The sequence below is a fragment of the Actinoalloteichus caeruleus genome (genome assembly GCF_049311605.1).
GTDB classification, from domain to species: Bacteria; Actinomycetota; Actinomycetes; order Mycobacteriales; family Pseudonocardiaceae; genus Actinoalloteichus_B; species Actinoalloteichus_B caeruleus.
This window is the reverse complement of the sequence record NZ_CP186005.1, coordinates 57,672-519,044: the sequence shown is the minus strand read 5'-3', so window position 1 is coordinate 519,044 and position 461,373 is coordinate 57,672. Positions and strand designations below refer to the sequence as shown.

The 461,373-nt window shown below is 72.2% G+C and carries 402 protein-coding genes, 9 tRNA genes, 1 other RNA gene, 2 pseudogenes and 1 riboswitch (2 of these 415 running past the window's edge); of the genes and pseudogenes, 196 read left to right on the top strand and 218 right to left on the bottom strand.

Annotation, left to right across the window (positions count from 1 at the left end):
* On the top strand, positions 1-1,015 hold the 3' portion of the coding sequence (locus ACOJVX_RS02335; RefSeq protein ID WP_030104304.1) for an ABC transporter permease. Its footprint begins 194 nt before the window's first position; the window shows 1,015 of its 1,209 coding nt (coding positions 195-1,209); its start codon lies beyond the left edge, outside the window; its stop codon occupies positions 1,013-1,015.
* Positions 1,016-1,449: 434 nt separating this feature from the next.
* On the opposite strand, the gene ACOJVX_RS02330 is transcribed toward ACOJVX_RS02335, so the two are convergent.
* The 6 genes from ACOJVX_RS02330 to ACOJVX_RS02305 all read right to left on the bottom strand — a co-directional run bounded on the left by ACOJVX_RS02330 (position 1,450) and on the right by ACOJVX_RS02305 (position 8,887).
* Positions 1,450-2,754 carry a citrate synthase gene (locus tag ACOJVX_RS02330; RefSeq protein WP_030104305.1) on the bottom strand — a complete coding sequence of 435 codons (1,305 nt, stop codon included), beginning with the start codon at positions 2,752-2,754 and terminating at the stop codon, positions 1,450-1,452.
* Positions 2,755-3,680: 926 nt separating this feature from the next.
* Positions 3,681-4,670: a carbohydrate kinase family protein gene (locus tag ACOJVX_RS02325; RefSeq protein WP_026417485.1), complete on the bottom strand. Its 990-nt coding sequence runs from the start codon at positions 4,668-4,670 to the stop codon at positions 3,681-3,683.
* Position 4,671: 1 nt separating this feature from the next.
* Positions 4,672-5,886, bottom strand: coding sequence for an amidohydrolase (locus tag ACOJVX_RS02320; protein ID WP_026417486.1), 1,215 nt, complete (start codon positions 5,884-5,886; stop codon positions 4,672-4,674).
* Between the two features lie 48 nt (positions 5,887-5,934).
* Positions 5,935-6,846 (bottom strand): aldose 1-epimerase family protein, encoded by a 912-nt coding sequence (locus ACOJVX_RS02315; RefSeq protein ID WP_026417487.1) that lies wholly within the window; start codon positions 6,844-6,846, stop codon positions 5,935-5,937.
* 141 nt (positions 6,847-6,987) lie between these two features.
* Positions 6,988-7,740: an APC family permease gene (locus tag ACOJVX_RS02310; RefSeq protein ID WP_418155430.1), complete on the bottom strand. Its 753-nt coding sequence runs from the start codon at positions 7,738-7,740 to the stop codon at positions 6,988-6,990.
* A gap of 715 nt (positions 7,741-8,455) precedes the next feature.
* Positions 8,456-8,887 carry an Imm1 family immunity protein gene (locus ACOJVX_RS02305; RefSeq protein ID WP_418155429.1) on the bottom strand — a complete coding sequence of 144 codons (432 nt, stop codon included), beginning with the start codon at positions 8,885-8,887 and terminating at the stop codon, positions 8,456-8,458.
* Positions 8,888-9,101: 214 nt separating this feature from the next.
* On the opposite strand from ACOJVX_RS02305, the gene ACOJVX_RS02300 reads away from it, so the two are divergent.
* The gene (locus ACOJVX_RS02300) at positions 9,102-10,598 is read left to right on the top strand and encodes a hypothetical protein (RefSeq protein ID WP_418155428.1); all 1,497 of its coding nucleotides are present in this window, start codon (positions 9,102-9,104) and stop codon (positions 10,596-10,598) included.
* 1 nt (position 10,599) lies between these two features.
* On the opposite strand, the gene ACOJVX_RS02295 is transcribed toward ACOJVX_RS02300, so the two are convergent.
* Entirely contained in the window at positions 10,600-11,496 is an 897-nt protein-coding gene (locus tag ACOJVX_RS02295) for a phosphotransferase family protein (RefSeq protein ID WP_422647204.1), read from the bottom strand.
* A gap of 188 nt (positions 11,497-11,684) precedes the next feature.
* Here ACOJVX_RS02295 and ACOJVX_RS02290 point away from each other — a divergent pair, with 188 nt between their 5' ends.
* The 4 genes from ACOJVX_RS02290 (at position 11,685) to ACOJVX_RS02275 (ending at position 14,948) form a co-directional block, all read left to right on the top strand.
* Complete coding sequence (locus tag ACOJVX_RS02290; RefSeq protein ID WP_418155426.1) at positions 11,685-11,981, top strand: hypothetical protein; 297 nt, start codon at positions 11,685-11,687, stop codon at positions 11,979-11,981.
* Complete coding sequence (locus tag ACOJVX_RS02285; protein WP_418155425.1) at positions 11,978-12,295, top strand: WhiB family transcriptional regulator; 318 nt, start codon at positions 11,978-11,980, stop codon at positions 12,293-12,295. Before ACOJVX_RS02290 ends, ACOJVX_RS02285 begins: the two co-directional genes overlap by 4 nt.
* Complete coding sequence (locus ACOJVX_RS02280) at positions 12,292-12,612, top strand: hypothetical protein (RefSeq protein ID WP_418155424.1); 321 nt, start codon at positions 12,292-12,294, stop codon at positions 12,610-12,612. The genes ACOJVX_RS02285 and ACOJVX_RS02280 overlap by 4 nt, the downstream gene beginning before the upstream one ends.
* A 500-nt stretch (positions 12,613-13,112) precedes the next feature.
* Positions 13,113-14,948 (top strand): hypothetical protein, encoded by a 1,836-nt coding sequence (locus tag ACOJVX_RS02275; protein WP_418155423.1) that lies wholly within the window; start codon positions 13,113-13,115, stop codon positions 14,946-14,948.
* A gap of 234 nt (positions 14,949-15,182) precedes the next feature.
* Here the strand turns inward: ACOJVX_RS02275 and ACOJVX_RS02270 are convergent, their stop codons facing one another.
* A complete protein-coding gene (locus tag ACOJVX_RS02270; protein WP_418155422.1) occupies positions 15,183-16,664 on the bottom strand; it encodes a recombinase family protein in 1,482 nt (493 codons plus the stop codon).
* 40 nt (positions 16,665-16,704) lie between these two features.
* Positions 16,705-17,382: pseudogene (locus ACOJVX_RS02265) on the bottom strand (APC family permease); the annotation flags it as partial.
* A 196-nt stretch (positions 17,383-17,578) separates the two neighbouring features.
* Here ACOJVX_RS02265 and ACOJVX_RS02260 point away from each other — a divergent pair.
* Complete coding sequence (locus ACOJVX_RS02260; RefSeq protein ID WP_030104310.1) at positions 17,579-19,288, top strand: AMP-binding protein; 1,710 nt, start codon at positions 17,579-17,581, stop codon at positions 19,286-19,288.
* Positions 19,289-19,361: 73 nt separating this feature from the next.
* Here ACOJVX_RS02260 and ACOJVX_RS02255 read toward each other — a convergent pair whose 3' ends face one another.
* A complete protein-coding gene (locus tag ACOJVX_RS02255; protein WP_081715214.1) occupies positions 19,362-20,660 on the bottom strand; it encodes an MFS transporter in 1,299 nt (432 codons plus the stop codon).
* A gap of 536 nt (positions 20,661-21,196) precedes the next feature.
* Here ACOJVX_RS02255 and ACOJVX_RS02250 point away from each other — a divergent pair.
* Positions 21,197-22,144 carry a class I SAM-dependent methyltransferase gene (locus tag ACOJVX_RS02250; protein ID WP_422647203.1) on the top strand — a complete coding sequence of 316 codons (948 nt, stop codon included), beginning with the start codon at positions 21,197-21,199 and terminating at the stop codon, positions 22,142-22,144.
* A 16-nt stretch (positions 22,145-22,160) separates the two neighbouring features.
* On the opposite strand, the gene pdxH is transcribed toward ACOJVX_RS02250, so the two are convergent.
* On the bottom strand, positions 22,161-22,811 hold the full coding sequence (pdxH, locus tag ACOJVX_RS02245; protein WP_026417493.1) for a pyridoxamine 5'-phosphate oxidase: 651 nt from the start codon (positions 22,809-22,811) through the stop codon (positions 22,161-22,163).
* A 386-nt stretch (positions 22,812-23,197) separates the two neighbouring features.
* On the opposite strand from pdxH, the gene serC reads away from it, so the two are divergent.
* Together serC and sepH are read left to right on the top strand one after the other, a co-directional pair.
* Positions 23,198-24,334, top strand: a complete 1,137-nt coding sequence (gene serC, locus ACOJVX_RS02240; protein ID WP_026417494.1) for a phosphoserine transaminase — start codon at positions 23,198-23,200, stop codon at positions 24,332-24,334.
* A gap of 210 nt (positions 24,335-24,544) precedes the next feature.
* Positions 24,545-25,450 carry a septation protein SepH gene (gene sepH, locus ACOJVX_RS02235; protein WP_026417495.1) on the top strand — a complete coding sequence of 302 codons (906 nt, stop codon included), beginning with the start codon at positions 24,545-24,547 and terminating at the stop codon, positions 25,448-25,450.
* A gap of 115 nt (positions 25,451-25,565) precedes the next feature.
* Here the strand turns inward: sepH and ACOJVX_RS02230 are convergent, their stop codons facing one another.
* Entirely contained in the window at positions 25,566-25,808 is a 243-nt protein-coding gene (locus ACOJVX_RS02230) for a hypothetical protein (protein WP_026417496.1), read from the bottom strand.
* 62 nt (positions 25,809-25,870) lie between these two features.
* Between ACOJVX_RS02230 and ACOJVX_RS02225 the strand changes: the two genes are divergently transcribed.
* The 3 genes from ACOJVX_RS02225 (at position 25,871) to ACOJVX_RS02215 (ending at position 30,474) form a co-directional block, all read left to right on the top strand.
* On the top strand, positions 25,871-27,865 hold the full coding sequence (locus ACOJVX_RS02225; RefSeq protein WP_337662203.1) for an ABC transporter ATP-binding protein: 1,995 nt from the start codon (positions 25,871-25,873) through the stop codon (positions 27,863-27,865).
* Complete coding sequence (locus ACOJVX_RS02220) at positions 27,862-29,766, top strand: ABC transporter ATP-binding protein (RefSeq protein WP_030147026.1); 1,905 nt, start codon at positions 27,862-27,864, stop codon at positions 29,764-29,766. The genes ACOJVX_RS02225 and ACOJVX_RS02220 overlap by 4 nt, the downstream gene beginning before the upstream one ends.
* A 120-nt stretch (positions 29,767-29,886) precedes the next feature.
* Entirely contained in the window at positions 29,887-30,474 is a 588-nt protein-coding gene (locus ACOJVX_RS02215) for a DUF2537 domain-containing protein (protein ID WP_156038744.1), read from the top strand.
* A 19-nt stretch (positions 30,475-30,493) separates the two neighbouring features.
* Here ACOJVX_RS02215 and ACOJVX_RS02210 read toward each other — a convergent pair whose 3' ends face one another.
* On the bottom strand, positions 30,494-31,300 hold the full coding sequence (locus tag ACOJVX_RS02210; protein WP_026417500.1) for a TrmH family RNA methyltransferase: 807 nt from the start codon (positions 31,298-31,300) through the stop codon (positions 30,494-30,496).
* 187 nt (positions 31,301-31,487) lie between these two features.
* Here ACOJVX_RS02210 and ACOJVX_RS02205 point away from each other — a divergent pair, with 187 nt between their 5' ends.
* The gene (locus ACOJVX_RS02205) at positions 31,488-32,990 is read left to right on the top strand and encodes a glutamate-cysteine ligase family protein (protein WP_026417501.1); all 1,503 of its coding nucleotides are present in this window, start codon (positions 31,488-31,490) and stop codon (positions 32,988-32,990) included.
* Between the two features lie 187 nt (positions 32,991-33,177).
* On the opposite strand, the gene ACOJVX_RS02200 is transcribed toward ACOJVX_RS02205, so the two are convergent.
* The 4 genes from ACOJVX_RS02200 to casA all read right to left on the bottom strand — a co-directional run bounded on the left by ACOJVX_RS02200 (position 33,178) and on the right by casA (position 37,462).
* The gene (locus tag ACOJVX_RS02200) at positions 33,178-34,497 is read right to left on the bottom strand and encodes an MFS transporter (RefSeq protein WP_035273511.1); all 1,320 of its coding nucleotides are present in this window, start codon (positions 34,495-34,497) and stop codon (positions 33,178-33,180) included.
* Positions 34,498-34,661: 164 nt separating this feature from the next.
* Positions 34,662-35,090 (bottom strand): MarR family winged helix-turn-helix transcriptional regulator, encoded by a 429-nt coding sequence (locus tag ACOJVX_RS02195; RefSeq protein ID WP_026417503.1) that lies wholly within the window; start codon positions 35,088-35,090, stop codon positions 34,662-34,664.
* Positions 35,091-35,154: 64 nt separating this feature from the next.
* Positions 35,155-35,643: a hypothetical protein gene (locus ACOJVX_RS02190; protein WP_026417504.1), complete on the bottom strand. Its 489-nt coding sequence runs from the start codon at positions 35,641-35,643 to the stop codon at positions 35,155-35,157.
* A 202-nt stretch (positions 35,644-35,845) separates the two neighbouring features.
* Positions 35,846-37,462, bottom strand: a complete 1,617-nt coding sequence (gene casA, locus ACOJVX_RS02185) for a type I-E CRISPR-associated protein Cse1/CasA (protein ID WP_051313367.1) — start codon at positions 37,460-37,462, stop codon at positions 35,846-35,848.
* Positions 37,463-38,676: 1,214 nt separating this feature from the next.
* Here casA and ACOJVX_RS02180 point away from each other — a divergent pair.
* Positions 38,677-40,173: an NCS2 family permease gene (locus tag ACOJVX_RS02180; RefSeq protein ID WP_026417505.1), complete on the top strand. Its 1,497-nt coding sequence runs from the start codon at positions 38,677-38,679 to the stop codon at positions 40,171-40,173.
* A 53-nt stretch (positions 40,174-40,226) separates the two neighbouring features.
* Entirely contained in the window at positions 40,227-40,526 is a 300-nt protein-coding gene (locus tag ACOJVX_RS02175) for a DUF2530 domain-containing protein (RefSeq protein ID WP_245588681.1), read from the top strand.
* Positions 40,527-40,649: 123 nt separating this feature from the next.
* Here ACOJVX_RS02175 and ACOJVX_RS02170 read toward each other — a convergent pair whose 3' ends face one another.
* Complete coding sequence (locus ACOJVX_RS02170; protein ID WP_422647202.1) at positions 40,650-43,835, bottom strand: sacsin N-terminal ATP-binding-like domain-containing protein; 3,186 nt, start codon at positions 43,833-43,835, stop codon at positions 40,650-40,652.
* A complete protein-coding gene (locus ACOJVX_RS02165; protein ID WP_103055794.1) occupies positions 43,832-44,965 on the bottom strand; it encodes a DUF3027 domain-containing protein in 1,134 nt (377 codons plus the stop codon). The genes ACOJVX_RS02170 and ACOJVX_RS02165 overlap by 4 nt, the downstream gene beginning before the upstream one ends.
* Positions 44,966-45,022: 57 nt before the next feature.
* Between ACOJVX_RS02165 and ACOJVX_RS02160 the strand changes: the two genes are divergently transcribed.
* Positions 45,023-45,928, top strand: coding sequence for a glutaminyl-peptide cyclotransferase (locus ACOJVX_RS02160; RefSeq protein WP_103055795.1), 906 nt, complete (start codon positions 45,023-45,025; stop codon positions 45,926-45,928).
* A gap of 56 nt (positions 45,929-45,984) precedes the next feature.
* Here the strand turns inward: ACOJVX_RS02160 and ACOJVX_RS02155 are convergent, their stop codons facing one another.
* Entirely contained in the window at positions 45,985-46,581 is a 597-nt protein-coding gene (locus ACOJVX_RS02155) for a TetR/AcrR family transcriptional regulator (RefSeq protein ID WP_026417510.1), read from the bottom strand.
* 80 nt (positions 46,582-46,661) lie between these two features.
* Between ACOJVX_RS02155 and ACOJVX_RS02150 the strand changes: the two genes are divergently transcribed.
* From ACOJVX_RS02150 to ACOJVX_RS02140, 3 genes are all read left to right on the top strand, one after another.
* The gene (locus tag ACOJVX_RS02150) at positions 46,662-47,426 is read left to right on the top strand and encodes an alpha/beta fold hydrolase (RefSeq protein ID WP_026417511.1); all 765 of its coding nucleotides are present in this window, start codon (positions 46,662-46,664) and stop codon (positions 47,424-47,426) included.
* A 687-nt stretch (positions 47,427-48,113) separates the two neighbouring features.
* Positions 48,114-49,499: an MFS transporter gene (locus ACOJVX_RS02145; RefSeq protein WP_035291399.1), complete on the top strand. Its 1,386-nt coding sequence runs from the start codon at positions 48,114-48,116 to the stop codon at positions 49,497-49,499.
* 73 nt (positions 49,500-49,572) lie between these two features.
* Entirely contained in the window at positions 49,573-50,097 is a 525-nt protein-coding gene (locus tag ACOJVX_RS02140; protein ID WP_245588682.1) for a DUF2771 family protein, read from the top strand.
* Positions 50,098-50,284: 187 nt separating this feature from the next.
* Here ACOJVX_RS02140 and ACOJVX_RS02135 read toward each other — a convergent pair whose 3' ends face one another.
* A complete protein-coding gene (locus tag ACOJVX_RS02135; protein WP_016700119.1) occupies positions 50,285-50,671 on the bottom strand; it encodes a cold-shock protein in 387 nt (128 codons plus the stop codon).
* Between the two features lie 276 nt (positions 50,672-50,947).
* Between ACOJVX_RS02135 and ACOJVX_RS02130 the strand changes: the two genes are divergently transcribed.
* The 3 genes from ACOJVX_RS02130 to ACOJVX_RS02120 all read left to right on the top strand — a co-directional run bounded on the left by ACOJVX_RS02130 (position 50,948) and on the right by ACOJVX_RS02120 (position 52,874).
* Positions 50,948-51,169, top strand: coding sequence for a hypothetical protein (locus tag ACOJVX_RS02130; protein ID WP_026417513.1), 222 nt, complete (start codon positions 50,948-50,950; stop codon positions 51,167-51,169).
* A gap of 126 nt (positions 51,170-51,295) precedes the next feature.
* Positions 51,296-51,973, top strand: a complete 678-nt coding sequence (locus ACOJVX_RS02125; RefSeq protein ID WP_162147267.1) for a TetR/AcrR family transcriptional regulator — start codon at positions 51,296-51,298, stop codon at positions 51,971-51,973.
* Between the two features lie 121 nt (positions 51,974-52,094).
* Positions 52,095-52,874, top strand: a complete 780-nt coding sequence (locus ACOJVX_RS02120; protein WP_026417514.1) for a PhzF family phenazine biosynthesis protein — start codon at positions 52,095-52,097, stop codon at positions 52,872-52,874.
* Between the two features lie 48 nt (positions 52,875-52,922).
* Here ACOJVX_RS02120 and ACOJVX_RS02115 read toward each other — a convergent pair whose 3' ends face one another.
* From ACOJVX_RS02115 to ACOJVX_RS02105, 3 genes are all read right to left on the bottom strand, one after another.
* Positions 52,923-53,681 (bottom strand): HAD-IIA family hydrolase, encoded by a 759-nt coding sequence (locus tag ACOJVX_RS02115; RefSeq protein ID WP_211237461.1) that lies wholly within the window; start codon positions 53,679-53,681, stop codon positions 52,923-52,925.
* A gap of 166 nt (positions 53,682-53,847) precedes the next feature.
* A complete protein-coding gene (locus ACOJVX_RS02110; RefSeq protein ID WP_026417516.1) occupies positions 53,848-54,252 on the bottom strand; it encodes a TOBE domain-containing protein in 405 nt (134 codons plus the stop codon).
* Positions 54,203-54,766 carry a MarR family transcriptional regulator gene (locus ACOJVX_RS02105; RefSeq protein WP_418153850.1) on the bottom strand — a complete coding sequence of 188 codons (564 nt, stop codon included), beginning with the start codon at positions 54,764-54,766 and terminating at the stop codon, positions 54,203-54,205. The genes ACOJVX_RS02110 and ACOJVX_RS02105 overlap by 50 nt, the downstream gene beginning before the upstream one ends.
* Positions 54,767-54,937: 171 nt before the next feature.
* On the opposite strand from ACOJVX_RS02105, the gene moaA reads away from it, so the two are divergent.
* The 6 genes from moaA to ACOJVX_RS02075 all read left to right on the top strand — a co-directional run bounded on the left by moaA (position 54,938) and on the right by ACOJVX_RS02075 (position 59,593).
* Positions 54,938-55,996, top strand: coding sequence for a GTP 3',8-cyclase MoaA (moaA, locus tag ACOJVX_RS02100; RefSeq protein WP_418153851.1), 1,059 nt, complete (start codon positions 54,938-54,940; stop codon positions 55,994-55,996).
* Positions 55,997-56,230: 234 nt separating this feature from the next.
* Positions 56,231-56,872, top strand: coding sequence for an AAA family ATPase (locus ACOJVX_RS02095; protein ID WP_422647201.1), 642 nt, complete (start codon positions 56,231-56,233; stop codon positions 56,870-56,872).
* Positions 56,873-57,123: 251 nt separating this feature from the next.
* Positions 57,124-57,498, top strand: coding sequence for a DUF4267 domain-containing protein (locus ACOJVX_RS02090; RefSeq protein WP_026417518.1), 375 nt, complete (start codon positions 57,124-57,126; stop codon positions 57,496-57,498).
* A complete protein-coding gene (locus tag ACOJVX_RS02085) occupies positions 57,495-58,079 on the top strand; it encodes a TetR/AcrR family transcriptional regulator (RefSeq protein ID WP_030104329.1) in 585 nt (194 codons plus the stop codon). Before ACOJVX_RS02090 ends, ACOJVX_RS02085 begins: the two co-directional genes overlap by 4 nt.
* A gap of 77 nt (positions 58,080-58,156) precedes the next feature.
* The gene (locus ACOJVX_RS02080; protein WP_051313375.1) at positions 58,157-58,444 is read left to right on the top strand and encodes a MoaD/ThiS family protein; all 288 of its coding nucleotides are present in this window, start codon (positions 58,157-58,159) and stop codon (positions 58,442-58,444) included.
* Between the two features lie 477 nt (positions 58,445-58,921).
* Positions 58,922-59,593, top strand: coding sequence for a transglycosylase family protein (locus ACOJVX_RS02075; protein ID WP_418153854.1), 672 nt, complete (start codon positions 58,922-58,924; stop codon positions 59,591-59,593).
* Between the two features lie 157 nt (positions 59,594-59,750).
* Here the strand turns inward: ACOJVX_RS02075 and ACOJVX_RS02070 are convergent, their stop codons facing one another.
* The 8 genes from ACOJVX_RS02070 to ACOJVX_RS02035 all read right to left on the bottom strand — a co-directional run bounded on the left by ACOJVX_RS02070 (position 59,751) and on the right by ACOJVX_RS02035 (position 65,591).
* Entirely contained in the window at positions 59,751-60,185 is a 435-nt protein-coding gene (locus ACOJVX_RS02070) for a hypothetical protein (protein ID WP_026417522.1), read from the bottom strand.
* A 1-nt stretch (position 60,186) separates the two neighbouring features.
* Positions 60,187-60,909 carry a hypothetical protein gene (locus tag ACOJVX_RS02065; protein WP_418153855.1) on the bottom strand — a complete coding sequence of 241 codons (723 nt, stop codon included), beginning with the start codon at positions 60,907-60,909 and terminating at the stop codon, positions 60,187-60,189.
* Positions 60,910-60,938: 29 nt separating this feature from the next.
* Positions 60,939-61,283, bottom strand: coding sequence for a hypothetical protein (locus tag ACOJVX_RS02060; RefSeq protein WP_418153856.1), 345 nt, complete (start codon positions 61,281-61,283; stop codon positions 60,939-60,941).
* Between the two features lie 247 nt (positions 61,284-61,530).
* The gene (locus ACOJVX_RS02055; RefSeq protein ID WP_418153857.1) at positions 61,531-62,580 is read right to left on the bottom strand and encodes a molybdenum cofactor biosynthesis protein MoaE; all 1,050 of its coding nucleotides are present in this window, start codon (positions 62,578-62,580) and stop codon (positions 61,531-61,533) included.
* Positions 62,553-63,044: a cyclic pyranopterin monophosphate synthase MoaC gene (moaC, locus tag ACOJVX_RS02050; RefSeq protein WP_026417526.1), complete on the bottom strand. Its 492-nt coding sequence runs from the start codon at positions 63,042-63,044 to the stop codon at positions 62,553-62,555. Before moaC ends, ACOJVX_RS02055 begins: the two co-directional genes overlap by 28 nt.
* Before the next feature lie 45 nt (positions 63,045-63,089).
* Positions 63,090-63,716: a GNAT family N-acetyltransferase gene (locus ACOJVX_RS02045; RefSeq protein ID WP_030105179.1), complete on the bottom strand. Its 627-nt coding sequence runs from the start codon at positions 63,714-63,716 to the stop codon at positions 63,090-63,092.
* Positions 63,717-63,824: 108 nt separating this feature from the next.
* Positions 63,825-65,219, bottom strand: coding sequence for an NAD-dependent malic enzyme (locus tag ACOJVX_RS02040; RefSeq protein ID WP_026417528.1), 1,395 nt, complete (start codon positions 65,217-65,219; stop codon positions 63,825-63,827).
* Between the two features lie 186 nt (positions 65,220-65,405).
* Positions 65,406-65,591: a hypothetical protein gene (locus tag ACOJVX_RS02035; RefSeq protein WP_026417529.1), complete on the bottom strand. Its 186-nt coding sequence runs from the start codon at positions 65,589-65,591 to the stop codon at positions 65,406-65,408.
* Positions 65,592-65,705: 114 nt separating this feature from the next.
* On the opposite strand from ACOJVX_RS02035, the gene ACOJVX_RS02030 reads away from it, so the two are divergent.
* On the top strand, positions 65,706-67,988 hold the full coding sequence (locus ACOJVX_RS02030) for a helicase-associated domain-containing protein (protein ID WP_026417530.1): 2,283 nt from the start codon (positions 65,706-65,708) through the stop codon (positions 67,986-67,988).
* Positions 67,989-68,029: 41 nt separating this feature from the next.
* Here ACOJVX_RS02030 and ACOJVX_RS02025 read toward each other — a convergent pair whose 3' ends face one another.
* On the bottom strand, positions 68,030-68,413 hold the full coding sequence (locus tag ACOJVX_RS02025) for a hypothetical protein (RefSeq protein WP_026417531.1): 384 nt from the start codon (positions 68,411-68,413) through the stop codon (positions 68,030-68,032).
* Between ACOJVX_RS02025 and ACOJVX_RS02020 the strand changes: the two genes are divergently transcribed.
* Positions 68,412-69,137 carry an SRPBCC family protein gene (locus ACOJVX_RS02020; protein ID WP_422647200.1) on the top strand — a complete coding sequence of 242 codons (726 nt, stop codon included), beginning with the start codon at positions 68,412-68,414 and terminating at the stop codon, positions 69,135-69,137. The genes ACOJVX_RS02025 and ACOJVX_RS02020 overlap by 2 nt on opposite strands.
* 49 nt (positions 69,138-69,186) lie before the next feature.
* Here the strand turns inward: ACOJVX_RS02020 and ACOJVX_RS02015 are convergent, their stop codons facing one another.
* Positions 69,187-70,059, bottom strand: coding sequence for a helix-turn-helix domain-containing protein (locus ACOJVX_RS02015; RefSeq protein ID WP_418153861.1), 873 nt, complete (start codon positions 70,057-70,059; stop codon positions 69,187-69,189).
* Between the two features lie 159 nt (positions 70,060-70,218).
* Between ACOJVX_RS02015 and ACOJVX_RS02010 the strand changes: the two genes are divergently transcribed.
* A complete protein-coding gene (locus ACOJVX_RS02010; RefSeq protein WP_030105176.1) occupies positions 70,219-70,899 on the top strand; it encodes a RibD family protein in 681 nt (226 codons plus the stop codon).
* A gap of 263 nt (positions 70,900-71,162) precedes the next feature.
* Here the strand turns inward: ACOJVX_RS02010 and ACOJVX_RS02005 are convergent, their stop codons facing one another.
* The 4 genes from ACOJVX_RS02005 to ACOJVX_RS01990 are packed head-to-tail and all read right to left on the bottom strand — an operon-like array spanning position 71,163 to position 76,347.
* A complete protein-coding gene (locus tag ACOJVX_RS02005) occupies positions 71,163-71,771 on the bottom strand; it encodes a GTP-binding protein (RefSeq protein ID WP_026066338.1) in 609 nt (202 codons plus the stop codon).
* Complete coding sequence (locus tag ACOJVX_RS02000) at positions 71,752-72,441, bottom strand: DUF742 domain-containing protein (RefSeq protein ID WP_103055796.1); 690 nt, start codon at positions 72,439-72,441, stop codon at positions 71,752-71,754. Before ACOJVX_RS02000 ends, ACOJVX_RS02005 begins: the two co-directional genes overlap by 20 nt.
* A 31-nt stretch (positions 72,442-72,472) precedes the next feature.
* Complete coding sequence (locus ACOJVX_RS01995) at positions 72,473-72,895, bottom strand: roadblock/LC7 domain-containing protein (protein ID WP_026417533.1); 423 nt, start codon at positions 72,893-72,895, stop codon at positions 72,473-72,475.
* Entirely contained in the window at positions 72,892-76,347 is a 3,456-nt protein-coding gene (locus ACOJVX_RS01990; protein WP_051313383.1) for a sensor histidine kinase, read from the bottom strand. The genes ACOJVX_RS01995 and ACOJVX_RS01990 overlap by 4 nt, the downstream gene beginning before the upstream one ends.
* Before the next feature lie 938 nt (positions 76,348-77,285).
* Here ACOJVX_RS01990 and ACOJVX_RS01985 point away from each other — a divergent pair.
* The 6 genes from ACOJVX_RS01985 to ACOJVX_RS01960 all read left to right on the top strand — a co-directional run bounded on the left by ACOJVX_RS01985 (position 77,286) and on the right by ACOJVX_RS01960 (position 83,799).
* The gene (locus ACOJVX_RS01985) at positions 77,286-78,320 is read left to right on the top strand and encodes an ABC transporter substrate-binding protein (RefSeq protein ID WP_418153864.1); all 1,035 of its coding nucleotides are present in this window, start codon (positions 77,286-77,288) and stop codon (positions 78,318-78,320) included.
* A gap of 39 nt (positions 78,321-78,359) precedes the next feature.
* Positions 78,360-79,127 carry an ABC transporter permease gene (locus tag ACOJVX_RS01980; RefSeq protein ID WP_026417535.1) on the top strand — a complete coding sequence of 256 codons (768 nt, stop codon included), beginning with the start codon at positions 78,360-78,362 and terminating at the stop codon, positions 79,125-79,127.
* Positions 79,124-79,951 carry an ABC transporter permease gene (locus ACOJVX_RS01975; RefSeq protein WP_026417536.1) on the top strand — a complete coding sequence of 276 codons (828 nt, stop codon included), beginning with the start codon at positions 79,124-79,126 and terminating at the stop codon, positions 79,949-79,951. The genes ACOJVX_RS01980 and ACOJVX_RS01975 overlap by 4 nt, the downstream gene beginning before the upstream one ends.
* 2 nt (positions 79,952-79,953) lie before the next feature.
* On the top strand, positions 79,954-80,928 hold the full coding sequence (locus ACOJVX_RS01970; RefSeq protein WP_030105170.1) for an ABC transporter ATP-binding protein: 975 nt from the start codon (positions 79,954-79,956) through the stop codon (positions 80,926-80,928).
* Positions 80,929-81,118: 190 nt separating this feature from the next.
* Complete coding sequence (locus ACOJVX_RS01965; RefSeq protein WP_422647199.1) at positions 81,119-82,780, top strand: DNA repair helicase XPB; 1,662 nt, start codon at positions 81,119-81,121, stop codon at positions 82,778-82,780.
* Entirely contained in the window at positions 82,777-83,799 is a 1,023-nt protein-coding gene (locus ACOJVX_RS01960; protein ID WP_418153869.1) for an o-succinylbenzoate synthase, read from the top strand. The genes ACOJVX_RS01965 and ACOJVX_RS01960 overlap by 4 nt, the downstream gene beginning before the upstream one ends.
* Before the next feature lie 60 nt (positions 83,800-83,859).
* Here ACOJVX_RS01960 and ACOJVX_RS01955 read toward each other — a convergent pair whose 3' ends face one another.
* On the bottom strand, positions 83,860-87,591 hold the full coding sequence (locus tag ACOJVX_RS01955; RefSeq protein WP_422647198.1) for a S8 family serine peptidase: 3,732 nt from the start codon (positions 87,589-87,591) through the stop codon (positions 83,860-83,862).
* A gap of 179 nt (positions 87,592-87,770) precedes the next feature.
* Entirely contained in the window at positions 87,771-88,913 is a 1,143-nt protein-coding gene (locus tag ACOJVX_RS01950; protein WP_026417540.1) for a CapA family protein, read from the bottom strand.
* Positions 88,914-89,157: 244 nt separating this feature from the next.
* Between ACOJVX_RS01950 and ACOJVX_RS01945 the strand changes: the two genes are divergently transcribed.
* Together ACOJVX_RS01945 and ACOJVX_RS01940 are read left to right on the top strand one after the other, a co-directional pair.
* The gene (locus ACOJVX_RS01945; protein ID WP_418153871.1) at positions 89,158-89,562 is read left to right on the top strand and encodes a hypothetical protein; all 405 of its coding nucleotides are present in this window, start codon (positions 89,158-89,160) and stop codon (positions 89,560-89,562) included.
* A 469-nt stretch (positions 89,563-90,031) separates the two neighbouring features.
* Positions 90,032-90,253 carry a PspC domain-containing protein gene (locus ACOJVX_RS01940; protein ID WP_026417542.1) on the top strand — a complete coding sequence of 74 codons (222 nt, stop codon included), beginning with the start codon at positions 90,032-90,034 and terminating at the stop codon, positions 90,251-90,253.
* A gap of 203 nt (positions 90,254-90,456) precedes the next feature.
* On the opposite strand, the gene groL is transcribed toward ACOJVX_RS01940, so the two are convergent.
* From groL to ACOJVX_RS01925, 3 genes are all read right to left on the bottom strand, one after another.
* A complete protein-coding gene (gene groL / locus ACOJVX_RS01935; RefSeq protein WP_026417543.1) occupies positions 90,457-92,076 on the bottom strand; it encodes a chaperonin GroEL in 1,620 nt (539 codons plus the stop codon).
* A gap of 335 nt (positions 92,077-92,411) precedes the next feature.
* Entirely contained in the window at positions 92,412-93,545 is a 1,134-nt protein-coding gene (locus ACOJVX_RS01930; protein ID WP_422647197.1) for a protein kinase domain-containing protein, read from the bottom strand.
* 97 nt (positions 93,546-93,642) lie between these two features.
* A complete protein-coding gene (locus ACOJVX_RS01925) occupies positions 93,643-94,287 on the bottom strand; it encodes an AIM24 family protein (RefSeq protein WP_026417544.1) in 645 nt (214 codons plus the stop codon).
* Positions 94,288-94,431: 144 nt separating this feature from the next.
* Between ACOJVX_RS01925 and glp the strand changes: the two genes are divergently transcribed.
* The 7 genes from glp (at position 94,432) to ACOJVX_RS01890 (ending at position 103,085) form a co-directional block, all read left to right on the top strand.
* Positions 94,432-95,694 (top strand): molybdopterin molybdotransferase MoeA, encoded by a 1,263-nt coding sequence (gene glp / locus ACOJVX_RS01920; protein ID WP_103055798.1) that lies wholly within the window; start codon positions 94,432-94,434, stop codon positions 95,692-95,694.
* A gap of 57 nt (positions 95,695-95,751) precedes the next feature.
* A complete protein-coding gene (locus ACOJVX_RS01915) occupies positions 95,752-96,021 on the top strand; it encodes a GlsB/YeaQ/YmgE family stress response membrane protein (RefSeq protein WP_026417546.1) in 270 nt (89 codons plus the stop codon).
* 671 nt (positions 96,022-96,692) lie between these two features.
* On the top strand, positions 96,693-97,517 hold the full coding sequence (locus ACOJVX_RS01910) for a phosphatidylserine decarboxylase (RefSeq protein WP_103055799.1): 825 nt from the start codon (positions 96,693-96,695) through the stop codon (positions 97,515-97,517).
* A gap of 4 nt (positions 97,518-97,521) precedes the next feature.
* Positions 97,522-98,433 (top strand): CDP-diacylglycerol--serine O-phosphatidyltransferase, encoded by a 912-nt coding sequence (gene pssA / locus ACOJVX_RS01905; protein WP_026417548.1) that lies wholly within the window; start codon positions 97,522-97,524, stop codon positions 98,431-98,433.
* Between the two features lie 83 nt (positions 98,434-98,516).
* Complete coding sequence (locus ACOJVX_RS01900; RefSeq protein ID WP_422647196.1) at positions 98,517-101,285, top strand: AAA family ATPase; 2,769 nt, start codon at positions 98,517-98,519, stop codon at positions 101,283-101,285.
* A 130-nt stretch (positions 101,286-101,415) separates the two neighbouring features.
* Positions 101,416-102,561, top strand: a complete 1,146-nt coding sequence (locus tag ACOJVX_RS01895) for a quinone-dependent dihydroorotate dehydrogenase (protein WP_422647195.1) — start codon at positions 101,416-101,418, stop codon at positions 102,559-102,561.
* A 131-nt stretch (positions 102,562-102,692) separates the two neighbouring features.
* Complete coding sequence (locus ACOJVX_RS01890) at positions 102,693-103,085, top strand: hypothetical protein (RefSeq protein WP_026417549.1); 393 nt, start codon at positions 102,693-102,695, stop codon at positions 103,083-103,085.
* A gap of 113 nt (positions 103,086-103,198) precedes the next feature.
* Here the strand turns inward: ACOJVX_RS01890 and ACOJVX_RS01885 are convergent, their stop codons facing one another.
* Positions 103,199-104,257, bottom strand: a complete 1,059-nt coding sequence (locus ACOJVX_RS01885; protein WP_035274192.1) for an SIS domain-containing protein — start codon at positions 104,255-104,257, stop codon at positions 103,199-103,201.
* A gap of 341 nt (positions 104,258-104,598) precedes the next feature.
* On the opposite strand from ACOJVX_RS01885, the gene ACOJVX_RS01880 reads away from it, so the two are divergent.
* From ACOJVX_RS01880 to ACOJVX_RS01860, 5 genes are all read left to right on the top strand, one after another.
* A complete protein-coding gene (locus ACOJVX_RS01880) occupies positions 104,599-105,441 on the top strand; it encodes a GntR family transcriptional regulator (RefSeq protein WP_081715245.1) in 843 nt (280 codons plus the stop codon).
* Positions 105,442-105,515: 74 nt separating this feature from the next.
* Positions 105,516-106,637, top strand: coding sequence for a hypothetical protein (locus ACOJVX_RS01875; RefSeq protein WP_030105157.1), 1,122 nt, complete (start codon positions 105,516-105,518; stop codon positions 106,635-106,637).
* 1,225 nt (positions 106,638-107,862) lie between these two features.
* Complete coding sequence (locus tag ACOJVX_RS01870; protein ID WP_030105156.1) at positions 107,863-109,011, top strand: S1 family peptidase; 1,149 nt, start codon at positions 107,863-107,865, stop codon at positions 109,009-109,011.
* Between the two features lie 597 nt (positions 109,012-109,608).
* Positions 109,609-110,751: a S1 family peptidase gene (locus tag ACOJVX_RS01865; protein ID WP_026417553.1), complete on the top strand. Its 1,143-nt coding sequence runs from the start codon at positions 109,609-109,611 to the stop codon at positions 110,749-110,751.
* Positions 110,752-110,954: 203 nt separating this feature from the next.
* Positions 110,955-111,626 carry a S1 family peptidase gene (locus tag ACOJVX_RS01860; protein ID WP_418153881.1) on the top strand — a complete coding sequence of 224 codons (672 nt, stop codon included), beginning with the start codon at positions 110,955-110,957 and terminating at the stop codon, positions 111,624-111,626.
* A 14-nt stretch (positions 111,627-111,640) separates the two neighbouring features.
* Here the strand turns inward: ACOJVX_RS01860 and thiE are convergent, their stop codons facing one another.
* Positions 111,641-112,321, bottom strand: a complete 681-nt coding sequence (gene thiE, locus ACOJVX_RS01855) for a thiamine phosphate synthase (RefSeq protein ID WP_418153882.1) — start codon at positions 112,319-112,321, stop codon at positions 111,641-111,643.
* Positions 112,322-112,434: 113 nt separating this feature from the next.
* Positions 112,435-112,543, top strand: a riboswitch (TPP riboswitch).
* A 6-nt stretch (positions 112,544-112,549) separates the two neighbouring features.
* On the opposite strand from thiE, the gene ACOJVX_RS01850 reads away from it, so the two are divergent.
* The 3 genes from ACOJVX_RS01850 to ACOJVX_RS01840 are packed head-to-tail and all read left to right on the top strand — an operon-like array spanning position 112,550 to position 114,782.
* Positions 112,550-113,809, top strand: a complete 1,260-nt coding sequence (locus ACOJVX_RS01850; RefSeq protein ID WP_422647194.1) for an FAD-dependent oxidoreductase — start codon at positions 112,550-112,552, stop codon at positions 113,807-113,809.
* Positions 113,809-114,009: a sulfur carrier protein ThiS gene (gene thiS / locus ACOJVX_RS01845; RefSeq protein WP_026417556.1), complete on the top strand. Its 201-nt coding sequence runs from the start codon at positions 113,809-113,811 to the stop codon at positions 114,007-114,009. The genes ACOJVX_RS01850 and thiS overlap by 1 nt, the downstream gene beginning before the upstream one ends.
* A gap of 5 nt (positions 114,010-114,014) precedes the next feature.
* A complete protein-coding gene (locus ACOJVX_RS01840; RefSeq protein WP_030105149.1) occupies positions 114,015-114,782 on the top strand; it encodes a thiazole synthase in 768 nt (255 codons plus the stop codon).
* A 34-nt stretch (positions 114,783-114,816) separates the two neighbouring features.
* Here ACOJVX_RS01840 and ACOJVX_RS01835 read toward each other — a convergent pair whose 3' ends face one another.
* From ACOJVX_RS01835 to ACOJVX_RS01820, 4 genes are all read right to left on the bottom strand, one after another.
* Positions 114,817-116,745, bottom strand: a complete 1,929-nt coding sequence (locus ACOJVX_RS01835; RefSeq protein WP_051712681.1) for an FUSC family protein — start codon at positions 116,743-116,745, stop codon at positions 114,817-114,819.
* Between the two features lie 1,023 nt (positions 116,746-117,768).
* Positions 117,769-118,623: a bifunctional hydroxymethylpyrimidine kinase/phosphomethylpyrimidine kinase gene (gene thiD / locus ACOJVX_RS01830; protein ID WP_030105146.1), complete on the bottom strand. Its 855-nt coding sequence runs from the start codon at positions 118,621-118,623 to the stop codon at positions 117,769-117,771.
* Positions 118,620-120,284 (bottom strand): phosphomethylpyrimidine synthase ThiC, encoded by a 1,665-nt coding sequence (gene thiC / locus ACOJVX_RS01825; protein WP_422647193.1) that lies wholly within the window; start codon positions 120,282-120,284, stop codon positions 118,620-118,622. The genes thiD and thiC overlap by 4 nt, the downstream gene beginning before the upstream one ends.
* Positions 120,285-120,761: 477 nt before the next feature.
* Positions 120,762-121,334 (bottom strand): peptide deformylase, encoded by a 573-nt coding sequence (locus tag ACOJVX_RS01820; protein ID WP_026417560.1) that lies wholly within the window; start codon positions 121,332-121,334, stop codon positions 120,762-120,764.
* A gap of 272 nt (positions 121,335-121,606) precedes the next feature.
* Here ACOJVX_RS01820 and ACOJVX_RS01815 point away from each other — a divergent pair, with 272 nt between their 5' ends.
* The 3 genes from ACOJVX_RS01815 (at position 121,607) to ACOJVX_RS01805 (ending at position 123,912) form a co-directional block, all read left to right on the top strand.
* Positions 121,607-121,906: a DUF3263 domain-containing protein gene (locus ACOJVX_RS01815; protein WP_016698464.1), complete on the top strand. Its 300-nt coding sequence runs from the start codon at positions 121,607-121,609 to the stop codon at positions 121,904-121,906.
* A 51-nt stretch (positions 121,907-121,957) separates the two neighbouring features.
* Positions 121,958-122,653, top strand: a complete 696-nt coding sequence (locus ACOJVX_RS01810; RefSeq protein ID WP_026417561.1) for a LytR C-terminal domain-containing protein — start codon at positions 121,958-121,960, stop codon at positions 122,651-122,653.
* 236 nt (positions 122,654-122,889) lie between these two features.
* Positions 122,890-123,912, top strand: a complete 1,023-nt coding sequence (locus tag ACOJVX_RS01805) for an N-acetylglucosamine kinase (protein ID WP_035291315.1) — start codon at positions 122,890-122,892, stop codon at positions 123,910-123,912.
* 25 nt (positions 123,913-123,937) lie between these two features.
* Here the strand turns inward: ACOJVX_RS01805 and ACOJVX_RS01800 are convergent, their stop codons facing one another.
* Together ACOJVX_RS01800 and ACOJVX_RS01795 are read right to left on the bottom strand one after the other, a co-directional pair.
* Entirely contained in the window at positions 123,938-124,777 is an 840-nt protein-coding gene (locus ACOJVX_RS01800) for a DUF3159 domain-containing protein (RefSeq protein ID WP_081893456.1), read from the bottom strand.
* Positions 124,778-124,882: 105 nt separating this feature from the next.
* Positions 124,883-127,747 carry a BTAD domain-containing putative transcriptional regulator gene (locus ACOJVX_RS01795; RefSeq protein ID WP_422647192.1) on the bottom strand — a complete coding sequence of 955 codons (2,865 nt, stop codon included), beginning with the start codon at positions 127,745-127,747 and terminating at the stop codon, positions 124,883-124,885.
* A 394-nt stretch (positions 127,748-128,141) separates the two neighbouring features.
* Here ACOJVX_RS01795 and ACOJVX_RS01790 point away from each other — a divergent pair, with 394 nt between their 5' ends.
* Positions 128,142-129,236, top strand: a complete 1,095-nt coding sequence (locus ACOJVX_RS01790) for an ADP-ribosylglycohydrolase family protein (protein WP_026417562.1) — start codon at positions 128,142-128,144, stop codon at positions 129,234-129,236.
* A 185-nt stretch (positions 129,237-129,421) separates the two neighbouring features.
* On the opposite strand, the gene thpD is transcribed toward ACOJVX_RS01790, so the two are convergent.
* The 5 genes from thpD to ACOJVX_RS01765 all read right to left on the bottom strand — a co-directional run bounded on the left by thpD (position 129,422) and on the right by ACOJVX_RS01765 (position 133,878).
* Complete coding sequence (gene thpD, locus ACOJVX_RS01785; protein WP_026417563.1) at positions 129,422-130,327, bottom strand: ectoine hydroxylase; 906 nt, start codon at positions 130,325-130,327, stop codon at positions 129,422-129,424.
* 241 nt (positions 130,328-130,568) lie between these two features.
* On the bottom strand, positions 130,569-131,003 hold the full coding sequence (locus tag ACOJVX_RS01780) for an ectoine synthase (protein ID WP_026066275.1): 435 nt from the start codon (positions 131,001-131,003) through the stop codon (positions 130,569-130,571).
* Positions 131,004-131,082: 79 nt separating this feature from the next.
* Complete coding sequence (gene ectB, locus ACOJVX_RS01775; protein WP_026417564.1) at positions 131,083-132,336, bottom strand: diaminobutyrate--2-oxoglutarate transaminase; 1,254 nt, start codon at positions 132,334-132,336, stop codon at positions 131,083-131,085.
* Between the two features lie 139 nt (positions 132,337-132,475).
* Positions 132,476-133,021, bottom strand: a complete 546-nt coding sequence (gene ectA, locus ACOJVX_RS01770; RefSeq protein WP_030105138.1) for a diaminobutyrate acetyltransferase — start codon at positions 133,019-133,021, stop codon at positions 132,476-132,478.
* Positions 133,022-133,802: 781 nt separating this feature from the next.
* A tRNA-Thr gene (locus ACOJVX_RS01765) sits at positions 133,803-133,878 on the bottom strand.
* A gap of 542 nt (positions 133,879-134,420) precedes the next feature.
* Between ACOJVX_RS01765 and ACOJVX_RS01760 the strand changes: the two genes are divergently transcribed.
* From ACOJVX_RS01760 to ACOJVX_RS01745, 4 genes are all read left to right on the top strand, one after another.
* Entirely contained in the window at positions 134,421-135,839 is a 1,419-nt protein-coding gene (locus ACOJVX_RS01760) for a threonine/serine ThrE exporter family protein (RefSeq protein ID WP_026417566.1), read from the top strand.
* A gap of 260 nt (positions 135,840-136,099) precedes the next feature.
* Entirely contained in the window at positions 136,100-137,542 is a 1,443-nt protein-coding gene (locus ACOJVX_RS01755; protein ID WP_026417567.1) for an alpha,alpha-trehalose-phosphate synthase (UDP-forming), read from the top strand.
* Between the two features lie 43 nt (positions 137,543-137,585).
* Positions 137,586-140,120 carry a trehalose-phosphatase gene (gene otsB / locus ACOJVX_RS01750; protein ID WP_026417568.1) on the top strand — a complete coding sequence of 845 codons (2,535 nt, stop codon included), beginning with the start codon at positions 137,586-137,588 and terminating at the stop codon, positions 140,118-140,120.
* 635 nt (positions 140,121-140,755) lie between these two features.
* Positions 140,756-141,625: a class II glutamine amidotransferase gene (locus ACOJVX_RS01745; RefSeq protein ID WP_418154296.1), complete on the top strand. Its 870-nt coding sequence runs from the start codon at positions 140,756-140,758 to the stop codon at positions 141,623-141,625.
* A 106-nt stretch (positions 141,626-141,731) separates the two neighbouring features.
* Here the strand turns inward: ACOJVX_RS01745 and ACOJVX_RS01740 are convergent, their stop codons facing one another.
* Both ACOJVX_RS01740 and ACOJVX_RS01735 read right to left on the bottom strand, forming a co-directional pair.
* Entirely contained in the window at positions 141,732-142,832 is a 1,101-nt protein-coding gene (locus ACOJVX_RS01740; protein ID WP_081715225.1) for a LacI family DNA-binding transcriptional regulator, read from the bottom strand.
* Positions 142,833-142,963: 131 nt separating this feature from the next.
* Positions 142,964-144,004 (bottom strand): LacI family DNA-binding transcriptional regulator, encoded by a 1,041-nt coding sequence (locus tag ACOJVX_RS01735; RefSeq protein ID WP_103055808.1) that lies wholly within the window; start codon positions 144,002-144,004, stop codon positions 142,964-142,966.
* A 252-nt stretch (positions 144,005-144,256) separates the two neighbouring features.
* Here ACOJVX_RS01735 and ACOJVX_RS01730 point away from each other — a divergent pair, with 252 nt between their 5' ends.
* The 7 genes from ACOJVX_RS01730 to ACOJVX_RS01700 all read left to right on the top strand — a co-directional run bounded on the left by ACOJVX_RS01730 (position 144,257) and on the right by ACOJVX_RS01700 (position 151,858).
* Complete coding sequence (locus tag ACOJVX_RS01730) at positions 144,257-145,519, top strand: extracellular solute-binding protein (RefSeq protein WP_422647191.1); 1,263 nt, start codon at positions 144,257-144,259, stop codon at positions 145,517-145,519.
* A gap of 3 nt (positions 145,520-145,522) precedes the next feature.
* Positions 145,523-146,515: a carbohydrate ABC transporter permease gene (locus ACOJVX_RS01725; protein WP_418154293.1), complete on the top strand. Its 993-nt coding sequence runs from the start codon at positions 145,523-145,525 to the stop codon at positions 146,513-146,515.
* 1 nt (position 146,516) lies between these two features.
* On the top strand, positions 146,517-147,437 hold the full coding sequence (locus tag ACOJVX_RS01720; RefSeq protein ID WP_026417574.1) for a sugar ABC transporter permease: 921 nt from the start codon (positions 146,517-146,519) through the stop codon (positions 147,435-147,437).
* A gap of 146 nt (positions 147,438-147,583) precedes the next feature.
* Positions 147,584-148,693 carry an ABC transporter ATP-binding protein gene (locus ACOJVX_RS01715; RefSeq protein WP_026417575.1) on the top strand — a complete coding sequence of 370 codons (1,110 nt, stop codon included), beginning with the start codon at positions 147,584-147,586 and terminating at the stop codon, positions 148,691-148,693.
* A 309-nt stretch (positions 148,694-149,002) separates the two neighbouring features.
* Entirely contained in the window at positions 149,003-150,097 is a 1,095-nt protein-coding gene (locus tag ACOJVX_RS01710; protein WP_418154291.1) for a metal ABC transporter solute-binding protein, Zn/Mn family, read from the top strand.
* A 49-nt stretch (positions 150,098-150,146) separates the two neighbouring features.
* Complete coding sequence (locus ACOJVX_RS01705; RefSeq protein ID WP_418154290.1) at positions 150,147-151,007, top strand: metal ABC transporter ATP-binding protein; 861 nt, start codon at positions 150,147-150,149, stop codon at positions 151,005-151,007.
* Entirely contained in the window at positions 151,004-151,858 is an 855-nt protein-coding gene (locus ACOJVX_RS01700; RefSeq protein WP_026417578.1) for a metal ABC transporter permease, read from the top strand. Before ACOJVX_RS01705 ends, ACOJVX_RS01700 begins: the two co-directional genes overlap by 4 nt.
* Positions 151,859-151,986: 128 nt before the next feature.
* Here the strand turns inward: ACOJVX_RS01700 and ACOJVX_RS01695 are convergent, their stop codons facing one another.
* The 4 genes from ACOJVX_RS01695 to ACOJVX_RS01680 all read right to left on the bottom strand — a co-directional run bounded on the left by ACOJVX_RS01695 (position 151,987) and on the right by ACOJVX_RS01680 (position 155,031).
* On the bottom strand, positions 151,987-153,348 hold the full coding sequence (locus ACOJVX_RS01695; protein WP_162147268.1) for an alginate O-acetyltransferase AlgX-related protein: 1,362 nt from the start codon (positions 153,346-153,348) through the stop codon (positions 151,987-151,989).
* 190 nt (positions 153,349-153,538) lie between these two features.
* Positions 153,539-153,946 (bottom strand): hypothetical protein, encoded by a 408-nt coding sequence (locus ACOJVX_RS01690; RefSeq protein ID WP_026417580.1) that lies wholly within the window; start codon positions 153,944-153,946, stop codon positions 153,539-153,541.
* Positions 153,943-154,668 carry a hypothetical protein gene (locus ACOJVX_RS01685; RefSeq protein WP_051313399.1) on the bottom strand — a complete coding sequence of 242 codons (726 nt, stop codon included), beginning with the start codon at positions 154,666-154,668 and terminating at the stop codon, positions 153,943-153,945. The genes ACOJVX_RS01690 and ACOJVX_RS01685 overlap by 4 nt, the downstream gene beginning before the upstream one ends.
* Positions 154,669-154,725: 57 nt before the next feature.
* A complete protein-coding gene (locus tag ACOJVX_RS01680) occupies positions 154,726-155,031 on the bottom strand; it encodes a type VII secretion target (protein ID WP_051313401.1) in 306 nt (101 codons plus the stop codon).
* 134 nt (positions 155,032-155,165) lie between these two features.
* Between ACOJVX_RS01680 and ACOJVX_RS01675 the strand changes: the two genes are divergently transcribed.
* Complete coding sequence (locus ACOJVX_RS01675; RefSeq protein ID WP_026417583.1) at positions 155,166-155,726, top strand: hypothetical protein; 561 nt, start codon at positions 155,166-155,168, stop codon at positions 155,724-155,726.
* A gap of 256 nt (positions 155,727-155,982) precedes the next feature.
* Here ACOJVX_RS01675 and ACOJVX_RS01670 read toward each other — a convergent pair whose 3' ends face one another.
* From ACOJVX_RS01670 to ACOJVX_RS01620, 11 genes are all read right to left on the bottom strand, one after another.
* Positions 155,983-156,537 carry a DUF3558 domain-containing protein gene (locus ACOJVX_RS01670; protein WP_422647563.1) on the bottom strand — a complete coding sequence of 185 codons (555 nt, stop codon included), beginning with the start codon at positions 156,535-156,537 and terminating at the stop codon, positions 155,983-155,985.
* A 346-nt stretch (positions 156,538-156,883) separates the two neighbouring features.
* The gene (locus ACOJVX_RS01665; RefSeq protein WP_422647190.1) at positions 156,884-157,438 is read right to left on the bottom strand and encodes a DUF3558 domain-containing protein; all 555 of its coding nucleotides are present in this window, start codon (positions 157,436-157,438) and stop codon (positions 156,884-156,886) included.
* A 343-nt stretch (positions 157,439-157,781) separates the two neighbouring features.
* Positions 157,782-158,336, bottom strand: a complete 555-nt coding sequence (locus ACOJVX_RS01660) for a DUF3558 domain-containing protein (protein ID WP_422647562.1) — start codon at positions 158,334-158,336, stop codon at positions 157,782-157,784.
* A 41-nt stretch (positions 158,337-158,377) separates the two neighbouring features.
* A complete protein-coding gene (locus ACOJVX_RS01655) occupies positions 158,378-158,881 on the bottom strand; it encodes a hypothetical protein (protein WP_418154287.1) in 504 nt (167 codons plus the stop codon).
* Positions 158,882-159,032: 151 nt separating this feature from the next.
* Positions 159,033-160,466 carry an MBOAT family O-acyltransferase gene (locus tag ACOJVX_RS01650; RefSeq protein ID WP_422647189.1) on the bottom strand — a complete coding sequence of 478 codons (1,434 nt, stop codon included), beginning with the start codon at positions 160,464-160,466 and terminating at the stop codon, positions 159,033-159,035.
* 39 nt (positions 160,467-160,505) lie between these two features.
* On the bottom strand, positions 160,506-161,465 hold the full coding sequence (gene rlmB / locus ACOJVX_RS01645; protein ID WP_026417587.1) for a 23S rRNA (guanosine(2251)-2'-O)-methyltransferase RlmB: 960 nt from the start codon (positions 161,463-161,465) through the stop codon (positions 160,506-160,508).
* On the bottom strand, positions 161,465-162,886 hold the full coding sequence (gene cysS / locus ACOJVX_RS01640) for a cysteine--tRNA ligase (protein WP_030106777.1): 1,422 nt from the start codon (positions 162,884-162,886) through the stop codon (positions 161,465-161,467). Before cysS ends, rlmB begins: the two co-directional genes overlap by 1 nt.
* 135 nt (positions 162,887-163,021) lie before the next feature.
* Positions 163,022-163,723 (bottom strand): HAD family hydrolase, encoded by a 702-nt coding sequence (locus ACOJVX_RS01635; protein ID WP_422647188.1) that lies wholly within the window; start codon positions 163,721-163,723, stop codon positions 163,022-163,024.
* Between the two features lie 85 nt (positions 163,724-163,808).
* Positions 163,809-164,279 carry a 2-C-methyl-D-erythritol 2,4-cyclodiphosphate synthase gene (gene ispF, locus ACOJVX_RS01630; RefSeq protein ID WP_030226214.1) on the bottom strand — a complete coding sequence of 157 codons (471 nt, stop codon included), beginning with the start codon at positions 164,277-164,279 and terminating at the stop codon, positions 163,809-163,811.
* A 4-nt stretch (positions 164,280-164,283) separates the two neighbouring features.
* Positions 164,284-165,054 (bottom strand): 2-C-methyl-D-erythritol 4-phosphate cytidylyltransferase, encoded by a 771-nt coding sequence (gene ispD / locus ACOJVX_RS01625; protein WP_026417591.1) that lies wholly within the window; start codon positions 165,052-165,054, stop codon positions 164,284-164,286.
* 192 nt (positions 165,055-165,246) lie between these two features.
* Positions 165,247-165,735, bottom strand: a complete 489-nt coding sequence (locus ACOJVX_RS01620) for a CarD family transcriptional regulator (protein WP_016698477.1) — start codon at positions 165,733-165,735, stop codon at positions 165,247-165,249.
* Between the two features lie 297 nt (positions 165,736-166,032).
* Here ACOJVX_RS01620 and ACOJVX_RS01615 point away from each other — a divergent pair, with 297 nt between their 5' ends.
* Both ACOJVX_RS01615 and radA read left to right on the top strand, forming a co-directional pair.
* Positions 166,033-166,713, top strand: a complete 681-nt coding sequence (locus tag ACOJVX_RS01615) for a hypothetical protein (protein WP_155886030.1) — start codon at positions 166,033-166,035, stop codon at positions 166,711-166,713.
* Positions 166,714-166,852: 139 nt separating this feature from the next.
* Entirely contained in the window at positions 166,853-168,247 is a 1,395-nt protein-coding gene (gene radA, locus ACOJVX_RS01610; protein ID WP_026417593.1) for a DNA repair protein RadA, read from the top strand.
* Between the two features lie 24 nt (positions 168,248-168,271).
* Here radA and ACOJVX_RS01605 read toward each other — a convergent pair whose 3' ends face one another.
* Positions 168,272-170,506: an Ig-like domain-containing protein gene (locus ACOJVX_RS01605; RefSeq protein ID WP_422647187.1), complete on the bottom strand. Its 2,235-nt coding sequence runs from the start codon at positions 170,504-170,506 to the stop codon at positions 168,272-168,274.
* A gap of 243 nt (positions 170,507-170,749) precedes the next feature.
* On the bottom strand, positions 170,750-171,484 hold the full coding sequence (locus tag ACOJVX_RS01600) for a hypothetical protein (protein WP_418154281.1): 735 nt from the start codon (positions 171,482-171,484) through the stop codon (positions 170,750-170,752).
* 210 nt (positions 171,485-171,694) lie between these two features.
* Here ACOJVX_RS01600 and ACOJVX_RS01595 point away from each other — a divergent pair, with 210 nt between their 5' ends.
* The 6 genes from ACOJVX_RS01595 (at position 171,695) to ACOJVX_RS01570 (ending at position 176,687) form a co-directional block, all read left to right on the top strand.
* Entirely contained in the window at positions 171,695-172,579 is an 885-nt protein-coding gene (locus tag ACOJVX_RS01595; RefSeq protein ID WP_418154280.1) for an A/G-specific adenine glycosylase, read from the top strand.
* Positions 172,580-172,719: 140 nt separating this feature from the next.
* The gene (locus tag ACOJVX_RS01590) at positions 172,720-173,247 is read left to right on the top strand and encodes a 2'-5' RNA ligase family protein (RefSeq protein WP_026417596.1); all 528 of its coding nucleotides are present in this window, start codon (positions 172,720-172,722) and stop codon (positions 173,245-173,247) included.
* A gap of 86 nt (positions 173,248-173,333) precedes the next feature.
* Positions 173,334-173,651, top strand: coding sequence for an antibiotic biosynthesis monooxygenase family protein (locus ACOJVX_RS01585; RefSeq protein WP_026417597.1), 318 nt, complete (start codon positions 173,334-173,336; stop codon positions 173,649-173,651).
* The gene (locus ACOJVX_RS01580; protein WP_030106770.1) at positions 173,648-174,478 is read left to right on the top strand and encodes an SIR2 family NAD-dependent protein deacylase; all 831 of its coding nucleotides are present in this window, start codon (positions 173,648-173,650) and stop codon (positions 174,476-174,478) included. The genes ACOJVX_RS01585 and ACOJVX_RS01580 overlap by 4 nt, the downstream gene beginning before the upstream one ends.
* Before the next feature lie 416 nt (positions 174,479-174,894).
* On the top strand, positions 174,895-175,878 hold the full coding sequence (locus ACOJVX_RS01575) for a daunorubicin resistance protein DrrA family ABC transporter ATP-binding protein (RefSeq protein ID WP_030106769.1): 984 nt from the start codon (positions 174,895-174,897) through the stop codon (positions 175,876-175,878).
* A complete protein-coding gene (locus ACOJVX_RS01570; RefSeq protein ID WP_418154278.1) occupies positions 175,875-176,687 on the top strand; it encodes an ABC transporter permease in 813 nt (270 codons plus the stop codon). Before ACOJVX_RS01575 ends, ACOJVX_RS01570 begins: the two co-directional genes overlap by 4 nt.
* 14 nt (positions 176,688-176,701) lie before the next feature.
* Here the strand turns inward: ACOJVX_RS01570 and ACOJVX_RS01565 are convergent, their stop codons facing one another.
* Together ACOJVX_RS01565 and ACOJVX_RS01560 are read right to left on the bottom strand one after the other, a co-directional pair.
* A complete protein-coding gene (locus ACOJVX_RS01565; RefSeq protein ID WP_422647186.1) occupies positions 176,702-180,022 on the bottom strand; it encodes an AfsR/SARP family transcriptional regulator in 3,321 nt (1,106 codons plus the stop codon).
* 149 nt (positions 180,023-180,171) lie between these two features.
* A complete protein-coding gene (locus tag ACOJVX_RS01560; protein WP_026417601.1) occupies positions 180,172-182,730 on the bottom strand; it encodes an ATP-dependent Clp protease ATP-binding subunit in 2,559 nt (852 codons plus the stop codon).
* A gap of 559 nt (positions 182,731-183,289) precedes the next feature.
* Between ACOJVX_RS01560 and ACOJVX_RS01555 the strand changes: the two genes are divergently transcribed.
* Positions 183,290-184,174 (top strand): (2Fe-2S)-binding protein, encoded by an 885-nt coding sequence (locus tag ACOJVX_RS01555; protein ID WP_026417602.1) that lies wholly within the window; start codon positions 183,290-183,292, stop codon positions 184,172-184,174.
* 100 nt (positions 184,175-184,274) lie between these two features.
* Here the strand turns inward: ACOJVX_RS01555 and ACOJVX_RS01550 are convergent, their stop codons facing one another.
* From ACOJVX_RS01550 to lysS, 3 genes are all read right to left on the bottom strand, one after another.
* Positions 184,275-185,126 (bottom strand): ABC transporter ATP-binding protein, encoded by an 852-nt coding sequence (locus ACOJVX_RS01550; RefSeq protein WP_103055820.1) that lies wholly within the window; start codon positions 185,124-185,126, stop codon positions 184,275-184,277.
* A 703-nt stretch (positions 185,127-185,829) separates the two neighbouring features.
* Complete coding sequence (locus tag ACOJVX_RS01545; RefSeq protein ID WP_016700451.1) at positions 185,830-186,180, bottom strand: histone-like nucleoid-structuring protein Lsr2; 351 nt, start codon at positions 186,178-186,180, stop codon at positions 185,830-185,832.
* Between the two features lie 173 nt (positions 186,181-186,353).
* On the bottom strand, positions 186,354-187,817 hold the full coding sequence (lysS, locus tag ACOJVX_RS01540) for a lysine--tRNA ligase (RefSeq protein WP_051313594.1): 1,464 nt from the start codon (positions 187,815-187,817) through the stop codon (positions 186,354-186,356).
* A 114-nt stretch (positions 187,818-187,931) separates the two neighbouring features.
* Between lysS and ACOJVX_RS01535 the strand changes: the two genes are divergently transcribed.
* Positions 187,932-188,711, top strand: coding sequence for a class I SAM-dependent methyltransferase (locus tag ACOJVX_RS01535; protein ID WP_026417605.1), 780 nt, complete (start codon positions 187,932-187,934; stop codon positions 188,709-188,711).
* Positions 188,712-188,745: 34 nt separating this feature from the next.
* Here ACOJVX_RS01535 and ACOJVX_RS01530 read toward each other — a convergent pair whose 3' ends face one another.
* The 5 genes from ACOJVX_RS01530 to ACOJVX_RS01510 form a co-directional block, all read right to left on the bottom strand.
* Positions 188,746-189,531 (bottom strand): type III pantothenate kinase, encoded by a 786-nt coding sequence (locus tag ACOJVX_RS01530; RefSeq protein WP_026417606.1) that lies wholly within the window; start codon positions 189,529-189,531, stop codon positions 188,746-188,748.
* A 43-nt stretch (positions 189,532-189,574) separates the two neighbouring features.
* Positions 189,575-190,060: an aspartate 1-decarboxylase gene (gene panD, locus ACOJVX_RS01525; RefSeq protein ID WP_418154274.1), complete on the bottom strand. Its 486-nt coding sequence runs from the start codon at positions 190,058-190,060 to the stop codon at positions 189,575-189,577.
* A gap of 34 nt (positions 190,061-190,094) precedes the next feature.
* Positions 190,095-191,012, bottom strand: coding sequence for a pantoate--beta-alanine ligase (panC, locus tag ACOJVX_RS01520; RefSeq protein ID WP_026417608.1), 918 nt, complete (start codon positions 191,010-191,012; stop codon positions 190,095-190,097).
* The gene (locus ACOJVX_RS01515) at positions 191,009-191,974 is read right to left on the bottom strand and encodes a Rossmann-like and DUF2520 domain-containing protein (protein WP_051313477.1); all 966 of its coding nucleotides are present in this window, start codon (positions 191,972-191,974) and stop codon (positions 191,009-191,011) included. Before ACOJVX_RS01515 ends, panC begins: the two co-directional genes overlap by 4 nt.
* A 152-nt stretch (positions 191,975-192,126) precedes the next feature.
* A complete protein-coding gene (locus tag ACOJVX_RS01510; RefSeq protein WP_372493016.1) occupies positions 192,127-193,362 on the bottom strand; it encodes a PrsW family intramembrane metalloprotease in 1,236 nt (411 codons plus the stop codon).
* 151 nt (positions 193,363-193,513) lie between these two features.
* Between ACOJVX_RS01510 and ACOJVX_RS01505 the strand changes: the two genes are divergently transcribed.
* Together ACOJVX_RS01505 and ACOJVX_RS01500 are read left to right on the top strand one after the other, a co-directional pair.
* Entirely contained in the window at positions 193,514-194,554 is a 1,041-nt protein-coding gene (locus tag ACOJVX_RS01505) for an SAM-dependent methyltransferase (RefSeq protein ID WP_422647185.1), read from the top strand.
* Between the two features lie 168 nt (positions 194,555-194,722).
* A complete protein-coding gene (locus tag ACOJVX_RS01500; protein WP_422647184.1) occupies positions 194,723-195,883 on the top strand; it encodes an NADH-quinone oxidoreductase subunit D in 1,161 nt (386 codons plus the stop codon).
* Between the two features lie 10 nt (positions 195,884-195,893).
* Here ACOJVX_RS01500 and ACOJVX_RS01495 read toward each other — a convergent pair whose 3' ends face one another.
* From ACOJVX_RS01495 to dacB, 11 genes are all read right to left on the bottom strand, one after another.
* Positions 195,894-197,279 carry a DUF6779 domain-containing protein gene (locus tag ACOJVX_RS01495; protein WP_422647183.1) on the bottom strand — a complete coding sequence of 462 codons (1,386 nt, stop codon included), beginning with the start codon at positions 197,277-197,279 and terminating at the stop codon, positions 195,894-195,896.
* Between the two features lie 153 nt (positions 197,280-197,432).
* A complete protein-coding gene (locus ACOJVX_RS01490) occupies positions 197,433-197,915 on the bottom strand; it encodes a DUF3180 domain-containing protein (protein WP_030106754.1) in 483 nt (160 codons plus the stop codon).
* Positions 197,916-197,958: 43 nt separating this feature from the next.
* Positions 197,959-198,459, bottom strand: coding sequence for a 2-amino-4-hydroxy-6-hydroxymethyldihydropteridine diphosphokinase (gene folK / locus ACOJVX_RS01485; RefSeq protein WP_026417615.1), 501 nt, complete (start codon positions 198,457-198,459; stop codon positions 197,959-197,961).
* Positions 198,456-198,836 carry a dihydroneopterin aldolase gene (folB, locus tag ACOJVX_RS01480; protein ID WP_026417616.1) on the bottom strand — a complete coding sequence of 127 codons (381 nt, stop codon included), beginning with the start codon at positions 198,834-198,836 and terminating at the stop codon, positions 198,456-198,458. Before folB ends, folK begins: the two co-directional genes overlap by 4 nt.
* Positions 198,833-199,657, bottom strand: coding sequence for a dihydropteroate synthase (folP, locus tag ACOJVX_RS01475; protein ID WP_035291504.1), 825 nt, complete (start codon positions 199,655-199,657; stop codon positions 198,833-198,835). Before folP ends, folB begins: the two co-directional genes overlap by 4 nt.
* Positions 199,658-199,790: 133 nt before the next feature.
* Positions 199,791-200,417, bottom strand: a complete 627-nt coding sequence (gene folE / locus ACOJVX_RS01470; RefSeq protein ID WP_026417618.1) for a GTP cyclohydrolase I FolE — start codon at positions 200,415-200,417, stop codon at positions 199,791-199,793.
* 18 nt (positions 200,418-200,435) lie between these two features.
* Positions 200,436-202,985, bottom strand: coding sequence for an ATP-dependent zinc metalloprotease FtsH (ftsH, locus tag ACOJVX_RS01465; RefSeq protein WP_026417619.1), 2,550 nt, complete (start codon positions 202,983-202,985; stop codon positions 200,436-200,438).
* Between the two features lie 337 nt (positions 202,986-203,322).
* On the bottom strand, positions 203,323-203,877 hold the full coding sequence (gene hpt / locus ACOJVX_RS01460) for a hypoxanthine phosphoribosyltransferase (RefSeq protein ID WP_026417620.1): 555 nt from the start codon (positions 203,875-203,877) through the stop codon (positions 203,323-203,325).
* Between the two features lie 63 nt (positions 203,878-203,940).
* Positions 203,941-204,933 (bottom strand): tRNA lysidine(34) synthetase TilS, encoded by a 993-nt coding sequence (gene tilS, locus ACOJVX_RS01455; protein ID WP_026417621.1) that lies wholly within the window; start codon positions 204,931-204,933, stop codon positions 203,941-203,943.
* 34 nt (positions 204,934-204,967) lie between these two features.
* The gene (locus ACOJVX_RS01450) at positions 204,968-206,050 is read right to left on the bottom strand and encodes a zinc-dependent metalloprotease (protein ID WP_245588696.1); all 1,083 of its coding nucleotides are present in this window, start codon (positions 206,048-206,050) and stop codon (positions 204,968-204,970) included.
* A 98-nt stretch (positions 206,051-206,148) separates the two neighbouring features.
* Positions 206,149-207,936, bottom strand: coding sequence for a D-alanyl-D-alanine carboxypeptidase/D-alanyl-D-alanine endopeptidase (dacB, locus tag ACOJVX_RS01445; RefSeq protein WP_422647182.1), 1,788 nt, complete (start codon positions 207,934-207,936; stop codon positions 206,149-206,151).
* A gap of 826 nt (positions 207,937-208,762) precedes the next feature.
* Between dacB and ACOJVX_RS01440 the strand changes: the two genes are divergently transcribed.
* Positions 208,763-209,251 carry an inorganic diphosphatase gene (locus ACOJVX_RS01440; RefSeq protein ID WP_026417624.1) on the top strand — a complete coding sequence of 163 codons (489 nt, stop codon included), beginning with the start codon at positions 208,763-208,765 and terminating at the stop codon, positions 209,249-209,251.
* Between the two features lie 85 nt (positions 209,252-209,336).
* On the opposite strand, the gene ACOJVX_RS01435 is transcribed toward ACOJVX_RS01440, so the two are convergent.
* The 3 genes from ACOJVX_RS01435 to ACOJVX_RS01425 all read right to left on the bottom strand — a co-directional run bounded on the left by ACOJVX_RS01435 (position 209,337) and on the right by ACOJVX_RS01425 (position 213,164).
* Positions 209,337-211,097 carry a DHA2 family efflux MFS transporter permease subunit gene (locus ACOJVX_RS01435; protein ID WP_051313481.1) on the bottom strand — a complete coding sequence of 587 codons (1,761 nt, stop codon included), beginning with the start codon at positions 211,095-211,097 and terminating at the stop codon, positions 209,337-209,339.
* A gap of 864 nt (positions 211,098-211,961) precedes the next feature.
* On the bottom strand, positions 211,962-212,753 hold the full coding sequence (locus ACOJVX_RS01430; RefSeq protein WP_026417626.1) for a S1 family peptidase: 792 nt from the start codon (positions 212,751-212,753) through the stop codon (positions 211,962-211,964).
* 189 nt (positions 212,754-212,942) lie between these two features.
* The gene (locus tag ACOJVX_RS01425) at positions 212,943-213,164 is read right to left on the bottom strand and encodes a hypothetical protein (protein ID WP_155886031.1); all 222 of its coding nucleotides are present in this window, start codon (positions 213,162-213,164) and stop codon (positions 212,943-212,945) included.
* A gap of 321 nt (positions 213,165-213,485) precedes the next feature.
* Here ACOJVX_RS01425 and ACOJVX_RS01420 point away from each other — a divergent pair, with 321 nt between their 5' ends.
* The 6 genes from ACOJVX_RS01420 to ACOJVX_RS01395 all read left to right on the top strand — a co-directional run bounded on the left by ACOJVX_RS01420 (position 213,486) and on the right by ACOJVX_RS01395 (position 217,820).
* Positions 213,486-213,926: a YbaB/EbfC family nucleoid-associated protein gene (locus tag ACOJVX_RS01420; protein ID WP_051313483.1), complete on the top strand. Its 441-nt coding sequence runs from the start codon at positions 213,486-213,488 to the stop codon at positions 213,924-213,926.
* An 8-nt stretch (positions 213,927-213,934) separates the two neighbouring features.
* Complete coding sequence (locus tag ACOJVX_RS01415; RefSeq protein WP_026417628.1) at positions 213,935-214,267, top strand: hypothetical protein; 333 nt, start codon at positions 213,935-213,937, stop codon at positions 214,265-214,267.
* Positions 214,264-215,403: a WXG100 family type VII secretion target gene (locus tag ACOJVX_RS01410; protein WP_103055829.1), complete on the top strand. Its 1,140-nt coding sequence runs from the start codon at positions 214,264-214,266 to the stop codon at positions 215,401-215,403. The genes ACOJVX_RS01415 and ACOJVX_RS01410 overlap by 4 nt, the downstream gene beginning before the upstream one ends.
* Positions 215,397-216,113 carry a hypothetical protein gene (locus ACOJVX_RS01405; RefSeq protein ID WP_418154898.1) on the top strand — a complete coding sequence of 239 codons (717 nt, stop codon included), beginning with the start codon at positions 215,397-215,399 and terminating at the stop codon, positions 216,111-216,113. The genes ACOJVX_RS01410 and ACOJVX_RS01405 overlap by 7 nt, the downstream gene beginning before the upstream one ends.
* Before the next feature lie 36 nt (positions 216,114-216,149).
* Positions 216,150-216,827 carry a hypothetical protein gene (locus tag ACOJVX_RS01400; RefSeq protein WP_026417631.1) on the top strand — a complete coding sequence of 226 codons (678 nt, stop codon included), beginning with the start codon at positions 216,150-216,152 and terminating at the stop codon, positions 216,825-216,827.
* 498 nt (positions 216,828-217,325) lie between these two features.
* Positions 217,326-217,820, top strand: coding sequence for a hypothetical protein (locus tag ACOJVX_RS01395; protein ID WP_418154900.1), 495 nt, complete (start codon positions 217,326-217,328; stop codon positions 217,818-217,820).
* Positions 217,821-218,027: 207 nt separating this feature from the next.
* Here ACOJVX_RS01395 and ACOJVX_RS01390 read toward each other — a convergent pair.
* From ACOJVX_RS01390 to ACOJVX_RS01365, 6 genes are all read right to left on the bottom strand, one after another.
* Positions 218,028-218,101 (bottom strand) — tRNA-Thr (locus tag ACOJVX_RS01390).
* Positions 218,102-218,269: 168 nt separating this feature from the next.
* Positions 218,270-219,514 carry a DNA polymerase III subunit delta' gene (locus ACOJVX_RS01385; protein ID WP_051313598.1) on the bottom strand — a complete coding sequence of 415 codons (1,245 nt, stop codon included), beginning with the start codon at positions 219,512-219,514 and terminating at the stop codon, positions 218,270-218,272.
* A 70-nt stretch (positions 219,515-219,584) separates the two neighbouring features.
* Positions 219,585-221,612, bottom strand: coding sequence for a bifunctional MFS transporter/dTMP kinase (locus ACOJVX_RS01380; RefSeq protein WP_026417634.1), 2,028 nt, complete (start codon positions 221,610-221,612; stop codon positions 219,585-219,587).
* A 354-nt stretch (positions 221,613-221,966) separates the two neighbouring features.
* Positions 221,967-222,254 (bottom strand): hypothetical protein, encoded by a 288-nt coding sequence (locus tag ACOJVX_RS01375; RefSeq protein ID WP_156038708.1) that lies wholly within the window; start codon positions 222,252-222,254, stop codon positions 221,967-221,969.
* Positions 222,255-222,485: 231 nt separating this feature from the next.
* Positions 222,486-225,212, bottom strand: a complete 2,727-nt coding sequence (topA, locus tag ACOJVX_RS01370) for a type I DNA topoisomerase (protein WP_422647181.1) — start codon at positions 225,210-225,212, stop codon at positions 222,486-222,488.
* A 607-nt stretch (positions 225,213-225,819) separates the two neighbouring features.
* Positions 225,820-228,138, bottom strand: coding sequence for a sodium-translocating pyrophosphatase (locus ACOJVX_RS01365; protein WP_422647180.1), 2,319 nt, complete (start codon positions 228,136-228,138; stop codon positions 225,820-225,822).
* A 219-nt stretch (positions 228,139-228,357) separates the two neighbouring features.
* Between ACOJVX_RS01365 and ACOJVX_RS01360 the strand changes: the two genes are divergently transcribed.
* Positions 228,358-230,730, top strand: a complete 2,373-nt coding sequence (locus ACOJVX_RS01360) for a DEAD/DEAH box helicase (RefSeq protein ID WP_030226177.1) — start codon at positions 228,358-228,360, stop codon at positions 230,728-230,730.
* A 26-nt stretch (positions 230,731-230,756) separates the two neighbouring features.
* Here the strand turns inward: ACOJVX_RS01360 and ACOJVX_RS01355 are convergent, their stop codons facing one another.
* The 8 genes from ACOJVX_RS01355 to ssd all read right to left on the bottom strand — a co-directional run bounded on the left by ACOJVX_RS01355 (position 230,757) and on the right by ssd (position 237,287).
* Positions 230,757-231,392, bottom strand: coding sequence for a bifunctional DNA primase/polymerase (locus tag ACOJVX_RS01355; protein ID WP_026417639.1), 636 nt, complete (start codon positions 231,390-231,392; stop codon positions 230,757-230,759).
* A gap of 443 nt (positions 231,393-231,835) precedes the next feature.
* Positions 231,836-232,177 (bottom strand): Rv3654c family TadE-like protein, encoded by a 342-nt coding sequence (locus ACOJVX_RS01350; protein WP_418154909.1) that lies wholly within the window; start codon positions 232,175-232,177, stop codon positions 231,836-231,838.
* Between the two features lie 23 nt (positions 232,178-232,200).
* Positions 232,201-233,046, bottom strand: a complete 846-nt coding sequence (locus ACOJVX_RS01345; protein ID WP_418154910.1) for a TadE family type IV pilus minor pilin — start codon at positions 233,044-233,046, stop codon at positions 232,201-232,203.
* Positions 233,046-233,219: a DUF4244 domain-containing protein gene (locus ACOJVX_RS01340; RefSeq protein ID WP_269808388.1), complete on the bottom strand. Its 174-nt coding sequence runs from the start codon at positions 233,217-233,219 to the stop codon at positions 233,046-233,048. The genes ACOJVX_RS01345 and ACOJVX_RS01340 overlap by 1 nt, the downstream gene beginning before the upstream one ends.
* 243 nt (positions 233,220-233,462) lie before the next feature.
* A complete protein-coding gene (locus tag ACOJVX_RS01335) occupies positions 233,463-234,191 on the bottom strand; it encodes a type II secretion system F family protein (protein WP_418154911.1) in 729 nt (242 codons plus the stop codon).
* Positions 234,188-234,994 carry a type II secretion system F family protein gene (locus tag ACOJVX_RS01330; RefSeq protein WP_162182719.1) on the bottom strand — a complete coding sequence of 269 codons (807 nt, stop codon included), beginning with the start codon at positions 234,992-234,994 and terminating at the stop codon, positions 234,188-234,190. Before ACOJVX_RS01330 ends, ACOJVX_RS01335 begins: the two co-directional genes overlap by 4 nt.
* The gene (locus ACOJVX_RS01325) at positions 234,982-236,190 is read right to left on the bottom strand and encodes a TadA family conjugal transfer-associated ATPase (RefSeq protein ID WP_026417640.1); all 1,209 of its coding nucleotides are present in this window, start codon (positions 236,188-236,190) and stop codon (positions 234,982-234,984) included. The genes ACOJVX_RS01330 and ACOJVX_RS01325 overlap by 13 nt, the downstream gene beginning before the upstream one ends.
* The gene (gene ssd, locus ACOJVX_RS01320) at positions 236,187-237,287 is read right to left on the bottom strand and encodes a septum site-determining protein Ssd (RefSeq protein WP_418155888.1); all 1,101 of its coding nucleotides are present in this window, start codon (positions 237,285-237,287) and stop codon (positions 236,187-236,189) included. Before ssd ends, ACOJVX_RS01325 begins: the two co-directional genes overlap by 4 nt.
* Positions 237,288-238,160: 873 nt before the next feature.
* On the opposite strand from ssd, the gene ACOJVX_RS01315 reads away from it, so the two are divergent.
* The 6 genes from ACOJVX_RS01315 (at position 238,161) to murQ (ending at position 246,450) form a co-directional block, all read left to right on the top strand.
* Positions 238,161-238,991, top strand: a complete 831-nt coding sequence (locus tag ACOJVX_RS01315) for an HAD-IB family hydrolase (protein ID WP_026417642.1) — start codon at positions 238,161-238,163, stop codon at positions 238,989-238,991.
* A gap of 798 nt (positions 238,992-239,789) precedes the next feature.
* Entirely contained in the window at positions 239,790-241,610 is a 1,821-nt protein-coding gene (locus tag ACOJVX_RS01310; protein ID WP_026417643.1) for a glycoside hydrolase family 3 protein, read from the top strand.
* Positions 241,611-241,616: 6 nt separating this feature from the next.
* Positions 241,617-242,957, top strand: coding sequence for an exo-beta-N-acetylmuramidase NamZ family protein (locus ACOJVX_RS01305; protein ID WP_418155884.1), 1,341 nt, complete (start codon positions 241,617-241,619; stop codon positions 242,955-242,957).
* 2 nt (positions 242,958-242,959) lie between these two features.
* Positions 242,960-244,234, top strand: a complete 1,275-nt coding sequence (locus ACOJVX_RS01300) for a serine hydrolase domain-containing protein (protein WP_337662212.1) — start codon at positions 242,960-242,962, stop codon at positions 244,232-244,234.
* A gap of 351 nt (positions 244,235-244,585) precedes the next feature.
* Positions 244,586-245,518, top strand: coding sequence for a MurR/RpiR family transcriptional regulator (locus tag ACOJVX_RS01295; RefSeq protein ID WP_245588698.1), 933 nt, complete (start codon positions 244,586-244,588; stop codon positions 245,516-245,518).
* Positions 245,519-245,523: 5 nt separating this feature from the next.
* The gene (gene murQ, locus ACOJVX_RS01290; RefSeq protein ID WP_026417647.1) at positions 245,524-246,450 is read left to right on the top strand and encodes an N-acetylmuramic acid 6-phosphate etherase; all 927 of its coding nucleotides are present in this window, start codon (positions 245,524-245,526) and stop codon (positions 246,448-246,450) included.
* 70 nt (positions 246,451-246,520) lie between these two features.
* Here murQ and acs read toward each other — a convergent pair whose 3' ends face one another.
* Positions 246,521-248,521 carry an acetate--CoA ligase gene (gene acs, locus ACOJVX_RS01285; RefSeq protein WP_051313492.1) on the bottom strand — a complete coding sequence of 667 codons (2,001 nt, stop codon included), beginning with the start codon at positions 248,519-248,521 and terminating at the stop codon, positions 246,521-246,523.
* 247 nt (positions 248,522-248,768) lie between these two features.
* Between acs and ACOJVX_RS01280 the strand changes: the two genes are divergently transcribed.
* Positions 248,769-249,509 (top strand): hypothetical protein, encoded by a 741-nt coding sequence (locus ACOJVX_RS01280; protein ID WP_026417649.1) that lies wholly within the window; start codon positions 248,769-248,771, stop codon positions 249,507-249,509.
* 6 nt (positions 249,510-249,515) lie between these two features.
* On the opposite strand, the gene ACOJVX_RS01275 is transcribed toward ACOJVX_RS01280, so the two are convergent.
* On the bottom strand, positions 249,516-250,283 hold the full coding sequence (locus ACOJVX_RS01275; protein ID WP_422647179.1) for a sulfite exporter TauE/SafE family protein: 768 nt from the start codon (positions 250,281-250,283) through the stop codon (positions 249,516-249,518).
* Positions 250,284-250,442: 159 nt separating this feature from the next.
* Here ACOJVX_RS01275 and ACOJVX_RS01270 point away from each other — a divergent pair, with 159 nt between their 5' ends.
* A complete protein-coding gene (locus ACOJVX_RS01270; RefSeq protein ID WP_030226157.1) occupies positions 250,443-250,955 on the top strand; it encodes a phage holin family protein in 513 nt (170 codons plus the stop codon).
* Positions 250,956-250,967: 12 nt separating this feature from the next.
* Positions 250,968-251,924, top strand: a complete 957-nt coding sequence (locus tag ACOJVX_RS01265) for an alpha/beta fold hydrolase (protein ID WP_026417650.1) — start codon at positions 250,968-250,970, stop codon at positions 251,922-251,924.
* 55 nt (positions 251,925-251,979) lie between these two features.
* Here the strand turns inward: ACOJVX_RS01265 and ACOJVX_RS01260 are convergent, their stop codons facing one another.
* The 4 genes from ACOJVX_RS01260 to nth are packed head-to-tail and all read right to left on the bottom strand — an operon-like array spanning position 251,980 to position 255,243.
* Positions 251,980-253,164 carry a MarP family serine protease gene (locus ACOJVX_RS01260; RefSeq protein ID WP_026417651.1) on the bottom strand — a complete coding sequence of 395 codons (1,185 nt, stop codon included), beginning with the start codon at positions 253,162-253,164 and terminating at the stop codon, positions 251,980-251,982.
* Positions 253,161-253,907, bottom strand: a complete 747-nt coding sequence (locus ACOJVX_RS01255) for an NUDIX hydrolase (protein WP_422647178.1) — start codon at positions 253,905-253,907, stop codon at positions 253,161-253,163. The genes ACOJVX_RS01260 and ACOJVX_RS01255 overlap by 4 nt, the downstream gene beginning before the upstream one ends.
* Positions 253,904-254,467 carry a TlpA family protein disulfide reductase gene (locus tag ACOJVX_RS01250; RefSeq protein WP_026417653.1) on the bottom strand — a complete coding sequence of 188 codons (564 nt, stop codon included), beginning with the start codon at positions 254,465-254,467 and terminating at the stop codon, positions 253,904-253,906. Before ACOJVX_RS01250 ends, ACOJVX_RS01255 begins: the two co-directional genes overlap by 4 nt.
* The gene (nth, locus tag ACOJVX_RS01245; RefSeq protein WP_245588722.1) at positions 254,464-255,243 is read right to left on the bottom strand and encodes an endonuclease III; all 780 of its coding nucleotides are present in this window, start codon (positions 255,241-255,243) and stop codon (positions 254,464-254,466) included. Before nth ends, ACOJVX_RS01250 begins: the two co-directional genes overlap by 4 nt.
* Positions 255,244-255,561: 318 nt before the next feature.
* On the opposite strand from nth, the gene ACOJVX_RS01240 reads away from it, so the two are divergent.
* The 4 genes from ACOJVX_RS01240 to dnaN all read left to right on the top strand — a co-directional run bounded on the left by ACOJVX_RS01240 (position 255,562) and on the right by dnaN (position 259,859).
* Entirely contained in the window at positions 255,562-255,816 is a 255-nt protein-coding gene (locus tag ACOJVX_RS01240) for a hypothetical protein (RefSeq protein ID WP_026417654.1), read from the top strand.
* A gap of 92 nt (positions 255,817-255,908) precedes the next feature.
* The gene (locus ACOJVX_RS01235; RefSeq protein ID WP_016700099.1) at positions 255,909-256,583 is read left to right on the top strand and encodes a Crp/Fnr family transcriptional regulator; all 675 of its coding nucleotides are present in this window, start codon (positions 255,909-255,911) and stop codon (positions 256,581-256,583) included.
* A 774-nt stretch (positions 256,584-257,357) separates the two neighbouring features.
* Positions 257,358-258,665 (top strand): MFS transporter, encoded by a 1,308-nt coding sequence (locus ACOJVX_RS01230; protein WP_422647177.1) that lies wholly within the window; start codon positions 257,358-257,360, stop codon positions 258,663-258,665.
* Positions 258,666-258,719: 54 nt separating this feature from the next.
* Entirely contained in the window at positions 258,720-259,859 is a 1,140-nt protein-coding gene (gene dnaN / locus ACOJVX_RS01225; RefSeq protein ID WP_418154560.1) for a DNA polymerase III subunit beta, read from the top strand.
* Positions 259,860-259,882: 23 nt separating this feature from the next.
* Here the strand turns inward: dnaN and ACOJVX_RS01220 are convergent, their stop codons facing one another.
* Both ACOJVX_RS01220 and ACOJVX_RS01215 read right to left on the bottom strand, forming a co-directional pair.
* On the bottom strand, positions 259,883-260,692 hold the full coding sequence (locus ACOJVX_RS01220; protein ID WP_026417656.1) for an MBL fold metallo-hydrolase: 810 nt from the start codon (positions 260,690-260,692) through the stop codon (positions 259,883-259,885).
* The gene (locus ACOJVX_RS01215; RefSeq protein WP_026417657.1) at positions 260,689-261,597 is read right to left on the bottom strand and encodes an NUDIX hydrolase; all 909 of its coding nucleotides are present in this window, start codon (positions 261,595-261,597) and stop codon (positions 260,689-260,691) included. Before ACOJVX_RS01215 ends, ACOJVX_RS01220 begins: the two co-directional genes overlap by 4 nt.
* Before the next feature lie 53 nt (positions 261,598-261,650).
* Between ACOJVX_RS01215 and ACOJVX_RS01210 the strand changes: the two genes are divergently transcribed.
* Both ACOJVX_RS01210 and ACOJVX_RS01205 read left to right on the top strand, forming a co-directional pair.
* Positions 261,651-262,088 carry a hypothetical protein gene (locus ACOJVX_RS01210; RefSeq protein WP_418154562.1) on the top strand — a complete coding sequence of 146 codons (438 nt, stop codon included), beginning with the start codon at positions 261,651-261,653 and terminating at the stop codon, positions 262,086-262,088.
* Between the two features lie 135 nt (positions 262,089-262,223).
* The gene (locus ACOJVX_RS01205) at positions 262,224-263,147 is read left to right on the top strand and encodes a Gfo/Idh/MocA family protein (RefSeq protein WP_026417659.1); all 924 of its coding nucleotides are present in this window, start codon (positions 262,224-262,226) and stop codon (positions 263,145-263,147) included.
* A 19-nt stretch (positions 263,148-263,166) separates the two neighbouring features.
* Here ACOJVX_RS01205 and ACOJVX_RS01200 read toward each other — a convergent pair whose 3' ends face one another.
* From ACOJVX_RS01200 to ACOJVX_RS01185, 4 genes are read right to left on the bottom strand one after another with little or no spacing between them, the layout of a single operon-like run.
* On the bottom strand, positions 263,167-264,873 hold the full coding sequence (locus tag ACOJVX_RS01200; RefSeq protein ID WP_422647176.1) for a hypothetical protein: 1,707 nt from the start codon (positions 264,871-264,873) through the stop codon (positions 263,167-263,169).
* A gap of 49 nt (positions 264,874-264,922) precedes the next feature.
* Positions 264,923-265,561, bottom strand: a complete 639-nt coding sequence (locus tag ACOJVX_RS01195) for a hypothetical protein (protein WP_026417660.1) — start codon at positions 265,559-265,561, stop codon at positions 264,923-264,925.
* A 13-nt stretch (positions 265,562-265,574) separates the two neighbouring features.
* Complete coding sequence (locus ACOJVX_RS01190; protein ID WP_245588699.1) at positions 265,575-266,048, bottom strand: RidA family protein; 474 nt, start codon at positions 266,046-266,048, stop codon at positions 265,575-265,577.
* A 10-nt stretch (positions 266,049-266,058) separates the two neighbouring features.
* Positions 266,059-266,214 (bottom strand): DUF4177 domain-containing protein, encoded by a 156-nt coding sequence (locus ACOJVX_RS01185; protein ID WP_016696652.1) that lies wholly within the window; start codon positions 266,212-266,214, stop codon positions 266,059-266,061.
* 113 nt (positions 266,215-266,327) lie between these two features.
* Here ACOJVX_RS01185 and ACOJVX_RS01180 point away from each other — a divergent pair, with 113 nt between their 5' ends.
* From ACOJVX_RS01180 to ACOJVX_RS01170, 3 genes are all read left to right on the top strand, one after another.
* Positions 266,328-266,579 carry a hypothetical protein gene (locus ACOJVX_RS01180; protein WP_026417662.1) on the top strand — a complete coding sequence of 84 codons (252 nt, stop codon included), beginning with the start codon at positions 266,328-266,330 and terminating at the stop codon, positions 266,577-266,579.
* An 89-nt stretch (positions 266,580-266,668) separates the two neighbouring features.
* Complete coding sequence (locus tag ACOJVX_RS01175) at positions 266,669-267,673, top strand: ArsA-related P-loop ATPase (protein WP_030104649.1); 1,005 nt, start codon at positions 266,669-266,671, stop codon at positions 267,671-267,673.
* Positions 267,670-268,836: an ArsA family ATPase gene (locus ACOJVX_RS01170; protein ID WP_422647175.1), complete on the top strand. Its 1,167-nt coding sequence runs from the start codon at positions 267,670-267,672 to the stop codon at positions 268,834-268,836. The genes ACOJVX_RS01175 and ACOJVX_RS01170 overlap by 4 nt, the downstream gene beginning before the upstream one ends.
* A gap of 157 nt (positions 268,837-268,993) precedes the next feature.
* Here ACOJVX_RS01170 and ACOJVX_RS01165 read toward each other — a convergent pair whose 3' ends face one another.
* The gene (locus tag ACOJVX_RS01165; RefSeq protein ID WP_016701412.1) at positions 268,994-269,293 is read right to left on the bottom strand and encodes a WhiB family transcriptional regulator; all 300 of its coding nucleotides are present in this window, start codon (positions 269,291-269,293) and stop codon (positions 268,994-268,996) included.
* 262 nt (positions 269,294-269,555) lie between these two features.
* Here ACOJVX_RS01165 and ACOJVX_RS01160 point away from each other — a divergent pair, with 262 nt between their 5' ends.
* On the top strand, positions 269,556-272,054 hold the full coding sequence (locus ACOJVX_RS01160; protein ID WP_418154566.1) for a penicillin-binding protein: 2,499 nt from the start codon (positions 269,556-269,558) through the stop codon (positions 272,052-272,054).
* Positions 272,055-272,082: 28 nt separating this feature from the next.
* Here the strand turns inward: ACOJVX_RS01160 and ACOJVX_RS01155 are convergent, their stop codons facing one another.
* A complete protein-coding gene (locus ACOJVX_RS01155; RefSeq protein ID WP_026417665.1) occupies positions 272,083-272,547 on the bottom strand; it encodes a GatB/YqeY domain-containing protein in 465 nt (154 codons plus the stop codon).
* Positions 272,548-272,666: 119 nt separating this feature from the next.
* Here ACOJVX_RS01155 and ACOJVX_RS01150 point away from each other — a divergent pair, with 119 nt between their 5' ends.
* The 4 genes from ACOJVX_RS01150 (at position 272,667) to ACOJVX_RS01135 (ending at position 276,219) form a co-directional block, all read left to right on the top strand.
* Complete coding sequence (locus tag ACOJVX_RS01150) at positions 272,667-273,629, top strand: metallophosphoesterase (protein WP_030226139.1); 963 nt, start codon at positions 272,667-272,669, stop codon at positions 273,627-273,629.
* Between the two features lie 51 nt (positions 273,630-273,680).
* Positions 273,681-273,754, top strand: a tRNA-Pro gene (locus ACOJVX_RS01145).
* Positions 273,755-273,956: 202 nt separating this feature from the next.
* A complete protein-coding gene (locus tag ACOJVX_RS01140) occupies positions 273,957-274,169 on the top strand; it encodes a hypothetical protein (protein WP_026417666.1) in 213 nt (70 codons plus the stop codon).
* A gap of 181 nt (positions 274,170-274,350) precedes the next feature.
* The gene (locus ACOJVX_RS01135; RefSeq protein WP_422647174.1) at positions 274,351-276,219 is read left to right on the top strand and encodes a prolyl oligopeptidase family serine peptidase; all 1,869 of its coding nucleotides are present in this window, start codon (positions 274,351-274,353) and stop codon (positions 276,217-276,219) included.
* 88 nt (positions 276,220-276,307) lie between these two features.
* Here the strand turns inward: ACOJVX_RS01135 and ACOJVX_RS01130 are convergent, their stop codons facing one another.
* The 10 genes from ACOJVX_RS01130 to ACOJVX_RS01085 form a co-directional block, all read right to left on the bottom strand.
* Positions 276,308-276,793, bottom strand: a complete 486-nt coding sequence (locus tag ACOJVX_RS01130; protein WP_026417668.1) for a ferritin-like domain-containing protein — start codon at positions 276,791-276,793, stop codon at positions 276,308-276,310.
* Between the two features lie 73 nt (positions 276,794-276,866).
* On the bottom strand, positions 276,867-277,292 hold the full coding sequence (locus ACOJVX_RS01125) for an organic hydroperoxide resistance protein (RefSeq protein WP_026417669.1): 426 nt from the start codon (positions 277,290-277,292) through the stop codon (positions 276,867-276,869).
* Between the two features lie 237 nt (positions 277,293-277,529).
* The gene (locus ACOJVX_RS01120; RefSeq protein ID WP_026417670.1) at positions 277,530-278,090 is read right to left on the bottom strand and encodes an NADPH-dependent FMN reductase; all 561 of its coding nucleotides are present in this window, start codon (positions 278,088-278,090) and stop codon (positions 277,530-277,532) included.
* 167 nt (positions 278,091-278,257) lie between these two features.
* Positions 278,258-278,692, bottom strand: a complete 435-nt coding sequence (locus ACOJVX_RS01115; protein WP_418154570.1) for a hypothetical protein — start codon at positions 278,690-278,692, stop codon at positions 278,258-278,260.
* 3 nt (positions 278,693-278,695) lie between these two features.
* Entirely contained in the window at positions 278,696-279,244 is a 549-nt protein-coding gene (locus ACOJVX_RS01110) for a peptidoglycan recognition protein family protein (RefSeq protein ID WP_030104654.1), read from the bottom strand.
* Positions 279,245-279,466: 222 nt separating this feature from the next.
* Positions 279,467-280,936 (bottom strand): catalase, encoded by a 1,470-nt coding sequence (locus ACOJVX_RS01105; RefSeq protein WP_035291463.1) that lies wholly within the window; start codon positions 280,934-280,936, stop codon positions 279,467-279,469.
* A gap of 22 nt (positions 280,937-280,958) precedes the next feature.
* Positions 280,959-281,408: a Fur family transcriptional regulator gene (locus ACOJVX_RS01100; RefSeq protein ID WP_030104656.1), complete on the bottom strand. Its 450-nt coding sequence runs from the start codon at positions 281,406-281,408 to the stop codon at positions 280,959-280,961.
* Positions 281,409-281,724: 316 nt separating this feature from the next.
* Positions 281,725-282,984 (bottom strand): CaiB/BaiF CoA transferase family protein, encoded by a 1,260-nt coding sequence (locus tag ACOJVX_RS01095; RefSeq protein ID WP_422647173.1) that lies wholly within the window; start codon positions 282,982-282,984, stop codon positions 281,725-281,727.
* A gap of 175 nt (positions 282,985-283,159) precedes the next feature.
* Positions 283,160-284,236 carry an aspartate-semialdehyde dehydrogenase gene (locus ACOJVX_RS01090; protein ID WP_026417675.1) on the bottom strand — a complete coding sequence of 359 codons (1,077 nt, stop codon included), beginning with the start codon at positions 284,234-284,236 and terminating at the stop codon, positions 283,160-283,162.
* Between the two features lie 37 nt (positions 284,237-284,273).
* Positions 284,274-285,539 carry an aspartate kinase gene (locus ACOJVX_RS01085; protein WP_026417676.1) on the bottom strand — a complete coding sequence of 422 codons (1,266 nt, stop codon included), beginning with the start codon at positions 285,537-285,539 and terminating at the stop codon, positions 284,274-284,276.
* 182 nt (positions 285,540-285,721) lie between these two features.
* On the opposite strand from ACOJVX_RS01085, the gene ACOJVX_RS01080 reads away from it, so the two are divergent.
* Positions 285,722-286,963: a hypothetical protein gene (locus ACOJVX_RS01080; RefSeq protein ID WP_337662214.1), complete on the top strand. Its 1,242-nt coding sequence runs from the start codon at positions 285,722-285,724 to the stop codon at positions 286,961-286,963.
* Positions 286,964-287,059: 96 nt separating this feature from the next.
* The gene (locus ACOJVX_RS01075) at positions 287,060-287,692 is read left to right on the top strand and encodes a nitroreductase family protein (RefSeq protein ID WP_026417678.1); all 633 of its coding nucleotides are present in this window, start codon (positions 287,060-287,062) and stop codon (positions 287,690-287,692) included.
* A 35-nt stretch (positions 287,693-287,727) separates the two neighbouring features.
* Here ACOJVX_RS01075 and ACOJVX_RS01070 read toward each other — a convergent pair whose 3' ends face one another.
* Positions 287,728-288,015: a hypothetical protein gene (locus tag ACOJVX_RS01070; RefSeq protein ID WP_026417679.1), complete on the bottom strand. Its 288-nt coding sequence runs from the start codon at positions 288,013-288,015 to the stop codon at positions 287,728-287,730.
* Positions 288,016-288,608: 593 nt separating this feature from the next.
* On the opposite strand from ACOJVX_RS01070, the gene leuA reads away from it, so the two are divergent.
* Positions 288,609-290,399 carry a 2-isopropylmalate synthase gene (gene leuA, locus ACOJVX_RS01065; protein ID WP_211237463.1) on the top strand — a complete coding sequence of 597 codons (1,791 nt, stop codon included), beginning with the start codon at positions 288,609-288,611 and terminating at the stop codon, positions 290,397-290,399.
* Between the two features lie 58 nt (positions 290,400-290,457).
* On the opposite strand, the gene ACOJVX_RS01060 is transcribed toward leuA, so the two are convergent.
* A complete protein-coding gene (locus tag ACOJVX_RS01060) occupies positions 290,458-291,156 on the bottom strand; it encodes a hypothetical protein (RefSeq protein ID WP_051313500.1) in 699 nt (232 codons plus the stop codon).
* Between the two features lie 375 nt (positions 291,157-291,531).
* On the opposite strand from ACOJVX_RS01060, the gene ACOJVX_RS01055 reads away from it, so the two are divergent.
* From ACOJVX_RS01055 to ACOJVX_RS01040, 4 genes are all read left to right on the top strand, one after another.
* A complete protein-coding gene (locus tag ACOJVX_RS01055; protein ID WP_418154575.1) occupies positions 291,532-291,783 on the top strand; it encodes a hypothetical protein in 252 nt (83 codons plus the stop codon).
* Between the two features lie 110 nt (positions 291,784-291,893).
* A complete protein-coding gene (locus ACOJVX_RS01050; RefSeq protein ID WP_026417682.1) occupies positions 291,894-292,238 on the top strand; it encodes a metalloregulator ArsR/SmtB family transcription factor in 345 nt (114 codons plus the stop codon).
* A gap of 10 nt (positions 292,239-292,248) precedes the next feature.
* Positions 292,249-292,779, top strand: a complete 531-nt coding sequence (locus ACOJVX_RS01045) for an SRPBCC family protein (RefSeq protein ID WP_103055846.1) — start codon at positions 292,249-292,251, stop codon at positions 292,777-292,779.
* 155 nt (positions 292,780-292,934) lie between these two features.
* Entirely contained in the window at positions 292,935-293,762 is an 828-nt protein-coding gene (locus tag ACOJVX_RS01040; protein ID WP_026417683.1) for an alpha/beta fold hydrolase, read from the top strand.
* Here the strand turns inward: ACOJVX_RS01040 and ACOJVX_RS01035 are convergent.
* From ACOJVX_RS01035 to ACOJVX_RS00985, 11 genes are all read right to left on the bottom strand, one after another.
* Positions 293,740-294,864, bottom strand: a complete 1,125-nt coding sequence (locus tag ACOJVX_RS01035) for an ABC transporter ATP-binding protein (RefSeq protein WP_418154582.1) — start codon at positions 294,862-294,864, stop codon at positions 293,740-293,742. The two genes, ACOJVX_RS01040 and ACOJVX_RS01035, sit on opposite strands and share 23 nt — an antisense overlap.
* Positions 294,865-294,899: 35 nt before the next feature.
* Positions 294,900-295,898: an ABC transporter ATP-binding protein gene (locus ACOJVX_RS01030; RefSeq protein WP_026417685.1), complete on the bottom strand. Its 999-nt coding sequence runs from the start codon at positions 295,896-295,898 to the stop codon at positions 294,900-294,902.
* 2 nt (positions 295,899-295,900) lie between these two features.
* Positions 295,901-296,836: an ABC transporter permease gene (locus ACOJVX_RS01025; RefSeq protein ID WP_026417686.1), complete on the bottom strand. Its 936-nt coding sequence runs from the start codon at positions 296,834-296,836 to the stop codon at positions 295,901-295,903.
* On the bottom strand, positions 296,836-297,846 hold the full coding sequence (locus ACOJVX_RS01020; protein ID WP_026417687.1) for an ABC transporter permease: 1,011 nt from the start codon (positions 297,844-297,846) through the stop codon (positions 296,836-296,838). The genes ACOJVX_RS01025 and ACOJVX_RS01020 overlap by 1 nt, the downstream gene beginning before the upstream one ends.
* Before the next feature lie 44 nt (positions 297,847-297,890).
* The gene (locus ACOJVX_RS01015; protein WP_026417688.1) at positions 297,891-299,597 is read right to left on the bottom strand and encodes an ABC transporter substrate-binding protein; all 1,707 of its coding nucleotides are present in this window, start codon (positions 299,595-299,597) and stop codon (positions 297,891-297,893) included.
* Between the two features lie 131 nt (positions 299,598-299,728).
* A complete protein-coding gene (locus ACOJVX_RS01010) occupies positions 299,729-300,271 on the bottom strand; it encodes a uridine kinase family protein (RefSeq protein WP_026417689.1) in 543 nt (180 codons plus the stop codon).
* A gap of 226 nt (positions 300,272-300,497) precedes the next feature.
* The gene (gene recR / locus ACOJVX_RS01005) at positions 300,498-301,106 is read right to left on the bottom strand and encodes a recombination mediator RecR (protein ID WP_016697683.1); all 609 of its coding nucleotides are present in this window, start codon (positions 301,104-301,106) and stop codon (positions 300,498-300,500) included.
* Between the two features lie 34 nt (positions 301,107-301,140).
* Positions 301,141-301,518, bottom strand: a complete 378-nt coding sequence (locus ACOJVX_RS01000) for a YbaB/EbfC family nucleoid-associated protein (RefSeq protein ID WP_016697684.1) — start codon at positions 301,516-301,518, stop codon at positions 301,141-301,143.
* A 102-nt stretch (positions 301,519-301,620) separates the two neighbouring features.
* The gene (locus tag ACOJVX_RS00995; RefSeq protein ID WP_422647172.1) at positions 301,621-303,750 is read right to left on the bottom strand and encodes a DNA polymerase III subunit gamma and tau; all 2,130 of its coding nucleotides are present in this window, start codon (positions 303,748-303,750) and stop codon (positions 301,621-301,623) included.
* A gap of 64 nt (positions 303,751-303,814) precedes the next feature.
* An RNA gene (gene ffs / locus ACOJVX_RS00990) (signal recognition particle sRNA small type) lies at positions 303,815-303,909 on the bottom strand.
* Position 303,910: 1 nt separating this feature from the next.
* Positions 303,911-304,699, bottom strand: coding sequence for a hypothetical protein (locus tag ACOJVX_RS00985; protein WP_103055848.1), 789 nt, complete (start codon positions 304,697-304,699; stop codon positions 303,911-303,913).
* Positions 304,700-305,172: 473 nt separating this feature from the next.
* Between ACOJVX_RS00985 and ACOJVX_RS00980 the strand changes: the two genes are divergently transcribed.
* Positions 305,173-305,259 (top strand) — tRNA-Ser (locus ACOJVX_RS00980).
* 397 nt (positions 305,260-305,656) lie between these two features.
* Here ACOJVX_RS00980 and ACOJVX_RS00975 read toward each other — a convergent pair.
* The 7 genes from ACOJVX_RS00975 to ACOJVX_RS00945 all read right to left on the bottom strand — a co-directional run bounded on the left by ACOJVX_RS00975 (position 305,657) and on the right by ACOJVX_RS00945 (position 312,272).
* Positions 305,657-308,422: an endonuclease/exonuclease/phosphatase family protein gene (locus tag ACOJVX_RS00975; protein WP_422647171.1), complete on the bottom strand. Its 2,766-nt coding sequence runs from the start codon at positions 308,420-308,422 to the stop codon at positions 305,657-305,659.
* Positions 308,423-308,716: 294 nt separating this feature from the next.
* A complete protein-coding gene (locus tag ACOJVX_RS00970) occupies positions 308,717-309,367 on the bottom strand; it encodes a hypothetical protein (protein ID WP_418155668.1) in 651 nt (216 codons plus the stop codon).
* Positions 309,368-309,888: 521 nt separating this feature from the next.
* Positions 309,889-309,978: transfer RNA gene (locus tag ACOJVX_RS00965), tRNA-Ser, on the bottom strand.
* Between the two features lie 116 nt (positions 309,979-310,094).
* Positions 310,095-310,691 (bottom strand): RNA polymerase sigma factor, encoded by a 597-nt coding sequence (locus ACOJVX_RS00960; RefSeq protein ID WP_026417693.1) that lies wholly within the window; start codon positions 310,689-310,691, stop codon positions 310,095-310,097.
* Between the two features lie 233 nt (positions 310,692-310,924).
* On the bottom strand, positions 310,925-311,137 hold the full coding sequence (locus tag ACOJVX_RS00955) for a CsbD family protein (RefSeq protein ID WP_026417694.1): 213 nt from the start codon (positions 311,135-311,137) through the stop codon (positions 310,925-310,927).
* Positions 311,138-311,302: 165 nt separating this feature from the next.
* Positions 311,303-311,737, bottom strand: a complete 435-nt coding sequence (locus ACOJVX_RS00950) for a nucleoside deaminase (protein WP_026417695.1) — start codon at positions 311,735-311,737, stop codon at positions 311,303-311,305.
* Positions 311,738-311,780: 43 nt separating this feature from the next.
* Positions 311,781-312,272: a tRNA adenosine deaminase-associated protein gene (locus tag ACOJVX_RS00945; protein WP_026417696.1), complete on the bottom strand. Its 492-nt coding sequence runs from the start codon at positions 312,270-312,272 to the stop codon at positions 311,781-311,783.
* 65 nt (positions 312,273-312,337) lie between these two features.
* Here ACOJVX_RS00945 and ACOJVX_RS00940 point away from each other — a divergent pair, with 65 nt between their 5' ends.
* Together ACOJVX_RS00940 and ACOJVX_RS00935 are read left to right on the top strand one after the other, a co-directional pair.
* The gene (locus ACOJVX_RS00940) at positions 312,338-313,330 is read left to right on the top strand and encodes a prephenate dehydrogenase (protein WP_422647170.1); all 993 of its coding nucleotides are present in this window, start codon (positions 312,338-312,340) and stop codon (positions 313,328-313,330) included.
* Between the two features lie 90 nt (positions 313,331-313,420).
* Positions 313,421-314,620 carry a thiolase family protein gene (locus ACOJVX_RS00935; RefSeq protein WP_026417697.1) on the top strand — a complete coding sequence of 400 codons (1,200 nt, stop codon included), beginning with the start codon at positions 313,421-313,423 and terminating at the stop codon, positions 314,618-314,620.
* A gap of 64 nt (positions 314,621-314,684) precedes the next feature.
* On the opposite strand, the gene ACOJVX_RS00930 is transcribed toward ACOJVX_RS00935, so the two are convergent.
* The 6 genes from ACOJVX_RS00930 to ACOJVX_RS00905 form a co-directional block, all read right to left on the bottom strand.
* The gene (locus ACOJVX_RS00930) at positions 314,685-316,160 is read right to left on the bottom strand and encodes a hypothetical protein (protein WP_422647169.1); all 1,476 of its coding nucleotides are present in this window, start codon (positions 316,158-316,160) and stop codon (positions 314,685-314,687) included.
* Positions 316,161-316,423: 263 nt separating this feature from the next.
* Positions 316,424-317,665, bottom strand: coding sequence for a Cys-Gln thioester bond-forming surface protein (locus ACOJVX_RS00925; protein ID WP_026417699.1), 1,242 nt, complete (start codon positions 317,663-317,665; stop codon positions 316,424-316,426).
* A 1,105-nt stretch (positions 317,666-318,770) separates the two neighbouring features.
* Positions 318,771-318,843 (bottom strand) — tRNA-Arg (locus ACOJVX_RS00920).
* A gap of 37 nt (positions 318,844-318,880) precedes the next feature.
* Positions 318,881-318,971, bottom strand: a tRNA-Ser gene (locus ACOJVX_RS00915).
* A 70-nt stretch (positions 318,972-319,041) separates the two neighbouring features.
* Complete coding sequence (locus ACOJVX_RS00910) at positions 319,042-321,096, bottom strand: acetoacetate--CoA ligase (protein WP_026417700.1); 2,055 nt, start codon at positions 321,094-321,096, stop codon at positions 319,042-319,044.
* A gap of 106 nt (positions 321,097-321,202) precedes the next feature.
* Positions 321,203-321,856, bottom strand: coding sequence for a dienelactone hydrolase family protein (locus ACOJVX_RS00905; RefSeq protein WP_030104674.1), 654 nt, complete (start codon positions 321,854-321,856; stop codon positions 321,203-321,205).
* 213 nt (positions 321,857-322,069) lie between these two features.
* Between ACOJVX_RS00905 and hisC the strand changes: the two genes are divergently transcribed.
* The gene (gene hisC / locus ACOJVX_RS00900; RefSeq protein ID WP_030104675.1) at positions 322,070-323,140 is read left to right on the top strand and encodes a histidinol-phosphate transaminase; all 1,071 of its coding nucleotides are present in this window, start codon (positions 322,070-322,072) and stop codon (positions 323,138-323,140) included.
* An 89-nt stretch (positions 323,141-323,229) separates the two neighbouring features.
* Here the strand turns inward: hisC and ACOJVX_RS00895 are convergent, their stop codons facing one another.
* From ACOJVX_RS00895 to ACOJVX_RS00875, 5 genes are all read right to left on the bottom strand, one after another.
* Positions 323,230-323,616 (bottom strand): VOC family protein, encoded by a 387-nt coding sequence (locus ACOJVX_RS00895; protein ID WP_026417703.1) that lies wholly within the window; start codon positions 323,614-323,616, stop codon positions 323,230-323,232.
* A 162-nt stretch (positions 323,617-323,778) separates the two neighbouring features.
* A tRNA-Ser gene (locus ACOJVX_RS00890) sits at positions 323,779-323,865 on the bottom strand.
* 34 nt (positions 323,866-323,899) lie between these two features.
* The gene (locus ACOJVX_RS00885; protein WP_051313509.1) at positions 323,900-324,376 is read right to left on the bottom strand and encodes a MarR family winged helix-turn-helix transcriptional regulator; all 477 of its coding nucleotides are present in this window, start codon (positions 324,374-324,376) and stop codon (positions 323,900-323,902) included.
* Positions 324,377-324,515: 139 nt separating this feature from the next.
* A complete protein-coding gene (locus ACOJVX_RS00880) occupies positions 324,516-326,060 on the bottom strand; it encodes a M28 family peptidase (RefSeq protein ID WP_422647168.1) in 1,545 nt (514 codons plus the stop codon).
* 154 nt (positions 326,061-326,214) lie between these two features.
* Complete coding sequence (locus ACOJVX_RS00875; protein ID WP_422647167.1) at positions 326,215-326,877, bottom strand: GNAT family N-acetyltransferase; 663 nt, start codon at positions 326,875-326,877, stop codon at positions 326,215-326,217.
* Between the two features lie 119 nt (positions 326,878-326,996).
* Between ACOJVX_RS00875 and ACOJVX_RS00870 the strand changes: the two genes are divergently transcribed.
* Positions 326,997-327,983 carry an NAD(P)H-quinone oxidoreductase gene (locus ACOJVX_RS00870; protein WP_418155726.1) on the top strand — a complete coding sequence of 329 codons (987 nt, stop codon included), beginning with the start codon at positions 326,997-326,999 and terminating at the stop codon, positions 327,981-327,983.
* 48 nt (positions 327,984-328,031) lie between these two features.
* On the opposite strand, the gene ACOJVX_RS00865 is transcribed toward ACOJVX_RS00870, so the two are convergent.
* The gene (locus tag ACOJVX_RS00865) at positions 328,032-328,685 is read right to left on the bottom strand and encodes a class I SAM-dependent methyltransferase (protein ID WP_026417708.1); all 654 of its coding nucleotides are present in this window, start codon (positions 328,683-328,685) and stop codon (positions 328,032-328,034) included.
* 566 nt (positions 328,686-329,251) lie between these two features.
* Here ACOJVX_RS00865 and ACOJVX_RS00860 point away from each other — a divergent pair.
* The 5 genes from ACOJVX_RS00860 (at position 329,252) to ACOJVX_RS00840 (ending at position 333,145) form a co-directional block, all read left to right on the top strand.
* Positions 329,252-329,842 carry a bacterial proteasome activator family protein gene (locus ACOJVX_RS00860; RefSeq protein WP_030104678.1) on the top strand — a complete coding sequence of 197 codons (591 nt, stop codon included), beginning with the start codon at positions 329,252-329,254 and terminating at the stop codon, positions 329,840-329,842.
* Positions 329,843-330,023: 181 nt separating this feature from the next.
* On the top strand, positions 330,024-330,887 hold the full coding sequence (locus ACOJVX_RS00855; RefSeq protein WP_155886037.1) for an ABC transporter permease: 864 nt from the start codon (positions 330,024-330,026) through the stop codon (positions 330,885-330,887).
* A 77-nt stretch (positions 330,888-330,964) separates the two neighbouring features.
* Entirely contained in the window at positions 330,965-331,786 is an 822-nt protein-coding gene (locus tag ACOJVX_RS00850) for a galactan export ABC transporter ATP-binding subunit Wzt/RfbE (protein ID WP_026417711.1), read from the top strand.
* Positions 331,783-332,712 carry a galactofuranosyltransferase GlfT1 gene (locus ACOJVX_RS00845; RefSeq protein ID WP_051313511.1) on the top strand — a complete coding sequence of 310 codons (930 nt, stop codon included), beginning with the start codon at positions 331,783-331,785 and terminating at the stop codon, positions 332,710-332,712. Before ACOJVX_RS00850 ends, ACOJVX_RS00845 begins: the two co-directional genes overlap by 4 nt.
* A 181-nt stretch (positions 332,713-332,893) precedes the next feature.
* Entirely contained in the window at positions 332,894-333,145 is a 252-nt protein-coding gene (locus tag ACOJVX_RS00840) for a hypothetical protein (RefSeq protein WP_026417713.1), read from the top strand.
* A gap of 186 nt (positions 333,146-333,331) precedes the next feature.
* Here ACOJVX_RS00840 and ACOJVX_RS00835 read toward each other — a convergent pair whose 3' ends face one another.
* The 3 genes from ACOJVX_RS00835 to lhgO form a co-directional block, all read right to left on the bottom strand.
* A complete protein-coding gene (locus ACOJVX_RS00835) occupies positions 333,332-335,275 on the bottom strand; it encodes a glycosyltransferase (protein ID WP_245588700.1) in 1,944 nt (647 codons plus the stop codon).
* A gap of 451 nt (positions 335,276-335,726) precedes the next feature.
* Entirely contained in the window at positions 335,727-336,914 is a 1,188-nt protein-coding gene (gene glf / locus ACOJVX_RS00830) for a UDP-galactopyranose mutase (RefSeq protein ID WP_026417715.1), read from the bottom strand.
* Between the two features lie 56 nt (positions 336,915-336,970).
* Complete coding sequence (gene lhgO / locus ACOJVX_RS00825; protein ID WP_026417716.1) at positions 336,971-338,161, bottom strand: L-2-hydroxyglutarate oxidase; 1,191 nt, start codon at positions 338,159-338,161, stop codon at positions 336,971-336,973.
* Between the two features lie 153 nt (positions 338,162-338,314).
* Here lhgO and ACOJVX_RS00820 point away from each other — a divergent pair, with 153 nt between their 5' ends.
* The 3 genes from ACOJVX_RS00820 to ACOJVX_RS00810 all read left to right on the top strand — a co-directional run bounded on the left by ACOJVX_RS00820 (position 338,315) and on the right by ACOJVX_RS00810 (position 341,023).
* Positions 338,315-339,454 carry a DegT/DnrJ/EryC1/StrS family aminotransferase gene (locus tag ACOJVX_RS00820; RefSeq protein ID WP_051313513.1) on the top strand — a complete coding sequence of 380 codons (1,140 nt, stop codon included), beginning with the start codon at positions 338,315-338,317 and terminating at the stop codon, positions 339,452-339,454.
* A gap of 64 nt (positions 339,455-339,518) precedes the next feature.
* Positions 339,519-340,454 carry an NAD-dependent epimerase/dehydratase family protein gene (locus tag ACOJVX_RS00815; protein ID WP_026417718.1) on the top strand — a complete coding sequence of 312 codons (936 nt, stop codon included), beginning with the start codon at positions 339,519-339,521 and terminating at the stop codon, positions 340,452-340,454.
* Positions 340,454-341,023: an acyltransferase gene (locus tag ACOJVX_RS00810; RefSeq protein WP_026417719.1), complete on the top strand. Its 570-nt coding sequence runs from the start codon at positions 340,454-340,456 to the stop codon at positions 341,021-341,023. The genes ACOJVX_RS00815 and ACOJVX_RS00810 overlap by 1 nt, the downstream gene beginning before the upstream one ends.
* A 61-nt stretch (positions 341,024-341,084) precedes the next feature.
* Here ACOJVX_RS00810 and ACOJVX_RS00805 read toward each other — a convergent pair whose 3' ends face one another.
* Together ACOJVX_RS00805 and ACOJVX_RS00800 are read right to left on the bottom strand one after the other, a co-directional pair.
* Complete coding sequence (locus tag ACOJVX_RS00805) at positions 341,085-341,576, bottom strand: hypothetical protein (protein ID WP_026417720.1); 492 nt, start codon at positions 341,574-341,576, stop codon at positions 341,085-341,087.
* An 88-nt stretch (positions 341,577-341,664) separates the two neighbouring features.
* Positions 341,665-342,495: an aldo/keto reductase gene (locus ACOJVX_RS00800; protein ID WP_026417721.1), complete on the bottom strand. Its 831-nt coding sequence runs from the start codon at positions 342,493-342,495 to the stop codon at positions 341,665-341,667.
* Positions 342,496-342,721: 226 nt separating this feature from the next.
* Here ACOJVX_RS00800 and ACOJVX_RS00795 point away from each other — a divergent pair, with 226 nt between their 5' ends.
* Positions 342,722-343,525 (top strand): class I SAM-dependent methyltransferase, encoded by an 804-nt coding sequence (locus ACOJVX_RS00795; RefSeq protein WP_418155733.1) that lies wholly within the window; start codon positions 342,722-342,724, stop codon positions 343,523-343,525.
* A 55-nt stretch (positions 343,526-343,580) separates the two neighbouring features.
* Here the strand turns inward: ACOJVX_RS00795 and ACOJVX_RS00790 are convergent, their stop codons facing one another.
* Positions 343,581-344,555: a Gfo/Idh/MocA family protein gene (locus tag ACOJVX_RS00790; RefSeq protein WP_103055852.1), complete on the bottom strand. Its 975-nt coding sequence runs from the start codon at positions 344,553-344,555 to the stop codon at positions 343,581-343,583.
* Positions 344,552-345,658, bottom strand: a complete 1,107-nt coding sequence (locus ACOJVX_RS00785) for a DegT/DnrJ/EryC1/StrS family aminotransferase (protein ID WP_026417723.1) — start codon at positions 345,656-345,658, stop codon at positions 344,552-344,554. The genes ACOJVX_RS00790 and ACOJVX_RS00785 overlap by 4 nt, the downstream gene beginning before the upstream one ends.
* A 355-nt stretch (positions 345,659-346,013) precedes the next feature.
* Between ACOJVX_RS00785 and ACOJVX_RS00780 the strand changes: the two genes are divergently transcribed.
* From ACOJVX_RS00780 to ACOJVX_RS00750, 7 genes are all read left to right on the top strand, one after another.
* A complete protein-coding gene (locus ACOJVX_RS00780; RefSeq protein WP_308208858.1) occupies positions 346,014-346,508 on the top strand; it encodes a UDP-N-acetylglucosamine acyltransferase in 495 nt (164 codons plus the stop codon).
* A gap of 33 nt (positions 346,509-346,541) precedes the next feature.
* Complete coding sequence (locus ACOJVX_RS00775) at positions 346,542-346,784, top strand: acyl carrier protein (RefSeq protein WP_026417725.1); 243 nt, start codon at positions 346,542-346,544, stop codon at positions 346,782-346,784.
* Positions 346,785-347,038: 254 nt separating this feature from the next.
* Positions 347,039-347,785 (top strand): SDR family NAD(P)-dependent oxidoreductase, encoded by a 747-nt coding sequence (locus tag ACOJVX_RS00770; RefSeq protein WP_026417726.1) that lies wholly within the window; start codon positions 347,039-347,041, stop codon positions 347,783-347,785.
* Positions 347,782-349,260 (top strand): AMP-binding protein, encoded by a 1,479-nt coding sequence (locus ACOJVX_RS00765; protein ID WP_422647166.1) that lies wholly within the window; start codon positions 347,782-347,784, stop codon positions 349,258-349,260. The genes ACOJVX_RS00770 and ACOJVX_RS00765 overlap by 4 nt, the downstream gene beginning before the upstream one ends.
* Before the next feature lie 134 nt (positions 349,261-349,394).
* On the top strand, positions 349,395-350,426 hold the full coding sequence (locus ACOJVX_RS00760; protein WP_051313625.1) for an acyl-protein synthetase: 1,032 nt from the start codon (positions 349,395-349,397) through the stop codon (positions 350,424-350,426).
* Complete coding sequence (locus ACOJVX_RS00755) at positions 350,423-351,703, top strand: acyl-CoA reductase (protein ID WP_026417729.1); 1,281 nt, start codon at positions 350,423-350,425, stop codon at positions 351,701-351,703. Before ACOJVX_RS00760 ends, ACOJVX_RS00755 begins: the two co-directional genes overlap by 4 nt.
* 192 nt (positions 351,704-351,895) lie before the next feature.
* Positions 351,896-352,831, top strand: a complete 936-nt coding sequence (locus ACOJVX_RS00750; protein WP_051313627.1) for a lysylphosphatidylglycerol synthase domain-containing protein — start codon at positions 351,896-351,898, stop codon at positions 352,829-352,831.
* A 458-nt stretch (positions 352,832-353,289) separates the two neighbouring features.
* Here the strand turns inward: ACOJVX_RS00750 and ACOJVX_RS00745 are convergent, their stop codons facing one another.
* From ACOJVX_RS00745 to ACOJVX_RS00725, 5 genes are all read right to left on the bottom strand, one after another.
* Entirely contained in the window at positions 353,290-354,444 is a 1,155-nt protein-coding gene (locus ACOJVX_RS00745; protein WP_422647165.1) for a glycosyltransferase family 2 protein, read from the bottom strand.
* A gap of 24 nt (positions 354,445-354,468) precedes the next feature.
* Positions 354,469-356,904 (bottom strand): hypothetical protein, encoded by a 2,436-nt coding sequence (locus ACOJVX_RS00740; protein WP_422647164.1) that lies wholly within the window; start codon positions 356,902-356,904, stop codon positions 354,469-354,471.
* Positions 356,905-357,278: 374 nt separating this feature from the next.
* On the bottom strand, positions 357,279-358,205 hold the full coding sequence (locus ACOJVX_RS00735; protein ID WP_335337408.1) for an HAD family hydrolase: 927 nt from the start codon (positions 358,203-358,205) through the stop codon (positions 357,279-357,281).
* A gap of 78 nt (positions 358,206-358,283) precedes the next feature.
* Positions 358,284-358,415, bottom strand: a complete 132-nt coding sequence (locus ACOJVX_RS00730; RefSeq protein ID WP_418155172.1) for a hypothetical protein — start codon at positions 358,413-358,415, stop codon at positions 358,284-358,286.
* Between the two features lie 224 nt (positions 358,416-358,639).
* Positions 358,640-359,611 (bottom strand): trypsin-like serine peptidase, encoded by a 972-nt coding sequence (locus ACOJVX_RS00725; RefSeq protein WP_051313519.1) that lies wholly within the window; start codon positions 359,609-359,611, stop codon positions 358,640-358,642.
* 163 nt (positions 359,612-359,774) lie between these two features.
* Here ACOJVX_RS00725 and ACOJVX_RS00720 point away from each other — a divergent pair, with 163 nt between their 5' ends.
* Both ACOJVX_RS00720 and ACOJVX_RS00715 read left to right on the top strand, forming a co-directional pair.
* Entirely contained in the window at positions 359,775-360,653 is an 879-nt protein-coding gene (locus ACOJVX_RS00720) for an LLM class flavin-dependent oxidoreductase (RefSeq protein WP_026417733.1), read from the top strand.
* A gap of 305 nt (positions 360,654-360,958) precedes the next feature.
* Positions 360,959-362,038 (top strand): MerR family transcriptional regulator, encoded by a 1,080-nt coding sequence (locus ACOJVX_RS00715; RefSeq protein ID WP_026417734.1) that lies wholly within the window; start codon positions 360,959-360,961, stop codon positions 362,036-362,038.
* 45 nt (positions 362,039-362,083) lie between these two features.
* Here the strand turns inward: ACOJVX_RS00715 and ACOJVX_RS00710 are convergent, their stop codons facing one another.
* Positions 362,084-362,647, bottom strand: a complete 564-nt coding sequence (locus ACOJVX_RS00710) for a helix-turn-helix domain-containing protein (protein ID WP_026417735.1) — start codon at positions 362,645-362,647, stop codon at positions 362,084-362,086.
* Positions 362,648-362,874: 227 nt separating this feature from the next.
* On the opposite strand from ACOJVX_RS00710, the gene ACOJVX_RS00705 reads away from it, so the two are divergent.
* On the top strand, positions 362,875-363,534 hold the full coding sequence (locus ACOJVX_RS00705; protein WP_026417736.1) for an endonuclease: 660 nt from the start codon (positions 362,875-362,877) through the stop codon (positions 363,532-363,534).
* A gap of 98 nt (positions 363,535-363,632) precedes the next feature.
* Here ACOJVX_RS00705 and ACOJVX_RS00700 read toward each other — a convergent pair whose 3' ends face one another.
* The 3 genes from ACOJVX_RS00700 to ACOJVX_RS00690 form a co-directional block, all read right to left on the bottom strand.
* Entirely contained in the window at positions 363,633-364,046 is a 414-nt protein-coding gene (locus tag ACOJVX_RS00700) for a DUF350 domain-containing protein (protein WP_035273910.1), read from the bottom strand.
* A 193-nt stretch (positions 364,047-364,239) separates the two neighbouring features.
* A complete protein-coding gene (locus ACOJVX_RS00695) occupies positions 364,240-365,391 on the bottom strand; it encodes a glutathionylspermidine synthase family protein (RefSeq protein ID WP_272500042.1) in 1,152 nt (383 codons plus the stop codon).
* A 16-nt stretch (positions 365,392-365,407) separates the two neighbouring features.
* The gene (locus ACOJVX_RS00690) at positions 365,408-365,896 is read right to left on the bottom strand and encodes a hypothetical protein (protein ID WP_081715259.1); all 489 of its coding nucleotides are present in this window, start codon (positions 365,894-365,896) and stop codon (positions 365,408-365,410) included.
* Positions 365,897-366,228: 332 nt separating this feature from the next.
* On the opposite strand from ACOJVX_RS00690, the gene ACOJVX_RS00685 reads away from it, so the two are divergent.
* Together ACOJVX_RS00685 and ACOJVX_RS00680 are read left to right on the top strand one after the other, a co-directional pair.
* Entirely contained in the window at positions 366,229-367,491 is a 1,263-nt protein-coding gene (locus ACOJVX_RS00685; RefSeq protein ID WP_418155177.1) for a septum formation family protein, read from the top strand.
* Entirely contained in the window at positions 367,491-367,841 is a 351-nt protein-coding gene (locus ACOJVX_RS00680; RefSeq protein ID WP_026065694.1) for a metallopeptidase family protein, read from the top strand. The genes ACOJVX_RS00685 and ACOJVX_RS00680 overlap by 1 nt, the downstream gene beginning before the upstream one ends.
* Positions 367,842-367,863: 22 nt before the next feature.
* Here ACOJVX_RS00680 and ACOJVX_RS00675 read toward each other — a convergent pair whose 3' ends face one another.
* Complete coding sequence (locus ACOJVX_RS00675; protein ID WP_026417740.1) at positions 367,864-368,526, bottom strand: histidine phosphatase family protein; 663 nt, start codon at positions 368,524-368,526, stop codon at positions 367,864-367,866.
* A complete protein-coding gene (gene pheA / locus ACOJVX_RS00670; RefSeq protein ID WP_026417741.1) occupies positions 368,523-369,482 on the bottom strand; it encodes a prephenate dehydratase in 960 nt (319 codons plus the stop codon). Before pheA ends, ACOJVX_RS00675 begins: the two co-directional genes overlap by 4 nt.
* 170 nt (positions 369,483-369,652) lie before the next feature.
* Here pheA and ACOJVX_RS00665 point away from each other — a divergent pair, with 170 nt between their 5' ends.
* Positions 369,653-370,246: a macro domain-containing protein gene (locus ACOJVX_RS00665; RefSeq protein ID WP_245588701.1), complete on the top strand. Its 594-nt coding sequence runs from the start codon at positions 369,653-369,655 to the stop codon at positions 370,244-370,246.
* Positions 370,247-370,296: 50 nt separating this feature from the next.
* On the opposite strand, the gene ACOJVX_RS00660 is transcribed toward ACOJVX_RS00665, so the two are convergent.
* Positions 370,297-370,818 carry an Hsp20 family protein gene (locus ACOJVX_RS00660; RefSeq protein WP_035273913.1) on the bottom strand — a complete coding sequence of 174 codons (522 nt, stop codon included), beginning with the start codon at positions 370,816-370,818 and terminating at the stop codon, positions 370,297-370,299.
* A gap of 274 nt (positions 370,819-371,092) precedes the next feature.
* Here ACOJVX_RS00660 and ACOJVX_RS00655 point away from each other — a divergent pair, with 274 nt between their 5' ends.
* Positions 371,093-371,728 (top strand): response regulator, encoded by a 636-nt coding sequence (locus tag ACOJVX_RS00655; RefSeq protein WP_026417743.1) that lies wholly within the window; start codon positions 371,093-371,095, stop codon positions 371,726-371,728.
* Between the two features lie 142 nt (positions 371,729-371,870).
* Here the strand turns inward: ACOJVX_RS00655 and ACOJVX_RS00650 are convergent, their stop codons facing one another.
* Positions 371,871-372,470: a TetR/AcrR family transcriptional regulator gene (locus ACOJVX_RS00650; protein WP_026417744.1), complete on the bottom strand. Its 600-nt coding sequence runs from the start codon at positions 372,468-372,470 to the stop codon at positions 371,871-371,873.
* A 105-nt stretch (positions 372,471-372,575) separates the two neighbouring features.
* Between ACOJVX_RS00650 and ACOJVX_RS00645 the strand changes: the two genes are divergently transcribed.
* Positions 372,576-373,322, top strand: coding sequence for an SDR family NAD(P)-dependent oxidoreductase (locus ACOJVX_RS00645; protein WP_026417745.1), 747 nt, complete (start codon positions 372,576-372,578; stop codon positions 373,320-373,322).
* A 78-nt stretch (positions 373,323-373,400) separates the two neighbouring features.
* Here the strand turns inward: ACOJVX_RS00645 and ACOJVX_RS00640 are convergent, their stop codons facing one another.
* The 7 genes from ACOJVX_RS00640 to ACOJVX_RS00610 form a co-directional block, all read right to left on the bottom strand.
* Positions 373,401-373,655 carry a hexameric tyrosine-coordinated heme protein gene (locus tag ACOJVX_RS00640; protein WP_026417746.1) on the bottom strand — a complete coding sequence of 85 codons (255 nt, stop codon included), beginning with the start codon at positions 373,653-373,655 and terminating at the stop codon, positions 373,401-373,403.
* 52 nt (positions 373,656-373,707) lie between these two features.
* Positions 373,708-374,856, bottom strand: a complete 1,149-nt coding sequence (locus ACOJVX_RS00635) for a GAF domain-containing sensor histidine kinase (protein ID WP_026417747.1) — start codon at positions 374,854-374,856, stop codon at positions 373,708-373,710.
* A 16-nt stretch (positions 374,857-374,872) separates the two neighbouring features.
* Complete coding sequence (gene cydC, locus ACOJVX_RS00630) at positions 374,873-378,505, bottom strand: thiol reductant ABC exporter subunit CydC (protein WP_422647163.1); 3,633 nt, start codon at positions 378,503-378,505, stop codon at positions 374,873-374,875.
* A gap of 67 nt (positions 378,506-378,572) precedes the next feature.
* On the bottom strand, positions 378,573-379,580 hold the full coding sequence (gene cydB / locus ACOJVX_RS00625) for a cytochrome d ubiquinol oxidase subunit II (RefSeq protein WP_422647162.1): 1,008 nt from the start codon (positions 379,578-379,580) through the stop codon (positions 378,573-378,575).
* Positions 379,581-379,666: 86 nt separating this feature from the next.
* Positions 379,667-381,214: a cytochrome ubiquinol oxidase subunit I gene (locus ACOJVX_RS00620; RefSeq protein WP_418155181.1), complete on the bottom strand. Its 1,548-nt coding sequence runs from the start codon at positions 381,212-381,214 to the stop codon at positions 379,667-379,669.
* A gap of 601 nt (positions 381,215-381,815) precedes the next feature.
* Positions 381,816-382,160, bottom strand: coding sequence for a hypothetical protein (locus ACOJVX_RS00615; protein WP_026417750.1), 345 nt, complete (start codon positions 382,158-382,160; stop codon positions 381,816-381,818).
* Between the two features lie 149 nt (positions 382,161-382,309).
* Positions 382,310-382,774 (bottom strand): DUF1801 domain-containing protein, encoded by a 465-nt coding sequence (locus ACOJVX_RS00610; protein WP_422647161.1) that lies wholly within the window; start codon positions 382,772-382,774, stop codon positions 382,310-382,312.
* A 236-nt stretch (positions 382,775-383,010) separates the two neighbouring features.
* Here ACOJVX_RS00610 and ACOJVX_RS00605 point away from each other — a divergent pair, with 236 nt between their 5' ends.
* The 3 genes from ACOJVX_RS00605 to ACOJVX_RS00595 are packed head-to-tail and all read left to right on the top strand — an operon-like array spanning position 383,011 to position 384,727.
* On the top strand, positions 383,011-383,445 hold the full coding sequence (locus ACOJVX_RS00605) for a helix-turn-helix transcriptional regulator (protein WP_026417752.1): 435 nt from the start codon (positions 383,011-383,013) through the stop codon (positions 383,443-383,445).
* 20 nt (positions 383,446-383,465) lie between these two features.
* Positions 383,466-383,876, top strand: a complete 411-nt coding sequence (locus ACOJVX_RS00600) for a VOC family protein (RefSeq protein WP_026417753.1) — start codon at positions 383,466-383,468, stop codon at positions 383,874-383,876.
* 50 nt (positions 383,877-383,926) lie between these two features.
* Entirely contained in the window at positions 383,927-384,727 is an 801-nt protein-coding gene (locus tag ACOJVX_RS00595) for a VOC family protein (protein WP_422647160.1), read from the top strand.
* A 333-nt stretch (positions 384,728-385,060) separates the two neighbouring features.
* On the opposite strand, the pseudogene ACOJVX_RS00590 reads toward ACOJVX_RS00595, so the two are convergent.
* From ACOJVX_RS00590 to ACOJVX_RS00575, 4 genes and pseudogenes are all read right to left on the bottom strand, one after another.
* A pseudogene (locus tag ACOJVX_RS00590) lies at positions 385,061-385,972 on the bottom strand (PHP domain-containing protein); the annotation flags it as partial.
* Positions 385,973-386,220: 248 nt separating this feature from the next.
* Positions 386,221-386,949, bottom strand: coding sequence for an IclR family transcriptional regulator (locus ACOJVX_RS00585; protein WP_422647159.1), 729 nt, complete (start codon positions 386,947-386,949; stop codon positions 386,221-386,223).
* A 1-nt stretch (position 386,950) separates the two neighbouring features.
* Positions 386,951-388,189, bottom strand: a complete 1,239-nt coding sequence (gene fahA / locus ACOJVX_RS00580) for a fumarylacetoacetase (protein ID WP_422647158.1) — start codon at positions 388,187-388,189, stop codon at positions 386,951-386,953.
* 117 nt (positions 388,190-388,306) lie between these two features.
* Positions 388,307-389,221 (bottom strand): hypothetical protein, encoded by a 915-nt coding sequence (locus ACOJVX_RS00575; RefSeq protein WP_051313524.1) that lies wholly within the window; start codon positions 389,219-389,221, stop codon positions 388,307-388,309.
* A 20-nt stretch (positions 389,222-389,241) separates the two neighbouring features.
* Between ACOJVX_RS00575 and ACOJVX_RS00570 the strand changes: the two genes are divergently transcribed.
* From ACOJVX_RS00570 to ACOJVX_RS00560, 3 genes are all read left to right on the top strand, one after another.
* On the top strand, positions 389,242-390,456 hold the full coding sequence (locus tag ACOJVX_RS00570; RefSeq protein WP_422647157.1) for a homogentisate 1,2-dioxygenase: 1,215 nt from the start codon (positions 389,242-389,244) through the stop codon (positions 390,454-390,456).
* Positions 390,457-390,544: 88 nt separating this feature from the next.
* Positions 390,545-391,327, top strand: a complete 783-nt coding sequence (locus tag ACOJVX_RS00565; protein WP_051313527.1) for a DUF2470 domain-containing protein — start codon at positions 390,545-390,547, stop codon at positions 391,325-391,327.
* 295 nt (positions 391,328-391,622) lie between these two features.
* Positions 391,623-392,435, top strand: coding sequence for a CPBP family intramembrane glutamic endopeptidase (locus ACOJVX_RS00560; protein ID WP_169731677.1), 813 nt, complete (start codon positions 391,623-391,625; stop codon positions 392,433-392,435).
* Between the two features lie 931 nt (positions 392,436-393,366).
* On the opposite strand, the gene ACOJVX_RS00555 is transcribed toward ACOJVX_RS00560, so the two are convergent.
* Complete coding sequence (locus tag ACOJVX_RS00555) at positions 393,367-394,296, bottom strand: SDR family NAD(P)-dependent oxidoreductase (protein WP_026417761.1); 930 nt, start codon at positions 394,294-394,296, stop codon at positions 393,367-393,369.
* 333 nt (positions 394,297-394,629) lie between these two features.
* Here ACOJVX_RS00555 and ACOJVX_RS00550 point away from each other — a divergent pair, with 333 nt between their 5' ends.
* Positions 394,630-395,814: an arginine deiminase gene (locus ACOJVX_RS00550; RefSeq protein WP_026417762.1), complete on the top strand. Its 1,185-nt coding sequence runs from the start codon at positions 394,630-394,632 to the stop codon at positions 395,812-395,814.
* Positions 395,815-396,007: 193 nt separating this feature from the next.
* Here ACOJVX_RS00550 and ACOJVX_RS00545 read toward each other — a convergent pair whose 3' ends face one another.
* A complete protein-coding gene (locus ACOJVX_RS00545) occupies positions 396,008-397,096 on the bottom strand; it encodes a hypothetical protein (protein WP_155886040.1) in 1,089 nt (362 codons plus the stop codon).
* Between the two features lie 348 nt (positions 397,097-397,444).
* Here ACOJVX_RS00545 and ACOJVX_RS00540 point away from each other — a divergent pair, with 348 nt between their 5' ends.
* Positions 397,445-398,005, top strand: coding sequence for a ferritin (locus ACOJVX_RS00540; protein ID WP_026417764.1), 561 nt, complete (start codon positions 397,445-397,447; stop codon positions 398,003-398,005).
* 32 nt (positions 398,006-398,037) lie between these two features.
* On the opposite strand, the gene ACOJVX_RS00535 is transcribed toward ACOJVX_RS00540, so the two are convergent.
* The 5 genes from ACOJVX_RS00535 to ACOJVX_RS00515 form a co-directional block, all read right to left on the bottom strand.
* Complete coding sequence (locus tag ACOJVX_RS00535) at positions 398,038-400,230, bottom strand: AAA family ATPase (RefSeq protein ID WP_418155131.1); 2,193 nt, start codon at positions 400,228-400,230, stop codon at positions 398,038-398,040.
* A 342-nt stretch (positions 400,231-400,572) separates the two neighbouring features.
* Complete coding sequence (locus ACOJVX_RS00530; protein ID WP_026417766.1) at positions 400,573-401,382, bottom strand: ESX secretion-associated protein EspG; 810 nt, start codon at positions 401,380-401,382, stop codon at positions 400,573-400,575.
* A gap of 6 nt (positions 401,383-401,388) precedes the next feature.
* Positions 401,389-402,648: a hypothetical protein gene (locus ACOJVX_RS00525; RefSeq protein WP_418155132.1), complete on the bottom strand. Its 1,260-nt coding sequence runs from the start codon at positions 402,646-402,648 to the stop codon at positions 401,389-401,391.
* 28 nt (positions 402,649-402,676) lie between these two features.
* Positions 402,677-403,315 (bottom strand): DUF3558 domain-containing protein, encoded by a 639-nt coding sequence (locus ACOJVX_RS00520; protein ID WP_081715263.1) that lies wholly within the window; start codon positions 403,313-403,315, stop codon positions 402,677-402,679.
* Positions 403,305-403,580, bottom strand: coding sequence for a hypothetical protein (locus ACOJVX_RS00515; RefSeq protein WP_026417769.1), 276 nt, complete (start codon positions 403,578-403,580; stop codon positions 403,305-403,307). Before ACOJVX_RS00515 ends, ACOJVX_RS00520 begins: the two co-directional genes overlap by 11 nt.
* A gap of 959 nt (positions 403,581-404,539) precedes the next feature.
* On the opposite strand from ACOJVX_RS00515, the gene ACOJVX_RS00510 reads away from it, so the two are divergent.
* The 3 genes from ACOJVX_RS00510 to ACOJVX_RS00500 all read left to right on the top strand — a co-directional run bounded on the left by ACOJVX_RS00510 (position 404,540) and on the right by ACOJVX_RS00500 (position 407,399).
* A complete protein-coding gene (locus ACOJVX_RS00510) occupies positions 404,540-405,133 on the top strand; it encodes a DUF3558 family protein (protein WP_418155133.1) in 594 nt (197 codons plus the stop codon).
* Between the two features lie 383 nt (positions 405,134-405,516).
* The gene (locus ACOJVX_RS00505) at positions 405,517-406,638 is read left to right on the top strand and encodes a DUF3558 domain-containing protein (RefSeq protein WP_162182543.1); all 1,122 of its coding nucleotides are present in this window, start codon (positions 405,517-405,519) and stop codon (positions 406,636-406,638) included.
* Positions 406,639-406,661: 23 nt separating this feature from the next.
* The gene (locus ACOJVX_RS00500) at positions 406,662-407,399 is read left to right on the top strand and encodes an endonuclease V (RefSeq protein ID WP_248783791.1); all 738 of its coding nucleotides are present in this window, start codon (positions 406,662-406,664) and stop codon (positions 407,397-407,399) included.
* Here ACOJVX_RS00500 and ACOJVX_RS00495 read toward each other — a convergent pair.
* Together ACOJVX_RS00495 and ACOJVX_RS00490 are read right to left on the bottom strand one after the other, a co-directional pair.
* Positions 407,386-408,342 (bottom strand): DUF5926 family protein, encoded by a 957-nt coding sequence (locus tag ACOJVX_RS00495; RefSeq protein ID WP_418155134.1) that lies wholly within the window; start codon positions 408,340-408,342, stop codon positions 407,386-407,388. The two genes, ACOJVX_RS00500 and ACOJVX_RS00495, sit on opposite strands and share 14 nt — an antisense overlap.
* 154 nt (positions 408,343-408,496) lie before the next feature.
* The gene (locus ACOJVX_RS00490) at positions 408,497-409,366 is read right to left on the bottom strand and encodes a glycerophosphodiester phosphodiesterase (protein WP_030104724.1); all 870 of its coding nucleotides are present in this window, start codon (positions 409,364-409,366) and stop codon (positions 408,497-408,499) included.
* 267 nt (positions 409,367-409,633) lie between these two features.
* Between ACOJVX_RS00490 and ACOJVX_RS00485 the strand changes: the two genes are divergently transcribed.
* The 12 genes from ACOJVX_RS00485 (at position 409,634) to ACOJVX_RS00430 (ending at position 422,618) form a co-directional block, all read left to right on the top strand.
* On the top strand, positions 409,634-410,854 hold the full coding sequence (locus ACOJVX_RS00485; RefSeq protein WP_026417775.1) for a cytochrome P450: 1,221 nt from the start codon (positions 409,634-409,636) through the stop codon (positions 410,852-410,854).
* A 195-nt stretch (positions 410,855-411,049) separates the two neighbouring features.
* Positions 411,050-412,564: a histidine kinase gene (locus tag ACOJVX_RS00480; protein ID WP_422647156.1), complete on the top strand. Its 1,515-nt coding sequence runs from the start codon at positions 411,050-411,052 to the stop codon at positions 412,562-412,564.
* Between the two features lie 11 nt (positions 412,565-412,575).
* A complete protein-coding gene (locus ACOJVX_RS00475) occupies positions 412,576-413,466 on the top strand; it encodes a S49 family peptidase (RefSeq protein WP_026417776.1) in 891 nt (296 codons plus the stop codon).
* A gap of 102 nt (positions 413,467-413,568) precedes the next feature.
* Positions 413,569-414,393, top strand: a complete 825-nt coding sequence (locus ACOJVX_RS00470; protein ID WP_026417777.1) for a LytR/AlgR family response regulator transcription factor — start codon at positions 413,569-413,571, stop codon at positions 414,391-414,393.
* Positions 414,390-414,851 carry a hypothetical protein gene (locus ACOJVX_RS00465; RefSeq protein ID WP_026417778.1) on the top strand — a complete coding sequence of 154 codons (462 nt, stop codon included), beginning with the start codon at positions 414,390-414,392 and terminating at the stop codon, positions 414,849-414,851. The genes ACOJVX_RS00470 and ACOJVX_RS00465 overlap by 4 nt, the downstream gene beginning before the upstream one ends.
* A gap of 122 nt (positions 414,852-414,973) precedes the next feature.
* The gene (locus ACOJVX_RS00460; protein ID WP_422647155.1) at positions 414,974-416,764 is read left to right on the top strand and encodes a cation acetate symporter; all 1,791 of its coding nucleotides are present in this window, start codon (positions 414,974-414,976) and stop codon (positions 416,762-416,764) included.
* A gap of 373 nt (positions 416,765-417,137) precedes the next feature.
* On the top strand, positions 417,138-417,482 hold the full coding sequence (locus ACOJVX_RS00455; RefSeq protein ID WP_026417780.1) for a DUF485 domain-containing protein: 345 nt from the start codon (positions 417,138-417,140) through the stop codon (positions 417,480-417,482).
* Positions 417,479-419,104 (top strand): solute symporter family protein, encoded by a 1,626-nt coding sequence (locus ACOJVX_RS00450; protein WP_030104728.1) that lies wholly within the window; start codon positions 417,479-417,481, stop codon positions 419,102-419,104. The genes ACOJVX_RS00455 and ACOJVX_RS00450 overlap by 4 nt, the downstream gene beginning before the upstream one ends.
* 151 nt (positions 419,105-419,255) lie before the next feature.
* On the top strand, positions 419,256-420,236 hold the full coding sequence (locus ACOJVX_RS00445; protein ID WP_026417782.1) for a GlxA family transcriptional regulator: 981 nt from the start codon (positions 419,256-419,258) through the stop codon (positions 420,234-420,236).
* Between the two features lie 254 nt (positions 420,237-420,490).
* Complete coding sequence (locus ACOJVX_RS00440; protein WP_026417783.1) at positions 420,491-421,114, top strand: DJ-1/PfpI family protein; 624 nt, start codon at positions 420,491-420,493, stop codon at positions 421,112-421,114.
* A 220-nt stretch (positions 421,115-421,334) separates the two neighbouring features.
* Complete coding sequence (locus tag ACOJVX_RS00435; RefSeq protein ID WP_030104729.1) at positions 421,335-421,682, top strand: rhodanese-like domain-containing protein; 348 nt, start codon at positions 421,335-421,337, stop codon at positions 421,680-421,682.
* A 42-nt stretch (positions 421,683-421,724) separates the two neighbouring features.
* Complete coding sequence (locus tag ACOJVX_RS00430) at positions 421,725-422,618, top strand: DUF4328 domain-containing protein (protein ID WP_051313531.1); 894 nt, start codon at positions 421,725-421,727, stop codon at positions 422,616-422,618.
* A gap of 43 nt (positions 422,619-422,661) precedes the next feature.
* On the opposite strand, the gene ACOJVX_RS00425 is transcribed toward ACOJVX_RS00430, so the two are convergent.
* Positions 422,662-423,525 (bottom strand): DNA-formamidopyrimidine glycosylase family protein, encoded by an 864-nt coding sequence (locus tag ACOJVX_RS00425; protein ID WP_026417786.1) that lies wholly within the window; start codon positions 423,523-423,525, stop codon positions 422,662-422,664.
* An 86-nt stretch (positions 423,526-423,611) separates the two neighbouring features.
* On the bottom strand, positions 423,612-424,049 hold the full coding sequence (locus ACOJVX_RS00420) for a hypothetical protein (RefSeq protein WP_026417787.1): 438 nt from the start codon (positions 424,047-424,049) through the stop codon (positions 423,612-423,614).
* 167 nt (positions 424,050-424,216) lie between these two features.
* Here ACOJVX_RS00420 and ACOJVX_RS00415 point away from each other — a divergent pair, with 167 nt between their 5' ends.
* Positions 424,217-424,627: a PPOX class F420-dependent oxidoreductase gene (locus tag ACOJVX_RS00415; RefSeq protein ID WP_026417788.1), complete on the top strand. Its 411-nt coding sequence runs from the start codon at positions 424,217-424,219 to the stop codon at positions 424,625-424,627.
* Positions 424,628-424,769: 142 nt separating this feature from the next.
* A tRNA-Gly gene (locus ACOJVX_RS00410) sits at positions 424,770-424,842 on the top strand.
* 63 nt (positions 424,843-424,905) lie between these two features.
* Here ACOJVX_RS00410 and ACOJVX_RS00405 read toward each other — a convergent pair.
* Positions 424,906-425,244 (bottom strand): hypothetical protein, encoded by a 339-nt coding sequence (locus ACOJVX_RS00405; protein ID WP_026417789.1) that lies wholly within the window; start codon positions 425,242-425,244, stop codon positions 424,906-424,908.
* Between the two features lie 329 nt (positions 425,245-425,573).
* On the opposite strand from ACOJVX_RS00405, the gene ACOJVX_RS00400 reads away from it, so the two are divergent.
* The 4 genes from ACOJVX_RS00400 to ACOJVX_RS00385 all read left to right on the top strand — a co-directional run bounded on the left by ACOJVX_RS00400 (position 425,574) and on the right by ACOJVX_RS00385 (position 430,391).
* Positions 425,574-427,214, top strand: coding sequence for an acyltransferase family protein (locus ACOJVX_RS00400; RefSeq protein ID WP_422647154.1), 1,641 nt, complete (start codon positions 425,574-425,576; stop codon positions 427,212-427,214).
* A gap of 54 nt (positions 427,215-427,268) precedes the next feature.
* On the top strand, positions 427,269-428,579 hold the full coding sequence (locus ACOJVX_RS00395) for an acyltransferase family protein (RefSeq protein WP_026417791.1): 1,311 nt from the start codon (positions 427,269-427,271) through the stop codon (positions 428,577-428,579).
* Positions 428,580-429,019: 440 nt separating this feature from the next.
* Complete coding sequence (locus tag ACOJVX_RS00390; protein WP_026417792.1) at positions 429,020-429,343, top strand: hypothetical protein; 324 nt, start codon at positions 429,020-429,022, stop codon at positions 429,341-429,343.
* Positions 429,344-429,671: 328 nt separating this feature from the next.
* Positions 429,672-430,391, top strand: coding sequence for an alpha/beta fold hydrolase (locus ACOJVX_RS00385; protein ID WP_026417793.1), 720 nt, complete (start codon positions 429,672-429,674; stop codon positions 430,389-430,391).
* Between the two features lie 85 nt (positions 430,392-430,476).
* Here the strand turns inward: ACOJVX_RS00385 and ACOJVX_RS00380 are convergent, their stop codons facing one another.
* The gene (locus ACOJVX_RS00380) at positions 430,477-431,190 is read right to left on the bottom strand and encodes a class I SAM-dependent methyltransferase (protein WP_418155747.1); all 714 of its coding nucleotides are present in this window, start codon (positions 431,188-431,190) and stop codon (positions 430,477-430,479) included.
* Between the two features lie 204 nt (positions 431,191-431,394).
* On the opposite strand from ACOJVX_RS00380, the gene ACOJVX_RS00375 reads away from it, so the two are divergent.
* From ACOJVX_RS00375 to ACOJVX_RS00365, 3 genes are all read left to right on the top strand, one after another.
* Positions 431,395-433,035 (top strand): nucleotidyl transferase AbiEii/AbiGii toxin family protein, encoded by a 1,641-nt coding sequence (locus tag ACOJVX_RS00375; protein WP_155886042.1) that lies wholly within the window; start codon positions 431,395-431,397, stop codon positions 433,033-433,035.
* A gap of 253 nt (positions 433,036-433,288) precedes the next feature.
* Positions 433,289-434,005: an SGNH/GDSL hydrolase family protein gene (locus tag ACOJVX_RS00370; protein WP_030104733.1), complete on the top strand. Its 717-nt coding sequence runs from the start codon at positions 433,289-433,291 to the stop codon at positions 434,003-434,005.
* Between the two features lie 192 nt (positions 434,006-434,197).
* Positions 434,198-434,488 (top strand): DUF4287 domain-containing protein, encoded by a 291-nt coding sequence (locus ACOJVX_RS00365; protein ID WP_026417796.1) that lies wholly within the window; start codon positions 434,198-434,200, stop codon positions 434,486-434,488.
* A 217-nt stretch (positions 434,489-434,705) separates the two neighbouring features.
* Here ACOJVX_RS00365 and ACOJVX_RS00360 read toward each other — a convergent pair whose 3' ends face one another.
* Entirely contained in the window at positions 434,706-435,356 is a 651-nt protein-coding gene (locus ACOJVX_RS00360) for a TetR/AcrR family transcriptional regulator (RefSeq protein ID WP_026417797.1), read from the bottom strand.
* A gap of 76 nt (positions 435,357-435,432) precedes the next feature.
* Between ACOJVX_RS00360 and ACOJVX_RS00355 the strand changes: the two genes are divergently transcribed.
* On the top strand, positions 435,433-436,269 hold the full coding sequence (locus ACOJVX_RS00355; RefSeq protein ID WP_422647153.1) for an alpha/beta fold hydrolase: 837 nt from the start codon (positions 435,433-435,435) through the stop codon (positions 436,267-436,269).
* A gap of 335 nt (positions 436,270-436,604) precedes the next feature.
* Here ACOJVX_RS00355 and msrA read toward each other — a convergent pair whose 3' ends face one another.
* On the bottom strand, positions 436,605-437,273 hold the full coding sequence (msrA, locus tag ACOJVX_RS00350; protein ID WP_418155751.1) for a peptide-methionine (S)-S-oxide reductase MsrA: 669 nt from the start codon (positions 437,271-437,273) through the stop codon (positions 436,605-436,607).
* A 79-nt stretch (positions 437,274-437,352) separates the two neighbouring features.
* Here msrA and ACOJVX_RS00345 point away from each other — a divergent pair, with 79 nt between their 5' ends.
* From ACOJVX_RS00345 to ACOJVX_RS00315, 7 genes are all read left to right on the top strand, one after another.
* Positions 437,353-438,129: a hypothetical protein gene (locus ACOJVX_RS00345; RefSeq protein WP_337662221.1), complete on the top strand. Its 777-nt coding sequence runs from the start codon at positions 437,353-437,355 to the stop codon at positions 438,127-438,129.
* Positions 438,129-439,223 (top strand): hypothetical protein, encoded by a 1,095-nt coding sequence (locus tag ACOJVX_RS00340; RefSeq protein ID WP_026417800.1) that lies wholly within the window; start codon positions 438,129-438,131, stop codon positions 439,221-439,223. The genes ACOJVX_RS00345 and ACOJVX_RS00340 overlap by 1 nt, the downstream gene beginning before the upstream one ends.
* Entirely contained in the window at positions 439,220-440,344 is a 1,125-nt protein-coding gene (locus ACOJVX_RS00335; RefSeq protein ID WP_418155752.1) for an acyltransferase family protein, read from the top strand. Before ACOJVX_RS00340 ends, ACOJVX_RS00335 begins: the two co-directional genes overlap by 4 nt.
* 126 nt (positions 440,345-440,470) lie before the next feature.
* Entirely contained in the window at positions 440,471-441,514 is a 1,044-nt protein-coding gene (locus tag ACOJVX_RS00330; RefSeq protein ID WP_026417802.1) for a hypothetical protein, read from the top strand.
* A 99-nt stretch (positions 441,515-441,613) separates the two neighbouring features.
* The gene (locus tag ACOJVX_RS00325) at positions 441,614-443,407 is read left to right on the top strand and encodes a hypothetical protein (RefSeq protein WP_422647152.1); all 1,794 of its coding nucleotides are present in this window, start codon (positions 441,614-441,616) and stop codon (positions 443,405-443,407) included.
* Between the two features lie 240 nt (positions 443,408-443,647).
* Entirely contained in the window at positions 443,648-444,967 is a 1,320-nt protein-coding gene (locus tag ACOJVX_RS00320; RefSeq protein ID WP_026417804.1) for an HPr family phosphocarrier protein, read from the top strand.
* Positions 444,968-445,107: 140 nt separating this feature from the next.
* On the top strand, positions 445,108-448,845 hold the full coding sequence (locus ACOJVX_RS00315; RefSeq protein WP_422647151.1) for a glycosyltransferase: 3,738 nt from the start codon (positions 445,108-445,110) through the stop codon (positions 448,843-448,845).
* A gap of 1,017 nt (positions 448,846-449,862) precedes the next feature.
* Here the strand turns inward: ACOJVX_RS00315 and ACOJVX_RS00310 are convergent.
* The 3 genes from ACOJVX_RS00310 to ACOJVX_RS00300 form a co-directional block, all read right to left on the bottom strand.
* On the bottom strand, positions 449,863-450,624 hold the full coding sequence (locus tag ACOJVX_RS00310) for an SDR family NAD(P)-dependent oxidoreductase (RefSeq protein WP_026417806.1): 762 nt from the start codon (positions 450,622-450,624) through the stop codon (positions 449,863-449,865).
* 107 nt (positions 450,625-450,731) lie between these two features.
* A complete protein-coding gene (locus tag ACOJVX_RS00305; RefSeq protein ID WP_026417807.1) occupies positions 450,732-451,694 on the bottom strand; it encodes an aldo/keto reductase in 963 nt (320 codons plus the stop codon).
* 694 nt (positions 451,695-452,388) lie between these two features.
* Positions 452,389-452,991 carry a histidine phosphatase family protein gene (locus tag ACOJVX_RS00300; RefSeq protein ID WP_030104740.1) on the bottom strand — a complete coding sequence of 201 codons (603 nt, stop codon included), beginning with the start codon at positions 452,989-452,991 and terminating at the stop codon, positions 452,389-452,391.
* 303 nt (positions 452,992-453,294) lie between these two features.
* On the opposite strand from ACOJVX_RS00300, the gene ACOJVX_RS00295 reads away from it, so the two are divergent.
* The 6 genes from ACOJVX_RS00295 to ACOJVX_RS00270 form a co-directional block, all read left to right on the top strand.
* Positions 453,295-454,431, top strand: coding sequence for a methyltransferase domain-containing protein (locus ACOJVX_RS00295; protein ID WP_051313535.1), 1,137 nt, complete (start codon positions 453,295-453,297; stop codon positions 454,429-454,431).
* 491 nt (positions 454,432-454,922) lie between these two features.
* Positions 454,923-455,552, top strand: a complete 630-nt coding sequence (locus ACOJVX_RS00290) for a SigE family RNA polymerase sigma factor (RefSeq protein ID WP_418155124.1) — start codon at positions 454,923-454,925, stop codon at positions 455,550-455,552.
* Complete coding sequence (locus ACOJVX_RS00285) at positions 455,549-456,040, top strand: hypothetical protein (RefSeq protein WP_026417811.1); 492 nt, start codon at positions 455,549-455,551, stop codon at positions 456,038-456,040. Before ACOJVX_RS00290 ends, ACOJVX_RS00285 begins: the two co-directional genes overlap by 4 nt.
* A 953-nt stretch (positions 456,041-456,993) precedes the next feature.
* Positions 456,994-458,502, top strand: a complete 1,509-nt coding sequence (locus ACOJVX_RS00280) for a hypothetical protein (RefSeq protein WP_422647150.1) — start codon at positions 456,994-456,996, stop codon at positions 458,500-458,502.
* Complete coding sequence (locus ACOJVX_RS00275; RefSeq protein ID WP_418155122.1) at positions 458,499-460,475, top strand: glycosyltransferase; 1,977 nt, start codon at positions 458,499-458,501, stop codon at positions 460,473-460,475. Before ACOJVX_RS00280 ends, ACOJVX_RS00275 begins: the two co-directional genes overlap by 4 nt.
* A 364-nt stretch (positions 460,476-460,839) precedes the next feature.
* Positions 460,840-461,373 carry the 5' portion of a VOC family protein gene (locus tag ACOJVX_RS00270; RefSeq protein ID WP_422647149.1) on the top strand. 237 nt of this gene lie beyond the right edge of the window, so only the first 534 of its 771 coding nucleotides appear in the window; its start codon is at positions 460,840-460,842; its stop codon lies off the right edge, out of view.

The window sequence follows — 461,373 nt, the reverse complement described above, 5'->3', positions numbered from 1 at the left end:
CACCTCGGACACCGCGGTGATCGGTGAACAGCTCACCGTCGCCGGGGACGCCCTCGGGCAGACCATCGAGGTGGAGGACGTCACCGACGCCGCCGCGGCCGAGCAGCGGGTCCGGGACGGCGACCTCGACGTCCTGCTCACGGGATCGCCGAGCGAGCCGGTGGCGGTGGTCGATGAGGAGCTGGACACCCAGCTCAACGGGGTCCTGACCGCCGTGGTGCAGCAGCAGGCGCTGAACGAGCGGATCAGCGAGGCCGGACTGGACCCCGTCGCCGTCCAGCAGGAGGTCGCAGGCACCACCGTCGAGGTGCGGGCGCTCGGCCAGGTCGACGAGGACCTGGGCCAGCGGCTGATGCTCGCCGTCGCCTCCGCCTTCCTCCTGTACATGGCGGTGATCCTGTACGGGTCGATGGTCACGATGGGCGTCATCGAGGAGAAGGCGAGCCGGGTCGTCGAGCTGCTGCTGTCGACCCTGCGGCCCTGGCAGCTCATGCTGGGCAAGGTCCTGGGCATCGGTACGGTCGGGCTGATCCAGGTCGCCGCGATCGGGATCGTCGGGGTGGTCGCGGGCGTCGCGCTGGACGCGTTCACCCTCCCCGGCGCGGCGGCGCTGACCATCCTCTCGACGGTGATGTGGTACCTGCTCGGGTTCCTCTCCTTCGCCGCGCTCTTCGCCACCGCGGGTTCGCTGGTGTCGCGGCAGGAGGACGCCAGCAGCGTCACCACGCCGATCACCCTGCTGGCGGTGCTGCCGTTCGTCATCGGTTTCCCCCGCCTGATGAACGACGCCAACGACACGGTGTCGGCGGTGTTGTCCTACGTCCCGCTGTTCTCGCCGACCCTGATGTCGACCAGGACCGCGCTGGGTGTGGCCGAGCCGTGGGAGATCGCACTGGCTGTCGCGCTGTCGATCGCCGCGACCGGTGTCTTCGTCTGGGTCGGTGGCCGGTTGTACAGCAACGCCGTGCTCCGCACGGGCAGCCGGGTCAAGCTCCGCGACGCACTGCGCGGCTGAACCCGGGAGGAACACCAGGGCGGCCCGGCCGGATCACTCCGGCCGGGCCGTCGTCGTTCCGGGTCGTCGGCCTCGGGGACGACGGGGGGACCGCGCTCGCTCCCACCGGGCGGGCCAACCCGGGACCGGACCACGAGTGGGGCGGGTGCTGGCCGGAGCGGACCGGCGACCGCGAGGTCGCGGGGGAGGTCGACCAGCCGGTGCGGGGGCACGTCCGCGCCCGGACGGCTCCGGTCGAGGGGTCGCGCCCTCGGGTCCGGCGTGGTGCCGCCGGCGAGGTCCGCCCCCGGCATCCGAGGACGACGGCGGCCCTCCGCCCGAGGTCGGGGCGGGGAGGGGCCTCGGCTCACCGGGTCGGGACGCGCGTGGGCCCCTCAGGAATCCCGACACCCTGAGGGGCCCACGGCGCGCCCGCCGGCGCTGGTGCGAGCGGCTCAGCGCTCGTCGATGGCCACGAACTCGCGTTCGGTGTAGCCGGTGTACAGCTGGCGCGGCCGGCCGATCTTGCGCACCGGGTCGTTGATCATCTCGCGCCACTGGGCGATCCAGCCGGGAAGCCGGCCGAGCGCGAACAGCACGGTGAACATCCGCGTCGGGAAGCCCATCGCCTTGTAGATCAGGCCCGTGTAGAAGTCGACGTTCGGGTACAGCTTCCGCTGCACGAAGTAGTCGTCGGAGAGGGCGCGCTCCTCGAGCTTCATCGCGATGTCCAGGAGCGGGTCGTTCACGCCCAGCTTGCCCAGGACCTCGTCGGCGGTGCGCTTGACGATGGCCGCCCTGGGGTCGTAGTTCTTGTAGACCCGGTGGCCGAAGCCCATCAGCTTGACCCCGGCCTCCTTGTTCTTGACCCGGTTCACGAAGGTGTCGACGTCGCCGCCGTCCTTGTGGATGCCCTCCAGCATCTCCAGCACGGCCTGGTTGGCGCCGCCGTGCAGCGGACCGAAGAGCGCGTTGATGCCGGCCGAGATGCTGGCGAACAGGTTGGCCTCGGAGGAGCCGACCAGGCGGACCGTCGAGGTGGAGCAGTTCTGCTCGTGGTCGGCGTGCAGCACGAAGAGCAGGTCCAGCGCCTTCACCAGCGCCGGGTCGACGTCGTAGGGCTCCGCCGGCAGGCCGAAGGTCATGCGGAGGAAGTTCTCCACCAGGCCGTGGGAGTTGTCCGGGTAGAGGAACGGCTGGCCGACCGACTTCTTGTACGCGTACGCGGCGATGGTCGGCAGCTTGGCCAGGAGGCGGATCGTGGAGATCTCGACCTGCTCGGGGTCGAGCGGGTTCAGGCTGTCCTGGTAGAAGGTCGACAGCGCGGACACCGCCGAGGACAGCACCGGCATCGGGTGCGCGTCCCGGGGGAAGCCGTCGAAGAACCGTTTCAGGTCCTCGTGCAGCAGGGTGTGCCGCTGGACCTTCTCGGTGAATTCGTCGAGTTCGGTCTTCGTGGGCAGCTCACCGTAGATGAGGAGGTAGCTGACCTCGAGGAAGTTCGACCGCTCGGCGAGCTGCTCGATCGAGTAACCACGGTACCGGAGAATTCCGGCGTCACCGTCGATGTAGGTGATGGCGGAGGAGCAGGCCGCGGTATTCACGAAGCCCGGATCCAGCGTCACCAGCCCCGTGTCCGCGAGCAGCTTCTTCACATCAACACCCGGTGCGCCTTCGGCCGGGGAGATCAACGCCATCTCGTGGTCGCTGCCCTGGTGGCGCAGCGCAACGGAACGATGGGCATTCGCGTCGGCGGGCATGCGAGTCCCTCTCACACTCGGACGAGACGACGCGCAGGCGAGTGGGATCGCCACCTCCGGCCGCAGGGGCCCGGCCGGGCTGGCCACCGGTCGCACGTCAGCACCGCCTCGTCGGGGTCCTGTCGTTGCTCACGCTAGTCGCCGAATTCCCCCTCGCCTACCCGTGGTGTTCACCAGAAGGCCCAGGTGGGACCACCGTCACATGCCGTGGCCGAGCGGGGTGTGATCTGCCGCGCACCAGGGCGGGGAACGCGCTCCCCCGGGCGTCCCGGAGGGGCGGCCGCACCCCGACGGGCACCCTCAGGATGGCGCTCCCCGAGAACGAGAGGGGCATCACACTCCGCACCCGAACGCGCACCCACGGCGTCCAGCCCACTCGTGTGGGTGACGGTGTCGCTCAAGCAGAGCAACTAGAGACGTTCCCCCACTTCTCCGCCTATCTGATGACGGCGCCACGGACGAGTGAGGACCATAAAACGCTCCGCATGCAGCCCGAGTCGACTACGGACAGTCGTGGTGTCATTCGTTCGACACGACGGGCCGCGCAATCCTTCCCACGCCGGATCACCCTTCGTGCAGGGCAGTCACGAAACGTGACGATCATGCTGCCGTTTCGGGTGACGACAACAACGGATCAACGAGATAGCTTTCCTTCTGCGGCCGCAACGTGAAAAAGAATCGGAATCGGAATCACTCCAGGTTAGGTGAAACGCTGTGATCATCATTGACTCTCTGATCAACCTGCTGGTCAACCTCGAAATCGACATTCTCTGATCCAGCGGTGAACGAGGCCGGGAGATCGCGAACCGTTTCCTCAGCCCGAGGAATTCGGCCGTGACGATCTCCCGGCGCTCGCGGGGACCTCGTCGACCTGTCCCGGAACTCCTTGTGCCCGGACACCGCCGGACCACCAGGTCAGGCAGGTGTCAGGAGTTCAACCTCCACCCGGCGAGGTCCCCGGACCGGGGTGGCTGCGCTCCCGGACGGGAGCAGGTGATCGCCGCCGCCTGGGCGGCGAAACCCAGCGCGCCCTCCCAGGCCTCCCGCCCCGCCGCGCGGAGCCGGTCGGGCGAGAGCAACTCCCGGTCCTCCAGCCAGGCCAACAACGCGGCGCAGACCGTGTCGCCCGCTCCGATGGTGTCGACCACCTCGACGGGGACCCCCGGCACGCGGACGACCTCGTCATCCCCCGTGAGGGCGAGCAGCCCGTCCCCGCCCAGGGTGAGGACCACGGCGGCGGGCCCCGCGCCCCGCCACTCCCGGGCGGCGGCCACCACCGCGGGCAACCCCTCCTCGGGGTCCTCGCCGAGCTCCACCCCGGCGAGCCAGGCGGCGTCCTCCACCGACAGCTTCAGCAGTCCGACGTCCGGCAGCCACCCGAGGAAGCGGCGCCGGTACGCGGCCGCGTCCTCGATCATCTCGGCCCTGATGTTCGGGTCGAGGGCCACGAGCGTTCCCCTGGCCGACTCCCGGCGCAACAGGTCCTCGTACCGGCTCGCACCGGGTTCGAGGACCATGCCCAGCGTGCCGAGGCACACCGCCCGAACCTCGGCCGGGAGCGGACCCGGGTCGGCGACCACCCGGTCGGCCGTGCCCTCCACGTAGAACGTGTACCGGGCCGAACCGTCCGCACCCAACCCCACCACCGCCAGCGTCGTGGGCTCCTGCCCCCGCTGGAGCAGCGACAGGTCCACTCCCGACGAGTCGAGCCGGTCGACCAACGCGCGCCCGAAGGCGTCCTCGGACACCCTCGACAGGAACGCGACCCTGGTGTCCAGCAACGCCAGCGCGATGGCCACGTTGTACGGACCGCCGCCCAACCGAGGGGACAGGTCCGCCAACTCCGTGGTCCCGGACGGCTCGGGACGCGCGGCCGGCACCAGGTCGACCAGTGCCTCACCTCCGACGACGATCACGTCACGCCTCGCGGTAGTAGGGGTCGACGACCACGTGCTCGCCCCGGGTCTCGTCGAAACGGGCGACCTCCCGCCCGTTGACGAACGTCCGCAGCGCCCGGTTCATGATGTCCAGCGGATCACCGGACCACAGCACCACGTCCCCGTCGAGACCGGGGCGCAGCGAGCCGACCCTGTCGTCCAGTCCCATGATGCTGGCCGGGTTCACCGTCAGGGAACGGAGCGCCTCGGCCGGGTCGAGCCCCTCCTTCACCGACAGCGCGGCCTGGTAGACGAGGAACTCGATCGGCACCACCGGGTGGTCGGTCATGATCGCGATTCGCACGCCAGCCCTGGCGAGGATGCCGGGGTTGCGCAGGCCCCGGTTGCGCACCTCGACCTTCGACCGGCTGGTGAACAGCGGGCCGATGATCACCGGGATGTCCCGCTCCGCCAGCAGGTCGGCGATGAGGTGCCCCTCGGTGCCGTGGTTGACCACCAGCCGGTACCCGAACTCGTCGGCCAACCGGATCGCGGTGGCGATGTCGTCGGCGCGGTGCGTGTGCTGGCACCACGGGATCTCCCGGTCGAGCACCCGCACCAGGATCTCCGACGTCGCGTCCCGCTCGAAGGGGTCCCCCTTCTCCAGGGCCGCCGCCCGCTTCTCGCGGTAGTCCTGCGCCTTCAGGAAGGCGTCCCGGATGACGGCGGCCACGCCGAGACGGGTGGAGGGGAGGCGCTTCTGCTCCCCGTAGACCCGCTTGGGGTTCTCCCCGAGCGCGCTCTTCACGCTGACGGGATTCCGCACCAGCATCTCGTCGACGGTGCGGCCCCAGTTCTTCACGGCGACGGTCTGCCCGCCGATCGGGTTGCCCGAGCCCGGCTTGATGACCGAGGTGGTCACGCCCCCGGCCAGCGCGTCCCGGAACCCCTGCTCCGCCGGGTTGATCCCGTCGATCGCCCGCAGCCGGCCACCGTTGGGATCGGTCATCTCGTTGGTGTCGTTGCCGGCCCAGCCCTCGCCCTCCTCGTGCACGCCGAGGTGAGCGTGCGACTCCACGAAACCGGGGAGCACCCACTGGCCCGAGGCGTCCACGATGGACACCCCGGCGGGCACCTCGACCGACGAGTCCGGACCGACGGCCGTGATCCTGCCGTCCTGGATGAGAACGGTGCCGCCGCTGATCGGTTCCCCGTCAACCGGCACCACGTATCCGCCACGAATCGCCACATTCATGGTTAGCAACGCTAACGGAACCGGTCCCGGCCGCCGTCAGGCCCCGGCCTACACCGGCCGCATCCCCCAGGACCCGGTCCAGCGCTCTCCCGGGGCGACCGTGAGCAGGTCCGTACCGGAGTTGAGCGCGTCGGGCGGACTGGTCACCGGCTCGATCGCCACCGCGAGGCCCCGCCCGGGGTAGTCATCAGGGGTGAAGACCTGCACCCACCCGAACACCGGCTCCGCCCAGATGTCCACGCCGGTACCGTCCTGCGCCAGCACCTGGTGATGCACCAGTCCGTCCGATCCGGGCCGGCAACCGCCGAAGGCGGTGTCGAGACGCGTCGCCCCCAGCGGGCGCGGGACCCGGAAGTCGTGGTCGGTGCCGGCCACCGGGACCGGCGACCCGGTGGGCAACAGGCGATCGTCCACCGGCAGCCGCGTCTCGGCGGCGAGCCGGATCACGCAGTCCTCGGTGCGGGCATGCCCGGCGCGGGGGAACGGGTGGGCTCCGACGCCGAAGGGCGTCGGGCGGTCCCCGAGGTTCTCGACGCCGTAGGTGACGGTCAAGCCGTCGTCGGAGAGCGCGTAGGCGAGGGTCGCGGCCAGGGCGACGGGCCAGCCCGGCTGCGGGTTGACCGTGGTCGCGAAGAGGATCGACGAGGCGGTCCGCTCCCGGACCTCCCAGGACACGGTCCTGGTCAGGCCGTGGATGGCGTTGTTCCTCCTGGGTTCGGTGAGCGCGAGCTGCTGCGGTTCCCCGTCCAGGACCCACCGGCCGTCCGCCACCCGGTTCGCCCACGGCACCAGCTGCGTCCCCGATCCGTAGGGAGGCAGGACATCCTCGGGGTAGGTCTCGACCAGCGGCCTGCCGTCCACTTCGAACACCCGGATCGCGGCGCCGACCTCGGTGAGGACGCAGCGACTGGAACCGTGCGCGATCTCGAACTGGGTTCCGGTGACCGGACGAATGCTCATGGCGGGAGTCAACCACCGCCCGCCGTCCCACTGTCAACCGTCCTGGCCGGCACCCGCCGAGTTGTCGGACGCATTCCCCCGCCGCCCTGACCCACCACCGGCCGGCGCACCGGACCGCCCGTCACGACGGATCAGCCGGTCTCACTCCGGTCCTCCCTCCGAAGGGGAGGGCTCCGGGGGACGCGCCACCGACCGGCCACCCCGGGCGGCACGGCCGAGGACGAACCGGTTCAGCGCCCACAGCCCGACGCCGACCGCCAGCAGCACGGCGGCCACCACGTACTCCTCCACCGGTCGTCCGGTGAGCGGGCTGGCGAGGTACAGGCAGGTGGCCGCGCCGAGCACCGGCAGCGCCGTCGGGGCCCGGAAGTGGGGGTGCGCCACCGGTTCCCGGCGCAGCACCAGAACCGCGACGTTGACCACGGTGAACACCACCAGCAACATCAGCGAGGTGGTGCCACCGAGCAGGGCGATGTCCACGGTGCTCACCAGCACCACGGCCACCGCCGTCGTGACGACGATCGCGACCCACGGGGTGCGCCGCCGTGGGTGCACCAGGCCGAACCGACCGGGGATGATCCGCTCCCGAGCCATCCCGTAGAGCAGTCGACTCGCCATCAGCATGTTCATCAACGCCGAGTTCGTCACCGCGCAGATCGCGATGGCCGAGAAGACGATCAACGGGAACGCCGGGGCCCCCGCCCGCACCACCTCCAGCAGCGGTCCCGTGGACCCGGCGAGCACGTCCGTCGGGACCAGCAGGGACGTGGTGAGGGCGACGGCCAGGTACACCAGTCCCGTGATCCCCAACCCCCAGAACAGCCCCCGGGGGAACACCCTGGCCGGGTCCCTCGCCTCCTCCGCGAGGGGCAGTTGTTGCGAACACGTAACCACCCTCGTCCGGGGCCGCCGGGCCTTCTGACGGTCATGGGCAGGCAGGCTGCGCGGCAGGCCCTCGCGGCGGTACCGGCCCTACCTGTCGCGCCGATCCCCTGGTGCCCGCGCTGGCTCGGTCTCTGGATGTGCCGAGAGCGGGCGGAGCACGACCGGCTGCGGAAGCTTGCTCGGTAGGAGACACGCACGGGCTGCGCGTTCAGGCGTGCGGGGTGAGCCGGGACGGCCGGGCGCTTCGATCGTGAGTATCGCTCGGAGCGTCCACAGCGCCGATGCGTGGAACTGGTACAGCACGCTTTCCGGGTTCCACAACTGACGGCTGTCCTTACTCGCCGCTATCCGATACGCAGACGCATCCTTTTCGCCCCGAAGGATCAGGACGTCACTGGCCGTCGGCCATTGATGAAACGCCGCTATGAGTTCCGGGCAGTCTCGCGGCCCCCATCGGACCAGAGTCCAGTTCCGGTGACGCAACTCGCCAAGAAGGTCCTCCAAGCCCAACCTCGTAGCTTGCACTTTCTTGACCGTCATCGCTTCCAGCCTCTCGGATTCGTACCGCGTTTTATGTTTAGCGGGCTCCATAGTCCGTCACTCCGGGGCGAATGGAACCGAACAGGGGCGAAACGTATCGGGGTCGCCTCGCCCCTGCTCGGGATCTGCTCTTACCGAGTGCGTAGCCTGTCCCCTCGCCACGCAGCAGCAAGAAATCTTTCAGTTACGCGCGCATTGGTCGCCATTCAATGCACGTAGGGCGCTTTCGAGTCGCCAGCCATTCCCTGAGCCCTTCCCGCGCTCGCGGGATCAGGATAGCGGCAGTTCTCGGAAACACCGCACCCGTGGCACCGCTATAGATAAGATGTGCGCGTGCCGAGAGTTGCTGCGAGCTCCACGACCTAGCGAACGGCATATCCTCATCGTCATGGTCGATATAACAACATGCGGCAATGCCAAAAGAAGGTCGAACGCTAATCCGAAACTCGTGATTTGGGTAGGGTCCCTCCTTGGATTGGTAGTAGGCGACATCCCCAACGTTCAGTGTGGTCTCCCAACTCACATGTTCCGTCCTCAACACTTCGTCAATGAGAGCGAAGCTTTCGGCGGCTCCACGGGTGACGCGAACGCTGCCTGTAGTCAGGGCCGCCGTCACGAACACTGTTTCGCTGCCACGAGTCCAACCACTCCTTACCAAGTCTGGAATTCGGTGCCTAGATCGTCACGTCCGCGCCCTTGTCGGTCTATGCCGATCTCGGAATGCCACATGCTCGTGACGGCATATCGCCACGTAGACAAGCGTGTCACCCATTGGTGAAAGGTACTTGCGCTGTTACCCTGGCGCGTGACGCCTACGGCGAGGAGGCCACATGAGCGGACGCCTGGGGCTGACAGGCTCTGCGGGAGGTAACGGCGAGCGACGCTGTGCGGGATGTTCCGCCGCCCTCACGTCCGACAACTCCAGCCGCCTGTGCGGTCGGTGTCATCGTGAGCAGCGCGACCAGTTTCGCACCCCACCCGCAGGGTTGCCCGACGATTTCTGGCGGACCGACGATTTCTTGGCCGCCTTTGAAAGTCAGCATATCGGTCGCGTTTTCAAGGTGTATCGCAACCATCCCCACCATATTCGGGTATTCGGGAAGGCTCTTAACCAGGAACTCCTCGGGCGCTGGCTCGGTCTCACGCAAGCCCAGATTTCGAAGATTGAGAATGGACGTCGACCGGAATACAACTTGGAGACCTTGCGCCACTACTGCAAGGTGCTGATGATTCCACAGGAGTTTCTGTGGTTCGACATGCCTGGCCAAAGTCGCCTGACCAGGGTCCAGCCTTCCCCCCGATCATCTTCAATCGCTGTTGTGGAATCAGGTTTGGTTACGCCACAAGGGGCCTGGCAGGACCTGTCTGATATTGCATCCAGCTTTATCCTTGACGAGGACAATCTACTTCCGTCAGTCTCCCCGCTGACGTTGGCCAGCACCATTCGTGAGACGGTAGCCGATCTCATGGCTATTGATCTCAAGCGGGGTGGCGGTCACACGCGTCGGTTGCTGTCGCGTTATTTTCAGGACGAGGTAGCTCCATTGCTTTCCTGGCGGTTCCCTGATGAGGCACTTCGCAATGATGTGCTCGGGGCTGGCGCTGAAACACTTCAGTTGCTCGGGTGGAGTGCCTACGACGCCGGCAGTCACGATGCGGCGCGCCGGTACTTCAACCAAGCCTTGCGCCTAGCTCGCCACACGAACGACCTGGTCATGGCAGGACGGATTTTTTCCAACTTGTCACACCAGGCGAATTTTCTGGGCAGGTTCGATGAGGCTTTGCACTACGCACGTGACGCGGTCACGATTTCAGCGGGAACGCTGTCGAACACAGCCCGTGCGATGTTCGTGGCGATGGAAGCGCGGGCATTAGCAAGTCTCGGTGACGCCCCCGGGACCGTTAGGGCTTTACAGCGCGCCGAACGATTGTTCGAGTCCCGGAACCCTGAGAATGACCCGCCCTGGGTCTCCTACTTTGACAAGTTTGAACTGGCGAGTGAAGCAGCGCACTGCTTCCGTGACCTCGGGCTAGCGGCGGAGTGCCGTCGATATGCACAAGCTTCGATGGACCCTGACCACACTCCCGCGAGAACTCTTGCGTTCATGAGGATGGTGGGCGCTTCGGGAACGCTCGCGGGCGGTGACGTAGACCAGGCAGTAGAACTTGCACGAGAGGCAATCCACGCTGGCCTCTCAGTTCAGTCCGCACGATACGTGAAGTACCTGCGCGACTTTTACTCGTCCTTGGCCGCGAAGGATGCACGGTCGAGTCAGGACATCAGGGATCTCCTCAGCGCGCACTACCCGACTCTAGTGATTCTCTGAATCAGTACCCCTGCCAAGGAGCGCTAGCAAGTCCGGTTCTGATCGTCCGCATCCGCAAGGAGAATTCCTCGGCCACTGCACGCGATTCGTTGATATTTTGACTGAGCCAGGTCGTCATTTTTATTTCCTGTATCTGCTTCAATACCTCGAATCCAGACCACGTGGTGATGTCGTATCCGTACGCGTCTACAAAGGCGCCGTACTGATCGTCAGTCCAAAGCCTACCTGAGACATACTCAGTAGCAGTGACGGCCAAATCCCACTCCGGGTGCCCCCATCCCGTGTTTTCGAAATCAATCAACAGTGGTTCGTCGCCGTCCTGTGAGATCATGACATTCTTGATGTGAGCGTCGCCGTGCACCGCCGAAACTGGCAATGGAAAGGTCAGGTATTCCACTGCCTCGGTGAGATCCCTGAATTTATCGCGCAGGTACACCTTGTCGGAGTCAGAAATTGGAGCCGTCTCCAGTCGCCTTGCTATTCGCGTTCCGAAGGTGTACGGGTGCAGGTCGAACTTAACTGGCTTCTGGAGCTGATGAAATCCTCGTAGTAGCCGGGCCAGGTGGGAAACATCACCTGGCCCAGCGTCGCGGCCACCAATGAATTGCCAGAAGGTTACCGGGTGACCGCTGACGTCAAGCGGTTGAGTTCGTTCGTCCAGGCGCGCGGCCGGATAAGCCATGTCAGCGAGCCACCGTGCTACTGCAACCTCGTTCTGGACTTGCTCCCAATAATCCATAGTCCGCGCAATGCGCACGACTACGGGTTCGGACACCAATCGGTAGAGTGCGTTTTCACCGAGCCTGAGTAGCGTAGCGCCGGCCCCGTCGAAGTGTGCTCTGCGGCCTGCGTCCGCCAGAATCCTCCACGTTGACGCTGAGGAGAAGTCTTCAGTCACGCTACCCTACCTGCGCTTTCGTCGGGGTCATCGCTCACACAGCCCCCACGCTACCACGGAGTAGCGAGCGACACCGGACGCAGATTCCAGCCGAGAATAACGACGGAAGAATATTCCACCTCAGAATGATTGATCTTGACGAAAAGGGCGTGACCTGCGCATAGTTCACCAGGGAATACGCCTATTCTATGGTGCGCATAGCTATCTCCGCTGCGGTGATGCGTAATCGATTGCAGTGGCCGATCAGGTCACGGAAGCAATCGACCGAAGGGCTCACCCTGATGTGCAATCGTATTCGCCCCTGGCGAAAAGACTTCGTCTCGCTGCGAACCGCAGCCTGGCTCCTCAACGTGTCGGAAGACGACGTGTGCCGCATGGTGCGCACGCGAACCCTACTGGCGGTCCGCCGCCGTTCCCAGGTGGTCATTCCGACCGTCTCGCTGACCCGACTGATGGTCGCCGATGGTGAAGGCGGTCGCCGATGACCCACGGAGAGAACCGGGCGATCGACCTCCACCGCGAACGAGTGCAGAACGTCGGCCAGTGCATGACGCCCGATCTGACCGAGGTTCCCCCGTGGGATCGAATGGGTGTCACACGTGACCGAGACCTGGCGGCGCAACTCTGCGCCGACTGCACGGTGCGGAAAGAATGCCTCGAAGTCGAATTCGACTCGGCTGGCATGGACACCCAGGGCGTTTTCGGGGGATTGAACGAAGACGACCGGCGCGCGCTGTTCCGACACTGGAGCGACACCGAGAACCGTGATCTTCCGGAGTCGTCGGGGGGTGCTCGATGACGGAGGACGCGTTGTCGTCGGCCCCAGTGATTCTCGGGTTCCTCGCACTGGCCGCATTGGTGCTGCTGTGCCGAACCGGCCGACGAAGGTCCCGCCCCTCGGGAGAACCCGCCCGGACGCGCGTGGCATCGCTGGGCGGGCGCGTGCTGCTGACGGCCAGCGTCATCGTGGTGACGCAATGGGCGGTCATGGTGTACGCGTCGAACGCCTGGCTCCGCCTGGGCGTGCTGGCTCTGCCCGCCGTGTTCGCGGCCTACACGGTGACCAAGGCCGTAGTGGTGACCGCGATCGAGCCGCCCCGGGACGGTCGCCGATGAACGCCGAATCGGACGGACGGGAACCGGAAGCCAGGGCGCTGCTGGCCCAGCTCGCCGACGATGGGTCCACCGCAGGACAGGAGCCGCTCTCACAGTCCCGGCGGCACGCCCTCACGCGGAGACTGCGGGACCTGGTGACTGCGGTGGTCGCCTTCCTCCGGGGTGCCGCTCGCCGTTCGCGGGCGTCGGGGGGTCGGTGGATCCGGACCACCCTGGCCTACCGCGTTCAGGTGTTTCCTCGGGACGTGCTCCGTCTGGCGTGGTTCGCGGTACGGGGTCACGGCCGATGGATCGCACGGGCATGGACGACCTTCACCTACGGGGATCTGAGAGCGGACGCACGAGCGGCCCGGCTGTCCGGGGACGCTGTCGCTCGGAGGGCCGCTCAGGAGGCCATTCGGGCCGACGCACGGGCCAGGTGGGCGCGGTTCGGTGCGGGGCTGCGCCGGGTAGCGATCGGGACGAGTGTCCTGGTGCTCACAGCGGTTGTGCTGCACCTGGTGGACTCTGTGACCGGGCCGGAGCGAACCTGGCCGTGGTGGGAAGCCACACGGGACCTGGTTGGGGACGTGGGCGGCTTCTTCCGTGAGTGGGGTTCTCTCCTGGTGTGGGCGGCCGTGGGTGGGTGGCTGATAGCAGCCGCTGTCGAGGGGCGAGACCGCTCACCGGGGGCGGGCTGGTTGGTTCGCCCGGACCGGGACGAGGGCTCGTGGGTGGACGAACGCATGATCTCGCGGGCGCTGGCTCATCTCGGAATCGCCCCCCTCAACCGCTTCTTCACCGACGGCGGTGACCTGATCTATCCGGTACCCGCACGGAGAGATGGGGACGGCACGTCCGCTCAAGTCCGGCTTCCTCTCGGGGTGACGGCCGACATGGTCGCAGCGCGCCGATCGAAACTGGCTGCCAACCTCGGTCGTTCGTCGCTGGAAACGTGGCCGACGAAAGGGGAGGAGGATGGAATTCTGGATCTGTGGATCGCGGACAAGGGAGTGCTGAAGTCCGGCGCGGGTCGATGGCCGTTACTGGATGAGGGGCAGGAGGTCGACGTTTTCGACGGCGTTCCGTTCGGTCTCTCCCAACGCGGCCAGGTACTCACAGCTCCCTTGGTCGGCATGACGTGGTTGATTGGTGGTCGGCCAGGCCAGGGGAAGTCGTCTGCTCTTCGCACGCTCATGCTGGGTGCCGCACTGGACCCGACTACGGACATGTGGGCATTCATTCTCGGGGAGTCTCCGGACTTCGCGCCATTCGCTCCTAGGCTGGCGCGCTACCAAATGGGACTAGACGACGCGGTGGCGGAGTCCACCACCACCGCTCTCGAAGATCTCCTAGTGGAAATGGAACGTCGCGGAAAGGTGCTCGGTCAGCAACCGGGGAGCCCTCCCAAGGTGTCTCGCAAGCTGGCCGACCGGCGGGCGCTCGGTCTGCACCCGATTCTGTGCGGGATTGACGAGTGTCACGAGCTGTTCCAGCACCCTCGGTTCGGGAGACGCGCGGCAGAACTGGCGGTGCGCCTCATCAAGCGCGGGAGGAAATACGGAATCAGTCTTCTGTTGGCCACGCAGTCGCCGACGAAGGATTCCATTCCCAGGGAGGTGACTCGCAACATCACCTGTGGCGTCGCGTTTTCGGTGGCGGACCAGGTGGCGAATGACGGCTTGCTCGGTGCCGGAAAATACGCGGCAGGTATCCGTGCTACTGACCTGAGGATCACGGCCGACCGGGGTACCTGTGTCGCGGTGGGAATCACCGATGAACCGTTCGAGCTGGTCAGGACATTCTATATCCCGTTGGAGGACGGCGAAGACGAGGTGACCCCGGTAATACAGCGTTCCTTGGCGCTCATTGAGGAACAGGGAAGAGCGATAGCCCGGGACACCGACCGCAGTGAATCTCCGGGGCCAAGTCCCGACATCCTGGATGACATCACAGAGATCATGGACGGGCAAACGCGTCTGAGAACACAGATCGTTCTCACGAGGCTGGCTGAGCTCAATCCGGAAGCATACGAAGGATGGACTGGACGTGACCTCCGCACCGCGCTTGACTCTTATGGAATCCGCCCCGCCAAGTCGGGCGGGAACATGGTGGTGCGCAGCCGAGACGTCTCCACCGCGCTGGCATCGCGAGGCAGGGAGGAGGAGGGGGAGCCACCCGGGAGCGAGGGAGGAAGCCCCGGCCGATCTCCAAGCCAGGTTCCCCCGGCGGACCAGGGAGAACCACAGTCAGGGAGGCCAGGGACAGCGAGGACCGCACACGAGCAATGTCGACCAGCAAGCGGCTCGCCTCCGCCGGGCGGCCGTTCCCTCCCCCACGGCCCGGACAGCGCCTGATGGAAGAAGCCCCGGCAGACGCTGCGCAGGAACGCGGCGACCAGGAAGGCTACGGTCAGGGCGAGACCCTAGCGGTTGATGACCCTCGCGCTCTTGCGGCGGCCGCTCGAATCGTCAGAGCCGCACTAGAACGCCAGCAGAAATTCGCGCATCAGCGGAAATTCTAAACAGGAAAGCCGGCAACCGATTGGCTTCCAACGAGCACAATCGGTTGCCGGCCCATTACCTACTCTGCTAGCGAGAGCGCCACTCTATTTGAATTCTACTAGTGTCATACACGAGCGAATACCTTTTGCCCGCGCGATGGAGAACGATTCGGTCAATGAAGATCCTTACAAAGTGGCGCTTTTCGTCCAAAGTCATGCTTTGCCAACCGTTCCGAGCTTGCGAGATATCGACATTGACCACTGGAGGAGGAATCTCCGAAAGCTCTCGCCGCAGCGCCTGCTCATGCATCTGAAGGCCACGTCGGGCTTCCTGCCACTCTGAAACCGTTAGCTCTCCAGGCGTCGCCCACATAGCCGCGAGTTCCCGCCGTTGCTGTTCGATGGCGTCTAGGGAGTTGACCAACTCGTTCCGTCGCGCCGAATGGTTGTCAGCGGCTATCGCATTCAGAAACTCTGGCTTGTCCAACTTGTCGAACAGCTCTCCAATCACGTAATCATCGATTCTTGCCATGACCGTACCCACACAGCCAGACCCGCCATTCCTTGCATTGCAGTACACGTAGGGGACGTACTTCTTAGACACTTTCCTCGGTGCCCCACTCAGCGGCGCCCCGCATACGCCACATACAACAAGCCCGCCAGTCAGAAGATAGCGACGCCCCGTGAACCCCGAGTTTTTTGCTGGGATAGCGTACTCCCCTTTTCCATCTTTTCTGATCACCCGGCGGGGCTGCGACAACTTGAGCCTACACGCCTTCCATGTCTCCTCGTCCAAGATTGGCTTCCAATTCCCCTTACCTATGATATTGCCACGATAGACGCGATACCCGGCAACGGTCGGACCAGTTACCATCCGTTTAATGGATGTTGCGCGAATGACTCCGCCATGCCTACCTCGAACTCCCCGGGACTGCAACTCGGATTCGATACTTGCAAGCGACCAACCCATTAGAACCCAATCCGCCGCCTGGCGAATCGCTTCGGCCTCTTCGGGAATTATTTTGTACGTTTTCGGATCATCCTTGCACGTCGGCCTAGCGTGCCTATAGCCAAAGGGGCGACCTCCCGGAGGCTCACCCAATGCGGCCTTTTCAGCCAGCGTGTCATTCAACCTTTTCTTGAGCCTTCTGACTTCACTGGCCCCGAGCACAGCCTTGATCCCTGCCACTTCGTCCCGCACACGGACAATGCCGTCCCGGTTTGTATGAAGCTCGCTTATCCCGGCGGCTTCCATTTTGTCCGCCAACACGAACCATGCTATTTCGCGACGCTCAATCCGATATTGCTCCACAGCCCAGACGTGTGCGACCTCGCCACGCTCGATCGCCTCCGTCAGCTTCTGGTACTCCGGCCGGACGACGTCATCCCGCGTCGCTGTCACGTCGTTATCACGGAAGACCCGCACCGGGAGCCCCGGCCACATCTGAGCTGCGTAGGACCTGCCCCAGCGCTCTTGGGCTGCCACCCCTTCCGCACGGCCGTTACGGTCGACTGAGATGCGGCAGTAGATCGCCACGTATCGGCTGGTGTACCCGTGAACACTGTTCATGGGCTCAGCGTCGGAGGGTTACGTGTTCGCGTCAACTGCCCAGATTCACCGAATCCTCGAATCCCACCAGCGCGAAGAACGCGAGCGCGGTCGCGGAGGTGACCGCGAGCAGCGGCCCCTGCTCCGCGTTGAACTCCAGCAGCCTCGCCGGCTCCCCGGCCCCGCTGGCCACCGCGCCCACTCCGATCCCGACCACGATCAGCAGGCCGGCGAGCTCGACCACGGTCAGGACGACGTTGGTGGCCAACGACTCCACGACACCCCGGAAGTTCACCAGGGCGAGCACCACCAGGAAGCCGACCGCCACCGCCAGCCAGGGCACGCTGACGAACTGCTGGAGGTAGTCGCCGCTGACCGCCCGCGCCGCCGAGGCGGCCGAGGTGATGCCGGAGCACATGACCGCGAAGGCCACCATGAAGGTGAGGAAGGGGCGCCGGAAGGCGCGGTGGGCGTAGAGGGCCGCGCCGGCGGCCCTCGGGTACCGGCCCACCAGCTCCGCGTAGCTGAACGCCGTGAGGAACGCGACGAGGAAGGCGACCAGGAACGGCACCCACAGGGCCCCGCCGACCGCTCCAGCCACCCGGCCGGTGAGCGCGTAGATGCCGGTGCCCAGGATGTTGCCGATCACGAACAGCAGCAGCAGCCGGGTGCCCATCACCCGGCGCAGCGCGGGTTGGCCGTCGCGCGAGGATGGCTCGTCGGAACCGCGCTCGGACATCTCGGACGCCGCCATGACCACAGAGTGTGCCCCTCTGGGAGCCCAGCGTGAAGGCCGCCGCCCCGAATCTCCCCCGTGGAGGCCGGCGCTCGCGTCACGCGGCCCGACGTGACTACGGTTCGGGGAGGACATCAAGGAGGATGCCGTGGCAGACGAGATCTCGAACGCCGACGTCCCAGGCCGTGCCGGGGACGCGATCCCCGAGTCCCCGGCCACCACCGCCTTCCGCGCCGCGCGCGACCTCCTGTTCCAGCACCGCCACGACCTCGACGCGGCCGTCGAGGCTTTCCGGTGGCCCGCTCTCGACGAGTTCAACTGGGCGCTGGACTGGTTCGACGTGCTCGCCGCCGCGCCGAACGGCGGCTCCAGGACCGCGCTCTGGCTGGTCCACGACGACGGGACCGAGCTGCGGCTCAGCTTCGCCGAACTCGCCGAACGCTCCTCGCGGGTCGCGAACTGGTTGCGGGCGGCGGGCGTGCGTCGAGGCGACCACGTGCTCGTGGTCCTGGGCAACCAGGTCGAACTGTGGGAGACGGTGCTGGCCTGCGTCAAGCTGGGCGCCGTGATCATTCCGGCCACCACGATGCTGGGTCCGGACGACCTCGCCGACCGGGTGACCCGGGGCCGGGTGCGGCACGTGGTCAGCGCGGCGGAGCGGACCGCGGGCTTCGACGGTGTCGAGGGCGACTGGACGCGGATCTCCGTCGGCCGGCCGGTGGAGGGCTGGCACGACCTGGCCGAGGCGGGGGCGGCGAGCCCGCGGTTCGTGGCGGACGGCCCGACGAGGGCCGACGACCCGCTCCTGCTGTACTTCACCTCCGGTACGACCGCCCTGCCCAAACTGGTCCGGCACACCCACTCCAGTTACCCGGTGGGCCACCTCTCCACCATGTACTGGCTCGGGCTCCGCCCCGGCGACGTGCACGTCAACGTCTCCTCCCCCGGCTGGGCCAAGCACGCGTGGAGCAGCCTGTTCGCCCCCTGGAACGCCGAGGCGACCGTGTTGGTGGTCGACCAACGCCCGTTCGTCGCCTCCCGGCTGCTCGACGAGGTCGAACGGTGCGGCGCGACGACGCTGTGCGCGCCGCCGACGGTGTGGCGGATGCTGGTGCAGGAGGAGCTGGAGCGGTGGTCGCCCCGGCTCCGCGAGGTGGTGGCGGCCGGCGAACCGTTGAACCCCGAGGTCATCGACCGGGTCCGCCGCGCGTGGGACCTCACGGTCCGCGACGGTTACGGGCAGACGGAGACGACCGCGCAGGTCGGCAACACACCAGGTCAACCGGTGACGCCGGGCTCGATGGGGCGGCCGCTGCCCGGGTACGACGTCGAACTGGTCGACCCCGAGGGGGCACCGGCCCGCGAGGGGGAGATCACGATCCCGCTCGCGGGGGGACCGCCGGCGGCGCTCATGGTGGGCTACCAGGACGCTCCGGAACAGCAGGCCAGCGCGACTCGGGACGGGCGGTACCACACCGGCGACGTGGCCAGGTGGGAACCGAACGGCCACCTGACCTACGTGGGGAGGGTGGACGACGTCTTCAAGGCCAGCGACTACCGGATCTCCCCGTTCGAGTTGGAGAGCGTGCTGCTGGAGCACCCGGCGGTGTTGGAGGCCGCCGTGGTGCCCGCGCCGGACCCGGTGCGGCTCGCCGTCCCGAAGGCGTACGTGGCGCTCGCCGAGGGGCACGAGCCGTCGGAGGCGACGGCCCGGTCCATCCTGGCGCACGCCAGGACCAGGCTGGCTCCGTACAAGCGGGTGCGCCGGTTGGAGTTCGGTGAGCTGCCCAAGACCGTGTCGGGCAAGATCCGGCGCGTGGAGCTGCGGGGGGCCGAGCGGGCCGAGCACCGGGGCACCCGGCGTGCCGACGAGTACCGGGACACCGACTTCCCCGAGCTGCGGGGCTGATCCCGGACAGGCCCACCCCGGCGCGCTCCGACTCCGAGTCCGGTCCGGACTCGACCGGCTCGGTCTCGGCCGGTCAGGACGGCGCCCGGTACCGCCACAGTGCCGGCAGGGCGCACACCGCCACCACGGTGAGCAGCACGACGAGCACGCCGCCGCCCACCACGGCGGTCGCCGTGCCGATGGCGGCGGCCGCTGTCCCGTGCAGCACGTCGGCCAGCCGGGGGCCGCCGGCGACCACGACGGTGAAGACGCCCTGCATCCGGCCCCGCATCTCGTCGGTCGCCGCGACCTGGAGCATCGCGCCCCGGTAGACCGAGCTGACCAGGTCGGCGGCGCCCCCGAGTGCGAGGAAGGCGACGGCGAGCCACAGGGAGCCGGCCAGGCCGAACCCGATCACCGCGAGCCCCCACACGATGACGGCCACGGTGAGCCCGACCCCCTGCCTGGCGACGCGGGTGACCCAACCGGAGAGCAGCCCGCAGGCGAACGCCCCCGCGGGGATGGCGGCGAAGAGCAGGCCGAGCGCGGCTCCGCCACCCGGCGGGTCCCCGAAGGTCCGTTCCGCCATCTCGGGGAAGAGCGCCCTGGGCATCCCGGCGACCATCGCGATGACGTCCACCAGCAGCCCCGCCAGCAGGACGCGGTGCCCGGAGAGGTAGCGGAACCCCTCGACCACCGAACGCAGCCCCGGGCGGCGGGGCGCCCCGGCCAGCGGGGGCATCGCGGGCAGTCGCCACACGGCCCAGAGGGCGGCGCCGAGCGCCACCGCGTCCACCAGGTAGAGGGTGGCCAACCCGACGAACGGGAGCAGCACCCCGGCGAGCAGGGGGCCCACCACCGCGCCGAGTTGGGCGACCGTCGCGGTGAGGGCCTGGGCGGCCGGCAGCTGGGCGGGTGGGATGAGCCGGGCGACCGCCGCGACCCGCGCGGGCATGTTCACCGCGAAGAAGGCCTGCTGGAGGGCGAAGAGGCCGAGGACGAGCCACACCGACGTGGTTCCCGCGAGCGCCTGCGACCACAGCAGCAGGGCGGTGAGCGCGATCCCGCTGTTGGTGACCAACATGAGGTCGCGCCGGTCCATCCAGTCGGCGACCGCGCCACCCCACAGGCCGAAGACGAGCAGCGGCACCAACCCGAAGAGCCCGGCGAGTCCCACGTAGGCCGAGGACCCGGTGATGTCGAACAGCTGTTTGGGCACCGCGACGGCGGCGAACTGGGCGCCGAGGGAGGTGACGACCGTCGACAGCCAGAGCCGGCGGAAGGGCGCGACCCGCAGGGGCGTGGTGTCGAGCACCACCCGTGACCACAGCGAACGTCGTGGTTCCCGCTCCGGTGGGTCCTCCGGATCGGAGAGGCTCTGCTCGGACACCACGGCAGACTAGACGCCTCACCGGCCGGTGAGGCCCGTCCAGTGGCGGTGCCAGGAGGTCGCGGTGCGCTGGCGTGGCCCCGGTCGGCCAGGTCACCCGGGGGACGAGGCGAGGCCGTCCTGGCGGGCGCGGCCGGGTGTCCGCCCCCACGCGGCCAGTCAGGGAGGCAGGGGCCGCGGGGTCGCCGAGGCCAGCGGCGCGCGGTCGTGGGAGTCCTCGGCCGGGGGCCGGACGGCCGGCCCGGTGGTCGTGGTCGATCCCGCCCTCGGCTGGCGGTGGCGGGGCGGCCGCCGGTAGCCCCGGGCGACCCGCCCCGGAGGGTAGGTGCGGGGGGCGCGGTGGTGGCCGCTCGGCCTCTTGCTGGCCCGCCCGTCCCTCACTAGTGTCCGTCCACGCGGCTCGGGGCGATCATGGTCGCGGGCACCCGCCACGCCGGGGGCCGGTTCCCGCCGGTCGTCACCCCGGCCCGGGCGGACCGCCCTCGACGGACGCGGGCGGGCGAGGCGACGGGACTTCCAGCGAGGGATCGGGGTTCGGCATGTCGGTGTCACGGATGGCGGCGGCGCGGCTGGCGGGCGAGGCGCCGGGGGACCTGCTCGCCGGGACCAGCGCCCCCGAGAGCGCGTTGTTCCTCGCGATCTGGGCGCATCACGACCGCGCCCCCGACACCGCCCTGGCCGCGGCGCGGCTGGCCGTCGAACTCGATCCCGACGGTGAGTTCGCGCGCCTGCTGGCGCTGTACCTGGGTTCCGGCCACACGCGGGGTGACCGCGTCTACGACACGCCCGCCGCGTTCCAGGCGTTCATCCGGGGTGGCGGCAACGTGGGCCTCTACTCGGCCACCCAGGAGGCGCTCCGGCGGCACTACCACCGGTTCGACGCGCCCACCGTGCTCGACGTGGGCGTCGGGGACGGGATGGCCCTGCTGCCGGTCCTGGATGCCGGGCTCTCCCGGGTCGACGTGGTCGAGCCGTCGGCTGAGCTGCTCGCTCGCACGAGGGCCGGGCTGGCGGAGTCGGGCGTGCCCCACCGCGTGCGGCACGCCCGGATCGAGGACGTCCAGCGGGAGTGGGACGGCGCGAGGTGGACCGTCGTCCAGTCCACCTTCGCCTTCGACGCCCTGGCGCCCGACCGCCGATCCGGGGTGTTGGAGTGGATCCGCGACCGGTGCGAGTCCTTCCTGCTGGTCGTCTTCGACGTTCCGGACACCACGCGCCCGTTCTCCCCCGAGTGGTTCCTCCCGGTGCTGGCGAAGGCCGAGCAGGGCGTCCGGGAGTACACCGAACACCGCGACCTCGTCGGGTTGGGCTTCCTGGTGCCCGTGGTCCTCGGGTTCTTCGACGCCGGGAGCGCCAGGGCCAACTACGAGCAGTCCGTGCCGAGCTGGGAGGCGGAGCTCCGGAGCGCCGGATTCGGCACCGTCTCCTCCCACCGCCTGTTCGACTACTGGTGGCAGCCGGCGTACGTCATCGAGGCGTCCCGCTGACCACCGCCGCGCGACGTCAGGGGGCCACCCGTTCGACTCTCCAGCCGTCGGAGTCGTGCACGTAGCGCAGCCGGTCGTGCAGCCGGTCCGGCCGCCCCTGCCAGAACTCGACCGTCTCGGGTCGGATCCGCCATCCTCCCCAGTGCGGTGGCACCGGGATGCGCTCGACGTCGGCGAACCGTCGTTCGATCGCGACGAGGGCGGCGTCCAGGCTCCCCTTGGACACGACCCTGGACTGCGGCGAGGCCCACGCGCCCAGCTGCGATCCCCTCGGCCGTTGCGCCCAGTACTCGGCGGACTCGGCGGGGCTCACCCGTTCGACGGTTCCCCGGACCGTGGCCTGTCGTTGGAGGGCGATCCAGGGGAAGGTCGCCGACGCGTACCTCGTCGCCTGGAGGTCATGGCTCTTGGTGGAGGTGTAGTTCGTGTAGAAGGTCAGCCCCCGCTCGTCGAGCCCCTTGGCGAGCACCGTGCGGGACGAGGGGCGCCCACTCGGGTCGGCGGTGGCCAACACCATCGCGTTCGGTTCCGGCACCCCGGCCGACTCCGCCTCCGCCAGCCACAGTCCCAGCTGTTCGTGCCAGCTCTCCGCGAGCGACCCCTCGTCGAGGGGTCCCGCCTCGTAGGACACCCGCATGGCAGGCAGCACAACATCAACCTCGGACATCAATCACGCTCCCGAATCGGTGGCCGGCGACACCCGTGGACGAGGACGGTATTTCCCGGAAACCCCGCACTGAAAGCACCCTTTCCAGTGAGGATAACCACACCGTGCGTGATGAGTCGATCAAGAGCGCCCGCCCTGACCAGCGCAATCGATCACGGGAACGATCCAGTCCACTCGATCGGCCGAATTCGCTCCCGGGTGCCGCGCGCGGTGTGACCGACCGGGGGTGAAAAACCGGACGAACGGCCAGAAGTCCACCAGGACGGCGGCCCACCGCCCTGACCCTGGGACACGGGCCGTCCTCCGCACCTGCGAGACTGCTCCCGCCAGGTGATCCGGCCAGGCGCCGGAACGGAAGAACTCACGCTCCGACCGGAGGAGCCCCCATGACGCAGACGGTCGACCCCACCACCCTGGTCCTGCCCGACGACCTCCGACCCTCCGACGGCCGTTTCGGCTGCGGACCGTCGAAGGTGCGCCCGGAGCAGCTGAGCAGGCTGGCGAGCGAGGGTTCCGCCCTCATGGGCACCTCCCACCGGCAGAAGCCCGTCAAGTCCCTGGTCGGCAGGGTCCGCACGGGCCTGCGCACCCTGTTCTCGCTGCCCGACGGCTACGAGGTCGTGCTGGGCAACGGTGGCACGACGGCCTTCTGGGACGCGGCGGCCTTCGGGCTGGTGCGTGAGCGGGCGTTGCACCTCGCCTTCGGCGAGTTCTCCAGCAAGTTCGCCAAGGTGACCAACGGTGCTCCGTTCCTGGGCGAGTCCGTCGTGGTCCACGCGGAGCCCGGTACCGCCCCCGCGCCGACCGCCACCCCTGGCGTGGACGTGGTGGCCTGGGCGCACAACGAGACCTCCACCGGGGTCGCCGTCCCGGTGAGTCGCCCGGAGGGCTCCGACCACGCGCTGGTCGCCGTGGACGCGACGAGCGGCGCCGGCGGCCTGCCGGTCCGCGCCGAGGACTTCGACGTCTACTACTTCGCCCCGCAGAAGTGCTTCGCCTCCGACGGCGGCCTGTGGATCGCGCTGGCCAGCCCGGCGGCGGTGGCCAGGATCGAGGAGATCGGCGCCGGCGACCGCTGGGTCCCCGAGTTCCTGTCCCTGCCCACCGCGCTGGACAACTCGCGCAAGGACCAGACCTACAACACGCCGGCCGTCGCGACGCTCTTCCTCCTCGCTGACCAGATCGAGTGGATCCTCGACAACGGCGGCCTCGACTGGGCGACCGCGCGCACTGCGGACTCGGCCGCGAGGCTGTACGGGTGGGCCGAGGCCTCGCCCCACGCGACGCCGTTCGTCACCGACCCCGCCCACCGCTCCCAGGTCGTGGGAACGATCGACTTCGCCGAGTCCGTCGACGCGGCGGCCGTCGCGAAGGCGTTGCGCGCCAACGGGATCCTGGACACCGAGCCCTACCGCAAGCTCGGCCGCAACCAGCTGCGCGTTGGCATGTTCCCGTCGGTGGAACCGGAGGACGTGACCACCCTCACCCACGCCATCGACTGGGTCGTCGAAAGACTGGGCTGAATGGGGCGTTGAGTAGTTTTCCGCTAGCGCCCTCTCCCCGAAGAGTGCAAGATCTAAGGCATAGCAAGCTGCCGTGTGGGTGAAAAATTGGCACAGTAGGGCTACACCGCCGGGGCTCGGTTCGTGCTAGGGACCGGCGCGCCTGCCCGGGTAGATCACTGAGTCAACCTACCGTCGGTCTGATGAGGTGGAGTCAGCGGGGAGGTAGTGATGCGAGCGCTGCGAGTCGTCGGGCTTGATGACGACGGCAAGACCGTCATCTGTGAAGACCCGGCTCGTGGCGAGCGCTTCGCGTTGCCGGTGGACGCGCGGCTGCTCGCCGCCGCCCGGGGCGACGTGACCAGGCTGGGCCAGGTCCAGGCCGAGATGGACAACCAGATGCGGCCGCGTGAGATCCAGGCGCGCATCCGGGCCGGGGCGACGGTCGAGCAGGTGTCCGAGGCGGCGGGGATCCCGTGCCACCGGGTGGAACGGTTCGCGTACCCGGTGCTGCTCGAACGGTCGCAGACCGCCGAACGCGCCCAGCGCGCCCACCCCATGCGGGAGGACGGGCCGGACGTCCAGACCCTCGGCGAGGTGGTGTCCCACTCGTTCGGGCTGCGTGGCCAGGACTACACGGACGCGAACTGGGACTCCTGGCGGGGCGAGGACGGCAAGTGGATCGTCCAGCTGCACTGGCGGGCCGGCCGGTCCGACAACCGGGCGCACTGGATCTTCCACCCGGGTGCGCACGGCGGGACGGTGACCGCCCTGGACGAGCACGCCGCCGACCTCCTCGACCCGTCGCCGAGCCGGCAGCTGCGCACGGTCCGGCCGGTGACGCGGCTGGCAAGGCAGGCGTTGGAGGCCCCGGACGGGGTGGACACCACCCTCGCCGAGGTGAACGTCGAGGTGCGGACGCCCGACCAGCCGGTCGACGCGGAAGCCGCGCTGCCGGTGGTCACCGAGGGCGTCGAGGCACCCGAGCTCGAGGACGGGACGGGTCACGAGACCGACGACTCGGTTCCGGCGGAGGTGGGCGCCGCCCGACCGGGCACTCGGCGGGTGAAGAAGAGCCATCCCATCGTCCCGTCCTGGGAGGACGTCTTACTCGGGGTCAGGTCCCAGCGGGGTTGACCCGATGAGGGAGCCGGTCGGCACGCGGGAGCCGACCGGCTTCGTCGTGTTCGGGGACGGCCAGCGGGTACCCGAACGGCGGACGCGCCGGGCGACCGCGCACCCCGACCGGCGGTCAGGGCGTGGTGGGCCAGGAGTCGTCGAGCAGCGTCAGCGGCCACCCCTGGTCCTCACACCACTCCTCCGCCTCCTCCCGACCGATCTCCGCCACCGTGGACGGCAGCGTCGAGCCCAACCTCGCCCAGCCGTCCGGGGCCAGCACGTACCCCTGACCGCCCACCACGCCGAGCAACCGACCGGCGGGGAACGCCATCGTCGCCGAGGTGCGCAGGTAGGTGACCTCTCGTGGGAGCGCCATGCTGGTAGTGACGCACGGATCGGGCTTGACCTCAACCGCGCTTGACCAACGACAGTCGCACCGTGCGCCCCACGAAAAACCAGTCGCCGCCGAGGGAGGCTCGTCGTACCGTCGAGTTCGCCATGGACACCGACACCGACACCGCGGCCCCAGCGAACACGGCGGACCCCACTCGCCCAGACCTCCCCGGTGGCCACCCGTCGGAACTCTCCTCACCTCCACCCCGAGGGGAGACGGCGGCCCGCCGATCCGCGACGAGAGCGCTGCTGCGGCTCTCCCCGTACGCGGGCACCGTCCGGACACCGCTCGTCACCGCCACGCTGCTCGCCCTGCTGGCGGTGCTCGCCGGCCTGGCTATGCCGCTGGCCATCGGCGCCGCGATCGACGGGCCCGTCGCGGAGCGCGACCTGGCCGGCCTGGGGTGGATGGCGGGGCTGGTGCTCCTGCTGGGTCTCGTGGAGTCCGGGTTGCACCTCGCTCGTCGCCGGATCATGTCCGGGCCGACCACGGCGGTGGAAGCCCGGATGCGGCAGGACCTCTTCCACCACCTCCAACGGCTCCCGGTCGCATTCCACGACCGGTGGCCCTCCGGCCAGCTGCTCTCCCGTGCCGTCAACGACCTCTCGACGATCCGCCGGTTCTTCGCCTTCACCAGCGTCTTCCTCGTCGTGAACACGATCACGATCCTGGTGGGGCTGGCGATCCTGTTCTCCATCTCCCCCGTGCTCGCGATGATCATGGTCGTGATCGGGATCCCCACCGCGCTGATCACCCTGCGGGTCGAGTTCCGGTACAACTCGGAGTCCCGGCTCGCCCAGGACCAGCAGGGCGACCTGGCCACGACCTTCGAGGAGTCCGTGCTCGGGGTGCGGGTGCTCAAGTCGCTGGGCCGGGGGCGGCACCTCGCGCGCCACTTCGCGGCCCAGGCCCGGCAGCTGCGGGGAACGGAGCTGCGGAAGATCCACCTGCTGGGCTGGGTGTGGATGTGGATCATGGTGCTGCCGGAGATCGGTGTGGCTGCGATGATCGCCTACGGGGGCTACGGGGTCGCCACCGGGACGATGACGGTCGGCTCGCTGGTGGCCGCGATCACCATCCTCGCGTACCTGCGGTTCCCGATCGACTCGATGGGCTGGCTGTTCAGCGAGGCCAACGAGACCGCCACGGCCAGTGACCGCTACTGGGAGGTGCGGGACAGCCTCCGCGAGATCGAGGACCCGGCCGAGCCGGCCGACCTGCCACGCCCGGTCCGGGGTGAACTCCGCTTCGAGGACGTGCGCTTCCGCTACTCGGGTTCTGGCGGCGCTGAGGAGCGGGCCGGCGACGACGAGGTGCTGCGGGGCGTGGACCTCACCCTGGTGCCGGGGGAGACGATGGCGCTGGTGGGCGCCACCGGGTGCGGGAAGACGACGCTGACCGCGCTGGCCTCCCGGTTGGCGGACCCGACGGGCGGACGGATCACCCTCGACGGCGTCGACCTCCGGGACCTGCGGTTGGCGGACCTGCGGACCGCCGTGACCACCGCGTTCGAGGATCCCGTGCTGTTCTCGGCGAGCGTGCGGGAGAACGTGCGGCTCGGTGCGCCGGACGCGACCGAGGAGGAGGTCGTGGCCGCGCTCCGCGTGGCGCACGCGCTCGACTTCGTCTCGGCGCTGCCCTGGGGGCTGGACACCAGGATCGGCGAGCAGGGGCTTTCGCTGTCCGGCGGGCAGCGGCAACGGTTGGCCCTGGCCAGGGCGGTGGTCGCGCGTCCCGCGGTGCTGGTCCTCGACGACCCGTTGTCCGCCCTCGACGTGCACACCGAGGCCGAGGTGGAGGCCGCGTTGCGGCGGGTGCTCAGCGGGGTCACGTCGCTGTTGGTGGCGCACCGCCCGAGCACCGTGCGGTTGGCCGACCGGGTCGCGCTGCTGGAGGGCGGTCGAGTCACGGCGGTCGGCACCCACCACGAACTGCTGGCCAGCGAGCCCGGCTACCGGGCACTGCTGGCCACGCCCGATGACGAGGACGGCCGCGACGGGGTCGCGGAGCCGGCGGGGAACGAGGTGTCATCCCGATGAGCGACCCGGCTGACGCGGGTACCCCGGACGCGGGGCGCTCGCCCGCTCCGACCACCACCCCGTCTCCGACCGACACGAGCACCCCGGGTGACGACTGGCGCGGCGTCGCGGCCGAGGACGTCGAGGACCCGGAGGGCCAGGCGAGCCTCCGGTTGGAACGCCGGTCCCGTCGGTTGCTCGGCGAACTCATCCGCCCCCGTCGGGGCCCGGTGGCGCTCGCGCTGCTGCTGACCGTGCTCCAGAACGCGTCCTACCTGGCCGGGCCGTTGTTGGTGGCCGGCGCCATCGACGTGGGGTTGCCGGCCGCGCTGGACGGCAGGCCGGAACCGCTGCTCTGGTTCGTCCTGGGCTACGCGGGGGCGGCGATCGTCTCGGCCGTGCTCCAGTTCGCCTTCATCACCCTCTCCGGCCGGCTCGGCCAGGACGTGCTGTTGGAGCTGCGGCAGCGGTTGTTCCGGCACGCGCAACGCCTGTCGGTGTCGTTCCACGAGGGGTACACGTCGGGGCGCCTGATCTCCCGGATGACCTCCGACATGGAATCGCTGGACCGGTTGCTCGCCGAGGGCCTCGACGGGTTGTTCACCTCGTTGCTGAGCATGATCGGCATCGCGGCCCTGCTGCTGTGGATGGACGCGCCGCTGGCGTTGATCATGCTGGCCGCACTCGTCCCGCTCGTGCTGGTCGCCGGCTGGTTCCGGTCGCGGTCCCGCAGCGCCTACCGCCGGACCCGCTCCTCGATGGCCAACGTCATCACCCACCTCGTGGAGACGATGAACGGGGTCCGGGCCGTGCAGGCCTACCGGCGTGAGCACCGCAACGACGAGATCATGGGCGAGGCGAGCGGCGAGTTCCGCCGGGCCAACAAGCGTGCGCTCGACGTGCTGGCGGTCTTCGTCGGGGCGACGCGGAGCCTGGGGAACCTGAACCTGGTCGTCGTGCTGGCCGTGGGCGGCTGGTGGGTGGCCGACGGCCGCCTCGAACTGGGGGTGCTCACCGCCTTCCTGCTGTACCTGCGGCGCTTCTACGAGCCGTTGGACCGGCTGGCGATGGTGCTCGACTCGTACACCGGAGCGGCGGCCGCGTTGGAGAAGATCTCGGGCGTGCTGGCGGAGGCGCCCCACGTCGCCGAGCCGTCCGAGCCGGTACGGCTGGTGTCCCCCCGAGGTGACGTGCGGTTCGAGGGGGTGGAGTTCGGGTACGGCGAGGACCGCCCGCCGGTGCTCCCCCGGTTCGACCTCGAGGTTCCCGCTGGTCAGACGGTGGCGTTGGTGGGCGCGACCGGGGCGGGCAAGTCCACCCTGGCGAAGCTGCTCGCGCGCTTCTACGACCCGAGCGCCGGCCGGGTGACCCTGGACGGCGTGGATCTGCGGGATCTCGCCGACGAGGACCTCCGCACGGCGGTGTCGATGGTGACCCAGGAGTCGTTCCTGTTCTCCGGTTCGATCGCGGACAACATCCGGTTGGGGCGGCCGGAGGCCACCGACGAGGAGGTGGTCGCGGCGGCGAGGGCCGTCGGGGCCCACCCCTTCGTCACCTCGCTGCCGGACGGGTACCGGACCGAGGTCCACAAGAGGGGCGGGCGGCTCTCCGCCGGGCAACGGCAACTGATCGCCTTCGCCAGGGCGTTCCTGGCCGCGCCCGCGGTACTGGTCCTCGACGAGGCGACCTCCAGCCTCGACCTGCCGGCGGAACAGGCGGTTCAGAGGGCGCTGGAGACCGTCCTGCGGGGCCGGACCGCGGTGATCATCGCGCACCGGCTGTCCACGGTGTTGATCGCCGACCGGGTCCTGGTCATGGACGGTGGTCGCATCGTCGAGGACGGGCCGCCCGCCGAGCTGATCGGCTCGGCGGGCGGCCGGTTCCACGCCCTCCACGAGGCCTGGCGCGACTCCCTGGTCTGATCGACCACGAGCGCACTCGGCGGGGACCACCCCACGACGAATCCGTGACGATCCAACATACTGGACGTCGGATTCGTTGGGGCACGACGAACGGCGTGGTGCGGGCCGGGGGTGGGGCGGGTGGAGCTTCGGGCGCAGGGCGGGCGGCCGGTGGTGACGCGGGTCAGTGACGGGACCCTGGTGGAGATCGAGGGGGAGCGGACCCGGCTGCCCCCCGACCTGGCCGCGTCACTCCGGGAGTGGGCCGAGGTCGTCGAGGCGGTGTGCGCCCACGAGGAGGCCGGGAACCGCGCACTCGTCTCGGAGCGCGGCCGCAGGCTGGCCCACCGGCTCGCCAGGGCCACCCGGTCGCGGGTGCGGTACGTCGATCCGCTGGTCGACCGCGTCGTCCTGGTCTCGGCGCCACCGGGCGCCCGCGCCTCCCGCACCTCGACCGCGGCGGAACCCGTCCCCTGGGCGACCGGCCTGACCGCCAGCGCCCTCACCGGGGGGCCGGTCGCGGTCGGCCTGTCCGCGCTCTTCCTCGACCTGCTCACCGACGGCCCGCTCGCCCTCCTGGTCGCGAACCTCGTCGTGGTGGGCGGGCTCGCCCCGGCCGTCCTGCTGCTCGCGCGGCGCGCGGTGTGGCGCTGGGTCGCCCACGGCGTGGCCGGCGGCGTGTTGGTCAGCTGGTTCGTCCTGGCGCTCAGCCTGTTGGGACCGCGTTGACCCGTTGGCGTCGCCCGCGTCAGCTGGCCGGGGCGAGGGCGTGGAAGGCGATGGCGGCCGCCGTCGCCACGTTCAGCGAGTCCACGTCACCGGCCATCGGGATGCGCGCCCTCAGGTCGGCCGCGCTCATCGCCTCCTCGGTCAGCCCGGGCCCCTCGGAACCGAGCAGCACGGCGACGCGACGACCAGCCAGACCGGCTCCGGCCAGGGGTGCGGCCCTCGCGTCGGGCGTCAACGCCACGACCTGGTAACCGGCCCGCCGAAGCGCGTCGAGGCCGTCGGGCCAGGGGCGCAGGGTCGCGAAGGGCACCCGGAGCACATGTCCCATCGAGACGCGGACGCCGCGGCGGTACAGCGGGTCGGAGCAGCCGGCCCCCAGCAGCACCCCGTCGACCCCGAGCGCGGCCGCGTTGCGGAAGATCGCGCCGAGGTTCTCGTGGTCGCCGACGCCTTCGAGGACGGCGAGGGTGCGCGCCCGGGATGCCAGCTCCACGGCGTCGGGCATGGGTGCCCGGTCCGCGACGGCCAACACCCCCCGGTTGAGGTGGAACCCGACGACCTCCGCCATCACCTCGGCCGGGGCGACGTACGCGGGCACGTCGACCCCGGCGAGTTCCGGGCCGAGCTCCTCCACCCGGCGGGCCACTCCGAGCAGCGCGCGGGGCGGGTAGGCGGAGGCCAGGAGCCTGCGCACCACCACCACGCCCTCGGCGATCACCAGGCCGCGTCCCCCCGGCCGGTCGGGCCGCCGGTCCGCGGTCGTGAGATCGCGGAAGTCGTCCAGCAGGGGGCTGCCCGGGTCGGTCACCTCAGTCACTCGTGCCACGGCCCGAGTTTCGCACCACGGGGATTCCGGACCGGCCGGGCGGGTAACCCCCCTGTCGCGTGGTCCCCGCCCCGGCGTGCGCGCTGAGTGATCGTGTCGTGACGGGGAGCACCGTTTTGGCCGCTAGCGAGCGGGTTACGGCTGTGTCACGGTGAGCGTCCGCTCGAGAGCCACCATGGGAGGCGACATGGGACAGGACTTGGGGGCGCGGTCGTTCAGCCGGGAGGACCGGCAGCGCTTTCGCGACAAGGTGCAACGGTGCCTGGAAGCGCTTGCCAGGATGCTCGCACAGGACAGGTTCGCGCAGGACAGGCAGCGCATGGGCCTGGAGATCGAGTTAAACCTGGTCGACCAGGAGTTCCGACCGGCGATGGCGAACGCGCAGGTGTTGGAGAAGATCGCCGACCCGGCCTTCCAGACCGAACTGGGGCAGTACAACATCGAGATCAACGTGCGCCCGCGCCCACTCGCCGGCGACGAGGCGGTGGAGCTGGAGGAGGAGCTCCGGCAGGCGCTGAGCAACGCCGAGGCCAAGGCGGTGGACACCGGGGCGAGGCTCGCCGCGATCGGCATCCTCCCGACGCTGCGCACCGAGCACTTCGACCCGCACTGGCTGTCCGTGGGCTCGCGGTTCGACCTGTTGAACAAGGAGATCTTCTCGTCACGCGGCGAGGAGATCCTGTTGAACCTCAAGGGGTCGCCGCTGCCGGGGCGGGACTCCGAGACGCTGCGGAGCTACGCGGACTCGATCCTGCCCGAGTCGGCCTGCACCTCCGTCCAACTGCACCTCCAGGTCCGGCCGGAGGACTTCGCCGACCACTGGAACGCCGCCCAGTGCCTGTCGGGCGTGCAGGTCGCGATCGCGGCGAACTCCCCGTTCCTCCTGGGGAAGGCCCTCTGGCACGAGACGAGGATCCCGCTGTTCCAACAGGCGACCGACACCCGCCCCGACGAGCTCAAGAACCAGGGGGTCCGCCCACGGGTGTGGTTCGGCGAGCGGTGGATCAACTCGATCTTCGACCTGTTCGAGGAGAACGCCCGCTACTTCCCTGGTCTGCTGCCCGAGACCGACGAGGAGGACCCGCTGGAGGCACTGAACATCGGCAGGACGCCCAAGCTCGCGGAACTCAGGTTGCACAACGGCACGGTGTGGCGGTGGAACCGCCCGGTCTACGACGTCGTCGAGGGGCGACCACACCTGCGGGTGGAGAACCGGGTGCTGCCGGCCGGGCCGACCGTGGCGGACATCATGGCCAACGCGGCGTTCTTCTACGGGGCGCAGCGGGCGCTGGTCGACCAGGAGCGTCCGCTGTGGAGCCAGATGTCGTTCCACGCGGCGGAGGAGAACCTGTACGCGGGCGCGAGGAACGGCATGGACGCCCAGTTGTACTGGCCCGGCGTGGGCTGGACCCCGCCGCACGAACTCGTGCTGCGCAGGCTGTTGCCGATGGCCCACGAGGGCCTGTCGCGGCTGGGGGTGTCGGCGGCGGTCAGCGACCGGTACCTGGGGATCATCGAGCAGCGCTGCCTCACCCGGCAGACGGGCGCGAACTGGCAGCGGCAGACCGTCGCGGCCTGGGAGGACGCCGGTCACGGACGCCAGGAGGCGCTGTCGCGGATGCTGGAGGAGTACCTGGAGCACATGCGGGAGGGCAAGCCGGTCCACGCCTGGCCGGTGCGGAACCACTGACGGGAGGGGCGGGGACGCCGGCGCACCCGGTGCCGTCGCCGCCACCAGCGGGCGTCGGCCCCGCTCACCGATGGCGAGCGGGGCCGACCCGTTCCCGAACTGACTACCGCTCCCACCACGAAGCGGATGTTGGTTAGGCTAACCTATCCTTCGCTGGTTGCCAAGCCCGCGCGCGTCACGGGAATCCTCAGCTCCCGGGCCGCCCGCTGGCGGTCGCGGCCGCCAGCGCCCCCGCCGCCTCACGCCTGCGCACCCGCGCCATCAGACCGGCGGCGGTGAGCGAGGCCAGGAACGCGATCGCCCCGCCGGCGATCAGCGGGGAGGGCACGCTGATGTGTTCGGCCATCCAGCCGGAGAGGCTGCTCCCCAGGGGCATCCCCCCCAGCAGCACCAGCATGTAGAGGCCCATCACGCGCCCCCGCATGTGCGGTTCCACCGTGAGCTGCACCGTCGCGTTGGCGGTCAGGCTGAACGTCATGAAGGCAATGCCCGTGGGCACCAGCACGGCCCCGAAAAGCCCCATCGTGGGCATGAGGCCGAGCATCACGACCAGGCAGCCGAACACCATGCCCGCGACGAGCAGCAGGCGGAGGCTGGGGGTGCCGTCCCTGCTCCGGCGGGCCGCCATCGCCGCCCCGGTCAGGGTCCCGACGGCGAGCACCGTGGAGAGCAGGCCCAGCCCCTGAGGGCCGGCCTCGAAGAAGTTGTTGGCCATCACCGGCAGGGTGGTGTTGATGTTCATGCCGAACGTGCTGACCAGGAAGACGAGCCCCATCAGGACGGTGAGGTCGGGTCGTCCCCGCACGTAACGCAGGCCTTCGCGCAGTTGCCCCCGCGCGCGCGGCACCGGGTCGGAGCGGAACAGCTTGTCCGGGTCCATCAGGACCAGCCCGAGGACCACCGCCACGACGCTCACGGAGTTGACGACGAACAACCACCCGGTGCCGATCCAGGCGATGGCGTACCCGGCGATGCCCGGGCCGACGATGCGGGCCGTGTTGAAGGTCATCGAGTTCAGCGCCACCGCGTTGGCGACCTGGTCACGGCCGACCATCTCCATCACGAAGGACTGGCGGGCTGGCGTCTCGAACGCGGTGAAGCAGCCCAGGACCAGGCAGAGCACGTAGACGTGCCAGAGTTCGACCACCCCGCCCAGCACCAGCAGCCCGAGCACCAGCGCGCAGGCGCCGATCCCGCTCTGGAGGACGATCAGCATCTTCCGCTTGTCGAGCCGGTCCGCGAGGACACCGGCCCACAGGGTGAGGCCGAGCGTGGGGATGAACTGCAGTGCGATGGCGATGCCGAGCGCGACGGGGCTGTCCCCGGAGAGCTTGAGCACCAGCCAGTCCTGGGCGATCCGCTGCATCCAGGTACCGACCAGCGAGATGATCTGCCCGGAGGCGTACAGCCGGTAGTTCCGCACCCGCAACGAGGCGAACATCCCCCCGCGCGCGGGCGCGTGGTCGCGTGGCTCCTGGAACTCCTGGGTCGCGGCGAAGTCCGGCACGGGACCAGCCTCGTCCGAGCCACTCGGTTCCCGCTGGGGCGAGTCTCGGGTGGGCTGCTCGTCACCCGTGTTCCGGCCGCCGCCTCCTCCGCCCGACGCGTACCCCGGCATCGGTTACGCCACGTCCCCTCTCCACGACCCGCTGGTCACCAACCCGCCTCGTCTCACGAACCGGCGACCCGGTCGATGATCTCGGCGGCCCGGCGGAGCACGTCCCGCTCCGAGTCGTCGAGTTCGGCGAGCCGGCGCTCCAGCCAGCGCTCACGCGCGGTGACCTCGGCGACGATGTAGGCCCGCCCGGTCTCGGACAGTTCGACGATGGCCTGCCGCCCGTCGGTCGGGTGGGGCCGCCTCGTCGCGTAGCCGGCGTCCTCCAGGGCGGCGATCACCCGCGTCATGGACGGCGGCTGCACCCCCTCCTTCGCCGCCAGCTCACCAGGCGTGAGCGGACCGCACTTGTAGAGGCAGGACAGCGCGGACAGCTGGGTCAACGTCGCCGACGCGTCGGCACGCTGGGCGCGCAGCCGTCGGTTGAGGCGCACCACCGCGACGCGAAGCCTGCTCGCCAACCCGGGGTCCAGGTAATCGGACACGTCGTTAGCCTACCTCACTAACTCTGCGTGCCCTCGTGTTCCGAGGGGGACGGCCGTGCGCCGGTCAGGCCTGCCCCACCGCCCGGCTCGCCGGCGAGCTGCCGCTCCCGGGCCCACCAACTTCGGGATCTCCGCCCAACGCGGCCGCCGCCCCTCGCCTGAGCAGGGAGGCCAGCAGCTCCACCCGTTCCGTCGGCATTCGGGCGCTCCACAGCACGCGACCGTCACCGGTCAGCGTGGCGACCGCACCGGTCGAGGCCGGTTCGATCAGGAGGGAGGCGACCACCACCTCGGGGTGCAACGCGGTGAAGACCGATCCGGCCGGCCGGCGCAGCGCGTCGGCGACCCGCGTCGCCGTTCCGGGGTCCAGACCGAAGGCGACGCTCTCCTGGGCTCCCGACCGCACCACGACGAGCCGACCGCCCGGCCCCACCTCGACAAGGACCGGGGCCTGGGCACCGTCGCGCGTCGGACACGGTTCGGGCGGCACCGCGAATCCCCCGGTCACGGCCCGAGGAACCGGGGAAGCGCCGGTGTGCCGAGTGGGGCGCATGGGAGCCTCCTGGCCAGGGAACGGGCACGGCAGCGAGGCCGTCCACACCGAACCGGTCGACACCGCTCACCCGTCAGGACGAGCGGCTCCCGCTCGACGAACCCCTCCTGGCCGATTCGGGCCAGTCGGCCGGTCCGGGTTCGGGCGATGTGGTGAGCACCGGCACGGGTGGCGCGGCTCCCCACCCCGGCCCGGCACGTCCTCAACCCTCGGCCTGACCGGACGCGAGGCCCTCCGGTGACCACCGCGCCCTCGGCAGGATCTCCCGCACTCGCCGCCGGAAGGTGCCCAACGCGAGTTGCGCCGACACCCGCTGCCTCCCGGTGGTGCGGGCGGTCCCGGCCGGCGTGGCGAGCAGCGGCCCGACGACCCTCGTCAAGGCCCCCACCGCCGCCGCCTCCCACGCGGTCCGCAACCGCTCGACGTCCCCCTGCCCCGCCACGGCGGCGTCCGCGCTCAACTTCACCAGGAACCGGCGGACCTGGGTGTCCAGGGCCGCCAACACGCTGTCCCCGACCGCCTCACCACCGTTCCAGGTCGGGGAGTCCGTCCCGGTACCGGACAGCAGGCGCTCGGAAAGCCTGTTGGCGGCCCTGGCCAGCTCCTCGGCCTGCTGGCACACCTCGGCGACGGCCGCGCGCAGCCGCGCCTCCTCCGAGCGGAGGACCCGGACCGGCACGGAGACGGTGTCGGCGAGGACGTCGTCCACGGTGCCCGACTTCGAGCCGTAGACGACTCCGGAACCAGCGAGCCGGAGCGGGTAGTCGTCGGGCACCCCCTCGTCGCCGACGAGGCCGCCGAGCACGTCGAGCACGCGGGGCGGGCAGGAGGGCTCCCCGCCCGAGGTGGGGTTGAGCGCCAACATGGAGGACAGACCGCGCCACCCGAGCCGTCCGGGAACGTGCCGGCGGGGTCGCCACGACGGTTCGTCCCCCTCCGCCACCCGGCCCCCCGTCCACACGCTGTGCGGCTCGAACTCCCCCACACCCCCGCTGAGCCGGTCCCCGGCGGTCACGACGGCGTGCCGCACCCGCACCGGCTGCCCCTGACCACCCACCGGGAGCAGGAGCACGCGCCGGGAGAGCCAGGTCAACAGGTCCAGCGGACCGACGGCTGGACGGGACACCCACCTCGCGCCCGTCGGCGGCCGACGCCACTGGGGGCTGTCGCCGGGGGTGGCCGGCCCGATCGGGAGGTTGAACAGCAGGGTGTCGAACAACGTGGTACCCAGCGGCAGCACCGGCCCCAGCCCCCCGAGGGACCCGGCCGGGTTGCCCGTGGTCTTCCCCGCGACAAGGTGGGGATCGCCCAGCGCGCCGGTCTTGATGCCGGCCGAGTCCCAGCAGTGGACGTGCAACAGCCACCAGGCGGCCTCGGCGGGACGCAGCCCGGGGGCCGGGCTGGGGGCGGGTGGCCCCGTGCCGTCCCGTCGGCGGGGCGAGGTGGCGAGCACGTGCCTGGTCCTGCTGCTCGGGGTCCGCAGCCCGGCGGCCTGCGCGAAGGGCGCGGTCGGGTGGAAGAGGTCGAAGCGGTGTCGCCACTCCGCCAGGTACCCGCCGATCCGGTCGCGCTGACCGGCGTCGAACCGTCGAGCACGGAACGTCCGGAGCCAGACGTCCCTGGTCATCGGGCCGAGCGCGTCGAGCACGACGGGCAGCAGGACCTGTCGCAGCAGCGTCGGTGCCATCGTGGGCTGACCACCGGCGAGGTCTCCGAACTCGTGGGCGTCCAGCAGGGCGTCCGCGAGCGACACCTCCCCCACCGCGCTACCGCAGACGAGCGGCAGCCAGGGTTCGTCGATCAGGTCGAAGGTGGTCATGCGTGTCTCCAACGGGAGTCGAGGCGCGTGGGGACGAGGGCGGCGGGGTCCTCGGGTGCCGTGGCCCCCTCGTCGTGGGCGCCCGGGGCGGGGCGGAACGGGACGCCGACGGGGTTCGCCACGGGAACGGTGTCCGGTCGACGCCGGGGAACGCTCCGGTGGGAAGTCATTTCCGAACCGGGCCCCACGCACCGGCCCCGCCGAGGTGAACCGCGCCGAGTTCGACGGGTGAACGCGACGAGCGGGCGGCGGATGCGCGAATTCGCGGGCGCCCGACAAAGGCCGATCCTTTCCCCGAACAATTACCCGGGGCGGCGATCGGGACATCCCCGCGCCCGTTTCTCGGGGAATACGACCGACGCGCCATCCACCTCCAGCCGTCACCGGAAGGGCGCGGAACACCGACCACCACCCGTGAACGCGCCGGTCAGGGCTGTCCGACGCGCCCACGGCCCCGACCGGGCCCGCTCGACACGAGCGGTGAGGCACCGGGCCACGAATCCGGACCGGAGACGAATGCAGGCAGGGGCGAACACGGGAGCACCGTAGCGCGACGCACCCCACGCCCAGGATGAATGCGCGGATATCATCCGTTCGGAGCAATAAGGGCCAAACCCGCGCCTCGATATGGCCAACAACCGTTCAGTTCTTTCACTCGACGGTGTGAGAAGGACGAGCGCTGGCGGGGTTCACGGGAAGGGCGACCGGGCGACGACGACTCCTCCGACCGCCCGGGCGGAGCACCGACGGGGAAGCGGTCCCCGGCGTCGACCGCGGGCGCGCGCCACCTCCCCGAGCCCAACCCCGTCCCCGTGGCCGGGAGGACCCGAAGCCGGTTCGACCGCTCGACGACCCCGGCACGAGGGGCCGTGGCGGGGGCTCACCCCGCCACCGAGCCGTCTGGGAAGCGGCACATCGGACACGTGGTCGCCGACGGCGCGTCGGTCCCACCCCGTGCCGCTCCCCCGTCCGACCGAGCAGGACGCCCCGTGGGGGCCGAGGGGGCGGAGCGTGGCGGTGGCCTGCCTCGACGAGGGGTATGGTCCCGCACGCGGGCGACGCGGGGTGGTCGCTGCGGGGAGGTCGACGGAGCCGGGCGCCCGGGTGGGCGAGGCCACGTCCCGACCCGCCACCCCCGCGTCCCCGACGAGGCGCCCGACGACGCGGTCGCGCGCGCCGTCGCGCCTACCGATCCAGTCCAGTACGGGAGCACCATGTCCAGCAACGGTGACGGCACCACCGTCCAGAACTCGTCCGAGCCCCCGGGCAGGTCCCGGCTCGACCGGTTCTTCAAGATCTCCGAACGCGGTTCCTCCGTGTCCCGGGAGATGCGGGGTGGCCTGGTCACCTTCGTCACGATGGCCTACATCATCGTCCTCAACCCGCTGATCCTCGGCAGCTTCTCGGCCGACGACCCCGGCGCCAAGGTGGACGTCAACGGCGACATCCTCACGGTCCCCCAGGTCGCGGCGGCCACCGCCCTGGTCGCGGGGGTGATGACGATCCTCTTCGGGCTCGTCGCCAACTACCCGTTCGGCCTGGCGGCCGGCCTGGGGATCAACACCCTCGTCGCGGTCACCATCGCTCCGCAGATGACGTGGCCGGAGGCGATGGGGTTGGTGGTGATCGACGGCCTGATCATCCTGGTGCTGGTGGCGACCGGCTTCCGCACCGCCGTGTTCAACGCGGTCCCCGCTCCGCTCAAGGCGGCGATCGCCGCCGGCATCGGCGCCTTCATCTGCTTCATCGGGCTCGTCGACTCCGGCTTCGTGCGCCGGATACCCGACGAGGCGGGCACCACGGTGCCGGTCGGGCTCGGGATCGACGGCTCCATCGCCTCCTGGCCGACGGCGGTGTTCGTCGTCGGCCTGATCCTCACCGGCGTGCTGGTGGCCCGGCGCGTCAAGGGCGCGATCCTGCTGGGCGTCCTCGGCGGCACCGTGCTGTCGGTCGTCACCGAGTGGCTCACCGGAGCCGGCCGCGGCGGTCCGGACAACCCGACGGGTTGGAACCTGAGCTACCCGGGCCTGCCCGAGCAGTGGCTGTCCCTGCCGGACCTGTCACTCGTCGGCGACGTCTCCTTCGGCGCCTGGACCAGGCTGCCCGCCATCACCGTCAGCCTGCTGGTCTTCACGCTGGTCCTCGCGAACTTCTTCGACGCGATGGGCACCATGACCGGCCTGGGCAAGGAAGGCGACCTGATGGACGACAAGGGCCAGCTGCCCGGCGTCGGTCGAGCCCTGTTCGTCGAGGGTGTGGGCGCGGTGGCCGGCGGCGCCGGCTCCGCGTCGTCCAACACCGTCTTCGTGGAGTCGGCGGCGGGCATCGCGGAGGGCGCCAGGACCGGGTTGGCGAACATCGTGACCGGCCTGCTCTTCCTGGCCGCGATGTTCCTGACCCCGCTGTACCAGGTGGTGCCGATCGAGGCGGCCGCCCCCGCGCTGGTGGTGGTCGGGGCCATGATGATCGGCCAGGTGCGGCACATCGACTTCACCGACTTCGGTGTCGCGCTGCCGGCGTTCCTCACCATCGTGGTGATGCCCTTCACCTACTCGATCGCCAACGGGATCGGCGTGGGCTTCGTCAGCTACGTGCTGATCCGGGCCGCCACCGGCAAGGCCCGGTCGATCCACCCGTTGTTGTGGGTGGTGGCGGCGGCGTTCGTCGCCTACTTCGCCGTCGGCCCGTTGCAGGCGGCCTTCGGCGGCTGACCCGGCCACCCGGGCGTCACCTCGGCCGGCGGTTCGGGCGTAATCTGGCGGTCGTGGCCGAGTCGCACGGGAACGATGAGCACCAGGGGGGTCCGCCCTCGCGGTGGAAGGACCTGCCCCCACTCAGCGAGCGGCTGGCTCGGTCCGATCCGGTCGTCCTGGTGGGCACGGCCCTGTGGGCCCTGGCCTTCCTGGTCCTCCTCGTGCTCAACCTGACGACCTCCGCCGAGCTGTCCACCCTGGTCTGGACCGCGCTGTCCGGATCGGTGCTGGGGCTGATGGGCTACGGGGTGATGTGGTGGCAGCGGCGGGCCCGGCAACGGGGCTCCCGCACCGCCCAGGTCGGTGCCTGAGACCGGGTCCTGAGACCGGATCCGGTCCGCGCCCCTCCGAGCGGTCGTCGGGGGGCGGCCCGACGAGGCCGGTGAGCGGCCCGCTGCGCCGGCTCGCCCGGGTGGCACTCCCGGTCCGCCCGGTCAGCCGAGCAGCGTGGCGGTGGTGGGTGCGACCAGCAGCGCGGCGAGCAGGTGGCGGTGGGACCACTGCCCGGTGTTCCAGGCCAGCGCCGCCGCCAGTGCCCGGGGAGTGTCCGTGGCGTGCGCCCGCCCCGTGCCGTCGACCCACCACGGCACCTGGTGCCGGCGGCCCTCGCACACCACCTCCAGGCCGTCGTGCACCAGCACGACCGGGGCTCCCTCCCCCTCGCCGGGCAACGCGAGCAGGTCGGCCACCGCCGCGCCCCCGGCCAGCCGGGCCAGCTCGGCCGGCCGGCCGGCACCGACCGGTTCGGCGCCCCACAGCTCCGAGGCCAGCGGCAGGTCCAACAGCCTGGCCAGGTCCTCGCCACTCGCCCACCCGGTGGCCACGCCGGTGCCGGCCCCCGCGCCACCGGGCCATGAGGAGCCGTTCTCCGGCCGGCCGTCGCCACCGGCCGCGACCAGCCGCGCCGCGTCGGCGACCGCCAGGAACCACGGACCGTCCAGGACGACCGCCTCGTCCGCCGGAACGCAGCCGCCGGTCAGCGAGCGGACGTGGTCGGGCGGATCGACGTCCTCCGGGCTCACCCGCCCGGAGCGCACGGCGACGGCCAGCTCGGCGTGCGCCCGCAGGGCCACCCCCTCGGACACGTCCCGCCCCCGGTCCCCGAGCCGCCCGAGCAGGTCCTCGGCGTCCTCGGCGTCCTCGACCCGCAGTCCCGCGCGCACGCCGGCGGCGACCAGCAGTTCTGTCACCGCCACGGGGTCGAGGGTGACCCCGCCGTGCTCCCCGGCCAGACCGAGGTCGGGCACGGGGTCGTGGAGGCCGGCGAGCGCGGTGGCCGAGTCCAACCGCCACTCGCGGGGCGGGCGGCCCGCCAGCAGGGCGTGCCTGGCCAGCCACCAACTCGTGTAGCCGGTCGCGGTGACGGCTCGCCAGGTGTCGGGGCGGGCTCGCAGCAACCGCAACGCCGAGGGCCACTCGTGGTCGTCGACGAGGTCGAGGTCCCGGACGGCGATCAGCTCGCGGGGACCGTCGTCCTCGGCGCCGGCGGCGTCCCACCACTCCTCCTCGTCCGCGAGGTCGTGGTCGGGTCCGGTGGGGTGCTCGTCGTGGAGGACGGCGAAGGTCTCCAGCACCCCGACCTCGACCAGCACGGGGGCCGGCCACCGGTCGGCGAACGCCGCGTCGAGCGTGGCCAGGGGGGAGTCCTCGGCCAGCACCGCGCGCAGCGGCGAACCCGGCAGCACCACCTCGTCGGCTCGGGCCCAGTCGCCGTCCTCGGTGGGCAGGGCGAGCGCGGCCAACCACGGTCTGGTCCCGCTCCCGCCCGATTCGGCGACAAGGCGGAGGACCAGGTCGGCGCGGGAAGCCACGTCGATCCCGGCGTCCGCGTCATCCAGGCTGCGGTCCACCGCGGCCCTGAGTGGCTCGGAGTCCAGCAGCTCGGCGGGGCCGGCCTCCCTCGCGCCCAACTCGCGCAGCAGCGGGTGGTCGACCTCGGGGTGCGCCAGCCGCAGCCCGGTGATCTCCGCTTCGGCGAGTTCCTCGGCGTCCACCAGCCCGGAGGCCGGGAGGAGGACGTCGCGGGGGCCGGTGGCGGTGCGGCCGTCGACGAGGGGGACGGGCAGTCCGCCCAGCGCTTCCCGCCGGTCCGGATCCTCGGCGAGCCGCGCCGAGAGCGCCGTGTAGAGGGAACGCCACCAGGACGGCGGTCGGGCGATCCCGGCCAGCTCCTCGACCACGTCGGCGGGGCTGACCCGCTCGACCCCGAGGGCGGCCAGCGCGCTGGCCGCCCTCCGGTGCGACACCGAGGGGGCCACCAGTCCTGGGAGCAGCGGGGCGAGCGCGACCCCCAGCTCCGCATCGAGGTCAGGGAACACGCGTGCTCCGGCCGGCGCCACCCGCCGCCCGTCAGCCGAGGGCAACCACTGCTCGGCGCGGAGCGCGGTGAGGACGCCCTCCCGGAGCGCGGAGTCCACGTCGGACCGGGGGAACCCTGGTCGTGGCACCAGTTCGGTCCGGTCCGACTCCTCGGCCGCGAGGAGCAGGGCGGGGTAGGCGCGAGCGGCCTCGGCCAGCACGGCATCCGTGACCGGTCCGGGGAGCACCCGGCGGCGGGACGGTTCGAGCGGGACGTCGGCGAGCAGGCGGGCCGGCAGGGAGGTGGCCTCGTCGGTCCCGGTCGGGGCGTGCAGCACGTCCTCGGACAGCGGGTCCGGGGTGCCCTGGGCGGCCGTGGGGACCGCCCAGCGCACGGACCAGTCGGTGCGGCGGGACTCGACGCCCAGCGCGGTCGGCTCCACGCGCAGTTCCCCGCTCGCGCTGGCCACCAACCACCGCCGGGCCCCGTCCGGGGTCCGCACCACGATCCTGGAGAGCGCGGGGGGCGGGTGGGGTGCCGCGGCGTCGCCTGGGTGGGGGCCGGGCGCCGGCGGGGCCAGTGGTGTCTCCTCGCACGACCAGTCGTCGGCACCGACCCGGACGCGCCGCAGGCCGGGCAGGGCGAGCAGCAGGTCCTCGGCCTGGTCCCGGAATACCGCGAGCAGCGCCTCCCCGTCCACTCCCGGGGCCAGCGGGAGCCGCACCTCGGTGGTGAACCCGGCGGGTGGGCCCGGTTCGCCGGGCGGCGCCGGCCAGGGCAACCGGAGGACGGGGACCGCGCCGTCCCTGGCCGCGACGAGGTCGGCGAGGTCGGGGATGGCGGTGATCTCGGAGCGCGTCGCCGCGGCGCTGAACCGCACCCCGCCGTCCCTGGAGACGATCCGTGGTTCCTCGGTCACGGCGAGGACCGCCGCGAACCCCACGCCGAACCTGCCGGACGTCGCCTCGGGGCTGATGGCCTTCGTCGAGGCCCGCAGCGAGGAGAGGGCCTCGACTCCCCGCGCGTCCAGCGGGCGACCGGTGTTCGCCACCCGCAGTTCCGGGCCGGCGCCGCCCTCGGCGATGGTCACCAGGAGTTCCCCGGGAACTCCCGCCTCCAGGGCGGCATCCGCCGCGTTCTGGGCCAGCTCGACCGCGACGCGGTCCCGGTACCCGCCGTACCGGAGGTCCTCCTCGCTGTTGGCGTCCTCCCGGAACCGGGTGCGGGACGAGCGCCAGGCCCCGAGGACGGCGGCCCGGATGCGTCCCGTGCCGAAGGGGTCGTCCGGTTCGGACGCCTGGTCGGCCGGCCGTCCGGTCACCGCTGCTGACCGGACCCCGGGGAGGACCGTCGGCGGCGGCGGGCGCGGGGAGCGGGCGCGGTCTCCTCCTGGTCCCGCTCGTCCACCGGGGCGGGGGCCTCCGCGTCGGCCGGGGCGTTCCCCGCCGCCGCGCCCTCCCCGTGAGCCTCGCCGGCGCCGTCGGCGACCGGGCTCCCGGCCGTCGTGGTGTCGGGGGTGCCCTCGTCCTGGCTGGCCGGGGCGGTGGGGCCGGCCTGCTCCGGCGCCGGGTCGCTCGGCTCCCCGGCGGCGGCGGGTCCGGCGGAGGTCTTCGTGGGACGGCGCTCGCCCTCGGCGATGCGGTTCACCGTCCCCACCGGGATGAGGTCGACGCCGGCGTCGTCGTAGACGACCTCGGCGATGGGCACCGGGGAGGTACCGCCACCCTCCGCCTCGGAGTGCGCTCCGCAGCCGTACTCGACGTGCACGACCCGGCTGTCGGCCGGGGCGAGCTCGTTGCCGCACGCACCGAAGGCCGCTCCGAGGGAGCCGTCGAGGGGGAGGTAGAAACCGCAGGTCCCGCAGTTCCCCGGGGCGCTCTTGGCCATGTCGCTGTCGGGGCCGAACTCACCGGAGACCCACCGTTCGGCGATCTCGACCCGGCCGTGCCTGCCCAGCACGCGGTGCCGACCGAGGCCGAGTTCCCTGGCGACGTCCTCGATGGCGGGGTCGTCGCTGGCGAGGTAGCCGGGTACCAGCCGGGGATCGTCCGCAGGGGTCGGCAACAGGTCACCGACGCCGAGGTCGCCGGCGCGGACCCGCTGGTCCCAGGGCAGCCACTCGGGGGCGACCAGCGCGTCGGGGCCGGGCAGCAGCACGACCTCGCTCACCGTCACCGGGCTGCCCGGGCCCGCGTGGGCGAGGGTCACGGCCCAGCGCCAGCCGACGTAGCCGGGGTGTGTGGCCGCGAACAGGTGGGTGGCGGCGGAGTCGTCCTCCGCGAGGACGTCGACGTGCTGACCGACGACCTCGCTGCCCGCCTCCTGCTGGGCGGCCTCCCAAGCCAGGTCGACCGCCGCCGCGAGCTCGGGGGCTGGTTCACGCGCCTCGACCGGTTCCTCCTGGTCAGAGGCGGTGTCAACATCGGCGTCGTAGGGCGTGGGAGTTGACATCACGGCGTCAATTGTGCCCGACGCCTTTTGATCTCCCCGCTCCCGTGCCAGGGTGTCATGGTGCGCTTTCGCCCGATCCCCCGTGCGCGGCCCCTCGGCCCCGGACGGGTCGGTCGTGGCGCCCGCCCGCGCCGAGCCGTCCTCGGCCTGCTCGTCGCCCCCGTGCTCGTCCTCGCCGCCTGCTTCCCGCCTGCCGAAGAGCAGGACGCGGGTTCCTCCGAGGACTTTGTCAACCAGGCCGAGCAGGACGTCACGCACGGTGGCAGCGTCCCACAGCGGCTGGCCGTCGACGTCATCGAAGTCCTGCCCCACGACGTCACCGCGTTCACCCAGGGGCTGGAGGTCGCCGACGGCGTGCTCTACGAGGCGACCGGGCGGGTCGGGTCGTCCTGGGTCCGCGCCACCGATCTGGGCACCGGCGAACGACTGGCCCACGAGGACCTGCCGCCACCGCTGTTCGGCGAGGGCATCACGGTGGTGGACGACCGGTTGTGGCAGCTCACGTGGCAGGACGGCACCGCGTTGCTCCGGGACCGGCACACCCTGCGGGAGCTGGACCGCGTCGAGTACGCCGGGGAGGGCTGGGGGATCTGCCACGACGGTGATCGGCTCGTGATGAGCGACGGCACCGACGTCCTGACCTTCCGCGACCCGGAGACCTTCGCCGAACTCGGCTCGGTGGCGGTCACGAACGCGGGGGCACCGCAGCGGAACCTCAACGAGTTGGAGTGCGTCGACGGCGGGGTCTGGGCGAACGTCTGGTTCAGCGAGGACATCCTCCGCATCGACCCGGGGACGGGCGCTGTCACCGACGTCGTGGACGCCTCCGGCCTCCTACCTCCGGAGGAGCAGGCGGGCGTGGACGTGTTGAACGGGATCGCGGCGCTGCCGGGGACCGACGAGTTCCTGATCACGGGGAAGCTGTGGCCGTCGATGTTCCGGGTGCGGTTCGTCGACGGCTGAGGCAGGCGAGTGCCCCCGCCACCGGTGGTTCCCCCCTCCCCGCCCCTCCCGCTCCGTCAGCTCGGCCAGGCACGCAGGGCGAGCGTGACGACCTCGTGCAGCCGTTCCCGTGGGGTGCCCGCGTTCGCCTGGTTGGACAGGCCCTCCCAGACCACCCGCACCCACTCCGTCCAGGCCTCGGGGTCCACCTCGGCGCCCAGCGCGCCGGAGGCCAGGTCCCGCTCGATGCGTTCCCGGACGACGGCGGTCAGGGCGACCTGCTGTTCCTCCAGGGTCCTGCGCACGTCGATGGTGTCGGCGCCGCCGGTCATGGCGGCGCTGACGGTGAGGCAGCCCATCGGCCGGTCCTCGTCGGTGAACTCGTCCACGGAGTCCCGGAGCAGCCGTTCCACCGCCGCGCGCGCGGTGGGCTCACCGGCCGCGTCGACGTAGATGGCCGTGTAACGCCGCATGTACCCGAGGACGGCCTCGGCGAACACCGTGCGTTTGTCGCCGAAGGCCGCGTAGAAGCTGGACGGGGAGATCCCCATCGCGCCCGTCAGGTCGGCGAGGGAGGTGCCGTCGTAGCCGCGTTCCCAGAACAACCGGGTGGCGGTCAGCAGCGCCTCGTCCCGGTCGAAGCCGCGTCGTCGCCCGCGTCCCGGTGTGCCCATGCCCGGGATTCTGCTTGAGCGGAGCGAGGGCGCCGACTACCCTCCAATTCTGGAATGACCACTCCAGAATTGGAGGGCCGATGCGCTGGGAGTCCCGTCTCGTCCACCGCGCCGGAGCGCGGCTCCACGGCCGGTGGCGGGCCGGGCAAGGGCCGCCCCTCGTCGTCGTCCCGGGGGTGCTGGCCGAGGCCCGCGACTTCCTCCCCGTGGCCGGGGCGTTCGGCCGTCCCGAGCCCACGCTCGTCCTCGACCGGCGTGGGCGTGGCCGCAGCGGACCGCTCGGGGAGGACTACTCCACGCGCACCGAGGTGGCCGACCTCCTCGCCTGGGTCGACGAGCTGGCGAGCCCGGTTCGGCTCGTGGGGTGGAGCTACGGAGCCACCATCGCCCTGGAGGCGGCGGCGCTCGACGACCGGGTCCTCGGCGTCGTGGCCTACGAACCGGTGCTCGCGCCCTTCGCCGAGCACGTCCTGCCCGCGCTGCGCGGCGCCGACCTCGACACCAGGGTGGAGATCGTCAACGTGGACATCGCGCGCCTACCGCGCGAGCGGGTGGCGGCCCTGCGCGGCACGCCGGCCTGGGCACGGCTCCGGGAACTCGCCGCTCCCCTTCCCGAGGAACACGCCGCGCTGAACCGGTTCCGCCCCGACGCCGCCTGGTCCGGCCTCGCCGCCGACCTCGTCCTCGGTGAGCACAGCAGGGGGCGCCCGCCCTACGGCGACGCCTTCGAGCGGGTCGCCGACCTGCTGCCGCTGTCGCGCACCACCCTCCTCCCCGGACACGGGCACCTCGCCCACGCCGAGGACCCCGTGGCGCTGGGCCGGCTGATCGGCACGCTGCTCTGAGCTCGGACGTCCACGGCGGCACCTCGCAGAGGCCACACCGGCCGCTCCACACCGAGCCGTGCGGACCGCGCGGGTGGACTCCAGGCACGGATCTCCCCTCCCTCGCGGCGACGGGGACGACCCCGGCCGACCGCGACGGCGGTACCGCCCCCGTCGTGCGTCGTCCTGGTGCAGGATGGGTTCCGGTGGGAGTCGTTCCCGCCACCGGAACTCCGACACGCGAGGAGGTCGGGAGGGTTGGGGCGCAAGCGTCGTTGGGTTGGTGAACAGCACGTTCCGCCACCACCACCGCCCCCGGAACAGGACTCCCCGCACGGGGCCCGCACCCGGTGGGGACGTCGGCCACGGCGGGGGTGGACCGACCAGCCCTCCATCCCCCCACCGGTCGACCGCCCCGCGCGCGCGCCGGACCAGGGACTCCACGGCGGGCCGACCGAACGGCACACCGCGCCGGTGCGGCACCCGGGGTGGGGCGGCCCCCGGCCAGCGGAGGAGCACCCACGGGCTCAGCCGAACCCGCCCGCACCGGGTGATCCGGCGGCGGAGGGGGCCGGAACCAGGGACGAGGACCCCACGCGGCGCCTCACCCCACCACCGCCACCCGGCTCCGGACCCGAGCGGGATGGCCGGCGGGGTGGTGACACCCGCCCGCTCCGCGACGGCGGACCGCCGCCGAGGAAGCTCACCGTGACCCGGGTCGCCCTGTACCGGGCCCGTCAGCTCTCCCTGCACGCGGTGGACCTCTTCTGGCGGGCCGCGCACGCCGACGGGGCGGCGCGGACGGGGCTGGACCGCCTCACCTACGCGGTGATGGCGAACGTCGCCGTGGACGCCGCCATCGCGGTCGCGCTGGCCAACACCTTGTTCTTCTCGGCGGCCCCCGGCGAGAGCAGGGGCATGGTGGCCCTCTACCTGCTGATCACGGTGGCCCCGTTCGCGGTGGTCGCTCCGGTGGTCGGGCCGGCACTGGACCGGATCCAGCAGGGCAGGCGGTACGCGCTGGGGGCGTCCTTCGCGGCCCGGGCCCTGCTCGTCGTGGTGATCGCCCTGAACCCCGACGGCTGGGTGCTGTACCCGGCCGCGTTGGGCTGCGTGATCATGTCCAAGTCGTTCGGCGTGCTCCGGGGAGCGGTGACGCCCCGGGTCCTCCCCGCCGAGGTCTCCCTGGTGCGCACCAACTCCCGCCTGACGATCTTCGGGTTGGCGGCCGGAGCGGTCGCCGGTGCGCTGGCCACCGGACTGGTCGCGCTGTTCGGCTCCGGCGGGGCGCTCTGGTGGGCCGCGCTGCTCGCGGTCGGGGGGACGGCGCTGTGCCTCCGCGTCCCCGCCTGGGTGGAGAACACCGACGGGGAGGTGCGGGCCACCCTCGGCGCCCGGCCGGGCGGTGCGCGACAGCCCCTGGGCCGCCTGGTGGTGCTGGGTCTCTGGGGCGCCGGGACCGCGCGCCTGTTGACCGGCTTCCTGACGTTCTTCGCCGCCTTCGCCATCCAGGCGACGGACGACACCGCGGGGATGCACGTGCTCATGCTGGCGCTCCTCGCGGGAGCGGCCGGCCTGGGCAACCTGCTGGGCAACGCCGTGGGCAGCCGGATCCGGATGAGCCGACCCGACCAGGTGGTCATCGGTGTGGTGGGCGCCGCGCTGGCCAGCACCGCGCTCGCGGCGATCGCCGCCGGCTACCCCACCGCCCTGCTGGTCGCCCTCGTCGGAGCGACAGCCAGCGCGCTGGCGAAGGTCAGCCTGGACTCGCTGCTGCAACGGGAGCTACCGGAGGAGGCCCGGGCGTCGGCGTTCGGGCGGTCGGAGACCGTGCTCCAGCTGAGCTGGGTGTCCGGTGGCGCGCTGGGGCTGCTGTTGCCGCCCACCTACTGGGTCGGGTTCGCGGTGCTGTCGGTCCTCGTGGCGGTCGGGCTCACCCAGACCATCCTGATCGGACGGGGGCGGAGCCCGCTGCCGTTCCTGGCCGCCGGTCCACCGGTGGGCCCCGGGTCCGGCGCCGGGCCGGACCACCCCCCTCCGGCGAACGAGGCGGGGACGCCGCCGGGTCGAGCCGGCCCCGGAGGCGACGGCTGATCGACGGGTTCCCGGTGGCCCCCGCCCCCGCCGGGTGGGCGGTCCGCCCGGAACCGCACCGTAAGCTCCAGCCGTGCGCATCAGGGAGCTGAGGACACGGGCCGGGCGAGGCGGCGGACGAACGGGACGGCGGCTCCGCGCCGTGGGGGCCGCAGGACTGGCAGGGCTCGCCGTCGCGGGCTGCGCGAGTCCGACGGTGCCGGCCGTCTCCTTCTACGCGGCGGGCGAGACGGCCCGGACCGGACCCGCCCAGCACTGCGACGTGCTGATCGAGGAGTGCTCGGTCGACCCGGAGGCGGTGGCGGAGCTGCGGGTACCGCCGGGGTACCCGCTCCAGGTGTCGGTGCCCGGCGAGGTGGGGGACGCCCCGTGGCAGGTGACCTTCCGCTACCGGGAGGACGGCGAGGAGGTGGAGGCCCGCAGCCCCGTTTTCCCGCCAGGGGAACGCCAGGCGTACACGCTGCGGCTCCCCGATGACGCGGCCCAACTGGAGACCGTGGAGATCCAGGAGTTCAGCGCGGTGCTGGTCGAGGACCCCGAGGGGGGCGTCGGATTCATCACGCGCGGCACCTGGGTGCTCTCGGTGGACGACCGCTGACGGGGGGGTGGCCGGCGACGAGGCCGACCGGCTGACGAGGACACCGCCTGCCCTCGCACCGGGGGACGTCCACCGGCTCACCCGTGTCCCGCCGGCGGCGAGGCCGCGCCCCGAACCAGCGGTGCCCGTTCCGGCGGGTGGCGCCCCCTCGGCCACGCGACCGGCACCGGGCTCCGCCGGGACGGCGTCAGGGCTCCAGTTCGCGGGCGACCGCCCGCACCACCTCGGCGATCCGCTTGGTGTTCCGCCGGTCCGGGTAGCGGCCCCGGCGCAGCTCCGGCTGGACCTTCGCCTCCAGCAGCTTGATCATGTCCTCGATGAGGCCGTGCAGCTCCTCGGCGGGACGCCGCCGCGCCTCGGCCACCGAAGGGGGCGCGTCGAGCAGCTTGACCGACAGCGCCTGCGGACCTCGGCGGCCCTCGGCCATGCCGAACTCCACCCGCTGGCCGGTCTTGAGCGCCTCCACCCCCGGCGGGAGGGCGGACGCGCGAACGTAGACGTCCTCGCCCCCGTCCTGGGTCACGAAGCCGAAGCCCTTCTCCGCGTCGTACCACTTGACCCTGCCGCTCGGCACTGTCCTCACCGTTCCCTGTCGTCGATGGATGTCGTTCCGGTGCACTGGGTTCGTCTCCCCCGGCACGACGAACGCGCCCGGACCCAGGCATCATGGCGGATCGCACCGACCGGTACGCCGCCGTCATGGTCCCAAGCCAGGACGCGTCTCCCTCCAGCGTAAGGGGTACGTCGAGCCCGTTCCGCCGTCCTGGGTCCCGACTGCCCCCGCCCCTCCCCCGGTGACGGCGGTCGCCTCGCTACCGGCCGCCCCGTGGCGCGGCGTAAGGTGAGCCTCATGTCGTCGAAGTCCTCCCGGAGCATCGCCCTGCCGATAGCGTTCGTGCTGTTCGCGGTGGGCCTGCTGGCGGTGCTGGGCACCTTCGCCGGGTACGGCCTCGGCTACCAGGACCAGCCGGTGTGGCTGAACGTCGGGACGCTGCTCACCCCGGTCGGCCTCGCGGTCGGCGTCGTGGCGGTGCTGTTCCAGGCCCGGCGGACCCGCCGGTCCGCCCGATGACCGGAGCCGGTCCCGGCCGGGCCCTGCCCTCCGGGGAGCTCGGCTCCCTCCGGCCCCGGGCTGGGTGGTCGGCGTCGACTCCGCCGGTCGATTGACATCGAAGCGCTGTCCGGAAGAATGATCTCCGTGGACTCGGCCACCCGGTTGCCCGTTCGGGTCAAGATGTCGCTCCGGGACACCCTGTTGGCGGGGGCGGTCGAGCTCCTCACCGAACGCGGGTTCCACAAGTTGCGGATGAGCGACGTCGCCGCGACGGCGGGGGTGAGCAGGCAGACCGTCTACAACGAGTTCGGCGGCAAGGAAACCCTCGCCCACGCGGTGGCCCTGAGCAGGGCGCACGCCTACCTCGACGGTGTCGGCGCCGTACTCGCCGCCTCGGACGACCCCGTGGCGGGGGTGAAGGCCGCCGTCCGGCACACGCTGGACCGCACGGTCGAGGACCCGCTGTTGACGTCCATCCTCACCGGGATCAACGCCACCGCCCTCTTCCCGTTCCTCCACGCGCCGGACCGCGTCACGCTGCGGGCCGCCGTGGAGCTGATCAGCAAGCACCTCCGCCAGCAGCTGCCGAGGATGCCTCCCTCCGCCACCGTCTTCTACGCCGAGAGCATCGTCCGGTTGACGCTGAGCCACCTGTTGCTGCCCAGCTCCAGTCCAGCCGAGGCCGCGGACTCCGTCACGGCCATCGCGGCGACCCTGCTCGCCCCGCACCTGTCCGCCCACGCGCAGCGCCGCCGGCCGGCCAGGGGCATCGCCAAACCGGGCGGCCCCCGGGCCTCCCACCTGGGTGGAGCGAGCAACTGACCCGCTCGCGGCGGGTGCTCCCCTCGCGAACTGGGCGTACCGGGAACCACCTGCCGTGAACTGCCAACCAGTTGCGCGCGAAAGGACCACCCGGTGCGCGTCGGCCCGCTAGGGTCTCGCCATGTCGGTTGACGTATACCTCGTGGACGCCTTCAGTGACCGGGCGTTCAGCGGTAATCCCGCCGGAGTGGTCCTCCTCCCCGGGTTCCGGGACCCGGAGTGGATGCAGGCGGTGGCCGCCGAACTGAAGCACTCGGAGACGGCCTTCGTGCAGATCGGGGCCGAGGACCAGGACGAAGCCCTCCCGCTGCGGTGGTTCACCCCCGAGACGGAGGTGGACCTGTGCGGGCACGCCACACTGGCCGCCGCTCACGTGCTCGGTGGCAGCCAGCGCTTCACCACCCGCAGCGGCGAGCTGCGCTGCGTCTCCACGGGTGGGGGCTGGGTGGAGATGGACTTCCCCGCCGACCCGCCGAGCAGGGTGGACGGAGTTCCGCCCACCGGCCTCCCCGAGGTCACCGTGACCGGGATCGGCATGGGCCGGGAGGACCTGCTGGTGGAGGTCGCGTCGCCGGCCGAGGTCCGCGCCCTGCGCCCGGACCTCGCCGCGCTGGCGTCCCTGCCGGGGCGTGGGGTGATCTTCACTGCCGAGGAGACGGCCGGCGAAGCCGACTTCGTGAGCCGGTGCTTCTACCCCAAACAGGGGATCCCCGAGGACCCGGTGACCGGCTCGGCGCACTGCGTCCTCGCCGGGTGGTGGTCGGAGCGGCTGGGACGCTCGTCCCTGCTCGGTGAGCAGGTCTCCGCCCGGGGCGGGCGGGTGCGCCTGGAGCTCGAGGGTGAGCGGGTCCGGCTCGGCGGCCGCGCGGTCACCGTGCTCCGCGGCTCGCTGTACGCCTGACCGCCGGCCGGGCCGGGCCAGCGCCCACGGGCCCCAGGACCGCGACCGTCACCCGGGGAACGGGTCCGCCGACCTGCCGACCAGGTCCGCCACCGTGTCGATGATGCGGGTCGGTCGGTAGGGGTAGGCCTCGGCGGTGTCCCGGCCCGAGATCCCGGAGAGGACGAGGATGGTGGGCATGCCCGCCTCCAGGCCCGACCGGACGTCGGTGTCCATCCGGTCACCGATCATCAACGTGTTCTGCGAGTGGGTGCCCAGTGCGCGCAGGGCGGACCGCATCATCAGCGGGTTGGGCTTGCCCACGTAGTAGGGGGCCCGCCCGCTGGCCCGCTCCATCAGCGCCGCGACGGCACCGGTCGCGGGCAGCGACCCCTCCCGGCTCGGGCCGGTCGAGTCGGGGTTGGTCGCGATGAACTTCGCACCCGCCTCCAACAGGCGCACCGCCCTGGTGATCGCGGTGAAGCTGTAGGTCCTGGTCTCCCCGAGCACCACGTAGTCGGGATCGCGGTCGGTGAGCACGTACCCGACCTTGTGCAGGGCCGTGGTCAACCCGGCCTCGCCGATCACGTAGGCGGACCCGCCCGGCCGCTGGGCGTCCAGGAACTGCGCGGTGGCCAGGGCGGAGGTCCAGATCGCGTCCTCGGGGACGTCGAGACCGTTGCCGAGCAGCCGGGCCCGGAGGTCGCGGGGGGTGTGGATCGAGTTGTTGGTGAGCACCATGAACCTGATCCCGCGCTCGGTGAGCTCGGCGAGCAGCTCACCGGCTCCCGGGACCGGGTGCTCCTCGTGCACCAGCACGCCGTCCATGTCGAACAGGTACGACCAGGCCGGCTCCTCGGACGGGACGGACTCGGGGACGCTCGCTGCCTCGCTCACCGAAACATGCTGCAACGGGAGGCACCGTCAGCGCTACCGGTGTGTCCGACTCGTCCGGTCCGCCGGTCCGCCGGGATCGGCGCTCTCCGGCCGGAGGTCACGTCGGGGGCCGCGGCGTCTCCACCACCACGTGGGTCGACTTGACGACGGCGACGGCGAGCACCCCGGGTTCCAGCCCCAGCTCGCGGACCGCCTCCGTGCTCATCAGCGACACCACCCGGTGCGGCCCGCACACCAGCTCCACCTTGGCCATCACGGTGTCGGCGACGACGTCGGTGACCAGGCCGACGAACCGGTTGCGGGCCGAGCGACCCACGGCGGAGGGATCGGGCACCGCGCGGGCCGTGGAACCCGCGAAGGCGGCGAGCACCGCGCCGTCCACCACCTTGCGACCCGCGGCGTCGACCTCACCGGCGAGCTGCCCGGAGTCGAGCCAGCGGCGGACGGTGTCGTCACTGACCCCCAGGAGCCCGGCTGCCTCGGAGATGCGGTAGAGCGGCACGGCGCGACACTACTCGGCGGCCGACCGGCCGCCGTGGCACACCGCCGCGCGGCGCGCCGAGGCCCCGCTCGTCGCCGGCGTCGATGGCCTCCCGGACGGCGCCGATCATCCGCAGGCAGTAGTCCTCGATCACCGCCAGTTCCTCGTCCCCGTACTCGGCGACCAGCTCCTCGGTGAACGGGACGAGTGCCTCGGTCCCGGAGGGCACCGGCGAGGGCGCGAGCCGGACCCGGACCCGCCTCCTGTCGTCCGGGTCGGGGACGCGGACGACGTACCCCGCTTCCTCGAGGCGGTCGAGCAGACCGGTGACCGCGCCCGTGGACAACCCGACTCCCTCGGCGATCTCCCCGGCGCTGAGGGGTACCGGTGCGCGGCTGACGAGGTCGAGGCACTTGTAGGCGGTCGGCGACAGGCCGAGTCGTTCGGCGAGCCGACCGTGGAGCAGGGCGGTCGCCGCTCCGAGTTCGCGGCTCAGCTCCGCGAGCCTGGCCGCTCGCCCGGCGCGCTCGGACATGGGCACCTCGCCTGCGTGTTCCTGGCCGTCCCCGGTGGGCGGTCCTCGACCGGGCGGCTGACCCGCGGATGGTAAACCGGCGGGCCACCGCCCGTCGGATCGACCCCTCCGACCCAGCTCCGGGTGCCCGCTCCCCGGGCGGCTTCGCCGCCGCACTCTAGGCTGGGACAGATGACGGCGGTTGATCTGGGCATGCCGAGGGTCCCCCGGTCCCGGGACCTGCCACCCCGGCCCGGGACACCAGAACTCGTGGACCGTTACCAACGGGTCGCCACCGACCTGCGGGTCTCACTGATCGACAAGTGCAACCTGCGCTGCCACTACTGCATGCCGGCGGAGGGGCTGGACTGGCTGCCCGCCCGGGAGCTGCTCACCACGCGGGAGGTGGTCCGGCTGGTCCGGATCGCGGTGGAGCGCCTCGGGGTCACGGAGCTGAGGTTCACCGGAGGGGAGCCCCTCCTGCGCCCGGACCTGGAGGAGATCGTGGCGGCCGCCGCCGCGCTGAGTCCGAGGCCGGGGATCTCGTTGACGACGAACGGCATCTCGCTGCGGTCCCGGGCGGCCGCGCTGGCCGCCGCCGGCCTGGACCGGGTGAACGTGTCGCTCGACTCGGTGCGGCCGGAGACGTTCCGGCGCATCACCCGGCGGGACCGGCTCGCCGACGTCCTGGACGGCCTCGCCTCGGCGGCGGAGGCCGGACTGCGTCCGGTCAAGGTCAACGCGGTCCTGCTCCCCGGGGTCAACGAGCACGAGGCGGTCGAGTTGGTCCGGTTCTGCCTCGCCCACGGGTACGAGCCCCGGTTCATCGAACAGATGCCGCTCGACGCGCAGCACGGGTGGGACCGGTCGGCGATGGTGACGGCCGACCGCATCCTGGAGCTGCTCTCCGAGTCGGTCCGGCTCACGCCGGCCACCGACGACCGGGGTTCCACGCCCGCCGAGCGGTGGCTCGTGGACGGCGGCCCCGGCACCGTGGGCGTCATCGCGTCCGTCACCCGACCGTTCTGCGGGGCGTGCGACCGCACCAGGCTCACGGCCGACGGGCAGCTCCGGTCGTGCCTGTTCTCCCAGGAGGAGACTGACCTGCGGGCACTGGTCCGGGCGGGGGCCGACGACGACGGCATCGCCGGGGCCTGGCGCGAGGCGATGTGGGGGAAGCCCGCCGGCCACGGGATCGACGACGAGGACTTCGTCCAGCCCCAGCGCCCGATGAGCGCCATCGGCGGCTGAGCCGTCTCCACGCCCGTCGGGGATGACGGCCCGGCGCGGGCTCCACCGTGTTCCCGTCTCCCGTTTCCCGTGCTTGTCACCTCCGCTCCTGAGCGGCAGTGCCGGCGACGCGCGGGCGGGACGCACGCGCGGGCGGAGGGCGCCCGCGGCCGCGTCTGGCACCAGCGTGCCGCTCGGACGGGAGGAGCGGGGGACGGGCGAGGACGTTCGCCCCCGAGGAGGAGAGGACAGGAAGTGCGGAGCACGACAGGTGTCCCGGGGCGGGGAGCGCCCGACGAACGGTTCTTCGTCCTGACCGGGGGGCCGGGGTCGGGCAAGACGACGATCCTCGACGAGCTGGCGGCCCGAGGGATGGCGGTGACACGAGAGGCCGGGCGCGGGATCATCCAGGACCAGGTGCTGGTGGGCGGACCGGCACTGCCCTGGGCGGACCCCGCGCTGTTCGCCGAGCTGATGCTCTGCTGGGAGCTCCGCTCGTACCGCGCCGCCGCCGAGGAGGCGGGACCGGTCTTCTTCGACCGGGGCACGCCGGACGTCCTCGGCTACCTGCGGCTGTCCGGTGCGAGGGTGCCGCCGCACGTCCAACGGGCGGCGCGGGAGGTCCCCTACCACCGCCTGGTGTTCGTGACCCCGTACTGGCCGGAGATCTTCCACCACGACGCGGAGCGGAGGCAGGACCACGCGGAGGCGGAACGGACCTGCGAGGTGATGCTGGCGGTGTACCGCGAACTCGGCTACGAGACGGTGCTCGTCCCGAGGGGGACGCCCGCCGAGCGGGCCGACTTCGTCCTGGAACGCGTTCACGACCAGCGCCCGGCTCCCCGCGAGGTGACCGGGCACGGGGAGCGGGCCGAGTCCCCACCGGCGCTCCCCTGACCAGTCGGCCGGCAGCGCGTCACCGACGGCACGTCCGGGCCGCCAGGGGACGACGTCCGGCGTCGGGACCCGCCGCCAGTCGCCCGCCGAGGGCGCTGGGGGCGCGAGGGCGCTGAAGGCGCGAGGGCGCTGAGGGCGCTGGGGGCGCTGGGGGCACTGGGGGCACTGGGGGCGCCTGGAAATCCTCGGCCGGGCGGCGGCACGTGGTACTGTCATCGACAGATTCCCTTTCAGCGAAAGATCGGAGCCGCGTGGCCACCGCTGGTGTCACCATCGCCACCCTCGCGGGACTCGCCATCCTCACGATCGGCGTCCTCTACCTCCTGGCGCCCCGCCCGATGGCGGCCAGCTTCGGCCTGCCCTCCGTCCCGGAGGGCAGGGACGTGGCCTGGCTGCGCCTCAAGGGCGTACGCGACCTCGCCACCGGGGTCGTCGCCTTCACGGTGCTGTTCACCGCCCCGGCCGCCACCCTGGGGTGGACCGTCGCCGCCTTCACCATCGTTCCCATCGGTGACGCGGTGACGGTGCTCCGCGCCGACGGGCGCCGGAGCGCCGCCTACGGGATCCATGGGGCGACGGCCGTGTTGATGCTCATCGCCGCTGGCTTCCTGGTGAGCGCCGCATGACGGGCCAGGAGCACCCGCCCCCGACGGACCCGAGGGAGCGCCGCCGGCTCGCTCGCCGTCACGAGATCATGGACGTCGCCCTGGCAATCGCCGAAGGCGAGGGTTGGGAGGCGGTGACGACCCGTCGGGTCGCCCGGTCGATCGACTACAGCCAACCCGTCATCTACCAACACTTCGCCAGCCGGGACGACCTCGTCGCGGCGATCGCCCGACGGGGCTTCGACACCCTCACCGGCGAGATCGAGAGCGTCGCGCGCACCGGGGGCGCCCGCCCCTTCGAGGGGCTGTGCCGCCGTTACGTCGAGTTCGGCCGCCGCCGCCCCCGCCTGTACGAGGTGATGTTCGGTGCGCCCACGAGCCTGGTCTTCGCGACCGCCGACACCCCGGAGGAACTCCGGCGGACGTTCCTCACCCTGCGGGAGCTCGTCGCACGGGGACACCAGTCGGAGGACGCGGACGGAGTGACCGAGTTCTTCTGGGCCTGTTGCCACGGCCTCGTCTCCCTGCTGCTCGCGGGCCGGATCCCCGAGACCCGGGTGGAGGAGCACGTGCGCCGGATCGGCCACCTGCTCGACGGATGAGGAGCGCGCCCCCGCCGCGCGCCCCCTCGGCGGACCTCGAGGCGGCGGAGGAGGGAGCACCAGGAAGGATGCGGAGGATGAGCCACGAAACGTCGCCGCCCGAGGCCGGGAACCGCATCGTCGTGCGGTACTTCGCGGGCGCCGGGGCGGCCGCCGGCACGGGCCAGGAGTCCCTGCCGCTCCCGGACGGCGAGCCCACGGTGGCGGCGGTGCTGGCGATGGTGAGCGACCGGCACGGGGAGCGCCTGGGCCGGGTGCTGCGCGGGTGCAGCTTCCTCCTCGACGGTGTAGCGGTGCGTGACCGGAACACGCCGATCACGGCCGGGAGCGAGCTGGACGTCCTCCCGCCGTTCGCCGGTGGTTGAACGAGTCGTTGACCCTCCGCATCCAGCGTTCCCCTACAAGAACTTCACGTCCTCACCCCTTTGGGGGTAATCACCATCCGTCGATCGCCCAATCGCCTACCGTGAGCAAGGGACGTGAGCCAGGACTCACGCGCCGTGATCGATATCAGGACGGACACGGGGGGATAACGGCCCGCTGACCAGGCACGATGGCCGCATCGATGAACACCCCTCCGTGTTACTGTGACGAGCGTCACCATTGATAGGGTTTGGGATTTGTCCGGCGCTTACGTAGCGTCGCCTCTCGGTCGCCCCGAACGGCCATGACAACCGAGGAGTCCGCCGCGCCGAACCCTGTCCAGCGGGCTCCCCACCCCCGAACCACAGAGCCGGACAGGGACTCAGAAAGCCAGGGCGCATCCAGCGCCAGGCCGGACAGGGAGCCGCCCCGCCACGAGCGGGACCGGATTCCAGCAGGCGCGGGTAGGAGAGAGGGACATGTCTCGCTACCAAGGCAAGCACCGCAAGGCTTCCGCTTCCAGCCGCACCTTCGCCCGGATCGCCGTCGCCGGCGCCATCGTCGGTGCCCCGCTGGCCATGGCCGGAACCGCGCAGGCCGCTGACTGGGACACGCTCGCGCAGTGCGAGAGCAGCGGAGACTGGAGCATCAACACCGGCAACGGCTACTACGGCGGTGTGCAGTTCTCCCCGACCACCTGGGTCGAGTTCGGCGGCACCGAGTACGCGCCGATGGCTCACCAGGCGACCCGTGAGCAGCAGATCGCGGTCGCCGAGCGGGTGCTCGCGGTCCAGGGCCCCAACGCCTGGCCGGCCTGCAGCGCCAAGACCGGCTGGCACCTGCAGGAGGGCGCGCCCGTCGCCGCTCCTGAGCCCGCCCCCGAGCCCGTCGCCGCCGAGGAGCCGGCTCCCGCGCCGGAGCCCGCCCCCGAGCCCGTCGCGGCGGAGGCCCCCGCCCCCGCCCCGGCCCAGCCCGCGGACATCCAGAACCACCCCGAGGGCAACTACACCGTCGAGGCCGGCGACACGCTGTCCAAGATCGCGGCTGAGCACGGCACCACGTGGCAGCGCATCCACGAGGACAACGAGGACGTCATCAACGACGCCGACCTGATCTACACCGGTCAGGTCATCCTGGTGAACGGTTCCTGACGACCGCGAACCCACGCCGAGGTCCCACCGCTTTCCCCCGGGCGGTGGGACCTCGGCGTTCGCGTGTCGGGATATGACGACGCGGGACCGGCCGGTGCCCCGGACCGGCTCCCCCGGCCCGTCGCCCAGCCAGCGGCCGCTCGACGCGGTCAGCCGCTCAACGCAGATAGCCGCGCGTCTCGAAGTCCTCGTCGTCGTCCTCGTCGTCGCGGCGGCGGCCCCGAGAGCTCGGCGGGGGCCCGAACATCGCGGCCCGCCGCTCGGCGTCCACCTCCGCCTGGACCTCCTCCTCCTGGCGCCGGCCCTCCTCGGCCGCCTCGGCCCGCTCCTCCTCACTCAGCCCTCGGTAGGCGTCGGCGAGGTTGACCAGCGCCGGGGCGGCGGCCCTGGCGAACGCGGGTTCGCGCAACAGGTCCCGAGCCCCCCGCCGCCCGTTGGCGACATCGTCGAGCAACGCCCGGAGCTCGGGGTCCCGCGCGCGGTCCCGCGCCGCTCGCACCGAACGCAGGATGCGCCGCGAACGGGCCTCGTCTCCTCCCGCGATGTCCAGCATCGGTTCCCGGGACTCGGGATTCCCACCGGTGGTCGACACGTCAGCTCCCTCCTGGGTGCGTGTAGCCCGCCCCGGGCAGCGGGACGGTCTCCTCGAGGTTCAGGGAGGCGGTCAGCCCCTGGACGGTTCCGACGAGCGCGTACACCGCCGTGATCATCAGGCCGATGGCCTCGATGGCCTGCGCCCACTTCGCCAGGGCCTTGCTGATGGTGTACACGGCGGCGGCGATCGCGACCGCCGTGGTCGTGCCCGCCGTGAACAGGCCGGCGGCTCCGCCCAACGCCTCGAAGATCAGCTCGATGACCAGGTCGACCAGCGCCGAGATGATGTTCTCCAGCGCCTTCAACTGGAAGTAGATGGCGCGCTTGAACTCTCCGAAGGCCTCCGCGGCCTCCGCGATCGCGGTCTGCTGTTCCCGCAGGGCCTCGGCCACCCGGCCGAAGTAGTCGTCGGCCGCCGACGCGGCGTTGCCCTCCCAGGCGAGGCCGGGCACCAGGTCCGCGAGCTGGTCGGCGTAGGCGCTGTGGAACTCGGCGAGGTTGTTCAGCGCAGCCTCGGCCTTCCCGACCTCCTCCCAGTTCCCGACGATCTTCTCGCCGAGCTCCGTGACGGGGTCGATGCCGAGTAGCTCCTTGCACCCCATCCTGATGTAGTGGGTGATGCTGAACCAGTCGGTGAACCCGAGGACCTGCTCGCTCCACGTCGGCATCACCTCCTCCGCCTCCGGCGTGGTGAGCACCTCGGCGGGACTGTTGGCTGCCATGGGTCGAACTCCTTCCGGGCCGGAAGCCGTCAGTCCTGGCCGAACGAGTACTCGGGCGAGTAGGTCGCGTCGATCCGCGCGGCCTCGGACTCCTCCAACCCGGCGTAGTCCTCGCCCGCCGCCTTCATCGCCGTCGCCGACTCCTCCATGCGGGTCCACAGGACCAGCGCGTTCCCGGAGATCGCCGTGGCGACCCGGGTGCAGGCCTCGACGAGGTAGCCGTAGACCAGGCCCAACTCGCCCGACGGGATCATGATGTGCTCCATGGCGTAGTCGGACGCGGCTTGGGCATCCTCGGCGAGGGAGTTCAGCCGCGTCGGACCTTCGGTGATCAGGGTGTCCGGATCGTCAAGCTCGTAGCTCGAACCGACCATGGTGGCCTCCTGATGTCGCGTGACGGGGGAAGCCCCGCACCGGCACCCCGACCTCCGGTCAGGTGTCGACGCCGCGGTGCCGGCGACGGGGGGTCACCGTCTCCGACGCCCCGCCCCTCGGCCCAGTTCCGTATCCGATGGTGGATATTCGCACGTCAGGAGGGGGGCGATACGGTGGATCACCCTCGGTCGCGCCCTCAGCCGCCCAACGGATGTCGCACCGGATGCGCGGGTGGGCGGCCACCGCTCACGGGCAGTTCACCCATTCCTCGCTACCGTCCGCGAACCGCTGCCGCTTCCACACCGGGAGCCGCCGCTTGACCTCGTCGACGAGTTCGGCGCAGGCCGCGAACGCCTCGGCCCGGTGGTCGGCGGCCACGGCGCAGGCCAGGGCGCACTCCCCGATGGCGAGCCACCCCGCCCGGTGGCTGACGACGAGGGCCCGCAGGCCGGGCATACGGCCCGCCACGTCCTCGGCCACCTCCCGCAGCACCTGTTCCGCGCTCGGGTGCGCGACGTACTCCAGGTCCCGAACAGCCCGCCCGTGGTCGTGGTCACGGACCTCCCCGGAGAAGGTGACCACCGCACCGGCCTGCCGGCGCGACACGGCCGAGGCGTGGTCCGCCAGGCTCAGCGGATCCGTCGTGACGGACACGAGGGGGATCTCCGGCCCCGGTGCCGAGGTGGGGCGCGCGGGCGTCCCCGTCGCCGGCGACGCGGTTCCCGACGCTGCCGGCCCGGCCGGCTGTTCGTCCGCCGCGCCACCCGAGGGCTCCGAGGGCACGGCCGGGGGGTGGTCGCCACCGGCGATCTGGTCGAGGGCGTGGGCGAACACCCCGTCCAGGACGGCGAGACCGTCGCGCACCCCGCCTGTCGACCCGGGCAGGTTCACCACGAGGGTGGCACCGGCGGTGCCAGCGAGGGCGCGGGAGAGAACGGCCGTGGGAACGGCGGGCAGCCCGGACCGCCGGATCGCGTCGGCGAGCCCGGGGAGTTCCCGGTCCAACAACGGCCGGGTCACGTCGGGGGTGCGGTCGGTCGGGCTGATCCCCGTGCCCCCGGTGGTCAGCACGACCGAGACGCGGTCCTCGAGCGCCCGTCGGAGTTCCTCCGCCACCGGTGCCCCGTCGGGGACGACGACCGCGTCGGGGACCCGGAACCCCCGCTGCCGGAGCCAGTCGACGACCAGGGGCCCGGTGCGATCCGGGTAGACGCCGGCGGCGGCGCGGTTCGACGCGGTGATGACCCTGGCCTCGCCAGGGTCGGACGTCAGTTCCGGTCGGTCGGCCGTGTCCATGAGCCCGTCCTGCCCCCGTCCTTGCTCTCCACCCGGACACCGTCGAGGACCGCGGCCGGGTCGACGGCCTTCACCATGTCGTGCAGCGTGAGTCCCGCGACCGTGACCGCGGTCAACGCCTCCATCTCCACCCCGGTCCGGTCCGTGGTCCGGACGGTGGCGGTGATGGCCACGCTGTCCTCGTCCGGACGGAGGTCGACCTCGACACCGGACAGCGCGAGGGGGTGGCACAGCGGCACCAGGTCGGGCGTCCGCTTCGCGCCCATGATCCCGGCCAGTCGCGCCGTCGCCAGCGCGTCACCCTTGGGCAAACCGCCCTCCGCGATCAGGTCCACCACCTCCCGGGTGGTGCGCAGGACACCGCTGGCGACCGCGACGCGGGCCGTCACCGCCTTCTCCGACACGTCCACCATCCGGGCCGCACCGGTGTCGTCGACGTGGGAGAGCCGGGCACGCTGGTCCATGACGCATGATCCTAGGCGGTGGGAGGTGCGCCGGCGCGCCCCAGGTCAGCCGGCGGGCACCCGCCGCATCGCCCAGGTGCGCGGGCCACCGGAGGGCAGGTCCACCTCGGCGACCACCCGGAAGCCGTGCCGCTGGTAGAAGCGGACGTTGCGCTCGTCGGAGGTCTCCAGGAACGCGTCTGAGCCCGCCTCCTCGGCGGCCGCCAGTCCCGGCCGGAGGAGCGCGCCACCCACGCCCCGCCCCTGCCAGCTCGGGTCGATCCCGATGGTCGCCAGGAACCAGACGGGCTCGGTGGGGCGGTGCGGGGTGAGTGCCTCCTCCACGGAGGCGGCGATCGCGGCCCGGTCACCCGCCAGTTCGCCCACCTCGGCCGCCACCGGGCCGAAGGCCGCCTCGACGTCGGTGTCCGGCGTCGTCCACGCCGCGGCACCGACGACACTCCCACCGGACTCGGCCAGCCAGACGCGGCCGTGGGGCAGCGCGATGCGCCCCACCATCAGCTCCTGGCCCCGGCGCACCCGCTCGGCGTGGTCGTCGGCGGCGACGGTGTGCCGGAGGAACGGGTAGTCGGAGAAGGCCGAGGCGAGCACGCGGCCGATCGCCGGGACGTCCTCGGCCACCGCGAGGCGTACGGACACCGGGGTGTTCCCGGAGGTGGAACCGGATGACATGGTGGAGAGCACCTTCCGCCGTCGGAGTCCACGCCCCCTTCGCCGGGGCGCGGCCGTAGCCTGCGCCACCGGGGCGGCGGATGTCATCCCGTTTTCGCCCCGGGACCCTCAGCCCTCCCTGGACCGCTCGGCCGCGGCGCGGACCGCCTCCGCCACCGCCGGCGCGACGGCCGTGTCGAACACGCTCGGCACGATGAACGAGGCGTTCAGCCGCTCGCCGTCCACCACGTCGGCCACGGCGCTCGCCGCGGCGACCAGCATGTCGTCGGTGATCTCGTGGGCCTGCGCGTCGAGCAGGCCCCGGAAGACCCCGGGGAAGGCCAGCACGTTGTTGATCTGGTTCGGGTAGTCGCTGCGGCCCGTCGCGACCACGGCGGCGTGCTGCTGCGCCTCGAGCGGGTCGATCTCGGGGTCCGGGTTGGCGAGGGCGAAGACGATCGCGTCGTCGGCCATCGTCCGGACCTGCTCGGCGCCGAAGAGGTTGGGCGCGGACACCCCGATGAAGACGTCGGCTCCCACGAGCGCGTCGTGCAGGGACCCGGTCACGCCCTCCTTGTTGGTGTGCTCGGCGATCCACTTCATGTTGGGGTCCATGTCCGACCTACCGGTGTGGACGATGCCGTCCACGTCCACGGCGAGGACGTCCGCGGGGGCGGTGCGCAGCAGCAGTCGGATGATGGCCGACCCGGCGGCCCCGACGCCGCACACGGCCACCCGGCAGTTCTCGAGTTCCTTGCCGACGACCCGCAGGGCGTTGCGGAGAGCGGCGATCACCACGATCGCGGTGCCGTGCTGGTCGTCGTGGAAGACCGGGATGTCCAACTTCTCGCGCAGCCGGTGCTCGATCTCGAAGCAGCGCGGCGCGGCGATGTCCTCCAGGTTGATGCCGCCGTAGACGGGCGCGAGGAGCTCCACCGTGCGGATGATCTCCTCGGTGTCCTGGGTGTCCAGGCAGATGGGCCAGGCGTCGACGTCGGCGAACTTCTTGAACAGCGCCGCCTTGCCCTCCATCACCGGCAGCGCGGCGGCGGGACCGATGTTGCCCAGGCCCAGGACCGCGGAACCGTCGGTCACCACGGCGACGGTGTTCCGCTTGATGGTCAACCGGCGGGCGTCGTCGGGGTTGGCCGCGATCGCCTGGCAGATCCGGGCCACGCCCGGCGTGTAGGCGCGGGAGAGGTCGTCCCGGTTCCGCAGCGCGACCTTGGAGTGCACCTCCAGCTTCCCGCCGAGGTGCACCAGGAACGTCCGGTCGGAGACCTTCCTGACCGTCACGCCGGGCAGCGAACCGAGCTCCTGGGTGATGTCGTTGACGTGCTCGGTCGAGGTCGTGTTGCAGGTGATGTCGACGACGATCCGGTCGGTGTGGGACTCGACGATGTCGAAGGCGGTGATCACACCGCCGACCCTGCCGACCGCGCTGGTGAGATCACCCGCGGCGCTCGCGGACGGCGGAGCCTCCACGCGGACGGTGATCGCGTAGCCGGGGCCGGGAACCGGCATCGTGTCCTCCCTGTTTCACCTGTTCAGGCGCGATAGCGTTGGGACAGCGTAGTTCACAGCGCTCGCGTGGCGATCAGGGGTGGAGCAGCCCGGCGGAGGAGGAAGCCGCAGTTGGGGCGGCGTGCGCGCCCCCGGAGGCGGCGCGGGGCGAGCGCGCCGCCCGGAGGCGTCACAGTCTGACGTTCATCACCTGTTGATCCTGGTGACGGGGTGCCGGTAGGGCAGCTTGTCCTGGGGCAGCGGGAACTCCACCTCACCGAAGGGGGACAGCGCCCCGGCCACGGGGGCGGCCAGCTCGCTCACCGCGTACTTGCCCTCGTGGACGTCCGGCCACGTCGGTTCCATCCGGTCACTCGGCACAGGCTTGGCCACGGCTCCTCCTGATCGCAACGGGTCGTCTCGCACCCGGCGGACGGCCGCCTGACGGCCCCACGGGCGGCGGGTGCTGCTCATCAGTGTGCCCGATACGGGCTAACGTGGACGCCGATGCCCGGCACCTCACTCGCGGACTGGCTGCGTGACCAGGACGACGGCACGCTCGCGGCCCTGCTGCGGGCGCGCCCTGACGTGGCCACCCCGCCCCCCGCGGACAGCTCGGTCCTGGCCACCCGCGTCGGAGTCCGGGTGTCCGTCGCCCGGGCCTGCGATGACCTCGACGCCCGTTGCCTGGACATCCTCACCGCCCTGCTGGTCCTCGACGCCGACCGTCGGCCCGCCTCCCGGTCGGAGCTCGACCGGCTGCTGGGCGACGCGGTACCCGCCGAACCGCTGCGCGACTCGCTCACCACGCTCACGCACCGCGCGCTGGTGTGGACCGTGGGCGACGGGGCTGAGCTCGCCGTCGTCCCCAGCCTCCGCGAGGTTCTGGGCCCCTACCCGGCCGGGCTGGGCAGGTCGGTCCCCGACCTGGCCGGGGTCGACCCGCTCGCCAGGGTGGCGGAACTGGGCGAACCGGAACGCCGGCTGCTCGACACCCTCGCCGCGGGCCCGCCGGTCGGGGCCACCCGGGAGGCGGGCAGCCCGGTGCCGACACCACCCCGGACGCCCGTGCAACGCCTGCTGGCGGCGGGGCTGCTGGTGCGGCGGGACAGCGAGACCGTCGAACTGCCCAGGGAGGTCGGGCTGGCCCTGCGCGGTTCCGACCCGCTCCCGGGCTTCCGCGGCACCCCACCGGTCCTGGACACCGCCCCCCGTGACGCCGCACTCGTCGACGCCACCGCCGCCGGCGCGGCGATGGAACTGGGCCGGCAGGTGGAGGCGGTGCTGCGCCTGTGGTCGGCCGACCCCCCGCCCATCCTGAAGTCCGGCGGGTTGGCGGTCCGGGAGCTCAAACGGGTCGCGAAGGCCGTGGACTGCGCCGAGGGGCACGCCGCCCTGCTGGTGGAGCTGGCGGTGGGCGCGGGGCTGGTCGCGGCCAGCGGGGAGGAGTCGGGCGACTGGCTGCTCAGCACAACGGCGGACCAGTGGCTGAGCGCTCCCCCCGAGCTGCGCTGGGGGGCGTTGGCCAGGGCGTGGCTCCACCTCCCCCGCCTCCCCGGGCGGACGGGTGCGCGCGACGAGCGCGACCGCGCGCTCGGCCCGCTCTCCGACGACCTGCGCTTCCCGCAGGCCCCCCTGGAACGGGTCCGCGTGCTGGATCTCTTCGCCGGGCTGGCCCCGGGCACGGTGGTCCGCGACCAGGAACGGGCCGTCGCGGTCCTCGCCTGGCGGGCCCCCCGCCGCGGCGGACGGCTCCGGGACCAGCTGGCCCGGTGGACCGTCGAGGAGGCGACCTCGCTCGGCGTGCTGGCGTTGGGCGGGCTCTCCACGGCGGGCAGGGCGCTGCTCGCCGAGGCGAGCGGTGCGCCTCCGGAGGACGAGCCGACCCGCCTGATGGGGGCAGCGATGCCCCCGCCGGTGGACCACGTGCTGGTCCAGGCCGACCTGACCGTCGTCGCCCCCGGCCCACTCGAACCCGGGCTCAGCGACATGATGGGGCTGGTCGCGGACGTGGAGTCCGCGGGAGGGGCCACCGTCTACCGGGTCACCGAGAGCACGGTGCGCCGAGCTCTCGACGCCGGTCACACCGCGGCCGAGCTGCACGACTTCTTCCGCACCCGGTCCAGGACGCCCGTCCCCCAGTCGCTGTCCTACCTCCTCGACGACGTGGCGCGGCGGCACGGGCTGCTCAGGGTCGGCACGGCGGAGTGCTTCGTCCGCTGCGAGGACCCCGTCCTGCTCGCCGAGGTGCTGAGCAGTCCCAGGACGACCGACCTCGGGTTGCGCCGGATCGCCCCCACGGTGGCGATCAGCCCGCTACCCCTCGGTGACGTCCTCGCCGAGTTGCGGGCGGCGGGGTTCGCCCCGGCCGCCGAGGACACCGGCGGGCAGCTGCTCGATCTGCGACCCCCCGGACGCCGCACGGCCCGGCGCGCCGCTCCGGGCCGGCGGACCGTGCCGACCGGCGCCCTCGGTGAGGAGCGGGTGCTCGAGCTGGTCGCGCACCTCCGGGCGGGCGACCGCGCCGGAGCGGCCCAACGGGGTCGCACGGCCTCCTCGGGCGTCGGGAACGGGACCAGCTCGTCGGCGGCGCTCAGCCTGTTGCACCAGGCCGTCCGCGCCGGGCGCAGCATCTGGATCGGCTTCGTCGACTCGCACGGCACCGCCACCCAGCGGGTGGTGCGCCCCGTCCGCATCGGCGGCGGGTACGTGGAGGGCTTCGACCAGGACCAGGCCGCCTGCCGGTACCCGCTGCACCGCATCACCAGCGCGGCCCTGGTGGAGGACTGAGGGGAGCCGCGTCGCCTGGTTCGGGCGGCCCGCCGCCCTGATCAGTTGGGCGACCAGAGCGGCGTCGCACCGGTGCGGCCCGACGGCGGGCGGGTCCACAGGTACCGGGGACGCACCACCCGGTAGCTTGGCGACGTCGGCGCCCCCGGCTCACCCGGTTCGGGCAGGGAGAGCAACTCGACGACCACCTCGACGAACCCTCCCTCCGCCGCCCACAGCAGGGTGGCGTTCCCGGGGCCGCTGGGGCCGGCCACCATCCTCGCCGCGTGGGCGTCCGCCAATCCCGTGACCCTGAGCAGGTCGATGTGGAGCCCGTGGTCGCGGGCGAAGAGCTCGGCGCGCGCGGTCCGGCCACGCGCGGGCAGCCGAACGTGGGTGAAGTTCCTCGCGGTCAACGCTCGGACCGCGTCCTGGACGGCTCGCATGTCGCTCCCGGGCGGACCGCGCGGACCGCCCCGAGTGGGGCCGGGGTGGGAACGGCGGCGGTCGCCGAACGTCCCGCTGTCGCCGTCGAGTCTGCCCTCGGGGACGTGGGCACGCGGTGTGGTGGTGGCGCCCCGGGTGCGGCGACCGGGCGGCGGCAGCCGCCCCGTCGGCCTGACCCGCGCCGACGCGACGTCGTTCCCGCTCCGGGCCTCGTGCTCCGGATGCGGTCATGGAGCGGGAACACCGAGGGACGAGCGGGGCGAGGGTGGACGAGGGCAGCGTGCGGCAGGAGGTCGTCTCGACGTGCCGCCGCCACGAGCCTGGCGACTGGTGACGCGGCCGGACCACCCTCGGGTCTGGTACGCCTTCGACGGCGCGGCCCTGGACGGCAGGGCGGGCGGCCTGGTCGAGTACCGCCGGCGTGAGCACGGCGGGTACCTCGGGGTCGTGGAGGAGTTCGACCCGCCGACGCTCCTCCGCTACCGGTGCTCGACGCTTCCCGAACGCCCACCCCAGCCGGGCGGGCTGGCCACCGTCACCGTGCGACTGGAGGCCCGGTCACCCACCTCGACGCTGGTCCGGGTGGTGGAGAGCGGACTGACGGCGTTGGAGGTGTCCCCGGAGGATCGGCGGCAGTACCGGACGGCGACGGCGATGGGCTGGGCTGGTGGCCTCGCGCTCCTGGTGGGACCGGCGGCCTCGGCGGCGGACCGGGATCCGTGAGGCCGGTCCGCCACGACGGGCTCCCCTGGCCCGAACCGTTCCGCCGACGTCACCCCGCACCGGTCACATCGTCCTCGCCCGCCCGGTGGCGGAGCAGGTCGCCGGGGCTGAGGGCGGACAGCGCCCGCACCTCCCGGGAGAGGTGCGCCTGGTCCGCGTACCCCGCCTCCCCGGCCAGCCCGGCCAGGGACCTCCGTTGGCGGTGCGGCGACTCCGCGAGGCGGAGGAACCGGTGCAGGCGGAACGTGCGGTGCAGCTCCTTCGGCCCGAGGCCCGCGTGCGCGAGCACCAGGCGGCGGAGCTGCCGACCGGACACCCCCAGGTCGGCGGCCATCCGTTCGACCCGGGCCGCCGGGTCCCGCGCCAGCCGGTCCACCGTTCGGCGCACCCTCGGATCGGGAGCGGAACCGGCCCACCTCGTGCGGGTCGCACCGGCCGCCCCCGGCTCCCCGAGGGCCAGCCCGGTGAGTTCCCGCGCGGCGGCGGGGGAGAGCACCGCGTCCAGGGGGAGGACCTCGTCACGCAGCAGGGACGCCGGGACACCGAACACCGCTGACAGCGCCCCGGGCCGGACGCGGATCGCACGACACCGGGACCCGCCCGCCAGGCCCACCACGACCGGCGCCATGGTGGGGCCGACCAGCTCGACCACGCCGCTGTCCCACACCACGACGTCGGCGGCCCCGTCCGGCAGGACGAGCTGGTGGTGGCGTGTGCCGTCCGGGACCCGTTGGGTCCACCGCACGGCCAGCCCCGGCCACAGCGAGGTGGCGGGGTGCTCCCGGTACGACGACCCGGTGCGCACCGCCGAGGTCGCCCGGCCCTGCCCGGCTGGCAACCGCGACGGCCCGCCGGCGGAGCCCGGGTGCCAGGAGGTGTCGCCGCGCTCGGCGCGCCCGCCGGTGTCCGTGGTGGCAGACATGCCCCCACCCTGCCAGCGCCCGAGGTGGGCGTGCCGACCCAGCCCCTGGCCGCGTCCCCGGCGGGCGGCTGGCCCCGCTGGCGGGGCGGTTCCGGCCATCCGGGTGCGGGAGGATCGTGACGCCGTGCCCACGGTGGGCGGCGAACGAGGAGGAACGCGATGGGTGAGGACCGGCCGTATGTCCTGGTGAGCTGCGCGATGTCCGTGGACGGTCACATCGACGACGCCTCGCCCGACCGGCTGCTGCTCTCCGGGGAGGCCGACTTCGACCGGGTGGACGAGGTGCGCGCGGGCTGTGACGCCATCCTCGTGGGCGCCAACACCATCCGCCGGGACGACCCGCGACTCCTCGTGCGGTCCGAGGACCGGCGGCGGGCGCGCGTGGCGAGGGGAGTTCCGCCCTCGCCGACCAAGGTCACGCTGACCACCAGCGGAGATCTCGACCCCGGAGCGGCCTTCTTCACCGAGGGGACGGTGGAGAAGCTCGTCTACGCGCCCCATCAGGCCGCCGGCGTGTTGGGTCGGGACGTCGGTGGTCGGGCCGTCGTGGTCGACGCGGGGCCCCGGGTCGACCTGGCCTGGGTGCTCGCCGACCTCGCGGGGCGGGGGGTGCGCCGTCTGCTGGTCGAGGGGGGCACGGCGATCCACACCTGGTTCCTCACGACCGGGCTGGTCGACGAACTCCACCTGGTCGTCGCGCCGTTCTTCGTGGGGGACCGCCGGGCTCCGCGCCTCGTCGGCGACGGCGAGTTCCCCTGGACGTCGAACCGACGCATGACCCTGGTGGAGGCTCGCCCGGTCGGCGACGTGGTGCTGCTCCGGTACCGGCTGCCGTCCTGATCCTCGGTCGAGTTCGACCGGTCGCGCCCGGCGGTGTTCCGATCCGGGGCCCGGAGGGTCCGCCCCGGTGGTGGGCTGCTGGCGCGGCGGTGGCACCGCGTCCGCGGTCGGACTCGTGCCGCTTCCGCCCATCGGCCCGGACCGGGAGCCCCCGACGACTCCCTCCTGGCCCGGGTCCACCTCTCTTCTCAGCCGGCAGCGGCCCCACCCGGACTGCCGGAACGATGGCCGCCGGCGGCACCCGCCACGGCCACCGGTGTGCCTCAGCTGCCGCTGTGCACGGCCAGCCGCTGCCGCATCGCGTGCTCGACCAGCGTGATCAGCGCCTGCTTCGTCGAGTCGCGGTTGCGCGCGTCACACGTCACGATCGGCACGTTCTCGTCGATCGTGAGCGCCTCCCGCACATCCTCGATCCGGTGGTGCAACATGCCGTCGAAGCAGTTCACCGCCACCACGTAGGGCAGCTCCCGGTCGTCGAAGAAGTCGATCGAGGCGAACGCGTCGGCGAGCCGGCGGGTGTCGACCAACACGATCGCGCCGATGGCGCCCTTCACGAGGTCGTCCCACATGAACCAGAACCTGTGCTGGCCGGGCGTGCCGAACAGGTACAGGATCAGGTCGCTGTCCAGCGAGACCCGGCCGAAGTCCATGGCGACCGTGGTGGTCACCTTCCCCGGCGTCGCGGTCAGGTCGTCGACCCCCACGCTGGCTTCCGTCATGACAGCTTCAGTGGTCAGCGGCACGATTTCGGAGACCGAGCCCACGAAGGTCGTCTTGCCGACGCCGAACCCTCCGGCCACGACGATCTTCGTGGATGTGGTCGCCTGCTTCTGTTCCGCATTCCGCTGGGGATCAAAGCCTGCGAAGCCCACTTAACACCCTTTCCAGGAACGCGAGAGACGGCCCGTCACCCGTCACCAGGCCGCTGTTGTGCACGAGGACCAGCCCCAGACTCGCCATGTCGCCGATCAGCACCCGGACCACGCCCAGTGGCAACCGGAGGTGCGCGGCGATCTCCGCCACCGACCGGGTCTCGGTGCACAGACCGCAGATCGACCGGTGCTCGGCCAGCGCCGCGGTCCGCTGCTCGCGGCCACGATCGCTGGTGGAGACCAACGCCTCGATGGGAAGATCATAATCGGGGCGGGTCCGCCCGCCCGTCCTGGCGTAGGGGCGGACGAGGGAACCGGTCTCCACCAGCGGATCCCGGCTCTCCTCGTCGTCGTGCTCGTACTCCGGCCAGCTCTGCTCGGTCTCGTCGACCGGTGGCGGGGCCTGGTAGCCGTCGGAGTAGCCGCGGTCGGCGTACTCCCCGGCGTAACCGTCGGAATAGTTGTCGGACATGCTCGTGCCGAGCAGATCGGCGCCAGGTCCACCGAAGAGCGCGCGGTCCGGGTCTCCGACGAGGTAGTCGACGTCTTCGTCCCGGTGGTGCCGCTCGGCCCGGTCCCGGTGATGGGATCGTCCGTAGAAGCCATCGAGGTCGAGGCGGCTGGCCCAGTCGCCAGCACGTCCGTCACCGGAACCAGGGTCAGTGGTCATCACCGATCACTCCGTAAGTTCACCTGCGAGGTCACCTGCGGGTAGCACCTTGCAACTGGGCTCGTAGCTCTGGCGTGAGCTGGGCCCCGACCCGCTCGACGAGCAATGTCATCTCGTAGGCCACCAAACCGATATCACAGTTCGGTGCCGCCAGGACAGCCAAACAGGAGCCGTCACTGATGGACATCAGGAACAGGAAGCCCTGTTCCATCTCCACCACGGTCTGCGCCACCTCACCGGCGTCGAAGACCCGGGCGGCGCCCTGGGTGAGGCTGATCAGGCCGGAGGCAACCGCGGAGAGCTGCTCGGCCCGGTCCCGGGGCAGGCCGTGTGAACCCGCGAGTAGGAGGCCGTCCGCGGAGACGACCACCGCGTGGGCGACGCCGGGGACACGCCGTACGAAATCAGTGATCAACCAACCGAAGCTGCCTGGTTGCTGGGCGGAAGCGGTCACTCCTGCTCCTCGTCGTGACGGCCGGTGGACTGGTGTGATTGTGCTGCGGACGGGCCGGTGTTCACCAGGGTCTCGACCCTATGGTGCCTGCCACGCCGCAGTCCCTGCTGGAAGTTGGACATCCTGCCTCTGATCGAGTCGGCCGAGCGAACGGGGCCGAAGCGCTCTTGCCCGGTCGACGCGGGGGCGGGTGCCGTTCCAGAAGCGGTGCTCCTCGGGGACTGCTCGGACGGCTTGACCCTCGGTGGGGTCTTGGACTTGTCCTTCTTCGGAGCGATCGAGCCCGGCATCAGCTGGGCCTTGGGCACCCGCTTGGGCAGCCCCGCCGTCGTCGTGTCCTCCGGGCTCTGGTTGAGCACGGTCTTGGCGGCCTCCCACCCCTCGTCGCCGGCCGAGCGCCAGCTGTGCTGACCGGTCGACTCCGGTTGGGCGCTCTCGGCGACCGGTGGTGCGGGCGGGGGCGTCTCCTGGGGGCGCTCCGGCTCCCTGGTGGCGGGCCGGTCGGCGGGGCGTGGCCGTCGCACGATCTCCGTCGGCGCGGACCGGTCCGGCCGCTTGGGCAGCGGCCGAGGACCACGGTGGTCGTTGCCGGACGGTGCGGCCTGGTCCCTGCCGGCGGCCGGCCGGGGAGCGGGCTGCCGCGCCTGCGCCTGCGGGGCGGGGGCGGGTTCCTCGGCGGGCTGGTCGTCAGCGGCGTCCGGGTCCTCCGGCTGGAACCACTGCGACAGCACCTCCTCGTAGATGGGCAGCCGCTCGGTGGGGGCGTCGAGGTCCGCGTTCGGGTCCCTCTCCTCCTCGGGCGCCTGCCGCTTCCCGGCCTGGGCCGCCTGCCGCGCGGGGCGGTCGACCGGCCTGGCCGGCGGGGCGGCCGGCGCCTCCTGGGATGCCCCCAGCGCCTCCTGGGCGTCGGCCCAGTCGTCGTCCGCGCCCTCGGGCTCCTCGGCCCTGCCCTGGGCGTCGTCGACGTCCGTCGGGCTGAAGTGGGCGGTGTCCTCCGGCCCGACCGGGCGGGCGCCCGACAGCCGGTTGGCGAAGTCGGCGCCGCGGTCGGGGCGGCGAGCCGGCGCCGGCTGCTCGGCCGCCTGGTTCTCCGGAGCCGGGGAGAAGAAGGAGCTGGTGCTGGCGGTGGCCGTGGTGCCGGCGTCCTGCACCGCGCTGGCGTCGAACACCCCGCTGTCGAGGTTGTTCAGCGCCGGCGACGCCGGCTCCTCCATCTCGTCGTAGTACTCGTACTCGTCCTCGGCGTCGCCGCCGGGCGGGAGCGCTGGCACCGAAGCCGGGTCGGCGGCACCACCCTGGCTGACCACCGCGGCGGGCGGCTGGGCCGGACCGGGCGGCGGGGCGAGCGCACCGGCGGCGGTTCCCCGCACCGAGGACGGCCGGACGACCAGCGCGGCTGGCACGACGACGAGGGCGATGATGCCGCCCTCCAGGTACTCGCTGCGCAGCCGGACGCGGATCTCGTGCCGCTTGGCGAGCTGGGCGACCACGTACAGACCCATCCGCCGGGAGACCCCGACGTCGACGCGCGGCGGGTTGGCCAGCCGCTCGTTGACCGCCGAGAGCTCCTCGTCCGGCATACCGACACCGCGGTCGGTGATCTCGATGATCAGCTCGTTCTTGCGGCTGTGCGCCGTGCGCACCGTCACCTTCGTGCTCGGGTCGGACAGCGCGGTCGCGTTGTCCAGCAGCTCGGCGATGAGGTGGACGAGGTCGTTGACGGCACGGCCCTGCACGAGCAGTTCGGGCGTGCTGGAGACGGTGACCCTGGCGTACTGCTCGACCTCGGAGACCGCCGCGCCCAGGATGTCGCCGACCGGGACCGGCTTGGCCATCCGCCGGGTGGTGTCGGTGCCGGCGAGGACCAGCAGGTTCTCGCTGTTGCGGCGCATACGGGTCGCGAGGTGGTCCAGCTCGAAGAGGTTCGCCAGCTGGTCCGGGTCCTGCTCGTCGCGCTCAAGCCGGTCGATCAGGCCCAGCTGCCGCTCCACCAGGGTCTGGCTGCGGCGGGAGAGGTTGACGAACATCGCGTTGACGTTCGCCCGGAGCAGGGCCTGCTCACCGGCCAGCCGGACCGCCTGGTTGTGCACCGCGTCGAACGCGCGGGCCAGCTGACCGATCTCCTCGCGGGTGTGCACGTCCACGGCGGGCACGGAGACCTTCGGGATCTCGTTGTCGGTGTCCCGCATCTGGGCGATGACCGCCGGCAGGCGCTCGTGGGCCACGTCCAGCGCGGTCGTCCGCAGCGTCCGCAGCGGGCTCAGCATCGACCGGAGGACGACGGTCATCAGGACCAGCGCGAGCACCAGGGTGCCGAGCACCAGACCGGCGTCGCGGTAGGCGGCGGTGCGGACGTCGCCGGCCAACCGCTCGGCCTCGCCGTGCAGCTGCCCCTGGAGGCCGTCCTCCACCTGGCGCATCAGGTCGAGCGTGGTGGCGGCGGCCTGGTTCCACTCGGCGACGGGGATGCCGAGGCCCCCCTCACCGCCCGACCTGGCCAGTGCCTGCTGGAGCAGGCGGCTCCTCAGGTCGACCTCCGGGCCGGTGACGGTGTCGGCGTAGAAGTTCGCCTCCGACACCGAGGCGGTGTTCTGGAACTCGGTGAGCGCCGCCGCGTACTGGGCGCTGGCCCGGGAGACCACGTCGGTCTGCCCGGTGACGAAGGAACCCTCCTGCGCGGCGGTGAGCAGCACTGACCGCTGGATGGCGATCTGTTCCTTGGCCCTGGCGACCGCCTCGGTCCCACGGAAGGTGGAGCTGACCTCGGTGTCGGCCGCGCTCGCCGCGAGCTCCCGGTTGAGCTGCAACAGCGTGTCGATCATGCTGGTGTAGGTGGTGATGACGGCCACGTGCGGGTACTGGGAGCCCAGCACCGCCCGTTCCCGCAGGACGCCCAGCGTGCCCAGGCGGTACTGGGCCCGGTCGAGGGCGGACTGCACCGAGGCGGTGTCGGTGGCCAGCACGCCGGCGGCGCTGTCGAAGCTCGCGACGGCGGAGTCGACCTGCCCCATGACCTCGGTGAGCGACTCGTCGTTGCGCTCCCGGCCGCTGGCGATGTAGACGGCGGCCAGGTCGCGTTCACGCTGGAGTTCGTGGGCGAGACCGGTGATCCGCTGGGACAGTTCGACGCTGCGCACGACCAACGCGTAGGTGTCTGCGGCGCGCAGCTGGTCGAGGACTCGGAACCCGCCGAGCACCACCGCCGCGAGGGTGGGTACCAGCAGGATGACGATCAGCTTGTTGCGGACCTTCCAGTTCTGGAGCCGCCAGCGGCCACTGCGCTTCGGGGACAACGCGACCTCGTTCGCGTTGTCCTCGGCTGGCTCGACGCCGGAGTCGCGCGCTGCGCCCTGCTGACCGACCGCACTGGGGCGGCCGTCGCTTTCCGCACCGCGCGCCTCGTCGGCGTCAGCGGCGGCATCAATCCCGGAGGACGCCTTCTGACCTGGCACGGCTAGTTAATCCTCCAACTCGGGGTGACAGAGGGAGCGGAGTCGAGCGTCGACGAGTTCCGGGATCCGGGAGCAGCCTCGGTGCCGCTGGCAGGAGTGCCACGGCCCCCGCACCGCGACCGGTCGGCCCCGCGGCTGCGCCGGAGCCCCTGGCCCTCCCGCTGCGCGCAGCCGAAGCGGCCGGACCCCTGCCATCCCACTCCCTGATCGACTCGCGACGCCTCGGCCCCGTCATGTTCGTGAAGGCAACGAGCGTCGCCGCGCCACTATACTCACGCAGCGCAAGTCGCCACGCCGGACATCCCCCGATAGACCACCCAATTGGGTTGGCATCGTCTCAAAAACTACCGGTTGTTTCCAGTAATGCCCCCGTTTAGGGTGTCTCGTGTCTTGCCAAGGCGAGCACACTCCCAGAGATGAGGCCATGTCCGCATCGCGACGCCGACCCGGCGGCGAACGGCCCGCCGGCACGCCGGACCACCGGCCCTCGCCGCCCGGGCGAGCGGTGTCACCTCCCGACCGGAGCGACGGCGACCCTCGGTCCCCGCACTCTACTTCGGACACCGGGGCGGCAGTGGCGTCGGCCACTCCGACATGCGGGAAGATCGCGATCCGCTCACCCCTCGGCCACGGCACGACGTCAGCGCGCTCCGGAGATCCACCCCCGGACGTCGACCACGCCCCGCGACCGAGCAAGCACCACTCCGACATTCGAGCAGTGCGGGTACCACCAGTCGGACTATCGATTTGGCAAGTTGATCAGAAAGTTACTTGAAGTAGCGCAAAACGGGATCGTTCGCTCACCTAAGCGAAGTAATCGAGTGATCTAATGGCGATCAACCGAGCACGGATAGTGACGCCTCTGACGCTTGTCGCCCGGCCGGCCAGGCGAATCGCCACTTTCGCCGAAGTCCTCTCACATCATCAAGGAGCATCACATGGTTCGACCGAACCGGTGGACGGCGCCCACGTCGCGGCCCGTACGGGTGGCCGCGGTGGGCACCGCTCTCTCGTTGACTGCCCTGCTGAGCGGCTGCGGCCTGCTCGACGGGTCCAGCGGAGCGGACGAGAGCGCCGCCGAGGGCGGGGGCCAGGTTGAGAAGTCGGACATCACGATCGGTTACAACCCGATCATCGACGTGGCGCCCATCTTCTACGCCGACGAGAACGGCTACTTCGCCGACGAGGGCCTGAACGTCACCACGGAGCGCACCACCAGCGGCGCCGAGGCGATCGCCTCGCTCGCGGGGGGATCGCTCGACTTCACCTACGGCAGCCACGTCGCCTTCATGGCCGCGCAGGCCTCCGGCATCGCCGACCTCAAGATCGTCGGGGACGCGTACACCGCCCTCGAGGACAACGTGGCGATCATGACGGTGCCCGACTCCGGGGTCGAGACGCCCGAGGACCTCGCCGACGTCAGCATCGGCATCAACGCCGAACGCAGCCTCGCCGACCTGCTCTCCATCTCCGCCATGACCTCCAACGGCGTCGACGTCGCCTACGACGACGTCAACTGGCAGCAGATGGCCATGCCCGACCTGCCCACGGCCCTGGCCAACGGCGACATCAAGGCCGCCCTCCTCCCGGAACCGTTCCTGACCCAGGCCGCGATGGAGTACGGGGCGTTCAAGGTCCTGGACGCCGCGGAAGGACCGACCGCCGAGTGGCCACTGGGCGGGTACGTGGTCAGCGCGGACTTCGCGGAGGAGAACCCGAGGACCGTGGCCGCGTTCCAGCGCGCGCTGGTGCGGGCCTCCGGAGCGCTGGTGGACCAGGGCGAGCTGGAGCAGATCCTGCCCGAGGTCGCCGGCATCGAGGAGGACATCGTCTCCGTCCTGAACTTCGGCGCCTTCCCGACCACCCTGGAGGCCGAGCGCATCCAGCGGGTGGCCACCCTCATGTCGCAGTTCTCCTTCATCGAGGAGCCGATCGACGTGGAGGACATGATCGTCCCGCTCCCCGAGGACTGATCGCCGTTCACTGATCACACCACGACGGACTGACACCTCATGCGTTCAGCGCTCAGGGGCGCGATCGGCGTGGCCGGCTTCCTCCTCCTCTGGGAGGCCGCCGGGCACGCCGGGTTCGCGCCGCAGAACCTCTTCCCCCCGGTCTCGATGGTCTTCGCGCGGTTGGGAGAACTCCTGGCGACCGAGGAGTTCCTCCGCGAGATCATCGCGACCGTCCTCGCCTGGCTGATCGCCCTCGCCGTCGCCACCGGGATCGCCGTCCCCCTCGGCCTGCTGCTCGGCAGCTACCCCGCCGTCCGGCGGGCCACCAAGGTGCTGGTCGAGTTCATCCGGCCGGTGCCACCGGTGGCCCTGATCCCGCTGCTGATCGTGCTCATCGGCAACGGCCCCGAAACCAAGATCAGCCTGGCCGTCTTCGGCGCGCTCTGGCCGATCCTGTTCAACACCATCTACGCGCTCGACGAACTCGAACCGATGTACGTCGAGACCGCCCGCTCCTTCGGCCTCGGCCGAGCGGCGATCATGACCAGGGTGGCACTGCCCAACGCCCTGCCCTTCATCTTCACCGGAGTCCGCATCTCCGCGTCCATCGCCCTGATCCTGGTGATCAGCGTCGAACTCCGAGGCGGCGGCACCGCCGGCATCGGGTACTGGATGCTCGGCGTCAGCCAGGGCATCCGGCAGATGGACCTGGTGCTCGCCGGCACGCTGGTCGCCGGGGTCATCGGTCTGCTCAGCAACTACGGGCTCGAATGGCTGCAACGGCGGCTCTTCGGCTGGAACGAGATCGCCCAGGAGGCCCGATGAGCGAGCAACCGCGACGCCGGGCCCTCGGCTTCCTCGAACGCTGGCTCGTGTTCGCCGGCGCGGTGGTCGTGTGGGAGATCGTCACCCGCATCTCCGACAGCGTCTTCTTCCCACCCCCGTCGAAGATCGTCCAGTTCTGCGCCGAGCTGTGGTTCGTGGCCGAGCCCACCCAGCTCTTCCTCGCCGACACCGTCTACGAGGACATCCTGCCCAGCCTCGCCAGGGCGCTGGGCGGCTGGTTGATCACCGCGGTGGTGGGCATCTCGCTCGGGCTCGCGCTCGGCCGGTCCAGGATCGCCTACGAGTACCTGAACCCGCTGGTGACGTTCCTGCGGTCCGTACCGCCCCCGGCGCTGATCCCCGTGTTCATGGTCGCCTTCGGCATCGGCGCCCAGATGCAGATCGCCACCATCGTCTTCGGCGCGCTGTGGCCGGTCCTGCTCAACAGCGTGGACGGCGCCCGGTCCGTCGACCGGGTCAAGACCGACACCGCGCGGTCCTTCCGGATCTCCCGGACCGAGTGGATCAGGATGGTCGTCTTCCCGGCGGCCCTGCCCAAGATCTTCGCCGGGCTGCGGACCAGCCTGGCCATCTCGCTGATCCTCATGGTGATGTCCGAGCTCGTCTCGTCCAACCACGGCATCGGCTACCGCATCCAGCTGTCGCAGAACACCTTCTCCTTCGACACGATGTGGGCCTGGTTGGTGCTGCTCGGGGCGCTCGGCTACCTGCTCAACAACGCGCTGCTCGCGCTGGAGCGGCGGATGCTCGGCTGGCAACCCAAGCGTGAGGCCGCCCCCGCGACGGCCAAGGCAGGAGGATGACGATGACGACCATGCTGGAGGTCTCCGACCTCGGCCACACCTACGGATCGGGTGACACGGCCTACACGGCGATCTCCGACCTGTCCTTCACCGTGGAGACCGGGGAGCTGACCTGCATCGTCGGCCCGTCCGGCTGCGGGAAGTCCACCCTCCTGCGGGCCATCGCCGGCCTGCACACCCCCACCGGCGGGACCGTCCGGCTCAAGGGCGAGACCGTCGCCGGGGTGCCGGAGGACCTGGCCGTGGTGTTCCAGGACTACAGCCGCTCGCTCTTCCCCTGGCTCACCGTGCGGGACAACGTCGAGTTCCCCCTGCGCTCACGCGGGGTGTCCGCCGACGACCGGGCCAGCCGGGCCGCCGAGGCCCTGGAGTGGGTGGGCCTCGGCAAGGCCGGCAAGAAGTACCCCTGGCAGCTGTCGGGTGGGATGCAGCAGCGGGTGTCGATCGCGCGGGCGCTGGCCTGCCGGCCCTCCCTGCTGCTGATGGACGAACCGTTCGCCTCCGTGGACGCCCAGACCCGCTTCGAGCTGGAGGACCTGCTGCTGCGGGTCCGGCGTGAGCTGAACGCCACGGTGCTCCTGGTCACCCACGACATCGACGAGAGCGTGTACCTGGGAGACCGGGTGCTGGTGCTGTCCAAGCCCCCCGCGACGGTGGTGGCCGAGCTGCCCGTCGACCTGCCCCCGGTGCGGGACCAGATCACCACCCGCGAGTCCGACGCGTTCGTCTCCCTCCGGAGCGAGGTGGCCCGGCTGCTGCACGGCAAGGAGCCGGCCACGCGCTCCGCGCCCCAGGTGACCTCGGAGGCAGCCGGGACGGGCGACCAGGGCGTCCACGTCGCCGATGGTGGGACCCCGAAGGGCCAGCGGACCGTGACGGCCCCGAAGAACCGCCGCAACGGCGCCGGCGGCAAGGGCCGCAAGAAGCACATGAAGACCAAGAAGAAGCGCGGCGTCACCGTCCAGCGACCGCGCTGAACCCGTCGTCGGCCCGAACGGGGCGTCCCGGCACCGCCGGGGCGCCCCGTTCCGCGTCCTCCCCGAGCGCGCGACCCGGTCACCCCTCGCCACGTCCCGCCCACCGGCCCGCGCCCTCACCCGGCCCGAGCACCCCTCCGCCGGTGGGACACTGGTGGACGGCCCAGCCAGCGGAAGGAGCGCTGAATCCGTGACCGATGGTCCACTGATCGTCCAGTCCGACAAGACGCTGCTGCTCGAGGTCGACCACGAGCAGGCGCAGGAGGCCAGACTGGCGATCGCGCCGTTCGCCGAACTCGAACGTGCCCCCGAGCACGTGCACACCTACCGGATCACCCCGCTCGCGCTGTGGAACGCCAGGGCGGCGGGACACGACGCCGAGCAGGTGGTCGACGTCCTGGTCCGCTTCTCGCGGTACCCGGTCCCGCAGCCGCTGCTGGTCGACGTCGTCGACACGATGGGCCGATTCGGCCGGCTCCAGCTCACGAACAGCCCGGTGCACGGGCTGGTGCTGGTCTCCTTCGACCGCGCCGTGCTGGAGGAGGTGCGGCGGAACAAGAAGATCGCGCCGATGCTCGGTGCCCGCATCGACGATGACACCGTCGTGGTGCACCCGAGTGAGCGCGGCCGGCTCAAGCAGGTGCTGCTCGGTGTCGGGTGGCCGGCGGAGGACCTCGCCGGCTACGTCGACGGGGAGGCGCATCCCATCACCCTGGAGGAGGACGGCTGGGAGCTGCGCGACTACCAGCGGCAGGCCGCGGACGCCTTCTGGGCGGGCGGCTCGGGCGTGGTGGTGTTGCCGTGCGGGGCTGGCAAGACCCTGGTCGGAGCGGCCGCGATGGACCGGGCGAAGTCCACCACCCTCATCCTCGTCACCAACACGGTCGCCGGGAGGCAGTGGAAGCGTGAACTGATCGCCCGCACCTCCCTGACCGAGGAGGAGATCGGCGAGTACTCGGGGGAACGCAAGGAGATCCGACCGGTCACCATCGCCACGTACCAGGTGATCACCCGGAGGAGCAAGGGCGAGTACCGGCACCTGGAGCTGTTCGACTCCCGGGACTGGGGCCTGATCGTCTACGACGAGGTGCACCTGCTGCCGGCTCCGGTGTTCCGGATGACCGCCGACCTCCAGTCCCGCCGTCGCCTCGGACTGACCGCCACCCTGGTCCGCGAGGACGGGCGGGAGGGCGACGTGTTCTCCCTGATCGGACCGAAGCGCTACGACGCGCCGTGGAAGGACATCGAGTCGCAGGGCTGGATCGCGCCGGCGGACTGCACCGAGGTGCGGGTGACGTTGACCGAGTCGGAACGGTTGACCTACGCGACGGCGGAGGCCGAGGAGCGGTACCGGGTGTGCTCCACCGCCGCCACCAAGATCCCGGTGGTCAGGGCGATCCTCGACCAGCACGGCACCGAGCCCGCCCTGGTGATCGGCGCCTACCTCGACCAGCTGGAGGAACTGGGAGCCGCCCTGGACGCCCCCGTCATCCAGGGCGCGACCAAGAACAAGGAGCGGGAGGCGTTGTTCGACGCCTTCCGTCGTGGCGAGTTGCGCACGCTGGTGGTGTCCAAGGTCGCCAACTTCTCCATCGACCTGCCCGAGGCGAGCATCGCGGTGCAGGTGTCGGGGACCTTCGGGTCGAGGCAGGAGGAGGCGCAACGCCTCGGCCGGGTGATGCGACCGAAGGGTGACGGGCGGCAGGCGCACTTCTACTCCGTGGTCAGCCGGGACACCCTGGACACCGACTACGCGGCGCACCGGCAGCGCTTCCTCGCCGAACAGGGCTACGCCTACCGGATCGTGGACGCCGACGACCTGCTCGGCCCGGCACTGCCGGAGGTGGGGTGACGACCGGCGGCACGGCCGTCCGCGTTCCTGGTGCCGTCGACGACCTGCTGGCCAGGGTCTACGCCATCCCGATGCGGACCCGGTTCCGGGACATCACGGTCCGCGAGGGCGTCCTGCTGCGCGGCCCCGCCGGTTGGGGCGAGTTCTCCCCCTTCCGGGAATACGGGGACGAGGAGTGCGTCCCGTGGCTGCTCAGCGCGGTCGAGGCGGCCACCTCGGGGTGGCCGGGGCCGCTGCGCGAGCGGGTGCCCGTCAACTGCACGGTTCCGGTGGTGCCCCCGGCGGAGGCGCACCGGCTGGTCCGGGCCTCCGGGTGCCGGACGGCGAAGGTCAAGGTCGCCGACCCCCGGTCGTCCCTCGCCGAGGACGCGGACCGGCTGGCGGCGGTGCGCGACGCCCTGGGGCCGGCGGGAGCGATCAGGGTGGACGCCAACGCCGCCTGGGAGGTCGACGCGGCCGTCGGGGCCATCGCCGTCCTCGACCGCGCGGCCGGCGGCCTGGAGTACGTGGAACAGCCGTGCCGCACCGTCTCGGAGCTCGCCGAGGTGCGCGGTCGGGTCGTGGAGCGGGGGGTGCGGATCGCGGCGGACGAGTCGATCCGCCGGGCGGCCGACCCGCTCGCGGTGGCGGTGGCCGGTGCCGCCGACGTGGCGGTGCTCAAGGTCGCCCCGCTGGGCGGCGTGCGGGCGGCGCTCGCGGTGGCGGAGGCCTGCGGACTGCCCTGCGTGGTGTCCTCCGCCCTGGAGAGCGGCGTTGGCCTGTCCGCCGGGGTCGCGCTGGCTGGCGCGCTCCCCGAGCTGGACTTCGCCTGCGGGCTCGGCACCGGCTCCCTGCTGACCTCGGACGTCACCTCGGACGGCCCCGTCCCGGCCGGCGGGTGGCTGCCGGTGCCCCGCGCTTCCCCGGAGGTGGGACCAGCGGACGCCGAGTTCCCCTGGGCCGACGCGTCCACGGCGCGGTGGTGGGTCGACCGGCTCGGCCGCGTCGCCGCGCTGGCCGAGGAGTCCCGGCGACGCTGATCGCGGCGGGCAGCCGACGCACCCCCGCCCGCCGAGGGCGCGGCGGGCGGGGGCACCGGCTCAGCGCAGCCGGTACGCGTCAGGCAGGGTCTCCGTGTACGTCACGCCCCCGTCGCTGGCCGTGGTGCGCAGGGCGACCACGCCCGATCCGGGATTCCGGAGGCTGACCAGCCATTCGGGGCCGTCTGCCTCGACCAGGGCCGCCGACCAGGTCTCCCCGCCGTCCGCCGAGTACTCGACGGACGGCGTTCCGACCGTGCCCTCCCCGTCCGACCCCTCCTGCCGGTGGACGCCGAGGCCGAAGGTGAACTCGGCGCCGGCCGGTGCGGCGTTCTCCAGGTCGAGCGGGATCCGGTAGGCGAACCCGAGGAGCGGGAACGGCGTGGTGTCCCCGGTGCGCGCGCTGGGGAAGGTCCACTCGCTCCGCACCTCGGTGCCCACCGCGATCCCGGGGAGGTCCCGCGTGGCGCTGACCGCCAGCCGGTACTCCCGTTCCTCCGGGTCGAGCAGGAAGGTGCCCATCCCGGGGAAGTCGTTGCGACCCACCTGGGTGCCGGCCGAACTCAGGACGGTCTCCCCCGTGTAGTCGTTCGGGAAGACCATCCCCCGGGCGCCGGTGTCCTGGCCCTGGAGCATCGGGAGGTTCACCCGGAGGCTGTCCCCGGTCCTCGCCACGAAGGGCACCTCCCGTCCGGTGAACGGGTCGGTACCGACTCCGGTCAGGCGAGGACCGAACGGGCCGCGCAGCAGGTCGAGCGCGTACGAGCCGCCCGGCTGGTAGTCCTCGGTGCCGGTGATGTGGACCCCGACCGGATCCATGATGTCGGTGCTGACCGAGTACTCGAAGGACCACGGCCCCGGGGTGACGAAGGCGCGCTGTTCGGTGCCCGCCGGCACGGTGGCCTCCGCGCCGAACACGAGGTCGCCCCGCTCGTGGATGGCCACCACGCTGGTCCGGTGCTCCGCGTCCCGCACGGAGTGCGCCCGCAGCGCCAGTTCGACGAGATCGTCCGGGGTGTAGGACCACTCGTGGCCGTCGGGCAGCCCGCCCCGCACCTCGTCGTGCAGCAGGTAGGCGGCGGCCGACGTGTCACGCGGGGTGAGGGTCGCCTCGTCCGCTCCGGCGGCGATGCGCTCCCGGATCTGGAACAGTTCCACGCCGTACCCGCCCAGCACCGGGATGTCCCAGTTCGACCCGGGTTCGGCGTAGCCGGTGGTCCACACCGCGCTCGCCCCGGCGGCGACGAGTTCCCCGATGCGTTCCGCGAGCGCGTCGTACCCGGCGTCCGGCAGGTCCAGCACCGCGACCGCCCCGTCGACGTCCGGGAGCTCGGCGCCATCCCCCACGTCCACGAGCGGGGCGCTCAGCGGCTCCTGGAGCTCGCCGAGGCCGAAGATCTGCGGCTGGAGTTCGAGGGCGTCCTCGTCTCCCACCGAGAACAACAGCTCAGGGCTGCCGAAGTGGGCGGTGTGGAACAGCGCGAGGCCGTCGGCCGGCCCGCTGGGCAGGACGTGCTCGCGGCCGTTGGTCGACCAGCTCATCAGCACGGAGTCGCCATCGGCCACGGCCTCCGAGATGATCCCGGTCTCGGCGAACATCCCGCCGAGGGGACGAGCGGCGGGGTCCTCGACCCGGACCCGGACGTCCGAGGCGGCGGTGCCGTCGAACCGGAGGACCTCGTCCCGCGTGCCGACGCTCACCTCCCGCATGCCGAACACCCGGTCCCAGTAGGCCCCCGCCCCACCGCCCGGCGGGGTGTAGAGGTCGAGGGCGAGGGTCAGCACCCGGTAGTCACCGGGTGGGAGGGCCACCGCCTCATCCCGGTACGTCGCCCACGCCTCCCCGGTGGTGCGGCTCTGGACGAGGTTCAGGCTGAGGGCGGCCGGCTGGCCCGAGTACGCGGTCGCCTCGACGCGGAGCGAGCTGGTCTCCGGCGTGACCTCCGCGCCCAGCGCGACCCGGACCAGCACGTCCCCGTCGCCCTCGGCGACCAGGGCCGCGCTGGCCAGGGTCCCGCCCGGACCCGCTGCCGCGTGGTCCACGGTCACCTCGACGGGCACCTCGCCGCCGGCCGGCACGGTCACCGAGTCGGAGGAGAGCCCGAACATCCCGGCTGGCGGCTCGCCACCCACGCCGACGATGTCCAGCTCCAGGTCGACCGGCCCAGCACCACCGTTGCGCAGGACGACGGTCTTCGCCGCCGGGGTCCGCTCCTCGTCGACCGGCCACTCGACCGAGCCGAAGGACACCGCACCCGGTTCGGCGTGGACCCGCTGTCCGCTGGCCCTGGCCAGGTCGAGCCGTCCGGCCCCCTGCCCGTAGACGGTGGTCCCCCCGATCTCCCGAGCCGTGCTGACCAGGGCGGCCTTCAGCTCAGCCGCGTCCCACTCCGGGTGCGCCTGGGCCAGCACCGCCGCCGCCCCCGCGACGTGCGGGGCGGCCATCGACGTGCCCGACATGGCCACGTGGTGCTCGTCGAGGCCGTCCAACCCACCGGTACCGGCGGCTCTGGCCGCGCCGATCGACTCACCTGGCGCGCTGATCTCCGGCTTGACGGCGGCGTCCCCGACGCGCGGGCCCCTGCTGGAGAAGTCGGCGAGCTCGTCGCTCTTCGTGCTCGCGCCCACGGTCAACGCGGCGTCCGCGCTGCCGGGAGAGGCGACGGCCCGGTCCTGCCCGAAGTTGCCCGCGGCCACCACGAAGAGGGCACCGGTCTCCTCGGTGAGCTGGTTGATGGCCTGGGCGAGGGGATCGGTGCCGTCGGACGGCCCACCTCCGAGGCTGAGGTTGACGACCCGGGCGCCCGAGTCGACTGCCCAGCGCATCCCGGCGAGGATCGCGTCCTCGGGGCAGCCGTAGTCGTCGCAGACCGTCCCGTGCAGCAGGTCCGCGTCCGGCGCGACGCCCCGGTAGGCGCCGTCCGAGGCCGCTCCCGACCCGGCGATGGTGGCGGCGACGTGGGTTCCGTGCCCCACAACGTCGCCGGGAGGGGCATCCGGGTCGACGAAGTTCTCCGCCCCCGCCACGTTGCCCACCAGGTCGGGGTGCTCCGGGTCGTACCCGGTGTCGAGGACGGCCACGGTGACGCCTTCCCCGGTGTGCCCGGCCTCCCAGGCGGTCGCAGCGCCCACGTGCGCGACGCTGTCGACGAGGGTGGGCCGGAGCCGCTGGTTCAGCCAGAGCTTCTGCCCACCGGAGGCGTGGGCGAACTCGGTGGCGCCGGGGTCCGGGTCGCGGATCTCCTCCCAGAACGCGGCCGCGTCCTCCTTGGGGGCCGTGAGCGCGCTGACGTCCAGGCCGGGCACCGTCCTCGTCACGGCGACCCCGGCGCCCTCCCCCGGCTCCGCGAAGGTCCCGACCACGTCCGCGCCCGTGGCGAGCAGGGAGAGGTCGGGAGACCTGAGGTCGTCGAAGCCCTGGTCGACGAGGAGGGAGACGTTGAACAGCCGTTCGTCGATCCGGTCCGCCGCGACGAGGGGGAGCGCGTCGAGCGGGTAGACGTACTCCTGACCGTCGAGCCGCACCCGGGTGTACCCGACGTCCGACCGGCCCTCGGCCATCCGGACCCCGGTGACCGCGAGCGCACCGTCGTCGTCACGGCGCACGAAGACCTGGTCGCCGGTGACCAGGGTCACCCGAGCGGGGACGTCGTCCCTCGGGCTCCCGGTCGCAGGCGGGTCGGCGGCCGCCGCCGCTCGGTCCGGTGACGCCGCCGCCGTGGCCGGCCCCAACGCGGCGCCGAGCAGGCACAGGGCGGCCAGGGTGGCGATCCTCGATCTTGGTAAGCCCATGAGCTCACTTCCTGGTTGACTTCTGGTGTCCTCATCAACACAGGCCGTGCGGTGTGGGGGTTGCGCGCGTGGCCGATGTCGGCCACGCGCGGGGCGGTGGCACCGGGGGAGCCGCCGCTCTCCGGCCTGGGGCGGCCCCGGCACCAGGTTCGGGGGCTGTGCCGCCGGGGGCCGGGGGCTCAGCCGGCGTAGCGGGTGAGGCCGTGCTCGGCCCCTCCCCGGCTGAGGACGACCTCCTCGGTCCGCGCCAGCGCCTCGGCCCGACCGGGGGCCTCGATGTCGGCGGTGGTGAGATCCACCAGGCGGATCGGTGGGCCGAGTTCGACCAGCGTCGGCACGTACTCCGCGACGGTGACCGCCCAGTCGCCCGCCTCGTCCCGCTCGAAGGTGAAGCGCGCGGCCACGCCCTCCTCGGTGATGCCGCGCGGCTCCGCGTGCCTGGCCACGTGGTTGCCGAGCCCGTAGGTGACCCACTTGCCGTTGATCCGCTCGAACGGCTGCACGGAGTGGGCGTGGTGACCGATGATCAGGTCGATCGCGTCGTCGGCCAGCAACAGCTCGGCGAGGTCCTGCTGTTCCTGGGTCGGCTCGTGCACGTACTCCACACCCCAGTGCAGGCTGGCGACCACGACCTCGGCGCCGGCCTCCCTGGCTCGGCGGGCCCCGGCGAGGATCTCCTCCGGGTCGAGCGTGTTGGACATCCAGGGCTTGCCCTCGGGGAGGGGCACTCCGTTGAAGCTGAAGGTGTGGGAGATGTGCGCGACTCGCGCGCCGTTCACCTCGCGGACGAGCGGGGTGAGGGCCTCCTCCTCGGTCCTGGCGGCTCCCGCCTGGCCGAGCCCGGCGTCATCCAGGGCTTCCAGGGTGCGGATGACCCCCTCCTCGCCCTGGTCGACCGTGTGGTTGGAGGCGGTGGTGCAGACGTCGTAGCCGGTGGCGGCGAGTCCCGTGACGACCTCCGGTGGCGCGCTGAACCTGGGCCAGCCGAGGAACGGGCCCTCGGCGGGCGCGATCGGCACCTCCAGGTGGCACAGTGCCACGTCGGCGTCCTCCACGAGGGGAGCGACCCCGGCGAACAGGGGCCGGAAGTCCCGCTCCCCCTCGCCCGTCTCCGCGGCGTCCAGCTCCGCCTGCTCGGTCAACGCCGGGTGGACGAGGACGTCGCCGGTGGCCACCAACACGAACGTGTCGTCGGGTGCCTGGGCCGCTCCGGCCCCGGCGGCGTCCAGCTCGGGAGGCCGGGCCACCACCGGTGAACCCCCGGTGCAACCGGCCGCGAGCAGGGACAGGGCAAGTGCCAGCGTCGGCACCCGGTAGCGCATCTCAGTCCTCCAGCCGACACCCACACGGCAGGTGGCCCCAGTCGGGCCACCAGCGGTCACGCCCTGAAGGCGAGAACCGGCATCACCAACCGTACGGGTGTCCCTCGGACAGCGCTTACAAATACTCTAGGTAGCCTCATCTCCCGGTGATCGATTTTTTTGTACGCTGAAACCACCCATACGGCCTAACCGACTGGCGCCAACCCGTCGCCCGCAACCGAGGGTGACCAGCGAGGTGAACCCGATGCCGGCGACGCGCAGCTTCTACTTCTACCGACGGGTGGCCGGCACCGACGCTGTCTACGGGGCGTGCACGAACCAGATCGAGTTGAGCGAGGACAGGAACCGCCTGCATCTCCGGCTCGCCTCCACGGCGAAGTTCGCGGTCACCCTGGAGTGGCGCGGCCTCTTCCACCTGATCGAGGCGCTCAGCACGGAGATGCGCTTCGGAGTGGCGTGCCGGCACGAGACCGAGGGGCCGGTCACCCTCGTCGTCGAACCCGACGGGAACGACATGACGCTGTCGCTGCGCATCGAGGGCAGCCCCATCACCGTCGCCTTCACCCCCCGCCAGACCACCGAGCTGATCGGTCACCTGCGAACGGGCCTTCGGCACATCGAGGCGACGAGACCGGGCCGTCTGCTCTGAGGACCCCCTCAGGCGTCGAGGAGCACCCAGACCGGGGTTCGACGCCCAGCACCGCCCTGCCCCGGCTGACGAGTGGGCGTTGGCCAGCAGCTCCGGGAACTGGGCGGAGAACCCGTGGCCGGAGATCGACGCGCCACCCAGGGCACCGGAGGGGTTGTGGTTGTCGCGCGGGTTGTCGGCGTGGGGTGCGGTGGCCGGCGGGTGCTCGGCGTGGTCGTGCGCGGACCTTGACCTGGTCGTCGGACCCGGCCGAGGAATTCCAGTTCGCCCGCCATGTTCCACCGGGGAACGGACGCCTCGCTCCCCGACAGGGCGGGGCACCCCGCTCGACCTCGCCCGGTGCCGACCTCACGCCATGACGGACGGCCCCCCACCAGGCGGTTCCCCGGATCCGCCTCGGACGGGGTCAAGGGGCGGGATCGGGGCCATCCCCGATGGATCGGCGACGCGCCCCGGCCAGAGTGGTGGCATGGCTGACGGGAACTTCACCAGCAGGATCCGACGCCGGTTCCGCAGGAGCACCACTGACCGGATGCTCGGCGGGGTCTGCGGCGGGATCTCCGACCTGACCGGCGTCGACACCCCCCTGGTACGGGTGGGTTTCCTGGTGCTCACGCTGGCGAGCTTCGGTATCGCCGTCGTGCTCTACCTGGGCTGTTGCCTCCTCGTGCCGGAGCGGGGCACCGACTGACGACCGCCGCCACCGGCACTGGGAGGACACCGGCACCACACCAGCTCGGGTCCTCCCGCCGCGAGCGGTCAGCGAGCACTCCCGTGCGCGGCCCGGTCGGACGCCCCACCCGGTCACCGCCTCCCCCGGTCCCGGAACACGGCGAAGGGGCCGGCCCGCGAGACGCGGACCGGCCCCTTGTCGACCAGCGGTCGTGGAACGGCTCAGAAGTCCATCCCGCCGGCGTCGGGAGCGGCCGGGGCCTTCTCCTTCTCCGGCTTGTCGGCCACGACGGCCTCCGTGGTCAGGAACAGACCGGCGATGGAGGCGGCGTTCTGCAGCGCGGAACGGGTCACCTTCACCGGGTCGGTGATACCGGCCTCGACGAGGTCCTTGTAGGAGCCGCTGGCGGCGTCCAGACCCTCGCCGGCCTTCAGGCCCTTGACCTTCTCGACCACGACGCCGCCCTCGAGACCGGCGTTCACCGCGATCTGCTTGAGGGGGGCCTCGACGGCGACCTTGACGATGTTGGCGCCGGTGGCCTCGTCGGCGTCCAGCACCAGGTCCGCGAAGGCGGCCTCGGCGGCCTGCAGCAGGGCCACGCCACCACCGGCGACGATGCCCTCCTCCACGGCGGCCTTGGCGTTGCGCACCGCGTCCTCGATGCGGTGCTTGCGCTCCTTCAGCTCGACCTCGGTGGCCGCGCCGACCTTGATGACCGCGACGCCGCCGGCGAGCTTGGCCAGCCGCTCCTGCAGCTTCTCCCGGTCGTAGTCGGAGTCGCTGCGGTCGATCTCGCTGCGGATCTGGCTGACGCGACCGGCGATCTGCTCGGTGTCACCGGAGCCCTCGACGATGGTCGTCTCGTCCTTGGTGACGACGACCTTGCGGGCCTGGCCGAGCAGGGACAGGTCGGCGTTCTCCAGCTTGAGGCCCACGTCCTCGCTGATGACCTGGCCACCGGTGAGGATGGCGATGTCCTGGAGGATCGCCTTGCGGCGGTCGCCGAAGCCGGGGGCCTTGACCGCGACCGACTTGAAGGTGCCGCGGATCTTGTTGACGACCAGGGTGGCCAGCGCCTCGCCCTCGACGTCCTCACAGATGATCAGCAGCGGCTTGCCGGCCTGCATGACCTTCTCCAGCAGCGGGAGCAGGTCCTTGACGTTGGAGATCTTCGAACCGAACAGGAGGATGTACGGGTCCTCCAGGACCGCCTCCTGGCGGTCGGTGTCGGTCACGAAGTAACCCGAGATGTAGCCCTTGTCGAAGCGCATGCCCTCGGTGAGCTCCAGCTCGAGGCCGAAGGCGTTGCTCTCCTCGACGGTGATGACGCCTTCCTTGCCCACCTTGTCGAGGGCCTCGGCGATCAGCTCACCGATGCTGGAGTCGGCGGCGGAGATGCCGGCGGTGGCGGCGATCTGCTCCTTGGTCTCGACCTCCTTGGCGGCCTTCAGGAGCTGCTCGGCCACGGCGTCGACGGCCTTCTCGATGCCGCGCTTCAGGCTCAGCGGGCTCGCGCCGGCGGCAACGTTGCGCAGACCCTCGCGCACCAGGGCCTGAGCCAGCACGGTCGCGGTCGTGGTGCCGTCACCCGCGACGTCGTCCGTCTTCTTGGCTACCTCTTTGACGAGCTCGGCGCCGATCTTCTCCCACGGGTCCTCGAGCTCGATCTCCTTGGCGATCGAGACACCGTCGTTCGTGATCGTGGGGGCGCCCCACTTCTTCTCCAGGACGACGTTGCGACCCTTCGGGCCGAGCGTCACCTTGACAGCATCGGCGAGGGTGTTCATACCACGCTCGAGACCGCGGCGCGCGTCCTCGTCGAACGCAATCAACTTGGCCATTGCGGTGTTGTCCTCCGGCGATTGGGCGCTGCGGGAACGTGGGTACCCACAGCAGGACACGTAATGGGCCAGGCTCGGTGCCCGCGACGGACGACTGACCGGTCTGCCCCTCCATGCGGGGCCCCTTGCCAGCCTCACCGTCCCGGCCTTGGCACTCACCAGTAGCGAGTGCCAGTTCCGTGTTTAGCACTCTGCGGCGATGAGTGCAAGCGACAACGAGAGGGCGCGCCACACGCCCGCGAGGACACCCCCGCCGTGACCAGGCACGACCCGGAACGAGGCCGGCGGGAACCCTCGGGATTTCTCGTGCCGGCGCCCTCGGGGGCTGGAGGGTGTCAGGAGTTGACGATGACGACGACCAGCACGACGACCGCGACCAACGCCGCCAAGGCCATCAGCGGCAACACCCAACGGTTGCCACCCCCACCGCTGGAGGCGAACGACGACGCGGACTGCGCCGGCGAGGGCGGCCGCAAGCGCATGGGCTCGGCGAGACCAGCGGGGCTCTGACGGGGCAGACCGGTGGGGCTGGACGGCGGCCCCGTCGGCACCGCAGGGCGCGCCCAGCCAGCGGCCGGCGTGCCCGGTCCTGGCGCGGTCTCGCGGCCCACCGGCGGAGCGGGGTGGTCGGGCTGGGCGACGCCCGCCAGCGCCGTCCTCGCGGCGGCCACGAGTTCCCGGCAGTTCGCGTACCGCTGTCCGGGGACCTTGGCCATCCCCCGGCGCAGGACCTCGTCGATGGCCGGCGGGAGGGCGACGACCGAGCTGACGGCGGGAACCTCGCGACCCAGGTGACCCTCGATCACCTGCGGGACCTGCCCCCGGTACGGCGGGCGCCCGGTCAGGCAGGCGAAGAGCACGCACGCCAACGAGTAGGCGTCCGTCCTCGGGTCGACCGGTTCCCCGCGCAGGTGCTCGGGGGCGGCGTAGGTCGGCGATCCGAGGAAGTCCCCGCCCTGGGTGCGGTGGCCGGTCGCGCCGCGCCGGGTGAGCCCGAAGTCGGCGAGGTAGACATGCTCCTCACTGGACTCCTTGCTGGTGACGAGCACGTTCGCCGGCTTGATGTCCAGGTGCACCAGACCCCGGTCGTGCAGCATGTCCAGCGCCTCGGCGACCTGCCCGAGCAGGGCGAGCGCTCGCTGCGGTGCCAGCGGGCCGTCCTTGATGAGCGTCGCCATGTCGGCCCCGTCGACCAGCCGCATCGCGATGAAGAGGAGGCCGTCCACCTCACCGAAGTCGTACAGCGGCACGACGTTGGGGTGGTCGATCGCCGAGGTGTTCCGCGCCTCGTCGACGAAGCGTTCGCGGAACTCCGCGTCCCCGGACAGGTGCTCCGCGATCACCTTGAGCGCCACCTTGCGGCCGAGGCGCTCGTCCGTGGCGCGGTACATGACGCTCATGCCACCTCGGCCGAGCACACCGTTGATCCGGTAGTGCCCCAATCGGCTTCCGGTGAGGTCCTCCGACACGACTCGCAGCCTAACGCTCGGTGATACCCGTTCACAGGCGCTTCACCGATCCCGCGGCCACCGGGCGCGGAAAGAGACGACGGGAACCACCTGCTCCTCAGGTCCTCACGGTACGGGCAACCCGCGTCTGGGTGAGCACGCGGGCCGGCCCCACGACGTCGAGGAGCAGCCCCGCGCCGGTCCGCACCGACTGCTCCCCCAGTTGGTCGAGCGCGCGGAGCCGCACCCTGGTGTCGTCCCGGTACCCGAGCACGTGTCCCGCGTTGAGCGTGATCACCTCCCCCGCCTTGAGGTTCACCACGTCCAGGCTGCCGTGGCAGGACAGGACGAGCGGGCCGTGCCCGCCGGCGTGCGTGAGGAACCCCTCGTCCGAGCCGAGCAGGGAGCGCAGGCCAGGCCAGTCCCGGTCGAAGACCACCGTGCCGGCGACGGCGAGCCAGGACCGGGCCCGAACGCACCACCCGGAACGCCCGTCCAGTTCCACGATGTAGAGGTCCCCGGCCTGGTTGGGCGCCACGTCCACCCACCCACCGGGGGGCGGAGCGGTGAAACCGGTGGCCTGGGTGCCGCCACCGCGCAACCCCCGTCCCGGGCCCCGACCGGTGGCGACCCGGCGCGACTCCACGGCCACGCCGAAGCTGGTCGCCATCATGGTTCCCACCTCCGCCAGGGCCTGCTCACCACCGCCGAGCACCAGCCGCGCCACCCCGTACCCCGGGGTGTGACGTGTCACGACCTGCACTGGTAGTCCTCCGTCCCTCGTACCCACCGCGTCCGAACCGGCCTCGGGTGGCCGCGCGCCCCGGGCGCGGACGATTCTGTGGCCCGCGTGAGCCCGGGCGAGTCGCGGGGCCGGTCCCACCGCCACGCAGGGCACCATGATCGGGTGGCCCAGGACAACAGGACACCTCCGCTGGTACCAGTCGAGGAACACCAGGAGCACGTCGCGAGCCTGCTGAGACCCACCGAGGTCACCAGGTCCCCGCTGGAGGAGTGCGCGGGACTCGCGATGGCGCGGGACCTGGTCGCCTCCATCCCGCTGCCCCCCTTCCGGAACTCCGCCATGGACGGCTACGCCGTCCGGTCCGTCGACGTCGCGGGAGCCTCACCGGACCGCCCCGTGCGACTGCCGGTGACCGCCGACCTGCCGGCCGGCGCGCCGGAGGTGCTGCCGTTGGCAGTGGGCAGCGCCCAACGGATCATGACCGGGGCCCCGCTACCGCTGGGCGCGGACTGCGTCGTCCCGGTCGAACACACCGACGGCGGGACCCGCGAGGTCGCGATCGGTCTCGCGCCCGAGGAAGGCCGCCACGTCCGGCGGGCGGGGGAGGACGTCCCGGCCGGCACCACGGTGCTGCGCCGGGGGAGCGAGCTGGGGCCGGCCCAGCTCGGCCTGGCCTCCGCGCTGGGCTTCGCGGAGCTCCCGGTGCGCCGTCGTCCCCGCGTCGTGGTCCTCTCGACCGGCTCCGAACTCGTCGAGCCCGGCGAGCCGCTCGGCCTCGGGCAGATCTACGAGTCGAACGCCGTCATGCTCGTCACCGCCGTCCGGGAGGCCGGTGGCCACGCCACGGCGGTCCGGTTCGTACCCGACGACGTGGGCGCCCTCCATGAGGCGGTGCGGCCGCACCTGGCCGATGCCGACCTCCTGCTCACCACCGGCGGGGTCAGCGCGGGAGCCTACGAGGTCGTCAAGGACGCGCTCGCCGGTGAGGGGGTCACCTTCACCAAGGTCGCGATGCAACCGGGCATGCCGCAGGGCAGTGGTCGCTACCGGGGCGTCCCCGTGGTGGCGTTGCCGGGGAACCCGGTCTCCGCGCTGGTGTCCTTCGAGGTCTTCGTGCGGCCGGCCCTCCGACGGGCGGCCGGGTTCGACGTGACCGACCGGCCCCGGTCCCGAGCGGTGCTCGAGGGGGCCGCCCTGTCCTCCCCCTCGGGCAAGCGGCAGTACCGCCGCGGCAGCTACCACCTGGAGACCGGAGCCGTCCGGGTGGTGGGAGCCGCCGGATCGCACCTGCTGTCCGCCCTGGCCGAGTCCAACTGCCTCGTGGAGATCGCGCCGGAGGTGACGGTGGTGGAGCCGGACACCCCAGTGGAGGTGCTCCTGCTCGGGGGGCCGAGCCGCACCGGTGGTGGACCCGGCGGGAACTGACGGGGTACCCGCGGCGAGGCGAGGTCGCCCCCCTCCGCCGGGGCTAGGGTTGGTCGGATGGGCCTGTTGTCATGGATCGTGTTCGGAGCCATCGTCGGCTGGGCCGCCAACCTGGTGGTCGGGGGCCGGGAACGGGAACGCCAGGGTTGCCTGGTGAGCATCCTGGTCGGCGTCGTCGGCGCGGCCCTGGGCGGCCTCGTCTGGCGGTTGGTCACCGGGGAGGACCGGGCCTTCGCCTTCGACCTCCCCAGCATGGGTGTCGCGGCGGTGGGAGCCGTCCTGCTGCTGGTGGTCCTCCGGCTGCTGGGGACCCGCTCCCGGCGCTGACGACCCCGGACGAGGCACCGGTCCCGGTCGTCGGCGTCAACTCGTCGACGCCCAAGCGGTCGACAAGGACGGCTTCCTCCGACGCCGCACGAGGTAACGACGATGACTCACGATTCGTGATCAACTCATTACCGGACGCTATTGATCCCCCGTGTCCTGGCTGAGTACGCTGGTCGCGCACGCAGGTCACGCCGTTCGGCGGCCAGGACACAGTGGTGGTGTCGCCAGGAACCCGACCCGGCCGCCGCCGCGGCGGCGGCGGCCGGGTCGGACCGTCCGGGCCACTGGACGACGTCCCGGCCCGTCTCCACCCGGGAGCCAGGGCCTGCCGGTGGGATTCCGACAGTCCCACCCCGACCGCTCGAGTTGAGTCGTTGTCTCGTCGTGGTCCCCAGGACAGGGTGGACCGTGTGCCGTCGGGGGGCGCACGGTTCGCCCTCTGGTGTTCGCGCCCGGGGCCGGCCCGGGGCTCGCCAGCTCGGCGGCCCGGGACGCGCCAGCTCGGGGAGGGCCCCGGTGACCAGCCCGTCGGGTGCGGCGCTGATCCACTCCTCTCGCTCCGCCACCCCCTGGTTACGCTCGCGGTGGGCGCGTACCGTGTGCCGCGCCTCCGTGCCACCCGATCGGGTGCGATGCACGGGGACACCCTTCGACGCTTACGGACTGCCGACATGAGCACCGACACACCGCGACCCCCGCGGGGCCGTGAGAACCACAGCGAGGACACCACCCGCCTCCCGGTGGTGCCCCCAGCGACGGAGCGGCCCGAGCCGTCGGCCGAGGAGCGTCCCGGCACGCTGGCGCACTTCCTCCACCTCGCCCGGTCCGTGGTCCCGCCGATGCACCCGGCCGGACGCCCCTTCGTCGCCGCCGCCGCCGGGCTCGCCCTGGTGCTCAGGCGGTTCTCCCGCCCGCTGGGGGGCCTCGGTCTCGTCCTCACCGCCTGGTGCGCCTGGTTCTTCCGGGAACCCCGCAGGGTCACCCCCAGCCGGCCGGGGCTCGTGGTGTCCGCCGCGGACGGCACCGTCTCCCAGGTGGACACGGCGGTCCCGCCCGTCGAACTCGGCCTGCCAGCCACCCCGCTGACGAGGGTCAGCGTGTTCCTCTCCGTCTTCGACGTGCACGTGCAGCGGACCCCGGTGTCGGGAGTGGTGCGCCAGGTCGCGTACCGCCCAGGCAAGTTCCTCTCCGCCGACCTCGACAAGGCCAGCGACGACAACGAGCGGAACTCCCTGGTGCTGGAGACCGAGGACGGCCACCGCGTCGTCGCGGTCCAGATCGCGGGCATGGTGGCCAGGCGCATCGTGTGCGAGGTGGCCGCCGACCAGCGGGTCGCGGCGGGCGACACCTACGGCCTGATCCGGTTCGGTTCGCGGGTGGACCTCTACCTGCCGGCGGGAAGCCGCGTGCTCGTGGAGCCGGGACAGCGCACCGTCGGCGCCGAAACCGTCATCGCGGAACTCCCGGAGCCCTCCTCGGCCGCAGCGGGGGGCTGAGCGCATGGCACGGGTAGCGCCCGGCATCGGACTGGTGCCCAACGCGGTGACCGTGCTGGCGCTGTGCGCCGGGCTCTCATCGGTGATGTTCGCGCTCGACGGGCGCTTCGCCGCGGCCGTCGCCGCCGTCGCGACCGCCGCGCTGCTGGACGGACTGGACGGCCGCCTCGCCCGCCTGTTGGACGCCACCAGCAGGATGGGGGCCGAGCTCGACTCGTTGGCCGACGCCGTCTCCTTCGGCGTCGCTCCCGCCCTGGTGGTCTTCATCTGGTCGCTGCACGGCAGCCAGTGGGGATGGGTCGTCTGCCTCCTCTTCGCCGTGTGCGCGGTGCTCCGGCTCGCCCGGTTCAACGTGCTGATGGAGGACACGAAGAGCCCACCGTTCGGCAAGGAGTTCTTCGTCGGGGTTCCCGCGCCCGCCGGCGCGCTGACGGCGCTCTTCCCCCTGGTCATCTCCCTCAAGTCCGGTGAGGGCTGGTGGTCGTCCCAGCTGGTGGTGGCGCTGTGGGTGATCGCGATCGGCGGACTGCTGATCAGCCGGGTCCCGACCCTGTCGTTCAAGACGCTGAAGGTGCCGGCCAAGGCGATCGCACCGCTGTTGATGTTGGTGGGGCTGCTCGCGGCGGCCGTGATCACCTACCCCCTGCTGGTCCTGGCGACCTTCATCGTGCTCTACCTCGCGCACGTGCCCTTCGCCGTTCGCCGGTACCGCTGGCTCAGCAGGCACCCGGAAGCGTGGGACGTACCGGCCGGGGAACGGCGCGCCATCCGGCGGAGCACCAGCAGGCTGCGGTTGCGGCGTCCTCGACTGCGCCCCAGGGTGGCCGGCGACGCCGTCCGGGCGGAGAGCGGCGGGTCCGGACCGGTGGGCGCCCGCCGGTCCTGGCGTCGACTCGGGCTCCGCCGACGTTCCTGAACACCCGACCCCCGGGCCCCTCGGATCCCCCGGGTTCCGTGGTGGGTACGGTCCGGCGCCGCGCCGGCACGTAATCTGGTCGGGTGATCGCGCTGACCGCTCGGCTCTCCCCGTCCGCGCTGGACACCCGGAGGGGTGTCGTCCGGCTCCATCCCGAGGTCTTCGACGCGCTCGGCCTCACGGCGTGGGACGCCGTCCGACTCACCGGGAGTCGCGTGACCTCGGCCCTGGCCGCGGTCGCGACCGGGCGGGGAGCGGCGCCCGGCGTCATCCTCGTGGACGACCTGACCCTGTCGAACCTGGGCCTGGCCGAGGGAGCGGAGGTCGTCGTCGCGCCCGTCGAGGTCAGCGCGGCCCGATCCGTCACGGTCGCCGGGTCCCGCATGGCCGCCGCCTCCCTCCCACCGGAGACGCTCCGGCTGGCGTTGACGGGCAAGGTGCTCAGCGTGGGCGACACGGTCTCCCTCCTCCCGCAGGACGTCGCCCCGCCCTCCGGGGTGGACCTCAGCACCGCCCGTCGGAAGCTGTCCAACGCGATCGGCATCACCTGGACCAACGAACTGCTCACCGTCACGGCCACCGAGCCGGACGGTCCGGTGGCCGTCCAACCGTCCACCCAGCTCTCCTGGCGGGACGCGGCCCCGCTGCGGGACTCGACCGGGAGGGACTACTCCGCCGGCTCCCGCCCCTCGGGCGGGTTCGCGCCGTCCCCCGGTCCCACCCCGGCGGCGACCCCGGCGGGTGGCACCCCGACCACCGGAGCCTCCTCCCCCGGGGGCACGGTTCCCCGGACCTCGGACGCCGCCCGAACGGCCACCGGCACGACCGGGGCAACCACCGCTCCGGTCCGCCCCGAGGCACCGAGCGTCAGCGACCTGGTCGGCTCCGAGGACGCCGCCGCGCGGCTCACCGAGTGGCTCCGGCTCACCTTCGAACGCCCCGAGCTGCTCGAACGCCTGGGAGCGAACTCCCGGCTCGGCGTGCTGGTGGCCGGGCCGGCGGGAGTGGGCAAGGCGACCCTGGTGCGCGCGGTGACCCGTGCGGTCGACGCGGAGCTGGTCGAGGTGTCCGCGCCCAGCGTGGCGGCCCTGGAGGCGGGCACCGCGTCGCAGCGGGTGCACGACGCCGTCGCGGCCGCCTCCGCGCACGCCGCAGCCGGCCGGAACTGCGTCCTGCTCGTCACCGACATCGAGGCCCTGGTCCCCGGCGCGAACCCTCCTCCGCTGACCACCGTGGTCCTGGACGCGCTGCGCTCCAGCAGCCACCACGGCAGGCTCGCCATCGTGGGCACCACGGCCCAGCCGGAGGGGGTGGACCCCCGGCTGCGTGATCCGGAGCTGCTGGACCGTGAACTCGTCCTGGTCCCGCCGGACACCCGAACCCGCACCGAGGTGCTGCGGATGCTGCTGCGCAGCGTTCCGCTGTCCGACGACGTCGACCTCGGGGTGATCGCCGAGCGCACTCCCGGGTTCGTCACCGCCGACCTGCTCGCGTTGCGCCGGGAGGCGGCGGTCCGCGCGGCGCTGCGGCAGCCGCCGGAGCGGGAGGGGGCGGCCACGGACACCGCGACGGCACCGGTGGCCCCCCAGGCGGAGGCACCGGTGGAGGAGGTCGTGGACGGCGAGCTGCTCGCCGACCCGGTTGGCGAGACCCGTACCGCTCGGACCGCCGAAGGCGGTGACCTGGCGAGCGAGGTGGCCGACGCGATCACCGACGCGGAGGTCGTGGACGTGTCACCCCACGGGGAGACCCTGGCCCTGCCGGCGCCGGGCGGTGGCGGCGGGACCACGCGCCTTCCCGTGCCCCCCGACCAGGATGGCGGCGAGACGACCCGCTTCGCGGTACCACCCAGCCGGGATGACACCGTCGAGGTTCCGGCCGCACCTGCCGACCAGGCGACCACCGAGGAGCCGGCACCCGCGAGCCCGGAGGCCACCACCGCCGAGGAGGCCGGGCCCGGCTGGCCCAGCATCCGGCAGGGGGACCTGCTGGACGCGCTCTCCTCGGTCCGGCCGATCTCCATGTCCTCCTCCGACACGCTCCAGACCGGCGGGCTCACGCTGGACGACGTGGGGGACATGGCCGAGACGAAGCAGGCCCTCACCGAGGCGGTGCTGTGGCCGCTGCGCTACCCGGACTCCTTCGCCCGGCTCGGGGTCCGCCCGCCGCGCGGCGTCCTGCTCTACGGCCCACCCGGCTGCGGGAAGACCTTCCTCGTCCGCGCGCTCGCCGGCACCGGGCAGCTCAACGTGATGTCCGTCAAGGGCGCCGAGCTGCTGGACAAGTGGGTGGGCGAGTCGGAGCGGGCGGTGCGCGAACTCTTCGCCAGGGCCGCGGAGGCCGCGCCCACCCTCGTCTTCCTCGACGAGGTCGACGCCCTCGCCCCCCGCCGGGGCGGGTCGAGCGACAGCGGGGTGGCCGACCGGGTGGTCGCCGCCCTGCTCACGGAGTTGGACGGTGTCGAGCCGATGCGGGACGTGGTCATCCTCGCGGCGACGAACCGGCCCGAGCTGATCGACCCCGCCCTGCTGCGGCCGGGTCGCCTCGAGCGTCTGGTCTACGTCCCGCCGCCGGACGGTGAGGCCCGCGCCGCGATCCTGCGGTCGGCCAGCCGGAACACGCCCTTGGCCGACCAGGTCGACCTCGACGCGCTCGCCGCCGACCTCGACGGGTACTCGGCCGCCGACTGCGCCGCCCTGGTGCGGGAGGCCGCGTTGACCGCGATGCGGGAGAACCTGGAGGCCATCGAGGTCACCGCCGACCACCTGGCCGCCGCCCGGGAGTCGGTGCGCCCCTCACTGGACCCCGCGCAGCTCGCGGAACTGGAGGCCTACGCCGCCTCCCAGCGGTGACGAACCCGGTCCCAGGGGTGCGCGACCACCGCGTAGGTTGTCGGCAGACGCCGGCGCGTCGGCCGTTGGCGTGCCCGGCGGGCCGGCGGAAGCGGCGGCGCGCGCGGGATCGACCACTCTCGGGGAGACCATGTACCGACTGCTGTTCTCGCTGGTCCTGCGCCGCCTCCCGGCCGAGACCGCCCACCGGGTGAGCTTCGGGCTGCTCCGGGCCATCTGCGCCGTTCCCGGCGTGCGCGGTCTGCTCCGCGGATGGCTCGTGCCGCGCGATCCGGAGCTGCGCGTCCGGGCGCTGGGGATGGACCTCCCCAGCCCGCTGGGCCTCGCCGCCGGCTTCGACAAGGAGGGCACCGGAGCGGACGCGTTGGGGGCGCTCGGCTTCGGGTTCGTCGAGATCGGCACCATCACGGGGCAGCCGCAGCCCGGAAACCAGCAGCCGCGGTTGTTCCGACTGGTCGAGGACCGGGCCATCGTCAACCGGATGGGCTTCAACAACCACGGAGCCGCCGCCACCGCGAGGGCGCTGACCACCCGGCCCCGGTCGGGGCGGGTGGGCCTCGGGGTGAACATTGGCAAGACGAAGGTGGTGCCGGAGGCCGAGGCGGTCGCCGACTACCGACGCGGCGCCGAGCTGCTCGCCCGGCACGCCGACTACGTGGTGGTCAACGTCAGCTCCCCGAACACTCCCGGCCTGCGGAACCTCCAGGCGGTGGAGCTGCTGCGGCCGCTGCTCACCGAGGTGCGGGCCGCCCTCGACGAGGTGGTCGCCCACCGCGTGCCGCTCCTCGTGAAGATCGCGCCCGACCTGGCCGACGAGGATGTCGACGCGGTGGCCGACCTGGCGTTGGAGCTCGGCCTGGACGGGGTGATCGCCACCAACACCACCACTGGGCGCGCTGGCCTGCGCAGCGGGGACGCCGAGGTGGCCGCCGTCGGCGCCGGCGGGCTGTCCGGAGCCCCGTTGCGGGAGCGGTCGCTGGCCGTCCTGCGGCGGTTGCGGGCCAGGGTCGGCGACCGGGTCCTGCTGGTCTCGGTGGGCGGTGTCGAGTCCGCGGAGGACGTCTGGATCCGGATCCGCGCCGGCGCCACCCTGGTCCAGGCGTACACCGGATTCATCTACGGTGGGCCGTTCTGGCCCAGGGCCGTGCACCGTGACCTGGCCCGGCGGGTGCGCCAGGCCGGGCTGCGGACGGTCGCGGAGGCGGTGGGGCTGGACGCTCCGAGCACCTCCCCCGACCGGGACGACCGGCGGCGGGACGGTTCGTCCCCCGGATGATCCTCGGTGGCGAGGTGGGCGGCGGCGCGTCGGCGAGGGCGATCCACCGCCCCCGCACCCGAGGGGCCGCCCGCCCGGGGTGGGGTGAATAGGATCACCTGGACGGTTTCCGGTTCCGACGAGGAGTGGCGATGCCAGGCACCCCGGCCAACCCCGGCAGCAACCGAGCCCAGCGCCAGATCCTGGCCTTCGCGTTGGCGGTGACCTCGGGCGCCGTCGCCGTGGGCTCGGTGTGGCTCCAGCTCGCGCTGGACAGGTCGGTGCTCGGGGTGACGACGGTCGCCGTGCTGGTGACCATCGCGTTGTTCCACTGGGTCCGGTCGGCCGCCCCGGTGGGGATCGTCTTCGGCCTGCTCGGAACGGTGACCCTCGTCTTCGGCAACGGGGTCGCCGTTCTCGACCACGGCCTGTCGGTGGCGTTGGTGGTGCTGGCCGGGCTGGTCAGCGCGCTACCGGTGCCACTCGCGTGGCAGCTGCGCCAGCGCACCCCCGACGGTGACGATGTGGGAGCGGTCCCCGCCTGAGTTCCTCGGGCCGCGCGATTCCCCGAGGAGGCCGCACCCGCGCACGACCACCCCCCGGCGGCGTCGCCAGCTCGACGTGCCCCAGCCGTCCCCGGCCGTCCGCGCCGGAGTGGTCAGCGCGTCCTGGTCACCTTGTTCAGCCCCCGGGGCCGGTCCGGGTCGACTCCCCGGGCCCTGGCGAGTTCCAGGGCGAGCAGCTGCGCCGGGAGCACCTCCAGCACCGGGGCGACCTCCTCGGGAGTAGCCGGCAGGGCCACCCCCACGTCGGGTGCGGCGGACGCCGAGGCGGATCCGATCGCGGCGACGAAGGGGCCTCGTTCCCGCACCGCCTCCAGGGTCTCCAGGGTCGACGTGCCGCCCGGGCCGACGCTGGTGACGGCGAGGAGCGCGGTGTCGGCGTCGACGGCGGCGACCGGTCCGTGTAACAGGTCGGCGGCGCTGTAGGCGCGGGTCAGCAGGTAACTGGTCTCGGCGAGTTTGAGCGCCGCCTCACCCGCCGTCGCCGAGGAGTAGCCGCGACCGACGGTGAGCAGCCGGTCCGCGAAGCGCAGTCGCGAGGCGAGGTCCACGACCGGCGCGGCGGCCCCAGCCAACGCCTCGTCCGCCAGGTCCCCCAGCGGCTCCGCCCGTTCGCCGTGACCGCCTCGCAGGGCGTCGACGAGCAGGTACAGGGCCAGCAGGGTCGCGGTGTAGGTCTTGGTGGCGGCAACCGCCCGTTCCGCGCCCGCCCGGACGGACAGGGCCGCGTCGGTGACCGACACCAGGTCCGACCCTTCCGTGTTGGTCACCGCGACGGTCAACGCGCCCTGGTCGCGCGCGGTCGCGGCGACCTCGACGAGGTCCGGGGAACCACCGCTCTGGCTGACGGTGACCAGCAGGACGTCGCGCAGGTCCTGCCGAGCTCCGTAGAGGGTGGTGGTCGAGGGCGAGACGAGGCCGGCGGGCAGACCGAGCAGCGTCTCCACGAGGTACTTGCCGTAGAGGGCCGCGTGGTCGCTGGACCCCCTCGCGGCGAACAGCACGAACCGGGGACGTCGCCGGGTGATGTCCCCGGCGAGGGCCCGGATCTCCGGTCCGGCCGCCAGGAGCGTTCGGAAGACCGCCGGCTGCGCCGCGATCTCGTCCGCCATCAGGGAACCGGCCGTGGTGGCCGACGCCGCTTCCGCCTTCATACCGCCTCGTTCCGCCGGGTCAGCCGCCCCGGCCACTCAGGGCGGCCGTCGCCAACCGGGTTCGGGCACACCGGTCCGACGCCCGCAGTGGTCCAGACCAACACTACCCACCGGGGCCCGCCGTCCACCGCCGCCGACCGGGCGAGTGCCCGGCACCGGCCACCGGAGCGGGAGGCGGCGGGACCCCTCCTCGGCCTGGTCGGGCCGCCTTCGACGGCCCCGTGCCGGGGATCGCGCGGGCGGAGGAAGATCGGAGTCACCCTGTGACAACGTGGGAACCGAGGGAACGGCTCGGCATCCTGGAGAGCACAGGCAGGCCGGACGTCACCGAGGAGGAGGCCATGCTCGACGCCACACCGCCGTGCGGGGAAAGCGGGAGCCGGACCGGGCACACCCGGGAGCCCAAGTACTGGGGGCTCAAACGGCACCTGCTCGAGCTGCTCCGGTCGATGCCCGCCGGAACGCCCATCCCCACCGAGAGATCGCTCGCGACCGAGTTCGGCCTGTCCAGGACGACGGTCCGCCAGGCGCTCGCCGATCTCACGGTCGAGGGGCGTCTCCTCCGGATCCAGGGCAAGGGGACCTTCGCGGCGGAGCCGAAGGTGGCCCAGCGCTTGCAGCTCTCCTCCTACACCGAGGACATGCTCGCCCAGGGCATGCGACCGCAGTCCCGGCTGCTCGCGGCCGAGGAACACCCGGCGGAGACGGAGCTGGCCAGGCTGTTGGACGTCCGGCCGGGCGCCAAGCTGCTCCGGCTGAAACGCCTGCGGCTCGCCGACGGCGAACCGATGGCCATCGAGACCACCCATCTCCCCCTGGGCCGTTTCCGGGGCCTGCGCCGCTGCCTGAGCGAGGGCGACTCGCTCTACCAGGTGCTGCGGAACCGGTTCGACGTCCGCTTCGGCCACGCCACGGAGACGATCGAGACCGCCCTCGCGGCGCCCGAGGAGGCCGAGTTACTCGGGGCGGACGTGGGCCTCCCGATGCTGTTGCTCTGCCGGCACTCCTTCGACGCCGAAGGCCACCCCGTCGAGTGGGTGCGCTCCCTCTACCGGGGGGACAGGTACAAGTTCGTCACGACCATCAACCCGCCCGACGGGGCTGGCGGACTCGCGCCCGGGAACCGGGACGACACCCCAGTTAGCCCAAGTGGGCGATATCACCATCCGCCAACCGGGGGATAAATCGGCACGTCTTCCTCGTTGTCATCCCGAGGCCCGGGTGGGGCCGGAAACGGAGCGCGACCACGAGGGGACCCATGCGCGAGCAGCACGACCAGGAGCTCACGACCCGACTGGCGCGCCAGGGCGGCTCCCCGGCTGAGGACGGGGAACCGGCGGAGCGGCGGGGCGCGTTCGGGCTGTCCGGTGCCCAGATCACGGCCGGCGCGCTGGCCGCGGTGACCTCGGCGGTGCTGGGCTCCCAGCTCGGGGTGGCTGGCACCGTGGCCGGAGCAGCCGTCGCCAGCGTGGTGTCGACGGTCGGTGGCGCGGTCTACCAGCGCTACCTCGAACGGACCGCCGAGACCGTTCGGGCGACCGCCGCCAGGGCCCCGCTCGGTCGACGCCGGCAACGCACCGCCGGCCGAGCCGTCGGCGACGGGCGGACAGGCCCGGTCGCCAGCCCGTCCCACCCGGTCGGTCCCCGCTCGGCGACCGAACCGACCACGCGGCTGACCGTGCCGCACCCGAGCCCCGGGGCACCGACCGCCCGGCTGGCGGGCCCTCCGCCGCGCGACGCCGGCCCGCCCGACACGCCGATCCGAGGCGAGGCGAGCGCTCGGCCGCCCGACACGGAGCTCCTCGGGCAGGGCGTCGGCGGGCACCGGGACGCGGACAGCACGGCCCTCCTGCCGACATCGGCCGGGACGAACCGCCTGCCGACCGACGGACCAGGGGAGAAGCCCCCTCGTCGGCGACGTCCCACCCGGATGATCGTGGCTGGCGGGGTGCTGTCCTTCCTCCTCGCGATGGCGGCCATCGTCGGCGTCGAGCTCGTACGGGGCGAATCCCTCTCCGGCGGTTCGACCGGAACGTCGATCAGCGGCATCCTCGGCGGTGAACCCCTCTTCCGCCGGGACGACGTGCCCCCGCCGGCCGAGCAGGACCCGCCAGCGGGCGGGGCGGACGTCGTCGACCCGCCGAACCCGGCCCCTCCCGCCGGGACCGGGACCACTGGTGCACCCGAGGTTCCCACCACGTCCGGCGAGGAACCCGGGCGGGAACCGGCCGGGAACGAGCCGTCCGAGACCGAGCCGCCGCCCACGACCACGGAGGCACCGGCCGAGGACGAGCCGGAAGGGGCGGGGGAACAGGAGGACGACCAGGAGCCGGCGCCGGGAGCGCGGCTGGAGATCCCGGGCCGGGTCCCGGCCACCTGAGTCCCGCACGAGCCGACTTCCTGGGTGGACCGTTCCTTCCCCCACGGGCCCCAGGTGGCGAGTTCAACGACCCGCCAGCTCGTCGGCGATCCGCCGGTGGCCGTCCTGCCGTTCCAGGACGGCCCGGCCCCGGGTACCCGCAGCCGGTGCGGGGTGGTGCCGGCGTCCACCGGTTCCTCCTCCCTGACCAGCGCCTCCAGTGCGGCACCCGTGGCACGCGCCTGGTCGCGCGGCGCGCGCCACCGCCCGGGTCAGCCAGGCCGCGGCGGCCTCCGCCGGAGTCCTGTTCCGCCCGGGCCGCTCATCGGCCCGAGCACCGCGTTGGAGCGACAGCCGCACCACGGCCGGGGAGCCGCGCTCCACTGCGGCGAGCAGCGCTCCACTGCGGCGAGCAGCGCGCCGTTCCCGTTCCCGTCCACATCGGGGGTCGGGGTCCGCGTCGACGGCGGGCCGAGGCGACCGCCTCCACCCGCCCCTGGGATGCCGCCGAGAAGATCGGCCGAGGGTCCACTCCCCTTGCTCCCCCGTCCGGAGCCCCACCCGGCGTCGAGCAGCGCGGCCACGGTCGCGTCGGGCCCCAGCCGGCGGCGCACCACGCGTTCTCGCCGTCCTCGTCCGCCAGGCCAGGTCCACATGGCACGGTTCGGCCGCCCGGTACGCGTCCCGCTCAGGACGGCCGCCGTCATCCCTCCGCCACGTTCTCGGTCATCCACCACCAGTAGCGCCCCCGTGGGGCCTTCCGGGGATTCGCCCGATATCGCCACGGAGAAGGCGCGAGACCATGCGCGTGATTGGTAGGTCACTTCCCGTCCGTGCGGTAAGCGATGCCGGTAACTCACCAACTTGACCACGCACACGTTCACCACTGTGTGCACTAGATCAACACGAGGGGTTACGAAAACGGCGCGTCTATCCGCCGTCCAGTCGCTTCTTTGACTCCGAATGATGGCTTCCGGACAGCAGTAACGGCTTAATAACGTCTAGCTACCGGATGGTAATCATCCGTAATGGTCTGAAGTGGAATCGACAGGGAAGGGCGACCGAGCACACAGCGGCGCGGCGTCCGGACAGTCGTCCTCCGCCAGGCGCGAGTCGATGAGACCGCTGATCCCCTCGACCGGGGTTCCCACGACCCCGGTCCGCTACGAGTTGAGACCCGCGGGCGGGCCCCTGCCAAGAAACCGCCCGCGGGGTGTCCCTGCACTCGTGAACAAGGAGACATCTAGTGAATCGGAGAATCGCGGCGCGCGTTACCGGAGCGGTCGTGCTGGCCGCCGGAACGACCGTTGGCCTCACCCTCCCCGCCACCGCCGACCAGGAGGCCCCGGCCCCGGTCAGCGCCGACCAGGAGGTCCTGCTCGCCATGCAGCGGGACCTCGGCCTCGACGCCGCCGAAGCCGAACTCCGCCTGGCCCAGGAAGCGGCCGCGGCGACCGCGGAGGAGACCCTGACCCGCACGTTGGACGGCGTCTTCGCCGGCGCCGTCTTCGACGCCGAGCGGGGCGCGCTCGTCGTGGCCGTCACCGACGAGGCGGAGGCGAGCGCGGTGCGGGCCGCCGGTGCGGTGCCTCGCGTGGTGGAGCACACCCTCGTCGAGCTGGAGTCGGTGAAGTCGGCCATCGACCAGACCGCGACCAGCCAGGGCGCCCCCGCCGGGGTGAGCAGCTGGGCGGTCGACGTCGAGACCAACTCCGTCGTCGTCACCGTGGACCCGGAGCTGCGGGACGCCGAGGTGGACGCCTTCCTCGACCGGGCGGCCAGCGACGGCACCGTCCGGGTCGTCGAGGAGGCCAACTCCACGCCGGTCCCCTTCGCCGACATCGTCGGCGGTGACGCCTACTACCCGGGCGCCTCGCGCTGTTCCGTCGGGTTCTCAGTGGACGGCGGGTTCGTCACCGCCGGCCACTGCGGCACCGTCGGCACCAGCACCTCCGGGGTGAACCAGCAGTCGCAGGGCACCGTCGCCGGCTCGATCTTCCCGGGCAGTGACATGGGCTGGGTGGAGACCAACTCCAGCTGGACGCCGACCGCGGCGGTCAACGACTACGACGGCGGCACCGTCGCCGTCAGCGGTTCCTCCGAAGCCGCGATCGGCGCCTCGGTCTGCCGTTCCGGCTCCACCACCGGCTGGCACTGCGGCACCATCGAGGCCAAGGGCGTCACCGTCAACTACCAGGAGGGCGCCGTCCACGAGATGACCCAGACCAGCGCCTGCGCCGAACCCGGCGACTCCGGTGGTTCCTGGCTGAGCGGTAGCCAGGCCCAGGGCGTCACCTCCGGTGGCTCCGGCAACTGCACCCTGGGGGGCACCACCTTCTTCCAGCCGCTGAACCCGATCCTCTCCGAGTTCGGGCTGAGCCTGACCACCTCCTGATCCCGAGCGGCCCAGTCGCGGGTTTCTGACAAAAACTGTTCGGTTCGCCAACGGGCGGCCTCCTCCGATCGGGGGAGGCCGCCCGTTGACGTGCGTGCCGCACGCGGGACCGGGCGGAACGGGTGCTCGGCATCCGGTCCAGAACCAACCCCCGTTCGGACCATGACTCGTTCACCGGACAACGACCGAAACAGCGGTACGACAGCGGAACGCCATTACGGGACGTGAGCGCCGGTCCGACGACTGTGACGGTTTTTCCCCGATTGGCGGATATCCGTAACACGATCCTGAGCCAAGACTTTCACTCCAACGGGGGCCTGGATGAACCGGCGGCGACGCCGGTGTGAACGGAGAGGACCCAGTTGTTCACGTCGGACACCCACTGACGACGCCGTCCAGGTCCACAACCGAGCTCACCTCTCACCGCCACAGCCGAACCGCGGAAACCCATGAGCCAGGGCTGTTGGTGCCCAGCCCAGTCGCGCCGACCGGCACGGCCCAGTCCACCTCGGACGAGGCACCTCCGGGGCGGGGCCTCTCGCCAGACCCACTCCCCTCCCCGGATATCCCTGCACCCCTACAAGGGAGACGCGAAACATGAGGAACAGATCCTTGGCCCGCATCGCCGGTGCCCTGGTCGCGGCCGCCGGCACGGCCACCGCGCTGGCCCTGCCAGCCGGCGCGGACACCCCGGAAGGACCCGACGCCACCGTGGCCTCGCCGGAGATGCTCTCGGCGATGCAGCGGGACCTCGGCCTGACCGAGCAGGAGGCACTCACGAGGGTCGCGGTGGAGGCCACCGCCGTCGAGACCGAGGAGGAGCTGCGCGCGAGCCTGGGTTCGTCGTTCGGCGGGGCCCACTTCGACGGGGACACCAACACCCTCGTCGTCGGCGTGACCACCGCCGAGAAGGCCGACGAGGTTCGCGCCGCAGGGGCGACCCCGGAGGTCGTGGCCTACAGCGCCGACAGCCTGGACGGCGTGGTGTCGACCCTGAACGAGACCACCGAGGTGCCCGACGGCGTCACCGGCTGGTACGTGGACACCGCCGACAACACCGTCGTGGTGACCACCGCCCTGGGCAGCGGCGAGGCGGCGGCGGACTTCGTCGCCGACTCCGGGGTCAACGCCGACGCGGTGACCGTGGTGGAGAGCACCGAGCAGCCCCGGACCCTCTACGACATCATCGGCGGCGACGCCTACTACTTCGGTGGCTCCCGTTGCTCGGTCGGCTTCTCCGTGTCGGTCGGCTACGTGACCGCGGGCCACTGCGGTGGGGTCGGTACCGCGACCCAGGGCTACAACCGCGTCTCCTCCGGCCAGGTCGCCGGCTCGGTCTTCCCGGGCAGCGACATGGGTTACGTCCGGACCAACGCCAACTGGACCCCGCGTCCCCTGGTGAACCGCTACAGCGGCAACACCACCGTCACCGTCAGCGGCTCCACCGAGGCCGCCGTCGGCGCCTCCATCTGCCGGTCCGGCTCCACCACCGGCTGGCGCTGCGGCACCGTCCAGGCCAAGAACCAGACCGTCTTCTACGCCCAGGGCGCGGTCAGCGGCCTGACCAGGACCAACGCCTGCGCCGAGGGCGGTGACTCCGGTGGTTCCTGGCTGAGCGGCAGCCAGGCCCAGGGCGTCACCTCCGGTGGCTCCGGCAACTGCACCTGGGGCGGCACCACCTACTTCCAGCCGCTCAACCCGATCCTCTCCCGCTGGGGCCTGTCCCTGACCAGGGGCTGATCCGGGCACTCCTCCGCACTCGTGAACACGGGCCGCCCATCCCGACCGGATGGGCGGCCCGTCCCGTCGGAACACCCGCCGCCCCGGCGCGGCGCGCGCCACTGATCGACCCCGGGTGCGTGGCTGCCCAGCACCGCCCGAACGCGGACCGGGGGAACGCACTCCCCCACGCCACCGAGCAGGACCACCCCCAGGGAGCAGCCATGAGAGGAACTTTCCGCGCACTGGTCACCGGAGCGGCCGTCGTGGCGGCGCTGCTCGCCGCCAGCGGCGGCGTGACGGCGGCGCCGTCCCCCTCCGCCGGCACCGGCGGTGAGATCCGCGGCGGGGACGCCTTCCTGGTCGACACCGGCCGCTGCGTCGTGGGCTTCACCGTGACCGAGGGCTTCGTCGCGACGAGCCGGTGCGGCCCGGTGGGAGGTGAGGTGCGCACCACCGGAGGCGAACTCGTCGGCGTGGTCCGGGGCAGCACGTACCCCGTCCCCGGTGGTGCCTGGGTGGAGACCACCGACGCGTGGACCCTGAGCCCGAGCGTCGGTCGCGCCGGCGGCGGCACAGCGGTCCTCGGTTCGACCCGGGTCCCGGTGGGTGGCGCCGTCTGCGCCACCACCTCGACCGCGGGCTGGCGGTGCGGGAACGTGCTGGCCCACGACCAGTCGGTGGCGTTCCCGGAGGGCACCGTCTCCGGTCTCACGAGGACGACGCTGTGCTCCGACCGCGGCCGTGACGAGGGGACGCCGGTCGTCAGCGGCAACCAGGCCCAGGGCGTGCTCCTGCTCGCGAGTGGACCGTGCCCCGGCGGCGGGGGAAGCGACCACGTCCTGCCGGTCAACCCCCTGCTGGCCTCCTGGGGTCTCACGCTGCGCACCGCCTGACCAAGCCCGCCCCCTCAGGCCGGGGGCAACCGCTTCCGCAGGGCCGAGGCGGCCTCCCGGGGATCGGCCGCCTCGGTGATGGCCCGGACGACGACGATCCGTTCCGCTCCGGCGTCGAGGACCCCGGACAACCGCTCCGGGCCGATACCGCCGATGGCGAACCAGGGCCGGCCGTCGGTCCCCCAACGCCGCGCCGTGTGGCGCACCAGGTCGAGCCCGGCGGCCGGTCGGCCCGGTTTCGTCGGGGTGGTCCAGCAGGGGCCCACGCAGAAGTAGTCGACCCCGGGCTCCACCGCGGCCGCGTCCGCCTGGCCCCGGTCGTGGGTCGACCGGCCGATCACGACGTCCTCCCCGACCACCCGACGCGCCCACGAGACCGGCAGGTCGTCCTGCCCGAGGTGCAGCACGTCGGCCCCGGCCGCCAACGCGATGTCCGCCCGGTCGTTGACCGCGAGCAGCGCGCCGTGCCCGGCGCACAGCTCCCCGATCGTCCGCAGCGCCGCCAGTTCCTCCCGAGCCTCCAGCGGCCCGGACCGGCCACCCTTGTCCCGCAGCTGCACGACGTCCACCCCGCCGGCCAACGCGGCCGCCACCACCTCGGCGAGGTCGCCCCTGTCCCGGCGGGCGTCGACGCACAGATAGAGCCGGGCGGCCGCGAGCCGAGCCCGTACCCGCTCTCCCGTCAGTCCTGGCATACCCGTGAGCCTAGGAGACGCGTCGCGCGGGTGACGACGTCCATGGGACCCCACCCGGCCGACCTCCCCGGGCGGGCGGGTGGTTCCCGGCCCCGCCGCCGGGTTACGGTGAGGGCAGTCCGCACGGGAGTCTGGGGCACCAGGCTGAGAGGGGGCCTGCCGGCCCCGACCGTGGAACCTGATCCGGATCATGCCGGCGCAGGGAGCGTGGTGAGTGGTGTGTCATCGGTGAATCGAACGAACCAGCTGGTCGTCGTCGGCGCCGGGGTGATCGGCAGCGCGGTCGCCTGGCACGCGGCCACCGCCGGCTGGTCGGTGGTCGTGGTGGGTCCGGAACCGGCCGGCACCAGTTCCTCCTGGGTGGCCGGTGGGATGCTGGCCCCCGTCTCCGAGGCCTGGCCGGGGGAGGAGATCTCCCTGCGACTCGGCTCCGCGTCGCTGGAGTCCTGGCCCGCGTTCGCCTCGGCCGTCTCGGTGGCGGCGGGAGGCGCGGCGGACCGCGCGCCGGGTGGCCCGCTGCTCTCCGCCGAGGGCGGCCTCCTGGTCGGAGTGGACGGTGCGGACCGGGCCGACCTGGAACGGCTGGCCCGCTACCTCGCCGCGCGCGGCCGGGAGGTGACCGCGCTGTCCGGGCGGGAGGCACGCTCGCTGGAGCCGGCGCTGGGGCCGGCGGTCCGCCACGGGCTCCACGTGCCCGGCGACCTCGCCGTGGACAACCGACGTCTGCTGTGGACGGTGCGCGCCGCCGCGCGGGCCGCCGGCGCCGTGTTCGACACCGATTGGCTCGCGGAGGAGGCACGCGGTGGTCGGGTGCTGCTGCGCCGCGCCACGCGCGTGGGTCCCGGCGGGCCGCCCCGGCTCGACGTGGGCGGTGGCGAGGACGGGGAGCGTGGGACCCGGGAGTGCGACGTGGTCGTGCTGGCCGCCGGCGCGTGGTCGAGCCAGCTGCACCCCGGGCTGGAGCGGTTGATCCGCCCGGTGAAGGGCGAGGTGATCCGACTCGCCGCGACCCCGGGCAGCCTGCCACCGCCCCGGCGCGTGATCCGAGGTTCGGTGCACGGCCGCACCGCCTACCTGGTGCCCCGGGACGGCGGCCGCCTCGTGGTGGGCGCCTCCCAACGGGAGAACGGCTTCGACACCTCGGTGACGGCGCGGGCGGTGCGCGAGCTGCTGACCGACGCGGGCGCGCTCGTCCCCGCCCTCGACGAGTACGAGGTCACCGAGACCATCGCGGGCCTGCGACCCGGCAGCCCGGACAACGTCCCGCTGGTGGGCGCGCTCGAACCCGGGCTGCTGGTCGCCAGTGGCCACCACCGCAACGGCCTCCTGCTGACGCCGGTGACGGTCGAGCTGGTCGGCCGGCTGCTCGGGCTGGCCAGGGCGGCGTTCACCTCGGCGTCGACCGACGCCGAGGAACTGCTGTCGGCGACCGACCCGGCGCGTTTCGCGACGGTGGGCGGGGCCGACCACGTGGAGGAGGTGCGGTGATGCGGGTGCTGATCAACGGCCGCGCGCACGAGCTCGCCGAGTCGTGCACGGTCGCGGGGGCGGTGGCCGCCGCCGGCGCACCGGCGCGGGGGACCGCGGTCGCGCTCGACGGCCAGCTGGTCCCCCGCGCCGAGTGGACGCGGACCGAGCTGACGCCCGGCGCGCGGCTCGAGGTGCTGACAGCGGTACAGGGAGGGTGAGGTCGATGGACGACGTGCTGGAGATCGCCGGTCGCCGCTTCTCGTCCCGGCTGGTGCTGGGGACGGGCGGGGCCGCGAACCTGTCGGTGTTGGAACGCGCGCTGGTGGCCTCGGGAACCGAGCTGACCACCGTGTCGCTCCGCAGGGCCGACACCTCGGGAGGCCCCGGAGTCCTCGACCTGCTCCGCCGGTGCGGGGTCGGGACGCTGCCCAACACGGCCGGGTGCCGCAGCGCGGCGGAGGCGGTGCTGACGGCCCAGCTCGCCAGGGAGGCGCTCGACACGAACTGGGTCAAACTGGAGGTCGTCGCCGACGAGGACACGCTGCTCCCGGACCCGTTCGAAACGCTGGACGCGGCCGAACGACTGGTGGCCGACGGCTTCACCGTCCTCGCCTACACCAACGACGACCCGGTACTCGCGCGCCGGCTGGAGGACGCGGGCTGCGCGGCGGTGATGCCGCTCGGCTCACCCATCGGTTCGGGTCTGGGCATCCGCAACCCGCACAACATCGAACTCATCGTGAACCGCGCGTCGGTGCCCGTCGTGTTGGACGCCGGCATCGGGACCGCCTCCGACGCCGCCCTGGCTATGGAACTGGGCTGCGCCGCGGTGCTGCTCGCCACCTCGGTCACCCGAGCCGACGAACCGGAGCGGATGGCGCGGGCGATGCGGGACGCCGTCCGGGCCGGTCGGGAGGCACGCCTGGCCGGTCGCATCCCCCGGCGGTTCTGGGCGCGGGCCTCCAGCCCAGCCGTCGAGGGCGGGTGGTGAGACCGCTCCGCCGGCGCGGGCGCCGCGCCCGTCCTCACCAGGACCGGTACCGGAACGCGTGCTCGAAGGCGGCGTCCGGTGTCGCCTCCTGCTCGGCGTCCTCGGAGAGCTCCCTCCCCAGCTCGACCAGCTCGTCCACCGCCAACCGGGACAGGTAGGCGCCCTCGACGACCGGCCCGGCCAGCAGCTCGATCCCGGCGAGGTCCGGTCGTTCCTCGCGGGGAGCGCGGCGGCCCACCTCGCTCAGTTCCTCGTCGGCCAGGCGCAGCACGGGCGTGAGACGCTCCCGGACCTCCTGGGGGCGGAACGCGACGCCGCCGACGGCGGCCCGCAGGGCGTCCAGCGCCGCCCCCGCTCGGCGGGCGGCCTCCTCGGCGGACGGGCCGGCCTCCTCCAGCCGCGCTGGCAGCCCGAGCAGGTCCTGGGTGCGTCGCAGGGACCGCACGTAGGCACCGCGCAAGGCCCTGCGACCTTCCGAGGTGTCCCGTGCCCCGTAGGCGCCTCGCGTGAGTTCGCCGACCGCCAGCGCCGCCATCCGCGTGGTCCGGCCGACGTTGGGCAACGAACTGCTGGGCAGCACGAGGTAGCTGGCGTAGCCGAGGATCAGTGCCAGGGTGGCCCCGACGGCGGTGATCGCGCCGAAGCTGACCAGGACGGCCGCCACGGGCCGTTCGGTGGCCGGGACCTGGACGAGCAGCACGACGGCCACCACACCGGACATGAGCAGCGGGAAGCTGGTCCGCAGCACCGACACGCCGGCGATCATGGCGAAGAGCGCCACCGGGATGAGCACCCACGGCCATGGCAGCAGCGCGACCAGCCCGGCCGCGAGCGCGACACCGACGACCGAGGCCCCGGTCCGCTGCAGGCCCCCCTCCATCGTGTCGCGGGTGATCGGCTGGAGGACGAGGTAGAGCACCAGCAGCATCGGGGCCGCGGACGGCGTGTCCAGCCACAGGGTGATGAACATGCCTCCGGCGACCGCGAGCGCGCAGCGGAGCGAGTGCCGGAACAGGGAGGACCGGAAGGAGAGGTGCGCGGTCAGCACGCCGAGGGCGCGCAGCAGCACGCCCCGCCACGACGGCCTCGCCAACCGGTCCGGCTTCCGGTCGACCACGGCGCGGCGGACCCTGTCCAGGCCGGACCGCACCATCCCCACCGCGGGGGGCAGCTCCGCCCCGCGTTCCGCGAGCACCTTCGCCGCCGGGTCCAGCTTCGCCATCGCCGGTAGCCCGGTGCAGGCGGGGGCGGTGACGGCCGCCGCCAGCTCCCCAGCCACCAGCTCGGCGTCGCTGGCGATGGTGCGGAGCCTCCGCGCCTCGACCCCGGTCGACCTCGCCGCGCCGGCCAGCAGCATGGCCCGGCCGGCCCGGTACTCGGCGGCCCCCGCGAGCACCTCACCCAGCCAGGCCCGGGTGCCGTCGGCTCGCCACACCCGGGCGGCGTCGTGCAGCCCGCCGGGGGTCTGGTCGGTGAGGGCCGCCGCCACGGCGGCGCGGGTGGGTCCGGACGGGTCGTCCTTGCCCGCGGCGATCCGGACCACGACGGCCAGCAGCACACCGCAGGCCCCGCCCGCCGCCAGGAACACCGGGTCCTGGCCCTCGCCCAGGCCGGTGGTCAGGGCGAGCAGGGTGGTGGTGGCCATGACCTGCCCGACCCGCAGGTAGCCGCTGCCCAGGGCGGGCAGCATGCCCGCCCCCAGGACGACCAGCGAGGCCACGACGATGGCCGGTGGCCCCTCCAGGGACGGCCCCACCGCGACGACGGCGGTGAGGAGCGGCCCCAACCACACCATCGCTCTCAGGTCGGCGCGCAGCGGCCCGACGCTCGCTCCGACGAGCGTGAGCACCGCCACGAGTCCACCGAGGACGGCCACCCGGTCCAGGCCGAGCGGCACCGCGACGCCGGTGGCGAGTCCGACCGCCACGGCCGTCATCACGAGCTGCCGAACCGGCAGCTCCACGCTCAGGCGAGTTGACGGTCGCGACCGTATGCCTGTCAGCACCCAACCAACCACGACGAGAATGTTCCCTGATCAACTACACGAAGTGACCGCACCACACGCTCAGCGGGCAAGGACCACCCGAGAGTAGGAAAAGGTCTGGCCGACCGTTCTGCCGCCACGGCAACCCCCCGATCTCGTGCCGGGCCCCACCGCGCCATCCCCTGCCGCTCCCCGGGAGCGGCCCTCGGGCGCACGGGGCACCTGCTCTGTTATTGCCCCCGGAACGCGGAGCGTTACGGCGACGTCCACGGGAGGCGCCGGTGTCCCGGTGCCGCGCGGAGGCCCAGCGGGGAAGGGGTGACCGACGGGGGCGGCGGCGGGGCCGAGCCACCCCGTCCAGGGCCCTTCGCGGCGGGGACGGGGATGAGGCGCTCGACCACACCGCGCTTTCGCCCCACTCAGCGACGGTCCCTCCCCGTGGGGAGGACACGCGACAGGATCATGACAGCGTTGCCGGGACTTCACGCCGCGATCGGGCTACCCGATCGCCCGACCGGCGGACGGTACGGCGCGACCGGTGTGCGGTTGTGCGGCCCCGCGCACCCGCCGGCCGAACGCCCGGACCCCCGGAGCGGCTCTCGAGCCCTGGCCGGCGAGACCGGTCGAGGCGGGTGGGGCGGGGGTGGTGGTAGGCGGCGCCACCGCCCGACCGGGCGGGGCCCCTCCGTTCACCGCCCGCCCCGCGGCGCGCCCTCGCGCCCCGGAGGGCGGTGGGGTCGGCGCCACGGGGAGCGGCCGGGGTGACCGGTGACGTCGGGCCGGGCCACCGGCTGACCGAGGCGGGCCCAGCGCCGAACACCACCAGAACGATCACCGGGAGTGATCACCGATCAGCCTTTGGTTGATCACCTGGCTGGCGGCAGGGCCTCGGGCACCCGCCCCGCCACGACCGGGGGCCCCGGCACCGGGGCGGCCCGGCCGCCCCCAGCGGTGCCTACCCGGTGGGAGTCCCGGCGGGTCTTCCGGTGACGGGGGACGGACTCACCACGGGACGTCGGAGACCCGCCAGAACGCCGAGACGGGCCCGACGCCGCCGCCGAGCGGATAGGCGGCGGCCACCGCCCGCATGATGTACCGCTTGCCGACCCGCACCGCGTCGACGAGGTCCCGCCCCTGGGCCAGGGCGGCGGTCACGGCCGCGGCGAGCGTGTCGCCGCCGCCGTGCGTGTGTTCCGTCGGATGACGCGGGCCCGGCAGCTCGATGACCTCACCACCCGCGCCCACGAGGAGGTCGACGCAGTCCGAGTCGGCGGACAGGTGCCCCGCCTTGATCAGCACCCACCGCGGTCCGAGGGCCAGCACGGCCTCGGCCGCCTTGCGCAGGTCCGCGCGCCTGGTGACCTCGACACCGGTCAGCAGCCGCACCTCGTCGAGGTTCGGGGTGGTCAGCGTCGCCCGAGGCAGCAACACCTCCCTGACCGCGCCCAGCGCGCTGTCCGCCAGCAGGGAGTCGCCGTGCATCGAGGCGGCCACCGGATCCACCACGAGCGGGATCTCGGCCGCCCGGCCGATCCCGAGCTCGTCGCACGTCCCCGCCACCGCCTCGATGATCCCCGCGCTAGCCAACATCCCCGTCTTCACCGCGTTCGCGCCGATGTCGGTGGTGACCACCCGGACCTGGTCCCGCACCGTCTCCGCCGGGATCTCGTGGAACCCGCTGACGCCGAGCGAGTTCTGGACGGTCACGGCGGTGATCGCGGACATGCCGTGGACCCCGCAGGCGAGGAAGGTCTTGAGGTCGGCCTGGACACCAGCGCCGCCGCCGGAGTCCGAACCCGCGATGGTCAAGGCGGTCCGGGGCGTCACCCCCGGGCCGGGGGTCGACCGGGGGCTCATCGCTCCACCACCGGCAGGTAGACCGAGCCGCCACTGGCGGTGAACTCGGCCGCCTTGGCCCTCATGCCCTCCTCGACCGCCCGCTCCGTGGTCAGGCCGCGTTCCTCCGCGAACCGCCGCACGTCCTGGCTGATGCGCATGGAGCAGAACTTCGGTCCGCACATGGAGCAGAAGTGGGCGGTCTTCGCCGGTTCCGCCGGCAGGGTCTGGTCGTGGAAGGCCCGGGCCGTGTCCGGGTCGAGGGCCAGGTGGAACTGGTCCACCCAGCGGAACTCGAAGCGTGCCCTGGACAGGGCGTCGTCCCGCTCCCGGGCCCGGGGGTGGCCCTTGGCGAGGTCGGCGGCGTGCGCCGCGATCCGGTAGGCGACCACACCGGTCTTGACGTCGTCCCGGTCCGGGAGCCCGAGGTGTTCCTTGGGGGTGACGTAGCACAACATCGCGGTACCCGCCCGCGCGATCATCGCGGCTCCGATGGCCGAGGTGATGTGGTCGTAGGCCGGGGCGATGTCCGTGGCGAGCGGGCCGAGGGTGTAGAAGGGCGCCTCTCCGCAGAGCTCCTCCTCCAACCGCACGTTCTCCTCGATCAGGTGCATCGGGACGTGCCCCGGGCCCTCGACCATCACCTGGACGTCGTGTCGGCGCGCGACGTGAGTCAGTTCCCCGAGGGTGCGGAGTTCCGCGAACTGCGCCTCGTCGTTGGCGTCGGCGATCGAGCCGGGACGCAGGCCGTCCCCCAGGGAGAAGGTGATGTCGTACTCGCGGAAGATCTCGCAGAGTTCCTCGAAGTGCGTGTAGAGGAAGCTCTCCTCGTGGTGCGCGAGGCACCAGGCCGCCATGATCGAACCGCCCCTGGAGACGATGCCGGTGACGCGGTGGGCGGCCAACGGGACGTACCGGAGCAGGACACCGGCGTGGACCGTCATGTAGTCCACGCCCTGCTCGGCCTGTTCGAGGACGGTGTCGCGGTAGACGGGCCAGGAGAGCCGGGCTGGGTCCCCGCCGACCTTCTCCAACGCCTGGTAGATGGGCACGGTGCCGACCGGGACCGGGGAGTTCCGCAGGATCCACTCCCTCGTCTCGTGGATTCGGCGACCGGTCGACAGGTCCATGATGGTGTCCGCGCCCCATCTGGTGGCCCACACCATCTTCTCCACCTCCTCCTCGATGGAGGAGGTGACCGCCGAGTTGCCGATGTTCGCGTTGACCTTGACCAGGAACCGCCTGCCGATCACCATCGGCTCCGACTCGGGATGGCGACGGTTGGCCGGGATGACGGCCCTGCCGGCCGCGACCTCGTCGCGCACCAGCTCCGGCGGGACTCCCTCCCGCACCGCCGCGAACTCCATCTCCGGGGTGACCACACCGGAGCGCGCGAGGGACAGCTGGGTGCCACCGCCGGTGGCCTCCCGGTCGGTGATCCACGTCGTCCTGAGCGGTTCGAGCCCGCGGCGGACGTCCACGGTCGCCTCGGAGTCCGTGTAGGGGCCCGAGGTGTCGTAGAGGTCGAGGTGTTCGCCGTTGGTGAGGGTGACCCGGCGTTGGGGGACGCGCAGCCCGGACGGCGTGCTGACGTGCACCTTGCGCGATCCGCTGATCGGACCGGTGGTGACCCTCGGGTTCCCGGACTCCCCGAGGTCGAACGGAACGGACTCGGCCGCCATCGCGGCACCTCCCTACGCCGGCATTACCCGGACAGGTTCATGCGGTCGGCGACACCCGTGCTCCGGCACGAGTCGCCCTCTCAGCCCGCTCTGGCGCGAGCTCCCGCGTGTGTTCGGTTGTCTTCGGCCGAGGCTAACGGCCAGGCGCGGCACCCGTAAAGACCGCGATCGTGCGCGGCCGGGCCCGACCACGAACCCAGCCGGTGCGCCGCACGGTCACGGCCGACCCGCCCTCGGGGCCGGCGGGCGGCACGGCGGCGCACCCGCCCCCGGCGCGACCGCCCGTCCGTCCGCCGTGGAGGAACGGTGGCTGCCGGGACGCGCGGCGGCTGCCGGGCGCATCGGCGCGCGGAGGGACCCGGCCCCGGCCGGCGGGCCGAGGCGCTGCCCGGTGTCCCGCCGCCACCCGGCCCGCGCGGGGCACCCGCCAGCGGGACCGGGACCGTCCCCAGCCCGGCTGGAACGGAACGGGACCGATCAGCTCTGCTCCCGCGCCGACTCGGTGGCGGGGTCCCACGACAGCCCGGGCCGTCCCCACTGGTTGGCCTTGAGCGCCCGTCGGGCCTCCCGCTTGTACCGGCCGATGAGCCGGTCCACGTAGAGGTAGCCGTCGAGGTGGTCGGTCTCGTGCTGGAGGCAGCGCGCGAAGAACCCGGTTCCCTCGACCACCACGGGCTCGCCGTGCTGGTCCTGCCCGGTCACCTTCGCCCAGCGCGCCCTTCCCGTAGGGAACGCCTCACCGGGCACGGAGAGGCAGCCCTCGTAGTCGTCGTCGGGATCCGGCATCCCCTCGGGGATCTCGGAGGTCTCCAGCACGGGGTTGGCGACCACGCCGCGGTGCCAGTCGCCCTCGTCGTCATGGCAGTGGTAGACGAAGATCCGGAGGTCGATCCCGATCTGGTTGGCGGCGAGTCCGACACCCTCCGCCGCCGCCATCGTCTCGAACATGTCCTCGACGAGCCGGGCGAGTTCGTCGTCGAAGGTCTCCACCGGACGAGTCGGCTGGTGCAGCACGGGGTCGCCCGCGATCCGGATGGGGTGAACGGCCATGCTGGTGACCCTATGCGTTCGGTCCGAACGGGGGACACACCGGTCGGCCCGCTCCGCCGCCGCCGGCGCGCGCACGATCCTCGGACCAGGGGCGCGCCCGTTGGGAGAGCGTTGTCCCAGGGCAGGGCCATTCACCGAAGGAGTGCCGCCGCTGACCGCCCGCGTGTCGATATCGGCTGCTCGTGACGGGCTGACATGATGTAATGACACGGAATGACACGAGTGTCATTCGCTGGACGCCAGGATCTCGGACCGTCAGGCGAGGAGCCCAGATGGACGCCGCAGGGGAGGCTCTGCCACCCACGCCGGAGCCGGACTCTGGAGTCAGCGCTCTCGACCGCGCCATCCTCGCATTCGAGAGCCAGTGGTGGAAGTACGCGGGCACCAAGGAGCAGGCGGTCCAGGAGTTGTTCGGAATGTCCCCGGAAGGCTACTACGAGCGACTGGACGTCCTGATCAACCTGCCGGCAGCGCGTCGTGCCGATCCCATGCTCGCCCGACGGTTGTCCCGCCTGCGAGGGAGCCGGCGCCGCGCCGGCACCGCGCGGGGGCTGGGTTTCGATCCCCAGTAGACCAGGAATCCCCAGCGAGTCCAGACCACGATCGCCCTGGAGGCCCGTCCCGTGAGCAATGTCGATCCCGCTGGTTCGGCACGTCCGCTACGAATCGCCGCCATCGGCATGTTCGCGGTCGCGATCCTGGCCCTCGTCGTCGGAGTCGTCAGCCTGACCCAGGACGACGGTGAACCGACCGCCGCGGAGAGCACGCTGACCTCCGGGGCTGGAACGTCGAGTGGCTCGCCGTCCCCGACCGGCCCGGCCCCGGAGTCCGGGTCCTCGTCTCCGGAGTCCTCGGAGGACGCCGACGAGACCGAGGGGCCCGAGGGGACGGCGGAGGGCGGCGCACCGGGGGACGAGCCCGGCGCGCCGGAGGGGACCGAGGGCTCCGAGGGGGGATCGGGGTCCGACTCCGAGGACGCCGGACCGGGATCGACCGCCTCCGGCGACGACGGCGGGGAGCTGCCGGAACTGCGGGTGTACAACAACAGCACGGTGCGGGGCCTCGCGAACCGGGCCGCCGGCGACTTCCGCGACTCGGGATGGGACGTGTCGGAGGTGGGGAACTACTCGTCCGGCGTGATCCCCTCCACCACCATCTACTACCGGCCCGGCACCCCGGAGGAGCAGCTGGCCGGCGAGATCGGCGCCGCGTTCGGCATCCCCGTGGAGCCGAGGTTCGACGGCATCCGGGACGCCGCCCCCGGGGTCATCGTCATCGTCACCAACAACTACGGGCAGACCTCGACCGACCCGAAGTAGACCGGACGCCGACCCTCGGGACCAGGGCGGGGACACACCGGCCCCGGCTCGGTTGGCGGCCGGGGGAGCCCGCCTCACCGAGGGGGTTGGGTGAGACGGGCATCCTCACGGTACCTCTGAACGGAGTAGCCGCGCCGACCCCGCGGTGACCCACCTGGCGCGTACCCGAGGTCACCCTCGCGCCAACGGGTGACCCGGGGCGGTCCGTGCCGGATACTCGCAGCCAGGAGGTGCCGATGAACACTGCCGCGGAGTTCGTGCTCGGCCTCGACGTCGGGGGTACGTCCACCCGCGCCCTGCTCGCCGGCCTGGACGGCACGCGGGTGCGGGTGAGCCGCCGAGGTGGCGGCAACCCGAACGCGCACCCCCCGGAGATCGCCGTCCGGGAGGTCGGTGCCGCGATGCGCTCGGCCCTCGGTTCGCTCGACCCGGGTCTGGTCCGGTACGTGGTCCTGGGCCTGGCGGGGGCGAGCAAGATGACCGACCCCAGGGTTCGGGAGCTGTTCGACGAGTCCTGGCGGTCGCTGGGACTCCGCTGCCCCGTCGACGTCATCGACGACTGCGAGGTCGCCTTCGCCTCGGCCACGGCGGAGCCGACGGGCAGTGTCGTGATCGCCGGCACCGGATCGGTGCTGGGAGCGGTCGACCAGGGTCGTCTCGTGCGGACGGCGGGTGGCCACGGCTGGTTGCTCGGCGACGAGGGGTCGGCGTTCTGGCTCGGGCGGGAGGCCGTGCGGCTCACCCTGCGCGAACTGGACGCGGACAGCCCCGGCGGGGCGCTGTCCCACGCCGTCCTCGCCGCGCTGGTGGTGGAGGTGCCGGGCGGTCTCCCCCCGGACAGGCGCGATCGCATCACGCTGAAGCAGCGGCTGCTGACGGCGGTCAACGGTCGGCCACCGATCGACCTGGCCGCCCTGGCGCCGCTCGTCGACACCTCGGTCGGGGAGGGGCACGCGCCGGCGGCGGAGATCGCGCGGGCGGGAGCCCTCGCGCTGGCCACCGGTCTGGCGCTCATCCGGCCCCCCTCGGACACGACGCCCCTCGTCATGGGCGGCAGCGTCCTCGGCGAGGGGACCTCGGTCGGGGCGGTCGTCCGGGCGGAACTGGCGCGCCGCTGGGGCGGCACTCCCCTGGCGGCGGGCGACGCCGCGGCCGGCGCGGCCTGGCTCGCGCTGAACCGGCTGGCCGGACGCCGTCAGGCGCGGATCACCCACCGCCGGCTGCTCGGCCACGACCAGGACCCGGTGCTCTCCCCCTGACCAGGCGACGTCCCGGCACCACCGCTCAGCGCTCGGTGGCGCTCTCCTCCTGGCCACCGGGGCCGGCCACCGCCGGTGAGGTCGCCTCGCGGCCGACGTCGGGGGAATCCGGAGTGGATGGCTGCTGGTCGGCCAACGACCCGTTCCCGGCTCGGCCGCCGTCCCGGGGTGGCGGGGCGCCGGTACCTCCTCCCGCTTCCCGGGGGTGCCGGATCCCCGGGTGTTCGGTGGGAAGCGCGCGCCGCAGCACCCACCAGCTCACGGCGAGGCAGAGCGCCACCAACGGCCAGCTGAGCACCACCCGCGCGGTGAGCAGGGGGCCGACCAGCCCGGCCAACCAGAGGGGGAGGAACACGGCGACCCGCACGAGGTACTGGCAGACCCAGATCCAGCTCGCGAGGCTGTAGGCGCGCAACAGCGCCGGGTCCCGACGCCACCGGGTCCGCTGCCCGAGCACGCCCCCGACCACCACGCCCAGCAACGGCCAGCGGATCAGGATGCTGGCCGCCCACACGACCACGCTGCCCACGTTCGACATCAGCTGCGCGAGGAAGAAGTCCTCCGGGCGGCCGGTGTACAGGGCGATCACCGTGGCGAGCCCGACACCGAGCAGCCCCAGCACGACGGCGCGGGGACGGTCGCCGCGCCGTAACCGCCACAGCGCCACGGCGAGTCCGACGACGAGGGCGGCGGCCGCGCCGGCACCCACCGACGAGTCCCCGAGGAACCACCCCCCGGCGAACGCGACCGCGGGCGCGGTGGCGTCCAGTGCCCCTCGGCGACCACCGAGCACGGCGGCCAGCGACTCCTGCTGCGCGGGCGCGGCCCTGACCTCGGCCACGTCCTCCCTCGGCTGCTCGGTCACGCCTCCAGCCTGCCCGATCCGGTCCGGCGGGACCACGCCTGGTCCGTCACGTCCGGGTCCCGCCCTCCCCTCGGGGACGCGCCGGCACGTCGTCGACTCGCGCCGTCAGCTGGCCTCGGCGATCCGCTGCTCGGCCTCGCGGAGGATCGGCGAACTGGTGGGCCGCAGCAGCTCCTCCGCCCGCCGCCAGGTCGCCAGGGCCAGCTCCTCGTCGCCGGAGGCCCGGTGGACGTCGCCCAGGCTGATGAGGGCCTTGCCTTCCTGCACCGTCGCCCCGCACCCACCGGCGACGCGCAGCGCCGCCTCGGCGTAGTCGCGCGCGGCGTCCCACCGCCGGAGTTCACCAGCCAGCTCGGCGAGGTTGTTCAACGCGACCGCCTCGTGGAAGGGCCGCCCGGTGATCCGGTACAGCTCCCGAACGGCCAGGCACCGGGCGAAGGCGGAGTCGAGACGCCCCTCGTTCTGGTCGAGGAGGGCGAGGTTGTTCAACGCCATCGCCTGCCCGGCCACGTCCCCCAACTCGCGGTAGAGGGTGAGCGTCCGCTCGCCGACCGATCTCGCCTCCTCGAACAGCCCGAGCTGGACCCGGACCGTGAAGAGGTCGGCGACGGTCGCCGCCACCAGCTCCGGCCCGGCCAGCTCCTCGGCGATCTCGGACGCCGCCACCGCGCGGTCCAGCGCGGCCGGCAGTCCGGTGGAACCGTAGAGCGCCACGCTCACCTGTCCCCGCAGCATCAGGCACTCCCCCAGCCTGTCGCCGTCCTGCCTGGCCGCCGCTAGTCCCCGTTCGAAGAGCCCGCCCGCCTCGTCGAGCAGGTGCCGGAAACGGACGTAGGGCATGAGGGACCAGATGAGCCGCCAGACGCGGCGGTGCTCACCGAGGGCTTCCGCCGTCGCCACGGCTTGCCCCAGGTTGGCCCACTCCCGGTCGTACCAGCTGACGGCGTCGCCCAGCTCCGGCAGTTCGACCTCCGGTGCCAGCGGTTCGAGCCTGACCGGCTGGCTGGACAGCTGGAGTGCCTCCCGCGCCCGCTCACTGGCGGCCAGGTAGTAGGCGACCATGCGGTGCCGGGGCGAGGAGCCGGGACCGGTGTCGGGCACGTCGAGCTGGCGGGCGTAGAGCCGCAGCAGGTCGTGCGCGCCGACCCGGTCGGGGGTGACCCGGTCGACCAGGTGCCGGGAGGCCAGTTCGTCGACCACCACGCTGACCTCCCGTACGGGGCGCCCCGCCATCGCCGCGAGGACGTGGTCGGTCATCTCCGACCCGGGATGGGCTCCCACCAGGCGGAAGACGACAGCGTGGTCGGGTGGCAGGTCCCGGTAGGACACGTCGAAGGCCCCCCGGACACTGATCTCGTCGTCCTCCACGGCCAGTCGGACGAGCCGGTCCCGCTCGTCACCGAGCTCGGAGAGCAGGGTGGCGAGCCCCGACCCGCCGCCCGCGATGATCCGCGCGGCCACGATCCGGAGCGCCAGCGGCAGCCCACCGCAGAGCCGCACCAGCTCGACCACGGTGTCGGTGTTCGTCCCGTCGATCTCGCCGCCGACGTCCCGAAGGGCACCCGCCAGCAGTTCGACCGCGTCGTCCTCGGCCAGCATGCCGAGCGGCAGGAGCGCGGCTCCGCTGCGCACCACCAACCCCTCCAGGCGTCGCCTGCTCGTGACCAGCACGAGGCAGTCCCGGCCCGCCGGCAGGAGGGGGAGGACCTGTTCGGTGCTCGCGGCGTCGTCGAACACCAGCAGCAGCCGGCGGTCGGCGGCCGAGGACCGGAATGCCGCGGCGCGCTCCGCCACCCCGGCGGGCACGTCCCGGTCGCGGACGCCCAGTCCCACCAACAGCTGCCGGAGGGCGGAGTCGGGTGGCACCGGGCCGTTCCGCCCGTCGGCCCCACCGAGGTGCACGAAGAGCTGCCCGTCGGGGTAGTGGTGGCGCACGCGGTGCGCCCAGGTCACCGCCAGGGCGCTCTTCCCCGCTCCCGGCGGCCCCGCGAGCACCACGATCCGGGGGCCGGAGCCCGCGCGCTCCGTCTCGGTCGGACGTCGGCGTTCCCACAGTTCGCGCAGCCTCGCCAGCTCCCGCGCCCGTCCCGTGAAGCCACCGACCTCCGGGGGCAGCTGGCGGGGGGCGGCCGCGTCGCGGCCAGCGGCGATCGCCGGCCGGTTCCCCGACCCGAGCGGCAGCGGGTCGTCCCGCAGTACCCGTTCGTAGGTCCGCTGGAGGTGGGGCGAGGGGTCGACGCCGAACTCCTCGCGCAACCGCCGTCGGATGTCCTGGTAGCGGGCCACCGCGTCCGCCCGGCGACCGAGCCGGTACAGGGCGACCAGGAGGTGCGCGGCCATCCGTTCCCGGAGCGGATGCTCGTCCAACAGGCGGACGAGTTCCGCGGTGACCAGTCCCTCCCGGCCGAGTTCCAGGTCGGCTGCGACCCGCTGCTCGACGAGGTCGAGGCGGAACTCCTCGATGGAGTGGGCCATCGAGCCGAGCACGCCCTCGTCGGAGAGGTCGCCCAGGCTCGGTCCCCGCCACAGCTTGAGCGCCTGGCGGAGCAGCCTGGCCCGCCGGTCCGGCCCCGGGGCGTCGTCGGCGTCGGCACCGGCCGACGCCGCCAGGTCACGAGCGCGCACCAGGTCGATCAGGGCGCCGTCCACCTCGATCCGGTAGCCGGGGGGCTTGGTGCGGATGTCGGCCGGGGAATCCCCGGGGAGGGCCGCCAGTTGCCTGCGCAGCCGCGAGACGTAGCCGTGCAGGATGGTGCGCGCGCTCGCGGGTGGGGAGTGTCCCCACAGCATCTCCGCGATGCGCTCGGTGGGGACCACGGTGCCCCGGTTCAGCAACAGCAGCGCGAGGACACTCCGCACCGCCCGGCTCCCGAGCGGCACCGGCCGCCCGTCCACGGTGACCTCGACCGGACCGAGCAGGAGGAAACGCGCTCCTGGTTGCCCGCCGGGGGTGTCGTCGCCGTTCAGCACCGCCTCGTCGCCTCCATCGCCGCCTTCGGGCGGACGGACCCGCTCCCCCGCCTCGATTCGACAACGTAGGCGTTCGCCGAACTCCCCGTGATCGCTTCACCGTACTGACCGGCGCTGGGGCGGTGGCAGGGGTGCGCTCCGAGGGGTCGGCCGGTGGTCCCGGTTCGACGCCGGCCGGTGCCGCGTGGACGACGCTCGGTCTCCGACCGCTGGTGCCCACCTCCCGAGGTGAACCTCACCCGGAAGAAGGGCGTTCATCGCCCAAGGCGGTCCGATGTCGACCTCTCACGCCTCCCTGACGCACGGCGTGTCCCCAGGTGGGGGCCGCTACCACCCTTATGGGTGATCCAAACCGGCTACTGTCGACTCGTTGACATCCTGGCGTGGAGGGCACGTGGCTACAGCGACCACCGTGGTCGACCGGGCTGCGGGCTGCCTGTTGGGCGGAGCGCTGGGCGACGCGCTCGGCGCCCCGGTCGAGTTCCACCAGCTCGCGGAGATCCGCCGGCGTCACGGGCAGGACGGCGTCACCGAACCGCCCAAGCCAGCCCTGATCAGTGACGACACCCAACTCACCCTCTTCACCGCCGAGGGCTACCTGAGCGCGTGGGTGCGGGGGAAGCACCTCCAGATCTGGGACCCGGCCCGTGAGGTGTGGAGCGGCTATCGGCGTTGGCTTCGAACCCAACAGCGCAAGCGCCCGGAACGCGACGCGGTGGGGCTGCTCGCCGATCCCCGGCTCTACGCCAGGCGCGCTCCCGGACTGGCCTGCCTCCGCGCCCTCTCCAGCGCCGAGCCCCCCACCCAGGGCGAGCAGTACCAGCGGGCGAACGGGTGCAGCGGCGTGGTGCGCGCCGCTCCGGCCGGGTTCGCGCCAACGGGAGAACTCGCCTACGAGATGGGGTGCGAGTTCGCCGCCCTCACCCACGGCCACCCGGCGGCCTGGGCCCCCGCCGGTGCGCTCGCGCTCCTCGTGCACCTGGTGGCGGTACGCCGGCGGTCGCTGCCCGACGCCGTGGACCAGGTGACGGGACGAGTGCTGCGGGACCACCCCGACACCGCGGAGAGCCTGGCCTCGGCCGTCCGCCTCGCCGAACGGGATCTCGGGGCCGCCCGCGCGTCCCTGGAGGCGCGGGCGTTCGGCCGGGCACCCACCGAGGGCGGCCCCGGCGCGGAGTCGGTGATGGGTCTCGGTCCCGGCTGGGTGGGATCGCAGGCGCTGGCCATCGCCGTGTACTCGGCGCTCACCCACCGCAGGGCGGCGCAGTTCCCGGACGCGTTGCGGCTGGCGGTCAACCACTCCGGCGACAGCGACTCGACAGCGAGTCTGACCGGCAACATCCTCGGGGCCCTGCACGGCACCGCCGTGCTGCCCCGCCCCTGGTTGGCGCGGCTGGAACTCGCGGACGTCATCGAACGCGTGGGCCACGACCTCGGGGCCACCTGCGCCGGTGACACCTTCGAGGAGCAGCGCTACCTGGTCGCCTGACACGGAGGCCACGGGCCGCCACACCACACCGGGCGGTCCGACGAGCGGCCCCGGGGCGGTGGGCACGCCACCCAACACGCCGGATCTGACCGACCTGACGACCGAGGGCCGTGGGCCCCCGCCATCCCGGCCGGACGCCAGGAACGCGCGGGAGCCCACGGCCCCGGGTCAACGTGGTGCCGACGTCACCGGGACAACGGGGTGAAGTCGGACCGGTTCGCCACGAAGGGCGGACGCGGCTGCGGAGCGGCGAACGGCTCCACCGGGGTGTTGTCCACGCTGTTGAACACGATGAAGATGTTCGAGCGGGGGAACGGCGTGATGTTGCTGCCCGAGCCGTGCATCGAGTTGGAGTCGAACATCAGCGCGGAGCCGGCCGGGCCGGTGAACTGCTCGATCCCGTGCTCCGCCGCGAGCTTGCTGATGCTGTCCTGGTCGGGGACGCCGATCTCCTGCTCCTTGAGGGACTCCTTGTAGTGGTCGTCCGGGGTGGCCCCGACGCAGGAGACGAACGTCCGGTGGGCGCCGGGCATCAGCATCAGACCACCGTTGAACGGGTAGTTGTCGGTCAACGCGATGGAGATGCTCACCGCTCGCATCCTCGGCATCCCGTCCTCGGCGTGCCACGTCTCGAAGTCCGAGTGCCAGTAGAAGCCTCGTCCCTTGAAACCCGGCATGTAGTTCACGCGGCTCTGGTGCACGTAGACGTCCGAGCCGAGGATCTGCCGCGCGCGGTCGAGCACTCTCGGGTCCGTGGCGAGCCGACCGATCTCCTCGCTGATCTTGTGCACCTCGAAGATCGAGCGGACCTCGTTGGAGGACTTCTCCACCACCGTGCGCTCGTCCGCCTTCACCTCGGGGTCGGACGAGAGCCGCGTGAGCTCCTGCCAGAACTTCTGCACCTCGGCCGGCGTCAGGAGCCCCTCGACCGTCAGGAAGCCCTTGTCGTCGTAGGACCGCAAGGTGTCGGCGTCGATCGGCCCGGAGTCCACCCCCGGCCAGGCCACCGGGTCCTCTCGCTTGATCAGCGCCGGCTCCGTCCCGACCCGGGTCGGGTAGAGGTCATCGGTCTTCACGTCGGCCACAGTCATGTGATTGCCTCCTAGGCGAATTCCCGATCGGCGACCCGAGGGAAACACGGGTCGATCCGCGATGTGGTGGTGGTCCGGGCTCGTCGCTGTTCGGGTCCCGGGACTGGCGTACCGCCGGTCGGCGCCAGGGCGGCACCCGCCCCGCGCCGACCTCGCGGTCGAAATCCCCACGTCCCGGCATACGGGTCAGGTGGTGGTGGCGTCAACCCCTCTCGTCACTACCGGAGAACCCCGTCCCGGTTCACTCGACGTTGGCCGCTTTCGCTGGTGCCTGCTCGTCCTGCTCCGCCTTCTCCACGATCAGCGGGTACACGCCGTTCTCGTCGTGCACCTCACGCCCGGTGACCGGCGGGTTGAAGACGCATACCGTCCGGATGTCCGTCCTCGGCCGCACCTGGTGGTGCTCGTGCCCGTCGAGCAGGTACAGGCTGCCCGGAGCCAGCGGGAAGGTCTCGCCGGTCTCCTTGTTGGTGATTTCCCCTTCACCCTCGACCACAAACACCGCTTCGATGTGGTTCGCGTACCAGAAGTCGTTCACCGTGCCGGCGTAGAGCGTGGTCTCGTGCACCGAGAACCCGACACCCTCCTTGGCCAGCACGATGCGCTTGCTGCGCCAGTTCGGCGTCTTGATGTCGCGCTCGGTGTCCTCGATCTCGCTCAATGACCGTACGATCACGTTTGACTCCTTCGACTGTCTCTTCGGGGACGTCCGGCGGGGTGGTACGGCGGGCCAGCGAACGTCGTCGCCTGTCCGGTCAGCTGGCGCTGACGGCCCGCACCGAGTCCACGACGATCCCGAGGCCGCGTTCCAGTTCCTCGTCCGTCACGGTGAGCGGGGGCATCAGCTTGAGCACCTCGCCGTTGGGCCCCGAGGTCTCCATCAGCAGCCCCCGTTCGAAGGCCGCCGCGCTGGCCCGACCCGCCAGTGCCGGCTCGTCGAACGCCAGCCCGCGTGCCAGTCCCCGCCCACGCGATTCCAGGCCCGCCGGCTTCAGCTCCTGGGCCAGCTCCTCGAGGCAACGCCCGATCTGCTCACCCTTGGCCAGGGTGCTCTTCTCCAGTTTGTCGCTGGTCCAGTACTCCTGGAGCGCCTTGGCGGAGGTCACGAAGGCCGGGTTGTTGCCCCGGAAGGTCCCGTTGTGCTCACCCGGCTCCCAGACGTCCAGCTCGGGGCGGAGCAGGGTCAGCGCCATCGGGAGGCCGTAGCCGCCGATCGACTTCGAGAGGCAGACGATGTCCGGCTGGATACCGGCGATCTCGAAGCTGAAGAAGGGGCCGGTACGGCCGCAGCCCATCTGCACGTCGTCGACGATGAGCAGGATCCCGTGCCGCTTGCACAGGTCGGCGAGGGCTCGCAGCCACTCCGCCCTGGCGACGTTGATGCCGCCCTCGCCCTGCACCGTCTCCACGATGACCGCCGCCGGCTCGTTGAGCCCGCTCCCGCTGTCCTCCAGCAACCGCTCGAACCAGATGAAGTCCGGTGTCTGGCCGTCCAGGTAGTGGTCGTAGGGCATGGGGGTGGCGTGCACCAGCGGGATCCCCGCGCCGCCCCGCTTCATGGAGTTCCCCGTGACCGAGAGCGCGCCGAGCGTCATCCCGTGGAAGGCGTTGGTGAAGTTGATGATGGACTCACGCCCGGTCACCTTGCGCGCGAGCTTCAGCGCGGACTCCACCGAGTTGGCACCGGTCGGGCCGGGGAACTGCACCTTGTAGTCGAGGTTCCTCGGCTCGAGGACGACCCGTTTGAAGGTTTCGAGGAAGTCCCGTTTGGCGACGGTCTGCATGTCGAGACCGTGCGTCACCCCGTCCCGCCGGATGTAGTCGATCAGTGCCTCCTTGAACACGGGATTGTTGTGCCCGTAGTTCAGGGCGCCGGCACCGGCGAAGAAGTCCAGATACGGCTTGCCGTTCTCGTCGAAGAGTTCGCTACCGAGCGCACGGTCGAATACCGTCGGCCAGGTACGGCTATAGCTGCGAACCTCGGATTCCAGACTCTCGAAGACGTTCACGATTCTCCGTCCGTTCTAGGATTGCGATATCTGCACCGGCGGCGACGGACTCACCCGGCGGGAGGCCGTGCGACAACGTCGCTCCCGTGACCGGTAATCGCTTCATCGATCTTGGTCGCTGTCTTGGGTGACCGGCGGGTCAGGTTCCGGAGGAGGCGGGGCGGAAGGGACCGATGCGGTACAGGTCCTCGCCCTCGTGCGAGTCCGGGAAGGAGTCGGCCGGGAAGAGCTCCCGTCGCTCGAGTTCGGTGCCGCGGTTCCTGGCCAGCGCGGTGAACAACCGGATGGACGCCGTGTTGTCCGGGGTGATCGTCGTCTCGAGGTAGCGGACCCCGGTGTGGGTGACCCGGTCCACGAGCTCGCGGAGCATGCCGCCGGCCAGTCCGCGACCTCGGTGGCGCTCGTCGACGGCGACCTGCCACACCATGATCGTGTCCGGCGCGTCCGGGCGCACGTAGCCGCTGACGAATCCGCCGACCGCGCCGTCCACGCGAGCGACGACGGATGTCCGGGAGAAGTCACGACACCACAGCACGTAGGCGTAGGACGAGTTCAGGTCCAGCACCCCGGAATCGCGCGCGAGGCGCCACATGGCGGATCCGTCCGACACATTCGGCGATTCGATCGCCACCTGCGCCACTGACCCACTTCCGCTGCTTTCAGAATTCGGGTGTGCCGTGGTCATAATTCGTCAACCTAACAGAGGTCCCGTTTCCCGGCAGATCTGCGAATGCGCGACCCGGCATCTACCAGTGGATTCACAGAAAACGGCGTGACAAGAAGCACATTAACCTTGATTTAACACGGCCAATTGTGCTAGGCTGCGCCGGCGTTCATCGGCCGGGTGACTGCTCTCCCCATGAACGGGTGACGTTTGTGTTCTCATACCGCACATCGCGCCCACGGAGCGTGATGTTTCACTGATCAACTCACCGTAGGACGGATCTTCCCGCACCGCATCTCCTGAATGGGCGAGTCGGTACCCCGGTATGGGCCAGCGCGGGCCGGCCACCCCCGCGTGACCGGTCGCCCCGACGGTCCTGATCCCGGCACCGCCGGCGCCCGGGAGCCGCCACGGGCACGGCCGCGCCGGGGTGGGCGACAGGTCCGCGCCCCGGCTGCGGAACACCTCCACGGTGACTCGGCGGACCGCCCGGCCCGCACCGGCGGGATGTCGACCCGTGCGGGCACCGGCGTGGGCGTTGGCACCGGCGTGGCGGCGCCCCGGTCGCGGGCGCGCCTCGCCTCGCGGTGAGGTGGTGAGCTGCCGAGGAGCGCGACCAGGGTGCGGGCCGCGACCGCGCTCGGGCCGGCGGTGGGCCGGAGCGGGAACGGAAACGGGGGCGACCTCGGGGAGCGCCCGGGACCGGCGGACGACCCGAACGGGCCGGGGACAGCCGCGTGGCGAGTGGTCCCCGGGCGCACCCGGTGCGGCCGTCGCGCCCCGAATGCCCTCTGACCAGCGGTGGAGCCGACGAGGGGACTCGAACCCCTAACCACTCGCTTACAAGGCGAGTGCTCTGCCAGTTGAGCTACGTCGGCGGGTGACCGCGACCCGCCCTGGGGCGTCGCGGTCGCCGAGCACATCGTATCGACACCGCGCACGCCCCCGGAACCGTCCCTTCGATCCACCGGAGACCGGTTCTCGGGTGGGGCCGCGGGGCCGAGCGTCCGGGAGGAGTGGGCCGGCGACGGGTTCGGCCGCCCGCCGGCGCTCCCCGCGCCACCACCGCCGGTCGCGGTCGGCTCACCGCCCTGGGAGCCCCGCCACGCCGGTTGCCGCCCGTCCCCGGCGGCGGGACGATCAGGAGCAGGAACAAAGTTCGGCGGTCCGCGCGTTGGGCACCGACGGGCGCGCGGGGCCGAACCACCCGCGCCGAGGCCATCCCCCGGTTGTCGCAGGTGAGGCGGCCGGGGACCACGTCGACCTAGGGTGGCGCACGCCACTACGCGGACCCGCAACGGAGGGGAGCCCGCCGCCGATGTCGTGAGCGGCGTGGTGATCTCAGACCCCTGTCCCGGGTCGACCCCGGTCGGCCACGCCAGCAGAGACCGAGCAGGCACGAGGTGAAGGAGGCCGGTCCGTGGGTATCGCCCAGCGGGCCCGTGAAGCGTTGCGCCGGAAGGAGGCGACGCCCGCCACGGTGGCGAACACCGCCGTCTATGGACCGCAGCTCCCCGAGGCGTCGACCATCCACCTGGTGTTGGACCTCGCCCTGCGGGTGGGCGAGGTCCAACTGGCGAGTGGCGCGGGTGCCGCCGACGCCACCGCGACGGTCATCGCGATCACCAACGCCTACGGTCTCCCCCACTGCGAGGTGGACGTCATCTACACGTCCATCACCGTGTGCTGTCACCTCGGTTCCGGCAAGGCCCCGATCACCACGCTGCGAGTGGTGCGGAGCCGCTCCCACGACTACAGCAGGCTGACCGCGACCGAGGACCTCGTCCAACGGATCACCGGCTTCGAGATCAGCGCCGAGGACGCCTACGCCGAGCTCGAACGCATCACCAACGCCGCCCACCCCTACCCGCGATGGGTGTCCTCCCTCGCCTGGGCCGGTCTCGCGGCGTCGATCGCCGTGCTCATCGGCGCCGGCCCCCTCCTGACCGGACTCGCCGCGCTCGTCAGCGCGCTGATCGACCAGATCGGGCGGTTCCTCAACCGCCGTGCCCTGCCGTTCTTCTTCCAGCAGGCGGTCGGAGGCGCGGTCGCGACCGGGGCGGCCCTGCTGCTCTTCCAGTCCGGGGTCCTCGGCGGGGGGAGCGCCTCGCTCGCGGTCGCCGCGAACCTGGTCGTGCTCCTCTCCGGGCTCTCCGTCGTCGGTGTCGCCCAGGACGCGGTCGGCGGGTACAACGTCACCGCCGCCGGCAGAGCCGGCGAGATCCTGATCATGACGGCGGGCCTGGTCACCGGGGTGATCGTCGCGCTGCGCATCGGGGTCGCGCTCGGCGCGCCCACGACCGACGTCGCGGCCAGGCTTCCCCCCGCAGCCAGCCAGCTCCCGCTGCTGGTGGTCGCCGGCGGTATGGCGGCGGTGTGCTTCGCGCTGGCCAGCTACGCGCCGCTGCGGACGCTGCTGGTCGCCGGTGGAGCGGGCGCGCTCGGCCAGCTCACCTACAGCACGTTGTCGCTGACGGCGCTCGTGGGACCGATCCCGGCCTCGGCCGGAGCCGCCGTGGTGATCGGTTTCGCGGGGGGCCTGCTCGCGAGGCGCCTGAAACTGCCCACGCTGATCGTGGTCGTCTCGGGCATCACGCCGCTGCTGCCGGGACTGGCGACCTACCGGGCCGTCTACCAGCTCGCCGCCGAGGGGAACCTGACCGCCGGGCTGTCCGACGCCGTCCTCGCCGCCGGGGTGAGCCTCGGCCTCGGAGCCGGGGTCGTCCTCGGTGAGTTCCTCGCGCAGCCGGTCCGGACCAGCATCGGTCGGCTCGAACGGCGCTTCTCCGGCCCGAGGATGTCGGGACCGCTGCGTCCGTCGCGCCGTCGCCTCGAGTGAGCACCGCGGGCTCGGCCCCCGTCGAGCCCGAACTCGTCCGACCTGCGCGATGTGGCGGATCGCGGGCTGCGACGGGCAGCCGATTCAACTACTCACGGTCATGTGATCGCGCTTACTGCGTCCACCAATCAGCACGAATTGTGGCTAGCCTCAACAATGGAGGATGACACGGAGAGTCACCGGCTGCCACCAGGGCCAACGGAGGTCGGGGCAGGTGGCCACACCGTTCGACTCTCGTCGCTGCTGAGGAGGCCTGGCCAGTGGGCAGCACGACACCAGCTTCAACGGGTGCCGACTTCGTCGTGGTCGCCAACCGCCTTCCGGTCGATCTCGAACGACTGCCCGACGGGACGGAGCGCTGGCGTCACAGCCCTGGCGGGCTGGTGACGGCGCTCGAGCCGTTCCTGCGAGCCCGCAAGGGGGCGTGGGTGGGGTGGCCGGGCATCGCCGACGCCGACGTCGCTCCCTTCGAGGACGGCGACCTGCGGTTGCACCCGGTCAGCCTGTCCTCGGACGAGTTCCGGGACTACTACGAGGGCTTCTCCAACGCGACCCTGTGGCCCCTCTACCACGACGTCGTCGCCACCCCGGTCTTCGACCGGACGTGGTGGGACGTCTACGTGCGGGTCAACCAGCGGTTCGCGGAGGCCACCGCGTCGGTGGCCGCCGAGGGCGCCACCATCTGGGTGCAGGACTACCAGCTCCAACTGGTCCCGGCCATGCTCAGGGACCTCCGCCCGGACCTGCGCATCGGCTTCTTCCTCCACATCCCGTTCCCCCCGGTCGAGTTGTTCATGCAGCTCCCCTGGCGCACCCAGATCGTGCGAGGACTGCTCGGGGCCGACCTCGTCGGCTTCCACCGTCCGGGTGGCGCGCAGAACTTCCTCTGGCTCGCCAGGAGGCTGGCGGGGTTCCAACCCACCAAGGGCAGCGTGGGGGTGCGCAACCGCCCCGGAGTCGTCCAGGTCGGGGACCGCCCCGTCCGCGTTGGCGCCTTCCCGATCTCGATCGACTCCTCGTCGCTGGACCAGCTGGCCGCGAGCGAGGAGAGCGCGCGGCGGGCGGCGCAGCTGCGCGCGGACCTCGGCAACCCCCGGCGAATTCTGCTGGGCGTGGACCGGCTCGACTACACCAAGGGCATCGACCTGCGGCTACACGCCTTCCGCGAACTGCTGGCCGAGGAACGGGTCGACGCCTCGGACACGGTCATGGTGCAGTTGGCGACTCCAAGTCGAGAACGTCTGGAGCACTACAAAAAGATGCGGGAGGAGATCGAGCGGGAAGTCGGGCGCATCAACGGCGAGTTCAGCCGCCTCGGCCGACCGGCGGTCCATTACCTGCATTCGTCCATCGACCGCAAGGACCTCGTCGCTTTCTACTGCGCTGCCGACGTCATGGTAGTCACCCCGGTCCGCGACGGGATGAACCTGGTCTGCAAGGAGTACGTGGCCTGCAGGAACGACCTCGGCGGCGCGCTGGTGCTCAGCGAGTTCGCGGGAGCCGCCGCCGAACTCACGAGTGCCTTCCTGGTCAATCCCCACGATCTGGAGGGCGTGAAGGACGCGCTTGAGGCTGCCCTGAACATTGACCCGGCGGAGGGACGCCGTAGGATGCGCGCGCTGCGGCGTCAAGTTCTCAATCATGACGTCGATCGCTGGGCGCGATCTTTTCTCGAGGCTTTGGGGGCGCAGCCGAACCGCTAAGGTTCATTCGTTTACCCATCCCTGACGCCGTGAGGAGGAGGCGTTGACCGCCGAGGCCCTCCCAGCCGAACTTCGGCGCGCGATCGTCCAGCTTGCGAGGACGCCGCGCCTGTTGGTCGCCTGTGACTACGACGGGACACTCGCTCCCATTGTCGTCGACCCGGACCATGCCCAGCCGCTACCGGAGTCGGTGCACGCGCTGCGGTCGTTGGCGGCGCTGCCCGCCACCGTCACCGCGGTCATCTCCGGCCGGGCACTCCGTGATCTGGCCGCGTTGTCCCGGCTGCCCGCGGAGGTGCACCTCGTGGGCAGCCACGGCTCCGAGTTCGACGTGGGATTCGTCCACGAACTCGGAGCCGAGGCCACCACGCTGCTCCGCCGCATCCAGTCCGAACTCGATCCCCTCGCCGACGAGGGACAGGGAATCCACCTGGAGGTGAAACCCGCCAGTGTCGCCGTCCACGTGCGGCGAGCGGAACCAGCCGTCGCCGAACGCGTGCTGGAGACGGTGCGCACCGGCCCGGCGACCTGGGACGGAGTCCAGGTCACCGAGGGCAAGGCGGTGATCGAACTCGCCGTGGTGCAGACCAACAAGGGCAACGCGTTGGACACCCTGCGCCACCAGGTGGGCGCGACCGCCGCGCTGTTCTTCGGTGACGACGTCACCGACGAGAAGGCCTTCCGGAGCCTCCAGGGCCCCGACATGGGCATCAAGGTCGGCCCCGGCGACACCGCCGCCGCCTACCGGGTGGACGACGCCCAGGCGGTCGCCACGGTCCTCGCCTTCCTCCTGGAGGAACGGCGCACCTGGTTGTTCGGTGAGCAGGCTCCGCCCATCGAGCGGTTGAGCATGTTGGCGAACGAGCGAACCGTCGCCCTGGTCACCCCGGACGCCCGGCTGACCTGGCTCTGCCACCCGGAGCCGGACTCGGCGGCGGTCTTCGCCGACCTGCTCGGCGGACCCACCGCTGGCCACTTCTCCATCAAGCCCAACCGCAACGGCCTCCCACTGGGCCAGCGGTACCTGCCCGGGACGATGGTGGTGGAAACCCGCTGGTCCCGGTTGCTGGTCACCGACTACCTCGACCACTACTCCAGTTCCCACCGGACGGACGTGGTCCGGGTCGTCTCGGGCAACACGACCGCCAGCGTCGAGTTCGCTCCCCGCCCCGAGTTCGGCCAGGTGCCGGTCCGCCTCATCGCGGAGGCCGACGGCCTCCGGGTCGTGGGCACCTCGGAGCCGATGGTCCTGCGCGCTCCCGGCGTCGTCTGGGAGATCACCTCCGACGGCATGCACGAGTCGGCGCGTGCCGTGGTGGAGCCCTCCCCTGGTCACGACGTGGTGCTCGAGCTGCGCTGCGGGACCGACGACCTCGGGCCGGGCGAGATCGCGGAGCAGGAGCGTCGGCAGCGGGCGGGCGAGTACTGGTCCAGTTGGGTCCAGGGGCTGTCGCTGCCGCCGGTGGAGACCGACCTGGTGGCCCGTTCGGCGCTCACCCTCCGGGGGCTGTGCCACTCGGAGACCGGTGCCATCATGGCCGCGGCGACCACCTCGCTGCCGGAGGAGATCGGTGGTGTCCGCAACTGGGACTACCGGTACTGCTGGCTGCGGGACGCGGCTCTCACCGCCCAGGCCCTGGTCTCGCTCGGGTCGCACGAGGAGGCCGAGGGTTTCCTGAACTGGCTGCACCGGGTTCTGGAGACCCTCCCGGGGCCGGAACGGCTCCACCCCCTCTACACGATCTACGGCACCAACCTCCCACCGGAGGCCGTGATCGACACCCTGCCGGGTTACGCGGGTTCGCGCCCCGTCCGGGTGGGCAACCTGGCGAACCAGCAGGTGCAGCTCGACGTCTTCGGCCCGGTGGTGGATCTGATCGCCATGCTGACCGAGTCGAGGGGCAAGCTCACCGACGACGACTGGCGGCTGGTGACGGCCATGGCCGAGGCGGTGTCCCGCCGCTGGCACGAGGCTGACCACGGGATCTGGGAGGAGCGCCACGCGCCCAGGCACCACGTCTACTCGAAGGTCATGTGCTGGGTGACCCTGGACCGCGCGGTGCGGCTGGCGGAGAGCTACGGCCGCGAGGTCGACCCGACCTGGGAGCCCCTGCGGGACGAGATCGCCAGGGACGTGCTGAAGAACGGGTGGAACGACGAGGTCCAGTCCTTCACCACCGCCTACGACGGGGTCGACCTGGACGCGGCCTCCCTCTTCGTCGGGCTCTCCGGCCTGATCGACCCGACCGACGACCGGTTCCAGTCGACGGTGACGGCGATCGAGTCCGAGCTGCGCAGCGGCTCGACGGTGTACCGCTACCGCCGGGACGACGGGCTGCCCGGGGACGAGGGCGGTTTCCACTTCTGCGCGGCCTGGATGGTGGAGGCCTACCTGCTGACCGGTCGGCGGACGGAGGCGGAGGACCTGTTCCAACAGCTGGTCGACGCCGCCGGCCCCACCGGGCTGCTTCCGGAGGAGTACGACCCCATCGCGGAGCGGTCGCTGGGCAACCACCCACAGGCCTACTCGCACGTGGGTCTGATCCGGTGCGCCAGGCTGCTGTCCGAGGCCGTCTGACGCTCCTCCCCTCCCGGGGATGAGTTCCGTCGCGGGGCCCGCCGAGAACGGCGGGCCCCGTCGGCTTTTCCGGGTGTGGACGGCCGGCCTGCTCGGGGCATGCCCCCGTGGCCGGGGGCCGCGTGCCCTCCCGCCGACCCGGTGAACCCGTTGCTCCACCAACGCGGGCTCTGGCGCGTTCCCCCGGCGCCTCCACCCGTCGACCTCTCCTGACCTCCCGCGCGCGGGGACCGGGTCCCCTTCCCCACGCCGAAGAACAGCGACACCCGCCGCTCCACGGAGGTCACCACGGCCGCCGCCTGGTCGGTTGCGCCTCGAACCCGTCCAGGTTCGCCGGGGGCGGCCGACATCAGCGGGAACTGGGCATCTGGCGGCTCGCGGATGGGGCGGTGCCTGGCGGCCCTCACCTCGATCGGTGCGGTCACCGGGCTCGGCGTCCGGGTGGGGCGCCCGCCGTCACGGCTCGCGGACTTCACCCGTTCGGACGAGCATGTTGGCCGGAAGTGGCCGTTGTCCCGGGGCCGGTCGCCGCCGTTGGGCGGGTCGCGCCCCCGCGCTGGCTGATCGGCGCGCCGGCGGGCCGGCCGGCGGTCACGCTGGGAGGACCGTTGCCGGTCGAAGAGCGGGGAGTGCTCATGTGTCGACTGTTCGGCCTGTCCGGTGCGCCCCGGCGGGTGTCGGCCACCTTCTGGCTGCTCGACGTCTCGGACAGCCTGGCGGAGCAGAGCCGGCGCGAACCGAACGGCACCGGGTTGGGGACCTTCACCGAGGACGGCCTCCCCCTCGTGGAGAAGCAGCCGATCGCCGCCTACGAGGACCGGGCCTTCGCGGAGGAGGCGCGGCACCGCGAGTCGACCACGTTCCTCGCGCACATCCGCTACGCCTCCTCCGGGCCGGCCAGGCCCGAGAACACGCACCCGTTCCTCCAACGGGGGCGGATGCTGGCCCACAACGGCGTGATGGGGGACCTGCCCGTCCTGGAGCGCGAACTGGGCCGGCACCTGTCCCTCGTCGAGGGGGACACCGACTCGGAGCGGTTCCTCGCCCTGGTCACCCGTCACACCGAGCGGAACGGCGGTGACGTCGGTGCTGGACTGACCGAGGCGGCGCGGTGGGTGGCCGAGAACCTGCCCGTCTACGCGCTCAACGTGGTCCTGACGACACCGACGGAGCTGTGGGCCCTGCGGTACCCGGAGACGCACGATCTCGTCGTCCTCGAACGCGTGGTTCCGCCGAACGGGCGCCGGCGGCACCTGGACCACGCGAGCGCGGCGGGAACCGTCCGGGTCCGCTCGGACGCCCTGGCGGGCTGCTCCTCGGTCGTGGTCGCGAGCGAACCGATGGACGAGAGCCCGGACTGGCGATCACTGGCACCAGGCGAGCTGCTGCACGTCGACGACCGGCTGCGGACGAGGCGGCGGACCGTGCTGGACTCGCCGCCCCGGCACCGGCTCACCCTGGACGACCTGGGGGAGACGGCAGCACGGTCCCAACGGGGCCGTTGAACTCACGCTCCCGCGAGCGAACCCCAGCGGACATCCGACCCCGCCCGGATGCGGAGGGCGTCCCCGGGGCGGCCGACCACCGGCCGGCGCGGAGAACGCCGGCCGGTCACGGCCCGAACCAGCGCTCCTGGCTGTTCCGTGGTGGCGCGGCCGTGCTACCGGTCCGCAGGCTCGTCGGCAGGACGATCTTCCTCGGACGGCCGTGGTCCGGTTGCTCCCGTAGCAGCCGGCCCGCCTCCGCGCCCTTGTCCCGCACCGGCTGCACCACGGTGGTCAACCCCACCCGTTCCGCCTCGGCGATGCCGTCGAAGCCGGTCACGGTCAGATCCTGGGGCACGCGCAGGCCGCGACGCCTGGCCTCCTCGAGCGCGCCGAGCGCCAGGATGTCGGAGGTGCAGACCACGGCCGTGATCTCAGGGTCGAGATCCAGGATCCGGGCGGTGGCCGAGGCGCCGGACTCGACGCTGTGGTCGAACCGTTCGACGACGGGTACCTGCGCCCACGGGACCCCAACCGCCTCGAAGGCCGCGGCGAGGGCGACCAGCCGGGCGCGCTGCACGTGGAAGTGCGCTGACCGCTGCCGGTCCAGCGAGGCGATGGCGTCGTTGCGGTCGCGTCCGAGCCGCATGCACACCACCCCGACCCGTCGATGCCCCAGGCCGATGAGGTGGTCGGCCATGCCGGTCATCGCGGAACCGTCGTCGATGCCGACCGTGTCGACCCCGGGGAGGCTGGGCTGGTCGCAGACGACGGTGGGCACCGGGCGCTCCAGCACGGCGGCCAGGTGGGGATCGTCGTCGGGCACCGAGTAGACGACGAACCCGTCGACCCCCGCCCGGTGCACCGCGGCGAGGTCCTCCCGCTCGGGATTGGCCGGGACCAGCAACAGCCCCTGCCCCGCGGCTTCGCAGGAGAGCGCCAGGCCCTCCAGGAAGCTGACGGCCGCGGGGTCACGGAAGGCGTAGGAGAGGTTCTCGGTCAGCAGGAGACCCAGCGCGCCCGCCTTGCGGGTGCGCAGGGACCGCGCGACCGGGTCCGGACCGGGGTAGCCGACCCGACGAGCGGCTTCGAGCACGCGTTGCCGGAGTTCGGGTGAGAGCTGGTCAGGACGGTTGTAGGCATTGGACACCGTTGTCCTGGACACGCCGAGCTCCGCCGCCAGCGAGGCCAGGGTTGCCGGCCGGCGAGAACTGATGGACCGCACCATGAAGTGACCGTAACGGTTCAGAACCAATTGGTGAAGCCAGGGCGACCCACGCCACGACGCGGGTATTTTCCGCGCGTGCCCCGTCGCCGGCCGCCCCGCACCCGTGGGGGCCCGCACCGGGTTCCGGGAGTTCAGCGAGGGGGCGCCGTCGACTCCCTGACCACCAGCCTCGGCCGGAAGATCCGGGTGTGCGCCCCGACCGGCTGCGCCCCGGCGTCGGGGTCGAGCCGGGCGGCCAACTCCTCGACCGCCGCCCGCGCCATCTCCGCGATGGGCTGCGCCAGCGTCGTCAACGGTGGGGTGCAGTAGTCGGCCAGCGGGCTGTCGTCGAAGCCGATCACCGACAGCTGGTCCGGCACGGACACCCCCCGCCGATGGCACTCCCGGATCGCGCCGAGCGCCATGTGGTCGGACGAGCAGATGACGGCCGTCACCGGCTCCCTGTCCAGCAGCTCCCCCAGCGCCCTGGCACCGCCGCCCGCCCCGTAGGGCGCGTGGGACACGAGGGCGGGCCTCGCCGCCAGCCCCTCCTCCTCCAGGGCGGTGGCCCAGCCGGCGTGCTTCAGCCGGGACGGCAGCGAACGGGCCGGCCCGCTGACGAAACCGATGTGGCGATGCCCCAGGTCGAGGAGGTGGCGGGTCGCCAGGTAGCCGGCGAGCTGCTCGTCGACGGCGACGTCCGGGATGTCCGCGGAGGGCACCCCGCCGTTGACGAACACCACGCGGACCCCGTCGTTGACGAGCTGGTGGTAGTAGGCGCTCCTGGCGGTCCGTCGCGCGGGGCTGACGTTGGCGATCCCGGGCGACACGAAGATCATCCCCGTGACCCCCCTGGCGAGCAGCATCCCGACGTACTGCTCCTCGCCGAGGCTGTCGGGTTCCGAGGACCGCGTGTTGCACAGCACGCACGAGAAACCCGCCCGGGCCGCCCTGGTCTCCAACGCCTCGGCGAAGGCGGGGAACACGGGGTTGGACAGCTCGGGAACGAGGAGGCCGACCACCCCCGTCCTCCCCAGCGCCGCCACGCCCCGGGAGGTGTGCGGCAGCTCGGCCAGCGCGGCCAGCACCCGTTGCCTGGTCTCGTGGTTCACCCCGGCCCGCCGGTTCAGCACCCGGCTGACGGTGGAGACGCTGACCCCGGCCGCGCTCGCGATCTCGGATAGTCCGGCCACAGCGGGTCGCCCCTTTCTCCTGCGCGTCCTGCGCACGCCGATGGCCGTAGCGTGCCGGTGACGGCACGTTTTTTCAAACCTCTTCACCCGGCAGGTGGCCCCAAGAACCTGCTGTTACGGCTTGGTTACCCAAAGGACCTTGACGTGAGCTGGCTCACGGGTATGCAATTCGCGTCACACAGCTTGCAAAAAATTTCAGTTCGGCCGCCAGTCCGGGCGGTCGGCGCGTCCACAGAGGGGACGACAGCGACGATGCGGCGTGACACCCTCAACACCCTCGGCCGAACCGGCGTGCTGGGACTCGGCTGCGTGCTGGCGATGACCGCCTGTGGCGGTTCCGGCGGATCAGACGACCAGGACGGGCCGGTCGTCTTCTGGGACACCAGCGGCCCCGGTGAGTCAGCGGTCTTCCGCGACCTCGCCGAGGGCTGCGCGGCGAGCGGCGGTTTCGAGGTCGCCGTCGAACAGGTCGCCTTCGACCAGGCCCTGAACAACTTCAAGAACGCCGCGCAGGGCGGGCAGGGCCCCGACGTGCTCAGGGCCGAGGTGGCCTGGGTCGCCCAGCTCGCCCACAACGGCCTGATCCAGGACCTCGCCGGAACCGGCCTCGACGACCAGGGCGACTTCCTGGCCACCCCCTGGAGCTCCACCCAGTTCGACGGCGCGACCTACGCCGTCCCGCAGGTCACCGACACGCTCGCCCTGCTCTACAACCGGGAGTTCCTGGACGAGGCCGGCGTCGAACCGCCGACCTCCTGGGAGGAACTGCTCGACATCGCCCCCGACCTCGGCGGGGACTCCGCGTTCTTCGTGAACAACGACGGCTACTACGCCCTGCCCTTCATCTACTCGGCCGGCGGCGACCTCCTCGACGTCGAGAACCAGACCATCGTCGTCAACTCCGACGAGGCCGTGGCCGGCCTGGGGACGGCGCGCGCGCTGTTGGACGAGGGCGCGGCCAGGACCGCCCAGGACCCGGGCAACTCCTACGGGAACATGAAGGCCGCCTTCGCCTCCGGCGAGGTGGCGATGATCGTCGACGGGCCGTGGGCGGTGGCCGACCTGCTCGACGGGGCGGCCTTCCAGGACCCGGAGAACCTCGGAGTGGCGCCGCTGCCCGGCCCCGCCGACGGGGACGGCAACGGACCGGTCGGCGGCCACGACTACGTCATCCGGCAGGGCAGTGAGCGCACCGACGACGCGGTCTCCCTCATCGAGTGCATGAGCGGGGTGGAGGCGCAGACGACGGTGGCCGTGGAGCTCGGCCTGCTGCCCACCCGGGAGTCGGTGTACGAGGACCCGGAGGTGGCCGAGCACCCCGTCGTCTCCGCGTTCAGCGCGGCCGTCGAGCGGGCTCACCCGCGCCCCTGGATCGCCGAGGGCAACGAGCTGTTCGACCCGCTCAAGATCGGCTACGCCGACGTGCTGGCTGGCAACCTCAGCCCGGCGGAGGCGGCAGAGCAGGTCGCCACCGCGTACCAGGACACCGTCGTTCCCGACTACACGATCGGCTGAGCCGTGGTCGCGACGACGACGGGGCCGGCGGCGGAGCACCGCCGGCCCGGCCCCCGGGGCGGCACCGAGCGGCGCGGGCGCGTCCGGCGGTTCCTCGACCGGTACTGGTACGCCTACGCCCTGGTGCTGCCGGTGGTGGTCGTGGTCGGCGGGCTGGTGATCCTCCCGCTGGCCCAGGGTGTCTTCTTCACGTTCACGAACATCAACGAGGGCAACATCGCGAACCCCGTGCTCGGCCGGGAGGCCGACTACGACGTCGTGGGGCTCGCGAACTACCTGAACGTGCTCTCCGGGGATCCGGCCTACGGGTCGTTCTGGGGGGTGCTGCTCCGAACCCTGGTGTGGTCGGGGATCTGCGTCGCGTTCCACTACGGCATCGGCCTGGGGCTGGCACTGCTGCTGAACCGTCCCATGCGGTTCCGGACGCTCTACCGGATCCTGCTGATCCTCCCCTGGGCGGTCCCCGCCTTCGTCAGCGCCTTCGCCTGGCGGTACCTGTTCAACGCCGACTACGGGCTCATCAACTGGCTGCTGGGCTCGGTCGGCCTGCCCACCCCGGTGTGGCTCGGCCAGTCACCGGTGGCGATGGTCGCCGTGATCATCGTCAACGTCTGGCTCGGGGTGCCGTTCATGATGGTCGCGCTCCTGGGCGGCCTCCAGTCCATTCCCGGTGACCTCTACGAGGCCGCCGAGATCGACGGCGCCACCCCCTGGCAACGCTTCACGCAGATCACCCTGCCCGGGCTGCGCCCGGTGTCGAGCACCGTGATCCTGCTCGGCGTGATCTGGACGTTCAACATGTTCCCGGTCATCTACCTGATCACCGGCCAGAACCCGCACACGCGCATCCTGATCACCTACGCGTTCGAACGCTTCTTCTCCGGCGCCACCAGGGACTACGCGATCGCCTCGACCTACGGGGTCCTCATCCTCTCCGTCCTGCTGGTCTTCGCCGGGGTCTACCTGCGCGCCCTGCGATCACAGGAGGCCGACTGAGATGGACGTGACCTCGCTCCAGACGAGCGGCCGGGCTGGCCCGTCCGGCGGGCGCCGTCCCGCCCCGCCCCGGTCCGGTCACCGCGGCCGGCGTTCCCCGGCGGCGAGCTTCGGGCTGCACGCCGCGCTGGTGGTCGCCTCGCTGATCGCCGTCTTCCCCGTCTTCTGGGTCCTGGTGACCTCCTTCAAGCCGGACTCCCGCGCCATCGAGGCGAGTCCGAGCCTGATCAACGAGTCGAGCCTGGACAACTACGCGCGCATCCTCGCCGGCGAGAAGGGCGACTTCCTGGCCTGGTTCGGGAACTCGCTGCTGATCGCGGGGCTGACGACGGTCCTCGCGGTCATGTTGGCGGCGAGCACCGGGTACGCCGTGAGCCGGTTCAACTTCCCCGGCGGCCGAGGGCTGTTGTTCTTCTTCCTCGTCGTGCAGATGTTCCCCTTCGCGGTGCTCATCGTGCCGCTCTACAACCTGCTGCTCAGCCTGGGCCTTCAGGGGTCGGCCGGTGGGCTGGTGCTCGTGTACTGCACCACCGCGGTGCCGTTCTGCACCTACATGCTCAAGGGCTACTTCGACGGCATCCCCCGCGAGATCGACGAGGCCGGCCGGATGGACGGGCTCTCGCCGTTCGGGGTCTTCTGGCGGTTGATGTTGCCGCTGGCCAGGCCTGGCCTGGCGGTCACCGGCTTCTACGCGTTCATCACCGCGTGGGGTGAGGTGGCCTTCGCCTCGGCCTTCCTCTCCGCCGCCGACCAGTCCAAGACCCTGGCGGTGGGCCTCCAGGTGTTCGTTCAGCAGAACCGGACCGAATGGGGCCATCTTGCGGCTGCTTCCATCCTTGTGGCGATCCCCGCGGCCGTGGTTTTCTACCTCGTGCAACGGTTCCTGGTCTCAGGGCTCGCCGCAGGCAGTGTCAAGGGTTGACCGCTTCGAGGGCGGAGTCCTGGCCCTCGCGGGTGGCGGTCCTGGTCAGTTCCGTCCCTGTCAACGAGTACGTCGTCTTGCTTCCACTCGGCGTCAAGATGTGTTCCCGCGAGAGCAAGCGCGGACACGGAAACCGGAGGGCCCGCATGGCCGGAGTCAGTTACGTCAAAGCGTCCCGGGTCTACCCGGGCAACCCGCCCGTCCGAGCGGTCGACCAGCTCGACCTCGAGGTCAACGACGGTGAGTTCCTCGTGCTCGTGGGCCCGTCCGGTTCGGGCAAGTCCACCGCCCTGCGGATGCTCGCCGGCCTGGAGGACGTCGACGAGGGCGCCATCCACATCGGCGGTAACGACGTCACGCACACGCCGCCGAAGGGCCGGGACATCGCGATGGTCTTCCAGTCCTACGCGTTGTACCCGCACATGACGGTGGGCGAGAACATGGGCTTCGCGCTGAAGCTGCGCCGCGTGCCGAAGGAGACCATCAAGGCCAAGGTCGCCGAGGCCGCGAAGATGCTCGACCTGACCCCCTACCTCGACCGCAAGCCGAAGGCGCTGTCCGGTGGTCAGCGGCAGCGGGTCGCGATGGGCCGCGCGATCGTCCGGGAGCCGGCCGTCTTCCTCATGGACGAGCCGCTGTCGAACCTCGACGCGAAGCTGCGGGTGGAGACCCGTGCGAACATCGCCGCGCTCCAGGCCCGGCTGGGCACGACCACGATCTACGTCACCCACGACCAGGTCGAGGCCCAGACCATGGGGCACCGCGTCGCGGTGCTCAAGGACGGCCTCCTGCAGCAGTGCGACACCCCGCGCAACCTCTACGAGCGGCCGGCGAACTCCTTCGTCGCTGGCTTCATCGGTTCGCCGGCGATGAACCTGAAGACGGTCGCCCTCACGTCCGAGGGCGCGGTCCTCGACGGCCTCACGGTCCCGCTGCCCCGGTCGGTGGTGGCCGGTCACGACGCCAAGACCATCACCTTCGGGGTCCGCCCCGAATCGCTGCGCCTCACCGGGGGCGACGAGGTGGGCATGAAGCTCACCGTCGACCTCGTCGAGGAGCTGGGCGCGGACGCCTACGTCTACGGCTCGGTGGACATCGGCGGCACGGCGGAGCGCTTCATCGTCCGGACCGACGGTCGCACCCCGCCCTCGATCGGTTCCACGGTGAACGTGACCCTGCGCGACGACAACGAGGTGCACCTCTTCCACCCCGAGTCCGGGGCGAGGTTGGAGACCACGAAGGCTCCCACGGCCTGACCCGCACCTCTTCACCTCACGGAACACGGACCTCCCCCCAGGGAGGGAATGACGATCACGGAACGTACGCGGCGGGTGGCGTCGGGAGCGAAGTGCCAACGCCACGCGGCGCAGGGTGACGACGCACCTCGCACCCACCAACCACAGCGGCCCCGGAGTCACTCCGGGGCCGCTGTGCTGCGCACTCCAGCCCTGGGAGCTCCGCGCGGCGACTCCGGCCGGGGATTGCGGAACCACACCGAACTGCGTCTACACTGCAAACGGTAACGGTTTCCATTCCCTGCGCCGGGGGCAGAAAGAGGCAATGCTATGACCCTCCGTAATCGACGGCACTGGCTGACGGTGGGCTGCCTCACCGCGACCGCGGCCCTGATCACCGCCTGCGGCGGGAACGGTGGCGAGGGTGACGCCGCCGACGCCGGTGAGGGCTCCTCCGGGCTGACCGTGGTCGCCTCGACCAACGTGTGGGGCAGCGTGGCCGCCGCGGTCGGTGGCTCGAACGTCGAGGTCGTGTCCATCATCGACGAGGCTGGCGCCGACCCCCACTCCTACGAGAGCCAGCCCTCGGACGCGGCCGAGCTGGTGGGCGCCGACCTGATCGTGCACAACGGCGCCGGGTACGACGAGTTCGTCAGTCAGATCATCGCCTCGGAGGGCCTGGACACCCCGGCGGTCGAGGCCGCCGCCGTGGCCGGGGTCGAGGGCCACTCCCACGACCACGGGCACGACCACGACGAGGACGGCCACGAGCACGGCGAGGACGGCGAGGACGGCCACGAGCACAGCGATGACGGCCACGACGAGGAACCAGCGGACCACGACCACGACCACGACCACGACCACGACGAGCACTCCCACGAGCACGGCACGGAGGACAACGAGCACGTCTGGTACGACCTGGCCGTGGTGTCCGAGGTCGCCGAGCGGATCGCGGACGAGCTGAGCGAACTCGACGCCGACAACGCCGACGGCTACCGGTCGAACCTGGCGGAGTTCCAGGACGGGATCGACGAACTCGCCACCTCGGTGGCCGAACTCGGCGAAAGCGAGGACGGCGGCCACCCGCACGTGCTCTCCACCGAGTCCGTGGCCACCTACCTGCTCGCCGACGCGCACATCCACGATCTGACCCCGGCCGGCATGCACCTCGCGATGCACAACGAGACCGACCCGCCCGCCGCCGTCATCGCCGAGATCAACGAGATCATCGACGGCGGCGAGGCCGACGTGATGATCAACAACCCGCAGACCGAGACCGGTGTGACGAACGAGATGCTGAGCCGCGCGGAGCAGGCGGGGATGCCGGTGGTGGAATTCACCGAGACACTGCCGGAGGGCCAGGACGACTTCCTGGCCTGGATGACCGACCAGGTCGACGCCCTGGCGGCCGCGCTGGGCCGCTGACCGCGCTCGACCGGGACGTCCACCGGCCCCTGCCCACCGGACGGAAACCATGATCCACGATGACCGCCCGCCAGCCGTGCGGCTGCGCTCGGCCCGCCTCGCCTACGGCGACCGCGTGCTGTGGGACGGGCTCGACCTCGACGTGATGCCAGGCGAGTTCGTCGCCGTGCTCGGTCCCAACGGCTCGGGCAAGACCAGCCTCCTCCGGGTGCTCCTCGGCCTCCAGCCCCTCAGCGGCGGCGAGGTCGAGATCGGCGGCACCGCGGTCCGCCGCGGTTCCCGCCGCATCGGGTACATCCCGCAGCAGCGGGCGGTGGACAGCACCGTCACCGTGCGGGGGACGGACCTGGTGGGCCTCGGCCTGGACGGCCACCGGTGGGGGCTGGGACTGCGAGGCCGGACCGACCGACGGCGGCGGGTCCGCGAGGCCGTCGAGGCCGTGAACGCCACCGGGTACGCGTCGAGACCCCTCGGTCTGCTCTCCGGTGGGGAACAACAACGGCTGCGGGTCGCGCAGGCGCTGGTGGGCGCCCCCGACGTCCTGCTCTGCGACGAACCCCTCCTCTCCCTGGACCTCGCGAGCCAGCGGATGGTGAGCGAGCTCATCGCCGAGTCCGCACGGGACAGGGACGCCGCGGTCGTCTTCGTCACCCACGAGATCAATCCCGTCCTGCCGGTGGTGGACCGGGTGCTCTACCTGGTGGACGGACGGTTCCGGATCGGCCCGCCCGACGAGGTGATGACCTCCGAGGTGCTGTCGGAGCTGTACCGGACGCCGGTGCGCGTCCTGCGGCTCGGCGACCGGATCATGGTGATGGCCGAGAGCGGGCACCGCGTCGACCTCGGCGGCGGTCTGGAGACCGAACAACCGCACCACGTCTCCGACGAGACCGAGGGACGACAGCCGTGAACCTCGACGCCCTCTTCGACATCGACACGACGCTGAACCTCCTCGAGCTCGGATTCGTGCGCAACGCCCTCCTCGCTGGGGCGGTCCTCGGCCTGGTGTCCGGCGTGCTCGGCCCCCTCGTGGTCGCCAGGAACATGTCCTTCGCGGTCCACGGCACGGCGGAGCTGGCCTTCACCGGCGCCGCCGCCGCCCTGCTCCTCGGCTGGAGCGTGGGCACCGGCGCCCTGCTCGGCGCGGTGGTCGCCGCGCTCATCCTCGGGCTCCTCGGGCAGCGGGGCAGCGAACGCGACTCGGTGATTGGCGCGGTGCTGGCGTTCGGCCTCGGGCTGGGCGTGCTCCTGCTCTCCCTGTACCCGGGGCGGGCGTCGAGCAAGTTCAGCCTGCTGGTCGGGCAGATCGTGGGCGTCAGCTCCACGGGGATCGTGCTGCTCTCGGTCTCCGCGCTCGCGGTGATCCTGGTGTTCGCGCTGCTCTACCGCCCGTTGCTGTTCGCCAGCGTCGACCCTGGTGTCGCCGTGGCGCGGGGGGTCCCGGTGCGGGTGCTCACACCCGTGTTCGCGGTGCTCGTGGGCATCGCCACCGCCCTGGCCGTGCAGATCGTCGGCGCGCTGCTGGTGCTCTCCCTGATGGTCACGCCCGGCGCCGCCGCGTCCCGTGTGACCGCCAACCCCGCCCTCGCCGCGCTCCTCGCCGTCGTCTTCGCCGAGATCGCCGTCCTGGGTGGCATCGTGCTCTCGTTGGCCCCTGGCGTGCCGATCAGCAGCTTCGTCACCGCCATCTCGTTCCTGATCTACCTCGTCTGCCGGTTCGTGGGCGGCGCGAGACACCGCCGGCTGGTCGCGTCCGGCTGATCGGGAGGCCCGTCCTCGCGCCGCCCAGCCCCGGAGGGCGAGGAGGCGGGGTCCGGAGCGGCACGGGAGGCGCCAGGCCGGCGAGGAAGCCGGCGGTGCCACCTCCGCCAGGTCCCGCCCGCCAGGCCTCAGCGCGGGTTGGCCGACAGGGTCCGCTCGATGTCGGCCACCACCTCGGGATCGGCGAAGGGAGCCACCCCGCTGGCCAACACCCGCTCCACCGCCTGCACGACGATCACCTCGCTGTCGGCGAGCACGTCCAACATGAGCTGGCGGTCGGTGTGCGCGACGGTGTAACTGATCAACGTCAGATCGTTGAAGGCGGCGGGGACGTAGCGGCTGGTGGAGATCATGAAGGAGTCACCGAGCATCGCGACCTTCTCGGGGACGGTTCCCTCGATCGGTTCCGACTCGAAACGCACCGGCTCGGTGATCCGGGTGGTGCGCGCCCGGGTGCGGTCCGTCCGGCCGTCCGGTCGCAGCTGGAACCGGGTCGTCTCCTCGGTCTCCGCGCGCCCGAGGAGCGGCGGGAGGTCAGGACTGTGGTCCCACCGGCCGTCGGGAACGGTGCGCCAGGACCGCGTCACCCCCGGCTGGACCGCCTCGGCGATCCGCCGCAGCCCGATGATGGCGCCCTCGTCGTTCCAGTGCGTGTCCAGCCGGTGGTAGGTGGAGGCGGCGGTTCCGCCCTGCATCAGGTTCACCCGGGGATCGATCGCGCCGGTCTCGTCCGGTAACCGCTGCCACAGCTCGTCCCGCACCTCCTCGGCGCAGTCCATCCCGGGGTACTGGTCCGGCATGTACTCCGGGACCACGGTGCTCTTGTCCGGCACGACCAGCACCACCAGCCGTCGGCCGGACTCCTCCACCACCCGGCGCAGCTCACGCATGCCGTCGATGGTGTCGTCGATCGGACGGTTCTGGGAGCACTTCCCCTCGATGTCGTAGCCGTAGTAGAGCCACCCCTCCTTGCCCTCGATGACCTCGCTGGACTCTGCGAGGATCAACGGGCCGTCCTCCGAGGGGGGCGTGTCCTCCTGCGGGACGGGCGGAGCGATCGGCCCCTGGTCGAGCGGGGAGCCGCCACGCTGGCCACCGAACGGCGAACCGTCGTCGAAGACCCCCCGACTGATGCCGTCCGCCGCGTGGACCGCCGCCTCGCGGAAGACGAGGTTGTCCGTGGCCCACTGGGACAGGCCGGTGACGAAACCCCAGCCCTCCGAGAGTGACGGGAACTCGACCAGCGGGCGGTTCTCGATCTCCGCCGCCCGCGCTCCCACCGCGTACGCGGCCAACGGGGCACCGAAGAACACCGCGGCGGACACGAGGGCGACCAGCTGCCTGCCACCGTGCCTCGGGCGGTACAGCGAGTGCTCCCTCGGCAGCCAGGACTCGTGCACCTCGGGCAGGCCCTGGCCGCCCGGCGGCTCCTCCGGCCCCGGAGTGCTCGGCTGCCAGCCCGTGGACTCCCGGCTCCCCTGCGCTACCACCACTACACGGTAACGAGCCGGGGTTCTCCCCAGGTCGGAAACCCGGATCTCGCCCGGCCACCAGCGGTGCGCGACGGCCGTCCGTCCGCACCTGCCCGGGACTGGGCTCGCCACCCGCCGAGAGGTGGGTGACGAGGTCCGCCGCCGACCGTGAGGGCTGGCCGCCACACCCTCGCACGGGCCACGGAGATCACCAACCGCGCTGGAGGAAGCCGCCGCCGCCCTCGTCGTCGTCATCGTCGTCGTCCCGCCGCCTCGCCCGCCGCTCGGCCTCGCGGCGTTCCTCGGCGATGACCTCCCGCTGCTCGGCGAGTTGCCGTTCCCCCTGCCGGGCCAGCTCCTCCCGTTCCTCCTCGGAGAGCTGCTCGTAGCGCTCGACGAACTGCCCGACGTGCGGCGCCATCGCCTGCGCGAACAGGTCGGAGGTGGCGGCCGCCCGCAGGCCCTGCCGACCGGCGATGATGTCGTCGGCCAACCGCTGGAACTCCGGGTTGTCGCTGGCGTCGCGCAGCACCTTCAACGAGTCACGCAGGTGTCGGGACAGGGCCGGATCCCCGCCCGCCACGTCCATCATCGGCTCCTGCTCCGGACTGCTCACCGGTTCACCCCCGGGTGGTCGTAGCCGCCGGCGGGCAGCTCGTGGTCGGCTACTCCGCGCAGACCGCCCAGGTAACCGGCGACCGTGCCGGAGAAGGCCTGCGCGATGTCCCAGGCGGTCCCCATCAGCTCGATGATCTTCGCCCAGAGCCGGACGCCGTTGGCGATCGCCGCGGCGGTGGCGGAGCCACCGATGATGCCGCCGACCACGGTCCAGCTGGTCGCGGCCGCGGCGGCCGCACTGATCGCGGCCGCGATGATCGTGTCGCAGAGCCCCTCGAAGGTGCTCTTGATGGCGTTCGTCGTGGAGGACACGCCCTGCGCCATCGTCTGGAACTGGTGCGCCACGTCCTTGAGGTCGTCGACCTGCGCGTTCAGCGCGTCGACCAGCTGGTGGTGGTAACCGGTGGCCTGGTCGGCGGCGTTCCCGGTCCAGTCGTGGGCGACGTCCTCGGTGGCGCCCCTCACGTCCGCCGCGAAGTCGGTGTTGAACTCGGCCAGGTTCGCGAGCGCGCCCCCCGCCTTGGATGCCTGCTCCCAGTCGCCCACGTACTGCTGGGCGATCCACTCCGTGGGGTTGGTACCGCAGATCAGGTTCGTCAGCTCACTGATCCAGTAGGTCGGGCTCAGGTACTGGCTGGCACCCAGCACGTTCGCGATACCGCCCGGCACCAGCGTCTCGGGCACCGGCTCGGTCAGATTGCTCGACGGCGTGTCGGCCACGATGTGTTCCTCGTTCCCTTCTCACTGGCGGCGGACGGCCGCGACCGGTTCCGATGTTCAGCCGGCGTAGGTGGCGTCCAGTCGCCGAGCCTCGTCCTCGTCGGTGTTGTCGTACATCGTCGCCGCGCCACGCAGCTCGGCCGCGGACTCCTCGGAGATGCTCCGCAGGTGCTCGTAGCTGGTGAGCAGCGCCTCCCTGGCGCTGTCACACGCGGCGGCGATCGTCGCGAAGAGCCGGGCGTCCGCGTAACCGATGTCCAGGTGCGTGCTGATGTAACTCGTGGCGTTCGGCACGTCCTGCCCCAGACCGTCCACCCGGTCGGCGAAGGCCCGGATGCTGTCCGTCCTGGCTTCGAATTCCATGTGGTCTGCCCCATCTCACCCAGTGCTGCCGGGCCTGACCGTACTCCGAAAGGAGTGAACCCTGGGCCAAAACAATGAGAGGATCTCCGCCGAACGCCGCGCCCACCGGCGTCGGTACCGAGACGGGAGGACCGATGGCGCCACACCGGGGTGACGAGCCCCTCGTCGTTCCGGCGGCCTGGCTCGCCGCCGAACGCCGACGTCCCGGGCGCTGCGCGAGGCACGGCGCGCCCGCCAGCTCCTGGCAGGACGTCGCGCTGGTGACACGCCCCACCACCAAGGGGACTCCCGCCCAGGCGGGAGCGGTCAGCATCGCCGCCCGCGTCGCGGAGAACGCGCAGAACCAGCGCGGGGTCTCCCTCACCGGCTGGCCGCTCTGCGAGTCGTGCCTCGCCCACCGATCCCGGCTGCGCGGCACGGCACGGGCCCTGCTGTTCGGGGGCCTCGCCGTCGCCCTCGCGGCGGTCGTGACCTTCCTGGCTCTCGGGGAACCGCAGCCGCTGCTCGGCCTCCCCATCGTCCTCGGGGTGGCCGCCGTGATCTGCTCCGGTTTCGTCTTCGGCCGCTCCGGCTGGAACGCGGTGCTCTCCGCCGAAGTCACGCCGGACGGGCAGTGGGTGCGGTTCGCCCAGCCGCATCCCGCCTTCGCCACCGAACTGGCCGCACTCGGCGGCCCTCGCGAAGGCCCTCGCTGACAGTCCCACCCACCCCGTCGCCGGGCAGCGCGTGGCCGCCGGTTCCGTTCCTCCCCCCGCCCGTTCCTCTTCGGCGGAGCGGGTCGCTACCGCGGCCCTGACCCGGTTCGTCGACGAGTGGCGGGTCCGCACCCACGACCACCAGTCGGCGGGAGGGCACGCGTTCCGCCTCCCAGCTCACCCGTTCCGCCAGCGAACACGCAGGGCGGTTCGACGGACAACGCACACGGCCGGCGAGCACGCCCATCGGCTGCGGTCAGCTGGGGGAGCGAGGCAGCACAGGCTCCACCGCCGCCGCGGTGTCCTCCGCTAGAGCACACGCGTGCTCGACTGTTCCCGCGTAATGCACATAAACTGACACATGGGCCTGCTCACTCAGGTCCACCGAAATTTGACAATGTTCTGACGGTATTTCGTCAATGATGCGGAGCGCGCGCAACGGACCCACACCAATCTCCTCAACCGTGTAGTTCGTCAGGTTCAGCTGATCAACGCCGCGCATCCAGTTCAGGTGAATCGTCATAACCGGACGCTCGCCGCCCGGAAAACGGTAGCGGCAGTCGTAGGACAGGCCGACGCCATCGAACGTGGCGGTCTCCGGGTCGAAGCCCAGAGCGGTTATTTCCTCGTCGCTGAGGATTTCGCAGGGCAGCATCTCCGACAGCTCCGCCGCCACATCCACCCCCGGCTCCTCGCCGGGACCCCCACCCACCGACGGATCAGCACTCTCCGCCACGGAGGACTCCACCGTGGGACCCACCGCGACCGCAGTCCCCTGCTCCGCACTCACGCAGGCAGACAACAACGCCACCAACCCCAGGACTGTTCCCCACACACCCACACCCCTGCGCCTCACGCCCCATCCCCTCCCAGCCGGTCAAACGCAGTCACGTTCTGCTCATCCACAGCCTGAGTACGCCGAGCACTGGCCCGGACGGCCGCCGACAACTCCGTCAACGCCTGAATAGCATGGCAGCCGTGCTGAAATCGCCACCGGTCAGGCTCCCCCTTACCGAATCCCAGTCCATGAGGGGAGCGCGAAAGCCAAACGACCCCAGCCTCCGAGCCAGGCATGATGAGAAACGAAAACTCTTCCCATCGAACCACCTCGGTCGAGGGGAGTCACCCCCACTCGTGGACTAGTACCGTTTTCCCGGTTACCCCGAGGACCGAGGCAGCTCGGGCTCCACCGCCGCCGCCACCTGTTCCGCCAGTTCACAAGCCTGCTCGGCCGTCCCCGCATAATGCACGGAGATTGTTACATGGGCCTGCAAACTAAGCGCCACCGACATCTGACAGTGCTCCGATTCAGATTTTTCAACGATCCTGAGCGCCCGCAACGACCCTACACTTGTCTCCTCGGATGTATAATTAGTCAAGTCTAATTGATCAACGCTTCGCTTCCAATTGAGGTCGATGGCCATGAGCGTGAGTCCCCCACTTGACAAACGGTAGCTACAGGCATAGGACAGGCCGACGTCATCGAACGTGGCGGTCTCCGGGTCGAAGCCCAGAGCGGTCATTTCCTCGTCGCTGAGGATTTCGCAGGGCAGCATTTCCGACAGCTCCGCCGCCACATCCACCCCCGGCTGCTCTCCGGGACTCCCACCCACCGACGGGTCGGCGCTCCCCGGAAGGGAGGAACCCACCGTCGGCCCCACGGCCACCGCGGTCCCTCGTTCCGCGCTCGCGCAGGCAGACAGCAGTCCCACCAGCCCCAGGGCTGTTCCCCACAAGCCCACACCCCTGCGCCTCACGCTCCATCCTCTCCCAGCTGGTTGAACTCGGCTGCGTTCTGTTCATCCGCAGCCTGAGTGCGCCGAGCACTGGCTCGGATAGCCGCGGCCAACTCCGTCAACGCCTCGATGTGGGCAGTCCCTTATGGGACAGCGTGGAGCCGAACTACCGGCCGCCACCTCACCACGGACATCCCACATGCCATTGCCCGCCGCCCACAACGAGGACTGAATGAGAGCAGTGCCCTCGGAGCACCAAGGATTCGGGAGTGTCTCGGTTTGGATCACCCACACCCGAGGAACACCACCGTCATCCTGGTCAGCCCGAAGACCGAGGCAACAACGGCTCCACAGCCGCTGCGGTGTCCTCCGCTAGAGCGCACGCCTCCTCGAGTGTCTCCGCGTAATCCACAACAGCTGACACATGGGCCTGCTCACTCAAGTCCATTGAAATCTGACAATGCTGCGCTGCGGGTTTGTCAATGACGCGGAGCGCGCGCAACGGACCCACACCAATCTCCTCCACCGTGTAGTTCGTCAGATTCAGCTGATCAACGCCGCGCATCCAGTTCAGGTGAATCGTCATAACCGGATCCGCTCCGCCCGGAAAACGGTAGCGGCAGTCGTAGGACAGGCCGACGTCATCGAACGTGGCGGTCTCCGGGTCGAAGCCCAGAGCGGTCATTTCCTCGTCACTGAGGATTTCGCAGGGCAGCATCTCCGACAGCTCCGCCGCCACATCCACCCCCGGCTGCTCACCGGGACTCCCACCCACCGACGGATCGGCGCTCCCCGGAAGGGAGGACCCCACCGTCGGCTCCACGGCCACCGCAGTCCCTCGTTCCGCGCTCGTGCAGGCAGACAGTAGTCCCACCAGACCCAGGACTGTTCCCCACACACCCACACCCCTGCGCCTCACGCTCCATCCTCTCCCAGCCTGTTGAACTCAGCTGCGGTCTGTTCATCCGCCGCCTGAGTGCGCCGAGCACTGGCTCGGATAGCCGCCGCCAACTCCGTCAACGCCTCGATGTACAGCTCGAGATTCTCCTCGGCGGACTGCGGCGTCCCGGCCGCGCTGAGCCTGGTCTGCGCGGACATCTGCAGGGCCACCGGGCTCGAACCGAGGGGGACGTTCTGATCCAGTGTGCGGACTCGGTTCCGCCGGTCCTTCGCTCTTACGGCTATCGCGTCGATCTTCCTCGCCATTGATTCGGCGCTCTCGGGATCGATCGACACCTTACCGGCGGCAGCGGCCGCGCTGAACCGTCCGATGCTGCCCATCATCTTGCCGGCCTCGGGCATAGCCGCCGGCTGCGTGCCCCCACCGCCATCCTCGATGTACATCAGATCTCCCTCCACAAGCACCGCCACGGCAGAAACTATCAACACCGGTACCAACATTCCGGCCGTTCGATCCACGCTACCCACGGTCGGCCCAACCCGTCCCACCGCATGGCAGGCACCTGGGCCGCCTCGGCGGCGCGTGACCCCCAAGTCGAGCGAGACGCGAGACGCTGCGTACGGACACCCGGGCAACCGTCTCCCCACCGGGAAAGGAACCCGCCCAGGGTCAGAACTGGTAGTAGAGGAAGGGGCTGAAGGTGCCGGTGGCGACGAGGATGGCCGCGTAGCAGAGACCGGCGGTGACGACGGCGACGCGCAACACCGCCGCTGGCCGGGTGCGGGCCGACTCCAGGTAGGGGCCCGTCACGCTCCGCCCGGGCAGCAGGAACACGGTGGCGGCCAGCACGAGGATCAACAGTCGTTGGTTGCTCAGCGCCGACTCCACGTCGTAGGTGAGCCCGGACAGGTCCGGCAGGAGCATGTTGGCCAGCACGCTGAGCGCTGAGGACAGGTCGGGTGCCCGGAACACGACCCAGCCGGCGGTCACGAGCAGCATCGTCAGCACCCGGCGGCCGATGGCGGCGGCTGTCCCGCCAGGAGCCCGGTCCCAGCCCATGGCCCGCTCGGCGACCAACAACGCGCCGTGGAACAGGCCCCACACGACGAAGGTCCAGTTCGCTCCGTGCCAGATCCCGGTGAGCAGGAAGATGATCCACAGGTTGCGGTAGGTCTTCCGCTTGCCCCCCCTGTTCCCGCCGAGGGGGATGTAGACGTAGTCGCGGAACCAGCGGGAGAGGGACATGTGCCAGCGGCGCCAGAACTCCGTGACGGTCACCGAGGAGTAGGGCCGGGCGAAGTTCTCCGGCAGCCGGAACCCGAGCATCCGGCCCAGGCCGATGGCCATGTCCGAGTAGCCGGAGAAGTCGAAGTACAGCTGGAGCGTGTAGGTGATCGCTCCGAGCCAGGCGACGGCGAAGGTCATCTCGTCGGCTGGCGTGGCGAAGCAGGCGGCGGCGACGGGGGCGAGGGAGTCCGCGACCACGACCTTCTTGGTGAGGCCGAGCGCGAACCGGGGTAAGCCCGCGGCGATGTCGTCGAGCCGGTGGGTGCGCCGCTGAGGGAGCTGGTCGGCGATCTCGTGGTAACGCACGATGGGTCCCGCCACCAGCTGCGGGAACATCGAGATGTAGGTCACGAACGACACGGGGTCCCGCAGTGCCCGCCGCTCGCCCCGGTAGATGTCGACCACGTAGGAGATGTGGTGGAAGGTGTAGAAGGAGATGCCGATGGGCAGGGCCAGCTCGACCACCGGGGTTTCCAGGCCGAACCACCCGGCGAGCACCGCGGCCTGCTCGGTGAGGAAGCCGGCGTACTTCCACACGAACAGGATGGACACGTTCAGCGTGATGACGCCGATCAGCATCCACCGCTTCCTGGCCCGCCCGAGATCCCACTCGTCCGGTTCGAGGGCGGGTGCGACCAGGTAGTTCACCGCGATGCAGACCAGCAGCAGCAGCGTCGTACCGCCGGCCCCGCTCGCGTAGAACAGCAGGCTGGCGACGGCGACGACGCCGTTGCGCCACCCTCGCGGCGCGACGAGCAGCACCGCGAGGACAGCGGGCATGAAGTACCAGAGAAAGAGCGGGCTGGCGAACGACATGACTCCCCCAGGTCTGTGCCGCGGCCGGGAGGAGTGGGGTCAGCGCAGCCGGCGACGCCGGGCGACCTCCGCGAGGAGCACACCGGCCGCGACGGAGGCGTTCAGCGACTCCACTCCGGCGGCCATCGGGATCGACACGGTGGCGTCGCAGTTCTCCCGGACCAGCCGGGACAGCCCCCGGCCCTCGGACCCGACCACGATCACCAAGGGGTCGGTGGCCAGGGACAGGTCGTCGAGCTCGACCGACCCGTCCGCGTCCAGTCCCACGACCATGAGTCCCTGCTTCGCCCAGTCCTTCAGGGTCCTGGTCAGGTTGGTCGCCATCGCGACGGGGATGCGGGCGGCGGTGCCGGCGCTGGTGCGCCAGGCCACGGCCGTCATCCCCGCGCTGCGGCGCTGCGGGATGACGACACCGTGCGCCCCGAAGGCGGCGGCGGAGCGGATGACCGCTCCGAGGTTCCTCGGGTCGGTGACGCCGTCCAACGCGACCAGCAGCGGCGGGCGCCCGGTCTCCTCGGCGGCGGTGAGCAGGTCGTCGGGGTGGGCGTAGTCGAACGGTGGCACCTGGAGCGCCAGGCCCTGGTGCAGGGCTCCCTGGGTGATCTTGTCGAGTTCGGTGCGGGCGACCTCCAGCACGGAGATGCCCCGCTCTGCGGCCAGGCCGACCGCGTCCCTGACCCGGTCGTCGGCGTCGATCCCCAACGCGACGTAGAGCGCCGTTGCCGGGACACCCGCGCGCAGGCACTCGGCCACCGGGTTGCGACCCGCGATCGTCTCCGGTTGGTTGCCCGCCGCCCTCGCCCGCTGCTGCCGGGCGGCTTCCTGCCGCCTCGCGGCGTCCGCCCGCTTCTTGGCGGGGTGGTTGGGACGCATCGAGGCGGGTGGAGTCGGCCCCTTGCCCTCCAGCCCCTTGCGCCGCTGCCCGCCGGAGCCGACGACCGCGCCCTTCTTGGTGCCCGGCTTGCGCATCGCGCCACGGCGCTGGGAGTTGCCTGCCATCAGTTGGTGCCCTTCAACGTCCAGACCGGTCCGTCCGGTCCGTCCTCGACAGCCACGCCGACGGCCAGCAGTCGGTCCCTGATCGCGTCGGCGGTGGCGAAGTCACGCTCCTCCCGGCTGCGCTGCCGCTCGGCGAGCAGCTGTCCGACCAGCGCGTCCAGCGCGGCCGTCGCCGGGAGTTCCGAGGCCTCGGCGTTGCCCCACCGGGGGTCGAGAGGATCAAGCCCGAGCACCTGCAACATCCAGCGTACTGTGCCGGCCTGTTCAGCGAGGGCCTGCCGTTCGGATTCGCCCTCGGCGCGCAGCTGGTTGCCGTGCCGGACCTGGTTGTGGATGATCGCCAGCGCCTTCGGCACGTTGAGGTCGTCGTCCATCGCCTCGGCGAACTCGCCGCGCCGCGCTGGCAGGGCCTCGACCGCGAGGGCTGGGTCGAGCTGCCCGGCGACGCGCACCGCACGGCGGACGAAGGCCTCGATCCGCTGGTAGGCGGTGGCCGCCTCCCGGAGGGCCTCGTGCTGGAACTCCAGGGTCGAGCGGTAGTGGGCGGTCAGCAGGTAGTAGCGCAGTTCCGGTGCCCGGACCTGCTCGAGGAGGGCCGGGACGGCGAGGGTGTTGCCCAGTGACTTGGACATCTTCTCGCCGCCCATGGTCACCCAGTTGTTGTGCAGCCAGTACCGCGCGAAGGGGTCTCCCGCCGCGGTCGACTGGGCCAGCTCGTTCTCGTGGTGCGGGAAGACCAGGTCGGTGCCACCGCCGTGGATGTCGAACCGGTCCCCGAGGTAGTAGGTGGCCATGGCGGAGCACTCCAGGTGCCATCCGGGCCGCCCGGGTCCCCAGGGGGTCGGCCACGAGGGTTCACCGGGCTTGGCCGCCTTCCACAGGGTGAAGTCCCGGGGGTCGCGCTTGCCCTCGGCCGCGGTCTCGCCCTGCTGCATCTCGTCCAGCCGTTGACCGGACAGGGTGCCGTAGTCGGGGCAGCTGGTGACCGAGAAGTAGACGTCGCCGGCGGCGGCGTAGGCGTGGCCGCGATCGATCAGCCGTTCCATCAGCTCGACCATCTGCGTGACGTGGCCGGTCGCCCTTGGCTCGATGGCGGGCCGGAGGCAGTTCAGCGTGTCGTAGGCGTCCTGGAAGGCACGTTCGTTGCTGGCGGCCCACTCCCACCACGGGACACCCGCCGCCTCAGCCTTGCGCAGCACCTTGTCGTCGATGTCGGTGACGTTGCGCACCATCGTCACGCGGTAGCCGTCCGCCTCCAGCCAGCGGCGCAGCACGTCGAAGTTCAGCCCGCTGCGGAGGTGGCCGATGTGGGGTGCGCCCTGGACGGTGGCCCCACAGACGTACATCGACACGGCCCCCTCGGTGAGGGGACGGAACTCCCTGGTCGTGCGGGTGCCGGTGTCGTGTAGGCGCAGGCTCACAGCCGAGATGGTACGGAAGCAGCGCGCGGAAGCCGGTCACGGGGCGCGATGGCCACCCGCTGGGCGGGCGACCCGGGGGCGGTGGTCGCGGCTCCCGGTCGAGTCGAGGGGACGGCCCGCCACCACCATGATCGCCTACCCGACGACCGTCTCGTCAAGGAGACCCCGCTCACGCAGCGCCCGCAGCAGGGCGTCCGGCCGGTCGGCGACCGGAGCCGGCTCCACGAGCTGGAAGTCGCACCCCAGGGCCGCCGCGGCGCCGTCGGCCTCCTCGCTGTCCCCGATCATCAGCGTCCGGCCGGCCGGCAGGCCCAGCCGGTCGCACGCGGTGCGGAACAGGCGCAGGTCCGGTTTCGCCGCGTTCTCGACGTAGGACAGCACGTAGGCGTCCACCAGGTCCGCCACCCCGAGCCGGTCGAAGGACGCCCGGATGTCCCAGGCGATGTTGCTGACCACCGCGACCTTGACCCCCCGGTCGCGGAGGCCGCGCAGGACGACCTCGGTGTCCGGGTAGGGGCGCCAGTGGGCCGGGTCCAGCATCAGCTCGTACACGTGTTCCGCGTGGGAGGTGGACACCCCCGCGCCGCACATGATCTCCACGTAGACCAGCCGGTGCAGCTCCGGTTCGAGGTCCCGCCGCTCCCAGGCCCGTTGGAGCCCTGCTGGCAGCCCCGCCCCGGGACCGGTCGGGGCGATCAGCGCGCGCAGGAGCCGGTCCTGCCCGGCCGAGTCCATGATCATCCCGGGGTCCCCGATGGAACCGTCGAACCAGGAGCCGTCCGGCTCCAACCGGAACAAGGTTCCCGAGAAGTCGAAGAGCACCCCGTCGATCGCCATGCCGTCCACCCTAGGCGGGCGGCGGGCGGTGGTCACGCTCCTGTTGCCGCCGTCCCGCGCCTTCGTCGTGCCGGACTCGGGCGGCTCACCGCACGGGGAGCAGCAGTGCGGTGGCGATCGCCGCGACGCCCTCGCCCCGCCCGGTCAGCCCGAGGCCGTCGGTGGTGGTCCCGGTGACGCTCACCGGGCCGCCCAGGGCCTCGGAGAGCACCCGCTGGGCTTCCGCGCGGCGGGGGCCGATGCGGGGGGCGTTGCCGATCACCTGCACGGCCGCGTTGCCGAGCCGGAAACCCGCCTCGGCCGCCAGGGACCTCGCCTCCGCCAGGAACTCGACGCCGTGGGCGCCGGCCCACCGGTCGGAGTCGGTGCCGAAGACTGCCCCGAGGTCTCCCAGCCCCGCGGCGGAGAGGACCGCGTCGCAGAGCGCGTGCGCGGCCACGTCGCCGTCCGAGTGACCGGCGCAGCCGTCGACGCCCTCCCAGCGGAGACCGGCCATCCAGCAGGCCCGGCCGGCGAGCACCGGGTGGACGTCGGTGCCGAGCCCCACCCTGGGCATCAGGTCACTCACCGCTGGTCGCGCTCCGTTCCGGTGTGGGGTCGCCCGCGGTCGCAGCGGCCAGTGCCTCGGCGACCACCAGGTCGAAGGGGGTGGTGATCTTGAACCCGTGGGGGTGGCCGGGAACCGTGAGGACCTTCTCGCCACGGCGCTCGACCAGCCCGGCGTCATCCGTGGCGCCGGGTCCCGCGCCGGATCGCCCGGTTCGGGACGGGTCGTCGGGGCTGGTCCGAGCGGACAGCCCGTGAGCCCGCAGCAGCACGTCGACGGCGAAGGCCTGCGGGGTCTGGGTCAGCCTCAGCACGGCGCGGTCGGGCGTGTGGCGGACGAAGCCGGTGGCGTCGACCTCCTTCACGGTGTCCGCGAGCGGGAGCACCGGTGTGACGGCTCCCGCCCCGGCCCGGACCGTGTCCACCACCGACCTGATCACCGAGGTGGGCATGAACGCCCGCGCGGCATCGTGGACCAGGACCACGCTCGTGTTCGGCAGGGCGGTGAGCGCCGCCCGCAGGGCCAGCCCGACCGAGTCGGTGCGGGTCTCGCCTCCCGCGACGACGTCCACGGCCCGCCCGAACGACGCGAGCAGCCCGGTCACCTCGGTCACCTCGTCCGTCGGCGCGGCGACGACGACCCGATCGACAGAACCTGACTCGGTCAGGCCACGAACTGCCCTGACCAGCAACGATTCACCTGCGACCGTCACGAGGGCCTTGGGTCGGCCCGCGCCGAGCCGAACCCCGTGCCCGGCCGCGGGCACCAGTGCGACGACGGTCACCACGACCGCCGTTCCATGACACGTTCTTCCACTCGCAACGACTCCACCGAAAACCCGCCGCCTGCGGCTCCACCACCGGCCGGCGGCGGACGGCCGGCACGTCGAGCCCCTCCGCGAGCGGGAGCCGGCCACTCCGGCCGGTCCCCCGTGAGCCGCGGAACGGAAGCCCCACGGCGCGGAAGTCCGTGGGGGTCAGGAAGCGGTCGCGAGGACCTCGTCGAGCAGCGTCTCCGCTTTGCCTTCGTCGGTGCCCTCGGCGAGAGCCAGCTCACTGACCAGTATCTGCCGCGCCTTGGCCAGCATGCGCTTCTCGCCAGCCGACAGGCCCCGGTCCTTCTCGCGCCGCCACAGATCACGCACCACTTCGGCAACCTTGTTCACGTCGCCGGACGCGAGTTTCTCCAGGTTGGCCTTGTACCGCCGGGACCAGTTGGTCGGCTCCTCGGTGTGCGGAGCACGCAGCACCTCGAAGACCCGGTTCAGCCCTTCCTGCCCCACGACATCCCGCACACCGACGATTTCGGCGTTGTCGGCGGGGACGCGCACCGTGAGGTCGCCCTGGGCTACCTTGAGAACGAGGTACTGCTTCTCCTCGCCCTGAATTACTCGGGTTTCGATTGCTTCGATGAGAGCGGCACCGTGGTGCGGGTAGACGACGGTCTCTCCGACCTTGAAAACCATGTGTCCTCTGCCCCTTTCGCTTCGCCCATCTTAACACGGGACACAAGCTGACCCCGAGCAGCCGGCGAACCCTTGTTGCAGGTCAGGGGCCGTGCGCGGGGTTGACAAACCCCGGACCGCCATGCATGTGACGCCCCTTTCCCCACCCGTTGATCCAGGCTGACGCACCGAACGGGTGGACGTGCGCCCCTGATGGGATCTGGTTGTGAGCGGCTGGTGAGCCTTGGATAGGCTGCCGACACGTCAGCTACCGCCACGGACATGCCACCGCAGTCCCGGTCAGAGGGAGGACCGCACGTGACAGGCGCACCGGAGGCACCAGGAGTCGGAGGCGCCAGCAGGACGCTCCCGTCCCGCACGCGTCGCGTAGGCATGCTCCCCGCCGCGCTCGGACTGGGTGCCGCCCTGCTGCTCACGGGGTGCAGCGCCGGGCAGATCACGCAGACCGGCTCGCAGGTGCCCGTGATCGCGGGCGCCGACGCGGATGCGGGAACGATCGCGGTCCGCGACGCGAAGCTGACCTTCCCCACCGAGCAGGACCCGCCCGCCTACCCGGCGGGATCGGATGCCCCGGTCTCGGTCACGATCGTCAACCGCGGCACCGGCGCCGACACGCTGCTGTCGGTCACGTCCCCGTCGGCCGAGTCCGTGACGGTCGAGGGCGACACCGCGCTGCCGGCCGGCACCAAGCTGGTGGCGACGGGCCTGGGTGAGGCGACCTCCGAGCTGGAGACCTCCACTCCCGAGGCGGGGGAGCCCTCCGCCGAGATGAGCCAGTCGGCGCCGGAGACGGACGCCGCCCAGTCGGGCCAGGACGTCGCGGACATCGGTGTGCTCTCCCTCACCCTCGTCGGCCTGCACGACGAGGTCCACCCCGGCGTGAACGTGGAACTGGTGTTCGAGTTCGAGAACGCCGGGTCGCTGAGCGTTCAGGTGCCCGTGGGCGAGGACCCGGAGCCGGCGACCCGCGGCGACTGACGTCTCGGCCGTCCCGCTCCCCCGCGGCAGCTGGGACGGCCATCCCGCCCAGTCCCGGCGGTCAGCGTGCGCCCACCTCCCCGGGCGCGGCACCCTCCCCTGACCGGACCCGTCGGGCGGTTGCCCTACCTTGCGGGTCGTGGCGACCAAGAACACCAGGGCCCCCCGACCCCGGCACCGGTGCGCGGAATGCGGCCACGAGGTGGCCAAGTGGCTGGGACGGTGCCCCGAGTGCCAGGCGTGGGGAAGCATCGGCGAGATGCCCGCCGCTCGGACGAGCGGGGTGAGCGGGGCGGGCCGCCTCGCCGCCGGGGCTCCCTCGACCCCGGCGCGACCAATCGTCGAGGTGGACATCGAGTCGAGCAGGGCCCGCCCGAGCGGCGTGCCGGAACTCGACCGCGTCCTGGGCGGCGGGCTCGTTCCCGGGGCGGTGGTGCTGCTCGCCGGTGAGCCGGGAGTCGGGAAGTCCACCCTGCTGCTCGAGGTCGCCCACCAGTGGGCGGCGAGCTCGGACGAGCCGGCGCTGTACGTCACCGGTGAGGAGTCGGCCGGCCAGGTGCGCCTCCGCGCGGAACGCACCGGCAGCCTGCACCAACGGCTCTACCTCGGTGCCGAGAGCGACCTGTCCGCCGTTCTCGGGCACGTGGACGCGGTACGTCCCGGTCTGCTCATCGTGGACTCGGTCCAGACGATGCAGTCCCCGGAGGCCGATGGCGGCCCCGGCGGGATGACCCAGGTCCGGGCCGTCACCGTGGCGCTGACCGCGATGGCCAAGGAACGCGGGGTCCCGGTGGTCCTCGTCGGTCACGTGACCAAGGACGGTTCCGTGGCCGGCCCCCGGGTGCTGGAACACCTGGTCGACGTCGTGCTGCACTTCGAGGGCGACCGCCACTCGACGCTGCGGATGATCCGGGGCGTGAAGAACCGCTTCGGGGCGGCGGACGAGGTCGGCTGCTTCGAACTCCGGGACGACGGCATCGTGGGTCTCCCCGACCCGTCCGGGCTGTTCCTCAGCGACCGCGAGGTGACCGTGCCCGGCACGGCGGTCACCGTCGTCGTGGAGGGCAAGCGGCCGTTGCTCGCCGAGGTCCAGGCCCTGGTCGCCGCCTCCACGCTGGCCACGCCCAGACGTGCCGTCAGCGGGCTGGACTCCGCTCGGGTGTCGATGATCCTCGCCGTCCTGGAGCGACGCGGTCGGGTCCGGCTCGGTGACGCCGACGTCTTCACCGCCACCGTGGGTGGGATGAAGGTGACCGAACCAGCGGCGGACCTCGCGCTCGCGCTGGCCGTGGCCTCAGCCAAGGCCGATGTCGCCCTGCCCTCCGACCTCGTGGTCCTGGGGGAGGTCGGGCTCGCCGGCGAGGTCCGCCGGGTCACCGGGCTGGGACGTCGACTGGCCGAGGCGGGCCGGCTCGGTTTCCGGCGGGCACTGGTGCCGCCGGACTCGGGTCGGGTTCCGGAGGACGTCGTGGTCACCGAGGTGCCCCACCTCGGCGCGGCGCTGGCGGCACTCCGGGACCTGGCGCGGGGCTGACCGCCGGCCAGCCCCGACAGCCGCTCAGACCTCGACGTTGTCCTCGCCCTCCCGCCGCCGGCGCCCGAAGGTCAGGCCGGAGCCCACCGCGAGGGCCAGGGCGGCGACCGTGAGCAGCGGGAGGAACCGCAGCAGTCCGTCGTCCTCACCCTCGGCGGCCTGGTCGACGAAGCGGCTGGGTTGGCTGCCGCCGCCCTGCGTCCCCTCCACGACCCGGGGCTCGGCGTGCTTGGCCACCGCGGACCCCTCGGGGCCGGCGTGGACCTCCGGTGGTGGCACGTTCCCCGAGCCCACCACGGTGAGCGTGCCGGTCGTGGGCTGGGACAGCACGCTGTCCACCTCCTGTTCGACCGTCACCGTCCTGGCGCCGTCCGGCAGGGGTTCGGCGGGTGTCACCGACCAGTGCCCGTCCCCGCCGACCGTGGCGACGCCCACGACGTGCCCGTCCACCGACACGGACACGTCGGCTCCTGGGGTGCCCGTCCCGGCGATCACCGGGCGGCTGTTCGTGGTCTGCCAGCCGGTGACCGGCGCGCTGATCTCGGGCTCTGGCGGGGAGACGACGAAGGAGGTCATGACGAGGCCGGACTGCCACTCGCTCCCGTTCGGGGCGGTCCAGAACTGGGAGACGGCGAGTTCGTACCGGCCGAGTGGCAGTTCCTCCTCCGGGTCGATGCGCCACGACCCGTCCGTTCGCGCGACCGTGGTCGTCCTGGTCCCCCGGTACTCGACGGTCACCTCGGCGCTCGGCTTCGCGGTGCCGATCAGCGGCAGCAGCCGGTCGGTGTGCCGGGAACCGTCCTCGGGGAACGTGACGACCGGCGTCCTGAGCTGCGGTTCGTCCGGGTCGAGGTAGGCCGGGACGCCGTCGCCGTTCTCGTCGCGCACGGCGGTGGGGTCGTCGGCGAGCTCGATGTGGTCCGGGACACCGTCGCCGTCGCTGTCGTCGGAGGTGGTCAGGATGCGCAGCTCGTCGTCGTGCGCCGGCAGGACGCTGGTCGCCAGGGGCTGGGCGTAGCCGGCGGTGCGGGCCACCCCCGTCGGGCAGCGGTGACCGCCGGGTGTGGTCGTTCCGGCGGAGTGCAGACCGATCGCCGCCGTCCCGGACAGGACCGGAGCGCCGCTGTCGCCGGAGGCGGTGCAGGCGTCGTGTTGGAAGGTCAGCTGGCGGTGGCGCCCCCCGGCGAGGTCGTCGACCCGGACGTCCACCTCCACCGCGTCGATCGTGCCGCATTCCCAGCCGGACGTCTGGCCGACCACGCAGACCGGCATGCCCTCGATCGGCGCGGCGACGGTCTCGACGGGCAGGGTGTCACCGCGCTGGTCGGTGACACCGGGTCGCATGGGGTACCGCGGGTCGGTGATGCGGACCACCGCGTGGTCGTGGCCGCGCCCGCCCCCGGTGAGGCTGTCCCAGAACACGGCCTCGAAGATGCCGATCAGGCTGCCGTCCCGTCGGCTCCTGACCTGGCTGGCGCCCCCGTGCCCGCAGTGGCCGGCGGTCAGGGAGGTGGCCCGCCCCACCGCGTCGAGTGCGTTGAACCCGAGCGAGCAGGGACGCCCGGCGCCGCCGTCCTCGCGGCGGGAGGTGATCCCGTCCCATCCGAACAGGTCGAGCTGGGGGTGGGGCCGGTGATCGGCGACCCTGACGCTGACCCGGACGTCGTCCTCGGGTGCTCGGGCCGCGAGTTCCCGCCCGGTCGGGCTGTTCACGACGGTGAGTTCGACGGTGCTGGTCCTGGAGCTGACGCCGACGGCGTGGACCAGGGCCTCCTGGTCCACGGGTAGCCCGCTCACCCAGTCCCGGACACGGTCGGCGGCCTCGGACAGCCTGCGGGCGTCCAGCCCTCGGAGGTGTGTCCGCGCTCCGGCGGCTCGCGCGGTCTCAGCGGCGTCCTGGCTGGTGACCGCCACGTTCAGGCCACCGTCGTCCGGGTCGAACCAGGCTCCGCCGAATCGGTCACCCAGCGACTCCCGCAGCTCCTCGGCGGTCTCCGCGGCGGCGGCCGCCCGCACGGCGCGCACCGCGTAGGTGCGGGGGTCGGTCTCCAGGTCTCGACGGATAGCCTCGGACAGCCCGTCCGGGTAGGTGGCCGCCTGCTCGCCCGGGCTCATCGGTGCCGTCGTGTCCTCGGCGGCGACGAGGGCGGGCGGTTCGCTCGGCCGTGCGCGCGCGGTCGGCCCGTCGACCGTGGTCGCCGTCCCGAGGGACGCGGCGGTCAGGAGGACGAGCAGCCGGGCGGTGAAGCGTCTTCTCACTCTCACCGTGTCCGGCCCGGTTCAGGGGCGCTTCCCCGGCTGGGCGACATAGTCGCGAAGCTAGCGCGCGTGACGGTGCGCGACCGGCGTGGGGAGCGAAAAGACGCTGAACGGTGTTCGGCTCGTTAGCTTTCGCATGCGAAAAGCACACAACGCCGTGACCTGCGGAGTTATGCGCGGTCGACGGGCGGTCTGGCGAGCTGGGCCGACGGTGGGAGGGCTGGCGGGACACCGGCCGCCCGGTCAGGGCAGGAGTCGGAACTGGACCGGTTCGCCGACGAGCTCCCCCAGCCTGGGGACCAGGAGGTAGTCCCCCGCCGGCACCTGCTGCCGGTCGGTGGGACACCCTGGTTCCGAGGTCCTGCCCGCCCAGGTGATCTCGAAGTTCAGCTCCTCGCCGGGGTCGAGCACGGGCACCTCTGGCTGGTCCGCCGAGTAGCAGTGGTTGCTGGACCACAGGACGGTCCGCTGGTCCGCCGTGGTGACGGTCAGTTCGCGCAGCTCCCGGTTGACGTCCCTCGCGCACGGCTCGGTCCCCTCGTTGGTGACGAGGAGGCTCAGGACCGGTCGTTGCCCGACCCGGTGCTCGGGTCCGGAGCTCGACGCCCGCACGGAGATCGCCTCGTCTCGGCACACCGGTGGGGGTCCCGGTGGGGCCGAGGAAGACGCCGGGGCCCCGCTGGTCCCGGGACGGGCGGAACCGGGGGCGCCGTCCTCCGCCGGGTCCTCGGACCCGGCGGGACGGCTTGACGGGGTGCTGGTGGCCGGGCCGGGACCGGCATCCGGGGAGGGCGGCGGGTGGCCGGGCGGGTTCACCGGGGCCTCCTCGTGTGACGCGGCCCGGTCGGTGTCCTCGCCGCCGGAGGCGGCGGCCACCGCCCAGAGCGCCAGGACCACGACCAGGATCGCACCACCGAGTGCGACCAGGCGACGTCGCCAGTACACGGTGGGGGGCAGCGGGCCGGTCGGTTGGATCACGCGTCCGACGGTAACCCGATCACTACTCCAGGTGGAGCAATGGCCTTTCGTTCAGCCACGCGTGTCGTATGACCCGTTTTCGGGGTGGTCGAACTCAACCCCGTTCCGGCGAGGGCCCTCCGTGAGGCGCCGACCCCCCGGGACCCGTGGGGTGTGGGGCCGCCACCCCGCGTCGTCCCCGCGCGGACGCACTGCCAGGATCAGACCGTCATGAGAAGCCGAGAACTGCCGCCGGACACCGTCCTCGCCTGGTTCGACGTCCACGCCAGGGACCTGCCCTGGCGTGATCCGGACACGAGCGCGTGGGGCGTCCTGGTGAGCGAGATCATGCTCCAGCAGACGCCGGTGTCCCGGGTGGAACCCGTCTGGCTGAACTGGATGGCGCGCTGGCCGCGCCCGTCGGACCTGGCGGCCGAGACCCAGGGCGAGGTCGTCCGCGCCTGGGGCAAGCTCGGCTACCCCAGGCGGGCGTTGCGCCTGCACGCGGCCGCCACCGAGATCGCGGAACGGCATGACGACGTCGTCCCCTCGGACGTGGACGTCCTGCTGGCGCTGCCCGGGATCGGCGCGTACACCGCACGGGCGGTCGCCGCTTTCGCCTACGGTCAACGCACCCCCGTCGTCGACACCAACGTCCGGCGGGTGGTCGCCAGGGCGGTGCACGGCGCGGCGGACGCCGGTCCTCCGTCGACGACACGGGACCTGGCGGACGTCGCGGTGTTGCTCCCCACCGCCGAGTCGAGGGCGGCCAGGTACTCGGCGGCGTTGATGGAGTTGGGCGCGATCGTGTGCACCGCGCGGTCGCCGAGGTGCGCCGACTGCCCCGTCCTGTCCGACTGCGCCTGGCAGCGGGCCGGCCGCCCCGCCTACAGCGGGCCGGCGAAACCCGTGCAGCGCTTCGCCGGGACCGACCGCCAGGTGCGGGGGCTGCTGCTCGACGTGGTGCGCGGGTCGGACCGGCCCGTCGAGCGGCACCGGCTCGACCTGGTGTGGGCGGACGCGGGCCAGCGGGACCGCTGCCTGGACAGCCTGCTCGTCGACGGGTTGATGGAACAGACCGACGAGGGCCTGTTCGCGCTGCCAGGCGAGCGCTGAGGACCTCCGCGGCCACCCTGGTCCCACCGGGGAACGCGGGTGAGCGGCCGCCCGCCGCCGCCCCGGGTGCGCGCGCGCCGTTCGGGTGGATTCACCGATCCGGCCACCGGGGGCCGCCTCGCCGGGGCACACTGCGCCTCGTGGCGGAGGCACTGGTGTTCTACTTCGACGACGAGGCCGAACGGGCCGTTCGGGTGCTGTGGGAACGCTTGGAGCGGGCCGGGGTGCCCAGTCTCGCTCGGCTGGGCCACGGGCAGCACCGGCCGCACCTGACCCTGGCGATGGGGGCCGCGTTCCCAGTGCCCATCCGCCGGGAGCTCGCCGGGGAACTGGACCGGATCCACCTGCCCGACCTCTGGCTGCACACCGTGGGCACCTTCACGACCAGCGAGGACGTGCTCATGCTCGGGGCGATGGTGGACGTCGAACTGCTCGCGGTGCATTCCGCCGTGCATGACGTGCTCGCCGGTGGCGTGCGGCAACCCTCCGCGTACTACCTGCCCGGTTCGTGGGTCCCGCACTGCACGCTGGCCATGGGGATCACCGGCGAGCAGCTGGTGGCCGGGTTCGCCGCCCTGCGCCCGGTGCCCGCGATCCACGCCAGGGTCAGCGGCGTGGGGATCGTCGACACGGTCACCGGGAAGGTCTCGACGCTCCTCGCGAGATGACCGACGGGCACCGGGACGTCGGCCGGGTGGGCGCCCGACCCCGAACATCCGCCGTCACCTGCCCGGTTCCCCGGTACGGTCGTGGCATGGCAGTCGTGAAGATCAACGCGATCGAGGTTCCCGAGGGCGCCGGCCCGGAGCTGGAGAAGCGGTTCGCCGCCAGGGCCGGCGCGGTCGAGAAGGCTCCCGGTTTCCTCGGCTTCGAACTGCTCCGCCCGGTCAGCGGGGACACCAGGTACTTCGTCTACACCCGGTGGGAGACGGAGGAGGACTTCCAGGCCTGGGCCGGGGGGCCGGCGAAGGAGGCGCACTCCGGGGAACGGGCGAAGCCGGTCGCCAGCGGGGCGGACCTCCTGGAGTTCGAGGTGGTCCAGCACGTGGAACCCTCCGCCGGGCAGGGATGACGAAGGACGACCTGCACCGCGCCGCCGAACTCCTGCGCGGCGCCGAGGCGCTGCTGGTCTGCGCCGGGGCGGGCATGGGCGTCGACTCCGGCCTCCCGGACTTCCGGGGGGACGAGGGGTTCTGGCGTGCCTACCCGCCCTACCGCCGCCTCGGGGTGAACTTCGTCGAGCTGGCCGACCCGGTCCACTTCGACGCCGACCCGGAACTGGCGTGGGGCTTCTACGGCCACCGCCTCGAGCTGTACCGGTCGACCCTGCCGCACGCGGGCTTCGGGGTGCTGCGGTCCTGGGGCGCGGACCTGCTCGGGGGCGTCCGTGTCTTCACCTCCAACGTCGACGGGCAGTTCCAACGGGCGGGTTTTCCGGAGGACGAGGTCGTCGAGTGCCACGGCTCGATCCACCACCTCCAGTGCGGTGTTCCCTGCGGGCCGGACGTGTGGCCGGCGGACGATGTCCGGCTCACGGTGGACGCGGAGACGATGCGCGCGTCGTCGCCGCTCCCGACCTGCCCGCGTTGCGGCGCGGTGGCCCGCCCGAACATCCTGATGTTCGGGGACGGCGCCTGGCTCGGCACCCGGACCGAGGCGGTGATGTCCGAGTACGTGCGGTGGCGGCGCGAGCTCCGGAGGGCCAGGCTCGTCGTCGTGGAGGTGGGAGCGGGCACCGCCGTTCCGACCGTTCGACGTCAGGCCGAACTCGCGAGCGCGGCCACGGGTGCCCTGGTGCGCGTCAACCCTCGGGAGGCGGAGGTGCGGCACGGCCGGGGCGTGTCGCTGCCCGGGCCGGCCCTCGACACCCTCCGGGCGCTCGACGACCTCCTGCGGTGAGGTGAACGCCTCCCGACGTCTCCCCTGCCGAGTCGCCGCCCCCTGCCCGGTCCGGTCCGCGACCGCCATCCGCGTCCCCGTCGGACCTCCCACTCGGCCGCGTTCCCGGCGTGGAACGGCGATCAGGGCCGGTACGCGGGTAGCCTGCGCCCACCGCCACCCGTGAGGGCGGCGACCGCCGCCCTCACGCACCGCTCCGCTCGTCCTGCCGCGCCCGCTCGCCCGCCCCTGACGCCGTCCCCCACGGGGTGACGGCCAGCCAGTCGTGTCGCCGTCGGTGTACGACTGCCGGGTCAGATCCACCAGTCATCCGGGTAGCTGCGCACAGCAGGGGGACGAACGGTGACAGCGGGCTGTGCGCGGTCCGCCAGCTCCGGGGGGCAGGGTGGCGGACGAACACCCAAGGGGAGGAAAGCATGTCGTATGCGATCCAGGCCGAAGGCCTGGTGAAGCGGTACCGGGAGCACACCGCTCTCGCAGGGGTCGACCTGTCGGTGCCCGCCGGCAGCATCGCGGGCCTGCTGGGGCCGAACGGCGCGGGGAAGACGACCGCCGTCCGGATTCTCGCGACCCTGCTCCGCCTGGACGGGGGGCAGGCGTCGGTCGGCGGCTTCGACGTCAGCCGTCAACCGCTCCGCGTCCGGGAGATCATCGGCCTCACCGGGCAGTACGCGGCGCTCGACGAGGAGATGACCGGCCTGGAGAACCTCGCCCTCATCGGGCGCCTGTTGGACATGAACCGGCGGTCCGCGAGGGCCAGGGCGGAGGAACTGCTGGAACAGTTCGAGCTGTCCGACGCCGGCGGACGGCCAGCCAAGGGCTACTCGGGTGGGATGCGCCGGCGGCTCGACCTCGCGGCGAGCCTGGTCGGCCGCCCCCAGGTGCTCTTCCTGGACGAGCCGACCACCGGCCTCGACCCCCACAGCCGCAACCAGGTCTGGTCGATGGTCCGTTCGCTGGCGGACGAGGGGGTGACCGTGCTGTTGACCACGCAGTACCTGGAGGAGGCTGACCGGCTCGCCGACCGGATCACCGTCATCGACCAGGGCCGGGTGGTCGCGGAGGGGCGGGCGGACGAGCTCAAGCGGAGGACGGGGGGCCAGTCCCTCCAGGTGCGCACGAGCCTGCCAGCCGACCTGGACACCGTCGCTGGCATCCTGACCGACCTCGTCGGTCGGGCGCCGCACCGTGACGAGGAGAGCAACCTCCTCACGGTGCCGGTGGAGGACCCCGTCGTGCTGTCGACGCTGGTCCGCAGGCTCGACGCCGCCGGGGTGGTCGCCGACGAGCTGGCCCTGCGCCTGCCGAGCCTCGACGACGTGTTCCTGGCGCTGACCGGGAGGACGACCGGGCCCGAGGAGATCACCGAGGAACCGGTCAAGGAAGGAAACCTGGCATGAGCAGCGCCGTCGTGTCCCCACCCGCCCGTTCCGGCTCCCGGCCCGGGAGCATGGTCAGGCACGGCCTGATCCTCGCCGGCCGCAGCGTCGCCAAGATCCGGAAGTCCCCGGAGACCCTGCTCGACGTCACCCTCCAGCCGATCCTGATGCTGCTGATGTTCGTCTACCTCTTCGGTGGGGCGATCGCGGGGAGCACGGACGCCTACCTCCAGCTGGTCCTGCCCGGGCTGATGGTGATGATCGCCCTGACCGCCAGCCTCGGCACCGGGTTCGCGTTGAGCCAGGACATCTCCAAGGGGGTGTTCGACCGGTTCCGCAGCCTGCCGATCGCCCGGTCCGCTCCCCTGGTGGGCGCGGTTCTCGGAGACATCGTCCGGTACGCGGTCTCCCTGGCGGTGCTGCTGGGATTCGGGATGCTGCTCGGTTTCCGGGCGACGACCGACCCGGTGTCGGTGCTGGTCGCGGTACTGCTGGTGATCGCGTTCGGCCTGTCGATCTGTTGGCTGTCGGTGCTGCTCGCGATGCTGGTCCGCAGCCCGCAGGCCGTGATGGGCATGTCGATGGTCGTGATCTGGCCGCTGATGTTCGGCAGCAACATCTTCGCGCCCACCGAGACCATGCCAGGGTGGCTCCAGGCCTGGGTGAACATCAGCCCCATCACCCAGCTCTCGGACACCGCCCGTGGGCTGATGATCGGCGGGGAGGTCGCCGGACCGATGGTGGCGTCGTTGCTGTGGATGGCCGGCCTGCTGCTGGTGCTGTTCCCCGCGGCGTCCTGGGCCTACCGGCGGCGGCTCAGCCGCGGCTGAACACCCGCCGTACCTCAGCCGAGGCCGGGAGCGTCGGGCAACGACCCCGACCTCCCGGCCCGCAGCACCTCCTCGGCCTTCGCCTGGCCGAGGCTGGCCGTCGACCAGAAGTGGTGGTGCCACTCGTCATCCCCCAACGCGGCCCGCACCCCCTCCCGCACCCGGCGCAGGTCGGGGTTCCCCTCGTCCAGGGTCCCCCGCAGCGCGTGCGACACGCCCAACAGCCGGGCGGCTCCCGCCGGATCGCCCGTTCGCAGCGCCACCTCGGCGTGGATCTCGGCGGCCACCGAGATCATCGGACGTTCGTAGGGGCGGGTGAAGCGGGCCAGCACCTCGTCGGCGGACGCCCTGGCGGCACCCGGGCTGCCTTCCCCCAGCGCCAGCAACGCCTCCTCGAGCATCACGAGGCCGACGAACTGCTGGGAGAGCTCGTGCCGCTGGACCCGCAACCGTGACCTGGCCCTCGCCAGCTCCTCCCTCGCCTGGACGTGGTGCCCCCGATGGCGGTGCACCTGAGCGAGCAGGCACCGCGCCCCCGCCTCCAGGCTGGAACGCCCGGCGCGGAGCGAGGCGGCCAACTGCTCGCGGACCTCCCGTTCCCCCTCGTCGAGCCGGCCGGCGCGGATCTTCTCCTGGGCCATGCACACCCGCACGTGGACGATGTCGGGCTCGGCACCGAGTTCCGTGACCAGCGCCAGGATGCGCTCGCCGGTGCGCAGCACCGCTTCGTGGTCCCCTTCGAGGGACTGCTGGACAAGCTGGGTGAACAACGCCCGGCTGGTCCCCCAGCGATCGCCGACGGCGGTGAGGGCCCGGACCACCTCGTCCCCCGCCGCCCGGATGTCCTCGAACCGCCCCTCGATCTCCAGCAGCAACAGCCGGTTCAACTGGGTGATGGCCCGCGCCCAGGCGTCCGGTGAGGCGGACGCCCTCGCCAGGCTGGCATGGGCGGCCTCCGGCCGCCCGGCGTAGAGGGCGAGCACCGGCTCGATCATGGTCAGCACCGGGTATCGCAGCATCGCCTCCGTTTCCCGGCAGGCCCGGTGCAGCTCGCCCCAGTCAGGTCCCACCGCTTCGGCGAAGGTCGCCCGGAGGACCGCGTGCATCGCGCGGAGCGCCGCGCGGGCCGCGGGGTCGGTCGCTGTCCCCTCGACATCCGCTTCGTCGGCGACCCGGAGGATCTCCGCGATCCGGGCGGCGGCCTCCGGCTCGTTGGCGAAGAGCCACCAGTACCAGCCCAGGGCGATGCCGAACTCGAGCGCGAGGTCCGCCTCACACGTCTCCACCGCCCAGCGGAGCGCGGCGTGCAGGTTGTCGTGCTCGGCGTGGACCGCCGCGATCGCCGTGAGCTGGTCCTGGCCCCGCAGCAGGCGGTCGGCCCACTGGGCGAGCCGGAGGTGGTACCGGGCGTGCGTGGCCCGGAGCCGGCCGTCCTCCCCCGCGTCCCGCAACCGCTCCGCCGCGTAGGCGCGGACCGTCTCCAACATCCGGTACCGGCCGCGGCCGGCGTGGTCGTCGACGATGTCGACCAGCGACTTGTCCACCAGCGAGGTGAGCAGGTAGAAGATGTCGTCGGAGGGCAGGTCCTCGCCGGCGCAGATCTCGGTGGCCGACTCCACGGTGGCGGAGTTGGCGAACACCGCGAGCCGCCGGGCCAACACCCGCTCCTGCGGCAGCAGCAGATCCCAGCTCCACTCCACCACGGCGCGCAGGGTGCGGTGCCGGGGCAACGCGGAGCGGGCGCCGGCGGCGAGCAGGCGGAACCGGTCGTCCAACCGGTCGACGAGTTGGCGGAGGGTCATCGACCGCAGTCGGGCGGCGGCGAGTTCGATCGGCAGCGGGAGCCCGTCGAGTCGGCGGCACACGTCAGCGACCGCCTCGACGTTCTCGTCGGTCAACCGGAACCCGTGCGACACGGCGGCTGCCCGGTCGGCGAAGAGCCGGACCGCCGGCGACTGGCGGATCTCGGCGTCGTCCGCCCTGTCGTCGGGAACACCCAGGGACCCGATCTGGCACAGGGCCTCCCCTGGCACGACCAGGGCTTCCCTGCTGGTGGCGAGCACCCGGAGCCGGGGACACCTGGCGAGCAGGTCCGCGACGAGGGGGGCGACCGCGTCGACCAGGTGCTCGCAGTTGTCCAGCACGAGCAACGACGGCCGGCTGGCGAGCACGTCGACCAGTTCGACGATGGGCTGCCGCCATCCCGCCTGCGCGGGCATCAACGCGGTCTTGCGGACATCGAGGGCGTTGACCAGGGCGTCCACCAACTCGGCCGGGTCGCCGACGGGAGCGAGTTCCACGAAGACGGCCTCGCCCGGGTCTCCCTGGTCGTCCGGCCCCGAGGAGGGGGCCGGGGTGCCGATCGCTCCGACGAGCTCCGTCGCCATCCGGGTCTTCCCCGCACCGCCCGGCCCCACCAGGGTGACGAGCCTGGACCGGTCGAGGAGTTCCAGGGCGACCTCGAACTCGGCCTCCCGCCCGACGAAACTCGTGACCGGCACCCGAGGTCCGCCACGCGACCGCCGCGCGGGTGGGAGCTCGGGGCGCGTCCCGGCGGCGCTCGACACCTCGCGTTCGGTCTCCGAGCTGGGCCGGTCCGACCGCAGCAGGCGGAGGTGCAGGCCTCGCAGGGCAGGTGAGGGATCGACACCGAGCTCCTCGGCGAGGGCGCGGCGGAGGCGGTCGTAGGTGGCGAGGGCGTCCGCCAGCCGTCCGACCGCCGCGAGGGCCTCGATCAGCGCGCCCGCCAGTCGCTCGCGCAGTGGCCACTCACGCACCAACGGCTCCAGCCCGCGCACCACCTCGGCGAAGTCCCCCAGAGCGGACCGGGCCTCGGCCCAGTCCTCGGTGAGGGTGAGGTGGCTCTCGACCAGCTGGTGGCGGGCCTCCTCGACGAAGGGCAACGGCGGGAGGTCCGCCAGCGGCCGTCCGCGCCAGCACGACAGCGCCTCGGTGAGGCTCCGCGCCGCGCCGGCCGTCTCCCCGGCCCTGGCCGCCGACCGGCCGCGAGCGGCGAGCCGTTCGGCGCGCGGGATGTCCACGTCGCTCGGGTCCAGGTCGAGCCAGTAGCCGCCGCCTCCCGACCGGATCGCCTCCGCCGCCCCGTGCGGTCGCAGCGAGCGGCGTAGTCGTGCGACCAGGGTCTGGACGGCGTTCGCGCCTCCCGCCGGAGGATCACCAGCCCACAGGTCGGTCAGCAGGGTATCCACGGGTACCGAGCGCCCGACGTCGAGCGCCAGCCGGACGAGCAGCACCCTGAGCAAGCGACCGCCGATCTCCGCGACGCCGCCGTCGCCGGTGCGCACCTCCAGCGTTCCGAGCATCGCCACGCGCATGGGGCCAGCCTGTCATGCGCCGCCCACCACCCGACCCCCGCCGCTCGGGGGCGGCGACGTTCGCGAGGCAACGAGGAGGCCCGACCCACCGCATGCGGGAGGCCCCGCCGACGGGTGTCGGCGGGGCCTCCTCCGGCCTCGTGCCGGGATCAGTCGTTCTCGGTGTCGTTCTGGTTCTCGGTGCTGGACCCACCCGAGCCGGACAGCTCCACCGGCGGGGAGTCCGGGACCTCGACCGGCTTGGTCTCGCCGCGGAAGACGAAGCGGGCCTCGTCGTCGCGCTTGTCCTCGCCGTCCCAGCCCTCGACGTCGGCGATGATGATCTGACCCGGCTGCAGCTCGCCGAACAGGATCTTCTCCGACAGCTGGTCCTCGATCTCCCGCTGGATCGTCCGCCGCAGCGGCCTGGCACCCAACACCGGGTCGAAGCCCCGCTTGGCCAGGAGCTTCTTGGCCTTCTCGGTCAGCTCCAGCGCCATGTCCTTGTTCTTGAGCTGCGTCTCGACGCGGGTCACCATCAGGTCCACCATCCGAACGATCTCGGACTCGGTCAGCTGGTGGAAGACGATGATGTCGTCGATCCGGTTCAGGAACTCCGGGCGGAAGTGCTTCTTCAGCTCGTCGTTGACCTTCTGCTTCATCCGCTCGTAGTTCGAGCCCTGCTCCCCGCTGCCGGAGAACCCGAGGCCCACCGCCTTGGAGATGTCCTGCGTGCCCAGGTTGGAGGTGAAGATGATGACGGTGTTCTTGAAGTCCACCGTCCGGCCCTGACCGTCGGTCAGGCGGCCGTCCTCCAGCACCTGGAGCAGCGTGTTGTACACCTCCTGGTGCGCCTTCTCGATCTCGTCGAACAGCACGACGGAGAACGGCTTGCGGCGCACCTTCTCGGTGAGCTGCCCGCCCTCCTCGTAGCCGACGTAGCCGGGAGGAGCACCGAACAGCCGCGAGGCGGTGTAGCGGTCGTGGAACTCGCCCATGTCGATCTGGACGAGCGCGTCGTCCTCACCGAACAGGAAGTTCGCCAGCGCCTTGGACAGCTCGGTCTTCCCCACACCGGACGGCCCGGCGAAGATGAACGAGCCGGAGGGGCGCTTGGGGTCCTTCAGCCCGGCCCGCGTGCGGCGGATCGCCTGGGAGACCGCCTTCACGGCGTCCTCCTGGCCGATGATCCGCTTGTGCAGCTCGTCCTCCATCCGGAGCAGGCGGGTGGTCTCCTCCTCCGTCAGCTTGAAGACCGGGATGCCGGTCCAGTTGCCGAGGACCTCGGCGATCTGCTCGTCGTCGACCTCCGCCACGACGTCCAGGTCACCGGACTTCCACTGCTTCTCGCGCTCGCCCTTCTGCGCGAGAAGCTGCTTCTCCTCGTCGCGCAGCCTGGCGGCCCGCTCGAAGTCCTGCGCGTCGATCGCCGACTCCTTGTCCCTGCGGACGTCGGCGATCTTCTCGTCGAACTCGCGCAGGTCCGGCGGCGCCGTCATCCGGCGGATCCGCATCCGGGCGCCCGCCTCGTCGATCAGGTCGATCGCCTTGTCCGGCAGGTAGCGGTCGTTGATGTACCTGTCGGCCAGGGTGGCCGCCGCGACCAGCGCGGAGTCGGTGATGGACACGCGGTGGTGGGCCTCGTAGCGGTCCCGCAGGCCCTTGAGGATCTCGATGGTGTGGTCCAGCGAGGGCTCGCCCACCTGGATGGGCTGGAAGCGGCGCTCCAGCGCCGGGTCCTTCTCGACGTGCTTGCGGTACTCGTCGAGGGTGGTGGCGCCGATCGTCTGCAACTCACCCCTGGCCAGCATGGGCTTGAGGATGCTGGCGGCGTCGATCGCGCCCTCGGCGGCGCCCGCTCCGACGAGCGTGTGCAGCTCGTCGATGAACAGGATGATGTCGCCCCGGGTGCGGATCTCCTTGAGCACCTTCTTCAGGCGCTCCTCGAAGTCACCCCGGTAACGGGAACCGGCGACCAACGAGCCCAGGTCGAGGGTGTAGAGCTGCTTGTCCTTCAGCGTCTCGGGAACCTCGCCCCGCACGATCTGCTGGGCCAGCCCCTCGACGACGGCGGTCTTGCCGACGCCCGGCTCACCGATGAGGACGGGGTTGTTCTTCGTCCGGCGGGACAGCACCTGCATGACCCGCTCGATCTCCTTGTCCCGGCCGATCACCGGGTCCAGCTTGCCCTCGCGGGCGCTGGAGGTCAGGTTGCGACCGAACTGGTCGAGCACCAGCGACGAGGACGGGGTGCCCTCACCACGACCGGCGGTCTCGGCCGGCTCCTTGCCCTGGTAGCCGGACAGCAGCTGCAGCACCTGCTGGCGGACGCGGTTGAGGTCCGCGCCGAGCTTCACCAGCACCTGCGCCGCCACGCCCTCACCCTCGCGGATGAGGCCGAGCAGGATGTGTTCGGTACCGATGTAGTTGTGGCCGAGCTGCAACGCCTCCCGCAGCGACAGCTCCAGCACCTTCTTGGCGCGCGGCGTGAACGGGATGTGCCCGCTGGGAGCCTGCTGACCCTGGCCGATGATCTCCTCGACCTGCTGGCGCACGCCCTCCAGGGCGATCCCCAGCGACTCCAGCGCCTTGGCGGCGACACCCTCACCCTCGTGGATCAGGCCCAGGAGGATGTGTTCAGTGCCGATGTAGTTGTGGTTCAGCATCCTGGCCTCTTCTTGGGCCAGGACGACAACCCGCCTCGCGCGGTCGGTGAATCTTTCGAACATTCGCACTCCCTGACAGCGGCGACAGCGGCTTCCAACTCGCCCCAGGCAGTGACACGCAGCCCCACTGGCGCTCTGCGACGAGGTCGGCACCCTACGACCACTGTAGTAGGCATTCTCGCTGCGGCGTGCTTCCGTTAGCTCCGGAAAGCGGCCGTCACACGTCCGACAGCGGGTTCAACGGGCCGGGGCCGCCCTGAATTCCTGGTCACGCTGGGTTGTGCCGGCTGTCCGCCCAGAGCGAACACGCGGTCGCCACCGGCGCGCGCGTCCGACCTCGGGTGGCCCGAGCCGCCGCTCGGTGCCCTGGCGGACCCGCCGTCCCATCCCGACTCCCGGCGGGGAGCCCCGTGCCGCTGGACCCCGGCGAACGCGCTGGCGGTACCGGGTCGCGCACCACGCCACCCCTCGGGGATAAGGTTAGGCAACCCTGCCCCGACCGCCGGGCGGAACCGAGGAGGAACAGCCGGCCGCCGGGTACCCGGGAGGACAGGGCCAGAGGAGACGAGGAACCCATCGGGTGAACCAACACCAGGTGGCGGAACGAGCCGGAGGTGACGTCGTGAGCATGCTCACCCGCGTCCGGGCGGGTCACCGGAGCGCTCCGCCCGCCCCCGAGCCCGGCACGACGATCGCCCACTCCATCGAGGCGACGCGGGCTCCCAGCTGGATGGCCCTGCGCTTCGGCGCCCCACCGGAGGAGGGGGAGACGTGGGTCGGCTGCGCGCGGGCGCTCGCCGACCCCGGGTTCTTCCCGTCCTGGCAGGCGCGGCTCGGCGACTGGCTACGGGAACGTTTCGGTGAGTCCCCGGACCGCACGACCTCCGGGTACCTGATGAGCTGGTACCTGCACGCACCGGGGTTCCTGGCCGGCATGCTCTTCCACACCGCCCGGCGGGTTCCGCACCTCCGGCCGGCGGACCTGGCGTTCCGGCTCGCGGACTCCCGCCCGCACGTCGACGGCGTGGCCCTGCTCAGCGAGGGGTTCGCCTGCCTGCCCGACGACCCGGCGGCCGGTACGGCGCGGGCGACGGTGGTGGCCGACGAGCGGGCGCTGGCCGCGCTGCTCCGCGCGCGCTTCGTCGACCACGCGGCCCGGTTCGTCACGGCCTTCGCCCCCCACACCCGGCTCGGTCGCCGCACCCTGTGGGCCGCCGCGACGGACGTGCTCGACACCGCCCTCTGGAACGCGGGGCGGCTGGGTGGTGACGAGGGGGCCGGCGTCGGCGACGCCTCGCTGGTGCTCGGGTGCTCGGACACCGACCCCCTCACCTCGGGGTCGACCCTCTACTCGGTGACGGGCGAGGACAACGGCCAGCACTGGACCCGACGCCGGCAGAGCTGCTGCTTCCACTACGCGCTCCCCGGGGTCGAGCGGGCCTGCGTGACCTGCCCCCGGGTCTCCGACGCGGAACGGGCGGACCGGGTCCGCCGGGGTGGCGACTGAGGAGGTACCCGGCTGGGGGGCGGTGGCCGTTCCGAACCGGCGGTCGTGACCGTTCCCCACCCCCTGAAGCTCGGGATGCGCTCGGGCCCGGCCGGTGGCGCTAGACGGTCGTGCGATGGCGTGCCCCGACGGGCACCACCAGCGGCGTCCCGGACACCGGGTCCTCGATGACCCTGGCGTCGAGCCCGAAGACGTGGAACAGCAGGTCCTCGGTGAGCACCTCGGCCGGTTCCCCCTCGGCGACCACCTCACCACCGCGCATCGCGACCAGTCGGCGCGCGTACCGGGCGGCCAGGTTCAGGTCGTGCAGCACCATCACGACCGTTCGTCCCCTGGTCGTGTGCAACCGCTCCACCAGGTCGAGCACGTCGATCTGGTGCGCGAGGTCCAGGTAGGTGGTGGGTTCGTCGAGCAGGAGCAGCTCGGTGCCCTGGGCGAGCGCCATCGAGATCCACGCCCGCTGCCGCTGCCCACCCGAGAGTTCGTCGAGGGCCCGATCAGCCAGCCGCTCCATCCCCGTCATGCGCAGCGCATCGGCGACCGCCTCCTCGTCGGCGGAGGACCACTGGCGGTACCAGGACTGGTGCGGGTGCCTCCCCCTGGCCACGAGGTCCGCCACGGTCAGGCCGTCCGGAGCGGTCGGTGACTGCGGGAGGATGCCGAGGACCCGGGCCACCTCGCGAGTCGGTAGCCGGTCGATCCGCTTCCCGTCGAGGAGGACCGTGCCCTCGGCCGGGGTCAGGAGCCGGCCCAGCGCCCGGAGGAGGGTGGACTTCCCACACCCGTTCGGGCCGATGACGGCCGTCACCGTGTTGTCGAGCACGTCCAGGTCCAGGTCGTGGACCACGACCCGCTCGCCGTAGGACAGCCGCAACGACCGCGCGCCCAGCCGGGCGTCCGGTGGACCAGGTCGGTCATGGGAACGGGGCCGCGCCGGGACCGGCCTGGTCATGCTCCCCCCTCCCGGACCCCGCCACCGCCTCCTCCGGCGACAGCGACCAGCCGTCCCCGAGGGGTGGACGCACCTCGCGCGTCCCCGGCGTCACACCGAGCCGGCCGAGGTAGCTCGTGGCCGGGTGCCCCCCGCACCGGCGAAGCCGCGAGCCGGGTGCTCCGGCCCGCTCCACACCGGGATCGGTCGACCGGCAGGGCGCCCACGGCGGTGGTCCCACCCGCGCCAGGACCCGCGAGCTCCTCCGTGTTCACGCGGGACTCGGCACCGACCAGGAGTCCGGAGGCGGCGCGGGCGGTGGGGAGGCGGCGCCGCCGGCCCCCGACCCGCCCACTCCGGGGAGTTGGGGGGCTGTCTGGCCCCTCGGCCGGGGTCGACGTGCCCCGATGCCCCGGTGCCCGCACGCCGTCTGGCGCGTGGGGCCCCGTTCCGACCAGGACCAGCCTCGGTCGGACGGCGTCCACTACGGCGACAGCCGGCGGCGGGCTACCGCCGCGGGTGTCCGAGGTGGACGTGGCGTGCGCCCGTTCGCGAGCGGACGCGACCGCCGGCGTCCCCCTCCCGCCCCACCTCATGCAGCCCCCAACCCAGCCGACGTCGTTGGTGAGGCGAGCCTAACCGAACACCACGGCCAGGTGGAGCGCGCTTCGCCCCAGCGGGCCCGTGGAGCAGGGCCGCTGGGGCGGTCGACCTCCGGTGGCGATCAGTTGGCCTTGTTGTAGGCCTCGAGCACCTCGGCGGGGATCCGGCCCCGGTCCGAGACCTCCATCCCCCGCTTCCGGGCCCACTCCCGGATCGCCTGGTTCTGCTCGCGGTCCGCGGTGGTGGTGCTTCCGTTGCTCCTGCCGGCGGGCGCCCGACCAGCGGAGCGACGACGACCACCGGAACGCCGGGCGCCCTGGACGTAGCTCGCCAGCGCGTCGCGGAGCTGCGAGGCATTGTTCGACGAGAGGTCGATCTGGTAAGCGACACCGTCGAGTGCGAAGTCAACGGTCTCCTCGGCCTCGCTGCCGTCGAGATCGTCGACCAAAGTGACGGTTACCTTCTGCGCCATAGTCCTCGTCCTTCCCCAAAAGCTCGCTCAAGGCTCAGGCCCGCCCTGGGCCAGCCCATGCCGGTTCCGGGACCAGTTCCCGACCGGTAGCGACGATCAAAATACCGGTCGCTGTTCCCACAATACTAACGCGTTTTCGGCAGGACGCACTCCGCCTAGCGAGTTCCGCTGGTTCATTCAGGGCGCACGAGCGGGAAGAGGATGGTCTCTCTGATGCCCAGTCCGGTCAAAGCCATCAACAGGCGGTCTATCCCCATTCCCGTGCCGCCGCTGGGGGGCATTCCGTACTCCAGTGACCGCAGGAAGTCTTCGTCCAACTGCATGGCCTCCTCGTCCCCGGCCGCCGCCAGCCTGGACTGTTCCCGCAGCCTTTCCCGTTCCACGACCGGGTCGACCAGTTCCGAGTAGCCGGTCGCCAGCTCGAAACCCCGCACATACAGGTCCCACTTCTCGGCGACCCCGGGCTTGTCCCGGTGCTGCCTGGTCAGCGGGGAGGTTTCCAGCGGGAAATCCCGGACAAAGGTCGGCTCGTGCAGCGCCGAGCCCACCAGGTGCTCCCACAGTTCCTCGACGAGCTTGCCGTGGCCGAGCTTCGCCCCGCCGCCGGCGAGGTCGAGTCCGTGGGAGGCCGCCAACGTCCGCAGTCGCTCGGCGGGGGTCTCCGGGGTGACCTCCTCCCCCACCGCCTCGGCGAGGGACTCGTACATCGTCAGCGAGGCCCACTCACCGGACAGGTCGTACTCGGAACCGTCGGCGAGCGTGACGACCTGGGTGCCGAAGACCCTGGTCGCCGCCTCCTGCACGAGCTCGCGGGTCAGGACGGCCATCGTGTCGTAGGTGCCGTAGGCCTCGTAGAACTCCAGCATGGCGAACTCGGGCGAATGCGAGGAGTCGCTGCCCTCGTTCCGGAAGTTGCGGTTGATCTCGAAAACCCGCTCGATTCCGCCGACCACGCACCGCTTCAGATACAACTCGGGGGCGATCCGCAGGAAAAGGTCGATGTCGAAGGCGTTCGAGTGGGTGAGGAACGGCCGGGCCGCGGCCCCGCCGTGGAGGGTCTGGAGCATGGGCGTCTCGACTTCGAGGTAGCCGCGCTCGTGAAAGGACTCGCGCAGGGAGCGCACGACGGCGGACCGGGTGCGCACGGTCTCCGCCGCCTGCCGGCGGACGATGAGATCCACGTAGCGCTGCCGCACCCGGGTTTCCTCGGCCAGGTCCTTGTGGGCCACCGGCAGCGGCCGCAAAGCCTTGGAGGCCATTCGCCATTCGTCCACCAGGACGGACAACTCGCCCCGGCGGGACGTGATGACCTCGCCGGAGACGAAAACGTGGTCGCCCAGGTCGACGTCGGCCTTCCAGGCCGACAAAGCCTCCTCCCCCACCTGCTTGAGGCTGACCATTGCCTGCAGTTCCGCGCCGTCACCAGCACGGAGCGTGGCGAAACACAGCTTTCCGGTGTTTCGGAGGAACATGACCCGGCCGGCGACCCCGACAATCCGCCCAGTCGAGGTATCCGGGGCGAGATCGGGATTCTCCGCGCGCACCTGCCCGAGGCCGTGCGTGACGGGGAGCGAGACCGGATACGGCTCAATACCGCTCGCAAGCATCCGCTCCCGCTTCTCGCGGCGCACGCGCATCTGCTCGGGAAGGGTGTCCTCGCTGGTCACAGTGTCATTGTCCGGCTGCCCGTTCACGGGGGAACAGACTACGTTCCTTCCCCCCAATACCCCCAACCGGATACCATCCTCGGAGTGGATCACGTTGCGGTCGGCTCAGCCGACGATCGACGCTCGGACGCCGCGCAGGCCGGTTCCTTCGGGCAGGTGGCCCAGGACTACGCCGAGCACCGACCCGGCTACCCGGACCTGGCGGTGCGCTGGGCCCTCGAGCCGGTCCTGTCCAGACCCCACGTCGCCGTGCTGGACCTCGCGGCGGGCACGGGGAAGGTGACCCGGTCCGTGCGCGGGCTCGCCGCCGAGACCGTCGCGGTCGAGCCGGACCCCCGGCTCCGCGCCGAGTTCACCCGGCGGGTGCCGGGCGTGCGCGTCCTCGACGGCAACGCCGAGGCCCTACCCCTGCCTGACGCCTCCGTCGACGCGGTCACGGTCGGCCAGGCCTTCCACTGGTTCGACGCGCCGAGGGCGCTGGACGAGATCGCCCGCGTCCTGCGGCCCGGCGGGGTGGTGGCGGCGCTCACCAACTACAACGACGACCGGCGGGAGTGGGTGGCGGGTCTCCAGCGCACCGGGATCCCCAGCCCGGGAATCAGCGAGGAGGACCCGGACTACGTCCCGGCGCACCCGAGGTTCGCGCCCGTGGAGACCGCCCGCTTCGAGCACGCCCACCGCCGCACGGCCGAGTCACTGGTCCAGATGATCTCCACCCACTCGTGGGTGCTGGTCCAGGACCCGGACGAGCGAGAACGGATGCGGGCCGAACTCCGGTCCTACCTCGCCGGGAGGCCGGAGACCCGCGAGGGTGAGTTCGACCTCCCGCAGATCGCCGTCGTGAACCGGGCGGTCCGCCGCTGACGGGCGGCCGCCCGGCTGACGAGCGGGCAGCGGCTCAGTGCACGTTGCGTTCGTAGAACAGCCGGAGACCGACCAGGGTGAGGTCGGGGACGTGGTGGTCGATCGTCTCCGTCTCCCCCACGATGAGCGGCGCCAGTCCCCCCGTCGCGATAACGGTGACCGGTGTGTCCCCGCCCGACCTGAGTTCACCCACGATGCGGCGCACCAGGCCGTCGACCTGGGCCGCGAAGCCGTAGAGGATGCCGGACTGAAGGCACTCGACGGTGTTCTTGCCGATCACCGCCCTCGGCCGGACGAGCTCCACCTTGCGGAGCTGCGCCGCGCGCGAGGCCAGCGCGTCCACCGAGATCTCCATCCCGGGCGCGAACACGCCGCCCAGGAACTCCCCCTTCTCGGAGATGACGTCGATGTTGGTCGAGGTTCCGAAATCGACGACCACGCAGGCGGTCCCGTACAGGTGGTGCGCGGCCAGGGTGTTCACCACCCGGTCACCGCCGACCTCCTTGGGGTTGTCCACGAGCAGCGGGACACCGGTCCGCGCCCCCGGCTGCACCAGCATCCGGGGCACCGACGAGTAGTACCGGCCCAACATCACCCGGAGTTCCCGGAGCACCGCGGGCACCGTGGACAACGCGGAGACGCCGGTGATGCGATCCGCGTGCTCGCCCAACAGCCCCCGCATCGTCAGCGCCAGCTCGTCGGCGGTCATCCTGGCGTCGGTACGCATCCGCCAGTCGCGCAGCAGCGTGGCGTCCGCCCCTCGGCCGGTGTACAGGCCGAGCACGATGTTGGTGTTACCGATGTCGATGGCAAGCAGCACCGGTTGCCCCTTCTCCCTCATCCACGGCTACGAGCGGTCTCGCTCAGCCCTCGGTCTGGAGCGGCGCGTCCAACCGCGCCGCGTCCGCGGTCTCCCCGGGCTGGTCCTCGGAGCCTCCCGCCACGACCGCCCCAGACCGCAACCCGTACCCCTCGGGCACTCCGGCGGGGTCGCCGTCCTGTCGCAGCACCCGGTTGTCGCCGTCGACGAAGAGGACCCTCGGCGGCCGGGTCCTCGCCTCCTCCTCGTCCATCACGCCGTAGGCGATCAGGATGACGATGTCGCCGACGTGCACCAGGTGCGCCGCGGCGCCGTTGATCCCCAGCACACCCGTGCCGCGCTCACCCGGGATGGCGTAGGTCTCCAGCCGTGCGCCGTTGGTGACGTCCACGATGGTCACCAGTTCACCCGGAAGCAGGTCCGCCGCCTCCATCAGATCCTCGTCGATGGTCACCGAACCCACGTAGTGCAGGTCGGCCTGGGTGACCGTCGCGCGGTGGATCTTGGACTTGAGCATCGTGCGGAACATGGAGGTGCCCTCTCTTTCCTGCGGTCGGCTCGGTTCAGCTGGCGAACGTCGTGCCCGAGGCGGTGTCGTCGGGCCGAGACAGCACGAGTGGTGCGTTGTCGATCAGTCGGACGTCACCGATCCGCGCGGCGACCAGCAGGCGGGCACTGCCCTCCTCGGGCGCCGGTTCCAGGTCCGGCCCGCGAAGCTCCAGGTAGTCCACGTCCAGCGCGGGTTCGGCCGCCAGCACCTCACGGGCGGTGGCCAGCGCGGTCGCCGCACCGGCGCCGGCGGTGTGCACGGCGGCGGTCAGCGCGGCGGAGAGGGCGACGGCCGCCGCGCGTTGGTCCTCCCGCAGGCGGGCGTTGCGGGACGACAGCGCCAGTCCCCTCGGTTCCCGTACGGTCGGAACGCCCACCACGGCCGTGTCCAGGTTGAGTTCGCGCGCCATCCGCCGCACCAACACCAGCTGCTGGTAGTCCTTCTCCCCGAAGAACGCCACGTCGGGCCGCACGATGTTGAACAGTTTCGCGACGACGGTGAGGACGCCCTCGAAGTGGCCGGCCCGGGCCGCGCCCTCCAGCTCGTCACCCAGCGGGCCGGGACGCACGCTCACCGAACGGCCGTGCGGGTACATCCGCTCGGCGGTCGGGGCGAACACCAGCTCGACGCCCTCGGACCGGCACACCTCCAGGTCCGACGCGAGGTCCCTCGGGTAGCGGTCGAAGTCCTCGCCGTCACCGAACTGCAACGGGTTGACGAAGACCGACACCACGGTGACGGAGTTGGGCACTCGACGGGCGTGGCGGATCAGCTCGCGGTGACCGGCGTGCAGGGCACCCATCGTGGGGACCAGCGTCACCCGCCGGCCGGCGGCACGCAGCGTCCTGGTGACCTTCGACAACGCCTCCACGTCGGTGTGGGTGGTCAGCTCACCGGGGCGGAACGGGCGGGCGGCGGGATCGGTCGTCATCGGTCCTCCTCGTCGAGTGACGTCCGCACGTCGTCCGCCACGTGGGGCGGCAGGAGACCGGCCCGCTCGGCGCGATCGGCGGTCCGCGCTGCCAACAGCCGGTAGGCGGGTTCGACCTGGGGCGCTGCCTCGGAGAGGACCTCCAGGTGCCGGCGGACGGTGCCGACGTCACCCCGCGACACCGGGCCGGTCAACGCGCGGTCCCCGTGCCGGAGGGCGTTGTCGAGAGCCGCTCCGAGCAGCGGCCCGAGGAGACGGCCGGACTCCCGCACCCCGCTGGACTCGAGGAGCTCCAGGCAGTCACCCACCAGCGTCATCAGGTGGTTGGCCCCGTGGGTGAGCGCCGCGTGGTAGAGGGGACGAGCCTCCTCTGGCACGCGAACGGGTTCGGCTCCGAGCTCCACGACGAGCGCCTCGCCCACGTGCCAGCCCATTCCGCCGGCCGTGCTGGTGCTCGGCTCGTCGGGTTCGCCGGCGGCGGCCGTCACCGCCACCGAACAGGTGGCGAGCCGTTGCAGGTCCTCGGGACGTCCGGTGAACGTCATGGCGGGGTGCAGCGCCACCGGGAGCACCCCGACCTCGGCGGCGGGACGCAGGACCGACACCCCCAGCGCGCCGGACGTGTGGGCCACGATCTGCCCCGGACGCAGCGACCCGGTCGCCACGAGACCACGCACCAGCCCGGGGAGGACGTCGTCGGGAACGGCGAGCACCACGAGGTCGGAACGCCGAGCCACCTGGTCGGGTGGTAGCAGGGGAACATCGGGGAGCAGTTCCTCGGCCCGGCGGCGCGAGGCCGAGGAGACGGCCGAGGCACCGACGACGACGTGCCCGGCCTTGGCGAGGGCGGCGCCGAGCACGGCGCCGACGCGTCCCGCCGAGATGACTCCGGTCGCCAGCCTGGCTGGCCGACCTCCGAGGCTGGCATCCTCGCCAGCGGCCCCCGGGACCACAGCGCTCATCGTGCGCGACTCCTTCGTTGTGTTCCAGTCCCGACTCCCGTCGGGTACCGGACAGCCGCGAGGGTAGCCGCTGGGAGGAGCCCGGTCCTCGGTCGGGTGAGCAGCTTCACGCCGGCCCCCTGCGGCGCCGCTCCCCGCTCCCCGATCAACGCTCAACGCCGGGGGCGGGTCCCCCTCCGCCTCTCGGCGTGGGCGGCCCTGGTCGCGGCGCTGCGGACGAGGCCGTCTCGGACGGCCTCGGCGCGGGCGCCGAGCAGCACCCCGACCGCCTGCGCCTGCCGTCGCGCGGCGTTGGGCACCGGGAGCCCCTGGGCGACCCGGTGCCGGAGGAACGCGAGCTCGGTGACCGCGTGCTGGTACTCGCGGACCGCGCGGGCGGCCTCCGCGCCCGCCCGTTCCCGCACCGCCTTCCGCCACGCCTTCCGGCTGGGCAGGCTGGAGAGCAGGGTCACCTCGCCGGGGGCGATCCAGCCCTCCTCGGCGAAGCCGGGCAGTTGGGCGACGACGGTCCGTTGTTCCCGGCGTCGTTGCCACAGCACGAGCACCAGTGTCGCCACGAAGATCGGCACCATGACGACGAAGTAGGTGTCGACGAAGGTGGCGCCGCCGCCCAGCGTGGCCGCTCCGTTCCACACCGCGTGCAGCAGGACGGCCAGGACGTATCCCACGAGCAGCGCCGTCGTTCGCACCCACTTCTTCCTCGACCCGGCCGCGATACCGACCCCGATGCCCACCATGGCGCTGAACAGCGGGTGCGCGAAGGGGGTGAGGATGCCCCGCAGCACGAAGACGGCGACGATACCGCCGGTGAGGTCACCGAAACCGCCCTCGCGGAAGGCCAGGCCGAAGTAGTTGATGTTCTCGGTGAAGGCGAACCCGATGGCGGTGACACCGGAGTAGACGATGCCGTCCACGATCCCGTCGAACTCCACCCGGCGGCGGAGGAAGACCCCGACGACGAACAGCGCCTTGGCGGCCTCCTCGACCAGGGGCGCCGAGATCACGGCCGCGACGACGTCACCACCTCCCGTTCCGAGCAGGGACTCCCCGACGACCTCGGCGGTGTTGTTGATCAGCAGGGCGCACCCGGTGGCCCCGCACGCACCCCACACGAACGCGGCGAGCAGCAGTTTCGGCGGTTCCGGCTCCCACCGGTCGATCCACAGGAAGGCCGCCAGCACGGGGCCGACCGGGAGCAGGGCCAGCAGGGCACCGACGATCACCGGGACGAACCCGACCCTGGCGGTGGCGACGCCGAGCAGGGCGAGGCCGGACACGCCCAGCAGCACGAGCACGACGACCGGCCACAGCAGGACCCGACGTCGCTCCAGGCGCGCGCTGGTCAGGTGCCGAACCGGCGTCCGCTCGTCGATCGCCACGCCGCCCACCTCGCGCCAGGGCCGGCGGCGAGCGCCCGGCCGGTAGTCGAAGGACACGGCCTCCGGTCCTGGCCGTTCCCTTCCGAACCTTATTGGCGTTGGGCCGCTCGCGCCGCCGGGTTCCGCCCAGCCGAGGGCACCGCTGTCGGAGACTGTGCTGATGCTGGACTGGGAGCTGGCCTGGTCCCGTGCGCTCTACGGCCCGAACGGCTTCTTCGCGCGGGGCGAACGGCCCGATGGGCACTTCCGCACCTCCCCCCTGGTGGGGCCGGCCTTCGCCGAGGCCGTGGTGACCCTGCTCGACCGAGTGGACCACGCGCTGGGCCGGCCAGCCCGGGTGGACTTCGTCGACGTCGGGGCGGGTGGCGGCGAGCTCGCCGAGGAGGTTCGGGAACGGGCCCCCTCCAGGCTCGCGGACAGGGTGGTCGTCACCGCCGTCGACGTGGCCCCGTCGCCCGCGTGCCGGGTTCCGGGCGTGGTCTGGCGCTCCACGCCGCCGCGTCGGGTGGTCGGCCTGGTCGTGGCCAACGAGTGGCTGGACGCCGTTCCCTGCCCGGTGCTCGTGCGACGCGGCGGTCGGTGGCGCCGGGTCGGGGTGGATTCGTCGGGTCGGGAGTCGGTGCTCGACCCCGTGGACGCCGCCGTCCGGGCGTGGCTGGGGCGCTGGTGGCCGATAGGTCGGCGCGCGCGGGGCGGCGCGGAGCTCCGGGCGGAGGCGGGGACACCTCGGGACCGCGCGTGGACCTCGGTGGTGCGCGGGGTCCGGGCCGGGGTCGCGGTGGCCGTCGACTACCACCACCGGCTGGCCGACCGGCTCGCCGGTCGGGTGGATGCCGGAACCCTCGCCGGCTACCTGCGCGGACGACGGGTGGCCCCGATCCCCGACGGTTCCCGCGATCTGACGGCCCACGTGGCGCTGGACGCGTGCGCGGCGGCCGTCCACGCCGGGGTCGGGGGGCCGCTGCGCACCACGTTGACCACCCAGCGGCGGGTGCTCGCCGACCTCGGTGTGGTCCGCGCGGCCCCGTCGCCGTCGCTGGCGGCCACCGACCCGTTCGGCTGGTTGGACGCCGCCGCGCGGAGCGGAGGCGTCGCGGAACTGACGTCTCCCGAGGGGCTCGGGGGCTTCGGCTGGTTGGTGCACGAGGTGGCCCTCCCCGTGCGGGTGCTGGCGTCCGGGGACCGGAGCCCGGTCCACTGAGGCGCGCGCCCGGGCGAGGCTCCGGACCGCCGCGAGGGGCACCGGGCCGACCGGTGCGTCGAGGAGGGCCGGGGAGCCCTCGTCCGATGCCCCGAGCCACCTCGCGTCCCGGGTCCCCCTCCCGACCACCGGGAGGGCGGGCGGGGGTGGCGGTGCGAGCATGGGCGCGTGTCTGACCAGATGACAGTCGGCGTCGGCGCGGGAGCCGCCCACCTCGGGGTGGACCGCGTGGTGGACCTGGGTCCCCTCCACCCGGCGGCGCACGGTGCCTACCGGCTCCGGCTCGCGGTGTCGGGACCCGCCGACGACCCGGTGATCACCTCCGCCACCCCGCTCGTGGGGCACCTGCACCGGGGTGCCGAGAAGCTCTTCGAGGTCCGCGACTACCGGCAGATCCTCGCCCTGGCGAACCGGCACGACTGGCTCGCCGCCTTCTGCAACGAGATGGCGGTGGCGATGGCGGTGGAGCGGATGCTGGGCATGACGGTGCCCGACCGGGCGAGCTGGTTGCGCACCGCCTTCTGCGAGTTGAACCGGGCCCTCGCCCTGGTCGTGTTCCTCGCCCCGGTGGCCGAGGCGGGTGGCCGGGGACCTCGGCACGTAGCCGCCCGGGATGGACTGGTCAGGGCGCGGGAGTCCGTCCAGCGGGTCCTGGAGGAGGCGGCGGGCGGACGCATCCACTTCATGGCCAACCGCGTCGGCGGGCTCCGCGAGGACGTGCCGGCTGGGTGGCGGGACGGAGTCCGCGCCGCATTGGACGTGGTGGCGAGGGGGCTCGACGCCGCCAGGTCGGTGACGGTGTCCGACGGGGACTTCCGACACCGGCACCGCGGGCTCGGCGTCCTGACCACTAGTGCGGCCCTGCGGCTGGGTGTGACCGGCCCGGCGGGTCGGGCGGCCGGCGTCGACCTCGACCTGCGGCGGGACGATCCGGGACCGGCCCACGCCGAGCTGGGCGTCACCCCCCGGCTGGGGACGCGGGGCGATGCCCTGGACCGGGTGGAGTGCATGCTCGACGACGCGGACCAGGCACTGCGGCTGGTCCGCTCCTGCCTCGACCGGCTGCCACCCGGGCCGGTGAACCTGCGGCTGCCCAAGGCGGTCAAACCACCCGAGGGGTCGGTCTACGTGTGGACGGAGGCACCGCTGGGGGTCACCGGCGTCCACCTGGTGTCCCGGGGCGACCGGACCCCCTGGCGGCTGAAGTTGCGGACGCCGTCCTTCAACAACGTCCAGGCGCTCTCCCCGCTGCTGGTCGGCTGCCGGGTGGCCGACCTGCCGACCGTGCTCGCCTCCTTCGCGGTGGTCGTCGGGGACATCGACCGCTGAGCCGCCGTGGTCAGTTCCCGCGCCGACGGCGGCGGCGCGGTTTGTCCTCCCCGTAGGCGGCCAGCAGCTCGCTGACCGACCGGCCCGAGGCGTGCGCTCCCGCGTCCTCCGGCTCGGCGAGCGGTTCGCTCGCACTCTCCCTCGGTTCCGGGGTCGTCTCCTCGGCGACGTCGGGCTGCCAGGCGTCCACCGCCTCCCAGGCCGGGGTGTCCTCGACTGCCTCCGCCTCCGCCGCGGCGGCGACCGGCTGCGCCTTCGGGGGCGCCGGCGGCTGCGCCCGGCGCGGCCGCTGCGGGCGGGGGAGCTGCCGGGTGGCCTCCTCCCGCTGTTGCCGCTGTTGCCGCTGTTTGCCCTGCGGGGCACGCCGAGGGGCGGGGCGGGCCACCGTCTCCGGCTCCGCCGGCGGGCGCGGCGCTGGTCCCCGCCCTCCTGGTCGGCCGGGTGGGCGCGGCGGGCCACCGGCGGCGGACCGGGGGTCCTCCCCGGGCTCGAGTGGCCGGGCGGGATGGGGGACGCGGGTGGTAGCCGGATCCGGGCCGGCGGGTGGCTGACGCTGTTCGGCGGGGACGGGGGGTTCCCCTCGGGGGGAGCTGGGTGCCGGCTGGGGCCGACGCGGCCCGGGCGCTCCGCCCCGGGGGTGGTCCGGGTTCGGGGGCGGCGGGCCCTGGTCGTTCGGGTGTCCGGCGGGTGCCGGGCCGCCACGCGCCGGCCTGCCCGGCGCGGGAGGACGACCCGTCGGAGCACCCCCGATCACCTGGGTCCGGTCGGCGGGAGCGGGAGGCGGGTTCCCCTGGCGGGCCTCGGGATCGGGCTCGACCTCGGCGGCGTCATCGACCGTCCGCGCACCGACGGCCAGCGCGCGCACGGGAGGGTTCTCCTGCTCACCCGAGGAGATCACCCGCCCGCCCTGGTCGGACAGGGAACGCACCCTGGTGGACTCGGCGCGGAGCGCCACCCGTTCGACGAGGACGTCCCCGCCCAGCAGGGACTCCAGGCCGCGGCGCAGCGTCTCCAGCTCCCGCTGGAGACCGGCCAGCTGTTCCTGGGACTCCGCTCGCAGCTCGTCCTCGACCTGCCGGCGGGTCTCCGCTTCCAGGTCGAGTTCGTACTCACGACGCGCGGCTACCTCACGTTCCAGCTCCAGCTCGTAGACCCGCCGCAGTTCCTCGGACTGGTCCGCCCGCTCGGCAGCCTCCCGCCGGTACCGGGCGGCGGCGAAGGCACCGAACAGCGCGGCCCACAGTCCCGCGACGATGCCCAACCGCAGGAGGCGGGCGTCGTCGCTGAGCAGCAGCAGCACCGTGGCACCGAGGGCCAGCGCACAACCGCCGATCCAGAGAACGGGACCACGGCCGACACGGTTCCGCTCGTCATCCGAGCCAGAGAGGCCGCTCATAACGCCACACGGTACCGGTCGGTAATCGAACCGAGACCTGTGGCGGGGGGCCGCTCCCACGACCTCGGACGAGCGGGAGGACCCGCCGACGGGGGGTTCGTGCCGGCGGGAACGGGGGCAGCGTCCTGCCTCCGGCCGCACGGCGGTACGCGCCTAGTCGTCATGGTTGTTCCGGTCCTCGTCGGAGTCGGGGTCTTCCGGCGCTCGGCAGCAGTGCTCCAGCCAGAGGGCGGCCGCCGCGAGCAGTACCGCGCAGGCGATGCCGATCAGCGACGTCACCTGGTCCCCAGCCGCGGCGTCGAAGTCGCCCCGGTGCGGTGAGACGTACAGCAACACGGCCAACCACGCCCCGAGCATGATCACACCCAGCAGCGAGGACGCCTTCGCCAGGGCCACCGCACGCGCCGCGAACAGGGCGAGTTCCCGGGGAACGGCGCCTCGCCGGTCCCGCTCACGCACCCGGACGCGGATCGAGAAGCCCAGGACGGCCTCCACCGCACCGATGAGCACCAGGGTGGCACCGGCGAAGGTCGGCAGCCGGGGCAGCGACGAGTAGAAGAGGGTGAGCAGCAGGTAGACAACGAGCAGGCTGCCCAGTCCCACGGCCAGCAGGTCGCGGGCCCTGGTGAATCTCATCCGCCCGCCTCCTTCATCCTGGTCGTCGCACGGCCCCAGTCTCTCAACGCCCGGCCGCTCCGCGCAGATCCAGGTCCGAGCGGACCGCGACCCCCGCCCTGGACACGCTCCGCAGCAGTTCCCGCACGGGTCCGTGCCCGGGCAGGACCGCCTCCGGTTGGACGTCGAACCACGGCACCAGCACCGACGCCCGATCCGGGGTGCCGGGGTGGGGCAACACCAGCTCCGGGTCCTCCGACCGGACACCGTCGACGGTCACCACGTCCACGTCCAAGGTGCGCGGGCCCCACCGGACGGTGCGCTCCCGCCCAGCGGCCTCCTCCAGCTCCCGAGCCCGGTACAACCAGCCCCACGCGTCCACCCCGGCGTCGTCGACCACGACCACGGCGTTGAGGAAGTCCGGCTGGTCGGTCACTCCCCACGGTGCCGTCTCGTAGACGGGGGACACGGCGACCACGGCCGCGCCGAGCCCGGTCACCGCGGACCGGAGGTGCGCGAAGCGGTCGCCGAGGTTCGAGCCCAGCGAGAGCACCGCCCTGGTCACGAGGCTCCCCGGCCGCCGCGCCTCGACCTGCGGACGGTCACGGCGACGTCGTCGAACGGCACCGCGATCGGCGCCGAGGGCTTGTGGACGGTGGCTTCGACGGCGTGGACCCGCCGGTCGGCCATCACCTCGTCGGCGATCTGGGCGGCCACCCCCTCGATCAGGTTCCTCGGGGGGCCGCCGACGACGGCGACGATCCGCTCCGCCAGCGCGCCGTAGTCGAGCGTGTCGCGGAGATCATCGGTGGCCGCCGCGCCGGAGAGGTCCACCCACACGGTCAGGTCGACGACGAAGTCCTGTCCGTCGCGCCGCTCGTGCTCGAAGACCCCGTGGTGTCCCCGCGCCCGGACCCCCGTCACCCTGATGCGATCGGTCACCGCGCACCCCCGGCACGCCAGGCCCGCTCCACGGTGATGGCGTCGAGCGAACCGACGACGTCGTGCACCCGCACGCCCCACGCCCCGGCCGCGGCCGACAGGGCGGACACCGTCGCGGTGGCCACCTCGCGGCCGGCGGGGGGGCGGGGGGTCCCGTCCGGGTCGGCGAGCGCGGCTCCCAGGAACCGCTTCCGCGAGGCGCCCACCAGCACCGGGAACCCGAGTTCCAGCAGGGCGTCGAGCCGGTTGAGCAGTGCCCAGTTGTGCTCGGCGTTCTTGGCGAACCCCAGGCCCGGGTCGAGCACCAGGGACTCGGGGGCCACGCCGGCCGCCACGGCCTCGTCGACCCGGGTGAGGAGCTCGGCACGCACGTCGGAGACCACGTCCTCGTAGCGGGCCAGGCTGTTCATGCCCTTGCTGTGGCCCCGCCAGTGCATGAGGATCCAGGGGGCTCCCGCCTCGGCGACCACCCTGGCCATCCCGGGGTCGGCCAACCCACCGGAGACGTCGTTGACGACGGCCGCGCCGGCGGCGAGCGCGGCCTCGGCGACCGTCGCCCTGGACGTGTCGATGCTCAGGGTGACGCCCAGAGCCGCCAGTTCCCTGATCACCGGTACGACCCTGGCGATCTCCACGTCCGCGTCGACGCGGGACGACCCTGGCCTGGTGGACTCGCCGCCGATGTCGATGATGTCGGCTCCCTGGCGGTGCATCTCCACCCCGTGGTGGATCGCCTGCGCCTGGTCGAGGTAGCGGCCACCGTCGGAGAAGGAGTCAGGCGTCACGTTCAGCACGCCCATCACGGCACAGCGGCCCGGCATCGGCAGCACCCGTGGAACGTGGTGCGTCTCCTGTACTAACACGGCGGATCGCTCCTCAGCTCGATGTCCGACCTGCCGCCATTCTGGCCGTGCCCGCACGGTGCGCGCACCAGTGCGGAGCGTTGCCCTCCCCTCAGCCCGAGCGCATCAGGTTCAGCGCCTCGGCGCGGGACGAGGCCGAGGTCCTGAGCAGGCCCCGAACGGCCGAGGTCGTCGTCCTGGCCCCGGGCTTGCGCACCCCGCGAACGGTCATGCACAGGTGCTCCGCCTCGATCACCACGATCACGCCACGCGGGGCGAGCCGTCGGACGAGGGCGTCGGCGACCTGTGAGGTCAACCGTTCCTGGACCTGGGGGCGCCGCGAGTAGAGGTCGACGAGCCTGGCCAGCTTCGACAGGCCGGTCACCTGCCCCCGCTCGTTGGGGATGTACCCGACGTGGGCCACCCCGTGGAAGGGGAGCAGGTGGTGCTCGCAGTTGCTGAACATCGGGATGTCCCGGACGAGCACCAGTTCCTCGTGGCTCTCGTCGAACGTCTTGGACAACACCGTGTCCGGGTCGGTGTGCAACCCGGCGAACATCTCCCGGTAGGCCCGGGCCACCCGGGCCGGTGTCTCCACCAGGCCCTCGCGGTCCGGGTCCTCGCCACAGGCGATCAGCAGCTCGCGGATCGCCGCCTGGGCACGTGCCTGGTCGAACCGGCCGGGACCGGTCGTGGGGGCGACCAGGTCACCGTCCAGGTCCTCGAAGGTGCCGGTCACCGCTGCCCTCTCCGGAGGTCAGCGACCATCACCGTCCTCCTGGTCGTTCCTCGTCCCGCGCCGAGGGTCGTCGGGCTGCTCCTGCTGACCCGATCCCGCGCTGGGCCCCTGCTGCCCCGGCAACTCGTCACGGCTGAACCGCCGCGTGCCCTCGTCGCCGGTGTCCGGTGCCGTGCCGCCCTCGTCGGGCTTCTCGGCCCCGGAGGGTTCGCCGGCGGCGGGTTCCCGCGCCACCCCACCGCTCTCGCCCTCCGGAGAGGTGGACGGCTGCTGCTCCCAGTTCGGGTTCGTCCCGCGCTCCCAGGAGGGGGTCCACCCGGAGGACTGCGGCGTCCACGGCGAGGTCGCCGGCGTCCACCCGGGGGGCGCGCCGTAGTTCGGCGGGCCGGAGCGGCTACCACCGGCGGGTTTGGGGATGGGGCGTGTCGCCTGGTGGTTGGGGTGCACCGCCGGTTGCGGCGCGGCCTGGCCTCCCGGCCACGGCGCCTGCTGGGGTGGCGCCTGCTGCGTTGGCCCCTGGTCCGGCTGCCCCTCGGCCGGCTGGTCCGGCTGCTGCTGGCTCGGCTCCTCGACGGCGCCCGCGCCCTGCTCGGGAGCGGCCGGTCGCTCCGGAGCCGCTTCCACGGCCGGCACCGGGGGCCACGGCTCGCCGCGCTCCTTCGCCAACTCGGCCGGGCTCTTGATGGGCGGCTTGTCGGAGGGGGTGCGGTGACCGAAGTCGTTGAAGGCGGTGATCCTCGGCCGCTTCTCCACCCGGGAGAAGATGCGTTCCAGGTCACGCCGTTGCAGCGTTTCCTTCTCCAACAGCTCCAGCACGAGGTCGTCGAGCACGTCGCGGTAGGTGTTGAGAATCTCCCAGGCCTCGGTGTGCGCGGCCTCGATGAGCTTGCGCACCTCCTCGTCGATCTCGTGCGCGACCTCGAGGGAGTAGTTGGGCTGCGTTCCCATCGTGCGGCCGACGAAGGGGTCGCCCTCGTCCTTGCCGTACTTCACCGCGCCCAACCGGTGGCTCATGCCGTACTCGGTCACCATCGCCCTGGCGATCTTCGTCGCCTGGTCGATGTCGGAGGACGCACCCGTCGTGGGCTCGTGGAAGACCAACTCCTCGGCCGACCGCCCGCCCAGGGCGAACACCAGCCGCCCGATCATCTCCGACCGCGTCATGAGGTCCTTGTCGTCCTCGGGCACGACCAACGCGTGCCCTCCGGTTCGGCCTCGCGGCAGGATGGTCAGCTTGTAGACGGGTTCCAGGTCGGGCATTGCCCACGCGGCGAGCGCGTGCCCGCCCTCGTGGTAGGCGACGATCTTGCGTTCCTTGTCGGAGACGACGCGGCTGCGGCGGGCGGGCCCGCCGATGACGCGGTCGACGGACTCCTCCAACGCGGCGGAGGTGATCAACTGCCCCTGCTGCCGGGCGGTGAGCAGGGCGGCCTCGTTGATGACGTTGGCCAGGTCCGCGCCGGACATGCCGACGGTCCGCTTGGCCAGGGATTCGAGGTCGGCGTCCTGCGCCAGCGGCTTCCCCTTGGAATGCACCCGGAGGATCGCCTTCCGCCCCGCCAGGTCGGGGGCGGCCACCGGGATCTGCCGGTCGAAACGACCGGGGCGCAGCAGCGCGGGGTCCAGGATGTCGGGACGGTTGGTGGCGGCGATCAGGATGATGCCGCCCCGGGAGTCGAAGCCGTCCATCTCGACGAGCAGCTGGTTCAGCGTCTGCTCCCGCTCGTCGTGCCCGCCACCGAGCCCGGCGCCGCGCTGGCGGCCGACCGCGTCGATCTCGTCGACGAAGATGATGCAGGGTGCGTTCTGCTTGGCCTGCTCGAACAGGTCACGCACCCGGGACGCCCCGACGCCGACGAACATCTCGACGAAGTCGGATCCGGAGATCGAGTAGAAGGGAACACCGGCCTCACCGGCGACCGCCCTGGCCAGCAGCGTCTTCCCGGTTCCCGGCGGTCCGTAGAGCAGGACGCCCTTCGGGATCTTCGCTCCCAGCGCCTGGTAGCGGCCGGGCGACTGGAGGAAGTCCTTGATCTCGTAGAGCTCCTCCACGGCCTCCTGCGCACCGGCGACGTCGGAGAAGGTCGTCTTGGGCATGTCCTTGTTCAGCTGCTTGGCCTTGGACTTGCCGAAGTTCAGGACGCGGTTGCCGCCACCCTGGGCGTTGTTCATCATCCACAGCAGCAGGAGGAGCAGCAGGACCAGCGGGACCATGTAGATCAGCAGCTGGGTGAACAGGCTGTCCTGGTTGACGGTGGTGTCCCACTCGTCGATGCCCGAGGCGCCCCGCAGCGCGTCGACGATCTGCTCGGTGCCACCCGCCGGGTACTGCGTGATGATCTGCTCGTTGCCCTCGACCGGGGAGTTCAGGGTGAGTCGGAGCCGCTGCTCCTTGTCCTCCACCTGGGCGGTCCGGACGTTGCCGTTGGCGATCTGCTCAAGCGCCTGCGACGTCGGCACCTCGTGGTAGCCACGGGTGTCGTCCGACAGGACGTTGTACCCCACGATCAACAGCAGGATCAGCAGGATCCAGATGAATGGGTTGCGGAGCAGGCGCTTACGGTCCATTCGGCTACGGCCGTCTTCCGGCCTCGACCCTCCCTGGCGTGCGTGTCGGGCGGAACTTGGGCGCCGCCCGGGCAATGGCTCCCCGTTCGGACCAGCGTACCGCCCACGGCGGCCTCCACCCCCGGAGTGGTACCACCCGGCCCGAGCGGCGGTCCGTACGTACAGGCACCGGCTGGCCGGCACCGCCGTGCTGTCCTCGCACGGCGCCTGACGTGGGGTCCAACGGAACGCCCCTCGGGAAAGTTCCCCCCTGGAGGGGAACCACCCCGCATCTCGCGGTGAGGCGGGTCACCTCACCCAGGGTGGTCGCCTACCGCCGAACGGGCCGTCCTGCCGGTCAGCTGGAGTACACCCTCGGCTCCAACGAACCGATGTAGGGCAGGTCGCGGTAACGCTCCGCGTAGTCGAGGCCGTAGCCGACCACGAACTCGTTGGGGATGTCGAAGCCCACGTAGCGCACCGGCAGGTCCACCTGCACGGCGTCGGGCTTGCGGAGCAGGGTGCAGACCTCGATGGACGCCGGGCCCCGCGTGCTCAGGTTCTTGAGCAGCCAGGACAGGGTGAGCCCCGAGTCGATGATGTCCTCGACGATGACCACGTCCCGGCCGGCGATGTCCCGGTCGAGGTCCTTGAGGATGCGCACCACTCCCGAGGAGGAGGTGGAGGAGCCGTAGGAGCTGACCGCCATGAACTCCAGCTGGGTGGGCACCGGCAGGGCCCTGGCCAGGTCGGTCATGAACATGACGGCGCCCTTGAGCACGCCGACGAGGAGCAGGTCGGTCGATCTCGACCCGGCCGGGTAGTCCTCGGCCAGCCGACCGGCCAGCTCGGTGACCTTGTCCTTGATCTGCTCTTCAGAGACGAGTACCGATGCGATGTCGCCGTCGTACACGGAGGGCATCCCCTTGGGAATCAGGTCCAGTCGTGGGTGGTCGCCAGGCCGCGTCGCCGAGGCTCACCCCGCCGGGCGACCGACCTGAAGCCTGCCATGCGCGCGCTCGACGACCAACCCTCCCGGTAGCCACACCCCGCCCTGCCCGCGCCAGCGCCCGACAAGATCATCCACAGCGCGCAGGTGCAGGTCAGTGAGCTCACGAGCCCCGTGGGAGATCAGCCACCCGCGCAGCACCCTGCGCCGCACCGCGACCGGCGCGCCCTCGACGGCCCGGACCTCCAGCGCACCGTGTCCTTGGTCACTCCCGGCTCGGGAGAGCACTTCGTCGGCCCACTGGTCAAGCGCGGCCCCGTCCTCCCTGAGCTGCGCGGACGTCCTGCACAGTGCCTCGGCGACACCCCCCTGGAGCACCTCCTCCAAGAGGGGGAGCACCTCACGGCGGAGCCGCACCCTGGTGAACCTCGGGTCGCTGTTGTGCGGGTCGGTCCAGGGTTCCAGTCCGAGCTCGCGGCACGCCCGCGCGGTCACGGCGCGGGAGCAGCCCAGCAACGGGCGCCCCCAGGGCGGGTCGAGGGCGCGCATACCCGAGATCGACCGGGGACCGGAGCCGCGCCCCAGCCCGAGGAGGACGGTTTCCGCCTGATCGTCGAGGGTGTGGCCGAGGAGGACGAGCTGGCGTGGATCACGCAGCGCCCCCCGCAGGGCCTGGTACCGGGCACGGCGGGCAGCGGCCTCGACCCCTCCTCCCCCGGCCACCTCCGGTCGGAGGACGAGGGTCTCGTCCACGCCGAGGCCGACCAGCTGTTCGGCCGCCCGTTCGGCCACCTCGCGCGAACCTGGCTGGAGGCCGTGGTCCACGACGACGCCCCGCACCACCAGGCCGCGACGATGCCCCTCGTACACGGCCGCGGCCGCCAGGGCCAGGGAGTCGGCGCCACCCGAGCAGGCCACGTCGAGGCAGCCTGGTTCGAGGTGCCCCCCACTCGTCGCGGTGTCCAGCAGGGCCCGGACCGCGACCCGCGTGCGGGACACGGCGGGGGTTCGGTCACTCATCGTTCACGTCACGACGCCGTCGCCGCGTGGCCGTTCAGCCGTGCACGCGACGGAGCCAGGCCGCCGGCTCGGAGATCTCGGCGCGGGTCGGCAGGGTCTCCGGTGAGGTCCAGACCGCGTTGAACCCGTCCATGCCGGCCCGCCGGACGACGTGCCTGGTGAAGGCGGCTCCCTCGGCGTACTGGCGCACCTTGGCATCCACTCCCAGCAGGACCCGCAGGGCACGGTCGAGCAGTCCGCCGCCTCGCCGGCGCACCGTGAACCGCGCCCGGATGCGCCGCACGGAGGGCACCACCCTGGGTCCGACGGCGTCCATGACGTGGTCGGCGTGCCCTTCGAGGAGGGTGCCCAGGGCCAGCAGCCGGTCCAGGTGGGCGCGCTGGGCCGGTGACTGGAGCAGCTCGACGAGGGCGGGCGGCTCGCCGCCGTCGGACGACCGCCGGTTGCGGAGGGCCCGCACCAGCTCGGGTAGCCGGTCAAGCGCTCCGACGACGGTCTCGTCCATCGACCCGAGCAGGGTTCCCACCTCGGTGGCGAAGTGGTCGCGCAGCCACGGGACGGCGGTGAACTGCAGCCGGTGCGTCGCCTCGTGCAGGCACACCCACATCTGGAAGTCGGCCGGCGGCACCCGCAGCGCACGTTGGACCCCGACGATGTTGGGCGCGATGAGCAGGAGCCGCCCCTGCCCGTCGTCGCCGCCGAACGGGTCGTACTGGCCCAACACCCGCCCACCGAGGTAGGCGAGCACCGCTCCGGCCTGGACGCCGGCCGCCTTCGAGGCCAGCGCGGCGATCAACCCCGCGTTCCGCCGAGCGGGCATGGCCCGGTCGACCAGGGCCGCCATGCCCTCCACCGCGGAGGACGCCCACCCCGGGCGGTCGAGCACCAGCCCCTCCCGCAGGGGGAGGTCGTGCCCGAGCCCGGTGAGCTCCCTGACGTGGCCCTCCGCCTCCCCGCTCAGTTCGCGGAGCCCCGAAACGGCGCGGAGTGCGTCCTCCATCGGCACCTGCGGCCCTCGGCCGACGAGGCGTACCGCGGTGGACCTGGCGACGTCCCAGGCGATGGGGCCCGTCCGGTCGACCCGCGCGGGCACGGTTGCCACTGACTTGGCGTCCACACCCCAGACGCTACCGGAGGGCACCCCGGGCAGGTGACCGCGAGCGGTGCCGGGGCCCTCACCGACCGTGCGCCCTTTCCCGGCCCCGCCCGCCCCGTTCAGCGACAGCCGCAGGTGCGGATGGCCGCGGCCATCTCGTCGAGGGCGGCCCTCGCCTCCAGGGTGTTCGCCCCGTCTGACATCAGCGCGAAGACGAGGAGCTTGCCCTCGACGTCGGTGACGATGCCCGCCAACGTGCTCACCCCGGTCAGGGTGCCCGTCTTGGCCTGCACCCAGCCGCGGCCCTCCCGCGCGTTGTCGATGTACCTGCCACCCAGGGTTCCGCTGGCACCCGCGACGGGCAGGCCGGGCAACATCGGGCGCAGCATCATGGCGACCTCGTCCGGGCGGTCCGGCCCGACGGCCTCGGCGAGCAGCTCGGCCAGCACGGCCGGGGAGATGTCGTTCTCGGTGGACATCCCGCTCGCGTCGGAGAGGGCGACCGTGGAGACGTCGAGCCCGTGCTCGGCGAGGACCTCCAGGATGGCGGTGGTGGCTCCGGCGAAGCTCGGTTCGTGCCCGGTGGCGATGGCGAGTTCCCTGGCGAGGGTTTCGGCGAGGGTGTTGTCGGAGGTCAACACCATCGACTCGACCATCCGCTCGATGCTGGGTGAGGAGACCTCGCCGAGAACGGTCGCTCCCTCTCCCGCCACCGGCTCCCGACTGACCGCCACCGCGTCGGGAGGCACGCCCAGCCGCTCACCGAGCGCCCGCCCGACGGCGAGCGCCGGCTCCGAGGAACGCGGGGTGGTCGCGAGGAGGGGGTCCTGCCGGTCGACGTCGAGCATCACCGGCTCGACGGGCGCGATGTGCCCGCCCGGGACGTCCGACTCGCCCACGCCCGGGGCGAGCCGCTCACCGGTGTACCGGCTCGCGTCCACCACGATGCGTTCGACCGGCTCCGATGTGGCCGCTTGGACCTGCTCCACGAGGTCGTCCAGCCGGGCGGCGTCGGGGTAGTTGTAGGTCGGCGTGTCACGGGGGAGGACCGACAGCGTCGGATCGCCGCCGCCGACCAGCACCAGGGTCCCCGGCTCCTCCCCCTGGACGACCCGCGTCTCCAGAGTGGTGTCGTGCTCGACGGTGAGCAGGATCGCCGCCGCGGTGAGCAGCTTCGTGGTGGACGCCGGTGTGCGTGGGACGGCCTCGTCGAGAGCCCACAGGGTCTCACCGCTGGCGGGGTCGAGGACGACCCCGCTCAGGTTGCCCAACGCCGGGGATGCGCCGACCTGGTCGAGCCGCGCTGTCAGCCCCTCCGCGGAGGGGCCGCTCGCGCCCAGGTCGAGCGCGCGCAGCACCGGATCCGGCTCCACCGCCGGGGGGGCGGGTGGGCCGGGGGCCACCTCGGGCCCACGCAGACCGAGGAACCGTCCGACCGGCTCGACCGTGAACGCCGTCACCGTGCCGACCGCGACCACGAGGGCCAGGGCCCCGATGGCCAGCAGGCGGCCTCGCCCCTTCGGCGCCGGCCTCTCCTCCTCGTCCTCCGGGGGCTCCGTCGGCGGACCTCCCGGAGGGGGGCTCCCCCCGGACTCCTCCGCCCGCTCCACCCCCTCGGGGGCCGTGGCGACCGGGGCCTGGGGGGTGTCCCCGGTCTCCTCGCTCGAGGACGAGGCCGCCGACGGGCCGGGGTCGGGCCGCATGAACGTGGTGCCTCCCCGGCCGGTGGCGGCGTCGCCGTCGGGCGCGGCGGTGGGCCGGCCGAGGGGGTCTGGTCCCCCGGCGGTGGGGAGGCCGTGGGCTGGCGTGGGCACCCGGGTGCGCACCGTCGGCAGCGCGTCCGGGTTGGCCGGGGTGGGCGGAGCCGTGGACGTGGGTGGCGGGCCCGGCCGGTGCGACGCCGGCATCCCGGCGGGCGGGGTCCCCGGGTGCCTCGGGGCGCCGCCGGGCGGGCCTGGCGGCGGTCCGGCCGGGCGCGCCCCCGACCCCGCGCGGCCCGGACGGCCCGGCGGGGGCGGGCCGGCCGGCCCAGCGGGCGTGGGGGCCGGGTTCGGCCCGCGATCGGAGGGCGGGCGCGCGGGGGGCGGCGGCGTGGGGAGCGCGGCCGTCGGCCGGTCACCGGCAGGCGGACCGTCCAACGGCAGCGAGCCGGAGAGCGAGGTCGCGGCCGGCCCCGCGCCGGCGGCACCCGCCGGACGCGCGGGTGGCCCCCCTGGGCGCCCGCCAGGCCCCGGGTGCTGCTCCCCCGCCGCGTCGCGCTCGTTCACGGGCAGCACACCGCGCATGGGCGGTTGCCCCGGCTGGGGCTGCCCGCCGGGTGGAGTACGCGGTGGAGCGCCGGGGGGAGGCGGTTGCCCGGGGGGACCGGACTGTGAGGATGGCCACGGAACCTGGCCTTCCAACCGTGGTGAGGCCGACACAGGCTGCTGTTCCGCTGGGCCACGGGGTACGGTGCCGTCCGGAAAGCGGTCCCGTGAGCGGTCCTGCGCACCGTCGGTCCGGCCTGTCGGCCGGTCGTCCGGTGGCCTGGGCGCACCCACCGGTGGTTGTCCGGTTCCGGACACTCGGAGCTCCTTGGCAGTCATTCGGGCAACACGGGACTGGAGTGACATCCGCGACGGCGGCTCGGACGCGGCTTCGACGAAGTTCGCGCTCCAGACTAGGACGCGGGCACCAGCAGGACGCACGGTGCGGTCGGCGCGCCGTACCCACACAGAACAAGCGAGGATCCGAGTGGAGTTCGACGTCACGATCGAGATTCCCAAGGGGGAGCGGAACAAGTACGAGATGGACCACGAGACGGGTCGGATCCGTCTCGACCGGACCTTGTTCACCGCGACCCAGTACCCGGCCGACTACGGCTTCGTGGACAACACGCTGGGTGAGGACGGCGACCCGCTCGACGCGATGGTCCTGGTGCAGGAACCGACCTTCCCCGGCTGCCTGATCCGGTCCCGTGCCATCGGGATGTTCCGGATGCGGGACGAGAAGGGCGGCGACGACAAGGTCCTGTGCGTCCCCGCCGACGACCCCCGTTCCGAGCACCTGCGGGACATCCACCACCTCGCCGAGTTCTACAAGCTGGAGATCCAGCACTTCTTCACCGTCTACAAGGAGTTGGAGCCGGGGAAGAGCGTCGAGGGCGCCATGTGGGTCGGCCGGGCCGAGGCCGAGGCCGAGATCAAGCGGTCCTACGAGCGGCTGAGGACCTCGGACCACTGAGCGGGTCCGCGCCCACCGCCAGGTGGGGTTGAGGCAGGGTGGTCACCGGCCCGCTGGGCCCGCGCCACCCTGCCTCCGAACACGATCAGACCTGGCTGGTCGTCGAAGGTTCCGCCCCCCGAGCGGTTCCCTCCTCCGACCGAGCGCTCGGTTCCGGCGCACCCTCGGCCTGGGCCGCCGCGCGCTCCGCCGCGAGCTGCTCGAGGTTCGAACGGTCGGACAGGTGCACGTCCCGGAGGAACCAGGACAGGGCGAAGGCCAGGGCCACCACGCCGAGTCCGATCAGGAAGACCGTGCCGACCGCGCTCGCGAAGCCCTCCAACACCGGCCGCGCCAACCTCGGGTCCAGCCCGTTCAGGAACGAGGTGTCGTTCAGGTCGAGGCCAGCGGACCCGCCGCCAGCTCCTTCCAGCGACGCCAGGAACCGCTCGTTCGCGGGGTCCGCCTGTACGGCGGGGTCGGTCAGGGCGCGCTGGAACTCGGGCGTCCGCGCGGCCGACTCGAAAGCGGACGTGATCCGGTCCCCCACGACGGAGAACAGGACGGAGAGGAACACCGCGACTCCGACGGTCCCCCCGTTCTGGCGGAAGAAGTTCGCCGAGGCCGTCGCCGCCCCGGAGTCCCTCGGCGGGGCGTCGTTCTGCACGTAGAGGGTCAGCGTCTGCATGCACTGGCCGAGCCCGCCGCCGAGGACGACCATGACCAGACCGATCTGCCAGAGCGGCGTGTCCACCGTCACCTGCGAGAACAACAGGTACGACAGGGTGAGCAGCCCGGTACCGAGGATCGGGAAGACCTTCAGCCGTCCGGTCCTGGCGATGAGTTGGCCGACGACCCCGGTCGCGACCATGATCCCGAAGGTGGTGGGCAACATCATGAGCCCGGCCTCGGTCGGGCTGAGCCCCTTCACGATCTGGAGGTAGAGCGGGACCGACATCATCCCGCCGAACATCCCGAGGCCGACCACGAAGTTGAGCACGTTGGCGAGCCGGAACGTCCCGGATCGGAAGAGCCGAGGGGGCAGCAGCGCCTCGTCCCCCATCCGCCGCTCCACCAGCACGAAGGCCACCAGCCCGACGGTGCCGACCGCGAACATCAGCAGCGACAGCGGTGAGCTCCAGCCCCACTCCCTGCCCTGTTCCGCCACCGTCAGCAGGGGGACGAGGCCCACGACGAGCGCGGCCGCTCCCCAGTAGTCCACACGGTGCCGCACCGGGTGGTGCGGGATGTTGAGCACCTTGGCGACGATGAGGAAGGCGACCACGCCCACGGGCACGTTCACGAGGAAGACCCAGCGCCAGCCGGCCACCCCGGCCAGGTCGTCCAGATCGGCGAAGAATCCCCCGAGCACCGGCCCCAGCACGCTCGACACGCCGAAGACGGCCATGAAGTAGCCCTGGTACCGGCCCCGCTGCCGGGGGCTGACGATGTCCGCGACGATGGTGAGCGCCAGCGACATCAGCCCGCCGGCGCCGAGGCCCTGGACCGCGCGGAAGGCCGCGAGCTGGTAGATGGAGGCCGCGACGCCGCACAGGGCCGAGCCGACGACGAAGACCGTGATGGCCGTCAGGTACATCGGCTTCCGGCCGTAGATGTCGGACAGCTTGCCGTAGAGCGGCGTCGAGATCGTCGCGGTGATCAGGTAGGCGGTGGTCGCCCAGGCCTGCGCGGTCTGCCCGTGCAGTTCGTCGGCGATGACCCGCATCGCCGAGGAGACGATCGTCTGGTCGAGCGCGGAGAGGAACATGCCGGCGAGCAGGCCGCTGATGATGGTGAGTACCTGCCGGTGGGTCAGTCCCCCGTCGGCGCGGGGACCGGTGTCCCGTGCCGCCATGCTGTTGCTCATTCACTTCCCCTGAGTGGACCGGCCCGCTCGTCGGCGAGCTCGGTGGTACGAGTTGGTAATCGTTCGGCACAGGCCGTGTTCGGCCTGGCGGGCTGGGGGGTCAGCGCCTCGCCGTCCGCCACGCCCCCGCCGTCGAGGACACGGCCGTGGAGTCGGCGTCGGGATCGGCACCGCTCCTGGAGCGGACCGTCGCCGTTCCCCCGGACGGCGAGCGGGCGCGCTCGGCGATCGGCCGGCCCCGGTGCACCGCGCGGCGGCCCCTCCCGCACGTGCGCGGCGACCCGTCGGCTCACCGTGGACGGCTCCGTCCGGAGCGCGGCGGCGAGCTCACCGGAACGGCGGGGGCGGGCGTGGAAGTGGGAAAACGGGGTGAGGCCCGCTGGCCCCGCCGCACCGCCGCGACCGCGTCGGTCTCCTCGTCCGGTTCCCGCATCGCCAACCCCTGTTTGCCCGCATCACACAACTAGTTGCACGAAGCAAGCTTCCGCCGATCAGGGACGGCCGGCAACCGATTTGGCTATGAGCCGACTCTCAGCTGCTCCAGGTGACCGACCGGGCACCCCGCGCCATCGCGGTGCTCGCGGCCCCACCGCTTCGACGGCGCGGATCGCGCGTCGTGGGCAGGCGCGTCGTGGGCAGGCGCGTCGGCTGGCCCTGGAGCGTTTCCCGTCCCAAGGGCGCGGCATCAGCCCAGGGCACGTCCGGGCCGACCAGGCGCCCGGGGGCCGGGGGCCGGGGGCGGACGATGGCTCAGCGGGGTGACCCGCGCGGCGAGCGGTGGCCGAGCCGCCGTCACGACCGTCGACCGCCGCTCCGCCCTCCTGGCCCTGACTGGCGGCAGGTCCGGGCCGAGGGGGATCGGGATCAGGAGATGACCGAGCGAACCCAGTCCCGGTACACCGTCACCTCGGTGAACACGAGCCCGCCAACTCCGCAGACCGGGTCGCCGCCCCGGGAGTCGAGGCCGGCCAGCCGCCAGGCCCCACCCTCCCTGACCACCGCCGGGCCGCCGGAGTCCCCGTAGCAGGAAGTGGCATCCCTGCTCACCCGCAGGCAGAGCTCGGTGGCGGCGTCCACTCCGGCGGCACGACAGCCGGCGGCCGCCGCCACGGGAACATCGAGCTGCCGCAGCAGCTCCGGGTACTCCCAGGAACACTCGAAGGTGCCGCAGGTCTTGCCCCAGCCCAGTATCCGAACCGTCGCTCCCTCGGGAGGTCGCCGCGCGGCGAGCGGCAGCGTCGGCGCCGGCACCGGCCGGGCCAACCGGAACAGCGCGATGTCCCCGGTGTGCCCGTTCCAGTGCGGATGGGTCACCATCTCGACGACCCGCTCGTAGCTGCCGCCCTCGGACCGGTGGTTCGTCCCGACCCTGGCCGTGTAGGCGGTGAGCTCGCCCTGGACGCAGTGCGCCGTGGTCAGCACCCACTCCGGGTCCACGAGCGCTCCGGCGCACCAGTGGTCCTTGCCCTCGGTCGGACGCTGGATCGAGACCACGAAGTGGTAGTCCTCGTCGCCCCCGACCCCTCCCACGATGCGCGCGGCGGGCTCCGCCGAGGTGGCCTCCTCGGCGGCGGCGACCTCCCTCCTCGGCTCGGCGGGCGAGACGGCGGTGGTGGACAGCGCGGCCACGACGGCCGCCAGGAAGAGTGCGCGCACGGGCCACGTCCTTCGGCGAGGGGCAACGGGGACGATCGTCGCCCGACACGCCCTCCATCGGCGCGCTCACGCGGCCCGTGTACCCCCTGAAGAGTGACTACCGGTCCACCGCTCGCCCCGGCTCCCGACCTCGGCCGGCACCGTTCTCGGCCGGGCCTCGAGCGCCGGCGCGCCTCCTCACCCGAGGGATCAGGCGGCCGACCTCCGTCCGAACTCCCGCTCCCCCTCCACCTCGACGTCCGACGCCCCTCCTCGCGGGGACACCGCACCCCGCCGGAAGGCGCGTAACTCCCAGCGCACCCGGTCCACGACGCGACGACGTCGTCGTGACCGGCGCACGTACCGCGCCAGCGGACAGACCAGCGTCAGCACCCACCAACTCACCATGATCCCGATCACAGTGCCACTCATCATGGACATGATCAGCACCTCCTCCGTTGGCCGAGAGCACGTGCCCCCGGAGGGATGACGTCCCAGCCGTGATCTTCACTCGAACGGATCAACACGGTCGTTCCGAGCCTCCGCTCCCACCGGGGTCACGTCACCAGGCACGGCGCGTGCCGGGACGCCGGGCCGCACCCCGGTGGTGGGCCGACGGGACGCCGACCGCTGACCGCCCCGAACGGCCGCGGGCGATGCACCCGGTCAGGGGATCTACCCGGAGCCCACCTCCTGGTTGACTGGAGGCGCGGCCGATCACCGAGCACGCCAACACTCCACGGAGGAGTCGGCATGACCTCAGGCGCGTCCGACCGGGTAGGGCACCTCCTGCGTTCGTTCGAGGAACGCGCACGGCAGGTCACGGAACTCGGCCAACGGTTGAGCGGGGTTCGAGGAGTCGCCACCAGTTCCGGTGGGGTGGTGACGGCGACGGTCACGCCCTCCGGAGCACTCGTCGACCTCCGGCTCTCCCCGGCCGCCACCGACCGGAGCCACGTGGCGCTGCGACAGGAGATCCTGGAGACGGTGCGGGCGGCGACACGCGATGCCGCCGAGCGCCTGGAGGAGATGGTCGGTCCCGTGCTCGGCGAGGACGCCCAGCGCATCCGGGACGCGGTGTCCTCCGCCGGTGACTTCCCGGTCCCCCGTCCGGACGAGGACCCCCCGTCCGCACCCCGGGGTGACCCCGGCGGTGGTCCGTCCGACGAACCGCCCGAGACCTTCCTGCGGTAGGAGGCGACGTGACCGGGTTCGACGTCGATCCGGAGGCGCTGCTGGCCCACGGGGCCGGCAGTGAGCGACTCGCGGACAAGTTCGAGGAGCTGGGTGCGCTACTCGACCGCGCCAGGGTGGACGACCAGTGCTTCGGCCCGATCGGGGACGCGCTGCACCTCAGCGGCGGATACCACTCCGCGCTGGAGGAGTGCGAGGCGCTCGCCACCCAGGCCGCCGGTTTCCTGCGGACCGGGGCCGAGATGACCAGGGAGAGCGCCGCCACCTACCTCGGCGTCGACGACGGCCTGGCCCGCGCGCTGGAGTCGATCGGGGACACCCTGCGCGGAGGTGGGCGGTGACCGGCCCACCCAGCTTCGAGGAACTGAACGAGGACGCGGACCAGCGCGGCTGGTTCGACCAGGCCGCGGCCCGGGGCAGCTCCTGGTCCGGGGCCTACCAGGACCTCCAGGACGCGACCACACCGCCCGAGATCACCGCCGCGACCATCACGGGACGCCTGGAACTGTTGGAGGCAATCCGGTCACCGGGACAGGCCCTGGTCGGCAACGGGCTCGGCTTCCTGGTGTCCATCGTGCTCAGCCCCCTGGTGGAGATCGCCGAGTGGGCCATCGGCGACCCGGAGCAGATGCGGGCCACTGGGGAGGGCTGGGAACAGGTCGCCCGCTGGCTGGACGAGGTCTCGGAGGCCGAGGGTCGACGAGCCGAGGCCACGGAGGACTCGTGGCGGGGTGAGGCCGGAGACGCCTTCCGCTCGCGGTTCGCGGAATTCGCGGAGGGCGTCGCCGCCCTCGCCGCCGACATCCGCGACCTGCGGCAGGTCCTGGACCTGGTCGCCGACCTGTTCGACGCCTTCGTCGAGTTCACCATCCAGCTCATCACCGAACTGGTCATCGGGCTGATCGTCTCCTGGTTGGCCGCGCTCGCGGCGGCCTGGATCACCGCCGGAGCCTCGGTCGCCGCCGCGAACGTGACCACCACCATCCAGGTCGGGAGCACCGGGATCCGGCTCACCATGAGGGTCACCAGGCTGCAACAGCGGATCGGGCAGCTGGTGCGCAGGCTGGAGGCGCTGCTCACTCGACTGCGGGGCCCCTTCCGGGACCTCGTCAACCAGGCGGGGTCGCTGCGAAGCGGCAACGCCGCGCAGCGGTTCGCGATGCGGCGCGTCGACGGGAACCCGTTGGTCAACATCTTCACGAGGGCCGATGGGAGCACGCTCGCGTCCACCACGGGCAACCGGTTCTCCGCCGGCGTCGAGGGCACCCAGGCGCTGGCCACCAACATCAGCGAGGCCGTGTTGCGGAACGCGCTCGGCGGTCAGAGCAGGACCAGCGGAGCGGCAATGGCCGCGGCGGGCGACCAGCTCACCTCGGCCGCGATCGAGCAGGGCGCGGAACTCGCCCATGACGCGGCGACACCCGAACCCTCCGCTGAGGAACGACGAGCCGCCCAGGAACGGGGATTCCAGTGGTAGAGGTGCTCGCGGCACGGCACACCTGGTGCGCGCCGAGCGAACGGATCCGGCTCGCGACGCCCCTCGGGGCCCGGCTGCGGTTCGACGTCGCGGGTCTGGACGAACACGGCGCGCCTCGGCGGGGTTGGCTCGCCAGGACGTCCGGCGCCGTCGGCGGCGCGGCGGGAGGCGCGCTCCTCGGGCTGGTGGACGCCCTCTCCGGCAACGACAACCTCAGCTCCGACCCTGGCCAGGTGCCCACCACCCTGGTCACCGGCCCGGGTCCGGAGTGCCTCGCGGTGTCCACCCTCAGTGGGGTGGACACGCTCGCTCCGGGTGACCACTGGTTCCTCACCTCCACCCGGCTGGCCCTGCTCTCCTTCCTGCCCTCCGGCACCGAGGCGACCGGTTCCACGAGCGGAACACCCGCGGAGGCGGGCACCGGCCTGCTCGACCGGGCCCGACGCTTCGGCACCGGCATCCTCGGCAACGGGGACCCGGCAGCGCCACCCCTCCGGGGCAGTCTGCCTCTCGCCACCGCACGGGTGGAACTGCCGGCCAGTCGGGTCCGGTCGGTGGGGGTGGTGGCGAGGAAGCAGGGCGGCGGCAGCAGCGGCGTCCCCCCGCACTACCTGCGTGTCGTCCTCGACGACGGGTCCGCGTTCGAACTCGCCGCCCCCGGCCGGACCGAGGCGGCTGCCCGCCGAATGCTCGCCCTCGCGTCCTCCTGACCCGCACCCGACCCCGAACCAGAACGGAACCTCCTGGTGTCCCGCGAACTCACCGCACGAGCGCTGTCCCGAACCTGGACCCGGGCCGAACGGGGCGAACTGCTGCTCGCCGTGCTCGGTGGCCCCGGCGCCGGGCACCTGGGGTCGAGCCTCGGCGGCCGAACCCACCTGCCCCACCGCCCCACCGCGCCAAGCGCGCTCGCCACCAACACCGACATCGCGCGACCCGCGCTCACCGCCCCACTGGCGGCCGGCGGGTGGTCGGACGACGAGTGGGCCCACGACCCGGCGATGTGGGGGTGGATCACCGGGGTGGACCCCGGGGACCACGCGGTCCGGTTGGGCGACGCGCTGACCCACGCCGGCGCACGCTGTCGCCTCGCCCTGTCCAACCGCCGGCTCGCGGTGCTGGTGGAGGCGGGCGAGGTGGCGAGCGGCGAGCCGGCCCAGGCCTCACCCGGGGGGCACGAAGCCGGTTTCGCGGGCCGTCTCGGCGGCCTGCTGCGCCAGGTGCGGGGTGGGGCCGGTGAACGTGGCGTCGTCGCCCTGCACGAGGTGGACCGTCCGGAGCTCCGGTCGGTCTCGGCGGCGCCGCTCGGCCGCGCCGCGCTTCCCGAGTGGTTCCTGGGGTTCACCTTCGTGGACGGCTCCTCCCTGCTCGTCCGCCACGAGGACCCCGAGCAGCTGGTGGAGACCCTCCGCCTGAACCCGTGACCTGAGACCCGGACCCGGCAGCGCATTCCGTGTCACGCGGCGTCGGTGGTGGCCAGCTGACGCCGTATCAGCGGGAGGAAGCGCGGAAATCCCTCACGACAAGGAGGAACCACCTCGTCAGGAAACGACGTACCCGAGGATGAACCGGCTCCGGGGCAACGCGATTCTCCGCAATCGTGATCCGCCCAGCGAACAGCACACCTACTGGACCAGGTCGCACGTCCCCGGCCCGCCTACGGCTCATCACACACCCATACCGCCCGGGACGGAATTCACCGAGCCACACCACCCCGACATTTCCCCTGCGGACAGGGAACAGGAGACCCCCTCGCTCCCGCTGCCCCGGCTGTCGGCCACGTGCCGCCGAGGACGAATGCCCCGATCTGGTGAAGCTGTGCGACCAAGTCCCACGTCAGGGGCGCCGCTGGCACGATTGCTCCCAGGCCCCGGCCGTTCGCGCACGGCGGCTCGAGACCAGCGACGAGTACGGGTCAGGCGATGCGAGAGTACGAGTACGAGGACGAGGACGAGGACGAGGACGAGGACGACTGCGCGGACGAGGATGACGACGAGGAATTCGCCCACATCAACCATTACTCGGGCGACGTGACCAACGTCGTGCAGGCGCGTGACATCCACGGGGATGTCAATTACTACGAGCGCGATCACGGAGTGTTCCACTACCGCATATTCCGGTACGCGGGAGCCACTCTGTTCCTCACCCTGTTCGTCACAGCGGCCGCCTACTCCCATCTGGTCAACGACATGCGGCTCACGTGGTGGGAGTGGGCACTGCTACCGGTTGTCACCGCGGGCCTGGTCCTAGTGATGTTCCACACCCACTCCTGGATATACCCCAATCCCAGCTTTCGTTCGTTCCGCGCATTTCTTGCCATCGCACTCATCGCACTTGGGTACAACTACGGTCCTCAGCTGGATGTCGTTGGGGATGTCTCGCCCGTACTCGCGCACTGGATCGTGCTGCGGTTCTGAGCGGTCACGCGTGAGGACCGAGGTGGCGGTGGTACCGATGCGTGCCGATCGGGCGGCGTAGGGCTCGCCGCGAGCGCCGTCGGGAAGGCGTCGCCGCGATCAGCGGCCAAGCCCGTCGCAGCCGGACCCGTCCCATCGATCTCCTACCCGACGAGAGCCCCCGAACGCGACGAAGCCCAGGCCTCGGGAGACCTGGGCTTCGGGCTGAGCCGCCTGAGGGAATCGAACCCTCGACCTACGCATTACGAGTGCGTCGCTCTGGCCGACTGAGCTAAGGCGGCGCGCTGCGGGCACAGCACGAACAGTCTAGCGAACGGGGAGCGACCGGGACGAGCGGGGTCGGTATTCCGGCGACCTCGTGCCTGCCCACGGGAGGAGGCAGGCGGGTCCGCCCGCGCCCCGTCCGAGGCAGCGGGGCCAGTGCCCCGCACACCGGGAGCTCGGTCAGGTCAGCCGCGCCACAGCACCATGAGCATGGCCTCCACGGCGATGCGCGGTTTGACGTTCGCGGCGAGCGCGTCCCGGCACTCCAGTACCGACTCCAGCCGGCGCAGCGTCGACTCCGGCGTCCACCGCGCCGCCGCCGACCGGCTGTCCGCCTCCCGGTCCGGGTGGTTCAGCGGCACCGCCGCCCCGGCCGAGAGGACGAGTACGTCCCGGTAGAAGGCCGTGAGGTCGATCAACGCCTGGTCCAGCGAGTCACGCTGGGTGCGGGTGGTCCGGGACTTCTGCCGCTTCTCCAGCTCCCGGACGGCGGCGTTCGCTCCTCTGGTCGCCGCGGCGGTGCCCTTCCCCGTTCCGCCGGCGCCCATCGCCGTGCGCAGCGCCTCCTTCTCCTCCTCGTTCCGGATCTCGTTGGCTTCGACCGCGTCGGTCTCAGCGGCCTTGACCAGCTCGTCCGCGCACCGGAACACGTCGGCGGACCGGTGGAGCGCGGTGGGTATCGCCAGCACCGCCGCACGACGCTGCCTGGCGGCCTCGTCCGCCGCCAGGCGACGTGCCCGCTCCACGTGGCCCCCGCACACCGAAGCAGCCCAGTCGGCGAGTTCGGGGTCCACTCCGTCGTGGTCACGCAGTGCCCTGGCGATCTCCGCTGGGCGGGGGGTACCCAGCGCCAGCGGCCGGCATCGGGACCGGATGGTCACCGGGACGTCGTCGGGGTGGTCCGAGGGGGCGCACAGCAGGAACACCGTCCGCTCCGCTGGTTCCTCCACCGCCTTGAGCAGCGCGTTCGCCGCCCCCTCCGTCAACCTGTCCGCGTCCTCCACCAACACCACCTGCCAGCGGCCGGCGGTGGGTCGCCTGGCCGCCGTCTGCACGAGAGCGCGCATCTCGGCGACCGAGATCGACAACCCGTCCGGCGCGACGATCCGCAGGTCCGCGTGGGTCCCGGCGAGCGCGGTACGGCACCCCTGGCAGGCTCCGCACCCGGGTACCGGACCGGGGACGACGCACTGGAGCGCGGCGGCGAACACCCGCGCCACCGTCGTCTGCCCGGAGCCGGGGGGGCCGGTCAACAGCCAGGCGTGGGTCATGGCGCCCCCGCCAGTCCCTCCGCCGGAGACCGCCCCGGCCGCGGCGACCGCGGCGGCGTACAGCTCGGCCAGCACCGACCGCTGGCCCACGACCTCCGCCCAGACACCGGTGGTGGGAACCGCCGGCTGGCCGAGGACGGCTTCCACGCTCCCAGTCATCCCCACATTGTGCAGTCCCCCGCGAGGGGCCCCCGGAGCGGGCGAGCCCCTCGCGAACGGACCCGGCGGCTCAGGCCTCCGGCAGCGAGACCGTCCGCCCCTCGTACCCCTGGGAGTCGCTGATCATCCGGAAGCGGCGGTCCCGCAGCACGCGCCCCACCGACTCGCGGACACGCCGCTCGATCTCGTCCTCACTGCCGTCCGCGTCAACCACCAGGTAGCGGTCGGGATTGGCGGCCGCCATCTCTCCCAGCAGCCGCTTCACCTGCCAGTTGTGCTTGAGATCCTCGGTGCCGGCCCCCCCGTCCGAACGGGGCTCCCGGTCGAGCAGCACCGTGATGTCCGCGTGGAGGCGCCCGGTCGCCCAGTCCCCCAGCCCCTCGAGTTCGCCTTGGGCCAGTCCCGCCGCCGCGCCGAAGTGGGCCAGCGGGCTGTCCACGTAGCGTTCCATCACCACGACGGCGCCCCCGTCGAGCGCGGGGCGGACCACCTGCTCCACCACGTCGCTGCGCACGGCCGCCGCGACCAGCGCGTTGGCCCGAGCACCCGAGACCTCGACTGACTTGAGCACGTTGCGCAGGCGCTGCTCGTCCAACGCCGGGTCAGCGGCGAGCACCACCCGGTTGCCGCCGGCGGTCAACCAGTCCGTGAGCCGCCGCGCCTGCTCGGCGGTGTCCACCGCCGTGTCCCCCTCGACGGCGATCAGGAGGCCGTTGCCCTCCCGCCTGGACCGGAAGACGGCTCGCAGGTCGGCGAGGATGGGCCGGCTGCGCCGGTCGTCCATCTGGCGGTAGGCGACCACCCCGAGCACGGCGGCCACGACTCCGGCCCCGAGCAGGATGGGCCGGGTGGCGTCGACCTCGACCTGGGCCCCGAAGAAGGACAGCGTCCGTGGCCGCAGGATCGCCAGCAGGGTCGGCACGAGCGCCAGGGCGCCCACGAGCACCACCCGCAGCAGCGACTGGACCATCGCGACGGTCCGTCCCCGGACCGCGTCGTCCACCTGGGTGCCGATGATGGTGAGACCGGTCAGGAAGGCCACACCGGCGAATCCCCCCACCAGTGGGACCACCAGGAGCGCGATCCACAGGTGCGGGGCCAGCGCCACCGGGAACAGGGCCAGGCCGGCCCCGACGATGGCCGAGCCGAAGAGCCGGTTGTGCGGGATGCGTTGCGCGAACTTGGGCGCACCCGCCATGCCACCGGCCAGCCCGAGGAAGATGGCGGCGAACAACAGGCCGTACCCGGTGTCACCGGCGGAGAGGCTGTTGGAGTAGAGCTGGGCGGTGGCGACCACGGCGCCCCCCGCGGCCACCGCACCGATGACACCGATGACCAGACCGCGGATCAACGGGGTGGTGCCGATGAAGCGGAACCCGTCCCGGAGCATTGACAGCGCTCCTGGCCGCTTCGCGGCCACGGCCTCGCCGCCGTCGCTCCCCTCGGAGGCGGGCTGGGGTGTCTCCCGTGCTTCCCCCGAGGCCTCGTCACCGACCCTGCGCCGCAGGGACAGCTCCGGGATCCTGGTCGCCACGAGGATGGCGGACGTGAGGAAGAGCAGACCGTTGACGACCACGGCGATGTAGGCGATACCCAGTTCGCTCTCGAGCTGGAGGATCGGTCCGATCGCCGTGATCAGCGCGTACAACCCGGCACCGCTGATCACGGAGATGCCGTAGGTCATCACCAGGCTGAGCTGGTTGGCGGTCTCCACCTGGTCCCGCCGGCGCAGCAGGTTGGGGATCGCCGAGTCCTTCGCGGGTATCCACAGCAGCGCGCAGCAGCCGATGAGGAAGTTGGCGACGAACAGCCACAGCAGTGGGCCCGTCACGCTGTCCGACAGCGAACCGACCAGCGGGATGGAGAGGAAGAACAGGCATCGCAGGCTGTCGCAGACCACCATCACCTTGCGGCGGTCGAACCGGTCGGCGAGGATCCCCCCCACCGGGGCGAATAACAAGCCCGGCAGGAGTTGGGTCAGGACGACCGCGCTCAGGGCGAAGCTCTGGGCCAGGTAACTGTCGGTGAACTTGGCGACCAGTCCCGTCAGCGCCAGGAATGACAGCCAGTCACCCATGCTGCAGATCGCGCTGACCATCCACAACCGGCGGAACGCCGGGATGGCCAGAACGCTCCGTATCCGGTGGGCGGTCGTGGTGCCCGTTCCCCCGGTTTGCTGGCCAGTCGGAATGGCCGGCTGCGCCGCGCTAATGCTGACCACCCCCTGTTGGCCGTCGCTGCAAGGACCTGCGCTCAGAGTAGTCGGAAAATGTGATCAAGACGGCCGAACCGGCTGTCCGGGTGATGACAGCGATCACAGCACGTCCCCTCCGACCCCGGCCTCGCACGCTACGTCCCCGACGTTGAGGATTCGCTGAGGACACCGGTCCCTGGGTCAGGGGTCGGGTAGCACGGCAGGACGACGGAACGGACATCCCGCCTCCCCCGAAGGTCATGAGACCCAGTGGGCACCGATGATGACCGCGAGCATCAGCAGCGCCATGACCAGCGGAAGCAGTCGATGGGGAGTGGGGCCGGGCCGCTCCGCGATCACCTCGGGCATGGGGTAGGAGCCAGCCGCGCTCTCGGCCCACACCTCGGGGGAGACGGATTCCCGGTGAGGAGCTCGGGACTGGCTCGGGCGCGGGGCCGCCGCCCAGAGCCCGCCCTCCCGCTCGGCCGCGCGCCGCATCCGCTCACTCGGCTCGGGTGGGCGCACCGCGGCGACCGGCGCTGCCACCGCACCGGGTTCGCCAGGCCGAACCGCCGTCCACGCCGTCACCGGACCACCGGCGGCGTCGGTCCGCGGCGGTGGGGCGGGTGGGGCCTGGGTCCCGTCAGGCCCGGTCAACGCGTCCCCGAACATAGGCGCCACCTCCTGAGCACCCTCCTCAGGGTAGGGGTGCCCCGACGGCGGGCGCCCAACCGCCGCCCGGGGCCTTGCTCCGGTGCTCCCGCCTCAGCGGCCCGGTCAGGACTTGCTGGACGTCGCGCGCTTCCGGCCCCGCTTCGGGGTGGTGCCCTTCGCCCTCCGCTCCGCCAGCAGTTCGGCGGCTCGTTCGTCGGTCAGGGTCTCGACCGCGTCGGCCTTGCGCAGCGAGGCGTTGGTCTCACCGTCGGTCACGTAGGGGCCGAACCTGCCGTCCTTGACGACCATCGGCTTGCCGGAGGCGGGGTCGGAGCCCAGCTCACGCAGCGGCGGGGCGGCGGCCGTGCGCCTCCCCCGCTTCTTGGGCTCCGCGTAGATGCGCAGGGCCTCCTCGAGGGTGATGTCGAAGAGCTGCGCCTCGGAGTCGAGCGAACGGGAGTCCGTTCCCCTCTTGAGGTACGGGCCGTACCTGCCGTTCTGCGCGGTGATGTCGGTGTCGGTCTCCGGATCCCGTCCGACGACGCGGGGCAGGGACAGCAGCCGCAGGGCGTCGGCGAGCGTGATCGTGTCCAGCGACATCGACTTGAACAACGATCCCGTCCTGGGCTTGCCCTTCTCGTCCTCACCGAGGACCTCGGTGACGTAGGGCCCGTAGCGGCCCTCCTTGGCGATGATCTCGCGCCCGGTGTCCGGATCGGTGCCCAGCGAACGCCCTTCCATCGGAGTGGCGAACAGCTTCTCGGCGATCTCGGGGTTCAACTCGTCCGGCGGCAGGTCCTCGGGCAGGTTGGCGCGCTGGGCGCCCTCCCCCCCGGCCGCGTCGGGCGCCGCCTCCCGCTCGAGGTAGGGGCCGTAACGGCCGACCCGTACGGTGACGGTCCTCCCGTCGGCGTCGGTGAACATGGGGATGGAGTTGATCTCCCTGGCGTCGATGTGCTCGACGCCGGAGCCGACCAACTTCTTCAGCCCGCCCGCTCGGCCCACCGATCCGCTCGGGCCGATGTCACCCCCGAAGTAGAAGTCCGACAACCACGCCGTGCGTTCCTGGCGGCCCGCGGCGATCCCGTCGAGCTCGTCCTCGAGGCCGGCGGTGAAGTCGTAGTCGACGAGGCGACCGAAGTGCCGTTCGAGCAGTCCCACGACGGCGAAGGCCACCCAGGACGGCACCAGGGCCGAGCCCCGGCGCCAGACGTACCCCCGGTCCTGGATGGTGCTGATGATGGAGGCGTAGGTGGAGGGGCGGCCGATCCCGAGCTCCTCCAGCGCCTTGACCAGGCTTGCCTCGGTGAACCGGGGCGGCGGGTTGGTGGAGTGACCCTCCGGGTCGAGGGAGGAGGCGGTGACCCGCTGGTCCTCGGTGAGCACCGGCAGTCGGCGCTCGGCGTCGTCCGCCTCGCCACCGGCCTCCGAATCCACCGACTCCACGTAGGCCTTGAGGAAACCGGCGAAGGTGATCGTCCGCCCGGACGCCGCGAACACGCACCGCTCGCCGTCACGCGCGGTCCCGCTGATCCGCACGCTCAGCGTCGTGCCCCTGGCGTCGGCCATCTGCGAGGCGATGGTCCGCTGCCAGATCAGCTCGTAGAGCCGGAACTCGTCGGTCTCCAGCTCCCCCGCGACCTCGCCCGGAGTGCGGAACACCTCACCGGCGGGGCGGATCGCCTCGTGGGCCTCCTGCGCGTTCTTGACCTTCCGCGTGTACTGGCGGGGCTGGGGTGACAGGTACCGGTCGCCGTACAGCTCCGCCGCCTGGGAACGCGCCGCCGTGATGGCGGTGTCCGACAGGGTCGTCGAGTCGGTCCGCATGTAGGTGATGTAGCCGTTCTCGTACAGGCGCTGCGCGGTCCGCATGGTGCGCTCCGCCGAGAAGCGGAGTTTCCGCCCGGCCTCCTGTTGCAGGGTGGACGTCATGAAGGGCGCGTAGGGCCTGCGGGTGTAGGGCTTCTCCTCGACGCTGGACACCGTCAGTTCGGCGCCGTCGAGACCACGGGCGAGCTGGCGTGCCTCGTCCTCGGCCAGCACCCGCACCTCGCCGGAGCGGATGCGGCCGTCCGGCCCGAAGTCCCGGCCGGTGGCGAGCCTGTCCCCGTCGACGTTGACCAGCCGCGCCTGGAAGGTGCGGGGCTGTGCCTCGGGCCCGCCGTCGAGGACGGCGGCGATGTTCCAGTAGTCGGCCGAGACGAAGGCCATCCGCTCCCGCTCGCGTTCCACCACGATGCGGGTCGCCACCGATTGGACGCGGCCGGCGGACAGCTTGGGCATGACCTTCTTCCACAGCACGGGGCTGACCTCGTAGCCGTAGAGCCGGTCCAGGATGCGCCGGGTCTCCTGGGCGTCCACCAGGGAGTGGTCCAGATCCCTCGGGTTCGCCGCCGCCGCCCTGATGGCGGGCTCGGTGATCTCGTGGAACACCATGCGGCGCACCGGCACCTTCGGTTTCAGCGTCTCCAGCAGGTGCCAGGCGATGGCCTCGCCCTCGCGGTCGCCGTCCGTCGCCAGGTACAGCTCGTCGACGTCCTTGAGGGCGTCCTTCAACTCGCTGACGGTCGACTTCTTGTCGGGGGTGACGACGTAGAGCGGTTCGAAATCGTGTTCGACGTTCACGCCGAGGCGGGCCCACGGCTCGCTCTTGTACCTGGCCGGTACGTCGGCCGCTCCCCGGGGGAGGTCCCTGATGTGCCCCCGGGAGGACTCGACGACGAATCCACGCCCCAGGTACGAGGAGATCTTGCGTGCCTTGGCGGGCGACTCGACGATCACCAGCCGACGACCGCCGGAGCCCCCCGAACGGCTCCCGCCGCCCTTCTTCGCCCGTGTCGACCCTGCCACGCTCTCCTGCTCTCACTCGGTTCCCGGACTCGCCAGTGTGCACCGACAGCGACACTCCGCGCTGCCCAGGGTGACTCAGGAGCCACCTGGGCGCGCCCCCGCCCCACCCGTTCCAGGAGTGGAACGTCCAGCCTGGGCGGTTGTGTTCCGCGCCCCCGACCGCCGGGGCCGGCCGGCGCCCCTCATGGCTACTCAGAGTCATGCCGTTCCGCTGGCCGCGCCGCCTCGACCCCACATCGGGCGACGTTGGCCAGAGGCTGGTCCACCTCAGGAGGACGCCGGCCGGCGGAGGCGAGAAGCGCGGGACCCGCGACCACGGCGGCGCACGGGGACGGCGGCGCCACGGCGGCCGCGAGCTCACGCTGGGCCGTCGCGCGGGTGACGGGGAGGACGTGAGCACACACGAAACCCTCCGCCGCGAGGGCACCCGCCCGTGCCTTCCCCGCTCGTCCCCGATCCTAGAACACACGTTCTACTCCGAAGGGGCACAAGTAGATCACGAGCGGGTGCCGTGCCGTGCCGGGCGGAGTCGTGGCGGTGGGTCAGACCGACCGATCGCCGGTGGGGGTGCCGGTGACGACGCCGGCACCCCCGACCGCCCGGTGGGTCAGGCGGTCGTGTTGGCGGGGTCCCGTGTCTCCTCGGGAGCCTCCTCACCGATGGCGGTGGAGCGTCGCTTGGAGATCACGACGGCGACGACGATGATGGTCACCGAGGCCAGGGCGATCAGCGCCCGGGCCACCGGCGACGCGCCGTCCCCGACCGAGAGGGTGACCACCGCCGGGGCGATGAGCACCGCGACGAGGTTCATGACCTTCAGCAGCGGGTTGATGGCGGGTCCGGCGGTGTCCTTGAACGGGTCTCCGACGGTGTCCCCGATCACGGTCGCCGCGTGCGCGTCCGAGCCCTTGCCCCCGTGGTGCCCGTCCTCGACCAGCTTCTTCGCGTTGTCCCATGCGCCGCCCGAGTTGGCGAGGAAGACCGCCATCAACGTCCCGGCCCCGATGGCACCGGCCAGGTAGCCGGCGAGGGGGCCCACCCCGAGGCCGAATCCCACCGCGATCGGCGCGAACACGGCGAGCAGGCCAGGAGTGGCCAGCTCCCGCAGCGAGTCCTTGGTGCAGATGTCCACGACTCGGCCGTACTGGGGACGCACCGTCCCGTCCATGATCCCCGGGTTGTTCCGGAACTGGGAACGGACCTCCATGACCACGGCACCGGCCGCCCTGGAGACCGCGTTGACCGCGAGCCCGGAGAACATGAAGACGACGGCTGCCCCGATCACCAGGCCGACCAGCAGCCCGGGGTTGAAGACGAGGAAGCCGGAGAGGTCGAAGGTCACGACTCCGGCGATACCGGCCAAGGCCGTCTGGATCGCGTCCGTGTAGGAACCGAAGAGCGCGGTCGCCGCCAACACCGCGGTGGCGATCGCGATGCCCTTGGTGATCGCCTTCGTGGTGTTTCCGACCGCGTCCAGGTCGGTGAGGATGCGCGCGGCCTCCGGATCGCTGTCCCCCGCCATCTCGGCGATGCCCTGGGCGTTGTCGCTGACCGGGCCGAAGGTGTCCATCGCGACGATGACGCCCACGGTGGTGAGCAGCCCACATCCGGCGAGGGCCACCGCGAACAGCGCGACGGTGATCGAGCCGGAGAGCAGGAACGCCCCGTAGACGGCCGCGCCGATCACCAGCGCCGTGTACACGGCGGACTCGAAGCCGACGGAGATCCCCGAGAGGATGACGGTGGCCGCCCCCGTCCGCGAGCTGCGGCCGACGTCCCGCACCGGCCGGTGCTCGGTGCCGGTGAACCGCCCCGTGAGCCAGAGGATGACCCCAGCGAGGACGATGCCGATCAACACCGCCGCGGCGGCGATGAGCGCGGGGTTGCCCTCGGTCGTGTTCTCGCCGCCGGTCAGCTCCGCGAAGGTGCTGGGGAGGTAGACGAAGGCCGCGATGACGGAGAGCACCGCCGAGATCGCCGCCGAGAGGTAGAACGCCCGGTTGATCGCTCGGAGGCCGTTCTCACCCTGGCGCGCCTTCGTCGTGTACACGCCGACGACCGCGGTCAACACGCCGATCGCGGGCACGATGAGCGGGAACAGCAGGCCGTGCGTGCCGAATGCCGCGGTACCCAGGATCAGCGCCGCGACGAGGGTGACGGCGTAGGACTCGAACAGGTCGGCGGCCATGCCCGCGCAGTCACCGACGTTGTCGCCCACGTTGTCGGCGATGGTCGCCGCGTTGCGCGGGTCGTCCTCCGGGATGTTCTGCTCGACCTTGCCGACCAGGTCCGCGCCGACGTCGGCCGCCTTGGTGAAGATGCCGCCGCCGACCCTCATGAACATCGCGAGCAGGGCGGCCCCGAAACCGAAGCCTTCGAGGACCTTCGGTGCCTGTCCGGCGTAGACCATGACCACGACCGCCGCGCCGAGCAGCCCAAGGCCGATCGTGGTCATCCCGACCACCCCACCCGTGCGGAACGCGATCCTGGTCGCCTTCTCCCGACCGCCGGGCTCACCGGCGGCGGCCGCGACCCGGAGGTTGGCCCTGGTGGACAACCACATCCCGAGGTAGCCGATGGCCGCGGAGAACGCGGCACCGATCACGAAGAACAGGGACCGGCCGATCCTCTCGTTCGCATCCTCGGCGGGGAGCGCGAACAGGAGGAGGAACACCAGAGCGACGAACATGCCGAGTGTGCGGAACTGCCTGCTCAGGTAGGCCGTCGCCCCTTCCTGGACGGCGACGGCGATCTCCTGCATCTTGCTGCTGCCCTGCCCGGCGGCGAGTACCTCCCGAAGCAGGAAGTATCCGACGGCGAGAGCGGCCAGAGCGACGACGGCGACGACGGCGACGACGCCGTAATCACCCCCGGACAGCTCTAGGCCCTGCGCCCAGGTGCTCTGGGCGAGGTGGAGCCGGGACATTCCGTCCTCCTGATTGGTCGCTTTCTGTGTCCGGGCCTGTCACGAGAGTGGCGACCCGCGTCATGGGCGCGGATTGTATTGGCCATATTGGTGGCGTACCTCACGGTGTGTCGATCAACTCATCTTTTCTTCGGCCAAAGCTCGCCGAAATCGTTGATCGCCTGCTAGCGGAGGTGGACCGGCCAAGATCTGGTGGTCCGGTTGTGCGAGGCTCGCGGCATGGACCGGGGACACGCGAGGACCCTGCTTGACCAGGTACTGGGTGGCGTCACGGCGGGCGAGGACCCGCTGACGCACGTCGCCACGCTGCCGGCACGGGACGGGGAGCATGCAGACTGGCCGGCCTGGGTGCCCGGTGCCCTGGTGGAACGTCTGCGGGGGTTCGGTATCGACAGGCCGTGGGCGCACCAGGTGGCGGCGGCCGACCTCGCGCGGGCGGGCCAGGACGTGGTCATCGCCACCGGGACCGCCTCCGGGAAGTCACTGGCCTACCAGCTCCCGGTCCTGGCTGGTCTCTCCGACGACCCCAGGGCGACGGCGCTCTACCTGTCACCGACGAAAGCCCTTGGCGCGGACCAGCTCAGGGCCGCCCTCGAGTTGTCGGAGCGGGACGTGCGGCCAGCCGCCTACGACGGCGACACCCCCCAGGAGGACCGGGAGTGGGTGCGTTCGCATTCCCGGTGGGTGTTCACCAACCCCGACATGCTCCACCTCGGTGTCCTGCCTCGGCACCAGCGGTGGGCGCGGTTCTTCCGCCGGTTGTCGTTCGTCGTCCTCGACGAGTGCCACACCTACCGCGGCCTGTTCGGCTCGCACGTGGCGGTGATCCTGCGGCGCCTGTCCAGGATCGCGGCTCGATACGGGGCCTCCCCCGTCTTCGTCCTGGCCTCCGCGACGACCGCCGATCCCCAGGGGAGCGCCACCCTGCTCACCGGTCGGGAGTGCGTCGCCGTCGCCCGGGACACCGCGCCGCGCGGCGAACGCGTCGTCGCGTTGTGGGAGCCTCCGCTCTCCTCCGACGGGGAAGTGGAGGGAGCGGCGCCCAGCAGGAGGTCGGCCGGGGCCGAGGCCGCGCGGATCCTCACCGACCTCGTCGTCGCCGGTGCCAGGACGCTCGTGTTCGTCCGGTCGAGGGTGGGCGCCGAACTGGCCTCGCTGCACGCCCGGGACGCGCTGGGGCAGGTGGACGCGGGTCTGCCAGCGCGGGTGGCCTCGTACCGCGCCGGCTACCTACCGGAGGAGCGCAGGGAGCTGGAGCGGGCACTGGCGTCCGGCGAGCTGCTGGGGCTCGCCACGACCAGCGCACTGGAACTCGGCATCGACATCGCCGGCCTGGACGCGGTGGTCGTCGCCGGCTACCCGGGGACCCGGGCGTCCTTCTGGCAACAGGCGGGGCGGGCGGGGCGGGCTGGGCAGAGCTCGCTGGTGGTCTTCGTGGCGCGGGACGACCCGATGGACACGTACCTGGTGCACCACCCCGAGGCACTGCTGGGGGCACCGGTGGAGTCCACCGTGCTCGACCCGGCCAACCCCCACGTCCTGGCGCCCCAACTGGCCTGCGCGGCCGCGGAACTGCCGCTCACCCCGGGCTGCTTACCCGCCCTGGCCGGTGGGCAGGCCGAGGCGGTGCTGGCTGGACTGGTGGAGGCTGGAGTCGTGCGGCGCCGCCCGACCGGTTGGTACTGGACCCACCGGGACCGACCCCACGGCCAGGTGGACATCCGGGGGTCGGGCGGTGAGCAGGTCGTCGTCGTGGAGGGGGACACCGGTCGCCTGCTCGGGACGGTGGCTCCCGAGGCGGCGTGCTCGTCCGTGCACCCCGGTGCGGTGTACCTGCACCAGGGTGAGTCGTTCGTCGTCGACGAACTGGACCTCGCCGAACACCTCGCCCTGGTGCACCGGGAAACACCCGACTGGAGCACCTTCCCCCGCACGGTCACCGACGTCGTGGTGGTGGGGGAGGAAAGACGGCTGGAGTACCCGGGTGGTCTCACGGTCGGTTTCGGCGAGGTGGAGGTGATCTCCCAGGTCGTCGGATACCTGCGGCGGGCCCCGAGCGGGGCGGTGCTCGACCAGGTACCGCTGGACCTGCCGAGCCGGACCCTGCGGACGCGCGCGGTCTGGTACAGCCTCTCCGACGAGCTGGTGCGCGGAGTGGCGCCGGGGGGCGCCGGTCTCGACCCGGCGCGCGTCCCCGGCGCACTCCATGCGGCCGAACACGCGGCGATCGGCCTGCTACCGCTGTTCGCCACCTGTGACCGCTGGGACATCGGCGGCGTCTCCACCGTGGTCCACGAGCACACCGGGGAGGCAACGGTGTTCGTCCACGATGGACATCCGGGGGGAGCCGGATTCGCCGAGCGCGGTTTCTCCGCGCTGATGCCCTGGCTGGCGGCGACGCGGGAGGCCATCACCTCCTGCGAGTGTTCGGCGGGATGCCCGTCCTGCGTTCAGTCACCCAAGTGCGGGAACGGCAACGAACCGCTGGACAAGGCGGGGGCGGTGGTGGTGCTGGACCTGGTGCTGTCGTGCCTTCGGCGGTCGGGTACCCCTCTCGTGGCACCACTGGGGTCGGCGGACGAGGGCGGTTGAGCGCTGGTCGTGAGCGCGGCGCACCGTCAACGGCGCACGGTGAGCAGGCGCTCTCCCCGGGCACGCAGTTCCTGGGCCTCCGCGCGGACGGCGGCGGCGACGGCCTCCTCCACGAGGGTCACCGAGGGCAGCTTCCACCCGCACACCGAAGGCTTGACCCGCCAGTGCACGACACCGTGCTCGGCGGGGGTCGGCGGAAGGGTGATCCAACTTCCCCGGCCGTGCAGCACGACGCCAGGCTGGGCGAGGATTCGAGAGGGGGTCGTCGAGCCGGCGGCGACCAGGAAGAGCCAGGTGTTGTCCGGGGTGGCCACGATCGGGACGGGCTGGGCGTGCCGGCGGCGCAGCGTGCTGGCGATGCGGCGACCGAAGGGTGCGTCCACCTCCACGGCGTCGACGACGTAGCCGGTGGCCAGCAGGAGGCTGTAGGGACGCACGGACCACCAGGAAGCGGCCCTGTTCGCGTCCACCAGGAGGTGGTCGGCCCAGTCGGGTTCGACGGGCACCGGGCCGGAGTGCTCGGCCGCGGCGTCGCCGCCCACCCACTGGCCACCGTCGAGGTAGCTGCCAGGGAAGACCGGCCACTTCCGCCAGGCGAGGCCGATCGCCTCGGCGCGGAGTTCGATGCGGAAGGCATCACGCCATCCTCCGGACCAGTCCATGGTTGTCCGCCTCTCCTGATGTCACCACTGCGGTTCTTCGTGGGTGAGATCTCGATCACCGCCCACAACCAGTCAACGGCAGCCGGGAGCCACTCGATAACCACTCGTCGACAGCCGGTAGGTACGGCACGCCGAGTGCACCCACCTGACCGGGCGACCGAAGGTTCCACTTCGCCCCGCGTTCCTCCCCGGAACACCGAATCGCGCCGAACCCGCCGCTCACCGCCGGTCAACAACCATTCGACGCGTGCGGGACAACCCAGCCCGCCGAGGATGCTGGCGCCTTCGTCCACCGCTGCCCCGGCAGGTCTCCCCGCCCTGGCGGCCGTTCCCAGGGCGGCTCGGCCCGGGCGGGAGATGCCGGTGGTCGGCCGAGGAGGGCCGACCGGCCACCGCTACCCGGTGCGGCCACGACCCGCCGCGGGCCGCTGGTGGTACCCGGTTCACCGGGCGACGAGGACACCGGACCTGGCGCGGGCGTGGACCGCACCCAGGAACTCGAACCCGGGGGCTTCGGCGCGCACCTCCACGCGGTAGTCCGCGATTCCCGGCTCGCAGGAGACCAGGACCGTGTCCATCCTCGTCGCGATCAGCTCCGCGCCCCCACAGGCGTTCGGGTCGCCCTCCAGCGCCCGGGTGGCCGCCGCGAGGGCCGCCAGCTCGGCGGCGGTGACGGCTCGCTGGCGGGTGAGTGAGACGACACCCAGGGCGACACCGAGTGCCAGGGCGATCACCAGTACCGCCAACAACACCGTGGACAGGATCGTGGCGAAACGTCCCTCCAAGCTGGGAGCGCCCGATCCAGGGCTCAGACCGGACAACGCTGGCTCACCTCCCCGCGAACCGATCCGTGGTCGCCCGTCCGGGATGCCGCTCGACGTGAGGTCCCGGGCGGGGAGCGTTCCCCGGCCGCCTTCGGTCCCGCTCGGAGGGCATGTGTGGCGACACCCCCGACTGCCCCCGCACGCCGCACGTCCGGCGGCACCGATCCAACACCGCGTGGTCGCGTGCCCAGGTGCGGGGAGGGAGATCCCCACCGATCCGCCCCCCGCCGGCCACGGCGGCCCGCTCCCGGTGAGTTCCGCACCCAGGCGGGGTGGAGCTCGTGCGGTTCCGAGCCAGCCCGCGACGACGCCGGGAAGTCCCTGCCGCTCCCGGCCGCACGTGGGGTGACGGGTGGTGTTGACGAGGGTGGGGCAGCCGTGTCGGGCGCCGACGCCTGTTCGGGGCGGGGTGCCGGGGGCGGGCCGGCCGGTCGGCCGGTCGGCACGTCGGGTTCCGCCACCGCATAGGCGCGAGCGGTGACCTTCACCGGTGGGACCAGCCCCCCGAGGGGGGCCGCTTCGACCAGGGCTTCGATCTCGTCACCCTGGACTCGTAGCGTCAGGCTCGCCCCGACCGGCGCGACCCGCCGGATCGCGACCTCCGCCCGGCCCTGCTCTCCCCGTGCGGCGAGCCTGGCGGCGATCCCGGCGGCGTCCTGGCAGCGCAGTTGGGCGACCATCACGGCGAGAGCGCCGATGGCGAGTGCGAGAACCACGGCCAGGGAGCCGATGGCCAGTGCTGCCTCCACCGTGACGGCGCCCCGCTCAGCGCTGACGGCGACCTCCTCGCGCGGGGTGCGCGCGACAGGTCGTTCACGGGCCGCTGCCATCAGAAGCCCACGGAGAGGGCGCGTTGGACCAACGAGGCGAGTGCGGAGGCCACGGAGTCACCGGTGACCAGCGTGTACAGCACCGCCGCGAGCGCGGCGGCAGCCACTGTCCCGATCGCGTACTCGGCGGTGCTCATCCCCTCCTCGCCGGTCGTGGCGGACGCGGGGAGCACCTGGGCCGGTCCTCGTGAGGGGGACACCGAACGATGGCGCCCGGGCGCCGCTCGTGTCCGGGACCGGGCCACCCACCTGGCGGCGTGCCACGACGGCCAGGACGGTCGCGGCTGGTCGGGTCGCCGAAGACGGCGGTAGAGACGGGCCAGGGGCGATGGCCCCTGGAACGACGGGCGGGACATCGGCTGCTCCTCAGGGAAGGGGGTGGGTGGAGGCGGTGTGGACGGTGGAGGGTGGTCGAGTCACCAGGTCGAGAGGACGTCGGCGGCCAGTCCGACGAGCACGGGCACGACTCCGAGCAGGAGGAATGCGGGAAGGAAGCACAGGGCGAGTGGCGCGGCCACCAGCACGCCCGCCCGTTGCGCGTCGGCCTCGGCGGTGTCGAGGGCGGCCGCTCGCGATTCGCGCGCCAGCCGTTCCGCTGTCTCCGCCAGCGCCGACCCAGCGCTCGCGCTGCGCCGCACGGCGGTGGCCAGCTCCCGCAGCTCCGGTTGGGCGCGGGCGGGTCTCCAGGCGGTCGCGGCGTCCTCCCCCCGCACGAGGAGGTCGGCGACCAACCGCAGGGGGCGGGCCACGACGCGGCAGTCCGAGTGGTCGAGCTCGTCGGACGCCAGCCGAACGGCGGCGGGTGGTGACATCCCCGAACGCAGGCAGGCCGCGAGCAGGTCCCAGGTGGCGGCGAGGGTCGCGGGGTCCGGCGGCCGGCTCCGCCGCCGGCCGGCGTGCCAACGGTCCACGAGGACGGTGAGCACCGCAGCGGCCACTCCGACCGGCAGGGCGGCTGGCCCCTCCGCGAGGAGGAACCCGACAACCGCCGCCGCCCCCGCTCGGACCGCCGACCCGTTGGTCAGGATCTTCACCCGGCGCTCGTGGACTGGGCTGGTGGTCCGAAGGCGACGCCGTGCCACCCGCCAACCGAGTGGCGCGACCACGACCGCCACCGCCCAGACCATGACGGTGACGGCCGTCATCGGATCGTCCTGGTCGTCAGGTGGTGGATCCACCAGGAACCGGTGGTGACGAGCAACGACCCGGCGACGAGCAGGGCTCCGCCGGCGCTCGTACCCAGCAGGACCGCGACCGGCCCCGCCCCGACCGCCTCCCCCAGCCCGAGCGCGAGGAGGGGGAGTCCGGCCAGCAGTGTTCCCGTGGCCCGGGGGCCGGCCATCCTCGCCCGCACGTTGTCGGCGAACCGAAGCCGGTGCGCCACGTCGGAGCGCACGGCGTCCAGGACGAGTGCCAGCGGCAGCCCGTGGGTGGTCGCCAACGACCAGGCGCGACCGAGCCGGGCGGGGACGTCGGAGGAGAGCCCGGTGGCGACTGGCCGCGCCAGTTGGCGTTCGACGTCGCCTCCCAGGTGAACCGTGGCCGCCACCCGATCCAGCAGAGCCGACACCTCCGACCCGCTGTCGGCGGCGGCACGCCGCACCGCCGCTTCCGGGTGGGCGCCGGATCTGAGGTCGGCGACCAGCCGGCCCAGACTGGCGCACCAATCCCTGGTCACGTCGAGCGTTCGGGCGATGCGACGAGACGCGCCTCGGCGCGCCCACCACCCCAGCAGCACCACGAAGCTGGAGACCCCGAGCGCCCAGCCGCCGACCAGACCCGCGATGGCGGGACCGAGGAGGACGATGGCTCCGGTCGCGTGGCGCGTTGCCCGTCCTCCCAGCCCGCGCTCGGGCCCCGCGGCGCCGCGCCTCAGCCGACGAACAGCGCCGCCCCCGGGCAGCGGAAGCAGGGCCGTGCCGATGGCCAGCGTGATCAGGCCGAACACGAAGCCCACCCCCCTCGGTGGCGCACCAGCTCCGCCAGGTCCTCCCACGCCGGCCCCCGCCCAGCTCCCCGCCGCCATGCTGGCGTGACCACGACGCGGTCGGTCTCCTTCGCCAGGACGCTGATCGAGTCGAGGACCCGGTCGCCGCCGGGTAGGCGGACCATGTGCAGCACGAGCCGGACAGCCGCTCCCAGCTGGCTGTGCAGAGCGGCCCGCCCCAGCCCTCCCAGGGCGGCCAGCGCCTCCACCCGGGCTGGCACCTCGGCGGGCGAGTTGGCGTGCAGGGTCCCGGCTCCGCCCTCGTGGCCGGTGTTCAGGGCGGCCAACAACTCGCACACCTCCTCACCGCGCACCTCGCCGACGACCAACCGGTCAGGTCGCATGCGCAGCGCCTGGCGGACGAGGTCGCGGGTGCTGATGCGACCGGCTCCCTCGACGTTGGGGGGACGGACGACGAGTCGTACGAAGTGCGGGTGGTCCGGGCGCAGTTCGTGCGCGTCCTCGACGCAGACGACGCGTTCCCCTGGCGGGACCGCACCGAGCATCGCCGCGAGCAGGGTGGTCTTCCCCGAACCGGTCCCGCCCACCACGAGGAAGGAGAGGCGGGCGAGCACCACCTGGCGCAGCAGCACCGCGATGCTCTCGTCGAACGTGCCGCTGGCCCGGAGTCCGGCCAAGGTGTGCGCGGCGGGCCGGAGAACCCGGAGCGACAGGCTGGTGGACCGCACGATGGGTGGCAGCACCGCGTGCAGGCGGACCTCGCCGTGCGACGTGGTCTCGGGAAGCCAGGCGTCGACGAAGGGAGACGCCTCGTCGAGACGCCTCCCGACCGCCGCCGCGAGCCGTTGGGCGAGCCGGCGGACCGCGTCCTCGGTATCGAAGGAAACGTCGGCTCTCACGAGGCCGCCGCCCCGGTCGACCCACACCTCGTCCGGGCTGGTGACCAGCACATCGGTCACAGTGGTGTCCCGAACGAGTTCGGCCAGCGGGCCCAGGCCCGCGAACTCCTGGTGCAGGACGCGGAGGGCGTGCAGGACGTCGGCATGTCCCACCACACCGGCCTCGGCGCGAACCGCGCGAGCGATGGCGGTGGGGGTCGTGGGCGACGCCGATTCGGCCAGTCTGCGGCGAGTGCGGGCGACGAGCGCTCCGGAGCGCACCCGCTCACCGGCGGTCGTGCTCGTCGAGGGATTCACGCCGCGCTCCCCTGCGCCGCCGACGGACCCGCCGCGCCGAGCACCCGTTCCGCCGCCGTGGCGAGAGGGCCGCGTGGACGGCCTCGGAAGGCTCCCCGGTCCAGGCGCCCCGCCAGACCTGGCTCCGGTCTCATCGTCGTCAGCACCGGGACTCCGACGGCTGTCGAGACGTCCCGTGCGGTGAGTCCTCCCGGAGCCGGGCCACGGACGACCAGTCGGGGTTCGCAACCGTGGTGGGTGAGCCGACGGACGAGCGCACCGGCCGCGGCGCAGGCCCGGACCTCCGCGGGAACGACGAGCACGCAGAGCGTGAGCCGCCACAGGCACGCCACGACGGCGGGAGGCAGCTCCCGGGGCAGGTCGAGGACCACGGGTTCTCCGGCTCGGTGCCCGGCGTCGAGGACGGCGAGCAGTGCTTCCGGGCTGGGCGGCTCGGTCGGCGCTCCTCCGGCGCTCGGACGGTCGCAGGACAGCACCGTGAGCCGTCCCGCCCCCTCGTCCACCGCGGGGAGAGCCGAGCGCAACGTGCTCGCGGTAAGCCGCCCGGTGGCGGTCGAGCAGCCCGACCACCGCAGGCCCGACACCTTCTCCATGCCCAGCGCCAGGTCGAGGCCCCCACCGAGGGGATCGCAGTCGATCAGCAGCGGATGGCCGCCCCGCCTGGCCGAGGCCCAGGCCACCGAGGCGGCGAACGTGGATGCTCCCGCCCCGCCCCGGCCACCGAGGACACCGACGACGGGGGCGGCGCGGGTGGCGGGGGGCTCGGTGGCGTCGGCCAGCGCGGTGACCAGGAGTTCGTCGTCTCCAGGGAGTGTGACGACCCGGTCCACGCCCAGCAGCACCGCCGCGCGCCAGTTCCCTTCGGGCAGCGGACTGGTCGAAACCGCGAGAACTCCCCGTCTCCGCCCGAGGCCGGCCTCGGGCAACCGGGGCAGGGTGTCCGCGCCGACCAGCACCAGGGGTGCGGCCGCCCACCGCCGTCGCGCCTCGGCGATATCCCACACCCGATCGACTTCGCACCCGGCCGCGGCCGCGACCCGCAGCACCTCGTCAGCGAGCTCGTCGTCCTCGACGAGCACCAGCGTTCGCGTCTCCACCGCGCACCTCCTGTCCGGACGGCTGCCGGGACGACGTCCCGAACTCGCGTCTCCACAGTGGCCCGGTCTCCGGATTCCGACGAGGGGCTGGACACCCCCCTGTGGACAACCGTCGGTTGTGGACAACTCGGCCGCCGACCCGCGTCCCGGGCCGACCGAGGAGTACGTCTCCCCACCGGCCACTGCCAGGTGTCACGCCGGTGTCACGCTGCCGACCGCACGGCTCCGAGCCGGCTGGTGTCCGCGCCCCCCGGGGGACGGGGGACCCCTTCCGCGCAGGGGTGGGGTGACGGGGAGTCCCCGGGCCAGCGGGGTCCCTCCCGCCGCGCGAACGGCGATGCGACGAGCCCCCGCGTCGGACGGAGCTGGGTCGCCGCTTCCGGTGGGCGGCGCGGGGCACGTCCGCGCGGCGACCTCGGCGCTCCAGGCCCCGCTCGCGTCGGGCGGGGTCCCTCGGCTCGGCTCCGGGCGCGCCCCGAAGCCGCTCGCCGCACCGGGAAGCGGGAACACCGCGAGCTTGCCGGCGTCCAGGTCGCTGATCGGCACCGTTCCCCGAGGCGGGCGTCCGGACGGCCCACCGAGGAGGCGGGAGGAACGGGATGGCCTCGGCCGGCGCGGGTCAGGAGCGCGGAACCCACGGCGCGCGTGGAGGGCCTGGGCGGGTCGCGTGCTGGCGGGTGACCGACCCCGGAGATGGGACGACCCCCGCCAGGGGGGAGGGACGGGGGTCGTCAGGGGTTCAGCCCCGGGGGGTCGAGCTGAACCCGTCCGGCGCTGCCGGACGTCTCTACTGTATCCCGCTCGGAGGCTCCGATGCGCCGAGTCCGCGCGAGCGCTCACCCACTATGACCTACCGGCACCTATGCTGTCGACGTGACGGCCACGAAGAGCGCCGAGCAGACGACGCGGCCCCCCAGGGTGGCCGCGTTCTTCGACCTCGACAAGACAGTCATCGCGAAGTCGAGCACCCTCGCGTTCAGCAGGCCCTTCTTCCAGGAAGGGCTCATCAACCGCCGCGCGGTGCTCAAGAGCGCGTACGCGCAGTTCGTCTTCATGCTCGCCGGGGCCGACGCGGACCAGACCGACCGGATGCGCGCGCACATCACCTCGCTCTGCGCCGGGTGGGATGTGGAACAGGTCCGGTCCATCGTGGAGGAGACCCTGCACGACATCGTCGATCCCCTGGTCTACAAGGAGGCGACCCAGCTCATCGCCGACCACCGCGAGCAGGGGCACGACGTGGTCGTGGTGTCGGCGTCCGGGGAGGAGGTGGTGGCCCCGATCGCGCGGATGATCGGCGCCGACCACAGCATCGGCACGCGAATGGTGGTCACGGAGGGCCGCTACACCGGGGAGATCGACTTCTACTGCTACGGGGAGAACAAGGCCGTCGCCGTGGCGGAGCTCGCGGAGACGCGCGGGTACGACCTCAGCTCGAGCCACGCCTACTCGGACTCGGTGACCGACCTCCCCCTGTTGGGCGCGGTCGGCCATCCCACCGTGGTCAACCCCGACCGCGCGCTGCGCAAGGAAGCCGCGCAGCGGGGGTGGCCGTCGTTGACCTTCGACCACCCGGTCTCGCTCCGCAACAAGATCCCCACCCCGTCCGGGACGGCCGTGGCGGCGGCGGCCGTGGGCCTCGGGGCGGTCGCGGCGGCCGGTGTCGCCTGGTTCGGGGTTCGCCGTCGTCGGAACCGCGGCTGAGACGCGGCCGCCCCTAGCCGGCCTTTCCACTCGAACGGGCACCTTGCCGGGGGCGGTGAGTCGAGCTACAAAGGAGTTGAGGAGCCCGTACGGCCAGGGATGACGCGGAGGAGAAGCGTCATCCACCCCGGAAGGGCGCCTGGCTCGAACGGCGGGCACCCACGCCCAGCACGCCGCGGGAGGCTTTCGTCGGCAAGGGACTGCGTACGGGACGCCGGACGCCGAGTCCTGAAAGTACGACACAGTTGAACGCCTGGGGCCGCGCTCAGTTCCTGTCGGATGGCGCGCTCCCCTCCACCCGAGGGGAGCGCGCCATCGTCCGTCTCCACCGCCGCGCCCCCACCGCCGCCGTGGAACGGTCGCACGGGACCCTCGCCCACCCGTGCCTCCCTCTCGTCGAGCGCGCGGCGGGCTCGGACCGGCTCCCGCTCGGCCCTCCTCCTGCCCCCGCGCCGGGTGCGGCCACCACCTGAACGGGTCAGCTCGCCACCGCTCGTAGGGTCGCTCTCCTGGCCTTCCCGAGCGCCGCCGGCGGGGCCCCTGCCTGACGGCGGCACCCCCGCCCCCTCCTCGCTCCGGCACCACTCCATCGAGTAATAACCTGGCTCAAGATCCATCCGTTCGGGCCCGGGAGCACCAAAGCGCCACGCCCTGGCAACACGCTGCGTGGTGTGACGTTGACCCTCCATCACCAGGTGGGTAGCTTCCAGAGCGGGACCCCAGTCGGTCAGGCGTTGACGTGACGACTGGGCCGCCACCACCGTGAGCTCCGGCCCACCGCTGCTTCCAGGAGGTTTGATGGGCACGACACGCAGGTCCCGGCAGCTCCTCGCACTGGGGGTGGGAGCGGCCCTGCTGGCCGGGTGCGCCGGAGGCGGCACATCTGACGGTTCCGAGTCGGCGGCGCCGGGCGGCGGGGAGGCCGCCGACGCGATGACCGAGTGGATCGACGAGACCATCGCCGGCATGAGCCTGGAGGAGAAGGTCGGCCAGCTCTTCGTCACCTACGTCTACGGCACCAGCGCCGACACGGCCCACGACAGCAACCTGGAGGAGTTCGGCCTGGCCACCCCCGCGGAGATCATCCAGCGGTACCACCTGGGCGGCATCATCCACTTCTCCTGGACCGACTCGCTGGAGAGCCCTCGGCAGGTGGCCGAGCTGTCGAACGGAGTGCAGGACGCCGCGCTCTCCTCGGGAGCCGGTGTCCCGCTCACCATCTCCATCGACCAGGAGCAGGGCGCCGTCCTCCGGTTCGGCGCCCCGGCCACGGAGTTCCCCGGCAGCATGGCGTTGGGAGCGGGCCGCAGCGTGGAGGACGCCCGTGCGGCGGCCGCCATCACCGGACAGGAGCTGCGGGCGGTCGGCATCACCCAGAACTTCGCGCCCGTCGCGGACGTGAACGTCAATCCGGCGAACCCCGTGATCGGGGTGCGTTCCTTCTCCTCCGACCCGGAGCTCGCGGCCGACTTCGTCACCGCCCAGGTCGAGGGTTACCAGGACTCCGATGCGCCGGAACGAACCGTGTCGAGCTCGATCAAGCACTTCCCCGGGCACGGCGACACCAACGTGGACAGCCACCACGACCTCCCGATCATCGAACACACCCGGGAGGAGTGGGAGGAGTTGGACGCTCCTCCGTTCCGAGCCGCGATCGAGGCGGGCGCGGACTCGGTGATGAGCGGCCACCTCATGGTGCCCGGTCTCGACGACTCGGGGATGCCGGCGACGCTCTCACCGACGATCCTCACCGGCATGCTCCGGGAGGAGCTGGGCTTCGACGGCCTGATCTACACCGACTCGCTGCAGATGGAGGGGGTCCGCTCGCAGTACCCGGATGACCGCATCCCGGTGCTCGCGTTGCTCGCGGGCGCCGACCAGCTGCTGATGCCGCAGCACCTGGACGTGGCGGTCCAGGGCGTGCTGGACGCCGTCGGGTCCGGCGAACTCACCGAGGAACGGATCGAGGAGAGCGTGCGGCGGGTGCTGCGCGCCAAGTGGGACCGGGGCATCGTCGCCGAGCCGCACGTGGACCCGGACCACGCCGAGGCGTTCGTGGGTTCCGAGGAACACCTCGCCACGGCGCGGGAGATCACCGACCGCACCGTGACGGTGCTCCGGAACGACGCCGACCTGCTGCCGCTCGACTCGGCACCGGGCAGCGTGCTGGTGGCCGGGTGGGACGAGGCGACGACCGCCGCGTTGGCGGAGGGCTTCGGCGAGCGCGGCGCGACCACGACGACGCTGCCCAACGACTTCCAACCTAGCCGGGAGCAGATCGGCCGGGCGACGGCGGCCGCCGGGGAGCACGACCTCACCGTGGTGCTCACCAACGGCGCGTGGCAGGACGCGCGCTCGGGGCAGCGGGACCTGGTGCGCGAGCTCGTTGCCACGGGGCAACCGGTGGTGGCGGTGGCCGTGCGGGACCCCTACGACGCCGCGTACGTGGAGGAGGCCGGGACCTGGGTGGCGACCCACTCCTTCAACCGGGTGACCATGGGATCGCTGGCCCGGGTGCTGCTGGGGGAGACGAGTCCTCGGGGTTCCCTGCCCGTCTCGGTGCCCGAGCCGGCCGGTTCCGGCGACCGGTTCCCCTTCGGCCACGGTTTGAGCTGGTGACCGGCGATGGCGGGACGAACGGGCGAGAGCGGGACGGCTGGCCGGTCCTCCCGGGGGCTGAGCAGGCGCGGCTTCCTGACGGCCACGGCCGTGACACCGGTCCTGGCGGCGGGTGCGGGTACCGCGCTTGGCTCGACGGTTGAGGAGGGCTCCGGCGCCGCCCCCGCACGCCAGGGCGGCCCGGTGCGCACCGGAGCCGACCAGCTGGCGGCGCGGGCCTGGGCACCGCTGGCGGGACGTCGGTTGGGGGTGTTGAGCAACCCCACGGCGGTGCTCGCCGACCTGGAGCATGTCGTGGACTCGATGCACGCGGCCGAGGGAGTGGACGTTGTCGCCGCGTTCGGCCCGGAGCACGGGTTCCGGGGCACCTCGCAGGCGGGCGGTTCGGAGGGCGACTACGTCGACCCGAGGACCGGCATCCCCGTGTACGACGCCTACGGGGTCGACGCGGGGGCTCTGGCGGCGATGTACCGGAAGGCCGGGGTGGACACGGTGGTGTTCGACATCGCCGACGTGGGTGCCCGCTTCTACACCTACATCTGGTCGATGTACACCGCGATGCACGCCGCCGCGCTGGCCGGGGTCTCGTTCGTGGTACTCGACCGTCCGAACCCGATCGGTGGCCGGGCGGACGGACCCCAGCTCGACCCGGCGTTCGCCTCGGGGGTCGGCCGGAAGCCAGTGGTGTTGCGGCACGGCATGACGGCCGGGGAGCTGGCCGGCCTGTTCGACGCCGAGTTCCTTCCCGAGGACGCGGGCTCCGGAGTGCCCTCCCTTGAGGTGGTGCGCCTGGAGGGCTGGGACAGGGGGCAGGTGTTCGTCGACACCGGACTTCCGTGGGTCCCACCGAGCCCGAACATGCCCACTCCCGACACCGCGACCCTGTACCCGGGCACCTGCCTGTTCGAGGGGACGGTGCTCTCGGAGGGCCGGGGCACGACACGTCCGTTCGAGACGGTGGGCGCGCCGGGCCTGGACTGGCGGTGGGCGGGGTGGCTCAACGATCGGGGCTTGCCGGGCGTCCGGTTCCGGGAGACCTACTTCGTGCCCACCTTCGGCAAGCACGAGGGGGTCCAGTGCGGCGGCGTGACCGCGCACGTGACGGATCCGGCGGCCGTGGACCCGATCGAGGTCGGGGTGAGCATGCTGGTGTCGGCGCGCCAGCTCTACCCGGACGAGTGGGGCTGGCGTCCCGACCACTTCATCGACAAGCTGGCCGGGTCGGCCACGCTGCGCACGATGATGGACGCGGGTGCCCCGGTCGAGGAGATCACCGGGTCCTGGGCCGCCGAGCTGGCCGAGTTCGAGGAGCGGCGGGCTCCCCACCTCACTTACCCGGGGAGGTGACCGTGCGCGCCACCCTGTCCACCCTGTGCGTGACGGCGGTGTTCCTGGCGAGTGGTCTTGGCTGGGGGGTCGGGGAGACGTCGGCGAGTTCCTCGTGGTCGGCGGAGTCGTGTCCGACGTTGCGCGAGGGGTCCCCGGAGGAGCTCGGCCTGGACTCCACGCCGCTCGTCGAGACGGCGGACCGGCTGCGGCGCTGGGCGGAACCCGCCACGGGCCGTCCCCTCTTCGCCGGGGCCGCGGTGTTGTACGCCCACCAGAACGTGGTGCTGCGGCGGGACTCCGCGGGGTACGCGCTCCGGTACGCGGACGGCGAGGGCCGTGAGCTGCCAGGCGAGGAGCAGCGCCCTGCCGGGACGGGCACGGTGTTCGACATCGCCTCGCTGTCGAAGCTCTTCACGTCGGTGCTCGTCATGCGGCAGGTGGAGGAGGGCGCCCTGCTGTTGGACGCCCCGGTGTCCCGGTACGTCCCCGAGTTCGGTGACAACGGCAAGGAGCGGGTGACCCTTCGCCAGCTGTTGACGCACACCTCCGGGCTCGAGCCGTTCCTGCCGCTGTGGCGGGACTGGCCGGATCGGGAGTCCCGGCTCCGGGCCGTCCTCGCGGTACGCCCGCAGGTGCCCCCGGGAAGCGCCTACGTCTACTCCGATCTGAACATGATCGCGTTGATGGTCGTGCTGGAGCGGGTGACGGGCCTGCCACTGGACGAACTGTTGCGGCGGGACGTCACCGAACCGCTCGGGCTGGCTGGCACCGGGTTCCGGAACGCGGACGACCCGGTGGGTGACGTCGCGGCCACCGAGTACCAGGTCGTGCCGGCCAGGGGGATGGTGCACGGCGAGGTGCACGACGAGAACGCCTGGTCGCTCGGCGGGGTCTCCGGCCACGCCGGGATGTTCTCCACCATCGACGACCTCGCGGTGTTCGGTCAGACGATGCTCAACGGCGGGTGCTACGGCGGGGCCAGGATCCTCCGGCCGAGCACGGTTCGCCAGATGCTCACCAACCACAACGACGCCTTCCCGAGCAACCCCCGGGGGCTGGGCTTCGAGTTGGACCAGCCCTTCTACATGGGAGGGCTGAGTGGTCCCCTCACCGCCGGGCACACCGGCTACACGGGTACCTCGTTGGTTCTCGACCCGCTCTCGAACTCGGTCGTCGTGTTGCTCACGAACCGGGTGCACCCCTCTCGGGACTGGGGCTCGATCAACCCAGCACGGGCGGCGGTGTCCGATGCGCTGGCCTCCGTGGTCGGCCGCGGCGACGGGAACTCTCCGTAGCCCTGTCGCCCCCGCCGGACCTCGGCCCGTGATCACGCTTCGTGGTCACGGGCCGATCGCGTTCGGCCGCCCCCGACGCGGCCCGTCCCATCCCGGCCCTTTTCCCACCACCATCCGTTGCGGTGAGCGCGCAACCACTAACGGGTGGCTTTGACACGTTTCGTAAACAAGCGGGCAACGGTGATAACGCGGGTGGCCCGTTCGGCGATAGGCCGTTCCGCAACGGCGTTTCTCGGGTTTTCGCGACGTTCCTGGTGGTGGAACGGCCTTCGAGGCGATCGAGATAACCGAGTGATGACGAGATGGATACGAGGATTGACCAATCAAAATGATTGTTAGTAAGTTTCCGACGTGACGAAGCGTATCGGGCAGAGCGCGGCGCAGACCGAGGGCAGCCCTCTTGTTCGGATCCGCTCACTGCTACCTGGCCTGGCCCGAGCGGAGCAGCGAGTAGCCAACGTCGTACTGGAGGACCCGGCGGCGGTCACGCACCGCAGCATCACCGAGGTGGCGGAGGCCGCCGGGACGAGCGAGACGACGGTGACCCGGTTCTGCAAGGCGATCGGCATCCGCGGCTACCCGGAACTGCGGCTCGCCCTCGCCGCGGACACCGCCCGGAACGCCGTCCGCGACGAGCAGAAGCTCGGCGGCGAGATCGGCCCCGGCGACGACCTGCACGACGTGATCGGCAAGGTCGCCTACGCCGACGCCCGGGCGGTCGAGGAAACCGCCGAACAGCTCGACCCCATCGCCCTCCGCAAGGTCGTGGACCGCGTCTCCGCCGCTCGCCGGGTGGACGTGTACGGCGTGGGGGCCAGCGCCTTCGTCGCGATGGACCTCCAGCAGAAACTGCACCGGATCGGGCGAGTCTCGTTCGCCTGGAACGACAAGCACATCGCGCTGACCTCGGCCGCGGTGCTCTCCGAGGACGATGTCGCGGTGGGCATCTCGCACACCGGCTCGACGGCCGACGTCATCGAGGCGCTGCGGGTGGCCAGGGCGAGGGGAGCCACCACGGTGGCCATCACCAACTTCCCCCGCGCGCCCATCACCGAGGTGGCGGACCATGTGCTCACCACCGCCGCCCGGGAGACCACTTTCCGCAGCGGCGCGATGGCGAGCCGAATCGCACAGCTCACGTTGATCGACTGCCTGTTCATCGGGGTCGCCCAGCAGCACTACGAAACGGCTCAGGAGGCGCTGGAGGTCACCTACGCCGCGGTCGTGGGACAGCGTCTGGGAAGTCGCCCGGATGGCAGGCGCAAGGCGAGGGACGGCATCTGATGAACATGCGGACGGGCCAGACGGTGGTACGCGTCAACTCCCCCACGGAGACGCGCAACCCGAGAACGACGGACATCGACCTGCTCCCCAGCGCCGACATCCTCAGGATGATCAACTCAGAGGACCGGCTGGTGCCCGACGCCGTCCGCGAGGTGCTCCCGCAGCTCGCGATCGCGGTGGACCTGGCGGTCCACGCGCTGCGTTCCGGCGGCCGGGTGCACTACGTGGGAGCGGGCACCTCCGGCCGGCTCGCGGTCCTCGACGCGGCCGAACTGATGCCCACCTACAACGTTCCACCGGACCTGTTCGTGGTCCACCAGGCCGGTGGTGAGGCCGCCTTCGCCCACGCCCTGGAGGGCGCGGAGGACGACGCCGACGCCGGTGCCTCCGCGATCGAACGGGCGGCGGGTGCCCGCGACTTCGTGCTCGGGCTCACCGCGTCCGGGCGGACCCCCTACGTGATCGGGGCGCTGACCGCCGCCCGGCGGTTGGGAGCCACGACGGCGCTGGTGAGCGCGAACCCCTCCAACCTGGAGACCTGCCGGCAGCAGGCCGACGTGGCACTGGCCGTGGACACCGGCCCCGAGGTCATCGCCGGTTCGACCAGGATGAAGGCGGGAAGCGCCCAGAAGCTGGTGCTGAACGCCTTTTCCACCGCGGTGATGGTCCGGCTCGGCCGCACCTACTCCAACCTGATGGTCAGCATGCAGGCGAGCAACGCGAAGCTGCGCGGACGGACGGTGACGATCCTTCGCGAGGCCACGGGTGCCGACGACGTCACCTGCGAACGGGCGTTGACCGAAGCCGAGGGCGAGGTCAAGACCGCGCTGGTGACCCTGCTCGCCGGCGTCGACGCCGACCGGGCGCGACAGGCACTCGACGAGGCGGACGGGCACGTCCGGGCCGCCCTGACCGAGCTGACGCACGCCTGAGGCGCCACGGGCCCGGCGGTGCCCGGCAGTCGGAGGAGACCGCCGGGCACCGGTCCGAACGACGCGGGCGTCAGTCGTCGGCGGGTTTGCCCAGACCCGAGGAGATCAACTCCATGACCGAGGAGTCCTGCAATGTCGTGACGTCACCGAGTTCGCGCTTCTCGGCGACGTCCCGCAGCAGGCGGCGCATGATCTTGCCCGACCTGGTCTTGGGAAGCTCGGGGACGACCATGATCTGCCGGGGTTTGGCGATGGGACCGATGACCGTCGCCACGTGCTGGCGCAGCTCGGCCACGAGCTCGTCGCCGCCCGCGTGTTCGGTGGCGTCCCCGCGGAGGATCACGAACGCGACGATCCCCTGGCCGGTCGCCGGGTCGCTGGCGCCGACGACCGCCGCCTCGGCCACGGCGGCGTGGGAGACCAGCGCCGACTCGACCTCGGTGGTGGAGATGCGGTGGCCGGAGACGTTCATGACGTCGTCCACCCTGCCGAGCAGCCACAACGCGCCGTCCTCGTCGTACTTCGCCCCGTCGCCCGCGAAGTAGTAGCCGCGATCGGCGAACCGCGACCAGTAGGTGTCCCGGAAGCGCTCGTCGTCACCCCAGATGCCGCGGAGCATCGCCGGCCACGGCTCGGTCAACACCAGGTACCCACCCCCGCCGGGGCCGACCGGCTCACCCGTCTCGTCGACGATCTCCGCCGAGATCCCGGGCAACGTCCGCATGGCGGAACCGGGCTTCGTCGCCGTCACCCCGGGCAGCGGGGAGATCATGATGGCGCCCGTCTCGGTCTGCCACCAGGTGTCCACGACCGGGGTCGCCCCGCCGCCGATGTGTTGGCGGTACCAGATCCACGCCTCCGGGTTGATCGGCTCACCGACGCTGCCCAGCAGGCGCAACGAGGACAGGTCGTAGTTGGCCGGGATGTCGCTGCCCCACTTCATGAACATCCGGATCGTCGTGGGAGCGGTGTACAGGATCGACACCCGGTAGCGCTGCACGATCTCCCACCAGCGGCCCTCGTGCGGGGTGTTGGGCGTGCCCTCGTACATGACGGAGGTGGCGCCGTTGGCGAGCGGACCGTAGACGATGTACGAGTGCCCGGTGACCCAGCCGATGTCGGCGGCGCACCAGTACACGTCGGTCTCGGGTTTGAGGTCGAAGACGGCGTGGTGGGTGTAGGCGGCCTGGGTCAGGTAGCCACCCGAGGTGTGCAGGATCCCCTTCGGCTTCCCCGTCGTGCCGGAGGTGTAGAGGATGAAGAGCGGGTGTTCCGAGTCGAAGTCCTCCGGGGTGTGCTCGGGGGACTGCCGGTCGACGGTCTCGTGCCACCAGAGGTCCCGGTCCGCCGTCCACTCCACGTCGGCGCCGGTCCGGTTGACCACGAGGACGTGGCGGACGCTGGGCGCGTCCCGCAGCGCCAGGTCGACGTTGGACTTCAGGGGTAGCGCCTTGCCGCGCCGGTACTGCCCGTCGCTGGTGATGACCAGCTTCGCCTCGGCGTCCTGGATGCGGGCGCGCAACGCCTCCGCCGAGAACCCGCCGAACACGACGCTGTGGGTGAGCCCGAGTCGCGCACAGGCCAGGAGGGCGACCACCGCCTCCGGGATCATCGGCAGGTACACGGCGACGCGGTCACCGGCCCGCAGACCCAGTTCCGTCAGCGCGTTCGCCGCGCGCGACACCTCGGCGCGGAGGTCCGCGTAGGTGATGGTCCTCGTGTCGCCGGGTTCGCCCTCCCAGTGGATGGCCACGCGGTCGCCGTGGCCGGCCTCCACGTGCCGGTCCACGCAGTTCACCGCGACGTTCAGCCGGCCCCCGACGAACCAGCGGGCGAAGGGCGCGTCCGACCAGTCCAACACCTCGTCCCACCGGGTCTCCCAGCGCAGGCGGTCGGCCTGGTCGGCCCAGAACGCCAGGCGGTCCCGGTCGGCCACCCGGTAGAGGTCCGGCGTGGCGTTGGCCTGGGACGCGAACCGCTCGCTCGGTGGGAACTCCCTGCTCTCGCGAAGCAGGTTGTCCAGGGTGACGGCGTCGTGCTCGGCCTCGGAGTGACCGGTGTCGTTGGTCATCGCGAAGGACCTCCCCTGCGTGGTCTACATCATCATGTGAGGGTGACCGTAGACGTCGGGCGGCCTTCTGGGTAGCAGCCCGAGGTCCGAGCCGGGGAGTCCGCGCGAGCTCCGCGGCGGCGCCAGGACGCCCCCACCTCCCCCGTCCGGGTGGCGACCCGGATGTCCGCCCGGACGGTGGTGGTCGCCAACCGGGGGCGGCGCCGGCTGGTGTCGCGGTGCCCACCGGTTGGGTACTGTCCGCCTCATGACCGACCCCCTCGCCCCGCTGCTCGGCCTTCCCGGCGTGGAGGAGGCCGTGCGGCGTGCTCGCGCCGACGTCGACGCGGTGCACCGCCACCCCGCGAACCGACGTGGCTGGGCCACCACGGGCGCGGAGGCCTCCGTGCGGGCTGCCCGCGCCTCGGCGGGGATCGAGGGAGCCGCCGTCACGCTTCCCGACTCCGGTGCGGTCAGCGATCCGGTGCTGGCGGGCTCCCTCCGGCTGGCCGAGGCGCTGGGAGGCCTCCTCCCCACGTGGCAGCGGGCGCCAGGCCAGGTGCTGGCGCGGATGCACGTGCTCGCGGCCGCCGACCTCGTCGACGACGCTGGCCGCGCGGGACTGGGCCGGCCGCGCGCCGACGCTGGTGCCACGGACCGGCTGACGCTGCTCGCCGAGCTGGTGGCCGGTGGCACGCGGGCGCCAGCTCCGGTCCTGGTCGCGGTCGTGCACGGCGAGCTGCTGGCGCTGCGACCGTTCGGTTCGGCGGACGGCCTGGTGGCCAGGGCGGCGGCTCGGCTCACCGCCATCGCGACCGGCCTGGACCCGAAGGGCCTGGTCGTGCCCGAGGTGGCGTTCCTCCGCCGGCGCGACGACTACCGTTCGGCGGCCGAGGGGTTCGCCAGCGGCGACCCGGAGGCGGTCGGCCGGTGGATCCAGCACTGCTGTGCGGCGCTCACCACCGGGGCCACCGAGGCGAACGCGATCGCGGACGCGCTCGCGGGCTGACCCGGGTCAGCGGCCCGAGCGCGGGGGGCGCCGCCGCAGGAGCGCCCGCAGGTCCCCCCAGACGGTCTTGAGGGCCACGAAGACCAACAGCGCGGCGAAGAGCCGGTCGGACAGCCGTTGGTCCATCACCACCGACCACTGGCTGGCGGCGACGGTGGCCAACACCCCGGAGCAGCCGATCCACAAGGACGCGCGCAGCGATCCGTTCCCCTTGCGCAGGGCGCGCGCCCCGCCCAGGATCGAGGTCGGGGTGATCACGAGCAGCGAGGTCCCCTTGGCCATCGCCGCGGGCGCGGCGAACCCCAGCTGCATCACCGGAACCATGATGGCCCCGCCCCCGATACCGGTCAGTGCCGAGAGCACGCCGATGGCCAGCCCGATCGGCAGCAGCCACAGCAGCGGCCACCCGGGCCCGACGTCCGAGGACACCTGGGGCGCCGGCCCGACCAACAGGTAGACGGCGGTGCAGATGGACACGACCGCGTAGGCCCACCTCAGCAGGGCGAGCGGCGCCCGGTTCAACAGCAGGTTGACCTGGCCGTGCCACGCGTAGGACGCGGCCCCGGCGACCGACAGCGGGGCCAGCGCGAGCAACGAGGTGGCCACGGCCTGCCGCTGGTCGAATCCGACCAGGGTGACCAGCAGCGGAACGATCGCCACGCCACCGCCGAGTCCGAACAGCCCCGACAGCGCGCCCGCGACCAGTCCGATGATCACCAGCTTCGCCCAGGGCACCCCGTCCAGCGTTCTCTCGTCAGCGGCGTTCTCAGACACCCGAGCAACATACGCCGGCCGCCCCGCTCTCCGGGGGCAACGATTACCTAGCTCACCTCGGCGGTTCCGCTTCGGCCGTCCGGCGGAGCGCCAACGGGCCCAGGTGGAGATCACCCGTGTCGCGCGTGCGGGTGTCCGGCGACATGGCACCATGACGCGGTGAGCAGCGCCGGACACCACAGCAACGGACGCTGGGACGGAGAGGGGACACCACCCATCCCCTCGATCCCGCTGTCCGAGGACGACCGCACCGACGGAGCCGCCGGGGAGAAGTCGATCGGCAACCTGGTCCGCCAGGCCACCGTTCACATGTCCACCCTGATCAGGGCCGAAGTCGAGCTGGCGAAACAGGAGATCACGGCCGAGGTCAAGAAGGGCCTGCGGGGCAGCGTCTACTTCGTGCTGGCCCTCACCGTCCTCGCCTTCAGCTCCTTCTTCCTGTTCTTCACGTTCGCCGAGCTGCTGGCGGTGTGGCTGCCCCGGTGGGCGGGTTTCGGAATCGTCTTCCTGCTGATGCTGTTGGTCGCCGGCTTCCTCGCCTACAAGGGATACCGCCGGGTCCGCAGCATCCGCAAGCCCGAACGAACCATCAGCACGGTGCGGGAGACAGCCGCTGGTTTCAGCGGCCACCGGGACCGCCTCGACGGCGGCGACCCGGACCGGACCGGCTGAGCAACCGCCACGGTGAGCCTGCCACCCGACCCGTCCACCGCCCGGCTCGCCGGCCCGTGGGCGCACCACGACGTCTCGGCCAACGGGATCCGCCTGCACGTCGCCGAGCTCGGTGAGGGGCCCCTGGTCCTCCTGCTGCACGGTTTCCCCGAGTTCTGGTGGGCCTGGCGAGGGCAACTCACCGCGCTCGCTGAGGCCGGTTACCGGGCGGTCGCCGTCGACCTGCGCGGCTACGGCGACTCCGACAAGCCCCCCAGGGGGTATGACGGCTGGACGCTGGCCGGTGACGTCGCCGGGTTGGTCAAGGCGCTGGGTGAGCAGCGAGCGCACCTGGTGGGGCACGCCTGGGGCGGCATGTTGGCGTGGACGCTCTCGGCCCTGCACCCGAGGCTGGTCAACTCGATCACGGTCCTCGGTGGCGCGCATCCCCTGGCGTTGCGGCGGGCGATCTGGCTCGGGCTGACCCGACCGTTGCGGCGAACCGCCCGCGCCCAGGCCCGGAGTGCGCGGCACCTCTTCGCCGCGCAACTGCCCCGCCTCCCCGAGACGCGGCTGACCAGGAACGCCGCGAGCCAGGTCGAGGCACTGCTGCGGGGGTGGTCGGGGCCGGACTGGCGGCAGACGTCGGACTTCGCGGAGGTGGCGCGCACGCACCGGACCGCGATGCTCATCCCCGGGGTGGCGCACTCGGCGATGGAGTACTACCGCTGGAGCGTGCGTTCCCAGTTCCGATCCGACGGGCGGCACTTCGCCGAGGCCGTCGACCGGCGGGCCACGGTTCCGGTCCTCCAGGTGCACGGGCGGCTCGACCCGTGTTTCCTCCCCGCGACGGCCGCCAGGTCCAGCCCCTGGACGGGGCCGAGATCGCAGCGCGTGGAACTGCCCGGCGTCGGCCACTTCCCCCACCACGAGTCCCCGGACCGGGTCAACGACCTGCTCGTCCGCTTCCTCACGCGGGTGACGGCCTGATCCGTCACGGGCGGGTTCGGTCCTGACCTCGCCGAGGGTGGCCGGGGCGGATCACCTAGGCGGAGCACTCACCTGTCGGGACCTCGTCGGTCAGACCGGTGGCCGTCCGGACGTCCTCGTCGATCTCGGCGTTGGTGAGCACGTACCCGGTCTCGCTCTGGTCGGCCGCGGCTCCGAACACGACGCCCAGGACCCGTCCGTCCGGGTCGACGAGCGGTCCTCCCGAGTTCCCGCTGCGCACGGCTGACCTGACCGTGTAGATCTCCCGTTCGACCGTGTTCTGGTCGTAGATGTCCGGGCCGGTCAGGGTCATCCGCTGCCGGATCCGGGCTGCGCTCGCCGTGTAGGGGCCGCCCAACGGGTAGCCGAGCACGATCCCCCCGTCGCCGGTCGCCGCGGGGTCCGGGGCGAAGTCGAGTGGTTCGGCGTACAGGTCGGGGACATCGAGCACCGCCACGTCCCGGCTCGGGTCGTACAGGACGACGGTGGCCCGCAGGCTCGCCCGCTCCACCTCCACCGTCACCTGGTCCGCGCCGGCGACCACGTGCGCGTTGGTCATCACGCGGTGCGGTGCGACCACGAACCCGCTGCCGTTGAGCAGGCGCTGGCAGCTCCTCGCCTGGCCGTGCACGCGAACCACGCTCTCCCTGACCCGTCGCACCGTGGCGCTCGCCTGGAGTTCCGGGTCGGGTGGGTCGACCTCCGCCGCCGGGGTTCGGGAGAACGGGTCGAGGACGTGCGGGAACCCGGAGAAGGCGAAGAGCCGTCCGAGTTCGTTGGGGAGCCCCTTCGCCTCGGGTGGCATCACGTCGTCGACGGTCCCGAGCACCCGGGACTCCTTGACCGCGGCCGCCAGCCAGGGCACGGATGCCGCCGAGGTGATCGGGAGGGCGACGAGCCAGGCCACCAGGACGACCATCAGGCCCTGGACGACGCCACCGAGGAAGTTGTCGACGCGGCTCAGCCGGGAGTGCCCCAACCTCCGCTTGATGCTCCTGCCCACGTACACGCCGGCGAGCTGCCCGATGACGACCAGGCTGAACAGGATGCTCAGGGCCACCGCGAGCTGGACGGACGGCCCCTCCAACTGGTCGGCGACCCAGGGCGCCAGCATGAGGCCCCCGACGGCGCCTCCGGCGACACCGAGGCCAGCGCAGATCGCCACCGCCATGCCGTGCCGGACCCCCGAGATGGCGCCGAGCACGACGGCGACCAGGACGGCCGCGTCGACCCAGTTCACTCGCCGACCGTCCCGCCAGCCCCGGCCGGAGCCTCCACCGCCTGCCAGGCATCCGCCAGATCCCGGATGTCAGTGGCGTCCCACGGTTCCGCCCACTCACCGACGGAGAGCAGGCTGGAGATCAGCCCGGCGGTGAACCCCCAGACCAACATCCCCGGCACGGCGAAGGCGGGGCCCACGTATCCCGAGGGGTGCCGGACCTGGAAGCGGTTGCCCGGGTCGGCCAGGTAGCGGACGGGGACCCGGGCGACGGCGGAGGTCTCCGCGAGGTCGACCGGCCGCACCGGCGAGGGCTGCCGCCAGTGCGCGATCACCGGTGTCACCCTGAACTTCGACCGTTGGATGTAGAGCTCCGGCAACAACGCCACCGGACGCACCCCGGCGCGGTGGAGACCGACCTCCTCCTCCGCCTCCCGAATGGCCACCGCCACGGGTCCGTCGTCGCCGTCCTCGGCGACTCCACCGGGGAAACCGACCTGGCCGGGGTGATGGGTCAGTCCGTCAGCCCTGCGCAACAACAGCAGGTCCGGACCCGGGCCCAGCGGGCTGCCGTCCTCCCCGAACAGCACCAGCACCGCGGCGGGTCGGACGCTCTCCGCGACGCCACCACCCGCCGTCGGCGACGGTGACTCCATGTGGTCGCTGGCCGCGACCAGTGGGCCGAGCCAGGGTGGCGTGCTGCGCGGATCGACCAACGCTCCGCCCCGCCCCAGATCGCCGTGAACGCTCGCTCGCTCGGTCATCGGCCTCCCCCCAGATAGCTCCGCACCGCCTGCTCCACCTCGTCGACGCTGGCGAACGCGCGGGGTGGCTCGACCCGGTGGATGTCGCCGGCAGCATCCACCACGAAGCTGGTCGGCATGACGGGGGCCCGGACCAGGCGTCGGAGCTGGTCCCCGTCCTCGTGCACCGTCGGGAAGCCCACCCCGAGTTCGTCGAGCATCCGTCTACCCGCGTCCCGGTCGCTCTGCACCTGCACCCCGAACACGGGGACGGCGTCCTGGCCCGCCGCGTACTCGTCGAGGACCGGTAGCTCGTCCACGCAGGGCCCGCACCAGGTGGCCCAGAGGTTGACCAGCGCGGGTCCCTCCCCCACCACGGCGGCGAGGTCACCCCGCTCACCCCCGTCGTGCGGGGTCACCGGAACCACGTCGAGCGCGTTGAGCGTGGTCGCCACGGCGGGGTCGGTGGCGTCGTCGGAGGCCGTCGGGGGGAGGGTGTCCCCCTCCCTCGGCCAGAGCGCGACGATGCCCGCGACCGCGAGGACCACCACGACGACGGTCCACCTGACGCTGGACCTCACGTCCGTCCCCCCTGGGCCGGCGGCGTGGGTCCAGCGGCACCGGGACCCGACGCGCCGCTGGTTCCCGCCGGCTCGTCGGGAGTGCCCTCGTGTCCCGGGACGCCGGCCAGCCGGAGCAGTCGGGGGGCTTCGGGGCCCCGGACCAGCCGCTCAGCCAGCAGGGGGTCCGTCGGTCCGGCCCCGAACGAGGGGCAGTCCCTGGCCAGGAGGCAGGCTCCGCAGGCGGGCGTCCTGGAGTGGCACACGCGGCGACCGTGGAAGATCACCCGGTGGGACAGCATGGTCCAGTCCCGCCTGGGGATGAGCTCTCCGACCTCGTGTTCGACCTTGACCGGGTCGTTCTGGTTCGTCCAGCCCCACCGGCGGGTGAGCCGGCCGAAGTGGGTGTCGACCGTGATCCCCGGGATCCCGAAGGCGTCCCCGAGGATGACGTTGGCGGTCTTCCGGCCGATGCCGGGCAGTGCGACGAGGTCCGGCAGGGTGCGCGGCACCTCGCCCCCGTGCCGCTCGACCACGGAGGCGCCCAGCCCCATCAACGCCGACGCCTTGTTCCGGAAGAAGCCGGTCGGACGGATCAACTCCTCCAGCTCGGTCCGGTCCGCCGCCGCGTAGTCAGCAGCCGACCGGTAGCGGCGGAAGAGCGCCGGCGTCACCTCGTTGACCCGCCGGTCGGTGCACTGGGCCGACAGGATCGTGGCGACCGCGAGTTCGAGCGGGGTGGTGAAGTCCAGTTCGCAGTGCGCGTCCGGATAGGCCGTCCGCAGGGTGCGGTCCATGCGCCTCGCCCGGCGGACCAGGGCGAGCCGGGTCTCACCGGCACGGCCGGGGGGCGCGGAGGACTTCGCGGGGGACGGCACTCCCACAGGGTACGGGCGGCGGCCGCCGGGGACGGCGGTTCCCCGCCGAGAGGCGGGTCGGTGGTCGGTCGCGTCGGTACCAGCGGCGGCGGCCCGCTCCGCTGATCGGTTCGCGTGCCCACCTCCTCACCCCTAGCCTGGACGAGGAGAGGTCGAGGGTATTCCGAAAGGGCTACCGGGGTCACCCATGACCCCGGGCGCCGCCACCCACCGTGATGCGCCACCATCGGACACATCATGACTGCCTGGTTCGTCATCGCCGTCCCCGTTGTGATCATGCTCTTCGCGCTCTTCATGGAGCGCGTCGAGAAGGGAATCCGCCACGGGGTCGTTCAGGAGAACGACGTCGAGGAGTTGCTGGAGAACGCTCGCCCGGACGAGGTGCGGGCGCTGTTCAAGCAGGGCATCGGGCGGGCGCTCGAACTCTTCCGGCTGCGCCGCTCGGGGCGCGCGGGAAGGCTGCGTCCACGCAGATCACGCCGCCCGTCTTAGACTGCAAGGAGCGATCGGCGGCACCCATCAGGTATTCGTAACGAGGGGTACCCAGTCACGGGCTGCCGCCGCCTCTCAACAGGAGGGATGAGGTGGACGAGACCCTGGCACGCGCTGGGATCTTCCAGGGTGTCGAGCCGGCGGCCATCGAGGCGCTGACTCAGACACTGGAGCCCGTGGACTTCCCACGCGGCCATGTGATCTTCACAGAAGGTGAGCCCGGCGACCGGCTCTACATAATCCAGTCCGGCAAGGTCAAGGTCGGGCGCAAGTCCCCGGACGGCAGGGAGAACCTGCTGGCCATCATGGGGCCGTCCGACATGTTCGGTGAGTTGTCGATCTTCGACCCGGGGCCGAGGACGTCGACGGCGACCACGGTCACCGAGGTCAGAGCGCTCAGCATGGACCGCCCCGCGCTCCGGGAGTGGATCAGCAAGCGTCCGGAGATCGCCGAGCAGCTCCTGCGGGTGCTGGCGAGGCGACTGCGGCGCACGAACAACATGCTGGCCGACCTGATCTTCACCGACGTACCCGGCCGGGTCGCCAAGGCGCTGCTCCAGCTGGCGCAGCGCTTCGGCAGCCAGGAGGCGGGCCTGCTCCGGGTGACGCACGACCTCACCCAGGAGGAGATCGCCCAGCTGGTCGGAGCTTCCCGCGAGACGGTGAACAAGGCCCTGGCCGACTTCGCCCACCGCGGCTGGCTGCGGTTGGAGGGCAAGAGCGTGCTGATCCTGGACCCGGAGCGGCTGGCTCGACGGGCCCGCTGACCCAGGACGCGACCGTCACCCGTGGGACGTGTGGCTCCGCACGTTCCAGGCCCGGGACTCCCAGTGGTGGCGTGCCCCGGCACGCCCATCGGAGGCTCGGCGCCGCCGGTCTGACGCCGGCACCAGATCCGGTTCCTTCGAAACACGCATCGAAGGGTTTCGCCATGACCGTGGGTGCCCAGTACGTGAGAGACGACGGAAGGGTCGGGCGCCGCCCCCGACGCGGCGCTCCGACCCTTCCGTCGTTGGCGTAGCACGTCCCCCGACGGCCACACCTTCCCACCCTCCGGCCACGGCCCCGATCCGCATCTCCGGAGGAGTCAGTTCACGTGACGGGGGGATTTCGCCTCACTCGGCACGGTCACGGCCCCGACCGCTTCCGTCAACATCCCACCGTCACCAACACTGTACTCAGTGTCGCTGCCCTCCACGGATGGCGTCCGTGGAGAACGGAACATCTACGAGGTAGACGGATACGGGGTTCCCCGCGTTGCCTACCCCTCCACGATTCGCTCGGCAGTGTTACCAAGCTGAAACCTAACTCACACTCCCGTAGCCAAGAGTAACGCTGAACTCGCCCGCGCCGATTACCGGCCACGAAGAGAGCAAGCACTTCGATACCAAGAGTGATGACCTGACTGGTGAACCGGGACCACCCGCGTCCGACGAGTGGGCCGTGACGGCTCGACCACACTCAGTCTAGGCCGTCCTGGTGACACAACACACCCGAAAAACGGATTGGTACTCCCGTACCAAAGAGCGCAGACTGGGCCCGTGTCGCACTCGGCCTCCCTCGCGGACTACCGCGCGGCCCTCAGCACCCCCGCGGCCAGATGGCCGGTCATCACCTCACTCGTCGGACGGCTGCCGATCGCCATGATCGGCATGTCCATCCTGTTCTACGTCCGCGACCGGACCGGTTCCTTCGCCATCGCCGGGCTCGTGTCCGCGGCCACCCTGTTCGGCGTCGCGTTCGGCTCGGTGGTCCAGGGCCGGATCGTCGACCGGTTGGGGCCGACCCGGCCCCTGTTGACGATCAGCTCGGTGTTCGTCGTCCTCGTCTGCGGGCAGATCGCCCTGGTCGAGTCCTCGGCGCCGGTGCCGGCCCTGGTGGCGCTGGCCCTGTGCATCGGACTGTCCGAACCCCAGCTCGGAACGGCGTCCCGCGCCCTCTGGCGCAGGCTCCTGCCGCCGGGCCCCGCCCGCACGGCGGCGCTCTCCTACGAGGCCATCAGCGTGGAGGTGTTCTTCATCCTCGGCCCGGGCCTGGCGGGGCTGCTCGCGGCATCACCCTGGCCGGGGACCGGTCTCGTCGTGGGAACGGTGGCGATGGTCGGGGGCAGCACCGGGTTCGCCCTCACCACCACCGTCCGCTCCTGGCGCCCGGAGCCCCGGGCGAAGCGCACCTCGGCCCGGACTGACGGCGGGTCCCGGCTCGCCCACCTGCTGGGAGCCTTCGCCGTCCCGGGCATGCGGACCGTGGCGCTCGCCGTCCTCGGCTTCGGTGTGGTCATCGGGTTCGTCGAGGTCGCCGTCCCAGCCGCCGCCACCGAGGCCGGTCACCCCGCCATCGGCGGGCTCCTGTTGAGCCTCTGGTCCGTCAGCTCCGTGGTCTTCGGCCTCCTGTACGGGCTCCGCCCGTGGCCACGCCCCCTCCACCTCCGCCTGCCGGTGCTCCTCGGCGGGTTCGCCGTGCTGACGACCCTGCTGGCCGTTCCGGTGACGTTGGCGGGGCTGGCCGCCGTGATGTTCGTCGTCGGCGCGCTGGTCACTCCGCAGTCGATGGCCCACTCGCTCGCGGTCGAGGCGGTCGCGCCGTCGGACAAGGCCGCCGAGGCGTTCGGATGGGTGATCACCTCGGTGACCGTCGGCATCGGGCTCGGGCAGTCGATCAGCGGCCAGCTGGTCGAGAACGTGGGCGTGCCCCAGGCCTTCCTCGCGGCGGCCGGTTGCGGAGTCGTGATCGCGGGCCTGGTGTTCCTGTTCCGCGGCACCGTCGCCGCCGAGGAGAGGGAGCCGGACGACGACGGGAGGACGCCCCGCCCCACCGCCGACTCCCACGCGGCCAGCTCGGCCACCTGAACCCACACGGCTACGTGCGCCGGAACTGTCGGAGGAGACCACTAGGTTGCCGGCATGACCGCCCACCTGGATCTCGACGCCACAGTGCCAACCACACCGCTGGCGACTCGCCTGGCCGAGCTGGTCCGGCTCCTGCCCGGGCGCCTGACCGATCCCGTGCTCGGTGGCGTGGTGGTCGTGGCCTCCGCGACCGGGGTACGGGTCGCCTCCTCCGACCACGAGCGCGGGTTCCAGGCGGACCTGGACGGCCTGGTGGGTTCCGAGGGTTCGGTCCTGGTACCCGCCCGTCCCCTGGCCGAGACGTTGCGGTCCCTGGCCGAACCGGAGGTCCGCCTGGTCGTCGAGGGGTCCCGCCTCGCGGTCCGCGCTGGTCGGGCGCGGTTCGCCCTTCCCATGATGGATCTCGCGGCGCACCCGGGGCTGGCGCCCTCACCTCCGCACCGGCTGTCCGTGCCCTCGGCCGCGCTGCGCGGGCCGCTGGCGGTCGTCGCGGCGGCGGCGTCGCGTGACGACGCGCTGCCCGTCTTCACCGGCGTGCGGCTCTCGGTCGAGGACGGCGTCCTCGCGCTGCTCGCCAGCGACCGGTTCCGACTCGCGAAGGCGGAGATCCCCCTCCCCGGCCCGGCGGAGGACGCTGCCGACCTGGACGTCCTGGTCCCCGCCGCCCTCCTGGCGGAGTTGTCCAGGCAGCTCCCCCGGTCGGGCGAGGTCGATCTGCGAGCCGACACCGACCGCTTCGCGCTGTCGTGGGAGGGCACCCTCGTCACCACGGCGCTGCTCGCCACACCGTTCCCCAACTCGGACCGGCTGTTCCCGTCCGATGTCGACTGCGTGCTGCGGGCGGACGCGGACGAGTTGACCGCGGCGGTGCGGCGCGCGGCCACCTTCGGTGGAGGGCGCGGGCTCCTCACCCTCGTCGCCGAGGACGGCGGTGTCCGAGTCCTGGGCAGCGATCCGACCATCGGCGAGTCGGAGGAGACCGTGAAGGCCGACGTGGCCGGCAACCGGATCTCCCGCACCTACCAGGCCCGGCACCTGGTGGACGCGCTGCGCGGCTTCACGGGCCGCGTCGTCGAACTGCGCGTCCCCGCCCACGAACGGCGGGGATCCGTGCTCACGGCGGACCCTGGCGATGACGGTGTGGCGGTGACCCACCTCGTCGCCCCCACCCGACCACCATCCCCCCGGGGCTGAGGACGGCGACCGCGCCGGGGTGGTCAGCCCTCCTCGTCCAGGTACGCGAGCTGCGCCCGGACGGACTGCTCCGCGGCGAACGACAGCGCCGGGTCGAGGTCGGGGTAGACGGCGGCCACCACCTCCACGGGGGTGGCCGTCGCGCCCAGCCGAGCGCGGGCGGCGCGCACCTGGTCCAGCCGACGTTCGCGGTGCGCGAGGTAGTCGCGGGCCGTCGCGGCCGCATCGGGCAACTCCGCACCGTGCCCTGGCAACAGACGGGTTCCGGCGGGGACCCGGGCCAGCCCTCGGAGGGTGGTGAGGTAGTCACGGAGGCTCCCCGTCAGCACCGTCGTCCCCCGCCCCAGCACCGTGTCCCCGGTGAGCACCACCGGACCCGCTCCGCCGTGGACGAGGAAGCACGCCGAGTCGTCGGTGTGGCCCGGGGTGTGGAGCACCTCCAGCCGCAGGCCGGCCACGTCGAGCACCGCGCCGTCGACGAGTGGTTCTCCGGACGACCAGCGCGGGTCGATCGCGGCCGAGGGCGCGCCGACCAGGTCGGCGAACCGGGCCAGCCCCGCGCTGTGGTCGTGGTGCCCGTGGGTGAGCAGGACGAGTTCGACGGGGCCTTCCTCACCGACCCGGCGGAGGTGCTCCTCGTCGTCCGGTCCCGGGTCGACGACGACCCGACCCGTCGCGCCAGGGGCCCGGAGGACCCAGGTGTTGGTGCCCTCCAGGGTCATGGCCGAGGGGTTGTTCGCGAGCCACACCGAGGCCACGTCCGCCACGTCCCGCCGTCTCCCGTACGCCGGGTGCGCGTCGCTCGGGAGGTCACCACCACGCGGTTCGGTCACGACGGCCCCCCATCCGCTCGCTCGTCCCGGACCGTGGGGGCCCGCCCCGCCTCGTGACGGCCCGGCCCCCCTTCGGACGGTTCCGGCACCACCACTCGCAGCCGGCCGCCCTCACGGATGATGCGGGGAACGGTGCGGCCGATCACGCGGGGGGTCCGACGTGCCGAGGACACGCTGTCCTGGTCGGCGAGTTCGGACAGGGTCACCCAGGTAGGGGGGAGCAGGGCGCGGTCGCCCTGACGCCACTCCTCCAACGCGGCCGCCGGGGTCAGCCACCTCGCCTGGACGGCCTCCGAGGTCCTGCCGTCAGCTCGTTGTCCGGGTGGTAGTTCGGCGAGGAAGAACCGGGTGTCGTGGCGACGCGCCTCCACCTCGGGCGTCACCCAGTTCGCCCAGGGAGTGAGGAGGTCGGCGCGCAGCACGAGCTCGTTGGCCGCGAGGAACTCCCCGAGGGAGAGGGCGCCGCTCTCGAGGAGCGGCCTCGCCGACGAGTACCGGCCCGCGTCCCTGACGACATCGCGGTCGTCGGCTCCCGCGAGCAGCACACCGGTTTCCTCGAAGGTCTCGCGGACCGCCGCGCTGACCAGTGCGGCGGCGAGGTCGGGCGCGCAGCCGAAGCGCTCGGCCCACCACTCCGGCGCGGGGCCCGCCCAATGTGCCCGGACCGCGCCCCCGACCCGGTCCCTGCCGTCGACGGATCCGCCGGGGAAGACGGTCATGCCCGGGGCGAAGGCCATGGTGGCTGCCCTGCGCATCAGGAACACCTCGACACCGCCCGCTGGGTGGTCGCGCACGAGCACGACGCTCGCCGAGTCCCTCGGCGTGGCGGGTGGGCGCCCCGGGACGGCGGAGAGCGAGTCGACCAGCTCCGGCGGCAGGTCGAACGGTTCTGGCAGCGGGGGCACGGTGCCACCCTAGGCGCCCGGCCCTCGTGGGGGAACCACGCGAGAATGAGCTGGTGCGTCACGAGGAGGAACGGGTGGAGCCAGCTGTGGACGGACGGCGGGTCCGGGGGTGCCTGGTGCCGCTGTTGACCCTGGTGCTCGGGGTCATCGCCGGGACGGTCGGCACCGGGGTGCTCCTCCTGCTGCTGGCGGTACCCCACGGCGGGCGCGCACCCGCCTCCGACACCGCCCCGCCCGAGGTCGCCGCGGCCACCGGGCGGTCATCACTCGTGGTCGAGCTGCGGGAGCGACCGGCGACCCTGTTCTCGTCCGAGGAAGCGGAGGTGGTGCTCGTGGACCGGCACGACGGGGCGGACACCGTCCTGCGCGCCGTGCCGGTGCCCTCGAGCTCGGTGGCGGCGGGTCCGTGGCGGGTGGCGTGGAACGAGGGCTCGGTGCTCGTCGGCCTCGCCGACGGTGTGGAGATCCGGGTTCCCCTGATCTTGGAGTGATGATCCTTCCGACTGAACCGGGCCTCGGATCAGTCGGATCATGGTTGGCGTCCGGGGTGGAGCGGGAAAGATGGTGTCGTGCCTACTTCTCCAGCCCACGACGACGGACCACTGGACGCCAAGGCCCCGGCCCCAGTGGTGGAGGATCAACTGCGGGTCGGTCTGGTCGGGGCCGGCCGGTGGGCCAGGACGACGCACGCCCCGGGGATCGACGACCACCCGGGGACCCGTCTCGTCGCGGTGTGGTCCCGACGGCCCGACGCCGCCGCCGAGCTGGCCGCGCCGTACTCCGCCGAGGTGATGTCCAGCCCAGAGGAACTCGTGGCCAGCGTCGACGTGGTCGCCTTCGCGGTACCCCCGTCCGTCCAGGCCGGGCTCGCGACCAGTGCCGCGTCGGCCGGCAGGCACGTCATCCTGGAGAAACCGCTCGCCGCCGATCTGGCGTCCGCCTCGCGTCTCGCGGAGGAGGTCCGCCGTCGCGAGGTGTGCTCCCTGGTGATGCTGACCCGCCGGTTCGCCCCGGAGACCCGCGAGTGGCTCGCCGGCCTCCAGGACGGTGGCGGGTGGGCCGGTGGCTCGGTCACCTGGCTGTCCGGCGCGCTCCTGGACGACGGCAACACGGGATCCTCGTGGCGTCACGAGGACGGCGGGCTGCTCGATGTGGGGCCGCACGCCGTGGACCTCGTGGACGCGGCGCTCGGCCCGGTGGTGGAGGTCCTCGCCGCCCACCGCTCCCCCGACGACCTCTGGCAGCTCGTGCTCGGCCACGAGGGCGGCGTGACGAGCACGCTGTCGCTGTCGCTGCGCTTCCCCGCGAGGCCGACCGTCACCGACGTGTCGGTCTTCGGCGGTGGTGGCCTCCGGGCGCTGGGAGCGCCGGAGACCTCCCGGGCGGACTGCTACGCCTCGATGCTCGACGACTTCGTGGCCATGGTGCACAGCGGAGCCCGGGAGCACCCCTGCGACGTGGCCCGAGGACTGCACCTGCAACGCGTGCTCGCCGCCGCCACCTCGCTGGCCGGCTCACCGTCCGGGGTACGGCTCGGCACCCCGGCCTGACGGCCGCTCCGCCGGCTGCTCAGGCGGTCGGCGGGAACGGTGGATGCCCGTTGGTGTAGGGCCGTTGTGGCCCAGAGGTGGGGTGGCCACCAGCACTGGCGGAAAGGCGGCTGATGGGCCCGGTCTGTTCGACGTTGCTCGGCGCGGACACCGCGCGCCTGGGCGCGGGGGTTCGCGCGGCCTCCGAACTCGGCTGGCCCGTCGCCGTGCCCTCGTGGTCCCGTTCGGCCAGTTCCTCGTGCAGCTGCCGGAGGAGGTCCCGTTCCCTGCCGTTCAGCTTGCCCTCGTCCCCCGGAGGCCGTTCCGGGCCCGGCACCGCCCGGTCGGCGGTCGGCGCACCGGCGGCGGCGCGGGGCTGGCCGCTGGACACGGGAGTCGCGGCCTGCGCCTGCCCGTGGTCGGGGGCTGGGTCGGTATCGGGGCGGACCGGGCCGACGTCCTCCGGCCGGGGCGCGGGCCGGCTCGCCCGCTCGGGGCGGCGAGCGGGCTGCTCCGGGGCCGGCGTCCTCTCGTTCGCGGCCGTGGAGCCCTCCTGGTCGGTGGCCTCGTCCCCGGGGCGACCTCCCCGGCCCCTGGACGGCGTTCGCCCGGAGCCGTCCCTGGCCGGTCGGAGCACCCGGACGTTCTCGGCGAGCCTCGGGGCGGCCCGTTCCGGGGTGTCCGCCTCTCCCGGAACGTCCTCGTCGGACAGTTCCGGTGTCGCCTCGGGGACCGTGGTGGCCGGGTAGCGACGCCCTCGGGGTGGGCGGGGCGGGCGACGGTCCTCCGCGACCACCTCGCCCACGGGCTCGGTGACCTGCTGGTCCGCGCCGGACGGCGCGGTGTCCGGGCCGCGTCGCGGAGACCGGGGCGCGGAAGGGGCCGCCTCCGGCCGTGGTGGCTCACCCGCGACGCCCTGGTCGTCCTTCCGGCCAGCAGGAGCCGCCTCCTCGGAGTCCGGTCGCCGTCGACGACCGGCGTGCGCCTCGGCGGGGGCCGGCTCCTCGTCGGTGGTGGTGCGGGTGCCGCCGGCCTCGCGCTCCGCCGGGGGCCGCTCGCGGTCGGGGCCCGGCCCCGCGCCCCGCTCGGGTTCGCGCCCACCGTCGGGGCCGGGACGCGCGTGACCGTTCAGGTCGACGAGGACCCCGGCGTCCGAGGCGGCCCGCTGGTACTCGGGGACCGGCCTTCCTGGTAACAGGACCTCGACGGTCGCGGGCAGGTCCGCCGCGTCGAGTGCCCGCGCGACCTGGAACGCGGTGGCGGGGGCGACGGCCGCGTCGGTGGACTCGACGACCACGACCCGTTGCGGAGTACCCATCGGCGCGGCCCCGGCCGGTGTGACCCGCCAGGCGCACCGCAGGGAACTCACCGCCGACAACCGACGGCCGAGGCCGGCGACGGCCTGCCCGACCCCGCGTTCCGGGGCGTTGTCCTGGACGAACCGGTGGGCACCGACCCCTTCGTCGCCCAGCTCCCGCACCCTGTCGGCCAGCGCGGCGTCCGACCGCACCTCGACCAGCAGGTCCGCCAGCTCGGCCCTGGTCGCGGCTGGCAGTGCGACGTCACCGGCGACCAGGGCGCCGACGACCAGTTCCGCGGCCTGGTCCGGTTCGGCGAGCGCCAGGAACTCCCTTGCGTCCGTCAGCGACTCGTCGTCGATCCTCCCCGCGAGCCCCAGCAGCAGGTCGTGCAGTCGAGTCGGGACGCGACGGTCCTGGTCGTCGCCGTTCCGCGTGGCCTCCGCCATGCCGTTCTCTCCTTCCGACCCGCCGCCGGCGGACGGGCGTCAAGCAAGCTCAGACGTGGGCTAACTGCCCGTGGTTCAGGCCGGTGACCACCGGTTCTGACCCGACCCAGGCGGCCCGGTGGTAGGCGGTCAGGGTCATCGACGGAGGGACGACCTCGACACGCGGTTCGCGTTCGCCGAGTGCCCGCAACACGCGCTGCAACTCGGCGGTCAGGCCGATCCGTCCGGTCTCGGCGCTCACGAGGAGCACTCGCCGGGGTGGGCCGCCCGTGACGGGTGCCCGCCAGGCGAACCGGACCTCGCGGACGCCGGGGCGGCCGCGGAGCATGGCTCCGAGAACCACCGGCGTCGAGTCCGCTCCGTGGGGGACCTCCACCGGCACGTCGCTGACGGCCGCCGGGGAGACCCCGAAGACGTGCGCGGGTTCTGGCTCCTCGGCGAGGGCCGGGATGGCGGCCACGAGCACGGGGTCGGCACCGGCGGGCAGGAAACCCTCGGCGAGGAGCTCGTGCTCGTGGTCGGTCAGTCCCAGCCTGCCGTGCGCCAGCGCGCGGGGCAGCGTCCTGGCGAGTACCGCGTCGGCGTCACCGGCCAGCCAGTCGCGGAACCGCCAGAGCTGTCGGTCGGGCAGTCGCCCGGCCAACCTGAGCAGCAGTTCGTGGCGGAGATCCCGCATGTCGCGCCCCATCGTGCAACCCCGTTCAGTCGACCTCGACGATGATCTCGACCTCGACCGGGGCGCCCAGCGGCAGCTCGGACACCCCGACGGCCGACCTGGCGTGCTGGCCGGCCTCGCCGAAGATCTCGCCGAACAGCTCGGAGGCACCGTTGATCACGGCGGGCTGGCCGGTGAACCCGTCAGCGGAGGCGACGAAGCCGACGACCTTGACGATCCGGACCACCGAGTCCAGCCCGACGAGGGCGTCGACCGCCGCGAGGGCGTTGAGGGCGCAGGTTCTGGCGTGCTGCTTGGCTTCCTCCGGGCTGACGTCGCCCCCGACCTTCCCGGTGGCGGCGAGCGCCCCGTCGACGATCGGTACCTGACCGGAGGTGTAGACGAGGGAGCCGGTGCGGATCGCTGGCACGTAGGCGGCCACCGGCGCGGCGACCGCGGGCAGCGACACCCCGATCTCTTGGATTCGCTGGGTCCAGGAAGGCCTCATGTCCTCACTCATCTCTCCGCGCTCAGCCCTTGGGACGCTTGAGGTAGGCGACCAGCTGCTCACCGGTCGGCCCCGGCAGCACCGTGACCAACTCCCAACCGTCCTCGCCCCACTGGTCGAGGATCTGCTTGGTGGCATGGATCAACAACGGCACCGTGGCGTACTCCCACTTGGTCATGTGTCGGAGGGTAGTCGTAACGGAAGGGCCACCGTCCGCGTCCCACGGATGGGGACTCCCCGACCACCGTTCGGCGGGACCGAGTGATGGGATCGAGTCGGTAATGTGGCTGGGTGGAGATCTGGCGGATGGCGGCCACCGCCCTGCTGGTGCTGTTCGGCGGCATCCTGGTGCTCGTGGTGATGGCGCAGGCCAGGGACCGCAAGGGACGGTCGCGCGGGGACGTGGTCCGCAACGGCGCCATCGCCTCGGCGGTGCTGGTGGTGGCGATCCTCTGCGTGGCGTTGTGGCTTCCCTCGACCGTGGCCTGGGGGCTGGTGGCGGCCGCGGGCATCGCCGTGGCCGTGCTGACGATGGTGGACTGACCCGTGTCCCGGCTCGCCCGGTACCCGGGTGGGAGGAGTGGTGGCACTGCACGGGAGCCGGACCGTGTCGTGGCGTTTAGGCTGACCGTGTGAGGGCCTCAAGCTCCGGATGGACCGAGCAGCTCGCGCGGGTCCGGCTGCACGTGGTCACGGGTAAGGGTGGCACCGGGAAGTCGACGGTCGCCGCCGCGGTGGCGCTCGCGCTGGCCAACGGGGGCCGTCGGGTACTGCTCGTGGAGGTCGAGGGGCGGCAGGGGATCGCCCAGCTCTTCGACACCGCGCCGCTCCCCTACTCCGAGGAGCGGCTCGCGCTCGCACCGGGCGGTGGTGAGGTCCGCGCGTTGGCCGTGGACGCCGAGGCCGCGCTGCTGGAGTACCTCGACATGTTCTACAACCTCGGCTTCGCCGGGCGGACGCTGCGCCGGATGGGAGCGATCGAGTTCGCCACCACCCTCGCTCCCGGTCTGCGGGACGTGCTGCTGACAGGCAAGATCAAGGAGTGCGTCGGCCGCACCGACCAGCGGGGACGGCACGTCTACGACGCGGTCGTGGTGGACGCGCCACCCACCGGCCGCATCGTGCGGTTCCTCGACGTCACGCGGGCGATGGTCGACCTCGCGAAGGTCGGTCCGATCCGGGCCCAGAGCGAGGGGGTGGTGCGGCTCCTGCACTCGGGCGACACCGCAGTGCACCTGGTGACCACCTTGGAGGAGCTGCCGGCGCAGGAGGCGGTCGAGGCCGTGGAGGAACTGGATGCCGCCGACCTGCGCCCCGGCGCCGTCGTGGTGAACCGGATCAGCCCGAACCGGCTGCCGGCCCGGTCGGTGGCCGCGGCGGCGGACGGCCGTCTCGACGAGGCCCGCGTTCGGGCCGGGCTGGAGTCGGCCGGTCTCGCCCTCACCGACGACCAGTTGGACGGGCTCGTCGGTGAGACGGTGGAGCACGCCCTGCGGGTGCGGTCCGAACAGGAGGCGTGGCGGCACCTCCGCCAGCTCGACCTGCCGTTGCTGGAACTGCCGGAGCTGACCGAGGGCGTCGACCTCGCCTCGCTGTACGAGCTCGCCGAGACCATGCGCGACCAGGGCCTGCGATGACGGCACCGGGACCAGCGGCCGGGAGCCGTCGTCGGCCGGCCGCGCTCGACGTCGACGGGTTGTTGGCCAGCCCGAGGACCGAGATCGTGGTGTGCTGCGGTTCGGGTGGCGTCGGCAAGACGACGACCGCGGCCGCGCTCGGGTTGCGTGCCGCGCGCCTCGGCAGGAGGACGGTCGTGCTGACGATCGACCCGGCCCGACGCCTGGCACAGGCGCTGGGGCTCCGGGAGCTGGGCAACCAGCCTCGTCGGGTCGAGTTCGCCGAGGAGGAACCGGCCGGCGAGCTGCACGCGATGATGCTCGACATGCGCCGGACCTTCGACGACATGGTGTTGGCCCACGCGGGGGACGAACGCGCCGAGCAGATCCTGGCCAACCCCTTCTACCAGACCATCTCCTCGTCCTTCTCCGGCACGCAGGAGTACATGGCGATGGAGAAGCTCGGGCAGCTGGCCGAGGAGGGGGACTGGGACCTGATCGTGGTGGACACTCCGCCGAGCAGGTCCGCACTGGACTTCCTCGATGCGCCGCAGCGGTTGTCGACGGTCCTCGACGGCACGTTGATCCGGTTGCTGGCCGGCCCGGCCAGGGCTGGCGGGCGGGGCATCCGGCGGGTCGTCGGCGCGGGGTTCGGCCTGTTCAGCAAGGCGGTCTCGACGATCGTCGGTGGCCAGTTGCTCGCGGACGCCTCCGCGTTCGTGCAGGCCTTCGACAGCATGTTCGGGGGTTTCCGCGAGCGGGCGGAGCACACCTACCGGATGCTGCGCTCCCCGGGCACGGCGTTCCTGGTGGTGGCCGCCCCGGAACCGGATGCCCTGCGGGAGGCCTCCTACTTCGTCGACCGGCTCGCCACCGAGCGGATGCCGTTGGCGGGTCTCGTCGCCAACCGCACCCACCCGGTGCTCACCGACCTGCCGGCCGCCAGCGCCCTCGCGGCGGCGGACCAGCTCGGTGGAGGTGCCCCGCTCGCCGCCGCCGTGCTCCGCCTGCACGCCGACCGGGTGTCGGTCGCGGACCGCGAACTCCGGTTGCTGTCACGCTTCACCAGGGCTCATCCGGGAGTGCCGATCATCGGTGTCCCAGCACTCGCGAAAGATGTTCACGATATGCGGGGTCTCCGTGAGATCGGCGAACGACTCGCGAGTAGGCCCGACGCCGGTTAGCCCCACGCGCTCCCGCGCTAATGGCGAAAGCGATCGGGAATCGCCGGGAATTTGGCCGGACGGCCGGCCAATGGGCGGACAACTGGTTGATCACGCAATTCGGCGGGGCCGCCGGGCCGACGCCCTCGTCGCGCCGGCCCGGCGTCACCGTGTCCCGTCAGGACACCTGGTACTCGATGTCGGTGTGGCGGCGGCGCGCGGCCTCCAACAGCTCGCGCCAGGACTCGACGTCCGGCCTGCGACGGAGCAGCGCGCGCCGCTCCCGCTCGGTCATCCCGCCCCAGACACCGAACTCGATGCGGTTGTCCAGCGCCTCGGCCAGACACTCGGTACGAACCGGACAGCCAATGCAGACCACCTTGGCCTTGCGCTGTTCCGCTCCTCGGACGAACAACTGCTCAGGGTCCTCGTCACGGCAGGCCGCTCGAACCCGCCAATCCCCCTGGATGAACATCATGTCCCCCAGCTCCTTGTGTCTTCCGACTCACCAGGTGCCCCCCCGGCACCCGCGGTCAGTGACATTCCGTTCCGATGGAACGCCCTGTCTTACCTTGTCGTGAGACCTTGACGGACTGTAGAGCAGATTGGTTCCATCAATTTCACCGGGTATGACAAACATTACGGTCTGTCACCCGTTTCGCAACCCTTAGTCATCATTTCGAGTGGTGCTACCTCACTTCGTCGTTATACGGGCGCCACCCCGGACGTACGCTGAGCGGGTGCGGTTTCGGGCTGGCGTACTCAAGCTCTTCGGACTCTGCGTGCTCGCGGGGGTACTGGCCGCCGGGGTGTTGTTCCCCGCCGTCGGCGGTCTCGGCGTGGCGTCCAACCAGGCGAGTGACACTGTGGACAGCCTCTCGGCCGACCTCGTGACCACGGACCCTCCCCTGGTCAGCACGATCACCGACTCCGAGGGCGACCCCATCGCCTACCTGTTCGACCAGTACCGGGTGCTGGTGGAGCCGCACGAGATCGCCGACAGCATGAAGGCGGCCATCATCGCGGTGGAGGACCAGCGCTTCTACCAGCACGAGGGCGTCGACTGGCGGGGCACGTTCCGCGCGGCGGTGACGAACCAGATGTCCGGCAGCATCGCGCAGGGCGGTTCCACCCTCACCCAGCAGTACGTCAAGAACTACCTGGTGCACGTGGTCGCCGCCGACAGCCCCGCGGAACAGGCCAAGGCGATCGAGCAGACCCCCGCCAGGAAGCTGCGCGAGATCCGGATCGCCCTCCAACTGGAGCAGAACCTCGACAAGGAGGAGATCCTCGCCGGCTACCTGAACATCGTGCCCTTCGGCAACCAGACCTACGGCGTCGGCGCCGCCGCGCGCACCTACTTCAACACGACGGCGGACCAGTTGACCGTTCCGCAGGCCGCCCTGCTCGCGGGGATCGTCAACAGCCCCGGCTCGTTGAACCCCGAACGCAACCCGGAGGAGGCGAAGCGGCGGCGCAACATCGTCATCGGGTTGATGGCGGAGCAGGGGCACATCTCCGAGGAGGCCGCCGAGGAGGCGAAACGGGAACCCCTCGGGCTCGCGCAGCCGTTGGGGCGCCCCCCGAACGACTGCGTGGGCGCCGGGCCGAGCGACGGCTTCTTCTGCGAGTACGTCATCGACTACCTCGCGAGCGCCGGCTTCTCCAAGGACCAGCTCAAGCGCGGCGGCTACACGATCCGGACCACGCTGGACCACTCGATCACCGAGATGGCGAAGCGCGCGGCCGAGGACCAGGTGCCCAAGACGACCGAGGGCATCGCGAACGCGATGGCGGTCGTGGAGCCTGGGCACGACGGCCACAAGGTCCGTGCGCTGGTGGCCAACCGGGACTACGGGCTGGACCCCGAGGCCGGTCAGACGATGTACCCGCTGCCCAGCGGCATGACGATGTTCGGTGCGGGGTCGATCTACAAGACCTTCACGGCGGCGGCCGCCCTCGAGGCGGGCATGGGCATCCAGAACGAGGTCGACGTGCCCACCACCCACGTGTCCTCGGTGTACTTCAACAACGGGGCGCCCTACCAGGTCAGCAACGACAACGACGGGTACCCGGCCCGGATGACCCTCCAGGACGCCCTGGCGAAGTCCCCCAACACCTCCTTCGTGGCGTTGCAGGAGCGGGTTGGGCTCGACGCGGTGGTGGACATGGCGGAGCGCCTCGGCCTCCGGCAGGGCATGACCGGCATCAACCACCAGGGCGGCCAGATCGACCCCACCGCCGAGCGCGAGGAGCAGCGACTCCCGCAGGCGGAGTTCCTCAAGGGACGGGGCATCGGTGCCTTCACCCTCGGCTTCACCCCGACGAGCGTGCTGGAGCTGTCCAACGTCGCCGCGACGATCGCCAGCAACGGGGTGTGGTGCCCGCCCTCCCCGATCGAGGAGGTCCTCGACCGGCACGGCAACCCGGTGGCGATCACCGAGGCCGACTGCGAGCAGGCGGTCGAGAAGGAGGTCGCGGACGCGCTCTTCGTGGGGATGAGCAAGGACGACACGGAGGGCACCGCGCGGGCCGCAGCCCAGCAGGTGAGCTGGGACAGGCCGATGCTCGGCAAGACCGGCACCACCCAGAACCACATGTCCGCCGGGTTCATCGGCGCGACCCCGCAGATGGCCGGCGCGGTGCTCACCTTCAGCGACGGGACCTCGGTGCAGGGGATCTGCGACGGCGACCCGCCGATGCTGTGCGGGGACAACGGCAACATCTACGGAGGGCGCATCCCCGCCCGAACGTGGTTCGCGACGATGACCGGGGTGCACGAGGGCCTGCCGGTGGCTCCGCTGCCCGCGCTGGACCCCAAGTTCGAGTTCGGCGGTGAGGACCACCAGGTTCCCAACGTGGTCGGGATGGGCGCCGCCCAGGCCCGCACGGTCCTCCAGGAGGCCGGTTACCAGGTGTCCGAGGCGCAGACCAACAGCAGCGAGCCGCGCGGCACCGTGGTGACCCAGTCCCCCCGGGGCTTCGCCCTCCCCGGGGACACGATCACGATCTCGGTCAGCACCGGGTACGTGCCGCCGGCGGAGACCGAGCAACCCGGTCCGACGGATCAGCCGCCCGGCGAGGGCGGCACCCCGGCTCCCCCGCCCGAGGAGGGTGGGCCCAGCGTGCCGCCGGTCCCTCCGCCCGCACCCGAGCCAACCCAGCCCGAGCTACCGGAACCCCCGGACGACGGCGGTGACCAACCGCCCACCGATCCACCGGTGGGCGAGGGCAACTGACTCCGTTACCCGCGGGCCGGCCTCCTGCTCAAGCCTGGAGGCCGGCCCGCACGAGTTCCACCACCCGGCTCCCGTCGGCGCGGCCGGCCACCCTGGCGGTGGCCGCCTTCATCACCTGTCCCAGGTCGGCCGGGCCCGGTCGCCGGCCCAACCGCGCTCCGACCTCCTCGATGGCGGCGCCGACGAGCTCGGTGAGCTCGTCCTCCCCCAACTGACGGGGGAGGTAGGCGCGGAGGATGTCCGCCTCGGCCCGCTCCGCCTCGGCCGTGTCCGCCCGACCGGCCGACCCGAAGGCCTCGGCCGCCTCGTCCCGCTTCCTGGCCTCCTTGGCGACGGTCTGGGTCACCTCCGCCTCGGTCAGCGGGCGGCCCGTCCGCCCTTCGGCGTTGCCGATGGCACCCAGCACCGTGCGGAGGGTTCCGACCACGCGGGTGTCCCTGCTCTTCATCGCCGCCACCAGATCGGCGCGCAGCCGTTCCTCGAGATCGCTCACGCTCGGAACGTACGCCGTGGCCGGCTGGCTCGGGTGATCGCGGTGGTCGGAGCGGCCCGGTCCGTCCCGCACCCATCGCCGGTCGGGCGGATCAGACCCGAGGCCGTAAGCTGAATCGGGTGAACACTCTCGGGCGCACCTTGATCGGAACCGCCGCCCTCGGGGTCGCGGCCGTCGGCTATGCCGCCGGGATCGAACGACGGCACTGGACGCTTCGGAACGTCACGCTGCCCGTGCTCGCGCCCGGAAGCCGGCCGATCCGTGTCCTCCACGTCTCCGACCTGCACATGACGCCGAACCAGCGCTCCAAGCAGGAATGGGTGGCCGCGTTGGACGCGCTCGAACCGGACCTGGTGGTGAACACCGGGGACAACCTCGCGCACCACCAGGCTGTTCCCGCCGCACTGCGGGCACTGGGCCCCCTGCTCGATCGACCCGGGGTCTTCGTCTTCGGCAGCAACGACTACTACGCGCCCAAACCCAAGAACCCGGCGCGGTACCTGCTGCCGGTCCGCCGGACCAAGCGTATCCACGGCGTGCCGCTGCCCTGGCGGGATCTGCGGGCGGCGTTGACCGAGCGAGGTTGGCTCGACCTGACCCACCAGCGGCGGAGCTTCCGGGTGGGGGGCCAGCTGGTCGTGGCCGCCGGCGTCGACGACCCCCACCTCCGCCGGGACCGCTACGACGACATCGAGGGCCGCCCGGACCCCCGGGCCAGGTTGTCCCTGGGTGTGACGCACTCCCCGGAACCGCGGGTCCTGGACCGCTTCGCCGACGACGGTTACGACCTGGTGCTCGCCGGCCACACCCACGGTGGCCAGTTGCGGGTCCCCTTCTACGGTGCCCTGGTGACCAACTGCGAACTGGACCGTTCGCGGGCACGCGGGGCCTCGCGGTGGGGAGCGCACACCTGGCTCCACGTCTCCGCGGGCCTCGGGACGTCGCCCTACGCGCCGGTCCGCTTTGCCTGCCCGCCGGAGGCCAGCCTGTTGACCCTGGTGCCACGACCTCGCGAGGCTGGTTCCGGGCCGGTGCCGGCGAAACCGACGGCCGGTTTCCGGGCGGGTGGGGGCATGGGCTAGACTCTGTTCCGTCAGGCGGTGAGGCCCCTGCGGGGCTGGTCGCAAGACGATCGGGGTGTGGCGCAGCTTGGGAGCGCGCTTCGTTCGGGTCGAAGAGGTCGTGGGTTCAAATCCCGCCACCCCGACAGACCGGAGGCCCAGGTCAGGGAAACGTCGTGTGTTCCCGACCTGGGCCTTCGTCATGTGTGGAGGCGGCCCGGCCCTGTCGAGCGCGGCCGGCGGGACCTCCTCGATCGGGTGATCATGGTGCGGTCGCCGTTCACCTGTCCGATCCATGCTGCGAGAGTGGGGTCGCCAGCTCGTCTCCGGGAAGGTGCCTGCAGCCTCATGGACTCCCGTCCTGCCCTCGGTGCCGTCGTGTTCGCGCTCGCCCTCATGGGCGGTGCGCCGCCGTGGCCTCCGACCGACTCCCAGCCCAACCTGCTCCCCTCGGTACCGGTACGTGGCTGCGTCGAGGCTGGGGGAACGCTGACGTTCCACCCCCACGGCCCCGAGTGCGCGGGCGGCGGGTACGACCGCCACCCCATCGCCCTCCCCTGACCTGCCTCCGGCGGGACACCTGCCCGGCCGGTTGGGCTACCCACGGGGGTCGCGGCGCGCCCGTGGAGCCAGCCGAGGCAGGACGCGGCACTCCCCCGCCGGCACCCTGCCGGGTCGGACCGTCCGTGGTGGTCGCGTGCGAACGTTTCGCCCGCTGCGGGTATCGGGCAGGATCGAGGGGGTGAGCAAGCATCCCAGCGCCGAAATCCCGGAGACCCTGTTCGACGACCCGGCCGAGGAGGAGCGGTGGCGCGCCCGGTTCAGCGCGCCTCGGAACTCACTCCCCGACTGGGCGCTGGACGCCCCCGACCGCAACCTGTACGTGTCCAACTCCAGCGGTGTCTGGGAGGTCTACGCCTGGGACCGGGCGACCGAGACGCACCGTCAGGTCACGGACCGGCCGAACGGGACCACCTACGCCACCATCAGCCCCGACGGCGAGACGATCTGGTGGTTCTCGGACACGGACGGCAACGAGTTCGGGCGTTGGGTGACCGAGCCGTTCGCCGGCCTGCCGGTGGACGCCAGCGTCGCGGCGGCACCACCCGGGGTGCACGAGGGGTACCCGGCTGGTCTCGCCCTGGGCGCGGAGGTCGTCGTCTGCGGGGCCTCCACCGACGAGGGCACCACGATCTGGGCGAGCAGGGCCGCCGAGGACGGCGGCTACCACCCCGCTCGGGTGATCTACCAGCACGAACAGGACGCGGATGTCGCGGCCCTTTCCCACGACGAGTCGCTGCTGGTGCTGGCCCACTCCGAACACGGTGACTCCCGCCACCCGGCCCTCCGCGTGCTGCGGGTGCGCGGTGACGAGGTCGACGACGCGCCGGTAGCGGAGAAGTGGGACGGGACGGGCAAGTCGCTGTCCGCGCTCGGGTTCCCGCTCATCGCGGGTGACCCGAGGCTGTTGGTCAGCCACGAACGCCGAGGCCGGTCCGAGCTGCTGATCTGGGACGTGGAGAACGACACGGAGACCGAACTCCTGATCGACCTGCCCGGGGAGTTGTCGGCGAGCTGGTACCCGAACGGCACGGCCCTGCTGGTCACCCACGAGCACGAGGCCCGCTGCGTCCTGTACCACTACGATCTCGCCTCCGGCGCCCTGACCAGGTTGCCCACCGCGACCGGGACGGTCACGGGAGCGGACGTCCGGCCGGACGGCACGGTGGAGTACTCGTTGTCCTCCGCCGAGCGCCCCGCCGCCGTCCGGGCCCTCTACACCGACGGATCCGACGCGGTGATCCTCCAGCCGGGCGGCACGCCGGCGCCGCCGTCCCAACCGCTGCGGGACGCGTTCGTGGAGGGCCCCGGCGGGCGGGTCCACGCGCTGTACGCCCGTCCGGAGCACGCACCGGACGGACCGCTGCCCACCGTGTTCAGCCTCCACGGCGGACCGCACGCGGCCGACGAGGACCGGTTCTCCGCCTACCGCGCGTTGTGGCTCGACGCCGGGTTCGCCGTGGTGCACGTGAACTACCGGGGCTCCACCGGGTACGGCTCGCGGTGGCGGGACGCCATCGAGGGGCGGCCGGGGCTCACCGAGTTGGAGGATGTCGCCGCCGTTCACGACTGGGCGGTGGCCAGCGGCCTCACCGACCCGGACCGCAGCGTCGTGGAGGGGGCGTCCTGGGGCGGTTACCTGACGCTCATGGCGCTGGGCACCCAGCCGGACAGGTGGGCGGCCGGCATCGCGGGTGTCCCGGTCGCGGACTACCTGGCCGCCTACGAGGACGAGATGGAACCGCTCCGGGCCTTCGACCGCGCGTTGTTCGGTGGGTCACCGGACGAGGTCCCCGAGCGGTACCGGGACTGTTCCCCGCTGACCTACGTGGACAAGGTGCGGGCGCCGGTCCTGGTGCTGGCGGGGGAGAACGACCCGCGTTGCCCGATCCGGCAGATCGACAACTACCTCGACCGGTTGGCGGCGCTGGGCGCGACCTACGAGGTGTACCGCTACGACGCGGGGCACGGGTCGCTGGTGGTCGCCGAGTCGCTGCGCCAGCGGGCCGCCGAGGTGCACTTCGCCCGGCGCGCTCTCGCGGCCGCCTGAGGCTCGCCGCGCCCGCCGCGTCCGACGGTCCGTGCCGCTGACCGCGCTCCGGGGCTCCCACCGCGGTGGGAGCCCCGGAGGGCGACCGTCACCGACCGGCCAGCTGGGCCTGCCACATCCAGCGGGCCTCCTCCAGCTTGTCGGTCAACGCGATCAGCAGGTCCTGCGTCACCTGGTCGGTCTTGTCCGTCTCGTCGATCCTCGCGCGCACACGGTGCACCAGGTCGTCCAGGATGCCGACCACGTCCCGCACGACGTCGCCGTCCTGGCGCCAACCGTCCGGGTAGTTCGGCAGGCCCGAGCCCTCGGCCACGGACTTGGCCCTGCCGTCCGGCGAGACACCGAGTGCTGCGGCCCGCTCCGCGACCTTGTCGGAGTACTTCCGCGCCATCGACACGAGGTCGTCGAGCTGCAGGTGCACGCTGCGGAAGAACGGGCCCACGACGTTCCAGTGCGCCTGCTTGCCGATCAGGGACAGGTCCACCAGCTCCAGAAGCGTGGCTCGCAGCGCCCGCCCGGTGACGTCCCGTTCGGAGTCGCCGAGGGTGCTGGTGATGGGGCTGTTGCTGCTCATGGCTGTCACACCTCTTCCGTGGATGACGAGTCCGGTCGGTGGGCCGCGCCCACCCTCGGTGGGCGGCTGGCGCTCAGACGGTCGCGCTGACCCTCACGGGGACGTTCCCCCGGGTCGCCTTGGAGTAGGGGCACATATGGTGCGCCGCCTCCACGAGCTCGTCGGCCTGCGGTTGGTTCAGGCCGGGCAGGTGGGCACGGAGGCTGACGGCGAGGCGGTAGCCGGTGTCGGCCTCGTCGACCTCGATGGCGACCTGGGTCGCGACCTGGCTGTCGGCGACCTTGATGCCGGAGAGCCTCGCGGCCTGGAGCACCGCGCTGTGGAAGCACGCCGAGTAACCCGCCGCGAACAGCTGCTCGGGGTTGGTGGCGGGGCCGCCCCGGCCGCCGAGTTCGGCGGGGACGGCGAGTTTCTCGTCGATCACCCCGTCGTCGCTGCGGACCTCTCCGTCCCGTCCGTCGCCGACGGACACCGCCGCCGCCGTGTACCGCGCGCTCATACCCTCCGCCTCCCGTGTGGTGCTGGTCCGGCCCCGGCCGGGGCCGGCCGGCCGACCGACGTGGCGGCTGTCCGCCACTCTTGCCGGGTACCCGGGAGTGCGGTGATTATGCTCGGTGGCCTTGGAGCTCAGGCGGCCCGCGCTCGTCTTCGGGGCCGGTGCCCCGGCCCGGCTCGGACCGGGCACCGCCGGTTCGAACGGAGTTGGCCGGGCCTGGGCGGAGGTCGTCGACGCGCGTCAGCGCCGGTACTGCTCGGCGAAGTCCACGACCTGCTCCCCGATCGTGCGCAGGGTGTCGGCGACACCGTCGTCGGAACAGCCACCGATGTCGTCGAACCGGACCTGTCCTGAGTGCAACGAGGCTCCGAGCGGGGTCGGCCAGCCCCGGAGGGCGTGCACGATGGACCGGAGGGCGTTCAGGGTGCTGACCCCGGCCTGCCACCCGCTGGCGGTCGCGACACAGCCGACGGCCCGGCCGTGCAGGTAGGGCCGGTCGTCCGTGCGCAGGTCCTCGACGTAGTCGAGCGCGTTCTTCACCAGACCGGAGACCGTGCCGTGGTAGCCCGGGGACACCAGCACCACTCCGTCGGCGTCCCGCAGCTCGGCCACCAGGCGCTCCGCGCGGGCGGTGCGCTCGCTGATCGCCGGGTCGTAGAAGGGGAGGAGGAGATCCGAGCCGGTCAGGATGGAGGTTTTCGCGCCGCGTTCGGCCACGCCGGCCAGCACCGTCCTCAGCACCCGCTCGGACTGGGAATCGTCGCGTATCGAACCGCCCAGGCCCACCACCGTGATCGTCATGATTCCCCATCCTGCCATTCGCATCGACTCCTGTGACCCGCCGAAACGGCTGTTCCCACACCGTGCGACCCGGCGGGTGGCCGAGCCTAGGACCTCAAGCCAACTCGAGGTCAAGTCACCGCGCCCGCCTGGGTGGGGTGAGCCAGGAGGAGGCGATCTGGCGCTGGTCAGCTGGTCATCCGAGCGGAAACCCGGCGGACGATCCGTTCGGCCTCGGACGCGCGGTCCGGCCCGAGGACGGCGAGGACGTCCTCCCGGAGCAGGTCGAGGAAGGACCGCCGCGGGCTCGCCGTGATCCCGGGCCCCGGGGCGCCCGCGTGGGTCGGAGGTGGCGGGGGCTCGTCGACGTGGCTGGACTGGCGGAACAGCGCGTACAGGCTCGCCGTCATCATGTTCACCGGCAGGACGGCGGGCGCCTCCTCGGCCGTGGTGGCCCCGACCGGGACGGCGGCCGTGTTGGCGGCCGCGAGACCCGCGTACTTGCTCGCCTCGGAGAGCATCTGCCAGGCCGGTGCGCCGCGACCGGTGCCGTGGAAGTTGATGAAGGCGTTCCACACCGCGCTGGCGATCTCCTCGGCGGTGGGTGGGGGTACGGCGGTCATCGGTCACGCTCCCAGGTGGCCGGCCACGGTGTCCCGGAAGGCACGCATGTCGCCTGGCCAGTGCGCGGGGTCGTTCTTCCGCCCCGGGGCCCACTCCTTGTGCGCGATGGTGCGTTCCACCCCGAGGCCGACGTGGGTGAGCAGGGCCGCCACACCGCGCGGGTAGGAGTCCAGCTGGGCCTCGGTCCAGTCACGCCTGGTGCCCACCGACTCGGCCTCGACTCCGAGCAGGTGCTCGTTCCCGGTGTCGACGGGGACATCGCGCCAGGGCCCTCCCCGCCCCGCGTGGTAGGCGAGCCCGGCGGCGATCACGATCCACGTGCCGTCGCGCGCCAGGCCGAGCTGGGCCAACGGTCCGGTGAGAGCCGAGGTGCCGTCCCGGACCACGGCGAGCGAGGGGTAGTTGCCCTCCGCCGGCCCGGCCGTGTGGTGCAGCATCACGCCGCGGATCTCGCCGAGGCCGCCGTGCCCGCGTTCCTTCCAACCGGCCTCCTCGTGGACCCGCAGCCCTCGTTCCCGCAGGACGTCGGCCAGCCAGGTCGCGTGCGCCATCGTTGCTCGCCCCCTTCATGTCACCGAACAACCCACCAATTCCTTTGGTGGTGAATTTCACACCAGGAGATCGTCCCGCCAATTGGCCCACACGGGTACCGCCAAGAAGGGGGACGAAGTGACGCGAGCGAGTGATCGGGCGGGGCAGGTTGGTCACGGAGGAGGAGACTTCGGCGCCCGGGACACGGCGCGGGGGAGGGTGGGCCCGCCCCCGTGGACGCGTCAGCTCTCGAAGGACTCGGCCACCTTGTCGCCCAGTCCCTTGTCGACGTTGCGCCAGTACTGGAGCGCGCGCTCCAGGATCGGCTTCGACACCCCGTTGCTCAGGTGCCCCACGATGTTGCCGACCAGCCGAGCGCGCTGGTCGTCGTTGAGGACCTCCCGAACGAGGGTGCCGGGCTGGCCGAAGTCGTCGTCCTCGGAGTGCAGCTGGTAGGCGGACCGAACGATCTCGTCCCGCACCCCGAAACCTGCCGCCGTCTCACCCGCCACCGCGGCGCTGGCGTGCGCGCCACCGAAGGAGTTGGGCGCGTACACCGGGTCACCCGGGTTCGAGTAGCGCATGGCCCCGTCCTTGGAGTAGCTGTTGACGGGGGCCTTCGGCTGGTTCACCGGCAGCTGCGCGTAGTTCGCGCCGATCCGGTACCGGTGGGCGTCCGGGTAGGAGAACATGCGGCCGAGCAGCATCTTGTCCGGGGACGGCCCGATGCCGGGCACCAGGTTCGTCGGCTCGAAGGCCGACTGCTCGATCTGCGCGAAGTAGTTGTCCGGGTTCCGGTCGAGGACCATCCGGCCGACCTTGATCAGGGGGTAGTCGCCGTGCGGCCACACCTTGGTCAGGTCGAACGGGTTGAACCGGTAGTCCGCTGCGTCCTCGTAGGGCATGACCTGCACGTACAGCGTCCAGGACGGGTGCTCGCCCGCCTTGATGCTGTTGAACAGATCGCGGATGTGGTAGTCCGCGTCCTGCCCCGCGAGCTGGTCGGCCTCGCTCTGCGTCAGGTACTCGATGCCCTGGTCGGTCTTGAAGTGGTACTTGACCCAGAACTTCTCGCCGCCAGCGTTCTCCCACAGGAAGGTGTGCGAGCCGTAGCCGTTCTGGTGCCGCCACGTCCGGGGCAGACCCCGGTCGCCCATCAGCCAGGTGACCTGGTGGGCCGACTCGGGCTGGAGGGTCCAGAAGTCCCACTGCATGTCGTGGTCGCGCAGGTGGTTGTCCGCACGGCGCTTCTGCGAGCGGATGAAGTCGGGGAACTTGATGGGGTCCCTGATGAAGAAGATGGGCGTGTTGTTCCCGACGATGTCGTAGTTGCCCTCGGACGTGTAGAACTTGATCGCGAACCCGCGCGGGTCGCGCCAGGTGTCCGGCGAGCCGAGCTCACCGGCGACCGTGGAGAACCGGACCAGGCTCTCGGTCCGAGTCCCCGGCTGGAAGACGGCGGCCTTCGTGTACTGGCTGACGTCCTCGGTGACCTCGAAGAACCCGAAGGCGCCCCCGCCCTTGGCGTGCACCACGCGCTCGGGCACCCGCTCGCGGTTGAACTGAGCGTTCTTCTCGATCAGGTAGTGATCCTGCAACAGGATCGGCCCGTTCGGGCCCGCGGTCAGCGAGTGGTCGTCACTCGCGACCGGGATCCCGACGTTGTTCGTGGTGTAGCGCGCCTCGGCCACGCGTCCTCCTCGTCGTTCCATCCGTGGTGGGAACTGCCCGTTCTCAACCCGCGCACTCGGCGCACAGGCCCCAGAACACGACCTCCGCCTCGTCCACCGTGAAACCGGCGACGTCCGACGGGTGCAGGCAGGGCGCCGCGCCGCGAACGCAGTCGACATCGGTGGTACGTCCGCACCGCCGACAGACCAGATGGTGGTGGTTGTCCCCGGTCCGTGTCTCGAACCGCGCCGGATGCCCGGCCGGCTCGATCCGGCGAAGCAACCCGGCGGAGGTGCAGGCGTGCAGCACGTCGTAGACGGCCTGCGTGGAGACCGTCCCCAAGCGCGCGCGCACCGCGACCGCCACCTGGTCCGCCGTCTGGTGCGGGTTCTCGGCGAGCCATTCGAGCGCCGCCAGACGTGGGGCGGTCACTCGCAGCCCAGCGGCCCGCAGGGCGGCCCGGGTGTCCGGGACGGCCGGCGGGGCCGGTGACAGGGCGTTGGCGTCGTTCATGGTGTCCCCAGTTCAGCACTTAATCTGGAATCAGTCAAGTAACCGATGTGGTCAACATTGACCGCCCGTCGAGGAGACGGAACGCCCACTGTCCCCCGACCAGCACCGCCCCGGTAGCGCTCGGTGCCCGACGCCACGGCTACTCGTCCCGCCGGCGCGCCCCAACCCGGTCCAGAGCCGGGTCCGGTGACCGAGGAGGCGCGCGTGGGCCCGCGAGCGGTGCTCTCCCCCGCTCGCTGGTCCGGACGGCGAGCGGGGGGAGGGTGGGAGCCGCACCGCCCGACCACGTTCGCGCTCCTCGGAGGGGACGGCGGCCTCAGCGCGACGCGGTGTCCACCGCCACCTGCTCGCCGACGTGCTCCTGCCGTTGCACGACGACGCGGGAGGCGAGCAGGTCCGCGGTGTTCGCCACTCCCCACTCCAGGAGCACCTCCTCGGTGTGCTCACCGCGCAGCGCGGGACGCCCGGGCATGGCGGCGGGGGTCCCCGCGAAGCGGGGCGCCGGGGCGGGCTGCTGCACCCCGTCCACCGTGACGAAGGTGCGCCGCGCGGCCAGCTGCTGGTGAGCGGCCGCTTCCCGCAACGACAGCACCGGGGCCACGCAGGCATCGCTGTCCGCGAAGACGGTCGCCCACGCGTCCCTCGTCCTGGTCCTGAAGGCGGCCGCCAACGTCTCCCGCAGCTCGGGCCACCGGTCCGGCTCACGCGCACCCACCTCGGGGGGCACCCCCAGCAGCCGGAGGAACTCCGCGTAGAACTTCGGCTCCAACGCACCCACCGCCAGGTAGCCGCCGTCCGACGCCTCGTAGACCTCGTAGTAGGGCGCGCCGGAGTCGAGCAGGTTGGCACCCCGCTCGTCGCGCCACCGCCCGGCCGCGAGCATCGCGTGGACGAAGGTGGCGAGATGCGTGGTCCCGTCGACGATGGCGGCGTCGACCACCTGCCCCGCGCCCCCTCGGGCGACCCGCAGCAACGCGGCGAGCACGCCGACGGCCAGGTACATCCCGCCGCCCCCGAAGTCGCCGAGCAGGTTCAGCGGGATGCTCGGTGGGGACCCCGCCCGGCCGATGGAGTGCAACACCCCGGTGACGGCGATGTAGCCGATGTCGTGCCCCGCGGTGTGCGCGAGTGGCCCGTCCTGGCCCCAGCCGGTCATCCGCCCGTACACCAGGGCCGGGTTCCTGGCCGCGCAGTCGGCGGGGCCGACACCCAGCCGCTCGGCGACCCCGGGCCGGAACCCCTCGATCAGCACGTCGGCGGTGGCCGCGAGGTCACGGACCGCCGCGGCGCCCCTGGGGTCCTTCAGGTCGATCGCCACCGAACGCTTGCCGCGCCCCAACAGGTCGTGCCGGCCGTCGTCGATGAGGTGCGCGCCATCGGGCCGGTCCACCCGGACGACCTCCGCGCCCAGGTCGGCGAGCAGCATCCCGCAGAACGGCGCGGGCCCGATCCCCGCCAGCTCCACGACCCGGACGCCCGCCAGCGGGCCGGTGCCCGTCGGGTTCCCGCCGCCACCCGGGACCGCCGCTCCGCCGTCCCCGCGTCCTTCCCGTCCGAAGTTGGTCTCCCCGACCACAGTGCTCTCCCGTCTCTCGCCCCGCGCGATGTGCTAACCACAACGGCGCTTCGTCAACCCAACTTTTCGGCGATTCTCCGCGCGACCGGGTGATATGCGTCGAGTGAACGGTGACAAGCGACGAGCGGCCCGCCGGTGTCGACGAGCCGCTCGTTCGATCGGGTGAGGCGCGGGATCAGGACGTGGCGACCTTCTCCGCGATCTCGTAGGTGTTCAGGGCCGCTCCCTTGCGCAGGTTGTCCCCGCACACGAAGAAGTCCAGCGTGTTCGGGAAGTCCAACGCCTGGCGGATGCGGCCCACGTAGGTCGGGTCACCACCCACGACCTCGGCCGGCGTCGGGAAGACGCCCCGCTCCGGGTCGTCCCGGAGTACGACGGACTCCTGGCGGGCGAAGACCTCACGAGCGGCCGCCACCGTCACCTGCCGGCCGAACGTGGCGTGCACGGCGAGCGAGTGCGTGGTGACGACCGGGACGCGCACGCAGGTCGCGGACACCTTCAGCCCCGGGATCCCGAGGATCTTGCGGGACTCGTTGCGCACCTTCAACTCCTCGGAGGCCCACCCGTCCTCCTTGAGGGAGCCGGCCCACGGCACGACGTTCAGCGCCAGCGGGGCTGGGAACGGGGACTCGGCGGGCAACCCGGCCGCCGCGAGCGCCTCGGCGACGTCACCAGCCCGACTGCCGACGTCCTTGCCCGCGACCGCAGCCACCTCGGCGTGGAGCCGGTCGACGCCGGCCTGGCCGGCGCCGGACGCCGCCTGGTAGGACGCCACGACGAGCTCGGTCAGGCCGAACTCGTGGTGCAACGCCCCGAGGGCCGCCATCATCGACAGCGTCGTGCAGTTGGGGTTGGCGATGATCCCCTTGGGCCGGCGGTGCACCTGCTCCGCGTTGACCTCCGGCACCACCAGGGGGACCTCCGGGTCGAGCCGGAAGGCACCGGAGTTGTCCACCACGACGGCGCCCCTGGCGGCCGCGACCGGGGCCCACTCGGCGGAGACCTCGTCGGGGACGTCGAAGCAGGCCACGTCGACGCCGTCGAACGCCTCCGGGGTCAGTTCGACCACCGTCAGCTCGGTGCCGCGCACGGTCATCCGCTTCCCGGCCGACCGGGCGGAGGCGATCAGGCGGATCTCACCCCAGGGCACGGTCTCCCTGGAGTTGAGGATGTCGATCATCACGGTGCCCACGGCCCCGGTGGCACCGACGACGGCGATCGTCGGGCGGGTCCGGCCGGTGGTGTCGTTCATGTTCTGGTTCTTCCTCTCGACTACTGGTCGGCCGCCGTCAGCGCCCGGTCCCCGCGTACACCACGGCTTCCTCGTCGCCGCCGAGCCCGAAGGCGTCGTGGATCGCGCGGACCGCCACGTCGAGGTCGTCGTCCCGGATCAGCACCGAGATCCGGATCTCGGAGGTGTTGATGATCTCGATGTTCACCCCGGCCGTGGCCAACGCCTCGCAGAAGGAGGCCGTGACACCGGGGTGTGAGCGCATCCCCGCTCCCACCAGCGAGACCTTGCCGACGTGGTCGTCGTAGAGGACCTGGTCGAAGCCCACCTCGTCCTTGATCCGCTCCAGTTCCGCCACCGCGGTCGGGCCGTTGGTCTTGGACAGGGTGAAGGTGATGTCGGTACGGCCGGACACCGTGCCGGACACGTTCTGCAGCACCATGTCGATGTCGATCTCGGCGTCGGCGACGACCCGGAAGATCCGCCCGGCGACGCCGGGGTTGTCCGGCACGCCGGTCACCGTCACCTTCGCCTCGGAACGGTCGTGCGCGACTCCGGTGATCATGGCTTGTTCCACGGAAAGGTCCTCCACTGACCCGGTGACGATGGTTCCCGGCTTCTTGCTGTACGACGAGCGGACGTGGACCGGCACCCCGTACCGGCGGGCGTACTCGACGCACCGCAGCATGAGCACCTTCGCCCCGGACGCGGCCAGCTCGAGCATCTCCTCGTACGGGACCATGCTCAGGTGACGGGCGTCGGGGACGATCCGGGGATCCGCGCTGTACACGCCGTCCACGTCGGTGTAGATCTCGCAGACGTCGGCCTTCAGCGCCGCGGCGAGGGCCACCGCGGTGGTGTCCGAACCGCCACGGCCGAGGGTCGTGATGTCCCTGGTGTCCTGGGCCACCCCCTGGAAACCGGCGACCAGGACGATGTAGCCCTCGTCGAGCGCCTGGCGCACCCGGCCGGGGGTGACGTCGATGATCCGCGCCTTCTGGTGGGCGCCGGTGGTGATCACGCCGGCCTGGGATCCGGAGAACGAGAGCGCCTCGGCGCCCAGCGAGTGGATCGCCATCGCGACCAGGGCGTTGGACATCCGCTCGCCGGCGGTCAACAGCATGTCGAGTTCGCGTTCGGGCGGCGAGGGCGAGACCTGCTTGGCGAGCTCGAGCAGCTCGTCGGTCGTGTCACCCATCGCGGAGCACACGACGACCACGTCGTTCCCCGCTTTGCGGGTCTCGACGATGCGCTCGGCGACCCGTTTGATGCGGTCCGCGCTCTGCACGGAGGAACCGCCGTACTTCTGGACGACGAGCGCCACGTGTCCAAACCTCCTCAGGTCAGTCCGTCTGGCAGTGCGGGACGGCCCGACCCGAAGCAGCTCGGCAGCAGTTGGACAGCCCCGCCGCCAAGTCAGCGTACAGAGAACTAACGCCGGACCCGAGTACCAATGGCCCGAAGTAGCCTGGGCGACCGAGTTGACGAGTGGTGCGGAGGAGCGCGTTGCGCGTAGATGCGGAGGCCCAGTCGGCCCACGCGAACACACCCCGGAAAGACGACCCTGACCTGGGTGGGGATGCCGGTTCGACGGACCGTCGGTGGCGGCTCCCGGCGGGCTGGACCCGACACCCCGCCGTCCACCTGTTGGCTCCCGGTGTGGTCTACCTCGCACTCGTGCGAATCGGGCTCCTCGTGCTGGGGTGGATGGCCGATGCCAACGACGTGTCGACCACGGACGCGCGCACGGTGTGGGACGGCCAGTGGTTCCTCGGCATCGCCGAGTACGGCTACGCGGGGGTACCGCCGACCCTGGTCGACGCCTTCGGGAACCGCTCCGCCGAGACCCCGCTGGCCTTCTTCCCCGGCTACCCGTTGCTCGTGCGGTGGGTGTCGGAGCTGCCGGGGGCGGGCCTGGTCGGTGCCGCCTTCGCGGTGAGCACCGTTTCCGGGGTCGCGTGCGCCTACGCCCTGGCGCGGCTGGGGGAGCACGTCGGGGGTTCCCGCCGGGCGGGACTGCTGACGGTGGCGCTGTTCGCCGCCTCGCCGATGGCGGTGGTGCTGTCCATGGCCTACTCCGAGGCCCTGTTCTGCGCGTTGGCCGCCTGGGCGCTGGTCGGCGTCGTCGAACGGCGGTGGCTGGTCGCCGGCCTGTGCGCCGCCGCGGCCGGTCTGGTGCGCCCCACCGCCGGGGCTCTGGTGATGGCCGTCGGGCTGGCGGCGCTGGTCGCGGTCCTCTCCCGCCGCGACGGGTGGCGGCCCTGGGTGGCTGGTCTGCTCGCCCCGCTGGGGCTGCTCGCCTACCTGGGTTGGGTCGCCACGAGCACGGGTTCCTTGACGGGCTGGTTCGACCTCCAGGAGCGGGGGTGGGACTCCCGCTTCGACGGCGGGGCGGCGACGCTCCGCTTCACCCTCGACGTGCTGGCCTCGGCTCCCTCGGTGCTGGAGGTCGCCACCGTGGCGATCCTGGTGGGAGCGGTGGTGTTGCTGCTCGTGGGGATCCGCATGGGCGTCTCCTGGCCGCTCATGGTGTACGCGGCCGGTGTGCTGATGATGGACGTCGGGTCCAACGGGCTGATGAACTCCAAGGCACGTCTGCTGTTGCCCGCGTTCACCCTCCTGCTGCCCGCCGCCGTCGCGCTGTCCCGCCGTCGTCCCGGCACGGTGGCCGCCGTGCTGGGCGGTGTCGTCGTCACGGGATCGTGGTTCGGGGCGTACGCGCTGACCGCCTGGCCCTACGCGATCTGATCCGGAGCGGGGGCGGAAGTACCCGGCACGGGGACTGCCCCGGTACCCGCCCCCTCGGTAGGGTGGCGCCGAAGCCGGAGGGCCGGGAGGTGCCGTGTGACGGAGACCGAAGCACCGGACGAGCGGCGGGGCGGGTGGGCCGAGACCAGTGCTCCCGTGCACCCGCTGATCGCGGGCCGCTGGAGCCCGCGGTCGCTGGACCCGACGGCGACCGTGAGCGAGGAGGCGCTTCGCGCCCTCTTCGAGGCCGCCAGGTGGGCGCCGTCGTGGGGGAACACCCAACCAGCTCGCTACCTGCTCGGCCGGCGGGGGGACGACACGTTCGACCGGATCCTCCAGACCCTGAACCGGGGGAACCGGGGATGGGCCCAGTCGGCCGGAGCGCTCGTCGTCGGCGTCGCGACCGTGTTGGACGGCACCGGTCAACCCCTGCCCTACGCCGAGTACGGCCTCGGGTTGGCTACCCAGAACCTGGTCCTCCAGGCGGTCGCCGAGGGCTTGGTCGCCCACCAGATGGCGGGTTTCGACAGCGACGCCGTCGCCGAGCTGTTCGACATCCCCGACAGTCACGAGGCCCGGGTGGTCATCGCCGTGGGCCACCTGGCGGCCCCGGGAACCGGTGACCCGGTGACGAGGGAGCGGGACGCGCGTCCCCGGGTCCGCCGCGACCTGTCCGAACTCGTCTTCCACGGCGACTGGGCGCACCCGGCGTACCCGGGCGCCGACTGATCGCCAGTCCCGCGACCGCCTCGGGACCGGGTGGCTCAGCCGAAGATCTTCGCGGCGACGCCCATCACCAACACCCAGAACGCGGCGGCGAGCCCGTAGTCGGCCAGCAGTTGGAGAGTGGGGTTCCCCGCGTCGAGGAGGCCGGGGAAGAACAACGAGAGGAAGTCGGCCGCGTCGGCGACCGTCGAGACCAACTCCTGGTTCTCCCCCCAGCCGAACAGGGTGAAGACGATGTGCCCTACCAGGATGGCGGCCAGCGCGAAGCCGACGAGGTTGATCAGTGTCGCCACGGTCGAGGGACCGCGCTGTCTCCGTGCCGCCATGCCCACGAGTGTGCCGGGTGACGGGCTGCGAGGGAAGATCCGCCTCCCGCCGGCAGCGCCCTGTCCGGTGCCGGACGAGCGAGGGGGCCGTCCCCCGGCGAGCGGGCCGACGGGTCCGACCCGTCGGGGTGGCCGGGACGGACCGAGGAGGGGCTGGCCGGGTGGCGCCAGGGCCGAGGACGTCACCGGGTGGCGATGGGCTCGCCGGACCGACCCGCCACCCACTTCGAGGGGAGGCGCGAGCTCCCGTGTCGGACGCCGAGGACGGGAGGTCCAGCACCGCACCGGTGGGGACATCGGCTGGTGTGCTCTCCGCCACCCTCCCGCCCGGGCGAGGGGTTCCGCCGGCACCCTGAAGGCTGGTGGACGACGTGGCGGACAGCCTGGACGACCGTCCCCCCAGGTCAACGAGGTGAACGCCCAGATCGTGGACAGCCGGCTTCCGATCGGGTCCCGGTCGGGGTTAGGCTCGGGCCGTGGCTCGTGGCCTGCTGCTTCTCCGCCGCGACGGGGTCTGACCAGACCGGCTCCCCGGCGCGGAGGTTTGCCGACGCCGGTCGTCGCACACAGCACAGGCAGACAGAGGAGACCACGTGAGCATCCCCAGTTCCGACGCGTTGACGGCCGCCGCCAGCAGGCTCCGGACCCCGTCCCGCCCGGCCCCCGTCGGACAGCCGCACTGGAACCGCCAGCTCGGAAGCGCCATGCCCTTCCACCGGTACCGGCCCTTCGCCGAGCAGGTCGAGCCGATCTCCCTGCCCGACAGGACCTGGCCGGACCGGACGATCACCGAGGCACCGCTGTGGTGCGCCGTCGACCTGAGGGACGGCAACCAGGCGCTGGTCGACCCGATGTCCCCCGCCAGGAAGCGGCGGATGTTCGACCTCCTGGTGCGCATGGGGTTCAAGGAGATCGAGGTCGGGTTCCCGGCCGCCAGCCAGACGGACTTCGACTTCGTCCGGGAGATCATCGAGGACGAGGCCGTTCCCGAGGACGTCAGCATCCAGGTACTGACCCAGGCCCGTCCCGAGCTCATCGAACGCACCTTCGAGGCCGTGGCCGGTGCGCCGAGGGCGATCGTGCACCTCTACAACTCGACGTCCATCCTGCAACGCGAGGTGGTGTTCCGGAAGGACCGCGCCGGGATCAAGAAGATCGCGACGGACGGGGCGGAGACCGTGCTGGCCGTCTCCAGGAAGTACCCGGACACCCGGTTCCGCTTCCAGTACTCACCGGAGTCCTACACCGGCACGGAGCTCTCCTACGCCGTGGAGGTCTGCGACGCGGTCACCGAGATCTGGAACGCCACCCCGGAGAACCCGGTGATCATCAACCTGCCGGCCACGGTGGAGATGGCCACCCCGAACGTCTACGCGGACTCGATCGAGTGGATGCACCGGAACCTGGCCCGCCGGGACTCCATCGTGCTCTCGCTGCACCCGCACAACGACCGGGGAACCGGGGTCGCGGCCGCCGAACTGGGTTACCAGGCGGGCGCGGACCGGATCGAGGGTTGCCTGTTCGGCAACGGTGAGCGCACCGGGAACGTCTGCCTGGTCACGCTGGCCATGAACCTGTTCAGCCAGGGTGTCGACCCCCAGCTCGACCTCTCGGACATCGACGAGGTCCGGCGGACGGTGGAGTACTGCAACCAGCTCGCGGTGCCCGAGCGCCACCCCTACGGCGGTGACCTGGTGTACACGGCGTTCTCCGGCAGCCACCAGGACGCCATCAACAAGGGCTTCGACGCACTGCGCGCGGAGGCCGCCGCGGCCGGTTCCGAGGTGGACCAGTACCGGTGGGCGGTCCCCTACCTGCCCATCGACCCCAAGGACGTCGGCAGGAGCTACGAGGCGGTCATCCGGGTCAACTCCCAGTCCGGCAAGGGCGGGGTCGCCTACGTGATGAAGACCGAGCACCAGCTCGACCTGCCCCGGCGGTTGCAGATGGAGTTCTCCAAGCTCGTCCAGCGGGTCACCGACTCCGAGGGCGGCGAGGTCGACCCGAAGGCCATGTGGGACGTCTTCGCGACCGAGTACCTGGACGCGGTGACGCCGCTCCGGCTCGGGGGGTACCAGGTCCAGGGCGGCGGGACGAGCAAGATCGTCGCGGACGTGGTGGTCGAGGGCGAGGAACAGCAGATCACCGGTGCCGGCAACGGGCCGATCTCCGCCTTCGTGGACGCGCTGGCCACGGTCGGGTACGACGTCAGGGTCCTGGAGTACGTCGAACACTCGTTGTCCGCCGGCGACGACGCGAAGGCCGCCTCCTACGTGGAGTGCGCGGTGAACGACCGGGTCCTCTGGGGCGTCGGGGTGGACACCTCCACCGTGGCGTCGGCGCTGCGAGCGGTCGTCTCCGCCGTCAACAGGGCCAACCGCTGACGACGCGGGGTGGTCGGCCGCGAACCGGCCGACCACCCCCGCGCCTACCGCCTGCGGATCACTTCCACCAACGGACCGGCTCGGCGGAGTAGTCGGTGCCGGGCACCTCGTCCGACCGGTCGTTGCGCCAGATCTCGAAGCCCGCGACCTCGGTGGCCTCCGGGGCCAGCGAGATGTCACAGGCCTGGTAGCTGGCGCCGACCTCGGTGAAGTCGCCACCCGCGGACCCGCTGTCGCACTGGTCGAGACCGCCGAAGATGATGGTCAGGTCCTGGGCGCGGGAACCGTCGGGCAGGATTCCCCTGGTCCCGCCGACCGAGGCGTAGGCGAGGTCGTCGCCGCTCTCGTTGGTGACGGTGTACTTGAGGTAGTAGGGCACCAGGCCGGCGACCTGGTCACCCATGTCGAGGGGGTCGAGGTCGGAGGGCGAGCCCTGCTCGATCGCGTCCAGCGTGATGCTGATGACGCCGGTCGAGTCGGCGTACTTGAAGGGGATGTAGGCGGGCTCACCCAGCGCGAGCTCGGTGCCCTGCGGGGTGAACTCCCCGGAGAACTCACCGGCCGGCTCGACCGGGACGTCCGAGGCGTCGACCTCCTCGTCCTCCGCCACCTCGCTCTCGGGGGCGATCTCGGAGGTGGCCTCAGTCGGGGTCGAGGAACCCGCCTCGGCGTTGCCCTCCTCCGTGGAGGAACAACCGGCCAGCACCACCGCGGAGGCGGCGACCGCGACGAGGGGGGACCATGAACGGATTCGCAAGGGTGTCTCCTGTGTGAACCGCGCGCACCGCACCGGGGAGTCGCGAGGACTCCCCGGTCGGTACGACGATGCGAAAGTGGACCCCAGGGCACGAGTGAGTATGCCGTTCACACCCCTCACACACCCCCCGAATGGATGAATTTGTTGGCAAGAAAACCCGCGTCGCCCAGCGGGTGAAGGAGGGAACGCGGTGCGTGACCGGTTCCCGCCGTTCTTCCGAGCCGGGGTGGTGCGCTCCGGCGACTCGTGGTGATCGGACCGCTACCGCTCCTGGCGTACCATCGCCACCCAGCCGAACGAGCCTTCGGTCGCCGCCCACCCTCCCCGGACGTACGGTTGGCGCACCCGGCCCGCCGCTCCAACGAGGAGACGATGATGGACACCGGATCGGACGACGAGCTGCGCTGGTGGGTCAACTGCGTGGACTTCTCCGGACGCACGCGTCGGATCAGCGTCCTCGTCATGGGAGACCGGGTGGCCGTCGTCACCCCTCCCGGGGAGACGGCGGTGTTGAGCGCATCCGACGCGGCCCAGCTGGCGTTGGCCCTCGACAAGGCGGCGAGCGGTGAGCGGAACGCGACCGGGTCGCTGCCCACCCCTCGCCCGGGGCCGACCGAGGGCGGCTGACCCGGGGCCGGCCACCGCGCCGCCTCCGCGACCCACCTCGCGCGCCCAGGCTCAGCCCGCGACGCTTGTGTAGCTGGACAGCTACGTAGCTGTCGTGCTACTAATCGGTCATGACGCACGCGGTGTTCGAGGCTCTCGCCGATCCCACCCGCCGTCGGCTGCTGGAGCTGCTGGCCGACGGTGACCGCACCGCGGGGGAACTCGCGGGCGAGTTCAGCACGGCACGGCCCACCGTCTCCCGCCACCTGCGGGTACTGCGGGAGGCGGGCCTGGTGGGCTGGCGGTCCGAGGCCCAACAACGCGTGTACCACCTCGTCCCGGCCTCGTTGGCCGAGGCCGGGGACTGGGTCGACCGGGTGCGCGACCGGTGGTCGCGCCGACTGGACCAGTTGGAACACCATCTCGACCGGCTCGCGGCCGAGTCGACCCACGGCAGCACGCCGACAGCGGACTGAGGAGTAGGACGTGGAGCACCAACGACGGACGACGGACCCCCGGGACCTCGCGCCTCCCCCGGAAGCGGGAACGCTCGGCCTGGGGGATGACGGGGCCTGGCAGATCCTGTTCCGGCGGCACCTCGCCCACCCGATCGACCGGGTGTGGGCCGCCCTGAGCCAACCCGAGCACCAGCGGGAGTGGCTTCCCGGCGTGCGGATCGAGGTCCGGCCGGGCGGGTCCGTGCTCTTCGACTTCGGTGACGAGGGCAGCGCGGAGGGCACCGTCGCAGTGGTCGAGGCTCCAACGCTGCTCGAGCACAGCTGGTGCTGGTCCGACGAACCGCCCTCGACGGTGCGATGGGAACTCGCGACCGCCGCCGACGGGGGAACGGAGCTCGTACTCCGCCACCGGGCGGTGGACCAGGGGCCGGCGGCCGACTTCGCCGTCGGCTGGCACGGCATCCTCGACGGCCTCCGCGCGCACCTCGACGGGGGAACCGCCAGCACCGACCACGCCGCGCTCGACGTCTGGTACCGGGCGGCCGCCGCGCGGTCCTGAGGCGACCTGCCCGGCGAGGACATCCTCTCACTCGGTCAGGTGATAGTCCTCGACTCGGTGCTCGACCACGGGTATCACGGCCGTGTGCACTGTGGACCTGCCACCCACCGACGACCCTGGTCACCACCGTCCCGACGGCGTCGGGACCGGGACCGATGACCGCGCGCGTGGTGCTGGTCTCCGGCGCCTTGACCCGCCCTGATCGGACCTACGCCACCCTGGCCGCCGAGTTGGCCGAGCGCCACCTGGAACCCACGGCCATCCCGTGGGGCCCGGCGTGGCGCTCGGCCGACACCCTCGCGGCGTACGGGGTGGCGGACGAGGCCCGTCTCGTGGAGGACCACCTGGACCACTTCGACGGGCCCGTGTCGGTCGTGGGCCACTCCTGCGGCTGCCTCGCGGCGATCCTCTTCGCCCTCGCCCGCCCACATCGGGTGACCAGTCTGACGTTGGTGGACATCGCGTGGCTGGGCAACCGTCCCCGGTGGCCGGGTCAGGCGGAGTTCACCGCCGAGATGGACCGGATCGCCGCTCTCCCCCCGGCCCGGGTGGGCCCGGCCTTCGCGGCCGCGTTCTCCCCACCCGGCCCCCGGCCCGCATCCGCGCCGGCGGTCCCACCCCCCGAGCTCGGACGTCTGGTGACGGAGGCGCGGGTCGGCTGGACCTCATGGCGCCGGGACCCGCTGGAACCGGAGCTCGACCGGCTGACGATGCCGGTGCACCTGCCCTTCTCCACCTCGAGCCCGACCTGGATGCGCGCCGTCGCCGTCGCGCTCGCGGCCCGCCTCCCGAACGCGACCAGCTCGCGACTACCGGGAACGCACCTGAACGTCGTGAGCCGGAACGCCGGGCGGATCGCGTCGTGGATCCACCGGCACGTCGCCACGTCCGCCGGAGCCCCGGCGACGGGTGTCGGCCGGGGCGGACCCGAGGGCCGCGCGCCCGGCCCTCGGTCCCCGATCAGGGTCCCAACACCTCCGTGACGGAGGCCGGTCCCGCCGCGGAGGACGACGTCACCCCCGGCAGGCCGGTCGTGGCGTCCACCGCCTCCGCGGCCACCGCGTGCCGGGCGATTCGCCCGTCCCGGATGTCCTCGGCGAAATGGCAGGCCACCCGGTGCCCTGGTGCGACCTCGCGCAGCGCGGGGCGCTCGGTGTCGCACCGGTCGGCCTGCCGCCAGGGGCATCGGGTGTGGAACCGGCAGCCGGGCGGCGGCGCGGCGGGCGACGGGAGATCACCGGACAGGAGGATGTGCTCGCGGCGGTCCTCCAGCTCCGGGTCCGGCACCGGGACCGCCGACAGCAGTGCTCGGGTGTAGGGGTGGAGCGGTTCCTGGTACAGGGCGTCGGAGGATGCCTCCTCCACCAGCCCACCCAGGTACATCACACCGATCCGGTCCGAGATGTGCCGCACCACGGCGAGGTCGTGCGCGATGACCAGGTAGGTCAGGCCGAACTCCTCCTGGAGGTCCCCGAGGAGGTTGATGACCTGCGCCTGGACGGACACGTCCAGTGCCGACACCGGCTCGTCCGCCACGACCAGGTCGGGGTTGACCGTCAGCGCCCTGGCGATCCCGATCCGCTGCCGTTGACCACCGGAGAACTCGTGCGGGTACTTGCGCAACGCCGTCTCGGGGAGGCCGACCGCTGTCAGGAGCTCCCGCAGCCGCCGGTCGGTGGCGACCCGGTCGGTGTCCAGGCCGTGGGCCCGCAGCCCCTCCACGAGGATCGACGCCACCGACTGGCGCGGGTCCAGCGAGGACATCGGGTCCTGGAACACCATCTGCATCCGACGGCGCATCCGCCGCAGCGGCTCCCCCTTGAGGGTGGAGAGGTCCACTCCGTCGAAGACGACACGCCCCCCGATCTGGTCGACCAGGCGCAGCAACGCCCTGCCCAGGGTCGACTTCCCACACCCCGACTCGCCGACGAGCCCGTAGGTCTCGCCCCGCCGGATGCGGAGGTCGACGCCGTCCACCGCGTAGACGTGGCCGACGGTGCGGTCGAGGAAGACGCCGCGCTTGATCGGGAAATGGACCTTGAGGTCCTCGACCTCCACCAGCACCCGGTCCTCCTCCGAGGCCACCGTGCTGGCGTTCGCCGACTCGTCGTGTGCCGCGCTCACCGGGCCGGCACCTCCTCACTGGGTGCCGGTCGCCCGACCGGGTTGTGGCATCGCAACAGCCGTTCGCCCTCCCGGGTCATCTCCGGACCGCGCTCGACGCAGGCGTCGACCGCGTTCGGGCACCGGGGGGCGAACGCGCACCCACCCGCCCACGGGATGTTGTCCGCGACCGAACCCCGGATCGGGGTCAGCCGCTCCCCCCTGGGCGCGTCGAGCCGGGGGATCGAGGCCAGCAGACCCGCCGTGTAGGGGTGGCGGGGCTCGGCGAACAGCTCGTGTCGCCCGGCCCGTTCGACGATCCGACCGCCGTAGAGCACGTTGACCTCGTCGCACATGCCGGCCACGACACCGAGGTCGTGGGTGATCATGATGAGGGCCGTTCCCGTGTCCCGGACCAGCTCGGAGAGCAGGCTGAGGATCTGCGCCTGGATGGTCACGTCGAGAGCGGTCGTGGGTTCGTCGGCGATCAGCAACCGGGGTTTGCAGGCCAGCGCCATCGCGATCAGCGCCCGTTGGCGCATCCCACCGGACAGCTGGTGCGGGTACTCCTTCAACCTGCGGCCGGGGTCGGGGATGCCGACGCGTTCCAGCAACTCGGCCGAGCGGAGCGCCGCCTCCCGGCGCCGCAGGCCCTCGTGCCGCTCCAGCACCTCGCTGACCTGGACCCCGATCGGGATGACGGGGTTCACCGAGGACAGCGGGTCCTGGAAGACCATGCCCAGATCGCGACCGCGGCGGTCGGCGAGCTCGCGGTCGGAGAGCCGGAGCAGGTCCTTCCCCTCGAACTCGACCGTGCCGCCGACGCGCACCCCGCGCTGGGGGAGCAAGCCCATGATCGCCAACGAGGTCACGGACTTCCCACAGCCGGACTCGCCGACCAACCCCACCATCTGCCCAGGGCTCACGTCGAAGCTGATGCCGTCCACCGCGGCGAAGGGATCCTCACCCTTGCGCTGGAACACGACCGAGAGATCGCGCACTTCGAGCAGCGCCATGTCTACCGCCGCCTCTTCGGGTCGAGAGCGTCCCGCAGCGACTCGCCGACCAGCGTGAAGCCGAGGGCCACCACGATGATGCAGGCCGCTGGCCAGAAAGCCAGGTGCGGATGGGAATCGATCACGTTCTGGGCGTTGCCGAGCATCTGCCCCCACTCGGGGACCGAGTCGTCGGCCGCCCCGAGCCCCAGGAAGGACAGCGCCGCCGCGTCGATGATGGCCACCGCCAGCACCAACGTCGACTGCACGATCACCGGGCCCAGGGCGTTGGGCAACATGTGGCGGAACACGATCGACCGCTGCCTGACGCCCAGCGACCGGGCCGCGAGCACGTGGTCGCTCTCCCGCTGCGCGAGCATCGTGCCCCGCAACAGCCGGGCGAAGACCGGGATCTGCACGATCGCGACCGCCAGGATCACGGTGAACTGGGTCTGCGCGGAGAACAACGCCCCGATGGACACCGCCAGCAGCAGCGACGGGACCGAGAGCATCACGTCCACGATCCGCATGACGAGGGAGTCCACCCACCCGCCGAAGGCCCCGGCCAGGGTACCCAGGGTCAGGCCCCCGCCCAGACCGATCACGGTCGCCAGCACCGCCACCAGCAGGGTCTGCTGGGAACCCAGCAGGACTCGGGAGAAGAGGTCCCTGCCGTGCTGGTCACCGCCGAAGGGATGCCCCTCCTGCGCCGGCGGGATGCTGTTCGTGGCGCGCGACACCTGGTCGGCGAGCATCCGCACACCCGGGTCGTGCGGGGCGATCAGCGGGGCGATCAGGGCGAGCAGCACGAACAGCCCGATGATGGACGCGCCCACCAGGAAGACGGGGTTACGGCGCAGCCGACGCCAGGCGGAGGCCGCGAGGCTCACCCCGGTCTCGGTGGCGCTGGACTCCGCGAGCGAGTCGATCCGCTCCTTGCGACTGGTACCGATGGCCATCAGCGTGTCCTGATCCGTGGGTCGATAGCGGCGTAGGACAGGTCCACGAGCAGGTTCACCAGCACGTACGTCATCGCGGACGCCAGGATCACCACTTGGAGCACCGGGAAGTCCTTGCGTTCGAAGCCCAGTGCCAGCGCTTGGCCGAGCCCGGGGATGTTGAAGACCCGTTCGGTGAGCACCGCACCGGAGAGCAACGCCCCGGTCTGGAGGCCGATCGTCGTGACCACCGGCAGCATGGCGTTGCGCAGCACGTGCCGGCGTCGGATCACCGCCCCGGCGAGCCCCTTCGACCTGGCGGTGCGCACGTAGTCCTCGTCGAGGACGTCCAGCACGGCGGCCCTGGTGATCCGGAAGATCACCGCGAACGGGATGGTGGAGAGGGCGATCGCCGGCAACAGGAGGTGGACGAACGCGTCGAGGGCCGCGTCCCACTCCTGCGTCAGGATGCCGTCGAGGACGTAGAAGCCGGTGACCCTGGTGGCGTCGATACCCCCGGTCTGGCGCCCGGACGCCGGGAGCCAACCGAGCTGGACGGCGAAGATCCACTTCAGCAGGAAGGCGAGGAAGAAGACCGGCACCGCGATCCCGACCAGGGACCAGGTGATGCTCAGGTTGTCCAGGATCCGGCCGCGTCGCCGGGCGGCCAGGTAGCCGAGCGGGATCCCCACCGCGATGGCGATCAGGATGGCCAACACCGCGAGTTCCAGCGTGGCCGGGAAACGTTGCAGGAAGACGTCCAGCGCGGGTGTCCCCCGCTGGACGCCGGTCGAGGTGCCGAAGTCGCCGCTCAGCGCCCGGGCCACGAACCTCCAGTACTGGAGGACGATGGGCTGGTCGAGCCCGAGGTCGGCGCGCAGCGCCGCCTCTGACTCCGGCGTGGCCCGGTCTCCCAGGAGGGCCGAGACCGGCCCTCCCGGGAGCGCCCTGAGCCAGGCGAACAGCAGCACCGACAGGGCGAGAACGACCAGCATCAGCTGTCCGAGCCGCCGTACGGTGTAGCGCAGCACGAGGGTTCCTTGTGGTGGGAGCGATCAGATCCGGTGTCGGTGGCTCACTCCACGGTGATCGTGTTGAACTCCTCCGCGGTCAGCGGACTCGTCACCAGGCCCTCGACGTGCTCGGCCACCACGATCGCCGGCGGGGAGTGGGAGATCGGGATCGCGGGCAGCCACTCGCTCATCAGGTTCTCGTTGATCTCCTCGTACAGCCCGGTGCGGATCTCCTCGTCCGGCTCGGAGTCGGCCGCCGCGAGGTCGTCCGCCAGCTGCTGCCCCCAGTCGGACTCCCCGGTGTAGAACTGCCCCTCGGTCGAGCTGAAGAAGGAGCCGAGGAAGTTGTCGGCGGTGTTGTAGTCACCGGTCCAGCCGAGCAGGAACAGCGGGGCGTTGCCCTGGTTGGACTCCTCGATGTACCCGCCGGCCCACGGACGGCTGACGGCGTTCACCGTGATGCCGACGGCCTCCAGGTCCTGGGAGATGGCGTTGAAGATGCCCTGGGGGTCCGGCAGGTAGGGGCGGGTGACCTCGGTGGGCCACCAGAAGTCGACCGTCAGGTCCTCGTGACCGGCCTCGGCCAGCAGCTCCTCGGCGAGCTCCGGGTCGTAGTCGTAGGTCCGCACGTCGGCGGACCAGCCCTCGACGCTGTCCGGGTAGAGCTGGGTCGCCACCTCGGCGCCGTCGGGAAGGGTCGAGCTGACCAGGCCCTCCCGGTTGATGGCGTGGGCGAGGGCCTGCCGGACCCGCAGGTCGCGCAGCGCCGGGTTGTCCTTCTGCGAGATGCCCAGGTACAGGATGTTGAACGGGTCCCGGACCTCGACCTGGAAGCCCTCGTCCCGCAGCTGCTGGTAGTCAGCGGGGTTGGGCAGGTCGTACCCGTCGATGCCGCCGGACTGGAGCTCCTGCTTGCGGGCGGTCTCGTCCGGGATGATCCGGAAGATCAGCCGTTCGATGTTCGCCTTGCCGTCCTCGTCCCAGTACTCCTCGTTCCGGGTCAGCTCGATCGTGCCGTTGCCCTCGTCGTAGGAGGAGAAGACGAAGGGGCCGGTCCCGGTCGGGTGCTCCCTGGCGTACTCGGAGAACACGAAGCTGTCACCCTCGGCCCGCACGTCGTTGGCCGAGTGCTCCTCCAACGCCGTCGGCGACTGCATGGAGAAGGCTGGCAGCCCGAGCAGCGACGGGAACTTGCCCGTGGCCCTGGTCAGGGTGACTGTCGCCGTGTGCTCGTCGTCGACCTCGCACGACTCGTACAGCGAGGGCGTGGCGCCGTCGGAGAAGCCGCCGAAGTTCTGCTTCCAGTAGTAGGACAGGGCCTCGCTCTGGCCGGCGCCCTCCTGGGTGTACCAGCGCTCGAAGTTGTAGCAGACCGCGTCCGCGTCGAAGGGGGTTCCGTCGTGGAAGGACACCCCCTCCTGGAGGGTGAAGGTCCACTCCAGGCCGTCGTCACTGGACTCCCAACCCGTGGCCAGCTCGGGAACGACGTCGACATCGCCCGGCGCGAAGGTGACCAGGCCCTGGAAGATCTGGCGCGCGACGCGGAACGTCTCACCGTCCGAGGCGTAGAAAGGGTCGAACAGCGCCGGGGCGCCGGCCGCACCGAAGGTGAAGGTGCCACCCCCGGAGCCCGAACCTCCGTCGTCGCCGCCACCGTCGCCCCGCTGGGACTCGGCGCAGGCGGACAGGGACAAGGCCACAGCGCCCGCGACACCCACGGTCGTGAGTCGCCGGAGCCTGGGGTTCAGGGCCCTTTTGGATACGGCCATCGTGCACCTCAGTCGTTGACGGTTACTGACGGATTGATGGCAGACCCTAACGGGTTATGGACAAGAATCGGACGTGTCACGGATCACGATCGCGCAACCAGCACGGGGGGTCACGAAATCGCAAAACGACGTCACGGGTTCGTCATCTGGACGTGAGCCCGTTCACGGGTCGAATCCCGGCGGAACCACTCGGTTTCCACCCGCTGCCATTCCACCAGGTGAGGGCGTGTTCCCGCACCGTCCCGGGCGACCGCCCGCTCCAACCGAACGGCGGGGTCGGGATGCTCCACCCAGACCAGGAGGCTCGCCCGATCCGCCACCTCGACCCGAGCCGAGGAGACACCCTCCAGCACCAGCACGTCCGGTGGCGGCACCTCCAGCCACGCCCCGGGAACGGGCTCACCGCCGCGCCACTCCACCCGCTGGTAGCGGGCGACCTCGCCCCGCTCCAGCGGGGCGAGCACCGCCCGCTCCAGCCGAGGCCACCAGCCCACCGGTTCCGACCAGGTGGCGAAGTGGTCCGTGGGCACGACGTCGATCCGCACCCCCCGCTCCCGGCCGAGCCGGACCAGGTCCTCGGCCAGCGTGGTCTTGCCGCTCCCCGAGGGACCGTCCACGGACACCAACCTGGTGCGGCCGAGTCGTGGAGGACGGGACAGCACCCTGTCCAGCACCGCACGAGCGTTCGCCGACCCCGTCACCGCGCCCCCCGCCCCCGGTGAACGACGCGCGGAACCGACGTGGCCGCGACCCGTCGACCGGGCACTCCGGAGGGGATCGGCAGGACTTCGCTCCAGGCAGGGCGGCAGGAGCCGCCAGCCGGCGGACGGGAGCGCCGGCGCACCGAGGCACCGTCCGGTGCGGCTCGCACCCGGTCCTCCGCGCCGCCGACGGCCAGGATCACACCGACCGGCGCCCGGACAGCGCGCGGCCGAGAGTCAGTTCGTCGGCGAACTCCAGGTCCCCACCCATCGGCAGCCCGGAGGCCAGCCGGGTGACCGTCAGCCCGGGGAAGTCCCGCAACATCCGCACCAGGTAGGTGGCGGTCGCCTCCCCCTCGGTGTTCGGGTCCGTGGCGATGATGACCTCGGTCACCTCCGCACCGCCGTACTGCCCACCGATCCGGCCCAGCAGCTCCCGGATGCGCAGCTGGTCGGGCCCCACCCCGGACAACGGGTCCAACGCCCCACCCAGGACGTGGTAGCGCCCCCGGTACTCCCGGGTGCGCTCCACCGCGAGCACGTCCTTGGGCTCCTCGACCACGCACACCAGCGCCGCGTCCCGGCGGGCGTCCCGGCAGATCCGGCACGTCGCCTGCTCCGACACGTTGCCGCAGATGTCGCAGAAGGTGACGCCCTCCTTCACCCTTTGGAGGACCTCCTGGAGCCGGGTGACGTCGGCGGGCTCGGCGCCGAGCAGGTGGAAGGCGATGCGCTGCGCGCTCTTGGGACCGATTCCGGGCAACCGCCCGAGTTCGTCGATCAGGTCCTGGACTGGGCCCTCGTACACTCCACCGTTCCTTGCCTCGCCGCTCCGGCCGTCGTCACAGCCCGGGGAAACCGGGCAGCGCGGGACCGCCGGGGCCGCCCAGCCCGAGCCCTCCCATGTCCCCGAGGCCGCCGGCCACCGGGCCCAGCTTGCGCTGCGCCAGCTCCTGCGCCTCCCGGTTGGCGTCGCGGACGGCCGCGACCACCAGGTCGGCGAGGGTCTCGGTGTCCTCCGGATCGACGGCCTTGGGGTCGATGACCAGGTTCTGGAGCTCTCCGGAACCGTTCACCGTGGCCCGCACCAGGCCACCACCGGCGGTGCCGGTCACCTCGGCTTCGGCCAGCTCCTGCTGGGCCTCCATCACCTGCTGCTGAAGTTTCTGCGCCTGCTGGATGATCTGTTGCATGTTCGGCTGGCCACCGGGCTGCACCATGGCTCCTCTCGACGGAGGTCGTCGGTCTCGCGTCGCCGCAAGCCTAGCCGTCCCGCCGGGTGCTCGGACGAGCCGCGCCGCCCCGGGGGCTCGCCGAGGAACTCAGGTCACCAGGCGCCCGCCCAGCTGTTCGGACAGCAGCTGGATCGCCGTCTCCTGCGGGTCCCGAGGCGGTCGCACGTCCCGGGGGTCGTCCGGTCCCTCCGGGCCCTCCGCGCCGGGGCCGCCCGGGACGGCCGTGCCCCCCGGGGGCACCGCGACGTCGGTGGCTGGCGTGTGGCCGTTGGACCTCGGCGCAGCCCCTCGAGCTGGGCTCGCCGCCCCGGCGGGCGGGTCCGGGTCCGGCGGTTCCGGTTCGTCGGGTTCCGGTGGCAGGGGGATGTCGTCCTCGGCGGTCACCGCCCGGGGCGCCGGACGCGCGGTCTCGGTCCGCCTCGGTGGAGTCGGCTCGGGAGCCCGACGCGGCGGTTCGGGGTGCCGGGCGGGCGCCGGGGCCGGCTGGTGACCGGTGGCGGGCGAAGCGCCGCCACCCTGTCCGAGCCGGGCCGCCTCCTCCGCCGACACGCAGCGGACCCGCCAGTCCCCCCCGAGCACCTCGCGCAGGGCGGTGGCGATGATCTCGCTGTTCCTGGTGTCGGAGAGTCGGCGGACCAGCGCCGACGCCGGGTGGGTGAACACCACCTCGCCGTCGGCGACCGAGTGCGCCACCGCGTCGGTCAGCATGGCGCCGAGGCTGCGGCTGTGGTCCCGGACCTTGGAGAGCAGGGTGGGCCACATCTTCCGGACCGTGGCGACGTCGACGGTGTCCCGTGCCGGGGCCGGAGCCACCGGGGCGGGCGGCGGGGCGGCGGGGCGGGTCTCCTCCGGTGGGGCCGGGGCGGCCGCCTCCGGGGTGCGCGGGGGCTCCGGCCGCTGGGCCTCCTCGTGGCGCTCCGCCGTCGACGGCGGCTGCGCGGGCGCCTGGCTGGGCCGTTGGAACGCTCTCCGGGGCGGCGCCCCCTCCTCGTGGGCGGCGGGGAGGGACGGGGTCGGCGCGCTCCCGGGAACCGGGGCCGCCACGGCTCCGCCGCCCGCCGCCAGGCGTTGCTCGACGGCCTCGACCCGCTGGAGCAGTGCCCGCCCCGAGGACTCCGCCGCCGGCAGCAGCATCCGGGCGCACAGGAGTTCCAGGAGGAGCCGGGGCGAGGTGGACCCGCGCATCTCCCCCAGCCCCGAGTGCACGATCTCGGCGAACCGCGTCAGGGCGGCCGGTCCCAACCGTTCGGCCTGCCCGGTCATGGTGGCCAGCCCGTCCTCGGGCGCGGACACCAGGCCCCGGTCGGTGGCGTCGGGGACGGCCCGGAGCAGCAGGAGGTCCCGGAACCTCTCGAGCAGGTCGGTGGCGAACCGCCGGGGATCGTGCCCCGCCTCGATGACCTGGTCGACGGCGGCGTAGACACCGGGGGCGTCCTCGGCGGCCAGCGCCTCCACCATCGAGTCGATCAGCGCGACGTCGGTGACGCCCAGCAGGGCGATCGCCCGCTCGTAGGTCACACCCTCCGCCCCCGCGCCGGCCAGCAACTGGTCCATCACGCTGAGCGTGTCCCGACCCGAACCACCGCCGGCCCGGACGACCAGCGGGAACACCGGCGGTTCGACCGCCACGCCCTCGGCCGAGCAGATCGACTCCAGCAGGTCGCGGACCACCGCCGGCGGCATCAGCCGGAACGGGTAGTGGTGGGTCCGGGAGCGGATGGTCGGCAGGACCTTGTCCGGTTCGGTGGTCGCGAACACGAAGACCAGGTGGTCCGGAGGCTCCTCCACGATCTTCAACAGGGCGTTGAAGCCCTGGGTGGTGACCATGTGCGCCTCGTCGATGATGAAGACGCGGTAGCGGGACTCGGCCGGTGCGTAGAACGCACGGTCGCGCAGTTCCCTCGCGTCGTCCACACCACCGTGGCTGGCGGCGTCCAGCTCGACCACGTCCACGTTCCCCGGCCCCTCCGGAGCCAGGGCCACGCAGGAGGAGCAGGTTCCGCACGGGTCGGCGGTCGGTCCCCGAACGCAGTTCAGCGACCGCGCCAGGATGCGGGCGCTGGAGGTCTTGCCGCAGCCCCTCGGCCCCGAGAAGAGGTAGGCGTGGCTGATCCGCCCGGCGTTGAGCGCGGTGCGGAGCGGGTCGGTGACGTGTTCCTGGCCGACCACCTCGGCGAAGGTCGCCGGGCGGTACCTGCGGTAGAGAGCCAGTGCCACACCAAGAGGCTACGCAACCGCACTGACGGCCAGCTCAGGGGCCGGGTCGGGGGCGGCCCCGGGCACAAGGGGACCCCGTGCACCCGCCAGAGCCCGCTTACCCTTGCTGCCTTCCGGCCCTGGGGGAGTTCACAGGATGGACGCCGCACGGGGTCCACGGTCAGTGTAGTGGACGGCCGGCCACGTCTCCGGCGGGGGGCCGTGAGGCGCGAACCGGGGCCCGCCCCGCCCCGCGACCGGGGGCGTCCTGCCAGGAGGGCTCGCCGTGGACCTCCAGGACCACCAGTCCGTCGGAGGTCGCGGTCTCCCCTCGCATCCGGGCCGCCTCCCCCTGCGGTACCTCGCAGCACCGCACCGGTCGCCCATCCCGGAGCAGCGGCATCCGGACAGGGGTCGCCGCCGTGTACGCCAGGACGGACAGCCCCTCCCCCTCGCCGTCCACGGTCACCAGGCCGGTGCGCAACCACACGAGCCGGTACCGCTCACCCCGGCCCTCGCAGCGGTCGAGCACGCGGATCTGCTCCCTGGTGGCGAGCCAGACGAAGTGCCGCTCACTGGTTCCGGGGGCCGCCGCGAGGGTGGCTGGTCGCTGTTCGTCGACCACCCGGAACCCGGAGGCCCACACCGCCGCCAGCCCGCTGCACCTCGCGCGCAGGGCCACCACCGGCCCGGCCAGGCCGAGGGAGGTCCGCAGCCAGCCGATCTTGCCGGGGCACGCGTTGGAGCCGTAGGTGAGCACCGGGAACCGGGCGGACGTCGGCTCCACGCCCCGGGAGGCCAGCCAGTCGTCGAGGTCGGTCCACGCCGGGCGCACCCGCCATCCCGCCGCGGCGCCCGGGTCGCTGGACAACGGGTAGCAGACCCCGTCGGCGGAGACGAAGGAGCAGGGGGGACGAGCACCCGGGTACGGGCGGGCCGGGAAGTCCGATTCGGCGAACGGTATGTCCACGGTCTCCTCCGAGGCGCCGGAACCGCGATTCGGATCCGGTGCCGACCGGCGGGCCGGGATCCCGGCGGAGCGCGGAGCCGACATGACGCACCCGAGATGCGGATGGGAGGGGGCGAAGCCGGGGTGACCCCCGTAGGACGAGGTTACGCACGAACACGAAAGGGGGGCCAGGTCGTGAGCGACCCACCGCCACCGATGTCCTCCCTTCGGGGCACTCGTTCCGTGGCACCGGGTCCACCCCGCCCCGGCCCGGCGTGCGGGGCCGGTGGACCGGGACCACCGAGGTCACCGAGCGGCGGCGTCTCCTCGCACGGGGAGGGGCCGCCGGCAGGCGGAGCCGGACCCGCGCGGCGCCCGGCGGACGGGACGGTGTGCCCGCTCCCCGCCGCGCGCGAGCCGCTCCCCATCCCCGCCCGGGCTCCGCGCACCGCCCTGTCCCGAGGACGGGAACCCCTTCGTGTAAGCTCTGCGGCGGAGGATTCGCCTAGCGGCCTAGGGCGCACGATTGGAAATCGTGTTGGGGCTCAAACCCCTCACGGGTTCAAATCCCGTATCCTCCGCTCCAGGAAGAAACCCCCGGTCACCCGGGGGTTTCTTCGTGTTCGGGGGGCCTCGTGGCCCGCTTCGCGGTGCACCGCCTCCCACCGCAGCCCGCTCGCCCGGTCGGCTCGCCGTCACGGGGCCGGCTCGGGTGGCTCACCGCCCGGCCTCCGGGACGGTGGGGCCGCTCCCGTCACGTCCGCCCGCGCGGAGCCCCGCCGTTCGCCGGCGGGCGCATCCGTCGCCCCCACGCGTGCCCGGCGAACGGCGACGGGTCGCCCGGTCGCGTCCGCGTGGGTGCCCCGCGCGCACCCGGCCCTGGTCGTCGCACGATCCACACCGCTACCGGGACGAGGCGTCGGCGTCGCCCGTCCGGCCCGGAACCGGGCGATCCGCCGGTTCCGGGCCTGGTCGTGGTCAGCTCGTCGTCCCGGTCCCTTCGGAGTCCGGGGAGTTCGCCTCGCCGCGCTGGCGTCGGGCGAAGTACGCGGCGGCCCCGCCCACGGCGAGCAGGATGACCGCGCCGGTGATCAGGGGGAGCACCCCGCTGAGGCCCGTGCGCGCGAGGTCGTCGCCACCAGCGGCGGGGGGAGGTCCGTCCCGGTGGTCCCCGGCCCCGCCACCGGGTTGGTCGGGCCGCTCCGGCGACCTGGTGTCACCGCCCTCGCCCGGCGGCCGGCCGCCACCGTAGTACCGCGCGTCCTCGGCCTCGTCCACCGCCGGGTCGCCGGACAGCGGTCGGAACGCCACGACCTGGGGATCGTGGTCGCTGGCCTGGTCGGCGAACTCGGCGTTGACCCGGACGGGCTGGTAGTCGGCACGGTGCGCCAACGCCCCGGCCACCAGGATGTGGTCCAGGGACTGCGAGTTCCCATCGAACACGTACCCGTAGCGTTCGGTGGGCGGGAGGTCCACCAGAGGGTTGTGCAGGCGCCCGCCCTGCGTGAGGGTGGTCAGGACGGGGGAGAACTGGAAGTCGTTGAGATCCCCCACCACCAACAGGTTCGCGGAGGGGTCCTTCGCGTGGAGCGCGTCGCCGAACTGGCGCACCAACGCCGCCTGTTCCAACCGCTGGATCTCGGAGGTCCGGTTCGGGGGCTGGAAACGGCCGTGCAGCGACTGGTCCCCGCCCTTGGAGTTGAAGTGGTTGGCGACCACGAACACGTCCCGGTCCTCGAAACGGAACTGACCGACCAGGGGCTTGCGGCTGCTGTCCCAGGCCGGGCTGTCCGGAGCGATCCGGCCCGGTGAGACGGAGAGCCGTGCGGCGCCGTCGGCGTCGGACTCGATTCGGACGGCCGTCGTGGCGTCCCCGCCGGGGGTGTCCACGAAGGACACGCGCTCCGGGTTGAACAGGAAGGCGTTGCGGATGTTCCCACCGGGTTGGCCGCCGTCCTCCTTGTCCTCGGGGTTGATCTGCCGCCACTCGTATCCCGGGCCGCCGGCGGCGCGGATGGCCTCGACGAACTGGTCGAGGGTCCGGTCGGCGTCCACCACGCCGTCGTCCGTCGGTCCGGTGTTGTCCTGGATCTCCTCCAAGGCGACGATGTCAGGCCCGTCCAGGTACTCGGCGACTCCCGTGGCGAGTCGGTCGAACTTCGTCTGGTCGTCCGAGGGGGACAGGTTCTCCACGTTGTAGGTCGCGACCGTGAGCTCCCAGTCCCGAGCCGGGCGCACCGCGTCCCGGGTGAGCCCGTTGTCGACGTGCTCGCCCAGGGTGGTGGCCCTGATCAGGTAGCCGCCGTACTGGGAGTACCAGAGCGGCCCCTGGGTCGTCCCACGCAGTTCGTCCCCGACGTTGGCGATGGGGAACGGCCGTTCCGAGAAGGGGATGAGCGACTCGATCTTGAGCCGACCGGTGTTGGAGTCGCCGTACCCCTGGTACACCGTCCCGCCCCTGGCACTGCGGTTCTGGGCCGGCTTGGTCGTCACCCACAGCGCGTTGTAGGCGTCGGTTGGGCCGACCACCGGCGCGTCGTCGACGCGCAGCAGCATGCCCTCACGGGAGGCGTAGTAGTCGAGGGCGTAGCGCTCGGGGTCCAGCTCCAGGTCCTCGATGCTGCCCCCGGAGGCGTCGGGGGCGAGCGTGGTCGGCACGGTGCTCGGCGTGACCAGCTCGGCCTCCGGCAGACCGTTGCCGCTGGAGACGACCTCCCAGGAGGCACGTTCCAGTTGGGTGAGCGACTGGTTGGCGCTGGACGCGCCGCCCTGCCGGTACTGCACGACGGTTCCGCTCACCAGGACCTCGTCCCCGACCGCCAGATCCGGGGTGCGGTCGGAGGTGAAGACGAAGAGCGCCTCGCTCGTCCTGGGGTCACCGTCGGGCTCCGGGTCCTGGAACCAGAACCCCCGGGCGGAGCCGAAGGCGTTCACCGCCGTGACGATGCCGGGAACACCGCTGACCTGGCTGCCGGTGTGCGGGGAGACCCGCGTGGTGCCCTGGATGTCGTGGATGCGGAGCTCACCGGGCTCACCGGGCTCACCCGGCGGGTTCCCCGGTTCCCCTGGCGGCCCGGGGGTCTCCCCTGAGGCGTTGACCGGGTTCGGCTCGCCGGCGGTGAAGTCGGCCGCGTTGTCCCGGGTGTCGGTGAGGTCACCGTCCCTGGCCACCGACCTCGTGTTGCTCGCCCCACGCGCCGGCTCGCCGTTGCGGACGACCGCGTCGCCGTAACCGACGAGATCCACGATGCGGGCGTCGGCCGCGCAGTCCGCCGGGGTGAGGCAGTCCAGTCTCTCCGTGCCGTTCACGAGGGCGATGGTGCCGGCGGTGGCGGACATCGCGATGTCGCCGCGCGCGTCGGGGGTGGGCAGCTCGACGGAGCCGGAGTTGCCCCTGGCCTGGCTCACGAGGAAGTGGCCGCCGGCGGGGATCTCCCCGACGAGCGGGGTGTGCTGCCACTGGCTGGTGGGACGCGGAGTGCCGGGGAGGTACTGGACGGACCAGCCGTCCACCGTGACCGGGTGGTCCCCCGGGTTGCCGAGTTCGACGAAGTCGGTGGTGAGTGTCGCGCCGGAGTTGCCGCCACCGCCGTACACCTCGGAGATCAGCGCGCCGGCGGGGGCCGGTTCCTCGGCCGCGCGCGCGAGGGGTTCGGTCGGCAACGTGGCCAGCCCCGCCCCGGCGACGAGCGCCGTGAGCGCGGCGACCGCGCGTCTCGGCGCCGGTAAGGATGGGAAAGTCACTCGTCCTCCAACATCGGATGCGTTCGTGCATCCTCACCCGGACGAGTTAACTGCGGGAAGACGGCATGGAAAGGTCGTTGGCGGGTCGAGGCCCTCGGGTCCGGGGGACGACCGTCCTGGACGGAGCCGACGGTCGTTCCGGGCGCTCCTGAGGGGACGGACGGCGCGGGTAGCGGGCGCGCTCCCCCGCCCGTTCCGCGAAGCCGCGGTGGCCGGCGGGGCCCGAGCGCCAGCCCAGGGTCCGGCCCGGTCCGCCCGAGCGGCGGGCGGCCGGGGTCGGCGCGGGTCAGGGCGTCAGAAGCGGGCCACGACCTGGTTGTCCTCGACGAGGACCTCGTAGTCGACCGGTTCGGTTCCCGGCCCCGCCGGCAGGGCGATCGTGAGCTCCACCGTCCCGTGGGACGCGTCGTTGACCACGACACCCCGCACCCACGGCAACTCGTACCCCCTCGGGCCGAGGGTGCCGGTCACCGGAGCGGCGACGTAGACGTGCAGGAACTGGGTCCGCCCGTCGGCCGCCATGCCCGGGACCGGCTCCGCTGAGCCGCCCCAGAGCGGCGGTTCCGCGTCGAGCTGGTGTCCGATGACCTCGGGCACCGCCGTCCGGAACGCGAGCACCACCTGGTCGCAGCCGTTCTCGCTGACGACCTGGAACTCGTGGGTGCGCGGTACCTCCACCCGGGGCACCGGGTGGGTGTCGCAGCCGGCGGTGGGTGCTCCGGCACCGGGTGGCACGGGGTCCACCGAGCCGTTCCCCGTCGGGGCGGATGTCCCCGGCGGCTCGGTCGTCATGGTGGGGTGCGGGGTGGGTTCGACCTCGTCCGGCGTCGTCGTTCCCGCCGTGGGCGCCGGGCCCTCGGACGGGACGACGTCCTCCTCCGTCCCACAGGAGACGATCAGCAGGGCGGACAGGACGAGCACGGACAGACCGCGGGTGACGGACATCAACGCCCACCTCACTTCGGTGCGGACACCGCCGGCGCGCACGCGGTGTTGGGTGTCCGGTGTGGACCGGCCGGGGTTCGCCGCCGGCACCGGTACCGGTCCGCGTCCACGCGGCCGTTCGCCTTCGGAACTCCCAGGTGACCCGTGGAGGAACGGCCTCCCTGGTGCCGGGCCGCCGCCGTGTCCTTCCGTGCGGGGCCCGTGTCGATCGCTCCCCCGTGCAGACTCCCACGTCGCCGCGGCGGGGGCATACCGCCCAACAGGTGGCCGCCGGCCCTCCACCAGGTGATCCTCCGGTCGTCCTGCCGGGCGCCGGCTCGGGACGCGGGTTCGGAGGGCGTGGCCGGACCGTTCAGCCCCCTCCCACCTCGCAGGGACCTCGCGGTCGTGGCGCCATCAGGCCGTTGGCCGGGCCGGGGCCGAGGACGGCGCCGAGGACGGGGAACGGAGGGGCAGCACCTCCGGACACGCGAAACGCCGGTCCACTTCGAACGTGGTGGACCGGCGTTCTCGCTGGTTGCTGGCGGTAGCGGTGGGATTCGAACCCACGGTGGGCTTGCACCCACACACGCTTTCGAGGCGTGCTCCTTAGGCCGCTCGGACACGCTACCGTGACGAAGGATATCCGATTGCCGTTCCCACCCGAACGCCCCCCTCCCCTGGCGGCGGTGGGGCGGTCCCACCACGCCTCGCGAGTGGTCCACGGGACCACTCGGGCCGGGAGGGATCAGCGCCAGGCTCGCATCACGACGGCCAGGCGCGTCCTGGCCCGGGCGAGGCGTCCCCGGACGGCCTGCTCGGACGCGCCGACCACGGCGGCGATCTCGGCGTGCGACACCCCGCCCACCTCGGCCATCAGCCAGACCGCCCGTTGCGGCGAGGGCAGCGTCTCCACCGCCCGGTAGAGGGCGTCGACCCCCGCCGAAGCGGTCGCGGCCCGCTCCGGGTGGAACCGACCATCCACCTGGGCGGTGGCGATGGCCGTGGTCCCGGACTCCGGGATCGTGGCCAGCGGGTCGGTGCGCCGGTCACGCCGCTTGCGCAGGATCGCCAGGCACTGCCGGTGAGCGATGCGGAACAGCCACGTGCGCACCGCACCCGGGTCGGCCAGCTCACCGACCCGGCACCAGACCGTCGCGAAGACGTCCTGCGTGACGTCCTCCGCCTCGCCGCGATCACCCAACATCCGGAGGGCCATCCGCGACACGCGGCCCGAGTAGCGTCGCACCAGGATCTCGAAGGCGTCGGCGTCCCGACCCGCGATGCGGAGCGCCAGGGCGGCGTCCTCGACCTCGTCGGCACAGTCGTTCCACGCCTCGGTCATCCACACCCCCGCAGACGATGGCGCCCAGCCGGGCCCTGCTCGTTCGCCGCCCACCCCGCCGGGCCCACACGCGAGCGATGGGCCCGCCCCTGGGGGACGGGCCCATCGTGGCAGCGTTCGCACTGGTTCGCCGTTCGAGCGGGGCGGGCGGGCGGCTCCGTCGGCCATCGGCCGGGGCCGCACGACAAACGGTCGGTCGTCGACCCGTTCCCGTTCATCCGTCGAGGCGAACCTCAGTCGTTCCCGCCGAACTTCTTCTTGGCGTCGTCCACCGCACCAGCGGCGCGGTCCTTGGCGTCCTCCCCGGTCTTCTTCACCTGACCGGACAGTTTGTCCTTCTTGCCGGAGTTTTCCACTTCCTCGTTGTCGGTCGCCCGACCGAGGGCCTCCTTCGCCTTGCCCGCCAGCTCCTGGGCTCCGTGCTTGGCCTTGTCGAAGACGCTCATGGAACTCTCCCTCCTGGAGTCGCGGCCCCTCCCGCACGTCGTCGCGTCGAAGTGAGGCGGCTCCCCCTTACCACGGGGCACACTGTTGGCTCCCCCGTTCGTGGCGTCGCTCTCTGACCTGAGGATGCCCACCGCCCCACCCGCCACACCTAGTTGTGCCCCAGGTCACACATCATCGCCACGGTGCTCGCGGAAGAAGTCGTCCAACAACCGCGCGCACTCCGCCGCCAGCACCCCGCCGACGACCTCCGTCCGGTGCGGCACCCGCGGGTCCCGCACCACGTCCCACAGCGACCCCACCGCGCCGGTCTTCGGTTCCCACGCCCCGAACACCACCCGCGAGACCCTGGCCAGCACCGCGGCCCCGGCGCACATCGCGCACGGTTCGACGGTGACCCCGAGCGTGCACCCCGTCAGCCGCCACCCGTCGCCGTGCACGGCCGCCGCCCGCCGCAACGCGAGGACCTCGGCGTGCGCGGTGGGATCGCCGAGTTCCTCCCTCGCGTTGTGCGCGGTGGCCAGCACCCGCCCAGTGGGATCGAGGACGACGGCGCCGATGGGCACGTCGCCGGCGGCCTCCGCGCGGAGGGCCTCGGCCATCGCCGCCCTGACCAGCTCCTCGTCGGCAGGGCGGGTGAAGGGTCTAGGGAACACGGTCGAGGTCGGCCATCACCGCGTCGTACTGGTCGGCGAAACCGCACCGTTGGGCAATGATCCGCAACTGCTCCTCGGGGTAGCGGTCCTCCTCGACCACCACCACCATCTCACCGGAGGGCATCCCGAGATCGGCGAGGAGGCCGAGGTCGCCCTCGGGCCACATCTCGTCGTCGTCCTCGTCGGGCGGGTCGATGCGCAACAGGTCCAGCACGTCCGCCGCGACGTCGTAGTAGAGAGCGGCGGCCGAGTCGGAGAGCAGGAGGTCCACTCCGCCCGGGCCGGGTCGAACGATCAGGAAGAATTCGTCGTCGACGTTGAGCAGCCCGAAGACCGCCCCCGTCGACCGCGTGGCACGCAGCTCGGTGATGGCCCTGTCCAGATCCGACAGCGCCCCGTCGGACATCCGCCGACACCGCCACTGGCCGTCCTCCCTGAGCACGGCCAACGCCACACCCGAGAGCGGCTCCTCGACCTCCATGTCCCCACGGTATTCCCTTCGGCCCGTCGCCGTCGCACCGTTCACCTGAACACGACGCCGGGCAGGTGACCGACAATGATCGGGTGACTCCGATCTGCGTACTCGGCCTGGGACTGATCGGCGGCTCGGTGCTGCGCGCCGCGACCGCCGCCGGACGAAGCTGCTGGGCGTCCACCGCGTCCCCGGTGGACGCCGAGGCGGCGACCGCCGAGGGAGTCGACGTCCTCCCACCCGCGACCGCGCTGCGCCGGGCAGCCGAGGAGGACGCCCTCGTGGTCGTCGCCGTCCCGCTCACCTCGGTCCCCGAGGTCCTCCGGCTCGTCGACCAGCACGCTGGCGGCTGCCGACTCACCGACGTGGTCAGCGTCAAGGAGCCGGTGCTGCGGGCTGTCGAGTCGCACGTGCCGGGGGTGAGGTACGTCGGCGGGCACCCGATGGCGGGCACCGCCTCCTCGGGCTGGCATGCGGGGGACGCCGGCCTGTTCACCCAGGCGGCCTGGGTGGTCACCACCGACGAGGCGGACCCGGCCGTCTGGGCGGAGGTGGCGAGCCTGGCGCTCGACTGCGGCGCCGAGGTCGTTCCCGCGCCGGCCCGGGAACACGACGCGGCGGTGGCTCGGGTCTCCCACCTGCCCCACCTGCTGGCCGAGGTGCTCTCGGCCGTGGCTGAGGACGGTGGTCCGCTGGCGGCGACGCTGGCCGCCAGTTCCTTCGCCGACGGCACCCGGGTGGCCGGGACCAGGCCCGGCCTGGTCCGCGCGATGTGCGAGGGGAACCGGGACGCGTTGCTGACGGCGCTGGACGACGCGCTCGGCCGGCTCGGTGTCGCGCGGGGCGCGCTGGCGACCACGGGTTCCCTCCGGGCGGCGGTCGAGGACGGCCACCGAGCCCACGTCCGACGGCAGCGGGCCGGGGAAACCCCGACCATCGCGTTCGAGCTCCCCCTGGATCGGCCCGGTGCGCTCGACGAACTCGCGGAGCTCGGCAGGGGTGGAGCACGCGTCACCGGCCTGGCCGGCGGCCTCGTCAGCGGCCGGCGCCCGGACCCGGCTGGTTGAGGCCGTGCGCCGGACCCCGCGCGTTCGGGGGTACCGAGCGCCTGCGATCGGTCCGCATCCCCACCGCCGGTCGTACGGCACGATAGGCGCATGCGCCGCGCACTCATCCTGGACGCCGCCCGCACTCCCTTCGGCCGCTACCGGGGCGGACTGTCCCAGGTCAGGGTGGACGACCTCGCAGCCCTGCCCATCCTGGAGCTCCTGCGCAGGCACGGACCGGACGGGTCCGCGGCCCTGGACCCCGCGACGATCGACGACGTCGTCTACGGCAACACCAACGGGGCCGGGGAGGAGAACCGGGACGTGGCCAGGATGGCCGCCCTCCTGGCCGGCCTGCCGGTGACGGTTCCGGGTGTCACGGTCAACCGGCTCTGCGCCTCGGGCGGTGAGGCCGTGGTCCAGGCCGCCCGCTCCGTCCGCGCGGGTGACGCGGACCTCGTCATCGCCGGCGGGGTCGAGGGGATGAGCCGCGCGCCGTTCGTGATGGCCCGGCCCGACCGCGAACTACCCGACCGCATGGAGGTCGTCTCGACCGCGTTGGGATGGCGGCTGGTGAACCCGAGGATGCCGGAGCAGTGGACGTTGGCGCTGGGCGCGGCCGCCGAGCGGGTGGCGTGGGAACTCGGCATCGACCGGACGCGGTTGGACGAGTTCGCCCTCCGGTCCCACCGCAGGGCGGCGGCGGCCTGGGACGCGGGAGTTCACGAGGGTTTCGCCTTCGCCGTGCGGACGCCGGGTGGGCAGACTGTCCGACGGGACGAGTCGGTGCGCCCGGAGACCAGCGCGGAGAAGCTCGCCGCCCTGCCACCCGCCTTCTCCCCGGACGGGACCGTCACGGCCGGCAACTCCTCTCCCCTCAACGACGGGGCGGTGGCGATGCTGATCGGCACCGAGGTGGCGGCCGGCGAACTGGGTGTCACTCCGCTGGGTGAGGTGGTGGGCAGTGAGGTCGCCGCGGTCGACCCGGCCCGGTTCCCGCTCGGCCCCGTACCCGCGATCCAGCGCCTCCTGAACCGGTTGGACGTCCGCGCGTCCGACGTGTCGTTGTGGGAGATCAACGAGGCCTTCTCCGCCGTCGTGCTGTCCGTGCTCCACGAACTGCCGACCATCGACACCCAGCGGGTCAACGTGCACGGGGGCGCGCTCGCCTACGGGCACCCGCTCGGTGCGTCGATGGCACGCGTGGTCACCGACCTGTGCCGGCACCTCGGCGCACGTGGCGGGGGCATCGGCGTCGCCGCCGCCTGTGTGGGCGTCGGCCAGGGCCTGGCGCTCGCCGTGCGGGTCTGACGCCGGGCCGGACCAGAACTCCCGGACCCGCGACCGGCGGGTCGGCGGGGTCGACCGCGGCCGATCAGCCGTCCCGGTCGGACCGCTCGGGACCGGGTGGCTCGGGCGATCGGAACGGCCTGGTCACGACCGCGTCCTCCGGAGCCGACAGCGCCGAGTACCGCCGCCAGCCGCCCTCGTCGTACCGGGCGGCGACGGCGTCGGGATTCACGGGAACCACCGGCTCCCTCCCCTGCGGGACACCACGGCCCGGGGGCCGGTGGCCGCCCCTGGCCGCCAGCACGACGGCGACCACGATGACGGCGGTGGCCCCGAGGAACAGCCAGCTCGGCCACCCGGTGAGGTCCACCAGCGCCCTCTCGGCGGCGTGGCCGTCAGCGGGCCGGCCCGTGCCGGCACCCGGGGTGGCACCGCCGTCCCGCTGACCACCGTCACCGGCCGTCTCCCCCTCCTCGGGCCCGGGAACGGGCCAGCCGACCTCGTCCACCGGCCCGGCCACCGCGGTCAGGCGCACCCGGTACCCGAGATCGGAGATGGACGCCGTCGCGCCGCACAGGCCGGTGGCGAGTTCGATCCGCAACAGGTGGAGCCCGGCCAAGCCGACCTGTCGGCCGGCCGCACCCGGCGCACCCTCGGCGACGGAGATGGACGCGCCGACCACGCTGGTCCCGGTGAAGGAGTCGACGTCGCGGCCGAGGACGGTGTTCCCCGGGGAGTGCAGGGCAAGGCTGACCCGCGCCGGGCACTCCGGGGACGTGGCCTGCGGGTCACCGCTGAACAGCGCGGTGGCACCGATCCTGCTCCCCGGCTCCACGGGGACGGCGAACCACCGGCTCTCCCCGGGGTGGAGCGTGGCGACCGTGGCCGTGCCGTCGGCGGGCAACGTCGTGGCACCCGACGGTGTCGGTGCCCCTGGCACGCCGATCTCGGGGTAGGGCGGTAACGGCGCGTCCTGCTCGGCGTCGACGCCGAGGCCCAGGGGGAAGGAGACGGCCGGGTACCGGTTCCAGCAGTCGTCGGCCTCGAGGTTCACGACGGCGTACCAGTAGCCGGACCCGTTGGCCGCTTCTCCGAACGGGTCGCCAGCCTCGACAGGCGACGCGCTGGTCACCTCGACCCTCGCCTCCGAGGAGTTGCCGAAGGCGGCGTTCCGGGGCTCGGGTCCGTAGTCGGGCTCGGTGCCGGTCGGGGTCAGCAGCGCGACCCGGAGCCGGGACGAGCAGGCGCCCGGCGGCGGACCGGCGCCGTCCGCCGTCGGACGCAACGCGACGGTGACGGCTGGCCAGGAGCCCGGCGCGGCGGGCAGCGCGTAGAAGCGGGACTCGCCGGGGCGGATGGTGTCCGCGTGTTCGCCGTCGCCCGGCCCCAGCAACGGGGCGTCGACGGGGTTGGCGGCACCGACGGCGATCGGCCCGGTCTCCGGTTCCTCCACCTCCGCCGGACCGAGCGCGGGGAACGGGGACACCGCCACCAGGCCGCCCACCAGCGCGGCCACCACCGAACCCGTCAACACGGCCACCCCCTGGTCTCCGGTGCTCACGTGAAGTGTGGCCCGTCCCTCCCGTGGTGGCGGCCGGCTGGTGGACCGTCGCGTGCGTGACCCCTTGGTCGACGAGCGGGTCGCCACTCACCTCTTCCGACGCCGTGCCCCGGGAAAAGGTTCCGGGGAGGGTCCGACGCACCAGGGCCGGGAACGCCGACGGGGCCACCTCCCGGCTGGGAGGTGGCCCCGTGGTGTGGGAGCGGGAAGAGGCGGCCCCTGTCGGGGACCGGCGGCCCGCCCTGCTCAGGACGCGGTCAGGATCAGACCTCGGCCTGCTTCTTGCGCCGCATCAGGAACAGTGCGGTGGCACCGCCACCGAGGAGCACCGCGCCAAGGCCGAGCGGCAGCCAGATGGACGCACCGGTGTTGGCCAGGTCGTCCTCGTTGTCCGGGCGCTCGGGAGCCGGCGGGGCCGGAGTGGTGGTCTCCGGGGCCTCGGGCACGCTCGGGGTGGTGCTCGGGGCCGGCTCGCTCGGCTGCGGGGTCTCCGGCACGCTCGGCTCCGGGGTCTCGGAGGTGGGCGGAGCGACCGGCCCGCCTACCCAGTCGACGCGGACCGAGGTGTCCAGGTTGGTGGGCTTGCCCTCCGCGACGATCAGCGACTGGGTGCGCTTGCTGTCCCGGGCGTTGCGGCTGGCCCCGCTCCAGTCACCCGACGGGTCACCCACGAAGAGGCGGCCGGTGTTGACGGTGGCGGAGGCGTTCGCGGTGATGGTGGCCTCGCCGGCCTCGGCGCCCTCGGGGACGCTCACGTACAGCTCGGAGATGCTGTCGGTCGGCACGTCACCGGAGATCGGGTTGACCTCCTCGCCGTTCTTGTTGACCAGGGTGACGCCCTCCGGGCCCTGGAGGGCCAGGCCGACGGTCCCGGCGCTCGACTCGACCGTGAACGGGCCGATCAGCTCACCGGCGGCACCGGAGTGGCTCTCCGGGCTCAGCGCCAGCGTGGGGGTCGGCTGCTGGTCGACACCGACGTTGGCCTCACCGGTCAGGTGCCGGTACAGGGCCTGGATGTCGCGGCCGTTGTTGCCCGCCAGCTTCGAGCCGTTGCTGAAGTGCCAGATGGCGGCCTGCGTGCCGGCGACGGCGCGCTCCACGTTCAGGTTCGTGCCGAGCTGCGCGTTCAGCTCGTCAACCGACACCTGGGGGTAGGAGTTCTGCAGGATCCACAGCACCTTGCCGGGCGCGGTGGGGAACGAGGCGTTCTGGTCCGTGGGGTACTGGTCCCACGGCACCTCGTGGTAAGGAGCCTTGTTGGCGGCGGTGACCGTCAGCTCGACGCAGTAGGTGAGCAGCTCGGTGCCGTCCTCGAGGACGAGGGGCAGCAGCACCGTCGGGACCGAGGAGCGGTCCGTCAGGTGGATCCTCTCGCCCTTGACCTCGTTCGTGTTGTCGTAGTGGCCCTTGGTGGACGCGGCGGCCGGCAGTGCGGTGCCGACGAGCAGGGCAGCCGCGCCGAGCAGTGCCGCGCCGGCTCGCGCCAGGCGCAACCCGAGTCTCATGTCTCTCCTCTCTTCCGGACCAGAGGTCCGGGAAACCGCCGACCGGCGGACTGGATCAGGGGTAGACCACGATTTCCCGCCGCCGCGACCCCGGTGCCCCCATCGGCGTGAGTGTTGGGGCGCTCCGGTTCCGGCGGCCCGTTGACGGGCCGACCCGTTTTTCCGGTTCGGCGGACGGCACGACTTTAGCCGACGCGTCAATTCCCGTGCGGCAAGACCCCGCCCGGTTTCCGGAACCGCCCGGTTATTCGTCCCCCTGGGTGAGGCATTGCGGGAAGCGCCGGCTTCGACCCCGCCGAGCTTCCTCCCCGCTGAGCTCGGCCCGCCACGGGACACGCCGGGATGTCGGGAACTCGCTCGCCCAACCTGCCCGTTCTCTGAGCGGGTTGCCTCGTCAGCGGACACACTGGACGTCACCCGTGTCGTACCGGCTCGGAGCGCGTCGCCGCCCTAGGATGCGCGAGCCGACCGAAGGTTGCGTGCCGATACCGAACTGGAAGCATCCGGACCATGAAATGTGGTTTTCCCAGCAGCGCGGCAACGGAAAGTGAAGAACCTGCCGACACATACCCCGCGCACCTGGGACTGAAGTCACCTTTCGGGGTGAGCGAAATTACCCGGCGCTTCCTCGACACCGGATAACTCGCCCAATAGCTGCTAGTCCGGTCGGAGGGCGAATGCGGACCAGCAAGCGGACAGAATTGGCCGAACCGGCGAGCGTTACGCACAAGCCGTAACCGTTACGCAGACTGTTGATCACTTTTTGGTGAACAACAGCGGTCGGGCACGAAGAGCCGCCATTCCGGAAGACCGGTCACGCCCCCGCCAGCCCCTGGGCCAGGAGCGCCACCCGGGGCCACGCGGCCCACCGCCAGAAGAGCCGCGACCGGACGGCCGGGGAGCGCCGGCCCCACCCGCGGCCCTCACCCCCGCGCCGACCCGAGGAACCCGCCACAGCCCGTCGCCCGGGAGCCGCGGGGGCACACCCGGGCCGGCCGGACGTGGGGATCATCACACCGGCCACCGCGACCGGGAGCGCGGCCAGCGGACAGGGGCCGGCCGACAGACGAAACGACCCCCCTGTCGCCAGGGGGGTCGTCCGATGCGCGCCCGAAGGGATTCGAACCCCTAACCTTCTGATCCGTAGTCAGATGCTCTATCCGTTGAGCTACGGGCGCTTGTTCAGTTGTGACCAGCCGTTTCCGGCCGGTGCTGCGGAGGCTCCGGGATTTGAACCCGGGAGGGGGCTTAAACCCCCAACCGCATTAGCAGTGCGGCGCCATAGACCAGACTAGGCGAAGCCTCCCGGGACCTCGTTCGGTCGCTCGCGGCATACATTACACAACCGGGTGGACCGGGGGCAAAACCGGGTCCCCCTAAACCTGTTTCCCCAGCTCAGGACCCTCGTCGACGAAGAAGGCACGCACCACGCCGTCGAGGGCGCCCGGGTTCGCCAGCGCCTCCCGGCTGACCGCCTCGCCCACCGGCACCCCGGCCAGGACGCGCTTGACGGGAACCTCGCACTTCTTGCCGTTCAACGTCCTCGGCACCTCCCCCACCCGGAGGAACCTGTCCGGGACGTGGCGGGGCGACAGCGTCGACCGGAGCAGTGCCCGCGCACGGGCCACCACGGCCTCCTCCTCCGCCCCCGCCGCCAGCACCAGGAAGCACACCAGCTCCCCGTCCGGCCTCGCCGGACCGGCATTGTCGATGACCAGTGAGTCCAGCACCTCGGGAAGGCTCTCCACGACGCGGTAGAACTCCGAGGTCCCCATCCGGACCCCGCCCCGGTTGAGCGTCGAGTCGCTGCGGCCGTGGATCACGGCGGACCCCCGTGGGCTGAGGCGGACCCAGTCGCCGTGCCGCCACACACCGGGGAAGGCCTCGTAGTAGGCCTCCCGCATCCGAGCGCCGTCGGAGTCACCCCAGAAGAAGACCGGCATCGAGGGCATGGGCCGCGTGACCACCAACTCGCCCACCTCGCCGACCACCGGGCGGCCGCTCTCGTCGTAGGCCTCCACCGCGGCTCCCAGCGCCCGGCAGGACAACTCCCCCACCCAGACCGGGACGGTGGGAGCGCTCGTCAGGAAGGCGGTGCAGACGTCGGTGCCACCGGACACGCTCGCGATCTGGACGTCGGCCCCGAGCTGCTCCGCCAGCCAACGGAAACCCTCCTCGCTGAGCGGAGCACCGGTCGAACCGACCGCCCGCACCCGCGACAGGTCGAGCCCGGAGAGGGTGACTCCCCCCTTCTGGCAGGAGTGGACGAACGGCGCGGAGATCCCCAGGTAGGTGACGCGGGTCGAGGCGGCCAACCGCCACAACGCGTCGGGCTCCGGATGTGCCGGGCTACCGTCGTAGAGCACCACCGTGGCCCCCACCAGCAGGCCGGACACCAGGTAGTTCCACATCATCCAGCCGGTGGTGGTGAACCACAGGAACCGGTCACCCGGCCCGAGGTCGGCGTGCAGCGCCAACACCTTCAGGTGCTCCACGACGATGCCGCCGTGCCCGTGCACGATCCCCTTGGGCAGCCCGGTCGTCCCCGAGGAGTACAGGACCCACAGCGGGTGGTCGAAGGGGACCGGCTCGAAGGCCAGCCGCGCGTTCGGGTGCGCTCGGAGCGCCTGGTCCCAGGGCACCGCCCGCACGCCGCCGATCGTGTCGGCCGAACCGATGCCCCCGGGGCTGGCGGTGGCCTCACCGAGGTAGTCGACCAGGACGACGGTCCGCAGGGTGGGGAGCTGGCTCGCGAGCTCCTCGACCTTCCCCCGGATGTCGAACGAACGACCGCCGTACCGGTAGCCGTCGACCGCGAGGAGGACGACCGGCTCGATCTGCCGGAACCGGTCCACCGCCGCCGTCGTGCCGAAGTCCGGGGAGCAGGAGGACCACACGGCGCCGATGCTCGCGGTGGCCAGCAGGGCCACGAGGGCGTGCGGCGCGTTCGGCAGCAGGGCGACCACCCGGTCACCCCGGCCGACCCCCGCCGCCACGAGGAACGCCCGCAGGGCCGCCACCCGGGCGCGGAGCTCGTCGAAGGACCACTCCTCCCCGGCCCCGTCCTCCCGTCGGAACACGACGGCGAGGTCCGAGCCCGGCCGCCCCGCCAGCGCCTGCTCGGCGTAGTTCAGCGTCGCCCCGGGAAACCACCTCGGTTCCGACATGCCCCCACCGGCGAAGGCGGACGCGGGACGCCGGTGGAACCGGACTCCGAGGAAGTCGACCACCGCCGACCAGAAACCGTCGAGGTCCGCCACCGACCACCGCCAGAGCGCCTCGTAGCCGGACGGCCCACTGGGCGGAGCGGAGCCGCCCAACGCCTCGGGACGGCGTTCGCGCACCCAGGTCTCGAACCGCTCCAGCGCGCTGCTCCCCGCCAGAGCGGGTGTCCACAGCACCTCGGGAGTGGCCGCCTCGTTGCCTGCCATACCTCGCTTCCTAGCCCAATCCGAGGCGTTCGCCAAGGGGCCGCTCGGGGGTAGGGGCACCGGGGAGTGACGGGATGGGTACCGCGCCGGGGCTTGGAGGGGGAGGTCAGCGCAGGTGCGCGTCGAACCAGGTCAAGGTGCGCTGCCACGCCTCGGACGCCGCGACCCCGTCCTGGTCGAACCGGTGTTCGGACTCCGGGTAGGTGACCACATTCGCCACGGCGGAGGCGCTGTCCACCGCGTCGCGGAGCCGCACCAGGCCCTGGTCCGACTCGTCGTCACTCCCGTAGAGCGCGAGCCAGGGGCAGCTCAGCTCCGAGACGAGCTCGACGAGGGAGCGGCCGTCGTCCTCGTCGGGAAGGGTGACGGCGTCCGGCGCGACGCTCACGACCGCTCCCAGGCTCCGCTGCGTCGCCACCCGCAGTGCGGCCGTACCCCCGGCGCCGAAACCCAGCAACCCGAGTTGGTCGTCGCGCACCCCCCGGTCGACCAGCCAGACGCAGGCGGCGTCGGTGTCGGCGAGCAGCCGGTCACCCGTGCCGCCGTCGTGACCGCTCCGGTCTTCCCCCAGGTGCGGAGCCGCCACCAGCCACCCCTCCGCGGCCAGACCGACGGCGAGCTCGCGGAGCTGGTCGACGACCCCGCGTCTGCCGTGCAGGAGCACCAGGCCCCCGCGCACGGTGTTCTCGGGTTCCGCGACGGTCACCGTCAACTCCCTGCCGTCCGTGAGCGGAACTGTCTCGGTGCGGGTCTGCGTCATGGCTTCCAGCCAACCACGGCGGAGTGAACCCTCGTCAACACCAGGGTGCGGAGAGCGACAGAACAGGTTTACGCGGCTGGTGCAGTGACAACCGTCTCGTCTCCTGGGCATGATCCAGGGACGACATCGACGGGTACGGGAACCGGGCACTGGCCAGGGCACCCGTTCGAGTAATAGCGTGACACGGTTGGGCTAGCTGCGGAGGATTCGCGGATGACCGTACGGACGAGGGCTGACCTGGCCGACCTCCCGAACTACGTTCCGGGGCGCTCGGTGCCGGGGGCCGTCAAGTTGGCGAGCAACGAGGTCCCCGGCGGGCCCCTCCCCAGCGTGATCGAGGCGATCGCCTCCGCGTCGACACAGGTCAACAGGTACCCGGACAGCGGAGCTTCGCTGCTGGTCGACACGTTGTCCCGCCACCTGGACGTCGAGGCGGACCACCTCGCGATCGGCTGCGGGTCCGTGTCGCTGTGCCAGCAGCTGGTCCAGGCGACCTGCCAGGACGGCGACGAGGTCGTCTTCCCCTGGCGGTCCTTCGAGGCCTACCCGATCATCGTCCAGGTCGTGGGCGCGAGACAGGTACGAGTGCCACTTACGGAGAGTCACCGACTCGATCTCGCCGCCCTCGCCCAGGCGATCACGCCAGCCACCCGGTTGGTGTTCCTCTGCAACCCCAACAACCCGACCGGCACCGCCCTCGGCCGTGAGGAGATCGAGGACTTCCTGGACCGGGTCCCCGAACACGTCCTCGTCGTGCTCGACGAGGCCTACCGGGAGTTCGTCACCGATCCCGGAATACCGGACGGCATCGAGGTGGCGAGGCGACGCTTCGAGGCCGGGCGCGACAACGTGGCCGTGCTCCGGACCTTCTCCAAGGCCTACGGGCTCGCAGGTCTCCGGGTCGGCTACTGCTACGCGACCCCGTCGGTGGCGCAGGCCTTACGGAAGGTCTACCTCCCGTTCAGCGTGAACGCCGTCGCCCAGGCCGCCGCGGTCGCCTCCCTGGAGGCACGGGACGAGCTGCTCGTGCGGTGCGCCGAGATCTCCAGGGAGCGCGAACGGGTCCGCGACGGGCTGCTGGACCTGGGCTACGAGATCCCGCCCAGCCAGGCCAACTTCGTCTGGCTCCCGCTCGGCGAGGACACCGCGGCCTTCACCGAGCACTGCCTGGACCACAAGATCATCGTTCGGGGGTTCCCGGGCGAGGGAGTCAGGGTGACCATCGGCGACCGGGAGGAGAACGACCTCTTCCTGGTCGCGGCGACGAGCTACCTGGAGCACTGACCGCCGGGGCGGACCGGCCGCCGGCACCGCACCAACGGGGTACCGGCGAGTCCGTCGTGGCCCCGCGGCGGCTGGCCCACCCGACGTCCTCAGTCCGCGAGCAGGCAGAACTCGTTGCCCTCCGGGTCCGCGAACACCAGGAGGTCGTCGGCCTCCCGGACGAGGACCGCGCCGAGTCCCAGCAGGCGGTCGCGTTCGGAAGCGAGGTCCTCCGCCCAGAGGTCGAGGTGGACGCGGTTCTTGACGACCTTGGGTTCGGGTACTCGTTGGCAGAAGACGCGGGGGGCGCCCGGTTCCGCCGGTTCCACGAGGACCAGCGGGTCGTCCTCCGGGTCCTCGATCCCCTCCGCCCGCAACCGGGTCAGCTCGGCCTCGTCGTAGGGAGCGACCTCGTACCCGGTCAGCGCTGCGGCCCAGAACCGGGCGAGGGAGGCGGGGTGGCGGCAGTCGAACACGATGTCGCGGAGAAGGGCCACGGGAGGACCTTAGGCGCACGCCCCGGCTGGGCGGGAATGGTTTTCCCGGGCCCACTGGGGAGGGAGCGGTGGCTCACGCGGCGAGGACGTGGGAGGCGGCCAGGGCCAACTCATCCGGGTGGTGGTCCTCCCGGCTCGGGGAAGACCACCCCACCACCGCGGCGGAAGCGGAGGGATTTGAACCCCCGGACCCTGTGACAGGTCTCCCGCTTTCAAGGCGGGTGCATTCGGCCGCTCTGCCACGCTTCCTCGTGCCCCAGCCTAGACGGCGCCTCGCGCCAGATCAGAGCTCCCCACCGAAATGGTCGGTGATCCGGGTGAACACCTTGCCCAGGACGGCCTGCTCCTCCTCGTCGAGGAGGTCGATCAGGTGGGCCCGCACGCCCGCGACGTGTGTCGGCGCGGCACTGCGCAGCAGGTCCATGCCCTGGTCGGTGAGCACCGCGAAGACGCCTCGACCGTCGCTTGGGCACTCCATGCGGCGGACGAGCCCGGCGTTCTCCATCCGGTTGATCTGGTGCGACACCCGGCTCTTCGACGAGGCGACCTCCCCGGCGAGCTGGCTCATCCGCATGCGGCGGTCCGGGCTCTGCGAGAGCCTGACCAGGATCTCGTAGTCGGGAAGCGTGATGTCCCGCGCTTCCTGGAGTTCCCGGTTCAGCTGGTAGGCCAACAGGGAGCTGCCGACGAAGTAGGCCCGCCACGCCCGTTCCTGCTCGCTGCTCAACCACCTGGGCTCGACCCGCGTTCCTGCGTCCACCCACCTAGGTTATTGGCTTCGACAGGGCGAACCGCCGGTTCCGTTCAGGCTCGCGTCGAATACACCCGGTGGTCGTAACAGTGTTGTGCCAGTGTCACTCCACCGGATGGTGAGCCGTCTCCTCCTCCGGAGGGGGAGGTCACCGCGACGCCAGCCGTCCCGTCCTCGGCAGCATCGGAGCGCCGTCCGCCAGCTGACCCGGCTCGGCGGCCTGGCGCCGCGAGCCGGGCTCCCCGTTCACCTCCCGGGTGCTGAGCCCGTAGGCGGTGGCGACGTGGGCCGCCGTGCGGGCGTTGACCAGCAGGGCTCGGCGGTCGACGTTGTCGAGGTCGTCCTCGGGCTGGTGGTAGTGGGGGTCGTAGGCGTCCCCCGCCGTTCCGCCCCACTTCGCGGCCTGCTCCTCCGTCATCTCACCCTCGGCCCCGGTGAATAGCCCACCGGCCGGGATGCCCACCGCCACGAACTCCCGGTAGTCGGACCGGCCGTCGAACGCGGTGCCCTCGGCCTCGATCCCCTGTGCGGCGAGGTGGTCGACGAGTGCCCGCTCGATCTGGGCTGATCCGTGGGGTCCTGGCTCGGAGGAGCCGTCGGAACCGTCCCCGTCGTACACGAAGTAGCCGGGGTTGGGTGAGCCGATCATGTCGAGGTTCAGGTAGAGGGCGATGTCGAGCTGCTGCTCGGCGTCCAGCGACCGGACGTACTGGGTGGAACCGTGCAGCCCCAGCTCCTCCGCTCCCCACCAGGCGAACCGGATCGCGTTGTTCACTTCGGGGGCGGCGCCCAGCCGCAGCGCCGTCTCCAGCAGCGCCGCGCTTCCGGTGCCGTTGTCGCTGATGCCGGCGTACACGGCGTCGAGGTGGGCACCGACGACGACCACGTTGTCGGTGCGCCCGGTGCTGGTCTGGGCGAGGACGTTCCGGCTGGTGTCGACGGTCGCCTCCCCGAGGAGTTCCAGCGTGGCCGGCGTCCCGGCGGCGTCGAACAGGGCGTCCCCGTCGGCAGGGTCGAGGCCGGCCACCGGGATGACGCCGGCGTCGGCGTCTCCCAGGGTGCCGTGCACCGGGCCCTCGGTGTTGTTGACCACGAGCAACGCGGCCGCGCCGGCATCGGCGGCCAACCGTCCCTTCTCGGCGAAGGCGCACTCGCCGCGTCGGGCCACGGCGATCGCTCCGGTGACGTCCACCCCGACGAAGTCGGCCGGATCGCATCCGAGTTCACCCTCGGGTGGTAGCGGTACGAGGGGGCCGTCGAGCCCGCCCGCCGGCGTCGACGGCGAGTAGGTGAACATCTGGACGTCCAGCTCGGCCCCGGAGACGAGCAGCCGTTCGGCGTCGATCGTGAACCGTTCGTACTCGAACTCCGGAGTGGTGACGTCGAACCCAGCCTCCTCCAACCGGGCGACGACGTAGTCGACGCTCGCGTCGTAGCCGGGCTCACCGGCGGCGCGGGTCCCGCCGTGCCGGTCGGAGATGCGCTGGAAGGCGACGAGGTGCCGGTTGAGCCCGGTGAGCTCGATCGCCGAGGCGACCCGCTCGGGGAGATCAGCCCTCGGTGCGCCGGTCGCCCCGCCGGTGACCGGCTCGGTGTCGGCCACCGCGGGCAGGCCCACGACGGCCAGGCTCGCGGCCGCGGCGAGCCCGACGCCAGTCGTGGTGATCCGCCGCCGGGACGAGGACGTGGTCATGGTGCCTCCCAGGGAACGGGCACGGGCGGCTCCGGTCAGCCGGCCCCGCCGAGGGCTGGTGGCGGGTGTGCCGCCGCCCGGCCGCTGGCCACATGTGCGGGGAACCCGTGCCGACGAAGGTACCTCCCCTCGCGCACCCAGGGGATTCGAATCGTCACCCTGGGTGCTCCCAGCCGGTGAAGAAGTCGCGGCAGCGGTCCAGGCCGGCGACCTGGACGCGCCACTCGGGGCGGTGCGCGTCGAAGCCCTCCGCGCTCACGACGAACCGGCGGATCGTGGCGAGCTCACCCCGTCGCTCGACCTCCTGGGTCCCGTCCTCCCGGTACCCGAGGCGACGGCTGACCGCCGCCGAGACGGGGTTGTCCTCGAAGGCCCCGGTCCTGGCCAACCGGGCGCCGAGGTGGTCGAAGGCGAAGGACAGCACGGCGGCCCGTGCCTCGGTGCCCAGTCCACGGCCCTGGTGGCGGATCCCCAGCCAGGACCCGCTGACCACGGTCCGCACCACGGGGAAGTTCGCCGCCGCCAGCTGCTGCACTCCGACCACCGTTCCGTTCAGGCGGACGAGGAAGTTGATGGCCCAGGTGGTGGGGGTGACCTCGGCGCGTTGCCGCCAGTGGAACCGGACCGTGTTGACGCCCAGTTCGTGCGCGGGCACATCGGTCCAGGGCGTGGTGAAGGGCATTCGCTCGGGTGGGTGGATGCCCTGCCGCGCGAGTTCCACCAGTTCCCGCAGTCCCTCGTCGTCGTCCGGCCGGAGTTCGAGCCGGGGAGAGGTGAGGGCGAGGTCGCCCAAGGGCCAGGGGTTCTCTGTCGACATCGCACCATCCTTCCCGAGCCCGCGACCGCCCGGAACTCCTTCGCCGCTCAGCTCGTGATGCTGGACGACGCGCCGCCGTCAGCGCTGACGCGGACCCTCGGTGGCCGTACGGTTCTGTCATGCGAGCGATCACAGTGCGCGAGCCCGGCGGCGCGGAGGTGCTGCGGTGGGCACCGCTACCCGATCCCAGGCCGGCGGAGGGCGAAGTCGTCGTCAACGTGACGGCGAGCGCGGTGAACCGGGCGGACCTCCTGCAACGGCAGGGGAGGTACCGCCCGCCCCGAGGCGCGTCCAACATCCTCGGTCTGGAGTGCTCGGGCACCGTCGCGGCGCTCGGCAGGGGCGTGACCGGCTGGCGGGTCGGGGACGAGGTGTGCGCGCTGCTGGCCGGTGGCGGTTACGCCGAGAAGGTGGCGGTGCCGGCCGAGCAGCTGATGCCGGTGCCGGGGGGAGTCGACCTGGTGACGGCGGCGGGGCTGCCGGAGGTGGCGTGCACCGTGTGGTCCAACCTCGTGGACGTGGCCCGGCTCGCCAAGGGCGAGGTGCTGCTGGTGCACGGTGGGGCGGGCGGGGTCGGGACCTTCGCGATCCAGCTCGGCCGGGCGCTCGGCGCGACGGTCGCGACGACGGCGGGCTCGGAGGAACGGTTGGCCCGCTGCCGTGAGCTCGGGGCCGAGATCCTGGTCAACCACCGCGAACAGGACTTCGTCGAGGAGGTGGCCCGGGCGACGGGCGGCCGGGGCGCGGATGTCGTGCTGGACAACATCGGGGCCAAGTACCTGGGGCGCAACATCGAGGTCCTGGCGGTGGGCGGCCGCCTGGTGGTGATCGGCATGCAGGGCGGGCGCCGAGCCGAGGTGGACCTGTCCGCGCTGCTGGCGAAGCGTGCGAGCGTGTCGGCGACGGCGTTGCGGGGGCGCCCGGTGACCGGCCCGGGAGGCAAGGCCGGCATCGTCGCCGACGTCGTCGCCAGGGTCTGGCCGCTCCTGGCGGATGGCACGATCCGCCCCGTGGTGCACGACCGGATCCCGATGGCCGAGGCCGGACGCGCCCACGAACTGCTCGACGGGGGGACCGTGGTCGGGAAGGTCCTGCTGACGGTCTGAACCGGGCGCCCGCGCCCGCCAGGGCCCGTCAGGGCCCGCCGCCGCGGCTCACACGGTGAGTGTCGCGGCGGCGAGCCCGCTCATCCCGTCGCGGGTGAACCGCAACCCGAACTCGGTCGTCCAGTGCCGGATCACCGCCTGTTCCCCGGCGCGGTCGGCGTCGTCCAGGAGCACCACCGCTCCCGGGGCCAGCGCGTTTCGCACGACGGGCAGCACCGGGTACCGGATCAGCCCGGAGTCCGGTCCCCCGCCGTGGGGACCGTCGACCAGCACCAGGTCGATCAGGCCGTTGCGGTCCACGTACCGCGTCACCATCTCGAAGACCTGCCCCGGTTCGTACCAGGGCAGATCGTCGACCGAGCCGGGATGCGCGGCCAGCGGGGCGTGCACCACCCTCGCCACCTCGGTGAGCCCCTCGCGCCGCAGCTGGGTGGTGACGAAGGCGGCGCGTTCGCCGTCGTCCTCCAGGGAGAGCAACCGTCCGAAGCCCCTCCGGGCGAGGAAGCGGGCGATCACCACCGACGCCCACCCGCAGCCGCACTCCAGGAGGACGCTGCGGTCGCCCAGCACCACCTCGTCCAGCACCCGGACGAGCGCGGCGGCACGCAACGAACCGGCGGGGAAGGGCAGGTACTCGGTCAGCAGCGGCGTGAGCCGCAGCCAGGCGCCGAGCTCGGCGTGGGACCGTTCGCTCTCCTCCACCTCGCCCGGCCCTCCCGCGCGCTGGTGGGGTCGCCACCGCCGTCGCACCCGCCCGCGACCCCATCACCATCCGTGAGCACAGGGTAGCGAAGTGGTTCCGGCGGGGCCCCGGTCTCATCACCCGGCTGACCGGTCGGAGGCGGAGGACGACACGGAGTCAGCGGAACACGGGCCCCTGACCCATCCGGTGGGCGGCGGCGAGGTTGTCCTGGGCTCCGCGACGTCCCACACGAGCTGTTGGAACCTCGAGCACCCTCGCGAGGACCGGGTCGTTCCGGCTCTGACCAGGTCCGCGACGGGGCGGGCCACCGGAGCGCGGGGCGGGGACGGCGGAGGTATCCGCGCGGGAACTCATCCGCCCGCTGGGGCGTCACGAGTACCAGCCAGCGCGAGCGGGAGACGGTTCGCGGAGCCGAGCGACGTCGGAGGCCGCGCCAACGCCGTACGTACGGTGGAGGGCCCGGGGTCCCGGGGTCGTCGTCCGGTCCCGGTCCGGGTACCCGACCCGGAGGATGGCGGGTGGGCCCGGCTCGTCCCGAGCCAGTCGACAGCGCGAGGATGGATCCATGAGTCACGAGACCGACGAGAACTCCGGCGAGTACCAGGACGAGTCCCGCGACCAGCGGGCGACCCCTGGTCGGCAGGTGGTGATCTTCGGCGAGGACGGTGTCCCCATCGGCACCGCGCAGGTGCCGGAGGGAGCCGAGGACGCCGGGGGCGGCGAGGACGTCAACGACCTGGTCGAACAGCCCGCCAAGGTGATGCGCATCGGCACGATGATCAAGCAGCTGTTGGAGGAGGTCCGGGCCGCTCCGCTCGACGAGGCCAGCCGGAACAGGCTTCGGGAGATCCACACCTCCTCGATCAAGGAGTTGGAGCAGGGCCTCGCGCCGGAACTGGTGGAGGAGCTGGAGCGGCTGTCCCTGCCCTTCACCGAGGGGAGGACACCGACGGACGCGGAGCTGCGGATCGCGCAGGCCCAGTTGGTCGGATGGTTGGAAGGGCTCTTCCACGGCATCCAGACGGCGTTGTTCGCCCAGCACATGGCCGTGCAGGCACAGCTCCAGCAGATGCGTCGCGGCGCGTTGCCCCCGGGGACCAAGGTCACCGATCCGGGTGAACAGAGTCCGCTGCGGGGGACCGGCCAGTACCTCTGAGCGTCGTGTCCGCCTCGCGGTGCCGCACCGGGCGGCACCGCGAGGAACACCACGTCGTGGGGGCGGTCACGCCACGTGACACCCTCCCTCACCTGGGGCGGAAGGCTTCACCGCTTACGGTGAGGGCCAGACCGCGAACCAGCGAGTAAGCCGTTCAGGTGCCGCCGGTACGCTGCACTTCGTGCAGGTAAGCAGCACCCTCGATGAGGCGAATCCCACAACCGCGAACTCCTCCCGTACGTGGAGCCGCGCGTTCCAGGACATCGCCCAGGCAGCCAGGCAGCGCAACCTGTGGGGTTACCTGGGTTGGCAGGACATCAAGCAGGGCTATCGCCGTTCGGTGATCGGCCCGCTGTGGATCACGATCAGCACGGGCGTGATGACGCTCGCGCTGGGCATCCTGTTCGGTGGTCTGTTCGGCAACCCGCTCCACGAGTTCCTGCCCTACGTGGCCGTCGGACTGATCTGCTGGACCTTCATCTCGAACTGCATCAACGAGGGCGCGCAGGTCTTCATCGCGAACGAGGGCCTCATCAAGCACCTCCCCGCGCCGGTGACGACGCACGTGTTCCGGCTGGTGTGGCGGCAGACCCTGTTCTTCGCCCACAACCTGCTGATCTACGTCATCATCTTCGCGATCTTCCCGCAGCCGGTGGACCTGTCGCTGCTGCTGGTGGTCCCGGCGCTGGCGCTGCTCGTCGTCAACGCGGGGTGGGCCTCGCTGCTGGTGGGCATCATCAGCACGCGGTTCCGGGACATCCCACCGATCACGGGCAACATCGTCCAGCTGCTCTTCTACCTGACGCCGATCGTCTGGAGCTACGAGACGCTCATCAACAGCGAGAGCGCCGTGGTCCGCGAGCGCGCGGTGCTGGCCCAGCTCAACCCGTTCATGCACTTCATCGAGATGGTCCGGCGCCCGATGCTCGGTCTGGAGACGAACCTGACCAACTGGCTCGTGGTGGGCGCCATCACGGTCGTGGGCTGGGCCGTCGCGCTGCTCATGCTCCGCAACTACCGAGCCAGGGTGTCCTACTGGGTCTAGGCGCACACTGGAGCCAGCTCCCCGTGCCCCGGACACCGCCAACGATTCCACCCCCGCCCCGAGTGAGGCCTTGACACGTGGTCAGCATTGACGTTTGGAACGCATCGGTCGACTTCCCGATCTTCGACGCGAAGTCCCGATCGCTGAAGAAGGCCGTGCTCAACAAGGCGGGCGGCAAGATCGGCACCGACAGCAAGGTGCCGGTCATCGAGGCGTTGCGGGACATCAACATCTCGGTCGCGCACGGCGACCGGGTCGGGTTGGTCGGCCACAACGGCGCCGGCAAGTCGACGCTGCTGCGGTTGCTCTCCGGGATCTACGAGCCGACCAGGGGCCACTCCAGGATCGTCGGCAAGGTGGCCCCGGTCTTCGACCTCGGTGTCGGTCTCGACCCGGAGATGAACGGCATCGAGAACATCATGATCCGGGGTCTGTTCCTGGGGATGACCAGGAAGCAGATGGAGTCACGGGTCGACGAGATCGCCGAGTTCACCGAACTGGGCGACTACCTGTCGATGCCGTTGCGGACCTACTCGACGGGTATGCGGGTTCGGCTGGCGTTGGGTGTGGTCACCTCGATCGACCCGGAGATCCTGCTCCTGGACGAGGGCATCGGCGCCGTCGACGCGTCCTTCCTGGCGAAGGCGAGGGACCGGCTCAACGACCTGGTCAAACGCTCCGGCCTGCTGGTGTTCGCCTCGCACGCGGACGAGATGCTGATGGAGCTGTGCACGAAGGCGATCTGGATGGACAAGGGCCAGGTCCGGATGCAGGGCCCGATCAGGGATGTCCTCACCGCGTACAAGGGGCGGGACCCGTACGAGCACATGAGCCAGGAAGCCATGGAGAGGCTCGGCCACGGCTCGCCCGCCTCCGCTCCCGCGGGTGAGGGCGCGTGAGCACCGCATCCGGACGCCGGGGAGGCGAGGACGTGACCCTGCCCGAGGGCGCCGTGGTGGCCGTGATCGTCACCCGACACCGCCGGGAACTCCTGACCGACTCGCTGAAGGTCATCGCCGCGCAGACGAGGCAGGTCGACCACCTCATCGTGGTGGACAACGGGCCGGACCAGTCGGCGGCCGACGTGGTCGCGGGTTGTCCGATCCCCACGACGTACCTGCTGTCCCAGCGCAATCTCGGCGGGGCCGGCGGTTTCGCCCTGGGCATGTTGCACGCGTTGTCCCTCGGGGCGGAGTGGATCTGGCTGGGTGACGACGACGGCCGCCCGGCCGACGAGAACGCCCTGGAGATCCTCCTCGACGAGGCGGAGCGGCGACGTCTGGCCGTGGTCTCGCCGGTGGTGGTGAACATCGACCGCCCCGAGCTGCTCGCCTTCCCGATGCGGCGGGGGCTGACCTGGAAGCGGGAGCGCGACGAACTGGGTGAGGACTTCCTCCCGGGGATCGCCTCGTTCTTCAACGGCGCCTTGTTCCGCGCCAGCACCCTGGACGTCGTCGGGGTACCGGACTACCGGATGTTCTTCCGGGGCGACGAGGTGGAGATCCACCGCCGGGTGGCACGGTCGGGGCTGCGTTTCGGAACGTCGCTCCGCACCACCTTCGTCCACCCGGACGGATCGGCCGAGTTCAAGCCGATGTTGGGTGGGCGGCTGCACGCCCAGGATCCCGAGGACCCGATCAAGCGGTACTACACCTACCGGAACCGCGGTTACCTGCTCTCCAAGCCGGGGATGCGCAAACTCGGCCTCCTGGAGGTGTTCCGGTTCGGCCTGTACTTCCTCGGTGTCCGGCGGGACCCGAAGGCCTTCGTGAAGTGGCTGAGGCTGGTGCGCCAGGGTCAGCAGGAGCGCTTCTTCCGCGCCTGAGGGCCGCGCGGACGACCGTGTCGGGTGGGTCCGCCCCGGGTTCCCCGAGGACGGGCTCAACCTCACCGTGGGCTTGGCGCGCCGGGGCCGGGTAGGGCCCCGGTTCGGCGGTGGGTGAACACCGGTACGCCGTCGGTGAACCGTCTCGCGAGCGGTGTGGCGACGGGCTTGGATGGTGCTTATGAGCACCGAACAACACGCCCTCACCCTGCACCTGGTCGCGGGTGGCAGCCCGATCGTCCTCGCCGTCGACCACTCGACCTCGGAGAGCCTGTCCGGTGACCTGGAGAGCCTGGTCCGGGACGGTGACACCACGAGCATCGACCTCGCCGACGGCGGGAGGATGGTCGTCGACTTCTCGACGGTGGCCACCGCGCACCTGAGCGAACTGCGCCACAGCGTGGCCGCCTACGGGCAACGAGCCAGGCGCTGAGCGGACCTCCGCCCGCGTTCCGGCGCAGGACTACCGGTGCGCGCCGCGGTGGTCCGGCCGGCGGGAGACCCGGTGCGGGAGCCCGGCGGTCATCCTGGAGGTGAGCACACGACGAACGCCCCCGCCGGATCGCGTTGGTCCGGCGGGGGCGTTCGGTCACCGTTGGCGGGGATCCTCCGGGGGGATTCAGCCGCCGTAGAAGACCTTCTTCCAGGCGTCCTTGCTGGTCAGGGTCGGCATCGCCTTCCGGTACTGCTTGCGGAGCTTCGGGAACTGCCGCAGCAGGGTGATGTTGTTCCGCACCGAGGTCCGCAGCGTCCGCCAGAAGTACTCGCGGTCCCGGCGGCGGAACGTCACGCCTCGGCCGTCCGCGGTCGCCACCGTCGCGCTGTCCAGCCTCGCGAGCAGGAACCACTGGGCGTCCCGACCGGCCAGGTTGAGTTCCGGGCGGTCCCGGTGCTGCGGCTTGACCGGCAACAGGTTCCGCAACAGCACCTCGACCAGCGCCTTGCCGATGCTCAGCGGGTTGGTCGGGGGCCGCATGAAGCGTTCCGCGCGGACCTGGGACATCGACGGCAGCGGCAGGGTCCGCGCGGTGGGCAGCACCCGGCCGTCGTCGAACTGCGCCCGACGCTCCCGCACCTTGCCCAGCGCGGTGGGCAGGGTGTCGAACAGCTCGTCGGGTCCGCGCAGGAAGTCCTCGATGGCCATCTGCTGGAGGGCGACGGCCGAGTACTCCATCCGCAGCAGGTAGCGCAGGGAGCGCTTCTGCATGTCCTTGATCATGGTCGTCGCCCGCCGTTCCGGGTGGTACAGGGCGGCGGTGATCAGGCGGTTGCGGGTGTGGAAGTAGGCCTGCCAGTCGGTGAGGTCGTCCTTCTCGCCCCAGGACATGTGCCAGACGGCGATCCCGGGCACCGTCGCCGTCGGGTACCCGGCGTGGCTGGCGCGCAGCCCGTACTCGGTGTCGTCCCACTTGATGAAGATGGGCAGGGGCAGGCCGATCTCCTCCGCGACCGAACGGGGGATCATGCACATCCACCACGCGTTGTAGTCGACGTCGGTCCGGCGGTGGAAGACCGGGCTCTCCCGGAGGGACTCCTCGGCGAAGTCGTGGTCCTCGACGGAGCCCGGCGCGGGCCGCCACATGAACTTGGCGCGGTCCATGACCTCGCCCATCGAGTGCAGCCGGGACCGCGCCTGGAGGTTGAGCATCTGCCCGCCGACCAGCGTCGGGTGCTCGGTGAAGCGGGAGAACGCGATCGCCCGGAGCACCGAGTCGGTCTCCAGCACGATGTCGTCGTCCATGAACAGGATCTGCTCGCAGTCGGTGGCGGTCAGGGCCTCGTACATGCCCCGCGCGAAACCGCCGCTACCGCCGAGGTTGCCCTGCTCGTACAGGCGCAGCTTGTCGCCGAGCGCGCGCTCCGCCTCGGGGAAGGCCTCCGCCTCGCGGACCTTGTCCTTGCCCTGGTCGGCGACGACGATGGCGGTCACCGCGTCCATCAGCAGCGGGTCCTCGGCGATCGTGCGCAGCGTGGCGACGCAGTCGTCGCGGCGCATCGTGGTGATCCCGATCGACACCGAGGCGCGGCTGGGTGCCGGCGTGGGCGAGAACCAGCCGCCCTGGCTCAGCACGACCTCGTTCTGGTCGGTGGTGATGTCGAACCAGTACCAGCCGCCGTCCTCGAACGGGCCGAGGTCGAAGGACTGGTTGACCTCGCCGCCGTCCCGGACGACGTCACCCCACACGTGGATGCGGGTGCCGTTGGCGCGGGAGCGGTAGACGTCGATGCGGCAACCGCCTTCGACGCGCAGCCGGAGCTCGACGGTCTCCAGGGTGGTCCACCGCCGCCAGTAGCTGGCCGGGAAGGCGTTGAAGTACGTGGCGAAGGAGACCTCGGACTGGGCCGGGATGGTGCCCGACGTCCTGGACAGCGACCGGGTGCGGTGCTGGTTCGTCTCGTCCTCGTCCATGTAGAGGGTCCGCACGTCCAGCGGATCACCGAGGCGCGGGAACAGGATGCGCTGGAGCAGGGCGCCGCTCTGGGGCGCTGGCTGCTCCAGGGTGCCCACCGCCGCCTGTTGGGTGGGTTCCACGGCTTTCTTGGCTGCTGTCTTGGGGGGCATTGGAGAGTCGGTCCTCCGTCGAGTGGCCGTTGGTCGTGTCTTCAGGTTCGCGTCCGGCGGTGGGGAGGGACTGCCGTGACCACCCGGGCCGTGGCCCGCCTCCGGCTGATCGACCGGCGGCGGTGTTCGTCGTCACACTCCGGTCGCGCTGCCCGGTCGGCAACGCGCCCACCCGAACGCTCCGACGGGCTGCCACCCCCGCCGGTCACTCCGGGCGACGGACTCCTCACCCGACACAGTCCCTCGGCCCGACTGACACCTGGCGCTTGACAGAAATCTCACCCGAAACCGGGTTTCCGCTGTCCGGCACCGTCAATTCATGGCTCTCAATATAGCTACCGCCGGGTACCGCGCTCGCTGTGGGCACACCCGACTGGGTGGCAGCGTGTCGCGACGGTACCCGGCGGCGACTCGGGTCGCACCCATTCCAGGGCGGCCCGGACGTTTCCCGTCAGTCCTCCATCGAGCCGTCCAGAGAACGACCGTCGGCGAAGAACGGGGCGATCTTGTTGTCGTACATGCTCAGCGCGGAACCGATCGCCATGTGCATGTCGAGGTATTTGTAGGTGCCGAGCCGGCCGCCGAACAGCACCTTGCGCTCCTTGGCCTCCCGCTTGGCCAATTCCCGGTACTTCTCCAGCTTGGCGCGGTCCTCGGCGGTGTTAATCGGGTAGTACGGCTCGTCGTCGTCCTCGGCGAATCGGGAGTACTCCTTCACCACGACCGTTTTGTCGGTCGGGTAGTCCCGCTCCGGGTGGAAGTGCCGGAATTCGTGGATCCTGGTGTAGGGCACCTCCTCCTCGGCGTAGTTCATCACCGAGGTGCCCTGGAAGTCGCCGACCGGGAGTACTTCCTGGGTGAAGTCGAGGGTCCGCCAGCTGAGGTGCCCCTCCGCGTAACCGAAGTACCGGTCCAGGGCTCCCGTGTAGACGACCGGAACGCCTTCCGGGAGCTGGTCGCGAACGTCGAAGAAGTCGACGTTCAGCCTGACGTCGATGTTCTCGTGCTCCGCCATCTTCTCCAACCACGCGGTGTAGCCGTCGACCGGCAGCCCCTCGTAGGTGTCGTTGAAGTAGCGGTTGTTGAAGTTGTAACGGACGGGCAGCCGGGTGACGGTCGCCCCCGGGAGCTCCTTGGGGTCGGTCTGCCACTGTTTCGCTGTGTAACCGCGGAAGAACGCTTCGTACAGGGGCCGGCCGACGAGGGAGATCGCCTTCTCCTCGAAGTTCCGGGCGGCCGCGGAGTCGATCTCACCGGCCTGCTCGGCCACCAGCGCCCTGGCCTCGTCCGGCGTCATGTACTTGCCGAAGTACTCACAGATCGTCGCCAGGTTGACCGGCATCGGGTAAACGCGGTCCTGGTAGATCGTGAAGACCCGGTGCTGGTAGTCGGTGAAGTCGGTGAACTGGTTGACGTACTCCCAGACCCGCTTGTTGGAGGTGTGGAACAGATGCGCTCCGTAGCGGTGCACCTCGATACCGGTTTCCGGTTCGGCCTCCGAATAGGCGTTTCCGCCGATATGCGGGCGCCGGTCCAGCACCAGCACTCGGCGGCCCAGCTGGCTGGCGGTCCGCTCGGCCACCGTGAGCCCGAAGAAACCGGAGCCAACAACGATCAGGTCATAACCCTCGAAGTCCACGGAAAACGAGGGTACCTGTCACGAGGCGCAACAATGCGGCGGGTGGAGGTTCGCGGTCAATTCAACACGGAGCTCACACGGTCGGCGACGCGGGTGGCGATCTCGAGGGCGCTCGTGGCCGCCGGCGAGGGGGCGTTCAGCACGTGCACCTGCCGGGGCACGAGCTCGATGAGGAAGTCGTCGACCAGCCGTCCGTCCGCCAGCACGGCCTGGGCCCGCACCCCGGCCGGAGCGCGGACGATGTCCGCCGGGCCGATGTCGGGGACCAGGCGGGCCAGGTCCGCCGCGAACCGCGCCCGGGAGAGCGACCGCAGGGTCTCGGTGATCCCGGTCCGGACGTGCCGGCGGGCCAGGCCCCAGGTCCCCGGGAACCGGATCACCTCGACCAGGTCGCGGGCGGAGGCGTCACGCCACCGGTAACCCTCCCTGCGCAGGGCCAGCACCGCGTTCGGGCCGGCGTGGACGGAACCGTCCAGCATCCGGGTCAGGTGCACGCCGAGGAAGGGCAGCTCCGGGTTCGGGACCGGGTACACCAGCCCCGTGACGAGGTGGCGCCGGTCGGGCCGCAACTCGTAGTACTCCCCCCGGAAGGGCAGGATGCGGGCCCTGGGCCGCACACCGGCGAGATCGGCGATCCGGTCGCTGTGCAGGCCGGCGCAGTTCACGAGCGCGTCGGCCCGCACCACGCCGGTCCCGGTGGCCACCTCCACCCGTCCCGGCGCGCGGCGCACGGCCAACGCCTCCGTCCCCAGCCGCAGGTCGGCCTCGTGCCGGGTGAGTTCCTCGACCATCGCCGCGCAGACGCCCGTGAAGTCGACGACGCCGGTCGACTCCACCCGGAGGGCGGCGACGCACCGCACGGCCGGCTCGTGCTCCCTCGCCTCGTCCGGTCCGATCGCCCGCGCCGGCACCCCGTTGGCCTCGGCCCGGGCCGCCAGGTCCCGCAATCGGCCGGTCTCCGCCTCGTCGGTGGCGACGACGAGCTTCCCGCACACCGACACCGGGACGCCGTGCTCCCGGGCGTAGGCGGCCATCGAGGCGTTACCGGCCACGCACATCCTGGCCTTCTCGCTGCCCGGTCGGTAGTAGAGGCCGGCGTGCAGCACCCCGCTGTTGTGGCCGGTCTGGTGGCGGGCCCAGCCGTTCTCCTTCTCCAGGACGGTCACGTGGTGGCCCCGGACTACCCGGAGTTCCCTGGCCACCGCGAGGCCGACCACCCCGCCGCCGATCACGGTCACGTGGGCCATCGCTCATCCCCTCCACCCGGCTGCGCACCCCGGCCGGCCACGGGTCCCCGTCACGTCACCCCGCGACAACCGTGCTGGTCACGGGCTTCCGCTCCCCGGGCCGACCGGCCGCACCCGACTTATACTCGCTTCGGTCGAGGAAAGCGGGGTGCCATGCCCGACAACATCGACGACATCGCCCTCGGTCAGCCGACCGTGGGCGAACCGGAGCTCGCGGCCATCGCCGAGGTCTTCCGGTCCGGCTGGTTGGCCGGGGCGGGACCGGCGTGCGCGCGTTTCGAGGAACGCTTCGCGGCGGTGGCCGGGACCACGCACGCACTGGCCACCTCGAACTGCGGTGCCGCCCTCAACCTGGCGATGCTGGTGCTCGACGTGCGGCCCGGCGACGAGGTGGTGGTGGCGGACTACACGTTCCCGGCCACCGCGCACGCGGTCGCCCAGGCCGGGGCCACCCCGGTGTTCGCCGATGTCCGGCCCGACACCCTCACCCTCGACGCGGCCGCCGCCCTGGCCGCCGTCGGCCCGAGGACGGTAGGCATCGTCGCGGTGGACGTCGCCGGGCAGCCCGCCGACTACGACGCGCTCCGGGCGGTCGCGGACCGGCACGGTCTCTTCCTCGTCGAGGACGCGGCGTGCGCGGCCGGCGCCCGCTACCGGGGTCGGCCGGCCGGCTCACTGGCTGATCTGGCCACCTTCAGCTTCCACGGCCGCAAGGGCATCACCTCGGGCGAGGGGGGCGCGCTGACCAGTGATCGAGGCGACCTCGTCGACCGGGCGAGGACGCTGCACACCTACGGGGTGGCGCCGGCCCTGACCCGGGAGGGGGCTGTGGACCTGCCCATCCCCTCCTTCACCGAACTGGGGCACAACTACCGGCTGTCCGACGTCCAGGCGGCGATCATGGGGGTCCAGCTGGACCGGCTCCCCGCCCTGCTGGACGCGCGCCGGCGCGTCGCCGAGCGCTACCAGGAGCTGCTCAAGGACCTCGACGAGATCACCTTGCCGGTGACCGGTGCCGACCGGGAACACCCGTGGCAGGCGTACCTGGTCACCGTGGATCCGTCGGTCTCCCGCGACCGGCTGGCGTTCGCCCTGCGGTCGGCGGGCGTCCAGACGACGATCGGCACCTACGCCTGCCATCTCCAGCCCGTCTACGGGTCCGACCGGGAGTGCCCGGTGTCCGCGGACCTCTTCCGGCGCCAGCTCGCGCTCCCGATGCACGCGAACCTGACCGACGAGCAGGTGGACCGGGTCGCCTCGGCGGTGCGGGAGGGGATCGCCGGGCTCGGGTGAGAGGTGGCGGGTCAACGGCGGGGCCGCGGGTCGACCAGGCCCGTGGGAGGACAGGGAGGCGAGGATGACGGCTGGCACGGTGTTCTTCACGGGTGGCGCGGGCTTCATCGGCATGCACGTGCTGCCCCTCCTGCTCGACCGGGGCTACCGGGTTCGGCTCTTCGACAACATGAGCCGAGGGGACCGCGCCCGGGTGGAGGAGCTGACCGCCACCGGACAGGTGGAACTGGTCGAGAAGGACGTCCGGTACGGCGGGGCGGTTCGCGAGGCCGTCCGGGGGTGTTCGCACGTCATCCACTTCGCGACGGTGTCGATCAACAAGTCGACGGCCGACCCGCACGAGAGCATCGACATCAACATGGTCGGCAACAACAACGTCTTCGCGGCGGCCGCCGACGAGGGGGTGCGCCGGCTCGTGTTCGCCTCCACCGCCTCGGTGTACGGGGACCCGAGCCGCCTCCCGATGCACGAGGACGACCCCCTGGACCCGCTGACGCCCTACTGCATCAGCAAACGCGCCGGGGAGGACCTGCTCCGCTTCTACGAACGCCGGCAGGGCCTGTCCTGGAACGCGCTGCGCTTCTTCAACGTGTACGGCCCTGGCCAGCGCATCGAGGCCTACTACACCTCGGTGATCAACCACTTCCTGGACCGGCTGACGAACGGGCTGCCGCCCGTCATCGACGGGCGGGGCGAGCAGTCGATGGACTTCGTCCACGTCACGGACCTGGCCCGCGCGGTGGTCGCCGCGCTGGAGAGCGAACGCGCCGGCCTGCCGATCAACATCGGGACGGGCATCGACACCACGATCGCGCAGCTGGCGAAGATCCTGATCGACGCGGTCGGCGCTGAGGTCGAGCCGAGGTTCAACCCCCGGGACGTCCTGGTGTCGCGCCGGGCGGCCGACATCCGGCGGGCCAGGGAGGTCCTGGGCTGGGAGCCGGCCGTCTCCGTGCGGGAGGGGATGACCGCGCTGGTCGACGCCAGGTTGGGCCGCTGATGTTCCTCGACGACGAGCGCAGCAGGCGCCTGCGGCCCGGGATCCTCACGGACCTCGTGGGCCAGTACATGAACGACAGCGAACGGGCCCGGCTGCTCGGACTCCCCCCCAGCACGCGGATCAGGGAGCGGGCCAAGGTCGTCAGCCCCGAGCGGCTCGTCCTGGGCGACCACTGCTGGATCGGTGAGGGTGCCGTCCTGGACGCGAGCGGTGGGCTGGAGATCGGCGAGCACACCAGCATCGGGCTGAACACGTTGATCTTCACCCACTCCAGCTGGTTGGCGAACATGATGCTGGAGAACCACAGCGGTTCCGACCTGATCGAACGCAAGCCGGTGCGGATCGGCCGGGGTTGCTTCATCGGGGGGCTCTGCTTCGTGATGCCCGGCGTGGTGATCGGGGACTTCGTGACGGTGCAGCCGCTGTCCGTGGTGGCCAGGGACCTACCGGACCGGAGTCTCGCCGCCGGGAACCCCGCCAGGGTGTTCCAGCGCTACGACGAGGAGCACGTCCGGGCCGAGGCCGAACGGGTCCGAGGTGGGGGCGGGGCGGACCGGCGGGAGCCGTGAGGACGGCGCTGGCCGACGCGCGCGGGTCGAGGCGGGCTCACTAGCAGCCGATGCCAGCGGCTCACGGGACGACTCCCAGGTAGAGGTCGTGGAAGACCCCGGGGGTCGCGGCGATGACGCCGAAGCGGAGTACCCGGCCCAGCACTGCGGGCGGGAGGAGCACCCGCAACGGGAGCCGGATGGCGCCGGCCGCCGGGACCAGCAAGGTGAAGGGCGGCAGGCCGACCGTGGAACTGCCGAGGACGACGGCGGCGCAGGTCCACGGCCGCTGGGCGGAGAGGATCTCCAGCCTCCGGACCAGGCCGGTGAGCCTGGTACCCAGGGCGGAGCGGGGATCGCGGAGCCAGGGCAGCGCGACGGCGCCGCGCGCCGCCGCGTAGTGCACCAGCTTGCCGGCGAGCTGTCCGGACGCGATCGAGAGGGCCAGCCCCCACCAGGGGAGCTCGGGGCGGGTGACCGCCATCCCGACCAGGTAGAGCTCCACGCTGAAGATCGGAGCCAGCGAGCCGAGGAAGGCCACTCCGGCCACCAAGACGAACCAGGGAAGCTCCACCGAGCCACCCTAGTGGGGGCACCGGTCCGGAGTCCTCGTCATGGGCGGCTCCGGACCGGGCGGCCTTGTCACCGGTTCGGTGGCTGGCTCAGCCGTTGAAGGTCGCCGGGTCGAGGCCCAGGACCCTGGTCCCCGAGTCCAGCGGCGCGAGGGACTCGACGTCCTCCGGGTCGAGGTGGAAGTCGAACAGGTCGAAGTTCTCCTCGATCCGGGACGGGGTGACCGACTTGGGGATGACGACGTTGCCGATGTCGAGGTGCCAGCGCAGGATGACCTGCGCCGGGGTCCGCCCGTGCTTCTCGGCGAGTCGGGTGACCACCGGGTCGGCGAGGACCTCGCCCTGGGCCAGCGGGCTCCAGGCCTCGGTGAGGATCCCGTGTTCCGCGTGGAAAGCCCGCAGTTCCGGTTGTTGCAGTTTGGGGTGCAGCTCGACCTGGTTGATCGAGGGGACGAGTTCCGTCTCGTCGAACAGGCGCTTCAGGTGGTCGATGGTGAAGTTGGAGACGCCGATCGCGCGGACGCGGCCCTCCCCGTAGAGGCGTTCGAACGCCTTCCAGGTCTCGACGTACAGGTCCCGGCCGGGCAACGGCCAGTGGATGAGGTACAGGTCCAGGTAGTCGAGGCCGAGCTCGGTCATGCTGGCGTCGAAGGCGCGCAGGGTCGAGTCGTAGCCCTGTTCGGCGTTGAGGAGCTTCGTGGTGACGAAGACGTCCTCCCTGGGCAGCCCGGACTCGGCGACCGCCTGCCCGACTCCGCTCTCGTTGCTGTAGGCCTTGGCGGTGTCGATGCTCCGGTACCCGGTGCGGAGCGCCGTCGCGACCGTCTGCCTGGCCTCCTCCGGCGGAACCTGGAACACCCCGAAGCCGAGCTGGGGGATCTCCACGCCGTTGTTCAGGGTGAGGTTGGGAACCTTGCTCATGGGCTGTTCGGCCTCCGGTCTTCGTGTGGTGCCGTCGGGGCTATGGGTACCCGACCGCGAGGGTGACCGGGAGGCAACGTGCCTCACCTCACCGGCCGGGCGCAAGACCGTCCTCACCGGATCGGGTGAGTTCTCCGAGCCCACACCTGCGGGTATCGCCGGGGCGGGCCCGGGCGGGTGGCCGTGAGGTGGCCGGAGTTGGCCTCGCCTGCTATCCAGCCGAGATATGTCGAGAGACCGAGAACCGGCGGAACCGCCGGGGGACCCGTACTCGGTGACGGCCGAGTTCTACGACCTGCTCCACCTCGACGGCTACCGGGAGTGGGCGCGGACGTGGCTCGCCACGTCCGCGCGGCGCGCGCGGCTCGGCGTGCTGGAGGTGGGCTCGGGGACCGGGGCGATGACCTGGGTGCTGGCCGAGGAGTCAGAGGTCCCCGTGCACGCGGTGGAGCCGTCACGGGCGATGAGGGCCGTGCTGATGGGGCGCCTCGCCACCGCCTCGGACCGGGTGCGGAGCCGCGTTCGGGTGCACCCCCACCCGCTGGGGGCGGCCGGCCTGGCCGGCGTCGCCGACCTGGCGGTGTGCGTGAACCTGGCCTCGGGGCTGCCGCCCGCGGAGCGGGAGGACGCGCTCTGGCCGGCGGTGGCACGGGCCCTCGTCCCGGGCGGGCTGCTGGTGGTGGACAGCCCTCGGCGTGGTTCTCCAGCCGCCGAGGAGTGGCCCCTGCCCTCGACACGGCTGGGTCCGGACGTCTACACGGGAACCGTGCGGTGCGCGCCGGGCGACCGGGCGGGGCCGGACCGCTGGACGTTCCGGTACCAGGTGCTCGGGGAGCGCGGGACGCTCCGGGAGGAGACGGAGACGTTCCCGACCTGGCCGTTGGACCCGGAGGTGCTGGACCAGGAACTCCGGGTCGCGGGCTTCCTCCCGGCTGGGACGGCGGGTGGGTGGGACCCGGAGGTGCCGGCGATGACCTCGGAGGTCGACGCCGCCTCCGCGTGGCGTCCCGAGCTGTGGCGTCGCCGATGACCCGGCCGTCCCCGGCGGCGCCGGCCGAACGCGGGCCGCGCGGCCGGGCTCCGGGTCAGCGCACGGAGGCTCCCCGCAGCACCTCGGCGACCACGCGGTGCGCCGGCAGGATGGCGGCGCGTTCGTCGGCGGCGTCCACCCGCCCCGCCATGAGGTCGAGGAACCGGTCGAGCTGCGCGGCGAGGGGTTCGCGCCCGCTGACCAGCTCGGGCACCTCGATCACGCTCTGCTGCCGGTAACCGCGCCCGTCGGGGGTCGCGGCGTCCAGCGACACGTGCCGGTAGATGGTGACGTCCCGCCGGAGCAGGTCGGCCTCGATCAACCGGTTCAGCTCGCGGATCACCAGCGTGCGCACCTTGCGCTGGCCGATCCTGCTGGCGGAGACGGCGGACAGCGCGCCGTCGGCGAACCCGAGCAACGCCTCGACGACGTCCTCCGCTCCCGGTTCGGAGCTGTCGTGGAAGCGTCCCGCACGGCCGAGCACCGTGTGGGGGGCCGTGCCGCCGAAGGCTCGGATGACCAGGTCCACGTCGTGGACCAGGAGGTCCCAGCCGACCCCGGTCCTGATCCTCGGCGCGTAGGGCGAGTGCCGGGTGGCGCTGACGTGGACCGGGTCGTCGACCAGCGAGAGCGCGGTCATGGCTGTCGGGTTGTACCGCTCCAGCAGCCCGCACATCAGGGGGACGTCGCGTTGGGCGGCGAGTGCGACGACCTCCTCGCTGCCTGCGAGGTTGTCGCACACCGGCTTCTCGACCAGCAGCGGGACATCCTGTTCCAGGACCTGCCTGGCGAGCTTGTGGTGGGTCTCGGTCGCGGAGGCGATGACGACCCCGTCGACGTCGCCCAGCTCACCGAGCTCGGGCAGCCACCTGGCGCCGCACTGTTCCGCGAGGGGAGTGCCGACCGCCTCCCTCGGGTCGACGACCACCACCAGGTCACAGCGTTCGGACTGGCTGAGCACGCGGGCGTGCAGGGTTCCCATCGCACCGGCGCCGACCAGGGCGATCCGTGCTCTCGGCTCCGGCGTCATCCTCCGAGCACCCCCCGGACCGCCGCGACGATCTCGTCGAGGTCGTCGGCGGTGAGTTTGGGGTGGACCGGGAGGGACAGCGCCCGCCTCGCCACCGAGCGGGCGACGGGGAAGTCCTCGGGGCTGACCCGAGGCACCCCGGGGTGGTCGCGGTAGCAGTCGTAGTCGAACACCAGCCGGGGGTAGTAGATGCCGGTGCCGACGCCGGCCTCCCCGAGCCTGGCGGCGAGTTCGTCGCGGTCGACCGCGGCGTCGTCGTCGAGCAGGACGGTGTACTGGTGCCAGACGTGGGTGCGACCGTCCACGACGGCGGGCAGGCGCAGCCCGGGAATCCCGGTGAGGCCCTTGGAGAGGGTCTCCGCGTTGCGTTGCCGGCTGTCGATGAGCTGGGCGAGCCGGCCGAGCTGGGGCAGGCCCACGGCCGCGTGCACGTCGGTCATCCGGTAGTTGTGCCCGGCGACCTCGTACTGGTAGCGCTGCCGCATCCCCTGGTTGCGCAACACCCGGAGCCGTTCGGCGAGCTGGTCGTCCTCGGTGGTGATGACACCGCCCTCGGCGGTCGTCACGTTCTTCGTCGCGTACAGCGAGAAGCAGCCGAGCCCGAAGGAACCCACCGGTCGGCCGTCGACCGTGGCCCCGAGGGCCTGTGCCGCGTCCTCGACCAGGGCCAGCCCCCTCGACGTGGCGAGCGCGCCGAGCCGGTGGACGTCAGCCGGTTGGCCGTAGAGGTGCACGGGCATCAGCGCGGTGGTGCGGGGGCCGACGGCGGCGGCCGCCGCCTCGGGGCAGAGGCAGTAGTCGGCGTCGCCGATGTCGGCGAACCGGGCGGTCGCGCCCGCCTCCAGGATCGCGTTGAGGGTCGCGACGAAGGTGAAGGGGGAGGTGACGACCTCGTCGCCGGGCCGCAGACCGAGCACCTCCAGCGAGGCGACCAACGCGGTCGTCCCGCTGTTGACCGCGATCGCGTGCGGCACTCCGGCGGCGTGGGCGAAGGACTCCTCGAAACGCTCGACCATCGGCCCCTGCGCGATCAGCCCGGAGCGGAGAACGGAGCTGACCAGAGGCTCGGCGTCCTGGACGTCGATGGCGGTAATGGGGATCATGCGGCCGCCTTTCGGTTCCACAGATCATTTCCCGCATTGCGGTAGGGTGATCTTCCGACCAATTCCCGGTGCGCAGGATCACCGTACTCGCCACCGTGTCCCGGTCGCCCGCCAAACAGCGGGACGACTACCCGGTAACACCGCGACGGAAAGGGTGTTCGTGGCAAACAGGATTCATCCGAGCTCCGCCGTGTCCCCCGAGGTCGAGCTCGGCGAGGACAACGTCATAGGCCCCTTTTGCGTGATAACCGGACCCACTCGTATAGGCGATGGGAACTGGATCGGACCACACTCCGTCATCGGAACTCCCGCCGAATACCGGTCCGGGCCACACCCGATCGGCTGGGAAGGCGAGATGGCTGGTGGCGGGCTGGTGATCGGCGACCGGAACGTCGTGCGGGAGTTCACCACGATCAACCAGGGCACCGCCACACCAACCCGGGTGGGCGACGAGTGCTATCTCATGAGCGGCGTCCACCTCGGGCACGACAGCACCGTCGGGAACCGGGTGACCCTCGCCTCCACGGTCCAGGTCGCCGGGCACTGCGTGGTCTGGGACGAGGCCAACCTGGGCATGGGCGCGCTGCTGCACCAGCGGTCCGAGGTCGGGCCGGGGGCGATGGTGGGGATGGGCGCCGTCGTGCGGCGGACGGTCGGGGCCTTCACCATCGCAGTGGGCGATCCGGCCAGGACGACCGGGATCAACGAGATCGGACTGCGCAGGCAGGGCTGCGGCGACACCGCCGTCGAGGCACTGGCCCCCCTCCTCAGGGGAACCGGACCACTCCCTGCCGACGGACTGCCCACCCGGCTCGCCGACCTGCTCAGGAGCTGGGTGGACCGGGAGTAGCGCGACGCGGCAACCGACGAGGGGGCGCAGGACATGACGCTTGTCGAACGGCTTCGCGGGGTGTTCGTCCAGGCACTGGACCTGGGCCAGGACGTCGAGGTCGAGAAGTTGGAGTACCGGGGGGTCGACGCGTGGGACTCCGTGGGTCACATGACGCTCGTCGCGGCGGTCGAGGACGAGTTCGACGTCCAACTGGACACCGACCAGGTGATCGACATGAGCAGTTTCAAGGTCGCCGCCGACATGCTCAAGAACCTGGGCGTCCCCGAAGGCTGATCGCGCACCGACGAATCACCGAACAGCGAATCGGGAACCCTCCGACGGAGGGAGATCGGCTTTTCCGGATCGTGCCTTCCGACGCGGCACCGGTACCGCACGTCGTCGCGCCGGCGGTGGAATCGACGGCGGCGCGAATTCGACGGGCGGAATCCCGCGACGCTCGTAGTCTGACGTCAGAGCAGTGCGGTCCTGACGGAATCGGAGAACGCCGGTAGGACCGGCGTTCCGGGGCAGAGGGGCGGTACTTAGCCGTGACCGAACTCAGGGACAGGGTCGCCGTCATCACCGGCGGCACCCGCGGCATCGGCCTGGCCACCGCGACCGCGCTGGCCGAGGCGGGGGCGGCTGTGGTGCTCACCGGACGTTCGGAGACCACGGCCAAGGAGAGGGCGGCGGAGGTGGCCGCCGCCACCGACTCCCGGGTCATCGGCATGGGGCTGGACGTCACGGACGGGCGCGCGACGGCCACCGCGATCCGGGGCGCGGCACGGGAACTCGGCCGGCTCGACATCGTGGTCGCGAACGCGGGTGTCCTGGCCGACGCCGTGCTGGGCATGATCAGCGAGGACCACGTCCGCTCGCTGCTCGACACCAACGTGGTCGGCGCGCTGAACACCGTGCAGGCCGCCGCCCGGGTGATGACCCGGGCCCACGGCGGGTCGATCGTGCTGCTCGGTTCGATCGTGGGCGAGCGGGGCAGCGTGGGGCAGAGCGCCTACGCGGCGTCGAAGGCCGCGATCGGAGGCCTCACCCGTTCGGCCGCCAAGGAACTCGGGCGCCACGGCATCCGGGTCAACGCGGTCGCCCCCGGGGTCGTGGACACCGACCTCGTCCGCTCCCAGTCCGAGGAGACGCTGCGCCACGCCCGGGAATCGAGCCCGTTCGGTCGGCTGGGCCGCCCGGAGGAGGTCGCCACCGTGATCCGCTTCCTGGCCGGCGACGACGCCAGCTTCGTCACCGGACAGGTCATCGGGGTCGACGGGGGTCTGGTGCTGTGACCGCGCTCCGGACCGACACCGTGCTCGCCGACCTGGTCCACCCTGGCAGCGCGCTCGTCGACGCCGCGACGGGCACCACGTGGTCGGGTTCGGACCTGCTGGCCAGGGCGGAACGCTTCGCCGAGGGACTCGTCAACCTGGGGCCCGGCCCCCTCTTCCTGCTCGCCGGCGTGGACACCGGCTCGGTCGAGCGCTACCTGGGTGGCCTCGCCGCGCGCCGGCCGGTGGCACTGCTCGATCCGGCCACCCCGCACGCCGTCCTCGCCGACCTCATCGGCAGGTTCCAACCGGCGGCCGTGCTCGGCACCCCCGACGGGGAACGGGCACCGGAGGGGTACCTCCCGACGGCCGACGGGTGGCGGCGGCTCGCCAGCGGGGAGGCCCCACCGCCGCACCCCGACCTCACGCTGCTGCTGGGCACCAGCGGCTCCACCGGCAGCCCCAAGTTCGTCCGGCTCTCCGGTCGGGCCGTCCTCGCCAACGCCCGGTCCGTGATCGCCTCGTTGGGCATCACCACCGCCGAGATCGCCCCCACCTGCCTCCCGCTGCACTACAGCTACGGGCTGTCCGTGCTCCACAGCCACCTCGCCGCCGGCGCGACGGTGGTCGTCACCGGGCACGGCGTCCTCGAACGGCCGTTCTGGACCGCCGTCGACCGGTACGGGATCACCTCGCTCGCTGGTGTCCCCTACCACTACGAGATGCTGCGACGACTGCGGTTCGACCCCGCGGCGCACCCCAGCCTGCGCACCGTGACCCAGGCCGGGGGGCGGCTGCGCGACGAACTCGTCACCTACTTCCACCGCACGATGGCCGCGGTGGGAGGGCGCATGTTCGTCATGTACGGCCAGACGGAGGCCGCGCCGAGGATGGCCTGCCTGCCCGCCGAGGAACTGCCAGGGCGGGTCGGGTCGGTGGGCCGGCCGGTTCCTGGTGGGACCTTCACCATCCGCTCCCTCTCCGACCAGGACACCGCCGGAGGCGCACCGGCGCCACGCCGGGGCAGGAGCGCGACCAGTACCAGCCCGGGGGCTGAGGGCGAGGTCGTCTACCAGGGTCCCAACGTGATGATGGGCTACGCGGAGTCGGCCGCCGAACTGTCGTCGGGCGACGAACTCGGCGGGGTCCTCGCGACCGGTGATCTCGGCTACCTCGACGAGGAGGGCTTCCTGTTCCTCACCGGACGCCTCTCCCGGATCGGCAAGGTCTTCGGCAACCGGGTCAACCTGGACGACGTCGAGCGGCTCCTCCGGGGCAGGACGGGGCACGTCGGCCCGGGAGCCGCCGTCGCGGACGGTGATCGGGTCGTCGTCTTCCTCGAAGGGGGGACCGTCGAGGCCTGCCGAGCCGTGGCCAGGACGCTGGCGGCGGAACTGCGCCTGCACGCGTCCGGGTTCGACGTTCGACCAGTGGACCGTCTCCCCCTGCTGCCGAGCGGCAAGACCGACTACCGCACCCTGGAGGCCGGCACGTGACCACCGCCGCTGAGCGACCGGACGCCGGGCCCGGGTCGGGGCACCCGGGGAACGGCTCCGCCCCCACCCCCTCGTCCCGCGGGGAGGACGCCGACGTCTTCGGGCTCGACCAGCCGGGGCGGGAGGCCGCTCTCCTGCCCGAACTGGTCGACCTCACCGAACGGCACCGCGACGGCTGCCCGGAGTACGACCGGATCCTCACCGCGCTCGGCGTTCCCCGTCCCGCCGCCGCCTCGACCACCTCCGACCTGCCGTGGCTCCCGGTCCGGCTGTTCAAGGAACACGATCTGCGCAGCGTGCCGGCAGAGGCGGTCTTCCGGGTGCTGACCTCCTCGGGGACCACCGGTGCCTCGGTGTCCCGCATCCACCTCGACCGGGAGAGCGCGGCGGCGCAGACCAGGCAGCTGTCGCGGACCCTGCGCGCGGTGCTCGGCCCCCGCCGGTTGCCGATGCTGATGGTGGACAGCGCGTCGACGGCGCGCGGCGGAACCTCCTTCTCCGCCCGGGGAGCCGGGGTCCTGGGCATGGCGAACTTCGGGCGGGACCACGTGTACGTGTTGGACGAGGACGACCGGCCCGACCCCGGCGCGGTCGCCGAGTTCCTCCGCCGGCACGGCGACTCCCCGTTCCTGGTGTTCGGCTTCACGTTCATGGTCTGGCGCTACCTCTACGAGATCGCCAGGGACCACCGGTTCGACCTGTCCAACGGCGTGCTGGTGCACTCGGGCGGCTGGAAGAGGTTGGCGGACCGGGCGGTCGACAACGCCGAGTTCCGCCGACGCTTCGCCGCCGACACCGGGCTGCGGCGCATCCACAACTACTACGGCATGGTCGAGCAGATCGGCACGGTCTTCCTCGAGGGACCGTCCGGGGGGTCGCTGTACTGCCCCGACTTCGCCGACGTGATCGTCAGGGAACCCGGGACCTGGCGGGAACAGCCGGTAGGGGAACCCGGGGTCATCGAGGTCGTCAGCACGCTCCCCCGGTCCTACCCCGGCCACGTCCTGCTCACCGAGGACGTCGGCGTCGTCCACGGAGTCGACGACGGCGACTGGCCCGGCAAGCGCTTCTCCGTGACGGGCCGCCTGCCCAGGGCGGAGGCGAGGGGCTGCGGTGACACGTTCTCCGGGCCGAGGAACACCGGACCCTCGGGAGGCCGCCCATGAAGGTCACCTCGCGGTTCCCCGCCGGGCCGTCCCTCCCGGCCCCCGACCTGCTCCGCGAGCTGGCGGTCGGTGCCGTCCGCTGTGATCTCCGGGTCGGGGACGAGCGGATGGTGCGGTTCCTGACCGACCTCGCCGCCAGGCTCCTCGCACCGGCCCAGGCCCGCCGCCACCCGGAACTCGCCGCGCTCGGGTTCTTCCTCCGCCGGGGGGAGCTCACCAGGACCCTGGACGCGCTCGGCGACTCGCCCTCGACCGGCACCGCACCCGCCGGGCCCGGCGGCGCCGAGAGCGCGCTCCGGTTCCCCCGGGGCCTGGTCCTGCACGTACCACCGGCCAACGTCGACACCATCTTCGTCTACTCCTGGGCGCTGTCCGCCCTGGCGGGCAACACCAACGTGGTCAGGTTGTCGGAACGTTCGGGCGCGGCCGCCTCCGCCGTCCTCACCGCCATGCACGAGGCCCTGCGCGACGCTCCACCCGAGGTGGCCACGGCGGTGGCCGCGACCCAACGCCTCATCGGCTACGGACGGGACGACTCGGTCACGGCGACCCTCTCCTCGGAGTGCGACCTCAGGGTGGTCTGGGGCGGCGACGCGTCCGTCACGGCCCTGCGCGCCTTCCCGCTGGCCCCGGCTGCCCGGGACCTCACCTTCCCCAACCGGTCGTCCTTCGCCGTGATCTCCTCGGCGTCGTGGCGGCGCACCGACGAGACCACCCGGCGCTCCGTGCTCGGCGGCTTCTACAACGACGCCTTCTGGTTCGACCAGGCGGCTTGTTCCTCGCCGAGGGCCGTGTTCTGGGTGGGCTCGGAGGCGGAGGGGCGCGAGGCGGCCCGCGACTTCACCCGGTTGCTGCTCGACGTCGTCGGGGAGAAGGGGTTCCGCCCCGAGCCGGCGATGGCGGTGCGGCAACGGGTCGGCGCCTACGGTCTCGCCGCGACCGGGGCGGCGAGGTCCGTCAGCTTCGAGGGGGACGCCGTCGCGACGCTGGAGCTCGCCCCCGAGGCGGAGATCCCCCGCGACTGGCTTGGCGTCGCGACCTTCCCCCACCGCGCCGTGGGTTCCCTCCAGGAGCTGGCAGGGCTGGTGCGGCGCGAGGACCAGACCCTGACCCACTTCGGGTTCGACCGGGGCGAACTCCTCGCCCTGGCCGAACGCCTCGGCGGGCGGGGGATCGACCGGATCGTCCCGGTCGGGTCGGCGTTGAGCTTCGCCCCGGTGTGGGACGGCCACGACCTGCTCCGCGAGTTCACCCGGCTGACGACGGTGACCGGGTAGGCGCCGCCGATGTGGTTCCGCGCGAGGGACAGGCCCGCCGGGCCGGTCGGTGGTGCGGGGGGAGCCGGCGGGCCGGCCGAACCCGGGGTCGTGGCGGGCGCCGAACCGGCCGGCGCCCGACGGCCGGTCGAGGTCACGGGCCAGCGAGACCCGAGTGAGAGCCCCGCGGGCGGGGGCGCGGAGAGCCGTGACGTGCCCGGTCGGTCGCGGCGGGCCCGGCTGCTCGCCTGGGCGCAGCGGGGCCTGCTCGTCCTGGTGCTCGCCGCGACGGCCTGGGCGGTGGTGGGCCGGTGGTCCGAGGTGTCGGCGGCGTTGGTCGAGATCCCCTGGTACGTGACGGCGCTGAGTTCGGCGGCGACGGTGGTCGGCATCCTGGTCGGCACCCTGGCGTGGCAGGCGGTGGTGGACGACCTCGGTCCGCCGGTGGGTCTGGTTCGCGGGGCGCAGATCAACCTCGTCGGCCAGCTCGGCAAGTACGTGCCCGGGACGGTCTGGGCGTACCTGCTCCAGATGGAACTCGGCAGGAGGGCCGGCCTGCCCCGGGCACGGATCTTCAGCGGCTCCCTCATCCACCTCGGTGTCTCGATGGTCGCGTCGTTGCTGTTGGGCGTGCTGGCCGCCCCGGTACTGCTCGCGGACACCCCCAGCGCGGCCTGGCTCTACCTGCTCCTGCCCGTTGGCCTGGTGGCGTTGCACCCGGCGGTGCTGACGAGGGCGGCGGCCCTGGTGTTCCGGGTCCTCCGCCGTCCCCCACCGGCGGAGCGGTTGCGGTGGGGCACGGTGGGCCGCGTCCTCGGGCTGTCCCTGACGGCGTACGGGTTGTTCGGGGTGCACCTCTGGCTGTTGGCATCGGCGAGCGGAGCCGTCACTGGCTGGGATGTCCTGGTCTGCGTCGGTGCGATGGCCATCGGCATGAACGCGGGCATCCTGGTCTTCTTCCTGCCCTCCGGCGCGGTCGTCAGGGACGCGATCCTGCTCGCCGCGTTGTTGGCCGCGGGTCTGACCGAAGCCCAGGCCATCGCGTTCACCCTCGCGTCACGGCTGATGTTCGTCCTCGCGGACGTGCTCACGGCTGGCGGCGCGGCGCTGACCGCGCGCCTCGCGCTGCGGCGCGCCGGGGACGGCTGACCCCGGTTCGGCTGCCCTCGTGGTGGGCTGGCCGGATCGTGGCGGACCAGGTCGCCACGGTGCCGGGCCCGCGCCCGCGCTCCCCTGCCGCGCGGCCGGCGTCCACCACATCGGCTCGGCTCCTGGAACTCCCCGCGCCGGCCTGCCTCCGGTGGCCGCCGGCTCCTGGTGGGACGCGCGGGAGAGATGCTCCCGCGCGGCGGGCGTGCACGAGTGGACGGCGGGGTGACCCGCCGGGTCGGGGAGCGCGGTTCGGGGATGGCGTGCGGGTTGGGGATGGCATGCGGGTCGGGGAGGGCGGCGTCCTCAGTCGGGGCCGGTGCCGCCGAGCGGCGCGCGGCGCGGCGCGATCGATCACCCCGGTCCCCGGGTCGGCTCCGGTCCCCCGTCCCGAGGTGCCGCTCCGAGCTCGTCGCCGCGCCCGGTCGCTCCAGGGCCTCGTGGGCGTGGAGGAGCGTTCACCAGCTACCCGCTGGCTCCGGAGGATCGGGGTCGGGACGCGGGCGGGCACGGCGCGAGTTCCGCCGAGGCCGTCCCGCCGGGTCCTCCTCCACGTCGCCACCGGGCCCGGCTGCCGGTTCGCCCGGGAGCGCGCGGGAGTCCTTCAGGGACGCTGTGGGCGGTTGGCCCGGTGGCTCTCCCACGTCCCGCACCTCGTCGACCACGAACACCGGACGACCGCGACCGTCGTCGCCGGCACGCCACAGGTACTCGCCGAGCAGACCGAGGAACGCGAGCTGCCCGCCACCGATCACGCACATCACCGCGATCACCAGTGGCCACCCCACGGGGAGCTCGGTGAGTGGCGCGGTGAGGACGACGGACGCCCCGAGCAGTACGCCCACCGCTCCCAGCACCGCTCCCACCACCATCGCCGCCCGCATGGGCGCGTAGGAGAAGGCGACGAAGGAGTCCAGGGCGAGTTTGATCTTCCGGCTGGTGGTCCACTTGCTGGTGCCCGCGGGCCGAGGACGCTGGTCGAAGGTGATGGTGGCCTGCGCGAAACCCACCCAGGCGACCAGGCCCATGATGTTGCGGTTGCGCTCGGGCATGCGCGCCAGCACGTCCAACACGGCGCGGGACACCAGGACCTGGGAAGGCCCCTCCTCAGGGATGTTGGGGATCTGCCCCAGTCGGCGGAGCAGCCAGGAGAACACCAGGGCGGACAGGTTCGACGGTCCACGCCGGACCGAACGGACCCGCCGCACGCCCCACACGATGTCGTGGCCCGATCTCCACCCCGCCAGGAAGTCGGCGACGGCGCTGAGAGGTTCCTGGAGGTCCGCGCTGAGCGTGATCGCCGCATCGCCCCGGCACAGCTGGAAGCCAGCGGTCACGGCGGCGTGGGAACCGAAGTTGCGGGACAGGACCGCGACCCTGGCGATGTCACCCGGCCCGAGCTGGTCGAACACCGCCTGGGCGGTGCCGTCCTCTGAGCCGTCGTCGACGACCACCAGTTCGAAGTCCAGGTCGGGGAAGGAGTTCCTGACCTGGCGGTAGAACGCGACGAGCCCTGGCGCGTTGGCCGCCTCGTCGCAGGCCGGCACCACCAGCGAGACCAGTCGCCGGCCGGTCACGCGCGCCGTCTCCCCCGTGGGGAACCGTTCTCGCATCGGATCCACCGTCCCTCCGCTCGGTCACGGGTGTCCGCTGTCGTGGTGGTCCTCCTTCCGTTCGTGTTCCGGGGCCGCTGAGGTCGGCTCGGTCGTCCTCGTCGGCTCCACGGGGGACACCTCGGAGTCGCCCGACCGGCGCCGCCGTCGGCGGTGCGTCGTCGTCACCAGCACGAGGCCGGCGGTCAACACCAGGCCGGCGGCCAGCAGGCCCATGCCGAGCCCGAGCCCGGGGGCGTTCCAGCGCAGCTCCAGGGATCCGCCGTCCATCCCGGCCGGCAGCTCGACCTGGAGGAGGCCGTCCGGCCCGGTCCTCGTGGGAACGGGGGCGCCGTCGACGCTGGCCGAGTACCCGGGCCACGCCAGCCTGGCGAAGGTGAGGCGGGTGGGGGCGCTGGGGTCGTCGCGGGTGAAGTCGACGAGTTCCCCGCTCCGGCCGACCACCTCGTCCCGTGTCACCTCGACACCGGCCGGCACGTGCGACACCCGCCCGTCAGGGTGGGGCAGCGGCTCCGTCCGCCGCCACACGGTGACGAAGTCGGTGACCTCCTGGCGTTCCCAGCCTGGCGGGGCCGGCTCCTCCCGCACGTCGACGAGGGCGTGTTGGGCGACGACCGTCTCCGCGCGGAGCAGGTCCACCAGCGGAGCCGGTCCTCCCAGGGGCCGCCGCCAGAAACGTTCCCACGCCTCCGGGCAGGTGACGCTGCCGTAGAAGTTCAGGCACTGCGCCCCGTCCAGCGCGGAGAACCCGATCCCGCTGTAGGCGGTGAGCGTCTCCACCTCCGGGATGGTGTACAGCGACCCGAAGAGGACGTCCTGGTAGATGCCGTGCGGTTCGACCGTGGCCGGGTCCGCCCTGGCGAGGTCGGCGAACTGGACGGTCATGCCCTGGTAGCGGTCCGCGAACCGGTCGCGCAGCTCGTCGGCGTGCAGGGGGAACTGGTAACCGGCGGTGTTGGCGTTGGACGGGAACCAGGTCAACTGGAGGGCGAGCACGCCCACGGTGCCGGTCGCCAGGAGGACGAACCCGCCGGCCCTGCTGGCCCACCCGGCCAGCAGGGGGACCAGCAGGAGGAGGACCGCCGCCGCGCCGAGGAGCTGCCGGGGCAGCGTGTCCGGGACCGACGCCCAGCCGAGGTAGCCGGCGAACGCGACCAGCGAGACCGAGAGGGCGGACCGTGCCACCGGTCGAGTGCGGTGGAAACCGCCACTGGCGACGACGGCCCAGGTCAGCGCGACCGCGAGCAGGAAGAAGGGGATCAGCCTGGCCGGCCAGCGGAACATCCAGAGGTTGGACGGACCGAGCATCAGCACCAGCGACGCGCCCCCGAAGACGGCCAGTCCCACCAGGGGCCGCCAGCGGTCCCGGAGCACCCCCCACCGCAGCCACGGCAGGGTGGGCAGCAGGAACCACCCGAGGTAGAGGCCGGGAAACTCCATCACCGGCAGGCCGAAGGTCGTCACGAAGGGTTGGAACGCGGGGTTGCTCAGGCCGAACAGGTCGGTGAGCGTGGGCACCAGGAAGCCGTCGTTGAAGGTGGGGCTGTCCTGGCGGTACCCGACCACCGAGGTGCCCACCAGCGGGATGAACACGAAGGCCGTCACCAGCGCCGTCGCCACGCCCGCCGCCGCCACACCGGCCACCCGCCACCGCTGCCCGGAGCACCACCCCTCGACCATCACGGCGAGGACCACCAGGGCGGTGGCCAGCAGGCCGTACGGGCTACCGATGGAGGAGCACAGGTAGCCGGCGAGCACGACCCAGAACAGGGAACCGCCCCGGTGGACGGCCCGCCGCGCCGTCCACCACACGTAGGGGACGAGCGCGGTGGTCATCTGCGCGTTGATCCACGCGGTGCCGTCCATGAACAGGTTGTAGCCGGCGAGGGGGAAGGCGAGGCCCACCAGCGCGGCGGCCCACGGCCTGGCCCCGTGGTCCCGGGCCACCAGGTACGTCCCGAAGGCCATGAGCACCATGAACCCGGCCTTGACCAGCGAGATCGCCAACGCCAGGTTGGTGAGTTGGTGGGTGGCGAGGTTCGCGGCCAGCACCAGGGGGTTCCACATGCCGGTGGCCGCCTCGCCCACCAGGTTCCCGCCACGCCACATGTCGAGCTCCAGTAGCGGTAACCTGCCGGCGAGGACCGCCTCGGCCACTCGGTGCCAGATCCCCACGGCCGCCGCCGCGGTGTCGTCCCAGTAGTAGAAGATGCGGTTCCCGACCAGGGGCAGTCCCGCCGCGATCCCGGTCAGCACCAGCATCACCGCCGGGGCCAGCACCCGTTCGCTCGGCCACCTCGGCACCGTCGGACCCGCCTGGGCGGCGGGGGCTGGTTCCTCCGGCGTGCGGTCCCGCCGGGCGGCGGCCTCCGTCACGTCCATGACGGCGGGCTCACCGGACGTCCCGGCGTGGTCGGTGTCGTCGGCACACGGGTCCTCCCTGCGTCGGTCGAACCACATGATTGCCCGGCTGACCGCGGAGCGCCTGCGGGAGGACATCACAGGTCGTCGACGTCGTCGCAGGTCAGACGCACCCCTGACTGGCCGGGCGCGACGGGGAATGCCGCGTGTGGGCTACGGGCCGACGCGCGGTGGCGAGGTCGGCGGCACGGGAACCGGTGTCGCGGCCGTCCGCGCGCCGGCGCCTCCCGCCCCGGGCTCCTCCCACCGGCCGGATGACCCGTTGGGCGCGCCAGCGGAGGACTGGTGCGCGCCCGTGCGGCTCCGGACGGGGTGGCGGCGGCACACCGGGAGGAACGGCCGCCGCGGGTGTTCGGGACGGCTGGCGGCGCCCACCCGTCAGCGCGGTGCCCGAGGGGCGGGACGGAGTTCGGTCAGAACCAGCGCTCCAGGATTCGCGCCACGCCGTCCTCGGCGTTGGAGGTCGTGGTCTCGTCCGCGACGGCCAGCACCTCCGGGTGCGCGTTCTCCATCGCGACACCGTGCCCAGCCCAGCGCAGCATCGGGATGTCGTTCGGCATGTCGCCGAAGGCGACCACGTCAGCCCGGTCAACGCCGTGCAGGTCGGCCACCTCGGACAGCCCCGACGCCTTGTTCACCCCCGCGCGCATCACGTCGATGAGGCCGTCGTCCGTGGAGTAGGTGATCTCGACGGCGTCCGAGACGAGCGGCCCGACCGTTCTCGCCATCTCGCGGCTGGACACCCCCCGGTGGCGGACGATCAGCCGGACGGCGGGGCGCCCGAGCAGTTCGGCGAGGGGGACCGGGCTTCGTTGGTGGACGCCCCAGGGACTCAGGTAGCCGGGCCCGACCAACGCCACCGGGGCGCCGCGGGTGTCGTCCTCGGGCGGCTGGGTGGGCGGGTCGGCGTCCACGCACTGCTCGACGGCCAGGGCGCAACCGGGCAGGGCGTCGAGCACGACGTCGGCGACGTCGCGCAGCAGCACGGGGTCGATCGCGTGGGTGCTCAGCACGGCCCGACGCTCGACGTCCAGGATCACCGCGCCGTTCACGCAGACGGCGAGCCCGCCGACGCGCAGCGCCCGCGCCACCGGGTACACCCAGCGAGGTGAGCGGCCGGTGGCGAGGACCATCGGGATGGCGGCGTCGAGCACCCTGGAGACCGCCGAGGCGGTGCGTGGGCGGAGTTGTTCGAGCGGGTCCAGCAGGGTGCCGTCCACGTCGGAAGCGACCAGGCCGGGCTTCTCCACGTGGCCGTCCTCACTCGGGGGCACGAGCGCCCGGCCCGTGCCCGGTATGCCGACGCGGGGATCGGCCGGGGGCGGGTGTCCCCTGTTCACGCTGGTCGGCGTGGACGGGAATGACTCGCGTACCGTCGGTCCACCCCCGCGGTCGGCTCGCCTCAGGTGGCGGTAACATTAGTCGGCCGCGACGACGAGGTGAATATCTATGGTCGGGGCCGGGTTCGAGTGGTTGATCGCCAGGAATCCGAACGCGGCCATGATGGCCAAACCGAAAGCAGCGAGCGTCGTGGTCAGTCGTCGGGCCATACGCCTGTCCCTTCCTCGGTGGTCGTCGGTCGCATCTCCGTTGGTCTGATCGTTCTCCCCATCCTGTTTGTTAGCCGGTGCAACCGTTCACCACTGGAACAGAGCAGTCCGTGGAATTATTCCGGCGCCACCATCACCGCTGGTGAGCGGCGAGCGGAGCTGACCATCCGGATGGCCTACCCGGCACCTCGTCCTGTCACGCACGGCGGTGGCGGTGGCCGCCGTCACGTCCGCCGCCACCGGGTCAGGTTGCCCAACACCTCGTCGGTGATCCTGGTGCCGCTGTTCTCCACGCCCCAGCCATAGGCGTGCACGGCCACCACGCACGGGTGGCAGGAACTCGCTGGCAGGTAGATCGGGGCACCGCTCTGACCGCCGAAGGTGTCGTTGTGGTGGTAGACGCGGTGGTCGGTCACCCGGCGCACCTCGTCGACGCTCTGCCACTGGGAGGCCGAGGGCTCCCGGTCCTGTGGGTACCCCTGGGTGACCGTGGTGGCGCCCACCGCGACGGGGCCGGGCGCCTGGTGACCGAACCACCCGGTGGTGGCACCGACGGTGCAGTCCAGCTGGAGGGCCGCGTAGTCGTGGTCGATGCTGCCGTCCCTGGTCCAGCCCACCGTCGCGAACGCGTCGAGGACCTCGCAGTAGCCGTAGGGGGCGTGCGTCCCGTTCCGCCCCGGGTAGACGCGGAAGTTCGTCTTCCAGTCGGCGCCCGGCCCACCGTGCACGCAGTGCCCGGCGGTAGCGACCATGTCCGCGGCGTAGAGGTAGCCGGTGCACCAGCTGGTGCTGTGGGTGAGGTAGACGACCGCGCGCGCCGGGTACGCGGTGGTCCTGGTCACCCGCCGCCGGTCGTCCTCGCCGATCACCGAGTAGGGGGTGGTGTCCGCCTCCGGTTCCGCGCCGGGGCCGGCGAGGTCGGGGTCGAACCGCACCCCCCGCGCGTCCGCCAGGTCCCCGGTTCCCTCGTGGGGTCGGTTCCCGCCATCGTCCCCACCGGCCGCCGGGGAGGAACCCCCGAGACCCGACCTCGACCTCCAGTCGTGTCGGTCCGCCGGCGGTTCCGCCTGGTCGGCCGCCACGGTCACCGCCGCCGCGGCGCTCCGCGGGCTCGTCGGGAGCCCGGCGTCGACGACGACGGCGAGCACCGAGCCGAGCAGGGCGGCGGCGAGCGGGCCTCGGAGACGACGGTTCATGCGGTCACCCCTTCCTGTTGGCTCCCTGCTGCGAACCTGCCCCAGATGCCCGAACATCGACAGTCGAAAGCGCCCGAACCGGCCGAAACCACCCGTGGCGGGGCTCCACGAGAATCGTGAGGTGGTTTCCCGTCCGGGACCCGGACACGTAAGGTCAACCCGCGTGCGAGTTGGCATCGTGATCCTCCCCGAACACCGTTGGTGGGCCGCCGAACCCAAGTGGCGAGCGGCCGAGGAGTACGGCTTCGACCACGCCTGGACCTACGACCACCTCGGCTGGCGGTCCCTGGTCGACGGGCCCTGGTTCTCCGCCGTGCCCACCCTGACCGCCGCCGCTCTCGTGACGAGCCGAATCCGGTTGGGCACCTACGTCGCCTCCCCCAACTTCCGGCACCCGATCCCGTTCGCGAGGGACGTCGCCGCGCTGGACGACGTCTCCGACGGCCGGCTGCTGGTCGGGATCGGCGCCGGAGGTGCCGGCTACGACGTGGAGGTGCTCGGGGGGCGGGAACTACCACCTCGGGCACGGGTGGACCGGTACGGCGAGTTCGTCGAGCTCCTCGACACCGTCCTGACCAACGACCGCACCACCTGGCGGGGCGACTACTACGAGGCCGTCGACGCCAGGAGCGCCCCCGGCTGCGTGCAGCGCCCCCGGGCTCCCTTCGTCCTGGCCGCGAACGGCAGGCGGTCCATGCGGCTGGTCGCTCGCCACGGCGACGGCTGGGTGACCACCGGTCGGCAGACCGAGGACGAACGGGAGTGGTGGAGCTCGGTGGTGGAGCTGTCCTCGGTCATGGACGAGGTGCTCGCCTCGGAGAACAGGGGCAGCGCGAGCGTGGACCGGTACCTGAGCCTGGACTCCGGCGGCGAGTACGGGCTGACGAGCGTGGAGTACTTCCGGGATGCCCTGGGTAGGGCCCGGGAGCTGGGATTCACCGACGTGGTCGTGCACTGGCCGAGGTCCGACGGGCCGTACGCGGGGCACGAGAGCGTGTTGGAGGCGGTCGCCGCCGAGGTGTTGCCCGCCCTGCGCCCCTGAGATCACCCGCCGGCCGGGCGCCCGGCCCCACGGGTGGCGACCGGTACCGCGCCCCCCCGGCGGCCCACGGGCGGGAACCCCTTCGGCGGCCGATCGGGACGCCAGGGCGCTCCACCTCCGGACGGACCGGCGACGGCACCGCCAGACGACGGACCGCACGACAGGTCGAACTCGTGCGAACCGGTCGGCTGGTGGCGGTGCGGTGGGTTGGCCCCGGCCGGGCGCACCCGCGCCGCTTGACCCTCCCCCTGGGTCAGAGCCCAGTGTCGTGGACACGGGCGAGGAGCCCGGGACGAGGAGGGGACATGGCCGGCCTGAGCATCGGGGAGTTCGCGCGAGCCTCCGGTCTGACGCCGAAGGCGCTGCGGTTGTACGACGAGCTGGGTCTGCTGCGGCCCGCCCGGGTCGCCTCGTGGTCGGGGTACCGGTCCTACGACCGGGACCAGTTGGACCGCGCCAGGCTCGTCGCGTCGCTGCGGGGGTTGGGCATGCCACTGGCCCGGATCCGGGTCGTGGCGGACCTGCCGCCCGCCGCCGCCGCCACGGAGGTGGCCTCCTACTGGCGCCAGGTGGAGGCGGACACCGCGGCCCGGCGTCAGCTGGCCACCCACCTCGTCCGTCGTCTGACGAGGAAGGACAACGGAATGCCCACGGAGGCACGGGGTTGGCTGCTCGACTCGGCCACTCATGTGGACGGCGGACCGGTGCGGCCCAACAACCAGGACGTGGTGTTCGCGGGGCGTCGGCTCCAGGTGGTCGCGGACGGGTTCGGCGCGCCGGGGTCGGATCGGACCGCGAGCGCGGCGGCCGTCGAGGCGCTGCGGGTGTTGGACCGGGCCGAGGGGCACGGGGACGTCGCCGTCGTGTTGGGGGACGCGGTGTCCAACGCCGCCGAGGCGGTTCGGGAGTTCGGTTCCTCCGCGCCCGAGCTGGCGGAGGCGGGTACCACGGTGACCGCCATGCTGTGGTCCGGTTCCAGGTTCGCCCTGGCCCACATCGGCGACTCCCGCGCCTACCTGCTTCGGGATGGTGAGTTCTCGCAGCTGACCCACGACCACACCTTCGTCCAGTCCCTGGTGGACGAGGGTCGGCTGACCGCTGAGGAGGCGGCCGCCCACCCGCGCCGGGCGGCGCTGCTCCGGGCCCTGACCCTCCCAGGAACGGGCGACCCGGACTTCCACCTCAGGGAGGCACGACCCGGCGACCGGTACCTGCTGTGCACCGACGGCCTGCACGCCGTCATCCCGGAACCCCGGCTCCGCGGAGCGCTCCTGGCCGCCGGCACCCCAACCCAGACCGTGAACCGCCTCGGTGAACTGGTCCGGCAGGCCGGCGCACCCGACAACACGGCCTGCGCCGTCACCGACGTCCTCGGACCCCCCTGACCACACCGAGACCGCGCACCAGCGCCCGGATCCCGGGAACCAGCGTCACCGGGTGCAGCCGATCGCCAGGAAGTCGACCGGCACCCCACCCTCCGCCCCCAACCGGTGCGGAACCCGCGAACTGAAACTCGCACTGTCACCCGAACCCAGCAGCACCGTCTCGGTACCGAACTCGATCCGCAACCGACCCTCCAGCACGTACACCCAGTCGTGGCCATCATGGGTGGCCAGGTCGGTGTCACGCCGCACGGGTTCGAGCCGGTACCGGGCCGCGTACAGACCGGGCACCACCGCCCGAGGGGTCAACACCTGGGCGGACAGGCCCCCGCTGTTGACGCTGGGCACGTCCTCACCGCGCAACACCACCGCGGCGGGCCCCGGCGGCTGGTCGGTGAACAACTCCGCCACCGACACGTCCAGCCCCGCCGCCAGCCGCACCAGCACGTTCAGGGAGGGCAGCCGGTCCCCGCTCTCCAACCGGGACAGGTGCGGCTCGCTCAGGCCGCTGACCGTCGCCAGCTGCTGCTGGCTCAGTCCTCGGCGGGTGCGGAGCCTCCGCACCCGCCGGCCGAGCCCGGCGAGCGCCTGGTCCGAGACATCAACCGCCATACCCCGCAGGTTACGTCAGCGGACCCGACGCGGCCCGCCGGCCGAAACCGGGCCCGGGTCGCGACCGGAGGTCGGGGTGCCGACGGGGGCCAGGTCAGCGCGCGGTGTCGGGCCCGGGAGGCGCGGGTACCCCGATGGGCAGCGTTCCGCTGTGCTCGTGGTGGCCGCCGGCGCGGCCGTGGCGCCCGGGCCGACTGGGTGGGGAGCCGGAGGGGAGGACGTCGGAGATGGCCAAGGGGAAGGTTCGTGTCCTGCTGGACCGCGCGGGGCGGACTTACTCGGACGAGGGAGGTGTCTCGCTCGCGGACAAGCCGGCGCCGCTGTACCGGCTGCTGGTGCTGTCCATGCTGGCCTCGGCGCCGGTCCAGTCGCACCTGGCGATGGCGACGTCCCGCGAACTCGTCAGGAGCGGTTACGGAACTCCGGCGAAGGTGGCGGCGGCGGACTGGCAGGAGCTGGTGGACGCGCTGGGGAGGGCCCACTACCGCCGGTACGACGAGAGCACCGCGACCTCGCTGCGGGAGGGCGCGGAGCTGGTGCGCGACCGGTACGGCGGCGATCTGCGCCGGATGCGGGACGAGGCGACCCGCACCGAGAACGGCACGAGGGTCCTGGACCGCGACCGGCTGCGGGAGCTGCTCACCGAGTTCCGCAGGATCGGGCCGACCGGGGCGGACATCTTCTGCCGGGAAGCGCAGCTGGTGTGGCCGGGGCTGCGCCCCTACTTCGACCGGAAGGCACTCGACGGTGCCAGGCGCGTGGGCCTGCCCACCGACCCCGAGCGGCTCGCGTCACAGGTGGACGACCCCGAGGACTACGCCCGGCTGGCCGCCGCCCTGGTTCGGGTCACCCTCGACCGCGAGGTCGCGGAGGACGTGACGGCGTGACAGCGGGGAACGGCCGGCCGGGGTGCGGGACCGGCGGCCGGCCGGTGGGCGCCGACAGCCGATCGGACGGTTTCCCTCGCTGGTCGGCGGCGGAGACGTCAGATGATGGAGACGGCGACGACGAGGCCGAGCGCGAGGTGCGCGGCGGCCACCACGAAGCTCCCGGCGGTCAGCTCGTCGTCGTGGATGAGCTGACCGATCTGGACCCGCGCCACCCACTCGAGCACCCGCACGGCGACGACCTGGGCGATGATGCCGACGAGACCGAAGACCACGGCGGCGATCAGGCCCTCCACCAGGACACCGGAGGCGTTGTAGATCGCGACGACCACGATCAGGGCCATGCTGAACAACCCGGACGACGTGATGACCACGGCGTTGGGCTTGCCGGCCCGCACCAACTCGTTCAGCCGGCCGGGTGTGGTGAGGTCGATCGCGAAGAAGGCGACCAGCATCAGCAACAGCCCCACGACCGCGTAGAGGGCGATCGCGCCCACACCCTGGCCGAGCATCGAGAAGTAGTCCGCGTTCAGGGCGAGCTGGGTCTGGGTGGCGAGTGGGCTGGCCACGGCGTGGAACCTCCTCCGGTCTGACTGGCCACTGCGGCCTGTCGGCGGACCAAGTCTTACCCGAGATGGACCACCAGGCGACCGGCGGGTCCAGATCTTTGACCGTTATGCAACGCTTTGGGAACTCGTTCGCGTCTCAGCCGGGAATCCGGTGTGGCACGAAGGCGGCTCCGTCGTCGGTGACCAGCCCGGCGGACTCCCGGATCCCCAGCCCCGCCGACTCGTCACCGACCACCCAGGCGCCCAGCACCGGGCGCATGCCGTCGAACTCGGGAAGCGGGTCGAGCATCTGGTAGACGAAGCCCTCGTCCCCGTACACGCCGCCCGTCTCCTGCTCCATCCCGGGAGCGACGATCTTGATGTTGGCGCCCTCCCGTCCCAGGCGGGGCTTGCGGACGTACTCCGTGAGCATGCCCGGGTCGTCCAGGTAGGCCGGCAGCAGGTTGGGGTGGCCGGGGTACATCTCCCAGAGGACGGCGAGCAGCGCCTTGTTCGACAGCAGCATCTTCCACAGCGGTTCGACCCAGAGGGTCTGGGGCTGCGACGGCAGGACGTGCTCGCCGAAGACGTCGTCGACCACCCATTCCCACGGGTACAGCTTGCAGACCGTCGACATGGGGGCTTCCTCCAGGTCGACGAACCGCTCCAGCAGGGGGTCCCAGCCGATCTCCTCGATGGGGAGGCCGACGGTGTTCAGGCCGGCCTCGGCGGCGGTCTCCTGGAGGTAGGCGGCGGTGATGTGGTCCTCACCGGTGCTGTCGCCCCCGGACCAGGTGAAGTGGATCTCGTCGGAGGGCAGCGAACCGGCGATGTGCTCCCACCGGGCCACCAGCTTCTCGTGGATCGAGTTCCACTGGTCCGACCCCTCGTGGGTGTCGGTGAGCCAGTGCCACTGCACGACCGCGGCCTCCAGCAGCGAGGTCGGGGTGTCCGCGTTGTACTCGAGCAGCTTGGCCGGCCCGGTCCCGTCGTAACGCAGGTCGAAGCGCCCGTAGAGGTACGGATCGTGCCGTTTCCACGACTCGACCACGTAGGGCCAGACCTGCTCGGAGATGCCGAAGTCCCGGAAGCGGTCGGCCGCGACGGCGTTCTCGACCGCTTCGAGGCACATCGAGTGGAGCAGCTCGACGTCAGCCTCCACCGACAGCACCTCGTCGAGCTGGAACACGTAGTGCACCGACTCGTCCCAGTAGGGACGTGGTTCCCCGTCCCGGCCGCGCGAGGGGGTTCCGAAGACCAGCCCCTGCGACTCGACCCGCTGCCGCCAGTCCGGCCTTGGCTCCGACATCTCCCGGTGCACCTGGTCAGCTCCCCCCGCTGCCCCGTCCGGTGCCGAAACCGCCCCGTTGGATGGTCGTCCCGGACTGGGTCCTGATCTCCGCGTTGTTGGGACGCACAGTAGTCCCCCCGGACACCGTGCCCCCCGGGTTGGGGGTCCCTCCGTAGTTGTAGTGGTAGCTGTTCCCCGCGATCCAGATCAGACCGCCCGTCCCGACGTAGCCACCGTTGGAGGTCGCCTGCTGCGGGTCGCAGTAGCTCTCGTCCTCGACGACGTTGTCCTCGGAGTCGACGCAGTAGGCGGTGACCTCCTCGTTGGGCTGGGCGGCCGCGTACATCACGGCGACGAGCGCCACGACGCCGACGGTGACGCCGCCGCCGATGAGGACGCGCTTGCGGGTCCTCGCCCTGGCCTCGGCGGCGGCCGCGGCGCGCTCCTCCTCCTCGCGGCGACGCCGCTCCGCTGCCATCCGGGCCCGCTTCTCGGCGAGGGTGGGTTCGCGGGGCTTGGTCACCCCGAACTCCTGCTGCCGGATCTGGCCCCGCCGTGGTGGCGTGGGACGGGACGACATCGGCCCGCTGCCCCGCTGGCCAGGCGGTGGAGTGGTTCCGCCGCCTTCGACATGCCGGTCGGACCCGCCCTCATTACTCTCGGGAGGCTGCTTCGGGTCGTGGTCTCGGTCGTGATTCGTCATTGGCTACCCCCACGGCACCGTGCTTCCTTGGTAACTGGGACGCAAAATTCCCACCGTTGGACCTTATTTTCACCCGAATGGACGAATTTGGCCAGGTAGGTTGAGGTGGAGCACGATCAGTGTGCACCTCCTGAGCAGGCATGATGGATGAGATGCCCGAGATGAGCGAGCAGAGCGAGCAACGGCAGACCCCCCGCCGCCGCAACACGCGCGTGATCATGATCGGCGCGGTGCTCGGCGCGACCGCGGTGCTCATCGCGACCGCGCTGGCGATCCTGCCCGTCGGTGGGCCCGGTGGTGACCGCCCCAGTCCCGGCGCCGAACGCGGTGGCGAGGAGACCGAGCAGGAACCACAGCCGTACCAGCTGGTCTTCGAGGCCAACCCGGGTGAGTGCCTGTTCTGGACCGAGGACGACGCCTCGGACATCCGGACCGTGACCTGCGGCGAACCCCACCTCTTCGAGGTCACGGGGAAGGTCGACCTCGCGCAGATCCAGGTCGACGACAACGGCGAGGTCGTCCCGGAGGGCGGGGAGGACGCTCCCCCCGCTGGTCCGGCGGCGGCACCGGGTGCGGGCACCGAACCCTCCGACGGCGTCGAGCCGCCGGGACCGCCGGAGCCGAACTTCCCCTACGCCGACGAGGACGCCCCCTTCCCCACGCCCGAGCAGTGGCTGGAGCTCAAGGACCAGCAGTGCGTCCCGCTGTCCAGGGACTACCTCAGCGGCCAGCTCGACCCGTACGGCCGGTTCAGCGTCAACGCCTTCACCCCGGACCGGGACACCTGGGACGACGGGGACCGGACCATGCACTGCGCGCTCCAGCTGACCACGATCTCCGGCGGGCTCTACCCGATCACGGGACGGGTGGCCGAGCTGGAGCAGGCCGACGTCCACGAGCCCGGCGTCTGCCTGGGGATCAACGGCGCGAACCTGGCCGATCCGGTCGACTGCGCCGAGCCCCACGCCCAGGAGATCGTCTCCGTCATCGACCTCTCCGACCAGTTCCCGGACGCCTACCCGGGGACCGACGCGCAGGACGAGTACCTCGCGCCGGCATGCCGGGAGGCCTCGACGGAGTACGCGGGGATGCCGGTCGTCGACAAGGGGGTGGTCCCCTCGTGGAGCACGCTGGCGCCCGAGAGCTGGGAAGCGGGCACCAGGAAGGTCAAATGCTTCGTCGCGCAGCTGCTCCCGGACGGCAGCGGCTACGCCCCGATCACGGGTAGCGTGACCGGCGACATCACCGTGGGCGACCAGCCGGCACCGCCTCCGTCGGAGACGGTGCGGCCGGGCGTGCCGGTGCCGACCGAGGAACCGTCCACGCCGGCCGAGCCCTCGGGCGAGCCGTCGGACGCGGTTCCCCCGTCCGACGCCCCCGATCGGTCGGGTGAACCGGACAGCGAAGGAAACTGATGCCGGTAGAGATGTCCCGGGCCCGCTTCGACGAGCTGGTCTCCGAGGCGCTCGACCTCGTGCCCGAGCGGTTCGCCGCCGCCATGAACAACGTGGTCGTCCTGGTGGAGGACCACAACGAGGAGGACCCCGGGCTGCTCGGGCTGTACGAGGGGGTCGCGCTCACCGAACGCGACTCCACCTACACGGGGATGCTGCCGGACCGCATCTTCGTCTACCGGAGCCCACTGTTGGAGATGTGCGGGAGCGAGGAGGAGGTGGTGGACGAGGTGGCCATCACGGTCGTCCACGAGATCGCCCACCACTTCGGCATCGACGACGAGACCCTGCACGAGCTCGGCTGGGCCTGAGCCGGAGCCCCGGGCCCGCTGGTCAGTCGCCGGCCGCGCCCGCGCCGGCCGGTTGGTCGTCGCCGATGTCGTCGTGCCCGGTCCAGAACACGCAGCGCCACCCGGAGGCGAGCGAGGTGTCCGCCTCCAGCACGACGCGGCCGGTGTTGGGCAGCAGGACCTCGTCGGCCGCCCGGCCCGTCACGTTCTCGGCGATCCAGCCCCCCACCAGGCGCAGCGCGGCTCCGTGGCTGACGAGGACCACCGTGCCCTCGGGGTGCCGGTCGCGCAGCTCCTCGAGCACCGGGAGGAAGCGGTCGAGCACGTCCTGGCCGGACTCCCCGCCGGGGAGGCGACTGCTCACCAGTCCCGTGTGCCAGGAGCCGAAGATCTCGTGGAACGTCCTGAGCGCGTCGACGTCGGAGCGGCCCTCCAACTCGCCGCACTGCACCTCGTGGACGCCCTCCAGGACCTCGACGGTGTGGCCGTGCCGGGCGGCCAGGGGCGCCGCCGTCTGCCGCGCCCGGGTCGCCACGCTGGCGTAGACGGCGACGACCGGTTCCTCGGCCAGCTCCTCGGCCAGCGCCTCCGCCTGGAGGCGGCCCAGGTCGGTGAGGGGCGGGCCCGGCGGTCGGCTGTCGAGCACGCCGCCCACGTTGGACTCGGTCTCGCCGTGCCTCGCCAGGACCAGCCGGAACGCGCTCATACCTCTCTCCCCTCCCTGACCGCGCGCACCCACGCGCTGGCCTCTGCGAACACTTCGTCGGACGTGTGCCGGCCCTCGTCGGGGCCGTGGACCCTCGGTATCGCGTCCGCCTTCGCGAACGAACCGAGGAACCGGACGGTGACGCAGCGGCGCCGGAGGGCGGCGAGACCGTCCGCCATCCTCGACTCGCCGACGTGACCGTCGAGGTCCAGGAAGAAGCGGTACTCGCCGAGGCGGTTCCTGGTCGGCCGCGACTCGATCCGACTCAGGCTGATGTCGCGGAGGGCCAGCTCGTGGAGGGCACCCGCGAGGGACCCGGGGTGGTTGGGCAGGACGACCGCGATGGAGGTGCGGTCCCACCCGGTGGGCGGCGGCGGCGCGACGGGCCGGCTGAGCAGCAGGAAGCGCGTCTCCGCGTGCCGGACGTCGGCGACGTCCTCGGCCACGGCCGCGAGGCCGTAGTGCTCGGCGGCCACCGGTGTGCTGACCGACGCGTCCACCTCCCCGTCCCGGACCGACCTGGCGGCGGCAGCGGTCGAGGTGCTGGGCAGCACGGCGGCCCGGGGGACGTTCTCGGCCAACCAGTTCCGCACCTGGGCGGCGGCGTGGGGGTGCGTCGCGACGGTGCGCACCCGGTCCAGGGTGGTTCCGGGGCGGGTCAGCACGCTGAAGCGGACCGGGAGCACGGTCTCGGCCACGGCCACGGTGGGCGCACCGGAACTGAGCGCGTCCAGGGTCGCGACGACGGAGCCCTCGACGCTGTTCTCGACGGGCACGACGGCCAGCTCGGCGGTGGGCTCGGCGTCCGAGGTCCCGGAGACCGCCCGCACCGCCTCGTCGATGGTGGCCGAGGGCGCGAGCGCGCTGCCCCCGGGAAGCACCTCGGCGCGCCCCAGCGCCCGTGCCGCCTGCTCGCTGAACGTTCCCTCGGGACCGAGATAGACGACACGCGGCATGTTCGCCACCCTACGGGCCTGCCGGGGGTGGCCGTCGAGGGGTGGGGACGAACGGACGGCGACGATCTCCCGCCTGGAGGACAGCCCTTCCACCCTGGTGGATGAAGATCACTGGTTGGCAACGGACGCCCTGGTTACGTCGGCGGTCGGGCTCCTGAAATGCTTGGGGCGTGACCGACGTTTCGGTGCGTTCCACACTCCGAGGAGGCCAACAGCTCCAGCTGGTGCTCTGCGCGCTGGACGACCGCATGGCGAAGGCGTGGCACGAGATCTCCGAGGCAAGACCGGGAATGAGCGTGCACCAGGGCTCCATCCTGGAACTTCCCGTCGACGCGGTGGTCAGCCCGGCCAACTCGTACGGCTGGATGCGCGGCGGCATCGACGCGCTCTACGCCCGGGCTTTCCCCCAGGTCGAGGAGCACGTCCGCAGTGCCGTACTCGCCTACCACGGTGGGGAGCTGCCGGTGGGTGAATCGCTCGCGGTGCCCACCGGGGCGGCCCGGCCCGGCTGGCTGATCAGCGCGCCGACCATGCGGGAACCCGGGGAGCTCCTTCCCCAGGACACCGTGCACCCCTACCTCGCCGCGCGAGCCGTGCTCCGGCTCTGGGCGGAGGGACTGCTGGAGAGCGGCATGCCGGTCCGGCACGCCGTGCGCAGCGTCGCGATGCCCGGTCTGGGCACGGGGGTGGGTGGCGTCGCTCCCGAGACCTGCGCTCGGCAGATCGCGGCGGCATGGGACGAGGTGTTGGCCGACATCCGTTGACCCCGACCAGTGACCCCGGCCCGCGCGCAGGGCCGGGGTCACCTGATCGCTCACTCCGAGGTGGGCCGCTCGCCCTCGGGCTCGGCGGGCTCGACGGTCGTCCCCACCGCCGCCTGCCGGACGGGCACCCGGGTGGCCACCGCCTCGCGGGGCGTGACCTGCCGCACGAGGACCCGCAGCAGCCCCTGGTCGTAGTCGGCGCTCACCTGCTCGGCGGTCACGTGCCGGGGCAGGGCGAACTCGCGGCGGAAGCCGCCGCCCCTGATCTCCCTGGCGAGGACCGCGTCGCTGTCGGCCCGTTCCTCCTCACGCCGCTGGCCGCTGATCACCAGCCGGCCCTGGGACACCTCGACGGCGACGTCGTTGGTGATGTCCACCCCGGGCAGCTCCAGCGTGATCAGCACGTCCTCACCGCTGCGCACCACGTCCGCCGCCGGGACGAACCCGGCCGCGCGCCGGGCCCCGAAGGCCCGGTCGACCATCGCGTCGAACCTGCGGTCGATATCCCTGTCGACACCGCGCACCAGCGCGCTGAACGGATCCCACACCGGTCGACGAGCACTCGTGGTCATCTCGAACTCCCTCTCCGCTCCGAATCGGCACTCGGTCCCGTGCGTGCCCACCGGCTCGGCTGACGGGGTTCCCCGCCCCACTCCCACCGACCCGATTTGGCACTCACCTGTCATGAGTGCCAACGGTGCCGGCGCTGGCGTTGTTCCCGAACTCGCCAAAAAACTGGCACTCGACATAGGCGAGTGCCAGCAGGCACCCGCCCGGACGTAGCCGCCGTCACCTCGGGGGGGCAGCCCTCGAAAGGGCTGGCCGCTCGGGTCGTAGCGTGGTGCCGTGCCCATTCGTGTGCTCCTCGTCGACGACCACGAGGTCGTCCGCCGAGGCCTGCGGGACCTGTTGGACTCCGAGGACGACATCGAGGTCGTGGCCGAGGCCGGCAGCGCGGGCGAGGCCCTGGCCAGGGCCCGCCTGGTGGCCCCCCAGGTCGCCGTCGTCGACGTGCGCCTCCCCGACGGCGACGGCGTGTCACTGTGCCGCGAACTCCGTCAGCTCGACCGCCCACCTCGCTGCCTGGTGCTCACCGCCTTCGACGACGAACAGGCGATGGTGGGCGCGATCATCGCCGGTGCCTCCGGCTACCTGCTGAAACAGGTACGAGGCCAGGATCTGGTCACCGCCGTGCGGGAGGTGGCGTCGGGCCGGTCCCTGCTGGACTCCGTCACCACCGAGCGGGTGCTGGAACGCATCCGCCGCGAGCAGACCCCGGAGGAACTGGCCGCGCTGACCGAACAGGAACGCCGGGTGCTCGACCTGATCGGGGAGGGCCTGACCAACCGGCAGATCGCCCAGCGCCTCTTCCTGGCCGAGAAGACGGTGAAGAACTACGTGACCTCGGTGTTGGCGAAGTTGGGGATGCAGCGGAGGACGCAGGCCGCCGCCTGGATCGCCCGTCGCGGCCGGCGCCCCTGAGGGGAGCGCCTCCGGTCGGGCTGGACTCCCCGGGTTGGGCCTGGTGCCGCCGGGGCGGAACGCCGTCAGCGGACACTCGCCCGCCCTTGGCGGCGCGGTCATCCTCGGGCGGGTCGCCCGGAGGGGCGGCGGCCCGCCCCGCTCAGGCGGGCGACTCCGCCCAGGGCGGGCCGGACAGGAACAGCTCGACGACCCGGTCGAGCTCCGCGCGGGTGGCTCCGTGCGTGGCCTGCACGGCGAGCCCGTGGGACGTGGTCATGACGTGCCGGGCGAGGTCGGCCGCGTCCAGGTCCCCGGGGAGGTCCCCCTCGTCCCGCGCCCGCTGGAGCCGTCGCCGCAACTCCAGTTCTCCGGAGCGGCGCCAGGAGGCGAGTTCGTCGCGCGGACGCCCTCCCTGTTCTCCCGTGGCGAGTGCCGCCTGGACGAACAGGCATCCGCCGTGGTCCCTGGCTGTCACGACCTCGACGGTGCCCCTGAGCAGTCGTTCGACCACGGCTCGCGCCGTGGGTGCCAGCAGTGCCGCCCGCAGGTGACCACCAGGCCCCTCGGCGTAGCGGAGCACCACGGCCCGGAACAGCTCCTCCTTGTTCCCGTAGGCCGAGTAGAGGCTGGGCCGGTTGATCCCCATCGCCTCGGTGAGGTCGGACAGCGCGGTGCCCTCATAACCCTGCCGCCAGAAGACCTCCAGCGCGCGGTCCAGGCGTTCGTCGACGTCGAACCCGCGCGGTCGCCCCACCGCCATGCGCACCCCCTACTTCTGTACCGATCGTTAGGGTACAGTCCCCGTTCTGTACCTATCAGTACAGAAGTGTGGGCGCCCGCCCACACCCCTGGGGACGGAGGGCACATGTCGGAAGAACTGGCTGGACGGGTCGCGCTGGTGACGGGCGGTTCGCGGGGGATCGGGGCCGCCGTCGCGGCGGCGCTGGCCGCCGAGGGCGCGGACGTGGCCATCAGCTACGGCACGTCGGAAGCGCTGGCGGACGAGGTCGTGCGCGAGCTGCGGAACCGGGGAGTACGGGCCGCCGCGTACCGGGCCGACCAGGCCGACCCGGATCAGGTCGGCGAACTGGTCCGCGCGGTGGCCCGGGACTTCGGACGGCTGGACGTGCTCGTCAACAACGCCGGAGTGTCGGTGCGGGGTCCCCTGGACGACACGGGATCCGCCGCCGCCTTCGACCGCCAGTTCGGGATCAACGTCGGCGGTGTGGTCGCGGCCATCCGCGCGGCGGCCCCGATCCTCGGCGAAGGTGGCCGGATCATCACCATCGGATCCACGCTCGGGAGCCGCGCCTCCCTCTCCGGAGGGGCCGACTACTCGGCGACCAAGGCGGCCGTCGTCGGCTACAGCAGGGGCGCCGCCCGCGACCTCGCCCCGCGCGGGATCACGGTCAACGTGGTCGAGCCCGGCTCGGTCGACACCGACATGAACCCGGCCGGCGGACCGTCCGCACCCGCCCAACTGGCGATGAACCCGATGGGGCGGTACGGCAGGCCGGAGGAGATCGCCGCCGGCGTCGTCTTCCTCGCCAGCCCCCGCGCCTCCTTCGTCAACGGGGCGGTGCTGCCCATCGACGGGGGCGTCCTGGCCTGAGGCCCGGTTCCCGTCGCCTCACACCACGGGCCGGGACCGCCGGGCGGAGCACCCGGACGGGCCCGGCACCGGGGAGGATCAACGCCAGTAGTCGTTGGCGGCGGCGATGGTCGCGAACTCCGTCGCCACCACCTGCGCCGCCTCGATGAGGCTGTCGGGGTCGGTGGCGTAGTGGGGCCGGCCGCCGCGGAGGATCTCGTGGTCGGGTTGGATGTGCTGGACGGAGTGCCTGGCCAGTTGGAGCGCCAGCTCACGGCCGTGCTCGGGTGTCGGGACGATGAGCGTGTTCCCGGGGATGGTGGTCCTGCCCTGCTTCGGGACGACATGGGTCATGAGGCGATCGTCGTGGCAGCCGGCCCCCACCGCGAGTCGACCTCACCCCGGTTCAGTACAGCGGTACCTCCCAGGTCACCGTCGTCCCGGTGTCCGGGGAGGACTCCACCCGGCACTGGCCACCGGCCGCCGCCGCCCGCTCCTCCAGGTGGAGGAGCCCCCGCCGGGTGACACCCCGGGGGATACCGCAGCCGTCGTCGGCGACCCGCAGCCGCAGGCCCCCCGGGTAGCGGTGCAGCTCGACGGCCAACGACCGGGCTCCCGAGTGGCGCACCACGTTGGACAGCGCCTCCCGCAGCGCCGCCCGCGCGTGGTCGGCGACCACCACGGGCACGTCGTCACACCCACCGACCAGGTCCAGGGTCGGGGTGAGGTCGAGCAGGCCGGCCGCCGTGGCCACCTCGGCCCGCACCGAATCGGGCAGGTCGACGGCGGCCCCCTGGTCGGCCGGGTCGGTGGACCGCAGCTCGCGGACGGTGTCCCTGATCTCGCCGATCGTGCCGTCCAACTGCTCGACAATGTCGGCCAACCGGGCCTCGTCCGCCGGTTCCAGCCGGCCGGCGAGCCGACGGCCGAGCAGGTCGAGCCGCACCCCGGCGGCGTACAGCCGTTGCACGACGACGTCGTGCAGGTCGCGGGCGATCCGCTCCCGCTCCTGGTAGACCGCCACCCGTTGCCGGGCGGTGGAACCCTCGGCGAGCACGATGGCCAACCCCGCCTGGGCCGCGAAGGCCGCCAGCACCTCGACCGTCGTCGGCGCGAACGACCTCGCCCCCCGCCACCGGTAGACCGCCAACGCCCCCAACCGGCGCTCCCGGGTCCCGAAGGGCGCGACGGCGAACGGGCCGTACCCGCGCAGCTGCGGCGGCACGAACGGGGAGGTGCTCGGATCGGCGGTCACGTCGTCGACGACCATCGGCACCCCTCGACGGGCGACCCGGGAGGCCACCGAGCGGGGGGAGAGCACCGCGCCCATCGGGTCCCGCACCCGCCCGGCGGAGTTCCGGTCGGCGTGCGCGGCCTCGACCGTCAGGCTCCCGTCCTCGGCGCGCACCATCACCAGGCACAGGTCGGCCTCGGTGAGGGCGGCGGCCCTCCGCGCGACCAGCGGCAACACCGCTTCGGGCTCGTCGTGGGACATGGCGGCCGTGGTGATCTCGGTCGCCGCGGCCAGGGTGTCCCTGGCGAGAGTGGAGTCCATCATGGCAGCGGCCACGCTACTCGCCCCCCGTGTTCTGCCGGGGAATGCTGACGCGGTCACCGCTGGCCGCCCCCTCGGTGCGCACCCGATCCGAACCGGCCAGCACCAGGAGGTCGAGGTCCTGGTACTCGCGAACCGCGCCTGAGCGCACCTCCACGACGAGGTCGGCGTCCAGCACCTCCTCCGGTCGGTGCGTGACGTGCACCACGGTCCGCCCGGCGAACTCGGCGCGCAGCCTGGCCAGCACCTCGCGGGAGGTGGTGGCGTCGAGGTGGGCGGTCGGCTCGTCCAACAGCACCAGCCCCGAGTCGGGGGCGGCGAGGACCGCCCTGGCGATCCCCAACCGGGCGGCCTCACCCCCGGACACGCTGAGTCCGCCGCTGCCGAGCACCGCGTCCAACCGGTCACCCCAGTCGGGGAGACCGGCGACCGCCAGCGCGCGCCGCAGCTCGGCGTCCCCGGCCCCGGGCCGCGCGACGCGGAGGTTCTCCCGCACGGAGGTGGAAACCAGGGCGGGGTCCTGCGGGCACCACGCCACCCGGTCGGGCAGCCTGGCGACGCCGGTGCGCGGCGGCACGAATCCCAGCAGGAGCGCCAGCAGGGTGGATTTCCCCGCCCCGGACGGTCCGAGCACGGCCACGTGCGCTCCGGCGGGCAGCCGCAACGTCACCTCCCGCAGCACCGGCTGGCGGTGTCCGGGCCACCCCGCGTCCACGTCACGCAGCACCACCTCGCCGTCCGGGGACGGCAGGGTCGTCGCTCCCCCGGGTTCGACGGCACCGTCGTCCTCGGCCTCACCCCACACCTCGTCGAGGCGACGCTGGGCGTCGCGCAGCGCGCCCGCCTGGGTCACCGCGGGTGGGACGGTGGCCACGACCTCGGCGACCGCCAGGGTGGACAGCACCAACACGGCGACCAGCACCGGGTTCAACGCCCCGGCGGCCACGGCCGACGCACCCAGCCACAGGTTCGCCAGCGCGGCGGCGCCGACGACGGCGGTGAGGACGGCGGACCCGGCACCGGCGCCGAGCGCGGCCCGAGCGGCCTGCCGGCCGAGCTCGCGGTCATCCTCGGCCAACGCGGCGCGACGTCGCCCGGCCGCGCCAACGGCGACCAGGTCCGCGGCGGAGTCCAGCAGGTCGAGGACGCCGACCGCGACGCGACGCCGACCAGCCGCGACCCGCCGCTCGGCCCGGCGCTGCACGGCCAGGGCGGCCAGGGACCCCCCGCCGAGCGCGAGCACCAGCGCCACCGCCGTCACCGCGCCGGCGGACGGCAGGATCAGGGAGTGGGCCAGCACCACCATCGCCCCGACCAGCAGTGCCGCCGCCGGCGGCAGCAGGACCCTGGGGACCAGGTCCCGGACCTGGTCGACGTCACCGACCAACCGGGCCGCCGTGTCGGAGTCGCGACGGCGCGGGACCCGGGCCGGCCCGAGCCGGACCAGGGCGTTCCACAGCCGGACCCGCAGCCTGCCGGACAGCCGGAACGCCGCGTCGTGGGAGACGAGCCGCTCCAGGTAGCGCAGCAACGCCTTGGACAGCGCGAAGGTGCGCACCGACACCGCCGCGACGGTGAGGGTGAGCACCGGTGGTTGCCCGGCGGCGGTGGCGATCAGCCAGGCCGCGGTGCCGGTGAGCGCCACCCCCGCGGCCAGGGCGAACGCCCCGAGGACGACGCCGAGGGCCGTCCGCCGGTCCACCAGGTCGCGAAGCCGGCTGGCGGCGGGACCAGCCACCGGCTCCCCGCCCCCTCCTGGCGCGGTCGTCGCCTCGCCGGACGAGGGCGGGGGCGACGCCTCGGCGGCGGTGGGGCGGTGCGTCGCCAGCACCACGACCGCCCCCCGATCGGCCGCGTCCTCCACGGCGGCCATCACCCGCGCGGCGGTGACGCGGTCCAGGTTCGCGGTCGGTTCGTCGAGCAGCAGCACGCTGGCCCCGTGCCGCACCCGCAGCAGTGCCCGGGCGACCGCGACCCGTTGGCGCTCGCCGACCGACAGGGTGCGGACCGACCGGCCGAGCAGCCGGGCGGCGCCGACGGAGGCCGCTACCTCCCCCAGCTCGGCGTCGGTGGCCGTCGCCCCGGGCCGGTCGCTCAGCGCCAACCGCAACTCCTCGCTGACCGTCTCCGCGGTGAACCGGGGGTGCTGGGGGACCCAGGCCAGCGCCGACCGCCACCGGTCCGGCTCCCACCGCGTGACGTCCCGACCGTCGGCGAGGACCTGGCCCTCGTCCGGCCGGACGAAACCCATCAGGACCGAGAAGGTGGTGCTCTTCCCGCTGCCGCTGGGACCGATTCCCCGGTCGCCGGCGCGGTCCGGCGCCAGGACCCGTCCGGGGGTGAGCCGCTGGTGGGGGTCGTTCGCCGCCACCGCGCCCCGGACCCCGACCACCCGCCCCCGGTCCGAGCTCGGTCCTGGTGGCGCGTCGAGCCGGAGGATCTGACCGGCGGAGACGGTGAAGGACAGGCCGTCCGGCGCGAACCGGTCCCGGCGGGCGACCCGCAGCCCGGACACCCGCAGTTCCGCCACCCGAGGTGGCGGCGCCTCGGAGGAACCGTCCGATACCGCCGCGGCCGTACCGCCGACGAGCACCTCGTGCACCCGCCGCACGGCCTCCACCCCGTCCTCGCTGGCGTGGTAGGCGGCGCCCGCCGCCCGCAGCGGCCGGTAGCACTCGGGCACGAGCAGGAGCACGACCAGCGCCGTGACCAGCTCCACCGACCCGGAGACCAGCCGGAGGCCGATGTTGACCGCGACCAGCGCCACCGACAGGCTGGCCAGCAGCTCCAGGGCCAGCGCCGACAGGAACGCCACCCGCAGCGTGCCCATGCTCGCCTTCCGATGGCTCTCGTTGACCCGTCGCACCGCCTCGGCCTGTTGACCGGCCCGCCGGAACGCGGTGAGCACCCCGAGGGACCGGACGAGTTCGAGCAGGTGCCCGGACAACCGGGCGGTGGCGTCGGCCGCCCGGCGGGAGCGGTGCTCGGTGTAGCGCCCGATGAGCGCCGCGAACAGCGGGATCAGCGGCACGGTCACCAACACCAGCGCGGCCGACGGCGGGTCGGTGAGCAGGATCCACCCGCCGACGAGCGGCGGCACCGCCGCCGCCGTCACCAGTGCGGGCAGGTAGGCGCGGAAGTACGGGTCGAGAGCGTCCAGCCCGGTCGTCGCCAGGCTGCTGAGCCGGCCCACCCCGCCCGCGACGGCGTCGTCCCCACCGCCCCGGTGGATCCACTCCGGGCCACGGCCGAGGGCCGAGTCGAGCAGCGCGGACCGCAGCTCCCGTTTGACCCCTCCGGCCGCGCGGGCCGAGGTCGACTCCAGCGCCCACGCGACCACCGACCGGCCCAGGACCGCCGCCGCCGCCCACCCCAGGGGCGCGAGGACGTCCCCGGCGGGTACCCGGTCCACCACGACCCCGGTGAGCGCGGTGGCAAGACCGACCGCCTGCGCGACGAGCAGCACGGCGTCGGCGACCGCGAGCAGGCCGATGACGACCAGCGATCGGCGGGCCGAGGTCGACAGGGCCGGCAGCGGTCCGAGCGGGCCTCGGAACCGTCGAGCGGAGATTCCCACCCCTGCACTCTCCGGGCGGGTCCGGTCGGTGTCCAGAGCCATCCCGTCCGTCACCTCCTCCGCGTCCGCCATGCGGACGTACCGCCGAGCCACCGGCCCGCCCCGCACCGTCGCCCTCCCCGCACCGGGTCGTGGAGCCTCACGGGACCCGCACCGGTGGGATGTTCGCCGTGCTGATCCGCCGCCGGAACACCCAGTACGTCCAGCCCTGGTAGACCAGCACCGCTGGGGTGCCGAAAGCGGCGACCCAGGTGATGACGGTCAGCGTGTAGGGGCTGGATGCCGCGCCGGCCACCGTCAGGGAGAACGCCTCGTCCACCGTGGAGGGCAGCACGTTGGGGTAGAGCGAACCGAAGAGCACCACCACGACCCCGGTGATCAGCACCGCCAGCGAGGCGAAGGCCCGCCCCTCCCGGTGGAGCCGCATCCACACCAGGGCGAGAACCCCGGCCGCCGCCGCCAGGCCCGCCACGACCGCGGTCCACAGGGTGCCCTGGCGGAGTTGGACGAGCACGAGCAGCGCGAGGACCGGGGCGAGCAGCAGCGGACCGAACCGCCGCACCACCCCGTGCGCCCGGTGCCGCACGGTCCCGTCGGTCTTGAGCGCGACGAACACCGCGCCGTGCAGCAGGCTGAACGCGGTCAACGCCACCGCGCCGAGGACGGTGTCCAACCGCAGCAGGTCCATCACCCCACCGCGCAGGTCACCGTTGGGGTCGATCGGCAGCCCGGTCGCGGTGCCGGTGATCACCAGGCCCCACCCCAGCGGCGGGATCCACGACCCGATCTGGATGACCCGGTCCCAGTTCCGCCGCCAGCGGTGGCTGTCGACCTTGCCCCGGTACTCGAAGGCCACCCCCCGCCCGATCAACGCCAGCAGGATGAACAGGATCGGCAGGTAGGCCCCGGACAGCAGCGCCGCGTACCACTCGGGGAAGGCCGCGAAGGTCGCGCCGACCGCGACGATCACCCAGACCTCGTTGCCGTCCCACACCGGGCCGATGGTGTTCACCATCACCCGGCGCTCGGTGTCGTCCCTGGTCATGGGGCCGAGCAGCATGCCGACGCCGAAGTCGAAGCCCTCCAGGAAGAAGTAGCCGAGCCACAGCACGGCGATCACGCAGAACCAGAAGGTGGGCAGGTCCACGACGGTCTCCTTCTCAACCGGTGGCAGGCTGGGGGCGGCCGGTCCGGGCGCCGGGCGGGTCAGCGGGCGGACGGCCCGCCCGGGGCTCAGTAGGCGAAGGCGAGCACGTCACCGCCGCCTCCCCCGCGTCCGTCACTCCCACCCGGGCCGTCATCCGACTTCCCCTCCTCGTCGGGCTCCTCCCAGGGCGGTCGCATCACCCCGGACACGCCCGCGCGGGCGTAACGGGCGAGGAGGAACACCTCGACCACGGCGAGCACCGCGTAGACGGCGGTGAGCGCGACCAGCGAGAACACGGCCGAGCCCAGCGACACCCCTGGGGACACCGCCTGCGCCGTGTACATCCACACCCCGTCCACGCCGGTCGGGTTGGGCACCACCACGAAGGGTTGGCGGCCCATCTCGGTGAAGATCCAGCCGAAGGTGTTGGCCAGGAACGGGGCCGCGATGCCGGCGAGCGCCAACGGGGCGAACCACCGCGACCGGGGCACCCGGCCCTTCCTCGTCACCCACAACGCGAACGCGCAGGCCCCGGCGGCGACCACCCCGAAGCCGATCATGAGCCGGAAACCCCAGTAGGTGATGGGCAGGGAGGGCACGTAGTCGATGGGTTGGCCGGCCATCTCGCCCAGCCTCGGGTCGTCGGGGTAGTTCGTCCCGTACCGCTCGGTGTACTCGTCGACGAGTTGCTCGACGCCCCGGACCTCGGTGGAGAAGTCGCTGTGCGCCAACATCGAGAGCAGCCCGGGGACGGTGATGCTCTTGACGCTCTCGCAGTCCGGCCGGCTCACGTCCCCGACCGCGAACACCGAGAAACCGGCGGGGGCCTCGGTGTGGCAGAGCGCCTCCGCCGCCGCCATCTTCATGGGCTGCTGCTCGAACATCAGCTTCGCCTGGAGGTCACCGGTGATCGCGACGGCGGCGAAGGACACCACCCCGACCCAGCCGCCCAACCGGAGCGAGCGGTGCCAGACCCGGCGGTCGGGGTCGTCCTTGGGGGTGTCGCGGTGCCGCCGGGCCAGGTGCCAGGCGGCGATACCGACCAGGAAGGACCCGGCGACGGCGAACGACCCGGCGATGGTGTGCGGGAAGGCGGCCAACACGGTGGAGTTGGTCAGCAGCTCCCACACCGAGGTGAGACGAGGCCGACCGTCCTCGTCGAGGGCGACACCGACGGGGTGCTGCATCCACGAGTTCGCCGAGAGGATGAAGTAGGCGGAGAGCACGGTCGCCAGGGACGCGGCCCAGATGCAGGCCAGGTGCACCCGCTTCGGCAGCCGGCCCCACCCGAAGATCCACAACCCGAGGAAGGTCGACTCGACGAAGAAGGCGACCAGGCCCTCCATCGCCAGCGGCGCGCCGAACACGTCCCCGACGAACCGGGAGTACTCGCTCCAGTTCATGCCGAACTGGAATTCCTGCACGATGCCGGTCACCACGCCCATCGCGAAGTTGATGAGCATCAACTTGCCCCAGAACTTGGTCATCGCCAGGTACTCGGGCTTGCCCGTGCGGTGCCAGGCGGTCTGCATCACCGCGACCAGGACCGACAAACCGATGGTCAGCGGCACCATCAGGAAGTGGTAGACGGTGGTGATGCCGAACTGCCACCGCGCCACGTCGAGGATCTCCACGACCCGCTCCTCTCGCCCTCAAGCGAGGACGCTAGGGGCGGCGGAGGCCGGGAAGCGGACGGTCAGGGTCCCGTTCTCCCGGGACGTTGGTCCTGAATTCGGGCCCGCTGACCTGCGATCATGACCCCCGTCACTCCACCTGCCGGCAGCAGGGCCCAGAACCGCCACCCCACCCGGCGCTGCCGCGTGGGGGAGCAACCACCAGCCACGCCCGCCGGGCTCGTCGCGGTGGCCAGCCGGGCCCTGGTCGGTGCGGCGAGCCGACGCGGCGGGGCGTGCCGACGGCCACCGGGACGCGGGATGCGCGCCCGCCAGCCCGAGCCGACGAGGGACGTCGACTCGGGCACGGACACGCGAGATCGTCGAACGTCACCGGCCGCCTTCGTGGCCCTGGCCGACGCCGTCAAGGCCGACCGCCCGCGCGAGAGCCCCACCAGCCACCCGACCCCAGGCGGAGCCGGGGCTGTTCCCAATCCGCCCGGCCAGCGGGAGCCGGGCGGACCACACCACCGGCACCCCGTGGCAGCGGACGGAACATCGCCCCCTCCGCCCCGTCGTGCCGCCGGGACCTGACCGGGGGACCCGGTCGCGAGGCCCGGGGTCAGCAGCCCGCGACGGAGATCAGGTCCGACACCGTGACCTTCACCCCGTGGCCGATCCCCGAGTCGTCCGCCCACAGGTCCTCGGGCAGGGCGGGGACTCCGGCGGCCTGGGCGGCTCCGGTGATGCCGTAGGCGGTTCCCTCGACCACCACGACCGCGCCGCCGCCCTCGCAGCCCACCTCGGCGGTGTCGACCGTCAGCGGCCACGTCAGCCCGTCGGCGTCGAACGCCTCCCGCGAGACCTGCCGGAAACCTGTCGTCCGGTCCGGTTCCCGCTCGACCACCCCGCCGCACCCCACGGCGGCCAGGGCGACGGCGAGGACCGCTCCCGCTCTCGTTCCCACGACCGTGGGTCGTCGGCGGGGCGCTCGGGGTTACCAGCCCGGTCCCCTGCCCCGCCGGGGCGGTTCCTCTCGGCTGGCGGGAGGCGGCCGGGCCGCCGGAGACATCGCCGTCGGCAGCCGTCGCGGGCCGAGCCCTCCACCGTCCTCGATCAGCCCACGGCCCTCGCGACCAGCGCGGCGATGGTCTCCGCCGCCCGTTCACCCAGCTCGGACACCGCGTACGAGGTCGGCCACAGGCCGCCGTCGTCGTCGAGGCGTGCCTCGGGGGTGAACCCGAACGTCGAGTAGCGCTCCTTGTCGGCGGCGCCGCTGCGGAAGAAGCAGACCACCTTCCCCTTCCTCGCGTAGGCGGGCTGCCCGTACCACAGTTTCGGGGCCAGATCGGGGGCGTGGCTGGTGACGATCGCGTGCACGCGCTCCGCCGACGAACGGTCCGGTTCGGGCATCTCCCCGATCTTCGCCAGCACGTCGGCCTCGTCCGCGGCCGCCTTTCCTCCTCGGCCGCGCCCCGCCTCCTTCCGCAGTTCCTGGGCGCGTTCCCTCATGGCGGCGCGTTCCTGTTCGGAGAAACCGCCGGAGTTCGACCCGGCCTCCCCGTGCGACGTGGAACTCATCGCTGGTCCTTTCCTGGCGGGGGTTCATCAGAACTGGACGCGACGGTAGCCGCCCCCGATTCCGCCGGCTTCTCGAATCCTGACCGGATCGGCGGCCGCCGGGCGCACGACCCGGCACCAAGGGAGGCGGCGCTCCCCGGTGGGGCCGGGGATGGTGACCGCCAGGACACCCGCTCGCGCCACGACGTGGGGCGGCTGTTGGGAACGCCAGCGCCGTGACGTGGCACGATGCCCCCATGACTGCTGGGCGCACGGAGGCTCAACGGTTGCGGGACCTCGTGGCGCTCCGCCGGGTCCGCGACCGGATGGACCGCGAGTACGCCAAGCCGTTGAACGTCGAGGAACTGGCCAGGGGAGTTCATGTCTCCGCCGGGCACCTGAGCAGGGAGTTCCGACGCGTGTACGGGGAGTCGCCCTATTCGTACCTGATGACGAGGCGCATCGAGCGGGCGATGACCCTGTTGCGCCGAGGGGACCTCAGTGTCACCGAGGTGTGTTTCGAGGTCGGTTTCTCGTCGCTGGGAACGTTCAGCACGAGGTTCGCGGAACTGGTCGGAGTACCACCGAGCACCTATCGGCGGGATCATTCCCAGGCCGCGGCCGGGATTCCACCCTGCCTCGCGAAACAGGTGACCAGACCGGTCAGGAATCAAGAAGCACGACCCCGGTAGGCACTCCTAGCGTTCCGGGCATGAACGTCACCGTCCACCACGCCTTCCTCCCGCACACCGACCCCGAGGCCGCGCTGCGGTTCTACCGGGACGCGCTGGGCTTCGAGGTCCTCGACGACGTCGGGTACGAGGAGATGCGCTGGATCACCGTCGGCCCGCGCGGGCGGCCCGGGACGTCGATCGTGTTGCACCCGCCGACCGCCGACCCGGGCATCTCCGAGGACGAGCGCCGCACCATCGCCGAACTGATGGCGAAGGGAAGTTTCGCGGCCATCACGCTGGCCACCGACGACCTGGACGGTCTCTTCGAACGCCTCGAAGCCGCGGGCGCGGACATCGTGCAGGAACCGGCGGACCAGGACTACGGGGTCCGCGACTGCGCCTTCCGTGACCCGGCTGGGAACCTCGTCCGCGTCAACCAGACGGCCTGAGCGCCGCCCGCCCCGTCCCGACCACCGCACCCGGACGAAGGACCACCCCCGTGCAGCTCACCCTTGACCGCATCACCCTCGGCGTCCCCCGGGTCGCCGAGGCGACCGACTTCTACGCCTCGGCGTACCCGCTCGCGACCACCGGCGGGAAGCCCTCCACGTCGCTCCACCTGGCCGGCTCCGGGCGGATCGACCTCCGGGGGGTCGAGGAGCTCGCCGCGGAGGTCGACGCGAATCCGGCGAGCTCGGGTTTCCGGGGTCTCGTCCTCTCGGCCATCGTCAACCAGCCCAGTGAGGTCGAGGCCCTCCTCGACAACGCCACCTCCCGAGGTGCGACCGTGGTCAGGCCACCGAGGAAGCGGCTGTTCGGCGAGTTCGCCGCCGCCTACCGGGCGCCCGATGGCGCGGTCTGGAAACTGGCGGCGGTCAACAAGAGGAACACCGCTCCCGCCGTCGCCCCGGCCAGCCTCGTGGAGACCGCCGTCTACCTCGGCGTTGGCAGCCCGAAGGCGTCCGCGACGTTCTACGCGGCGCTGGGGATGCGGGTGGACCGGGACTACGGTGACAAGTTCGTCGACTTCACCGTGACCGCCGGCGCATTCCGGCTCGGCCTGCTCCCGCGCGGGGCGCTCGCGGGGGATGTCGGCGTGGACGGGCGGGGCGACGGGTTCTCCGCCACCGTCCTCACCCACACCGCCGCGTCCCGTGTCGAGCTCGACGCCCTCCTCGGGGTGGCGCGAACCGCCGGAGCGCGGATCGTCACCCCGGCGACCCAGGTCGACGGGGATGGCCACGTCGCGCACGTCGCGGACCCCGACGGGCATCACTGGCGGTTCACGGCTCCGGCGTGACGAGGAGCCGGCGCGACCCGGCGGCAGGGGCACCGGCGGTCAGGCGACCGTCACCCCCGTCACCTGGTCCAACACCCGCAACAGGTCCGCCGACACCCGCACCCCCTCTGGCAACACCAGGGTGTCGGCGGTACCGCCGTCTCCTCCCACGAGCACGACCGGTGTCATTCCCTCGTGCCCGTCCAGCGCCTCCCCCACGGCGGCGAGCGAGTCGAACCCGTCGATCCGGAGCACCAGGGGACACGCGCCGGCCACCTCGTGGACCCGAACCCGCCGCGCGCCCAGGACCTGCCCGGCCCGGCCGGAGAACTCGGAGACGGGGATGGGGAACAGTGGTGAGCGGTCCACGAATCCGAACACCTCGGCGTAGGAACCGACGCGTTCCGCGACGTCCAAGGTCGTGTCGGCGGCTCCGGGAACCTCCCGGTCCCAGTACTCCCGCATCTCGGCCGCCGACTTCAGGTGGTAACCGGCCCCCTCGAACCGGAACCTCCTGGGGTCCGACAAGGTACTGCCGGTCTGCACGCAGAGCAGGGCGGAATGGGCCTGGGCCTGGTCCGGGGTGACGTAGTGGCTGTCGTTCGTGGCCACGACCGCGAGACCGAGATCCCGGGAGATCGTGAGCAGACCCTCCCGCACGACGCGTTCCACCCGCACGCCGTGGTCCATCAGCTCGACGAGGTAGTTCTCCTTGCCGAGGATGTCGCGGTACTCGCTGGCAGCCCGCACCGCCTCCCGGTACTGACCGAGGCGCAGCCGGGTCGGCACCTCACCCCCGGGGCACCCGGTGGTGGCGATGAGTCCGCTCGCGAACCTGGAGAGAAGCTCCCGGTCCATCCTCGGCTTCTTGTACTGCCCTTCGATCGAGGCGAGGGACGACAACCGGAAGAGATTGCGGAGCCCGGTCGCGTCGGCGGCGAGCAACGTCATGTGGGTGAAGGCGCCGCGGCCCGACACGTCACCGCCCTCGTCCCCGCTGCCAGCTCCGCCCCAGAACACCGGCTTCCGGTGGAACCGGCTCCCCGGAGCGACATAGGCCTCGATCCCGAGGATCGGCTTCACGTCGGGGTATCCGCTGGCCTGTTCCCAGAACTCGGCGGCGCCGAACATGTTCCCGTGGTCGGTCATGGCGACGGCGGGCATGCCGAGTCGGCTCGCCTCGGCGAACAGCGGCCCCACCTTGGCCGCGCCGTCCAACATGGAGTATTCGGTGTGCACGTGGAGGTGGACGAAGGGATCGGACACTGTTCGGCCTCCCAGGCAGCTGCGAGCACGAGCTTGAACACCTGGAGTGACAGTACGATCACACAGCGACATTTCCGTTGCCCTGGCCGGCGCCAGGCGGGCGTGCCGAACGCCCGGGTCGGTTGGCTGGGCCCCTGCCGCGGCCAGGCCGGGCCCTGATCCCGACGCTCGGGCATCCGTTACCCGTGCCGGTTCGGGCAGCGCGCACGGCCACCGGTTCCCGTTCCGCCGGCCGGGTACCGCCTCGCTCAGGTCAACGCGGCCGAGACCGCCTCGGCGGCGGTGACGGTGAGCGGGCCCACCGTGGCCTCGTCCACCGGGCGCATCGCCACCACCCCGACGCTCGCCCGGAGTCCGGTCACCCCGCGCACCGGGGCGGCGACGCCGTAGGCGCCCTCCTGGATCTCCCCGCTGGAGAACACCCAGTGCCGGTCGGCGGACAGGTCGATGGCCCGCCCGGCCGCGCCCTGCCGTGCCGGGTGCCGGTAGCCCACCCGGTAGGAGACGTGGAAGACGGTCCAGGTGGGTTCGACGACCGCCACGACCTGGGCCTCCTCGCCGTCGGCCACCGTGATGTGCGCGGTCGCTCCGGTCCGTTCGGCCAGTTCCCGCAGCGCGGGCAGCGCGGCCAGCCGCACCTGGGGCAGCACGTTGCCCGCCAGGGTGAGCAGGCCGAGACCGAGCCGAACCCTTGACCCCTCCCGACGGACCAGGCCCCGCGCCTGGAGCGGCCCCAGCAGCCGGTACACGGCGGCTCGACTGACCCGGATGGCGGCCGCGAGTTCGCTGATGGTCGGGGCGTCGGACTGCGCCTCGGCGACCGCCTGCAACAACGCCAACCCCCGTTCGAGGGTGAGGGAGCGTTCGCGCGGGAGCCCGGGGAGCTCGACCTCGGCGACCGGTTCCTCGGCTGCCGGGCCGCGCGTCGTCACCGGGCTCGGGGCGGTCGCCGGTTGTCGGGTGGTGGGGACGGACATGTCAGCGTCCGGGACCGCGTACGGCGGTCGGCTCGACGTCGGCGGGCAGTACCCGGCCCGTGACCTCGGCCAGCCCGACGACCGAGCCGTCCGGTCCCGGTGCGGTGGCCGTGATCTCGACGGTGTCCCCGTCGAGCAGGAAGGCACGGGTGGTGCCGTCGTCGAGGGTCACCGGTTCCCGGCCTCCCCAGCTCAGTTCGAGGAAGGAACCGCGTTCCGCCCGGTCCGGGCCGGACACCGTCCCGGAGGCGAAGAGGTCGCCGGGACGGACCGTCGCCCCGTTCACCGTGAGGTGCGCCAGCTGCTGCGCCGGCGACCAGGCCATCTCGGCAAACGGTGGTCGGCTCACCACGGTGCCGTTCCAGCGGACCTCGAGCCTCAGGTCCAAGCCCCAGGGCTCGTCCTCCGACAGGTAGTCCAGTAGGGGGTTCGGCGCCGGGGGTGTGGGCACCCGCGCCGCCTCCAACGCGGCCAGCGGGGTGATCCAGTGGGAGAGGGAGGTGGCGAACGACTTGCCCAGGAAGGGGCCCAACGGCTGGTACTCCCACGCCTGGATGTCCCGGGCCGACCAGTCGTTGACCAGCGCGACCCCCAGGACGTGGTCGGCCAGCTCGGCGGTGCCCACCTCGCCCCGGACCGGTCCGCCGCAGACGAAACCCACCTCGGCCTCGATGTCCAGCCGCTCGCTCGGTCCGAACACCGGGCCCGTGGAGCCCTGCGGTCTCCGTTGCCCTCTCGGCCGGCGCACGGGGGTTCCGCTGGCGATGACCGTGCCGGCCCGCCCGTGGTACCCGACCGGCAGGTGCGTCCAGTTCGGGAGCAGCGGGTCGGAGTCCGGGCGGAAGATCCGACCGACGTTCTCCGCGTGGTGCCGCGAGGAGTAGAAGTCGACGTAGTCGGCGACCGCGAACGGCAGCACCGGCCGGACCTCCGCCAACGGCACGAGGTCGGCGCCGGGCGGCGCTGAACCGCGGTCGACGACCTCGCGCAGCCTCTCCCGCAGTTCCGCCCACGCCGGGCGCCCGGCCGCCAACAGCGGGTCCAGCGAGTCGGCGGCCAGTGGTCCGGACAGCCGTGGTCCGAGGTGGGTCGCCAGTGGGCGCAACGGCAGCGCGTGGTCGCCCACCCGCACGAGCGCACCCGTCGCGGTCTCCGCGCGCACCCGCCCCACCCCGTAGGGCAGGGTCTGCGGTCCGAACGGGTCGGCCGCGCTGAACGCGGGGTCGTCGATCCAGCTCACACGATCACCCTTCCGCAGGGAGGTGGTCGTACACCACCGAATTGACCGGGCGCGGCCGGCGTCCGGTATGGCGGGCACACCGACGCGACCCCCGCGCGTCGGTGCGGCGTCACCTGGTCACAGCAGGCCGAGTTCACGGAGATCGTCGAGCGGCTCGCTCAACGAGCAGGAGCCGTAGGAGGCGAACACGCCCCGCACGGCGCGGGCCGCCTCGTCGGAGAGCTCCTTGGCCTCCTCGGCGAGCGCGGTGGCGTCGTCGCTCGCCAACGCCTCCCGGACATCCCGACCTGACAGCGCCCTGGCGCAGGCGACCAGCAGGTTCAGGAACCCGTGGTGGGGGAAGTTGGTCTCCTCGTCCATGTAGCGCACCGCGTGGTGCATCCCCGCCGTCGCCTTGAAGGGGATGCCGGTGCTGCTGGCCACCGACAGGAAGTCGGCCACCTGGTCGACGGAGGGGAACGCCTCGGGGGTGAGGCCGCCGCACCGCAGCTTGGCCCACGAGCCGTGCTCGGCGACCCGCCGCACGCTGTCCAGCCAGCCGGCGCCGCCGCGGCGCGGTTCGATGACGCGGATGACGTCCTCCGGCACGAACTCGGACACGCGTTCGAGCCACACGTCGTCCACCTCGGACGGCGCGGGCATCTCCACCATGTTCAGCGACAGCAGTTCGGTGCGGGACTCCACGATGGATACGGCCTTGGGCACTCCCCCCAATCCGGTGTCGATGACCAGCGACAACGCCACCGGGCGCAGCGGCTTCGCCTTGATCAGTTCGGTGATGAGTTCCGGCAGCCGCGACGAGGGGCAGAGGAACAGCCCCATGACGCCGGCCGCGTTACCAGCCCGTCCCTCCAGATGGCCGCGAACCGCCTCGGCCATTCCGGTGTTGGCGGGCGGGAAGAGCGCGGCGTCGTCGACCAACCGCGCGAGCAGGGGAGGGATCCCCCGCGGACCGGGAGCATGAAGTTCAACGGCGCTTGACACGGCTGACACGCTAGTGCCGGAACGAACAATGAACAAAGGTGTCCGCATAACGAACACCGGGAGCCAGCATGCCCCACTACCGCAGTGTTGGTGAGTTACCCCCCAAACGGCACACCCAGTTCCGCTCACCGGACGGGAGCCTGTACGCGGAGGAGCTGATGGGGGTGGAGGGGTTCTCCTCGGACTCCGCCCTGCTCTACCACCGGGAACTCCCCACGGCGATCATCGACTCGCGGGAGCCGGACTGGGCCGGCCGCGCCTCCTCCGCCGAGGCCCACGACCGGTCCACCACCCCCAACCTCCCCCTGAAACCCCGGCATTTCCGCACCCCGGCGCTGAGCTGGCCGGCGGGCCCCGTGGACGCCGTCACGGGCCGGCGGCAGCTGTTCGCGAACCCCGACGTGTCCGTCTCGTACGTGGAGGCGGACGCCGACAGCGGGCTGTACCGCAACGCCGTCGGCGACGAGCTGCTGTACGTGCGGTCGGGCTCCGCGACGGTGGAGACCGTGTACGGGGCGCTGGAGGTCGGCCCGGGCGACTACGTCGTGCTGCCGACCTCCTGCACCTACCGCGTCCTCCCCAGGGGTGTGTTGCGGCTCCTCGTCCTGGAGGCGACCGGCCACATCGGACCGCCGCGCCGGTACCTGTCGGCGCGGGGCCAGTTCCTCGAACACTCCCCCTACTGCGAACGGGACCTGCGCGCCCCCACCGCGCCGTTGCTGGTCGAGGGCGAGGACGTCGACGTCCTGGTCCGGCACCGCGCCGGCCTCTCCGTCCTCACCTACGCCCACCACCCGTTCGACGTGGTGGGGTGGGACGGCTGCCTGTACCCGTGGGCGCTGAACATCGCCGACTTCGAGCCGATCACCGGCCGTGTCCACCAGCCGCCGCCGGTGCACCAGACCTTCGAGGGCCCGAACTTCGTGGTGTGCTCGTTCGTGCCCCGCAAGGTCGACTACCACCCGCTCGCGGTGCCCGTGCCCTACAACCACGCCAACGTCGACTCGGACGAGCTGATGTTCTACGTGGGGGGCGACTACGAGGCCAGGAAGGGCTCGGGGATCGGGCTGGGTTCGCTGTCCCTGCACCCGGCCGGGTGCACGCACGGCCCTCAGCCCGGCGCCGTGGAGGCCTCCCTGGGCGCCGAACGGTTCGACGAGACCGCCGTCATGGTGGACACCTTCCGACCGCTGGAGCTGGGGGAGGCGGCCCTCGCCTGCGAGGACGACCGCTACGCCTGGTCCTGGGCCCGCCGGGGCCCGGAGTCCCGCGCGACGGGGTGAGCGGAACGCCGGACCGGTCGGCCGCCGGGCACGACTACCCCGAACACGGAAAACAGGTTAGGCTCACCTAACTCTTGGAGGTGAGTTGGTGGTGACGACGCCCGACCATCGCGTGACCGGCCCCGGCTCGGCCGAACGCGCGAGGAGCATCGCCGAGCGCGGAGGCCGGGCGGCCCTGATGCCGGACGAGACCAGCGCGGCCCGGGTCGAGCCGATCCTGCACCACACCGCACCGGACGGGGTGGTCACCCTCATGCTGCCGGACGAGCACCCGGTGGTGACCGGGCTGCGCGGCGGGGACGAGGGGGTCTCGGCCGCGGTGCTGGAACTGGCCGACCCGGCTCCGGTACCGCTCAGGGAGCCGGTGCGGGGGCTGTTGTGGTTCACCGGCCTGCTCACGGCGCTGGATCCGGGCGAGGCCCGTGACACGGGTCTGTGGATCGCCGAGCGCCGCCCGGACGCCCGGCTGTTGGACATCGGCCACGGCATGTCCCTCCTCCGGCTCACACCCGCGTCGATGGTCCTCGCCGACGCGGAGGGCACCTGCCCCGTGGGCCCGGAGGAGTTCGCGGGCGCCACTCCGGACCCGTTCTGCCGGCAGGAGCCGCACTGGCTGCGTCACCTGGAGAACGCGCACCGGGACGTGGTCGGCATGCTGGGCCGCCACGTTCCCGACCACCTGCGGGGCGGTCGGGTGCGGCCGTTGGGCATCGACCGGTTCGGTCTGCGGCTGAGGGTGGAGTCCGTGACCGGGGACCACGACGTCCGGTTGGCCTTCTCCCGCCCGGTCACCGAGGTGCGCGAGCTCTCGCTGGAGCTGCGCCGGCTCGTGGGCTGCCCGTTCGTGCGAGCGGTGACCACCGGGCCGTGAGCCAGCCGGCCACGCCGGCATCGGTTCCGGTGGGCACCCGTCCTGTCCGCCCGCCCACGCGGACAGCCACGACCCCACCTCGGGCCAGGTCGAGGCGGTGCTGCCCGACCGGGTAACCAGCCCGGTCGAAAGCCGCCGCCATCGGCCGGTTCGGCACGTCCGTGCCCGCCACCACCCGGTCGGCGCCCTCCGCGACGAGGAGGTGCGCGCACTCGGCCCGTCGGCCTGTCGCGGCCCGGGTCCCGAGTGCCCGGAGGCGCCTTCCGCCGCGCCTCGGCCGCTGTACCGTGCGGACGTGCCCTCCACGCCGCGGTCTTGGTTCCGCCCGGCCCGCCCAGCAGACCCCGAGGTGATCTCCGATCCGGGTCAGCGACGAGCGGTCGTCATCGAACTCCTCATCGTCTTCACCGCGACACTCGGACTGTCCGGGCTGCGCAGCCTGCTGTCCCTGCTGGACTCCCTGCTGCGGCCCGCACCGCTCTCGGAGCAGTCCGTCGCCATCAACGTCCCGCAGGCCACCATCGGGTTGCTCGACCTGGCCCGGCAGCTCACGAGCGTGCTTCAACTGCTGTCGTGGGGGGCGCTCGGCGTCTACCTGCTGTGGCGCGCGGGTGTCGCGCTGCGCCGGATCGGCCTGGACCGGGCCCAGGTCGGGCGTGACTTCGCCAGGGGAGCCGGGCTCGCCGCCATCATCGGCGTTCCCGGTCTCGCCTTCTACCTCGTCACCAGGGCGATCGGCATCAACCTGACCGTGCTGCCCAGCACGCTGGACGAGGCGTGGTGGCGCTCGGTGACCCTGGTGCTCTCCGCCGTCGGCAACTCCTGGGCCGAGGAGATCCTGGTCGTCGGGTACCTGATCACCAGGCTGCGGCAGCTCGGCTGGTCGGAGAACGCGTCACTCTGGTTCTCCGCCGTCCTCCGAGGCACCTACCACCTGTACCAGGGGTTCGGCGGTTTCCTCGGCAACATCGTGATGGGGCTCGTCTACGCCAGGTACTGGCAGCGCACCAACCGGTTGTGGGCCCTGGTGGTGGGGCACGCGCTCATCGACGTCGTCGCCTTCGTGGGGTACGCGCTGCTCGGACCACACCTGTCCTGGCTGCCCTGACGCGCGCCGCGCGTCGTCGGGACCCGGGCGACGCGGAGGTCCCCGGGCGCCCCCGCGCTCCGGAGGTGGCCCCACCGCCCCGACGCCACCTCGTCGAGGGACGACTGCTCGGATGCCCGGCGATGCCTCCACTGTGAGGCGTGGGCTCGGCCGGGGCGCTCACTTCTGACCAAAGCCGTGTGCGACGTCCGGTGGTAGCCCAGAGCAGCGGCTTCCTGCCGCCCGTCGACCTGCCCCTCGTCGACCGCCACGAGCGACACCAGCGGCGTCCTGCCACGTCGACGTACCGGCGGACCAGGCCAGCGCGACCTCTCACCTCCTTGTCCGGCCCGCGCGGCCGCCAGGTGGGCGCGTTCACGCTCCGTCGGCGCGCCCCCAGCCGCCCATCTCGCACGTCGTCGGGGTCCGCCCGGACCGGAGGGGCCCGAACCAGGCCGGACCGGCCCCCTCCGCCAACGCGGGGAGGACCATCCCCGCGACTGACCCGGGGGAGGGGATCGGCGTGCGCTGGCGGCACCCGTTCGACCACCTCGGCCGGGACGGTCCGGGGGGTCCGGGCGGTGCCGCGCCGTCCACGCCCGGATGACCTCGGCGAGCCCCACCAGCGGCGGCAGACCGCCGAGAACGGGCGGGGACAGCTCCTCGCGGAACACGGCGGCCCCGGCATGGCACACCGGGAGGACCACCGCCACGCGGCTCGGGGTCGGGGCCATCGATGGGCGATCGGGTCCGGGGCCAGCGTCCCCGTTCCTCGAACCCGGGCCGGGCGGTCGGAGCACTCCCCACCCGCGCGAGGGTCGCGGGGCGGGCGTCCGCCGTTCGACCAGCGGGTCGTGGGGGGCGGGACGAGGAGGTGCGGGGCGCCGGTCCCCGCCAGACCGGACGGACGGCTCGTTCGGGGCCGAGCCATCCTCCGGGGAAGCCGCCGGCGTCAGGTGCTGAGGATGCCGTACCGCATCCTGGCCATCATGTTCTCCGGACCGGCCTGCACGCAGGCGTCGCTGAAGAGGTCGTCGATGCGTCCGTCCAGCTCCGACGGGCGCCACCGCCTGTTGCCGGCAGTGATCTCCGCGACGGAGGTGAACGGCTGGTACAGCTCGATGCTGTCACCCTGCACCCCGAACACCTTGCCGCTGATGTGACCGGAGTCCGCCGAGCACAGGTACGCGACCAGGGGCGCGATGTTCTCCGGCGCGAAGAAGTCGAAGCCGTGCTCCTCCGCCGCGCGCTCGTGTTCCCGCATCTCCTCGTCGGGCAGCAGGTCCTCGGTGAGCCGGGTGATCGCGGAGGGGGCGATGGCGTTGGACGTCACCTGGTAGCGGGCCATCTCCATCGCGACGATGGTGGAGAACGCCGCGATGCCCGCCTTCGCGGTGCCGTAGTTGCTCTGGCCGAAGTTCCCGAGGATGCCGGAGGCGGAGGTGGTGTGCACCAGGCGCCCCGTCCGCTCGGACTCCTTCCAGTAGCGGCAGGCGGCCCGCGTGCAGGTGAAGTGGCCGCGCAGGTGCACGCGCAGCACCGAGTCCCACTCGTCGTCCGACATCTTCGCGACGGTGCGGTCCGAGACGAAACCGGCGTTGTTGACCAGCGCGTCCAGCTGGCCGAACTCGGCGACGGCGCGAGTGACGAGGGCGTCGGCGACCATCGTGTCCGAGACGTCCCCGACGCTGGCGACCGCGCGCCCGCCCTCGGACCTGATCTGGTCGACGACCTCGGTGGCCACCGCCTCGTCCAGGTCGGAGACGACGACGGCGGCGCCCTGTCTCCCGCACTCCAGTGCTTCGGCGCGGCCGATGCCCCTGCCAGCACCGGTCACGATCACCACCCTGCCGTTCAGGATGGTCCGCTCATGGATTTTCACATCGGAGAGCGTAGGACTTACCGGACGGACCTCGCGGGGTGGTTCGGCGTAGTCCTCACTCCGCTGGGCACCCGGGGGACGGTGGCCCCCCGCTACCCTCCGCTGCCCGGTGCGACCAGTAGTGGGGTAACCCATACGCGCAACGATGACACCCTTGGTTAGGCGTCAGGTTTAACGAACAACCAGAGGAACCGCTGATTACGATCGTAATTACCCACAGATCCCCGTCAGAGCCGGCTTTCCTTCCGCTCCTTCACTAGGCTGGAACGCGTGGAATCGGAAGCGACGGCGACCGCGACCCTCGACCAACAGGCACCAGAGCCGGCCGGATCGGTGCACACCGAGGTGGGAAGGCTACGTTCGGTTCTCCTCCACCGGCCGGGTGAAGAACTGAAACGCCTCACCCCCCGCAACAACGACCGGCTGCTCTTCGACGGCATCCCCTGGGTCGACCGGGCGCAGGAGGAACACGACGCCTTCGCCGAGACCCTGCGGGCTCGGGGCTCCGAGGTGCTCCTGCTCACCGACCTGCTGTCCCAGGCCCTGGCCGACCCCAGGGCTCGGGCGGCCGGTGTGGTGGCCGCCGTCGACGAGCACCGCCTGGGCCTGGACCTGGCCGACGTGCTGCGCTCGTACCTCAGCGAGGCGGACGTCACGACGTTGGCCTCCGTGCTCACGGCGGGGATGACCTTCGAGGAACTGCCGGCGGCGGAGGGCGGCTCCCTGGTCAGGAAGATGCGCCACCCCCACGACTTCGCGGTGGACCCGCTGCCGAACCTGCTGTTCACCAGGGACTCCTCGGTGTGGATCGGGGACCGGGTCGGCATCACCTCGCTCACCATGCCGGCCCGCCGCCGGGAGACGTCCCTGACCGACCTCATCTACGCGTTCCACCCCCGCTTCACCCGCGCCAGGCGCGCCTACGGGGCGCACTCGGCGCCGGTGGAGGGCGGGGACGTGCTGCTGCTCGCCCCCGGGGTGTTGGCCATCGGCGTCGGCGAACGCACCACTCCGGCCGGCGCGGAGTCCCTGGCTCGGTCGGTGCTGGCGGACGGCCTCGCGCACACCGTCCTCGCGGTACCGATCGAGCAACGTCGAGCCTGGATGCACCTGGACACGCTGTGCACGATGGTCGACACCGACGCCGTCGTGCTCTACCCGGCGGTCCAGGACAGCCTCACCGCCTTCCCCATCACCGCGCGCCCGGACGGGACGCTCCGGATCGGCGGGCCGACCCCCTTCCTGACCGCCGCCGCCGAGTCGATGGGGATCGAACGCCTCCGCGTCATCGAGACCGGCCTCGACCCGGTGACGGCGGAGCGGGAGCAGTGGGACGACGGGAACAACACGCTCGCGCTGGCACCGGGCGTGGTGGTGGCCTACGAGCGCAACGTGGAGACCAACGCCAGGCTGGAGGCCCAGGGCATCGAGGTGCTGCGGATCTCCGGCTCCGAACTCGGGTCTGGCCGAGGCGGCCCGCGCTGCATGTCCTGCCCGCTCGTCCGCGACCAGGTCTGAGACATCGACCGCACCGGCACCGGCCGAAAAGGCATGCCCCGGTGCCGGGTGGGGGTCCGCGGTGGGCCGTTCGCCCCGCGACCGGGTGAGCGGGACGGGAGGCGGCGCGACCGCGCCCACGGACGCCCCTTCCCGCCCGCTACCCCGCCCGGGTGGGAGGCCGGTGCCGTCCCGACCACCTGCCGCGCCCGGCCTACCGGCTCGTGGAACCGAGGTAGCCGCCCAGCCCGGACCCGAGGCCCTGGCCCGTGGGTGTCCCCACCGTCCACAGGACCGATCCGTGCGCGGCGTCGACGTCGACCAGGGCCAGGCCGTCCAGACCCGTCACCCGCCACGGCTGCCAGTGGCGGTCGCTGCGCCGGAGCAGGTAGGGACCACCCTCCGCGGTGCGGCCCACCGCCACCGGCTCGCTCCGGTAGACGGTCACGGCTCGCAGATCGGCGTCGGCGATGGGCGTGTCCGGGATCGACCAGTGCCGCCCGTCCCATTCGGCCAGGAACGGGCGGGGTTCGGCGTCGCCGTCGTGCGCCAGGGCACGGCCCACCGCCCACGCCTCGCGGTCGCTGACCCCGACGACGTCGAGGAGCACGACCGATCCGTCCTCACCCGCCGGCCCCGCGTGTTCCGCCCAGGAGCGGCCGTCCCACCGCAGGATCAACGGAGCGTCCAGGTCGGGGCGTTCCCCGACCACCCACACGTCCGATGCGTTCCTCGCGTGCGCGGCGGTGAGCCGGGCCCGCCCGGCCACGGGGGGCTCCTGGACGTGCCACCGGCCCTCCGTGGCCGTCCGGTGCAGCAGCAGGGGCCGTTCGCCCCCACCCGGCGGCCGGGTCGTCCCCACCACCCACACCTCACCCGAGGACGCCACGGCGACGTCGACCAGCTCCGCCCGCCCGGCGTCACCCGACGCCGGAACGGCCTCGGTGGTCCACCGAACGCCGTCGAACCGCCACACCAGCCCGCCGCCCACCGCCCAGACCTGGTCGGGTGCCGGGCCGGCGACCGCGGCTGGTTCGGCGAGCCCGGGCAGGCGCAGCGCGGTCCACACGCCGTCCCGTTCGTGCAGCGCGACCGGCCCCTGGTCGTCGACCCCGACCGCGACCGTCCGCCCGTGACCGATACCCGCCACCCCGGTGAACGCGACAGGACCGTTCACCCCGGGCTCGGCCGCGACCCAGTCCCCGAAACCGGGCGCCGAGGACGCGTTCGCGGAGACCGCGAACAGCGCGGACACGAGCAGCATCCCGAGGGATACCACCGCCAATGGGCGAGTTCGTTCCATCTTCCGACTCCTTGTCCCGGTGTTGGGTGGATGCGGCGCTCGGGCTCGACCGCGACCGAGGCCGGCCTGACGACGCCGCGATCATGGCAGCGGCACCGCCTCGGGCACGAACGCTCATCCACAGGGGAGAACCACCCCTGAACTGCGAGGATTACCGGAGGTCACCAACTTCTCACCCAGACGAGCGGGCCGCACCGGGACAGGTCAGGAATACGTGGTTTGGTTAAGCGAACCTCAGAAATATGAGGCAACACAAAGGAAAGGAAGCCTCACCTGTGGGCGCGAAAGAATTCGTGAGACACGTCGCCACAAGTCGTCACACTCTCAACGACCCACTACGATGAATTCATGTCCGTCTCCGCGAAGAAGATCCAGCATGTCGAGTCGACCTTCCACTCCCTGTTGCGAGCCCAGGTTCGCAACGAGTTCACCGCCTCGCAGCAGTACGTGGCAGTGGCGGTCTGGTTCGACTCCCACGACCTTCCCCAGCTGGCCAAGCACTTCTACCAGCAGGCCCTGGAAGAGCGGAATCACGCGATGATGATCGTCCGCTACCTCCTCGACAACGACCTCGACCCCGCCATTCCCGGTGTCGACGAGGTGCGCAACGAATTCGGTGAGGTGGAGGAACTCATCGCCCTGGCCCTCGAACAGGAACGGGAGGTGACCGAGGAGATCATCGCGCTGGCGAAGGCCGCCAGGGCGGAGGACGACTACCTCGGCGAGCAGTTCATGCAGTGGTTCCTCAAGGAGCAGGTCGAGGAGGTGGCGCAGATGTCCACGTTGCTCAACGTGGTGCGCCGCGCTCAGGGCAACCTGTTCGAGGTGGAGAACTTCCTCGCCAGGGAGACCGTCGGGGACGGTGGTTCCGACCCGACCGCGCCCGAGGCCGCCGGCGGCGCGCTCTGACCGGCCCGGGGTCCGCACCGCGCGGGCGTTCCTCAGCCCGCCACCTGCGGCCGGGCCAGGAACCGGGACGGCTCGCCCGTCCAGGTGATCACGAGCTGGTCCGACGCGCGGGCGCAGGCGAGGTGGAGGACACGTCGTTCGCGCCGCTCCAGCAGCCTGGCGAACCCGGCCGCCCCCGCCTCCGAGAGGTTCCGTGCCGGTAGCCGTTCCGCGTCCGCTCCCACCACGACGACCCGTCGGAACGCGCAGCCGACCGCATCGACCAGCGTGCCCACCCACACCGACACCGCCCCCTCCGCGACGACCCCGCCGAGCCGTACGCCACCGAGGCCCGCCGAGGCCAACCGCCGGGCGAGCACATCCGCCTCGTGGGCGGTGGTGGCGAGCACGGCGGTGCCCCCGTCCGCACCGTGCCGGACCCGCCAGGCCCGGACGAGTTCGACGACTCCTCGCCGCTCCTTCTCGGCCGTGTCGAAGGCGAGGAAGGACGCGGCCGGACCAGCGCGGCCCGATCGGAGCCCGCTCCCACCGCCCACGTCGACGAGGTCGCCGAAGAGATCGGAGCGGGTCCGGACCAGTTCGAGGGTGGCTCGTCGCTCGTGGACCAGCTCAACCGACTCCCCCACCTCGGGACCACCGAGTTCCTGCTCGGTGGTGGTCGTCCGCTGCGAGGCGTCCACGCAGAGCAGGACGTCGTCCGGCCCGACGGGAACGAGGGCGCGCAACAACCGCCAGTGGGTCGGGTCGAGGTCCTGGGCGTCATCCACCACCAAGTGGTGGTAGCGGGTGACCCTCGGTGCTCCGGTCTCCCGCGCCGCCCGCTCGGCCAGGTCGGCGGCCGTACGGGCGAGGACCGAGCTGGTCATCGCTCCCCGGTCCCGGAGGTGGTCCTCGAAGCGACGGGCGAGCCGCCAGACCGTCGCCCGCTCGGCCGGATCCAACTCGACGGCCCGGTCGCCCCGGTCCGCCGCGAGGTAGCCGTCGAGACCGGCCAGCCCACGCCCGCCGAGCACCTCCCGGTACTCGGCCGTGAGGAAGGCGGGGGTGAGCACGGCCCGCTCCCGCGCGGACAGCTCCGCCGACCGTTGGAGGACGGCCCGCCACTCCTCCGCCTCCGCCCGTCCCACCCCGGACGGACCGCCGTCCGAGGCTTCGGCCCGCACCCGTCTCGCCAGCTCCCCGACGTCGCGCACCTCGACGCGACGCGACACGGACGTCTCGACCAGACCCGCCAGCCTGGCACGCATCGCCTCGGACCGTCGCTCGTCGGGCACGACCAACAGCACCCTGGCATCCGGTCGCCGGCGAGCCAGGACGACCGCGCGGTGCGAGGCGACCGTCGTCTTCCCCGTTCCCGGCCCACCCAGGACCCGTACCGGGCCCGGGCCCCACTCCCGGAACGCGATCCAGCGCTGCACCGGGTGCGGGTAGAACCACCAGTCGGTCGACGTGGCCTCCAGCAGCCCGTCCACCGTCGTCGGCGAGTCGACGACGGCGAACTCCATCGCGGCCGCCGGGTGTTCGACGGCGGCGACCAGGTCGACCCGCTCGGCTCCCTCGGACACCGGGTCGAGCCCGTAGGTCCGACGCACGGTCGCCGCGCTGTCGCCGGCCGCCAGGTCCAGGACGACGTACCGCTGCCACTCCGGGGCGTCGGTCAGCAGCTCGACGAGCTGACCTGGACCACCCGCGCGCACCGCGCTGGCCGCCAACCACCGCGGCAGCCCCAGGTCCGTGAGCTCGCTGAGCGGCCGACGCGACAGCGGCCCCCCGGCACCCTCCCCGTCGCCCCCGGACGAGTCCGGCCGGCCGTCGTCGCCCTCCGCCACGAAGGCGTCCCGCAGCACCTCGAACACCCCGTTGACGGGGTTGGGGCGGGCCCGAACACCGGTGGCGCACCGCAGGGCCGCCTCCCTCGACCGGAGCGCGACCAACACGTGGAGTCGGCGCTCCGCGTCCCCGAGGGAGACCACGACCGCCCGGTGCTCCTCCGGCAGGGCCGCGACCCAGGACACCGAACCCGCGCGCACGACCACCGCCTCCCCCTCGGGGGTGTCCTCAGCTGTCCCAAGCCGGTGGACGAGGTCGCGGACGGCACGTCGCAACCGTTGCGGCCCCCGCCAGGCGCCACGACGACGGGCCTCGACGGGAGGCACCCGGTCGAGCCGCTCCCCCACCGCCCGCAGCCCGACCCTGAACTCCTTCGCGACGACGACGGTGCCCATCCGCCACGCCTCCTCCCACCCGCGAGCCCCCGGCGATCCTGCCCGGTGCCGCCCGCCGCGCCACCCGAGGACCCCCTGATCGAGAGACTGGCACGACCGTCGACATCGCGCGGCCCCCCGGCGACGTCCGCCGGCCAGGCCCGCCTCGGCGGCCCCGCGCACTCGCGGACCAGCCGTCGAAGGTGCCGTCGCCGGCGGGTGGACCACGTCAGGCCCGGCCACGGACCAGCCGGGCGTCGAACTGGCCCTTCCCAGGACCGGCGGCGTCGAACTCCCCGCTCGCCCCGGCGAGACCCCGGGACCGTCCGGCGTGGGCGCCGGCACCGGCGCGGTCGGCTTGAGTCAGGGCGCGTTGACCTGGACCACCAGCTCCTCGAGCCGGCCCACCAGGCGACGGGCATCGCCCGAGACGAACGTGAACCAGCGGCGCCCGTCCGGTCCGGGCCGGTGCTGGGCCAGGTGCCTGCCACGCGCGGTGTCGACGAACTCCACGGTGTGGTCGGCCCGTCGGCGGCCGGCGAGCGGGTCGAAGCCGCGCACGCTGAACTCCCCGGCCCGCAGCCGGTTCGCCGTCAACGCCTCCGCGAGGTGGCCGGCCTCACCAGTTCGGAGTCCCGCGCGGCGCAGGGCGCTCCTGAGCCGCCCCACGTCCCGTCCCGCCTGGTCCGCCGCCAGGGTGATCGGGTCGGAGGGATGGCTGATCGAGGGCCCGCCACCGCCGGGCACGGGAGGCAGCACCGAGGCGGCGCGGTAGGCCACCGAGGTGGGCGGGATCGGTTCGAGGACGACCGTCCGTGCCCACTCGTCCTCGTCCGGCTGGTCCCGAAGGATCGCCACCACCCCGAAGGTCCCCTCGCGGGCCGCGACGGCGTTCCAGCCCTGGCCCCCCACCTCCTCGACCGCCACGGACACCGCGACCGCCGGTCGGGCGAGCGTCTGGAACGCGCGGTGCAGGAACGGGTGCGGTTCCCCTCCGTCCACCCACCGCTCCGCCTCCAGCTCCCGCCAGGCCCGCCGCAGCAGGACCCGGCGCTCGTCCTGAGTGGTTCCGCGACCGCCCGCCAGCAGCGTCGGCGGCAGCGCCAGGCCGAGCCGAACGCGGATGGAGTCCACCTGCGCCACGGAGAGGCGCACCTGGTCCTGGGCCGGCATGGCGCCTCACCGCTCCTCGTGGGGACGGTTCATCCCGTCCAGCACCGGTGGAGCCACCCGACGGTCGTCATCGAAAAGGGACTCCATCTCGACGAGGTAGTCGGCGCGCCGGTGGGAGGGGGTGTCGTCCGTCTCCGACGACCTCCCGGCGGTTGACCCGCCGGGTACGCCACCGAGGCCGGTTCCGGGGCCGCCGGCCGCCGGGCCGGGCCTGCTCGGGGAGGTGGTACCGCCCCCCGCCACGCCAGGGCCCGGACCCAGCGGGGCGGTACCGGATCCACCTGGGCCGGGACCGCGTCCAGGCGGTGCTCCCGCTCCGGAACCGGGGTGGCGCGCCGCCATCCCGAAAGGTCCCGGTCCCGGACCACCGGCCGTCGGGCCCGCACCGGAGGACACCCCGGGTGAGGTCGTCGTCCAGGACGGTCCGCCCGTTTCCCGCGTCGCCCACCGCGTTTCCACCGCCGGCGCCTGACCGGCGGCGGAGGGTTGCGGGATGGCGCCGGCCGGCTGCCCGCCGGGTGGGGCCGCCTCGACGTCCGGGTCCAGGTCCGGGGATGGTCCGCCTCCGCTCCTCGGAACGCGGGGCCCACCACCGTCCACCGGGTCGGCTCCCCCCTGCCACTCAGTGCGCTCGTCGCGCGGCGACATCACCGGGGCCGAGGACGGCTCCACCACGGAGTCCGGCGGGTGCACCTCGGACACGGGCGTGACCGGAGGAGGCGCGGCGACCCGGAGCTCACCGACCCGGGCCTGGGGGTCGAAACCGAGGGTGGAGCCCAGCACGCCGTTGGAGTTGCCCTGGTACTCCACCATCACGTCCCGGGCGCGCTGGTTGTCCTGGTCCCAGGAATCCATCGCGTCGGCGTAACCGGTCAGGCCTGGCAGGATCGCGTCCAGGAAACCCTTCTCCGGCCTGGGTTGGCCGATGGGCACCAGTGACCGGGCGCTCTCCAGGTACTCGGCCTGGAGGTGGACCGCGTGGGCCGCCTCCACGGCCTGGGCCCCGCACTCCTCGGCGAAGCCCGCCAGGGGCAGCGTGGAGGATCGGAAGGCCTCCGCGGCCTCCCCCTCGTGGGAGTCGACCGAGGCGCGCACCGTCGCCGCGAGGTACTCGGCGAGCGCCCGGAACGACTGGGCGATCTCCATCCAGGTGACCACCATCTCCTGCGGGTCGGCCCCCTCCCGGTCCGTGCGCAGCGCGGCCGAGATCGCCTGGGCGTTGGTGTGCTCCCAGGAGTAGTTGGCGCGGTTCAGGTTGATCCCCATCACTCCCCCGTCGTTCTGGGTTCCTCCGTCAGTCCCCCGTGGGCAGCCGCACCAGGACGGCGCGGGCGACGTCGGCGGCCCGTCCGCACGGGTCCCTCCTTTCGATCTCGGTCACGCCGTCCTCCGCGTAGCGCGCGTTGTCGGACTGCACGACGAACTGCTGGTCGTGGGCGGTCCCCACGAAAACCTGGCAGTTCCTCGTCTGCTCGACGTGCTGCGCGGCGACGGCCGGGTAGCCCTCGATCGTGATCGGGGTGAACACGGCGTAGGCGTCGCGCCGGTCGTACACCTCGCCCAACCCGGTGCGCCCGATGTCCCGATACACCGCCGCGTCGGTGGCGGTGACCCGGTTGCGCCACAGGCACGGTTCGAACGGCCCGGTCGGCCGTTCCAGCTCCCCCTCCGGGGCCAGCCCGAGTTCCTCGGCGGCGTCCGGCGGCAGCAGGTCGCAGGGCTCGAGCGCCCGCATGTCGATCGGGTTCTCCACCGGCGGGTACCGGGGGTCGGCCGGCGGCTCCTCGGACACCGAGGGCGCGCCCGCACCCGCGCCACCGGGATGCGCCTGCCCGGCCTCACCGGAGGGCAGCGCCACCGCCAGGTAGGCCACCACCACCCCGGCGACCAGCACCACGGCGCCCCCGGCCCACCACTTCCCACTACCTGCCATGCCCGTCTCCCGCGTGGTCGACCCGCCCGTTCGGCCACTGGAACTCGACCGGTTGAACGGCGTTCGTCTCCTCCATGGACTCGTACTGGTGCAGCGCCGCCGACAGCGCTCCCACCTGGTGCTTGATGGCGAGCTCCAGGACGTCGATCGCCGCGGTCAGCGACTGGTCGTCCGGGTCGAGCGCCAGCCTCCTGAACTCCCTGGTGGCGTTGGTGCTCACCCTGTCGTCGCCCCGGAAGGACAGCAGCTCGAACCGCTCCGCCAACCGCCGAATCTCCCTCAGCAGGTCATCCTGGACGTAATTCAGATTCGCGATTGTCTGTGGAACCGATTCCGGATCGAGATAGTATGAATCCTGACTCACGTTACCCCCCGACTGACCACCCGACCAACGCCGCGCGATTCCGCGACCGACACCCGGGACAAGTGCGGTCCGGCCGTATTCGAAATTCCTTTCGCGTGAACCGGACCCACATCACCAGGGGCGCCAGCCCCCTCACCACCAGGAATAGCCGCCGGCCGCCGCCAGCGCACACCCCCGGACCATGCGTCGACAACGTGCTCTCACCGGTGCGGTCACACCACGGCTACCGTCTCACGAGACACACCCAATCTCGCCGTGGAATATTGTCCAGACCATAACGGCGATACACAACCCCCTTCCGGGGAAAATGTGTGATCGGCTCGCGCGCTTCCGGTCGCGCACCGGGAGCTCGTCCACACGAATACGCGCGGCGGTGAGCGCGGCTCCGCCGGCGAGTCCGGACAGGACGACCCTGCCCTGGCCGCACCCCCGTCGCGTACGGGATGACCTCGCCCCACCCAGGAGCGCACCAGCGAGTCGCGCGGCACCGGCAGCCCGAGGAGACAACCGCCGGCGTGTCAGGAGGAACTCCGGGAACGCCCGCATCCGGTCGCTCACGCCTGCCGCGTCCCCGTCGGCACTGGACTCCGAACCCGCGTCCCCACCGAGGTTGGCGGATGGCGTTTCCGCGTGGAGGCGCACGACGGTCTCCGCCTGCCACTCCGGTCGGAGAATCGCCAACAGGATCCCATTCCAACCCGCGACGCGAATTCGTGTGCGCCAGGTCGCAATGGAGATGACAGGCAAAGAAGGAACGCGGTACCGTGCTCGCCGCTCTTTCCGCGCGGCGCGGGCGCAACCGGACAAAAAAGGTCCCGCCCGCGCATTCCGCTGTTTCACTCACCCTGTGGGAGTAATTCGTGTCCTCTGTTCGGCCCAGCGTCGTGCTCCTCGTCGCGGCCGCCCTGCTCACCGGCTGCGCGGGAGGCGAGGAGCCGGCGGCTCAGCCCTCCGCCACCCCGTCCGCGCCGCCGTCGTCGTCCGCCCCCGCCGAGCCAGGCGCGGGCGGGGAGGACCTCGGCCTGGCCGAGGTTGACCTGTGCGCGTTGCTGACCGAGGAACAGCTGGCGGAGTTGGGAGTGAACGACGAGCCGATGTCCCCGCCGGCCGATCCCGACCACCCCCCCGTGCGGGAGTGCCGCCTCCCCACGCTCCACGAGGACTCCTTCGGCCTCTACTCCCTAGCCCTGGTCCCGGCCGAGGACGCTGACGCCCTGGTCGACGCACTGGGCCTGGACCCGGGCGACGGTACCGAGATCAGTGGTCTCCCCGCCACGACCTACCCGGCCACCGAGGGCAGTCCCGAGGTGTGCGCGTTCGCGGTCGACCTGGCACCGGACCAGTTGCTCCTGGCCGCCCGGATGGTGGACGGCGTGGAGACGACGGCCGCGCGGACCTGCGAGGAAGCCAGCACGGCGGCCGAGTACGCCGTCGAGGCCCTGCTCGACCTCTGACGGACGGATGGACGGGCGGATCCGAGACAGTCGGACGGCGTGCCGCGCCGCTCCCGTGCCCGTCACGACCGGGCCGATCCGCCCGCCCCTCGGGCTGGCGCCACCCCGTCCGCCATCCTCGGTCCCGCCCAGGAGGGCGGGCCACCGCCGTTCCACCGGGAATTCCACGACGAATTCGGACGAGGGTCGGTGAGGAATTACCCAACGGATTCTTCCTGGCGGGAATCCACCACTGACGTGAGCGCCGGATCGCGACACGCGTTCCCGCGCCGTGCGGCACGATCGCGTGCCCGTCGTTCATCCTCACCGAACCGAACCGGACCGCGTGGAGAAACCGGTTCCGTTCGCGCTTTCCCCCTTCCACTCACCCTGCGGAGTATTTCGTGCCCACTGTTCGGCCCAGCGTCGTGCTCCTCGTCGCGGCCGCCCTGCTCACCGGCTGCGCGGGAGGCGAGGACGCCGCGGCCCACCCCTCTGGATCGCCGTCCGCCCCCACGCGGACGGCGGTCCCGTCCCCACCCACGGGTGGGGTCGACGTCGACCGGGAACACCTCGACGTCGCGGACGTGAACGCGTGCGCCCTGCTGACCGAGACCGAGCGGCGCTACCTGGGGTTGGCGGACCAGCCGCGACCCAAGCCGCTCGTGGGGGACCCCGCCGGGATGGAATGCCGGTTCGTCTCGGCTGACGGGGACTCCCCCGGCTTCTACTCCATCGCCGTGTGGCCGTCCCGCAACGGCGCCTCCTTCGGCGACGAGCTGGGGCCGGAGCAACGGTACGGCCTGGTGGTCGCCGGCTACCCGGCCACGGGTTACCACGCGGGGGAGGACTCGCCCGAGGTGTGCGCCATCGGGGTGAGTGTGGGGCGCAACCAGGCGATCGCCGTGGCACGATTCGCGACCGGTCCGCTGCTGACGGCGGAACGGACCTGCGACGAGGCGCACGGAGCGGCGGAACGGGCCGTCCACGCCCTGCTGGACCCCGCGCGCCAGGACGAGCTGCGCGGCGAGCGACCCGGTGATCTGACCGTCTCCCTCGGAGACCGCCCGGCCGACCTCGACCTCACCGACGTGGACAGCTGCGCCCTCGTCGACGAGGGGACGCGGGAGTCGCTGCGCATCACCAACGCCCACCACGCGGTGGTGCGCGCGGGCAGCCGGTGCGACCAGCCGGGCTCCTGGTCGAACCTGGAGGTCCACTACACACTGCTCGCCGTCCGGCGGAACGCCGCGGCCCTGGCGGAGCACGCCGACCCGGAGGACGTCCAACGGCTGAGCCTGAGCGGTTACCCGGCGGTGTGGGTCGCCGGCGACACCACCCAGGGGTGCGTGCTCGCCGTGGAGGTCGACGACGGGCAGGCGCTCGTCGTCGAACACGAGGTGTACCTCGACGAGGACTCGCTGCTCGTACCGCCCTGCGAGGCCGCCGCGCTCATGGCCACCTCGGCGCTGCGCACCCTCGCCGCGGACCAGGGGCTGCCACTCCCGGACGGCCCGAGGGGCTGACGGGGGAACCTGAGCGTTCATGGTTGGCTGTCACACGAACGGACGGGGAGGACGACATGCGCGGGGACCGGGAGGCCTGGCCGACGACGGTCGACCAGGCCGAGGCGGCGGAAAGGGCGCTGCGCCCCCTGGTGGACCTGAGCGGCAGGAGTCCCGCCCGGGTGCGGACGGTGGCCGGGCTGGACGTCGCCTACGCCACCGGCTCCGAGCGCGTGGCCGGCGCGGTGGTCGTCCTCGACGCCACCACGCTGCGCCCGGTGGACGAGGCGGCGGTGGTGGGGACCGCCGCCTTCCCCTACGTACCCGGGCTGTTCGCGTTCCGGGAGCTACCGCCACTGCTCGACGCCCTCGAGCGCCTGACGACCACGCCCGACCTGTTGCTGTGCGACGGGCACGGCATCGCCCACCCCAGGCGGTTCGGCCTGGCCTGCCACCTGGGCGCGCGCACCGGGCTGCCATCCGTGGGCGTCGCCAAGAACCGGCTGGTCGGGGACCACGAGGCACCCGGTCCGCGCCGGGGAGACCACGCTGACCTGCTCGACGCGGACGGCACGACGCTGGGACGCGTGCTGCGCACCCAGGACGGGATCCGGCCGGTCCACGTCTCGGTGGGACACGCGATCGGTCTGGCCCCGGCGGCGGAATGGGTGCTGCGGTGCTCGCCCCGCTTCCGGCTCCCCGAGACCACCCGGCTGGCCGACCAGCTGTCCCGGCGGGCCCTCCGCGCGGCGACCTCGGGGACCGGCGTCAGCGGATGGTGATCTGGCGGCCGGTGAGCCCGTTGCGGGCCCGGCGCTCCGAGGCGCCCAGCGGCTGCTCGTCCAGTGAGGCCAGCGCCTCCTCCAGCCGGCGGCCGAGTTCGGCGGCGGGCTGCTCCCACTCCTTGGCGTGCGACTCGGGGTCGAGGTCCCACACCGGCACCAGCAGCCCGTGCGCCCGGAACGACCCGGCGTACCGGCTGCCCTCACCCAACGCCAACTCGCCCCGAGCCGACAGGCGGGCCAGCGCGTCCAACAACCGCTCCTCCGGTTCCCGCCGCACCCACCGCAGGTGCGCCTTCTCACCGGCGTCCACCCAGTAGGCGGCGGTCACGCCCTCGGCGGCCAGCCGTTCCGTCGGCATGATGGCCGTGTTGGCGCGTTCCAGGGACAGCTTCACCTCGGCGGAGGGCTCGGTGTCCTCGGGGATCCACCAGGAGAAGTCCGGGTGGATCCGGACGTCGAACGGCGCGTCGGCGACGAGCAGGTCCTGGAGGCGGGGGCCTCCCTCGGCGGTGTCCGGGCCGACGGTGGGCAGGCTTTCACCCGCTTTGGCGGTCCTGGCCCACTCGACCGCCCGGGCGATGTCCCGGCTCACGTCACCGGACCTGGTCTGCACCTGCAGCCCGACGAACGCCTTCCCGTCTGCCCGCACCAGGGCGGCGGCCGCCATCGGCAACACGCTCGCGAGCACCACCGTCCGGTCTGTCGGCGGGTCCACGAGCGTCAGTTCGACGGTGGCCGAGGGAACGAACTCGCGGAGGGCGATCAGCTCGGGTTCCACGGACAGCCCGTCGAAGGGCCTGGTCACGATGACGTTCGTCGCGCCGCCCTCGGCGCCGTGACAGGCCTTGTACCGCTTGCCGGATCCGCACGGGCAAGGCTGGCGTGGGTTGACGCCCGACTCGGCGCGCTTCTTCCCCCTGGTAGCGGTGCGCTTGGCCACCCGGACCTCCTGGTGAGTCCCGGCGCCGGCCGGCGGCCCACCGATCCGGCCGCACCGTTCCCGGCCGGGTGTCGCTGGCCAACGCCGAACGGGCGCCACATGTCGATATGCCGGTACGGCGACGAGACGCCGTGACGGTGTCCCCCGCTCGGGGTCACACCGCGTCAGCGACGGTAGCCGACGAGTGGTTCGCGAGGGTCCGCAGGGTCGCGGCTGGCGCGTCCGTGGCGATGTGGTGGACGCCGAGGTCCGCGCAGAGCCGGATGTCCGACGGCTCGTTCACCGTCCAGCAGTAGACGTCGTTGCCGTGGGAGGCGGCGCGGCGCACGTAGTCGGGATCGGAGCGCACCAGGTCGATACCGGGTCCGGCGTGGTCGGCCCACGGTGGCAGGGAGCCGTCCCGCCGGCGGCCGGCCAGGGACCGCATCAGGAGCACCGTGGGCAGCGTCGGCGCGTACTGACGGACACGGCGGACGGCGCTCGGGGAGAAGGACATGACGGTGACCGGCGCGGTGCCGTCCGCCCCCGGTGCGAGGAGGCCGTGGTCGGACAGGTCGGCGACCAGCCTGCGTTCCACGAGGTGGCGGTAGCGGACTGGATGTTTGGTCTCGACGAAGAGCCGGATCGGTCGTTCGGTGTCGCGGACCATGCCGAGCAGGTCGGTGAACCGCAGCAGACCGAGGTCGGGCAGGTCGGGCGCGGCGAGTGGCGGCGGGGAACCACCCTCGGGGAGGGCGGAGAACCCTCGGACCGACTGGTGGTCCGGTCCCCGCCCGGCCTTGCCGTCCCGGTCGTAGCGGTGGGCGGCGAGCCGGTCGAGGGGGAGGGCGCTGACCACTCCCCGTCCGGTGGACGTGCGGTCGATGCGCCGGTCGTGCAGGCAGACGAGGTGACCGTCCCTGGACAGCCGGACATCGCATTCGAGCCCGTCGGCGCCCTGCTCGATCGCGAGGGCGTAGGCCGCCCGGGTGTGTTCGGGGAGGTAGGCGGACGCTCCCCGGTGCGCGACCACTGCTGGTGGCATGCCCGACAGCATGCCCACACGGGGTTAACGGGAGGTGACCGGCGAGGGGCGCCGGGCCGATGGCCCGTCGACACCTCGGCCGGGTGAGCTGGCCAGCTGTGACGGGGCTCGCGACGGGTGGCGGGTGTCCGGGGGCGGGCACGGCGGACGGCGGCGCACCCGGACACCCGCACACGGGGAACAAGCCCGGTGACCAGCGGTAACGACCGCCCCTCCCTCCGAGACCGCATGTGGACGCCAGGCCGGGCGGAGCACTACGGTGCGCGGGTGCGCGCTGTCTCCCGTTCTGGTTCCTCCGCCCTCTTCGATCCGGCGGACCCCGGCTTCCTCGCCGATCCGTACCCCACCTTCGCCCGGCTCCGGGAGGCCGGCGAGGTGCACTGGCACGAGGGCCTCGGGCTGGCGGTAGCCGTCTCGCACACGGCCTGCTCCGCGCTGCTGCGGCACCGTTCGCTCGGCCGGGTGTGGACCGACGCCCGGCCCCTGGAGGCTTTCGTCGACTTCAACCTCCTGCACCGCAACTCCCTGCTGGAGAACGAGCCTCCGACGCACACCCGGCTGCGGAGGCTGGTGGCGAAGGCGTTCGGGCGCGGTCACGTCGAACGGCTGCGGCCCTGGGTCCGGGACCTGGCGGACCGGCTGGTGGCGGAGCTGGCGGAGCGGATCGCGGACGAGGGCTCGGCCGACCTCCTGGACAGGGTCGCCGGGCCACTGCCGGTGTGGGTGATCGCCGAGCTGCTCGGGGTGCCGGAATCCGACCGGGATCTCCTCCAGCCCTGGTCGAACGCGATCGTGAAGATGTACGAGTACGGCCTGGACGACCACCTCCGGCGCGACGCGGAGCGGGCTTCCGGCGAGTTCGTGGCCTACCTGCGGGACCTGGCGGAGCTGCGCCGGCGCCGGCCGGGGGACGACCTGGTCAGCGACCTCGTCGCGGTGACGGACGAGGACGGGGGGCGGCTGTCGGAGGACGAGCTGGTGGCCACCGCCGTACTGCTGCTGATGGCCGGGCACGAAGCCTCGGTGAACGTGGTGGGCAACGGGATGGTGGCGCTGTTGACCCACCGCTCGGAATGGGAGCGGCTGCGCGCCGACCCGGAGCTGCTCCCGGTCGCCGTGGAGGAGTTGATCCGCTACGACTCACCGCTCCAGCTGTTCGAACGCACGGCGCTGGAGGAGGTGGAGATCGGCGGCCACGTCGTCCGGCCCGGGGAGAAGATCGCGGCGCTGCTGGGAGCAGCGGCCCGGGACCCCCTGGTCTTCGCGGAGCCCGACCGCCTCGACGTGGGCCGGTCCACCAATCCACACCTGGGGTTCGGTGCGGGTATCCACTACTGCCTCGGCGCTCCGCTGGCGCGCATCGAGGTGGTGTCCGTCCTGGAGTCGCTGCTCCGCCGGCTGCCCGCCCTCCGCCTCGCGGGCACGGCGGAGCGGCGACCGGAGTTCGTGATCCGGGGGTTTCGCACCCTGCGGGTGACGGCGGACTGAGTCGGGCGTGGCCGGAGGGCGGCCGCATCGCGAGCGGTCGGTCGCCAACGCGTCCCCCGGTGGGGCGGGTGTGCTGCCCTACGGCCTGAGCCGTGTCTCACCCACGGCGATGCGAACACCGTTTCCGATGGTCCATTCGGGCGACAACTGGCCCGCGCATTGCCTAGCGGGCAACATTCGTCAGAGCATGTACGGGTGAGTGAGCTGATGACCGAACGCACGGTCCTCACCACTTTGGCCGTCATCGGAGTGCTCGGCATGTTCGTGATGCTCTGCCGAGCCCGCCGGGTCAGCACCTCCGTCGAGGACGCCACCCTGGCCGCACTGCACCGCGTGTCCGCGGCCGGTCCGGCCCTGCGTTCCGGGCTCACCCTCGAGGCCACCGACCGGGCGACGCCGCACCTCAGGCAGCTGCTCAACTGCGTGGCGATCGGCCTGGCGGACGAGAGCAGGCTGTTGAGCTGGGACGGGGAGGCCAACCACCACTACCAGGACCTCTCGACCGCGATCGACGTCGTCGTCAGCACCGGCAAACGGGAACACGTCAACCACGGAGACCTCGACTGCGACCGCCGGTCGTGCCCGATGCGGCACGCCCTCGTCGTGCCGTTGACCGTGGAGGGCGAGGTGCTGGGCGCCCTGGTCGTCATCGCCGCCAACGGCGGCAAGCGGTTGATCAGGGCTTCCACCGAGCTGGCGCACTACGTGTCCGGTCAGCTGGAGCTGGCCGAGCTCCAGGAGTCCCGGGAACGGCTGGCCAGGGCCGAGGTGCAGGCCCTGCGCGCCCAGATCTCGCCGCACTTCGTCTACAACGCGCTCAACACCATCTCCTCACTGGTCCGCACCGATCCGGACGAGGCGAGGGACCTGCTCCAGGACTTCGCGGAGTTCACCCGGTACGCGTTCCGGGCGACGGGCATGTTCACCACCCTGGCGGAGGAACTGCGCAACGTCGACCGCTACCTGACGCTGGAACGGGCGCGGTACGGGGAGGACCGGCTGCGGGTGCAGTTGCGGATCGCTCCGGAGGTGCTGCCCGTGGTGGTGCCCTTCCTCGTGCTGCAACCACTCGTGGAGAACGCCGTCCGACACGGCCTCGCCGGGAAGAAGGGCGGCGGGACGGTCACGGTGGCGGCCACCGACGTGGGTTCCGAAGCCCTGATCAGCGTCGAGGACGACGGCATCGGAATGGACCCCGCACGGCTGAACCGCGAGCTGGCGACCGCCCACCTCACCGGTGCCCACGTCGGGCTCGGCAACATCCACGACCGCATGCAGTCCGTCTTCGGCGACCAGTACGGCCTGGTGGTGGAGACCAACGTCGGGGCGGGCATGCGGGTCATGTTGCGGGTGCCGAAGTTCGCCCCGGGAGTGCGACCGGAAACCCCGCCGCTGAGCGAGCCCGAACCGCTGGACGATCTCGGCCCCGATCCCGAGCTGGGCGGTGAGGCGGAGGGACGGGCCCCGGTGTCGGCACCGCGTCCGGAGTGGACCGGCGGGCTCGCCGAGCGGGTCGAGGTGTCGTTGCCACCGAGGCGGGAGGGGGCGGGGCACGACCTGCCGCGACGGCGGCAACCCGCGGAGGACCAGGTTTCCGGGGGCCCCGCCGTCCGAGGTGAGCGGGCACGGGAACGGGCGGCCGCGTCGCGGTTCCGCGGGGCGACGACATCCGCTGATCACGCACCACCTCCCGACGCCGAGTCCCCGTAGGCTGTGCAGGCATGAGCATGACCGACAAGCTGACGTCGAAGCTCCCGGGCCGGCTCGGGGAGCGGGTCGACCGGTCGCCGATCGTCGCCGTGGTCCGCCTGCACGGCGTGATCAGCTCGAATCCGTCCCCGGTGAACCGGGGGACCATCAACCTGGCCTCCGTGGAGGCGCCGCTCACGCGTGCCTTCGGCCACGAGCGGCTGGCCGCGGTGGTGCTGCTGGTGAACTCGCCCGGTGGCTCTCCCACCCAGTCGGCGCTGGTCGCCGACCGGGTCCGCGAACTGGCCGACCGGCGGGCCCGCACCCGTGGCCCCGTTCCGGTGCTCGCGTTCTGCGAGGACGCGGCGGCCTCCGGCGGCTACTGGCTCGCCTGCGCGGCGGACGAGATCTACGCGCACCCGAGTTCGCTGGTGGGTTCGATCGGGGTGGTCAGCAGCGGCTTCGGGTTCACCGGCCTGCTGGAGCGGTTGGGTGTGGAACGCAGGCTGCACGCGACCGGCGAGCACAAGACGCGGCTGGACCCCTTCCTCCCGGAACGGGAGGACGACGTGGCCTGGCTGTTGGAGGTGCAACGGGACCTGCACGGTCAGTTCGTCGACTGGGTGCGCGCCCGCCGGGGCGACCGGCTGGCCGGCGAGGACGAGACGCTGTTCAGCGGCGAGGTGTGGACCGGGGCGAGGGCGCGGGAACTGGGGCTCGTGGACGGTCTCGGCACGTTGCGGAAGATCGTCTCCACCCGGTTCCCCGACGCCGAGATCGCCGTCTCGGAGCCGAAGCGCCCCCTCCTCGCCCGGCTCGGGCTCGGTGGTGCCTCGGGCAGCGGCAGCCGCGCCGGCGACTCACTACTTGCCGCAGTGGAGGGCCTGAACAACAGGGCCGTCTGGAGCCGCCTTGGTCTCTGATGGAGCAGGCACCATCACAACCAGCGATGAAATGTTCACACACTCGGGTGGACGAAGCACATTGGCTCCCGAGAACCTTGATCGGCAGGATATGAATCTACGGTGACTGCTCAAGCCAACAACTCGGGTCTGATCGCGCTCGCGGTCGACGACGAGGACCGCGGGCTGGAGGAAATCACCTACCAGCTCAACCGGAGTTCGAGGGTGGCGCGGGTGCTGACCGCGTTCGACGCCGCCGAGGCGCTGCGCATCATCCGCAGCGACGATCCGGAGCTGCGGGCACGGGCGCAGGCGGGGCTCTGCCCGGTGGACGTGGTGTTCGCCGACATCTTCATGCCTGGCCTCGACGGCGTCGAGCTGGGCAAGGTGCTCGCGGCGTTCCGGGAGCCCCCGGCCGTCGTGTACGTCACGGGGGACGAGAACCGGGCGCTGGACGCCTTCGAGGTCGGGGCCATCGACTACCTGGTGAAGCCGATCAAGTCCGAGCGGGTCGACCGGGCACTGCGCACCATCGACCGGATGCGGCGGTCCAAGGAGGACCAGGCAGCCGCGACACCGGCCGAGGACGAGGTCATCCCGGTCGAGCTCGGTGGCACCACCAAGCTCGTCCCACGCTCCACCATCCGGTACGTGGAGGCGCAGGGCGACTACGCGCGCCTGCACACCACCGACGGCAGTCACCTCGTCCGGATCCCCCTGTCGCAGCTGGAGGAGCGGTGGAGCGAGGTGGGTTTCGCCCGCATCCACCGCTCCTACCTGGTGTCGCTGCCGCTGGTCAGCGAACTGCGGATGTCCTCGTCCGGGTACTCGGTCAGGCTCGGGGCCGGCGACCAGGCCATCGAACTCCCGGTCAGCCGCCGTCACACCCGCGCGTTGAAGGACAGGCTGGTGCGGGCCCCGAAGAACGGCTGGGGGCCGACTCGGTGAGCGCGACCGGGGAGGACCTCCCGAGCGCCGGCCCGGCGGGCCGGGTTCCGGCGGGTGGGCCTTCCCGCGCCTCCCGGCGAACCCGTCGGGACCGGACGACGCCACCCCGCCGGGTCCGGGTGGTCCTGGCCGACCGCCGAGGCAAACGGCGCGCGGTGCGGACCATCGTCGAACTGGAGGAACAGACCAGCGTCGGTGAGGCGCTGGTGCGCAGTCTCGTCCGCGCCCAGCTGCGGACCGCCCTGCTGCTGACGCTGACCACCCTCGGCACCATCGGGATCCTGCCCCTGCTGTTCTTCTGGCTTCCCGAGCTGGGCGCGTGGACCGTCGGGGACGTCAAGATCTCCTGGATCCTGCTCGGGGCGGCCCCGTTCCCGGCGATGCTCGTGGTCGGCCTGGTCTACCAGTGGCGGGCCGAGCGCCACGAACGCGACTTCATCGACATGGTGGAGAACTAGAAGGGGGTCCCCTGTGCCTTCCACCGAGCCGGGGGACCCGCTCCCCCCACCGCGACGGTCCGTGTCCGGAGTGATTGGTTAGCGTTGCCGCGTTCGGTTCGACGACATCGAGTAGGCATCGCATGCAGCTGAACCCCTGGGCGCTGTCGGGGATCGTCGTGATGGCCGTCGTCACCTTCGCGGTCGGCGTGTACGGATCGCGGTCCGCGCACACCACCTCGGACTTCCTGGTCGCGAGGCGGCTGGTGAACGCGGAGCGCAACGCGGCCGCGATCTCCGGGGAGTACCTGTCGGCCGCGTCGTTCCTCGGGGTCGCCGGCCTGGTCCTGCGGGACGGGGTGGACGGCCTCTGGTACCCGATCGGGTTCGCCGGCGGCTACCTGCTGCTGTTGATGTTCGTCGCCGCCCCACTGCGGCGGTCCGGGGCGTACACGCTGCCCGACTTCTCCGAGGCACGACTCGGCTCGGTCGGCCTGCGGAAGTTGACGGCACTGGTCGTGCTGGTCATCGGTTCCCTGTACGTGGTGCCGCAGTTCCAGGGAGCGGGGCTGACCCTGTCCACCGTCACCGGCCTGCCGAACGAGGTCGGCGTGGCGCTGGTCGCGCTCGTGGTGCTGGTCAACGTCTTCGGTGGCGGCCTGCGGGCCGTCACCCTGGTGCAGGCGATGCAGTACTGGGTGAAACTGTTCGCGATCTCGCTTCCGGCGTTCCTGCTGTTCACCGCGTTCCTCAGCACCCCATCGGCGGATCGGGGCGAACTGGTGGCGGACATGCCGCCCCGCTTCGAACGCGACACCACCGTGACGGTGGAGACCGACGTGGTGCTCACGGTCGCCCGGCCGGTGCTGCTCCGCGCGGAGGGCACGGTGAACGGGGCCCCCGTCTCCGGTGCGGTCTACTGGGCGGGGGACCGGCACACCGTCACAGCGGGGACCGAACTCCGGTTCACGGCCGGTTCCGACGTCCCCGTCGTCGAGGGAGCGGTGGCCGACAACTCGTCCTGGGCGCAGCCCCAGGACAGGGGGCCGCAGGGCCTGTTCCACACCTACTCGCTGATCTTCGCCACGTTCCTGGGCACGATGGGGCTCCCGCACGTGCTGATGCGCTTCTACACCAACCCGACGGGCCACGCGGCCCGCAGGACGACACTGTTCGTCCTGGCGATGCTGGGCCTCTTCTACCTGTTCCCGACCGTCTTCGGAGCCCTGTCCCGGCTCTACGTGCCCGAGCTGCTGGTCACCGGCGACACCGACGCGGCGGTGCTGTTGCTGCCCACGGCGATGCTGGACAACTGGTTGGGCAAGCTGCTCGGGGCGATCACCGCCGCCGGGGCGTTCGCGGCGTTCCTGTCCACCTCGGCCGGTCTGGTCGTGTGCGTCGCCGGGGTGTTGTCGACGGACCTGCCCTCCGGCGGCCAGGTGCGGGACTTCCGGCTGTGGACGCTGGTGGCGACCGCGATCCCCCTGGCGGTGGCGATGGGGTTCTCCTCGTTGAGCCTCTCCCAGACGGTCGGCCTGGTCTTCGCCGTCGCCGCGTCGACGTTCTGCCCGCTGCTGCTGCTGGGTATCTGGTGGCGCGGTCTGACCGCGTGGGGAGCGGGTTGCGGCATCGTCCTGGGCGGCGGGCTGTCGGTGCTCGCGGCGGTGCTCACGGAGTGGGGGCCGCCCATGGACGGCTGGCTGGGCGTGCTGCTCGTCCAACCGGCACTGGTGACGGTGCCGTTGGCCTTCGCGACGATGATCACCGTCAGCCGGCTGACCAAGGACCGGGTGCCGCTCGACGTCGCTCGGATCATGCTCCGGATGCACGCCCCGGACCGGCTCGGCTTCATCCGGGACCGGGATGTCGAACGCTTCGGGGGGCAGGGGGGCCAGCGGCGGCCGGGGCGGCACCGCGCCCCCGAACCCGACTAGGCACCGGGGCCGTGGCCGGTGCCGCCAGGGAGGGACGGCGACACGCCGACCCCGGGGGCCCGCGCACGCGGCCGTCGAACACCGGGTAGCCGACGACGTCCCGTCCGGGGGAGGGCAGGGCAGCGACCTCCCCCGGTGACCACTGCGCTCGGTCACCCGGGAGACGCCATCGCGGTACCGCACGCCGGGGTAGCCAGGCAAGCGGCCAGGTGGGTCATCCCCGCGTCGGCCCCTCACTCTCCGTCGAGGAGAACCGGCCAAAAAGGACAGCGATCGTTCGGCTACCCGACTGCCCTAAGCCCCCGTTTGGAGGCTTACGAATGTGACGTAGCCAATACCAGCATGGGGGCACTCGCGACGCTGGGAGGTAGCGGTGAGCACGACACCACCGGACGACGGCGGCCCGTCGCCGACGACGTGGCACGAGGCCCACGAGAGCCCGGACTTCGTCGAACTGCGGCGCCGGTTGCGGACCTTCGTCTTCCCCACCACCGGCCTCTTCCTCACCTGGTACCTGTTGTACGTGATCCTCGCGGACTACGCGCACGGGCTGATGAGCATCAGGGTCCTGGGGAACGTCAACCTCGGGTTGCTGCTCGGCCTCCTCCAGTTCGTGACGACCTTCCTGATCACCGTGCTGTACATCCGGTTCGCCAACCGCCGCCTCGACCCGCTGGCCGAGGCGGTCCGGGAACGCGTCGAGGGAGGACGCGGATGACGCACCCCACCACCACCGGGCCGCTGCTCGCGCAGACGGCGGGCGGATCGCCCTACCTGAACATGGGGATCTTCGGGATCTTCGTGCTGATCACGATGATCGCGGTCTTCCGCGCGAGCCGGAACACCCGGACAGCCGCCGACTACTACGCGGCCGGCCGCGCGTTCAGCGGGTCCCAGAACGGCGTCGCCATCTCCGGTGACTACCTCTCCGCGGCGTCCTTCCTCGGCATCGCCGGGGCGATCGCCGTCCACGGGTACGACGGGTTCCTCTACTCCATCGGGTTCCTCGTCGCGTGGCTGGTCGCGCTGCTGCTGGTGGCGGAGCTGCTGCGCAACACCGGCCGCTACACCATGGCCGACGTGCTGTCCTTCCGGATGCGGCAGCGTCCCGTGCGGGTCGCCGCGTCCATCTCCACCCTCTCCGTCTCCTTCTTCTACCTGCTCGCCCAGATGGCGGGCGCCGGCGGGCTGATCGCGCTGCTGCTCGGCATCCAGGACCGGGTCGGCCAGTCGATCGTCATCGCCGTGGTCGGCGCGCTGATGATCCTCTACGTCCTCATCGGCGGGATGCGCGGCACCACCTGGGTGCAGATCATCAAGGCGGTGCTGCTCATCGCCGGAGCCGGGGTCATGACCCTGTGGGTGCTGGCCATGTACGGCATGAACCTGTCGTCGCTGCTGGGCGCCGCCGTCGACGCCAGCGGCACCGAGGAGATCCTGAACCCCGGCCTCCAGTACGGCATCTCCGAACTGACCAGGCTGGACTTCCTGTCCCTCGCGATCGCGCTGGTCCTGGGGACGGCCGGGCTGCCCCACATCCTGATGCGGTTCTACACGGTGCCCAACTCGAAGGAGGCCAGGCGGTCCGTGCAGTGGGCCATCTGGCTGATCGGGCTGTTCTACCTGTTCACCCTGGTGCTGGGCTACGGGGCTGCCGCCATCGTCGGGCGGGACACCATCCTCGACGCCCCGGGCGGGGTCAATTCGGCGGCACCGCTGCTGGCGGCGGAGCTGGGCGGGCCGCTGCTGCTCGGGTTCATCGCCGCCGTCGCGTTCGCCACCATCCTCGCGGTGGTCGCGGGGCTCACGATCACGGCCTCCGCCTCCTTCGCGCACGACATCTACGCCAACGTCATCAAGCGGGGGAAGCTCGACGACAAGCAGCAGGAGGTCCGGGTCGCCCGGATCACGGCGGTCGTCGTCGGCCTAGTCTCCATCCTCGGCGGGATCGCGGCCAACGGGCAGAACGTCGCCTTCCTGGTCGCGCTCGCCTTCGCGGTGGCCGCCTCGGCGAACCTGCCGACCATCCTGTACTCGCTGTTCTGGAAGCGGTTCAGCACGACCGGCGCGCTGTGGAGCATGTACGGCGGGCTGGGCATCACCGTGACCCTGATCATCTTCTCCCCAGCCGTGTCGGGGTCGGAGACCGCGATGTTCCCCGGCGCGGACTTCGCCTGGTTCCCGTTGTCCAACCCGGGCATCGTCTCCATCCCGCTGTCCTTCCTGCTCGGCTACCTGGGCACCGTGCTCAGCAAGGACCGCCCCGACGAGGCCAAGTTCCGGGAGATGGAGGTCCGGGCCCTGTCCGGTGCCGGAGCGGAGAAGGCCACCGAGCACTGACCCCACGGGGGTGAACCGGCCCGTGCGCTCGCCTCGGGGTCCGACCTGGCGGGGTCCCCCGCGTCACCCCGAGGCGGCACCAGCCGGCATGTCCTGATCCGAGGGGTACTGGTCATTGCGGACCACGCCGGGGGCCCGCATCGTGGACGGCGTGGACAGCGACACCCGGCAGCGGACCATCCTCCTCGTGCTGTACGAGGGCAGCGTGCTGCTCGACACGGCTGGCCCGCTGGAGGTCTTCGACGCGGCGAGCCAGGTCCGGCCGAACTCGTACCGGGTCAGCACCGCCTCCCCGGCCGGCGGCATGGTGCGGACGTCGTCGGGGGTGCGGCTGGCCACCGACGCCGCACTCGCGGACATCCGCACTCCACCGGACACCCTGCTGGTGGTGGGCAGCCCGAGGTACCGGGAGGCGGCCCGGGACACCGCTCTGGTCGCGGAGATCGGCCGGCTCGCGGCCGGGGCGCGTCGGGTGGCCTCCGTGTGCACCGGCGCCTTCGTCCTCGCCGCCGCCGGGCTGCTGGACGGCCGTCGCGCCGGCACCCACTGGGCGCACTGCGAGGAACTCGCCGAGAGCCACCCGACGGTGCGCGTCGTACCGGACGCCATCTTCGTCAAGGACGGGAACCTGACCACCTCGGCCGGCGTCACCGCCGGCATCGACCTGGCACTCGCGCTCGTGGAGGACGACCAGGGTCCCCAGGTCGCCCGCATGATCGCCCGGTGGATGGTGGTCTTCCTCCAACGACCCGGCGGCCAGTCCCAGTTCAGCGCCTGGTCGCGGTCCCGGCCGGTCGCCGACCCCGGGCTGCGGCGGGTGACGGACCACATCACCACCCAGCCGGCGGCCGACCTGTCCGTGCCGGCGCTCGCCGCCCTGGTGTCCGTCAGCCCGCGCCACCTCAGCCGGCTGTTCCTCCGCGAAACCGGGTCCAGCCCGGGCCGGTACGTGGAGGCGAGTCGAGTCGCCGCCGCCCGGGCCCTGTTGGAGGCCGGCTCGGACGGGCTGGACCGCATCGCCAACCAGACCGGTTTCGCCACCACCGAGACCATGCGGCGCGCCTTCCTCCGTGAACTCGGGGTGCCCCCCGGGGCCTACCGGGCCAGGTTCCACAGCACCCGAGGGGTCTGACCAGGACCAGCGCTGACCACACGTGGGCCGGGCCGGCGGGCCGACCTCGCTCCCGGCTCCGACCGGGGCTGCCCTCGGCCCGGTGCCGACCCCGATCCGGTGGCGTCCCGGCGATGCCGCGTCACCTCGCCCCGCACAACCGGCCCGCCCACGCGACCACCAATACCCACCAGGAACGTCCCGGCGCGCTCGGACCGGCCGGACACCACGACCCCGCCCGCCTCCGTCCGGGGGCGACAACGAGAGGAGACACCATGCGCGCGGCCTTCGTGCTGTACGAGAACATGACCGCACTGGACCTGATCGGCCCGTACGAGGTGCTGGCCGGCCACCCCGAACTGACCACGCACTTCGTCGCCGAGCGGACCGGCCCCGTCGCCTGCGACTCGGGGGCGGTCCTGCACGCGGACACCACCCTGGCCGAGCTGCCCGATCCGGACGTGATCGTCGTGCCCGGCAGCGGCCACTGGCGACCCGCCCTGGAGAACGACGCCCTCATCGCCTGGCTCGCCGCCGCGCACCCCACGGCGCGGTGGACGACCTCGGTGTGCACCGGCTCCACCCTCCTCGCCGCCGCCGGGCTGCTCACCGGCCGTCCCGCCACCACCCACTGGGCGGTCCGAGGCACCCTGGCCGAGCTGGGCGCCGAGGTCGTCACCGACCGGGTCGTCGTCGACGGGAACACCATCACGGCCGCCGGGGTCTCGGCCGGCATCGACATGGGGCTCCTGCTCGCGAGGGAGCTGTGGGGTGGTCGGATGGCCGACACCATCCAGCTGGCCATCGAGTACGCGCCCGAGACGCCAGGGGACGCCGGCTCACCGGAGACGGCGGACCCGGACCTCGTCACCACCGTCCGCGCGCTGATCAACCGCTGACCGGGCCCACCCAGGGCGCGGGGCCGACCGAGTGGACGCCGCACCAGCTCCACGCGCGCGGCCTGGTGGGCGCCCAGCCCACCGGGAGCTCCCGGTGACCACCCGCGAGATCGCCCGGTTGGCCACGTACCTGGCCGAGAACGGGTGATGAGCCCCGGGCCGCGCCGGTGCCGCACCCGCCCACACACCGGGGGCAGCACCGGCGTGGCAGCATCGAGGGGTGCACCCACACCAGGTACCCAGCATCGCCGTGACCGAGGTCCGGGAACGGCTGACCGACGGCGTGACCCTCCTCGACGTCCGCGAACGGGACGAGTGGGAGGCGGGTCACGCGCCCGACGCCCTCCACATCCCGCTCGGGGAGCTCGCCGGCCGCCTCGACGAACTCCCCGAGAACGACGAGATCCTCGTGGTCTGCCGCAGCGGTGGCCGTTCCGCCAGGGCCACCTCGTTCCTGAACGGCAACGGATGGGACGCGTTCAACGTGGACACCGGCATGAAGGGCTGGGCCGCCACCGGCAACCCGATGGTGTCCGAGCGGGCCGGCACCGAACCGTCCGTGCTCTGAACGCACCAGGGCGCGGAACACCACGAGCGGGAGGATCGAGCGATGGCTGGTGACACGCGGTTCGACGGGCTCGACTCGCCCACCCTCCCGCACGTGGCGCGACCGGGCCGGGCCGCGCCCCGGTACACCGGGCCCCCTTCCTACCCGGCGACTCCGCGGTGGGGTTTCCCCCTCGTGGCGTGGCGCACGCCCAGCGCCCTGCCCTTCACCCCTCCCCCACCGGTGGATCCGGCGAGCCGGCAGCACTGGCTCGCCGGATTCTCGATGCGCTGCCTCTCCCTGACCGCCCTGCTGGCCCTGCTGGCCGCCGGCGCCGAGGGCTGGCGGTACGCGCTCCTGGTGAGCAGCCGGGACGCGGGCGTGGCCGCGGACTCGGTCCGCCTCTCCGACGCCCTCGTGTACACGGCCTCGGCGCTGCTGCTGGTCGCGGCCGCGCTCTCCGCCACCAGCTGCCTGCTCTGGCTGTCGCGGGCCAGGGCGGCGGCGGAGGAGAACGCCGGGGTCCGGTCGTCCCGCCCCGCCTGGCACGTGTTCGCGGGTGTGCTCGTGCCCGGGGTGAACCTCGTGCTCCCCGGCATGTTGCTCGCGGAGCTGGAACACACGGCGGCCGAGCGCCCCCCGGACCGTCGGCCGCGCCCCTCGGGGCTCGTGCGCGCCTGGTGGTCGGCCTGGGTGGTGAACCTGCTGCTGGCCCTGCTCGCCGTGCTGTGGGGCTTCCGGGAGGGGCTCCAGGCCGCGGCGGACGGCGTGGTGCTGCACGCCGTGCTCAACCTCTCGGCGTGCGTCGTGGCCGTCATGACGATCCTCGTGATCCGCACGCTCTCGGCGCAGCTGAGCCCGGCGGACGGCGCCGTCGGGACCCGGATGGTCTTCGTCCGGGGCGCCGCCGGGACCGGACCGGCGAGGCGGGCCCGTCCCGCCGACAGCGCCCGCTGAACGGGAACCCCACCACCCGGGCACCCCGGGGGTCGGGCGTCACTCAACGCAGCAGGCGGGACAGCCGGCGGTCCGCCAGCGGCCGGCCCCCGGTCTGGCAGGTCGGGCAGTACTGCAACGAACGGTCGCTGTAGGAGACCTCGCGGATCTGGTCGCCGCACACCGGGCAGGGCAGGCCCGTCCGTCCGTGCACCCGCATGCCGGCGCGCTTCTCGCCCTTGAGCCGGGCCACCTCCTGCCCCTCGGTGCGCCGCACCGCGTCGGCCAGCACCTCCCGCATCGACCGGCTCAGCCGGGCCACCTCGTCGCCGGACAGCCGGCCCGCCACGGCGAACGGGGACAGCCGCGCGCGGTGCAGGATCTCGTCCGAGTAGGCGTTGCCGATCCCGGCCAGCAGCGACTGCCTGGTCAGCACGGTCTTGACGCGTTCGGTGCGACCGGCCAGGAGTTCGGTGAGCTCCTCCTCTCCGAGGTCCAGGGCATCCGGTCCCAGCGTGGCGATCCCCGGCACCTCGAGCGGATCGGTCACGATCCACACCGCGAGGCCCTTCCTGGTGCCCGCCTCGGTGAGGTCGAAACCCGGCCCCTCCCCCGGGTTCCCGAGGTGCGCCCGGAGGGCCAGCGGACCGCGACCGGGCCGGGGCGGCGCCGCCGGCAGCACGTCCTGCCACCGCAGCCAGCCCGCCCTGGCCAGGTGCGCGACCAGGCTCAGCCCCGAGCAGCGCACGTCGAGGAACTTCCCGTGCCGGTCCACCCCGCTGACCTCACGTCCGACGAGCGCGGACCAGGTCGGTTCGACGGTCTTGAGGACCGTGGGGGAGGCGACGTCGACCCGCCGCACGGTGCGGCCGACCGCGTGCTGGCGGAGGTGGTGGGCGATCGCCTCGACCTCGGGTAGCTCGGGCACGCACCCCAGTGTGCGGCGTTCCGCCGAGGGCGTCCTGTCGAACGTCCGACCGACGGGGGCGACGGGGGGCCGCCCCCGTCGCCGTCCTAGTCGACCGGTTGGAGGGGTCCGTCCCCGCTTGGCTGCGAGTAGACCTCGATGTTGCGCGCGGTCGTCGCCGCGTCCTGGCGGACCTGAACGACACCCCGGACGACGCCCACCCAACGCTCCGGCGGGTGCTCCTCGTCGTCGCCGTCGGTCTCCGCCATCAACGTCCAGGGCCGGCGCAGCAGCCACCGGGCGGGGAAGAACACCAGCACGAGCACCAGGCCCAGCAACAGCCACGCCGGGGTCACCACGGCCTCGGGGCGCCACAGGAAGAGCATCACCACGAAGAGCACGAGGAACGAGGAGATGACGACACCCGGGGTGTTCCCCCCGCTGACGTCGTGCTCGAACTCGTCGAGCTGGAGTGGATGACGCCACTCCATCTGGCCGGAGACCTTCCACTTCCGACCGTCGGCACCACGTACCTCGCGCTCCATCCGACCTCCAGGTCTCCCACGCCCCGGCCGTCCCGGGCTCGACTACCGAGCGTGCGTCCACGGTACCGCGCCGCGCCCACCGTTCGGGGGCTTCGGGCGGGCGGATTCCCTCTCCCCGGTGTGGCATGCCGCGCGTGCGCCGGGTGCGGCTGCCAGGATCACCGACCATGGAGCTCGCCACCGCGATGGAGACCGTCCGCCGGCAGCACCGGGCAGTGCTGGCCACCCGCCGTTCGGACGGCTCACCCCAGATGTCACCCGTGATGACCTCGGTCGACGACCGGGGGCGCGTCCTCGTCAGCACCAGGGCGACCGCGTTCAAGGTGCGCAACATCGAGCGGGATCCGACGGTCTGGTTGTGCGTGCTGCCGGACGAGTTCTTCGGGGACTGGCTCCAGCTGCGCGGCCGCTGCGAGGTCATCACCCTGCCCGCGGCGATGGACCTGTTGGAGTCGTACTACCGGTCCGTCGCCGGGGAGCACCCGGACTGGGACGAGTACCGCCGGGCGATGGAGAAGGAACAGCGGGTCATCCTGCGGGTCACCCCGGACCAGGCCGGCCCCGACCGCAGCGGCTGACCGCCCGGGACAGGGCCGGGCGGCCTGCCCCCGTGTTCCCCGGGCCGCCGTCCGGTCCGTCCTCGGCATGGTCTACAGTTGGCGACGCGCGGGCCGATCCGGTCGGCCGGCGAACCTCGCGGGTGCCCCCGGGACCCGTGATGCGGACGTAGCGCAGTTGGTAGCGCATCACCTTGCCAAGGTGAGGGTCGCGGGTTCGAGTCCCGTCGTCCGCTCCCCGCACGAGCCCCCGGTCCACGGCCGGGGGCTCGTCCGCGTTCCCGGCTCGGCCCGAGGGATCAGCCCCCGTCGAGGACGAGCCACCCGGCGGCCACGACGAGCCCGGTGGCGGCCGCCAGTCCCCCGTACCGGCCCGGCCGGGGCGTCCCCGGGAACAGCCACAGGCAGGCCACCACGACCTGACCGACGAGCAGCGCCATCAACACCGCGCTCCCGAACTGGACCGCGCGCTCGGCGAGCAGCGGCCCCACGCCGCCCGGCGCGCCGAGCAGGAAGAGGAAGGGAGCGGCGGCCACCAACGCGGCCAACGCCGTCCCGCCGCCCACGGCGAGCACCCAGAACCCGGCCGCGCGGTGCGTGCTGGCGGTACCCAGCCGGTGGGAGGAGCGGGAGGACATGACGGCACCCTACGGCCCGCCCTGGAGACGCCCCGGGCCCACCGCCGGAGCCCGGACGACCCCCGGCGAGATCACGGGGCGCGGCGCTCACCGACGCGGCGCGACCGCCACCCGGGAGGGGCGGTCGCGGTGTTCGAAGTACATCGTCGCGAGTACCGCCAACGTTATCGTCCGCTCCGCACCACTTCGGTAACATCGCGCCGCGACGCACGACGGGAAGTCCCGTCCGGCGCCCCGGTCGATCGTCGGTCCATCGCGGACGACGGCCCGCCGGCCATCCACCCGGGGCGCACCGGTGGCTCGCCCGCACGGGGCAGGAAGGGGACAACATGGCCGCTCCCGCCGTCGCGGTCCCCGAGACGACCTCGCCCCGGCCCGAGCGCCGCTACCTGTACGGCCTGGACGCGCTCCGCATCCTCGCGGCCCTGTTCATCATCTACCGGCACGTCGGCGAGTGGCTCTGGGCCAACGACCTCCGATGGCCGGTGGACGCGTGGCTGGGGGACGCCTTCCGGGAGCCGCTCCGGCTGAACACGTTCTTCGGGTTCGTGGGCCTGAGCACGTTGTTCCTGATCAGCGGCCTGGTCGTCACGTACGTGACGGACAGGGAGCGACCGGTCCAGTTCCTGCTGCGGCGGGCGGCGAGACTGCTGCCGGCGTTCTGGGTGGCGGTCTGCGTCGCCTGGGTCCTCGTGGCGTTCGGGCTGGTCGCGGCGTTGGGCGACGCCGAAGCGGACCTGAACTCGCTGCTCGGTTCCCTGACGCTGGCCAACTTCTTCCTGTCCGAGCAGCGGATCGTGCTGGGGGTGACGTGGACGCTGACGGTGCAGCTCACCTTCTTCGTCTACGTGGGTCTGACCCTGCCGTGGGGGCGGCGCTGGCCGTGGCTGCCTCCCGCGGTGGCCGCGACGGCGCTGTCGGTGGCCCTCTCCGTGGTCAACACCATCGACGGCATCCCCGCCTACCACCTGCGGACCATCCTCACCTACCTGCCGGTGCTGTTCGTCGGGCAGCTGGTGTCGCTGGTGCGGTCGGGGCGGCTCGGGGCAGGGGTGGGTGTGGCCCTGGGCGCGGCGCACTTCCTGCTCTTCGTGCGCGCGGGCCTCACCAGCGAACTCATCCCGGAGGGCGAGGGGCACGTCCGCACCCTGGTCATCACCACCCTGGTCGTGGTGCTCCTGCTGTCCGCCGACGGCAGACTGGTCCGCTCCCGGTTGGTCGGTGCCGTGGCCCGACGCACCTACGCCCTCTACCTGATCCACGTACCCGTCGGCTTCGCCGTCCTCGGTCTCCTCGCCCCGCGGGCGCACCTGGCGGTGGCGCTGCCGGCCGCCCTGGTCGCGATGGGCGCGGCGGCGGAGCTGCTGCACCGGTGCGTGGAGATGCCCTGCCACCGCTGGTACCGGGCGTGGGAACGACGTCGCGGCGCGGGTGGCGTCCCCCCGCCGCCCGGTGGCACGGTCGACGCGCCGAGCGCCGTCGTGGGCACCGCGAACGACATCCCACCCGCCGGGGCCCCGCGCCAGGATGAACCGGGGGCGGCCGCCGGCCCCGGCGAGGACGACCAGCACCCCCGGGACGGGGGCGCGGCCGGCGATGACCCCGGCGAGCCGACCGACACCACCCCGGACCGGACCGTGGACGTCACCAGCCCGGCGCCCGGCTCGACCGAGACCGAGGACCGGGCGTCCGACCGGGAGGCCGGCACGGCCGGCTCCCCGGACGACGGGGGTGGACGCGCTGACGCGGCGGTGCCCCCGTGCGATGGGACCGACGTCCCCGCTGGTGAGGACGGCGATGCCAGCCGTCCCGCCCCCGAGAGCGGTTCCGGGGGGAGCGGGAGCGACGACCCGGCCCCGGCCGAACACCAGCCCCCACCCGCCGGCGCGGCGGTCGCCGGTGCCCTGGATCCCCTCGACGCGACGTCCCCGCCGTCGGGGGCTCCGAACGCCTCCGGAGAGGGGCGGTGACCGCACGGTGACGGATACGGTGGCACGGCGACGGGCGCACGCCTCCTTCCGGACGTGGCGTTCGTCGAGGAGTCCCTGACGGTGGCGGAGACAGGAGGCAGCGGAGTGGGCGCCCCGGACGCAGGACGGCCGTCGTCGCCTGGTGGCGCGCCCGCGAGGCAGTACCTCTACGGGCTCGACGTTCTCCGGGTCATCGCGGCGCTCTTCATCGTCTACCGCCACTTCGTGCAGTGGACCGGTTTCGAGGGGCACCCGCTGGGTTTCCGCGACGCGGTGAACGACCTGGTCGTGGCGCCGCTCCGGCTGAACCCGCATCTGGGCATGGTCGGGCTGTTGTCCCTCTTCCTCATCAGCGGGCTGGTCATCACCTACGTGACCGGCTCGGAACGTCCCGGGCAGTTCCTGCTGCGCCGGTCCTTCCGGTTGTTGCCCGCGTTCTGGGTCGCCGTGCTCGTGATGTGGTGCCTCGTGGGGTTGGGGGTGTCGCAGGGAGCGCGGGCGGACACCCCGGCGGACCTCAATTCACTGCTCGGTTCGCTGACGCTGGCCAACTTCTTCCTGACCGAGCAGAAAATCGTGCTCAGCGTCACGTGGACGTTGACGATCCAGTTCGGTTTCTACCTGTTCATCGCCGCGACCATCCCGCTCGCACGGACGAGGCCCTGGTTGCCGCCGGCGGTCGCGGCCGTTCTCGTGGGGGTGGGGCTGCTCCTCACCCCCGTGGTGGAGACGGACACCCTCAGCCAGGTTCGGACGGTGCTCACCTACCTGCCCGTGCTGTTCATCGGGCAACTCATCTCACTGGTGCGTTCCGGCCGCCTCGGTCCTGTCGTCGGCACCGCGCTCGGGACGGCGCACTACCTGCTGTTCGTGGGTGCCGGTCTGGGGCATGACACGCTGCCGGACGGGCCGTCCAGCGAGCGCACCTTGTTGATCATGGTTCTGGTCACGGTCCTCCTGCTCCGGGCTCGCGGGGGCCTGGCCAGGGCCCGCCCGGTCTCGGTGCTCGCGAAACGCACCTACGCCGTCTACCTCGCCCACATCCCGGCGGGTTTTCCCATCCTGCGCTGGGTGACGGCCGAGACGAACGCCCTGCTGGGAGTCCTGTGCGCCGTGTTGGCCACGGCGGTGGCGGCCGAGGCGCTGTACCGGTTCGTCGAGATGCCGGTGCACCGTTGGTACCGGCGCCGCGAACGAGCACGACGTGCCCCCACCCCGTCGGTGGCTCCGGGCTCGGACCACGGGGAGCGGCCGTCCGCCGAGGACGCTCGAGTGGTTCGGGACGTCGTCACCGAGGGCCCGGCGCCGGGTGGGAGGACTGACGTACGGGCCGATACCCGGCGGGACGACCCGGTCGCGGACTGAGCGAGCGGGGGACGTCCACCCCAGTGACACCTCGATCACTCAAATGGGGTAGAAACTCGGAAATACTTTGAAAAAGAGGGGGCCGGTTTAGGCAATTCTGTCGTTGCCCGGAGCGCGTGGTGGCGCTTTGCTGGACCTTCCCAGACATGGGAATCGATAGTTGAAACTCTCTCAAGTTTAACACTTTGAGGTGAAGTAGCCACAAGTGAGGCCAACACGGGCTCCGAGAGCGCCAGAATTTTTCGCATGAAAATTTCAGCATCCCCGACCACCCGGTCGGCATCGGATGGTGAAGAGCACGGAACCTCGGACGCGTTGGCTGCTTCCAAGAGTGGTCGGCCCCGGCGCACGCCGGCCGTCCAATGACCGACAACCTCCCGTCGGGGCCCCCCGCGGAAGGTCCACTCCCAGCCGCTACTTCGGGGAAGCGGGGTCCGCGAATGATCCACTACCAGGCGCCGGAACACGTCCTGGTGCCACGTCGCCTCACCGGTCCGCCCCCGGCGGCCGCACCGGACGGTCCAGCTCCCGTCCCCCGTCGCGCCGCCGACCTGGAATACGAGCGGGCCGGCCGCCTGACTGAGGGGGAGTCGGTGTGGCCCGGCGTCTTCCGCCGGCAGCTGCACCGGGTCGACGGACCGCAGAACCGGGTGCGCATGGGCGACGCCTACCTCGTCCTGTCCGCCTGCGGGGCGCTCGCCCTCCCGTCGGTGGGAGGTCAGCCAGCCGGATACGCGTTGTGCTCCCGGTGTTTCCCCCGTTGAGACCTCCACCCGGACCCACCCGCCTCCGACCCGCCGCCCACCGCGAGGCGCGTCCCCCGAGGTAGCGGGCGAGCCGCCCGGCTCCCCGGCTGGCCGGGGACGACGCCGTCCCACCGCCTGTGTCACCAACCACTGTCCCGCCGTTCGCACGCGTAGCGCACCTACAGTCGCACTGGGTCCCGACGGTCCTCGTCGGTGACCCGCCGTGGCGGCGGCGTGCGCTGCCTCTCGTCAACCCGGTCCCCAGGTTGTCCGGAACCACCACGGCACTGATCAGGATCGGAGCCCGGCGGCGTGCGCCCGACGGCGCTGGGAGGGAGCGGACGCGGTGCGCCAGAGCATCGACCTGGGCGACGGGACCACGCTCGGCTACCGACGGGGCGGCGTTCCCGGCGGACCGGCCGTCGTGGTGCACCACGGCCTGCCACGTCATGACCGGACCGTGGAGTCCTGGCTCGCCCGCGCGGAACGGCACGGCCTCGACCTCGTCGTACCGGACCGCCCGGGCCACGGACTGTCCTCGCCGGCACGGTGGCGCTCGCCGCTGGACGTGTGCGCGCCGCTCGACGTCCTCGCCGAACGCCTGGACCTCGGGCGCTTCGACGTGGTCGGCGTCGCGGTCGGCGCCCCGTACGCCTACGCGACCTCGGTGGGCCTGGCGAGGAGGACCCGCCGGCTCGCCGTGCTGGCCGGAATCCCGTTCCCTCCCACCCCCGGGGACGGTGGCCAGCGCGGTCCGGACGAGGCGGCCGACCCCTCCCACCAGCCCACGACCTCGGACGGCGTCAGCCCGCCCTCCGGGGAACCGCTCGGCGTGGACCAGGACCGCCGGCTCGTCGGCGGGAACTGGGGCTTCTCCGCCGACCAGGTGCGCCACCCGGTGTGCCTCTGGCACTGGCGGGAGGACGACGAGGTGCCCTTCCCCTCGGCGACCGCGAGTTGGGCGCTGCTCCCCCACGCCGAGCTGCGGGTGCGACCCGGGGCCGGCGATCCCACCGACCCGGACGCCGAGGACGAGCTGTTCGACCTGCTCACCGAAGGCAGGTGAGCGGGCGGCCCCCGCGCCCGTCCACCTCGTGCCCGGCCAGGCCCGGCCGGCACCCGCCAGCCGTCCGCGCCGGCCGCGGCGTCCCTCACACCGAGCGCGCGCGGAGCCACAGGTGCCAGGGGACCTGGCGGTCCCGGTCGTTGGTCACCCAGTCCGGATCGGGCTCGCGCAGCGCCTCGAGGAGCAGGCCCGCGTCCTCCAGCGCCCGCGTGTAGTCCTCCAACGGCCGGTACCAGCCGTTCCAGACCATGCGGCTGCCGTCGAGCACCTGCTCCACCTCGAACCGCTCCCGCGTGAAGTACGAGCGGGCCATGACCCGGGGTGCGCGCGGGTCACCGGAGGCTGGCCGGGTCACGTTGACGACCGGGTGCGTGATGGACACGCAGAGACGCCCCGCCGGGCGGAGCACTCGCGCGACCTCCACCACGGTGCCCGCCAGGTCCTCGACGTCCATCAGCACGTTGTGGGCGACGACCACGTCGAAGGTCCGGTCGGCGAAGGGCAACGCGGTGCCCTCGGCCACCACGTACGCACCGCCGGGATCGGCCTCCCGCGCGGCGCCCACCAGCGTGGGTGACGTGTCGACGCCGTGCACCCGATGGCCGCGTGCCCGCAGGTCACGGCTGATCCGCCCCTCACCGCAGCCCAGGTCCAGCGTGGCCGCTCCTGGCGCGGGAACCAGCGCCATGAAGCGCTCCCGCAGGTGCCACCAGGAATCGAAGCCAGGTCTGCGCGCCCAGGCGATCCAGTTCCGCGCCTGTTCCTCCCACGCCCGCGCGAGGCGTCCGGTGTCCGCCACGACCCCAGGGTAGGTACGGCGGGCCACACGGCCAGTCGGACGGCCGAGGCAGGCCACCTCCTACTCCGTTCGGCGTCTCCCGCTCCACCGAACGCGAGACGAACTCACAACCGGCCGGCACCCGCCGGGAGGGTCGCACCGGGCGGGCATGATTCAGGGCGCGAGCGGAGGCCAACCCGGCCTCCACGGATGCGGGGAGCGTTGGTGCCGGACTTCCGCGGTGACTTCGAGACTCACCTGACCCTGCGGGCGGACTCGGACCCCGGGCGGCTGGCGGCCTGGGCACGGGCGCACGACCTGAAGTTCACCCACATCCTGCTGTCCCAGGGGAGGACGGCGTCCCAGCCGATGCTCACCTACCCCGGCTGCGGATCACTCACCGAACAACGCGCCTCGGCGCGGACCTGGACGGACCGGCTGGCCCGGGACGGGTACGAGGTGGTGCGGGTCAAGATCGAGGCCGCCCCGTGGAACGCCGACGTACCCCTCACCGAGGAGGACGCCGCCACCCTGCCCACCCACTGCCACTTCGAACACCACGTGAAGCTGCTCCTGCCGGACGAGGAGACCGTCCGACTGGTCACGAAGGTGGCCGCCGAGCACCGGGCCCGGGTGTCCAGGAACGCCCGCCGCCCAGCCACCGGGGGCGGCCACGAACGGTTCGTCACCCAACGCTGCTACAAGGTCGGCCGCCAGACCGCCAGGGCGCGCCTGGACATGCTCCTGGACGGCCTCGGCGCCACCGGCTGCCCGGTGCTCGACGTCGAGGAGGAGTTCGTCGTCGTCGACGACAACCCCGCCGTCGACGACGGGTGGTTCGAGCGGAGCTACCACCAGATGGCGTCCTCCTGGCGGCTCTTCCAGGGCGTCCCGCTCGCCAGGGACGAGTTCACCGACGGCGTGCCCCCGACCCCGGCCAGGGGCACCGCCCGGTTCCCCGCCACCTACCTGCCCGTGACCCACGGAACCGGCGCCACCCAGGCCCCCATCTTCGACCCCGCGCTCAAGCAGTACGACCGGGCCTTCCGCGCCGGTGAGCCCGCCTTCACCGACGCGCTCACCGGACAACGCTGGTTCCACACCCGGCGACTGGTCATGGACCACCTGTTGCGGGTCGTCAGCCGGTCCAGCTGGGCCGAACACCTCCTGCTCCGGGGGAGCAGGCTGCTCAAGGCCTGGCTGCCGGAGGCGAGGGAACCCGGCGACCTCGACTTCGTCGTGTTCCCCCACAAGATCAACCCGACCAGCCCGTGGGCCGAGAGCTTCTTCGACCAGTTCGTCACCGCCGTCGCCGCGGCACCCATCCTGGACCGGACGATCCGCCTCGACACCGACGACGTCGCCGTGGATCCCATCTGGACCTACGAACGCGCTGAGGGCCGCCGGCTCGTCATCCCGTGGCGTGCGCCGGGGCTGCCCTCGGGCAGCGTGCAGCTCGACTTCGTGTTCAACGAGGAGCTCCGCGACCGCCCGGTGATCACGCGCCTCGCCCCCTTCGACGGTGACGCGCCCATCCCACTGGCCACGGCCAGCCCCGGGCTCTCGCTCGCCTGGAAGATCCTCTGGCTCGCGAGCGACTCCTACCCGCAGGGCAAGGACCTCTACGACGCCGTCCTGCTCGCCGAGACGTACCCGCTGCGGCTGGACCTGCTCCGCCGGGTCCTCCGCCCGGAGCTGGAGCGGGGCGCCGACGACTTCGACGCCTCCGCGATCCTGGCGTTGGAGGTGGACTGGGCGGAGTTCGTGGCCGAGTACCCCACCATCGTCGGGGACGCCGACCTGTGGCTGCGCCGCCTCGCCGAAGCCCTGGCACCCACGTTCCGCCCGCGAACGGTGGCCAGGTGAACGGCGCGGCGCTCCGGCTCCGACGAAGCGTCCGGGCGCGGTCGGTGGCCGGTGCCGCCCTCGAACCCCGGGTCGAACGCCGTGTCGAGCGAGGACGCCCTTGCCTTCGACAGCGGCGCGTTGTTTGACTCGGATGCGGACATGACGACGTTGTCCTCCCCACCGCTGGCCCACCCGCCGGGTGACGGGCCGCGCGGCTCCGCCGCCACCCGTCGACGTCGTCCCCGGCCTCGGAGCAGCGGAAGTGGTGACCATGTCGACGAGGACACGTTCCCCCCTCACCGCCGTGCTGGCCCTGGTGCTCACGGTGCTGGTCGGCTCGCCGGCGGCCGGTGCCGCCCCACCGGTCCTCCACGCCGAGCCGACCCGGGTCATGGCGCTCGGCGACTCGATCACGGGCTCCCCGGGCTGCTGGCGGGCCCTGTTGTGGCGTGACCTCCAGGAATCCGGTCACCAGGACGTGGACTTCGTGGGCACGCGTGCCCCGCAGGGCTGCGGGTTCCCGTACGACGGCGAGCACGAGGGTCACGGTGGCGCTCTCGTCACCGAGGTCGCCAGGCAGAACGCGCTCCCCGGTTGGCTGGCCGCCACCGGCCCCGATGTCGTCCTCATGCACTTCGGCACCAACGACGTGTGGAGCTCCCGCTCCACCGAGGAGATCCTCGGCGCCTACGACGTCCTCCTCGGCCAGATGCGGACGGCGAACCCGGAGATCCGGCTGGTCGTCGCCCAGATCCTGCCGATGGACGCGCCGAACTGCCCCGAGTGCGCCCAGCGGGTGGTGGACCTGAACGCCTCCGTCCCGGCGTGGGCTGCCGACCGGAGCACAGCGGACTCGCCGGTGCTGGTCGCCGACCACTGGACCGGTTTCGACACGGACCTCCACACCTACGACGGTGTGCACCCCAACGCGGACGGGGACCGGCGGATGGCCGACACCTGGTACGCGGCTCTGACCCCACTGCTCTGAGCCCGGGGCGGCGGAGCCCCTCAGGGCGGTGATGGCGCGGTCCCAACTCGCTCGGTCACGGCGCGGCGATCGCCAGCGGACACGACCGCCAGGTCGCGCACTCGACATTGTCGGTACCGAACAGTACCGTACTTTCGTTACCGCGACCACGAGCACCGGTCCGGTCGACGACACCCGGACCAGGAGGAACACATGTCCTTTCAGGCCTACCTCGACACCATCGAGCGCAAGACGGGGCTCACGCCACGGCAACTACTCGACATCGCGCGATCCAAGGGCTACGACGACCCCTCGGTGAAGGCGGGCGTGATCCTCGACTGGCTCCGCACCGACTACGGCCTGGGACGCGGCCACGGCATGGCGCTGGTGCACGTCATCAGGAAGGGACCCCGGATCGACGCGAAGCACGTCGGAACCACGGGGTCGCACCGGGACGAGTCGGAGATCCTCTGGCTGGACGGCAGGGAGACCCGACCCTCCTGAGCGTCGCGCCCACTCCGCCACCACTCGGACACCGCGGCCAGGGGGACTCCACCACGCACGACGACTGGGGCGGGGAGCCCCGACCAGCGCGGACACCGGCTCGGCCGAGACCGGCCGAGCCGGGCCCAGCGGGCGGGCGCTCCTCCACGAACCGGTCCCGCCGGCGCGGAGTGGGCCGCCCCCTCCCCGGAGCCTCCCCAACCTCCTCGTCGACGGCTCAGCCGACCACCGCGTCACGTCGGTAGGCGCGGAGGAAGGCCTCGACACCGGCGTCGAGGGCCGGCGCCAGCTCCGCTTCGGAGACCGGCCTGGTCGCGGCGGCGAACATCGTCTGGTTGCTGGGGATCCAGAGCAGCATCCCCGCGAAGTGGTTCGCCGCCAGCACCGGCTCCGGCACATCCAGCAGACCACGGACGTCGAGCACGGAGAGGCAACGACCCACGGCGTCGAGCATCGGGAGGAAACCCCGTTCCCAGTAGAGGAGCCCGAGCTGGGGGAACCGGGTCGCCTCGGCGATGACCAGGCGCCGGAGCTGTTGGACACGGGGGTTCATGATCGAACGGGCGAACCGCTCAGCCAGCGCCCGCACCGCCTCCTCGGCGGTGCCCACCTCGGCCATGCGCTCCACGAGCGGCAGGAACGGGTTGTGGACCCGGTCGCACTCGGCGCGGATCAGCGCGGTGAACACACCCTCCTTGTCCCCGAAGGCCTTGTACAGCGTCTGTTTCGAGACCGACGCGGCGGCGGCGAGCTGGTCCGTCGAGGTTCCCACGTAGCCGTTGGCGACGAAGGCCTCGAGCGCGCGCTCGAGCATGAGTTCGCGCTTGGCCTCGCTCCTCGACCCCTCGGCGGACACCGACTCAGCCATGTTGACCTCCAGAGTACTGAACAGTACTGTACTGACGCCAGAGTACCGATCGGTACTCACGTCGATGAGGAGCATAGTGACCACTCACACCGTGACGAGCGCCGATGGAACCCGCATCGCCTTCAGCGCGACCGGACCCGCCGACGCGCCCGTCGTCATCAGCGTGGACGGGGCGACGATGTTCCGGGCGATGGACTTCAGCGGCGGCGAGGTCGGCCGGCAGCTGGGCCACGCCTTCCGCTTCGTCACCTACGACAGGCGGGGACGAGGCGAGAGCGGGGACACCCCTCCCTACGCGGTCGAGCGGGAGATCGAGGACATCGCCGCCCTGATCGACCACCTCGGAGGACGCGCTTCCCTGTTCGGGGTCTCCTCCGGCGCGGTGCTGGCCCTCCGAGCCGTCAAGGCGGGTCTCCCGGTCGACGCCCTCGCCTGCTACGAGCCACCCTTCGTCGTCTCCTCCGACCGCGAGCCGGTCGCACCCGACTACGTCGAACGCCTGGACCGCGCGGTGGCCGACGGCCGCCCGGGTGACGCGGTCCGGCTGCTCATGACCGAGGCGGCCCTGACACCGGCGTCGGTCGTGGACAGCATGGTCGAGCAGCCGTTCTGGCCAGCGCTGGAAGGAATCGGTCACACGGTCGCCTACGACGGCCGCATCATGGGCGACACAATGCGGGGACGGCCGGAGGCGCTCGACGTCTTCCGCGACGTCGAAACCCCCACCCTCGTCCTCCGCGGCGGAGCCAGCGACACCTGGATGGCGAAGGCCATGGAGGAGTTGGCGGAACGGCTCCCCAACGCCACGGTGGAGCTGCTGCCCGGCCAGACCCACCAGGTCGACCCGAGCGAACTCGCCGCCGCCCTCCTCCGGTACCTCTCGTCGGCGCTCACCGACCCGACGCCTGCGTGACGGAGGAGCCGGTGCTCCGTCCGAGCAGGCGTGGTGACGCCGCGAGATGAGGGCTTCGCCCCGGGCGGCGGCCAGGCCCCGGGGCGGTGAGCACGGGGGTGGGGCTTGGCACTCACCCCCGTGGAGGGCTGTGGCGGGCGGCGGATCAGGACGTCGGCGTCCCGCCGGCCGCGCTGCCTCCACCCGAACCCGCGGCCAGCCCACCGACCGACCGCCCGTCAGCGCCCCGGGTGGTCCACCATCCCGCCCCCGCTCCTCGGAGGTCGGTCACGGCCTGACCGGCGCGACCCGGCTCCACCGCGTCGGGAGAGCCCTCACCTGGTAGGGCGCTCGTCTCAGGCGTCGCCGGTGGCCAGGCCGACCGGGCAGCTCACCCCGGTGCCGCCGATACCGCAGTAGCCGTTCGGGTTCTTCCCCTCGGACAGGTACTGCTGGTGGTAGGTCTCCGCGTAGTAGAAGTCCCGCAGCGGTTCGATCTCCGTGGTGATGGTGCCGTGGCCCGCCTGGGAGAGCGCGCGCTGGTACTCGTCCCTGCTGGCCAGCGCCTCGGCCCGCTGCGCGTCACCGGTGGTGTACACGGCCGACCGGTACTGGGTGCCCACGTCGTTGCCCTGCCGCATTCCCTGCGTCGGGTCGTGCCCCTCCCAGAAGACCCGCAGCAGCTCGGCGTAGGACACCTCGGCCGGGTCGAACACCACCAGCACCGCCTCGGTGTGCCCGGTGAGCCCGGAGCACACCTCCTCGTAGGTGGGGTTGGGGGTGCTGCCGCCCGCGTAGCCGACCGCCGTCGACCACACCCCGGGGGTGCGCCAGAAGGTGCGCTCCGCTCCCCAGAAGCAGCCCACGCCGAACACGGCCGTCGCCATCCCCGCCGGGAACGGCGGGATGATGCGCCGTTCCGGCCACACCGCGTGCCACTCGTGCACCGCCATCGCCTCCGCCCGCCCGGGCAGGGCGGACGCGGCGTCGACCGGGGTGCTCACACGCTGACCGAACCACGTCATAGCGCCCACTGTACGGACGGCGTCGCACCGGAACCAGGGACCGGCTGCGCGGAGGACCGGCCATCTTGCAGTATCAGGGGTGATGATGCCACCAGCGCCAGGCGCCGGTCCCCGAACACCGCCGCCGCCACCCGGCAGTCCCGTCGAGCCGCCGCGGGGCCGGCCACCTCGGCTGCCCGCGCCGACGCCGCCGGACCCGCCGCGCCGCCGGCCGGGGTGGATCGGGCAGGCCGTCACCCTCACGGCACTGGCCGTGGTGGCCGCCGCCGCGATCCTGGTGTGGGGGTGGGGAGCCGACCCCGCGGTGGAGGAGGCGAAGGAACGCATCCCCCAGCCCGTCGACCTCGACCCGCGCCGTCCCGAAGCTCTCCTGGAACCCACCCCGATGACCGAGCCCGAGGGTGAGGTCCTCGTGGAGCAGCGGCTGACGGAGGCCGAGCTGGACGACAACACCGTGCTGCCGCCCGAGGAGTTCGACCTCCTCGTGGAGGGTGGCCTGGTCCAGGCGGACTTCCACATCACGCGGGACCCGGAGACCGACACCACCACCGGGTTGTCCCTGTTCACCGTGAGCACCGAGCACGACCCGGCGGACCTGCTCGCGGAGATCACCGGCCTCTACCGGGGAGCCGGCTACCGGTCGACCCCCGCCGAGCACGACAATGTGCGACTCCAGGTGCTCGACGATCCGGCGATCACCGAGCAGGTCACCTACCGGGCCCACTACCTGGTCGGCCACCGCGTCGTCCGGGTCGAGGCCTACGGCACGGACCGGACCGCCGTCGCGGACCGGTTCACGACGTTGTTGGACCGACAGTGCCAGGACTTCCCCGCCGACGACCCCCAGGCTGGCTGATGGCGATGAACCAGACCAACACCCCGACGCCGCCCACCCCGGTGGCACCACCGCCAGCCGGTGCCGGCGTCACCTCGCCGATCGTGGTGGTGCGCGCGGCCGCCACGGTCCTCGTCGTGTACGGGTTCCTCGTGGGGTTGTGGACGTCCCGCAGCGGTGAGTCCCTCTGGCTGGTCGACACCGTCCGCGAGTGGCTGAACCGGCCGCTGGGCATCGGGGAGGACTTCGGGGTCCTCGGCGTCATGCTGCTCCTGCTCGCCTTCGGCTACCAGGCGGCCGGGATGTCCGCCGCGGAGCGGTCCCCGGGGCGGCTCGGGCTGGCCGCGCTCCGCCTCTACCTGCCGGTGGCGGTCGCGGTGGTGTTGGCGGCCGCGGCGCTGCTGGTCGGCGCGACGGTGTGGGTGGCACCGGATGCCGGGGAGGTCAGCGTCGCCGACTACCTCGGCAACCTGGTGTGGGCCCCCCACCTGGTCGGGGACGCGATCCGGCTGGTCCCGCTCGCCTGGGTGCCGCTGCTGGCCATCCTGGCCCTCGCCATGGCCGCCGCGTCGGCGCCGCTGCGGGCCGGGGCGCACTGGGTGCCGCTGGGCTGTCAGCTCGCCGCCACCGGTCTGCTGGTCTGGCTGGGTCTCGCGGTGCCCGAGCTGGCGAGGCTCGGCGTGGTGGCCAGCTTCCTCCCCCTGGTCATCCTCGGCCAGATCGTCTGGAGCTGCCGCGACAACGGCATGCCGACCTGGGTGGGGGTCCTGCTCGGCACGGGTTGCTGGGCGGTGGTGGCCCTGGCCGAACCGGCCTACCCGGAACTCGACAACTGGTGGTACCCGCTGACCACGGTGTTCGCCGTGCTGTTCTTCCTGGTCGCCGTGCAGTGCGCCGGCCCGGTCTCCCAGGCCGTGGCGAGATCCGCCCCCGCCCGCTGGCTGTCCTCCCGCAGCGAGTGGTTGTTGGTGTTGCTCGGCGTCGTCGGGTTCGCCGCCACCGACCTCCTCACCGCTGCCCTGCCCCCGGCCGTGGCGTTGCCGTTGGCCGTGGCCCTGCTGTGCGGAGCCGCCGAGCTGTGCCACCTGGTGACCAGAGCCCGGCGCGCAGGGTGAACGCGCTCGATGCCCCCACCCTGCCGATCAGGGTTCCGGGCAGGCTGGACTACCTGCACGGTTTCGACCTGATGCGGGTGGTGGCCGCCGTCCTGGTCGCGTACGGGCACATCGCCGGTTGGCTCGCCGCCTACGACCACGACTGGAACGTGCGGGGTTTCCTCGACACGACCGTCGTCGAACCGCTCCGGCTGAACAACCTGATGGGTTTCACCGGCGTCGGCACGTTCCTGGTGATCAGCGGGTTCGTCATCACCTACGTGGCGACGAAGGAAACCCCGGGGCAGTTCCTGCTGCGCCGGGCCTTCCGGCTCCTGCCAGCCCTGTGGCTGACCGTCACCCTCGCCTGGCTGCTGTACCAGACCAGCTGGGTCCTGCACCGGCCCGAACTGTCCCTGGGCGACCTGTGGGCGAACCTGTTCCTCGTCAACTTCTTCGACGGCCAGTGGTTCACCCTGGTCGCCGTGGCCTGGACCCTCCTCGTCCAGTTCGCCTTCTACCTCTTCGTCGCCGCCACCATCCCCCTCGGCCGACGGCACCCGTGGTTACCGCCGGCCCTCGCGGTCACCGCGGTGTCGGTGCTGCTGTCCCTGGTGAACACGACGGACAACCTGGCCACCGCCCAGCTGCGCACGGTCATCACGTTTCTGCCGGTCGTTTTCCTCGGCCAGTTGGTGTCACTCGTCAGAAGCGGCCTGCTCCCCGTTGTGCTCGGCACGGTTTTCGGGATTCTGCAATTCCTGCTGTTTGTTCGCGCCGGTTTGACCAACGAGGGAATTCCCGCAGGTGAGGCCCACGCCCGAACCCTGGTGCTCGTGGTGGTCATCACAGTGCTGATGATGGGGGCCAGGGGACGACTCGTCCGGTCGTCCTGGATAGCCACTGCCGCCAAGCGAACCTATTCAGTATTCTTGACCCACATTCCGGTGGCCTACACGCTCCTCGGCCTGCTCACACCGAGAACCAGCCTGTTCGTGGCCCTGGCGGTGACCGTGGCGGCGGTCGTCGTCGTGTCCGAACTGGTCTACCGCCTGGTCGAGGTTCCCGTGTACCGCTGGTACCGGCGGCGCGAACGCTTCGGACGGGCGCGAGCCGCGGTGCCGGAGCGAACCGGAACCTGACAACACGAGACGCCTGGCCCGGGCGGGTACCCTTTGCGACGCTGGCGGGGCAGCGCGGCGCCCAGGGCGCACAACCGAAACCGCGGCAGCCGGTGACCTCCGGCCCCGGAGCGAGGAGACGCTGGGATGACCTGGCAAGAACAGTTACAGCAGCTCGACGCGGCGTTGGCCGGCGGGCAGATCAGCGCCGAGGAGCACCGCAGGCAACGGGACGAGATCCTGGCGTCGGCGTCCAGCCCGCAGGCCGGCGGGTGGACCCCCGGGGCGTTCTCCGCCAACAGCCCCCACTCGCCGATCGAACAGGCCTTCCCCTCGGGGCGGAACTTCCCCCAGCAGAACTCCGCGCAGGCCCTGGCCAACGACACCGAACGCACCCAGGTGGTGCCGGCGGTCACCGCCGGCGGACCTCCCCCGCAGGGGGCGAACGGCGCTCCCCCGTGGGGCGGCGACCAGAACTTCCCACCGCCTCCCGGTCAGGGCTGGTACTCGGGCCCGGAGTCCTTCGACGGGGCCAAGTCGTCCTCGGGCGGCGGGAAGGGCAAGCTGGTCGCGATCATCGCCGCCGCCGTCATCGGACTGGCCGCCGTCGGGGCCGGCGTGTGGTGGTTCGTCCTCCGCGACACCGGCGCGACCGCCAGCGAGTCGGAGAACCCGGGCGGTGACCAGCAGGACGCGCCGCCGGCGACGCCCCCCGAGTTCGGCCCCGACATCCTGCCCACCCTCCCGGGCGGTCCCGACGGGAACAGCGGACTGCTCACCCCGCAGCAGGGCGTGGACCTGGGCCTGTACGGGGAGACGACGCTGGGTTCGCTCACCGAGAACGGCACCGAGCAGCTGGTGTACTCGGGCAGCAACGACGCGGGCACCTCCCACACCGTGCTGGCCTTCGAGACCGCCGGGCCGGACGGGGCCACCGCGGTCGCCGACGCCCTCGTCGACGTCCAGGCCATCCAGGAGATGGAGGTCGTCACCCTCGACGGCATCCCCGAGTCGGTCACGATCATGCGTTCCAACACCGACGGCCTCGACGTGTACCGCGCTGTCTACACCTCCGGTGACCTGACCATCCGCGTCGGAGGCGCCCGGCAGGGCGAGGAGGACGAACTGGTCCTGGTGACCGAGTTCCAGAACACCCTGAACTCGGTGCTGGACGCACTGCCCGTCGACTGACGGCACGGGCCGGCGGTCGCGTCGTCGACCGCCGGCCCGCCCGCTCCGCTTCCCGGCTGCCCGCGCTGAGGCCGCGAGCCGCCCCCCGGAAAGGCGACGATGCCCGCACGTTCCGCCAGCCCCACCAGCGACACCGCCACGCACGGGACCGCGTCCGAGGACCAGACGCGACCGGTGGCGCGGCAACCGGGCGGAGGACCACGCGCCGCCGTGATCGCGTTGCTTGTCCTGGCCGCCCTGCCCGTCCTGTTCATCCTCGTCGAGGTGTTCCGCGCCCCGCCCATGCACTACGGGGACTACTGGACGATCCTGTCGAAGGTCATCGACGGCACGGGGGCCCTGGCCCCAGCCGGCCTGTTCGAGCTGTACAACCAGCACCCGATCGTGGTGACCGGCCTGCTGTTCTACGTGGACGCCGTCCTGTTCGGTGGTTCCAACCAGCTGGTGGGCGTGCTGAACGTCGTCGCGTCGGTGGCGATGTTGGGTGCCCTGTGGACGATGTTGCCCCGGCGCCTCCCCGCGACGCTGCGCGCCGGGTTGTTGGCGACGTTCTCGCTGCTGCTCTTCTCCCCCGCGATCCTCGAGTTCTACGCGATGTCCATGAGCGGGGCCCACTGGCTGTCGGGTTTCGCGCCGGCCGTCCTGGCGCTGGCCGCGGCGCACCGGGGCCGTACCGTCGCCGCGGTCCTGTTGGCGTTGCTCGGCTCCCTCGGGCACGGCGCGGCGTTCCCCGTGTGGCTGGCCATCGCACTGGTGGCGTGGCTGCGGCGGGACGCGGCCTGGCGGATCTGGACCCCGCTGGTGGCGCTGGGCGCGGTGGTCGTGGCGTTCCTCACCATGCCCGGTGGATCCTCGGTGCCCCCGGCCGACGCCCCCGCCATCGACGTGTACCTGATGTTGATCAGCGCGACGATGGGGCAGATCTTCGCGATCCAGTCCGTGGACCTGGCCACGCTCGCCGGCCTCGCCGGGCTGGTCGGGGTCGCCGTCTCGGTCACCGTGGTGGTCCGGGCCCGGTTGGCCGCCGCGCCCCCCACGGCCAGCGGTGAGGTCACCACCGGGACGCCGGGTCGGCGGGCGGCCGAGTCCGCCGGTTGGGTGGGCCTGGCCCTGCACGCCGCGCTGGTCGCCGCGATGGTCGGCAGCAGCCGGGTCAGCCTGGGTGTCGACATCGGCCAGTCGGCCCGCTACGCGATCATCCCGGCCCTGACCTGGATCGCCCTCGTCACCCTGTTCGTCCTCCTCCGCCCGCGCGTCCCCGTCCCCAGGGCCGTCGCGCTCGCCACCGCGCTCGGGGTCGTCGCCTTCGTCGCGGGCAGCACCCAGGGCCAGAAGGTCCGCAACGAGCTGCGCGCGGTTCCGCTGCTCGCCGTGGCGGCGCAGGTGGGCGCGCACGAGACGCTGGTCGGGCTCAAGATGAACCCCGACGACGTTCCCGCGTTCGCGGCGACCGGGGCCTACCCGTTCCACGACGGGTTCACCCTGGGCTGCGGGGGCCCGGAGCTGGGGGACCGCGTCGACCTGGCTTCGGTCCGGGAACTGGCCCACCCCGAAGACGACACCGAGACCGCCGGCTACCTGGAGACCGGCCCCGTCGAGGGGGACGCGGAGATCTCCGGGTGGGCGCTGGTGGACGGCGTCCGCGCCGACTGCGTCCTCGTCGTGGACACCTCGGGCACCGTCATCGGCGGCGGCATGACGGGTCTCAACCGCCCGGACCTGGTGGACAACCTGCCCACCTCGGAGCCCGGCGCCGGGTTCCAGGCGGTGGCCGCCGCCGGCCTGCTGGAGGGGAGGGTGCTCGTCGCCCGCGGCGGCTCCCTGTACGAGGTGGTGGCGGGCACCGACGACGAGGCGGACGTCGACGGGGCCGGCGGGACGCCCGGGGGCTAGGGGAGCGCGGACACATGCCAAGCTGGTGAAGAGTGGTCGGCGCGGGTTCCCCGTGCACTACTCTGCAATGGTTCTCGATCTGGGTTCGATCACGACGACGTTCACGCTGTTGGCGGGCACGGGCCGGTCCCCGCCCACCGCGTGCTGTACCTGATTCGCGGGATACCCGGACGCGCCCCGAGGTGCCTCCGGTCCCGGCGGTCAGGCGGACGGAAAGCAGGCACAGGGGAGGCACGGCGGATGTCCTTGCAAGAGGATCTGCAACAACTGGACACGGCACTCGCCGCTGGCCACATCTCCGCTGACGAGTACCGGGCCCGCCGCGACAACCTGTTGAAGGGCGCCGGCGGCCAGGCGCAGCACGGTGGGTCCGCGCCGAACACCCCGGGTCAGGGCCAGCCGGCGGCGGCCCAGGGCGGCGACGGCAACCCGTTCCCACCGCCGTTCCGGTGGGGGGACAACAACACCGGCGGCGAGCACACCCAGGTGGTGCGGTCCGGGCAACAGCCAGTGCCGGGCGGCCAGAACGGTGGCGCGGCTGGCGGCGACAACGGCAGCGAGAGCACCCAGGTGTTCCGGCCGGGGCAGCTGGCGCCGCCCTCGGACCCGGACAGCACCCAGGTCGTGCCCGGCGGAGCCAAGCCCGGCGGTTCACCGGACAGCACCCAGGTGGTGCGCAACCCGGCGGGTGCCCACAACCCGGACCAGACCCAGATCGTCCGGGGCCACCAGGGCCCGCCGGGAATGCCGCCACCCCAGTGGGCGGGACAGCAGGCGACGCCACCGTGGGCCAGCGGCGACCTGCCACCCGAGTTCGGCTCCCCCTCGGTGTGGACCCAGGGCGGTGTCGAGCCCGACTTCTCCGCCGAACCGAAGGAGTCCGGCAAGGGACGGATCATCGGCATCGTCGCGGCGGTCGTCGTCCTCGCCGCCGCGGTGGGCGCGCTGATCTACTTCCTCGGCTTCGGCTCCCAGCAACAGGCGGGACCGAGCGAGAACGAGCAGCCGAACCCGCCGGTGGTCGCCAGCAGCGAGCCGCCCCCCACCCCGTCCTCCCCTCCGCCCCCACCGAGGGTCGCCCCGGAGGGTCCGCTGGCCGACTACGTGGAACTCCCCGGTGAGGAGGTCATCGCCAAGGCCGAGCTGCCCATCCAGGAGGCGATCGACCGCAACCTCCCGGACGGTGCCGAGGCTCAGCTGCTCGCCGACAACGGCGGCACCTCGGTGCTCGGGCTGGTCCGCAAGCACAACGAGACCGAGTTGATCCGGGGCATCTGGGCCTTCCAGGCCGACGGCAACGCCGGGGAACTCCTCGACGCCGTCGACCAGTTCTACGGCCAGGCCGGGCACAACGAGTTCGGCGACCTGCCCAACGGCGTGCGTGGCCGCTACCTGTCGCCCCCCGAGGACGCGGAGAACCCGATCCACACCTTCCGGGCCCACTACGTCGCCGGCGGCGCCGTGATCCGCGTCGAGGCGTTCGGTCCCGACGAGGAGGCGGCCCGGGAGGCGTTCCTCGCCCTGTTGCGGGAGCAGACGACCGAACACGCTCCGGAGTGACCACCCCTGCCCGTCGGCCGACCACCCAGCACAGTCAAGATCGACTCGCCGGGTGGTCGCCCGGCGAGTGGGGCGAGGCGCCACACGTGGCGGGACGCACCGCGTGACCGACGGAACGGCGAGCAGAGGCTGAGGGACACGTGCGAGACGGCATCGAGTACGCGGACGGCGCCGAGGACGAGGTGCTGACGATCCTCCGGAACGCCCGGGACGTGAGCGCCGGCTCACCGGAACTGGCGGCCGGTGTCACGAGCTGGGAGACGGCGTACCACCTGCACCCGCAACGGGTCGGGCTGCTGGCACCGCTGCGTCTCCGCCCGGGGATGCGCGCCCTCGACCTCGGGTGCGGATCGGGTGTGCTGACCAGGGCACTGGCCGAGGCCGGGTTGGACGTGCTCGGGATCGAGGGCGAGGCCCCCCGGGCCGAGGCGGCCGAGGAACGCTGCCGCGACCTCGACGGCGCGCGGGTGGTCCAGGGCGACGTGGTGTCCGCTCTCGCGGCCGAGGGCCAGGAGGGCACCGCCGACCTCGCCGTCCTGTGCGGCCTGGTGGAACACGCGGTCCACCAGGGCACCCCGCCGCCCGACCTGCTCCGGGCGACGGCGGCCGCGCTCGCCGAGGACGGCGTGCTGGCCCTCGCGATCGAGAACCAGCTCGGTCTCGGCTACCTCCTGGGTCAACCAGAACCGCACCACGACCGTTCCTACCTGGGCCTCGCCGACTACCCGGCCGCGGGTTTCCCCGGGGAGGGGCGAGGACCGCGAACCTGGACGCGCAGGGTCCTCGGCGACATGTTGCGCTCGGCCGGGCTGTCCGCCCAGCGCTGGCTGCTGCCGTTCCCGGACTACAAACTCCCCCGGGTGATCCTGGACGAACGCGCCTACGCGGGGCGGGGAGCCTCGGACCTGGCGGACAAGCTCGTGCGCCACCCGCTGTTGGGTGCCTTCGGGGGTGGCGAGGTGGCCGCCCCGGCCCGCTCGCTGCACCGCATGGCGGCCGCCGAGGGTTTCGGCGCGGCCACGGCCCCCAGTTTCCTGGTGTTGGCCGCCAGGTCGGAGGAGGCGCTGGCCAGGCTGGTCGACCCGGCCCTCGGCTGGATCGTGACGATGGGCCGCCTGCCGGAGTGGCGGCGGGTGCGCCGCCTGGACACCGACCTGGTGCTCCGCCCGGTGCCGGACGCCGCCGGCCTGCGCCCGCACGCGGACCGGACCGCGGACGGCGGCCAGGCACCCCGGTGGCTGCGGCAGCGGGAGAGCGGCGAGGAACCGTGGCTGACGGGCGCACCGCTGGACCGGCACATCCTGGACAGCCTGAACTCGGGGAACCTGAAGCAGACGACGATCCTGTTGCGGGGGTGGCGCGACGCCATCCTGCACAACGCCCGGGAACTGGCCGACTCCGACCCCCGCCACCCGTACCTGCCCGGCCACCCGGGGAAGCCGGTGCTCCCCGCCGACTTCCTCGACGTCCACCCGGGCAACTTCATCATCGCCGACGACGGGGGCGCGCACCGCATCGACCGCGAGTGGGTGGCGGGCACCGGTGTCGATGCCGAACTGGCGTTGTTGCGCGCCTTGTTGGAGTTCGCCAGGGAGATCACCGCCACCGGCTCCGCCCACCCCTGGGGGCATGGCGCGAGCATCCGGGACGTGCTGGCGGAGCTGTGCGGCCTGGTCGACCTGACGTCCGTGCTCGACGAGCGGTGGTTCGAGCTGCTCGCCGCGGAGGAGGGCTTCCAGGAGGTCGTGAGCGGGCCGCGGCCCCCGGCTTCCGCCCCGCTCGAACAGGAGACCTCGGCGACGGCACCGGTTCCGGTCTGGTCCGTCGCGGGTGGGCTGCCGGGTGTGCGCGCGACGCTCGACGCCCACCGCAAGCTGCTGGCCGACTTCGAGGAGGCGCACCGGCGGCTGGCCGCCAGCGACGGTGACCTGGACCGCACGCGTACCGAGCTGGCGCAGTTGCGGGACGAGTTCCGCCGTGAGCTCGGCGAGCTGGAGAACCACCTCGAACGCGTCGAGGAGGACCGGGAGGCCCTGCTGCACCGGCTGGCCGAGGCCACCCAGCAGCTCGACCAGGTCCAGGAGCGGGCCGCGCAGCTCGACCAGCGGTTCGCCACCGCGCTGGCCGAACTGTCCGACACGGTTCGCGAGGCGAGTGCGGCCTACGCGGAGAACGAGCGGCTGTTGGCGGCCGAGACCGAGGCGAGGCAGCGGCTGGCGCGCACCAGGTCCCGGCTGGACAAGCTGGAGTCGGCCGGTCTGGTCAGCCTCGGTCACCGCTACGTGTGGCCGGCGCTGCGGGCGGTGCGAGGGACGCGCGACCTGGTCCTCGGTCGTGGCGGGGAGGAGCCGGACGGCGTGTTACGCCGGTTGCACGGCTACTTACCGCCGGCGGCGCAGCTCGCCGCGACCCGCATCCGCAAGCAGACGAGGGCGGCACGGGACGCCGCCCTGCACTGGGACGTCCGGGTACCGGACGAACCGGTGCGGGTGGGCCGGGGTCAGGTGGTGGAGTTGTCGGGCTGGGTGGCCCACGCCGACCTCCCGATCCGCCGGGTCTCACTGCTGGTGGACGGCCGGGAACACCCGGTCAACTACGGTTACTCCCGCCCCGACGTGCACAGCGCGCTGGGCGCGGCCGGTGTCCCCGTCTCCGAGAACACCGGGCTGCTGGTGTCCGTCCCGCTGGCCCCGATCACCGCGCCGGCGTCCTACCAGTTGTGCCTGCGGGTCGAACTGGCCGACGGTAGTCGGCTGTACCGGGACCTGCCGGAGCTGCGGGTGGCCCCCGGCACCGGGATCCGACCGGTGCGGGCCGAGTGGCCGGTCCCCGCCGGGTCGCGAGTGGTCGTGGCGATGGCCACCTACGAACCCGAACCCGGTTTCCTCGCCGAACAGTTCGACTCCCTCCGCGCCCAGACCCACCAGAACTGGGTGTGCGTGATCGCCGACGACGCCTCCTCCCCGGCGGCCCGGGCGTCCATCCGGGAGCTGATCGGAGGGGACGAGCGGTTCGTGCTGGTGGAACACGACGAGAACGTCGGCTTCTACCGGAACTTCGAGCGGGCCCTGAGCCTGGTCCCCGCCGACGCCGACGCCGTCGCCATGTGCGACCAGGACGACGTGTGGGACAGCGACAAGCTCCAGGTGCTGCTCGCGGAGCTGGAGGACCCGGGCGTGGCCCTGGCCTACGCGGACATGCGCCTGGTGGACCAGGCTGGGACGGTCTTCGCGGACTCCTTCTGGAACAGGCGCCGCAACCAGTGGGAGGACCTGGCCTCGCTGCTGCTGTTGAACACGGTGACCGGTGGCGCATCACTGGTCAGGGCGGAGCTGGTCCGGGACGGTGTGCTGCCGTTCCCGCCCCGCCACACCGTCGCGTTCCACGATCACTGGACCGCGTTGTGCGCGCTGGCCACCGGGCGGATCGCCTTCGTGGACCGGCCGCTGCAGTCGTACCGGCAGCACGACGCGAACGTGTCCGGCCGGCGGGAGGAGGACCTCGACGCCGTGCTGCCCGCCAGCGACCTCAGGCTGGTGCTGTCCTCGTTGGGCGTCTTCGGGCGGCTCACCGACGCCCAACGCGAACTGCTCGACGTGGGCGCCGCCAACCACCTCCCGGCGCTGGCCCAGTTCGCCGGCACGCTCCTGGTCAGGTTCCGCAACGAGCTGGACGAACGGACACGCGCCCAACTGGTGCGGTTGGCGGGTGCCGACCGGGGCGCGGGTGGCGTGCTGTCCTTGTTGCAGCGGAGCAGGAAGCAGCCGGGTCAGGTGGCCGGGGTGGACCGGTTGCTGCTCGGTTCCGCCCTGCGCCGGCGGGCGGTGACGCGATCGGCACGGCGGGCGGCCCCTCGCCCTCCGGAACCGTTGGACTGAGCATCTCCGCCGGCTGGCACCGGTCCGCGCAGCGCGGGGACCCGGCGCCCCCCGCTCGGTGCCAGCCGGCGGTTCGTCCCGCGCTGACGCGCGACGGGTGAACCGGGGACCGACGTGGAACGTCCCGCTCCGCCGGGGGGAGGCTGGCGGAGCGGGACGGGCGACCCGGCCGCCGTGGACAGGGGGGGTACGGCGGCCGGCCCGTGCCTCAGCCGACCTCGGAGTGCTCCTCGGTCGCGAGGCTGGTTCGTGGTGGCCGGCGGTGAACTCGGGAACGCGGGTTGGGTCCGTGGTCCGCTTCCGGAGTACCAGCGCGGGACGGGGGCGTCGAGTCGACGGCTCCCGAGGCCGGCGAGTCGTCCACAGCGGCACTCCTGTCCACAGGGGACCTGGCGGTGGTGGTACCGCGCGCCCCCGCTCTCCTAGACTGGCCACGGGGCTGCCCCCCAGGGAGGGTGGGGGTATGCGTGGCGCCCGTTCCCCACACGCCGTACCACCCCCGCGTGTCCCTGATGACGGCCTCGCCGATCCTGCCGTCCACGGTGGTCTGTCTCCGTTGGTAGCGGAATTCCCCGTGCGGGAGCGGCGAAACCCGAATTCGCCGACACCACCCGAATGGCCGCATCGGGGTGTCGTGCTGGCGAGCGAGGTGAGCTGCCGCTCCTCGCTCCGGCGGGCCTGGGTCCCGTGGCGAGGGGCACCGGTTCGCCGCGTGTGGTGCGGCGCGGTCGACGTTCCGCCCGGTCCGGAGTCCGCTGGGGACGAGGAGCCACGGCTGGCCGGCCCCGGCGGGAGCACGCACGAGGCGGGGCGATGGCTGGGGAAGGCGTCGTGCGCATCCCTGGATCTCGAGCGGGTGGGCCACACCCTCGTGCCGGCTCGAGGGCCGGGCCGGCGTGGCGCCGTGGCCGGCGCGGGCGGCGGCGCTGGCCCCTCCCCTGTGTGGAGCGGCGGCGGTGGTGGGGCCGGGGCGGGCACCGGGCGCCCGGCGAACGAGGCGCCCGGCGTGCCCGCTGCTCAGCGCGGCGGCATCCGCAGCGAACCGTCGAGGCGGATCACCTCGCCGTTGAGGTAGTCCTGGTCGATGATGGACAGTGCCAACCTGGCGTACTCCTCGGGCCGGCCGAAGCGTTGCGGGAAGGGCACGTTCGCCGCCAGGTTCTTCCGGAACTCCTCGGTCACGCCGGCCATCATCGGGGTGTCCAGGATTCCGGGGGCGATCGTCATGACCCGGATGCCCGAGGACGCGAGGTCCCTGGCCGCCGGCAGCGTCAGGCCGGCCACTCCACCCTTCGACGCCGAGTACGCCGCCTGCCCGACCTGACCGTCGAAGGCGGCGACGGACGCCGTGTTGATCACGACGCCACGCTGTCCGGCCTCGTCCACCGGCTCCGTCCTGGCGATCTGCTCGGCGGCGAGCCTGGTGACGTTGAACGTTCCGATCAGGTTGACCTCGACGACGCGCCGGAAGAGCTCCAGGTCGTGCACGCCCTTCCTGCTCAGGATGCGCCCCGCGTTGCCGATGCCGGCGCAGTTGACGGCGAACCGCAGGGGCGCTCCCGAGTCGACCGCCCTGCCGATCGCCGCCGACACCTGCTCGGCGCTGGTGACGTCGGCCGCGATCCGCTCGACCCCGTCGACGTCCTCGGCACGTTCCAGGGCGGCCGGCAGGTCCAGCACGAAGACCTTGGCGCCCGCCTCGGCCAGTGCCCGCGCGGTAGCCCCGCCCAGGCCGGAGGCTCCCCCGGTCACGATGGCCGCACTGCCCGTGATCTGCATCCGTACTCCCTCGCCGTCATCGGGTCTCCGTTGACCCGTCCGAACAGTCCCAACAGGAACTTACTACCGAGTAGCCCCTGGAGGGCACCGTCGGGCGGGACTTGGCGTCACCGTGATCCCGGCGGGCAGATCGCGTCGATCTCGACGAGGTCCTCCAGCGTGGGTTGCCACGTGCCGGCGACGGCGTTCGCCTTGACCTGCTCGGGACTGGTGGCCCCCGCGATCACGGTGGAGACGGTCGGCTGGGCGGCCAGCCAACCGATCGCGACATCGGTCAGGCTGAGGTTGCGCTGGGCGGCGAAGTCCCGCAGGCGGTCGATGCGATCCCAGGGGGCCTCCGCCAACAACCTCCGCCGCCCCGCGAGCCTGCTCCCGGGTGGCGGTGGGGTGTCGCGGTCGTACTTGCCCGTGAGCAGTCCGTTGGCCAGCGGGAAGTACGGAACCAGGCCGACCCCGAACCGTTCGCACACCGGCACGACCTCACGCTCGGCCTCGCGCTCCAGCAGGGAGTAGTGGTTCTGCGCGGCGACGGGCGCGGTCAACTTGGCGGTGTTGGCGATCCACGCGGCGTCGGCGAGTTGCCAGCCGGCGAGGTTGCAGTGACCGACGTACCGGATCTTCCCCTCGCGGACGAGGTCGTCCAGCACCGAAAGGGTTTCCTCGACAGGGGTAGCCGGATCCGGTCTGTGTAACTGGTAGAGATCAATCCACTCAGTGTTCAGCCTGCGCAGGGACGACTCCACGGCCCGGCGCACATAGCGGCGAGAGCCCCGGGACCCGAAGTCGGGGCCGTTCAACCCCTGCATGTCCATCCCGAACTTCGTCGCGACCACGGCGTACTCGCGACGTCCGGACAGGGCCTGCCCGAGCAGTTCCTCGCTCCGCCCCCTCGGGGCTCCGTAGACGTCCGCGACGTCGAAGAAGGTGATGCCCATCTCCAATGCCGTGTCCACCACGGACCGGGCGCCGGCCAGGCTCTCCGTCACGGTTCCGGGCCGTCCGAGGTTGTTGCAGCCGAGGCCGACGGCACTCACGGTCAAACCGGACTCACCAAGCCGTCGCTGTTCCACGGGCACAGACCTTAAATGCTCGCCGTGGTTCTGTGTCACCTCTACCCCCGTCACTCCAGAGAGTCCACCCATACAGGTGGAATTGGTCGACGGAGAGTGACACTTCGAGGGGCGTCCAGAATTCTGGATCGGTTCGGCGCGAGCCGAGTCGAAATCGCGTCCCGCTGGAGAGGAACGATCTCCACACCGGATGGTCGACGCGGGAGCACCCCACGCTTCCCGGCCCGGGCACCACCCCACACGCCCAACCCCGCTCCCCGACACCAGGAGGGCTCGGTGGCCGTACCGTCACGCGGTGATGGCGCAGGACGTCGGGGAAAACCGGAACTCCGGAGGTACCGGTCCGGGGCGGGTCCGCCTGCCCGGCATGGGGCGGTCGCGCCAATCCGACGGCGAGCACCCGTTCCCCCGACCCGGCCGTACCTGGTCGCCACTCGCCCCCGAGCGCGCTCGCGGAGCGGGCCGCCGCACGCAGGGGCCGAAGGGCCCCGCCGACCAATCGGGCGATCGAACGGGACCCGGGCCGCCGGGGGATCGCCGGTTTCACGTGAAACAGACCTGCGGACGGCGCCTCCCACCCCTCTGGTCACCGACCAGCTGGGGTGAGGGCCCGGGTGGCCGACCCAGCCCGACCGACGGGGTCGGGGTCGGCGTCGGCGAGTCCACGGGAGGACGGGCGCCCCTCGTGCGGCCGTCAGATCCGCCACTCCTGCGGGTACTCGGTGCCGCGCAACTGGGGAGGCAGGTGTCCGACGTCGTTGTAGGTGACCACGGCCGGGGCCCGCCCCGACCGGTAGAGCAGCACGGTGAGCGAGCAGTTGTAGTCGATCATGTTCAGCCAGGTCGACTCGGACGCGCCCAGGGCCTCACTCGTGAACCACCTGATCACGTTGCCGTGGCTGACGACCAACTCCCGGATGTCGTCCTTCGCCCTTCGGGGGATGCCGCCGTAGCGGGCCAGGGCGGCCGTCGCCTGCGCCGGCCCCTCCCGGTCCAGGACCTCCTGGGGGAAGCTCTCGAAGAACTCCGCCTGGGCCGGTGTCAGCTCCTCCGGATCCGGGATCGACGGGATGAACTCACGCAGGAGGTCGGAGGGGTAGACGGGCGCGTCCGGCAGGTACTTGGTGAGCGCGTCCAGGGTCTGGACCGCCCGGGTCGCGGTGCTGTGGTGGATCGCGTGGAAGGGCACGTCCCGCAACCGGGCGCCGAGCAACTCGGCCTGTTGCCAGCCAACCGGGGTGAGTTCGTCGTCACGTGACTCGCCATGCCGTACCAGGTAGAGCAGTCGGTTTGCCATTCCCGTCCTTCCACGAGGCAGTCACCCGCCTCGCACTGGAGAACCGTCGACAACCACAAGACGCGCACCGCACGCGACCAGTTGCCTGCCACGCCTGGATCACCCTCCCGGTTGGGCGCGGCGGCGACCCGCTGGAAGCGGCATCCAGTCGCGGTTCAGCGGATCTCCAGCGACCGGACCGATACTCGCAGGGTGGTTCGTCACCTCCCGCGCAGCGGGCGCCCCTGGAGCCTCACGTCCCGGGCGGCGGCGAACGACGGACGTCCACGGCGCTTCCAGCGAACGACGGGACATCGGCGGGCGATGACGAGGACAGAGCGGCTTGCCGCGGAACTGGCGGAACACGGTCTTCTCTGCTCGGCCTGGCGGTCGGCGTTCACCTCGGTCCGCCGGGAGTGGTTCGTCCCCCCTCGGATCTGGATCGACGACGGGGCGGGGCGCAGACGCCCGGTTGACCGGGAGGCCGACCCGGCGGCCTGGTACGACGCCGTCTACACGAACTCGCCCGTGCTGACGCAGTTCGACGACGGGAACACCGTGTGGCCCGACAGCACCGGCCGGCACTGCACGAGTTCGACATCCCGCCCCGACCTGTTGCTCCGCGTCCTGGAAGCCCTCGACGTCCAGGAGGGCAACCGGGTGCTGGAGATCGGCACCGGCACCGGGTACGGCACGGCGCTGCTGGCAGCCCGGCTCGGTTCGGAGAACGTGGTGTCGGTGGAGGTCGACAGGGTGCTGGCGGGGGTCGCCAGGGTCTCACTGGCCGAGCACGGCTTCTCGGTCCGGGTCGTGTGCGGGGACGGAGCGGCCGGCGACCCGGGCGGCGCACCCTTCGACCGGGTGGTGTCCACGGCCGCCGTGCGACTCGGGGGCTTCCCGTGGACGTGGGTGGCGCAGACCCGGACCGGGGGAACCGTGGTGGCCCCGGTGCGGAGCGAGTTCGCCGGGGCGGCCGCCCTGGTGAGGTTCGACGTGACAGGGGACGACCGAGCGGTCGGACGGGTGCTCGGCGTGGTGGACGCGCTCCCGCTCCGCCAGCACCGGCCCGCGGTGGTGTCCCCGTCGGTGCTCACCGGCCTGACCGGTGGGCGGTTCAGCCGTACCGGGCTGGAACCGTGGCGGGTCGCGGGGACCTGGGAAGCGCGGTGGGCGGTCGGGGTTCGGGTGCCTGGTTGCGGCTGGCGGCACGCCCCTCCGCGTGACCGGGGTGCTCCCCACACCCTCCTGCTGGTGGACGCGGTCACGCGGTCCTGGGCCCGGGTTCGTTACGACGGCCGACCGGGCACGAGTGAGGTCAGGCAGGACGGACCGCGTGACCTGTGGAACGAGGTCGAGGCGGCCTACAGGGAGTGGGTGGCTCTCGGCAGGCCCGGTCCCGACCGCTACCTGGTCACGGTCACGCCGTCCGAGCAGTCAGCGGCGGTCCGGTTGGTGCACTGAGGACGTCTCCTGGGCGGCCGGATGAGCACTCAGCAATTAGTTATACAAGTCACATTTCCTTCGAGGGGTAAACCGTTCGCGGCGGCTGACCCCTGCCACTCGGCGAAGACTCCGCCAGTGGGTGGAGCGCAACCCGAAGGAGATGCCATGCGTGCTCGGTTGACGAGCGCGGGCCGTGTTCGCCTGCTTCTGGGAACCGGGATCGCCGTGCTGGTTCTCGGTGGGGGCGGGGGTCTCGCCCTGGCCGACTCACCTCAGGCGACCAGCTCGACGCCGCCGGTGGCCCAACCCGCACCCCCCGCACCCACTCCCGAACCCGCATTCCCCGCACCCCCCGCACCCACTCCCGAACCCGCATTCCCCGCACCCCCCGCACCCACTCCCGCACCCACTCCCGAACCCGCACCCCCCGCACCCAGGCACTCGTCCTCGGTCAGCGAGGCGGCGGTGTCGCCCTCGCAGGCTCCAGACCACGGGCGTCCCGCCTCCTGATGACCGGAGGCACCGCCCAGGCCGACGACCGGCCCGCTCCGCTCCGGGGCGGGCTGGTCCCGGCCCTGCTCCCGACCGGAGTAGCGATGGTAGGAGAGAACAACCGCGCGACCCGGGACAGCGAGTTCAGCCGCTACTTCACGGAGGCGTCGCGGGGAGTGCGGGCAACCGCCTACCTGCTCTGCGGCGACTGGCAGCGCGCGGAGGACCTGCTCCAGACGGCGATGCTGAAGGTGTACCTCGCCTGGCCAAGGCTGGCGAACCGCGACCTGCTCGACGGCTACACGCGACGAGTGCTGGTACGCACGTTCCTGGACGAGAACCGACGGCTGTGGCGCCGGCGGGAACGATCCACCACCGAGGTCCCTGACAACACCGTCCACCCCGGCGATGAGGCGGAGCATCGAATGATCCTGAGGTCGGTGCTGGCCACCCTCCCGGCGCGACAACGCGCCGTGCTGGTTCTCCGGTACTGGAACGACCTGAGCGTCGCCGAGACAGCGAGGGTCCTCGGCTGCTCCCAGGGAGCGGTGAAGAGCCATGTCGGTCGCGCGCTGGCGAGACTTCGCTCGCAGCTTTCAGACCACTTCCCCGAACTCGCCGCGATCAGCGAACGGAGGCGACCATGAGAGGTGAGGACGCCGCGGCCCATCACGCCCGGTCGCTGTTCTCCGACTGGACCGATGACGAGGGACCCCCGCTGCGAACGGAGGCGAAGGATGTCGTCCTCCGTGGCCACCGGGTGTTGCGGCGTCGGAGGGCGTGGAGGATCGCGGGGAGCGCGGCCGGTAGCGCCCTCGTCCTCGTCGGTGCCTTCACTCTGGTCACGGAACTGGGTCCTGTTCCAGGGGGCGTACCGGGAGGAGGGTTCACCCCCTCCGGGGTGGCCCCGCCACCACCCACCGAGCCGCCGTCCTCCGATCACCACGGAACGGCTCCCCCCTGCCCGATTCCCGGGATCGGTCCCGAACAGGGTTTCGCTGCCTCCCCGGGCGAGGCGACGCCGCCCGCCGCGCCCGACCACTCGGCGTTCCCGGCGCCACCGCCGCAGGTGGACAGGCCGGACGCCGAGGGCAGGCTGGACCCCGTGGACGGTAACTGCGCGGGGTCCCCTTGAGGCCGGTGGGATCTGGGTGGGTGGTGACGCCCGGGGCGGGGCCGGGTTCGAGCCGCCCGGGGCAGCCGGGCCAGCACAGGCGCGAGCGGCCCCCGACGCCGCCCGTCAGAGGCCGCCCGCTTCGCAACAGAAGGTCAGAGCACGCGGCACCTTGCTGGGATGACGCGTGGACTGGGGCGCGAGGCCGGTTGTTCGTCGGTGCCGGCGTCGGGCCAGGGTCGTCGACGTCGCTCGTCCACCCGGCGCGGCGGGACGGGCCCCTCGGGACCGGGGCGACCCCGGGTGTCGTGCGCGGACCGGGGAGGGGGTGTTTCCTTCAGCGTGGAGCTGACCCGCATCGCAGGACCTCACAACATCGGGAGGATGTGCATCGGGAGGTACTACAGATTGCCCCCGGGACAACTCGTTGCCAACCCCTGTCCGTCGGGCACCACCCGAATGTCGGTATGCCAGCGGCCGACGGGCGGTGTGGGGCGGTTCGCCACTCCGCTCCGGCGCGCGGCGGCCACCGGCCGACGGACACGGCCAGCGGGATGCGCGGGGACGACACCCGAGGTACGGGCCGCGCTCTCCGGGTCCGCGTGCGCCGGGACCCGTCCCGGGCACGGTCCGGTGGCGTCCGGACGGACCCGGTTCGGGTTCGTGCGCGGGAGGCCCGCCATCCACAGGTTCCGCTCCGAACCGCCCGGCGGGCCGCCCTCCCCCGATAGACTGGCCTCGGGGCCGTCCCCCTGGGCGGGTGGGGGATGCGTACCCGCGGACCTCGTCCTCCCTCGCGCCTCCGGTGTCGCCGGCTGGTCCGGCCCCCCGGAACGATCAGGAATGGTGCGTACCCGATGGATTTCCGGTCACGCCGCCGTCGGCGGGATGCCGCGATCGCGGGCTGGTCACTCCTGGACGGGCATTACCCGGTTCGGGGACGCCGGTCGCGGCGGCTTGGATACAGTGCGGGCGTGCCAGATCCTTCGAGTCCACCAGTGGTAGGAGCGGCCGCCCTCTGGTCCAGTTCGGACACGGCCGGTCTCGGTGACCAGCTGCTGCCCTGGCTGGTGCGTGCGGAGATCGGAGCCCGCCTGTCGGGCTGGCGGATCACCACGCTCGCGCCACTGGGCTGGAACGCCTCCCCCAGCACCGCCGTCACCGAAACCGCGGAACCGCTCGGGCCGTCGGACGACGGCCGTCGCCGCCGACTGGCCGAGGCGACCACGCTCACGCTCGTCGCGCCGTCGTTCCCGTTGGCCGGTCGGCCGGGCACCCTCGCGGCGCGGTACGGGGACGACCGCGCCGAGGGCGCCGCCGCCTTGCTGGACCGAGGCCTTGGCGCCGACCTCGAGACCGACCATCCCGTGGTGTGGTCCGGGGTGCGCGTCTCCTCGTTCCCGTCCGAGGAGGTCGTGCGGGCGGCCGTCCGGCAACCTCGTTGCGCCGTCCGCGACCGGCGGTCCCGGACGCGCCTCCTCACCGCGGCGAGGCGCCTCGACCCGGCCGTGGAACTCGACCCCGTCGTCCTCCCCCATCCCGGGGTCCTCGCCGGCCGGTGGCTGGACGACGAGGCCATGACCTCGCTGCGCCGCCAGCTCCGCCAGCTCGGGCGGCTGCCGGCGGACGACGGCTACGTGGTGCTGCCCGGCGCGGTCCCCGGCTCGGCTGGGCCGGGGCTGGTCGAGCGGCTCACCGGGCGGCTCCGGCGGGCGTTGGCCTCGGCCGGTCGGCCGGGCGCGGTGCCCCCGGTCGTCGTCCTCCCCACCGGACCCGAGGTGGCCGACGGGGCGGGCTGGTTGGTGGACACGCCCTCGGGTGAGGCGTACCGGCTTCCCGCCGGTCTGGTCGTCGAGGACCGCCTCGCCGTCCTCGCGGGGGCGTCCCTGGTCGTCGCGGGTGACGAACACACCGCGGCCGCCGCGGCGGGCCTGGACACGCCCTGGGTGTTGTTCGACCCCGAGGGCGAGGACAGCCCGGTGATCCGCGAGTTCGGGCGGCCCGAACAGGTCGCCCCGACCCTGGGCGGTCTTCCCTCGGCCGTGCGCGCCGCTCTCGCTCCCGGCGACGGGCCCAGCCCCGCCGCCGTGGCCCGCCGGCGGTTGGACGAGCACTTCGACGCGGTCGCCCTCATCGCCGAGGAGACCCTGGCGCGGCGGGGCGGCCACCTGGACCGCCGGGCGGTGGAGCTCGCCGCCGAGAACACCGCGCTGCGCGAGGCCAACTCCCGGCTGCGGCAACGGTTGCTGGCGGAGCGCGGCGAACTGGTGGAGGCCCTCACCGCCGCCTGGCGGCGGACCCGCGAAGCCCGGGGCGAGACCGACCAGGTCCGGGACGAGCTGGCGGCGGAACGCGCCGCGCACGCCGCGGCCGCGGCCAGGGAAGCGGAGCTCCGGCGTGAGCTGGAGGCCTGGCAGCACACCAAGCTCGTGCGGTGGACCCGGCCGCTGCGGGACGCCTACGGGAAGGTTCGGGACTCGTGACCGGCCCCGCCGTCGACGTGCCGGCGACGAGGGCCGTCACCTTCGTCATGGTCAGCCACGGTGGTGGCGACCTCGTCATGAACTGCCTGGACAGCCTGCGCAAGCACACCACCGTCCCCTACCGGGTCGTCGTGGTCGACAGCGCCTCGCCGGACGGGACGGCGGACTGGTTGGAGGAACGTCTCACCGACCGGGCGGAGGTCACCCTCCTGCGGCTCCGGGAGAACCTCGGGTTCGGCGCCGGGTGCAACCTCGGGGTGCGGCAGGCCGACACCGAGCTCGTGTGCTTCCTCAACGCCGACGTCGAACTCTCCGAAGGCTGGTTGGAACCGCTGCTCGCGGTGTTGGACCGCCGCCCGGACGTGGCGGCGGTCGCCCCGGTGCTGCTCGGCCAGGACGGGGAGCTCCAGGAGGCGGGCAGCGTCGTCGGCGGCGACGGTTGGTGCCAGGCGTGGGACGCGGAGCGGGCCCAGCTCGACGACCTGTTCCCCCGGGTCGTGGACTACGCCTCGGCCGCGTGCCTGCTCATGCGCCGCCGGGCCTTCTTCGCCGCCGGCGGGTTCTCCCCCGACTACGAGATCGCGTACTTCGAGGACGTCGACCTGGCGCTGGAACTCCGCCGTCGCGGTTGGCTGACCTGGGTGGAGCCCGCGTCCCGTGTCACGCACGTCCGGCACGGCAGTTCGGGGTCCGAGCGGGCCGCCGAGCTCATGCGCCACAACCACGGTGTGTTCCGCCGGCGCCAGGCCTCCGTGCTGCGCGACCGGCCCGCGCGCATCGGCATGGAGGAGGCGCCGCACCGGCAGATCCAGTTGCGCGACCGGCCGGCCCCGCACCGGGTGCTGCTCATCGACGACCGGGTCCCGCAGGCCGACCGGGGGCGCGGCGACCCGCGAACGCAGGCCGTGCTCGACGCCTGGATCGACGCGCACCCCGCGGGCCGGGTGACGTACCTGGCGGTGTTCCCCGACCGGGCGCTGGAGTGCGCCCCGGCGCTGCGGGCACGCGGGGTCGAGGTGGTGTGGGGCGTCCACGACCCCGAGGAGTGGGGTCGGGAACGCGCGGGGCTCTACGACGTGGTCGTGGCGTTCCGGCCGCACAACTTCGTCAGCCACGGCGAGCCGATCTCCCGCAGCCAGCCGCAGGCCGTGCGCGTGTACGACGCGGAGGCGCTGTTCCACCGCCGACCGCAGCAGCACTTCGAGACGGCCACGGACTCGGACGAGCGGCGCCGGTTCGCGGTGGAGGCGACCCGGCTGCGGGACCAGGAGACGGCCGCGTTCACGTGGGCCGATGTCGGGGTCTGCGTGAGCGAGGAGGAAGCCGAGTGGGCGGCGTCGGTCGCTCCCGACCGGCCGATCAGGGTGGCCTGCTATCCGACGCCACCGGTGGTCGAGGTCCCCGGCCTGGAGGGGCGGGACGGGCTGGCCTTCTTCGGCGGGTTCGACGGGACCCCCGGCACCCCCAACGAGCGGGCGGTGCTCGAGCTGGTCGGCGACGTGCTGCCCGCTCTGCGGGATCGCCACCCCGGCCTGCGGCTCCGGGTGATCGGCGCCGATCCCTCACCGGCGGTCCTGGCGCTGCGGGGGGACGACATCGAGGTCACCGGCAAGGTCCCCGATCCCCGTCCCTGGTTGGCGAGCTCCCGGGTGCACGTCGTCCCCATGCGCTACGGCGCGGGTGTGAAGATCAAGTTCGTGGACTCGATGGCCGCTGGGCTTCCCTTCGTGACGACGCCGGTGGGGGCGGAGGGGCTCCATCTCGGCGTGTTGGCCCGCCACCTCGTGGGTTCGTCGCCGGCCGAGCTGGTCGAGGCCTGCGACCGGCTGCTCGCCGACGACGTCCTGTGGGCCGACGTGCAGGCGGAGCTGGTGGAGATCTGCCGGGAGCACTTCTCCTCGACGGCGTTCGACCGGGCGATGACGCGGGTGATCGCCGACTGCGGGCTGCCGCCGCGACCCACTGCGGGCTGACCCCCAGACCCGCCGATGCCCGGTCGCCGTCCCACTCGGGTGAGGGGTGTCCTGGCAGTCGAATCGCTTGGATGTGTTCCGGCTCGCCATCACTGGTGGTCACGATCGCGGACGCTTTGCCTGGTGGTGGGCGAGGGTGACGGCGCCGGGTGACCGCCCCACCGGTTGATCCGAGCCGGGGGTACGGCTCAGCCAGGACGGCGAGTTCCGCGTCAGGTGGTGGTCAGCGGGCGCGGCCACGACCGACCGGGGTGCCATCCGCGCCGGCCGGGCTGGTTTGCGCCGGTCGAGCACGGCTACCCGGTAGTGGTGCGACCGCGCGGGGCGAGACGCCGTCCCGCCGCTTCGATGGAGGAGCGGGATCATGGGTGAGGCGCGAGGCTACGGCCAGGGGACGCCGTGCTGGGCCGACTACTGGGCGCGTGACAGGCGTGCGGCGATGGACTTCTACGGCGCCGTTCTGGGGTGGGACTTCGACGAGGGCCCACCGGAGACCGGTTACTACACCACCGCGTCGGTGGGTGGGAAGGTCGCGGCGGGTCTGTTCCAACCGCCGGAGCCGGACTCGCCCGTCACCTGGGGCGTGTACCTGGCGAGTGACGACGTGGACGCCACGGCTCGGGCCGTCACCGAGGCCGGTGGCCACGTCGTGATGGGGCCCACCGACGTCATGGAGGAGGGGCGGATGCTGTTGGCGACCGACCCGACCGGGGCGGTGTTCGGGGCGTGGCAGGCTGGCCGGCACCGGGGTTTCCAGCTGGTGGACCAGCCGGGGGCGGTCGCGTGGACCGAGTTGGCCACCCGGGACGCCGAGACGGCGCGTGCCTTCTACGCGCGGGTGTTCGGGGTGGGCATCAGCCCTCCGATGGCGGCGGACTTCGACTACACGACGATCCGC

Excerpts from the sequence above, each read along its gene's own strand:
- ACOJVX_RS00785 (WP_026417723.1), bottom strand. The coding sequence starts at position 345,658 with ATGATCCCCATTACCGCCATCGACGTCCAGGACGCCGAGCCTCTGGTC.
- ACOJVX_RS01890 (WP_026417549.1), top strand. The coding sequence starts at position 102,693 with ATGCCAGGCACCCCGGCCAACCCCGGCAGCAACCGAGCCCAGCGCCAG.
- ACOJVX_RS02330 (WP_030104305.1), bottom strand. The coding sequence starts at position 2,754 with ATGCCCGCCGACGCGAATGCCCATCGTTCCGTTGCGCTGCGCCACCAG.
- panC (WP_026417608.1), bottom strand. The coding sequence starts at position 191,012 with ATGACGACCGATCCCGCCGCCCGCCCGTTCCGCCCCGGTGAGCTGACC.
- panD (WP_418154274.1), bottom strand. The coding sequence starts at position 190,060 with ATGTTCCGCACGATGCTCAAGTCCAAGATCCACCGCGCGACGGTCACC.
- ACOJVX_RS02080 (WP_051313375.1), top strand. The coding sequence starts at position 58,157 with ATGAGCCACGAAACGTCGCCGCCCGAGGCCGGGAACCGCATCGTCGTG.
- ACOJVX_RS02160 (WP_103055795.1), top strand. The coding sequence starts at position 45,023 with ATGGTGCGCTTTCGCCCGATCCCCCGTGCGCGGCCCCTCGGCCCCGGA.
- ACOJVX_RS00775 (WP_026417725.1), top strand. The coding sequence starts at position 346,542 with ATGACGCTTGTCGAACGGCTTCGCGGGGTGTTCGTCCAGGCACTGGAC.
- ACOJVX_RS00540 (WP_026417764.1), top strand. The coding sequence starts at position 397,445 with ATGTCCGTCTCCGCGAAGAAGATCCAGCATGTCGAGTCGACCTTCCAC.
- ACOJVX_RS00745 (WP_422647165.1), bottom strand. The coding sequence starts at position 354,444 with ATGCGAGAACGGTTCCCCACGGGGGAGACGGCGCGCGTGACCGGCCGG.
- ACOJVX_RS00695 (WP_272500042.1), bottom strand. The coding sequence starts at position 365,391 with ATGTCGGAGCCAAGGCCGGACTGGCGGCAGCGGGTCGAGTCGCAGGGG.
- ACOJVX_RS00880 (WP_422647168.1), bottom strand. The coding sequence starts at position 326,060 with ATGACCACGTCCTCGTCCCGGCGGCGGATCACCACGACTGGCGTCGGG.
- ACOJVX_RS01050 (WP_026417682.1), top strand. The coding sequence starts at position 291,894 with ATGACGCACGCGGTGTTCGAGGCTCTCGCCGATCCCACCCGCCGTCGG.
- ACOJVX_RS02105 (WP_418153850.1), bottom strand. The coding sequence starts at position 54,766 with ATGTCCGAGCGCGCCGGGCGAGCGGCCAGGCTCGCGGAGCTGAGCCGC.
- ACOJVX_RS02085 (WP_030104329.1), top strand. The coding sequence starts at position 57,495 with ATGACGGGCCAGGAGCACCCGCCCCCGACGGACCCGAGGGAGCGCCGC.
- hisC (WP_030104675.1), top strand. The coding sequence starts at position 322,070 with ATGACCGTACGGACGAGGGCTGACCTGGCCGACCTCCCGAACTACGTT.
- ACOJVX_RS01200 (WP_422647176.1), bottom strand. The coding sequence starts at position 264,873 with ATGGCGGAGGCCACGCGGAACGGCGACGACCAGGACCGTCGCGTCCCG.
- ACOJVX_RS01715 (WP_026417575.1), top strand. The coding sequence starts at position 147,584 with ATGGCCGGAGTCAGTTACGTCAAAGCGTCCCGGGTCTACCCGGGCAAC.
- ACOJVX_RS01170 (WP_422647175.1), top strand. The coding sequence starts at position 267,670 with ATGACGGCACCGGGACCAGCGGCCGGGAGCCGTCGTCGGCCGGCCGCG.
- ACOJVX_RS00360 (WP_026417797.1), bottom strand. The coding sequence starts at position 435,356 with ATGGCTGAGTCGGTGTCCGCCGAGGGGTCGAGGAGCGAGGCCAAGCGC.
- ACOJVX_RS02055 (WP_418153857.1), bottom strand. The coding sequence starts at position 62,580 with ATGGACACGGCCGACCGACCGGAACTGACGTCCGACCCTGGCGAGGCC.
- ACOJVX_RS02120 (WP_026417514.1), top strand. The coding sequence starts at position 52,095 with ATGTCGGTTGACGTATACCTCGTGGACGCCTTCAGTGACCGGGCGTTC.
- ACOJVX_RS02075 (WP_418153854.1), top strand. The coding sequence starts at position 58,922 with ATGTCTCGCTACCAAGGCAAGCACCGCAAGGCTTCCGCTTCCAGCCGC.
- ACOJVX_RS00815 (WP_026417718.1), top strand. The coding sequence starts at position 339,519 with ATGACGGCTGGCACGGTGTTCTTCACGGGTGGCGCGGGCTTCATCGGC.
- ACOJVX_RS01365 (WP_422647180.1), bottom strand. The coding sequence starts at position 228,138 with ATGTCCCGGCTCCACCTCGCCCAGAGCACCTGGGCGCAGGGCCTAGAG.
- ACOJVX_RS00645 (WP_026417745.1), top strand. The coding sequence starts at position 372,576 with ATGTCGGAAGAACTGGCTGGACGGGTCGCGCTGGTGACGGGCGGTTCG.
- ACOJVX_RS00950 (WP_026417695.1), bottom strand. The coding sequence starts at position 311,737 with ATGGCCGAGGCCCTCCGCGCGGAGGCCGCCGGCGACGTGCCCATCGGC.
- ACOJVX_RS01255 (WP_422647178.1), bottom strand. The coding sequence starts at position 253,907 with ATGACCGAGCGAGCGAGCGTTCACGGCGATCTGGGGCGGGGCGGAGCG.
- ACOJVX_RS00715 (WP_026417734.1), top strand. The coding sequence starts at position 360,959 with ATGGCCGGCCTGAGCATCGGGGAGTTCGCGCGAGCCTCCGGTCTGACG.
- ectA (WP_030105138.1), bottom strand. The coding sequence starts at position 133,021 with ATGACCACGGCACACCCGAATTCTGAAAGCAGCGGAAGTGGGTCAGTG.
- ACOJVX_RS00685 (WP_418155177.1), top strand. The coding sequence starts at position 366,229 with ATGCCCGAGATGAGCGAGCAGAGCGAGCAACGGCAGACCCCCCGCCGC.
- ACOJVX_RS01040 (WP_026417683.1), top strand. The coding sequence starts at position 292,935 with ATGACCGCGCGCGTGGTGCTGGTCTCCGGCGCCTTGACCCGCCCTGAT.
- ACOJVX_RS01680 (WP_051313401.1), bottom strand. The coding sequence starts at position 155,031 with ATGGAATTCGAAGCCAGGACGGACAGCATCCGGGCCTTCGCCGACCGG.
- ACOJVX_RS01985 (WP_418153864.1), top strand. The coding sequence starts at position 77,286 with ATGGTTCGACCGAACCGGTGGACGGCGCCCACGTCGCGGCCCGTACGG.
- ACOJVX_RS02130 (WP_026417513.1), top strand. The coding sequence starts at position 50,948 with ATGTCGTCGAAGTCCTCCCGGAGCATCGCCCTGCCGATAGCGTTCGTG.
- ACOJVX_RS00870 (WP_418155726.1), top strand. The coding sequence starts at position 326,997 with ATGCGAGCGATCACAGTGCGCGAGCCCGGCGGCGCGGAGGTGCTGCGG.
- ACOJVX_RS01345 (WP_418154910.1), bottom strand. The coding sequence starts at position 233,046 with ATGGCAGCGGCCCGTGAACGACCTGTCGCGCGCACCCCGCGCGAGGAG.
- ACOJVX_RS00300 (WP_030104740.1), bottom strand. The coding sequence starts at position 452,991 with ATGGCAAACCGACTGCTCTACCTGGTACGGCATGGCGAGTCACGTGAC.
- ACOJVX_RS01090 (WP_026417675.1), bottom strand. The coding sequence starts at position 284,236 with ATGAACGACACCACCGGCCGGACCCGCCCGACGATCGCCGTCGTCGGT.
- ACOJVX_RS00490 (WP_030104724.1), bottom strand. The coding sequence starts at position 409,366 with ATGCCACCAGCAGTGGTCGCGCACCGGGGAGCGTCCGCCTACCTCCCC.
- ACOJVX_RS00370 (WP_030104733.1), top strand. The coding sequence starts at position 433,289 with ATGTCGACGAGGACACGTTCCCCCCTCACCGCCGTGCTGGCCCTGGTG.
- ACOJVX_RS00790 (WP_103055852.1), bottom strand. The coding sequence starts at position 344,555 with ATGACGCCGGAGCCGAGAGCACGGATCGCCCTGGTCGGCGCCGGTGCG.
- ACOJVX_RS01435 (WP_051313481.1), bottom strand. The coding sequence starts at position 211,097 with ATGAGCAACAGCATGGCGGCACGGGACACCGGTCCCCGCGCCGACGGG.
- ACOJVX_RS00405 (WP_026417789.1), bottom strand. The coding sequence starts at position 425,244 with ATGTCCTCCCGCTCCTCCCACCGGCTGGGTACCGCCAGCACGCACCGC.
- lysS (WP_051313594.1), bottom strand. The coding sequence starts at position 187,817 with ATGCGCGTGCGCCGCGAGAAGCGGGAGCGGATGCTTGCGAGCGGTATT.
- ACOJVX_RS00330 (WP_026417802.1), top strand. The coding sequence starts at position 440,471 with ATGACCTGGCAAGAACAGTTACAGCAGCTCGACGCGGCGTTGGCCGGC.
- ACOJVX_RS01650 (WP_422647189.1), bottom strand. The coding sequence starts at position 160,466 with ATGTCGTTCGCCAGCCCGCTCTTTCTCTGGTACTTCATGCCCGCTGTC.
- ACOJVX_RS00955 (WP_026417694.1), bottom strand. The coding sequence starts at position 311,137 with ATGAGCGTCTTCGACAAGGCCAAGCACGGAGCCCAGGAGCTGGCGGGC.
- ACOJVX_RS01875 (WP_030105157.1), top strand. The coding sequence starts at position 105,516 with ATGCGCGAGCAGCACGACCAGGAGCTCACGACCCGACTGGCGCGCCAG.
- ACOJVX_RS02155 (WP_026417510.1), bottom strand. The coding sequence starts at position 46,581 with ATGGGCACACCGGGACGCGGGCGACGACGCGGCTTCGACCGGGACGAG.
- ACOJVX_RS01565 (WP_422647186.1), bottom strand. The coding sequence starts at position 180,022 with ATGCGCGTGGCGATGCTCGGAACGCTGGAGGTGCGCACCGGCGACGGC.
- ACOJVX_RS02230 (WP_026417496.1), bottom strand. The coding sequence starts at position 25,808 with ATGGCGCTCCCACGAGAGGTCACCTACCTGCGCACCTCGGCGACGATG.
- ACOJVX_RS01710 (WP_418154291.1), top strand. The coding sequence starts at position 149,003 with ATGACCCTCCGTAATCGACGGCACTGGCTGACGGTGGGCTGCCTCACC.
- ACOJVX_RS00840 (WP_026417713.1), top strand. The coding sequence starts at position 332,894 with ATGAGCACCGAACAACACGCCCTCACCCTGCACCTGGTCGCGGGTGGC.
- ACOJVX_RS02300 (WP_418155428.1), top strand. The coding sequence starts at position 9,102 with ATGAGCGGACGCCTGGGGCTGACAGGCTCTGCGGGAGGTAACGGCGAG.
- ACOJVX_RS01560 (WP_026417601.1), bottom strand. The coding sequence starts at position 182,730 with ATGTTCGAAAGATTCACCGACCGCGCGAGGCGGGTTGTCGTCCTGGCC.
- ACOJVX_RS00285 (WP_026417811.1), top strand. The coding sequence starts at position 455,549 with ATGAGAGGTGAGGACGCCGCGGCCCATCACGCCCGGTCGCTGTTCTCC.
- nth (WP_245588722.1), bottom strand. The coding sequence starts at position 255,243 with ATGGACCGCACCCTGCGGACGGCCTATCCGGACGCGCACTGCGAACTG.
- ACOJVX_RS02205 (WP_026417501.1), top strand. The coding sequence starts at position 31,488 with ATGGGACAGGACTTGGGGGCGCGGTCGTTCAGCCGGGAGGACCGGCAG.
- rlmB (WP_026417587.1), bottom strand. The coding sequence starts at position 161,465 with ATGGCAGGCAACTCCCAGCGCCGTGGCGCGATGCGCAAGCCGGGCACC.
- ACOJVX_RS00545 (WP_155886040.1), bottom strand. The coding sequence starts at position 397,096 with ATGGAACGAACTCGCCCATTGGCGGTGGTATCCCTCGGGATGCTGCTC.
- ACOJVX_RS00935 (WP_026417697.1), top strand. The coding sequence starts at position 313,421 with ATGCGCCGCGCACTCATCCTGGACGCCGCCCGCACTCCCTTCGGCCGC.
- ACOJVX_RS01110 (WP_030104654.1), bottom strand. The coding sequence starts at position 279,244 with ATGGCGCACGCGACCTGGCTGGCCGACGTCCTGCGGGAACGAGGGCTG.
- ACOJVX_RS01970 (WP_030105170.1), top strand. The coding sequence starts at position 79,954 with ATGACGACCATGCTGGAGGTCTCCGACCTCGGCCACACCTACGGATCG.
- ACOJVX_RS01190 (WP_245588699.1), bottom strand. The coding sequence starts at position 266,048 with ATGAGTGAGGACATGAGGCCTTCCTGGACCCAGCGAATCCAAGAGATC.
- ftsH (WP_026417619.1), bottom strand. The coding sequence starts at position 202,985 with ATGGACCGTAAGCGCCTGCTCCGCAACCCATTCATCTGGATCCTGCTG.
- ACOJVX_RS01055 (WP_418154575.1), top strand. The coding sequence starts at position 291,532 with ATGGACACCGGATCGGACGACGAGCTGCGCTGGTGGGTCAACTGCGTG.
- ACOJVX_RS01805 (WP_035291315.1), top strand. The coding sequence starts at position 122,890 with ATGAACACTGCCGCGGAGTTCGTGCTCGGCCTCGACGTCGGGGGTACG.
- ACOJVX_RS01580 (WP_030106770.1), top strand. The coding sequence starts at position 173,648 with ATGACGAAGGACGACCTGCACCGCGCCGCCGAACTCCTGCGCGGCGCC.
- ACOJVX_RS01355 (WP_026417639.1), bottom strand. The coding sequence starts at position 231,392 with ATGGACTGGTCCGGAGGATGGCGTGATGCCTTCCGCATCGAACTCCGC.
- ACOJVX_RS02060 (WP_418153856.1), bottom strand. The coding sequence starts at position 61,283 with ATGGTCGGTTCGAGCTACGAGCTTGACGATCCGGACACCCTGATCACC.
- ACOJVX_RS00390 (WP_026417792.1), top strand. The coding sequence starts at position 429,020 with ATGATCCACTACCAGGCGCCGGAACACGTCCTGGTGCCACGTCGCCTC.
- ACOJVX_RS02220 (WP_030147026.1), top strand. The coding sequence starts at position 27,862 with ATGAGCGACCCGGCTGACGCGGGTACCCCGGACGCGGGGCGCTCGCCC.
- ACOJVX_RS00450 (WP_030104728.1), top strand. The coding sequence starts at position 417,479 with ATGACGCACCCCACCACCACCGGGCCGCTGCTCGCGCAGACGGCGGGC.
- ACOJVX_RS02040 (WP_026417528.1), bottom strand. The coding sequence starts at position 65,219 with ATGCCGGTTCCCGGCCCCGGCTACGCGATCACCGTCCGCGTGGAGGCT.
- ACOJVX_RS01490 (WP_030106754.1), bottom strand. The coding sequence starts at position 197,915 with ATGAGATTCACCAGGGCCCGCGACCTGCTGGCCGTGGGACTGGGCAGC.
- ACOJVX_RS02000 (WP_103055796.1), bottom strand. The coding sequence starts at position 72,441 with ATGACCACTGACCCTGGTTCCGGTGACGGACGTGCTGGCGACTGGGCC.
- ACOJVX_RS00650 (WP_026417744.1), bottom strand. The coding sequence starts at position 372,470 with ATGGCGGTGGGGCGACCGCGCGGGTTCGACGTCGACGAACGCCTGGAC.
- ACOJVX_RS01385 (WP_051313598.1), bottom strand. The coding sequence starts at position 219,514 with ATGACTGGGAGCGTGGAAGCCGTCCTCGGCCAGCCGGCGGTTCCCACC.
- ACOJVX_RS01360 (WP_030226177.1), top strand. The coding sequence starts at position 228,358 with ATGGACCGGGGACACGCGAGGACCCTGCTTGACCAGGTACTGGGTGGC.
- ACOJVX_RS00430 (WP_051313531.1), top strand. The coding sequence starts at position 421,725 with ATGGCTGGTGACACGCGGTTCGACGGGCTCGACTCGCCCACCCTCCCG.
- ACOJVX_RS00420 (WP_026417787.1), bottom strand. The coding sequence starts at position 424,049 with ATGGAGCGCGAGGTACGTGGTGCCGACGGTCGGAAGTGGAAGGTCTCC.
- ACOJVX_RS02270 (WP_418155422.1), bottom strand. The coding sequence starts at position 16,664 with ATGAACAGTGTTCACGGGTACACCAGCCGATACGTGGCGATCTACTGC.
- ACOJVX_RS00310 (WP_026417806.1), bottom strand. The coding sequence starts at position 450,624 with ATGCAGATCACGGGCAGTGCGGCCATCGTGACCGGGGGAGCCTCCGGC.
- ACOJVX_RS00700 (WP_035273910.1), bottom strand. The coding sequence starts at position 364,046 with ATGCTCGGCCAGGGTGTGGGCGCGATCGCCCTCTACGCGGTCGTGGGG.
- ACOJVX_RS01885 (WP_035274192.1), bottom strand. The coding sequence starts at position 104,257 with ATGAAGGCGGAAGCGGCGTCGGCCACCACGGCCGGTTCCCTGATGGCG.
- murQ (WP_026417647.1), top strand. The coding sequence starts at position 245,524 with ATGCGGACGGGCCAGACGGTGGTACGCGTCAACTCCCCCACGGAGACG.
- ACOJVX_RS01165 (WP_016701412.1), bottom strand. The coding sequence starts at position 269,293 with ATGATGTTCATCCAGGGGGATTGGCGGGTTCGAGCGGCCTGCCGTGAC.
- ACOJVX_RS01980 (WP_026417535.1), top strand. The coding sequence starts at position 78,360 with ATGCGTTCAGCGCTCAGGGGCGCGATCGGCGTGGCCGGCTTCCTCCTC.
- ACOJVX_RS00585 (WP_422647159.1), bottom strand. The coding sequence starts at position 386,949 with ATGTCCGTCCCCACCACCCGACAACCGGCGACCGCCCCGAGCCCGGTG.
- thiC (WP_422647193.1), bottom strand. The coding sequence starts at position 120,284 with ATGGCGGCCGAGTCCGTTCCGTTCGACCTCGGGGAGTCCGGGAACCCG.
- ACOJVX_RS01740 (WP_081715225.1), bottom strand. The coding sequence starts at position 142,832 with ATGGTGCGGTCCATCAGTTCTCGCCGGCCGGCAACCCTGGCCTCGCTG.
- ACOJVX_RS02115 (WP_211237461.1), bottom strand. The coding sequence starts at position 53,681 with ATGGACGGCGTGCTGGTGCACGAGGAGCACCCGGTCCCGGGAGCCGGT.
- ACOJVX_RS01240 (WP_026417654.1), top strand. The coding sequence starts at position 255,562 with ATGACTGCCTGGTTCGTCATCGCCGTCCCCGTTGTGATCATGCTCTTC.
- thpD (WP_026417563.1), bottom strand. The coding sequence starts at position 130,327 with ATGACTGTGGCCGACGTGAAGACCGATGACCTCTACCCGACCCGGGTC.
- ACOJVX_RS00780 (WP_308208858.1), top strand. The coding sequence starts at position 346,014 with ATGGCTGGTGGCGGGCTGGTGATCGGCGACCGGAACGTCGTGCGGGAG.
- ACOJVX_RS00635 (WP_026417747.1), bottom strand. The coding sequence starts at position 374,856 with ATGGACTCCACTCTCGCCAGGGACACCCTGGCCGCGGCGACCGAGATC.
- ACOJVX_RS01945 (WP_418153871.1), top strand. The coding sequence starts at position 89,158 with ATGCCGGCGACGCGCAGCTTCTACTTCTACCGACGGGTGGCCGGCACC.
- ACOJVX_RS00610 (WP_422647161.1), bottom strand. The coding sequence starts at position 382,774 with ATGAGTTCCACGTCGCACGGGGAGGCCGGGTCGAACTCCGGCGGTTTC.
- ACOJVX_RS00530 (WP_026417766.1), bottom strand. The coding sequence starts at position 401,382 with ATGCCGGCCCAGGACCAGGTGCGCCTCTCCGTGGCGCAGGTGGACTCC.
- ACOJVX_RS00295 (WP_051313535.1), top strand. The coding sequence starts at position 453,295 with ATGACGAGGACAGAGCGGCTTGCCGCGGAACTGGCGGAACACGGTCTT.
- ACOJVX_RS01015 (WP_026417688.1), bottom strand. The coding sequence starts at position 299,597 with ATGGCCGTATCCAAAAGGGCCCTGAACCCCAGGCTCCGGCGACTCACG.
- ACOJVX_RS00605 (WP_026417752.1), top strand. The coding sequence starts at position 383,011 with ATGACTGCTGGGCGCACGGAGGCTCAACGGTTGCGGGACCTCGTGGCG.
- ACOJVX_RS01130 (WP_026417668.1), bottom strand. The coding sequence starts at position 276,793 with ATGAGCAGCAACAGCCCCATCACCAGCACCCTCGGCGACTCCGAACGG.
- ACOJVX_RS01395 (WP_418154900.1), top strand. The coding sequence starts at position 217,326 with ATGCGAGAGTACGAGTACGAGGACGAGGACGAGGACGAGGACGAGGAC.
- ACOJVX_RS01310 (WP_026417643.1), top strand. The coding sequence starts at position 239,790 with ATGGGCACGACACGCAGGTCCCGGCAGCTCCTCGCACTGGGGGTGGGA.
- ACOJVX_RS01025 (WP_026417686.1), bottom strand. The coding sequence starts at position 296,836 with ATGGCCATCGGTACCAGTCGCAAGGAGCGGATCGACTCGCTCGCGGAG.
- ACOJVX_RS01915 (WP_026417546.1), top strand. The coding sequence starts at position 95,752 with ATGGGCCTGTTGTCATGGATCGTGTTCGGAGCCATCGTCGGCTGGGCC.
- ACOJVX_RS01720 (WP_026417574.1), top strand. The coding sequence starts at position 146,517 with ATGGACGTGACCTCGCTCCAGACGAGCGGCCGGGCTGGCCCGTCCGGC.
- ACOJVX_RS01950 (WP_026417540.1), bottom strand. The coding sequence starts at position 88,913 with ATGCGCTACCGGGTGCCGACGCTGGCACTTGCCCTGTCCCTGCTCGCG.
- ACOJVX_RS01280 (WP_026417649.1), top strand. The coding sequence starts at position 248,769 with ATGACCGACCCCCTCGCCCCGCTGCTCGGCCTTCCCGGCGTGGAGGAG.
- ACOJVX_RS01335 (WP_418154911.1), bottom strand. The coding sequence starts at position 234,191 with ATGACGGCCGTCACCGTCATGGTCTGGGCGGTGGCGGTCGTGGTCGCG.
- ACOJVX_RS01585 (WP_026417597.1), top strand. The coding sequence starts at position 173,334 with ATGGCAGTCGTGAAGATCAACGCGATCGAGGTTCCCGAGGGCGCCGGC.
- ACOJVX_RS02030 (WP_026417530.1), top strand. The coding sequence starts at position 65,706 with ATGCCCGGCACCTCACTCGCGGACTGGCTGCGTGACCAGGACGACGGC.
- dacB (WP_422647182.1), bottom strand. The coding sequence starts at position 207,936 with ATGCCGGCGTCGCACCGGCCGGGCCCGCCACCCACGTCCACGGCTCCG.
- ispF (WP_030226214.1), bottom strand. The coding sequence starts at position 164,279 with ATGCCCAGGGTGGGGCTCGGCACCGACGTCCACCCGGTGCTCGCCGGC.
- ACOJVX_RS00415 (WP_026417788.1), top strand. The coding sequence starts at position 424,217 with ATGGAGCTCGCCACCGCGATGGAGACCGTCCGCCGGCAGCACCGGGCA.
- sepH (WP_026417495.1), top strand. The coding sequence starts at position 24,545 with ATGCGAGCGCTGCGAGTCGTCGGGCTTGATGACGACGGCAAGACCGTC.
- ACOJVX_RS01420 (WP_051313483.1), top strand. The coding sequence starts at position 213,486 with ATGACCTCAGGCGCGTCCGACCGGGTAGGGCACCTCCTGCGTTCGTTC.
- ACOJVX_RS00820 (WP_051313513.1), top strand. The coding sequence starts at position 338,315 with ATGCCCGACAACATCGACGACATCGCCCTCGGTCAGCCGACCGTGGGC.
- ACOJVX_RS01940 (WP_026417542.1), top strand. The coding sequence starts at position 90,032 with ATGGCTGACGGGAACTTCACCAGCAGGATCCGACGCCGGTTCCGCAGG.
- ACOJVX_RS00925 (WP_026417699.1), bottom strand. The coding sequence starts at position 317,665 with ATGAGACTCGGGTTGCGCCTGGCGCGAGCCGGCGCGGCACTGCTCGGC.
- thiD (WP_030105146.1), bottom strand. The coding sequence starts at position 118,623 with ATGAGCCCCCGGTCGACCCCCGGCCCGGGGGTGACGCCCCGGACCGCC.
- thiE (WP_418153882.1), bottom strand. The coding sequence starts at position 112,321 with ATGCCAGGACTGACGGGAGAGCGGGTACGGGCTCGGCTCGCGGCCGCC.
- ACOJVX_RS01865 (WP_026417553.1), top strand. The coding sequence starts at position 109,609 with ATGAGGAACAGATCCTTGGCCCGCATCGCCGGTGCCCTGGTCGCGGCC.
- ACOJVX_RS00325 (WP_422647152.1), top strand. The coding sequence starts at position 441,614 with ATGCCCGCACGTTCCGCCAGCCCCACCAGCGACACCGCCACGCACGGG.
- ACOJVX_RS02065 (WP_418153855.1), bottom strand. The coding sequence starts at position 60,909 with ATGGCAGCCAACAGTCCCGCCGAGGTGCTCACCACGCCGGAGGCGGAG.
- ACOJVX_RS00810 (WP_026417719.1), top strand. The coding sequence starts at position 340,454 with ATGTTCCTCGACGACGAGCGCAGCAGGCGCCTGCGGCCCGGGATCCTC.
- ACOJVX_RS02150 (WP_026417511.1), top strand. The coding sequence starts at position 46,662 with ATGCGCTGGGAGTCCCGTCTCGTCCACCGCGCCGGAGCGCGGCTCCAC.
- ACOJVX_RS00660 (WP_035273913.1), bottom strand. The coding sequence starts at position 370,818 with ATGACCACGAGTGCTCGTCGACCGGTGTGGGATCCGTTCAGCGCGCTG.
- moaC (WP_026417526.1), bottom strand. The coding sequence starts at position 63,044 with ATGGACCAGCGTGCCCGGCTCTCCCACGTCGACGACACCGGTGCGGCC.
- cydC (WP_422647163.1), bottom strand. The coding sequence starts at position 378,505 with ATGGCGGACGCGGAGGAGGTGACGGACGGGATGGCTCTGGACACCGAC.
- acs (WP_051313492.1), bottom strand. The coding sequence starts at position 248,521 with ATGACCAACGACACCGGTCACTCCGAGGCCGAGCACGACGCCGTCACC.
- ACOJVX_RS00960 (WP_026417693.1), bottom strand. The coding sequence starts at position 310,691 with ATGACCGAGGCGTGGAACGACTGTGCCGACGAGGTCGAGGACGCCGCC.
- ACOJVX_RS00680 (WP_026065694.1), top strand. The coding sequence starts at position 367,491 with ATGCCGGTAGAGATGTCCCGGGCCCGCTTCGACGAGCTGGTCTCCGAG.
- ACOJVX_RS01620 (WP_016698477.1), bottom strand. The coding sequence starts at position 165,735 with ATGGTTTTCAAGGTCGGAGAGACCGTCGTCTACCCGCACCACGGTGCC.
- ACOJVX_RS00575 (WP_051313524.1), bottom strand. The coding sequence starts at position 389,221 with ATGCGGACACCTTTGTTCATTGTTCGTTCCGGCACTAGCGTGTCAGCC.
- ACOJVX_RS01495 (WP_422647183.1), bottom strand. The coding sequence starts at position 197,279 with ATGAGCGGCCTCTCTGGCTCGGATGACGAGCGGAACCGTGTCGGCCGT.
- ACOJVX_RS01975 (WP_026417536.1), top strand. The coding sequence starts at position 79,124 with ATGAGCGAGCAACCGCGACGCCGGGCCCTCGGCTTCCTCGAACGCTGG.
- ACOJVX_RS01880 (WP_081715245.1), top strand. The coding sequence starts at position 104,599 with ATGCTCGACGCCACACCGCCGTGCGGGGAAAGCGGGAGCCGGACCGGG.
- ACOJVX_RS01505 (WP_422647185.1), top strand. The coding sequence starts at position 193,514 with ATGCTGGACTGGGAGCTGGCCTGGTCCCGTGCGCTCTACGGCCCGAAC.
- serC (WP_026417494.1), top strand. The coding sequence starts at position 23,198 with ATGACGCAGACGGTCGACCCCACCACCCTGGTCCTGCCCGACGACCTC.
- thiS (WP_026417556.1), top strand. The coding sequence starts at position 113,809 with ATGCGGGTGCTGATCAACGGCCGCGCGCACGAGCTCGCCGAGTCGTGC.
- ACOJVX_RS00340 (WP_026417800.1), top strand. The coding sequence starts at position 438,129 with ATGGCGATGAACCAGACCAACACCCCGACGCCGCCCACCCCGGTGGCA.
- ACOJVX_RS02190 (WP_026417504.1), bottom strand. The coding sequence starts at position 35,643 with ATGCGCCCCACTCGGCACACCGGCGCTTCCCCGGTTCCTCGGGCCGTG.
- ACOJVX_RS01115 (WP_418154570.1), bottom strand. The coding sequence starts at position 278,692 with ATGACCGCCGTACCCCCACCCACCGCCGAGGAGATCGCCAGCGCGGTG.
- ACOJVX_RS01575 (WP_030106769.1), top strand. The coding sequence starts at position 174,895 with ATGTCGTATGCGATCCAGGCCGAAGGCCTGGTGAAGCGGTACCGGGAG.
- ACOJVX_RS00730 (WP_418155172.1), bottom strand. The coding sequence starts at position 358,415 with ATGGCCCGACGACTGACCACGACGCTCGCTGCTTTCGGTTTGGCCATC.
- ACOJVX_RS00675 (WP_026417740.1), bottom strand. The coding sequence starts at position 368,526 with ATGAGCGCGTTCCGGCTGGTCCTGGCGAGGCACGGCGAGACCGAGTCC.
- ACOJVX_RS01730 (WP_422647191.1), top strand. The coding sequence starts at position 144,257 with ATGCGGCGTGACACCCTCAACACCCTCGGCCGAACCGGCGTGCTGGGA.
- moaA (WP_418153851.1), top strand. The coding sequence starts at position 54,938 with ATGACGGCGGTTGATCTGGGCATGCCGAGGGTCCCCCGGTCCCGGGAC.
- ACOJVX_RS01635 (WP_422647188.1), bottom strand. The coding sequence starts at position 163,723 with ATGGCGATCGACGGGGTGCTCTTCGACTTCTCGGGAACCTTGTTCCGG.
- lhgO (WP_026417716.1), bottom strand. The coding sequence starts at position 338,161 with ATGGCCCACGTGACCGTGATCGGCGGCGGGGTGGTCGGCCTCGCGGTG.
- ACOJVX_RS00460 (WP_422647155.1), top strand. The coding sequence starts at position 414,974 with ATGCAGCTGAACCCCTGGGCGCTGTCGGGGATCGTCGTGATGGCCGTC.
- ACOJVX_RS01195 (WP_026417660.1), bottom strand. The coding sequence starts at position 265,561 with ATGGGGCGCGACATGCGGGATCTCCGCCACGAACTGCTGCTCAGGTTG.
- dnaN (WP_418154560.1), top strand. The coding sequence starts at position 258,720 with ATGACCGCCCACCTGGATCTCGACGCCACAGTGCCAACCACACCGCTG.
- ACOJVX_RS01820 (WP_026417560.1), bottom strand. The coding sequence starts at position 121,334 with ATGGCCGTTCACCCCATCCGGATCGCGGGCGACCCCGTGCTGCACCAG.
- ACOJVX_RS01515 (WP_051313477.1), bottom strand. The coding sequence starts at position 191,974 with ATGAGCGCTGTGGTCCCGGGGGCCGCTGGCGAGGATGCCAGCCTCGGA.
- tilS (WP_026417621.1), bottom strand. The coding sequence starts at position 204,933 with ATGAGTGACCGAACCCCCGCCGTGTCCCGCACGCGGGTCGCGGTCCGG.
- ACOJVX_RS00945 (WP_026417696.1), bottom strand. The coding sequence starts at position 312,272 with ATGGAGGTCGAGGAGCCGCTCTCGGGTGTGGCGTTGGCCGTGCTCAGG.
- ACOJVX_RS01860 (WP_418153881.1), top strand. The coding sequence starts at position 110,955 with ATGAGAGGAACTTTCCGCGCACTGGTCACCGGAGCGGCCGTCGTGGCG.
- ACOJVX_RS02025 (WP_026417531.1), bottom strand. The coding sequence starts at position 68,413 with ATGCGAGCCGTCCAGGACGCGGTCCGAGCGTTGACCGCGAGGAACTTC.
- ACOJVX_RS00970 (WP_418155668.1), bottom strand. The coding sequence starts at position 309,367 with ATGTCCGTCACCCGCGGTCTGTCCGTGCTCGTCCTGTCCGCCCTGCTG.
- ACOJVX_RS01955 (WP_422647198.1), bottom strand. The coding sequence starts at position 87,591 with ATGGGCTTACCAAGATCGAGGATCGCCACCCTGGCCGCCCTGTGCCTG.
- ACOJVX_RS00910 (WP_026417700.1), bottom strand. The coding sequence starts at position 321,096 with ATGGCAGGCAACGAGGCGGCCACTCCCGAGGTGCTGTGGACACCCGCT.
- ACOJVX_RS01125 (WP_026417669.1), bottom strand. The coding sequence starts at position 277,292 with ATGAGCGCGCGGTACACGGCGGCGGCGGTGTCCGTCGGCGACGGACGG.
- ACOJVX_RS00600 (WP_026417753.1), top strand. The coding sequence starts at position 383,466 with ATGAACGTCACCGTCCACCACGCCTTCCTCCCGCACACCGACCCCGAG.
- ACOJVX_RS01910 (WP_103055799.1), top strand. The coding sequence starts at position 96,693 with ATGAGCACCGACACACCGCGACCCCCGCGGGGCCGTGAGAACCACAGC.
- ACOJVX_RS00710 (WP_026417735.1), bottom strand. The coding sequence starts at position 362,647 with ATGGCGGTTGATGTCTCGGACCAGGCGCTCGCCGGGCTCGGCCGGCGG.
- pheA (WP_026417741.1), bottom strand. The coding sequence starts at position 369,482 with ATGCCGCGTGTCGTCTATCTCGGTCCCGAGGGAACGTTCAGCGAGCAG.
- ACOJVX_RS02020 (WP_422647200.1), top strand. The coding sequence starts at position 68,412 with ATGTCGCTCCCGGGCGGACCGCGCGGACCGCCCCGAGTGGGGCCGGGG.
- ACOJVX_RS00795 (WP_418155733.1), top strand. The coding sequence starts at position 342,722 with ATGTCGAGAGACCGAGAACCGGCGGAACCGCCGGGGGACCCGTACTCG.
- ACOJVX_RS02010 (WP_030105176.1), top strand. The coding sequence starts at position 70,219 with ATGGGTGAGGACCGGCCGTATGTCCTGGTGAGCTGCGCGATGTCCGTG.
- ACOJVX_RS00400 (WP_422647154.1), top strand. The coding sequence starts at position 425,574 with ATGGCCGCTCCCGCCGTCGCGGTCCCCGAGACGACCTCGCCCCGGCCC.
- ACOJVX_RS01570 (WP_418154278.1), top strand. The coding sequence starts at position 175,875 with ATGAGCAGCGCCGTCGTGTCCCCACCCGCCCGTTCCGGCTCCCGGCCC.
- pdxH (WP_026417493.1), bottom strand. The coding sequence starts at position 22,811 with ATGTCCGAGGTTGATGTTGTGCTGCCTGCCATGCGGGTGTCCTACGAG.
- ACOJVX_RS00725 (WP_051313519.1), bottom strand. The coding sequence starts at position 359,611 with ATGAACCGTCGTCTCCGAGGCCCGCTCGCCGCCGCCCTGCTCGGCTCG.
- ACOJVX_RS00755 (WP_026417729.1), top strand. The coding sequence starts at position 350,423 with ATGAAGGTCACCTCGCGGTTCCCCGCCGGGCCGTCCCTCCCGGCCCCC.
- ACOJVX_RS02290 (WP_418155426.1), top strand. The coding sequence starts at position 11,685 with ATGGTGCGCATAGCTATCTCCGCTGCGGTGATGCGTAATCGATTGCAG.
- ACOJVX_RS01380 (WP_026417634.1), bottom strand. The coding sequence starts at position 221,612 with ATGGTCAGCGCGATCTGCAGCATGGGTGACTGGCTGTCATTCCTGGCG.
- msrA (WP_418155751.1), bottom strand. The coding sequence starts at position 437,273 with ATGACGTGGTTCGGTCAGCGTGTGAGCACCCCGGTCGACGCCGCGTCC.
- ACOJVX_RS00800 (WP_026417721.1), bottom strand. The coding sequence starts at position 342,495 with ATGAGCAAGGTTCCCAACCTCACCCTGAACAACGGCGTGGAGATCCCC.
- ACOJVX_RS02320 (WP_026417486.1), bottom strand. The coding sequence starts at position 5,886 with ATGAATGTGGCGATTCGTGGCGGATACGTGGTGCCGGTTGACGGGGAA.
- ACOJVX_RS01425 (WP_155886031.1), bottom strand. The coding sequence starts at position 213,164 with ATGAGTGGCACTGTGATCGGGATCATGGTGAGTTGGTGGGTGCTGACG.
- ACOJVX_RS01895 (WP_422647195.1), top strand. The coding sequence starts at position 101,416 with ATGTACCGACTGCTGTTCTCGCTGGTCCTGCGCCGCCTCCCGGCCGAG.
- ACOJVX_RS00860 (WP_030104678.1), top strand. The coding sequence starts at position 329,252 with ATGAGTCACGAGACCGACGAGAACTCCGGCGAGTACCAGGACGAGTCC.
- ACOJVX_RS02165 (WP_103055794.1), bottom strand. The coding sequence starts at position 44,965 with ATGTCAACTCCCACGCCCTACGACGCCGATGTTGACACCGCCTCTGAC.
- pssA (WP_026417548.1), top strand. The coding sequence starts at position 97,522 with ATGGCACGGGTAGCGCCCGGCATCGGACTGGTGCCCAACGCGGTGACC.
- casA (WP_051313367.1), bottom strand. The coding sequence starts at position 37,462 with ATGACCACCTTCGACCTGATCGACGAACCCTGGCTGCCGCTCGTCTGC.
- ACOJVX_RS02315 (WP_026417487.1), bottom strand. The coding sequence starts at position 6,846 with ATGAGCATTCGTCCGGTCACCGGAACCCAGTTCGAGATCGCGCACGGT.
- ACOJVX_RS00525 (WP_418155132.1), bottom strand. The coding sequence starts at position 402,648 with ATGGGGATCAACCTGAACCGCGCCAACTACTCCTGGGAGCACACCAAC.
- groL (WP_026417543.1), bottom strand. The coding sequence starts at position 92,076 with ATGGCCAAGTTGATTGCGTTCGACGAGGACGCGCGCCGCGGTCTCGAG.
- ACOJVX_RS00640 (WP_026417746.1), bottom strand. The coding sequence starts at position 373,655 with ATGACCCATGTCGTCCCGAAGCAGGGCAGGACCACCATCCCCGGGAAC.
- ACOJVX_RS00535 (WP_418155131.1), bottom strand. The coding sequence starts at position 400,230 with ATGGGCACCGTCGTCGTCGCGAAGGAGTTCAGGGTCGGGCTGCGGGCG.
- ACOJVX_RS01595 (WP_418154280.1), top strand. The coding sequence starts at position 171,695 with ATGAGAAGCCGAGAACTGCCGCCGGACACCGTCCTCGCCTGGTTCGAC.
- ACOJVX_RS01140 (WP_026417666.1), top strand. The coding sequence starts at position 273,957 with ATGGACTCCCGTCCTGCCCTCGGTGCCGTCGTGTTCGCGCTCGCCCTC.
- ACOJVX_RS02250 (WP_422647203.1), top strand. The coding sequence starts at position 21,197 with ATGTCGGTGTCACGGATGGCGGCGGCGCGGCTGGCGGGCGAGGCGCCG.
- ACOJVX_RS01545 (WP_016700451.1), bottom strand. The coding sequence starts at position 186,180 with ATGGCGCAGAAGGTAACCGTCACTTTGGTCGACGATCTCGACGGCAGC.
- ACOJVX_RS01745 (WP_418154296.1), top strand. The coding sequence starts at position 140,756 with ATGTGTCGACTGTTCGGCCTGTCCGGTGCGCCCCGGCGGGTGTCGGCC.
- ACOJVX_RS01030 (WP_026417685.1), bottom strand. The coding sequence starts at position 295,898 with ATGGCGCTGCTCGAAGTGCGCGATCTCTCGGTCGTGTTCCAGCGCAAG.
- ACOJVX_RS02045 (WP_030105179.1), bottom strand. The coding sequence starts at position 63,716 with ATGTCATCCGGTTCCACCTCCGGGAACACCCCGGTGTCCGTACGCCTC.
- ACOJVX_RS01815 (WP_016698464.1), top strand. The coding sequence starts at position 121,607 with ATGGACGCCGCAGGGGAGGCTCTGCCACCCACGCCGGAGCCGGACTCT.
- ACOJVX_RS00475 (WP_026417776.1), top strand. The coding sequence starts at position 412,576 with ATGAGCATGACCGACAAGCTGACGTCGAAGCTCCCGGGCCGGCTCGGG.
- ACOJVX_RS00875 (WP_422647167.1), bottom strand. The coding sequence starts at position 326,877 with ATGTCGACAGAGAACCCCTGGCCCTTGGGCGACCTCGCCCTCACCTCT.
- ACOJVX_RS01070 (WP_026417679.1), bottom strand. The coding sequence starts at position 288,015 with ATGGCGGCACGGAGACAGCGCGGTCCCTCGACCGTGGCGACACTGATC.
- ACOJVX_RS02180 (WP_026417505.1), top strand. The coding sequence starts at position 38,677 with ATGTCCAGCAACGGTGACGGCACCACCGTCCAGAACTCGTCCGAGCCC.
- ACOJVX_RS00290 (WP_418155124.1), top strand. The coding sequence starts at position 454,923 with ATGACCGGAGGCACCGCCCAGGCCGACGACCGGCCCGCTCCGCTCCGG.
- ACOJVX_RS01840 (WP_030105149.1), top strand. The coding sequence starts at position 114,015 with ATGGACGACGTGCTGGAGATCGCCGGTCGCCGCTTCTCGTCCCGGCTG.
- ACOJVX_RS00520 (WP_081715263.1), bottom strand. The coding sequence starts at position 403,315 with ATGGCAGGTAGTGGGAAGTGGTGGGCCGGGGGCGCCGTGGTGCTGGTC.
- ACOJVX_RS01305 (WP_418155884.1), top strand. The coding sequence starts at position 241,617 with ATGGCGGGACGAACGGGCGAGAGCGGGACGGCTGGCCGGTCCTCCCGG.
- ACOJVX_RS01000 (WP_016697684.1), bottom strand. The coding sequence starts at position 301,518 with ATGGTGCAGCCCGGTGGCCAGCCGAACATGCAACAGATCATCCAGCAG.
- ACOJVX_RS02280 (WP_418155424.1), top strand. The coding sequence starts at position 12,292 with ATGACGGAGGACGCGTTGTCGTCGGCCCCAGTGATTCTCGGGTTCCTC.
- folP (WP_035291504.1), bottom strand. The coding sequence starts at position 199,657 with ATGCCGGGCCGCTGTGCCGTGATGGGCGTGCTGAACGTGACGCCTGAC.
- ACOJVX_RS01105 (WP_035291463.1), bottom strand. The coding sequence starts at position 280,936 with ATGGAACGACGAGGAGGACGCGTGGCCGAGGCGCGCTACACCACGAAC.
- ACOJVX_RS00740 (WP_422647164.1), bottom strand. The coding sequence starts at position 356,904 with ATGTGGTTCGACCGACGCAGGGAGGACCCGTGTGCCGACGACACCGAC.
- ACOJVX_RS00835 (WP_245588700.1), bottom strand. The coding sequence starts at position 335,275 with ATGCCCCCCAAGACAGCAGCCAAGAAAGCCGTGGAACCCACCCAACAG.
- ACOJVX_RS01675 (WP_026417583.1), top strand. The coding sequence starts at position 155,166 with ATGGCGCCACACCGGGGTGACGAGCCCCTCGTCGTTCCGGCGGCCTGG.
- ACOJVX_RS01100 (WP_030104656.1), bottom strand. The coding sequence starts at position 281,408 with ATGAACGACGCCAACGCCCTGTCACCGGCCCCGCCGGCCGTCCCGGAC.
- ACOJVX_RS02015 (WP_418153861.1), bottom strand. The coding sequence starts at position 70,059 with ATGTCTGCCACCACGGACACCGGCGGGCGCGCCGAGCGCGGCGACACC.
- ACOJVX_RS01705 (WP_418154290.1), top strand. The coding sequence starts at position 150,147 with ATGATCCACGATGACCGCCCGCCAGCCGTGCGGCTGCGCTCGGCCCGC.
- ACOJVX_RS01550 (WP_103055820.1), bottom strand. The coding sequence starts at position 185,126 with ATGACCAGGCCGGTCCCGGCGCGGCCCCGTTCCCATGACCGACCTGGT.
- ACOJVX_RS02285 (WP_418155425.1), top strand. The coding sequence starts at position 11,978 with ATGACCCACGGAGAGAACCGGGCGATCGACCTCCACCGCGAACGAGTG.
- ACOJVX_RS00440 (WP_026417783.1), top strand. The coding sequence starts at position 420,491 with ATGCGCGCGGCCTTCGTGCTGTACGAGAACATGACCGCACTGGACCTG.
- ACOJVX_RS00905 (WP_030104674.1), bottom strand. The coding sequence starts at position 321,856 with ATGACGCAGACCCGCACCGAGACAGTTCCGCTCACGGACGGCAGGGAG.
- ACOJVX_RS00705 (WP_026417736.1), top strand. The coding sequence starts at position 362,875 with ATGGCCAAGGGGAAGGTTCGTGTCCTGCTGGACCGCGCGGGGCGGACT.
- ACOJVX_RS01185 (WP_016696652.1), bottom strand. The coding sequence starts at position 266,214 with ATGACCAAGTGGGAGTACGCCACGGTGCCGTTGTTGATCCATGCCACC.
- ACOJVX_RS00365 (WP_026417796.1), top strand. The coding sequence starts at position 434,198 with ATGTCCTTTCAGGCCTACCTCGACACCATCGAGCGCAAGACGGGGCTC.
- ACOJVX_RS01120 (WP_026417670.1), bottom strand. The coding sequence starts at position 278,090 with ATGACGATCACGGTGGTGGGCCTGGGCGGTTCGATACGCGACGATTCC.
- ACOJVX_RS00320 (WP_026417804.1), top strand. The coding sequence starts at position 443,648 with ATGTCCTTGCAAGAGGATCTGCAACAACTGGACACGGCACTCGCCGCT.
- ACOJVX_RS00570 (WP_422647157.1), top strand. The coding sequence starts at position 389,242 with ATGCCCCACTACCGCAGTGTTGGTGAGTTACCCCCCAAACGGCACACC.